Below are 352837 nucleotides of genomic sequence, written 5' to 3'. Positions count from 1 at the left end.
CCCGGCCGCGCGTTCCCGTTCCCAGGACCGGACCCAGGTCAGGAGGCCACATGTCGGCGACGCGGTTGCTGCTCGACGCCGCGCGCGCGGGCGGTCGCTGGACGGCCGCGCTGGTCGGCGCGGCCGGCTGCGACGCCGCGTCCCGGCTGCTGCTGCCCGCGGCGCTCGGCGCGGCGCTGGACGCCGTGCTGGCCTCGGCCGGGGCGGTGCCGTGGGCCGTGCTGCCCGCGGTCGCCGCGCTCGTGGCGGTGACGGCGGTCGAGGCGGCGCGGGAGGTCGCGGAGGCCAGGACCGCCGCCCTCGCCGCACGGCGGCTGCGCGACCGGGCCGTGCGGCACGTGCTGCGGCTGGGGCCCGCCACCGCGCCCGCCGACGCGCTGGGCCGGGTCGTGGAGTCCGCGGCCGTCGCCTCGGGGGTGGTGCCCGCGGTGACGGCGGGGTTCACCTCGTTCGCCACCTCCGTGGGCGGCCTGGTCGCGCTGGTGCTCGTCGACGTGCGCGTCGCCGCGGTCGTCGCGCTGGCCACCCCGCCGGTGTGGTGGCTGACCCGGCGCTTCGTCGGCCGGGTCGTGGCGACCACCGGCGGCTACCAGCGCGCCCAGTCCGAGATCACCGCCCTGCTGGCGGCGGCGGTGCGCGGGGCCCGCACCATCCGCGCGGCGGGCACGACGGCGGGGGAGGTCGAGCGCGTGTTGCGCCCGACGGCCGCGCTGCGGCGCCACGGCGCGCGATTCTGGGCGGCGCAGCGCGGCGTGGGCTGGCAGCTGGGCCTGCTGACACCGCTGGTGCAGCTGGCCGCCCTGGCCACCGCGGGCTTCGGCCTCGCGGCGGGCAGGCTGACCCCCGGCGACGTGCTGGGGGTCGTGGGGTACCTGGCGCTCGCCCTGGGGTTGCTCCGGCAGAGCGCGCTGGTCGGGCGGCTGGCCCAGGTGCATGCCTCGGCCGCGGGCCTGGCCGGGTTGCTCGCGCTGCCGCCACCCCCGGCGGGGACAGCGCGGATCCCACCCGGCCCCGGTGAACTCCGGCTGCGCGGTGTCGGTGTCGGGTCGGTCCTGCGGGATGTGGACCTGGTGGTGGCCGCTGGCTCGACCGTGGCGGTCGTCGGCGCCTCCGGCTCCGGCAAGTCGACCCTCGCCGCGGTGGCGGGCGGCCTGGTCGCCCCTGACCGCGGTTCCGTCTCCCTGGACGGGGTCCTGTTGTCTGATGTGGACCGGTCGGACCTCACCCGGGTGATCGCGCACGCGTTCCCGAAGGCGGTGCTGCTGGGAACCACGGTCGCCGATGCCGTGGGGTACGCCGATGACCCACCGCCACCCGCCGCGGTCCGCTCGGCGTTGCGGGTGGCGGTCGTCGACCACGTCGTCGACCGGTTGCCGCTGGGGGCGGCGACACCGGTCGCGGACCTCCCGCTCTCCGGAGGGGAACACCAGCGGCTCGGACTGGCGCGGGCGTTGAGCCGGGACGCCCGGGTGCTGGTGCTGGACGAGGCGACGTCGGCCGTGGACCCGGCCACCGCCTCGGCCGTGGACGAGGCGCTCGCCGAGCGGGTGCGGGGGGTGACGACGGTGGTGGTCACGCGCAGCCTGTCCACAGCGGAACGGGCCGATGCCGTCGCCTGGCTGGAGAACGGGAGCCTGCGCGCGGTGGCGGCGCACGCGGAGCTGGTCCGCGACCCGGCGTACCGGGCGGTGCTGGCGTGAGTGGGGTGCGGCGGTTCGTCACCCCGCTGCTGCGGGAGCACCGGCGGGAGTTGGTGCTGCTCGCCGGGTGCGCGGCGGTGGAGGCACTGCCGGTGCTGCTGTCCGGCCAACTGGTCGCGGCGGCCCTGGACCGGGGGTTCCTGGCCGGGTCGCCCGCCTCGGGGGTGGCCTTCCTCGCGGTGCAGGCGTGCGTGGCGGTGGTGGGCGCGCTGGCCGGGCGGCAGGCGGTGCGGCCGACCGCGGTGCTGGTGGAGGGCCTGCGGGACCGGGTGGTGGAGTCCGCCGTTCACGGGGCCCTGGTGGCGGCGGTGTCGTCCGACCGACCGGGTGGCGCGGGTGGGGCGGCGCGGGTCACCCGGCAGGTCGAGACGGTGCGGGTGCTCGCCGGGAGCCTGCTGGTGGTGGCGCGGACGGTGCTGTTCAGCCTGGCCGCGGCGGTGGCGGGCCTGGCGATGCTGGTGCCCGTGGCGCTGGTGGTGACCGTGCCGTGCCTGGTGTTGGGGGCGGTGGCGCTGGTACCGGTGACCCGGGTGTGGAAGGCGCGGTACGAGGAGGCGCTGACCGTGGAGGAGCGGCTGGCCGAGGGCGTGGGCCGGACCCTGGAGGGGCTGCGCGACGTGGTGGCGTGCGGGGCCACCGGGCGCGCGGCGGCGGAGGTCGACGACCTGCTGCGCGCGCAGGTCGTGGCGCGGGGCAGGGTCGCCACCGCGGCGGCGGGGCGGATCGGCGCGTTCGCCGTACCCGCCCGGCTGCCGCTGCTGGCCCTGCTGCTCGGCTCGCCGCTGCTGCTGTCGTCGGGCGCGGTGACGCCGGGAACCCTGGTGGGAGCGGCGACGTACCTGGTGGTCACGGTGGAGCCGGTGACGCGGACGATCGTGGAAGCCGTGGGGAACCTGGGACTGGAGTTCGCCGCGGTGCTCGGCCGGATCGCGGCGCACGACCGGCCGGTGCCGCCGGGCCGGGAGCGCGGGCCGGGCGGTGACCTGGTGCTGACGGACGTCGGGTTCCGGCACGGGCCGCACGCGCAGCCGGTGGTCGACGGGCTGTCGGTGCGGGTCGCGGCGGGGGAGCACGTGGCGGTGGTCGGACCCACGGGCACGGGCAAGTCGTCGCTGGCCGAGTTGGTGGCGGGGCTGCTGCCGCCGTCGCGGGGGCGGATCACCCTGGCGGGCGGATCGGTGTCACCGGTGCTCCTGGTGCCGCAGGACCCGTACGTCGTGGCGGGCACGGTGCGGGAGAACCTCACCTACCTCCGCCCCACCGCGAACGAGGCGGACATCGTGTCGGCGGCGCACGCCATCGGCTCGTCCGACCTGCTGACCCGACTGGGCGGCCTGGACGCCGCGGTCCCCGACACCCTGTCCGCGGGCGAGCGGCAACTGCTCGTCGCCACCCGCGCCTACCTCGCCGACGCGCCGTGCACGGTGCTCGACGAGGCCACCTGCCACTTGGACCCGGACGCGGAGGCCCGGGTGGAGCGCGCCTTCTCGGCCCGCGCCACGACCCTGGTCGTCATCGCCCACCGACCCGCGTCCCCCCTGCGCGCCGACCGTGTCCTCTACCTCGACGGACCCGCTACGGCCATCGGCACCCACGACGACCTACGCGCGGATTCCCCCGCCTACCGGCGGTTCACCGACCACTGGCGCACAGCGAGCGATCCGCTGGTGGAGCACGCGGACAGAGCACGGTGACCCGCGGCCCCGAGGTGCCACCCTCCGACGAACGGGCCAAGTCCACAGCGTCCCTGCGGAACGGCTCGGGGTACTTCGACCTGCCTGACACGGGGAGCATCCCTCGCTCAGAGCGTTGTCTGGGATCAGGGTGATCGATCCAAGGGGATAACCTCAGTTGCCTGAGATCGTGTTGAGAACGGCGGCGAAGATTGCCTGGTCGCCCTCTTCGTGTCGCTTGGGTCCGAGGAGCATCAACGGTCCTATCCCTACCGTGACGCCCCACGGGGATACGTATCCCCAAGTGGCCGAGGGGGTATCGACCGTTATGCCCACGCGCTCCGGCGGCGGGGTCAACTTCCTCTGTCCTGATCCGGCGACAACGGTGACCGGTACGGCCGCAGCTCGGCGCTACGGACGACAGGGATCGTCAGGCTGTCCGGCAGCAACGACGCAGACTCACTCCTGCAAGTTGATCTTCTCGAACACGCTTTCAGTGGCGCCGTTCCTGGCGCACTCGGCGGCCTCGCTGGTCTGCGTGGCGGCAGCCGCTGTCCACGGCCGCTACCGAGGATGGTCCGATGTGCGGTTCACCGGCGAACCGACCGCTCCTCGGTGAGTCGGCACGACCGGCCCCCAGGAAATCCGGTCATGCGCGTACCGGTCCCGTATCGCTCTGCCCATCGGTCGAATACGGTGCTCGTGAACCCGAAGCAAGCCAACAACTCGTCAGTCGCAACAACAAGAGGGGCCGACACGTGAGCGCGTTGACCACGATCGTCACCGGAATGTCGTTCACCGAATGCCCCCGGTGGCACGACGGTCGCATCTGGTTCTCCGACTTCTACACCAACCGGGTGCTGTCCTCGGCCGAGGACGGTTCCGGTCTGACGACCGAGCTCGAGGTGCCGAACCAGCCGGGCGGGCTGGGCTGGCTCCCCGACGGCCGCCTGATTGTGGTCTCCGCGCGGGACCACACCCTGCTGCGCCGCGAGCACGACGGACAGGTGGTCGTCCACGCCGACCTGAGCAAGCACGCCGGCGGCAACCTCAACGACATGGTGGTGGACTCGACCGGTCGTGCCTACGTGGGTGACTTCGGCTTCGACCTGCATGTCGGTGCGGACCCCGCCACCACGACCATCACCCGGGTCGAGCCGAACGGGACCGTCAGCGAGGCCGCGAGCGGCCTGCATTTCCCGAACGGCTGCGTCATCACCGACGACAACGTGCTGATCGTCGCTGAGACGTTCGCGAACCGGGTAACCGCCTTCGACATCGACGACAGCGGTGCTCTCGTCAATCGGCGGGTCTGGGCGACGTTCGGTGACGTGCCGACCGGCCCGGACCTCGCCTCCGTCCTGGGCCAGGTGGAGGTCGCGCCCGACGGATGCTGCCTCGACGCCGAGGGTGCCCTGTGGGTCGCGGACGCGCTGAGCGGCAAAGTGATCCGGGTGAAGGAGGGTGGGGACATCGTCGACGAGATCCAGGTCGACAGTGGTGTCTTCGCCTGCATGCTAGGAGGCGACGACGGTCGGACCCTGTTCCTCTGCGCATCGCCCGACTTCGATGCCGCCGCCCGAGCGGCGACCCGCGAGTCCCGGCTGCTGACCACCCGGGTGGATGTCCCGCACGGCGGTCGCCCGTAGCGGTCCACCGCAGGGACGGTCGGACCGTCCCGCCCGCTCGCGCCGCGTTCTCGCGAACGCCGCCGGAGAGGCGGGCAGCGTCCCGGCCCGGTCCCGTGGTGACCACCTCGCCCCGAGCGAAGGGACACCCGCCTTCGAGTCCGTGCTCGACGAACTCGGATGGTCGTCGAACCAGGCGCTCGGTCAACCGCAGGCGAGAAGCGTCCGACGATGGCGTCGACGTACAGGGGGTCGGCGGCGAGCGTCGTGCGGTCCTGCGGAGCGAGAACGATCTCGACCCCGCCGTTGCCGGGTGCGCCGCTCGACCGGGACCGTTCCGGTGTTGCTCACCCGATGGCTTCCCCGGCGGCTTCGTCGGATTCGGTCGAGCGGGCTCGCGCGACGGCACGGCCGCGCGGCGAGCAGGGGAAGCGCTCGAGCATGGCACGGACCTCGTCAGCTTCGACGTTCGCACCGAACAGCTCGGCGCCGGGTTCGAAGCGGACGCCTTCGGCGAGCGGGCCTGCGACGACGGGGTCGAAGCCGAGCGCGTCGACGAGCTCGGCGACCGCGGCGACGTCCGCTGCATCGTCGCCTGCGATCGCGAGCGCCTTGCGACCGGGCGTCGCGGCGGGACGGGCCCCGTCCTCGATGTCGTGGTAGCCCATGTGGTTGAACGCCTTGACCACCCGAGCGTCGGGCAGGAAGGCCTGCACGACCTCGCTGGAGGAGGTGCGCGGGTCGGTGAGGTCGTCGCGGATGCCGTCGGTCTCCCACCAGTAGTTCATCGCGTCGACGACGAGCTTGCCGCGCAGCGCGTCGGCGGGGACGGTGCGGTGCTTGCCGAGGGGGAGGGCGAGGACGACGACGTCGGCCTGCTCGGCCGCCTCGGCGGCGGTCGTGGCGGTCGCGCCGGGCGTGACGACCTCGACGATGAGCGCGATCTTCGCCGGGTCGCCCGATCCACCGACGAGCACGCGGTAGCCCGCCGCGACGGCGAGCCGCGCGAGCACGGTGCCGACCTTGCCTGCTCCCAGGATCGCGACGGTGGATTTCCGGACGCCGGTGTTCACGCCGTCTCGGCGAGGATGTCGCGGACCATCGGGATGACCTTGGAGCCGTAAAGCTCGACGCTCCGCAGGCGGGCGCTCATCGGCTGCGAGCCGCCGGTGTAGATCATGTCGAACCGGCCGACGCCGAGTGTGCGGACGGACCGGGCGATCTTTCGGGCGACGGCCTCCGGAGAGCCGACGTACATCGAGCCGTGCTCGACCTCGGCGGCGTAGTCCTCCCGGCGCAGCGGTGGCCAACCGCGCAGGGCGCCGATGCGGTCGTGCAGGACCTTGTAGCGGGGGTAGTGGAGCTGCTTGGCCTCGTCGTCGGTGTCGGCGATGAAGCCGGGTGAGTGCATGCCAACGGGCCACGCCGTGGTGCCGAGGCGGTCGGTGGCGCGCTGGTAGAGCTCGATGAGCGGGGTGAACCGGGCGGGCGCGCCGCCGATGACGGCGAGCATGAGCGGCAGGCCGTGGCGGGCGGTGCGGATGACCGACTGCGGCGAGCCGCCGACGCCGACCCAGGTGGTCAGGCGCCCGGAGTCGGTCTTGGGGTACACGTCGGCGTGCTCGAGCGGGGCGCGCACGGTGCCGGCCCACGTGACGGGCTTCTCGTCGAGGAGCTGGACGAACAGCTCGAGCTTCTCCTCGAAGAGCACCTCGTAGTCGGCGAGGTCGTAGCCGAACAAGGGGAACGACTCGGTGAACGAGCCGCGCCCGAGGATCACCTCCGCGCGGCCCGAGGAGATGGCGTCGAGGGTGGCGAAGCGCTGGAAGACGCGCACGGGGTCGTCGGAGCTGAGCACGGTGACGCCGGAGCCCAGCCGGATGCGGGAGGTGCGGCAGGCGATGCCGGCGAGCACGGTCTCGGGCGTGGAGATCGCGTAGTCGGGTCGGTGGTGCTCGCCGAGGGTGATGGCGTCGACGCCGAGCTCGTCGGCGAGCGTCGCCTCGGTGACGACCTGGCGGATCGCCTCGGCGTGGGAGACGAGGGCGCCGGAGTCGTCTTCGGGCACATCGCCGAAGGTGTCGAGGCCGAACGCGAGGTCGCTCATCGGGTGGCTCCTGGGTGTCTTCGTCGGTGCACGTGCAAGCACCGTCGGAAATGATGATACGTCAACAGAAGCAGCGGGGCGGCCGCCGGTCATGTCACCGGCCGCCTGCCCCGGTCGACCTCCAGCACCACGGGGTCCAGTGTCGGGCGCTGCGGCCCTCGCCGGATCGGCCGGTCGATCGGTCGTCACCGTCGCCGTGTGTGCCGGCCACGCATCGTCGGCGGCCCGTCCTCGTCGGAGACGAGCCGCCGGGCGGCCCCGTGGCGCGTCCGCTTCCGCGACTGCTTCTCGACGGCGCGCAGCGTGGCCTCGGCGAACTCCGAGGTGAGGCCGCGAAGCGGCACGTCGGACGGGAGGTCCAGCTCGCCCATCCGCGAGTAGCCGACCATCGCCGTGCGGTAGCCCTCGACCGCGGCGACCACGGCGTCCTCACCGCACCCGCGGGTGAGCCGTTCCGCGTCCGCGAGCACGTGGAGGCTGGTCGTGAGGCGCTTGAGGTCCCACTCGAAGGGCCTCGGCAGGGTTTCGTCGAAGTCGCGGACGTCGAAGAGCAGCTGGCGCTCGGGCGAGGCCCACAGCCCGAAGTTCAGGACGTGGGCGTCGCCGCACATCTGCACCGTCAGTCCCGAGTCCGGCGCCGCGCAGGTAGGTCCACGGCGAGTGCGCCATCCGGGAGTAGCGCAGCGGCAGGAGGGCGGAATCGTGAACGGCCTCCTGGGCGCGCAAGCGGTCGAGGGCGCTCCGCTGCCGGACGCTCGGGTCCCAGGCGGCCGCCGCCCGCCGAGGGGCGCGCCTGCGTGCGCGGCGTCGGTTCCAGTCGAGCGGGCCCGCGGAGTGTGGTCGTTCCTCATGCGATCGTCACAGCGGCGCCGGTCCGGTCGGTCGCATCCCGACTCACGAGTCGATCACCACGCACAGGGCCGTGATCCACCCCTCCCGCACCGGCCCGGCCGCCCCGTTCCCGGCGGCCAGGTGGGCGTCGACGATGCCCTCGGTCATCCGCGGGGGCGGAGCTCCCCGAGCCGCCGCAGAGTCCTCCCGGGTGTTGATGAACGTCCGGTTGATCGGCTTCTGGTCGGGGACGACGTCCTGCAGCCCTGGGATCAGGTGGCCGCCGCGCTCTTCGAGGACTGTGGTCAGGATCGTGGGGATGTCGAACGCTTGGCGGTCTTCGCGAGCCCGGCGACGTTGTTGACGACCAGCGTCGGCTCGTGGCTGTTGAGGTTGGCGAACTGGAACGGCTGGTGGTCGACCAGCAGGAGGACGCTCTCCTGCGGGGTCGGCAACGCATCGAGTCCGGTTTTCGTGGTGCTCATGGCCTGTCTCCTCGCAGCGGGTCGATCGGGTGGGCGGGTGTGCGGAATGAGTGACGCGTCAACATCACTGGTAGGCTCGGCGCGTGGGTGACACGCGCTGGCTCGACGAGCGGGAGGCGCGTGCGTGGCGCGGGATGATCGGCTTGCAGCAGCGGCTGACCGCGGTGCTGGAGCGTCAGTTGATGCAGGAAGCGGGGCTGTCGGGAGCGGAGTACACCCTGTTGGTGCCGCTGTCGGAGGCCCCGGGCGGGGTGTTGCGGGCGCGTGACCTCGGCCGGGTGGTCGGCTGGGAGCGCAGTCGGGTCTCCCATCAGGTCACCCGCATGGAGAAGCGCGGCATGGTCGCCCGTGAGGAGTGCGGTGAGGACGCGCGCGGTTCGATGGTCCGGCTCACCGACGCGGGCCGGATGGCCATCGCCGCCGCCGCTCCCGCGCACGTCGTCGCCGTCCGGCGGCACTTCCTCGGCGCGCTCACCGGCACCGAGCTCGACGTCATCGGAGCCGCGCTCGACCGGGTCCTCGAACGGCTCCCCGACAACGATGGATGACACCGCCTCCTCGATGGGGTCGAGTCCGGCGGGGGAGCCGACCTGCCGGGAGCCTCGGCAGCACGCAGGCGGCCCGGCGCGACGATCTGGAGTGGACATGGAGTTGTTCGGGCGGCGCGTCGAGACGGCAGCCCTCGACGGGCTGCTGGATCGGGCGGCGGGGGGCGCGGGTTCCGCGCTCGTGCTGTGGGGTGATCCGGGAATCGGCAAGACCGCGCTGATCGAGTACGTCGTCGAGGCGGCGTCCGAGGCCACGGTGCTGCGGTGCCGGGGCACCCGGATGGAGGCAGGCCTCGCGTTCGCGACGCTGCACGAGCTGCTGTGGCCGGTGGTGGACCGGCTGGAGACGCTCCCCGCTCCGCAGGCCGCGGCGCTGCGCGGTGCGCTGGGGATGAGCCTGGACCCGGCCAACCGGTTCCTCATCGGAGCGGCTGTGCTGTCGCTGGTCTCCGGTCTGGCCCGGGAACGTCCGGTGCTCGTCGTGGTGGACGACGCCCAGTGGATCGACGAGGCCACCGCACACTGCCTGGGCTTCGTCGCGCGACGAGTGCGGACCGACCCGGTCGTGGTGCTCCTGACCGGGCACGAGCGTCCCGCCACGGGGCCGTGGGAGGGACTGCCTGCGCTGCAGGTCGCAGGCCTGGCCGATGTCGACGCGCGCAGGCTGGTCGCCGCCGTCGTCCCGGACGCCGACGAGGCGCTGGTCGACCAGGCGGTCCGGGCGGCGGGGGGCAACCCGTTGGCGCTGCAAGAGCTGCCCACCCTCGATCGCGAGACCTCTGGCGATTCGCCCCTCCTGCCGTCCGGGGGACCGGTGCCGGTCGGGCCGCGGTTGCTGCGGGCGTTCTGCGTGCGGGTCGAGGCCCTGAAGCCGCCGACCCGGGCGTTGCTGCTGCTGGCCGCCGCCGAGGACCGGGGCGACCGGCACGTCGTGCACCGCGCCGGGGCAGGCTGGGGGGTGGACACGGCCGCCTGGGACGAGGCCCTGCACTCCGGTCTGATCCGCGCCTCGGGCGCCCGGCTGGAGTTCCGGCACCCGCTGATCCGTGCGGCCGTCTACGACGGTGCACCCTTCCTGGAGAGGCAGGCGGCGCACCGGGCGCTGGCCGCCGCCCTGCCGGCGGATGCCACCGCGGAACGGGCCTGGCACCTGGCGGCGGCCGCCGAGGGGCCGGACGAGGACGTCGCCACCCTGCTGGAGCAGGCCGCCGAGCAGTGCCTGCAACGGAGTGCGGGTCCGATGGCGGCGCGCACGCTGCGGCGGGCGGCGGAGCTCTCACCGGAGCTGCCTGCGGCCGGACGCAGGCTGGCCGCTGCCGCCCGCGCCGCTTGGGGCGCCGGTGACGCCGAGGCAGCGCGGCAGCTGCTCGAGGACGCCGAGCGCCTGTGCGGTGAGCCTGCCGTCGCGCGGATGAGCGGCGGGTTGCGCGGGATTCTCGAGTTCGCCTACGGCATGCCCGAACGGGCCCACCGCTACCTGGTCTGCGACATGGCCGTGGTCCCCGGGACCCGCCGCGCGGTGGAGCTGGGCACGGTCGCGGTCCGCGCCGCGTGGTCGGCCGGTCGGTCCGACCTCCAGCAGGAGGCGCTGCAGCAGGTGCGGGCCGTGGACACCGACGGCGACCCCGTGCTGTCGGAGCTGATGCCCGTGCTGCGCAGCTGGTGGTCCTGCTACGACGAGACCGGTTCGGTCACCCCGGCCCCCCTGCACCTGGACAGCGGCACGGTCGCTCGGCTCGGTGCGTCCGCGTGGGAGCTGCTCCCGCCCGTGCCGCTGGTCCAGGCATGGGGCTTCGAGGAAGGGCTGCTCGACGTACTGCGGGTGCAGGCCGCGCAGCTGCGGCGGCGCCACGAGCTCGCCGCGCTGGCCGTGGTGCTCGCGCAGACCGCGATCCTCGACCTCAACGCGGGGAGGTGGGACGCCGCCGAGGCTGCGGCGGCCGAGGGGCTGTTGCTGGCCGTCGAGGTCGGGGCGGACCACGTGGCGACGCAGTGCCACGCGTCCCTCGCGGCGTTGGCCGCCGCCCGGGGCGACGCCCGCGCCGTCAGCGAGCACACCAGCCGCGTCCTGCAAGTCTCGGTTCCGCGCGGAGTGCGGGCGCTCAGCGCGGGGGCGTACTGGTGCCGTGGACGGGCGGCGCTGTTCGACGGTCGTCCCCAGGAGGCGCTGAACGACCTGCTGCGTCTCGCCGAGCCCGGCCACGAGGCCGCTCACCCCGTCTTCGCGCTGGTCGGCGCCGTGGACACCGCCGAGGCGGCGGTGCAGATCGGGAACGCTGACGTCGCCGAGGCTCAGGTCGTCCTGGTGGAGGAGTGGGCGCAGCGCACGGACGCGGCCTGGGCCCGCACGGCCCGGCACCGCCTCCGCGCCCTCGTCCACGGTGGATCACCAGCGGCCGAGACTTCCTTCCGGGCCGCGCTCGATGTCGTGGGGGCGGGCGGACATCCGGTCGAGCACGCCCGCACCCGCCTGCTGTACGGGGAGTGGCTGCGGCGCGCGCGCCGGCGGGCCGACGCCCGGCTCCAGCTCGCCGAGGCAGCCCAGGTCTTCGACCGCCTCGGTGCGCAACCGCTGCGGATGCGGGCGCTGCGCGAGCAGGCCCTGACCGAGCGGCCTGCCGTCTCCCGCGAGCCCGATCCTGCGAACGCAGCCGGGCTGACCGCGCAGGAGCTGCGGGTCGCGCGGCTGGCGGCGGAGCGCCTGACGAACCGGGAGATCGCGGCGCAGCTGTTGATCAGCCCCCGCACGGTCGGCCACCACCTGGCCAACGTCTACCCCAAGTTGGGTATCACCTCCCGCGCCGAGCTGGCCCGGATCGACTTCGCGGGGGGCCTACGGCTCAGCGCGGCCGGTGACTGACCGGCCGTGTGCCGATGACCGATTGCGCACCCGACCTGCACGGACCGGGGTCCTCCTAGCGTTCCCGCGAGCCCTCCGACATGTTCGCCGACTGTCGGCACGCGGCTCGGACGACACGCTCGCCGCTGCGAGCGAGAAAGGAACACGTGTGAAGATCACCGTTCTTGGCCGAGGCAACGTCGGAGGCGGCCTCGCCGCGCTGTGGACCGCGGCCGGGCACACCGTCACCGCTCTGGGCCGCGCCGGCGGCGACGGCACCGACGCGGATGTCCTCGTGATCGCCGTTCCCGGCGACGGAGTCGCCGACGCGCTCGCCCGGGTCACCGGCATCGCAGGCAAACCTGCAGTCGACGCCACCAACGTCTACGGCCCGCGCAGTCCCGGCCACGAGTCGAACGCGCACCTCGTCCGGTCCCTCACGGGCGGCCCGGTGGCGAAGTCGTTCAGCGCCAACTTCGCCTCCGAGTACCCCAAGGTGGCGGCGCAGGCGACGCCCCCGGGCAACCTGGTGGCGGCGGAGCCGGAGATCCGCGAGCTTGTCGACCGGCTCAACCGGGATGCCGGGTTCGAACCGATCCACGTCGGCGGGCTGGAGATGGCCCGCCAGATCGAGGACATCGGCCCGCTGCTGATCGGGATCGCCCAGAACGGTGGCGGCCCGTACTTCTACCGGGTGTCACCGACCACCGCGTAGGGAGAAGCCCAGTCATGGCAGTTCAGCTCGTCGGCAAGACGTTCGCGGCGAACCTCGGTCAGCTGCAGGCGCGGTTGACCTCCGAATCCGACACGCGGATGACGTTCGTCGTGACCAGCGGCGCCGGGATGACGGCCGACGGCCGCAGAGAGACGGTCGACGTCGAGATCGTGGAGATCCGCCCGCAGCTGTACCTCGTCTCCTGGCGTGAGGCAGGCGGCGCGACTGTTGTCCACGTCGAGGATCTGGTCAACTCCACACTGCACTCGACCGTGACGCTCGACGGCAGGCTGTACCGGCTGGCCGGGACCTTCCAGGAGGCCTGACATGTCGAACAAGGACATCCTGCTCACGGCTATGCGCGAGCTCTTCCACGCCAAGGACGTGACGGCTCTGGACCGGTCGACGCGTGTGAGGTCCAGCGTCACCGTGGAGGTGCCGGCCCGGCATTGCTCCCAGCAGGCCGCCTGCCACGCCGCTCTTGGCGGGGATGCCGACCCGGACCAGCCAGTTGCCCGCCGTCGTACATGCCGCAGCCTGCCATCACCGCCGGCGTCCGGCGCGCCACGTCGGCGGGAACGACCCGGTTGCCGGTGACGGGCTGGACGCCAGCGTCGCGCCCATGACGGCGAGGTCCCGGACGGTGACCCGCACCGCGCACTGCCGGTGACGGTCACGACGCGGGTGGCGGGGTGGTGCAGGGCGGCGATGTCGGCGTCGGGTAGCGAGACCACGGTGTTCGCGCCGGTGACGTGCGAGGCGCCGTAGGTGTTGCCGTCGACGAACTTCGTGGGGTCGGTGTAGTCCGGAGCCACGACGATCCCGCCGAAGTGGTGGATCGTGTTGTACGGCGCGAGCAGCGTCGACTCCTGGCCGCCGTGCAACGTCTGGCTGGCGGTGAACCCGGCGTGGACCTTGTCGGCGAGCAGGCCCTGGCCCACTGCGGGCCGAGGCAGTCGATGAAGGTCTTGAGCTGGCCGGCGATGTTGCCGTAGCGGGTGGGGGAGCCGAACAGGACGGCGTCCGCCCACACGATGTCGTCGGGTTCGGCGGCCGGGGTCTGCGGCGCGGCCTCGGCGTGCGCGGCCTGGGCATCGGTGGCTTCGTGCTCTGCGGTGGTGGCCGGGCGGGCGACCCGGCGCAGCCGGACCTCGGCGCCGGCCTTCTCCGCACCTTCGGCCGCGTGGGGCGCCATCGCGTCGACGGTGCCGGTCGCGGAGTAGTACACGATCGCGAACTTGACGGTGCTCAGGCCCCTCCTGGGAGCGTTCTCGTGCGTGGGCGGGGAGGTGGTACGTCGCTGCGGTGGTCACGCCCACCGGAGGGGGTCGTCCTCCAGCGCGGCGCGGTCCCAGCGCCCGAGGTCCGCGGCGGCCTCGTAGGTGGTGCGGAGGAACTCGGCGACCGCGCCGTCGGGGTCGGGGGCGGCGCGCGCGACCCCGTAGGGCAGCAGGAACTGCTGGAGCTCCGTGCTGAAATACGCGCCGTCGGGTCCGACCGGCGCGTCGGCGAACCCGTCGGGTGCGGGGTAGGCGTAGGAGTAGAAGGCGCCTTCCTCGCCACCGCCGGGCCAGAACCCGCAGCTGGACAGCTCCCGGGAGTAGCCCTCGACCATGACCCAGTCCCCGCAGTTGGGCACCCCGCCCGGGTGCGGCGGGGCCGACCGCCCGGAGAAGCGGGTGCAGGCCAGGTCGAACGAGCCCCAGAAGAAGTGCACCGGGCTGACCTTGCCGACGAAGTGCGACCGGAACTCGCCGATCACCCGGTTGGCCTGCAGCAGCTGCCGCCAGAACAGGGCAGCCGCCTCGCCGTCGTAGGAGGCGTGGGTGTGGTCCTCGGCGAACGGGATCGCCGGGTCGACCTCGTTCGGGTGCGGTCGGATCGGTGCTTCGATCCCGAGATCGTCGAGCACGGCCATGACCCGGGCGTAGAACTCGGCGACCGGCATCGGCCGGAGCGGGACGCTCCGCGTGCCGCCGTCGCTGCTGCGGACCTCGAGCTGGTGGCCGAGGAAGTCGAACTCGAGCTCGAAGGCGCCCGCGCGGAACGGGATGGCCGACGTCGTCAACCCGCGCGGGCTGACGTAGAGGGGCACCTGCCACCAGTGGTTGAGCAGCGGCGCGTGCGCCATGCGGATCTTGCCCACGATCTGGGTCCACATGTGCAGGGTGTCGCGGGTGGGGGTCCAGTCCGAGACCCGCAGGCTCGGCCAGGTCGTCGTCGACGGTGTTGTCATCGGTTTCATGTCCTTTGCGGAGGTGGGAAGCGCCGTCAGTCCGTGACCTTGCTGGCGGCCCGGTACTCAAGGTGCGCGAGTTCCGGGTGGCGTGCCAGCCAGCCGGCGATGAACGGGCACACCGCGAGCACCCGTAGCCCTTCCGCCTGCGCCGATGCGATGCCCTCGCGGGCCAGCGACGAGCCGACCCCACGCCCTTCGAAGGTGGGATCGACCTCGGTGTGCACGAAGGCGAGGAGCTCCGGCGTGCGCGCGTACTGGGCGAAACCGGCCAGGGTCTCACCGTCGCGAGCCTCGAATCGGTTCGCGGAGCGGTTGTCGGTCACGACGATCATGTCAAGTTCTCCTCGTGGTCGGCTGTCGTGCCCGGTCAGCGGTACTCCGGGTTGGCGTGGTCGGGGTGGGTGCCTGCGTCCCACGCCGTGCGCTGGTTGCCGTAGGCCGGGATTCCGCCGGCGGCTCGGAGCATCGACGCGCCGTGGAGCAGGTTGTAGGTCATGAACGCGATGTTGCGGTTGGTGAATTCGTTCTGCGGGCCGCCCGAGCCCTCGTCGAGGTAGGACGGGCCTGGGCCGACCTCGCCAAGCCAGCCCGCGTCGGACTGGGGCGGGATCGTGAACCCGATGTGCTGCAGGCTGAACAGGATGCTCATCGCGCAGTGCTTGAGGCCGTCCTCGTTGCCGGTGAGCAGGCAGCCACCGACGCGCCCGTAGTACGCGTACTGGCCGCGGGAGTTGAGCACACCGGAGTAGCCGTAGAGCCGCTCGATGACCCGCCGGGTCACCGAGCTGTTGTCGCCGAGCCAGATCGATCCGGCGATGACCAGGATGTCCGCGGCCAGGACCCGGGGCAGCAGCGCGGGCCACTCGTCGGAGTCCCACCCGTGCTCGGTCATGTCCGGGCGGACGCCGGTGGCGATGTCGTGGTCGACGGCGCGGATCTGGTCCACCTCGACCCCGTTCGCCTCCATGATCGCCACGCTGCGGTCGATGACGCCCTGGGTGTGGCTGCGCTCGGGGGAGCGGTTGAGGGTGCAGTTGATGTACATCGCGCTCAGCCCGGTGAACTCGGGTCTCTGGGTCACGTCGGGGCCTGCGGAATCGCTCACGCGCCGAGTATGGGGAGGCGCGGGTCCCACCGGATCGGTCGGTCGATCCGTCAGCCACCACGCGACCGATCGAGCAGCCGATCCGCCCGACCCCGGATCTCGCGCCGCACCTCGGGCGGCGCAACATCTGGGTCCGCGGCATCGACCAGACCCACGCCGACGCCGTTCCGGTCACCTCCGACACCCGCCGCGGGAACACCACCTACTGGACCGACCACCCACGCTTCATGCTCTACCTGCAGGACACCGACGGCAACGAGGACTGGCACCTGCACCGCGTCGACCTCGACGCACCTGAAGAGCCCGCCGTCGAACTGCTGCCGTCGGTGTCCGGCAGCGTGCTGGCCTCGATGAACCGGCGGACCACCCACATCGACGTCTTCCGGATCGACATCGCCACCGGTGAGACCGTGCTGCACCAGGAGCAGGCCGACGACCTGGCCACCGTCCTGCTCGACCGCGCCAGCGAACCGGCGTTCCACGTGCTGGTGGAGCAGGACGGCTCGATCGTCGTCTCCGGCATCGACCGCGCGACCGGGGACCTGCGGCCGCTGACGCGCATGGGCGGTCCCGAGTACCCGCTGGGGATGCAGCCGCAGGTGGTGACCCCGGACGGCGACGGGCTGCTGGTCGGGTCGTTCCAGAACGGCGACCACCTGCGCTTGGTCCGCATCGACCGGGAGACCGTCGTCGCCGCCGTCTAGGACCACAGCATGGACGTCATGGCCCCCGGGGTGCTGCCACCCGCCCTCTACACCGCAACCTCGCCCCTGGCTCCCCGTTCCTGCTCGACCACCCTCGCACGGTCAACCTGCGCGAGGACCACGTCACCACGGCCCTGAACGGCTGGCTGGGGCGCTTGTTCCACTCGGACAACATCGACACCACCGTCGCCGAACTCCTGGGAGCACAGAAAGGCGTAGCCATCGCCCCGAACGTCGCCAACGCCAAAGCCCGCAAGGCCGACGCCGAACGCAGGCTCCGCAAGCTGCAAGACGCCATCGCCGCAGGCGTGGACCCCACAGCCCTGGTCGAGCCCATCAACCAAGCCCAAGCCGAACGCGTAGCCGCTCAGGCGGAGATCGACAACCACCGCGACGGCGACGAACTCGACCCCGCCGAGGTCTACGCGATGATCGATTCGCTCGGGGATGTGGCCCGCACGCTGGACGAACGCAAGCCACCGGCCCTGAACCGGCTGTACCGGGCGCTCGACTTGAAGATGGTCTACCAAACGAAAGAGCAGGCCATCGACGTGACGGCCTGCCCGCGTGTAGCTAGTGCGTGTGTCCGAGGAGCGTCAACGGTCCTATCCCTACCGTGACGCCCCCCAGGGATACGTACCCCCAAGTGTCCGAGGCCGTACCCAAGCACTGTCCCTACGCCTGGAGTTGGAATGACGCCCACGCGGGGGTTGTCGATCTTGCTTCGCCGTGAGGTGAGTGAGTGTCCGACACAGTATCTACGGCTGGAACTGCCGTAGAAACTGGCTCCGGGATGTCGGCCATGAGCCCGCCCGGTATCATCCGCAGCGACGGGCGAACAGCGTCCGTATTCTTTGTCCGGCACCGTCCCGAAGGACGGCCGAGGTGAACACCCTTTATAACTTACCCCAAACAGCGAAAAAAGCACGAGACACCCCGAATCAGGGGGCTTCCCAGTGGCCTAAAAGTCGACTTGAACTGTGTCATAGGGGTGATCTACCCATCGTCCTGTCCTCAGCCTTCAGCAGAGCCGAACAGGCAATGGAAGGTAGCCGACCTTCGCTGAAAGGCCCGTGAGTAACGGAGTCTCCGAGCCACTCTCAGGCGCTGTCCCTACGCCTGCAACTTGCACGATGCCCACGCCGGGGTAGCGATCTTGACCCTACCCGTGAGGTAAGCGAGTGTGCGAACCCCGCCACGCACCTGTCGTCATGCCAGATGCGTGGCGGGTCGCATCCATGGAGGCACTGTCTCCGAGGGCGACCGTGTTGGACGCACACGTGGCCACCCAATCAGCGGCCTGTGCTCGGCTATTCCTCCAGTGGAGTCACCTCGCGCAGTTCTGATATCTTCCCCGTACCAGCAAGGATCTCACGTAGTTTTTGAAGACAAATCACCTGAATTTTATGCTCATTATTCTCAGATGATTCAAGCAAATGCGTCACACCGAAATACTTACGCTCATCGTAATTATCTTCGTTGATCTCAATTAACTCGAACTTGTCGGTTGCCGTGTCAATTGACTCGCATATCAGTAAATCGATGAGACTAAAGTATTTCTTCCCGGATTCGCCTGCGTTTTTCTTGATGTCATCTATAAGCGCGTCTGACCTCACCTTGAATTCCATCCACTGACCAGATGACTTCAGATCGCGACCTTCGGAGAAGGCGACACCGAAAGGAATTTCGTCGACATCATACATATGATTCTTGCCGAAACTCAAGCCATAATCGAAGTACCCGTCTAGAATTCCTCGCGCAAGAAAGCCGTAAATTTCGAATCCGGGCAATATGTTATTTGATACAAGACGGACAAATTCTGCCACCACTTCCGTCTCCGTGGCGGGCGCCCGTGACAACTCGCGGTCTCCTGACTTTATCAGCAAACCGCGAGATTGCATCCTCTTAGCATCCTCTTTCAGCGCCTCTCCAGCATCATGAGTATTCTTAGCGTTGTGAGCGGATTGCTGAGTTCCTCGAAATAGCGCATCGCGCTTATCTGAAGTGAACGCTATAAGCGCTTTACATAGATCGAGGACGAGAGCATGCGCTTCTGCACTCAGGTTCTTGCGACCGTAGTCAGGTTTGTAGTCGCCGCCGAAATTGAGCAGGACGAACGTCCTGCTTTTATGTTCAGCGCCCGATCGATGCAAAAAGCTCTTGCGACGTCCAGTGGGAAAATCTCGAACGGCAACCAGAAAGCCGCCATTTACTTGAATTAGACTTTCAGCCAGAACGCTTGTGTCCGTGTCATCGGCGGGCAATTCTAGATGTTTTGCCGAGACGTCTTCATACCAACTGTTGTGAAACGCGTATGACACGTATCCACGCACTTCGAACCGATGAATCACATCCATATGGCGCGGATTCTTCGAGATTCGCTCAAGATATTTCTTGATCCACGATTCATCAAAATAGTCGAACAGCAGTTCGCTATTTTTTTTGCTCGCCGTAAGCAAACTGGATTTACGAGCACCTGCTTGCTTTGCCATGACATGCGGAAACAGAAAGCCGGGTTTAACGCTCCAGTTGCTAGTGTCTGTTCCCATGGTCAAGGAAACCGACACCTGTAGATCTTTCTGCCAAGGAGCAAGAGTTTCATTGTCACTGTTGTGGATATAGAAACCGATACCGGTCCGAGTCAGTAGGATATACTCAAGCCGCTTTCTTGCTATTTTCGGATCATCCCCAAGAAGTTCGCTCAAACGATTGTCAGGGAAACGCACTGAAGCGGTCGTGCCACTTGTCGAATCATCATCGCGATCAACCCGCTCCAGCGCAAATTCTGCTTGAGGATGATCCCCGATGTTTGTAGGATCAGAAGGGGCCTCGTCGAGAATCTTGTAGGTACGTTCGAACCAGTTCCTTCCATCCACAATGGTATATTTCCAGGAATCTTGATCGGTCTGCGTTTTCAGGCTAAATTCGGAGTGGCCGAACTGTAGAAATGTTAGCGCCGCTCCTTTTTCTCCGCGTGAACTGCGCTGACCAAGTCGGCGCTTTAGGGAGTAGTTCGGCTTCACTGCCCACTTTCGCTGCTCCCAGCCTATGCCGGTTCCATTGTCGCAAACAGTGAGAGTATTCCTAGAGACATCTACGTTTACAGAAATTTCGGGGATGAACCCGTCTTGATTCAACTCGCGTGCTGCAGCAGTAGCGTCCAGCGCGTTCTGCACTAGTTCGGCAAATGCATCGTAAGGGTCGTCATAACTACTGACGATGTTCGATATTGTATTGCACAACTCATACAAGGCTTCTTCGATTTTAGCTGGCTGTTGATCTGTTAGGAGTTCTACCAACTTGTCGGTCGACATCTCGGTCCTATCTGACGGAAGCGTGTCTGTAATACTAGCGCGTCCGAACGCTGGCCCGCCAATCGAGTTAGATTCTAGGTAAGTGATTACATTGTTTGGGAAGATGAATAAATGTGCCACAGACACGAGTGACGTATTGTCGCAACGACTAGTGCTGCATAATCTATGAGAATCGGCGTATCGCCCCGCTGATCGATAGGCGGAAACAAGGTTGTTCAGCGCGCCAAGGGTGTCGGGGTGGTCATCACCAAGCACACGACGCCGGTCCGCGAAGGTCTGTTCGAGTAATGGGATGGCTTCACTGCGCCGTCCTGCCGACTCGTCAGCTAGCGCAAGATTACCCACCGAGACCAAAATTTTCGGATGATCATCACCAAGCACCTGACGGCAGTTGACGAGTAACTGTTCCAGTAGTGGGACAGCTTCACCGAGTCGGCCCCTTAATCGGTAGGCGGAGGCAAGGTTGTTCACCGAGCCAAGGATATCGGGGGGTTGTCGCCGAGCACACGACGCCGGTTCGCAATGGTCTGCTCCAGCAGTAGAATGGCTTCGTCGAGCCGCCCGCCGATGCGTAAGCAAAGGCAAGATTATTTGCTGAAGTCAGAGATCGCGGCCAACCCCTCCTCCCGACGACCCAGCTCACCCAACCAGATCGAGAGGTTGTTGAGGCTGCCCGCGAGGTCGGGCAGGTAGGCGTCCGGGTTGGCGCGGTGGTGGTGGATGAGGCGTTGGGTGAAGTCGGTGGCGAGATGGGCGAAGCGTCGGGTGCTTTGGGGCAGCAGATCAGTGAGGGTGGTGATGAGTGGGATGGGTATGTCGGGATTGGCGGCGATGGTGTGCCGGGCGGTGAGGAGTGGCCGGGATGTTTCGGTTTGGGTGGTGATGACGAGGGCAGGTGGGGCGAAGGTGTGAGGGTGGGTGGTGATGAGAGTGGTGAGGTGGTCCGCGAGTTGGGTGGGGTGGGGTGTGCGGGTGAGGGCGCGGGTGAGGGCGGTGAGCATGGTGGCGGCTTGGTCAGCGGTGGCGGTCTCGGCGAGACGCCTGGTGAGGTTCGAGGTGTTCAGGGTTTGGTATGCGGCGTGGTGTTCGGCGAGACGGTCGGTTGGGGAGCGTCGAAGTGCCGTTCCAGGGCGGTAGGTGGGTAGAGGCTGCGCAACCACCCGGTGAGGTGGTGAGGGTGGGGTTGGGGTCAGCGGGGAGGCCGGGAGGGTTCGCAGGACGGGGTTGGCATCGTCGGGGGTGGTGAGTCCGGCGAGGATGGTGAGGGCGATGACGGTGTGCAGGGTGGTGGTGTCGAGTGCGGCAAGGGTCGGGTTGGTGGCAGCGGTGGTGTGCCAGTACCGGCGTTCGTGAAGCAGGACACGGCCTTCGGGAGTGGTGTTCGGGGTTCGTTGTTCTGGGGGAGAGTGGTGTCGAGGAGATCGGCGAGGGCGGTGAGGTGCAGGGTGAGTGGGTGGTCGAGGTGGTCGCGGTCGGGTAGGCGGGCGGCGATGTCGGTCCCAGAGGTGGTGGTCGAGGCCGGGGACCTGGGGCAGCGCGGTGGCGTAGGCGGCGATGACGCAGCGGTAGGTGGCCTCGGTGGCGGGAAGGGGTTCGAGTGCGTGGGTTTGGGCGGTGGCCAGGTTGTCGGCGATGCGTTCGTCGACGACAGGCAGTTCCTCCCACCATCCCGCCGCGGTGCGTGCGAGCAGCAGGATCTTGACCTGTGTGGTGGCAGGCAGCTCGGTCAGGATGGTGTGGAGCTGAGTGGGGCGGGTTTCGGCGTAGTCGAGGACGATGAGGGTGGGGCGGGCGAGTTGTCCCACGATCGCCAGCGTGTCGGCGGGTGTGTCGGGTGAGGGCCAGAACACCGCCCATCGGGCGGGGAGTTCATGGCCGAGTTGCAGGGCCAGGCGCGTCTTGCCCTACCCTCCCGGCCCATGCAGCAACCACACCCCCGGCCCCGGTTGTCCCGCCCAAGCCAACAGGTCACCCATCAGAGTCTTACGTGGCTGCCACGGCACGATCTCGTACCGGGCCAACAGCAGCGCCGACGGGGTGGGGATCGTTCTAGTGGTGGTGGCTGACAGCGGTGTGAGTTCGGCGCTGCCGAGGCGGGTGTCCGGGTGTCCGAGTACGGCCCGGAAGGTGGGGTCGTCCTACAGGACGTAGGCAGGGACGGCCAGCAGCTTGCTGTGTTGGGCGTTGGTCGGATCATGGGAGATCACCCCGATCACGGTGTCCCCGAGACACAGTGCGGCCCCGGACATCCCCGCCCACGGTGATCCACCGGAGCGTCGCGGCCTCGATCAACTCATCGCAACGCGGCCACGGCATCGACCAACTCGATCCCCATACTGCGTACCATCGCAGACCGAGCCAGCACGTAACAGCGCCACGCGACAGCCGTCGGATCGGCCAAGGTAGGCAACCGGGTGATGGACGCGGGCTGCGCTGCCAGTCATGTGCCACATCGGGCGAATACGAGCAGAACCCACCGGGGGTAACCGGGTAAATGACGGTGACCGGTCAGATTGCAGTCGGTACCCAAAAACTATTAATGAAAATGATTTCCAGTGTCCGAGGGGCTTCAACGGTCCCATCCCTACCGTGACGCCCACGGGGATACGTACCCCCAAGTGTCCGAGGAGCATCAACGGTCCTATCCCTTGGAGTGCCTCGAAGTTTCCGGACAGCGCCTAAACAGTGTTCGGGACTGTTGTTCTACGAGCGTGGTGCGCGTCGAACATTTCGCGTGGGGTTCGGTATCCGAGTGCGGAGTGTCGACGCCTCGAATTGTAGCGTAGTTCGATGTATCGGGCGATGTCGCGTCGGGCGTGTTCTCGTGTCGGGTAGTGGGTCCGGTGGGTGAGTTCGTTTTTTAGGGTGGCGAAGAAGGATTCGGCGAGTGCGTTGTCGTAACAGATTCCGGTGCGTCCGACGGAGTGGCGTATTCCGAGGGTGGTGAGTGTCGCGGCGAAGGTGGCGGAGGTGTAGTTGCTGCCTCTGTCGGAGTGGAAGATGGCGTTCTGGGCAAGGTGGCCTGAGCGGGCGGCTTTATGGATGGCTGTTTCGATCAGCGGGGTTTTGTAGTTGTCGTCCATGGCCCATCCGATGACCGCCCTGGTGTGGCAGTCGATGACGGTCGAGAGGTAGAGCCATCCTTCGTCGGTGGGGATGTAGGTGATGTCGCCGACGGTTTTCCGCCCTGGTTCCTCGGCGGTGAAGTCCCGTGCGACCAGGTCGGGGATGTCGTGGGCCTGGCCGTCCCCGCCGGTGAGGCCGAACCGCCACGGTCGGGGCTGACACGGGCGCAATCCCAGCTCACGCATGATCTGACGCACCAGTTCGGGCCCGCAGTGCACGTCTTGAGCGGTGAGATCGGCGTGGACACGGCGGTAGCCATAGGTGCCGTCGGACGCGGCGAAGAACGCGGTGATCAACCTGGAGAGTTCGTCGCGCCGTGCCGCGGTGGCCGATTCCGGACGCGTTCGCCATTCGTAGAAACCGGATCGCGACACAGCGAGCAACCGGCACATGCGGACGATCGGCAGGGCGGCGTGGGTGTTCGTGTTCTCGGGTGCGTGCTGTGCGTCGATGAACTCGAACTTGTCGCTCACCGATGATCCTTGGCAAAGTACGCTGCTGCTTTTTTCAGGAACTCGTTCTCCAACCGCAGCTCCCGCGCCTCGCGTTCCAACTCCCGCAACCGGGCCCGCTCCGACACGCCCAACGGCGCCTCCTCGCCCCCGTTCGCGGCCCGGTAGTCCTTCACCCATTTCCCGAGGCTCACCTCGTTGACACCGAGCTCTTTCGCGATCTGGGCGACCGGACGCTTGGTCTCGATCACCAACTTCGCTGCCTCCTCCCGGAATTCCGGGGTGAAACTCCTCCTCGATCGTGCCAACACCTTCTCCTTCCAGAGGGCCTATTTTAGACGGTCCACTGTCCGGAAACTTCGAGGCACCTCACCCTACCGTGACGCCCCACGGGGATACGTACCCCCAAGTGTCCGAGGACGATGGCCTTCGCTATCCCTACGCCTCGACCTGACACAGGCTTGAGCGGTCCATCCGACCGCGACGTGCCGTGGGGTAGGAGAGTGTCCGATCAGGCATTGTCCTTACGCTTGGAGTTGGCATGACGCATACGCCAGCTTGTCGATCATAATCTCATCTGTGGAGTAGGAAAGAGTATTCGAATGCTATCTCTACCGTAACTCACAAAGTTGATTATCTTTCAGTCGAGGAAATTGTATATTATCTGCATGCGTGCATTCACGCGGTACTGTTGATCCGGCCGCGCGGCCTGCTCGACCCGGTCGACGACTTCCTTCCGCGCGCTGCCGCGCGCGGAAGGAAGCATTGATGCAACCGAGGATTGTTTGCGGTCGACGCAGAGTTGTTGACTATCACGAAGCGGTGGCGCTTGGTCAGGGCCAGGTTCTCGGCTGTCGGTTCCCTCTGTCATTCTGTTGGATATGAGTGGACAGGCGGCGGCGCTTGGGTTCGAGTACCAGTTCCTCCAGACGATCGACCGTGCCCTGGCGGCGTTGGGCGATGATCGCGGTGACTTCACCGGAGTCGTCGTTGACGCGCCACCGGAAGGCGACCCGATGGCCGATCGGGAGATCGTCGATTTCGCGCTGATGGCGGGCGACCGATGCCGCCTCGCCGCGCAGGTCAAGGGCGGTGCCTCGGGCAGCGTGATGAGTGCGGCGGACGCGGTCAGGGTCCTGCTCCGCTTGCTTACCCATGACGCGGAGCAGTACGTCCTCATCACCAGCAGGCGCGCGGGTCCGGGCCTGCTGGCGCTCATCGACGTGCTCCGGCGCGACGACGCGCGTGATCGTGTGGCTGACCTCGTCTCCCGGTCACCACAGGTGCGCGACGCCGTGCTCGATCAAGGGAAGACCTGGTTCGAACGTCTCTGCTCCACGCGAGTCGTACTGGACGACCGGACGATCGACGAGCTCCGCGACGATGTCCGGGAACGGGTCCGGACGACGCGAAGGCAACTGGACCCGGACAGCGTCGCTTGGGATGCCGCGGGCCTGCTCACGGGCTACTTGGTTGCTGAGGTTCTGGCCAAGGCTGCTCGTGCGGATATGCCGGCGCTCGACCGCGCCGCATTCGTGGCAGCACTCCAACTCGACCACGACACGCTTCGATCGGTCCTTCGTGAGCGCGGTTGGGCCGTTCCGTTGACCCCGGTGCCGCGCGCCACCGACATTGCGCGGCCGGACATGCTCGCGCGCGTCGCACAGGCGTTGCCGACACCAGTCCGCACCGATGTGGTGCCCGTGTGCGTGCTGACTGGTCTATCGGGCATTGGCAAGACCGCGACAGCCGCGGCCTGGGTGGATGACCGCGCGGACGCGTATGCCTCCGTCATCTGGATCGAGGCGGCAACGGACTCACAGATCGAGGCGTCGTTTGTCGCGGTGGCTTCACAACTCACCGGCGACGAGGTGCGTTCGGGCGGCGCGGTCCGCGATGCCGTGCACACCGCGCTGGCCAAGTCGGCTCGGCCGTGGTTGATGGTGTTCGACAACGCGCTCAGCCTGCGTTCCCTAAGGGAATGGCTGCCGACGCGCGGGCCGGGGCACGTCCTGGTGACGACTGTCGACCCAACCGGGGTGTCCGGTCCGCGAGTCAAGGCAGAGCCCGTGCGTGGCATGACCGAAGAGCAAGCCGTCCAGTTGCTGACAGCCCGGCTGCTGCCCGAGGGCGGGTGGGGCCCGTCGGAGATCGTCTCAATGCGGGAACTGGCCGCCACGCTGGAGTATTGGCCGTTGGCGTTGGAGCTGGCCGCTGCCTACCTGAACGACTGCCTCGGCGGCCTCAGCGGTGCACGTGCCTACGAGCGCCTCCTGATGCGCTCGCTCGCCGACGAGGACTCGGTGCCCGTGGGCTACCCGAATACCTTGGTCCGTGCCATTCAGCTCGGATGGGAACGCATGCTTGGCGCTCCGGGCCTGGTTGCGCCGTTGGCTGTCGGCGCTCTGCGCTTTGCATCGTTCTTCGCTACCCGGCGCATCCCTGTCCACCTGCTGCTGGCCGCCATTCTGTTCGAACCCCGCGACCTCGTCGACGATGCCCCTGAACGGGGCCCCAGGTTCATCGACGAGAACGACCTGCCCGTCGGTGAAGTGGTCCGGGCGATGCGTCACCAGTCGCTGGCGGAGCGCGACGTACCGCTCTGGGATGGTGAGTACGGCGGGCAGGTCTCGGCGGCGTGGACCATGACCATGAACGAAATCGTGCAGACCGTGCTCCGCCAAGAGTTGCGTGACGGCAAACTCTTCGACGGCGCCCTCGGCTTGGCAGCATTCCACGCGCAGCATTGGCTGACATGCTTCTTCGACCAGGAGGACTACCCGGTTGCCCTCCTGCTGCGGGCGCACATCGTCTCCTTGGCCGAGCACGCGCTGTCGTCAGGCTCGACGGATTACGCCGTCGCACTCCTCTACGGCAATGCATCCAAGGTACTGGACCTCACCGACTCACATGAACTGGCGGTGCGCTACCTGCGAGCCGAGCTGGTGGTCCTAGACAAGCACGCCGATGACCAGCCGGTGCTGCGTGTCCAGGCCGCCGCCAGCCTGGCCCGGGCCACCTACCTCGCGGCTACCCGACCTGCGGACGCTGCCGACGACATTGCCGACGCCCTGGAGTTGGTGCTCACCAACATCACTGCCGCTTACGCCACGAAACCGGACACCGCCGCGCACACTGTGCGCTTCGCGCTGTCGGTGTCCGACGCCCTTGCTCACGACGGGGGAGTTCAGACCATGCGGGCGGAGAACATCCGGCTCGCGCTCCGCCAGTTCAGCGGCATGATGCCGCTTACCGGACGACCGGACCTGGGTGTGGAGGTCGCCGCGATCAACACACAAATCAAGGACGCTAAGTACGATGCGGCGGTTGACCAGATCGAACGGCTTCTACGGGTCCCGAGCTTGTTCTCCCTGGAGAAGATCCAGCTGATGAGCCTCCGGTTGGAGTGTCGCGTGTGGCAGCGCAAGTGGGATGTGGCGCTCCGGGAGTTGGCGCCGTTCAGTGCCGCCGTAGACAGTGGCTCGCTCCGCGTCGCTGACGCGTCGTCCCTGGTGCGGAACGTGGGGCTGACAGCCCTGCATATGGCATCCGCCCACGATCCGGAAGCCTTCATGCTCCTTGAGCGTCTGGTGGCACTAGCTGACCGTGTCGAGACATCGGTGCGTCCGTTTCAGGTTGATGACAGAGTCGTGGCCGATCTGTTCCGAGGCTTGTGCGCGGCATTCGCCGGAGATGTCGCGCGAGTGCGGTATTTCCTCGACCAGATCGGTGCCGTGGTGCGGGATCCGAGCGCATTCCTGACCTTGGCGAAGCATCTGCTGCGCCGGTGGGTGGAGATGGCTCCCCGGTGGCCACTCGTCCGACGTGCTGCTTTCCTGTCGGCCCAGCCAACGGCGGATAGGACATTTGTCTTCAAGGCCGCAGTCGGCGTACCGGTGGATGCTCGGCCCACTCTCGCTGTCGCCGTAGGTCAGGCCTATTTCGGTGTTGCCGATGAGTCCGACGGTTCGCTTACCGCCGCGGTCGACCTCGCCTGCGCATTCGACCTGCTCGGCGTGGAGGTACAAGTCATCCGTACAACGCGGACTCTGCTCCGCTCCACGGACGACCTGACGCAAGTGAGAATCGACCATGGTCATCACGTCGTCTACGCTCCTCGAGCCCAACGAATGATCGATCCGGGACTGTCGCATGCCGTCGCGTCGACCGCCGGGCTCCCATCACCCCAAGGACTACTACCCGGCGTCGTGAAAGTCGCCGATCTGGACGCCCTGAGACATACCACGGCCGCCCTTATGGTCCCCAATGTGGTGGTGGCGACCTACGACGGCGCAACCCCCGTTTCCCTGGCTGGCGGCGGGGGAGTACCAGGCGAAATCACCGTCGACCGCGCGGGCCCACTTTTGACCGCCCTCCGTGCCCTTCACGCCTTGTGCGCGGCGGGCGACTTCTCTGAAATCCGCCTGCGCCACCCCGATCTGGCCGACTTGCTGATCAAAGTGGACCTTTTGAGTACCGAGGACACGACAACGGGGTTGAGGTGACCCCAGAGTGCCGCCCTCGGTCAGGGTTCAGTCTCGACGACGAGATGGGCAACTCGCATGGTGGAAGCGGGGGTGCCCACGCAAGGTGTAAGGCGGCCTACGAAAGCATGGCCCCCAGGATCTAACTGCGTGAGGACCCCCTACGCGACATCGTCAACGAATGGCTAGGGAACTGCCGCATCTCAGCCGGATGGACGGAACAACGTAGGCCTTGGTTAACGTTCAAGGCCCGGGCCCGTCGACCGAGGGGCCGCGCGAACCCGGTTAGAGGACGCAGACGCGCCTCCGCCGCTACCAGGACGCCATCGGCGTAGGAGTTGATCCGATAAGCCTTGGTCGAGGACATTAACCAAGCCACAGGCAGAACGACAGGCAGCGGCGGCGGAGCCGGGCAAGGGGCTTGATCCCAGCATGATCAACGCAGAGAAGATCTGTGCCTCGGCGACGTCCAAGTCATGGTCGACAGCGGCGATGCGGACACGCTGGCGAAACTCTACATTGAGATGAGACTGGAGATCTGCTATCACGCTGGGGGGACCGCTGTGTCTCCATGGTGGGTAGCGAAGTGTCCTAAAAGCATCAACGGTCTTATGCCTATCTTGAGGCCCCAGGGATACGTACCCCCAAGTGTCGAGCACGATGGCCCCACTCCTCGACCTGGCACAGGTTTGAGCGGTCCAACCGACCACGACGTGCCGCGGGGTGTGGGGCATCAAAGGCTTCGAGTTTCGACACAACAAGGTGGAAAGTTTCATTCATAGATTCCGATCAGCGATTTTCGAACGTTGCCTAGCGGCGGGTCGACCAAAGACCCGCTTCGGCCGTATGGTGTACATTGGTCTCCATGACTGCAAGTAGCGATGGAACGCCCATGATTGACACTGACAGCGGCGACGTATCAATTTTTGTTTCATACGTTCGAGCCGACGACGAAGCGGCATATAGCAGAATAAGCAAGATATCTCGCGATCTTTCTGCAACCTATACTAGTATGACTGGTCTAGTTGTTAAATCGTTCCTTGATGTCGAGTCAATCCGGCTGGGAGAAAGTTGGCAAGACCGCATTAGGTCCGGGTTGGATTCTGCAACAATCTTGTTGGCTTTTATTACCCCAGCCTATTTGAGAAGCGCCGCGTGTCGATCCGAGTTTACGGACTTTCTTGCTTTTTTGCCATCTGAGAGTGGTCGGAAATTGATCATTCCAATAATTCTTTTTGATCGCGACCGCCTTGATCGACTTTTCTCAGATGACGAAATTTGGATTCAAGTCAAAGAACTTCAGAATATGGATGGCTCAAACCTTCGGACCATTGAACCAGGTTCTCAAGAATGGATGACAAAAATTCTCGACCTTACGACGCGTATTGAAGAAATTCTTGAGCAGGTCTCAACAGAGGTAGAAGCCAGTGGGTCAACCGTTATTGATCCCGTTGTCTTGACAGCAGAAGGCAAGGAGGAGGGAGAAGGGTACCTCGATTTGATGAGCGTTGCAGAAGAAAAGATCCATGCTATATCTGAACTTACAGAGGAATACGGGCGCCTCCTCAATTTGTATACAGAAAAGCTGAACGTTGTCGAACCTGAGATGCGACGGGCATCTTCTTTCAGTCAGAAATTGGCTGTTGCAAATCGACTAGCTGCACTAATCGACCCTATTGTAAGCCAGTGCGATGAAGTATCTATTGAACTTCAACGAGCAATCAGCGATAGCAGCCCGGGTATTGTGACAATGATTCGCATGGCGTCGACTCAAAGCTTGAGCAACGGGCCGGAGGCTGCACAATTAGTAGAATTCTTGGAAAACATTAGAAAGCTGGGCAACAGTGGCATCGAATCCACGGGTCAAGTTAATGGTCTAATCGCATCAATTGAGGGTTCAAAGGGTGCCTCGGCGCGCTTGGACCGACCTTTGCAAAATTTGCAGACCGCACTTCTTCGTTTCGCAGAATCTCGAAGTCATTTCAAGACTTGGGTCGATGAGGTCGAGCAGCAGAACGCTGTTGATTAGAATTGTTGCCCCAACCTTTCAGATTCATTTACCATATCGTATGTGTTAGAGATCACTAATGAGCCATGCGGATCGTATTCGAACTGCGGTGGTGGCCAAGCTGTTGACGCGTCGGAAAGTTCAAGTCTTGGCGGGGCGGGAATACTACAAACTCGATCAATTTCGCCCACCAATATACAAAAAGTTTGCCGACGAGATGGGCTGTTGATCAAGAACTTCTGAGTCGTTTCGTGCTTTCTTAACTTCGAGGAAATGTCCACGAACACTGCTGTTGTGTTGAAGCAAGTCGGCGTTGTACCAGTCAGTGTATGGCCATAGCCGGTCCACGGTATAATTTCGGGCTATGCCTAACATAACTCTTGTAGTATCGCCGTCGGAACTTGAACCTAAGCTTGAAGCCTGCGCCAAGAAAGGTGAAGCAATTCTTGAACTTCCGAGAGAGTCGGAAGCGGAGCTGTCTGCAATAAAGAAAGCCTTTTTTGACTGGGACGATTACAATAAGGCTTTGTTGGATAGCGCTTTCGACGCTAGCGGGTGGATGACGGTCACTCCCTCAAATGACTACAACTCCATGGCAATCAAAATAATGGATCTTGCCATGGATAAGGGCTCCGCCGGGATTCCGGCAGAGAGACTCGGTGACCTAGTTGAGGTCCTGAGGGCGAAAATAGAAACCTTGCGATCGATTGCCCGTCGTCTAGACGTATACCAGACCAATCAAACGTCTGGAGCTGAACCTAAAAGCGCCGCAACCGAAGGCGACTCGATTTTTATCGTTCACGGTCACGCGCTTCATAAGCGCGAAGAACTCCGCCGATTCCTTGGGCAGGTAACCGACCGTAGAGTGGTTGTACTGGAGGACCAATCTAGTCAGGGACATGATGTTTTAGGTAAGTTGCTAGAAGCGGCACGTCGCGCTGCTTACGCGGTGGTGTTGCTAACTGGAGACGATGACGGGCGAGTGTCAGGGAGTGGTGACTGGAAACCAAGAGCCCGTCAAAATGTTGTCCTCGAGCTGGGCTTGTTCCTCGGGTTGTTGGGTAGGGATAAAGTTGCAGCTATACATGAACCAGGAGTAGAGATTCCAAGTGATTTTGCTGGAGTCGTTTACATCAAGCTCGACGAAGGTAGCTGGAAAATGAAACTGGCTACCGAGCTTCGAGATGCGGGTATTGCCATCGACTTGAACCAAGCGATTTAGCACGAGCCGATCTAACTCAAGCTCCAACAATTGGAAACTTATTGACGGGCCAATAGGAATTGCTGGCCACTTCAGACCGCGATTCTTGATTGACACCGCACGAGGGGATTTTGGTGACACAACAAACGAAACCAGAAAACTATGCACTCGAAATCGCGGATAATTCTTACAATTGGTATCTAATAAGATCAATTAGAACCCGTCGCTCACACCGACTGGCCGAGATTGTCCTGTTGTTCCTATCGGCGAGCATCCCAGCGTCGGTAGTTATCATTCCTGAGTGGCCATGGATTCCCGCGGTTACGGGCGTGGGGATTGTGATGCTTTCCGGCCTTAAATCGATTTTTAACTGGCATGAGAACTATTTGAGATTCAGTCGAGCACGCGAATCTATCGAAGCGGAAAGGCGCTTGTTCAAGATGAGTCTGCCCCCATACGACAATCCTATCTCCAAAGAAGGCGAACTAGTTCAAGCGATCACTCGAATTGAACAAGAAGAGATGAGTTCCTGGGTCGCAGTTAGAACTCAAGGAAACCTTCATAGTACTCCGATATCGAGTAGCTCGGCTCCAGTGGAATAACCAAACCAATGATGTTTGCCGGGACGCGGATGGCGCTAAGTAGGTCTACCGTGGAACTAGCAGTGCCGGGATTTGGATAATCATCTCGGTTCTTATGGTCGACGAGAGGTCGGAGCAGTTGGCCGAAATTAATAAGAACTTAATCAGTCGCCCAAATTTCGTGGTGCGGAGATGAAACATTCGCTTCCACTGATCCAGCGGAACAATCTGAAAACCGATCTTGCCCAATGGAAGATGACCGGCCGGTGATCCATATTTCGACAAGAATGGTAGCCGCAAGTAGAGATCTCGTGCTGACCAATCCATCAATATAGTAATAAGTGACCGCAATTAGAGCAGTGTTCAGCATCCAATCGCAGGCGCAGAGGATGCTCGTCACGAGCATGTATTCGACGGCAAACCTTCTAACGAGAGGGCAATGCCAGCGTTGACGCGTCGAAGTTCTATTGAACAATCTCCATTTTTTGGTCATTCGAGAATAACGTTTCAATTTGTCGGGATTACGTGCCGCTTTCTCGTGTGTCTGCCTTTAGAATCGTTTACATTCCTCGCGAGCCAGTCGTCGATAATTGGGACCTCATAGTAGTCAAGACTGCGCACGAGTTTGCTGGCGATCATCCAAGGGGTTATAAGGGCATTGAAGGCGTGGGTGTCGGCGTCGACAGGAGTGGGATGGCTTGGGCGGCGGTTGTAAACGACTCCCCTGAATGCCCGCAATGGGAGCGTCATGGACTTGAAGGAGGGTCTTGGTGTGGCGGAGGCGGGGGCAGAGAGTCATGGAGCGGCGGGCGCAGGGGGTGCAGATGGGGGGTTCGCTGATGAGCGGGTTCGGGGTGGTGCAGTGGGTGGGGAGTGGGTCGCTGATGAGCCAGAGGTGGGCGTCGTCGGTGGTGGTGGCGGGGCCTGCGCAGACTTGGCAGAGGAGGTGGTGCATGGCGGTGCGTTGGCGGAGGGGGTGAATGCGGGCGAACTGGGGGGTGCCGTTGTTGGGGGTTGTGGTGACGCGTTCCCAGAGGACGGTGTGGGGGCCGTGGTGGTAGCGGTCGGCGGGGGATTCGTCGATGTAGGCGAGGCGGTTGTTGCGGGTGGTGAGGGTGGACTTCTTGGTCTTCTCGCTGGACCACATGGCGATGTAGGGGACGGCGGGGGTGGTGCCGGGGCCCCAGGTGACCTTCAGTTGGGGGCGGGGGCTCACGCGGGGGTGTCCTGTGGGGAGGTGTCCAGCGTGGGACGGGCCGACGGGGTGGGGTGGACGGGACTGGACGGGGTTGACCTGGGGGTTTGGGCTGGGACAGGGGCTTGTGGGGCGGTCAGGGGGTCCCGGTTGCGGGGGTGGTGGAGCAGGGAAGGGGTGTCTGGGTGGTGGACGGCTGCTTTCTCGTGGTCGGTAAGGATGTGGTGGATCAGATCGGCGGAGGCGTCGTGGGGGAGGGATTTGGTGAGCAGGGTGGGGATGTGTGTCTGCGGGGATCGGGGGTCGGTTTCGTCGATGAGGACGGGGGTGGGGTCGTTGATGAGGGTGAGGGGTGGTTGCTTGGGGAAGCGGTAGGCGGTGAAGGGGCCGGGGGTGAGGTAGGGGCCGTGTTTGAAGGGAATGACTCGGATGTCGACGTGAGGGGCGAGGGTGAGGAGGTGGTTGAGCTGGGTAGCTGTGGTAACGGGGGTGCTGATGCCGCGGCGGAGGGCTGCTTCGTCGAGGATGACGGTGGTGGGGGTGCGGGGTGGTTTGGCGAGTAGGGCGGTGGGGATGGTGGTGACGCTGTAGTGGAGGGTGCTGGTGGCGTCTCGTTCGATGGCGGCGAGGAGTCCGGGGTGGGTGAGGGTGAGCCAGGGGATGTCGGGGTTGGTGGTGAGGTCGATCAGGAGTTTTCGGGTGGGGCCGGTGATGTTGTAGGTGGCCAGGTATAGGCCGAGTTCGGTGAGGTTGATGGATCTGAGGGCGTTCTCGGTGCGGTTGATGGAGGCGTTGGAGAGGGCGCAGTGGCGGGCGGCTTGGCGGGTGCTGATGCCTGCTGCGGTTCGGGCGGCTTTGAGTTCGGCGGCGACGATGCGGGCGCGCAGGTTAAGCGTTGCCATTGGCGTCCGATTTCTCCTCGTTGGTGGTGGTCGGGTATCGGAGTTCGGGGAGCGTGAGTTCGTTCAGCAGGTCCTTGCCTTGGGGGGTGTCCTTGTTGTCCAGAAGCCATCGGACGGAGTGGGTCGCATCGTTGAGGACTAGGAGGAAGGCGCTGACCTGCTTGAGGGTGAGGTTCTTTGCGAGGTATGCGGTGAGCATCTCTTCTGCGTAGAGGGGTAGGTCGCCGAGGTTGGCGTTCAGGGATGGGGCTTGGGTTGGACGCGGGGAATCGGGTGCGGACGGAGCGGGGTGCTGGTCTGCGAGCAGTCGGTGGGCGGTGGCGGCGATTTGTGCTTCCAGGAGTTCGAGTTCGCGGACCTCGGGTGGGTTGAGGAATCCGGCTTCGAGGGAGTAGCCGATCTGGGTGGAGGTGGTGGTCAGTGCTTGGAGGGTGGCGATGAGTCGGGTGAGGGTGGGGTTCATGGGTGCCCGTCGCTTGTCTCGGGGGTTGGATCGGTGAGTTCGACTTAACCGGCGCCATCGACTCGCGACCACGGGGACGCGTGTGGGGGCTTTGTGGGGTGCGTCGATAGGCCGATTTCGGCTGCTACGGTGACTTGACCAGCGGCAGCGAGGAGGCGTGGTGAGCAGGTTTCGGCGGCGCGCGGAGCTGGCAGCGGCACGGAAGGCCGCTGGGCACACGCAGGAGGCGCTAGCGGCACTACTGGGAGTCGATCGGACCACGGTGGCTACGTGGGAGTCCGGGGAGCACGCCCCGATGCCGCATGTGCGGCCGGTGCTGGCTCAGGCGTTGGGCTGCTCCGTGGAGCAGGTGGGCGGCCTGGTGGATGGCGCGGTGGTCGCCGCGCCTGGGCTGGAGGACTTGGCCGGTTGGGTGGACGCGCGGGCGGGGTGGACGGCGGGGACGTGCGCGCGGCGGGTCGCGGAGGTTCCGGCGGGGGTGGTTCCGGCTGTGGGGCGGGCGGCGTTGGTGGAGGCGCTGAGCAGCTTCTACGGGGCTGGGGCGATGGTGCGGGGGTCTCTGGGTGGGGTGGAGGTGGTGACGTCGGTTGTTGCTCGGACTGGGTGGCTGGGGTTGGGCGCTGGAATGAGCCGGTTTGAGTTGGCTGCGGGTGAGCGGTTCGAGGTGGGGCGGGTGAGTGCGGTGGGGGCTGGGTGGGCGGTGCGGCGGTTGGCGGAGGCGCGGGTCTCGGGGGCTCGGATCACGGATTCGCCGTTGTATCGGCTTGTGGGCGTGGGGGTTGGGGATGGGGTTGTGCGGGGGCGCGTGGGGTTGGCGTCGTTTGTGGACTATGCGTTGACGGGGGATTTGTTGGAGCGGGAGTTGGTGGAGGTTGCGGCGTCGGGTGGGGTGATGTTGTTGCGAGAGGAGTTGTTGCCGGACTTGGGTTCTGTGTTCGATGTGGGTGGGCGATTGTGTGTGGGTGGGGTGCCTGCGGTGTTTGCGGTGGCGCGGCCTGGGGGTGACTTCGTGGTGTTGGTGCAGGAGCGGTCGCGGCAGGTGGTGAATGCGGCGGGGCGGTTGGCGGTGATTCCGAAGGGGTTTCACGGGCCGTTGAACGACGTTCGCGGGGATGTGGGGCTCGGGGCGACGGTGATGCGGGAGTTGGAGGAGGAGTTGTTTGGGCGTGGGGAGGTCGACAGCACGGCCGGGGGCGTGCGGATGGCAGCGCCGATGCATGAGTCACGGCTGAGTGAGCCGATGCGGTGGCTGACTGGTGGGCCTGGGCGGTTGCGGGTTGAGTGCACCGGGGTGGGCTTGAACCTGGTCAGCGGTAATTACGAGTTCGCTGGGTTGGTTGTGGTGGATGAGCCGGAGTTTTGGGAGCGGTTTGGTGGGTCGATCGAGGCGAATTGGGAGTCTGCGGGGTTGATGCTCTATTCGACTCGGGATGCGGACAGCATGAAGGCCCTCATTGCCGATGATCGGTGGAGCAATGAGGGCCTTTTCGCGCTGTTGCTGGGGTTGGCGCGGTTGCGGGAGATTGGTGGGGATCGGGTGGAGCTGCCTGCGGTCGAGGTGGGGCTAGGTGGCTGAGGGCCAGCGGACAGTCAGGACGATGGACTGCTCGGCGGCTTCCCAGGAGTGATCGACTCCTGCCCCCCACATGATGTAGTCGCCCTGCTTAGACAGGGTGGCGGAACCGCCGGTGACGTCGACCCGGAAGTTGCCGCTGATGAGGATGACCAGGGTGGTGCGCTGGTCGTCGGCGGTCCACTCGGTGCGCTTGTCGCCTGGGGGGTGGTGGGCCCACTTGACCTCAACGCCGTCTTGGTGGCGGACGCCCTCGGTGGGGTCGATGAAGTGGCCGACCAGCCAGCCGCGGGTGGGTGCTCCGTCGTCGTTGGCGTTACCGGCTGACCAGGTGCTCACTTACTGATCTCCCATTCGATTCGTGGAAGGTCCACGCGGTGGCCGCCGGTTTCGGTGAGTCGGCGGATGGCTTGCAGGGTAGCGAAGAGACCTTCGTTGCTCCATGCGTCGTCGGCGAGGAGTTCGGTGATGAGTTGGGGGTCTCTGGTGGAGTATCGGCGCAGGGTGGTGGATTCCCAGTTGGCTTCGATCGTGCCGCCGTGTTCTGCCCAGAATTGGGGGTCGTTGATGGTGATGAGGCAGGGAAATTCATAGTTTCCGCTGACCAGGTTGAGACCGAAGCCGGTGGATTCAAGGGTGAGACGACCGGGTTCGGCCAGCAGCCAGCGCAGGGGCTCGGAGAGACGCGAGGGGTGCATGGGGTCGGCGCTGCGGATGTCGCCGAGGGTGCCGTCGATGTCCTCGCGGCCGAAAAGTTCTTCTTCCATCTCGCGGAACAGGGTGGCTCCGATCTGGGCGTCGGCCCGGAGGTCGGAGAGGGGTTGATGGAAGCCCTTGGGGATGGGGGCCAGGCGGCGGGCGGCGTTGATGACGTGGCCGGAGCGCTCTTGGACTAGGAGGAGGTAGTCGTCTTCGCGGGCGATGGCGGTCAGCGCCAGGACGCCACCGGCGCAGAGGCGGTTGGGGAGGTCGAGGACTGCGGCGGTGGTGGGGAGGTAGGTGTCGCGGAGGGGCAGGGTTGAGCGGTTGTCGGCTAGCGCGTCGACGAGTTCGGCTTCGAGGAGGTCGAGGGTGAGGGCGTAGTCGATGAAGTTGGCTTGCGTGTAGGTGGCGGCGAGGGTGGGCGGGGTGATGGCGGTGAGGCGGTAGAGCGGGTTGTTGGTGATGCGGGTGCCTAGGGCGAGGGTTTCGGCGATACGGGTCACGGCGGCGTCGGCGGCGGGCTCGGTGAGGGTGAGCGGGGTGGCCGGGGCGGGGGTGATGGTGACCGGGTTGCCGGTGAGGGGTGCGCGCAGGTCGAGCCAGTCCGGGGCGGTGAGGATGCTGGTTCCTGCGTAGATGCCGGTGGGGCCGTAGTAGGTGGTGAGGGCGGCGGCGATGTCGCGTTGGGTGATGCGGGAGCGGCGGAGGCCGCGGTCGCGGATCTCGGCGACGCTCAGGTGGGTGACGCGGTCGGCGACTCGGGCGCGGGCGGTGCCGGGTGTCCACTGGGCGTGGCGGTCGAGCCAGTCGAGGGCGGCGGTGATGTGCCGGTCTGTGGTCAGGCGCTGGGAGATCTCCGGGGCGGGCGGAGCGGCGGGGGCCGTGGTGAGGGCGTGGTAGCGGGCGCGGGCGTCGGGGGCGGCTTGGGATAGGGCGGTGTCGAGGAGCTGTTGCATTTCCGACTTGGGTCGGGTGTCCGGCTTCTGGTGCCAAGTCGCGACGGTGCGTGGGGCGATGCCGAGGTGTTCGGCGAAGCGTTCCTGGGACATGCGCAGAGCGGCTTGGAGAGCGGCGGCGGTTTTGCCGGTCCACCCGGACGGTTGGCCCATTGCGGTCCTCCCCCGAGGAAAGTGCAGTGGTGTTGCGGTGGATGTGCGGTGCTTGTGCGTGGGACTCGCGGGCTGTTCGGCCTTGAATTCAAGGCATGGAAATCAGCAGCTCAGCCCTTGCGGCGAAGGTGTTCGGCGACAACCGAGAGGTCCGCTCGCATCGCTCTCACGCTGGTGGTGAGTTCGGACAGTCGGCGTTCCACGGCGTCCAAGCGGGACAGGAGCGGGTCACCGGTGTCGACCGGGTCTGTCGCGGCGGGCGGTGGGGTGCCGTTGAGGACCGCGGTGAGGTGCTGCGGGTGCAGGCCGAGGGCGATGGAGAGGGCTTCGAGGGTGCGGGCGCTGCGGCGACGCTCCACGGTGTGGTGCTGGATCTCCCGGACGATGGCTTGGGAGACCTGGGAGCGCTCGGCGAGTTCGCGCTGACGCCAACCGAGCACTTCGACGCGCTCGTTGATGGCGCGGGAGACCGCCGCCCAGTCCTCGAACACCTTTTCCTCCGCGCTCCGCCCTCAGCGCCGAGATCGGCGCACTAACTCCTTTCTTCTATCGCGGTGACCGCGCCTTGTCGCGGCGCGGCGGACAAACACGCCCATATCAAGCCGATTTCAACAGGATCAATTGTTGAAATCATGTAGTGAAGGACTTCTTATGAGTAGGTCGAAGGATCGGACGGGGCTCACCGTTCGGGAGGCCGCGTGGGTGCTCGGGGTGCCTGCGGGGGTGGTGCACCGGGCGGTGCGGGTCGGTGTGCTGCGGGTGCGTCGGCGGCGGGTGCCGGTGGTCGAGGTTGTGCGGCTGCTCGGGGGTGCCGCATGAGCGAGACGCGACGGTTGGTGGGGATTGCGTATCGGCTTGACCGGTTGCGGTGGGTGCCCTCGGAGTTGCTGCGGGACGTGGTCGTGGACCAGGGCGCGTGCATGGCACCGGGGGGCGATGAGCCGGTGGCGGGATCGGATCGGGAGTTGGCGGCGCGGGTGTGCGCTGGGTGTCCGGTGGTGGACGAGTGCTTGGAGCTTGAGCTTCGGACGGGCGGGCCGGAGACGGTCGGGGTCTGGGGCGGGCTGTCCGAGGACGAGCGGCGGGCGTTGCGGCCGCACTGGCTGCGTCGTGGCGAGCGCGTGGAGCGGGGTGATCTCTGATGGTCGAGTTGACGGCTGTGCAGGTCGCGGGCGGGGTCGCCGTGCTGCTCGTGCTGGCGATGGTGTGGCGGGGTGGTGCTCGGCGGGCGCGGTCTGCGGCGGAGAAGGCGCGGGGTGGGGCTCGGCTGGTGTCGCTGGCGGGGCGGGTGCTGTTCAACGCGGGGTTGATCGTGTCGGTGCAGTGGGTGGTGATCGCGCACCCGGGATCGCCGTGGGTGCTGTTGGCGGTGCTGGGGGTTCCGGCGTTGTTCTCGGCGTTCACGTTGACGCGGGCGTTGACGGTGGAGACGCATTCGCCGAAGCGGGGTGGGCGTCGATGAGCCGGGCGCGGGAGTTGGCGCGGTCGGCGGCGGAGGCTGCGGAGGTGCGGGCGCATCTGGGGCATCCGGATGTGGTGGCGTTGGGGATTGAGCGGGTGCGGCGCCAGGTGGACTGGATGTGCTGGTCGGGGATCGTGCTCGGGCTGGCGTTCACGATGACCAACGTGCAGCAGTTCGCGGCCGGGTCGGCGGCGGTGTGGTCGTTGCGGTGGGTGGCTGCGTGGGCGTTGGACCCGACGGTGTCGCTGGTGTTGTTGGCGATTCTGCGGGCGGAGCAGGTGACCGCGCGGTATCGGGTGGCGACCGGGGGGTGGGTGCGGCGGGCGAAGTGGTTCACGCTCGCGGCCACCTACGTCATGAACACCTGGGAGTCGTTCGTGGCCCGGGACGTGGCGGCGGTGGTGTTGCACTCGGTGCCGCCGTTGGTGGTGTTCGTGGCGGCTGAGGCGATCACGGATCTTCGGGACAAGCTGACGGAGGCTGTTTTCGCTGCTAGTGGGCGTGAGCAGGTCGTGAACGCGCCTGTCGTTCAGGAGGAGGTGCCGCGTTCACGGAAGTTGTTCGCGGACTACTTGGCCGACGCGCGGGCGGTGTGGTCGCCGGGGGTTGAGGTGACGCCTGCGTGGGTGCGGGAGGTGTCGGGGTGCTCGCGGGGGTTGTCGTCGCGGTTGGCTCGGGTGCTTGCCGAGGAGGTGAGCGGCGATGAGCGGTGACAACGTGCCTGTGCGGGCGGTGTTGGACGCGGAGTTCGTGGACGAGTCGCCGCGGCGCTCTCGGTTGCCGCTGTGGGTCACGTCCAAGCCGCATCGGGTGGCGGTGCTGCGGGAGGTTGCGGCGCGGGTGCTGCGCGCGCCGTGGCGGTTCCTCGGGGCGGTGGTGCGGGGGCTGGTGGCGGCGTTCCGGTGGTGGCGGCGCTGGGTGAGTGTGCGCGACTACCGAGAGGCTGCCGAGGGCGCGGAGAAGCTGGCGGACAAGTTCGAGGCGATCCGGGCGCTGACGCTGTTCCGGTGGAAGGTGACGGGCGCGCTCGTGGGCCTGGTGGCCGCCGTCGTGCTGGTGCTGCGGGTGGTCTACGGGGATGGGCCGCTGTGGGTGCTCGGCGTGGTCGCTGCGGTGGGGCTGGCGGTGTGGGGTCGGCGGAAGGAAGGGAGTCCTGGGCGGAAGGCGGCTCTGGGTGGGCCGCGGGCGTTGACGTGGACGATGGACCCGCAGGTGCTCGTGGAGGCGTTCCGGGATGCGAAGCTCATCGGCAAGGACGAGGAACTGCGCATGGTCGAGCGGGCTACGCGGGCCGGGCAGGGGTGGGCGGTCACGGTCGATCTGCCTGCGACGCGGAAGGCCGCGGACGTGATCCGGGGGCGGGACGCGTTGGCGTCGGCGCTGGCTGTTGATGAGGTGCAGCTCAGCGTGGAGCGGGTGCGTGGGAACGGCGGTCACGCTGGGCGGGTGGCGCTGTGGGTTGCTGACTCTGACCCGTACGCCTCGCCGGCTGTCCGGACGCCGCTGGTCGACGCGGAGTCTTGGGACGCGTGGCGAGCGGTGCCGTTCGGAAGGGACGCACGGGATCGGCGGGTGGACTTGCCGTTGGTGTGGACGTCGCTGTTGGTGGGGGCCATTCCTAGGCAGGGCAAGACGTTCGCGGCTCGGCTGGCGGCGGCTGGGTTGGTGCTGGACCCGCATACCCGGTTGTACGTGGCGGACTTCAAGGCCGGGAAGGACTGGGACGCGGTCGGGCTGGTGGCGCACCGGTTCATGTCCGGCGATGAGGCCGAGCACGTGATCACCCTCGTGGGGTGGTTGGTCGAGCTGGTGACCGAGGTTCAGGGACGGTATCGGCGGATGCGGAAGTTGGACGACTCGGTGTGTCCTGAGTCGAAGGTGACTCCGGCGATGTCGCGGGATGGCGGGTTGGGGATGCCGATCACGGCCGTGTTCGTCGATGAGGTGCAGGTGCCGTTGGAGGATCGGACGCCGATCACGGTGCAGGACAAGAAGCTGACCGCTGGGGAGTACGTCGGGGAGTTGCTGACGTGGTTGGCGAAGAAGGGGCCCGCGGCGGGGATCGTGCTGGTGCTGGCCACGCAGCGGCCGGACTCGAAGACGATTCCGTCGGGGTTGCGGGCGGTGTTGGGGTCGCGGTTCGCGCTGCGGGTCATGGACTGGCGTGACTCGAACATCGTGCTCGGGGAACAGATGAACACCCGCGGGTATGACAGCTCGCGGCTGCTCGCATCGCACAAGGGCGTGGGAATTCTGCGACCGGACGGGGAGACGCAGGCCGGGGCGGAGGTGCTGGCACTGACGGTGCGGACGTACTACATGCCGAACGAGGATTGGCGGATCATCTGCCAGCGCGGGCGCGCATTGCGGGAGCAGGCCGGGACGCTCACCGGGCACGCGGTCGGCGACGCGCCCGCTCCGTTGCTGGATCACGCGGAGGCGGTCAAGGCCATCGGCACCCGTCAGAGTGATTGGAGTGCGGCGGGACTGCCGGAGCCCTTGTCTGCTGTCGTCGGTTACCTGGGCGGGGACATGGAGACCCGGGAGTTCGTGCCCACGGCGGAGCTGGTCGAGGCGCTCGAAGTCGACCCGGTGACCTTCGCGCGGGAGATGAGTGCGATGGACTGCCGCCCGACCCGAGGGCACGCGCCAATGCCCGATGGTGAGGTGCGGCGGGTGCGCGGCTACCTCACGGCCGACCTGCGGGCCGCTGTCGACCGTGCGCGCGATTTCGGCTCTGTGATCAACGTGGGCTCCGATCGGGCATGAGCGCAGGCCAGGAGCCGGATCACGCCATCACGGTCCATGTTCCGGACCATCCTCCCAGGTTGAACCCGAGAGCGAGCCGACTACTCCTTGCCATACTGGTCAAGCTGACGAACGTCGAGGCGCTTGAGCCGCCTCCGGAAGGGGGAAGCGATGACTACTGAAATCAGCCCAAGCCCGTGGGCGACATTGGACGAGATGTGGGGCATGAGCGTCGCCGAGGATGAGCTGGGGGACGCGATCGGTGGGTTGGCGTTCTATGGGCGTTGCTCGACCGAGGACAACCAGGACCCGCGCACGTCGCGGGAGTGGCAGTTGGGCAACGCGCAGAAGTTCGTGGGTCCGCTCGGCGGTCGGGTGGTGGAGGAGTTCTTCGACATCGGTCAGTCCCGCTCGGTGTCCTGGGACCGGCGGCGGCAGGCGTCGGAGCTGCTGGCGGCGTTGAAGAACCCGAACCGAGGGTGGTCGGCACTGGTGGTCGGCGAGGGCACCCGGTGTTGGTTCGGCAACCAGTTCTCGCTGGTCGCGCCCCGGTTCGAGGCGTACGGCGTGGATATCTGGGTGCCGGAACTGGGCGGCAAGTACGACTCGCGCAACGCCTCCCACAAGATGCTCATGAGCGTGCTCGGCGGCATGTCCGAGTCCGAGCGCCAGCACGTCCAAGCCCGCGTTCGCGCTGCAATGGACGCGCAGGTGGTCAACGAGGGTCGTCACCAGGGCGGACGCGCCCCCTACGGGTACATGACCGTCAACGGCGGGCCGCACCCGAACCCGCGCAAGGCCGCCGAGGGCTTCCACCTGCGAGTCCTGAGCGTCGATGAGCCTGCGGCGGCGGTCGTGCGGCGGATCTTCGCCGAGTACGTCTCGGGCAACGGGGATCGAGCCATCGCCAACATCCTCAACCGGGAGGGCATCGCCTGCCCTTCGGCGCATCGACCGGAGCAGAACCGTCACCGGTTGGCCGATGGATGGCAGGGCAGCGCGGTCAAGGCGATCTTGGAGAACCCCCGGTATACCGGGTACGCGGTGTTCGGCCGGTGGACCAAACACGAAGTCCTCATCGATCCCGATGACGTGGCTGCCGGGCATAAAGTGCTGTTCAAGCGGTCCGCCCCGGAACGGGTCGTGCGGTCCCGGGAGCCTGCACACCCGCCGATCGTGACCGTGGAGGAGTTCACTGAGGTGGCGCTCATGCGCGCCACCCGCGCGGCGGGTGGCCTGACCGCCCGAAGCAGGCTCGAACGCGGCACCAAGCGCACCAAACACGTCTACGCGCTGCGCGGCCGGGTCCGGTGCGCCTACTGCAAGCGTCGAATGGAGGGGACCCCGCGTCAGCACCGCATCTACTACCGGTGCGCGGCCCGGACCATCGTCCCCGGCTCACCCTTGCTGGCTACCCACCCCGCCAATGTCTACCTCCCTGAAATCACCATCCTCGACGGCCTCAACGACTGGATCGGCCGGTTGTTCAGCCGTCCGGAGCGCGACAACACCCTCCGCCACCTATTGGGCGTCTCCGCAGATCCGGGCGAGAGTGCGCGGGGGGAGGCGATCAAAGCGCGTAAGGCGGCAGCGCAGGAGCGGGTGAAGAACTTGCTCAACCTCGCTGAGCGCGGCGTGGAGATGGACGCGCTGGTGGACCGGATCAACAGCGCACAGCAGGAGATCAACGCCGCATCGGAGGAACTGGCGCACACCCCGGCAGGGCGTCGGATCGAGCGGGAGGAGATCGAGGCCCGAATGGACATGCTTACTGAGCAGGCTCAGGGGCTCCGCAACGCCGACCCGGCCGACCTGCGGAACCTCTACGAAGCTCTTGACCTGGAAGCGCTCTACACAGCAGAAGAGCGGACGGTCGAGGTGACCGTCCGCCCTTTTGGTAGGGATAACGCTGGTGTCCGAGGGGGGACTTGAACCCCCACGCCCGTTAAGGGCACTAGCACCTCAAGCTAGCGCGTCTGCCATTCCGCCACCCGGACTTGCGAGGTCAAGGCCTCGCTGTTGTGGTGGCAAGAGTACTCGACACGCGGGAGGGGGCTCAAACTGGGGGCGGTGGGGTGGTAGACAGGCGGGGTGAGTGAGCAGAGTGCGGCTACCGCGGTCTCCGAGGAGGAGGCTGTGCGGTTCACCAGCGAGTTGATCCGGATCGACACGACTAACACGGGTGATCCCTCGACGGTGGTGGGGGAGCGGATGGCTGCTGAGTGGGTGGCTGAGCAGCTCTCGGATGTCGGGTTTGAGACGACTTATGTGGAGTCTGGGGCCAAGGGGCGGGGGAACGTGGTGGCCCGGTTGGCTGGGGAGGATTCGGGGCGGGGGGCGTTGTTGGTGCACGGGCACCTGGACGTGGTGCCTGCGGATGCTTCTGAGTGGTCTGTGCACCCGTTTTCTGGGGCTGTGCAGGACGGCTACGTGTGGGGGCGTGGGGCCGTGGACATGAAGGACATGGTGGGGATGACGTTGGCTACCGCTCGGCGGTTGAAGCGGGATGGGGTTGTGCCCAAGCGGGACCTGATCTTTGCTTTTGTCGCTGATGAGGAGGCTGGGGGGGAGTACGGGGCGCAGTGGTTGGTGGAGAACCGGCCGGAGTTGTTCGAGGGGGCCACTGAGGCGATCAGTGAGGTCGGGGGGTTCTCGATCACCGTCAAGGACGGGGTGCGGGCCTATGTGGTGGAGACGGCGGAGAAGGGGATTGCCTGGTTGAAGTTGCGGGCGCGGGGGCGGGCGGGGCACGGGTCGATGGTGCACGAGGACAATGCGGTCACCAAGCTCACCCAGGCTGTCGCGCGGTTGGGTACGCACCGGTTCCCGTTGGTGCTGACGGACTCGGTGCGGGAGTTCCTGGCTGCCATGACGGAGTTGACCGGGATGCGGTTTGACGAGGAGGACCTCGACGGGACCGTGGCGAAGTTGGGTGGGGTGGCCCGGATGGTGGGTGCGACGCTGCGGGACACGGCCAATCCGACGATGTTGAGCGGTGGGTACAAGGCGAACGTCATTCCCTCGGTGGCCGAGGCGGTCGTGGACTGCCGGGTGTTGCCGGGGCGGGAGGAGGCTTTCCTGCGCGAGCTGGACGACATCCTGGGGCCGGACATCGAGCGCGAGTACATCACCCACCTCCCCGCGGTGGAGACGACCTTCGACGGGGCGCTGGTGGACCACATGGCGGACTCGATCACCGCTGAGGACCCCGGCGCCCGCACGATCCCGTACATGCTCTCCGGTGGCACCGACGCGAAGTCGTTCCAGCAGCTCGGTATCCGGTGCTTCGGGTTCGCCCCGCTGCGGCTGCCCGCCGACCTGGACTTCAGCGCGCTGTTCCACGGGGTCGACGAGCGGGTGCCGGTGGACGCGCTGAAGTTCGGCACCCGGGTGCTCGACCGCTTCCTGCGCACCTGCTGACGTGCTCGAGACCGGTCGCTTCGCGCTGGCGGACGGGGCTGAGTTAGCCATCACCAGCGCAGGTGACCCGCACGCCGGGGTCACCGTCGTCCTGGCCCACAGCTACGCCCAGGACCAGCGGATCTGGCACAAGGTGGTCGACGACCTGCCGCAGGCGGCGGAGCGGCCGCTGGCGGTGCTGGCCTACGACCACCGCGGCCACGGGCGCTCGACGCGGGCCACGCCGACCACCGCGGTGGTCGAGCGGCTGGCCGACGACCTGGCGGAGCTGGTCGACGGGCTGGTGCCCGAGGGGGAGGTGGTCCTCGTCGGGCACGGCATGGGCGGGCTGGTCCTGACCGCCGCGACCGCCCGGCACGCCGACACCCTGGGTGACCGGGTGGGTGGCCTCGGGTTCCTGTCGACGGGGGCCAGTTGGATCGCGGAGACCTCCACCGCGTGGACCAGTTCGCTGGGCGCGCTCGTCCGCGATCTGTCGGCGATCCTCGGCTCCCGCATCGCCGGGCCGATCGACAAGGCCACGCAGGCTGGGCTGCGCTGGACGCTGCTCGGCGACAACCCCGACCCCGAGGACGTCCGGCTGGTGGCCGACATGATCACCGCGCACTGGCCGGAGACCGCCCTGCTCTTCCGCCCCGGCCTGGACCGGTTCCGCCGCGACGCGGTGCGCAGCGCGGCCGCCGAGGTGCCGGTGCTGGCCATGGTGGGGGACCGGGACCGGCTCGTGCCCGCCGCGCACGCCGAGGCGCTGGCCGGTCCGGAGGGGACGGCGGTGGTGCTCGACGGGGTCGGGCACATGCTGCCGCTCGAGGCGCCCGCCCACGTGCTGCCCAGGCTGGTGGGGCTCGCGTCGGCCGCGTTGCGGGGCGACAGATTTAGGTGAAACCTGAACCATCTGCCGCCGGGAGGCGTAACCGGGGGTGATGGTCCGTTCCACCTGGAGGTGCCCGATGTTCGAGTTCGTCGACGGTCTGCCGGTCCACGCGCTGGTGGTGCACGCGGTCGTGGTGCTGATCCCGCTGGCCGCGCTGGGCGCCGTCGTGATCGCGGTGTGGCCCGCGGCGCGCAGGCGGTACGGGTGGCTGGTGGTCGGTTTCGCCGGGGTCGCCATGCTGCTGACGCCGGTGGCCTCGGTCAGCGGGTTCGCCCTGCAGGAGCGGCTGCCGGAGAACGAGCTGATCCAGGCGCACGAGGCGTTGGGCAAGCAGTTGATCTTCTTCGTGGTGCCGCTGTTCCTCGCGGTGCTCGTCCTGATGATCGCGCACCAGGCGGGCGTCCGGACCGAGCGGCCGAAGTCCTGGGCCAAGCCGGTGCTGGTCGTCTTCGCCGTGCTCAGCGTCATCGCGGGCGGGGCGGCGGGGGTGCAGGTCTACCGGGTCGGCGACGCGGGCAGCCGCGCGGTGTGGGACGGGGTCGCCGAGCAGCCCGTCAGGTGAGGGTGGATATCGCCCACGGCTGATTCCCCTCCGACCCTCCGGTCTGCGGGCCATAGTGGAATCGTGACCACCGCAGAGACCCTCCGCGCCGCCGAGCGCCGCCTCCAGGCCGCGCAGCTCGGCTCCGACACCGCCGTCCTCGACGAGCTCATCGACGACGCCATGCTGTTCACCGGCCCCGACGGCGGCGTCCTGACCAAGCAGGACGACCTGGACGCGCACAACAGCGGGCAGCAGAAGCTCACCCGACTCGAGGAAGAAGACCTGCGGGTCCACGTCAGCGGCGCCACCGGGGTCACCTGGTTCCTCGGCAGCCTGGAAGCCACCACCGGCGACCAGCCGTTCACTGCCCGGGTCCGCTACACGCGCACCTGGACGCACGACGGGACCGCCTGGCGCGTCATCGCCGCGCACGCCGGCGTCGTGGCCTAGGTGATGACCGGCAGGGCCACCTTGCGCCTCTTGCGGCGCAGCAGGACCTTGCGCGTCCCGTCGCTGTAGAGGCGGACGTTGGACAGCTCCCAGCCGCCGAACTCCGCTTGGATCGAGAGCTGGGTGGTGGCGGTCAGGCGGGAGACGCCAGGGGGGAGGCGGAGGGGGAGGTACTCCCACTCGTCGTCGGTCATGGGGTGATCACCTGCACTCCGGCTCCGGTGGCGGAGGCGACGACGACCCGGCCGGTGGTCGGGTCGACGGCGATGTGGTCGGGCTGGGTGACGGTGGGGAAGCGGTGGCGCTCGACGGGTTCCCCGCCCGCGACGGCGAAGGCGACGACCTCGTTGCGCTCGGTGAGGGTGATCCAGGCGAGGTCGCGCTGGGGGTCGTAGGCGATCCCGTACGGGGCGCCGGGGACCGGGAAGCGCTGCCGCATCAGCAGGGGGTCGGCGGAGAAGGCCAGCAGGGCGCCGCCGCGGGTGTCGGTGACCAGGACTCGGTCGTAGCGGTCGACCACACCGTTGGTGGAGCCCTGGCCCGCGCGCAGGCCCTCGCCGATGGTGCCGCCGTCGACGTCGAGTTGGAACACGGCGTTGCGGAGGCGGTCCAGCACGATGGCGCGCTCGCCCGCGCCGTAGACCTGGTCGGCGCTGAGCAGGCCGCCGGTGATCACCTTGCGGACCGTGTTGTCACCGCCCAGGACCGCCACGCCCCTCTGGTCGCGGACCGCGACGAGGGTGTCGGCGCCGAACCCGGCCGAGTCGACCGGTGCGCCGTCGACGGGGGAGGGGGTGGCCCGCGCCGAGGCCAGGTCGACGCGCACGACGCTGCCGCGCTCGCCCAGCGAGGCGATGAGCGTGCCGCCGTCGGCGACCGACAGCGCGGAGGCCGGGCCGTCGAGCGGCACGGTGCGCGGTTCGGCGTCGGGTTGGTCGAGGTCGAGGAGCCGGATCGACGGGGGAGTGGCGACCGCGAGGGCCAGCGTGCGGCTGCCCGCGTCGACGGCGGCCGCTGTGACCGGCGCGTCCAGCGGCAGCACCGTCCCAGGCGGCGTCGCCGTCTGCTCGGGGGAGCGGGCGGCCGTCGCGGCGACCGGGTTCGACGAGACCATGAGCTCATCGGTCGGTCCGGTGTCCGACGAACACCCCGCGACGAGGGCGGACCCTGTGCAGACGACCAGGGCGGCAGCGACCAGCGAGCGCAACTCTCGGACCTCCAGGGCGGGGGATGGGCTCCCCCAGCATCCCGCACACCGACACGCACGGCCACGATGCCCCACCGTCACGTCCCGCACAGTGAGCGCGTTAACCCGATCGAGCGAAAGCGAGGCGGTCTCGTAACACGGTCGTGTTGCGCACCGAATGACCGGGCATCCAGCGCGGGAGGCGTCATGGCGATCGATCCGGCGAACGTGCCGATCCTCGGCAACCCCAACCCCGAGGTCCCACCCGCGGCCGCTCGCGCGTCCTGCTCCCTGCTCCTGCTGGCGACCGTCGGGAGCGCGGCCCAGCTCGCCTTCTACGGGGCCACCGCCGACCACGACCTCTCGGCCTTCCTCATCCCGCTCGGCCTGGCGATCTGGTTCGCCCTCAGCACCCGCGCGGGCAGGTCCTGGGCCCGCCCCGCGGGCCTGGCCACCGGCATCGTCAACGCCCTGCCCGGCGCGACCCTGTGCACCGGCGCCACCGGCCTGGCCGTCGTGCTGCTGGTCCTGCTCGCCCTGGTCTGCGCCGGGCGGTTGATGTTCCGCACCGAGGTGCGCGCGCACTTCGAGACCCACGAGCCTGGAACACGGCCTAGCGGCTCGCCTCGGGGTAGCCGAACTCCAATCCGCTGACGTCGTCGAGGGCGGCGCGGATCGCGGGCGGGAGCACGATCTCCTCCGCCGCCAGCGACCCCTTGAGCTGGGCGACGTCGCGGGCGCCGACGATCGGGGCGACGACCCCGGGGCGGTCGCGCACCCAGGCCAGGGCCACCACCAGCGGCGAGGTGCCCAGGCCCTCGGCTGCCGTGGCCACCGCTTGGACGATCCGGGCGGCGCGATCGGTGCGGTGCTGGTCGACGTACGGGGCGTACTGCGCGGAGGCGCCGCGGGAGTCCGGTGGGGTGCTCGTGCGGTACTTGCCGGTCAGCACGCCGCGGCCGAGCGGGGCCCAGGGGAGCAGGCCGATGCCGTGGTGCTCGGCGGCCGGGACCACCTCGCGCTCGACCGACCGCTCCAGCAGCGAGTACTCGACCTGCGTGCTGACCAGCGGGGCGGCGCCGGGGACGGTGGCCTGCCTGGTGGCGGCGGTGGCGGTCTGCCAGCCGCAGTAGTTGGAGATCCCGGCGTAGCGGACCTTGCCGCTGCGCACGGCCGCGTCGACCGCGGACAGGGTCTCCTCCAGCGGGACCTGGTCGTCCCAGGCGTGCAGTTGCCAGAGGTCGACGTGGTCGGTGTCGAGCCGGGTGAGGGAGCCCTCCAGGGCGCGCAGCAGCGCCCCCCGGGACGCGCCGCCGCCGAACGGCCCGTCGTGGCGGCGGGCGACGGCCTTGGTGGCGAGGACGACCTCGTCGCGCGGCACCAGGTCGTCGAGCAGTTCGCCGAGGACCTGTTCGCTCTCCCCGCAGGCGTAGACGTCCGCCGTGTCGACCAGCGTGCCGCCGGCCTCGGTGAACGCGGCGAGCTGGGCGGCGGCGGTCTCCGCGTCGGTGTCCCCGCCCCAGGTCATCGTGCCCAGGCCCATCCGGGAGACCCGGAGGCCGCTACGCCCGAGGTGTCGTTGCTCCACGAACCAGAAGCCTAAAGGGACGGCGGCCGCGCGCCACTGGGCGATGGGGCGATCCGCGTTCACTCTTCCCCACCAGGGTTATCTCCATCGAACTAACTATCGATTATTCACTATCTAGATGAACAGATAAATGCACGCGCGTAACTCAACCACAAACACAGCTGAATGAGGGGAGGGGGCTCGGGAAGCGCTCATGACAAGCGAGGGGGAGTGGCTCGATGGGGGTTCATCGCAGACGGGAAGCGTCGGCGGCTGTTCGCACGCGGTTGTGATCCCGCGGGCTGTGGTTCCGGCTCGACTGGTCGGCGCGGTGCTCTCAGGGCTTGAGATTATGTATCAGCTATTCACTATCAAGATAATAAACTCTTAGCCAAGATTGGACGCGGTGACCTGCACACGAAGACCCAGATTCAGTACGCCAGGAAGAGGAGGGGTGTCTGTGCTGGTCGGGGAGTGCTACCGGCGGGTACGGTCGCGGCGTGCGACTTGGACTGAACATGGGTTACTGGGGTGCCGGGAACGACGCGGCGAACCTCGAGCTGGCGAAGGAAGCCGATCGACTGGGCTACTCGGTGGCGTGGGTGGCGGAGGCCTACGGCTCCGACGCGCCGACCGTGCTGGCGTGGGTGGCGGCGCAGACCTCGCGGATCGACGTGGGGTCGGCGATCCTGCAGATCCCGGCTCGGCGGCCGACGATGGCGGCGATGACGGCGGCGACGCTGGACACGCTGTCGGGCGGGCGGTTCCGGCTGGGCCTGGGCGTCTCCGGGCCGCAGGTGTCGGAGGGCTGGTACGGGGTCAAGTTCGACAAGCCGCTGGGTCGGACCCGCGAGTACGTGGACATCGTGCGCTCGGCGCTGCGCCGGGAGCGGGTGGACTACCAGGGCAAGCACTTCGTGCAGCCGATCCCGGACGGGCCCGGCAAGCCGCTGAAGCTGACCGTGCACCCGGTGCGCGAGCAGATCCCGATCTACCTGGCCTCGATCGGGCCGAAGAACCTCGAGCTGACCGGTGAGATCGCCGACGGGTGGCTGGCGATCTTCTACTCGCCCGAGCACGGCAAGGAGTCGTTGGAGCTGATCGCCCGGGGGCGGGCGAAGGCGGGCAAGACGCTCGAGGGGTTCGACGTGGTGCCGACGACGCCGTTGGTGGTGCAGGACGACTGGGAGGCGGCCGCTGACCTGGTGCGCCCGTACGCGGCGCTCTACGTGGGCGGGATGGGGAGCCGGGAGCAGAACTTCTACAACAACCTGGCGTGCCGAATGGGCTTCGAGGCCGAGGCGGCCGAGGTGCAGGACCTGTACTTGGCGAGGGACTACCAGGGGGCGGCGGCGAAGGTGCCGCTCGGGTTCGTCGACCAGACCGCGCTGCTCGGGCCCAAGGAGCGGATCGCGGAGAAGATGCAGGCCCTGGCGCAATCGGGGGTCACCACGTTGACCGTTTCACCGATCCTGCAAGATCTTGAGCGCAGCAAGGCGGCCCTGCGGGTCGCCGCGGAAGCTCTGGATCTCGCGGGAGTCGGTAGTTGACCTGGTTTCAAGCAATCGTCCTTGGCATCGTCCAGGGTTTGACCGAGTTCCTGCCGGTCTCTTCTTCGGCGCACATCCGCATCGTCTCCGAGCTGTGGTTCGGGGCCGATGCGGGTGCGTCGTTCACCGCGGTGATCCAGTTGGGCACCGAGTTGGCGGTGGTCATCTACTTCGCCAAGGACATCGGCCGGTTGGTCGCGGCGTGGTTCCGGGGGTTGTTCAACTCGGCGGCGCGGTCGAGTCCGGACTACAAGTTGGCCTGGTACGTGATCATCGGGTCGTTGCCGATCGCGGTGTTGGGGGTGTTGTTCAAGGACGAGATCCGGTCGACGCTGCGCAACCTGTGGGTCACGGCGATCGTGTTGATGGTGTTCGCGGTGTTCTTGGCGGTGGCGGATGAGACGGCGAAGCTGGCTCGGGACAAGCTGACGTTGAAGGACACGTTGGCGATGGGGTTCGCGCAGTCGTTGGCGTTGATCCCGGGGGTGTCTCGGTCGGGTGGGACGTTGACGGCGGGGTTGGTGATGGGGTTGGACCGGGGGGCGGCGACGCGGTACTCGTTCCTGCTGGCGATCCCGTCGGTGATGGGGGCGGGGATCTTCTCGATCCCGGACATCGTGAACGTGGACCCGTCAGCGCCGTTCGAGGCGTCGGTGCCGCAGACGGTGGTGGCCACGGTGGTGGCTTTCGGTGTGGGGTACGCGTGTGTGGCGTGGTTGCTGCGGTACGTGTCGAACCACAGCTTCATGGTGTTCGTCTGGTATCGGATCGTGGTGGGGGCGGTGTTGTGCGGGTTGTTGGCGACGGGGGTGGTGAGCCCGACCTGATCGTCGGCCGAATAGGCTCGGGGTGTGGCTACTGTCGTGTTCCTCCGCCATGCCCGGTCGACGGCGAACAACTCCGGTGTGCTCGCCGGTCGTTCCCCTGGTGTGCACCTGGATGAGTCTGGGCGGCGTCAGGCGGAGGGGTTGGTGGAGCGGTTGGTCGAGGTGCCGTTGCGGTCGGTGGTGGTGTCGCCGATGACGCGGTGTGCTGAGACTGTGGCGCCGTTGGTGGCGGCTCGGGGGTTGTCGCCGGTGGTGGAGGACGACCTGGCTGAGGTGGAGTACGGGTCGTGGACGGGTAAGGCGATCAAGGAGTTGTTGCAGGAGCCGTTGTGGAAGGTGGTGCAGCAGCACCCTTCGGCGGCGGTGTTCCCGGGGGGTGAGGGGTTGGCGGCGGTGCAGGCGCGTGCGGTGGCGGCGGTGCGGGCGCATGACGCGCGGGTGTCGGCTGAGTTCGGTGATCGGGCGGTGTGGTTGTTGTGCTCGCACGGTGATGTGATCAAGTCGTTGTTGGCGGACGCGTTGGGGCAGCACTTGGATTCGTTTCAGCGGATCGTGGTGGATCCGGCGTCGGTGTCGGTGGTGCGGTATACGGACACGCGGCCGTTCGTGTTGCGGGTGAATGACTCGGGTGGGGGGTTGGCGGGGGTGGTGCCGCCGGAGCCGGGTTCGGGGGATGCGCCTGCTGGGGATGCTGTGGTGGGTGGTGCGACGGGGCGGTGAGGGGGTTGGTCAGAGGAGGATGATCAGGAGGAGGATGAGGGCGGTGGCTGCGGCGATGATGGCGATGGTGGTGGGGATGAGGGTGGGCGAGCGGCGGTAGTGGCTCTGGACGGTGGTGGTGCGGAACCAGCTGCCGGGGAGTCGGCGGCGGTGTTGGTGGACGCGGGGCATGGGTGCTCCTTGTGGTGTTGGGGTGTGGTGTTTGGTGATTTACCCTGTTCGGGCTGTGGGTACGCGGGTTGGCGGGTTCGCGACGTGGGTGTGTTTGTGGGTTTTGGGGTGGTCTGGGTTGTGTGGTGGTCGGCAACCTCTCGTTTGTGGGGGTTCGCGTCTGCAATAGGCTCGGTGCATGTCGAGTTCGTTGGTTCCTGGTGTTGGCGAGCTGTTCGAGGCTGAGGTTGACGAGGCGGCGTGGCGGAGGCCGTTGCGGCCGTGGTTGGTCGGTGGTGGGGTTGGTGTGGTGGTGGGTGTGGTTTTGCTGGTGGTGGGGTGGCCGGTGCCGTTGGTGGGGTTGGTTGTGTTGGTGGGGTCGGTGGTGGCGGTGGTGTTGAAGTTGGCGGCGTATTTCGCTCGGCGGAAGCGGCGGTCGACGTCGTTGACGGTGGATCGGGCGGGGGTGCGGGTGCCGACGGGGCAGGGGCCTGCGTTTTTGCCGTGGGAGACGTTGCGGGCGGTGGTGGTGCAGGGGCCGACGTTGCATTTTCGGGTGCGGCCGAGTATCACGCCGGGGTCGCCTGGGGTGGTGGGGTTGCATCGGCGGGATGCGTGGCCGGTGGCGTCGGGGCCGGGGTTGCCGGTGGACACGCGGTTGTTCCGGAAGGAGTTGGCGGAGATCGTGGCGGCTGTTCGGTTGTTCTCTGGTGACTCGGTGCGTATTGAGGAGCGGTGAGTTTCACTCGGTGGGGCGGTGGGTGTCACTCGGTTGGGGGTGGTTACTGAGCGCCCAATGATCATTACACTCTGCGATGTCCGGTGGGGTTGTGTGCCCCGTTCGCTGCGTCCGAGGAGTGTGGTGGTCCATGGTCGTCGCTCAGCGGGTGAGCAGGTCGCCGTGGGTGGATCTCGTTCGGTTGACGCGGTTGATCCGGCGGTGTGGTGGGTCGCAGCCGGTGTCGGTGGGGTTGGCCGCGTCGTTCGCGGACGCCCCGGTGTTGGCGGGGGTGTCGGGGTCGGCGGGGTTGGGGATCGTCCCGGAGTCCCCGGTGCGGGTGTGGGGTGTGGGGCGCGGGGTGGGTGATGTGGCGTCGGCGGTGCGGTCGATGGTGGCCGCGGAGGTCGGTGTGGTGTTGGTGAGCGCGGTGGCGCGGTCGGCTCCCCGGTCGCATCGGGTGGCGGTGGGGGCGGCGTTGGACGAGGCCGCCGCGGCGGGGGTGCCGGTGGTGGCGGCCGCGGGGGTGTCGTTGTGCGAGGTGACGGAGCACCCGTGGGTGGTGCCGGTGTTCTCGTGCTCGGTGGTGGGGCGGCCGAGTTGGTTCGCGGAGTGGGAGGACGAGGACGAGGTGCCGCGGGGGGTGTTGGCGCCGGGGGAGGAGGTGCCGGGGCCGTTGGGGGCGGCGTCGGGCAACGGTGTGGCCGCGGCGGTGGTGGCGGGGGCGGTGGCGTTGTTGCGGACGTTGGAGCCTGGGGCGCCGGGTGGGTTGGTGCGGTCGGGTGTGGTGGTGGGGGCCGTGGAGAGTCCTTATCGGGCCGCGCCGCCGTTGTTGGACGCGGAGCGGGCGTGGGAGTTCGTGCGGCGGGGGGTGTGTTAGCTGGTCAGAGGCCGAACCAGGGCAGGCAGGCGGTGGCCCCGGTGGTCGTGGTGGGGGTGGGGTTGGTCCAGGTGTCGCGGGTGAGCAGGAGGCGGTGTTGGCGGACGGGTTTGTCGAGGACGACGAGTTCCTCGGTGCCGTCGTGGGTGTAGCCGAGGGCGTGGCTGACGGCGAGTGAGGCGGGGTTGGTGTCGAAGGCGGCGGAGCGGGCGCGGTGGGCTCCGAGGGTGGTGAAGGCGAGGTGGAGCACGGCGTTGCGCATTTCTTTGCCGTAGCCGTTGCCGTGGTGGGGTTGGCCGAGCCAGCTTCCGGTGGAGACGGTGTGGGTGGTGGCGAGGTGGCGGGCTTTGAGTTCTTGGATGCCGATGGGGTGGCCGTGGTGGAAGGCGGCTAGGGGGAGGGCCCAGTGGTGGGGGTCCCAGTTGCCGAGGGCGCGCCAGTGGTGGAGGACGACTCGGGAGGCGACTTGTTGGGGGGTGCCGGTGGTCCAGGGGGTGCTGAAGGGGGTGGTGTCGGGGTGGTGGATGCCTTGGGCGGCGGTGGTGGCCAGGTGGGCCAGTTCGTCGGGGGTGGGGAGGCGGAGTTCGAGGCGGGGGGTGTGGAGGGTGAGGGCCGCGGGTGGGAAGACGTGGGAGATCACGGGGTGATGGTGGGGGGAGGTGGGGGTGGGGCGCTATTGGGTTTGTGGTGAGAGGTCGGGGGTGAGATTTTTGGTGGTGTGGGCCTTGCTGTGGCTGGGTGGGGCCTGTCCCGTGGGGCCGTGGAGCTACAAGCGGCCAGGACTGGGTCGAGGCCCAGGGATGACAGAGCCGGTTTTGTGGGTGTGGTGGCGGGGAGCTGGGTGGAGTGGCGGTGTCGGGTGTGGGGGAGGTTGGTGGTGATGGGTTAGGTATGGCGGGTTAGCCAGGTGGTGCGGTGGGTGTGGTTGAGGTGGTCTGCCTCGGCTTGGGCTGTGGGGTCCACGGGGTGGGTGAGCCAGTGGTGGGCGGCGGTGGTGAGGCCCGCTACGAAGCGGTGGCCGGTCTCGGTGAGGGGGGCGGTGCGCAGGGTTGTGGTGGTGTCGGCGACCGCTGTGCGCCAGCGGGCGAATTCGACGTCGGCGCGGTGGTGGGGGTGGGTGGTGCGGCGGGTGGCCCAGAAGGCGGTGACGCCGAGGTGGGCGTAGGTGCCGTGGAGGAGGCCGGTGAGGGGGCGGGGGTCGGGGCGCCAGGGGGCGTAGTAGCGGGTGGTGCTGGGGTGGGTGAGGGGGTGGATGTCCATGAGGGCGGAGAGTTTGGTGTGGTGGGTTTCGTGGGTGAGGGTGGCGGCGGTGGTCTCGGGGTCGGTGCCGGGGGAGAGGAAGACGCAGCCGAGGGCGTCGGTGAGGGTGGCTGAGGTTTCTGCGCCGTGGGGGGCGTGCAGGGGGGTGGCGGTGGTGAGGAGGGTGGTGGTCTCGGTGGCGGCGGTGGGGTGGTCGCGGGTGAGCAGGGTCCAGGCGGTGGTGAGGGTGGTGTTCCAGTGGTGGGTGGCGGGGGTGGTGTCGAGGTCGTCGGGGAGCAGGCCGGGGGGCCAGGTGGTGATGGTGAAGGGGCCGAGGGTGGGGAAGGGGGTCCAGTCGAGGGCGTTGGTGGGGCCGTTTGCGCTGGTGGGGGTGAGGGTGCCGAGGGAGGGTAGGACTGCGGTCGAGGTTGATCTGAACCTCAAGTTGAGGTTGACCCCGGCGCGGATCGCGGCGGCGGCGGTGACGAGGGCGAGGTCGGCGGGGTGGCCGCGGCCGCGGGCGGCGAGGGCGGTGGCCCAGGCGGAGGTGACGGGGTCGTCGAGGACGCGGTCGGTGGCCTCGGGGTGGGTGGCGCGGAGTTCGCCGAGGGCGTGGAAGGCGGCGGTGGCGGTGGGGTCGTCGGTGACGAGGAGGCGGATGAGGCCGAGGGTGCGGCTGCGGCGGGCGGTGCGCAGGGTGGTGAGGGCGTCCGCGCCGCCGCCGGTGGCCAGGGCGTCGAGGGCGGTGTCGGGGAGGGTGTGGGTCCTCATCGGATGCGGTCCAGGTCGGTGGTGAGGCGGGTGTGGGCGTGGGTGATGAGGCGGGTGAGGTCGGGGCAGTAGACCGAGGGGTTGGCGAAGCCGGTGGTGTGGTGGTGGCGGTGGGCGGGGTGGCCGCCGCCGCAGACGCGCAGCAGGGGGCAGGTGTGGCAGGTGGGGGCGGGTTCGGGGGGTGGGGCGAGGGCGGCGTCGAGGGGGTGGTGGTGGACGGTGAGGCCGGTGGCGGAGGCGGCGGGGACGGTGGCGGCGAGGATGTCGGAGCGTTCGATGGTGCCGTCGGTCTCGATGACGACCTGGGGTGGGTGGTCGGTGCCGAGGCCTTCGACGGTGGAGTGGCCGCCGAGGCAGAGGCCGACGAGGGCGTCGAAGAGGCGGATGGTGGTGGGGCCGGGTGGGGCGTCGTACCAGTGGTCGAAGGCGGTGACGAGCCAGTCGCCGTAGGGGGTGTGGGTGGGGTCGGGGTGGCGGTGCGGGGGTGGGGTGGTCCAGGTGCCGTGGGGGAGCAGGAAGTCGATGACCGGTGGGGTGTGCTCGGTGAGGGCGGTGTAGGTGGTGAGGGGGTCGTGGGTGGGGTCGATGACGCAGAGCAGTCCGGCGAAGAGGTGGCGGTGGTTGGTGGTGAGCAGGTGGAGGCGGTCGGTGACGGTGGCGTGGGTGCCGTGGCCGGTGTGGGTGCGGCGGTGGGTGTCGTGGGCGGCGGGGGTGCCGTCGAGGCTGACGCCGACGCGGACGTGGTGGGTGTCGAGGAGGTCGAGCCAGGCGGTGTCGAGGAGCAGGGCGTTGGTCTGCAGGGAGGTCTCGACGTGGGCGGGGATGCGGGCGCGGGCGGTGGTGAGGGTGTGGTCGATGGTGGCGCGTCCGGCGAGGAGGGGTTCGCCGCCGTGCAGGACGAGGTGGACGGTGTCGAGGTCGTGGGTGCGGGCGTGTTCGGCGATCCGGTCGATGGCGGCGGTGGCGGTGTGGGGGGTCATGGCGCGGGCGCGGTGGCGCCAGCGCTGGTCGGCGAGGCGGTAGACGTAGCAGTAGTCGCAGGCGAGGTTGCAGCGGCCGTGGACCTTGAGCACGAATTGGCGGAACGGTTCGGGTGTGTCGATGGGGTGGTCCTCCCCTCGGCAGGCGGGCGGCCTCGTCCGGGTGGCCGCTGTTCGGCATCATCCCCGGTGGGCGGGGCCCTTCGGCGGGGTCAGCGGGGTGTGCACCCGTTCGGCGCATCGCCCGCCGCGGCCTCCTTTTCCAGTACGATGGGTGGTGGTGCCGATACTGACCGTGACGTCAGTGTGGGTGTCGGGAGCGGGTGCCGGGAGAGGGGTGCGGTTGATGGACGAGGGTGCGCGGCGGGGTGCGGATGACCCGGTTGACCTGGGGGAGGGGGTGCCGGACCTGGCGGGGTTGGGGTTCGCGGAGTTGGCGGCGCTGCCGCAGTCGGTGTTGCGGGTGGCGCTGGCGCGGGTGTTGGCCGAGGCGGGGGAGCCCTCGGGGCGGTTCACGGCGTTCCAGAACTCGATCTAGGGTGTTGCGACGTTCGGGTGATCTTGGTCGGGTGCGGGCACCCGGCGCGGGGGTTCGGGGGTCCGAGGGTGGATGGGTTCGTCGTGGGGATGTGAGAGTGGGATGAGCGGTCGACGGGAGGCTGTGCGGGAGGCGGGCGGCCAGGCGGCGGTGACGGTGTTCGCCGCGGCGGCGGTGCGGCCGGGGCGGGCGGACGCGGTGGCGAACACCGCGGTGCTGCTGTGCGCCTCGGGGCGGCGGGTGCTGGTGTTGGACTGGTCGACGGAGTCGCCGCCGGTGCGGGAGTTCCTGGACCCGTTCCTGGTCGAGACGGGCGAGGTCGACGACGCGCTGTGGGCGGGGTTGTTGGCGTTGGTCCCGGCGCACTCGCGGCCGGAGGGGCCGGGGCCGGTGGACCGGTTCGCGGTGCCGGGGGTGGCGGGGGCGGTGGACCTGATCGCGACGGGGGCGCCGGGCGGGTTGCCGGATTTCGTGACGTCCACGGCGGGGGCGGCGGTGTCGGGTGACCTGCGCGGGTTGTTGACCGAGTCGGGGTACGACGACGTGCTGGTGTTGCTCCCGGCGGGGCGGGACCCGGCGCGGTTGGCCGCGGCGGCGGCGTTGGCGGACCTGGCGGTGGTGGTGTTCGCCGGGGGGCCGCGGGCGGTGGCCGCGGCGGTGGAGGTGGCGGCGGGGTTGCGGCGGGCGGCGCCGGTGCGGGTGGACGTGGTGGCGTTGGCGGCGCCGTTCACCGTGGCGGCGGACCCGGACGTGGTGGCGCAGGCGCGCACGGACATCCACCGGGCGTTCGCGCCGATCTCGGTGGAGCAGTCCGACGACCCGCCGGTCGACGGGCACCTGGAGGTTCCCGCGTGGCGGCACGACGACCCGGCGGCGTTGTTGGCGGTGCTGGTGGAGTCCTCGGCGACGGCCCCGGCGCTGGCCGCGGGCTACCACGGGTTGGCGGCGGTGGTGTCCGGGCACGGGTTGCCCAGCGGGGACCCGGTGCCGCCGTCGGTGCGGGCGGGGTACCGGCGGGCGTTCGGGTTGCCGACCGACGAGCCGCCGCAGCGGGTGCTGGTGGCCGCGTCCGCGGCGCGGCGGCCGTGGTCGGACTGGGTGCGTGAGCAGGTGGAGCGGGCCGGGGCGCTGACGGGGGACCTGGCCGACCCCGGGGACTGGTGGGCCAGCGGCCCGGCGCCGTCGGTGGTGGTGGTCGACGAGGTCGACCCGGGGGTGCTGGCCGGGGTGGCGGGGCGGGCGGCGCGGGTGCACCACGTGCGGCCGACCCGGTTGCCCGGTGGGCCGGTGGGGGAGTCGACGCGGCGGGAGGCCGCCGAGGACGCCGAGCGGACCCGGTCGGCGATGTTGCGGGCGTTGGGGTTGGTGGAGCGGCGGGGCCCGGTGGGGGCGCCCGCGCCGAGGCTGCCCGGGTTGCCGCCGCCCCGGTTCGGGGTGCCCGCGCTCAACGAGCGGTTGATGCCGCGTGACGCCGACATCAACGCGGTGCGCGACCGGTTCGCCAGGTCGGGGGACCGGCGGACGCTGGTGACGTTGACCGGTGCGGCGGGGTCGGGCAAGAGCCAGTTGGCGTTGGCGTACGCGCACCGGTTCGCCTACGACTACGACGTGGTGTGGTGGGTGCCCGCGGGGGACCGGCAGCGGGCGTTCCTGGCGTTGGCGAGTCTGGCGGCGGGGATGGGGCGCACCCCCGGCTACCAGGCGCGGGCGGCGTTGAGCGGGTTGGCGACCGACGCCGCCTACCGGCGGTTCCTGCTGGTGTTCGACGACGTGCCCCCCGACGACGGGCTCGACGACCTGTTGCCCGGGGGGTCGACCGGGCACATCCTGATCACGACCCGGTCGTCGGTGGCCTCGACGGTGGAGTTGACCGGGATGGGCCGCGAGGACGCGGTGGCGCTGCTGTGCGCGATGGTGCCCGGTCTGGCCCCGGAGGCCGCGGCGCGGGTGGCCGGGGCGGTGGAGTTCTCCCCGTTCGCGTTGGAGCTGGCCGGGTGTTGGCTGCGGGAGACGGTGGAGGGGTTCTGCGCGGCCGGGTCGGCGGTGGTGGCCTCGGCCGAGCACGCCGCGGGGGAGTTGGTGGCGGAGTTGACCCGCGCCCCCGGCGCCGGCGGCGCGGGCGGGGGCGCCCCGGGGTTGCGGATGACGGGGTTGGCGTTGCGGACCCTGGCCTCGGAGTCGTTGGGGCGGGTGACGGTGCTGCTGGTGCAGTTGGGGTCGTTCCTGTCCGCGCAGGGGGTGGCGTTGGGGTTGGTGCGGTCGCGGCCGTTGGTGGCGGCGGTGGCCGACCTGGCCGACGACGACGCGTTGCGCCTGGACGCCGCGCGGGTGGACCGGGCGTTGTGGCTGGGTGAGCGGTACGGGTTGCTCGAGGTCGACTGGGGCACGCGCGGGCGGGTGCACATCGGCAACACCCTGCAGGAGGTGGTGGGGGAGTTGATGGGCCCGCAGGAGCGGGAGGCGCGGCGGGCGACGCTGCTGCGCTGCCTGGCCCGCTACGCCCCCGCCGAGACCTCGGAGGACGCCTCGTCGGCGGCCCGGTTCGCCGAGTTGCAGCGGCACGTGCTGCCCACGGGGGCGTTGGGCAGCGCTGACCCGCAGGTGCGGCGGTGGCTGGTCAACCAGGTGCGGTACCTGTACCAGCACCGGGCCGAGTACGGCATCCTCGACGCCGCCCTGGTCCTGGGGTTGTCGGTGCTGGCCGACTGGGCGGCGCGGTTCGGGGTGGACGACCCGCTGCGGTTGCGGCTGGCCGGGCAGTTGGCGAACCTGGCCCGCGACCTGGGCGACCAGCAGCGGGCGCTGGAGTTGGACCGGGACGCGCTGGCCCGGCAGCGGGCCCGGCCCGGTGGGGCGCGGGAGTTGCCGACGCTGGCCACCGCGCGCGGGCTCGGCGGGGACCTGCGCGGCATGGGCCGCTACGCCGACGCCCTGGTCGAGGACCAGTTGACGTGGGAGTCCTACCTGCGGGAGCTGGGTGAGGACCACCCGCAGACGCGGCGGGCGGCGAACAACCTGGCGTTGTCGCGGTTCCTGTCCGGGGACGCGGAGGGGGCGTTGCGGGTGGAGGAGGACAACCACCGGCGCAGGCTGCGCCTGTTCGGTGAGGACGACCCGGCCACGTGGTGGTCGGCGACCACCGTCGGGGTCTACCGTCGGGAGTTGCGGTTGCCCGAGGCCGCGCCCCGGTTGCAGATCGCGTGGCAGAAGCTGCGGGACCTGCTCGGCGCGGAGGCCATGGCCACCGTGCGCGCGGAGTGGCAGTTCAGCGCGGCGCTGCGCCCCACCGACGCGGGCCGGGCGCGCAGCCACGCCCGCAACGCGCGCACGGTGATGCGGGCGTTGCAGGGGGAGATGCACCCGGACACGCTGGCCTCGACGATGAGCTACGCCCACGCCCAGCGCCGGTTCGGCCAGGACCACGCGATGGCGTTGGAGTTGGCCACCGACGCCTACACCGGCATCCACTCCGGGTTGGGGTTGGCCACCGGGCACCCGTTCCTGGCGTTGGCGGAGCTGGGGCTGGGCATGGCCGAGGCCGCGGCGGGGTCGGTGCAGCGGGCCGAGCGCCGCCACCGGTTCGCGGTGGAGGCGCTGACCGACCGGCTGGAGCGGGTGCACCCGTGGACGCTGTCGGCGGCGGTGGACCTGGGGGCGTTGCTGGCCGCGACCGGGCGGGTCGAGCAGGGCAGGGACATCACCGCCGAGGCCCTGGCCGACGCCGTGGACTACCTGGGCCCGGACCACCCGTGCGCGGTCGACGCCCGGCACAACCTGTCCCTCGCCGACCGCGGCGACCCGACCGGCTGGAGGCTGATCGATGTCGACATCCCCCAGACCTGACCCGCGCGAGCACACCCCCGAACACGTGCCCGCCGCCGCGGTGGGGGTGCGGGCGGAGTTCCGGGCGACCATGGCCGCCGCGGCGGACCTGGACTTCCTCGCCCACTTCAGCGGTGGCGCCCTGGTGTTCGCCCTGGACCGGTTCGACGACCCGCCCGGGGCCCTGGCCGGGGGCAGCCGCCGCGACGCGGTGGAGCGGCTGGGCAGGCAGGTCACCACCGCCGCGCGCGGCCTGGACCGGCGGTTGCAGCGGGTGCGGACCGGGCGGCTGATCCGCACCGTGGTCTCCACCGAGGCCAACGCCCTGTTCTGCGACACCGTGCGCCCCGGCGACGACGTGGTCGGGGTGATGTCGGTGACCGCCGGGCGGGCCGCGGTCGACGCCGGGGACCGGGCGGTGGCCGAGCTGGCCACCCGGTTGCGCGGGTTCGAGGGGTTGCCCGCCCCCAACTACGGGTCCTTCGACACCGTGCCCGACCCCGAGCACAACCCCACCCGCCCGCTGGCCCACCCCGGCGACGCCGACATCCCCGCCCTGCTGCGCGCCGAGGTCGACCCCGCCGGGCTGCACCTGGTGTCCTACTGGTCGGGCGGGCAGGAGACCACCGTCGACTGCCTCGGCGCCGACGCCGTCGCCGCGTTGTCCCCGCACGCCCCCGCCGCCCAGCGGCGCGCGTTCTACACCGAGCTCGGCGCCGAGCTGGGGCCGCTGGCCAACGAGCTCAACCGGGCCACCAGCGGCGCCCTGCGCGGGCGGCTGACCCGCCTGGTCCTCGACGTGGAGAACGGGGCGGTCTACTACCGGCGGCTGCCCGCCCGCCGCTACCTGGTCGGGGTCACCCTCGCCCAGCGCCTCGTGGCCACCGCCGACGACCGGCTCGCCGCCCTCGCCACCGACCTCACCGGCCTGGGCGGCTGACCCCCGGTGGCGCGTCGCGGGGCCCGGGGTGGTCGGCCAGGGCCGTGCGGCAGGCGAGCCGAGCACTCGCGCGGGTTCCGGCGCGAGGACGACCGGTGCCGGGGACGCGGGAGGCGCCCCGGCCCGGGCTGAGGATCAGGGCGTGCCCGAGCAGGCGGGTGTCGGCGTCGCGGCCGCCAGGCCCGCGGTCATGGCGGCCATCCCGGACGAACCCGTCGCGGGACCGGGCAGGCCCCTGCCGGTGGACCCGCCGTCGTGAGGTGGAGCCGCTGCCGGCGAGCGGGCCGCTCGCCGCGCTGGAGCTGACCATGGCCGCCCTGCGGGAGTCCCGTCCGGGGCGTTCGGCCTTGCATTCGTCCAGGCCCACACCGGTACGCGCTGGCCGAGGGCGAAGGGCGTCAACCGGCTCGGGCACGGCTGCGCGGCGAGCCCGAACCCCTGTCCGGTGTCGCTCAGGGCGGCGGCCCGACCGGGCGCGACGTCGCCGCCTGCGAGACCTAGCGCACTGGATCAACGCACGCCGACCGAGCGCAGCACCTGGCGGCGCACCCGGAACGACAGGTTGCCCAGGGCGTCCTCCACCCGGGCCAGCGCGTCGTCCGGGCGCCCCGGCACCCGCGCCAACGGCACCAGCCGGAACGTCGGCAGGTACTCGGCGAGGCCGTCGTAGACGTTGCAGATGCCCTCCAGTGCCAGGCGGGCGGCGGTGTCCGCGGCGCCGGGGTGGCGGTCGAACCAGGTGGCCACGGCGGTCTCGAAGCGGTGCACCACGTCGATGAGCAGGCGCCCGGTGCCCGCCGCGGCGACCACGTCGGGGTGCTCGACGATGGCCAGGGCGGGTTCGGCCGCCTCGTAGTCGCCCGCGTCGAACGCCCTGACCACCTCCGGGTCCAGGGTGGTCAGGGCGGACAGGGCCGCCACCGCGGCGGTGAACAGGCCCGCCACCTCCTGCGGCAGCCCGCCCCCGGGGGCGTCGTCCTCCACCGCGGGCGGCGCGGGCGGCGGCACCCGGGTCACCGCGGTCTCGACCCGTTCGATGTTGTGCTGCATCTGCTCGACCAGGTCGCGGTGCATGGTCGACATGCGGCGGATGATCTGGTCGGTCTGGGTGAGCACCTGCGCCACCGGGTCCCCGGTGTCGAGTTCGGGCAGCCGCGCCATCGCCGTCTCCACCGCGGTCACCAGGTCGTCGACGAACGTGGCCTGCCGGTACAGCACCGGCTCGTAGCCCAGTTGCTCGCGGACCCGGGCCACCGCGATGTCCGGCGGGGTCCCGGTGATCACCGGCAGCACCACCGCGTGCGGTTCCACCCCGCGGATGGCGATGATCCGGCCCACCGCGGCGTCGACGTCGGCCTCCACCAGCAGCGCCGGGGTCAGCACCAGGGCGCACCCGGACTGCCTGCGCGGGAACCGCACCCAGAAGTCGACGTTGGAGTCCGAGCGGGCCCCCAGCATCCGGTCCCGCGAGTGGTCCCAGCCCCCGCCGGTGAGCACCCGGGCGATCTGGTCGCGGATGTCGTCGCCGGAGGGCTGCCCCACCAGGTCGGTGTTGGCCTGGTGCAGCAGGGCGTCGTCCACCGGCACCGGCGCCCCGGTCTCCCGGCGGCGGTCGTCGGCCAGCCGGAACGCCCGGTGGCACAGGCGGATCACCTCACGCGGGTTGCCGCGGGTGACCATGCGGATCGTGCGCACCACCGGCGGGGTGAACGGGTCGAGGGTGCGCACACCCAGCGTGGCCTCCTGGGTGCGCAGGATGAAGTCAGTGATCTCCTGCTCGGTCAACCCCGACAACCGCACCGGGTGCGGGATGCGGGCCCGCACCGGCCCCGACAGGGCCGCCCACACCTCCGGCAGCCCGCCCAGCACCAGGCACGCCCCCGCTTTCGTCGCCACCTGCAGCAACTCCTGGAACTCGGCCATCTCCGCGTGCCCCGGGGCGTGCTGGGCGGAGAAGATCTTGTCCAGCTCGTCGATGACCAGCACGAACCGGTGGTCGCGGCCGCCGAGCAGCAGCGCGAACACCCGCAGCGCCTCCAACGCCACCAGGTCGTCGTCGATGGTCTTGGTGACCCCGCGGTCGACCAGGATCGGGTCCGGGCGCCCACCCATCAGCCAGTTCCACACCGCGTCGCCGAACCCCGGGCGCAGCAGCAGCGTCAACGCCGCGGCGAAGTCCTCGTTCGCGGTCACCCCGGCCAGGGTCTGGCGGACCTGGCGCAGCAGCACCGACTCCAGCAGCCCCAACTCCTTGGCGATGTCGCGCCAGCGCACGTCGTCGGCCGAGCCCTGGGCGTGGGCGCCGGTCAGCGCCCGCACGTCGTCCTTGGTCAGCCCCGATGGCTCCAGCGCCGCGGCGACCTTGTCGGCGTAGTAGTCGTTGACCTGGGCCACCACCCCCGCCGGGCCCAGGGCGGTCATGAACCGCTTGTACAGCGACAGGAAGTCCGCGGCCGCGGCGTCGAGGTACATCGCCGAGCGCGGGTTGCCCAGGCGGGCGCGGGCGCGGGCGACCATGCGCACCGACATGTGCGTCTTGCCCAGGCCGTAGTCGCCGAGCAGGGCGATGACGGTGCCGCCGGGGTCGCGGTCGGTGTCCTCGGCGTCCTCGCGGGCGTCGAGGTAGTCGTCGAGGAAGGAGAACGCGGTGCGCATCGCGTCGGTGGTCACGGTGATCTCCGCGGAGTCCGGGTCGCCGTCGATCACCGACACGTTCGCCACGGCCATGTCCGCGAACGGGTTGCGCCGCCGCGGCGCGCGCCCGGTCACGACCTGCCCCCGCCCCGGCGCAACTGCTCGGCCTGGTAACGGCGGAAGTCCTCGTCGTCCACCGCGCGCCCTCCCACCGGGTCGCCGTCCCCCTCCAGCACCATCTTGTACGTGCCGTGCGCTGTGCGCTGCAGGGTCTTCACCGACGGGCACATTATGGACAACCTCCGCAACCCCTCGCGGGTGATGCCGGGGAACACCCCCGGGTGCCTGCCCAGCCGGTCGGTGACGAAACGGTCGACGTCCTCGGCGGTGAGCGTGCGCATCTCCACCACCACCGCGGGGCGGAAGTCCTCCAGCTCCTGCTCGATGTCGACCACCCGGTCGCCCAGCATCGACGACTCGGCCAGGAACACCACCCGCCTGCTCGAGAGCGTCTTGGCGTAGCGGACCACCTCGAGTTTGAGGTCGCCGGGGCTGGGCAGCAGCACCACCGCCGCGGTGCCCGGCTCCAACGCGGTGTCGAGCTCCGGGAAGATCAGCCGCGGGTCGTCGTAGCGGTCCCACAGCGCCTCCGCGCCCTGGCGCAGCAGGTCGGCCTTGCGCAGCAGCGGCAGCAGGCGGTGGCACACCCGCAGCATGCGCTGGTCCACCGACCGCTCCTGGTCCTCGAGCACCGCGGTCATGTCCACCACCCCCGCCCGCAGGTTGTGCCGGGCCAGACCCGCGCGCACCCGCTCGGCCAACCGGTTGACCATGGCGGTCTTGCCGCACCCGGACTCCCCGGCCACCAGCACGTACCCGCCCTCGACCAGCTCGCCGAAGTCGCCGAAGGCCGACATGGCCGAGGCGAACGCGGCGGTGGACCCGCACACGTCGACGTAGAACCCGTCCTGCTCGGGGTGGTCGAACGGGCGCAGCGGGCGCATCGGCACGTGCTCGAAGCGCGGCACCAGGAACGGTGTCGCCGGTGGCCTGCGCGCCGCGTCGCCCGCGCCGCTCACCCGGTGGCCTCCGCGGTGCCGTCGCGGCGCAGCGCCCGGTGCGGGCGGCCCGGGGTGGCCAGGGCGCCCGCGACCCGGTGGGTGGCCACCAGCAGCCGCTGGGCGTGCGTGGCCACCGCGGCCTGGTCGGTGGCCCTGGCCAGGGCGTCGGCCGAGAGCGGGCCGGTGGTGACCGCCTCCAGCGCCGCCTGCGCCGAGGGCCACGACGGGTGATCGCCCACCACGCGCAGCAGCCGGGCGGTCAACGCGGTGCGGGCGGCCTCCACGCGCTTGCCGTCGCTGTCGAACACCGTCACGTGCTCGACCACGGCGTCGTGGAACTCCGTGGCCTCCCGGCCCAGCGCGTCGCGCTCGGCCCGGCCCGCGGTGACCCTGGTCTGCCACGCGGTGGCCGCGTAGGTCGTCACCGCGCCGAACAGGCCGGTCAGGAACGGCAGCAACTGGTCGAGGGTGTCCGGCGAGGGGACCTTGTTGGCCTCGTACAGGGCGGTGCAGGCCTGGTCGAAGGCCTCGGCGTCGGACTTGCGCCACGCCGCCAGGTCGGCCACCTTGCCCCGGTCGGCGCCCAGGGCCACCGCCGCCTCGCGCAGCGGCCGCTGCTGGTGGGGCGCCAGGCAGAACACCAGCTCGTGGTCCTCCGGGTCGGCCACCGCCCAGCCCGGGGCGCACAGCAGCAGCCCGCCCGCCACACCCAGGGCGGCCACGCCGCGCCGCCACCATCCCCCGCGGTCCACCCGCACCCCCTGGTCCGCGCCCGACCCGCGGGCCTGCGCCCGCCGAACGAAGGTCAACTCTAGCGAAGGCAGGCCCGCTCGCCCTGGTCATCCACTAGATCCCTTGTTCACTCTCCGGCGTTAACACCGATCGGGTGACACCACCGGGGTGGGGGAGGGCGTCGCGGTGACCCACAGGTCAGTCCGATCACGCAACGGAGCAGTGCGAGGTGCGGCGATTGCGCCGATCAGGACACCGAACCCCGTCCGAAACCGGGTGCGCCGTGGTGGCCTACACCGACGACAGGAACGAGTCGAGGACCTCCACCCCGAACCGCAGGCCCTCCACCGGCACCCGCTCGTCGACCCCGTGCGCCATCGCCTTGTAGTCGAACCCCGGGGGCAGCAGCAGCGGCGCGAACCCGAAGCACTCGATGCCCAGCCGGGAGAACGCCTTGGCGTCGGTGCCCCCGCCCATGCAGTACGGCACCACCACCGCCGCCGGGTCGTGGGCGCGCAGCGCCGCGGCCATCGCGTCGAACCACGGCGAGTCGACCCGCGACTCCACCGGCGGCTGGCGGGAGACGAACTGGCGGGAGATCCCCGGGCCCAGCAGCCGGTCCACCTCGGCGAGCAGGTGGTCCTCGGTGCCCGGCAGCACCCGGGTGTCGACCTGGGCCTGGGCCACCCCCGGGATCACGTTGACCTTGTACCCGGCCGAGAGCACCGTGGGCCGGGTGGAGTTGCGCACGGTGTTCTCCACGACCTTCGCCGCCTCCCGGCCCAGCCCGGCGACCAGGGCGTCGACGTCGACCTCGGCGCCCGCGTCGAAGTCGACCGGCACCCCCAGCGCCGCGCCCGCCCGCTCCAGGTAGGCGCGCACCGACGGGATCAGGTGCACCGGCCACTGGTGGTCGGCCAGCCGCGACAGCGCGTGCGTCAGCCGCGCCACCGCGTTCTCGTCGTTGCGCCGCGACCCGTGCCCGGCCCGGCCGGTCGCGGTCAGCAGCAGGTGCGCGGTGCCGCGCTCGGCGGTACCCACCGGGTACAGGCGCACCGGGGCACCGGTGGTCGAGGTGGCGTGCACGGTGTACGCTCCGGACTCCGAGATCGCCGCCGCGCACCCCTCGAACAGGTGCGGGTGCTGCTCGACCAGCCAGTGCGCGCCGAACTCCCCGGCGTCCTCCTCGTCGGCCACGAACGCCAGCACCACGTCGCGGCGCGGGCCCCGGCCCTCCGCGGCCCACCGCGCCGCGACCGTGCACACCGTGGCGGCCATGTCCTTCATGTCCACCGACCCGCGGCCCCACACGAACCCGTCGCGGATCTCCCCGGAGAACGGGTGCACCGACCACTCGGCCGGGTCCGCCGGGACCACGTCCAGGTGCGCCTGCACCAGCAGCGCGGGCAGCGACGGGTCCGCCCCGCGCCACCGGGCCACCACGTTGGACCGGCCCGGTGCCCGCTCCAGCAGCACCGGGTCCATGCCCGCGTCGGTCAGCAGGCCCGCGACCAGCTCCGCCGCCGGGCGCTCTGGCTTGCCCGCGCCCCCACCCAGGTTGGTGGTGTCCAGCCGGACCAGCCGCGCGCACAACTCCTCGACTGCCTCGCCCACGTCGTCGCCCTCCCTCAGCCGTAGATGCCGTCGATGGCGCCCGCGGCGATGGCCGTGACCACCTTGAACGCCGCCATCGCCGCGGTCATCGACTCCGCTGTGTAGCGCACCGTGCGCGGCGCCGCGAGTTCCACGGTCGGCACCAGCGCCGCCGCGGCCGCCAGGTGCGTGGCGTCGAAGTCGACCTCCACGGTGTGCGCGGCGGCGTCGCCGTGGCCGCGCCCGGCGTGGGTCATCGCGGCGCGGGCCGCGGCGGCGATCTCCGGGCCGGTCACCGCGGGCGGCTTGCAGACCGCGGCGTAGCGCGACACGCACTCCTTCACCGCGACCCGCCCGGCGCGCGGGGCGTACCCGCCCGCGTCGGCGCAGGTCAGGTCGTCGCCGGTGACCAGCAGCACCGGCACCCCGTGCTCGGCGGCCAGCGCGGCGTTCAACCGGCCCTCCGAGGCCGCGACCCCGTCCAGGCGCACCTCGGTGATCGAGTTCTCCAGGTAGGTGTGGGCCAGCACCCCCTCGGCCCCGGCCCCGGTGTGGTAGCCCAGGAACACCACCCCGTCGACCCCGGAGTCCACGCCCTGCATCATCGACAGCGGCTTGTGCCTGCCGGTGAGCATCCTGGCGCGCGGGTCGAGGTCCTCCAGCAGGGCGTTGCGCTGGGCCGAGTGGGCCTCGTTGACCAGCACGTCGGTGGCCCCGCCGTCGAACAGCCCGGCCACGCAGGCGTTGACGTCGGCGGTCAGCATCCGGCGGAACCGCTGCCACTGCTCGGTTTGCGGGACCACGTCGGCGGTGCAGGTGACGCCGGTCGCGCCCTCCATGTCCGCTGAGATGAGTATGCGCACCGCACCCACGTTACTTCTCGGCGACGCTCGTTGACTTCGGCGGTCGGCGAGTGGTTTCTTTCTTGCCAACTTCTCACACGAGTGGGCGGGAACCGAGGGGACCGAGGTGGGGCGCGTGCGCGGGAGACAGTGGGCGTTAGGAGCGGTGGCGCTGGTGGCGGCCGCGTCGGCGGGCATCGGCGCGGCGGGCCCGGCGGGCGCGCAGGAGCGGGGGGCGACCCTGCGGATCGCGGTGACCCAGGAGGTCGACTCGCTCAACCCGTTCCTGAGCTACACCCGGACCGGCACCGACATCCTGCGCACCGTGTTCGAGCAGCTCAACACCGCCTCGGCCGCGGACATGTCCCCCGAACCCGGCCTCGCCGAGCGGTGGGAGCCCGCCGAGGACAAGCTGACCTGGACCTACACCATCCGCCAGGGCGCGAACTGGAGCGACGGGCAGCCCATCACCGCCGAGGACGTGGCGTTCACGTTCGACCTCATGCTCACCGACGAGGTGGCCCGCACCGCCAACGGCAGCTACACCGCCAACTGGGAGTCGGTCACCGCCCCCGACGAGCGCACCGTGGTCGTCAAGACCAAGACCCCGCAGACCACCATGACCGCACTGGACATCCCCATCGTCCCCGAGCACGTGTGGGCCGGGGTCGACGTCGGCGCCGAACCGGCCTTCCCCATGGTCGGGTCCGGGCCGTTCGTCGTCACCGAGTTCAAGGAGTCGCAGTACACCCGGCTCAGGGCCAACAAGTCCTACTGGCGCGGCGCCCCGAAGGTCGAGGGCATCGACTTCGTCTACTACAAGAACTCCGACGCCGCGGTGCAGGCGCTGCGCAACGGCGAGGTCGACCTGGTCAACGGGCTGACCCCCACCCAGTTCGACGCGCTCGCCGGTGACGCCGACATCGAGCGCAACAACGCCAAGGGCAAGCGGTTCAACGAGCTGATCATGAACCCCGGGGCCGCCACCGCCGACGGGCAGCCCATCGGCGACGGCCACCCCGCCCTGGCCGACGCGCGGCTGCGGCGGGCCATCGCCCAGGCCATCGACACCAAGACCCTCGTCGACAAGGTCTCCGGCGGGTACGCCACCGAGGGCGGCGGCTACATCCCGCCCCTGTTCTCCACCTACGCCTGGACCCCGCCCGCCGACAAGGCCCGCCGCTTCGACCTCGCCGCGGCCAACACCGCCCTCGACGCCGCCGGGTACGCCAGGGGCGGCGACGGCGTGCGCGTCGACCCCGCCAGCGGCCGCCCGCTGGACCTGCGGATCATGCTGCACGCCTCGAAGACCTTCGACACCCAGTCCGCCCAGTACATCCAGGGCTGGCTGCGCGACATCGGCATCGCCACCAGCCTGCAGGCGGTGTCGGACAACGCCCTGAACGAGGCCACCACCGGCGGCGCGTTCGACCTGGTCTACTCCGGGTGGAACGGCAACCCCGACCCCGACTACATCCTGTCCCTGCAGACCTGCGCGGCGCGGCCCAACGCCGACGGCAAGGGCGCCACCCCCGACAGCTTCTTCTGCGACCCCGACTACGACCGGCTCTACGCCCAGCAGGCCGCCGAGTTCGACCCGGCCAAGCGCGCCGAGATCGTCAAGCGCATGCAGGAGGTCCTCTACGACCAGGCCCCCATGACGATCCTGACCTACGACAACGCCCTCGAGGCCTACCGCAAGGACCGGTTCGCCGAGTTCACCGTCTCCCCGCAGCCGGACGGGTTCATCATGAACCAGCAGTCCTACTGGGGCTACTACTCCGCCACCCCCCTGGCCGGGGGAGCCCCGTCGAACACCGGCACCGTCGTGGCCGTCGTCGCCGGGGCCGCGGTCCTGCTCGGCGGGGCGGTCGCGTTCGTCCTCACCCGCCGCCGCAAGGCCACCGCGGACGACCGCGAATGACCGACGCCCTCGCCCCCGCCGAGGCGGCCACCGAGCCCGCCGCCCCGGCCGGGGGCGGCGGGCTCGGCCGGTACCTGGCCGCCAAGGTCGGCGCCGCCCTGCTCAGCCTGGCGCTCATCGTCGTGCTCGGCTTCCTGCTGTTCCGGGCCCTGCTGCCCGGCGACGCGGTGCGCACCATGACCCGCGGCCGCCCCGTCTCCGCCGAGGGCCTGGCCGAGCTCGAACGCCAGTACGGGCTCGACCTGCCCCTGTGGCGGCAGTTCCTGCGCTACCTGGGCAACCTCGCCCAGGGCGACCTCGAGCAGTCCTACACCTTCCGCGTCCCGGTCATCCAGAAGATCGGCGAGCGCCTGGGCCCCACCCTGCTGCTCGTCGGCGTCGGCACCCTCATCGCCGTGGCCCTGGGCCTGTGGCTGGGCCAGCGCACCGCCTGGCGGCGCGACTCCCCGTTCGACCGCACCGCCACCGGCGTGGCCCTGGTGCTGTGGTCGGCCCCCACCTTCTGGGTCGGGCTGCTGCTGCTCTCGGCCACCTCCGGGCTGTTCCCCTCCGGCGGCATCACCTACCCCGACACCCCGCCCGGGTTCTGGCCCCAGGCCCTCGACACCGCCCACCACATGGTGCTGCCCACCCTGACCCTGGTCGCGGTCGTCTACGCCCAGTACCAACTGGTCATGCGCACCTCCCTGATCGAGGAGATGCACGCCGACCACCTGCTCACCGCCCGAGCCAAGGGCCTCACCGACGACCAGGTCCGCCGCCGCCACGCCGTGCCCAACGCCCTGCTGCCCACCGTCACCCTGGTGTTCCTGCACCTGGGCCTGGTCGTGTCCGGGGCCATCACCGTCGAGACCGTGTTCTCCTGGCCCGGCCTGGGCCTGCTCATCTCCGAGGCCCTGCGCGCCCCGGACTACCCGCTGCTGCAAGGGACGTTCCTGGTGCTCGCCGCCGCCGTGGTCGTGATGAACCTGATCGCCGACCTGCTCTACCGGGTCCTCGACCCCCGGGTGCGCGCCGCGTGAGCGCCACCTGGGCCCGCCGCCGCGCCGCCGCGGGCGCCGCCTGGTCGCAGTTCACCGCCCACCGCGCCGGGGTCTTCGGCCTGGGCGTGCTGGTGCTCATCGTCATGTTGGCGCTGGCCGCCCCGCTGCTCACCGGCGCCGACGCCGTCGACGTCACCAAGGCCACCGGCGAGCGCCTGCGCCCCCCGTCCGGGCAGTACTGGCTGGGCACCGACGAGAACGGGCGCTCGGTGGCCGCCCTGACCCTGTGGGGGGCGCGGATCTCCCTGCTCGTCGGCCTGTCCGCCGCCCTGCTGTCGCTGGCCATCGGCACCGTCGTCGGCGTGCTCACCGGCCACTTCGGCGGCTGGGGGTCGGCGGTGCTGATGCGGCTGACCGACTTCTTCCTCGTCCTGCCCTCGCTGGTGCTGGCCATCGCCCTGTCGACCGTGCTCGGCGCCGGGGCGGGCACCATCGTGCTCGCCATCGCCGTGACCTCCTGGCCCTCCGCGGCCCGGCTCGTGCGCGCCCAGACCCTGACCCTGGAGGCCCGCCCCTACATCGAGCGCGCCAAGGCCCTCGGCGGCGGGCACGGGCACATCATCGCCCGCCACGTGCTGCCCGGGGTGCTGCCGCTGGTGTTCGTCAACGCCACCCTCGCCGTGGGCACCGCCATCGTCGCCGAGTCCACCCTGGCCTTCCTCGGCCTCGGCGACCCCGTCGCGGTGTCCTGGGGCGGCATGCTGCGCACCGCGTCGACCTCCGGGGCGGTCACCGCCGGGGCCTGGTGGTACCTCGTCCCGCCCGGCCTGGCCATCGCCGTGGTCGTGCTCGCCTTCACCCTCTGCGGCCGCGCCGCGGAGTCCGTGCTCAACCCCCGGCTGCGGGAGCGCTGATGACCCTGCTCGAACTGCGCGACCTGCACGTGCGCTACCCCGACGGCGGCGACCGGGGCCACGCCGTGCGCGGGGTCGACCTCACCCTCGCCGCCGGGGAGACCCTGGGCCTGGCGGGGGAGTCCGGGTGCGGCAAGTCCACCCTGGCCCTGTCGGCGCTGCGGCTGCTGCCCCGCCAGGCCCAGGTGACCGGGCAGGTCCTGCTCGAGGGCGAGGACGTCGTCGACATGAGCTGGGGGCGGCTGCGCGCGGTGCGGTGGGCGCAGGCGTCGGTGGTGTTCCAGGGCGCCATGCACGCCCTCAACCCCGTGCACCGCGTGGGCGAGCAGATCGCCGAGCCCATCCGCGTGCACACCCCGACGACCCCCGCCGCGCACGTCGACGCCCGCGTCCGCGACCTGCTCGCCGCCGTGGAGCTGCCCGCCGACTCCGCCCGCGCCTACCCCCACCAGCTCTCCGGCGGGCAGAAGCAACGGGTCATGATCGCCATGGCGCTGGCCTGCGAACCCCGGCTGATCATCGCCGACGAGCCCACCACCGCCCTCGACGTCGTCGTCCAGGCCCAGGTCCTCGGCGTGCTCACCCGCCTGGTCCAGGACAACGGCATCGGCCTGGTCCTGATCAGCCACGACCTCGCCGTGCTCGCCGCCACCTGCTCCCGGATCGCGGTCATGCGCGAGGGCGTCGTGGTCGAGCAGGGCCCCGCCGACCAGGTCACCACCGCCCCCCGGCACCCCTACACGGCCAAGCTCGCCGCCGCGTTCCCCACCCTCGGCGACCCCGCCTCCCGCTACGCCCCCGCCACCGACACCGACCCGCCCCCCGCCGGGAACGACACCGTGGGGCCCACGCTGCTGTCCATCCGCGACCTGCGCGTCTCCCACGGGGCCACCCGCGCCGTCGACGGCGTCGACCTCGAGGTCCGCGCCGGGGAGATCGTCGCCCTCGTCGGCCAGTCCGGCTCCGGCAAGACCACCCTCGCCCGCGCCGTGCTCGGCCTGCACCGCCCCGACTCCGGTGAGATCGACTTCGACGGCGCCCCCGTCCCCGTCACCGCCAAGGCCCTCAAGGCCTACCGCCGCCAGGTCCAACTCGTCCTGCAGGACCCCACCAGCGCCCTCAACCCCCGCCACAGCGTCCGCGAGGCCGTCGCCGAGGGCCTGCGCATCCACCGCGTCCCCGCCGACGCGCGCGCCGAGGCCGACCTGGTCCGCGCCGCCCTGCACGACGCCGAGCTGCGCCCGGCCGAGCGCTACCTCGACGCCCTGCCCCACCAGCTCTCCGGCGGGCAGCGCCAGCGCGTGGTCATCGCCGGGGCGCTCGCCCTGGCCCCCCGGCTGCTCGTCGCCGACGAGCCCGTGGCCTCCCTCGACGCCTCCGCGCGCGGGGAGATCCTGGCCCTGCTGCTGCGCCTGCGCGCCCGCCTCGGCCTCGCCGCCCTGGTCATCACCCACGACCTCGGCCTCGCCTGGAACATCGCCGACCGGGTCGCGGTCATGCGCCGCGGGACCATCGTCGAGCAGGGCCCGGTCGAGCGCGTCCTGACCGACCCCGAGCACGACTACACCCGCGCCCTGCTCGCCGCCATCCCCGACCCGCACGCCACCCGGCCATGACCGACCGCCGTGACTCCCGCCGTGACTCCCGCCGTGACTCAGCGCACCCGACCACCCGGACGCCAGGGCGGGCAGTGACCCGGCACAACGCGCTGACCACGCCCTATCACCAACTGTGACCGGAAGCACGCGATCCGTACCCACCCGAACGGCCGTTGCACGCGAACGTGAACTGGGCCCTGTGTAACCTCTTCCCCTGACAGTCGCGCCGCCTCCCGGCACGACGCGCCCCCCGAACGCCCGTGCCCACAGTGGAAGAGTCCTTGGTCGCAGACAACGCACAGACGCCGCTCACCGCCCCCGACGCGCAGACGAACCAGTCGCCGCAGGAGCGGACGGGCCCGATGCCTGTGCGCACCATCGCGCTGGGAACGCTGGGCAGCGTGCTGCTGCTGCTCAGCGCCTTCGGCGCGGGCGGGGTGCTCGTCACCGACCCCGTCCTCGGCGACGGCCCGCTGTCCTGGCTGCGCTACGGCCACGGGAAGATGCTCGCCACCGGCGTCCTCTACATCGGGTTCGCCCTCGTGGTGTGGGCGTGGGTGCGCCTGGGCAGGCACGTGCTGGCCGGGCGCGTGGGCACCAAGCCGGTGCTCATCGCCGCCGCCGCCTGGATGGCCCCGCTGCTCATCTCGCCGCCGCTGTTCACCCGCGACGTGTTCTCCTACATCGCCCAGGGCACGCTGCCGCTGTTCGGCCAGGACCCCTACGTCGTCGGGCCCATCGTGCTCGACCAGCCCCACCTGCAGGACGTCGTGCAGAACGTGCACCCGTTCTGGCAGACCACCCCCGCCCCCTACGGGCCCATGTTCATCCTGCTGGCCAAGAGCATCGCCTGGATCACTGGCAGCAACATGATCGGCGGCGTCGTGCTCATGCGCGCCATGCTGCTGATCGGCCTGGGCCTGCTGCTGTGGGCGCTGCCCGGCCTCGTCCGCCACCTCGGCGGCAACCTGCCCACCGCCACCTGGCTGGCCATCGCGGGCCCGATGACCGTCGTGCACCTCGTCGGCGGCCCGCACAACGACCTGCTCATGGTCGGCTTCCTCGCCGCGGGCACCCTGTGCGTGCTCGACCGCAGACACGTCCTCGGCGTCCTGCTGGTCACCCTCGGCGTCGGGGTCAAGGCCACCGCCGCGATCGCCCTGCCGTTCCTGGTGTGGGTGTGGGCCGGGCACCTCAAGTCGACACCGACGAAGAACTTCGTCCGCGCCGGGGCCTGCGCCGTGGGCGTGTTCGTCGCCACCTTCGCCCTGGTCACCTTCGCCGCCGGGGTCAACCTCGGCTGGCTGCAGGCGCTACAGGCCCCCACGATGATCGTCAACTGGCTGTCCGTGCCGACCGCCGTCGGCGAGGCCGTGCACACCGTGGTCGACCTGTTCATCGACGCGAACAAGTCCTGGTTCGTCAACACCACCCGCGTGCTCGGCGCCCTGGCCTTCGTCGCCATCTTCGCCCGCCAGTGGTGGCAGTCCCGCGACGGCGGCTCCGACGCCGTCCGGCGCATGGCCTTCGTCCTGTTCGCCGTCGCCGTGCTCTCCCCGGCCACCCTGCCCTGGTACCTGACCTGGGGCTTCGTCATCGCCGCCGCCCTGCCCTGGCAGCGCAACCAACTGGCCATCCTGGTCTCCGCCGCGGTCTTCCTCGTCCTGACCTACTCGCCCGGCGGCGAGGACATGCTCTACAACTGGCCGTTCATCGCCTGCGCGATCGCCGTGTCCATCCTCGCGGGCTACTCGCTGCTGCGCGTCGACCCACTGGGCCTGTTCGCCGACCGCCGCGACTCCGAGGACCTCGTGGGCGTCGACGCGCCCACCGCCAAGGTCTAGGCGCACACCCCCGCTGATGGGACGGTCCCCACGGGGACCGTCCCATCATGTCTTCGCAGACCGCTCGCGCTGCCGGTCAGGACAGGGCGGGCCCGGTCAGGGTCAGGGTCGCGTCGTCGGCGTCGAGGACCGCCTCGGCGCCCAGGGGCACGGTCAGCGAGCCCGCGCAGTGGCCGAAGCCCAACTCCCACAGCACCGGCACCCCCAGCGCGCCGAGCAGGTCGGACATGACCGCCTTGACCTCCTCGAGCGGGCCGCAGTGCTCCCAGGAGCCCAGGGCGATGCCGGAGACACCGGTGAACCAGCCCGCCCGCTGCAGGTGGGTGAGCATCCCGTCGAGCCGGTACGGGGCCTCGGTCACGTCCTCGAGGACCAGGATCGACCCGTCCGGCGGGGGCGCCGCGTCGAGGGTGCCGACCTCGGCGGCCAGCAGGCTCAGGGTGCCGCCGACCAGGGTGCCGGTGGCGCGGCCGTGCCCGGAGCTGGTGGTGGCCGGGCCGATCAGGGTGGTGACCGACTCCGGGTCGAACAGGGTCGAGTGCAGGTGCTTGCGCGCCTCGTCGTCGAACAGCGCGGTCGAGACCATGGGGGCGAACAGGGTCACCACGTCCAGCGCCTGCCCGAACGCGGTGTGCAGGGCGGTGGCGTCGCTGCCGCCGACGAGGGCCTTGGGCCCGGCGTCGGCCATCGCGGGCCAGTCCAGCAGGTCGACCATGCGGTGGGCGCCGTAGCCGCCGCGGGCGCAGAACACCGCGCGCACCTCCGGGTGGCACCACGCCTCGACCAGGTCCGCGGCCCGGTCGGCGTCGCGCCCGGCCAAGTAGGGCAATGTGGGGTGGCGGTCCAGGACGTGGTCGCCGACCCGCACGGTCAACCCCCACGACTCCAGCACCCCCACCCCCTGGGCCACCTGCTCCTCGGTGACCGGGCCCGCCGGGGCGACCAAGGCGACCGTGTCGCCCTCGCGCAGCCGCCTGGGCCGGGCACGGCCGTCGGGGACCTGCGCCGGTCCCCGTGCCACGCCGATCACCGGGACAGCTCCAGGACCGGCACCCCGGGCGGGGTGAAGCCGAACACCTGGCCGTAGAACGACAACTCGGCCTCGTAGGCGGCCACGATCGTGGCGAACCGGCGGAAACCGTGCTGCTCGCCGTCGAAGCGCAGGTAGGCGTGCGCGATACCGGACCCGGCCAGGGCCGCGGCGAACCGGTCGGCCTGCTCGGGCGGGCAGATCCGGTCCTCGGCGCCCTGCATCAGCAGCACCGGCCCGGACAACCGGTCGACCTTGCCCATCGGCGACCGCTGCCGGTACCGGTCGGCGTGCTCGACGGGGTCGCCCACGAGGCCCTCGGTGTAGCGGGACTCGAAGTCGTGCACCTCACCACCGGCCGCGGTCCACCCGTGCAGGTCCAGGATCGGGAACTGCACCGTGCCGCAGGCGTAGGTGTCCACACCGACCAGCGACGCCGCCGCGGTCCACCCGCCGGCCGAGCCGCCGCGGATGGCCAGCCGGGCGGGGTCGGCGACCCCCTCGGCGGCCAGCGCGGCGGCCACGGTGGCGCAGTCGTCGACGTCGACGACACCCCACTGGCCGTTGAGGACCTCCCGGTAGGCGCGCCCGTACCCGGTGGACCCGCCGTAGTCGACGGCCACCACGCCGATGCCGCGGCTGGTGAAGTAGGCGAACCCCAGGTCCAGCGCCGACGAGCAGGCCCCGGTCGGGCCGCCGTGCACTTGGACCACGTACGGGGGCAGCTCCCCGTCGGGGGCGGCGAAGTCCGGGTTGGACGGGGCGTAGACGGTCGCGGGGATCGACCGGCCGCCCGGGCCGGGGAAGGCGCGCCGCACCGGCTCGGGCAGGTACGCCGGGTCGGGCAGGTGCTCGTCGTCCTCGCCTGCCAGCGTGGCCAGCTCACCCGTGGACAGGTCCAGGCGCACCACGGACTGGCCCTGCCGGGGCCCGGAGCCCACGGCGAGCACGACCCCGTCGGTGCCGGTGTCCGGGTCCGACCACAGCGGCACGTCGGTCTCGACGTCGGTGACGGTGCCCGAGCGCTCGTCGAGCACGGCCAGCCCGCCCGCGCGCACCACGGCGAACCGGCCGCGGCCCAGCACACCGAACCAGCGGCGGCCGAGCTGCCACATCGGACCGCCGATCTCGTGCTCCCCGGGGGCCAGCGCGGTGACCGTGCCGTCGAGGGACACCCGGTGCAGGTTCCACCAGCCGTCCGGGTCGGTCAGGGCCAGCAGCGCGTCCGGGCCCTCCCACTCGACCTGGCACACCGCCTCGCCGGGGCCCCCGGCGACGACCTTGTGCGGGCCGAGCGCGCCGTCGGGCAGCACGTGCGCCACGCACAGCTCGGTGCCGTCCCAGGGCATCGCGGGGTGGTCCCAGCCCAGCCAGGCGGCGAACCTGCCGTCGGGGCTGGGCTTGGGGGTGGTCATGAAGTGGTGCGAGGCGCCCAGCACCCGCACGCCGGAGCCGTCCAGCGCGATCGCCACCAGGTCGCGCGCGACCCGAACCGGGTCCTCGCCCACGGCGCTCTCGCGCACCGCCCACACCTCGCCGTCGTCGCGGCCGGGCCCGAGGTCGCCGTAGCGGACCCCCTGCGGGCGCTCCGGTCGCGGGGTCAGCGGGACGGGCTCGCCGTCGAGCAGGTACACCCGCTGGTCGTCCCAGTTGGTGAACACCGCCCGCCCGCCGACCACGGTGTAGGGCTGCCCCCCGTACTCGTGGACCCGGTTGCGGACGTTCCACCCCGGACCGAGCAGCTCCTCCGGCCCGCCCGCGCCGTGGCGCACGAGGGTCGAGCGGCCGCCCTCCTCGGGTTTGGCCAGGGTCCACCACACCTGCTCGCCGAAGCGGCGCACCCAGTTCGGGCTGGTCCCGGGCCTGGCCACGGCAGCAGCGGCGACCGGGGACACCCAGGACCCGTATGACACGATCTTCACCACACGGGGACCCTACCGAGTGCCGCGGGCGCGACCGATACGGTTACCCAAACGGGGAGGGCACGATCTGCTCGGACCAGCGGCGTGCACTAAGTTCGGAGGTGTCATGGCCCGGGTCATCCACGTGTTCCGCCAACCCGACCGCTTCATCGCGGGCACCGTCGGGGAGCCAGGCGACCGCGTCTTCTTCCTGCAGGCCGTGGAGAGCGCGCGCACGGTGAGCGTGGCCATCGAGAAGCAGCAGGTCGCGGTGCTCGCCGAGCGCATCGGCTCGCTGCTGGAGGAGGTCGGCCGCCGTTTCGGCGCCGAGGTCGGCGACGCGCAGGAGGCGGTCGAGCTGCTCGACGCCGAGCCGCTGCAGGTGCCGGTCGAGGAGGAGTTCCGGGTCGGCACGATGGGCCTGGGCTGGGACGCGGAGTCCGCGGCGGTGGTCATCGAGCTGCTGGCGGTCACTGAGGAGGAGATCGACGAGTCGGTCGTGCTCGACGACACCGACGAGGGCCCGGACGCGGTGCGGGTGTTCCTGACCCCGCAGGAGGCGCGGGCCTTCGCCGAGCGCGCCGACCGGGTGGTCAACGCCGGGCGCAAGCCGTGCCCGCTGTGCGCCGAGCCGCTGGACCCCGCCGGGCACGTGTGCCCGAGGCAGAACGGGTACCGCCGCAGCGAAGAGGACTGAGGGTTTGCTGCCCACCGACCCCGACGCGGGGCAGTTCCTGCTGCGCGGAACCCTGGAGATCGAGGGCAGGCTGGTCGACGCGTCCAACGCGACCCTGCTCTGCGGCATCGAGGCCGACGGGGTCAGCGCCCGGTGCGTGTACAAGCCGGTGCGCGGCGAACGCCCGCTGTGGGACTTCCCCGACGGCACCCTCGCGGGCCGCGAGGTGGGCGCCTACCTGGTGGCCGAGGCCGCGGGCCTGCCGCTGATCCCGCCCACGGTGCTGCGCGACGGCCCGTTCGGGCCCGGGATGGCGCAACTGTGGGTCGACACCGACACCGACGACCCGGGCGTGGTCGACGTGGTCGCCCCCCGGGACCTGCCCGAGGGGTGGAAGCCCATCCTGCGCGCCCAGGACAGCGAGGGCGCCCCCGCCGTGCTGGCGCACTCGCCGCTGCCCGCGATCGCCCACCTGTGCGCGCTCGACGTGGTCATCAACAACGCCGACCGCAAGGGCGGCCACATCCTGCGCGGCGTCGACGGCAACGTCTACGGCGTCGACCACGGCATCTGCCTGCACCGCGAGCACAAGCTGCGCACCGTGCTGTGGGGGTGGGCGGGCGAACCGCTGCCCGACGAGGTCCTCGACGCCCTGGCCCGCCTGCGCGCCGAGCTGTCCGGGCCGTTGGCCCAGACCCTGGCCGAGCACATCACCGGCGCGGAGGTCAAGGCGCTGCGCTCCCGGGTCTCGCGCCTGCTCAACACCCCGGTCTACCCGTCCCCGGACGAGTCGCACTACCCGATCCCGTGGCCTGCGTTCTAGGTCGACTGAGGGGGCCTCTGGCGTCGCACGGGGCTCAGGGGGTTGTCAGGCGCTGTGCGGGCGGGTGCCGCCGGGGGAGTGGGACCAGCCCGCGAACCCGCGTCGCTCCCGGAGTGTGACAGCGGCGCCGACCGGGTCCAGGACCGTGCTCATCGCGCCGAGGCCGGGCAGCTCGAAGGGGTCGACGACGGGCCAGGCACCAGGCGATGTGCTCGGGCGTGCGCGGCGGGTAGACGGGGTTGGCCAGGTCGCTGAGGCTGCCGACCGGGTGTCCGGCGCTGGTCAGGACCGCCGTGGCGCGCAGGGGCCCCGGCTCGGCGAGGTGGTGGGTTTTGAGGTCGAGCCAGCAGAACGCTCCGGGGTCGCGTGGGTGCGTGGGGCGCGTGGGCCGGCTTCGGGGCAGTTGACGGGCAGACCGGGGCCGCGGTGCGGGGGTGGGCGCCCGGGTTGGTTGACTGTGCGTGGTCGACCGGTGACAGGCCGGTTCTGGGGATGGGGGCGACATGCGTCGTGTTCTGGTGATCGTGGCCGCCGTGCTGGCGGCGGGGGTGTCCGCGGTGGTCCCGGCGTCGGCGGCGCCCGCGGCGTCGGTGTGCTCGGTGGACGGGGGCGACCCGGACGGCTTCACCGGCAAGCGCACCCGGGCGTCGGCGGTGGCGGTGGACGCGGGGCGGACGGTGGCGGTGGACCTGCGGTCGGCGCTGGACTCGGCGGGGCAGCAGTTCGCGTGGGCGAGGATCAGCGCGCCGGGCGGGTTGCTCGCGGGCGACGCGGTGTGGGTGGAGATCACCACCGACAGCGGGGCCACGTGGGCGGTGTGCGGGGCGACCTCGGCCGCGGCGGGGGTGGCGCAGGTGTGGACGCCCGGCTTCGCGACGTCGCAGGCGGCGTCGGTGCGGATGGTCGGGGTGGTCGAGACCGCGGCGGGGGTGGTGGCGCGCACACCGACCTGGTGACCCGCCGTCGCGTGCCCCCGGCGGCGGGCGCCGGGGACACGCGACGGGGGTGCCTACTCCGAGGCGAGCAGCTCGCGCAGCTCGTCGATGACCTCGCCGAGCTTGTCGGCGAAGGTGTTCATCTCCGAGGCCACCGAGCGCGGGGTGGACAGGTAGAGGTTGAGGCGGTCGGGGAGCAGGACGTAGGCGATGCCGATGCAGGTCGGGCTGGTGGAGCCGAACCCGAAGTACTGGATGTTGACCGAGGGGGCCGAGCTGGTCGACAGGTAGTCGTCGCGCATGACCGTCCAGCCGGGGGAGTCGAACAGCTCCAGCGGGGCGGTGGCGCCGAGCTGCTCGCCGCGGCGGCGCTGGACCCACTGCAGCTCCCACAGGTGCTGCTCGGGGGCCTGCCCGGCCTGGCACTCCTTGGCGCGGGCGACGTGGGCGGCCGCGGCGGCGCGGAACGCGGCGCGCTTGTCCTCGACCGGCACCGCGGGGTCCTCGACGGCGGCGACGAACGCGAGGACCTCGGGGGTGACCACGCGCATGGCCTCGGTGCGGCCGTTCTGGTACTGGCGGGTGGCGATCGACTCGTAGGTGGCGCCGGTGAACCCCTTGGACCGCTTGTGCGCGAGCTGGAAGGCCATCTGCGCGAACGCGTCGGGCGACATCTTCAGCGACTTGGCCGCGGTGGTGCCGAAGTCGGTGAACGACACGGTGCGGGTGGCGGTGTCGGCGGCGAACTCGGCGAAGGAGCGGCGGGCGGCGGCGATCTCGGCGCGCAGGTCGTCGTCGAGGGTGAACTCGATCTCCTCGACAGGGGGCATGCCCTGCGGGCGGGCCCCGGAGCGGGCCTGGTGCTCGGCGGGGGTGGCGCCGAGGAGGGCGTCGACGAAGGACAGGATGGTGGTGCCGTCGAGCCCGCAGTGCTCAATGTTGATCCCGGCGCGGCCGTCGGCGAAGACCACGAACGACACCGACTTGTCGAAGTAGCGGTTGCCGGAGTCGCCGTGCAGCAGGTGGTCGCAGGCGGCCTGGGTGTCCTTGGGCGCGAACGACTCCAGGTTGACGCAGAACAGCGCGGTCTCGATGGTCTCCACGGCCTCGGCGTTGCCGGGGGCCAGGCCGATGAGCCGGGCGCGGGTGGCGGCCCACTCGGCGCGGGCCTTGGTGGTCAGCGACCCCACGGTGGCGTCGGGGGCGACGGGGTTGCCCCCGGCCTTGACCGCGGCCTGCAGCCCGGCCTCGAGGTCCTGCAGCGAGTAGGGGGCGCCGTCGGGGCCCACGACGTCCATCCGGAACAGGTTGCCCCGGTTGAACACCACGACGTGGCGGGCGGTCGAGGGGCCGGGCCAGTCGTCGGTGTAGGGGACGCGGACGGTGTCCTGCGGGTCGCCGGGGATGCGGGTCTCGGAGAACAGGAACTTGTTCTGCTCCATCGACAGCGCCTGCCCGCGCTGGATGACCGGGGGCACCTCCTCGCGGTCGAGGGCGAGTTTGAAGTCCACGGCCCCGGCGATGAGCCCGGCGGCCCGCTGGAACTGGTCGGCGCCCGCGTCGTCCTGGAAGAGGAAGAAGAAGTTGGCGTTGAGCGCGATCCGGTCCCGGCGGCCCAGGTAGCGCGAGGGCCAGAACTCGTCGAGCCAACTGCGGGTGCCCTCGGCGTCGTTGAACCGGACCAGGTCCGCGTGCAGCACGTGCGCGGGGGAGTCCGGGGCCAGGAACCGCTGCACCGCGGCCTCGGTGGCGGAGGCCTGCTCGGGGGTCAGCAACGGGGCTGACCAGCGCAGGAACCGCGCGCAGGAGTCCTCCACGGTGGGCAGCGGCACCTTGGGCAGGCGCTCCTCGTTGCCGAACGTGCGGGTCGACCAGGCCTGGCTGTCGTTCACTCGAGTTCCCTCTTCTTGCGCGGGAGCCGCGGCGTCGCCGGTGCGCCGCCGCGGCTGGTCGGTCGCGATCATCGTCATCGGTCGCGATCATCATCATCGGGGCTGCGGGCGGCCGCCCGCAACGACCTGTGGGTCACCCCAGGTGGACCGGGACCGCCCCCCGGGGCCGGGACAGGTACAGCTCGGCGTAGAGCCAGCCCTCGCTCTCCAGACCGGTGGGGTCGACGCGGGCGGTGGCGATGGTGTCGAGGACCTGCTCCTGCTCCTCGGCGGAGGAGAAGCGGCGCTGCTTGAACACCCCGGCGACCTTGCTGGTCTCGTAGCCGAGCCCGGCCAGGGCCTCGGCGACCGGCTCGTAGGGGAACATCCTCAGCACGAAGTGCGCCATCCACGGCAACCGGTCCCGCTGGGCGGCGGCCACCCTGGCCAGGGTGGCGTCGGTGACGTAGCCGACGCACCCGGTGGAGAACACCAGGTCGGTGCCCGCGAGCCGGGCGGCCTGCTCCGGGGTCGGGTCGGCGGCCTCGAGGTCGGCGTGCACGGTGTCGTCGAGGAACCCGGCGTCGTGGGCGTAGGCCAGCGCGGGCGCCGAGGCGTCGAACCCGACGTAGCGCACACCGTCGCCGCGGTCGTGGGCGCGCACGAACCGCCGGTCGTCGGCGACCAGCCCGTCGCGGTCGAGCCCGGCGGCGGACTCGCGGGTGTAGCGGGCGAACAGGTCGTCCATCCCGGCGTCGCAGCGCAGCAGGGCGGCGTTGATGCCGTAGGAGCAGCCGATGTCGAGCACCTGCGGGGCTGGCACCCCCTCGGCCTGCCGGTACTCGGCGATGAGCTTGGCGAAGTACGGCTTGGCCAGGTCGGGGATCTGGTAGTCCAGGCCGCGCAGCACGGTGAAGTACCCGCGCGGGTCGGGCGCGGTGTAGATGTCGTCGAAGGTGGTCTTGCCGGTCTCGTCGAAGTCCACGGGCAGGTCTCCTTGGGCCGGGGGTGGGGCGCTCGGTGCGGTGAACTCGGGGGGCCGGGGGCGGCCGGCGGTCAGTCCAGCAAGGTGTCACCGCGCACGGCCCGCCCGGCGGCGTGGTGCTCGGGCAGCACCCGCCCGAACAGCTGCCGGGTGCGCTCGACGCTGCCGATGACCCCGGGGCGCTCGCTGTAGGCGAAGATCGCCGAGTGCCGGGCCACCTGGCCGGTGACGGTGTCCACCCGGTGCAGGGCGAAGCGGCCCTTGAACAGCTGCAGGTCGCCCGGGCGCAACGTCAGCCGCTTGACCAGCCGGGTGTCGCCGTCGAGGACACCGCGCACGTCGTCGAGGTTCTCCTCGGTCTGCGACCGGATGCCGGGGCAGTACTGGAACTCCCCGCCCGCGTCGGCCTCCTGGGTGAGCATGCTGACGGTGAACTCGTTGGTGTCGAAGTGCCACGGGTGCGACATGCCGGGCCGCACCACGTTGAGCACCAGCCCCGACAGCGGGTCGGCGAGCTCGTGCAGGCGGGGCAGCTCGAAGCAGTCGGCGACGAACCGCTGGAACACCTCGGAGGTGTAGAGCCTGCTCAGGACGCCGTGGGCGGGCAGCCGGTCGCGGGCGACGAACGCGTTGCCCTTGACCAGGGTGCGGCGCCCGGGGTGGTCGGCGGGCAGGTCGGCGTCGACGGCGATGTTGTAGGCGTTGACGACCTCGGTGGCGAAGTGCGCCTGGTCCTCGACCGACCGGCCCTCCTCGCGCAACGCCGCCCGCAACCCCGGGCGGATGAAGTCGGCCAGCACCACGCACCCGTCACCGGCCAGACCCGCCCGCGCCCGCGCCACCACCTCGCCCAGCTCGCTCGACCCGGTGGCCCCCAGCGGGTACCGGTCGGTGTCGACCACCTCGTCGACCACCTGGGCGAGGGAGTTGCTCATCGTCGGGTCCCGTCCTCTCCTCGGCGAGTGGGGGCGCCCGGGGATGGCGGCCACGACAAGGCCGACCGGATTAGGCGCACCCCGGGGTTCAAAAGGGGTTTAGCACAACGCGCACAGCCCTATCCATAAATGCGATCGCCTTTGTGACACGACACACGGATAACCCTGTCCGGTGCCTGCGACCTGGCATTCTGCCCGCTTTTCGTTGTTCGAGTACCGCCGAACGGTGGCCGTCGACGATTGTTTTGGCACGGGCATGTCAAATCAAGGAACGGATTTCATCCGCCGCGTCCGCGCGCCACACCCGCCGTCGTGGCGGTGCCGGGCCAGACCGCCCCGGGGCGCTAGCGTGTCCGCCGTGCGCTCCCAGGACTACGGCCGCGACATCCTCTCCGCGCGGCAGCCGAAGAAGATCCCCGAGGTCGCCGCGGAGCCCGGCACCGTGGCCGAGGACCCCGCGTCGGGGTTCTGCGGCGCCGTGGTCGGCTTCGAACCCGGCGCGGTCGTCCTCGAGGACCGCCACGGCCGCCGCCGGGTGTTCCCGCTGGTCCCGGCCGGGTTCCTCGTCGACGGCGCCCCGGTCACCCTGCTCCGCCCCGCCGCCCCCGCCCCGGCAGCGCCGACCCGCTCGGCGTCGGGGTCGGTGCGCGTGCGCGGGCTGCGCGCCCGCACCGCCCGCGAGTCGCGGATCTGGGTGGAGGGCGTGCACGACGCCGAGCTGGTCGAGGCGGTGTGGGGCCACGACCTGCGGGTCGAGGGCGTGGTCGTGGAGCCGCTGTCGGGCATCGACCACCTCGCCGCCCGGGTCGCCGAGTTCGGCACCGGCCCCGGCCGCCGCCTCGGCGTGCTCGTCGACCACCTCGTCACCGGCAGCAAGGAGTCGCGCCTGGTCGCCGACCTCGACGACGAGCAGGTCATGGTCACCGGACACCCCTACGTCGACATCTGGCAGGCGGTGCGCCCCTCGGCCCTGGGCATCCCCGCCTGGCCGGACGTGCCGCGCGGGCTCGACTGGAAGACCGGGGTGTGCGCCGCGCTGGGCTGGGGCGACCCGGCCGACGGGTGGCGGCGGGTGCGGGCCGCGGCCCGCGGGTTCCGCGACCTGGAGCCGCCGCTGGTCGGCGCCGTGGAGCGCCTGATCGATTTCGTGACCGATCCGCAAGGCTAGCCGGGCCCTGTTCGGCCACGCCGTGCGGCAACCTTGTGCATGATGGGGGTATGGCAGCGCTGATCTGGGTCATCCTCGGCATCGTGCTGATCGCCGCCGAGGTGCTCTCCGGCGAACTGGTGCTGATCGCACTCGGCGTGGCGGCGCTGGCGGGCGCGGCGACCGAGGCCGCCTTCGGCCTCACCCTGGTCTCGGCCGGGGTCTTCGCCGCCGTCGCGATCGGGCTGGTCACCGTGGCCAGACCCACGCTCAAACGGCGCCTGCAGACCGCGCGCACCACCGACAACGCCGCCGCGCTGGTGGGGGAGCGGGCCACGGTGCTGACCCCCGTCGACGCCGCGGGCGGCCTGGTGCTGCTGCGCGGCACCGAGTGGACGGCCCGGTCGTTCGACGAGACGCAGGTGATCGAGCCCGGCACCTCCGTCGCGGTCATGCAGATCGCGGGGGCCACCGCCGTGGTCCTCGCCGACGGGCTCTGAGCACAACTCGCAAGTCAAGGCTAGGGAGGACTCCAAGGTGTCGCCGACTCTGATCGTCGCCATTGTCGTGATTGTTTTCGTGCTGGTGGTGGTCGCCAAGGCGCTGCTGGTGATCCCACAGGCGCAATCGGCGGTGATCGAGAGGCTGGGCCGCTTCCGCAACGTGGCCGAACCGGGCCTGAACTTCCTGGTCCCCTTCTTCGACCGGGTCCGGGCCCGCATCGACCTGCGCGAGCAGGTGGTGTCGTTCCCGCCGCAGCCGGTGATCACCAAGGACAACCTGACCGTGTCCATCGACACCGTCGTCTACTTCCAGGTCACCGACTCCCGGGCCGCGGTCTACGAGATCTCCAACTACATCGTCGCCGTCGAGCAGCTCACCACCACCACGCTGCGCAACGTCGTCGGCGGGATGAGCCTGGAGGAGACGCTGACCTCCCGCGACACGATCAACACCCAACTGCGCGGGGTCCTCGACTCCGAGACCGGCCGCTGGGGCCTGCGGGTGGCCCGCGTCGAGCTCAAGGCGATCGACCCGCCGCCCTCCATCCAGGACTCGATGGAGAAGCAGATGCGCGCCGACCGCGAGAAGCGCGCCATCATCCTCAACGCCGAGGGCCAGCGCGAGGCCGCGATCAAGTCCGCCGAGGGCCAGAAGCAGGCGCAGATCCTCTCCGCCGAGGGCCAGAAGCAGGCCACGATCATGGCCGCGGAGGCCGACCGGCAGTCGGCCATCCTCCGCGCCCAGGGTGAGCGGGCCGCCCGCTACCTGCAGGCCCAGGGCCAGGCCAAGGCGATCGAGAAGGTCGTCGCCGCCACCAAGGCCGCCAAGCCCACCCCGGAGGTGCTGGCCTACCAGTACCTGCAGACCCTGCCGACCATGGCCCAGGGCGACGCGAACAAGGTGTGGATGATCCCCACCGACTTCTCCAAGGCCCTCGAGGGCTTCGCCCGCCAACTCGGCGCCAAGGGCGACGACGGCGTGTTCCGCTACGAGCCCTCCACCGCCGAGCCCCCCGCCGCCGACCTGTCCGGCGACGAGGAGGAGGTCGCCTCCTGGTTCGACACCTCCACCGACCCGCGCATCGCCGAGGCGGTCCGCGAGGCCGAGGCGGTGGCCCGCAAGGAGGTCGAGAGCCCGCTCGCGGCCCCGGGCGCGGTGTCGGCGGCGATCCCCCCCAGGCAGGTCAGCACCGGCGAGGCCGCCCAGCCGCCCGCGGTGCGCGACCCGCAGGAGTAAAGACCCCGCACGACCCCCCGAGGCCCCGGTCCAGGCGACCGGGGCCTCGGCGCGTCCGGCCGCCGCGACCCGACTCACCCGTAGGCGACCTCGACCGTGCTCGCGCCACGCGCACCGGCCACCAGCCGCGCCTCGGCCTCCACCTCCCGCCGCACCCGCGCCGACAAGGCAGCGAACGGCTCGACGGTCAGCGCCAACCGCGCACCCGAGAGCCTGGCCCGCCACGTCCCGGCCACATCGGCCCCGACCAACAGCGCCCCGGGACCGCCGATCACCCGCCACAGCCGGGCCCTGGCCGCCTCGTCGGGCACGAGCACCTCCCGGTCACGGCCCTGCAGGAACGGGTCCGACGGCGGCAGCAGCCGCACCACCCCCGGGTCGACCTCCGCCGACCGCACCGCGTCCACCTCGCCCTCGGGCACCCACGCCGCCACCCCCTCCACGTCGACCTCGACCAACCCACCCGGCCACCCCAGCCGCGCCGAGGTCTGCGTCGTGCCCAGGTAGGCCGCCACCGCGGCCACCGTCGACGGGCCGTGCACCCGCAGGTACGCCGCCTGCACCGACCCGACCGCCGCCGAGGGCACCTCGTGGCGGCCCGGCAGCGGCCGCAGCAGCGTCGGCCGCCCCCGCCCGTCCACCTCCACCCCCGCGAACGCCCCCACCAACTGGAACAGGCTGCCGTGCACGTGGGTCGACCCGCAGGGCAGGCAGGCGTAGGAGAACACCGGCGGCAGCGCCGCGGTCACCTCCGCGCTGACCTGCCCACGCGGCTTCTCCTCCGACACCACCGCCCGCAACGCCGAGGCCCCCATCCGCACCGCCTCCACCCCACCCACCCCGGCCTTGCGCAGCGCCGACCCGAACGCCCCCAACCGGGCATAGGCGTCCGCGTCCGACCGCGGCCACAACGCCGCCGCCACCCCCGCCACATCCCCCCGCCTCAGCACGTGCGGCGCCCCGCGCACCGCCCACACCGTCACCGGGTCGGGCACCGACAACCCCCGGGCGGCCAGCGCGACAGCGGGGGAGTGCGCCCCGGCGTCCTGCACCCCCAGGTCCACCACCGCCCCCACCCCGTCGCGCAGCAGCCCGTGCCGCGCCACCCGGTACGCCCGCACCCGCTGTCTGCTCACCCGCATGCGGACATGATGGAGGAGCAGACGCGCTCAAACCTCACCGCCCGCCGGGCCAGCTCGCCCGACACCGGCCCACCCCAGACGGCCACCGGTTCCGGCGCCAGGTCGTCCCTGCCCACCAGCCAGATCGCCGCTCGGCACTCGGGCTCAGGACAGTGCCGTCCCGGGCCGGGAACATCGCCGGCCCGTAGCATCTCCCACCTCGAGCGGCAACACCGACACCACGTCACCGTCGGCGTCCAAGACCACCGCCACCTCACCCCAGGACCATCAGTCGATCCGCTCCACCTCGTACACCGTCGTCGGGACCGCCACGGCGCCACAACTGGCCGGGCGCGCGGGCACAGCACGGGAAACCACCCACACCTTCCACCCGCGCCCGTCCTCATGCCACACCACGACCCGCCACCCACCGTCCTCATCCGCCTCCGGCTCACGCACCCGCAGCACCCCGGGGTCCACCGTGTTGGTCAACCGGCGCACCGCCAACTCAGCCACCTGCCCCACCGCACCCCACGTCGACCGCCCCCGGCACCGCCCGTCCACCACGACCGAGCCACCGACCAGCAGCTCACGCCCCAACCCCACGTCCAACCCCCCGTAGGCGTACCCGGAAGGCAACACCACCCCCGTCGGCGCGAACCGGTGCCCGCCCAGATGACTGGCCTCCCACACCCGCTCCCCGAACTCCGCACCCAACCCCGCCGCCACCGGCCGCCCCCGCACCGCACAGCACACGTCCCGCCGACCGTTCGTGCACACCAGGAGCACCGGCCGCGACAACCCCACCCCGAAACCCCCGTGCACCCCCGCCGCCACCCGCCCGAAATCCAGGTCCAACACCTCCTTCGCCTCCGCCACCACCGCCGAGCGCAACCACGTCGCCCCCGGCACCGTGCACGCCACCAACACCCGGCGCCCCGACCCCACCTCCGACGCCCGCCCGGGACGCCGGACCAACACCACCCGCACCCCCGTCTCCGCCGACCGCGCCACCAACTCCGCGGCCACCCCCTCGTCCAACCCCGACCCCGACACCGCGTCAGCACCCCACGGGCCCGGCTGCTCCACCCCCACCCACGCCACCGCCACCGGCGACGACCCCGCCAACGGCTCGCCGACCACCCGCGCCGCCACCGAACACGCAGTGGGGGACACGGAGCCGGAAATACCCAGGTTCGCCATAGCGGCACAAGACTCTCACGCCCGGTACCGCCGATCGAGTGGTCGCCGGTTACTCAAAGGTCACAATCCTCCGAACAACCCCTCACCCCATGTCCCCCGAACGAGCAGCCCGCCCCAACCGCCCCGCCACCGCCGCCACCGCCTCCCGCAACTCCACAGGCTCCTCCACCTCGAACTCACACCCCAACCACACCATCCACCCCGCGAACCCCTCCCACGACGACGCCCCGGCCACCAACCGACACGACTCCGCGTCCACCTCCTCGATCCGCCCCGCCGTCACCGACACCAACTCCCGCGCCCGCTCCGCGGGCAACCACAACCGCACCACCGCCCGCATCGGATACGCCCGCACCGTCAACCCCTCCGCCGCGTACGCGGCCAAATCCGCAGCAGGCGGCTCCCGAGGCACAAACCGCGGACCCGTCGGCACCCTCGGCTCCAACCGGTCCACCCGGAACGTCCGCCAATCCTCCCGACCCACGTCGAACGCGATCAAATACCACCGCCGCCCCGTGTGCACCAACCGCAACGGCTCCACATCCCGCACCGACGACCCACCCGCGTGATCCCGGTAATCGAACCGCAACCGCTCCTGGTCCCGCACCGCCCCCGCGATCGCCGTCAACACACCCGGATCCACCACCGGACCCGCGAACACCAACGGCGTCGTCACTGACCGCAACGACCGCACCCGACCGCGCAACCGCGACGGCAACACCTGCTCCAACTTCGCCAACGCCCGCACACTCGTCTCCGCCAACCCCGCCACCGACCCCACCGACGCCGACCCCAACCCGATGGCCACCGCCACCGCCTCGTCGTCATCGAGCAACAACGGCGGCAACGCCGCACCCGCCCCCAACCGGTAACCACCCGCCGTCCCCGTCACCGCGTTCACCGGATACCCCAGCGACCGCAACTTCTCCACATCCCGCCGCACCGTCCGATCCGTCACCCCCAACCGATCAGCCAGATCAGCACCCGACCAGTCCCGCCGGGCCTGCAACAACGACAACAACCGCAACAACCGCGCCGACGTCTCCCGCACACCCCCAGCATGACACCCCTCCCGGACAACCCCCGTCCGCAACCATCACCCCGTCACCAACACGTACGCGAACCCATCCCACCCCTTCGACCCCACCGTCTGCACCGCCGACGCCTCCACCCTCGGCTCCGCCGCGATCAACCGGTTCATCTCCCGAATCCCCACCAAGTCCGCCCCCTCACCATCCACCACACCACCCCCACGCACCACGTTGTCCACCACGATCACCGCCCCCGGCGCCGACAACCGCACCGCCTCCACGAAATACACCGGGTTCGACGCCTTGTCCGCATCCACGAACACGAAGTCGAACGGCCCCGACAACCCCGCCAACGACTCCACCGCCGGACCCACCACCACCTCACACACACCCGACAACCCCGCCGCCGCCAAATTCTCCCGAGCCACCACCGCATGCGCCTCCGACAACTCCAACGACACCAACGACCCACCCGGCGGCAACGCCCGCCCCAACCAGATCGTGCTGTACCCACCCAACGTCCCCACCTCCAAAATCCGCCGCGCCCCCCGCGTCCGCGCCAACAAGTTCAACAACCGCCCCTCCGTCGGCGACACGTCAATAGGCGGCAACCCCGCCGCCCGCGCCCGCTCCAACGCCCCCACCAACACCTCGTCCTCCGGCACCAACGCCGACACCAAGTACTCGTCAACCCGCTCCCACTCACGCTCAGCACTCATACCCCCACGCTAAGCCATACCACCGACACCCGCGCCCAACCACGCCTCAACCCCCGCCACCACCTGCGCCTTCACCCCCTCCGGCGCGAACGACGACACCGCCCCACCCACCGCCAACCCCGCCAACTCCGAATCCGACAACCCCAACCCCGACCGCACCGCCGCGAACTCCCCAGACAACGACAACCCCGTCACCAACGGCACATCCGTCCCCAACGACACCACCACCCCCGCCTCCACCAACCGCGACAACGGGTGCTCCGCCCACGACCCCACCACCCCCAACGCCACATTCGACCCCGGACACGCCTCCACCGCCACCCCCCGATCCCGCAACTCAGCCACCACCCCCACATCCTCCAACGCACCCACCCCATGCCCGATCCGCTCCGCCAACCCCACCCGCACCGCCTCCACCACCGACGCCGCCCCACACTGCTCACCCGCGTGATGCACCACCCGCAACCCCGCCTCCCGCGCCCGCGCCAACTCACCCGCGAACCGCACCAGCGAATACCGCTCCTCACCAGCCACACCCACCCCCACCACCCACTCACACCCCAACGCCAAATCCACCGTCCGCGCCATCCGCGCCACCGACCGCCGCCGCGAATGGTCCAACACCACCCGCACCCCCAAACCCGTCACCGCCACCCCACGCTCCAACCCCGCCACCACCCCCGCCAACGGCATCCCCACAGCCCCCAACCGCTCCTCGTGCGACGCCGCCGTGAACGTCACCTCCACCCACCGCACCCCATCCGCGGCCTGGTCCACGCAGAACTCCTCCGCCACCCGCGCGAAATCCTCGAACTCCCGCAACAACCCCTTCACCAGGTCAGCCCGCCCCGCGAACTCCCGAAACCCCCGACACGGCCCCACCACCGACGGCGCCACCACCCCGTACTTCGCCGCCAAAGCCACCACCGTCGACGGCCGCACAGCACTCTCCAAATGCACATGCAAATGCACCTTCGGCAACGCCACAACGTCTCGCACACCTCAATCACACCACCCACGGCAACCTTTAAACCCCCACCACGCTCCCGGACAACAGAACCACCCAAACCCGGAGGCACCCCGTGGCCCTGCACTTCCCCCGCATCCCCCTCGACACCGAACGCACCCTCACCACCACCACCGAACGCCACACCGGCACCACCACCATCACCGCCGACGGCCGCATCGACCTCGCCACCGAAACCCCCTGGCACGACGCCGTCATGACCGCCGCCACCACCGACACCGGCCCCCTGGTCATCGACCTCACCACCGTCACCCACCTGAGCTGGGCCAGCACCGCCGTCCTCGCCCGAGCCCACCGAGCCTGCACCCGCCGCGGCCGCACCCTCACCGTCCAAGCCAGGGGAGCGGTCCTCACCACCCTCCAGACCGCCTCCCTCACCCAACACCTCACCATCGTCCCCACCACCAACCCCACCACCGTCCCGCACCAACGCAGCGCCACCGGCTGGCTCATCGCCTGACAACACCGCAGGTCAACAACTCACCCCCTGACCCCAAGCCGCCACAACGACGTCACCTCCGCAGCGCGCGCAACGTGCAAAGGATCAGCAACATCCCCAACCCGCGAATGCCGCGGCCTCGTGTCAATCCTGTCCACCACCCACAACCCCGCCGCCTCGAAACCCGCCAACAACTCCTCACGCGTCCTCAACCCAAGATGCTCAGCCAGATCCGACAACACCAGCCACCCCTCACCACCCGGCTCGAGATGCGCGACAAGCCCCTCCAGAAAACCCTGCAACATCCCACTGCCCGCGTCGTAGACGCCCTGCTCCACAACCGAGGTAGGCCGAGCCGGAATCCACGGCGGATTGCACACGACAAGACCCGCGCGCCCCTCCGGGAACAACCCAGGACCCACAACATCAACACGCTCGGCGAGACCCAACCCACGCACGTTCTCACGCGCGCAAACCAGGGCACGCGGGCTGATATCCGTACCGACGACGTGCTCGACACCCCGACGGGCCAAGACGGCCGCGAGCACACCCGTCCCCGTACCAAGATCGAACGCAGACCGAACCCGGGGGAGTGGCGCCTGAGCGACGAGGTCGACGTACTCACCCCGAACGGGGGAGAAGACACCGTAATGCGCATGGACACGGGCACCCAGAGCCGGGACCTCCACACCCTTCACACGCCATTCATGCGCCCCGATCACGCCCAACAGCTCCGTCAGCGACACGACCACCGACCCCGGCAGCGGGCCATACGCCTCGACGCACGCCTGACGCACATCAGGAGCCCGACGCAGGTCCAACCGGAAGTCCTCGTCGAGCAGGACCAGGAGCTTGCCCAGCACACGCGCGCGGTGACCGCGCGCCCTGCGGTGCAGGTGGAAGGTCTCCGCGGGGCTGTCACCTGGCTTGGGCGGCTTCCGGTCGACGCGGCGGCTCATCGCCTGCAGCAGTTGACGGGCGTTGTGGAAGTCGCCCCGCCACAGCAACGCGGTGCCTTCGCAGGCCAGCCGATGCGCGGTGTCGGCCTTCATGGCGTCGTCCGCGACGACGACGCGGCTCGGGGCGGGTGCGGAGCTCTCGGAGTGCCAGTGCGCGGAACAGGCGGTGTTCGTCTCGGTCCAGTGGACGGTGGACACCAGAGACTCCTCGTGAGCGAACGCGAACCCGTGACGCATGAGGCTCGCACAGGCGCAGGGGGAGCCGTTCACCTGGGCCCACGAACTCTAACTTTACATAATGTCGATTATCGAACTTAAGACGTCAGTTCTCTGACCTGCGGAGAGAGGTCTATCGGGCCGCCGTGGATCATCCTGCGGGCACCCTGAGAAGGTTCGCATCGAGTGCCTGCGTCCCCCGCGGGCGTGCCCGTGGGGTCGCGATGGCGCGGCGCGGGCCGACCAAGAGGGTGCGAAATCGTGAGAGAACGACTCTGACAGCACTCTGCGGGAGCCTCTTGGGTTGGCCACTCCACCGGCCACCCGGTCCGCGGTCGAACGTATGTTTGATGGATAATCGCCCTTATCCATCATTCACACGACCCGAGGTCCGGTGATCACGATGTCGGTGGGGACCGGTATGACAGTGCTGTGAAGGTGAGTGAGGCACGGGACGCGTTCTTCGTGGCGCGGCGGTCCAGGAAGGACTCGCCGCACACCACGGCGGCCTACCGGCGGGACCTGGCCGGGGTGGGCGCCGAGGTGGCGGCGGTGCTCGGGGTCGACGACGTCGGCGAGGTGGAGATGGGTGAGCTCTCGGCGCGGGTGCTGCGGGAGGCGTTCGGGGAGTTCGCGGACTCGCACGCGAAGTCGTCGGTGGCGCGGGCGTGGTCGACCTGGAACCAGTTCTTCCAGTTCTGCGTGGCCGACGGGCTGGTGGCGGGCAACCCGATGGGGGCGATCGGGCGGCCGAAACCGGGGGCCCTCTCCCCCAAGCCGCTGCGCGGTGAGGACACGCCGGAGCGGCTGCTGAGCGCGGTGGCGGGCGGGGCGCGGCGGGCGCGGGCGCCGTGGGCGGAGCGTGATGTGCTGGTGTTGGCGTTGGGCCTGGTGGCGGGGTTGCGGGCGTCGGAGATGCGGGCGTTGCGGCGGTCGTCGGTGGTGGGGCGGCCGGGCGAGCGGCGGTTGTACGTGCGGGGCAAGGCGAGCCGGGAGCGGTCGATCCCGATCGAGGCGCCGTTGGAGCGGGTGGTCGAGGTGTACCTGGCCTCGTGCGAGCGGCGGTTCCCGGCGGTGCGGTTCGACGAGGACAGCCCGCTGGTGTTGGGGAACTCGGGTGCGGGCATTGGGCGTGGCGGGTTGGATTACCTGGTCAAGCAGTGTTTTCGACAGGCGGGTTTGCACGACCGGGTGCCCGCTGGGGCGAATCTGCACGCGTTGCGGCACACGTTCGCGACGCGGTTGGCCGAGGACGGGGCGAACGCGGTGGAGATCATGGTGTTGTTGGGGCACGCGAGCCTGAACACCTCGCAGGGCTACATCGATGCGACGGGCCAGGAGCGGCGGGCGGCGGCGGCGGCGAATCGCACGTACCGGGCGTTGGAGGGGTTGGGTGGGGGGTCCGAGTAGGTTGGGTGGGTGGGTCGTCGGAGGTTGGCGTCTCCCCTGCCGCAGCGGCACGGGTTGGACGCGGCGCGGTTGCGGTTGCCGGATGAGGGTCCGTGGGTGACGGTGCTGGAGCACCTGGTGGAGCGGTTGCCTCGGGTGGAGCCGGGGCGGGTGGAGCGGATGCTGGTCGAGGGGCGGATCGTGGGGGTGGATGGTCCGGTGGCGGTGGACGCGCCGTTCGTGCCGGGGATGTTCGTGTGGTTCCACCGGGATCTGCCGGTGGAGTTCGAGGTGCCGTTCCCGTTGCGGGTGGTGCACCGGGATGAGGACATCGTGGTGGTGGACAAGCCGCATTTCCTGGCGTCGATTCCGCGGGGCAAGCACATCTTGCAGACGGCGTTGGTGCGGGCGCGGCGGGAGTTGGGGTTGGCGCAGTTGAGTCCGGCGCACCGGTTGGACCGGGTGACGGCGGGGTTGTTGATGTTCGTGGTGCGGCCGGAGTTGCGGGGCCGGTATCAGGTGTTGTTCCGGGATCGGTTGGTGCGCAAGGAGTATGTGGCTGTGGCTCCGGTTGATCCGGGGTTGGTGTTGCCTCGGGTGGTGCGGTCGCGGATCGAGAAGGAGCGTGGGGTGATCCAGGCGGCGGAGGTCGCTGGGGAGGTGAACGCGGAGACGTTGGTGGAGTTGGTGGGTGTGCGGGGTGGGTTGGGGTTGTACCGCCTCTCCCCCGCTACTGGGCGGACGCATCAGCTTCGGTTGCACATGGCGTCGTTGGGGGTGCCGATTGTGAATGATGATTTCTACCCGGTGTTGACCGAGCGGCCGTTGGATGATTTCTCGCGGCCGTTGCAGTTGTTGGCGCGGGTGTTGGAGTTCCGTGATCCGGTGTCGGGGGTGGAGCGGCGGTTTGAGAGTGGGTTGTCGTTGTCGGAGTGGGATGCGGCTGGGTGAGTGGGGGCTGGGCATCCTGGGTCTTCGTGGCCCTGGTGGGTGCTGCTCCCCCGGTGTCAGGTGTGGTGTCGCAGCCAGGGGCGTGCGGTGGCGAGGTGGTCGGTGGTGATGCCGGTGCGGGGGTCGATGGGCAGCAGGTGGGTGGGGTGTCGCGGCGGCGGGGTATTTCCAGTCGGGGGTGTCGGGGAGGGAGAGGACGGGCAGGGGGTGGGAGGCCGAGGGCGGGACTGATGTGGGTGTTGGCGAGGTGTTCCCAGGTGGTGGCCCAGGCGAGTTCGGCTCCGGTGTCGGTGGCGAGGGCGTCCGTGGTCGGGGTTGAGCCAGGTGCGGTGGGTGCGGCGGCGGGGCCAGCGGGTGAGGGGGATGTTGTGTTGGGTGTAGCCGGGTGGGCGGGTGTTGGCGGCGAAGGGGTTGAGGGGGCCGTCGACGTCGAGTAGGACTAGGGGGCGCGTGCGGGTTAGGTTAGGTGTGTTGACGGAGGGGGTTGTGGTGGTGGGGATTCGGGCGGTGGTGTTCGACTGGCGCGGGACGTTGGTGACGACGTTGAGTGAGCGGGCGTGGGTGGAGGAGGCGTTGCGGTTGGTGGGGCGTGCGAGGGCGGTGGAGGAGGTGTTGGCGGCGATCGGTCGGGCGGATGGGGTGCCGGGTCGGTTGGGGGCGGTGGGGGTGGATTGTGGTGCGCGGGTGCACCGGGAGGTGTATTTCTCGGTGTTCGCGGACGCGGGGCTTGATGGTGAGGTGGCGGAGGCGTTGTACGCGGTGGAGTCCGATCCTGGGTACAACGTGTTCGCGGTGGATGTGGCGGAGACGTTGGCGGCGGTGGTGGCGCGGGGGTGTCGGGTGGCGGTGTTGAGTGACATCCACTTCGACTTGCGGCCGGTGTTCGCGGCGGCGGGGTTGGGTGGGTTCGTGGATGTGTTCGTGTTGTCGTTCGAGCGTGGTGTGCAGAAGCCGGATCCGGCGATCTTCTTGGCGGCTGTGGCGGAGTTGGGGGTGGAGCCGGGTGCGGCGTTGATGGTGGGTGATCGGGCCTCGCATGACGGGGCGGCGGTGGAGGTGGGGATGCCGACGTTGTTGGTGCCGCCGTTGGTTGATCCGCGGGTGCGGCGGTTGGGGTTGGTGTCGGGGGTGGTGGGGTGAGTGGTGGCCGCTCCCCCGGTGTCAGAGGCGGCCGGTGGGGAGGTGGCCCGCGGTGAGGGCGGCGACCTGGTCGGGGGTGAAGGGTGGGGTGAGGAGGGGGTGGTGGGTGGCGTAGCAGCGGAACATGTCGGCGATGTAGTGCATGCGGTCGGGGAGGTCGGACCAGTCGCGGGCGGCGGTGTCGGCGAGGTTGTCGGGGGTGGGGTCGACCTGGTGGAGCAGGGCGAGGAGTTCGGGGTTGGTGAGGTGGGCCAGTGGGGGTGGGAAGGGGGTGGTGAGGTCGTCGCTGAGGTCGAGGTGGGTGGTGTCGGGCAGGGTGAGGGTCATGAGGAGGGTGGTGATGGCGCGACGGGTGTGGGTGCGGGCGAGGTTGGTGAGGGTGTCGGCGGCGGTGTGCAGGGGTGTGGGGAAGGGGATGTGGCGCAGGAGGGGCCAGTGGGTGGGGATGGGGGCGGCGAGGGCGGCGGCGATCTCGGGTTGCAGGCGGGTTTGTTCGTGCGGGCCGATCTCGATGTTGGCGAGGAGGATGAGTTCGGCGCGGGTGCGGGGGTCGTCGGTGTGGCGGGCGTGGTGGTAGCGGGTGAAGGCGTTGGCGAGGTGGTCTTGGCCTTCGGGGGGTGGGCCGGGGCGCAGGGTGGCGCGGAAGGCGGCGAGGCGGGTGTGGTCGGGGGTGGTCTCGTCGGCGAATTCGGTGAGGAAGCGGGCGAACTCGTGGGCGATCTCGGTGAAGACCTTGAGGTTGCCCGCGGCGGCTGCGGTGCTGGCGGTGTCGAGGCGGGTGAGGGTGGCGATGGCGCGGTGGGCGAGGTGTCGCACTCCCCTGGGCAGGGCGTGCGGTAGGGCTCGGGTGGCCAGTCGGGTGAGTGGGGTGGTGGCGAGGAGGCGTTCGGTGAGGCGGTGGGGGTCTTCTTGGCGGATGGTCTGGCCGACCTGCTTGGAGGCCCAGACGGCGAAGGTGCACCAGGTGGCGGTGCCGCGGGTGTGGTGGGCCATGGCCAGGGAGAGTTCGTGGTAGCAGTGGGTGATCATGAGGTTGCGCAGCACCGGGTCGGGGTGTGCGGCGATGCGCGCGACGTCGTCGGTGGTGGGTGTGGGGGGCATCGCCGGGGTTCCTTCCGCTGGTCCACGTCGGGAGTCGCGGTTGGGGCGTGTGGCGTTGGGGGTTTCGGTCTCGGGGCTGGAGGTATGTAACCGGTCAGGTCCCGAGTGGAGGAGGGTGACGGTGGTGGTAGGGGTGTTTCCGTTCGGTGTGCGGCGCAGGTATGTGGTGCCGTTGTTGGCGGTGGGTGTGTGGCCGGGGCGTGCGCGTGTGGAGGTTGACGGGGGTGGTTTGCGGGTGGACTTCGGGGTGTGGCGGGTGCGGACGCCGTTGGAGAACGTGGAGTCGGTGCGGGTCAGCGGTCCGTTTTCGTGGTGGCGGGCGGTGGGGGTGCGGGTGTCGTTGGCTGACCGGGGGTTGACGTTCGGCAGTTCCACGGGGCGGGGTGTGTGTTTTTCGTTTCGTGAGCCGGTGCGGTTGTCGCCGTTGGGGGTTTCGTCCCATCCGGGGTTGACGGTGACGGTGGCTGACCCCGAGGGTTTGGTGTCGCACGTCGCGCGGTTGCGGGTCGGGTGAGGGTGGGGGTCCGCCCGGCGTTACAGGTGCTTGGCCGGGTGGGGATGGTGCTGTACGGGGTTGTGCACGTGGTGATCGCATGGTTGGTGGCGCAGGTGGCGTTGGGTGATCACAGTCGAAAGGCTGATTCCAAGGGGGCGTTGGCGGAGGTGGCGGGGACGGCTGTGGGGCCGTTGGCGTTGTGGGGTTTGGCGGTGGGGTTGTCGTTGTTCGTGGTGTGGCAGGTGGTGGAGGGGGTGTGGGGGTTCACCTTTGTGCGTGGGTCGCGCAGGCGGGCGGCCAAGCGGGTCGGTGCGGGGGCGCGGGCGGTGACGGCGGCGACGATCGCGTATTCGGCGTTCCAGTTCGCCTCGGGTCGGGGTGGTGGGGACAGCACGGGCACGCAGCGGGAGTTGACCGCGCGGGTGTTGGTGTTGCCGTTCGGGCAGGTGTTGGTGGGTGCGGTGGCTGTTGGTGTGGCGGTGGTGGCGGTGGTGGTGCTGCGCAAGGGGGTGAAGAGGTCGTTCGAGCGTGATCTGGACCTGTCGGAGCTGCCGGTGGGGAGCCGGTGGGTGGTGGAGCGGGTCGGGCGTGTGGGGTGGGTCGGCAAGGGTGTGGCGTACGCGGTGATCGCTGTTGTGTTGGGGGCGACGGCGGTGACGGCGGACGCGGGGCGTTCGGGTGGGTTGGACAACGCGTTGCGCGCGTTGGCCGCGCAGCCGTACGGGGTGGTGGTGTTGGGGGTGGTGGCGGTGGGTTTCGCCGCGTTCGGTGTGTATTGCGTGGCCGCGGCGAAGGCGCACCGGGGGTGAGGGTCAGTCGGGTAGGCGCAGGTCGGGGGTGGGGGTGTCGGCGACCGATTGCACGGGGCTGACGGTGGTGTGGCGTTCGGCGAGGAGGGCGGCGTCGGTGCCGGGTTCGAGCGGGTCGTCGACGACGGTGTTGCCGACGAGGACCGAGGCGTCGTCTTGGCGGGTGACGTCGCTGCGCACGCGGCCTTGGGCGGCGAGGCGGGCCCAGCGGGGTGGGCGGACCTGGTGCAGGGGCAGGTCGGGGATGTTGATGTTGAGGACTTGGGCGGGGGCGAGGTCGGTGGCCAGTGGCAGCAGGGTGGCCAGGACCGCTTCGGCGGTGTCCCAGTGCGGGGCTTCGACGGGGTTGAGGGGGACGTCGAGGGAGACGGCGATGGCGGGGGTGCCGTTGATGGAGGCGGTGAGGGTGGCGCCGACGGTGCCTGAGTGCAGGATGGCGCGGCCGACGTTGGCTCCGTGGTTGACCCCGGACAGCAGCAGGTCGGGTGGGGTGCCGAAGGCGCCGTGGCAGCCGATGAGGGCGATGAGGGCCGGGTGGGCGGCGACGGCGTGCGCGGTCACGTCGGGCAGGCCGGGCAGGGTGGTCGGGCTGGTGGTGACGTGGCGGTCGGTGGTGGCGGCGGTGAGTCCGGCGCTGGTGCCGGAGGCCTCGACGTTGGGGGCGGCGACGGTCACCGACCAGCCCAGCTTGGCGGCGCTGCGGGCGAGCACCGCCAGGCCGGGTGAGTCGATGCCGTCGTCGTTGGTGACCAGCACGTGTGGGGGCATGCCTTTGTCCTACCCCGCGGGGGCGATCTCCACACGGTCGACGAGGGCGCGCACGGCGTCGCCGCTGCCGCTGCCGAGGCCGTGGCGGGTGACGTTGAGGGCGCCCGCGGCGGCGCCGAGGCGCAGGGCGGCCTCGGTGTCGGCGCCTTGGGCGAGTGCGGCGGCCAGGCCCGCGGTCATGGAGTCGCCGCCGCCCTTGGAGTCGACGGGGGCCAGGGAGGGGCCGGTGACGAGCAGTTCGGCGTCGTCGCTGACGGCGAGGGTGGGGTCGGCGGCGCGGGAGACCACGACGAGGCCGACGCCGAGGTCGAGGAGTTCGCGGGCGGCCTTGGTCAGGTCGGGCACGGAGTCGGAGGCGGCGCGGCCGTCCTCGACGAGTTCCTCGTGGCTGATCTTGACCACGGCGGGTTTGCCCTCCAGTGCGGCGTTGAGCCGCTCCCCCGCCAGGTCGACGATCACCTGGCAGCCGTTGGCGCCCAGGTCGGCGGTGAGGCGTTGGTAGACCGAGACGGGCACGACCTCGGAGTCGGCGTCGCCGACCGAGCCGCTGAGCACCGTCACCCCGGAGGCCAGGCCCGCGACGACGGCGCGCTCGTAGAGGTCGTCGACCTCGTGCCGGGTCAGGCGGTCGGGGAGTTGTTCGAGCAGGACGCTGCGGTCGCCGTCGCGGCGGTCGTGGATGTAGGCGCCGTTGCGTGCGGTGACGTCCCTGGCCTCGACGGTGAGGTCGGGGCCTGCCATGAGGTGGCGCAGCACGTGCCCGGTCTCGCCGCCGAGGGCGCAGCACAGCACGACCGGGGAGCCCAGGGCGGTGATCATCCTGGCCTGCCAGATGCCCTGTCCGCCCGCGTGCAGGTGGGTGTCGGGGCTGCCGTCGAGGTCCTCGACGGTGATCGTGAGCGTGGGCGACGGCGCGAACACGCATACCTGCTTGGTCATGTCGGGTTAAGTACCCGTCAGCGCCCGGTTCACACCTTTCGGCGGTTTAGTCCGGCGGACCGGGTCCTGACCGGTCGTCGTCGGCGCCCGGCCTAGCGCGAGGCGAACGGGCCGCCGTCGCCGAAGGCCAGGTCGGTGAAGCGCTGGCCGATGCGGGTGTGGGTGGGCGCGTCGGGGTGCAGGTCGTCGGGGAGGGGGAGTTCGGCGGTGTCGGCGGGGCCGTAGAGGTGGAGGCCGTCGAGGAGGTGGAGGGCGGGGTCGGTGCGTTGGCGGGCGGTGACGAGGTCGGTGAGGGTCTGGCGGACGACGGTCAGGGTGAGTTTGCCCGCGGCGCGGTCGGCGGGGTCGCCGGTCGCGCGGAAGCGGAGTGTTCCCGCGCGCAGGGCCTCGAGGTCGATCGCGCCCGGGCCGGGGGTGTCCTCGTGGATGGGGCACAGCAGCGGGGTCACCACCAGCAGCGGGGTGTGCGGGTGGCCGTCGCGGATGGTGTCCAGGAAGCCGTGCACGGCGGGGCCGAGGGCGCGCAGGCGCATCAGGTCGGCGTTGACCAGGTTGATGCCGATCTTGACGCTGATCAGGTCGGCGTGGGTGTCGCGGATCGTGCGGGCCACGAACGGGTCCAGCAGGGCGTTGCCGCTGAACCCGAGGTTGAGCAGGTCCACCCCGGCGGCGCGCGCCGCGGTCGAGACCCACGTCCCGGTCGGCCACGCGGCGTTGGACCCCTGGCTGATGGAGCTGCCGTAGTGCACCCACCTGCGGCGCCCGCGGTCGCCCACGGCGGCCACCGGGGCGTCCGTGCGCAGTTCCGAGACGCGGGTGGTCTCGTTGTGCGGCAGCCAGATCTCCACCTCCTTGTCCGCCGCGGGCAGGCCGGCGAAGCGCAGCACCCCGGACTCGCCCGCCCGCCGCTGGGCCGCCCCGGTGCCCATGTCGACGGTCACGACATCGCCTGCGTCCACCGACGCCGACCCCGCCACCTCGCCGTCGACGACGAGCACGTACACCCCGGCCGGGCGTGGCGGCGCCCCCGCGTACACCGTCCGCGTCGGGTGCACGACCGCTTCGACCACCGTCGCCGCCGTGCGCAGCGCCAGCCGCACCCCCGAGGGCTGCGACTGCGCCATGGCCAGCCGTTCGTCGCCGGACTGCTCCACCGCCCACCGGGGCAGGCGGTGCGGTAGCAGACCGTGCTCGGTCGCCTCCAGCTCCACGGCCCCGAGGAAGAACTCCTCGGTGACCGCCGTGGTGACCCTGTTCTCAGACGCGCTCATGCCCCACCTCCTACCAGACGCGGGAGTCCACCACGCGACACGGGCAGGTGCGGTGCGGCCCCCGGGCTGGTGCCGCTCAGCCCCGCGCTCGTCCGAGCAGGGCCAGTTGGAGTTCGAGCAGCAGCCGGTCCCCGGGGTCGGCGAGGGTCAGGCCGGTGATCTGCTCGGCGCGGCGCAAGCGGTAGCGCAGGGTGTTGGGGTGGACGGTGAGGTCGGTGGCCGCGGCGCGGGTGTCGCCGTGGTGGGTCAGGTGGGTGTGGGTGCTGTGGACGAGGTCGGTGGCGTGGTCGCGGTCGTAGGCGGCCAGGGTGGTCAGGCGGGGGTCGTGCAGGTCGGGGCGGGTGGCCAGCAGGTCGAGGATCTCGCCGAGCAGGACGGCGGTGCGGGACTCGGCGAGGGTGGTGACGCGGGTGTGCGCGGGGGTGGCGTCGAGGACGCGGTCGACCTCGGTGCGGGCAGTGGCGACGTGGGCCAGGTCGGGGACGGGCAGGGCGATGGCGGCGCGCAGGCGGGTGGCGCGGGTGGACTCGAACTCGTCGACGAGGTGGCGGGTCCAGGCGGTGACGGCCTCGGCGGTGGTGTAGCCGGGCAGCAGCAGGTAGGCGCGGTCGCCGATGACGGTGACCAGGGAGTCGCGGCGGAACGCGCTGGCCAGCAGGCGCAGCGTGTTGCGCACCGGGGCCACGCCGGGGGTCTCGGCGGCGAAGCCGACCACCGCGGCGCGGCCGGTGTGCGGCAGGTTCAGCGCGCCTGCCAGCGAGGGGGCGTCGACCCCGCCGCCCCGGGCGCCGAAGAGCCGCTGGATCAGCACCGCTTCGGTCGAGGGGGCCTCCAGGTCGCGCAGGATCGTGCGGGCGGCGATCGCGGCCGCGCCGCGCAGCACCTCCTCGGCCTCGGCGGTGAACGGCTTGTCGCCCTGCTGCACCCAGATCGAGCCCAGGTAGGTCGGCGGCTGCCGGATGCTGACGACCAGCCTGCGCCGGGTGCCGAGCCGGTCGTGGGCCGGGACGTCCACGACCTCGTCGCCTGAGCGAAGCCGGTCGAACACACCCCAGTCGCGCAGCGCACGCAGGTAGTCCGGCGGGCCCTGCCTGCCCAGGATGGACAGCGTCCGCAGCTCGTCGGCGCTGTCGTCGGAGGCCGAGTAGGCCAGCACCCGGGACTGGGCGTCCTCGATCGAGACCATCCCGCCCGCGTCCCGCGCCACCGCCTGGGCCAGGTCGAACAAGTCGGTGCCCGCCAACTCGGGGTCGCAGGCGCGGCGGCGCGAGCGGTCGAGCACGCCCTGGACCATCGGCAGCAGGTGGTCCCAGCGCGCTTGCGGGTGCACGGCCACCAGCGCGACACCGGCGTCCCGGGCGGCGGCCCGCACGGGCTCGGCCGCGACCTTGGTCATCACCGCCCGCGGCCGGTGCCCGGCGCCTGCCAGCCACCGCGCGGTCTGCTCCGCGCTGACCCCCACATGCAGGTGCAGGTCCGCCCCCGACCCGTCCCCCACCAGGTCGGCGGCCTCCACCAACGCGACCGAGGCCACCGTGACCTCCACCCCGCCCAGCGCCTCGAGCACGGTCGAGTCCAGCGCCCGGACCAACTCCCCCACCGTCACACCGGCCACGCCCACCTCCAGGTCTTTGGCCAACCATACAAACAACAGCGCGGACCTTTGTCCACCTGTCCGAATCACCCCAGGCCCGGGGCGGGTTCACTGGAGGGCACACCGAGCGGCGACCTGGAGGTTCCATGGAGGCCATCACCACCACCCCCCAGCCGGTCAACGAGCCCGTCGGCTCGTTCGCCCCGGGCAGCCCCGAACGCGCGCGGCTGCGGACCGCGCTCGCCGACCTGGCCGCCACCCCGACCGAGGTCCGCCACGTGATCGGCGGCGAGCACCGGCGCGGCACGGGCCCGGTGACCGACGTCGTCCAACCCCACCGGCACGCGGCCGTGCTGGGCACCCGCACCGACGCGACCGCCCAGGACGCGCGCGACGCCATCGCCGCCGCGTCCGCGGCCGCCCCCGGCTGGCGGGCGCTGCCCTTCGACGAGCGCGCCGCGGTGTTCCTGCGCGCCGCGGACCTGCTGGCCGGGCCGTGGCGGGAGACGCTCACCGCCGCGACCATGCTCGGGCAGTCCAAGACCGCCTACCAGGCCGAGATCGACGCGGCCTGCGAGCTGATCGACTTCTGGCGGTTCAACGTCCACTTCGCCCGCCGGATCCTCGCCGAGCAGCCCATCTCCTCCCCCGGGGTGTGGAACCGGGTCGACCACCGGCCGCTGGAGGGGTTCGTCTACGCCATCACCCCGTTCAACTTCACCGCCATCGCGGGCAACCTGCCCACCGCCCCGGCGCTGATGGGCAACACCGTGCTGTGGAAGCCCTCCCCCACCCAGGCCGTCGCCGCGTACTGGACGATGAAGCTGCTCGAGGCCGCCGGGCTGCCGCCCGGGGTGATCAACCTGGTGCACGGGCCCGGCCCGGTCGTGTCCGACGTCGCGCTGGCCGACCGGCGCCTGGCGGGCATCCACTTCACCGGCTCGACCGCCACCTTCCAGCACCTCTGGCAGCGGGTCGGGGCCCACATCGACCGCTATGACACCTACCCCAGGCTCGTCGGGGAGACCGGCGGCAAGGACTTCGTGCTCGCCCACAGCTCCGCCGACCCCGCCGTGCTCACCACCGCCCTGCTGCGCGGCGCGTTCGACTACCAGGGGCAGAAGTGCTCCGCGGCCTCCCGGGCGTTCATCCCCGCCTCGGTGTGGAAGACCATGGGCGAGGACCTCACCGCCGAGGCCGCCGCGCTGAGCTACGGCGACGTCACCGACCTGTCGCACTTCGGCGGCGCCGTCATCGACCAGCGCGCCTTCGACCGCAACGCCGCCGCGATCGCCCGCGCCAAGTCGACCCCGGGCCTGACCATCGCCGCGGGCGGGCACGCCGACGACAGCGAGGGCTGGTTCGTCGACCCGACCATCGTGCTCGGCGACGACCCAGCCGACGAGGTCTTCCACACCGAGTACTTCGGCCCGATCCTCGCCGTGCACGTCTACGACGACTCCGCCCCCGGGTCGTTCGACGCGGTGCTCGAGCAGGTCGACCGCGGCTCGGCCTACGCGCTGACCGGCTCGGTCATCGCCGACGACCGCCACGCCGTCGCCCACGCGGGCGAGCGCCTGCGGTTCGCCGCGGGCAACTTCTACGTCAACGACAAGCCCACCGGCGCCGTCGTCGGCCAGCAGCCCTTCGGCGGCGCCCGCGCCTCCGGCACCAACGACAAGGCGGGCTCGGCGCAGAACCTGCTGCGCTGGACGTCGCCGCGCACGGTCAAGGAGACGTTCGTGCCGCCCACCGACCACCGCTACCCGCACCAGCGGGCGGAGGGCAACTGATGGCCAACCCGCTGCGCCCCGCCCTGCTCGCCGCCGCCCGCTCGCCCCGGGTGCGCCGCGCCGTCACCCGGACCCCGGCGACGAGGTCGCTGGTCGAGCGGTTCGTCGCCGGGACCACCACCGCCGAGGCGGTGGCCACCGCGGCCGAGGTCCTGTCCTCCGGCCGCGCGGTCACCATCGACCACCTGGGCGAGGACACCACCGACCTCGCCCAGGCCGAGGCCAACACCGCCGAGTACCTCACCCTCCTCGCCGCGCTGCCACGCTCGGTCGGCCCCCTCGACGGGCTGGAGGTGTCGTTGAAGCTGTCCGCCCTGGGCCAGTCTCTGCCCCGCGACGGCCACAAGACCGCCCAGGAGAACGCGCACGCGATCTGCGCCGCGGCCCAGGCCGCGGGCGCCCTGGTCACCATCGACGCCGAGGACCACACCACCACCGACTCCACCCTGTCGGTCGTGCGCGAACTGCGCGCGGACTTCCCCACCCTCGGCGCCGCCCTGCAGGCCCACCTCAAGCGGACCGAGGCCGACTGCCGCGACCTGTCCGGCCCGGGATCGCGCATCCGCCTGTGCAAGGGCGCCTACCGCGAACCCGCGTCGGTCGCCCACCAGGACAAGGCGGCGGTGGACGAGGCCTACCTCCGCTGCCTGCGCGTCCTGATGGACGGCGACGGCCACCCCATGGTCGCCACGCACGACCCCGCCATGATCGCCGCCGCCACCCGCCTCGCCCTCCCCGCGGGCCGCTCGACGCGCGACCTGGAGTTCCAGATGCTCTACGGCATCCGCGACGCCGAACAGCGGCGCCTGGTCGAGGACCGGCACACGCTGCGGGTGTACCTGCCCTACGGCGGGCAGTGGTACGGCTACTTCATGCGCCGCCTCGCCGAGCGCCCGGCCAACCTGACGTTCTTCCTGCGCTCCCTGATCTCGCGCGACTGACCGCCACCGCGTCGACCCGGTCACGACACCCGCCGTCCACAGCCGACCGTTTGACCCGTCCGGACCGGAGGTACCCCACTGCGCGACGGGAACGCCCGCGCAGATCCCCCCTCTGGCGCGGGACCCGAAACGGGCCCTGGTCCGGTCAGCGCGCCCCGACCGGACCAGGGCCCGTTCCTGGGCGAAAGGGCAGAGCCGTGGTGTGGTCGCAGGACGCGGTCGAGGCGTGGGAATCCACCTACGAGCAGGTGCTGCTCGGCATGGACGAGGGCGTCTGCCTCATCGAGCGCACCAGCGCCGACCCCGGCCGGGAGCCCGACTACCGCTACCTGTGGACGAACCCGGCGTTCACCACCCACTCGGGGGTCAGCGACGCGGTAGGGCGCACGCTGCGCGAGATCGTGCCCGCCGACGAGGCCGACGGCTGGTGCGCCACCTACGACGAGGTCTGGCTCGACGGCAACCGGGCCCGGTTCACCAAGTCGCTGACCTCGCAGGGGCGCATCCAGGAGCTCACCGCGTTCACCGTGCCCCCGCGCGGCGAGCACGGCCCGGTGCTGGCCGTCGTCTTCACCGACATCACCGGCGACGTGCTGCACCAGGCGATGCGCACCACCCGCGAACGCGAGCTCAACGAGATCGCCGCCACCCTGCAGCACGCGATCCTCGGGCCGACCACCTCGCTGCCCGCCGGGATCGCCGCCCGCTACCGGCCCGCCACCGACCTGTCCCCCGGCGCCGATCCGCTGCTGGTCTGCGGCGACTTCCACGACGTGGTCGTCCTGCCCGGGGGCCGCTGCGCCCTGGTCGTCGGCGACGTCACCGGCAAGGGACTGCGCGCGGCGTCGGTGATGGGCCAGTTGCGCAGCGCCACCCGCGCCCTGGCGCTCGAGGACCGGGGGCCCGCGCACACCCTGACCGCGCTGGACGGGTTCGCCCTGCTCATGCCCGAGGCGCACATGACCACGATCGTCTGCGCCGTCGTCGACACCGGCACCGGCGAGGTCGTCTACGCCTCGGCCGGGCACCCGCCGCCGGTGCTCACCGACGGCCACCGCGCCCGCCTGCTGCCCGGCACCGGTGAGCCGCCCCTGGCCACCCTGCGCGGCCTGCGGCGCACCGAGCGGCGCGAGCGCATCGACCCCGGGGGCGCCCTGCTGCTCTACACCGACGGCCTCGTCGAACGCCGCGACCAGATCATCGACCGGGGCATCGACCGCGCCGCGCTGGTCCTGACCACCCTGGCCACGCTCTCGGCGGACACCATCGCCGACCGGCTGCTCGACCTCATGCCCCCCTCCGACCCGCCCGACGACACCGCCCTGGTCGTCTACCGACACCACCGCTGACGGTGTTTGCGCAGGTCGACGGGCGGGTAACCACACCCATGGCCCGCACCCGCACCGTTCCCTCGGTCACCTGGACTCCCCCCTGCGTGGTCCTGACCCTCACCGGCGAGGTCGACATCGCCCTGAGCCACCCGCTGGCCCGCTCGGTCGACCAGGCCCTGCGCCTGCTCGACGAGCACCGCGACCCGCCGCCCAGCGTGGTCGTCGACCTCACCGCCGTGAGCTTCCTCGACTCCACCGGCCTGCACCACCTCATGCGCCTGCGCCGCGAGGCCGCCGAACGCCCGCGGCCGGTCCTCGTGCACCTGAGCATCGACCCCGACCAGGACGGCATCCGGCGACTGTTCTCGATCACCGCGCTGGACACCGTCTTCCCCATCCACGCCACCACGGCCGAGGCGATGGCGGCCCCGGCCACCTGACGCCCGGGCGGGCGCGAGGTCACCCCTTGTCGCGCACCGCCTGGACGGTCTCGAGCATGGCGGGGTCGACCGACCGGCCCGTGGCGCCGTCGAGGTGGAGGGTGTTGAGCAGCAGCGAGCCGACCTGGCCCGCGTCGAGGCCGGGTTCCCTGCCCGCGAGCCGGTAAGCCAGGCCCGCGAGGGTGAAAGCCAGCCGGAACACCGCGGGCGGCAACGACCGCACCGGCCTGGGGCGCCCGGCGGCGCTCGCCAGCCTGCCGATGAGCTGGGCCCAGGTCAGGTTCTCCTCGACGGCGGGGATGTCCGCGCCGGACCGCGCCAGCAGGGCCTCCACGGTCAACTCCGCGACGGCCGCGGCGGTGGTGGTAGCGGTGCCGCCGGGCGGGGCAAACAGGGGCGACCTGCCGCTGACCCACCTCACCAGGCCATCGGCCCAGTTCGGGAACCGCTCGCCCGCGCGGCCGAAGACGAAGGGGACCTCGATCACCGACACCGGCAGGTCCGGGCCCGCCGCCGCGCGCCCCTGGGCGGCCTGCTCGACGCGGGAGCGGATGTAGGGGTGGGTCTCGACCAGGTCCCACTCGGGGTGCGCGCGGTGGAAGTGCGTGAAGTACGAGCCGAGCACGACCGCCGTGCTCGCCCCCGCCTCCCGCGCCGCCGTCAACAGGGTGACCACCGAGTTCACGTTGCCCGCGTGCAGCGACGGGTAGACCGGCCGCTTCGGGACGTCGCGGTCGTCGGCGCCCGCGGCGAACACGACCCCGTCGCAACCCTCGACGACCGGCCGCCACGTCCCCACGGTGGCCGTGCCCGCGTCGACGACGTGGTCGACTCCCGCACGCCTCGTGCGCGCCGCGGCGACGACGGTGTGCCCCCGCTCCCGCAACCGGCTGACGATGTGCTGACCGATGAGACCGCTGGCGCCCACGACAAGAACCTTCACCGGACCATGATCGCACCGGCAGGCCGCGCGGGTCTCAGGTCCGGCGCAGCAGGTAGCTGTCCATGATCCAGCCCTTCGCCGCCCTGGCCTTGTCCCTGGTCTCGCGGATGTGCTCGGCGACCGCGCCCAGCGGCCCGGAGACGAGGATCTCGTCCGCGGTGCCCACGTAGGCGCCCCAGTGGATGGTGAGCCCCGGCTCGTCGACGTAGCGCAGGTAGGCGTTGCCCGCGTCCAGCATCACGACCACGTCGTCGACCCCGTCGGGCCACCCGGCGGCGAGCCTGCGGCCGGTGGTGATCTGCACGGCCCCCGCGACCTGGTTGAACGTCACCCCGTGCCGGGCGGCCAGCGCCGAGATGCTGCTGATCCCGGGCAGCACGCGCGTGTCGAACCCCACCGTGCCCCGCCCCGCGACGTCCTCCACGACGGCGATGATGCTGTCGTAGAGCGCCGGATCGCCCCACACCAGGAACGCGCCGACCTCGCCCGGCCCCAGGTTCTCGGCGATCATCCGCTCGCACACGTCCGCGCGCCGGGTGCGCCAGTCCACGACCGCGTCGGCGTACCCGGCCGCCGCCCGGTCCCGCGGCGGGTCCTCGGCGCGCACCACCCGGTAGCCCCCGTCGGGCACGTGCGCGGCCAGCACGGCCTCCCGCAGGTCCGACAGCTCCCGCGCCTCGCCGGGCTTGTCCAGGAAGAAGAACACGTCGGCGCCGCGCAGGGCGGCCACCGCGTTCACGGTCACGTCCCCCGGGTCGCCCGCCCCGATCCCGACCACGTCAATCCGAGCCCGTTCGCCCACCGCGACCACCACCTTCCCCGCGACACGCTACCGGCGGGCCACGGCGGGCAGGCGGGGTGCCCGCCCGGGTCACGACGTGGGCCCTGCCGGGCACGACCAGACCGGACACGACCATCACCGCGCCCAGGACGAAGTGCAGCCAGTTGCCAGCGGTGTTCGCGGGCAACAGGTTGGCCACGCTGCCGTAGTCGACCAACGAGCCGTACGCGCCCAGGACGATCGCCACGGCACCGCCGCCCAGCAGGTACCCGCGCGCTCCCGCCACGGTCCGCGCGATGCTCAGGCCGACCACGCCGAAGCCCAGGTGCACCGCGTTGTGCAGCAGGGACACGGCGAACAGGCGAGGCCCGCCAGGTCGCCCAGAAGATCCTCCTCAAGCACCCGGCCACGGCCCCGTGGTGGGCCGACCACCCGAGGGAGTGGGCCCCGGAGGACGCCACCGAAGACCACTGGCCCGACCTCGACATCGACTGCACGGCGCGACGCTGGTCACCTTCACCTTGAACTGGTGCTCTCAGCAGGGTGTCCGCGGAGGACGGGCGCCGCTCAGCCGGTGAAGTAGTCCCAGAAGGCGATGGCCACCGACAGCACGACCACCACGTACCAGAGCGCGAGGACCTCGCGGTGCACCTTGCGCACCGGCGCCAGCCTCGGCCAGGTGTCCAGGGAGGAATAGAGGAACAGCGGGATCATCACCGCCCACACCACCATGCAGTACGGGCACAGCGCCCGGATGTCGTAGAGGCTGGCCACCATCAGCCAGTGCACGAACACGACCCCGAACAGCGTGCCCACCCACAGGCCCACCTGGTACCAGCGGGGCGGGGCGAACCCGGCGAGCATGGCCACGCCGGTGGTGACGACCACGGCGAACGCGGCGATGCCCAGCAGCGGGTTGGGGAACCCGAACGCCGCGGCCTGGGCGCTGTCCATCACCGAGCCGCAGGACACGACCGCGTCCACCGAGCAGATGGGGATGTAGTCCGGGTCGCGCAGCTTGGCGATCTTCTCCAGCGTCAGCGCGATGGCGGCGAGCAGGCCCAGTCCGCCGCCGATGGTGTAGAGCCAGGCCAGGCGGGGGCGGGGCGCCGGTGCGGTGCTGCTCATGGCCCGATCGTCCCACTCGCGGGATGGAGCCCGGGTGAGCCCGCGCGACCGGGCGCCGACTGTGGTCGTGGGTAGCCTGGGACGAGGTGTTCGCGGGGAGGTTCCGGATGACCGAGCGCAAGCCGTCGGGTGTCGACTTCGAGTCCTGGGTGGAGTCGCGGATCCGCGAGGCCCGTGACCGGGGCGATCTCGACGACCTGCCGGGGGCGGGCAAGCCCCTGCCGCGCGGCGGGGACTGGCTGACCGGGTACCTGCGCCGCGAGGGGGTGTCGACGCAGGAGATGCTGCCGCCGCAGTTGCGGTTGCGCCGCGAGGTGGAACTGCTGCCCGAGCGGATCGGCGGGCTGCGGACCGAGGCCGCCGTGCGCGAGGTGGTGTCCGACCTGAACGCCCGCATCGACCAGTGGATGCGCACCGGGTCGGGCCCGGTGCTGGTGCGGTTCGTCGACGAGGACGCCGTGGTCGACGGGTGGCGCGCGGCGCGCCCCGGGCCGGAGCCCGCGCCGGGGCCGGTGACCGCCGTGGAGCGGTCGCGGCGGCGCTGGTGGGGTCAGCGGCGGTAGAAGCGGTTGCTGGCAGGCAGGTAGAGCAGCACCTGCGCGGCGGCCGAGAGCGCGATGCCGATGACAACGAGCCCGCGCACGGTGGCGTCGGCGATGTCGGGCAGCAGCGCGACGGCGAACCCCCACATCAGCAGGGTGATCGCGGTGGCGGCGATCCGGGGCCCGCGCCACGGCCGGGTGGTCAGCGCGTGCGCGGCCAGGTAGAGGATGAGGAAGACGCTGGCCAGGGCGAACCAGGCCAGGGCGGCGGCCAGCGCCAGCACGGCCGCGGTGATGACCGGGCGCGGTGGCCGCGGGGCGGTGTCGGCCTCGGCTCGCCGCCGTTCCCGGCGACGCGCCCACTTGTCCTGCTCCTGCACGGTGGGCAGGGTAGTGCGGCGGGTTTGGGTGGCGGAACCGGGCCGAGCGGGCGGAAGATGACCTCATGGGTGTCGGGTTCTCGGTGCCGCAGTTCGGTCGGGTCGTCGAGGCCGGTCGGGGGCGCCTCGGCGAGGTCGTGTCCGGTTTCAGCGCGCGGGTCGAGGCGGCGGGCGCGGACAGCCTGTGGGTCGGCGACCGGCTGCTGGTGCCGGTGGAGCCCTCGGTGGGCTACGCCGGGCGGGACACGATCCCGGCGATGTTCCGCACGACGGTCGACCCGCTGGTGGTGCTGACCGTCGCCGCCACGGCCACCACCCGGGTCCGGTTGGGCACGAACGTGCTCAACCTGCCCTGGTACAACCCCGCGCTGCTGGGCCGCGCGCTCGCGTCGCTGGACGTGGTCTCGGGCGGTCGGGTGGTGCCGGGCTTCGGGACGGGCTGGTCGCCGGAGGAGTACGCCGCGGCCGGGGTGCCGTGGGACGGGCGCGGGGCCCGGGTGGACTCGGCGCTGGACGCGCTGGAGCGCTGGTGGTCCGACGACGTGGTCGAACACGACGGTCCGGCCTGGTCGATCGCCCCCTCCCACGTCGGCCTCAAACCCACGCGCACCGAGCGGGTGCACCTGGGCGGGCGGGCCGACGCCGCGCTGCGCCGCATCGGCCGCCGTGGCGCGGGCTGGCTGCCCGCCGTCGTCGCCGCCGACGAGCCCGCCGACCCCGCGCCGTTGCGACGCGCCCGCGACACCATCGCCGCGGCCGCCCAGGAGGCGGGCAACAGCACCGACATCGCCGCGGTCGTGCGGGTCAACGCGCTGCCCTCGGCCACGGTCGGCGCCCTCGCCGGGACCATCAGGTCACTGGGGGCGGCCGGGTTCCCGGACACCTTCGTCGACCCGCACGCCGTCGCCGCCGACGTCGACGAGTTCGCGGACTGGGCACTGCGCGTGCTGGCCGAGCTCTGATCAGAACCGGGCGGTCGCGGTGACCAGCGCGCAGTCGTGGGGGCGAGTGCCCGAGGGCACCAGGATCGAGTCGGGCGGGCGGGGGCCCGCCGTGGCGGCCGGACCGTCGGGCAGGCCGATCCACTGGTCGGCCAGGTGCAGGTCGAGGGTGGCGCCGGTCGGCGCCGAGCAGGTCAGGGTGGCGCCGTCGCGCTTGCCGTAGAGCTCCAGCGGGACGGTGGCGTCCACCTTCGTCCCGTCGACGGCGCACTCGGTCACCGCAGAGGTGACGGTGAGCTGCGTGCGCCAGGACTGCGGGGCGGGGCTGACCCGAACGGACACCTCACGGCGGTCGGTCGTGGCGTCGGTGAGCACCTGGGCGGCGGGGGCGGGCAGGTCGTGGGCGGGGGCCGGGGCGCGCAGCACGGGGTCGCCGAGCAGCGGGTAGGTGTCGGACAGGTCGACCCGCTCCGGGTTGTCGCCCAGCGCCTTGACCGTCCACGGGTCGGTGGCCGGATCGGGGGACAGCCAGGTCGCGCCCGCGGGTTCGCGCAGGTAGATCAGCGAGTCGGGACGGGGCTGGGTGGGGGTGAAGCCGGTCAGCGCGGTCCCGGTGGCGATGAGCAGCACGGCGACGGCGGCCAGGGCGCCCGCGGCGCGGCCGGGGGCGGGGAACTGGCCCAGCAGCGGGATGAGGTGCAGCGCGCCGAGCAGGGTCGCGGCCATCGCCGCGGCGGCCAGCGCGGTGCCCAGCGCCGTGTAGAGGCTCAGCGAGACGGTCGGGAACAGCGCGGCGGCGACCAGGACCGGCGGGATCGCCAACGCGACGCCGACGGTGTCCGACTCGCGCTCGCGGCCCACCCACCACAGGGCGGGCAGGGCGGCCAGCAGCGGCCACTGGAACAGGAACGACCCGCCGGGCAGCGTGAACACCACCGCCAGCAGCAGCACGGCCGTCAGCGTCGTCGTCGCCGAGAGCAGGTCGGTCAGCGAGCGGCGGCGCAGCACCCGCACGCCGAGGACCAGCACCGCCAGCGCCAGCGCGGTGAACCCGCCGAGGAACCAGCCCCGGTTGTAGGGCTCGCTCAGCGGCAGGAACTCCAGCCCGGGCCGCACGAGCGCCACCGCGAACCACACGGCCGCCCCCAGCGCCGCCGCGCCCGCGACGGTCCCCAGGGCCGCCAGGGTGGTCGTCACCAGCCGGGCCGGGCGGGCGCGGACCAGCAACCACACCAGCAGCCCGACCGTGACCAGCGCCAGCGGGACGACCAGCGCGTCCGGGTAGTGCACCAGGACCCGGGCGAACAGGTCGAAGTAGACCGCCCGCCCGCCGGGGCCGCCGCCGAGGTCGTCGTCGCCGAGGTCGTCGTCGCCGAGGTCGTCGTCGCCGAGGTCGTCGACCAGGCCGACCATCGTCTCACCGTGGTGCTGCAGGCTGCCCCGGTCGAGGGTCTCGGGGGTGTCGTTGGGCGAGTGGTAGTCGTGGACCTCGTTGATGAACGCGGAGTTGAGCCCCCGCGCGCCCGCCTCGGTGAACACGGTGAAGTCGGTGCTGTTGGGCAGCAGGGTGTAGACGGCGGCGGCCAGGGAGTTGGCGATCGGACGGCTGGACGCGCCCGCGAACGCCTCGATGTGGTCGGCGTTGTCCGCCCCGGTCTGGAACATCCACACCGGGCCGCCGCTCCCCCGCGCCTCGAAGTTCAGCACCGGGCCCGCCACGCTGTGGCGCTCGGTGTAGGCGCGCGCGCCGAGCAGGCCGAGTTCCTCGCCGTCGGTGAACAGGAACACCACGTCGTTGCGGGGCGGGTTCGCCGCGGTGGTGCGCAGCGTCTCCAGCATCGCGGCGACGGCGGCCCCGTCGTCGGCGGCCCCGGGCCCGGTCGGCACCGAGTCGTGGTGGGACACCAGCGTGATCGCCCGCGGTGGCCGCGGGTCGGTGCCCGCGACCTTGGCGACGACGTTGTGCACGGTGGCCAGCCGCTGCACCCCGGAACGGGCCAGCAGCACGTCGTCGGTCTCGGTGTCGACCACCGCGCCGAACCGGGTGGCGGTGTCGGCGATGTACTGCCGCACCCGGGCGTTGTCGTCGGTCCCGATCGGGTGCGGCCGCTGCGCGACCCGCTCGACGTGGACGAACGCCCGCTCGGCCGAGAACCCCTCCGCCTCGGCCCCCCGCGGTTGTGGCGGGGCGAACCCCAGCAACGCCACCACGGCGACCACCGCGGCGGCGAGGAGCCCGAGCAGGGCGGTGCGGAACGGTGTGCCGTCGGTCACCACCCGACTCTAGGACTCCGCACCCGGTGAGCGCCGGGGATCCGGTCACCGTCTCGGCGGTGTCGGCGATGTCCCTGGCCGAGCGCGGGCAGTATGGAGGTCACGGTGGACCCCGACAACGATCTGCGGGCGGGCGACCCACCACCCGGAGATGGAGGCGGCCTGATGTCCCACGCGCAGTTCTACGACACCATCGGAGCCGCCTACACCGTCACGCGGCGCACCGAGCCGCGCATCGCGACCCAGCTCTGGGCCGCGCTCGCCGGCGCGCGGACCGTGCTCAACGTCGGTGCGGGCAGTGGCTCCTACGAGCCCCCCGACCGTGCGGTCACCGCGGTCGAACCGTCGGCGGTCATGCGGGCGCAGCGCCCCGCGGGCGCGGCGCCGTGCGTGGCCGCCTTCGCGGAGAACCTGCCGTTCGAGGACCAGTCCTTCGACGCCGCGATGGCTCTCGCCACCATCGACCACTGGCAGGACCCGATCGCGGGTCTGCGCGAGATGCGGCGTGTCGCTCGCCGCGTGGTGGTGCTCACGAAGGACTTCAGCGCCCTCGATCTGTTCTGGCTGGATCGTGACTACCTGCCCGAGCGCGCTGGTCTTGTCGTCGACCGGCCGTCGCTGGACGAGCTGGCCCGCTCGATCGGGGCCCGGGTGGACCCGGTGCCCATCCCGTGGGACTGCGCGGACGGCTTCTACGAGGCCTACTGGCGCAGGCCCGAGGCGTACCTGGACGAGGACACCCGCCGCGGGATGTCGATCTGGGCCAGGGTCGGGCCCGCCGCCGAGCAGCGGGCGGTGCGCGGCCTCCGCGAGGATCTCGCATGCGGCCGGTGGGCCGAGAGCAACCGCGGCTTGGTCGACCTCGACGCGGCCGAGCTCGGCGTGCGCCTGCTTGTCGCCTGACCCGGTTTTGTGAGCGGTGTGCGTGGTGGCGCGCGGGTAGTTGTCCTGCGGGGGCAGCCCGGGGCGGTCTCGGCCCAGGGGCGTTGTGCGCGCCGGCCACGGCCGTGAATCATCGGCGTGGGCGTGGCCCCAGCAGGTGAGGAGGTTCGGGGTGGTCGAGTCGGCGGTGCGGTCCGGCAGGACACTGCGGACGAGGTTGCGGACGATCGCGGGACTGATGGGGCCCGCGTTCGTCGTCGCGGTCGCCTACGTCGACCCGGGGAACTTCGCGACCAACATGTCCGGCGGCGCCGGGTACGGGTACCTGCTGCTGTGGGTGATCGTCTCGGCGTCGGTCGCGGCCATGTTCATCCAGTACCTGTCGGCGAAGCTGGGCGTGGCCACCGGGCGCAACCTGCCGGAGCTGTGCCGCGAGCGCTACCCGCGCCCGGTGGTTGGCGGGTTGTGGGTGCAGGCCGAGCTGGTGACGATGGCGACCGACCTGGCCGAGTTCGTCGGCGCGGCGGTGGCGCTGAACCTGCTGTTCGGCATCCCGCTGTTCCCGGCGGCGCTGATCACCGCCGTGGTGTCGTTCGCGATCCTGGCGCTGGCGCCCAGCGGCAGGCGCACGTTCGAGACCGTCATCGTGACGCTGCTGGCCATCGTGCTGGCCGGGTTCCTGTACCAAACGCTGAAACTGGGGCCGCTGACCGAGGCGGGCGCGGGCCTGGTCCCCGGGTTCGCCGGAGTGGACAGCGTCCTGCTGGCCACCGGCATGCTCGGGGCCACGGTCATGCCGCACGCGATCTACCTGCACTCCGCGCTGACCCAGCACCAACACCGCGGCGACGCCGCCGAGCTGCGCCGCACGCTGCGCGCCAACACCGTCGACCTGGGCATCGCGCTCAGCCTCGCCGGGCTGGTGAACGTGTCGATGCTGCTGGTCGCCGCCGGGGCGCTGCACGGCACCGACCTGCCCGCGGAATCGCTCGAGGACATGCACGCCGGGCTGGGCGTGACCCTGGGCGGCGGGGCGGCGGTGGCGTTCGCGGTGGCGCTGCTGGCCTCGGGCCTGGCCGCGTCGAGTGTCGGCACCTACGCGGGCCAGGTGGTCATGGAGGGGTTCCTGCGCCGCCGCATCCCGTTGTCGCTGCGCCGGTTGGCCACCATGGTCCCCGCGCTGGGGGTGCTGGCGCTCGGGGTGGACCCGACGCGGGCGTTGGTGCTGTCGCAGGTGGTGTTGTCGTTCGGCATCCCGTTCGCGCTGCTGCCGCTGGTGTTTTTGGGCCGTCGCCGCGACGTGATGGGGGAACTGGTGAACAAGCCGCTGACCACCGCCGTGGGCATGGTGCTGGCGGTCATGATCTCGGGGCTGAACCTGTTCCTGCTGTACCGGACGCTGTTCACCTGAGTGAATATCCGGAATTCCGGACACATGCTGTCAAGGTGCGTTTTCGATCGCGTGTCGGGCCCTCACGTGCCGCAGTGATCGTTGAACCTGTGCGCGGTTCATCATGGAACTGACGCTGGTCTCCAGGCCGTCGCCGCCCCACAACGGGATGTTCGTGCCCTGGTAGAAGACATTGCCCCAGCTCGGGGTGCTGCGACCGCCGTCGTCCATCGCAGGATTGCTTGCGCGAGCGGGGCGGGCCCCAAGACTTCCTGTCGCCCGCGCCTCGCCCCGCGGGGTGGTGAATCCGACCCGCCGCACCACCGGCCGGTCGGGTGCGGGGTCCGGTGGATGATCATGTCCTGCCGGTGGGTGGCGGTGGCGCCAGTCGGGCGGATTCCGATGATCACCGGCGCCGGGTGTGGTGTGCTTGAGGCAGCGTCAGTCTGCCGGAAGGGGTGTCTCGTGGAGGTCGTTGTCGGGATCGTCATTGCCTGGGTGGTCGCCAAGGCCCGCCGGGCGGCGACACGCGCGGACGGGGTGGCCGACGCCGCCATCGACGCGGCGGTGGACCGGGTCGGCGAGCTGGTGATGGGCAAGCTGGGTGGCGATTCGGCCGTGCAGCGGTTGGAGCTGGAGGCCGCGCGGGGCGAGGTCGGTCAACTGACCCAGAACCGGGTGGCGCTGTCGCTGGAGGCGGCGGCGGCCGATGACGAGGAGTTCGCCGTCCGGTTGCGGGAGGCGGTCGCCGCGACCAAGGCGGACGCGTCGAGCGTGCGCTTCGTCAACCAGACCATCTCCGGCACGGTGCACGGCACCGCTATCCAGATCGCGGGCGACGTCAGCGGCGACATCCGCCTGTAGACGCGCGAGCGGCCCGCTCGAGGTCGGGGGTTCCCGAGCGGGCCGCTACACCTTGAACATCGTCACCCCTCGCGGGGCTGTTACACACCGCCTCGACCGGCGAGACCGCTGAGCACCCGACGCACTGTCTCGTCGGCCGCGGCCGCCTCGGGCACCCCTGCCGCGATCTGCGCCACCGCCTCCCACCGCGCTTCGAGCGCGGCATGGTCGGCCTCGCGTCGCGTCAGCGCGGCGCGCGCGACCGCCAGCTCACCCTCGGCGCGCACCCGTTCGCCGCGCTCGGCGGTGAGGCTGTCGCGTTCGCTGACGAGCCCGCCAACCTGGGTCGTCAGGACGGTGACGTGCTCGCGCGCCTGGACGAGATCGGCGCCGAGACGGGTGACGGTCTCCTCGGCGGTCAGCGCCCGCAGGGCGACCCGGTCGCGTTCGGCCCGTTCCTGCTCGACGCGCAGCGCGTCGCGTTCGGCCCGCTCACGGGCCTGGTCGCGGTCCTGCTTCGCGCGGTCGCGCTCGCCGCGGACCTGGTCCAGCTCCGCACGCGCCTGGCTCAGCGCCTCCTGGTCCGCCTCCTGCCGCTCCCGCAACCGCCCCACCTGCTCGGCGACGGCGTCGCGGGTGCGGGCGGCGTCCTCGGCGGCGCGGACGGCGTCCTGCCGGGCGCGCTCGGCGGTGTCGGCCTGCTTGGCGGCGTGCTCCGCCCGTTCGTGCTGCTGCCGGGCCTGCTCACGGGCGTCGTCCCGGAGCTTCTCGGCCGCGCGCGCCTGCTGCCCGGCCTGCTCGGCCGCCGCCTCCGCGCGCACCCGCGCCTCATCCGCCGCGTCGGCCCGCTGCCGCTCCTGCTCGGCCCGCGCCTCGGCCTCCCCCACCCGGCGCCCTTCCTCCCGCACGACCGCACGCTGCTGCTCGACGGCCGCGGTGGTCTGCCGCAGCGCGTCGGCCACCGGGGCGAGAACGTCCTCGACCCGCCCCAGCTCCCGCTCCAGCACGGCCAACGGGTCTTCTCCCTGCTCGCCACCGCGTGCGACCCGATACAGCACGACCGCCGCCCCGTGTCGCTTGCAGGAGAACTCCCCGTCGTCCCAGCGGCCGGTGCCCTCGGGGCAGTACCGCAGCCGGGGTCCGCCCCGGGCCCCGGTGCGCTCCGGGAGTTCCTGCCCACAGCACAGACAGCCTGCCGCTTCGTCGATCACCACGCTGATCTGCTCTGACTCGCCCACACTCGCCACTCTCATAGTTAACTGTAACTTGCCATAGACTATAGTCTTATCTAACTAACCGATCAAATCGGTCCTGCCGACAGTCCTTGCCAACAGAAGTGTGCTTCTGTTGGCAAGGACTGTTCGGGGCCCAATGGCAGCCGGTCAGGCCGCGCCTCACCGCTAGGGTGCGGTGCGTGGAGCAGGGGGAACTGGTCGTACCGGGTTCGGATGTGGACACGGCCGGGGTGTGGCCCGGGGTGGCCGACCCCGCCGGGTTGTTGACGGCGGTCGCGGACTGGTTGGCCGGGTACGGCAACACCGCGACCCGGCACACCTACGCGGGTCAGGCGTTGGGGCTGCCGGTGTCGGTGGCCGACATCGAGCGGTGGGCGGGCGCCTCGGGTGAACAGGTGTGGGCGCGGGCGGTGCGCCGGTACACGGGGGTGATGCGCAAGCCGGGGGTGGTGGCGCGGTCCGGGGCGACCCCGCCGCCGGGGGCGCCGGGGCGGTTGCGCCACCTGCACTGGTTCCGGTGGTGCGCGTCGCGGGGCCTTGATCCGGTGGCGGCGCGGGCGTCGCATGTGAAGGTGTGGGTGGGGGATCTGGTCGAGGCGGGAGCGGCGGGCTCGACGTGCGACAAGATGTTGGGGGCGGTGCGGGCGTTCTACGACCACTTGGTGGTCGAGGACGTGGTGGAGGTGAACCCGGCGGCGTTGAACCGCAAGCGGTTGGGGCTGACGTCGGTGGGGGTGTCGCGGACGGTGGTGCTCGCCGACGCGGAGGTGGCGGCGTTGTTCCACTTCGCGGGCCGGTTGCCCCGGCAGCGGGAGTCTGACCGGTTGCGGGCGCGGGCGGTGGTGGCGCTGTTCACCGCGGGGGTGCGGGTCAGCGAGTTGTGCGGCCTGGACCGGGCCGACCTGCACCGCAACCGGGGGCACCGGGCGTTGCGGGTGGCGGGCAAGGGCGGCAAGGACCGCATCGTGTACCTGGCCGAGCCGGTGGCCGTGGTGCTGGACGAGTACTTGGCCGCGGCGGACCGCGCCGGCGGTGTGGTGCCCGCGGTGCGGGGCCGGGTGGCGGCGGGGACGACGCCGCTGCTGGTCAACCGCAACGGGCGGCGGTGCACGCGGCAGGCGGTGTGGGAGCTGTTGCGCCGCATCGCCGCCGCGGTCGACCCGGACGGCACGGGCCTGGCGGCGACCCTGCACCCGCACGCCCTGCGCCACTACTACGTGACCACGGCGGTGGCCGAGGGCGCGGACTTCACCGACATCGCCGTCGACGTCGGTCACGCCAGCACGGACACGACCCGGCACGTCTACAACGCCGCCGCCCCGGACCCGGCCCGCTCGTCGGCGGCGAAGGTGGCCGCCCGGGTGTTCGGCGGGGCGTGATCAGCGGGCGCCGTGGTGCTTGTCGATCCAGCGGCGGCGGGCGGCCAGGTGCGGCTCGAGGTCGTCGACGAGGTGCAGGTGGTGGCCGTGCGGGGGCAGGGCGCGGCCGTCGAGGGCGAGGGCGTGCCCGTCGTCGAGGTCGGTGGCGGCGAGCCAGCGGTTCTCGGACCGCCAGAGGCCGAAGGTGTGGGCGCGTCCGTCGAGGCGGACCTCGACGGTGCCGGTCTGGGTGCTGCCCGGTGTGGTGGGCGCGGTGGGGTTGTTGAAGTGCCGGAGGTGGCTGACCAGCGCCTCGGCCGGTCCACGGGTCACGGCGATCAGCAGGGTCGGGGCGCTGGGGTCGGCGGGGTCGCCGTGCTGGAGGGTGGCCAGGTCGGCGGCGCCGTCCTCGGTGACGTTCCACAGCGCGACCATGGGCGGGTCGGCCCACCCGGCGGCGAAGCGGAGGGGCAGGTCGCCCGCCGAGGCGCGCATGGCGGCCTCGATCCCGGCGTAGTGGTCCCAGAACCCGGGGGCCGGACGTCTGCGGAAGACCCTCACCTGGTCATTGTGCCGTGCCGTGGGCGATGGTCGAGTCGCGTTCGGGATCGTGGTGGACCTGGGTGGTCAGGCCCGCCTCGGTGAGGGCGGCGGCGGTGAGCGGGGCCTGGCGGCGGCTGGTCTCGATGAGCAGGTGGCCGCCGGGGGCGAGCCAGTGCGGGGCCTCGGCGGTGATGCGGCGGTGGAAGCCGACTCCGTCGTGGCCGCCGTCGAGGGCGGTGCGGGGTTCGTGGTCGCGGGCCTCGGCGGGCATCATCGCGATCTCGTCGGTCGGCACGTAGGGGGCGTTGACGGCGATCACCGCGACGCGGCCGCGCAGGTCGGGTGGGAGGGCGGCGAACAGGTCGCCGGTGTGCACGCGCGGCAGCGACCGGGCCGCGCAGGCGGTGGCGACCGGGTCGAGGTCGGCGGCGTGGACCTCGGCGCCGGGCACCCGGGCGGCCAGCGCGATCCCGACGGCGCCGCAGCCGCAGCACAGGTCGACGGCCACGTCCCCGGGGCCGAGCAGCGGCGCGGCCAGGTCCACCAGGTACTCGGTTCGCCGCCGAGGCACGAACACACCGGTGTCGACGGGGACCCGCGCCCCGTCGAAGGCGGCCCACCCCAGCAGGTGTTCCAGCGGCTCCCCCGCCACCCGCCGCCGCACGCGCTCGGCGAGCCCTTCGGCACCGGTCTCCAGCAGCAACCCGGCCTCGTCCTCGGCGAACACGCACCCGGCGGCGCGCAGGTCGGCGACGACCTCCTCGGGCGTCACGCCCAGTGGCCGGGGTGGGTCAGGGGTGCGGGCAGGCGGGTGGTGGTGTCGCCGCGGGCGGACTCGAGTTGGGCGGCGGTGAGGAACAGGGCGCCGCGCAGGTCCGCGCCGCGCAGGTCGGCCGCGCGCAGGTCGGCGCCGATGACGTCGGCTTCGCGCAGGTCCGCCGAGCGCAGGTCGGCGCCGACGAGGAGGGCCCCGCGCAGGTTGGCCGCGCGCAGGTCGGCGCCGCGCAGGCGGGCCTCGAGGAGCATGGCGCCGCGCAGGTTGGCGTGGCGGAGGTCGGCCCCGGGCCGGGGGCGGCCTGCCGCCCGTTCGGGGCCGCGCACCTTCTCCCCCGCCGCCAGGAGCAGGGCGGAGACCTCGGCGCGCAGGGCGTCGAGGTCGACCTCGGGGGCGCGGGCGCGAGCGGCGCGGACCTCGGCCTCGGCGTCGGCCAGGGCGGGGCGCAGGGCGGCCGCGGCGTCCCAGGTCTGGGCCTCGGCGAGGTGGGCGAGCAGTTCGTGCAGGTCGCGGACGGCGGGGAACAGGGTGGCCAGGCGCGGGTCGGTGCGGGAGCCGTCGGGGCCGAGGACCTCGCGGGTGATCCACTGGCCCGCGCCGAAGCAGTCGTAGACCACGCACCCGGCGTACCCGCTGCGGCGGAGTTCGGTGTGGATGCCGCAGCGGGAGTCCGCACCCAGGTTCGGGCAGGGGGTCCCGGCCGGTTTGTCGGCGGCGAAGTCCGCGGAGCGGGCGAACGCGGGCACGACGCAGCACAGGCCGACGCACGACGCGCAGTCCGCGCGCAGATCAGCGCGGGCGACTCCCACCGGGCACCACCTCCGAGGCGGCGACCCTACTGCGCGGGGGTGGCCGGGGGCTGCGGGGGGATGTCCTGCATGAGCACCGGCTTGCGCATCCACACCCCGTGCGGGCGTGAGAGCAGGTCCTCGAGCGGTTCGGGCTTGCCGAGGTGGAAGCCCTGGGCGACGCGCACGCCGAGCCGGGACAGGGCCTCGACCTGGCTGGCGCGCTCGACCCACTCGGCCACCACCGACAGACCCAGGCCGCGGGCGATGTCGACCAGGCCCTGCACGAGCACGGTGTCGCGGGAGCCGTAGTCGATGCCGCGGATGAACTCGCCGTCGATCTTGAGCCCGGTGATGGGGAGCTGCTTGAGGTGCACGAACGAGCCGAACCCGGACCCGAAGTCGTCGAGGGTGATCCGGCAGCCCGACGCGCGCAGCTGCTGGGCCAGGGAGCGGGCGGCGTCGAGGTTGGTGACCGCGGCGGTCTCGGTGATCTCGAAGCCCAACCGGCCGGGGGCGACCCCGGCGGCGGTGAGCCGGTCGAGGACGAAGTCGCCGAAGTCCTCGTCCTCGAGGGTGCGGCCGGAGACGTTGACGTTGAACCGCAGCCCCGGCCACGGGTGCTCGACGAGGGCCTGGATCGCCTTGTCGGCGACCCACCGGTCGATCTCGAAGACCAGGTCGGAGCGCTCGGCGGCGAGCAGGAACTCGCCGGGGCCCAGCCGGGGCTCGCGGCCGTCCTCGAGGCGCAGCAGCAGCTCGTGGCCGATGACCCGGCCGGAGGCGAGCTTGACCATGGGCATGGCGTGCAGGGTGAACCCGCCGTCGCGCAGCGCGGCCCGGACCCGCTCGACGACGGTGACCCGCAGCGCGGTGTCCTGGTAGTGGCCCTGCTCGTAGACGGTGGCCCGGTTGCGGCCCGCGGCCTTGGAGGCGTAGAGGGCCATGTCGGCGAAGGCGAGGACCTCGTCCCAGCCGACGCCGGAGCCGAACATGGCGATGCCGATGCTGACGGTGACCCGCGACGCCCCGGCGACCCCGGACATGGGGATGGCGGCGATGGCGTTGCGCAGCCGGTCGGCGGTGGCCACCGCGGCGCGCTCGTCGACGTCGGGGAGCACGGCGGCGAACTCGTCGCCGGACAGGCGCCCGAGGATCTGGCCCGGGCCGGTGCGGTCGCGCAGCAGCGAGGCCAGCGCGCACATGACCCGGTCGCCGGTGGGGTGGCCGTGCAGGTCGTTGATGTCCTTGAAGTGGTCGAGGTCGAGCAGCAGGAAGGCCCCGCGCGCGCCCAGGGCGAGCTGGCGCTCGAGCTCGCGGGTCAGGGCGCGGCGGTTGGGCAGGCCGGTGAGCGGGTCCTCGTCGACCAGGCGCAGCAGCTCGTCCTGGTGCCCGGCGAGCCCGGCGCTGTCGAGTTCGCGGGCCCGCCACCGGGTGACGTCGGTGACCCGGTAGAGGAGTAGCTCGTCGTGGGACTTGGTGCAGTGGACCTCGAGCCAGCGGTGCCCGGCGCCGTCGGGGCGGGGCAGGGAGACCACGACGTCCTCGGCGCCGTCGCCCTGGGGGCTGTTCGGGGCGCCGGGCAGCAGGGCGGTCAGCGAGCGGCCGAGGACCTGGTCGGTGGTCATGCCCAGCAGGTCGGCCATCGCGGGGTTGGCCCACCGCACCTGCGCGTCCAGGTCGGTCAGCGCGAAGGCGGCGTCGGTCGTGGCCAGCACCGCGGACGGGTCCCCCGGAGGGTGTGTCACCCCGGCCTCCTCACCCCGTTGTCCCTGCGGCTCGGTCCGCGAGACTCGCGCACGTAGGGTAGTGGACCGGTGCCGTTCAGCGTAGACGTTCGAGGCCCTGCGCGGCCGAGCCGACACGCTCGGCAAGGTTCCGCAGCTCATCGGGGGACACGCCGTCACCCATAGCGGTGACGATGTCCTCGGCGGCGCACCGGAGCTGGAACAACCGGTCCTGCAGGTCGGCCAACTCCCCGGCGGAGAGCACCACGGCGTCCTCGGGCAGTCCGCCGCGCTGCACGGCCGACCGCCGCTCGTAGGCGCGCTGGCGGCAGGACTGGGCGCAGTAGCGGCGGGGCCGCCCGCCGCGGGCGTCGCCGCCGATCTCCAGCCCGCACCAGCCGCAGTGCCGGGGCGCGCCCCGGCGGGCGGGCGCGGTCAGGGGTTCGGTCATGTTCCCGGACGCTAGCGGACACCGCCGCGCCACTCCCGGGCCACGCCGCTGGGGCACACTCGTTGGCGTGCTGACAGAACCCCGCACCCACGGTTTCCTGGCCGGGCCGCACCCCAGGGCGTTCGTGCACCGCGGCTGGCACCGCGACGACCTGGCGGGCATGGAGAACTCCCTGTCGGCGTTCCGCCGCGCCGTCGCCGAGGGCTACACCTACCTCGAGACCGACGTCCACGCCACCAGCGACGGGGTGGCCGTGGTCCACCACGACCCGCTGCTGGACCGCACCACCGACGCCACCGGCCCGATCGCCGCCCAGCCGTGGGACCTCGTGCGGCGCGCCAACATCGCGGGCCGCGAGCCGCTGCCGACCCTGGCCGAGCTGCTCGCCGCCGTCCCCGGGGCGCGGTTGAACATCGACATCAAGGCCGACCGCGCCATCGAGCCGGTGCTGGACGTGCTGGCCGAGGCCGACGCCTGGGGGCGGGTGTGCCTGGCGTCGTTCTCCGAGGCCCGCATGGCCCGCGTGCGCGCCATGGCGGGTCCGCGGGCCCTGACGTCGATGGGCGTGCGCGCCATGCTGGGCCTGTGGGCCTCCGGCCGCCTCCCCGTCCTGCCGTCGCGGCTGTCCCCGCGGCCGCTGGTGGCCCAGGTGCCGGTCCGGCAGGGGTTCCTGACGGTGGTCGACGCCCGCCTGATCACCGCGGCGAAGCGGCGGGGGGCGGAGGTGCACGTGTGGACGATCGACGACGCGCCGACGATGCACCGACTGCTGGACCTGGGGGTGGACGGGCTGATGACGGACAACCCCCCGGTGCTGCGGGACGTGCTGGTCGAACGCCGTCAGTGGGGCTGAGCGCCGCGGTGGCGGCACGCTATCATTGATGTACGTTGGTGTACATAGAAACGTCGGCGCCTCGCCGAGGTCATGGCATGTCCCGGCCGCGCGCTCCCGGATCACGGTCGAGTGCGGGGAAAGTGCTCGTGTCTTGCTGACACGGCTCGACCGGAACAAGCTGGAGTGCACATGAAGTGGAAGACCCCGCTCGTCGCGGTCACGGCGGTCGCGGCCGCCGCGACCGTGGCCGTGGTTCCCCAGGCGAGCGCCACGCCGGGGGCGGTCGCGTGCGCGGACATCGCGGTGTTCGAGACTGACGGGTACGGCAACGGTGAGACGCTGGCCAACTGGCGGGCGTCGGCGTTCAACCAGAACCCGCCGCCGGGATACCAGATCATCGAGGTCCCCTACTACACGGGCGTGTTCCCGGTGGTGGACGACAAGGCGCTGGACGAGTCGGTGGCGGAGGGCGCGGCCAAGCTCGACGCCGCGGTGCGGGCGCACCACGCGGCGTGCCCGCAGACGCACCTGCGGCTGGCCGGGTACTCCGAGGGCGCGGTGGTGGCGGGCGAGGTGCTCGAGCAGTACGCGAACAGCACCGTCATCCCGCACCACCTGCTGTCGGGCACGCTCTACGGCAACCCGCGCCGGTCCTTCGGCGACGGCGGCCGCGGCGGCGTGGCCGGGGGCATCGAGACGAACCTGCCCACGTTCCTGCCCGGGGTGACGATGCTCGGCGGGCGCGACTTCGGCGACATCCCGGTGCGCGACGTGTGCAACGAGAACGACGGCATCTGCAACTCCACCAACATGATCACCAACCTGGCCGCGTTCGCCAACGGCCTGATCGGCTACGCCAGCGGCGACCACGCCTACGTGCTCGACCCGGCGGTCGACACCGGTGACGGGCTGACCTTCCACACCCAGCCGCCGCGGATCAGCTACGGCCCGCCGCTGCCCATCCCGGTGGGCACGCCGTGGCAGATCCAGCAACTGCTCGGCGGGGCCAGCCCGCGCGCCGCGGTGGTCACCGCGCGCGAGTCGCTGGAGCCGATGCTGCCCGCCTCGGTGCTGGCGGCGCTGCAGTCCGACCCGTGGTACCGGATCATCGCCGCGGCGTGATCGAACGCCCCCTCGGGGGGTGGCCTCGCGCCACCCCCGAGGGGGTCACCGCCGGGGCGGGGAGCCCTCCCAGGCGGCGCGCCAGGTCGTGGGGCCGAGCTTGCCGGAGTCGTTGATGCCGTTGGCGCGCTGCAGGGCGAGCACGGCGGTCCGGGTCTCGGCGTAGTAGCAGCCGGTGCCCTCGAAGTCGTAGCCGTTGGTGTTCATGCGCAGTTGCCAGACGCGCAGGGCGTCGGCGCAGTCGCCGTAGGTGTAGACGACGCCCGGCCACGGGGGCGTTCCGGCAGGTGGGGGCGGCGCCGGGGTGGGGTCGCCGCCGATGTGGGCGGACTCGGCGCGGGTGGGGACGCGTTTGCTGCCCGCGTCGGCGTCGGGGCGCAGGCCGAGCTTGCGCGCGCACTCCCAGGGCTGCCAGCCCCGCATGCGGTAGAGGTAGAGGGCGCGGTAGTCCTGTTCGGCGGGTGCGGCCTGGTGCGGCATGCCCGCGCCGCCGACGCTGCGCCAGGTGGGCAGGTCGAACTGGTAGGCGCCGTAGTAGCCGTTGCCGGTGGCGATGCCGTAGCGGCCGCCGGACTCGCACTGGCGCAGGCGGTGCCAGTCGCCGTGCCCGGGGTCGGCCGAGGCCGCGGCCGCGCCCGCCCAGACCGCGGCGAGGGCGGCGAGCGGTGTCAGCAACCGGGCGAACCCTCGTTGACCAGCCATGCCCCTCGACGGTAAGCGGCCGCCCCACTGTCCACAATCACCTCATCGGGCACACCGGCATCACTGGTCGCCACCCGCAACCGCGTGCGCCCACGAACGGGCGTACCCCTTTTCGGGGGTACACGGTGTGGGCTGTTCGGCGGCGGCGGGTGAACGTTGGGCATCGGCTGTGTGCCGGCCCGACCGCGCCGCGCGGGCACGCCGTACCCTCCGCGTCACCCACCAGGTCAGGAGGCACCGCACGTGAGCACGGTCGACGAGGGCGCACCCCCGGCGGACGAGGCGCAGGCCCGCCGCCGCGAACAACGGGGGTGGTGCTGGTACGACTGGGCGAACTCGGTGTTCCCCACCTCGGTGACCACCGTGTTCGGCTCGCTCTACCTCACCAGCGTGGCCGCGACGGCCGCCGAGGCGGACACGGCCACCAACGGCCCCACGCCGTGCGTGGACGCGGCCGGGGACGGCAACAGGCTCGTCAACTGCGACATCTCCCTGTTCGGCCTGCACCTGCCCGCCGGGTCGCTGTGGGGCTACCTGCTCAGCGTGGCCACGGTCATCCAGGTGCTCGTCGTGCCGCTGATGGGCGCGATCGCCGACCGGTCGACGAACAAGAAGCCGCTGCTGGCCGGGTTCGCCATCGGCGGGTCGGTGGCCACCGCGGCGATGGCCCTGGTCTCCGGCGGCAACTGGGGCCTGGGGGTGGTGCTGTTCACCCTGGGCAACATCGGCTACGGCACCTCGGTGGTCATCTACTACTCCTACCTGCCCGAGATCGCCGCGGCCGACGAGCGCGACCGCCTCTCGACCAACGGGTGGGCGTTCGGCTACCTCGGCGGCGGGGTGGCGCTGGCGCTGCAACTGGCGGTCTACCTGTTCCGCGACAGCATCGGCATCACCGAGGGGCAGGCCGCGCAGATCGCGTTCGTGACCTCGGGCGTCTGGTGGTCGCTGTTCACCCTGATCCCGCTGCGGCGGCTGCGCGGGCACCACGACCGCTCCCACCTGGCCCCGGTCGAGGGCAGCGCGCTGACCGCGGGGTTCCGGGAGCTGCGCGACACGCTGCGCCACGCGAAGGCGTTCCCGCTGACCCTGGCGTTCCTGGGCACCTACCTGATCTACACCGACGGCATCGCCACGGTCGCCAACGTCTCGGCCCAGTACGGGTCCGAGGAGCTCGGGTTCGAGACCGACGTGCTGATCACCACGATCCTGATCGTGCAGTTCGTGGCGTTCATCGGCGGGCTGCTGCACGGGCAGGTGGCCAAGCGGGTCGGCGCCAAGAAGACGATCATGGGCAGCTTGGCGGTGTGGGTGGTGGTGGTCGGCTTCGCCTACTTCGTGCAGGCCGGGCAGGCCCTCCAGTTCTACGCGCTGGCCGGGGGCATCGGCTTGGTCCTGGGCGGGACGAACGCGCTGTCGCGGTCGCTGTTCTCGCAGATGGTGCCGCCGGGCAAGGAGGCGCAGTACTTCTCGGTCTACGAGATCGGCGAGCGGGCGACGTCGTGGCTGGGGCCGCTGCTGTTCGCGGTGATGGCCTCGATGACGGGCTCCTACCGGTACGCGATCATCTCGCTGGTGGTGTTCTTCGTCATCGGCCTGGTGCTGATGGCGTTCGTGCCGGTGAGGCGCGCCATCGCCGCGGTCGGCAACCGCCCGCCGGACTTGCTCTAGGGTCTGACGCCGTGAGCGCCGAGCCCAGCACCCCCGCCCCCGTCCACCCCGGGTCCCCGCACGACCCGACCGACGCGCTGTCGGCGGTCCCGGCCTCGGGGTCGCGGCGGTCCATGCCGGTGGTGGGCCACCTGCGGTTCTACTACGGGCCGATGGACTGCGGGAAGTCGACGCTGGCGCTGCAGGTGGACCACAACCACGCCAGGCAGGGCCGCCGCGGGCTGCTGCTGGTGCACCTGGACCGGTCGGGGCGCCCGCAGATCACCAGCCGCATCGGGATCACCCGGGAGGCGGTCGAGGTGCACGCGGAGGTCGACCTGCGGTCGCTGGTGCGCGAGCAGTGGGCGGCGGGCCGGGGCGTGGACTACCTGATCGTCGACGAGGCGCAGTTCCTCACCCCGGCGCAGGTCGACCAGCTCGCGGCGCTGGCCGACGACCACCAGGTCGACGTGTACTGCTTCGGGATCGCCACGGACTTCCGCAGCAGGCTGTTCCCGGGGGCGGCGCGGCTGTTCGAGCTGGCCGACGAGCTGCAGCCGGTGCAGGTCGACGTGCTGTGCTGGTGCGGGCTGCCCGCGCGGTTCAACGCCAGGGTGGTGGCCGGCAAGATCATCCGCGAAGGGGACACGGTGGTCGTCGCCGACACGGAGACAGCTCGGTTTATCACGCACAGCGATGACACCCCCGAACAAGTCGACCACGCCTCAACTACGGTGCGTTATCAGGTCCTGTGCAGGCGCCACTTCCGGCTCGGCGACCTCGGGGCGCGGGTGGACGTGCAGGGGCAGCTCAGTTTCGCCTGAACGCCCGGTGGGCGGCTATGATCACTCGAGCGGGTGAGATGCGGCGCAATTCGCGCCGCGAGGCTTCACGGACGACGAAAACGGGCATCTTCCAAGAAGACGTAGTCGTTGACGGGTGAAGGTTGTCACCCTGAGCGATCGCATCGAGGGATCGGGGAATCCTTTCCCCTGGTCGCTCGTTGCACTGGGTGAGCAACACCCGGGCTCCGCTGGACGAGCCGAGAGGAAGGACACCGCCAATGGCCGACCGAGTTCTGCGTGGAAGCCGGTTGGGTGCGGTCAGCTACGAGACCGACCGCAACCACGACCTCGCCCCCCGACGCACGGTCCGGTACGCGTGCCCGAAGGACCACGACTTCGAGGTCCCCTTCTCCGACGACGCCGAGGTCCCCTCGGTGTGGGAGTGCAGGCTGCACGGCCTGGAGTCGAAGATGCTCGACGGGTCGGCTCCGGAGCCGAAGAAGGTCAAGCCGCCGCGCACGCACTGGGACATGCTGCTGGAGCGGCGGTCGATCCCGGAGCTGGAGGACCTGCTCACCGAGCGGCTCCAGGACCTGCGCGCACGACGACGCCCCGCGTAACCGCCACACCCGCACGACCACGGCCGCCCGGGACTCCCCCCGCCTGGGCGGCCGTTCCACGTCCGGGGGCGCTCCGGGTCGCCGTGTCGGCGGCCACATCCGCGAGGTGTGGCGGGTGGCTGGAGCTGCTGGGTAACCGGCGGGTTCCCCAGTCACTGGAAAGTGCGTCCTTCCGCCCGACCTGCTCGCTCTCCTACGGTTATCCAGTAACCGGAAGAGAGTAGAGGGCAGGATCATGGCTGTGACGCTGGTGAACCCGCGAGGGCTTCCCGAGAGCGACCTGTACCACCAGGTGTCGGTGTCGACGGGGTCGCGCACGGTGCACGTGGCCGGTCAGGTGTCGTGGGACGCCGACGGGGCGCACCTGCACGTGGGTGACCTGGCCGCGCAGGTGGAGCAGGTCTACCGCAACGCGGCGACGGCGTTGGCGTCGGTGGGGGCGACGTTCGACGACGCGGTCCGGTTGACCTTCCACGTGGTGCGGTACGAGCCCGCGATGATGTCGGTGGTGGCGGAGGGGATCGCCCGGGGCAGGGCGGCGGTGGGCGCCACGACGACGCCGCCCGCGTCGTTGTTCGGCACACCCGCCCTGGATGTGCCCGAGCACCTGGTGGAGTTGGAGGTCGTCGCGGTGCTGGACTAGGTCGTGTTTCGGAAGTCTCGTTCGATGAGAGTCGTGATCGGGGTGGTTCCTGGCCGCATCCGGCGCGGCTGTCGCGAACACGGGCTTTCGAAACACGACCTAGCCGCGCCCGGTGTCGAAGTGGCGGCGGGAGGCCTCGATGTGGGCGATGTTGTCGTGGGTCCACCCGCACATGAGGTCGATGGTGGCGCGCAGGCCGTGCCCGGGTTCGGTGAGGGCGTACTCGACGCGGGGCGGGACGGTGGGGTGCACGGTGCGCCGGACCAGCCCGTTGCGCTCGAGCATGCGCAGGTTCTGGGTGAGCATCTTGTGGCTGATGCCCTGGACCTCGTCGCGCAGTCCGCTGAACCGCAGGGTGCGCCCGCCGAGGGTCTCGATGATCAGCAGCGCCCACTTGTTGGCCACGTCGGAGAAGATCTCCCTGGCCAGCGAGTCGGCGCGGCGGATGTCGGCGTCCTCCGGCGAGCCGGTGTACTGCCTGGCGCCCACCGCCGCGACCCTACTTGATCCGCAGCAGGGCCTTGACCTGGTTGCCGCGGCGGCGCAGGCCCCACTTGGTGACCCGCCACAGCGCCTCGCGGACGATGTTGCCGCTCATCTTCGACACGCCGATCTCGCGCTCGGTGAAGGTGATGGGCACCTCGACGACGGTGAACCCGGCCTCGATGGTGCGCCAGGCGAGGTCGACCTGGAAGCAGTACCCCTGGGAGGCGACGTTGCCGAGCTTGAGCTTCTCGAGCACGGCGCGGCGGAAGGCCCGGTAGCCGCCGGTGATGTCGTTGACCTTGGCGCCGAGGGCGAGCTTGGAGTACACGTTGCCGCCGCGGGAGAGCAGTTGGCGGCGCAGCGGCCAGTTGACGGTCTTGCCGCCGGGCACGTACCGCGACCCCAGGACCAGGTCGGCGTCGGTGAGGGCGTCGAGCATCCGGGGCAGGTCCTCGGGGGCGTGGGACCCGTCGGCGTCCATCTCGACGATGACGGCGTACTCGCGTTCCAGGGCCCAGGTGAACCCGGCGAGGTAGGCGGCGCCGAGCCCGGCCTTCTCGGTGCGGTGCAGCACGTGCACGCGCTCGTCGGCGGCGGCCATCTCGTCGGCGAGGTCGCCGGTGCCGTCGGGGCTGCCGTCGTCGACGACGAGGGCGTGCGCCTGGGGCAGGGCGGCGTGCAGCCGGGTGACGATGACCCCGAGGTTCTCCCGCTCGTTGTAGGTCGGGATCACCACCAGGACGGGGTCGAGGTGTGCGGGGTCGTGCGGCTGCTCCGCCATGCGGGGTTCTCCTCCTCGTCCGCGCGGCGCGCGGGGCCTTGGGCCGGTGTCGGTGCTGCGTGTCAGGGCGCGGGGTCGCCTGCCTGTCCCCCCGCGCCCGCCTTCCGTCCGCGCCTGCCCGCCACCAGTGCCGTCACCAGTGCCGCGAGCGCGGCGGCCACCATAGCCGCTTGCGGCCACGCGCCGAGTCGATCCGCCATCGTAGTGGTCGAGCGCAGCGGCAGGGTGGCGACCAGCGCGGCGGGGGTGAAAAGACCGGTCCGCTGCGCGACGGTCCCGTCCGGGCTGATCATGGCGCTGACACCGCTGGTCGCGGCGACGACGACGGCGCGGCCGTGCTCGACGGCGCGGACGCGGTCCATGGCCAGTTGCTGGTAGGTCATCTCGGTGCGGCCGAAGGTGGCGTTGTTGGTGGGCACGGCGAGCAGGGTGGACCCGTTGAGCACGGACTCGCGGACCACGCCGTCGAAGGCGACCTCGTAGCAGGTGGCGAGGGCGACCCTGGCCGGGCCCATGGCGAACACGGTGGGGTCGGCGCCGGGCTGGAAGTCGCCCGCCCGGTCCACCGCGGGGCTGAACAGCCGGAACAGCGACCGGTAGGGCATGGTCTCGCCGAAGGGCTGCAACTGCCGCTTGGTGTAGGTGTCCACGGGCCCGGCCTGCGGGTCCCAGTGGATGACGGTGTTGCGCGGCAGCCGGTCGTCGCCGATGAGGACCGACCCGACGGCGATCGGGGCCCCGATGTCGCGGGCGGCGCGGTCGATGAGGGCGCGGGCGTCGGCGTTGCGCAGGGGGTCGATGTCGGAGGCGTTCTCCGGCCAGATGACCAGCTGCGGCCGGGGCACGGTCCCGGCGCGGACGTCGGCGGCGAGCTGCTCGGTGCGGGCGACGTGGTTGTCGAGCACGGCCCGGCGCTGGGCGTTGAAGTCGAGCCCGGCGCGGGGGACGTTGCCCTGGACGGCGGCGACGGTGGCCTGACCGGCGTTGGCGTCGACGCCCACGGCGCCGGTGGCGGCGACCCCGGCCAGCAGCGGGACCACGGCGGCGGCGACCGGTGCGGCCAGGGCGCGCACGGAACCGGCGCGGGCGGCGATCCGGCGCGCGGCCTCGCCGAGGCCGAACCCGCTGAGCGCGACGGCCAGGGCGATCAGCGGCGCCCCGCCGAGGGCGGCCAGCGGCAGGTAGGGGCCCTCGGGCTGGCTGAACGCCAGGCGCACCCAGGGGAACCCGCCGAACGGGAACACCGACCGCAGGGTCTCCCCCGCCACCCACAGCAGCGCCATCCACACCACCGCGCCGCGCAGCCGGGCCACGACGGTCATCGCCGCGGCGGCCACACCGACGAACAGCGCCTGCAGCAGGCTCAGCGGCAGCCAGGCGACCGGGCCGACGAACTCGCCGGTCCAGGCCAGGGCGGGGGTCATCAGGCCGAGCCCGAACAGGGTGCCGTAGCCGAACCCGGCGCGGGCCCGGCGCCCGTGCAGCACGACGGCGAGCACGGCCAACCCGACCGGGGCCAGCCACCAGGCGGTGCGCGGCGGCCACGCCAGGAACACGAGCACCCCGCCCGCCACCGCCACGACGCAGCGCAGCGCCACCAGGTGCCGGTGTCGACGGGCGGGCGAGTCCGGACCGGTGTCCGGGGAGCGGGTGGGAGCGGCCACCCGAACAGCCTACGACCAGCGGCGTTGCCGCCCCTGCCGGGCCACGGTCTCAACCTCTACTCGAGGGTCAGGGTGGGTGTGCTGGGGATGAGGTCGACCTCGAGGGTTGTACCGTCGGGCCCTGTGGACGTGACCTTGCGCGAAATCGCCACCGCCGCCGAGGCCCCCTACGGGGTGTCGATCGTCGACGGGGAGGTGTGGACGACCCTGGTGCGGGCCTCGGCGCTGGTCAGCCTGACCGGGGCCAGGATCGAGCTCCCGCCGGGCGGCAGCGCGCCGATGGTGATGTCGGGCCCGTGGTTCGGCGCCAGCCTCGACACCGGGCACGGCCCGCGCGGGGCGCTGGGCCGGGTGGGCGCCGAGGCCCTGGTGGACGTGGGCGGGTCGGTGTACGGGGTGGCCGCGGCGGGCGGGTCGGTGTGGTTCTCGGACATGGCCACCGACCGGCTCGGGGTGCTGCGCGAGGACGACCCGTCGCGGGCGCGGTACGTGGACCTGCCCCCGGGCGGGTTCCCGGCGGCGGTGTCGGTGGGTCCGGACGGCGTCGTCTGGTGCGCGCTCAACCGGGCGGGCGCGGTGGCCAAGGTCGTGGGGTCGTCGGTGACGGTCGTGCCGCTGCCCATGGCCCAGGCGGGCCCGGTGGGCGTGTGCGCGGTGCAGGGCGGGGCGTGGGTGGTGGTGATCGACACCGGTCACCTGGTGTTCGTGACCGCCACCGGCCTGGTCCGCCCCATCCCGCTGCCCGACCAGGCCGCCAAGCCGCACGCGGTGGTCGTCGACGGCCTCGACCGGGTGTGGTTCACCGAGTGGGGCGCCTCCCGCGTCGGCGTCTACGCCGACGGGGCGTTCACCCACGTCGACCTGCCGCCGGGCGCCGAGCCGCACGGGCTGGCGGTGGCCGAGGACGGGGTGTGGGTGGCGTGCGAGTCCGGGTTCCTCGCCCACGTCACCGGGTGAGTCGTGCCCTGGGTGGCGTCCGGGACGCCGCCCAGGGCCGGTCGGAACCCGCCGGTCAGACTCCGCCGGGCAGGGCGCGCACGACCTCGGCGGCGTGCTTCTCCAACAGCCCGCAGGCCTGGTCGACGCCGCCGGTGAGGGCCACGACCAGGATCATGACCCGTTCCTGGGGGCCGGTGTCGGTGACGAACTGGCAGCCGTCGACCTCGGTGTACTTGAGGCGGGTGCCGTCACGGCCCGCGGACTTGTACTGGTCGACGACGAAGGTGTCACCCTCGGGGATCCGCGGGTAGGCGGGGTCGGCGATGATGCCGACGGTGAGCTGGTAGTCGGTCTTGCCGTCGGTGTTGTGGCGCCAACCGCAGTCGCGGAAGTTCGACGGGTGGGTGTTGGGGACCGCGTCCGGTGTCGACCGCTCGAGCCCGGCGGTCGACACCGCCGAGGCGGGCAGCAGCCCGCACGGGTCGGCGGTGGCCAGCGGGCCGTCGCCGATCGGGGTCGGCTGCGGGGGCCCCGACGGGTCCTCCGTCGAGCACCCCGCGGCCAGGGCCAGGGCGAGGGCGGGCGCGGCCAGGGCCGCCAGTGCGGTGCGTGCTGTGCGTGTCGTCATTCCTGCTCCACCAACAGGCGCTTGACGACCTTGCCGGTCGCGTTGCGCGGGACTTTGCGCACGAAGATTACGTCGCGGGGGACCGAGGGCCGTTCCAGGTGGTCGTGGATGAACTCCTGGACGGCGGTGGCGCCGATGCGCGAGCCGGGCTTGAGCGCGACGTAGGCGGCGAACCGCTGCCCGAAGTCGTGGTCGGCGACACCGACCACGGCCACGTCGGCGACGTCGTCGATGGTCATCAGCAGCTCCTCGACCGGGCGCGGGAACACGTTCTCCCCACCGGAGACGATCATGTCGTCGTCGCGGCCGGAGACGAACAGCCGCCGGTCGGCGTCGAGGTAGCCGCGGTCGCCGGTGACCATGAGGTCGTCGTGCATCTCGGTGCGGGCCCCGCAGGTGTAGCCGTCGAAGAGCATGTCGTTGCCGACCGCGATGCGACCCACGGTGCCCGGCGGCAGCGGCCTGCCGTCGCCGTCGAGGATGCCCACCTTGGTGCCGGTGGGGCAGCGCCCGGCGGTGGTGGGCGCGGCGCGCAGGTCGGCGGGGTCGGCGATGGCCGCCCAGGACACCTCGGTGGACCCGTAGAGGTTGTAGAGGATGTCGCCGTAGGCGTCCATGAACCCGGTGACCAGCGACGGCGGCAGCGCCGACCCGCTGGAGGCGACCACCCGCAGCGAGGAGGTGTCGTAGCGGGCGCGGACCTGCGGGGGCAGGGCCATGACGCGCTGCAGCATGATCGGCACCGCGAACCACGCGGTGACGCGCTGCTCGGCGATGGCGCGCAGCGCCGCCTCCGGGTCGAACCGCCGCTGCAGGGTGATGCGGGCGTGCAGCGGCATGCCCAACTGCACCGCGGCCAGCCCCCAGGTGTGGAACAGGGGCGCGGAGACCAGCATGCGCTCCCCGGCGCGCAGCGGGATGCGGGAGAGCACCGCGGCGGCGGCGCCGAGACCGGACGGGGTGCGGCGGCGGGCCCCCTTGGGGGTGCCGGTGGTGCCGGAGGTGAGCACGATCACCCGGCCGGGTTTGTCCGGGGGCGGCGCCGGGTGCGGGGAGCCGTCGGCGACCACCCCCGCGGCGGTGCGGTCGCCGGGGGCCGCACCCCAGGTCGACACCCAGGTCAGGGCCCGGGGCAGGTTGTGGAACAGCGGCGCGAACTCGGCGTCGGCGAGCAGCGCGATGGGCCGGTGCTCGGCGATGAGGTCGGCGAGCTGGTCGGCGGACAGGCCGGTGTTGAACATGACCACGTCCGCGCCGAGCTTGCCGCAGGCGATGGTGGCCTCGACCAGCCCGGAGTGGTTGCGGCACAGGACCGCCACCCGGCGGCCCTGGCGCACCCCGAGCCCGGCCAGGCCGTTGGCCAGGCGGGTGGTGCGGGTGTCGACCTCGGCGAAGGTCAGCTCACCGCGCTCGTCACGCAGGGCGACGTGGTCGGGGTGGCGGACGGCGGCGGCGCGGTAGCCGCCGGCGAAGGTCGCACCCCACCGGTTGAGCTCGGCGAGCTGGCGGGCGATCTTGTCGGGGCGCCCGGGGGCCAGCACCCCGGCCCTGGCCAGGGTGCGCGCCACCGACAGCGCCGTCTGCCCCTTGGCGGCCTGGTCGATGCGGGTGGGCGAGACGGTCAGCGCCCGCCCGGCCAGGTGGTGGTCCATCAGCGTCAGGGCCTTGCGCACGCGCCTGCGCACCCAGGACCCCGCGGTCAGCGCCGTGCCCGCGGTCAACGCCTCCGGCAGCGACAGGGTGACCTGCACGCGGGTGCGGCGGCGCCCGTCGCGCTCCAGGCGCACGCTCAGGTGCCCCTCCTGCCAGCGCGGGCTGACCAGCACCAGGTGCTCCCCGGGCCGCGACACCAGCACCTCGACCTCGTCGAGGACGGGCGGGCCGCCGCCGAGGCTGAACCGCGCCCGGAAGCGCGGGTTGCGCGAGCCGCCCGCGACCCGCTCCACGGCGGCGACCTCGCGGACGTACCTCGGGTACAGGGTGGGCTCTCCGATGAGTTCCCAGACCTTGCCCGGTGTGTGGCCGAGGATCTGCTCCACCTCGACGAGCTCGGTCGACATGGCCCTCCGCAACTGGCTGCCCCGCGCCGCTTCCTGTGGTTCCCCGGCGGTTTACCAGCCCCGCGCTAACCGGTGCAAGCACTTCCTTGCTCCATCCGGCCCACACACCAGAAGATCACTCACTCGGACGAGTCACAACCACGGTTACCCACCAGTGGTCACCCTCCGGAGTCCCGGGCGGCGGGGACCACAACAGTGCCCCTCGCCCGGGTGACGACGATCGGCGGGTCACACACCCGGGCCGCCGACGGCCCCACCTCCGGGGTCGCCCGGCACACCACCCGCGCCTCGAACACCACCCCCCGCGACCGGGTCCCCACCCGGGTGATCGTGGCGGTGGCCTCCACGACGTCGCCCGCGCGCAGCGGCGCCGAGAACTCCACCGCCTCGTAGCCGGCGAACAGGCCCTCGTCGCCGTCGGCGCGGACCGACAGCTCGGTGGCCACGTCACCGAACAGCCCCAACGAGTACGCCCCCTCCACCAGACCGCCCCCGTAGTGGGCGTGGGAGTGGGGCACGTAGCGGCGGTGGGTGACGCTCAACCCGACGACGGCGGTCACGCGGCGGTCCTCCCGGTCAGGGCGTGCACGAGGTACGAGGCGACCTCCCCGGGGGTGGTGCCCCGGCCGAAGACCCGGTCCACCCCCAGCTCACCGGCCATCAACGGGTCGAACCGGGGGCCACCCACCACCAGCAGCGGCCCGGCCGCGCCCATGGCCTCCCGGAACGCCGCCGACATCTCCCGGGTGTTGAGCAGGTGCGCCTCACGCTGGGTCACCACCTGCGAGACCAGGACCGCGTCGGCGCGCTCGGCCCGCGCACGGCGCACCAGCTCCGGCACACCCACCTGCGCGCCCAGGTTCACCACCCGCAGCTCCCGGTAGTACTCCAAGCCCTTCTCCCCGGCGAACCCCTTCACGTTGAGGATCGCGTCGATGCCCACGGTGTGGGCGTCGGAGCCGATGCACGCCCCCACCACGACCAGCTTGCGCCGCAGCGACCGCCGCACCGCGGCGTCGACCTCCGCGGGCGGCAACAGCGGGTAGTCGCGCTCGACCACCCGCACCGCGCCCAGGTCGACCAGGTGGGTCACCGAGCCGTAGACGACGAAGAACGTGAACTCCTCACCGATGGGGTGCGAGTGCACCACCATCGCCGGGTCCATGCCCATCTTGTTCGCCAACTGCCGGGCGGCGCCGTCGGCGCGCGGCCCGTGCGGCACCGGCAGGGTGAACGACAACTGCGCCATCCCGTCGCCGCGGGTGTCGCCGTAGGGGCGCACGTGCCCGCTCACCGGGTCTGCCCACCCTCGAGCATGTCGCTGGCCGGGTTGAGGTACCCGTCGGCCTTCTCCACCACCCCGTCGGCGCCCCTGCCCCCCTCCGGCGGCCGTTTCATCAACCCGAACGTGCCCCGGGCGATGGCGGTCAACAACCCCTCCTCGACCACCCGCTCCAACAACTCCACCGCCTCACCCAACACCCGGTGCGCGCGCGAGACGATGAACCCGCCCGGCGCGGGCCGGAAATCCTCCGCCAACGCCCCCGCCGCCCCCAACACGTACCGCACATTGGCCAGCGCCAGGTCCCGATCCGACAGGAACGGCGTCGCCACCGCCTCGGTCATCATCCCCACCAGCAGGATCGACTGCCCCGTCAACACCCCCGCCAGGTTGAAGAACCCGTCGAGCAGATGCCCGGCGAACACGTTGCCCGTCATGTGCTTGGTCGGCGGCATCCACTTCAACGGCGCGTCCGGGAACAGCTCCCGCGCCAACAACGCGTGCGCCAACTCCAACCGGAACGACTCCGGCACCGCCGGATCGATCTCGAACGCGTGCCCCAACCCCACCAACGCGTCGGGCAACCCCGCCTCGTGCGCGAACCGCTCGTTGAGCAACTGCGACACCGTCACCGTGTGCGCGGCGCCCACCGCATCGTCGGTGGTCAGGTAGTTGTCCTCACCGGTGTTGATGATGATTCCCGCACGCGCGTGCACCTGCCGGGAGAACCGCTGGTCGACGAACGTGCGGACCGGGTTGATGTCGCGGAACAGGATGCCGTACATCGAGTCGTTGAGCATCATGTCCAACCGCTGCAACCCGGCCAACACCGCGATCTCGGGCATGCACAACCCCGACGCGTAATTGGTCACCCGCACATACCGGCCCACCTCCCCGGACACCACGTCCATGGCCGCGCGCATGATCCGGAAGTTCTCCTGCGTGGCGTAGGTGCCCGCGAACCCGTGATGGGTCGCCCCCTCCGGCACATAATCCAACAGCGACTGCCCCGTCGAGCGGATCACCGCGATCACATCCGCCCCCGCCCGCGCCGCACTCGCCGCCTGCACCACGTCCTCATCGATGTCACCGGTCGCCACGATCAAGTACACCCACGGCCGCCGCGGCGGGTCCCCCAACCTGGCCACCAACCGGTCCCGCGCCACCTTCGCCCGGTCCACCGCGCGCAACCCCCGCCCCACCGCCACCCGCGCCGCCCGACCCGCCCGCGCCGCCGCCGCCCCGGCGGGCACCGTGAACCGCACCTGCCCGGCGGCGGTGGCCTCCGCCAACTCCGTCAACGACCCCAAACCGAGCTCACCCACCGCGTGGAACACCGGCAACACCACCCCGTGCTCCAACCCGCACTGCTCCCGGACGGTGTCCACCACCCGGTTCACCCACGGCACATCCCCCGCCCGGTGCGCGGTGTCGGCCCCGGTGATCCCCGCCAAACGCAACGTCGCGCGCTCCACGGCGACAGTGGTGTGCGCGCGCGCCAACCCCACCACCGGCTCCGCCGCCCGCGCGGCCAGGGCACGCGCCCTGGCCACCACCGCGGCATCAAGGTCGAGCAGGGGCATGGGACTCCTCCCGGTCGTAGATGACCCGCCCGGCGCGCACCGTGCGCAGGCAGGTGGGCAACACCGCGCCGTCGTGCAACGCGGGCAACCCGGGGACACGGGCACGCGGATCGGTCGACCACCGCTGCACCCGCGAGTCCGGCGCGGCGGTGACCAACTCACCCGCGTCCCACACCGCGTAATGCGCAGGCGCCCCCGGCACCAACGACCCGGTGACCCCGTCATCGACCCCACCGGCCCGCCACCCACCACGGGTGTGCGCGGTGAACGCCGCCCGCGGCGACAACCCGAACCCCGGCGTGCGGTGGCACACCGCCGCCCGCACCGCCGCCCACGGGTCCACCGGGGTCACCGGCGCGTCCGACCCCAACGCCAACACCACCCCCGCCGCGGCCAACCGCGCGAACGGGTTCAACGCCGACCCCCGCTCCACCCCCAACCGCCGCGCGTACATGCCCTCCGGCCCACCCCACAACGCGTCGAACAACGGCTGCACCGAGGCCACCACACCCCACTGACCCAACCGGTCGGCCTGCTCCCCCGACACCATCTCCACGTGCTCCAACCGGTGCCGCGACCCCGCCAACGCCGCACGCCCCACCCTGGCCTCCGCCCGCGCGAACCCCTCCACCACCTCCGCCACCGCCCCGTCACCGATCACGTGGAACCCCGCCTGCACCCCCGCCTCCGTGCACACCACCACATGCTCGGCGACCGCCGCCGCGTCCAGGTACAACGACCCCCGCGACCCCGGCGCGTCCGCGTAATCAGCCACCAGACCCGCCGTGCGCGACCCGATCGCCCCATCGACGAACAAATCACCCCCCAAACCACGCACCCCCAACTCCGCCACCAACGACGGCGACCCGCACTCCCCCCAATAACCCACCACCTCCGGCAGATCCGCCGCACACCCCGCCAACAACGCCGCCAGGTCCGCACGCCCGGAGATGTCCGGCCCCGCGCACTCGTGCACCGCCACCACCCCACGCGCCGCCGCGTGCCGCAAGAACCCCTCCTGCGCCACCCCCCGCTGCCCAGGAGTGATCAACCCCAACGCCACCCGCCGCACCCGGTGGTGCGCCTCCCGCGACAACGGCCCCACCGCGTCGAACCCCGCGACCCCCGCCACCCCCTCCGCCCGGTCCACCAACGCCGACGACACCACCGCCGAGTGCACATCCACCCGCGACAAATACACCGGCACACCACCGGCCACCGCGTCCACCTCCGCCCGCGACGGCGCCCGCCCCTCCGGCCACCCCGTCTCATCCCACCCATGCCCCCACACCGGGCCACCCGCACGCGCGTACCCCGCCACCAAGTCCAGGCACTCCCGCAACGACCCACACCCGGTCAGGTCCAAACCGGTCAACAACAACCCCGCCGCCGTGGCGTGCACATGCGCGTCCACGAACGCGGGCGCCACGAACGCCCCACCCAGGTCAACCACCTCAGCACCCGGGTGCAACGCCCGCCCCACCCGGTCCTGCCCCAACCACACCACCACCCCATCCCGCACAGCCATCGCCGTGGCATGCGGATCAGCCGGGGAATGCACCCGGCCACCCACCAACACTGTCGTCTCCGCGCTCGTCATGACACAGGAGTCTGCCGCTCGCGCGCACCGAACAACCCCCGCACCCCGGCCTCACCCCGATACAGCGACAACGCGAACTCCGCGTGCCCCGGCACATACCCGTTCCCGACCAGCATCCGCACATCCGCCGCCAACCCCTCCGCCCCCAACGCCGCCGCCGAGAACGACGTCGCCATCGAGAAGAACACCACCGTCCCCCCATCCGCCGTCGCCAACACCGCCCCGTGCTCACACCCCGCCACATCCACGCACACCACCGTCACATCCACCGGCTCCCCCACCGCACCCGCCACCGCCACCGGGTCCCGCGCGTCAGCCACCACCACCTCACCGGCCAACCCCGACGCCCGCACCGCCACCGCCTCCCCCTCCGTCGGCACCAACGCCACCACCCGACCCGCCCCAGCCGCCCGCGCCGCCGCCAACGACAACGACCCCGACTTGCCCCCACCACCCAACACGCACACCGACGCCCCCACCCCCGCCGCACGCACCACCCGATCGGTCAACGCGGGCGCCCCGCACACGTCCAACACCGACAACGCCACCCCCTCCGGCAGATCCCCCGGCAACCGCGCCACGACCGACCGCCCGAACAACACCGCCGTCCCCGCACACGGCACCTGCTCCGAATCCCCACCCCACCGGACCAACCCATCGGTGATCCGCAACGGCGTCAACGACAACGACACCAACGACGCCACCCGGTCCCCCACCACCAACCCCAACCGCGACTCAGGCCCCACCGCCACCACCGTCCCCGACAACATCCCACCCGACCCCGTCACCGGGTTCTGCATCTTCCCCCGCTCGGCCACGATCCCCAGCACCGCCGCCCGCACCGCCGCACCCGACCCGTGCTCCTCCCGCAACTGCCGAAACGACGCCGCGTCCAGGTTGAGCACCTCCACCGCCACCACCACCTCGTCCACCCCCGGCTCCGGATCGGCGTCCAACCGCCACGCCCGCTGCGGCAACACCCCCGCAGGCTCCAACACCCGGTGCAAACCCAACGGCGAACTCACGACCACGTCACCCTCCTGCCGAAAGATTTGCGTCCAACCGCACATCTGACAGCATATCTTCACGCGAAGCTCTCGGCGAGGAGGAAAACATGCCAACTCTCGACGACCGGACCGCGACCACCACACCCCCGACACCCCACGGCGACCACCCGGCCCAGCCCTACGAGTACACCCGGCGCACCCTCACCGAACCCGACTGGCGCCGCTTCCCCGCCTGGCACGACACCACCGACACCCAATGGCGCGACGCCCAATGGCAACGCGCCCACTGCGTCAAGAACCCCACCCAACTCCGCGCCGTCGTCGGCAACCTGCTCACCGACGACTTCTACGACGACCTCGCCGCCGACCAGCACAACCACGCCACCATGTCCATGCTCATCCCCCCGCAGATGCTCAACACCATGGCCCCCCACGCCGACACCACCCCCACCGCCTTCACCGACGCCTTCCGCGCCGACCCCATCCGCAACTACATGCTCCCCATCGCCACCGACCGCGACCCCCACTGGCCCAGCCACCCCCACTCCACCCGCGACTCACTCCACGAAGCCGAGATGTGGGTCGTCGAAGGCCTCACCCACCGCTACCCCACCAAAGTCCTCGCCGAACTCCTCTCCACCTGCCCCCAGTACTGCGGCCACTGCACCCGCATGGACCTCGTCGGCAACAACACCCCCCAGGTCGACAAGCACAAACTCGCCCTCAAACCCACCGACCGCCAAGACGCCATGATCACCTACCTCAAAGCCACCCCCGGCGTCCGCGACGTCGTCGTCTCCGGCGGCGACGTCGCCAACGTCCCCTGGCGCCAACTCGAGACCTTCCTCATGCGCCTGCTCGACATCGACACCGTCCGCGACATCCGCCTCGCCACCAAAGCCCTCGCCGCACTACCCCAGCACTGGCTGCAACCCACCATCGTCGAAGGCCTCGAACGCGTCGCCCGCACCGCCCACCGCCGCGGCGTCAACCTCGCCATCCACACCCACGTCAACCACACCCAATCCGTCACCCCCCTCGTCGCCGAGGCCACCCGCACCGCCCTCGACGTCGGCGTCCGCGACATCCGCAACCAGGGCGTCCTCATGCGCGGCGTCAACAACACCCCAGAAGCCCTCCTCGACCTCTGCTTCGCACTCCAAGGAGAAGCCGGGATCCTGCCCTACTACTTCTACATGTGCGACATGATCCCCAACGCCGAACACTGGCGCGTCGCCGTCTGGGAAGCCCAGAACCTCCAACACGCCATCATGGGCTACCTCCCCGGCTACGCCACCCCCCGCATCATCTGCGACGTCCCCTACGTCGGCAAGCGCTGGGTCCACCAACTCGCCGACTACGACCGCGACCTCGGCATCTCCTACTGGACCAAGAACTACCTCGCGGGCTCCGAACGCGACACCGACGACACCGACGTCCTCCACCGCCGCTACCCCTACTACGACCCGATCACCACCCTGCCCGCCGCGGGCCGCGACCACTGGACCCACCACACCGACTGACCCACCCCGGCAGGAACAGACCAGCAACCCCAGCCCGCAGACAACGTGACTCACTACACTCCCTGCAAACTTGCAGCCACTGCACAAACAGCCGGTACTGTGACCACCATGGGCACCGAAGGCCTCCGCGACCGCAAAAAACGCCAAACCCGCACCACCCTCGTCCGCGCCGCCGTCGAACTCGCCACCGAACACGGCTACGACAACATCACCACCGACGACATCGCCACCCGCGCAGGCGTCTCCACCCGCACCTTCTTCAACTACTTCGCCACCAAAGAAGACGCCGTCCTCAACCCAGACCCCGGAGCCGACGACCGCATCCGCGCCCACATCACCACCAGCCCACCCGACCAACACCCCCTCGAAACCGCCCGCACCTTCCTCCACAACGAACTCACCACCATCGACCACGACCACAAACTCTGGCTCGCCCGCCTCTCCGTCATCCGCGAACACCCCGACATGCTCAACCGCGCCTTCCTCAGCGGAGCCGCCACCGAACACACCCTCGCCGAAGCCTTCGCCGACCGCCTCGGCCTCCCCGCCGACCACACCTACCCACGCACCACAGCCGCCACCATCACCAGCGCCTTCCGCGTCGCCCTCACCCAATGGCTCCGCACCCCCGGCGACCCCACCACCCCAGCCCTCGGCGACCACATCAACGAGGTCTTCACCCTGCTCACCCACGGCCTCACGCCACCGGCCCGGCCCTGACCACCCGAGGAACGATGTCCGACACCACAACCGGGCCGACCACACCGGCACCGCGCCAACTCACCAACCGCCGCGAAGTCCTGCAAGCCATCTCCGGCCTCATGCTCGGCATGTTCGTCGCCGTCCTCGCGGGCACCATCGTCGCCAACGCCCTGCCCCGCATCATCAACGACCTCAACGGCTCCCAATCCGTCTACACCTGGGTCATCACCACCGAACTGCTCGCCATGACCGCCACCGTCCCCCTCTGGGGCAAGATGGCCGACCTCTACAGCCGCAAACTGCTCATCCAAGCCTCACTGGGCATGTTCGCCCTCGGCTCCCTGCTCGCCGGGATCTCACCCAACATCGAATTCCTCATCGTCAGCCGCATCGCCCAGGGCATCGGCGCGGGCGGCATCACCGCACTCGCCACCATCGTGATGGCCGCCATCATCCCGCCCCGCGAACTCGGCCGCTACGCGGGCATCTTCGGCGCCGTCTTCGGCGTCGGCACCGTCGCCGGACCCCTCATCGGCGGCGTCATCGTCGACACCTCCTGGCTCGGCTGGCGCTGGTGCTTCCTCATCGGCGTCCCCTTCACCCTCGCCTCCATCATCCTGCTGCAGAAGACCCTCAACCTCCCCACCATCCGCAAGCAGGTCACCATCGACTGGCTCGGCGCCGCCCTCATCGTCACCGGCGTCTCCACCCTGCTCATCTGGTCCTCCCTCGCGGGCAACACCTTCGACTGGGCCTCCGGCTGGACCGCCGCCCTGGTCACCGCGGGCATCGCGCTCCTCGCACTCGCCATCCTCGTGGAGTCCCGCGCCGCCGACCCCGTCGTGCCACTGTCCATCTTCGGCAACCGCACCGTGGCCATGGCGGTCATCGCCTCCGCCTTCGTCGGCACCGCCATGTTCGGCGGCACCGTGTTCCTGTCCCAGTTCTTCCAGATCGGCCACGGCATGTCCCCCACCGAGGCCGGACTGCTCAGCCTCCCGCTGGTCTTCGGCCTGCTGATCTCCTCCACCGTCGCCGGGCAGCTCATCAGCAAGCACGGCAAGTGGAAGACCTACCTGGTCTCCGGCGGCGTCATCACCGTCGCGGGCATGGCGCTGCTGGCCACCATCTCCACCGACACCAGCCTCGTCCTCATCGGGGTGTACATGGCCCTGTTCGGCATCGGCATCGGCCTGCTCATGCAGAACCTGGTCCTGGTCGCCCAGAACGACGTCCCCGCCAAGGACCTCGGCGCCACCACCTCCACCATCACTTTCTTCCGCAGCCTCGGCGGCGCGATCGGCGTCAGCGCCCTCGGCGCCGTCCTGGCCAACCGCATCAGCAGCGACCTCGCCGAGCGCATCCCCGGCACCCCCACCACCGGCGGCAGCACCGAGGTCCCCGACCTGTCAGTCCTGCCCGACCCCATCCGCCTCATCGTCCAGGACGTCTACTCCACCGCCACGGCACACCTGTTCCTCATCGCCACCCCCATCGCCGCCGTCGCACTGATCGCCGTCCTGCTCATCAAGGAAAAGCCCCTCAAGACCCAATCCGGCGACGAACGCCTCGCCGCCGAGCTGGCCGCCTCGGGCCACTAGCCCCCCGACCGCTACGAGGGAGCTCAGGATCGGCCCCCTCGTAGCGGCTGGTTTTGGTGGTTTGTTGGTTGTTTTTAACTGCTGTGTATCTTGATAGTGAATAGTTAATAATTAACACAGAGCATCCGGTGCCCACGATCTGGGCGACGGGCGTCATCCTCAGTGTCGACCGCACCAACAAGACCTGGACGCGTATAGCCCGCCGGGTCGACACGGTCTTGTCGCCCCTGTAGCCCTGCCCGATCTGTTCGATCTGTTCGATCGACAGTCAATTAATCTAGATAGTCGATAGTTTATACTTTAGAACCAAACGATCTCGGATCGCCTCGACCCGCACCGCGCCCACAACCCCCACCAGGTAGTCCTGGATGTCGTGCGACGCGACAGCGTCCAGAACCGCCTGGCGAGCCGTGGTCCCCTCCGAGGCGATCAACTGCTCGATCTTCCGGGTCTGGTCCCCCGCCCCCAGCGCTACCCACGCGGGCTCCAACCTGGCTGTGCTCACCACGTAGTCGTCCGCGATCACCTCGGCGGGAACACCCACAGCCGCCAACAGCAGCAGCACGACCAAACCAGTCCGATCCCGCCCACCGCCGCAATGCACGAACACCCCGCCCGCGGGAGCGTCGGCGACAGCGGCGACCACACGGGCGACCCGCCCGAGAAACCGGTCCAGGAAGGCCCCGTAGTACAGCGGCGTGCAGTCCAGGCCACGCCCCCACACATCCCAGAACTCACCGTCGTCCAAGTCGTCCAGCGGCACGTGGACGACCTCAAGCCCCTCCCCCGGCTCGTACTCGTCGCCGGTCAGGTTCACCAGCGTCCGCACCCCGTGCGCCCGAAGCGCCGCCCACCCGCCCACCGTGAGGTTGCCCGGGTGGTCACCCCGCACGACGGCGCCCCAGCGCGTGGTTCTCCCGTCGCGGGTGGGAAGACCCCCGAGGTCCCGCACGTTGTAGGTGTCCGGCCAGTCCAGGTCTCTCGTGGTGTGCACGCTCGCAATGACGCCCACCGCCGCGCTGCCGTTGCCTATCCTCCGGTCGTGGAGATCGAGCTGGACGACCTCAGTGGACCCGAGATCGCGGAGTTCCTCGCCGAGCACGTCGCGCAGATGCGGGAGACGAGTCCGCTGGAGAGCAAGCACGCGCTGGACCTGGCGGGGTTGCGCGAGCCCGGGGTGACGTTCTGGTCCGCGCGGGTCGGTGGGCGGGTTGTCGGGTGTGCGGCGGTGCAGCGGCTCGATGACGAGCACGGCGAGGTCAAGTCGATGCGGACGCGGCCGGGGGTGCGGCGCAGTGGGGTCGGCAGGGCGGTGCTGGGGCACCTGGTGGCCGAGGCGCGTGGGATGGGGTTCCGGCGGCTGAGCCTGGAGACGGGGTCGGCCGAGTTCTTCGCCCCCGCGCGGGCGCTCTACGAGAAGTTCGGGTTCGCCTACTGCGCGCCGTTCGCGGACTACGTCCTGGACCCGCACAGCGTCTTCATGACCCTCGACCTCAGCGCGGGCTGACCGTCAGCGCCCGCCCGATCCCACGGCGCACCGCCAGGACCACGGCCAGGCCCGCGGCGAGTTGCACCGCCAGGACGACGCCGAACGCGGCGGAGTGCGGGCTCACCGCGAGGACCCCGCCGAAGACGCTGCCCAGGGCGGTGACGCCGATGGTCATCGCGCCCTGCTGGGTGGTGACCAGCACGCCCCCGCCGACCGCCGCGTGCCGGGTGGGGATGGCGGCCAGGATGGAGATCTGGGTGCTGCCGACGACGACGGCCTGGCCGAAGCCGACCAGGGCCAGGCCGGGCAGCGCCGACCACGCCGAGGTGGCCAGGACCCCGGTGGCGACGCACGACAGCAGCCACACCACTCCCCCGGCCTGGGCGAGCGCGCCGCAGGTGGTCGCCCGGTCACCGAGGTGGGCGCGCAGGGCGGGGACGGTGAGCGAGCCCGCCAGGAAGGCGGCCGCGAGGGGCACGACCACGAGTCCGGCCCACAGCGGGTCCAGCCCGAAGCCCTGCTGCAGGGTCAGCGGCAGCGCGTAGAGGCACCCGGCCCAGGCGGCGAGGAACGGGACGACGGTCAGCAGGCCGCGGCGCACCGCCGGGGTGGCCAGGAGGCTGGGCGGCAGCAGCGGCGCCCGTCCGGCGGCGCTGACCTGGGTCTCCACCCGCCACAGCGCGTACCCGGCGGCGGGGACGAGCACGAGCATCGCCACTGTCCACCACGGCCAGCCCAGCACCGGGCCGCGGTTGAGCGGGATGAGCAGCAGCAGACCCGCGACGGCCAGCAGGCCGGTGCCGCGCGGGTCGATGCCCGCGGGGGTGGCCGAGCGGGTCTCCGGCACGACCAGCGCGGTCAGCAGCACGGCGGCGATGCCGACCGGCAGGTTGACCAGGAAGATCAGCCGCCAAGAGGTGCCCCACAGGTCGACCGAGGTCAGCAGGCCGCCGACGAACAGGGCGCCCATGGCGGCCAGTCCGCTGACGGCGGTGTGGCGGCTCATCGACCGCGGGCAGCGCGCCGGCGGGGTGGTGGCCGAGATCGTGCCGAGGACCTGGGGCGGGATGAGCGCGGCGGCCGCGCCCTGGGCGATGCGGGCGCCGACCAGCCAACCCGTGGTGGGGGCGAACGCGCACACCATCGAGGCGGCGGTGAACGCGAGCAGGCCGAGCAGCAGCACGGTGCGGCGGCCGTAGGCGTCGCCGAGCCTGCCGCCGAGGGTGAGGAAGACGGTGAACGCGATGCCGTAGCCGGCGACGACGAGGCACAAGTCGGCGTTGTCCGCGGCGAGCGAGGTGGCGATCGTGGGCAACGAGACGTTCACGATGAAGGCGTCCGCCATCGGCAGCAGCCCGGCGAACAGCAGGACCGCGAGACCGGGTCCGGTCAGCGGGCGGGTCATCGGTGGGCTACCCCGCCGCGCGCGCCAGGAAGGCCGCTGCCACCCGCGGGGCAGGCTCGTGCGGCGACGACGTCCGTCACGCCGGTGAGCCTACACAGTTGGGATTAACCTCCCATTTCAGTCAATGGTGCGCGCGAACAGGCAGGCTTGCCTGTTTGTGGATGTCGGTCTACCGTCCACCCGTGATCCGTCATCGCCGACAGCTCTCCCCCGAACGGGCAGGCGTGCGCGTGCCGCAGGCCGAGCGCGCCGGGGCGATGCGCGCGCGGCTGCTCGACGCCACGATCGGCTGCGTGGCCGAGCTGGGCTACGGCGGCGCCTCGACCAACGACATCGTGCGCCGGGCGCGGGTGTCGCGCGGCGCGCTGGCCCACCACTTCCCCACCAAGGCCGACCTGGTCAGCGCCGCGGCGCAGCGGCTGCTGGAGTCCAAGGTGGATGAGTTCCGCGCCCGCTTCGGCGCCATCGCCCCGGACCGGCGGACCCCGGCCGAGGGCTTGGGCGTGCTGTGGTCGTTCTACGCCGACACCGGCGGCCTGGTGCTGCTGGAGCTGATGGTCGCCGCCCGGCACAACCCGGAGCTGGCCGAGGTCTTGGCGCCGATGCCCGACCGCATCGCCGAGGTGACCGCCGAGGTGTTCACCGAGTTCTTCCCGGACCTGGCCGACCGCCCGTTCCTGAGCGAGGCGCTGCGCGGCGTGCACGCCCTGTTCAGCGGCCTGGCGCTCAACGCCCTGCCCGACGGCGACCCGGCGGGCCGCGGCGCGGAGGTCCGCGCTTTCGTCAAGCTGCTGGTCTCCGCCGCCCCGCACCTGCACGACGCCGCGTTCCTCATCCCCGACCCCGCGTAACCCCGGAGGCACAAGCCATGTCCATCCCGATCAAACCGCGTCGCATCCGGTTCGACTACGGCCCCGCGACCGGTCTGGAGACCGGCGAGCGGCGCCACTACGTCCAGGACGACCTGGTGATGAGCCACATCGTCGCGACGCTGTCGGCGATGTTCCCCGAGGGCGAGGACTTCTTCGTCCGCTCGGTGCGCCACTACTCCGACCGGATCACCGACCCGCAGCTCAAGAAGGACGTCGCCGGGTTCATCGGCCAGGAGGTCACCCACGGCCGCGAGCACCGCGACCTCAACGACCGCCTCCAGGAGATGGGCTATCCGACGCACCGGGTCGACCAGATGGTCAAGCGGGCGCTGAGCATGTACTGGAAGCGGCTGCCGAAGATCTCCTCGCTGGCGGTGACCTCCGCGCTGGAGCACTACACCGCGGCGCTGGCGGAGACGCTGCTGATCGACCCGCGCGCGCAGGAGCTGCTGGGCACCAGCGAGGTGCGGTCGGTGCTGCTGTGGCACGCGATCGAGGAGTCCGAGCACAAGGCGGTCGCGTTCGACGTCTACCGGGCCGTGGGCGGCACGGAGAAGCGGCGCATCTGGACCATGCGCTGGATGACGTGCAGCTTCCTGTTCGGCGTCACCATGCACACCCTGGCCTCCCTGGCGGGCGACAAGGCGGCCCGCAACCCCAAGCGGCTGCTCAAGAGCTTCGCGGCGCTGCGGCACTCGCCGTTCCTGACCAAGGAGGTCCGCCAGCGGATTCGCGACTACAACCGCGTGGGCTTCCACCCGAACGACAACGACAACACCGAGCTTCTGCGAAAGTGGACCCAGCAGCTTTTCGGCGAGCAGGGCGAACTCGCCCACAACTTGAAGTAGGTGGCCGTGGACCTGGTCGTGCGCACGTCGTCCGGATCGGTGCGGGGCAGCGCGGGCGCGGGGGTGACCAGGTTCCTGGGCATCCCCTACGCCGCGGCCCCCGAGGGGCCGTTGCGGTTCCAGGGCCCCGCTCCGGTGGTGCCCTGGTCCGGCGAGCGCGACGCGACCAGGTTCGGCGTCGCGCCGCCGCAGGGTCCGCTCGTCCCCGGCATGCCCTCGCCGTGGTCGCCCGGGGACGGCGTGGACTCCCTGTCGGTGAACGTCTACGTGCCCGAGGGCGGCGGGACGGGGCTGCCGGTCATGGTGTGGATCTACGGCGGCGCGTACCAGAACGGGTCGTCGTCGCTGCCCGGCTACGACGCGACCCGGCTGGCCGAGAGCGGCGTCGTAGTCGTGACGCTCAACTACCGGCTGGGCTTCGACGGCTTCGGCGTGGTGCCCGGCGCCCCCGCGAACCGGGGCCTGTTGGACCAGGTGGCGGCGCTGCGGTGGGTGCGGTCGGAGATCGCGGCGTTCGGCGGCGACCCGGCGAACGTGACCGTCTTCGGCGAGTCGGCGGGCGCCGGGTCGATCGCGGTGCTGCTGGCCGCCGACCTGGGCCTGTTCCGCCGGGCGATCGCGCAGAGCGTGCCGTCGGGGTACCGGAGCCTGGAGCAGGCGCGGGAGGTCACCCGGGTCGTGGCCGATGAGCTGGGGATCGATCCGTCCGACTTCGCGAGCGTGCCACTGGAGGCGGTGCTGGCCGCCCAGAGCGCGCCGCTGCGCCGGGCTCGAATCGGGATCACCGCCTTCGGCCCGGTGGTCGACGGCGACCTGCTGACCGACCAGCCGTGGAACCTGATCGCCCGGGGCGCGGGCCGGGACGTGGAGCTGGTCTGCGGGTTCACCCACGACGAGTTCCGGCTGTTCTCGACGATGATCGATCTGAGCGCGGCCACCCCGGAGGACATCGTGGCGGCGGGTCCGCTGCCCGACTCGGCGCTGGCCGACTACCGGGCGGCGTACCCGGGCCTGGCCGACCGGGAGCTGATCGACACGATCATGTCCGACAGCCTGTTCCGGATGCCGACGACGTGGACAGCCCAGGCCCACGCGGCGGCGGGCGGGCGGACCTGGCTCTACGACTTCGCCTGGGAGGGGCCGCTGGGCGCCTGCCACGGCATCGATGTGCCGTTCACCTTCGGCATCGCGGACTCGCCCATCGCCGCCATGGTCCTGGGCTCCCCGGTGCCGGACAGCTTCGAAGCGCTGTCGGCGGCGTTGCGCGCCTCGTGGACCGGGTTCGCCAGGACCGGGGACCCCGGCTGGGCCCCGTTCACCGAGAACGACCAGGTCACCCGGCGGTGGGACACCGACATCACCGAGGCGCTTTACCCGATCCCAGAGTCGCGGGACATCTGGTCAGCGGCTCGATCGAGGACGTGAGACGTGGGTGGGGCCGCGGGCGCGGTCCCACCCACGCTTTGCCTCAGTGGTCGTCGTAGTGGTCGCCGTGGGCGGCGTGGCGGTGGCCGTCGTGGGCGTAGTCGACGTGGTCGCCGTGCTGGACGGCCGTGTGGCCGCAGCCCTCGCCGTGGACGTGGTCGGTGTGCTCGTGCGGCACGTGGTCGGCGGGCTCGCACTCGTCCCAGTGGCCGTCGTGGTCCCGGTGCAGGTGGCCGTCGTGCGCGTAGTCCACGTGGTCACCGTGCTGGATGGCGGTGTGGCCGCAGCCCTCCCCGTGGGCGTGGGTGTGGGCGGGGTGCTCGGCGTGGGTCGTGGTCATCGCTGATCGCTCCTGTGTGGACGACGGGTGCCAATCCATCAGAACATAGGCATGCGTGCATCACCAATCGGGGATACCCGAGAGTGAAACAACCGGCCGCGGGTAACCCCGGGCCATGGTGAGCATCGGGTATTTCCTGTCCAGCGAGGAGTTCGGCCCCAAGGAGCTGGTCCGCCAGGCGAGACTGGCCGAGGAGGCGGGCTTCGAGCGGCTGTGGATCTCCGACCACTTCCACCCCTGGTTGGACGAGCAGGGCAACAGCCCGTTCGTGTGGTCGGTCATCGGGGCGTTGTCCGAGGCGGTGTCGCTGCCGATCACGACCGCGGTGACCTGCCCGACCGTGCGCGTGCACCCGGCGATCATCGCCCAGGCGGCGGCGACGGCGGCGGTGCAGACCGACGGGCGCTTCATCCTCGGCCTGGGCAGCGGCGAGGCGCTCAACGAGCACATCCTGGGCGACCCGTGGCCCTCCCCCGGCGTCCGCCTGGACATGCTCGAGGAGTCGGTCGAGCTGATCAGGAAGCTGTTGACCGGCAAGGAGATCAGCTTCCACGGTGAGTACTACGAGGTGCAGGAGGCGCGGATCTACACGCTGCCCGAGCGGCCGGTGCCGATCTACGTCTCCGGTTTCGGCCCGCAGGCGACCGACCTGGCCGCGCGCATCGGCGACGGGTACTGCACGGTGCTGCCCGACGCCGACCTCATCGGGCGGTTCCGCAAGGGCAGCGGCGGCAAGCCGGTGCAGGCCGGGCTCAAGGTGTGCTGGGCGGAGACCGAGGAGCAGGGCAAGGCGACCGCGCACCGGCTCTGGCGCAACGAGGGCCTGGCGGGTCAGTTGGCGCAGACCATGCCCCGGCCCAGGGACTTCGAGGCCGCCGCCAGCCTGGTGACCCCCGAGGCCATCGGCGAGCAGGTGGTGTGCGGGCCCGACCTGGACCGGCACGCGGGCGCGGTGCGCGAGTTCGTCGACGCGGGCGCCGACGAGGTCTACGTGCAGCAGATCGGCTCCGACCACGAGGAGTTCTTCCGCCTGTGGGGCAAGGAGGTCATTCCCGCGTTCCGCGGTTAGGCCCGCTCCGGCCGGGTACTCCCGCGACAACAGCCGAACGTTCACGAAAGGACTGGTTCACTTGGGTGCCGTTGCGCACTACATCGAGGTAAACGCCCCGGCGCAGGCTTGCTACGACTGGTGGCGTTCGTTCGACAAGCTGCCGCAGGTGCTGTCCGACGTGCGCGAGGTGAAGGCCAAGGACGGTGGCGGCCACCGGACCGTGTGGACTGTGGACGGCCCGATGGGCAAGACGCTGACCTGGGAGGCCAACGTCGTCGAGGACGAGGCCCCGCACAAGATCGCCTGGGCGACCGTCGAGGGCACCGACCCGGATGTGCGCAACGCGGGCGTCGTCCGGTTCGACGACAAGGGCAACGGCCGCACGGGGTTCGAGATCAGCCTGTCCTACGACCCGCCCGCGGGCAAGCTCGGCGAGGCCGTCGCCTCGCTGTTCGCCGACCCGCAGAAGAAGGTCGAGCGGGCTGCCGCCGAGTTCAAGACGGTCATCGAGGCCCGATAGCGGCCACGTCGCCACACCCCCGGGTGGGCGAGAAGCCACGCCGACGTCGCGCGCACCCCAGAGCCGCCCAACTGGCACACCCAGGTGGGCACCGAGGTGGGCGCGACGTCGGCGTGGTCATGTCCAACTGTGATCGCTGGTGATCGACTCCGCCATTCGCCCTCTTGTCGCTCGCCCGCCAACAGACCACGCTTGTGGAAATCCTTTCACAACGAGGAGCTGGCGATGAGGGTTTCCAAGATGGGACTCGCCGTGGTGGTGCTGGCCGCCACGATCACCGGCGTCACCGCCGCCGAGGCGGCCCCCGCGGCTGGGCCCGTCGGGCAGATCACCGATCGGGTGGCGCGGGCCATCGCGGTCGAGGTCGGGCACGGTCCGGTCCCGGCTGTCGGGACCGATGGCGTGGACGCGCGGTCGGTCGGCGCGGGCGCGGTGCGCCGGGCCGTCGACCGGGCCAACGCCGACCTGCTCGCGGCCAAGGGCCTGCCCGCCGGGTCGGCCGACCTGCTGCGGGTGCGCCTGGGCGACAGCGGCATGGCGGCCGCGCTGGCAGGCGGGGAGAAGCCGCTGGTCGCGGCGGTGCCCGATGACGACGAGGGGACGACGTTCCGCGCCTACGCCCCCGGTGGCGGCGCCAGGACGCTGACCCTGGGCGTCATCCCCGACCAGCCGGTGCTGCTGGTGGAGGTCGACGTGGAGACCGCGACCACCATCGGCATGGACGTGGTCCGCGAGGCGGTGGCGGCCAAGGGGCTGGCGGCCGAGCGGGCCGCCGCGCGGGGCGGGTACTGGGCGACGAAGGTCAACCGGATCAGGGTCGGGGACAAGCAGGAGCCCTGGCCCAAGGGCAAAGCGGAGATGTTCACCCTGGTCGGCGGCTTCGGCCCGCAGGGCCGGGTCGCCATCGATCCGGTCGACATGCCCTACCTCGACGACGAGGACCGCGACTACTACCCGGGCCAACTCGTCGTGCACTGGAACCACTTCAAGTACAACGCCGCCGACATCGTCCTGATGGAGGACGACGGCGACACCAACTACCAGTCCCTCGCGCAGACCCTGATCTCCGCGCTGCTCACGATCGTCGACGGCGGCGCCCACATCCCCCTGGTCAACGCCATCATCAACGCCATGCCCGGCAAGTGGTGGACCGACGACCCGGACTACGTGGACTCCTGGTACACCCTCACCACCCAGTCCGCGGGCACCTTCACCGGCGCCGCGGGCAACGCCACGATCGACATCGCCCCCTACTGGGTCGGCGAGGTCTGACCGCCCGGCCGGCCCGGCGCCTCCCGCGCGCCGAACACCTCGAATCGCCATGCACTGCCCGACCGAGGACACCCCCGAAGACGACCCGGGCTCGTGGGACGGCGACGCGAAGATCTCCGACCTCGCACACGACGTGGCCGCCAGCTCCGATGTGCACCGCTTCCGGATCGAGGTCACCGAAGTCGTGCTCGCCACCGTCACCAACAACGGCGGAGTGGTGGTCGAGACCTGGCACCCCGGCCGGGGCTTCGAGCGCCGCGTTCGCATCTGACCCCGACAGCTCAGACCTGGAGGGGCCTGCTGCTCACGGAGCCCGCGCCTACTGGGTCGGCGAGGTCTGACCGCCCGGCCGGGCCGCGAGGAACACGAACTCGCGGCCCGGCCGGTCCGGCGCCTCCCGCACGTCGAGCACGCGGTAGCCGGTCGCCACCAGGCTCGCCTCCAGCTCGTCCTGGTCGCTGAACCGCAGTGTCGAGTCCGAGGTGATGACCGCGCCGTCGGCGTGGAAGCGGTAGGTGTGGCGGAACGTCACGAGCGGCAGGCTCACGTCGAGGAGTTCGAAGCGGCGCTCCACCAGGCCGACCCCGGGCACGTCGAGGGTGATCGGCTGGTTCTCGGTCGGCCAGTCCTGCCACACCCGGCGCCGCGGGCGCCTGGTCTCGAAGACGAGGTGTCCGCCGGGGCGCAGCGCGCGACCGACGCCGAGGAGGGTTCGCCGCCAGTCGGCCTCGGTGCCGAAGACCGATGCGACGTTGCCGGTCATCACGGCCAGGTCGGCCGCCACCGCGGGCAGCGCCTCGGCGTCGCCGTGCAGCCAGGTGACCGCGCCTGCCCCGGGCTTCGCCCGCGCCACGGCGAGCGAGGCCTCGGCGGGGTCGACACCCACGACCTCCCGGCCGGTCCCCGCGAGGAGCAGGGCCAGGCACCCGGTGCCGCACCCGACGTCGACGACGCGGTGGGCGCCGAGCTCGTCCGCGATCGCGAGGTAGGCCGCCAAGTCGTCGCGGTCGCCGTCGAAGGCGTCGTAGAGGGGTGCGAGGCGGGGGTGGGCGAAGATCGCGTCCGGCACCCGACGACCTTAACCACGCCTTCGCGGGCCTGCGAACGGGTTTGCAGCCGGCTGGGGCGCGCTCCCCCGGGGATTGGCTTGTCGGTCCCCCGCGCCATGATGGCGGGGTGGATGTTCGGGATCTTGAGTACCTGGTGGCGGTCGGGGAGACCCAGCACTTCGGCCGCGCCGCCGAGCGCCTCGGCGTGCGGGCCGAGGACCTGACCCGCTGGTCGCACGAGATCGAGAAGGCCACCGGCCTGCCGCTGTTCGAGCGCACGGTCCGCCGGGTGCGGCTCACGGCCTCGGGCGCGCGCGTCGAGTCCGAGGCGCTGCGCGCGCTGACGGCCGTGCGCGCGGTCGACTCCGTGGCCAAGGCGCTGCGGGAGGGCTGGTCGGGCCAGGTGGGGCTGGGCTACGTCCCGGGCGCGGCGCACCTGGCGGCGGCGCTGCGCGCCAAGGTCGAGCAGGACCGGGCGGGCCTGGAGGTCGTGGCCACGCCCATGTGGGGCCTGCGCGCGCTGGCGGCCCTGGACCGCAGCGACGTCGACCTCGCCCTGGTCCGCGACCCCCTCCCCGAGGAGGGTGTCGAGTCCCTGTTGCTCGGCTGCCACCGCGACAGCCAGGTCGCCGTCCCCTCCCCCGGTCCGCTGTCGGGCAAGACCCGGCTGCCGCTGCGCGAGTTCGAGGCCCAGGGCTTCCTGCTGCCGGAGCGCGACGTGTCCCCGTCCGTGCACGACGCGACGGTCCGGTTCCTGGCGGAGAACGGCGTCGCCCCGGTCTGGAAGCACCACCGGCTGATGGAGCAGGACCAGCAACTGGCGATGGTGGCCGCGGGGGTGGGCGTCGCGCTGGTGCACCCGGACGTGTCGCACCCGGGGGTGGCGGTGGTGCCCCTGGTCGAGAAGGGCCCGGAGCACCGCTTCCACCTGCTCTGGCGCGCCAACGACACCTCCCCGCTGGTGACCGCCGCCATCACCGCGGCCACCGCGCTGGTGGGCGTCCGCTAGAGCGGTCACCCGGTCTGCCCGCCGCCTTCGGGCCGATGGGTGGTCCGCGGTCCTCGACTGGCGCCAGGCCCCGCCCTCAGCGCTGATCCGGTTCCGGCACGCCGAAGCTCGTCCGCACCTCGCGCAGGAAGTCCAGCACGGCGTCCTGGTGCTCGGGGGGAAGCGCGGCGAAGTGGGCCTGCAGCCGGGTGCCGATGCCGACCATGATCGTGCGCACGTCGGCGACCGCGGCCGGGGAGGGCCGCAGGACCACGCCGCGCCGGTCGGCCGGGTTCGGCTCGCGGGTGATGAGCCCGGCCGCCTCCAGCCGGTCGAGGACGAAGGTCACCGCGCCCCGGGAGACGTTGAGGTCCGCGACGAGCCGCGACGGGGTCGTGCCCGGCACCCGGGCGATGATCTCCAGCGCGGCCGTGTCGGTGGCGTTGAGCTCGAAGTGGTCGCCGATGCGCCGTTCGAGGCCGCGGAACCCGGTCATCAACTGCCGCAGCTCCTCGACGACGTCAGTCCCCCGGCGACTGCTCGGCGTGTCGGTCATACCGGCATGGTACAACTCCTGGATAATACAAAATCTGTACTAAAGGAGGCTTGGGTGAGGTTTCTCGGACGCGTGCAAACCGGGCGGATCAGCGCGGTGGTGTTGCTCGTCGCGGCGTTCGCCGTGGTGGGCGCGCTGTTCGCGCTGCTGCCCACGTCCTCCGGGGACACCGTCCCCGCCCAGGGCGGCCCGGCCTCGGCCGAGTCGTCGCGGGCCGCCGAGGTGCTGGACCGGTTCCCGGGCGCGGACCAGACCTCCGCGCTCGTGCTCTTCGCCGCGCCCGGGGGGACGGCGTTGACCCCGGCGCACCAGGAGGCGATCGCCGGGCGGGCGGCGGCGCTCGCGGCGGGCTCGTCGGCGCCGCGGGCGGTGCGGCCGCAGGTCAGCGCGGACGGGACGGCGGCGCTCGTGGTCGTCCCGCTGGCGGCCGAGTCCGGCGCGGACGGGATCGCCGCGCAGGCCGACGCGCTGCGCCGGACGGCGGCCGAGGGCCTGCCGGACGGGCTCGAGACGTGGCTGACCGGCCCGGTCGGCTTCCAGGCCGACACCGCGAACTCGTTCGCCGGGGCGGACGTGCGGCTGCTGCTGATCACCGCGGGCGTGGTCGCGCTGCTGCTGATCATCACCTACCGCAGCCCGGTGCTGTGGCTGGTGCCGCTGACGGTGGTGGCCGTGGCCGACGGGCTCGCCCGGTTCGTCGTCGCGGCGGTCGCCGACGCCTTCGACATCCCGGTGGACGCCTCCATCCTGGGCATCCTGTCCGTCCTCGTGTTCGGGGCGGGCACCAACTACGCGCTGCTGCTCATCGCCCGCTACCGGGAGGAGCTGCTGGTCGAGCCGGACCCGCGGGCGGCGATGCGCACGGCGGTCAGCGGGGCCGGGCCCGCCATCCTCGCCTCCGGCGGGACCGTGGTGCTGAGCCTGCTGATGCTGGTGTTCGCCTCGCTCGAGGGCAACCGGGCGCTGGGCATCGCGTGCGCGATCGGCATCGCCATCGCGCTCGTCATGGCCCTGGGGGTGCTGCCCGCCGCGATCGTGGTGTGCGGGCGCGGGTTGTTCTGGCCGTTCGTCCCCCGTGTCCACAGCGGACCGGTCGACCTGGCCGAGTCGCACCGGGTCTGGGTCCGGATCGGGTCCGCGGTGCGGCGGTGGCCGGTCCGGTTCGTCGCGGCCTCGGTCCTGCTGATCGCGTTCCTGAGCCTCGGCCTGGCCGGGGCCTCGGTCGGCCTGACCCAGACCGACCAGTTGCTGGGCGAACCGGAGGCGGTGCGGGGCGCGGAACGGCTCGCCGCGGCGTTCCCCGGGCAGTTCGGCGGGCAGACGAGCGTGGTGGCCCCCGCGGCCGTCGCCGAGGAGGCGGTGTCCGTCGCCGATGGCGTCGGTGGCGTGGCCTCGGCGCGCGCGGGGGTGAGCGCGAACGGCTGGACCAGGATCGACGTGGTGCTGTCCGGCACCCCGCAGAGCGACGAGGCCTTCGACGCCGTGCGGGGTCTCCGCGCCGCGTACGCCGAACAGCCGGGTCCGCTGCGGGAGGCCTTGGTGGGCGGCGCCGACGCGTCCGCCCTCGACCAGGACGACGCCGAGGCCCGCGACCGCGCGGTGATCATCCCGCTGATCCTGGTGGTGGTCTTCGGCGTGCTCCTGGTGCTGCTGCGCTCCCTGGTCGCCCCGCTCATCCTCATCGTCAGCGTCGTCGCCACCTACGTGGCGAGCCTCGGCGCGGGCAACTGGCTGTTCCAGCACGTCTTCGGCTTCGCCGCCTTCGACACCCGCGTCCTGCTCTACGCCTTCCTGTTCCTCGTCGCCCTGGGCGTCGACTACAACATCTTCCTGGCCACCCGGGCCCGCGAGGAACGAGAACGCCTCGGCGCCGTCGAGGGCATGCACGAGGCCCTCACCCGCACCGGCAGCGTCATCACCAGCGCGGGCATCCTCCTGGCCGCCGTCTTCGTGGTCCTGGGCGTCCTCCCCGTCGTGGCCCTGGCCCAGATCGGCGCCATCGTCTGCATCGGCGTCCTCCTGGACACCCTCGTCGTGCGCACCCTGCTCGTCCCCGCCCTGGCCTTCCTGCTCGGCGACCGCTTCTGGTGGCCCGCCAAGCCGCCGACCCTGGACCAGCCCGCACACACCCAGACGGTGGCCGAGAGCCGGTAGGGCGCAGGGCAGGCCGTGGCACCCGGCTCCCCTCTCCGTTCTGTGGATCACCACCCGACCGTGTCTCAACCTGCGTAACGACCCCCCAACGCGCCGTTGGAGTCGCGAACCGACGTGGTCTGGGTCATGCTCGGACGATCGGTACTACCCGAACGGGCGAACGTGAGGGGGCGCGATGGTCGAGCGCGGAGCGGTTCCGGCGCTGTCCCGGGTGCACCGGGTGGTGCGCAGGCTGGGCCGGGTGCTGACGTCCCCGCTGCTGCCCGACGACTACTTCGCCCTGCTGCGGCCCGACTGGTCGGCGCGCGAGTCGACCGGCACGGTGACCGAGGTGCGCAGGCAGCGCGGTGGCGCGGTCACGATCGTCGTCGACCCGCACTTCCGCTGGCCAGGGCACCGGCCGGGGCAGTACCTGCGGATCGGCCTGGAGATCAACGGCATCCGGCACTGGCGGGCGTACACGATCACCTCCGACCCCGACCACCCCGGCGGGCTGGTGTCGATCACCGTCAAGCGCACCGAGGGCGGCAAGGTCTCGCCGTTCCTCAACGAGAGCCTGCAGCCCGGCAGGCGGGTGTTCCTCGGCGAGGTCGAGGGCGAGTTCACCCTCCCCGTCCCGCTGCCCGCCAAGGCCCTGTTCCTGTCCGCGGGCAGCGGTGTCACGCCGGTCATGGCGATGCTGCGCGAACTGGAGCGCGAACGGGCGCTGCACGACGTCTTGCACATCCACAGCGCGCGCGACAAGAACGACGTGATCTTCGGGACGATGCTGCGGCGCATGGCCGAGCGCAATCCCGGGTACCGCCTGTGCGAGGTACACACCGCGACCGAGGAGCGGTTCAGTCCGGCCAGCCTCGACGAGCGCTGCCCGGACTGGCGGGAGCGGCAGGTGTTCCTGTCCGGGCCGCGCAAGATGATCGACGCCGTCACCGGGCACTTCGACGGCGCGGGTGTCGGCGACAACCTGCACGTGGAGCGCTTCCAGCCGGTGATCGGCACCGGTGGCGGCGAGGGCGCCGGTGGCAGCGTCCGGTTCCGGGTCTCCGACGGGCGGGCCGAGTGCGAGTCCGGGGTGTCGATCCTGGTCGGCGGCGAGCGGGCGGGCGTCACGCTGCCCTACGGCTGCCGGATGGGCATCTGCCACTCGTGCGTGGGCAGGCTGCGCGACGGTGCCGTGCGCGATCTGCGGACCGGGGCGGTCACCGTCGCCGACGGGCAGATGGTGCGCACCTGTGTCAGCGCGCCGGACGGCGAGATTGAGATCGACCTCTGACGATGGGAGACGGGCCAGCGATGGGCCAGAAAACGGCGAAACCGACCCCCTACGACCCGGACAACCCGCTGTACAAGCTCTCCGACGAGCAGTTGGCGGGGATCGCGCGCGAGTTCGACGCGCTGCACGACCAGGTGTTCGGCGAGCTGGGCGAGGTCGACGCCCGCTACATCCGCAGCATGATCACCTTCCACCGGCGGCTGGCGCTGGCCTCGCGGGCGGTCCTGCTGTTCTCCAGGTACAAACCCGCGTGGCTGCTGGGCACGGCCGGGCTCGGGATCGCCAAGATCCTGGAGAACATGGAGATCGGCCACAACGTCATGCACGGCCAGTGGGACTGGATGAACGACCCGAACATCCACTCGTCCACCTGGGACTGGGACACCGCGTCCCCCGCGGCGGCGTGGAAGCACTCGCACAACTACGTCCACCACACCTACACCAATGTGATCGGCAAGGACAAGGACGTCGGCTACGAGATCATGCGGGTCGACGCCAGGCAGAAGTGGCACCCGGTGTACCTGGCGCAGCCGCTCTACAACATCGTGCTGATGGCGTTCTTCGAGTGGGGCGTGGCGCTGCACGACCTGGACTTCGAGGCGATCAGGAAGGGCCGCAAGTCCAAGAAGCAGCTCGTCGACGAGTTCAAGGCCATCGGGCAGAAGGCGCGTCGTCAGGTCCTCAAGGACTACCTGGTCCACCCGGCGCTCGCGGGCAGGAAGGGCTTCAAGTCGACGCTGCTGGCGAACTTCACCGCCAACATCATCCGCAACGTGTGGTCGCACGCGATCATCTTCTGCGGTCACTTCCCGGACCAGACCTTCATGTTCACCGAGGAGGAGGTCGCCGACGAGAGCCGTGGCGCGTGGTACGTGCGCCAGCTCATCGGCGCGGCCAACATCGAGGGCGGCCCGCTGTTCCACGTCATGGCGGGCAACCTGTCGTTCCAGGTGGAGCACCACCTGTTCCCGGACATGCCCAGCTCCCGGTACCAGGAGATCGCGCCGAAGGTGCGCGAGATCTGCGAGCGCTACGGGCTGCCGTACAACACCGGGCCGCTGGGCAAGCAGTGGGGCGCGGTGCAGCGCACCATCCTGCGGCTGGCCTTCCCCGGTGGCGGGCCCCGGCCGAAGCCGGGGCCGCACACCGAGCCGCCGGAGGTCAAGGCGCGGCGGGAGGCGAGCCGGGACAAGGTGCCCGCCTTCCCCTGAGCCCGTCACCCCAGGCGTTCGACCAGCACGCCGTCGGCCAGCGCGAGTTCGCGGGTGGCGCCGATGTCGGCGAGGAACACCGGGTCGTGGCTGACCACGATCAGCGCGCCCCGGTAGGCGTTGAGCGCCTCGGTGAGCTGCTCGACGCTGGTCAGGTCGAGGTTGTTCGTCGGCTCGTCGAGCAGCAGGAGCTGCGGGGCGGGCTCGGCGGTCAGCACGCAGGCCAGGGTGGCGCGCAGCAGCTCCCCACCGGACAGGGTCGACACCGGCTGCTGGGCCTTGGGGCCGCGCAGCAGGAAGCGGGCCAGCAGGTTCATCCGGTCGGCGTCGGGCATGCCCGGCGCGGCGGTCCGCAGGTTCTGCGCGGCGGAGCGGTCCGGGTCGAGCAGGTCCAGGCGCTGCGACAGGTAGGCGACGCGACCGTCGGCCCTGGTCAGCACGCCCGCGTCCGGGTCGCGGTCGCCCGCGACGACCCGCAGCAGGGTGGACTTGCCCGCGCCGTTGGGCCCGGTCAGCGCGATCCGCTCCGGGCCGCGCACGATCAGGTCCAGGCCGGGGCCGAACAGCGCCCCGACGCGGACGCGCTCGGCGTGGAAGACCGTGCGCCCGGCGGGGACCGCGGTGTCGGGCAGGTCGAGCACGAGCTTGTCGTCGTCCCGGACGGCGCGGCCCGCGGTGTCGAGCTTCTCGCGGGCGGCGTCGACGCGGGCTGAGTGCGTGCCCTCGGCCCGGCCCGCCGACTCCTGGGCGCGCCGCTTGAGCCCGCCCTGGATGATCTTCGGGATGTCGGTGTTGGTGCGCGCGGCGTTGTTCTGCCTGCGCTGGGCGCGCTCGCGGGCCTGCTGCATCTCCCGCTTCTCCTTCTTGAGCTGCTGCTCGGCGTTGCGCACCTGCCGCTGGGCGAGCTGCTGCTCGGCGGCGCGGGCTTGCTGGAACGCGCTGAACGCGCCGCCGAAGACCCGCACCTCGGCCCGGTCGACCTCGGCGATGCGGTCGACCATCTCCAGCAGCTCGCGGTCGTGGCTGACCACCAGCAGCGTGCCGCGCCAGCCCTGGAGCACCGCGTGCAGCCGGGAGCGGGCCGCCCGGTCGAGGTTGTTGGTCGGCTCGTCGAGCAGCAGCACGTCGGGTTGGCGCAGGAGTTGGGCGGCGAGCCCGAGGGAGACGACCTGGCCGCCGCTGAGCGTGCCGATGCGGCGGTCCAGCCCGACGCCGTCGAGGCCGAGGCGGTCGAGTTCGAGGCGGGCGCGGTCCTCGGCGTCCCAGTCGGCGCCGATGGTGGTGAAGTGCCGCTCGTCGGTGTCGCCGGACTCGATGGCGGCCAGCGCGGCGAGGACCGGCGCGATGCCCAGCACCTCGGCGACGGTGGGCTCGCCGTCGAGCGGGAGCGTCTGCGGCAGGTGGCCGAGGACGCCGTCGACGGTGACGCTGCCCGCGACCGGGGTGAGCTCGCCCGCGATGAGCCGGAGCAGGGTGCTCTTGCCGCTGCCGTTGTCGCCGACCAGGCCAATGCGGCCGGTGCCCGCCGACCAGGTCAGCTCGTCGAAGACGGGGGTGCCGTCTGGCCAGGAGAAGGACAGGGACGTGCAGGTGATGGACATGCCGGAAGACCCCAAGCGTGTGTCGGGTGAGAGGGGGACGAGCGCACGGCTGACCAGCGGTCCCACCCTGGATCGGGAGAACCGCCCGCCGTCCCGGGGTCACCCGGAGATGTCGTCCTCGGCCACCAGCACCGGTGTCACTCCTCGCGTTGATCTTCCGGCACAGATCGTACTGGGTGCGGTGGCGCTCGGCAGCGGCAGAAGCGCTCAGCCCCGGATCGACCGGGCTTTGTGGAACCGGTCAACCGGGTCGCCGAAGTACGCCCACGGCAGCTCGTCCGGGCCCGCCCCCGCCAGCGCCATGTGCCGGGCCAGGCGGGAGCGGGCCGGGGCGGAGCAGGCGAAGCCCTCCGCCAGCTCCAGGTAGAACGCGGCGAAGACCTGGTGCGCCGAGCCCGACCGGGGGTGGCGCCCGCCCCCGAACGGCGGGGTGGCGAGGAGGCGGTCGGAGGCGGCGTCGACCTCGGCGCGGACGGACTCGTCCCGGAGGTAGCCGGTGCCGCGGCGCAGGCGCTTGAAGAAGCCGCCCTCGGTGAGGGTCTCGAGGTAGGACTCGAGGTGGGCCAGGGCGACCAGGGCGTGCAGCGGGTGGCCGTCGGGCAGGTCGGCGGCGGTGGCGTGGGCGAAGCCCAGCATCTGCTCACGGGTGCCGAACCACTTGGGGGCCAGCGATTGCAGGCGGTTCAGGCGGGCGCTGTAGAGCAGCGGCGCGCGGCGGACGACCTCGATGAAGGCCGAGGCGGGCTGCTCGTCGTCGGCGGCGAACGGCAGGACGCAGGCCAGCAGGAGCGACCAGGGCACCGGGTCGTCGGGGTCGAACTCGGCCGCCTCCATGATGAACTCGTCCGCGGCGGCCATGAAGTCCGCCGCGGCCTCCACGCCCAGGCGGGTGACGGTGGCGCCGCGCCCCGGGCCGCGTGACCCCCACCCGGCGGTGGCGCACGCGGCGGGGCGCAGCAGGGCGGTCTCCGGGACGTCCGGGATCTTCTCGTAGACCGGCAGGACGTGGTCGCCGATGAACCCGATCACCAGGTCACGGCGGTCCCAGTCGCCCCGGGTCGCGGTCACGAGGTCGATGGCGGGCCCCGGGTCGCCCTCTCCCGCGGCGAGGGCGGCGGCGCGCAGCTCGGGGTCTTCCCACCCCTGGGCGAGGTCCGGCACGCGCGGTATCAGACCACAGTGCGCCGTCCGGGGGAAGGCGGTCACCCCCCTCCGGGTGAACGGTCAGGGCCGGACGTCGTGCGCGAGCTGGAACAGCTTCTGGTGGTCGCCGAAGTACCTCCACGGCCAGGTGACCGGGCCGGGGCCCGCGTTGGCGATGTGCCTGGCCAGCCGGGTGCGGCCGACGGGGGACCCGCCGCCGTGCAGCTCGACGGCGAGGTAGAACGCCGCGAACACCTGGTGGGCGGTCATCGACCTGGGGTGGGGCAGTGTCCCCGGCCCGGCCAGCAGCCGGTCGGAGGCGGCGTCGACCTGCGCGATGACCTCCCAGTCGCGCAGGTAGGCGCCCTTCCTGGCCGCGCGCCGCCAGCGCCCGCCCGTCGCGTCCTGCTCGACGCGGTTCTCCACGTGGCCCTCGATGTGCGCGGCGGGCACCAGCGCCAGCAGCGGGTCACCGTCGGGCAGGTCCTCGACGTGCGCGGTGGCGAAGCCGAACATCTCCTCCAGCGAGCCGTACCAGCGCGGCGCCAGGGAGATGAGCCGGTTCTTCGTCGCCGAGTACAGGCCGGGGAACCGGCTGACCACCGCCAGGTACGCCCGTCCGGGCTCCTCCCGGTCAGTGGGCAGGCCCAGCGCGCAGGTCAGCAGCACCGACCACGGCACCGGGTCCTCCGGATCGGCCGCGGCGGCCTCGGCGACGCACTCGCGCGCGTCGGCGTGGTAGTCGGCCATGCCTTGGAACTGGACCCGCTCGGTCTCCGCGGCCAGTTGACCACCCCTGGTCTCCCAGCCCGCCGCGCACAGCGCGGACGCGCGCAGCAGCGCCGCGCCGGGGCGGTCCGGGATCTCGTCGAACACGGCCAGCGAGACCGGGCCGAGCACGTCCACCACGAGCTCGCGCCTGGCCCAGTCGCCGCGGGTCGAGGCCACCAGGTCCACCGCGGGAACGGGGTCGCCCGAGTACACCGCGCTCACGGCCGCGTGCAGCTCCGGGTCGAACCACCCCAGGTCGAAGTCCACCACGGCGCAATGAGACCACAGGCGACATTCCGGGCGAAAACGGGTCAGGCCTGGCCTTTGAGCCGCTTGCGCAGGGTGTTCAGGGCCCGGTGCTGGGCGACGCGGACCGCGCCCGGGGTGGAGCCCACGGCGTGCGCGGTCTCGACCGAGCCCAGGCCGATGACGAAGCGCAGGTGCAGGATCTCGCGCTGGGCGGCGGGCAGGGTGTCCACCAGCGAGCGGGCGTGCGCGCCCAACTCGGCGTTGAGCGCCGCCTGCTCCGGGCCGACGCCGGGGTCCGGGCGCTGGCACGGGTCGGCCAACGGCTCGGTGCGGTCGCGGCCGCGGGCGCGGAAGGCGTCGGCGATCTTGTGCGCGGCGATGCCGGAGACGAACGCCATGAACGGCTTGCCGTCCCAGCGGAACGTCGGGATCGCCTTGACCAGCGCCAGGCAGATCTCCTGCACGACGTCTTCGTGCGCGGTGCCCAGCGAGGCCATGCGGTAGCGCACCTTGCGGGCCACGATCGGCCGCACCAGGGCCAGGATGTCGGCCAGTGCCCGTTCGTCGCCCGCGTGCAGGCGCTCCAGGTGCGCGCGGATCTGGGCGTCCATCCACTCGTCCGCCGCATCCGCGTCCCGCGGTTCCCGTTCGCCCATCTCGCCACTCCCGGTTCACGACCGACCCTCGCGTTCGGACGCGGGTTCGATCCTGCGGGAAGCACGGCGCGAAGTCACCGGGAATGGCGGTTTCGTCCAGTCTTTGTCCTATTGAGAACCGACCGGAAACCACGGGCGGCGGTGAATTCCTGACGTGGGGTGTTGCCTGTTCCCGCTCAGGCGAAGCTGTAGTCGCTGAGCGGGAAGCCGCTCGCCTCGCGCTTGCCGTTGGCGGTGGAGGTGGGGCGCAGCAGGGCCGCATCCCCGTGCTGGTTGAAGTAGTAGCTCCGGGCGGGGGCGCAGTTGCCGAGGGCGAACACCGAGTCGCCGAGCAGGTCGGTCATCCGGTCCAGGAACGCGGCGTTGGCGCGCTCGGTGACCTCGAAGGTGTCCGCGCCGCGGCGCTGGAGTTCGCCGATCAGCCGCTTCATGTGCCGCATCTGGGACTCGATGGTCGAGAAGTAGGAGAGCCCGTTGTAGGAGTAGGGCGAGTTGAGGCTGATCAGGTTCGGGAAGCCGGGCACCGTGACGCCCGCGTAGGCCTGGAACCGGGTGTCGCGCCACCACGTGCCCAGGTCGAGGCCGTCGCGGCCGGTGATCGGGATGGCCGGGAAGTTGGTGTCCCACAGGTCGAACCCGGTGGCCAAGACCAAGGTGTCGACCTGGGTCTTGCGACCGTCGGCGGTGACGATCCCGTCGGCGGCGATGTGGTCGATGCGGGCGGTCTCGAGGTGGACGTTGTCCCGGTTGAACGCCGGGTAGTAGTCGTTGGAGAACGTGGGGCGCTTGCAGCCGAAGGAGTAGTCCGGGGTCAGCGCCTCGCGGGTGCGGCGGTCGCGGACCTGGCGGCGCAGGTGCAGCCGGGCGAGCACCTCGGCACCCTTGTTGGCGAGCTTGGCGCGCCGGTAGTTGAGCACGCCGACGACCATGATGACCTCGAGGACGGCCGAGTTGGCCGCGCGCGCGACCCGCTGCGTGAACGGGACCTTCGCGAACAGCCGCTGCACGACCTTGGGGATGCGCCCGTCGAGCTTGGGCGTGACCCAGATGGCTGTGCGCTGGTAGACGGTGAGGTCGGCGGCCGTGCGCGCGAGCTCGGGGATGAGCTGCACGGCGGTGGCCCCGGTGCCGATGACGGCGACGCGCCTGCCCGCGGCGTCGTACGAGTCGTCCCAGGCGGCGGTGTGCACGACGGTGCCCGCGAAGTCGTCGACTCCGGGGATGTCGGGCTTCTTGGGCTGGGACAGGAACCCGGTGGCGGTGAGCAGGAAGCGGGCGGCGACGGTCTCGCCGTCGTCGAGGCGCACGACCCACCGGCCCGCGGCCGCGTCCCACTCCGCGCCGAGCACGGTGGTGCCCAGGCGCAGGTGGCGGCGCAGGTCGTAGGTGTCGGCGACGTGCTCGGCGTACTTCTTCAGCTCCGGGCCGCGGGCGAACACGTGCGACCAGTGCGGGTTCGGCGCGAAGGAGTAGGAGTAGGTCACCGACGCGATGTCGACGGCCAGGCCCGGGTAGTGGTTGACGTGCCAGGTGCCGCCGACCCCGTCCTCCCGGTCGACGATCAGCAGGTCGGTGTAGCCCAGCTCGCGAAGCGCGATCGCCGCCCCGAGACCGCCGAAGCCGGCGCCGACCACAACGGCGTCACAGGTGCGCATCCGTGCCTCCACGATGAGGTTGACCAGAAGCTACTCATCGGTAGGCTATCGCCGGGGCCGGGTGCTGACAACGGTCGATGGCGAGGTGGACCAGGGCGGAGGGGCAGTCGTGCGCACCGAGGTGACATTCCCGTCCGGGGGGACGACCTGCGCGGCCTGGCTGTACCCGGCCGCCGAGCCCGGAGCCATGGTCATCCTGGGCCACGGCCTCGGCGCCACCAGGGAGATGGGCCTCGACGCCTTCGCCACCCGCTTCGTCGAGGCCGGGATCTCCGCGCTGGTCTTCGACTACCGGCACTTCGGCGCCAGCGGCGGCAAGCCCCGCCAACTGCTCGACATCAACCGCCAGCTCGCCGACTGGGCCGCCGCGATCGCCTACGCCCGCACCCTGCCCGACGTCGACCCGACCCGGGTCGCGCTGTGGGGCTCGTCCTTCGGCGGCGGACACGTCCTGACCGCCGCGGCCCGGGACAAGAAGGTCGCCGCGGTCGTGTCCCAGTGCCCGTTCACCAACGGCCCCGCCTCGGTGCGCGCCCTGGGCCTCAAGAGCCTGCTCAAGCTCATGCCCGCCGTCCTGCGCGACCAGTTCGGCGCCCTCCTCGGCCGTTCCCCCACCCTGGTCCCGCTGGTCGGCCCGCCCGGCTCGGCCGCGCTGATGACCGCGCCCGACGCCGAGCCCGGCTACCGCGCCCTGTTCCCCGCCGCGGGCTTCCCGGACCGGGTCGCGGGCCGCATCGGGCTGCACATCGGCCGCTACCTGCCCGGCCGCAGCGCCGCCAGGATCACCTGCCCGGTCCTGTTCGCGGTGTGCTCCCGGGACTCGGTCGCCCCGGCAGGCCCGACCCTGCGCTACGCCGCCAAGGCCCCGCGCGGCTCGGTCGTGGAGTACCCGGTCGGCCACTTCGACATCTACCGCGGCGAGCCGTTCGAGCGGGCCGTCGCCGACCAGGTCGAGTTCCTGGTCCGCGAACTCGCTCCGCCCGCGCGCCACTGACCCCTCCGGCTATGGTCGGTGGGGAGCACCGACCCGGATGGAGCACCCCCATGACGAACCCCGACCCCCAGGCCGACCCCGAGGCCCGGGACTCGCAGACCCCTCAGACCCAGGACGCCCCGGTCGACGCGGAGATCGTCGAGGAGCCCTCCGCCGTCGTCCCCGCCTCCCCCGCCACCCAGCTCCCCGATCCGGACTACACCGAGGGCGGTGTGCCCAGCTTCGACTACGTCCGCTCCCGCATCGAGGGCCGCTCGGCCACCGCCGAGGGCTCCCAGGAGCTGGCGGGCCTGGGCGGCAGCGGCCCGGACGTGAAGTCCCTCGACGAGGAACTGGACAAGCGCAAGAAGGCGGGCGCCGACAAGCTCGCCGAGATCCGCAAGTCGATGGGCCTCTGACCACCCGTTCTCAGGCGGGGTCGCGGCCGGTGGTGGCGAGCACGCGGTCCAGCAGGCAGGCGTCCGGCGCGACCGGGACCGGCGGCCCCCACAGCTCCGGCACCGGGGCCGAGGGGATGAACTCGGTGACGTGGTCCAGGCACAGCCGCAGGGTCTCGTCGGGGAAGGCGACCGGCTGACCCGTGGCGCGAGCCAGGTCCCAGCCGTGGACGACGAGTTCCGTGAGGACGATCCGCCCCCAGGTGGCGTTCGACAGGTCGAACAACCCGGTGCCCGTCCAGGCGCCGGGGGCCGACCACTCCGCCGCCAGGGCACGCACTCTGCCCGCCGTCGCGGCGGGATGAGTGGGCAGGCGCTCCTGGACACCGGCGACCTCGTCGAGGTGGGCCAGGAGGTCCGCGACCGAGAACCCGGCGCAGGGCGTGGCGGCGGCGTAGTGGTCGGGGGTGACGCGGGCGATCACGGTCGCGGTGGCGTCGGCGGCGGGGTGCAGGTCGAACATGGCGCTCCTTCGTCGGGGTCACCAGGTACGACCGGCCGCGGGCCCCGAACTCATCGGCGCCCGCCGATCGGGTCGTGCGCGCCGTCCCCGCCCCACCGGCGTCACGCTCGCTTGCGCTGCGGCACGAGCAAAGCAGCCCCCATCACGACGAACAAGCTGAGCACGACGACGTTCAACACCTGGTCGCGCAGCGAGTACATGTGCAGGTGCCGCAGGTGGTAGACCAAGTGCAGGACGCTGAACACCACCCAGCCCCACCCGGCCAGCACCGTGTCGGCGGGGCGACGCGCGGCGACCAGGCTCAGCACGCCGAACCCCAGGTAGAACGCGCCGACGTCGGCGACGAGGTGCTCGTTGAACGGGCCGAGCACCGGCAGCCACGTCAGCCCGAAGCCGGGGAAGGTGGCGTACCAGTGGGCGGGCGCGAAGTAGCACCACACACCGATGCCGATGGCGGAGACCGCGAAGACGACCAGGAGCCCGCGGCGGACGGCGGGGCTCACCGGGCCAGCCACTCGTCGAAGGTCTGCTTGCCGCGCGCTCCCGGGCCGGTCGGCAGCAGGCCGCCCGCGCGGATCTGCTTGCCGACGGCCCCGGGCAGCGCGACCGGCACGAGCAGTCCGCGAATCCGCGAGGCCTGCTTCACCTTGCGGATCAGGTCGGCCATGTCGTGCTCGTCCGGTCCGGCCAGGTCCTCGGCCCGGCCTACCGGCGGCCCCTCGGCCAGGTCGACGAGCGCCTCGCCCACCTCGCGCGCCGCGACCGGCTGGCTGCGCATCCTCGGCGCGAGGATGAACGGGCCCTTCCTGGTCCGCTCGAGCATCTGCCCGGCGAACTCGTGGAACTGCGTCGCCCGCAGGACGGTGCCGCGCGGGTCGGCCAGCACCAGTTCCTCCTGGCGGCGCTTGCCCTCGTAGTAGCCCATGTCGACGACGTCGCAGCCGACGATCGACAGCGCGACCAGGTGCGGCGCCGGGGTCGCGAGCAGGGTGCGGGTCACCGCCTCGAAGAACCGGGTCGAGGTGTCGGCGCTCGCGGTCCGCACGCTCGAGGCGTCCACCACGGCGTCGACCCCGGCCAGGTCGAGCCCCTCCCCCGTCACCAGGTCGACGCCCGCCGAGCGGGCGAGGACGAGCACCTCGTGCCCCCGTTCGCGCGCCACCTCCACCACGTGCCGCCCCACCGCGCCGGTCCCACCGGCTACCGCGATCCGCATGACCTGTCTCCCTCGTCTCGGTCTCACCACTTGGACGAGACAGCCGGTCGAGGTGTGACAGCGGCGTCAGCCCTGGTGCGGGGCGCTGGGGTCCTCGACGGCGCCGCGGTGCCCGGCCGGGGCGAACAGGCCGTCGACGACCGCGACGACCAGGCGCTGGGTGGAGGCGACGCGGTCGCGGGTGTACGGGCCGGTGGCCATGGCGCCCTCGATCATCTCGAAGACGAGTTCCAGGTCGGCGATGACCAGGTCCGGCCGCAGCTCGCCGCGGGCCTGGGACTGGTGGAAGGCGGGTTCGAGCTCGCGGGTGAGGACGCCGACGTGGCGGAGCTGCTCGCCGGGCGGCATCTCCTGGAACAGCCGCACCAGGGGACGGCGGGTGACCTGGGCGGACAGGATCGCGCGCAGCAGGTCACGCAGGGGCAGCTCGCCGTCGAGGCAGCACCTGACCGCGGCGCGGATGGCGGCCACGTGCCGGTCTGCGATCGCGACGCCGAGGGCGTGCCGGTCGGGGAAGTGCCGGTAGACCGTCGCCCGGCCCAGTCCGGCGCGGCGGGCGACCTCGTCGAGCGAGGCGAACTCGGCGCTCTCGGCGAAGACCTCGTCGGCGACGCGCAGGATGGTCTCGCGGTTGCGCCTGGCGTCGACTCGACGGGGTGACGGCGGGCACGACGACGGGAACGCGGCCATGCGCCCCGACCCTACTGGCCGGTAGTGAGATCGGCAATCAGTTCTTTCTCTCGGATGGCCTTCCTAGACTCCGGCCAGTCGTCAACCGCGAGGAGACCCAGCATGTCCAGCCTCAACCGCCGTTCCGTCCTGCGTGGCGCCGCTGCCGCCGCGGGCCTGTCCCTGGTGGGCGGTGGCGTGGCGATCGCGGGCGGCCGGGTCAGGACGACCAGGGAGCGGCACCGCGTCGTCGTCATCGGCTCCGGGTTCGGCGGCGGGGTGGCCGCGCTGCGGCTGGCCGAGGCGGGTGTGCCGGTGCACGTGCTCGAACGCGGCGTGCGCTGGCCGAGCGGGCCGAACGCGGAGACGTTCCCGCACGTGGCGTCGCCGGACAAGCGGATCTTCTGGCTGGGCAGCTCGCCATCGCTGCCCGGTCTGCCCGACATCCCGTTCGAGCGCTACACCGGTCTGCTCGAGAGCGTGCCGGGCAACGGGATGACCATCATGTGCGCGGCGGGCGTCGGCGGCGGGTCGCTGGTGTACCAGGGCATGACGCTCCAGCCGACCGAGGAGCTGTTCAACGCGAGCCTGCCCGAGCGGCTCGACTGGAAGCGCATGGACGAGGTGCACTACCCGCGGGTGGCGCGGATGCTGCGGCTGCGGACGGCGCCGGACGAGCTGATCAACAGCAAGACCTACGCGGCGGCGCGCGTCTTCGCCCGCAACGCCCAGCGCAACGGCTTCGACGTGGAGAAGATCCCAATGCCGATCGACTGGGACTTCGCGCTGCGCGAACTCAAGGGCGAGATGAAGCCCTCCTACACCAACGGCGACTGCGCGCTGGGCGTCAACAACGGCGGCAAGCACTCGGTGGACGTCACCTACATCGCCGCGGCCGAGGCCACCGGGCGCTGCACGGTGGCCACCCAGCACAACGTCACCGACATCGCGCGGACCCCGGACGGCACCTGGGAGATCCACGCCAACCGCATCCACACCGACGGCACGGTGCTGGAGAAGAAGATCCTCACCGCGGGCGCCCTGGTCATGGCGGCGGGCCAGGCCGGGACGACCCGGCTGCTGATGCGCGCGGGGGCCAAGGGCGCCATCCCCGACCTGCCCGACGGCCTCGGCGCGGGCTGGGGCTCCAACGGCGACCGGATCTACACCTGGACCAGCCTGGCCGAGGACTTCGGCCCGCTGCAGGGCGGCCCGGTCGTCTACGGCAGCAAGGAGTGGACCGGCACGGCCACCCCCAACACCGTCATCCAGGCGTCCCTGCCCGCCCCGCTGACCAGCCTGCGCACCACCATGCTCGTCGGCTACGGCGTCAGCCAGGGCCGCGGCACCTTCACCTACGACGCCGCGAAGGACGACGCAATCCTGCAGTGGCCCAAGAACGCCGACGCCGACCTGGCCAAGCGCATCGACCAACGCGTCAAGGCCATCGCGGGCCCGCTGTCGACCGTCATCGACACCACCGGCATCGCCCCCAACACCTGGCACCCCCTCGGCGGCGCCAACATGGGCACGGTCTGCGACCTCGAGGGCCGCGTCCAGGGCCAGCGCGGCCTCTACGTCCTCGACGGCGCGCTGATCCCGGGCTCCACCGCCGCCTGCAACCCCTCGATGACCATCGCCGCCGTCGCCGAGCGAGCCCTCGACGCCATCGTCGCCAAGGACGTCGGCCCCGTCTTCTAGCTGGGTGGGTCCACGGGGCGGGTGTTCGCGCAGGCAGGGCGAGGGCGTCCGCGGACTAGATGAGTAAGTCCTAGGTTGGGATGGTGTCTGGGCATGGCAGAAGGGTGATCAAGATCAGTTTGTGACGACCGACCTGAACACCCTTCTGGCCGCACTCCACGTCAAGATCGACGACCACCTGGGCGGGGCCGCCCGCAGGGGGCGTCCGCCGAGGTTGACCGATGCCGAGTTGCTCACGGTGGCGGTGGCCCAAGCGATGTTGGGGTTCACCTCCGAGGCCCGGTGGTTGAGGTTCCTGCCACGCCAAATGCCCGGGGCGTTCCCGCACCTGGCCCCAGCAGTCCGGGTACAACAAGCCCCTCCGTGGCGCGGTCCCGTTGCTCAAACGGGTCATCCGGGCCCTGGCCGTCGACACCGACCTGTTCGCCGATGACACCTGGATCGTGGACTCCACCCCGATCGAGTGCGGCCGGTCCCGCGAGACCGCGAAACGCTCGGAGCTGGCCGTGTGGGCAGGCTATGGGTACTGCGCCAGCCACTCCCGGTTCTTCTGGGGCCTGCGCCTGCACCTGATCACCACCCCCGCCGGACTCCCGATCACCTGGGCGTTGACCGACCCGAAACTTGACGAACGCCAAGTCCTGATGGCGATGCTCGACCACTACCCCAGCCTGCTCGCCAACCGCCCCGGCCTGCTGATCCTCGGCGACAAGGGCCACCGCTCAGCCGAACTCGACCACTTCCTGCACGAGCGCGGGGTGGGCCTGCTGCGACCGAACTACCGCAACCACACACCCCGACCAGGCCAACACCTACTCACACCCTTCCGGCAGCTCATCGAATCCGTGTTCGACACCCTCAAAGGCCAACTCGACCTCGAACACCACGGCGGACGCACCATCGACGGCGTCACCCCCGCATCGCTCAACGCCTCCTCGCCCTCACCGCCACCATCTGGCACAACCGGGCCACCGGCCAACCCATCACCCGATATCCCTAACCGTCTACAACCACTAACCCAAATAGGACTTACTCATCTAGCGAACCGATCATGCTGCTGTGACGGGGTGCCGACGAACATCCAGGTGGCCGGGAGGCCCCCGGCCACCCTCACCTGGTTCCCACACCGTGCCATGATCTACTTCGTTTCAACCCCTGAAACACGGCTGATGCGAAGGAGCGATGGTGGCCCGGTACGCCTACGTCTATGTCGGAAGCCAGGCTCAGACCAACTTCGACATCGGCTTGGCGAAGCGCACGTGGGGTTGGAAGACCGACTCCCACGGCGAGGAAGTCGCCCGGACCATGGCGTGGCTGCGGCGGCCGCACGGCCTGACCTGGCTGGTGTTCGCTCGGGAGTTCCAGACATTGACGCCGCCCAGCGGGTGGCCGAGGACACCGTCGGACAACGTGGCCTGGGTCAGCGCCTTCCTGAAGTCGATCACGCTGGCGCAGGTGACCGGCCCGCTGCGCGAGGACCACACCCCACTGTGGCCCGATGACACATACCCGTTCCGGGTGCCGCTCGGGTCGCTGGTCGAACTGCCCGCGATCCCGCCCGGCGGTCTGCGGACCGAAGTGCTGGCGACAGCCCGCGACGCCATGCTGCGGCGCGGACTCCCCCTGCTGGGCCCAACACCCATCGCCGAGACGGACCCCGTCCTCGACGAGATCGACGACGAACCTGGCGAGGACGTCTCCGACCGGCTGCTCGACGGCTTGGACGGTTTGGACGGGGTGGCCAGGACAATCGTTCGCAAGGAGCAGCGGCGACTGCGTCGAAAGCGTTTCGGGGACGCGGAGTCGATTCCCTGCAGCCTTTGTCACCGCGAGCTCCCGGTCGGGTTGCTGCGGCTCGCTCACATCAAGCGCCGGGCGGACGCCACGACAGAGGAACGACTCAACCTGGCTAACACGATGGCCGCCTGCACCCTGGGGTGCGATGAGTTGTTCGAACGCGGTTACCTGCTCGTCGATGTCCAAGGCCACCTGCGGCGCAATCCCGGCATGCCGAAGGTCACCGTCGACCTGGATGGAGCATTGGCCCGGCTTGACGGGCGGACGGTGTTGGAACACTCCCCCGCCTCCGCGCCGTTCTTCGCCGCGCACGCTGCCAGGCACAGCAACGCCATGCGCTGACCAGCCCTCAGTGCGACTGGCTCCGCTGACAGCCGCCTCGATTCCGATCGTGCTCATAGCGCCGCGAGAACGGCAGCCGATCCTCCGTGTGCAGGTGCGGATGCCCCGAGAACGGGTCCCGGGACATCCGCATGACTTACAGGACTCACTTGACCGCGTCCCTGCCACGAGGCCGCGACCGCGCGTCTCCAGGTTGGTGGAACCGCTGAATCGGTCCTGACCTATGGATCACCGATGCCCCGCTCGCGTCGTGCAGGACTGTCAGGGTGCGGGCGTGAGACCTGCCGACTCGTAGCGGCAGCTCGCGTTCCACAGCAGGAACGAGCTGGCCCCGCTGTCCTTGGACGCCTGGATCTGTGCTTGGACCTCGGCGGGGCCGTAGGTCTTGCGCAGCGAGAACGCCTGGAGCCAGGGGATGACCTGTGTGCCGCTGTCCTTGGCCTTGGCCACGAACTCCGCCACCGAGCGGGCGGTGATGTCGTAGGGCTGCGACTCCGGCTGCGCCACGCCGTACTCGCCCGGTCCCCAGTGCGAGGGGTAGACCATCGGGGCGATGTAGTCCACGTGCTCGGCCATCATCGGGATGTCCTGGGCCACCGGGCCGGGGCGGGAGGCGGCGATGCCGAAGACCGACGCGCCGAGGAAGGCGCCCTTGGCCCGCACGGTGTCGCGGCTCTTGGCGAGGAACGCGGTGATGGCCTGCTCCGGGGTGCCCTGCAGGCCGGGAATCTTCATCTGGGTCAGCGCGCCCTCGGGGCGGCGGATGTAGTCGTAGAGGATGTCGTCGAAGCCGATTTCCGCCGCCTCGGTGGCGAGGTCGGCGTTGTAGGCCACGACCTCGGGGTTGGCGAAGTTGGTGAAGGCGAAGTCGCCGTAGCCGCCTGACCAGGGCTTGCCGTCCTGGGTCTGGACGACGCGATCGGTCTTGCCCGCTGTCCACGACGCCTTGGCCAGGATCGGGTCGCGGAAGGCGACGAGCCTGCCGACCACCCGGATGCCCTCGCTGTGGAGCTGGTCGACGACGGCCTTGGCGTCGTAGTGGTCGCGGGTGGCGCCGATCTCGCGGGCCAGCGGGACCTGGGACTGGTAGCCGACCTCGCCGCTCTCGTCCTTGATGTCGAGCTGGATGGTGTTGATCCGGCCCTCGCGCGCCATCCGCAGGACCGGCTCGCGCAGCGCGTCCGACGTCCACGCCATCGCGGTCATGTGCACCGCCTTCATGCCGGGGTGGCGCACCGGCACGGCGTACTCCTGCTTGGCGCTGTTGCCCGCCTCGTCGCGGGCGGACAGCAGCACCCTGGCGGGGGCCTTGGCGAACTGGACGGCGAACGCGCCGTCGTCCGCGAGCGGGACCGGCTGGTCGTCGGCGGTCAGGACCGCGGCCCCGTTCGCCTTGCCCTTGAGGGTGAAGGGCTTGCGGGGGTCGCTGACCGCGATGGGCTCGACCACCAGCTCAGGCGCGGTGCCGTCGACGGTGAAGCGCACGGTGGCCTCGCGGTCGGGCATCATCCGGGCGGGCACCCGGGCGGAGAGGCTGTGCTCCCCGTCGGGCAGCACCGGGTCGTCGAGCAGCAACCGGTCGCCGTCGCGGCGGGTCTGCACGGGCTCGCCGTCGAGGAGCACCTCGACGTCGGCGAGGTCGTGCCCCTCCGGCGCGCTGACGCCGAGCGCGCGCACGGCGTCGGTGGTCACGGTGGCGCCCTCGTCCACCCCGGAGACCACCGGGTCGGCCGCGGACAGCGCCCGGATGCCCAGCGGCGCCACGATCGCCAGCGTGACCAGCAGCCCGATGAGCAACGGCACCGCGCGCCGCCTGCGGCTAGCCTGAGTTACCACGTGAGAATCCCTCCACTGGCGGTTTCACCTCATCATTCCCCGTTCGGCGGCGACGTAATCAGAGGTCATACTTTCGTGTGCCCGCGTTGCGCCGGGCAGGCGCCCGGTCGACGGTGGAGAGGTGATCATGACTGAGCTGAGGACCGCCGGGCGGGTGTCGGCCGCCGTCGCCGTGCTCGCCCTCGCCACCGCCTGCGCGGGTTCCGACGCCGCGGGCCCGGGTGCCCCGGCCACCTCGGTCACCCCGGAAGCGCAGGTCACCTCCACCAGCCCGCCGCCCCCCGCGCCGCAGGAGGTCTCGGCGAACGAGCTGGGCCAGGTGCCGGTCCTGATGTACCACCGCGTCGTCGCCGACCCGCGCAGCGTCTACGACCGCACCCCCGCCGACTTCCGCGCCGAACTCGAACGCCTGGCCGGTGAGGGCTACGTGACCGTCACGGCGGCGCAGTACGCCAAGGGGGAGATCGACATCCCCGCGGGCGCCCACCCGGTCGTGCTCACCTTCGACGACGCCGACCCCTCCCAGTTCGCGCTCGCCGCGGACGGCAGCCCGGTGGCGGGCACCGCGGTCGCGATCATGCGCGAGGTGGCCGCCGCCCACCCCGACTTCCGCGGGGTCGGCAGCTTCTTCGTCAACGCCGACCCGTTCGGCGACCCCGGCGGCCTCCGGACGATCCCGTGGCTGCGGGCGCACGGCATGGAGGTCGGCAACCACACCCTGACCCACGTCAACCTGCGCACCGCGGGCCCCGCGGCCGCCCAGCAGGACATCGCCCGGGGCGATCAGGCCATCCGCCGGGCGGGCGGCGAGCCCGAGGTCCTCGCCCTGCCCTTCGGCATCCTCCCCAGTGAACCCGGCTTGGCCGTCGACGGCGCCGCCGACGGCGTCGAGTACCACTACCGGGGCGCGCTGCTGGTGGGCGCCAACCCCGCCCCCTCGCCCTACTCCGGCGACTTCGACCCGGTGCGCATCCCGCGCATCCGGTCCCAGGCGGCCACGGGCAAGGAGGCCGAACTCGCCTCGACGGTGTGGCTGGACAAGCTCGCCGCCGACCCCGCCTCGCGCTTCACCTCCGACGGCGTGGCCGAACGGGTGTCCTTCCCGCAGGACGCGGGCGTGGTGGCGGACGCTTTCCAAGCCCGCGCCCAGGCCTACTGACACGGGCTCACGGCTTGGCCGCGAACACCCACCGGTCGGACGCCGTGTCGCTGTCCGGTCGGGGGCCCCGGTCGAACGAGCGGAGGAAGTCGGCGGGGGCGCGGGTGGTGGTCGACCAGCCCCGGGCGCCGAGGTCGGCGGCGGAATCGGGGCGTGGCTCGCCGTCGAACAGCGCGAGCATGTCCACGCCGATCTGCTGCTTCGCGTGGCGTAGAGCGGGTTGCCGCGCACCCGCGCCGAGCCCAGGTCGAACTTGACCTCGTAGGCCAGCTCGCTGCCCGGGACGGTCAGGCCGTCGATGGCGTCGACAAGGCGCCTCTCGGCGTCCGCCGGGAGGTAGAGCAGCAGCCCCTCGGCCAGCCAGGCGCTGCGGGCGGTGGGGTCGAAACCGGCGTCGAGCAGCGCGCCCACCCAGTCATCGCGCAGGTCGGCGGGAACGGTCCTGCGGGTGGTCGACGGCGTGGCGCCCTCCCCCGGAGCACCTCGTCCTTGAACGCGAGCACCCCGTCCCGGTTAACCTCGTGGACGACGCGGCCCGGGGGCCAGTCGAGGCGGAAGGCGCGGGAGTCGAGCCCGGCCCCCGAGCAGCACGACCTGCCGGGCGCCCGCGCGGGTGGCGCGGAGCAGGTAGTCGTCGAAGACCCTGGTGCGCAGGCCGAAGTAGCGCGCCAGTCCACCCCACAGCGGGCTCGCGTCGCCGTCGGGCGCGTCTCCTCGATCCGCACCGGCCAGTCGGCGGAGGCCTGCGCCGCGCGCACGAAGTGCTCCGCGTACGAGTCCTGGGCCACCGAGTCGTGCCGGTGGGTCTCGATGGCCCGGGCGGCGGCGACCATCAGCGCGGTCCGGCCGACGCCGTGGTCCACCCCGGCCGCACCTGCCCCGACTCCTTCCACGTGTTCTCCTCTCCGGCAAGGGTTATCACGCGCGCGATCACACCAAGGTCTGCTGCGTTCCGGTTAATCGGGCGGGACTGGTCGGCACCGAGCGATTTCAGCGAGAATAGGAGCGGCGGGGCCGGGGAACGGGTGAGGGCGGATGTGGTCGTGGATTGTTTACCGCACGGCCCCGGAGGACCGCGGGCGTGCGATCAGGCCGGGGCGGGGATCAGGTGGTCGCCCACGATGCCCGCCTTGTCCGGGCTGTAGTAGTCCTTGATCCCGGCGACCCAGGTGAGCACCCGGATCTGGTCCGCCTCGGTGGGCTCGAAGGCGTCGAAGACGGTGTTGATGTTGTCGAAACCGAACCCGACCGCCGTCATCAGCGCCACGAAGTCCGGGCGGTCGATGAGCCCGTCGCCGTCCGGGTCCCCGAGCGTGGCGAGCGCCTCGGCGAAGTCGGTGAGCGTGTCGTCGAAGCGCTCCGGGGACAGGACGCAGGCGGAGTACTCCTCCAGGCTGACCCGGCCGTCGCGGTCGGCGTCCAATTCCGCCGCCAGCAGCGCCCAGTGCTTCCGGTAAGCGGTGGTCATCGCCTTCTTCGCCGCCTCGCTCGCCCGGGGGACCGCGGCGACAACGCGTTCCGCCGTCAACTCGAAGTCGTCGGATTCGATGTGCCCGTTGTTGTTCGAGTCCAGGAGCGTGAAGATGAGCCTGGCCCGCTTCAGCGCCTCGCTGCGCATAAGGTCCTCCAGTTCCGCCACGGTTGTTCGCCGATACCGGTTGGGAACTATGCCAGACGGCAACGCTGTTTTCGGGCGCTAATCAAGAACCATCAGAAAGGGTGAATCGAGCACCCCATTTCGAGGTGAGTGGCGACGAGGCTTCCGTGGGAAAATAACCCACCTCACCAGGGGTTGCTTGGCACTCCTCGGAATCGCTTGTCAGCCGGTCGGCGGTGTTCTCGGGGCAGGACCGCTGCGAATATCGCATTTCCGGTTCGGTGACGGTCGACGCGCGGCGGAGGTGGTTCGGCTGCGCCAAGGTCCGGAGCCGCCCTCGAGGGCGTGCGGGTCCACGTTCGCGTGCGTGGCCGGACTGCTCCGTGCGCGGGGGACGCCGCCCGAGACCCCTGTGGGCGTGTGCGTGGCGCTGCGTCTCGACGCACCATGGCTGCCGCTGCTGTGCATGCTGGCGGGCCACGAACCGCACGTCGTCGACCGCGACGCGCTGCCGGGCCCGCGGGCGTGGGTGGACGTGCTCGACGAGACCGCCGTCCGCCTGCGCGAGCTGGTGCGCGCCGGGCTGCTGACGAGTGGGCGGGTGCCGCGGGACTCGGCCACCGGCGGCGAGGCGGTGGACGCGGCGCTGTGCGCTGAACTGGCACGTGCGGGCGTCACGGCCCACAGCACGGTGGCGAACCTGGTCCGCCGGGTCGCCCCTGCTCCTGGCCACCCGATCACCAGCACCCGGGCGCACGTGCTGGACGCCTCCCTGCGCCCGGTCACGGTGGGCGCCGTGAGCGAGCTGCACCTGTCCCGCCCCGGGCTGACCGCGTCGGCGTCCCCGCCCGACCCCTCCGCCGAACCCGGCGCCCGCGTGCACCGCGCCGACGGCCTGCCGCACCACCTCGGTCCGAGTGGTGACCAGGGCGAATTCGGCGGTGCGCGAGCCGAGGCCCACCGCGCCGGTGTGCTGCCCGCCCACGGCGAGGTCGACCGGAGCGCGTTGCCCGACCCGGGGGCGGACGAGCCGCGGACCCCGGCCGAGGAGCGGGTGGCCGCGGTCTGGCGGGACGTGCTCGGCGTGGAGCGGGTGGGCAGGACCGATGACTTCGTGGAGTCGGGCGGGAACCCCGTCCTGGCCATGCGGGTGGCCGCCGCGCTCAACCGGGGCCGGGTGCGCCGCCTGCCCGCGCGGTTCGCCCTCGACCACCGCACGGTCGAGGCGATGGCGGCGCACCTGGCCGACCCCGCGGCGGAACCGGTGGCCGCGCCGCGGCCCGCGACCGACGGCCCCGCGCCCCTGTCCCCCGCCCAGCAGCGGCTGTGGTTCCTGCACGAGTTCCGGCCCGGCTCCGAGTACAACACCGCGGTCGGGTACCGGTTGCGCGGCCCGCTCGACCCGGCCGCGCTGGGCGCGGCGCTGGACCGCCTGGTCGAGCGGCACGAGTCGCTGCGCACCACCTTCCACACCGTCGACGGCCGCGGCGCGCAGGTGGTCGGTCCGCCGTTCGCGCTGCGGCCCGCGCCGAGGCGCTGCGCCGAGGCCGACGTCGAGGCGGTCCTGCTGGAGTTCACCGGCGAGCCGTTCGACCTGCGCCGCGGGCCGCCGGTGCGGGCCGCGCTGCTGGCGCTCGGTCCGGCGGAGCACCTGCTCGTCCTGTGCCTGCACCACATCGTCACCGACGGGTGGTCGATGGGCGTGCTCGCCGAGGAGCTGGGCACGCTCTACTCCGCCGCCGTGCGCGGGGAGGCCGTGGACCTGCCCGCGCTGCCGCTGCGCTACGTCGACTTCGCCCGCGACCAGCGCGAGCGGCTCACCGGCGCGGTGCTCGACCGGCACCTGGCGTACTGGGAGCGGCAGCTCGGCGGGCTCAGCGACCTGGAGCTGCCCACCGACCGGCCCCGGACCACCGCGCGCACCGCCGGGGGCGCCCGCCTGGTCCGCGTCGTTCCCGCAGGCGTGGTCTCGCGGCTGGCCGAGCTGGGCCGCGAGCGGGGCGCCTCGCTGTTCATGACGCTGGTCGCGGCGACCCAGGTGTTCCTGGGCAGGCGCGGCGGCCAGCGCGACGTCGCGGTGGGCACCGCCACCTCCGGGCGCGACCGGGCGGCGGTGGCGGGCCTGGTCGGGTTCTTCGTCGGCACCGTGGTCATCCGCTCCGACGTGGACGGTGCGCTGTCGTTCGCCGAGCTGCTCGACCGGGTCCGCGAGACCGTCCTCGACGCCCTCGACCACGACGCGGTCCCGTTCGACCGCCTGGTGGAGCTGCTGCACCCCGAGCGCGACCTGAGCCGCTCACCGCTGGCGCAGGTGATGGTGCTGCTGCGCGACGCGCCGGGGGGGACGCCCCGGCTGGCCGGGCTGGAGGTCGCCGAGGCCGAGCTGCCGAGCCGGACGGCCGCGTTCGACCTGACCGTGGAGTACGCCCGCACCGGCGACGGCCTGCGGGTGGAGCTGGAGTACAGCACCGACCTGTTCGAGGCGTCCACGGTGGCGCGGATGGCCGACCAGTTGTCGGTGCTGCTCGCCGGGGTGGCCGCGGACCCGCACGGGCGGCTGGCCCGGCTGCCGCTGGTCCCGCCCGCCGAGCGGCGGCTGCTGGCCGAGTGGTCCGTGGGCGAGGCCACCGCCGACCGCTGCGTGCACGAACAGTTCGCCGCGCGCGCCGCCGCGCACCCCGACGCGGTCGCCCTCACCTGCGACGGCGTGGCGTTGACCTACCGGGAGCTGGACACCGCGGCCAACCGGCTGGCGCACGGGCTGCTGGAACGGGGTGTGCGCCCCGAGGACCGCGTGGGGCTGTGCCTGCCGCGCGGCGTCGACGTCATCGTGGCGATGCTCGCCGTGCTCAAGGCGGGCGGGGCGTACGTGCCGCTGGACCCCGACTACCCGCCCGCCCGGCTGGCGCTGATGGCCGCCGACTCCGGGACCGGGCTGGTGCTGACCCACGCGGACCTGCGCGACCGGCTCCCCGCCGGGTCCCCCGCGGTGGTGATGGACGACGGCGCCTGGTCGAGGGGCCCCGGGCACGCGCCGCCGGTGCGGGTCCACCCGCGCGGCGGGGCCTACGTCATGTTCACCTCGGGCTCCACCGGCAGGCCGAAGGGCGTGCTGGTGGAGCACCGCTCGATCGCCCGCCTCGCCGTCGGGGAACCGCTGCGGCTCGGGCCGCACGACGTGGTGGCCCAGTGCTCCACGACCGCGTTCGACGCCTCCACCTTCGAGATCTGGGCGCCCCTGCTCAGCGGCGCCCGGGTGGCGCTGTGCGTGCGCGGCCTGCTCTCGGCCGACGAGCTGGGCCGGTTCCTCGCCGCCGAGGCGGTGACCGCGCTGTGGTTGACCGCGGGCCTGTTCCACGAGGTGGCGGCGGCCGACCCGGGGGTGTTCGCGGGCCTGCGCCTGCTGGCGGCGGGCGGTGACGTGCTCGACCCCGAGCGCTGCGCGGAGGTCCTGCGCCGAGCGCCGGGCCTGCGGCTGGTCGACGGGTACGGCCCCACCGAGGGCACGACCTTCGCCACCGCCCACGTCGTGCGGCCGGGCGAGGCGCCGGTGCCGATCGGGCGGCCGATCGCGGGCACCCGCTGCCACGTGCTCGACCGCGCCCTGTCCCCCGTCCCCGTCGGCGTTCCCGGTGAGCTGTACCTGGGCGGGACCGGTCTGGCGCGCGGGTACGGCGGGCGCCCGGGGCGCACCGCGCAGCGGTTCGTGGCCGACCCGTCCGGCCGTGGCGAACGGCTCTACCGCACCGGCGACGTGGTCCGCTGGACGCCCGCCGGGGTGCTGGAGTTCCTCGGGCGGGCCGACGACCAGGTCAAGGTCCGCGGCTTCCGGGTGGAGGTGGGCGAGGTCGAGGCCGCGCTGCGCGCGCACCCGGCGGTCAGCGAGGCGGTCGTGTCCGCCCGCGAGCACGTGCCCGGGCACAAGCGGCTCGTCGCCCACGTGGTCGCCGCCGCGGTCGACGGGGCGCACCTGCGGGCGTTCCTGGCCGCCACCCTGCCCGGCCACCTGGTGCCCGCCGTGATCGTGCCGGTCGACGCCCTGCCGCTGCTGCCCAGCGGCAAGGTCGACCGCGGCGCGCTGCCCGCGCCGCCCGCGCGACAGGCCCCGGCCCACGTCCCGCCGCGCGGGCGCGGCGAAGAGGTGCTGGCGCGGGTCTGGGCGGAGGTGCTCGGTGTGGCGCGCGTCGGCGCCGACGACAACTTCTTCGCCCTGGGCGGCGATTCCATCCTCAGCCTCCAGGTGGTGTCGCGGGCGCGGGAGCTGGGGCTGGGCATCACCGCCAAGGACGTCTTCCTGCACCAGACCCTGGCCGGGGTCGCCGCGGCGGCGCAGGCGCACACGGTCCGGTGGGTGGCGGTGGAGCTGCCCCCGGGCGTGGACCGGGCGGCGCTGCGCACGGCGGTCGCGGCGCTGTCCGTCCGGCACGACGCGTCGCGCACCCGGTCCCGACGGGAACGGGGGCGCTGGGCCCAGGACGTCGCCCCGCCGGACGCGGGGGGACCACGGCTGAGCGGCATCGCCGTCGTGGGGGACACCAACCACCCACTGCACCTGGTCGTCCGAGGCGGTTCCCGCCCGGGTGGGCCGCTGGTGCTGCGGCTGGGCCACGACCCGGGGCTGCTCGACCCCGCGACCGCCGAGGCGCTGTGCGCCGAGCTGGCCGGGCTGCTGACGGGCCTGGCGCGGGGTTCCACCGCCCCGCGCGGGACAGCCGAGCAGGTCGTGGCCGACATCTGGGCCGAGGTCCTGGCGGTGCGGCGGGTCGGGGCCGGGGACGACTTCTTCGCCATCGGCGGGGACTCCCTGCTGGCCGCGCGGGTCGCCGCCCGGGTGGGGGCGGCCTTCGGCGTGCCGCTCGCACCGGACGCGCTGTTCGACAACCCCACGGTCAGCGCGCTGGCCGCCTTCGTCGGGCAGCGGGCGGCGTCCGATTCGCGTGATTACGAGCTGTGAGACAGGAGAACGGCGTGGCGGACCGGGACGTGTCGGGCGGGGAGATCGCCGTCATCGGGGTGGGCGCGCTGCTGCCCGGCGCCCGCGACCTCGACGAGCTGCACCGGCTGCTGGCCGCGGGCGAGGACCGGGTGGCGCCGCCGACGCCGACGCGGGTGCGCCACACCGGGGGCGCGCCGGGCACCGACTACCTGCCCATGGCCCACCTGGACCGGATCGACCTGTTCGACCACCGGTTCTTCGGCATCCCGCTGCGCGAGGCGGAGGCGATGGACCCGCACCACCGGCTGCTCATGCAGTTGGCGCACGCGGCCATCGAGGACGCGTGCCTGCGCCCGGAGGGGCTCAAAGGCTCGCGGACGGCGGTGGTCCTCGGCCACGCCCGCTCCGACTACGACACCCTCTACACCGACGACGACCCCCTGCAGACGCTGGGATCGCTGCCCGCGTCGCTGGCGGCGCGGATCGCCTACCACTTCGACCTCACCGGGTCGGCGTACACCGTCGACACCGCGTGCAGCAGCGCCCTGACCGCGCTCGCCCAGGCGGTGGCCGAACTGCGCCGCGGCGACGCCGACCTGGCGCTGGCGGGCGGCATCAGCGTGCGGCCGGTGCTCATCGCGGCCGAGGGCCACGTCCCGGCGCGCGGGGTGGAGACCACCGACGGGCGGTGCAGGCCCTTCGACGAGCGGGCCACCGGCGCGGCGGCGGGCGAGGGCGGCGCGGTCGTGCTGCTGCGCAGGCTGGCCGACGCGGTGGCGGCGGGCGACCCCGTGCACGCGGTCATCAAGGGGATCGCGGTCAACCACAACGGGCACCGCATGGCCAGCATGGGCGCGCCGAGCAGGCGGGCGCAGACCGAGGTGGTCACCGCGGCCTGGCGCGACGCCGGGGTCGATGCGGGCTCGATCGGCTACGTGGAGTGCCACGGCTCGGCGACGCCGCTGGGTGACGTGATCGAGGTCGACGCGCTGCGGCAGGCCTTCGCCGACGCGGGGGCGCCCGCCCCCGGCTGCCCCATCGGCTCGGTCAAGGGCAACATCGGGCACCTCGACAGCGCCGCCGGGATGGCCGGGCTGCTCAAGGCGCTGCTGGCGGTGCAGCGGGGTGAGCTGTACCCGACCGCGCACTTCACCACCCCCAACCCGATGCTCGACCTCTCCGGCCCGGTGCACGTCAACCCCGCCCGCACGCCGTGGTCCCAGCCGCCGGACGCGCCGCGGCGCGCGGGGGTCAGTGCCTTCGGCATGACCGGCACCAACGTGCACGCCGTGGTGGAGCAGGCCCCGCCCCCGGCCGCCACCGCCGTGCCGGACCTGGGCGCCGAGCTGGTCACCGTCTCGGCCAAGTCGGCCTCGGCGTTCGGCCGCTACTGCGAGCGGCTGGCCGACTTCGCCGCGGGCACCGAGCACGACCTGCGGACCGTCGCGCACGCGATGAACCGGTGTCGCGACGACCACCCCTACCGCGGCGCGTTCACCGCGCGGACAACCCGGGAGCTCGCCGACGCCTTGCGCGCCGCGGCACCGCCGCAGGAGCCCGCCCCCGGCGAGCGGCCGGTGGTCGTGCTGCTCTCGGGTGACGCGGTCGTGGAGGAGCAGACCTGGCGGGAGCTGTGCGCGACGTTCCCCGCCCTGGCGGACACCCCGCTGCCGGAGGCCCCCGCCGCCCGGCTGGTCGCCACCGGTGTGGCCCTACTCGCCCTGGCCCGCTCGCTGGGTGTGCGCCACGACCACCTGGTCGGCTCGGGGGCCGGGAACCTGGTGGTGCGCGTGGCGCGCGAGGAGATGACCCTCGACGACGCCGTGCGGACCGCGGCGGGGATGGCCGTGACCGGCGAGCTGGACCACGCGCGGCTGGCGGGCGTCGCCGAGCGGTTCGCCCGCGACGGCGCGGTGCTCGTCGACCTGGCCACCGGCGTGCTCGCCGGGCAACTGCGCCGGTTGCGGCCCGAGCTGCCCCGGGTGGAGCTGTTCGCCGCGCCCGGTCGCGGGGGCGTGCTGCGCCAGCTCGGCGCGCTGCACCGGCTCGGCGTCCGCCTCGACTGGGACGCCCACTACGCGGGCGCGGCCATCCCCCGCATCCCGGCGCCGACCTACCCGTTCGACCCGCTGCGCTGCTGGTGCCGCCCGATCGAGTCGCCCGCCGCGCCGCCCACCCGGCCCGCGCCGGTGCCGGTGCCGGTGCCGGTGACCGGCGCGCCGGAGGACCGCGTCATGGCGGTGTGGCAGCGGGTGCTGGGCGTGGAGGACCTGGGGCCCGACTCGGACTACTTCGCCCTCGGCGGCACCTCCATCGCCGGGATCAGCGTGCTGCGCTCGCTGGAGGGCGAGTTCGGCATCCAGCTCACCTTCGCCGACCTCTACGCCCACCGGACCGTGCGCGACCTCGCCGCCAGGGTGGCCCAGCTCCACGCGGAGGGCGGGGCGGGGGGCGGCGCCCACCAGGACATCCCGGTGATCCCCCGGGGCGGGCCGCTGCCGGTGTCCTTCGGCCAGGAACAGCTCTGGTACCTCGACCAGCTCAACCCGGGCACCCCGCTCTACAACATCACCCACGACCTGCGTCTGAGCGGACCGCTGGACCAGGCCGCGCTCGCCTCGGCCGTGCGCGACCTGATCGCCAGGCACGAGGTGCTGCGCACCCGGATCACCGCCGACGACGACGGCGTGCCGCACGCCCTGGTCCGCACCGAGGAACCCCGGCTGGCGGTGCGCGACCTGTCCGCGCTGCCCGGGGGCGAACGGCACCGCGCGGCCCGGCGGCTGATCGACGAGGACGCGCTGCTGCCCTTCGACCTGGCCGAGGGCCCACTGGTGCGCAGCACGCTGCTGCGGCTGGGCGACGACGACCACGTGCTGGTGTGGACCTACCACCACGTCGTCTTCGACGGCTGGTCGCCCACGGCGTTCTTCCGCGACCTGACCGAGTTCTACCAGGCGCGGCTGAGCGGGCGGGCGCCCGAGCTGCCGCAGTTGCGGGCCCAGTACGCCGACTTCGCCGCCTGGCAGCGCCGCAGGCTGGCCGACGGCGTGCTGGCCGAGGGCCTGCGGTTCTGGCGCGGCGCGCTGGCGGGTCTGCGCGTGGGCGAGCTGCCGCTGGACCGCCCCCGCCCAGCGGTCCGCGACTTCACGGGCGCGGTAGTGGAGTTCGCGGTGGGCGCGGAGCAGGCCGAGCGGGTGCGCCGGTTCAGCGGGCAGCAGGGGGTGACCACCTTCGTCACCATGCTCGCGGTGGTCGACACCCTGCTGCACCGCTGGGCCGGGCACACCGACGTGGTGATCGGGGTGGCCACCTCCGGGCGGGTGAACCCCGCCACCCACGACCTCATCGGCTACTTCAACAACGTCCTGCCGTTCCGCACCAGCACCGACGGCGACCCGTCGTTCACCGAGCTGGTGGGCCGCTGCGCCCGCACGGTCGCCGACGTGCTCGACCACGAGGAGGTGCCGCTGGAGAAGATCGTCGCCGAGGTGCTCGGCCGCCGCGATCCCGGCAGGCACCCGCTGTTCGACGTGGTCTACACCTACCAGAACGTGCCGCAGGACACCGCCGAGCTGGGCGGGCTGGGCGGGCTGGGCTGCTCCCGCTACCTCGACGGCGCCGTCGTCGGGATCGCCCCCGGAACCGCGAAGTTCGACCTGACCGTGGGGGTGGTCGACCAGGGCGAGGGCCCGATGAGCGGCTACGTCGAGTACGCCACCGCCCTGTTCGACCGCGCCACGGCCGAGCGGCTGGCGCGGGAGCTACCGGAGATCATCTCCGAAGTCACAGCCGACCCCGGCCGCCCGGCCGCACCGCCCCAGCCGGCTCCACAGTGGAGGGACATCCCACCCATGCGCGCACCCGCCAGCCCCACCGACGGGACCGGCGCGCACCGCGCCGAGCAGGTCCTCACCGCCGTGGTCGCCGACCTGCTGGCCCTCGACGAGGTCAAACCGGCCGACAACTTCTTCGACCTCGGCGGCGACTCGGTCCTGGGCGTCCGGGTGGCCGCCCGGGCGGCCAAGGCAGGCGTGCACGTCACCCCGCAGCAGCTGTTGCAGTGCCGCACCATCGACGAACTGGCCCAGGTCGCGGTGGTGGACGGGCAGGACCGGGAGGCGGCGGCCCCGGTCGCGGCGCCCGTCCGGCCGATCCCACTGACCCCGATCATGCACCACTTCCTGGAGCACATGCCCGAGGGCAGCACGGACTTCGTCGAGGTGCACGCGCTGGAGATGACCTCCGCCGCCGTCACCGCCGAGCACGCCCGCGCCGCGGTCGAGCACCTGATGGCCCGGCACGAGCCGCTGCGCTACCGCTTCCGCGGCAACAGCCTCAGCGTGCACGCCGAGTGCGCCCCGCCCGGCGACACCCCGTTCGACGTCGCGGTCCTGCCGCCGATGGACGAACAGCGCGAACGCGAGCGGGTCGCGGCCGACTGCCGGGCCCTGCGCGCCGACCTCGACCTCAAGCGCGGACCGGTGGTGCGCGCCCGCTACTACCAGCGCGGCCACGGCCGGGGCGGCCTGCTCCTGCTGCTGGTCCACCACTTCGTCTTCGACAACATGTCCACCGTCGTGCTCGTCGACGACCTGGACACCGCGCTGACCGACCTGGTCGCGGGCCGCTCCCCCGCGCCCCAGCCGCACCCGCCGGGGTGGCGGCGGTGGTCGGAGCACCTGCGCGACATGTCCACCTCCGACACCCTGGCCGCCGAGCTGGACTACTGGACGACCATCGCGGGCGCGGGAGCCGACCTCGGCCCGCTGTCCGGAGCAGGCGGGGGCGGCACGGCGCGGCACTTCCTCGACACCGCCCCGGCCTCGGACACCGCGACCGAGCGGGAGATCGCGCTGTGCGCGGTGGCGCACGGGCTGGCCCGGTGGGCCGGGACGGCGGGCGCGTACCTCACCGTGGAGGGCGAGGCCACGCCCAACGCCTACCGGCACGCGGGCCGGGGACCGGCGGTGGGCTGGTTCACCACCCTGCACCCGGTCGTGGTGCCGGTCGAACCGGGCGCGGGCGCGCGGGACTGCCTGCCCGAGGTCGTCGACCGGGTCCGGTCGGTGCCCAACGACGGCGTCGGCCACGGCCTGCTGCGGTACCTGTCGCCCACCAACGCGGCGGTCGCCCGGTTCCGGGCGCTGCCCGAGCCGCGGGCCATCCTGCTGCACGCCCCCAGCGACATCGCCGCCTTCGACGCGGGCGTGCGGCTGGTCCGCACGCGGTGGGACCTGTCGGTGAACCTGAAGCAGGCGGTCTCCTCCTGGTTCCCGCTGATCGTCGCCGTCGCCGAGCGCGAGTCCCGGCTGTGCGTGGAGCTGACCAGCGCGAGCCACTTCGGGCAGGCCGAACTCGACGGCATGGCCGAGCGGATCGGCGCCGCCTTCACCGACCTGGCGGACGCGTGATCGCCCTGGCGGCCGCGGGCTGGCACCTGCCCGACCCGGTGCCCGCCGCGGACCTGCCCGAACTGGCCGACCTGTCCCCCGCCGAACGCGCCACCTGCGCCGCCCTGGGCATCGACAGCGTCGCCGTCGACGACTCCCTGAGCACCACTGACCTGGCCGCCCACGCGGCCCGCCGCGCCCTGGCCGCGGCGGACCGCGAACCCGACGACGTGGACGTCCTGCTGGTCATCGAATCCCGCGCCCCGGACACCCTCATCAGCTCCGAGGCCACCCGCCTGCAGAGCGTCCTCGGCGCCCACCGGGCCATCACCTTCGCCGTCGGCGGCCTCGGCTGCGCGTCCCTGACCCCGGCCCTGCTCACCGCCGACGGCCTGCTGCGCGCCGACCCGGACCTGCGCACCGTCCTGGTGGCCCACGGCAGCAAACCGGCGACCCCTGGCCGCTACCGCCACCCGGTGACCCTCAACGGCGACAGCGGCGGGGCCCTGGTCGTCACCAGAGAGGGCCCGCTGCGCGTGCGCGACATGGTCTTGGAGACCAACGGCGACTACGCCGACCTGTTCCGGGTCGACTACCGCGACCGCCCCTTCCCCCAGTGGCGTGAGGAGTGCGCCGACCTTCCGACGTACTCGTTCCACCTGACCCTCGAGACGCGCAAGCGGCTGCGCGCCGTCACCGAGCGGCTCCTGCACCGCAACGGCCTGCTTGCCGCCGATGTGGCCTGTTACATCAGCCAGAACCTGTCGGCCACCTCACTGCGCGTCTACGAGGAGATCCTCGGCGCCCCCCTCGCCAAGTCCTGCCACGACAACCTGACCCGCTACGGCCACCTGGGCCCCAACGACGTCTTCCTCAACCTCTACACCGCCCTCGACCGGGGTGAACTCGGCCCTGGTGACCGCGTCGTGCTGCTGAACGTGAGCCCGGTCGCCGCCTGGAGCGCCCTGCTGGTGGAGATCGGCCCACAGGACGACGCGCACCACCTGTTGTGAGTGTCAGTCACCCAGCAGGAGACGGCGGTGGTGCCAGGCCATGCGGAGCAGCGACGCCGATCCGGAGCTCATGCGGGGCTGGAGGCGGTCGACGGCGTCGGCGGTGAAGGGCATGTCGATCCGGCCGCCCTCGCCGACGAGGTGGCCTTCGTCGTTGGCGTGGACGAGATCGCGGAAGAGGGCGTCGTAGGTGGGGGCGTCGATGACGGCGACGGTGCGCTGGGTGGGACCGAGGGTGAGGGCGTCCATGACCAGGCCGCAGTGCCAGACGCGGAAGGCGCCTGCCGCGCGGGCCTCGCCGAAGGCGGCGAACGGCTCGTCGCGGGCGTAGTCGATGGCGCGCGTCCCCGCGCCGTCGTGCTCCGGGTCGCCCAGGAACTCCTCGGAGTACTCGCGCATGATGTTGTGCCAGAGGGAGAAGTCGTTGCGCACGTCGACGGTCGCGGTGGTGGAGGGTTGGAACTCCCCGGACGGCATGACCGCGCACATGCCCCCGCCGTCCGCGACGGCCGAGGAGTCGCGCTGGTGCAGGACGAACCGGTGCCCCGCCCGGGGGTCGTGGCGGATCGTCAACGTGCTGATACCGGGCGACATCAGCCACCGGCCGGGATCGAACGGGTCGACCACCCCCGCCCTGATCGGCAAGTCCCGCAATCGCGGCACGGAGCCCTTCGAGCGCAGGAAGGCCGCCTTGAACTCGTGCGCGACGCACTCCTTGGCGTCGAAGACCTCGAAGAGGGTCGTGGTCCCGAACCGCAGCGCCAGACCGCCGTCGGCGTGGACGCCGAGCAGTCGGTAGCTGACGCGGTTCTCCAACAGCCGGGGCCGGACGAGGTCGCGGACGGCCCTGCTGTACGAGTGGTACCTCTCGCCCCGGTCGGTCAGCGGCAGGACGTCGTCGAGTGGCGCGGTCAGGGGCGGGACCGCGAGGGGCGTGTCGTCGAACTCCAGCCGGACGTCGTGCAGCGGGATGAGGGTGTCCGGCAACCACCCCGGCCCCGCCAGCACATGGCCGCCCCGGGCTCGCGCCGACTCCGGGTACAGCCACGCCGCGAGTTCGGACAACTCACGACCCCGCCGCGCCGTCGCCGCCCGAACCGCCAGCCACCCGTCCTGACTGCGGCGCACCCGCTCCTCCGAAGCCGACCCCCGGCCAGAGGCCGCGCCAGATGAGGAGGGCACTGTCAGTGGTGGGCGGGTTCGTCTTGGGCGGTCGACAGGGTCTTCTGGTCGGGGAAGGCGCGCAGGGCTGGGCTGAGCAGGGCGAGGATGGTCAGGACGGCGATTCCGGCCGTGCACAGCAGGATGACCTCGGTGCCCCCGGCCAGGCCCGCCAGCAGGCCGCCGACCGCGGGGCCCGCCGCCGCGGAGGCGCCGCCGAGGACGGCCATCACGCTGCTGAAGCGGCCGCGCATCTCGTCCGGGGTGAGCAGGAGTTGGTAGGTGCTGATGGTGACGTTGGCCGTGGGGGCGAGGAAGGCGATGCCCGCGAGCAGCAGGCCCATCAGGTAGCCGTTGTGGATGAACACGGCCACCGGGGTGAGCAGGGTCAGGGCCACGAAGACGCCGACGATGGACAGGTAGGGGGTGAGCAGGCGGGTCAGCGCGGGGGCGGCGAGGGCGCCGAGGAGGCCGCCGATGCCGAACATGGCCGCCATGATGCCGATCTCGGCGGGTGAGAGGCCGCGTTGGTGGGCCAGCACGATGATGACGATGTAGAACGCGCTGAAGAAGAAGTTCACCCCGATCAGGCACGCGGCCGTGGCCCGGATGAAGCGCTGGCCCCACACCCAGCGCAGCCCGTGCCCGATCTCGGGCAGCAGCCTGCGCAGGGAGGCCCGGGACCGTTCCTGCGTGGGCGCGCGCAGGAACAGCAGGGCGATGAACGAGCACAGGTGCAGGACCATGTCCACCACGAACGGGACGACCCTGGCCAGGGTGAACAGGGCGCCGCCGAGTGCGGTGCCGGACAGTTGGCCAAGGTAGCCGCGGGCGGCGTTGCCCGCGATCGCGCTGTGCACCTGTTCGGCGGGCACGAGCCGGGGCAGGGTGGCGTGCTCGGCGGGTTCGAAGAAGGCCCGGCACAGGCCCATCAGCGCCGCCGCGGCGATGATGTGCGCCAGGCCGAGCACGTCGAACCACAGGGCCGCGGCGATGCTGGCCGCGGCGAGGACCTGGCCCGCCTCGCACAGCAGCATGACCCGTTTGCGGTCCCAGCGGTCGACCAGCGCGCCCGCGGGCAGGCCCGCGACCAGTTGCGCCGCCGCGCTGGCGCCGACCGCCAGGCCCGAGGCCGCCGCCGAGCCGGTGACCACGAGCACCAGCAGCGGCAGCGCGATGGTCACCGCGTTGAACCCCACCTCGGAGGCGGCCTGCGCGCCCCAGAGGATGCTGTAGTTGCGGTTCTTGCGCAGCGGGACGACTGTGCTCACGGTGCGGCCCGCCTGCCACCGGCGGTCGCGGCGATGCGGCGCAGGGCGTCGGCGAAGTCCGCCATCAGCGCGGTGATCGTGTCCTCGCGGTACCGCTCGCCGCGGTAGTGGCAGGAGAAGCCCAGTTTGCCGTCGCGGACACCGCCGACCACCTCCAGTTCGTGCGCGCCGTGGTCGTTCGGGTCGTGGTCGTGGCCGAAGGTCGGCAGCAGGGCGCGGCACAGGCCTGCACCGCCCGCGGCGGGACCGTCCCACTGGCCGAGGTAGTTGAACACCAGGTGGGTGTTCGGTCCGACGGCCTGGGCGCCGGGGTCGCCCAGGTGGCGCAGGGCGCCGTGGCCGATGCCGTTGCCGGGGACCGCGCGCAGCGCGCGCCGGACCGACTTGACCAGGGCGACCGAGTCCGGCGCCAGGTCGGCGGGCACCTCGAGGGCCACCGGGTACAGGGTCGTGAACCAGCCGACCGTGCGGGAGAGGTCGACGTCGTCGAAGAGCTCCTCGCGGCCGTGGCCCTCCAGGTCGAGCAGGACCCGCTGCCGCCCCGTCCACCGGGACACCGCCCAGGACAGCGCGGTGAGCAGCACCTCGTTGATCCTGGTCCGGTAGACCGCGGGAACCCGGTGCAGCAGGTCGTCGGTGTCCTCGGTGCCCAGGGTGAAATCGACGACGGCCGCGCCGGGGGTGGCGTCCTCGGGGGCGTCCGGGGCGGGCAGGGCGGCGGTGTCAGTGTCAGTGTCAGTGTCAGTGTCGCTGTCGGTGCCGGTGTCAGTGCCAATGCCCCGCCAGTGCGGCAACTCGTCGTCGAAGCCGCCACCGCGGGTGTGCTCGGCGAGGCGTTCGGCCCAGGCCTGGAACGAGGTGGTCTTGCGGCCGAGGTCGACCGGCTCGCCCGCGGCGGCCTGCCGGTGGGCGGTGTCCAGGTCGGCGAGCAGGGTCTGCCACGACACCGCGTCGACCACCAGGTGGTGCACCGCCACGAACAGCAGCGGGGCGCGGTCCGGGCCGAGGTCGAACAGGGCCGCCCGCAGCAGTGGTCCGGCGGCCAGGTCGACGCCGGACTGCATCCGCAGGGCGACCCCCGCCATCGCCGCGCGCAGCTCCTCGCCGTCCAGTCCGGACAGGTCGTGCGTGGCGAGGAGGTCGGCGGGCTCGGTGGCGGCGTTGTGCTGGCGCCAGGCTCCGTCCACCCGCTCGAAGCGCATCCGCAGCGCGTCGTGCTGGGTGGTCAGCGCGGTCAGCGCCGACCGCAGCGCGGCCCGGTCGACCTCCGGGGCCAGTTCCACCAGCACGGACTGGTCGAAGTGCCGCGGGACCGAGCGGTGGTCGAGGAACCACCGCTGGATCGGCGTCAGCTCGACCGCGCCCTCGACCGCGGACCGGTCGTCGGTCTGCTGCCCGAGCGCCCCGGTGACCTCGGCGAGCGCGGCCACGGTGGGGTTGAGGAAGATGTCCTTGGACGTGACCGCGAGGCCCGCGGCCCGAGCCCGGGCGGCGACCTGGATGCTCAGGATCGAGTCGCCGCCCAGCTCGAAGAAGTTGTCCGTGACCCCGACCCGGTCGTTGTCCAGGACGGTCGCCCAGACCTCGACGAGCGCGGCCTCGACCGGGGTGCGCGGCGGCACGTGCTCCGGCGCGGCCTGCTCGACCGCGTCGAGGTCGGGCAGCTTGCGCCGGTCCACCTTGCCGTTGGCGCTGAGCGGGAGCCGGTCGAGCACGGCGAACGCCGCGGGGACCATGTAGTCCGGCAGGGTGCCGCGCAGGAACGCGGGCAGGGTGTCGGTCCGCACCTCGCGGTCCGGGGCCGCGAGCAGGTGCGCGGCGAGCCGGACCCGGCCGTCGCGGCGGCGGGCGGTGACCACCGCCTCGGCGATGTCGGGGTGCGTGAGCAGGGCCGTCTCGATCTCGCCCAGCTCGACCCGGAAGCCGCGGATCTTGACCTGCTCGTCGGAGCGCCCGACGAACTCCAGCAGCCCGTCGGCGCGCCAGCGCACCAGGTCGCCGGTGCGGTACATGCGGGCGCCGGGGACGAACGGGCAGGCGACGAACCGCTGCGCGGTGACTCCCGGCTGCCCCACGTAGCCCCGGGCCAGGCCGGTGCCGACCACATACAGCTCCCCCGCCACGCCGACCGGCGCCGGGCGCAGGCGGGCGTCGAGGACGAACACCCCGGCCGCGTCCAGCGGGCGCCCGATCGGGGCGACGTCGGAGACCTCCTCGACCGAGCGCATCGGGTGCGAACTGGCCATCACGGTGACCTCGGTGGGCCCGTAGGCGTTGACCACGGTGATGTCCGGGCAGGCGCGCAGCACCCGGCGCACGGCGCCGCCGGGCACGACGTCACCGCCCGCGAGCACCTCGGACACGCCCGCCAGGATCTCCGGGGCCTCCGTGGCCACCACGCGGAACAGCCCGGAGGTCAGCAGCAGGCCGGTGACCCGCTGCTCGGCGATGACCGCCCGCAGGGAGTCCACGTCCAGCTCGCCGCTCGGGGCGACCACGACGGACCCGCCGCGCAGCAGCGGCACCCACAGCTCGTAGGTGGAGGCGTCGAACGCCAGCGTGGCGTGCATGAGCACCCGGCGCGCGCCGTCGGGGCTGAAGCAGCCGTCGGCGGCGAAGCCGACGATCCCCCGGTGGCTCACCGCCACGCCCTTGGGCCTGCCGGTGGACCCGGAGGTGTGCATGACGTAGGCGATGTCGTCGGGGTGCGGGGTGAGGTCCGGCGCGGTGTCCGGCCACTGGCCGTCGACCCCGCCACCGAGCACGATGTGGTTGCCGACGTGCGCGGCGGACGCGGTCGGCGCCCACTCCTGGTCGGTGACCAGCACGCGGACGTCCACCCCCGTCAGCAGCTCGCGCAGCCGCTCGACGGGTGCCCGCAGGTCCAGCGGCACGTACGCCGCGCCCGCCTTGAGCACGCCGAGGACGGTGGCCACAACCGCCGGGGAGCGGCCGAGCAGGACGCCCACCCGGTCCTCGCGGCGCACGCCCTCGGCCAGCAGCCGGTGCGCGAGCTTGTTGGCCCAGGCGTCGAGTTCCCGGTAGGTCAGCGAGGTGTCACCGGAGGTGACGGCGACCGCGTCCGGCGCGCGTTCGCACATCCGGGCGAACGCCCGCACCACCGTGTCCGCACCGGACGCGGTCGAGGCGGGAGCCGTGCCCGAACCGCTCCACCGGTCGGTCAGCAGGGCCAGTTCGGCGTCGGTGACCATCGGCAGGTCGGCGACCGGCCGCCCCGGGTCGGCGGCGACGCCGTCGAGCAGGGTGCGCAGGTGCCCGGCGAGCCGCCGCACGGTGGCCTCGTCGAACAGGTCGGTGTTGTAGTTCAGCGCCACGTGCAGCCGGTCGCCGACCTCCTCGAACTGGAACAGCACGTCGAAGCTGGCGGTGCGCACCGGCAGCGGCACCTGCTCGACGGTGAGGTCGGGCAGCTCGATCCGCGAGCGGGGCGTGTTCTGCAGCACCACGGCGGCCTGGAACAGCGGCGTGCGGCTGGGGTCGCGCTCGGGCGCCAACTGGTCCACCAGTTGCTCGAACGGCACGTCCTGGTGGGTGAGGGCGGCCAGCACCGTCTTGTTCGTGGCGGCCACGAACTCGGTGAACGGTGCCCGGTCGGGCACCCGGCCGCGCAGCACGAGGGTGTTGACGAAGCAGCCGACCAGGTCGGTCAGGTCCGCCCGGTCGCGACCGGACACGACCGTGCCCACCGTGACGTCGTCCTGGCCCGCCCAGCGGCCCAGCAGGACCTGGCAGGCGGCCACGAGGGTGGTGAACAGGGTGCCGCCGCCGGCCCGGCCGAGTCCGCGCAGCCGGTCGGTCAGCTCGGCGGGCAGCTCGAAGTCGACCAGCGCGCCCTCGGTGGTGTGCACCGCGGGCCGGGGCCGGTCGGTGGGCAGGTCCAGCGGGAGCGAGTCGGCGAGCTGTTCGCGCCAGTAGTCCAGGTCGGCGTGCAGGACCTCCCCGGCCAGGCGTTCGCGCTGCCAGGCGGCGAAGTCCGGGTAGCGCACGGGCAGCGGGGGCAGCGCGGCGGGCAGGCCGGCCAGTGCCGCGCGGTAGCCCTCGGCCAGCTCGTCGACGATCACGCCCGCGGACCAGCCGTCGGTCACGATGTGGTGCAGCACGATGCTGAGCACGTGCTCGCGCTCCGAGACCCGCAGCAGCCGCGCCCGCAGCAGTGGCCCCTCGGCCAGGTCGAACCGGGTGCGCGCGTCCTCGGCGAGCAGACGGTCCACTTCGGACTCGCGGTTGGGCGACGCGGAGACGTCGACCACCGGCAGGTCCACCGGGGCGGGCGGGTGCACCACCTGGACGGGCTTGCCGTCCACGGCGGGGAAGGTGGTGCGCAGTGCCGACTGCCGGGCGACCAGTCCGCTCAGCGCGTCCCGCAACGCGTCCTCGGCCAGCCCGCCGCGCAGCCGCAGGGTCACCGGGGCGACGTGCTCGACGCTGTCGGGGGCGAACTGCTGCAGGAACCACAGCCGTTGCTGGGCGAACGACAGCGGCGCGCTGTCGCCCGCGGCGGTCGGGATGGGCGCGTGCGCGGCCTCGACGACGCCGCGCTGCGCCTGCACGGCCTGGGCGAGGTCGGCGACGGCGGGGGTGGTGAACAGGGCGTGCGGGGACAGGGCGACGTCGAGTTCGGCGCGCAGCCGGGAGATGACCCGGATGCTGAGGATGGAGTCGCCGCCCAGGTCGAAGAACCCGTCCCGGGCGCCGACCCGCTCGACGCCGAGGACCTCGCCGAAGATCCGCGCGATCACCTTCTCGGTCTCGGTGCGCGGTGCCCGGTGGCCCGGCCGCTCGGCCACCACGGGGTCGGGGGCGGGCAGGCCCCGCCGGTCGAGCTTGCCGTTGCGGCTGCGCGGCAGCGCGGGCACCGGCACGAACACCGAGGGCACCATGTAGTCCGGCAGCGCGGCCCGCAGTGCGGCGGCCAGTTCCCCGGCGCCGGGGGCGGCCCCCGGCGCCGCGGGGACGAGGTAGGCGACGAGCCTGCGGTGCCCGTCGCCCGCGTCGTGGGCCACCACGGCGGCCTCGGCGACCCCGGGGTGGGTCAGCAGCGCGGCCTCCACCTCGCCCGGCTCGACCCGGTGGCCGCGGATCTTGACCTGCTCGTCGGCCCGGCCCCGGTACTCCAGGACCAGGTCGGCGTTCCACCTGGCGAGGTCGCCGGTGCGGTACAGCCTGCTGCCGGGCGGGCCGAACGGGTCGGCGACGAACCGGCCCGCGGTCAGGCCCGGCCTGCCGAGGTAGCCGCGGGCGAGCTGGTCGCCCGCCAGGTACAGCTCCGCGGTGACACCGACCGGCACCGGCCGCAGCCGGGCGTCGAGCACGTGCGCCCGGACGTTGCGCAGCGGCAGGCCCAGCACCGGCTTGTCCCCGGCGACGGGCGCGGCGAGCGCGTCGACGGTGCACTCGGTGGGGCCGTAGAGGTTGTGCGCGGCCGTGTCGGGCAGCGCGGCCAGTTCGCGCCACAGCACCTCGTCGCACGCCTCGCCGCCGATGAGCAGGACCGAGGGGCGGTGCCCGGCGCCGTCGAGCAGCCCGGCGGGCATGAGCTGGCGCAGGTAGGACGGCGTCAGGTTCAGCAGGTCGATGCGGGCGTCGGCGAGGTGGCCGACCAGCGCCTCGGCGTCGAGGCGGATCGACTCGTCGATCACGTGCAGCTCGTGGCCGCCCGCGAGCAGGACCACCTCCTCCAGCGACGCGTCGAAGGAGAACGGGGAGGTCATGGCCATCCGCAGCCGCCCCTTCCCGGCCATGGCCGAGACGCGGTCGTGGCAGAGGTTGGCCAGGCCGCGGTGGTCGACCACGACGCCCTTCGGGCGGCCGGTCGACCCGGAGGTGTAGATGACGTAGGCGGCGTTGTCGGGGCGCGGGGCGGGCGGGGCGGTCTCGGGGCGCGTGGCGACCGCGGCGGCGGTGGCCGGGTCGTCCACGACCACCTCGGCCACACCGGGGAGCAGCCCGGCCTCGGCCGCGGTGGTGATCACGAGCGCCGGGGCGGCGTCCTCGGCGATCAGGGCGAGCCGCTCGGCGGGCAGGCGCGGGTCGACGGGCAGGTAGACCCCGCCCGCCTTGAGCACCGCGAGCAGGGCGGTCACCGTGTCCGCGCCACGCGGCAGCGCCACGGCGACGGCCTGCTCCGGGCGCAGGCCGAGCGCGACGAGGTGGTGCGCCAGCCGGTTGGCCCGGAAGTCGAGTTCGGCGAAGCCGAGCCGGGTCCCCCGGTGCACCAGCGCGGTCGCCAGGGGGCTGGCGGCGGCCCGGGCGGCGAAGGCGTCGGTGAACAGCGCGGTGGGCACGTCGGCGGCGGTGTCGTTGCGCTCGACGAGCAGGGTGTGCCGGTCCGCCGCGGACAGCCAGGGCAGGTCGCCGACCGGGCGCCCCGGGTCGTCGGCGATCCCGTCCAGCAGCAGCCGCAACTGCTCGACGAGCCGTTCCACGGTGTCGTGGTCGAACAGCGTCGGGTCGTAGGACAGCGCCAGGTGCAGTCGCTCGTGCAGGTGGGCGCTGAGGCTCAGCGGGAAGGTGGTGGTGTCGACCGCGCCCGCCTCCAGCACCCGCAGCGCGCCGACCTCGGCGGTGTCGCTGAGCGGGTAGTTCTCGAACACCACCATGCTGTCGAACAGGTTCTCCCCGGCGGGCAGGTCGGTGAACGACCGCAGCCGGGCCAGCGAGATCGTCTCGTGGGCGCGCGACTCGGTCTGCTCGGCCTGCACCGCGCGCAGCCAGGCCAGCACGGGCTCGGCGTCGTCGACCCTGGCCCGGGTCGGCACCGAGTTGACGAACATGCCGATCATCGATTCCACGCCTGCCAGCTCGGCGGGCCTGCCGGAGACGGTGGTGCCGAACACGACGTCGCGCTCGCCGCTGTGCCGGGCGAGCAGCAGCGCCCACGCGCCCTGGACCAGGGTGCTGACCGTCAGGCCGTTGCCCCGGGCCGCCGCGTGCAGCCGGGCCGACCGCTCGGGGTCCACCACGACCCGCACGGCGGCGGAGGACTCCCCGCGGTGCGCGGGTCCCGGCGCGCGGTCGTAGGGCAGCGGGGTCGGCCTGTCGAAGCCCGCCAGCACCGAACCCCAGTGCTCCTCCGCCTGCTCGGGCGGGAGGGCGCCCAGCCAGCGGACGTACTCGCGGAACGGCCTGCGGGTGGGCAGGTCCGGCGCGCGGTCGCGCAGCAGGGCGGTGTAGCACTCGGCGACCTCGGCGAAGACCTGCGCGACGCTCCAGCCGTCGAGCAGCACGTGGTGGAACGACCACGCCAGCACGGCCTCGTCATCGGTGAGCCGCACGATCGACACCCGGGTCAGCGGCGCGGTGGCGAGGTCGAAGCCCGCCGCGCGGTCGGCCAGCAGCAGCTCGGCCAGGTCGTGCTCGGTGTCGGGGCGCGCGCGCCAGTCGTGGTGGGTGACCGGCAGGGCCACGCGCCTGCGCACGACCTGGACCGGGTCGTCCACCCCGTGCCAGGCCAGGCAGGTGCGCAGGGCGGGAGTGCGGTCCACGACCCGCTGCCAGGCCTCGGCCAGCAGCGCCGGGTCGCTCACCCCGGCCAGCCGCAGCCGCGCCTGGTCGGAGTAGGCGCCCGCGGCGGGGACGTCCTGGGCGGCGTCGACCAGGCTGTGGAACAGCATCCCGGCCTGCATCGGGGTGGCCGGGTAGACGTCCTCGACGTCGCGGCCGTCGGCGGCGATCAGGTCGACCTGGGCCTGCGTCAGCCGGGCGAGCGGGAAGTCCGAGGGGGTGGCGCCGCCGGAGGCCGGCTCGGCGCAGTGCGCCACCAGCTCGCGCAGCGCGGCGACCAGCGCGTCGGCGAGGTCGCGCACGGTGTGCTCGTCGTGGACCTCGGCGGAGTAGAGCCAGCTCAGCTCCAGCTCGCCGTCCTCGACCATGCCGGTGACGTCGAGCAGGTGCGAGCGGGTGTCCCCGGGCGCGTGGTCGCTGCCGACCGGGGCGCACCGGGCGCCGTAGAGGCCCGAGTCGGGCGAGCCCGTGTCCCACTGGCCGTGGTAGTTGAACCACACCTGCGGCACCGGGTCCGCGGCGAGCGCCGCTGCCCCGGCGCCGAGGTAGCGCAGCGCCTCGTAGCCCAAGCCCTTGCCGGGCACCGCCCGGATCTGCTCCTTGACCGACTTGATGGTCTCCGCCCAGCGGTCGCGCCCGGTCGGCACGCGCAGCACGAGCGGGTACTTGGCGGTGAACCAGCCGACCGTGCCGGACAGGTCCACATCGGACCCGGTCGCGTCGTCGGCGGCGGTCAGGTCCTCGCGGCCGTGGCCCTCCATCCCGATCAGCACCGAGTCGCGGCCGGTCCAGTCGGCCAGCACCCGGCCCAGCGCGCTGAGCAGCAGGTCGTCGATCCGGGTCCGGTAGACCGGCGGGGCCTGGCGCAGCAGGGCGTCGGTGGTCGCCCGGTCGAGCCGCGCGGTCACCACACGGGTGGAACCCACCGTGTTGTCGCCTTCGCGGTCGATCGGGAGGTCGGTGGGCACACCGTCGAGCGTGGTCGCCCAGTAGTCGGCCTCCCCGGCGAACCCACCGGACGCGACGTGCTCGCTCAGCAGGCGGGCCCAGGCCCGGTAGGCGGTGGTCGTGGGTGGGAGCCGCACGGGGGTCCCGGCGGTGAGCTGCCCGTAGGCGGTCTCGAGGTCGGCGAGCAGGATGCGCCAGGAGACGCCGTCCACGACGAGGTGGTGCGCGGCCACCAGCAGCCGCGCGGGCCCGGTGTCGCCGGTGAACAGGACCGCCCGCAGCAGCGGCCCGGTCTTCGGGTCCATTCCGGACTGCGCGGCCAACGCGTGCCGCTCGACCGCCGCCGCGCGGTCCGCCCGCGGGACCACCGAGAGGTCCACAACGGACAGGGCGGTGCCGTGGGGGACGGCCACGACGTCCTGCGACCACTGCCCGTCCACCTCGGAGAAGCGCAGCCGGAGGGACTCGTGGTGGTCGAGGAGCGCGTCGAGCGCGCCCGAGAGCGCGGCGGTGTCGATCTCGCCGCGCAGGGTCTGCATGACCGACATCGCGTAGTGGTCGCGGCTGCCGATGTCGTCGAAGAACCAGCGCTGGATCGGGGTCAGCGGGGCCGGGCCGCTCACCTGCTCGGCCGCCGCGGGCGCGGTGGCGGCGGTGTCGACCACGGCGGCCAGCTCGGCGATGGTCTGGTGCAGGAACATCTGCCGGGTGGTGAACCGCAGGCCCGCGCGCCGGGCCCGGGACACCACCTGGATGCTCAGGATGGAGTCGCCGCCCAGCTCGAAGAAGTTGTCGGTCGCGCCGACCGCCTCGACGCCGAGCACGTCGCGCCACACCTCAGCGAGCCCGGTCTCGACCGGTCCGCGCGGCGGCACCCGGTCGGCGCCGGTGGGGGCGGCCTCGGCCGCGGGCAGCGCCGCGCGGTCGAGCTTGCCGTTCGGGGTCAGCGGCAGCCGGTCCAGCGCGACGAACACCGCGGGCACCATGTGCTCGGGCAGGCCGCGGCGCAGCCAGGCGCGCAGCTCCGCCGGTTCCGGCGCCCCCGCGCCGACCACGTAGCCGACCAGCCGCTGGTGCCCGCCCGCGCCCTCGGCCACGACGACCGCCGCGCCGGACACCCCGGGGTGGGCGACGAGCGCGGCCTCGACCTCGCCCAGCTCGATCCGGAAGCCGCGGACCTTGACCTGGTCGTCGGCCCGGCCCCGGTACTCCAGCCCGCCGCGGTGGTCCCGGCGGGCGAGGTCGCCGCTGCGGTACATCCGCGCCCCGGGCGGGCCGAACGGGTCGGCCACGAACCGCTGGGCACTCAGCCCGGGGCGGCCGAGGTAGCCGCGGGCGACACCGGGGCCCGCCACGTACAGCTCACCCACCATGCCCGGGGGGACCGGGTTCAGGTGCGGGTCGAGCAGGTGCAGGCGCAGGTCCGGGATGGGCTCGCCGATCGGGCTGCTGCCCGGGGCGGCCAGGTCGGCGTCGGCGAGCTCGTGGAAGGTGGTGTGCACCGTGGTCTCGGTGATGCCGTACATGTTGACCAGCCGGGTCCGCGCGAGCGGGTGCCGGGTGGACCAGTCCAGCAGCCGCGCCGGGTCCAGCGCCTCGCCGCCGAACACCACGACCCGCAGCGCGAGGTCCGCGCCGGGCTGGTCGCGGTCGGCCGCGGCGAGCTGGTAGAACGCCGAGGGCGTCTGGTTGAGGACGGTGACCCGCTGCTCGGCGAGCAGCCGCAGGAAGTCGGCCGGGGACCGGGTGACCGCGTGCGGCACCACGACCAGGGTGCCGCCGTTGAGCAGCGGGCCCCACAGCTCCCACACCGAGAAGTCGAAGGCGTAGGAGTGGAACAGCGTCCACACGTCGGTCTCGTCGAAGCCGAACCAGTGGTCGGTGGCCGACAGCAGGCGCACGACGTTGCGGTGCGGCACCACCACGCCCTTGGGCTTGCCGGTGGAGCCGGAGGTGTAGATGGCGTAGGCCGCCGCGTCCGGCCCGACCGGGCTCGGGGCGGTGGTCGTGGCGCGGTCCAGGGCGGCGGCGGTATCCGGGTCGTCGAGCCGCACCACCGGGACCGCGGAGTCCACACCGGACAGCGGGGCCCCGGTGCGGAGCATGAGCGCGGGCTCGGCGTCGTCGAGCAGGTAGGCGATCCGCTCGGCCGGGTACTCCGGGTCGATGGGCAGGTACGCGCCACCGGCCTTGAGCACCGCGAGCACGGCGACGACCAGCTCGACCGACCGCGGCAGCGCCAGCGCGACCAGCCGCTCCGCGCCGACGCCGCGCTCGACCAGCAGGTGCGCCAGCCGGTTGGCGCGCTCGTCGAGCTGGGCGTAGGTGGTGACCTGCCCGTCCAGCACGACCGCGGGCGCGTCGGGCCTGCGCGCCGCCTGGGCGGCGAACAGCTCCGGCAACGTGCTCTCCGACGACTCCGACGACTCAGCCCGCTTGGCCGCCGCGGGCAGGGCGGCCCGCTCGGTGTCGGTGAGCAGCGCGATGTCGCGCAGCGGCCGGTCGGGATCGGCGACCACGGCGGCCAGCAGCAGCTCCAGCCGGGCGGCCAGGTCGTCCACGGTCTCCGGGTCGAACAGGTCGGTGCTGTGGTTGAAGCGCGCCCGCAGCTCGTCGCCGTGCTCCTCGAACTCGATGCTCAGGTCGAAGTTCGCGTTCCGCTGCGCCAGGTCGACCGCCTCGGTCGCCAGGCCGGGCAGGGCGGGGACGCCCGAGCCCGCGTTCTGCAGCACGACCATCACGTCGAACAGCGGGGTCCGGCTGACGTCGCGGGGCACCCGCAGGTGCTCCATCAGGCGCTCGAAGGGGACCTCGTCGTGGGAGAAGGCGTCGAGGACCGTCGAGTGCACCGCGCCGAGCAGGTCCCGGAACGACCGTTGGGAGTCCACTGTGGAGCGCAGGACCACGGTGTTGACGAACAGCCCGGCGAGCCGGGCCAGCTCGGGCTGCCCGCGCCCGGAGGTGACGGTGCCCACGGCGATGTCGTCCTGGCGGGTGTAGCGGGCCAGCAGCGCCTGGCAGGCGGCGACCAGCGCGGTGAACAGCGTGACCCGCTGCCCGACGCACAGCGCGCGCACGCCCGCGGCGACCTCGGCGGGCAGCACGCGCTCGCGGGTGGCCCCCGCGCTGCCGCGCACGGCGGGCCGGGGCCGGTCGGTGGGCAGGTCGAGCGGGCGCAGGCCCGCCAGCGCCCGGCCCCAGAAGTCCAGGTGCCCGGCCACGGCGGTGTCGGTGAGCCGGGCGTGCTGCCAGACGGCGAAGTCGGCGTACTGCAACTCCGGGGCGGGCAGCGCCGCGCGGGCGGTGTCCGGCGCGGTGCGGGCGGCGGCGTAGAACACGCCGAGTTCGTCGGTGAGCACGCCCATGGTCCAGCCGTCGACCACGGTGTGGTGCGCGCAGAGCAGCAGCACGTGCTCCTCGGCGGCGACGCGGACCAGGACGACCCGGAACAGCGGACCGGTGCGCAGGTCGAACGGCCGGTCCAGCTCCGCGCGCAGCGCGTCGTCGAGCCCGCCGGGGTCGCCGGTGAGGTCCAGTTCCGACACCGCCGGCTCGGTGGGCGGGTGCACGACCTGCACACCGCGCCCGTCCTCGGCGGCGAAGGTGGTGCGCAGGACCTCGTGCCGCTCGACCAGGCAGGTCAGCGCGACCCGCAGCGCGGCCACGTCGAGCGCGCCCCGCAACCGCAGCGCGAGCGCGCTGGTGTACTCGGTCGACCCGGGGGTGAACTGGTCGAGGAACCACAGCCGCTGCTGCGCCGAGGACTGCGGCAGCGCGCGGTCGCGCGGCGCCGGGGTGATCTGCCCGGTGGTGCGGCGGGCCTTCCCGCTGAGCTTGCGGCGCAGGCGTTCCTGCAGGGCGGCGGGCAGGGCCGCGATGCGGTCCCCCGGGTCGGGCGTGGTCACGGTGTCGTCTTCCTGGGTCAGTCGCGCTCGTCGCCCGCGGCCGCGGACTCGAGTTCGGACAGGACGGATTCCTCGACCGCGCGGGCCAGCGCCGCGACGGTGTGGCAGCCGATCACCTCGCGCAGCGAGATGTCGATGTCGAAGGTCTCCCGGACCATGGTGGTGACGTGCAGGCTCAGGATCGAGTCGCCGCCGAGGGCGAAGAACTCGTCGTCGACGCCGACCTGGTTCACCCCGAGAACCTCGCCCCAGATCTCGGCGATCAGGGTCTCGGTGATGGTCCGCGGCTCTTGGTGCGCCACCGCCGGCCCCGGTTCGGCGGCGGGCGCCGCGAGGGCGCCGGAGACGGCCCCGGTGCGCCGCATCGGCTCGCCGAGCGAGCCGAGCAGGGTCCGCAGCGACTGGTACGGGTCGGTCACGACGGCGTCGAGCACCGCGCCCAGGCGCGCGCCCAGCTCCTCGACGGTGGCCGCGTCGAACACGGCGGGGTCGTAGGTGAAGGCGAAGGTCAGCCGGGGGCCCGGGTAGACGATCACGCTCATCGGGTAGTTGGTGGTCTCGACCGCGCGCATGTCGCCCAGCCGCAGCCCGTGCTCGGCCGCGGCCTGCTCGTCGATCGGGTAGTTCTCGAACACGACCAGGCTGTCGAACAGGTTGGCCCGCCCGGTGACCCCGCTGAGCGCGCGCAGCCCGCTCAGCGGCAGGTAGCCGAACCGCCGGGACTCGACCTGCGCCAGTTGCAGGCGTTGCAGCCACGGCACCAGCCGGGCGTTCGGGTCGGCGTCGACGAGCACCGGCATCGTGTTGATGCAGATGCCGATGATCTCGTCCACCCCGGGCAGCTCGTCGGGCCGCCCGGAGATCGTGCTGCCGAAGCACACCTCCCGCTGGCCGCCGCAATCGGCGAGCAGCAGCGCCCACGCGCCCTGCACGACGGCGTTGGCGGTCAACCGGTTGGCCCGGCCCAGCTCGGCGACCCGCTCGGTGGTGCGCTCGGAGAGCTGGACGGTCAGCCGCTCGGTCGAGCGCTGGCCGTGGGTGGTCGCGGCGGGCCGGTCGACCGGCAGCGGGGTGGGCTCGGTCAGCCCGGACAGCAGGCCGTGCCAGTGCTGCCGCGCGGCGTCGCGGTCCTGGCGGTCCAGCCAGGCCACGTAGTCGCGGAACGGCCGCCTGGGCACGGGGTCCCCGGCCCCCGGGTGGCCGGTGAGCCGGGCGTGCTCGGCGAAGACGTCGGTGAGCACCCGGAACACGCTCCACCCGTCGAGCAGCAGGTGGTGGAAGGTCCACACGACCCGCACCTCGTCGGCGGAGAGCCGGGCGAGCCGCAGCCGCACCAGTGGGGGCCTGGTGAAGTCCAGCTCGTCGCCGCGGTCCTGGGCCAGCAGCTCGGCCAACCGCTGCTCGCGCCACGGCTCCGGGCGCGCCGTCCAGTCCTCGTGCGCCACCGGCACCCGCACCGCGCGGTGCACCACCTGCACCGGTTCCGCCAGGCCCTCCCAGGCCACGGCGGTGCGCAGCACGGGGGTGCGGTCGACGACCCGCTGCCACGCCTCGGCGAGCAGCCCGGGGTCGCCCACCCCGGCCAGCGTGCAGGTGACCTGCTCCAGGTAGAGGCCCTCGCCCTCCTGGGCGAGGCTGTGGAACAGCATGCCGCTCTGCATCGGGGTCAGCGGGTAGACGTCCTCGACCTCCCGGCCGGTGCCGACGATCCGGTCGACGGCGGCCTGGTCCAAGCGGGCCAGCGGGAAGTCCGACGGCGTGCAGCCGCCCGCGCCCGGGTCGGCGCAGTGCGCGACCAGCTCGCGCAGCCGGGTGAGCATGCCCTCGGCCAGCGCGCGCACCGTCTCGGTGTCGTGCAGCGCCGCGGAGTGGAACCAGGTGAACTCCAGTCCCGACCGGTCGGCGCGGCCGACGACCTCCAGCTTGTGCGCCCTGGTCGCGGTGGGGTCCTCGTCGAGGCCCAAGGGGCCCGCGGGGGCGCTGTAGAGCCCGTCGACCGGGCCCGCGGCGGCGTACTGGCCCAGGTAGTTGAACGAGACCTGCGCCTGCGCGGCGCCGGTGGCCCGGTCGCCGAGGTAGCGCAGCGCGCCGTGGCCGACGCCGCGGCCGGGCACCGCGCGCACCTGCTCCTTGACCGACTTGAGCAGCGCGCCGGGCTCCCGGCTGCCGGACAGGTCCAGCGCCACCGGGAACAGGGTGGTGAACCAGCCGACCGTGCGGGAGAGGTCGACGTCGTCGAACAGGTCCTCCCGGCCGTGGCCCTCCAGGTCGACCAGGACCCGGGGCGCCCGGGTCCAGTCGGCGAGCACCTGGCCGAGCGCGGCCAGCAGGACCTCGTTGACGTGGGTGCGGTACACCGAGGGGACCCGGTTCAGCAGCGCCCTGGTCTCGTCCCGGTCCAGCCGGACGGTGACCGAGCGGGTGGAGGCGACCGTGTTGGCGCCCGCGCCGTCGGTGGGCAGGTCCGCCACCCCCGCCGGGGACACCGCGGTCCAGTGGTCGGTCTCGTGGTCGAAGCCGCCGTCGGCGACGTGCTCGGTGAGGCGGCGGGCCCACGCCTGGAACGACGTGCTCTTCTCCCCCAGGTCGACCGGCCGCCCCGCCGCCGCCTGCCGGTAGCCGGTGTCCAGGTCGGCGAGCAGGATCCGCCACGACACCGCGTCCACCACCAGGTGGTGCACGGCGAGGAACAGCAGCGGCGCCCGGTCCGCGCCCCGGTCGAACAGCGCCACCCGCAGCAGCGGACCGGCCACCGGGTCCAGCTCGGCCAGCAGCCGCTCCCGCGCCGCGGCGGTGTCGGCCTCGTCGGCCACCTCGAGCCGGGTGAAGACCTGTCCCGCCTCGGACCGGGCGTTGTGCTGCCGCCACCGGCCGTCCACCCGGTCGAACCGGGTGCGCAGCGCGTCGTGCTGGGCGAGGACCGCGGCCAGCGCCGCGCGCAGCGCCGCCTCGTCCACCCCGGCGGTCAGCTCCACGTCCAGGTGCTGGCTGAACCGCGCCGTGCCCGCCGGGTGCCGCTCGAAGAACCAGTGCTGGATCGGGGTGAGCGGGGCCGCGCCGACGACCAGGCCCTGCTCGGCCGAGGTGGTCGTGGACCCGATCACCGGCGCCAGGGCGGCGACGGTCTGGTGCAGGAAGATGTCCTTCGAGGTCAGGTCCATGCCGAGCCTGCGGGCCTCGGCCACCACCTGGATGCTCATGATCGAGTCGCCGCCGAGCTCGAAGAAGTTGTCGGTGACCCCGACCGCGTCGAGCCCGAGCACCTTGGCCCACAGGCCGGTCAGCGCCGCCTCGGCCGGGGTGCGCGGCGCGACGTGGGCGCGGTCGGCGGGGCCGCCGGCCCGGGGCGCGGGCAGCGCGCGGCGGTCCACCTTCCCGTTCTGGCTCAGCGGGAGCGCGTCGAGCACCTCGAACGACGACGGGATCAGGTAGTCGGGCAGCTCGTCGGACAGGAACGCCACCAGCTCCGCCGACGTCGGCGCGCCGACCTCCGGCTCGCCCACCAGGTGGCAGACCAGCCGCGCCGAGCCAGACGAGCCGCTGGGCGGGCGGTGCGCGGTCACCACGGCCTCGGCGACACCGGGGTGGCGGGTCACGACCTCCTCGACCTCGCCCACCTCGACCCGGAAGCCGCGGATCTTGACCTGGTCGTCGGTCCGGCCGATGAAGCAGAGCACGCCGTCGTGGCGCCAGCGCACGATGTCGCCGGTGCGGTACATGCGGGCGCCCGGCTCGAACGGGCACGCCACGAACCGCTCGGCGGTGGCGCCCGGGCGGCCGAGGTAGCCGCGGGCCACCCCGTCGCCCACGATGTGCAGCTCGCCGGTCACCCCGGCGGGCACCGGCCGCAGGCCCGCGTCGAGCACGAAGACCCGCATGCCCGCGAACGGGCGGCCGATCGGCGGCACGTCCTCGACCGCCTCGACCGACGGCATCGGGTGCAGGGTGGTGAACGTCGTCGCCTCGGTCGGCCCGTAGCCGTCGGACACGACCAGGCCGGGGCAGGCGGCCAGCACGCGGCGGACCGCCGCGCCGGGCACGACGTCGCCGCCGGTCCACACCTCGCGCATCCCGGCGAGGCTGTCCGGGTCCTCCCTGGCGATCATCCGGAACAGACCGGCCGTCAGCCACATGCCGGTCACCCCGTGCTCGGCCACCATCCGGCGCAGCACGTCGGCGGTGAGGTCGACCGGCGGGGCGACCACGACCCGGCCGCCGCGCAGCAGCGCCACCCACATCTCGTAGGTGGAGGCGTCGAACGCCAGCGGCGAGTGCAGCAGCACCCGCGCGTGGCCGCCGCCCGCGAAGTTGGCGTCGGCCACCCGCCGGACGATGTCCTGGTGGGTCACCGCCACGCCCTTGGGGGTGCCGGTCGACCCGGAGGTGTAGAGCACGCAGGCCAGCTGCCGGGGCAGCGGCCGGGGGGCCGGGGCGCCGACCGGCGCGTCCGCGCCGAGGTCGGCCGAATCCAGGGTTGCGCCGTCGTGCAGGTCGGCGGCGAGGTCGGCCAGCCCGGCGTCGCGGATCACCAGCCGCACGCCCGCCTCGTCGAGCAGCCTGCGCAGCCGCGAGCGCGGGGCGCGCAGGTCCAGCGGCAGGTAGGCGGCGCCCGCCTTGAGCACGGCGAGCACCACGACCAGGTAGTGCGCGGACCGCTCGGCCAGCAGGCCCACCCGGTCCTCCGGGCGCACGCCCGCCGCGACCAGCCGGTGCGCCAGCCGGTCGGACCGCTCGTCGAGTTCGCGGTAGGTCAGCGAGACCGGGCCCGCCACCACCGCGACCTCGTCCGGGGTCGCGGCCGCGACCCGCGCGAACACCGCGGGCACCGAGACGTCCACTCCGGACTCGTCCGGCCGCGCGGACGTCCCGCTCCACGGGCCGAGGACCAGGGCGCGCTCGTCATCGGGCATCACCCCGAGTTCGGCCATCCGCCGCCGCGGCGCCGCGGCGACCGCTTCCAGCAGCACGTGCAGCCGCGCGGCGATGTGGTCCACGGTGGCCGCGTCGAACAGGTCGGTGTTGTACTCGACGACCAGGTTCAGCGCGCCGTCCTTGGGCCAGAACTCCACGACCAGGTCGAAGCGCGCCGACGGGCGGGGCAGGTCGTGCTCCTCGACGCGCAGCCCCGCCGCGGTCCGGCTGCCCGCCCAGTCCTCCTGCAGCACCACCAGGGCCTGCACCAGCGGGCTGGCCGCCGCGTCGCGCCCGGGCTGCAGCAGCTCCACGACGCGGTCGAAGGGCAGCTCGTCGTGCGCGAACGCGGACAGCACGGTCTCCCGCACGTCGGCGAGGTGCTCGGCGAAGGGCCGCTCCTCGTCCACTGTGGAGCGCAGCACGACGGTGTTGACGAAGAACCCGACGACCTGCTCCCACTCGGCCCGGCCGCGACCGGAGGTGGCCGCGCCCAGGGCGATGTCGCGCTGCCCGGTGTGCCGGGTGAGCAGTAGCTGCACCGCGGCGACCAGGTTGGCGAACAGGGTCGCGTCGTGCTCCCTGGCGACCTCGGTCAACCGCTGGACCAGGTCGGCGGGCAGCGCCCGGCGGCGGACCGCGCCCGCGGCCGTGCGCACCGGGGGGCGCGGGTGGTCGGTGGGCAGGTCCAGCGGGACCAGCCCGGCGAGCTGCTCGCGCCAGTAGGCCAGGTCCTCGTCGAGGGCCCCGCCCGCCAGCCGCGCGCGCTGCCAGGCGGCGAACTCCGGGTAGCCGACCGAGAGGGCGACGAGCTCGGGCTCGCCGCCCGACCGGTACTCGCCGTAGTGCCGCAGCAGGTCGTCGACCAGGATCCGCACGGACCAGCCGTCGGTGATGATGTGGTGCTGGTGCAGCACGAGCACGTGCTCGGCGGTGTCGAGCCGGACCAGCAGCACCCGCGCCAACGGGCCCAGCCGCAGGTCGAACGGCTGCGCGCCGTGCTCGGCCAGCACCGCGTCCAGCGCGGCCGGGCGCTCGTCGGCTGCGACCGCGGACAGGTCGAGTTCGCGCAACGGCAGCTCGCCCGTCGGGTGCACCACCTGGGTGCCGTGCCCGTCCACGGCCTCGAACGTGGTGCGCAGGGACTCGTGCCGGACGACCAGCGCGGCCAGGGCCCGCCGCAGCGCGGCGGTGTCCAGCCCGCCGGTGAGCCGCAGGCCGATCCCGGTGTTGTTCTCGGTGCCGCCGGGGTCGAACTGGTCGACGAACCACAACCGGCGCTGCGACAGCGACAGCGGCAGGGGCTCGTCGCGCGCGACGGTGGGGACCGGGTCGCACGAGCGGCCCGGTTCCCGGTCCAGGACCAGCTCGGCGAGCCCGGCGACGGTCCTGGTGTCGAACACCGCGCGGGCCGAGAGCTCCACGCCCAGGGCGGTGCGCAGCCGCGAGAGCACCCGGAAGGCCAGGACGGAGTCGCCGCCCACGGCGAGGAAGTCCTCGTGCGCGCCGACCGCGTCGACGCCGAGCACCTCCGCCCAGACGCCCGCGATGGTCTGCTCCAGCTCGGTGCGCGCCTGCGCGCCGACGACCCGCCGGACGCCCGTGGCCGGGGACGGCAGCGCCGCTCTGTCCAGCTTGCCGTTGGGTGTTAACGGGAAGCGTTCGAGCACGACGAACGCGGCGGGGACCATGTAGTCCGGCAGCACCTCGGCGACGGCGGTCCGCAGGCGCGCCACGTCGACCGACGCCACGTCGGCCACCGGGGTCAGGTAGGCGACCAGGCGCTTGACGCCCGGCTGGTCCTCGCGGGCCAGGACGACGACGCCGCCGACCTCGGGCCGGTCGGCCAGCACGGCCTCGATCTCGCCCGGCTCGATCCGGAAACCGCGGATCTTGACCTGGTGGTCGGCCCGGCCGACGAACTCCAACTGGCCGTCCGCGGCCCAGCGGGCGATGTCGCCGGTGCGGTACATCCGCTCGCCCGGGGCGCCGTGCGGGTTGGCCACGAACCGCTGCGCGCTCAGCGCGGACCGGCCCAGGTAGCCGCGGGCCAGGCTGGGCCCGGCCACGTACAGCTCGCCGGGCTCCCCGACCGGCACCGGCGCCAGCTTGTCGTCGAGCAGGTGGACGGTGGTGCCGCGGATCGGGCGGCCGATGGGCGTCCCCTGACCGGGCTCCAGCGGCTCGCTCCAGGTGGCGACCACGGTGGACTCGGTCGGGCCGTAGGCGTTGATCAGGCGCCTGCCCGGCGCCCAGCGCGACACCAGGTCCGCGGTGCACGCCTCGCCGCCGACCACCAGCGTGCGCAGGTCGGGCAGCGGCACGACCGGCATCGTCGCCAGCGCCACCGGCGGGATGAGGGTGTGGCTGATCCGGCGGTCGGCCATGACCTCGGCCAGCGCGTCGCCGAGCAGCGGACCGGGCGGCGGCACCACCAGGGCCGCGCCCGCGGGCAGCGACATGCACAGCTCGAGCACCGACGCGTCGAAGCTGGGGGAGGCGAACTCCAGCACCCGGTCGCCCTCGACGACGCGGAAGTGCTCCACCTCGGCGGCGGAGAAGGCCGCCAGACCGCGGTGGGTAACCACCACGCCCTTGGGCTTGCCGGTCGAGCCGGAGGTGTAGATGACGTACGCGGGCTGGTCGGTGTGGCGGGTGGCGGGCAGCTCGGCGGCCTCGACCGGCGTCCCGGGCACCTGGTCGAGCTCGGCGGCGACGTCCGGGGCGTCCAGCAGCACCGCGGCCACGTCGGCGGGGACCGCGGCGGCCACGGCGTCGATGTCGGAGCGGGTCAGCACCAGCACCGGGTTCGCGTCGGCGAGCATGAACGCGATCCGGTCGACCGGGTACGTCGGGTCCACCGGCAGGAACGCGGCGCCGGACTTCGCCACCGCCAGCTCGGCCACGATGATGTCGACCGAGCGCGGCAGCGCCAGGGCGACGACCCGCTCCGGGCCCGCCCCGCGGCGCAGCAGCACCCTGGCCAGCCGGTTGGCCCGCTCGTCGAGCTCGGCGTAGCTCAGCAGCCCGCCGTCGTGGACCACCGCCGCGGCGTCGGGGGTGCGCTGGGTCTGCGCCTCGACCAGGTCGGCCAGGGTGCCGGGGGACGCGGTGCCGACCGCCAGCATGGTGGTCGAATACGTGCGCGCGTCGTCCATCGCCGCTCCTTTGTGCGAGAGGTGCCGTCTGCGGCCGTGCTCGGGGAGCCCGCCGCAGCGCGGTCGGGCCGGGGGTGTGGGCAAGGTCAGTGCGGGTGCGCCGACGTCGCGGCGGGAGTCCCGCGACGCGCCAGGCGGCCGGTGACCTGCAAGCGGTCCACGCGGCCGGTGACCGGGTCGCGCAGGAACCGCCCCTCGTGCGGCGGACCGGAGGACACGGTGTCGCGCATGGTGAACCCGAGGTCGGGCCGCACCCGCAGGACCGCCACCGCGACCCCGTCGACCGCCAGGCTGAACTGGTCCCCGTCCGCGCCGACCAGGTACTCGGTGGCGCCGTTGAGGTAGCGGCCCAGGCACTCCGCGGGCGGTGGGTGCGGCGGTCCCTCGTCCGGCGCCGGTTGGTCGGCGAGGGGGACGCCGACCGCGCGCAGTTCGTCGACCAGCGCGCGCCAGAGCGCGGCGCCGGTGCCCGCGTTGGTGACCAGGGCCACCGCCGCGTCCTGTTCGGGCTGGACCCGCAGGTGCGCCGAGGTCCCGTCGCCGGTGCCGTCGTGGCCCCACCACGACTGGCCGTCGCCGGTGAACGACGCCAGCCCCAGGCCCCAGCCCGCCGCCAGCCCGTGGGGCTCGGCCGCCGGGACGGGCTCGCGCATGAGCCGGGCGGAGGCGGCGGGCAGGAGCCCGTCGAGGTCGGGGTCCGCGGCCGCGGCGTCGGTGTGCAGCCGGGCGAAGGACACCAGGTCGTCGGCGCTGAGCGCGAGCGCGCCCGCGGCGGCCTCCGCGGCGCCCAGCGTCTGGCGCACCGGGCGGATCCGGCCGTCCACGCCGCTGACGACGTGGCCGGTGGCGAGGTCGTCCTCGGTGGCGCCCGGTCCGACGACGAACGCCGGGCGGATGCCCAGGGGGGCCAGCAGAACGCTCTCCACGGCCTCCCACCAGGACATGCCCGTCACGTCGCAGGCGATGTGGCCCGCGAGGACGTAACCCGCGTTGGAGTAGGAGAAGCCCGTTCCCGGCGGGAGGACCAGGTCCGTCGAGCGCGCGTGCTCCACCAGGTGGCGCAGGGCCGAGGTGGTGGACGCGGACTCCGCGGCGCCCGCGGCGGCCAGGCCGCCGGTGTGGCTGAGGAGCTGGCGCAACGTCGCGGCGGCGACCGGGTGTTCCCGCAACTGCGGGACGTGCGCGCCGATCGGCTCGTCGAGGTCGAGGTCGCCGTCCGCGACGAGGACCATGACCAGGGTCGCGGTGAAGGCCTTGGTGATGGAGGCGATCGGGAACCTGGTCGCGGCGGTCACCGCGCGACCGCCGTCCTGCCGGTCGCGCCCGGTCACCGCGCCCGTCGTCTCCCCCTGCCACCGCACGGTGAGGGCGGCGCCGGGGACGCGGTGCTCCTCGGCCAGGCGGGCGAGGGTCGCGGAGAGCTTGCGTGGGTCAATCGACATGTCAAATCTGTCTGAGCGTGATGTGCGGAGCTGATCGGTCGAGGGGTCGCCACTCCGTGGGTTCGAAATACATAAGCACGTCCCCTTCCACTCGACGCACCCGGGCGATCAGCCCATCATGCTGACCGACGCTAAAAATAGCTACCGCCGATCGGGGGAACGTTTCCCAGCGGCCGGCCCCATCTCTTGTTCTGAATAGCCAACAACCGCTGTCGACTTTTCACACGCTACCGCACAGAACACACCAAACGTCGAATACAATTCACTTTCGGCGACCTTGAACACACTCCCCGCGCCACAGAGGACGCCAGCCCCTCCGACCGCGGTCCACCTGCCCGCCATCCATTCACCAGGTCGAGCCCTTCTCGGGCAATCCTGCGCCGAACCTCGGCATGACGTGGTTCTTTTCACCCGCGCCGATCAACCCACCCATGACGGGCCCGCCCATCGCGAACACACTTCCGCGCGCACAACTACGAAATCTCATTCACATCCAAGACGTGAACACTTCGCGCGTTCGTCCGCGATTTGTCAGGTATCCGCCACCCGGCGCACGCCAGCAGATAAATTCCGCAATAGGCCGCGCGACGCCCGCCAGAGAGCCGAGTGCGAATATCTCGATCGCCGCACGCGGGAGCAGACCACGAATTAATAGCGCACGTCACACCCGACCGTGCGAAAAACCCGCAGCCCGCGACCACGCAGCCGCAGACCGTTCAGTGATGATTGGCGCGTCGCCCCCGATCGCGCGCACGACCCTAAAGCACCAGCAGGTGAACATCCCTCCGCCGAACCACACGAAGCCAGTCAGGCCGGTTCCCGAAGCCGACCACACCGGTGACGGCCCCGCCGCCACCGCGCCACCCCGAGGGGCGTTTGAACCTGGACTACCCAACTCGAGGCTAACTCTAACCGATCGGGTGGTGATGCAGGGCACAGTTCAGCGCAAGTGGCCCGGCAGACGGGTGTCTGCCGGGCCACTGGGAGTGGGACGGATCAGCTCGGTCGCACCCGCACGGACACCGACTTGGCGCCGAGCAGCGCGTGCACGTCGAAGAAGTCGATCCCGTCCTCGGGAGCCACCCGGATGTCGCTGTAGCGGTCCAACAGCATGTTCACCGCGATCTTGGCCTCCAGCCGGGCCAGCGGGGCGCCGAGGCAGAAGTGGATGCCGTGCCCGAAGCCCGCCTGCTTGCTCGACTCGCGCCGGGGGTCGAAGACCTCCGGGTGCGCGAAGACCGACTCGTCCCGGTTGGCCGAGGCCAGCCAGGCGAACACGATCTGCCCGGCGGGGATCGTGGTGCCGCTCAGCTCGACGTCGCGGGTGGTCAGCCGGGCCAGCTTGGTGAACGGCGGGCGCATCCGCAGCACCTCCTCCAGCATCCCCGGCACCAGTTCGCGGTCCGCCCGCAGCTCCTCGACCACCCGCGGGGCCGCGTCCAGGCACAGCAGGGTGTTGCCGAGCAGGGCGGTGGTGGTGATGTGGCCCGCCAGCAGCAGCAGCGCGGTGAACCACACGATCTCGTCGTCGTCGAGCCAGCGGCCGTCGACCTGCGTGTTCACCAGCGCGGTGACCAGGTCCTCGGTGGGGTGCTCGCGGCGCCGCTTGACGTGCTCGAGCATGTAGGCGCCCATCTCCCGGACGGTGGGCGCGATGGCGTTCACCTGGTCCCCGAGCGCGTCGAGCAGCGGTTCGTCGGCCGGGGGCTCGTTGTTGAGCAGGACGTCGGCCCAGCGCTGGAAGGTCTCCCGGTCGGAGCTGGGAATCCCGATCATCTCCGAGATCACGATGACCGGCAGCGGGTAGCTCAGCTCGCTGACGAGGTCGAAGCGGTCGCGCCCGGCTAAACCGTCGAGCAGCTCCGCGGTCACCTCGGTGATCCGCGGCGCCAACTCGGCGACGAACTTCGGGGTGAAGGCCTTGCTCACCAGCCCGCGCATCTGGCGGTGCACGGGTGGATCGATGCTGATCAGGTTGCCCTTGGCGATCTTGTCGATGTCCGGGTCGCTGGGCACCAGGGCGGACATGTCGCTGGAGAACGTCGCCGGGTCGGACAGGATGCGGGTCACGTCCCCGTGGCGGAACGCCTCCCACGCCTGGATGCTCTCGTTGAACACGACCGGCTCGTCGGCCCGGTGGCGGGCCAGCCGGGTCCACAGGTCGATCATCTCGGCGGGCTCCGTGGGGATGGGGCCGTTGCGCAGGGTGGTCATGTCTTCCTCTCGGCGGGCCGTGCCCGCGGTCGTGTCAGGTCGTGCCTCGGGGGTTCGGGGAGGTCGCCCGCCCCGGTCGGCGGTCGCCGAACCGGTGCTGGGCGTGGGAGTCCCGCAGTCGCTCCAGGGCGGCGACCACCCGGGGGGCGAGCAGCCGCGGCACCCGCCCGGCCGGTCGCCGGGTGGGCTCGAACGCCGCCCGCAGCGTGTCGGCCAGCACCCGGGCGCGCCGGGCGTCCGAGGCGGGCACGTCGGCGGCGGCGACCGGGCAGGCGCGGTTGAACCCGGTCATCACGCAGGTCACCGCGTACACCTGGTCGTCGAGCCCGGTGTCGGTGCGCAGCGGGCCGTGCTCGCGCAACTGGGCCGAGTAGTAGCACAGGAAAGCGCGCTGCCCGACCTGCTCCGTGGTGCCCGCCTGCCGGGCGAGGCCGCCCAGCAGCTCGCCGTCGCCGCTGTACACCGCGCGCAGCAACGGACGGTCCAGCACCACCTCGAAGAACACCTGCCGCATCCGGTGCAGGCGCACGAACTCGGCGTCCTGCCGCACCCGGCTCAGCAGCGTGTCGACCATGGCGATGGACTCGCGCAGCAACACCGCGACGAACAGCGACTCCCTGGTGCGCCAGTGCAGGTACAACGTGCCCTCGCCCACACCGGCGGCTTGGGCGACATCCAGCATTGTCACCCGCCGGTAGCCCCACCGCGGGATGAGCTGGGCGGCCGCGTCCAAGATCCGCTCGGCGCGCTCCTCGTAGTCGGCCCCGGTGTCGCCCAACCGCCAGCCCCCAGGACACGTGACCGATCCGGTCTTGTGGTCACGGAGGACCCTAAGCGCCGCCACGTCGCCGGACAACCCCCTTTCAGGGTCCACTGTCGACGGTAGCGGTTTTGTCCGCGACACCCGATCGGCACTAGCCCCCTGGGGGGTGCGCCCGCTATGGTCGCCCGACTCAGCACCGGGTCAGCAGCTCGGCGACGACGACACAGGTGGGAAGGGAGACCGGCATCGACGCCATCTCAGCCCTGGTCCGCTCGTACTACGACCGAGTCGACTCCGGCGACCCGACCCTGTTCGACCTCTTCCACGACGACATCAGCTACAAGCGCCCCGGCTACCCGACGATCACCGGTCTGACCGATCTGCGGGCCTTCTACCGGTCCGTCCGGGTGGTCGACCACGGCAGGCACCACACGCTCTCGGTGTTCCGGCTGGGCGCCCAGGCGGCGGTCGAGGGCCAGTTCAGCGGCGCGCTGCGTGATGGTTCCACTGTGGAGTTGAGGTTCAGCGACTTCTTCGACACCGCCGTCCACGCGCGCGGCGAGTACGGCGCGGTGATCATCGCCCGTCGGACCTACTTCGACGACACCCGCGTCTGACCAGCCTCACCCGCGCCCGCGCGACCCCGCCGAGGCACTGCCGACCATCGGGGCACCTGCACCGGGTCACACCCACCGCGCGTCGGCCCACCCCCCTCGCCACGACCCGTAAAGAGCAGCCGCACAGGGCCGTTCGAGCGTTGTCCCGCAACGCAAAGACACTCACTCGAACAGCGCAGTAACCCGGACCCCGCAGTTCCGATTCCCCCTCCGCGAGCACATACCAGCGAAGGGGCGTGGAAGTGTGATATCCAGACGCATGGCCGCGGTGGCGGCGGTGGCGGTCGTCGCCGTGGTCACCAGTGGCGCGCAGGCGATCGCCGTGGACGCGAACCTGCCCGGCGGCACGAGCATCTCGGTGGACGTCGCGAGTCCGGTGGCGGGCACGGTGGTGCCGCAGGGACCGGTGACCGTCACCGGCACCGCGGCGATCGGCACGGGGGTGGCGGTCAAGGACACCGCGCTCACCTACGTCGTGGACGTCTCCGGCAGCACCGCGAGCGGGTGCGCGGCCGGAACGGTCCTCACCTGCGAGAAGACCGCCGTGGCCAACCTGAACGCGGTCGCCGCGGCGGCCAACACGGTGGTGGGTGGCGTCGGGGCGGTGGTGTTCGGCTCCGGCGCCGCCACCGTGGACGTGCGCCCGGCAGGCGGTGACCAGTTGTTGACCACCCCCGAGGCCGACGAGAACGGCAACGGAACCCGCGACGTCGTGGAGGCGGTGGACTCCGCGGTGATCGGCGGGGTGCAGCAGTTCACCCCGAGGTCGTTCGGCAGCGGCACCAACTTCGTACCGGCCGTGCAGGCGGCGACAACGGTCACCGACGCCCAGTCGCAGGGCCGCAAGGTGGTGCTGTTCCTGTCCGACGGCTTCGCCTCCGGCGACGTGACAGGGGTCGCGGGCGCGGTGCCCGCCAACGTCGACTACCACACCTTCGCCGTGGGACCCGGTTCGGCGTGCAACGGCGGCTCGTACAACTCGAGCCTGCAGGCCATCGCCGACCTGACCGGCGGCACCTGCACCTCGGTGCCCGACCCGGCCACCCTGCCGGACGTGGTCCCCGGCATCATCGACTCGACGCTGACCGACCTGACCCTGAGCGTGGACGGCGGGGCGCCCACCGTGATCACCAACGTCACCCCGGCCCTGCCCGGGACCGGCCCGGCGACGGTCGACTACACCGTCGACACCGCCGCCCTGGCGCCCGGCACGCACCAGTTGTGCGTCACCGCGCGCGGCACGGACGGCGGTGGCGCGGGCACCGTCACCGACTGCACCACCGTGGTGGTCAACAGCCCGCCCGAGGTCGTCGTGGGTGGACCGTACGCTGGCCAGGAGGGCACCCCGGTGACCTTGGCGGGCACGGTCGTCGACCCCGACGGGCCGAGCCTGAGCACGCAGTGGAGCGCCGTGCCGCAGTCCGGTGTGGACGCGGGCGCGACGTGCGCCTTCTCCGCGCCGAACTCGGTGGACACCACCGTCACCTGTGATGACGACGGCGTGTGGACCCTGCGCCTGAGCGCGAACGACGGCCTGCACCCCGACGTGGCCGCCACGACCACGCTGACACTGTCCAATGTGGCCCCCCAGGTGAGCGTCTCCGCGCCCGCGGGCGGCACGCTGGTGCCGCGCGGTCAGTCCGTCGGCGTCACCGCGCCGTTCACCGACGTCGCCGGGAACGACACCCACACCTGCACCGTCGACTTCGCCGACGGCACGCCGGTGGTGGCCGGGACCGTGGCGCAGGGCCCGGGTGCGGGCACGTGCACCGCGTCGCACGCCTACACCGGCGTCGGCGCGCACAACGTGCTGGTGACGATCACCGATGACGACGGCGCGTCCGCCACCGCCGTGGTGAAGATCGTGTCCCACGTGCGGGCCGAGGCGTGGTCGATCAGCGCCTCGGGGCTGATCAACCTGGCCAAGACGCCGCACGCCACCTGCCCGCCCTCCTCGGACAAGACCACCGCGTCGCTGAACGTGTTCGGCCTCGCCTCGGTGCAGGCCCTGCACGCGGACTGCTTCCTGGACGCGCAGACCGGCCACACCGACGCCGGGGCGGAGGTGTCCAGCGCCAGCCTGCTCGGTGGCGCGATCACGCTGTCCGACATCGAGACCTCCTGCGTGGCCACCGAGTCCGGGCTGTCCAGCTCGTCGCGGGTGGGCACGCTGAACGGCACGCCGATCGGCACCGGACCCGTCACCATCGGCATCCCGGGGGTGGCGACGGTGCACCTGAACCAGACCGTCACCGGGCCAAACGGGCAACGCGCGCAGTACGCGGTGCGCGTGGTGACGCTGCTCAGCCAGGAGATCGTCGTGTCCGGTTGCCGCATGGGCTTCTGAGCCGCCCACGCGATCCGGACCAGCGGGGGGCCGCCGCCCGCGGCCCCCCGCGTTCCGACCCGGCCGAACCCACACGGCGGGGACCGCTGATGATCGAGCCGGGTTCTCCCGGCGGACCTCCGCCGACCGGCACGAGGCGCCCGCACGGGCCTGTCGGCGCGCGGTTCGGTCAGCCCCAGGTGATCGGCAGTTCGTGAACCCCGTACACCAGCGTGTTGTCCTTGTAGCGCAGCGAGTCGCGGGGAACCGCCAGGCGCAGGTCGGGGATGCGGCGGAACAGGCGCGTCAGCGCCTCCTGCAACTCCACCCGCGCCAACTGCTGGCCGACGCACTGGTGCGCGCCGAAGCCGAAGGCGATGTGCTTGCGCGGGGACTCGCGGTGGAAGTCGAGCGCGTCGGCGGCGGCGAACTGGGCCTCGTCGCGGTTGGCCGAGCCGAGGGCGGCGACGAGCCACTCCCCCGCCTTGACGGCCTGGTCGCCGACACGGACGTCCTCGGTGGCGTAGCGCAGGACGCCGAACTGGACCACGGACAGGTAGCGGAGCAGCTCCTCGACGGCGGTCTCCGGCTCGGCGAGGACGGTGTCGCGCTGGTCCGGATGGTCCAGCAGGGCCAGGGTGCTCAACGCGATCATGTTGGCCGTCGTCTCGTGGCCCGCGACGAGCAGGCTCAGACCGAGGACGACCAGCTCGGGCATGGTCAGCGGGTCGCCCGCGGCCTCGCCCCTGGCGATGAGCCTGCTGATCAGGTCGTCCTGGGGGTCGCGCAGCTTGCCCTCGAACAGGGTCCCGAGGTAGCCGGCCAGCCCGCCGAGGGCGTGCTGGCTCTCCTCGAACGTCTTGTCGGTGCTGACCAGGACCGTGCTCTGGGCCTGGAACTGGCGGCGGTCGTCGTACGGGATGCCCAGGAGCTCGCAGATCACCAGCGACGGGATCGGCAGCGCGAAGTCCTCCACCAGGTCGACCGGCCCGTCCGCGGCCAGCATGGCGTCGATGTGGTCGTCGACGAGCCGCTGGATGTAGGCGCGCATGGCCTCGACCCGCCGCACGGTGAACTCCGCGACCACCATCCGCCGCAGCCGGGCGTGCGCCTCGCCGTCGAGCTGGATGATCGACCCGGGGACGGGCTCACCGTCGAGCCTGCCGCCCGCGTTGACGTGCGCCGAGGCGCCGCCACGCGAGCTCATCGACCGGTCGGCGAGCACCGCCCGCACATCGCCGTGCCGGGTGACCAGCCAGGCGTCCATGCCCGCCGGGCAGCGGACCTTCGCCACCGGGTCCTCCTCCCGCAGCCGGGTGTAGGACTCGGGCGGGTCGAAGGGGCACCCGCTCGGCCGCGCCGTGGGCAGCGCCGGGATCTCGGTTTCCGCCGTCAAGCAGATCACACCTCTCGCCGATGGGGACACAGGGCCAACCTGCCTCGATGATTCACACCGGCGCGCCCCAGCACCACCGCCAGCCCGGCAGGATCGCCGAACCGGATGAATAAACGCAGGCCCGCCCTTGTTCCACCCGAGAAGAGCACCCGATCGAGAAGGACAGGTCATGAAGGCGATCGTCTACCGCGACAACGGCGGCCCCGAGGTCTTGGAACTGGTCGACCGCGACCTCCCCGCGCCCGGCCCGGGCGAGGTCCGGGTCCGGGTCGCGGTGTCGGGGGTCAACCCGACCGACTGGAAGACCCGCTCCGGCGCCACCAACCCCATGGCGTTCCCGGAGCTCACCCCGCACCTCGACGGCGCGGGGGTGGTCGACGCCGTCGGCGCGGGGGTCGACCAGGGCCGGGTCGGCCAGCGCGTGTGGCTGTTCATGACCACCGTCGGCCGTCCGTTCGGCACCGCCGCCGAGTTCACCGTGGTCCCCGCCGACCTGGCCGTGCCGCTGCCGGACGGCGCGGGCTTCGACCTCGGCGCCGCACTCGGTGTCCCGGCCATCACCGCGCACCGCGCCCTCACCGTCGCCGAGGACGGGCCGACCCGCCTGCGCCCCGGCGCGCTCGAGGGCAAGGTGGTGCTCGCCGCGGGCGGGGCCGGGGCGGTGGGCCACGCGGTCATCCAGCTCGCCCGGTGGGCGGGCGCCACGGTGGTCAGCACCGTCAGCGGCCCCGAGAAGGCCCGGCTGGCGACCGCGGCGGGCGCCCACCACGTCGTCAACTACCGCGGGGACGACCCCGCCGGGCAGATCCGCGCCCTCGCCCCGGACGGCGTCGACATCGTCGCCGAGGTCGCGCTCGGCGCGAACCTGGACCTCGACCTGGCCGTCCTGCGCACCGGGGGGACGATCTCGACCTACGCCAACGACGGCGACAAGCCGGTCGGCCTGGACGTCCGCCAGAACATGATGCTGAACACCCGCTACCAGTTCCTGGTCCTCTACACCGTCGGCGCGCGAGCGCTCGCCGCGGGCGCCGAGGACGTCGCCGCCGCGGTCCGCGACGGCGCCCTCCCGGTCGGCGGGGAACACGGCCTGCCCCTGGTCCGCTTCCCCCTCGCCCGCACCGACGACGCCCACCGGGCGGTGGAGGCCGGCGTCGTCGGCAAGGTCCTGGTGGACATCAGCTCCTGACCGCCGACGGCCTACGCCACCCGGGTGCCCTGCTGGAGGACACCGGTCCCGGTCGACGACCGCGTGGCCCAGGGCAGGTGGGTGTCAGGATGTGGGACGGCGCAGGTAGGTCCCCGTCGGGTCGCCGGTGATCTTGCCGTTGTCCAGGACGTGGTGGCCGCGCAGGAAGGTGTCGGTGACCTTGGCGGTCAGCTCGAAGCCCTCGAACGGGGTGTACTCCTGGGTGGACTCGGAGTCCTCGGCGCGGACCGTCCAGGAGTGGGTGGGGTCGACCAGGGCGATGTCGGCGTCCTTGCCGACCGCGATGTCGCCCTTGGCGCGCAGGCCGTAGCGGCAGGCCGGGTTGGCCGAGAGGAGTTCGGCGACCCGGTGCGGGGGCAGGCCGCGGCGGGTGGCCTCGGTGAGCAGGCCCGCGAGCAGGTACTCGGTGCCACCGAAGCCGGACTTGGCGACGAACACGTCGTCGCGGTCGGCGCCGAACTTGGTCTCGTCGCGGCAGCAGGCGTGGTCGCTGACCACCCAGTCGATGTCGCCCGCGGCGACGTGCTCCCACAGCGCCTCGACGTCGTCGCGGTCGCGGAGCGGGGGGTTGACCTTGCCGCCGATGCCGTGGGCGGTGCGGAAGTCGGCCAGCAGGTGGCCGATGGTGACCTCGCGGCGGAAGTTGATGTGCGGGAACGCCTCGGCCATGCGCAGTGCCGCGTCCACGGCCTTGCGCGAGGACAGGTGCAGCAGGTTGATGTTGACCAGGCCGGTCTCGTGCGCCAGGTAGGAGGCGACCGAGATCGCCAGGCCCTCCGAGTGCGCCGGGCGCGAGGCCGAGTACGCCTCCAGGCCGGTGAGCGTGCCCTCCTCCTCCACCAGGCGGGTGTAGGCGGTCATGATCTCGGCGGTCTCGCAGTGCAGCGACAGCGAGATCTCGTCGGCCAGCTCGGGGAACCGCTCCCGGGCGGCCTGGATGCCGCGCATGACGAACTCGAAGTGCGCGTAGTCGTAGCGCTCCCCCTCGGGGATCATCAGGAACGAGCTCTGGTCGGCGGAGCGGCCGTGCAGGCCGTGCGCGCCGTAGAACATGAACACCTTGAACGAGGGCACCCCGTGCTCGCTGACCAGGTCGGGGATCTCGGCGATGTGCCTGCTCATCATCGGCGCGAGGTGGAACCCGTAGTCGACGTAGGCGCGGCCGTTCGCGGCGGCGAGCACCTCGGGGAAGAAGGCGGCGTACTCCCCGCCCTTGTTCAGGTAGTACTGGCCGGTGCGCATGTAGTTGAGCGCGGTGGTGACCCCGCCCTGGGCGCACGCCCGGCTCTCGGACTCGGTGTCGGCGCCCAGCTCGTTGTAGATGCCCCAGTGCTGGTGGGCGTCGACGACGCCGGGGAACGCCAGCCGCCCGCCGCCGTCGACGACCTCGGCCGCCGGGCCGAGGTCCGGGCCGATCGCGGCGATCTTGCCTGCGCGCACGGCGATGTCGGTGCGCTCCACCGCCTCGACACCCGGCCGGACCAGGTCGACGTCGCGCAGAACCAGGTCGTACATGTCCACTCCCTCGCTATCCACGGCTGTTCCCCCGATCGGTCCGGACCAGCGCCATCAGCTCGCCCGGTGTCGCTGCCCCGCCGAGTCCCGCCACCGCCGCCTCGACGGCCTCGGCCGCCCGCGGGGCCAGCAGGCCCGTCACGTTCTCGCGGAACTTGGTCCGCAGTTCCTCCCGCGTCAGCGGGTTGTCCGGCCCGCCCCGGTTGACCAGCGCCTTGGTCGTCCACTCGCGACCGTCCACCGTGCGCGCCCGCAGCACGCACGGGAACTGGTGCGGGAAGATCTCGGTGCACTCGTCGTCGGCGACCACCGTCGTCTTGGCCATCAGGGCGGTGCGCCCCGGCTCGGTGAGCAGGTCCGGCGCGTAGTCGGACAGGGCGGCGCCGAGGCCGCCGCCGCCGAGCAGGCCGACCACGGCGGCGTACGGGCCGCTGAACTGCGCCTCGTACGACGTGGTGGGCAGCCGCTTGCGCTCGATCGGCTCGCCGACGGTGCGCACCACCGACGCCGGGACCCCGACCCGCAACGACGCCACCGCCTCGGGTGTGACGCCCTGGGCCCGCAGGTCGGCGGCGGCGTCGACAATGGTGTGGGTGAAGTGGTTGGCCGGGTAGGGCTTGAAGAAGATGCCCGGCACCTCCCACCGCTCCCCCAGGCCGTCGGTGATCGCCGCCGGGTCGAACCGGCCGTGCAGGTGGGCCTGGAAGAACCCGAACCGGCCCTCCAGCGCGGCGGGCGGCCCGGTGAACCCGTGGGCGGCCAGCTGCGCGGCCGAGACCCCGGCGTGCGCGGCCCAGCCGCAGTGCAGCCGCTTGACCGTCCCGCCGGTGCGGTTGGCCTCGATGACCCCGGAGGCCATCGACACCGAGATGCCCAGCGCGTGCCCGATGCCCGCCTCGTCGAGGCCGAGCAGCATCGCGGCGGCCACGGCGCTGCCCACGGCCCCGCAGATGGAGGTCGCGTGCTGGCCGTGCTCGAAGAACAGCGAGGTCTTGGCGTCGCTGTCGTAGCCCGCCATCCCGAGCCGGACGCACACCTCCAGCCCGGTGGCGATCGCGGCCAGCAGGGCGGTCCCGTCGGAGCCCGCGGCCTCGGCCGCGGCGAGCGCGGCGGGCACCACCGACGCGCTGGGGTGCAGCACCGAGGGCAGGTGCGTGTCGTCGTAGTCCAGCGAGTGGGCCAGGACGCCGTTGGCCAGCGCGGCCAGGGCCGCGGGCACCCGGTCGGGTTGTCCGACGACGTGCGCCTGCCCGGCCCCGGCCTGCTCGCGCACGTAGGCGAGGGCGGCGGCGCTGGTGTCCAGCGGCAGCGCCCCGACGCACAGGCCCAGGACGTCGAGCACCCGGTCGCGGACGCTGTCGGCGACCTCCGGTGGCAGCGGGCGCCGCGCGGTGCGCGCGGCGAACGCGGCCAACGCGTGCGACAGCGTCGTCTCCACGGCGGTCATCGCAGACCCCCCGCGACCACGGCCAGCGGCCGAACCGGGGAGCCGGTGGCGCCGACGAGCTTGAGGGGGGCGAGGACGAAGAGGAACTCGTGCTCCCCCGCCGCGGCCAGCGCCTCCAGGTCCATCGTCTCGATGATGTGCACGCCGCGCTCGACCAGCAGCACCCGGTGCGCGGGCAGCAGGCTGTGGCCCCGGCCGGGCGGCAGGCACTCGAACGCGATCGTGTCCGCGCCCACCGCGTGCGCGCCGCGGTCGGCGAGCCAGCGCGCCCCGGCCTCGCCCACGCCCGGGACCCCGGAGTCGTGGCCGATGAACTCGCGCGGGTCCGGCGAGTCGAACCGGGCGCCCCAGCCGCTGCGGATCAGCGCCACCTCCCCGGCGCCCAGCCGGACGCCGTGGTGCTGCTCGCAGCGCTCCAGGTCGGCCGGGGTGATCTCGTAGCCGGGGTCGCAGGAGTCGAGCCCCAGCGCCGCGGGCACGTCGAGCAGCACGCCCCGGCGGAACATCGGCTCGATGGTCTCCGCGCCCAGTTCGCGCATCGCCCCGCCGCGCTGGGCGTCCTGCGCGTCGACCCCGCCGAGCAGCTTGCCGTCGTGGGAGACGTGGGAGAACGCGTCGATGTGCGTGCCGACGTGGGTGCCCAGCGAGATGTGGTCGGCGGCGGCGGACCCGCCGTCGGCGCGGACGGCGTCGCCGTGCCTGCGCGGCAGGGTGTGCCAGTAGGGCGGGTGGTTCGGCGACTGCGGCATGCCGCGGTAGAGCGAGCGCCCGAGGTCGAAGACCGTCGGGTCGCCGCTGAGCACGGCCGACAGCCAGGCCGTCCCGCGGGTCTCGACGCGGGGGGTCACGCGACCGCTCCGCGGGCGCGCATGGCGTCGATGTCCTCGGGGCGGTAGCCGAGCTCACCGAGCACGGCGTCGGTGTCGGCGCCCAGGTCGCGGCCGACGTGCCGGATGCGCCCGGGGGTCCGGGACATCCCCCACATGATGTTGTGCATCAGGACGTCGCCCAGCTTGGCGTCCGGCGCGGTGGTCAGCATCTCTGTCTTCCTCACGTGTTCGTCGGCGACGATGTCGGCGGCGTCGTAGACCGGGGCCACGGCGGCGCCCGCCGCGTCGAAGGCGGCCAGCACCTCCGCCCGGGTGCGCTGGGCGATCCAGCCGCCGACGTGCGCGTCGAGCAGGTCGGCGTGTTCGGCGCGCTGGCCGCCGGTGGCGAACCACGGCTCGTCGATCACCTCGGGGTGCCCGACGAGGCGCATGACCCGCTCGGCGATGCTCTGGGCGCTGGTGGAGACCGCGACCCACTTGCCGTCCGCGGTGCGGTAGGTGTTGCGGGGGGCGTTGTTGACCGACCGGTTGCCGTGCCGGGTGCCCACCACGCCGAGCTGGTCGTAGACCGTGGGGCCGGGGCCGACGGCGGTCAGCAGCGGGGTCAGCAGGTTCATGTCGACGACCTGGCCCGCCCCGGAGCGGTCGCGCTCGTGCAGGGCCATCATGGTGGCGGCGGTGGCGGCGATGCCGCACACGGTGTCGGCCAGGCCGAAGGCGGGCAGCGACGGCGGGGCGTCGGCCGGGCCGGTGAGGTGGGCGAACCCGCTCATCGCCTCGGCCAGGGTGCCGAAGCCCGCGCGGGCGGCGTAGGGCCCGGTCTGGCCGAAGCCGGTCACCCGGACCACGACCAGCCGGGGGTTGCGCGCCAGCAGCACGTCGGGGCCCAGGCCCCAGCGCTCCAGGGTCCCCGGGCGGAAGTTCTCCACCAGCACGTCGGAGCGCTCGGCCAGGCGCAGCAGCAGCTCCGCGCCGTCCGGTGTGGACAGGGAGGCGGCCACGGTGCGCTTGTTGCGGGAGATCTCCTTCCACCACAGCGGTTCGCCGTCCTTGGCCGGGCCGTGCCCGCGCATCCCGTCGCCGCGCTGCGGGTGCTCGACCTTGATGACCTCGGCCCCGTAGTCGCCCAGGAGCTGGCAGCACAGCGGCCCGGCCAGGATGGTGGAGGCGTCGATCACCCGCAGTCCGGTCAGCGGGCCGTCGCCCGGTGTGGCGGTCATGCCGTTTCCCCCGTTCGGTCGATGGTGTCGGCGAGCGCGCCGCAGAAGGCGGCCGGGTCCTGCTCGGCGACGAAGTCGGTGGCCCCGGCCAGCACCGCCGCCCGGGTGTGGGCCACGGCGGCCACGGCGCGGGCGTGCATGTGCCCGATCCGGTCGGCGGCGCCCGCCAGCAGCAGGTCCACCGGCCCGGCCCGCTCGGCGGCAGCCGCCAGGTCGTGCCGCCAGACGGCCCGGTAGGAGGCGGCGAAGTCGGGTCCGGCGGCCAGGTAGTCGGCCACCAGGTCGGTGCTCAGCGCCGGGTCCGCCCACGGGTACTCCCCGCGCACCCGGGCCCAGATCCAGGCCAGGTGCGCGCCGTCGTCGTCGGGGGCGTACGGCGGGGCGAACCCGGCGAGGCGGTCGGCCTTCTCCGCCTCGGTGTAGACCGGCAGGCCGTGCAGCACCACGCCCGCCGCCCGGCCCGGCTGCCCGGCCGCGGCGGCGAGGGCGAACACCGCGCCGGTGGCCCGGCCGAACAGCCACGGCCGCTCGGCGCCGAACGCGTCGGCGACCAGCCAGGCCACCGCCCCGTAGTCGGCGGCCGACCACTGCCCGCCCGGCGGGCCGGAGTTGCCGTAGCCGGGGGTGTCGACGGCCACCGGGACGCAGAACCCGGCCAGCCCGGCCAGTGCCCGCCGGTAGCGGCGGCCCGAGAGCGGGCTCTGGTGCAGCAGCACCAGCAGCGGTCGGCCGTCGCGCAGTTGCTCGGTGACCGGCGCGCCGGGCGCGTGGTGGTAGTGGACCTGGCCCCACGGGGCGTCCAGGTACCCGGCGCTCACCCGGGCTCCCCGGTCGGCAGCAGCTCGTCGCTGCGCTCGGCGCGCAGGCAGGCGACCTCGTGCCGGTCGGCGACCAGCCGCGCCGCGATGGGCCCGGTCGAGCACTCCGCGACCTCGATCGGGCAGCGCCCGCTCAGGACGCACACCCGCGGTTCCCTGGTGGGGTTGGGGATCTCGCCGCGCAGTGGGATGTGCTCTTGGCGCTCGCCGACGACGGCGCTCAGCGTCGCCGAGAGCAGCGCCTTGGTGTAGGGGTGCCTGGGGTTGCCCAGCACCTCCGCGGTGGGGCCCTGCTCGACGATCTGACCCAGGTACATCACCGCGACCCGGTCGCTGATCGTGCCGACGGTCGCCAGGTCGTGCGAGATGAACAGGTAGGACATGCCCTCTTCGCGTTGCAGGTCGCGCAGCAGGTCCAGCACGCGGGCGCGGACCGACACGTCCAGCGACGACGTCGGCTCGTCCAGCACGACCAGCCGCGGCCCGGTGATGATCGCCCTGGCGATGCCGATGCGCTGCTGCTGCCCGCCGCTGAGGTGGCGGGGCAGCCGGTCGGCGTGCTCGGCGGACAGCCCGACCCGCTCCAGCATCGCCACGACCCGGTCCCGGCGCTGCGCCCGGCTCAGCCCGGGCTGGTGGATGATCAGGGGCTCGGCCACGATGTCGCCGACCTTGATCCGCGGGTTCAGCGACTCGTAGGGCTCCTGGAACACCACCTGCAGGCGGGCCCGGGCGGCCCGCATGTCCGCCTTGCTCAGCGCGGACAGGGCGGCGCCGTCGAAGCGGGCCTCGCCGCCGGTCGGGGTGATCAGGCCCAGGGCGATGCGGCCCAGGGTCGACTTGCCCGACCCGCTCTCGCCGATGACCGCGACCGTCTCGCCCTGCTCGACGGTCAGCGAGACGCCGTTGACCGCGAAGACCTCCTTGCCGCCGCGGCGGAACACGTGCCGGACGTCGGACAGCTCGAGGACGCTCATCGGGCCGCCTCCGCCGTCGTCTCCGCCTTGGCCGCGGCCGACCACGGCGCGGGGGGCACCGCCGCGAGCAACTGGCGGGTGTAGGCGTGCCGCGGGTCGGTGAACACCTCGGCCACCGGCCCCTGTTCGACGACCTGGCCGGAGCGCATCACCACGACGTGGGCGCAGTACTGCGCGACCACCCCGAGGTCGTGGGTGACCAGCAGCAGCGACCGGTCGCCGCCCGCCACCTGGGCGGCGATGAGGTCGAGGATCTGGCGCTGCACGGTCACGTCCAGCGCGGTGGTCGGCTCGTCGGCGATGACCAGCGGCGGGTCGTGCAGCATGGCCAGTGCGATGACCACGCGCTGCGCCATGCCGCCGGAGAGCTCGTGGGCGTAGCCGCGCAGCACCCGCTCGGGGCTGGGCACCTGCACCGACTCCAACCGCCGCAGCGCCAGTTCGCGCACGGCCGAGGTGCTCATCTTGCGGTGCGCGCGGACGACGTTGGCGAACTGCTTCTCGATGCGCAGCACCGGGTTCAGCGCGCCGAACGGGTTCTGCGCGACGAAGCCGATCCGGTTGCCGCGCACGTGGCGCAGCCGCTTGCGGCTCGCGGTCACCAGGTCCTGGCCCTCGAACTCGGCCCGGCCGCCGATCACCCGGCCGTAGGCGGGCAGCAGGCCCAGCACCGATCGGATGGTCACCGACTTGCCGGAGCCGGTCTCGCCGACCACGCCGACGGCCACGCCGGTGGGCACCTCGAAGCCGATGTCGTCGATCGCCCGGACCGGGCCCTTCCTGGTGCGGAACTCGGTGGTGAGTCCGGACACGGTCAGCACGTCAGCTCCCCTCCATCCGTCGCTGGATGCCGTTGGCGAGCACGTTCAGGCTGGCGATGGCGACGAAGATCGCCACCCCCGGCCAGATCGCGACCCACCACTGGCCGGTCGAGATGCCCTGGGCGCCGACCTGGACCATCGAGCCCCAGGTCGGGTCCGGCGGTGAGACGCCGATGCCGAGGAAGTTCAGCGCCGCGATGACGATCACGGCGTTGGCCGCGGTGAGCGAGCACTGCACCAGGCAGACGTCGACCACGTTGGGCATGATGTGGCGGAACACGATCCGCCGCGGCCGGGCCCCGGTGGCGACGGCGGCCTCGATGAACCGGCCGTCGCGGATGGCCAGCGCCTCGCCGCGGATGAGCCGGATGAACCGGGGTCCGTTGATGATGACGATGGCGTAGACGATGTTCTGGATGGCGTTGCCGGTCAGCGACACGATGGTCACCGACAGCACGATCAGCGGGAAGGACTGGAAGGCGTCCAGGGCCCGCATGAACCCCTCGCTGTAGCGGCTCTTGGTGCTCAGCGGCAGCCCGATCAGCAGGCCGACGACGAGTGAGACGAGCGTGCCCAGCAGCGCCAGCACCAGGTCGCTGCGACCGGCCGCGACGACCCGGGAGAACACGTCGAACCCGTTGGCGTCGGTGCCGAAGACGTGCGCGCCGGACGGCGCCTGCTGGACGCTGGTCGGGTCCGGGGTGATCGGGTCGTAGGGCAGCGGCGCGAAGAACGCCGCGAGCAGCATGGCCAGCAGCATCCCGCCGCCGATGGCGATGCCCGGGTTGCCGCGCACCGCGCGCCACACCGAGTGCGCGACCGACGGGCGGGCCGGGGCCTTGGTCGTCTCACTCATAGCTCACCCGCGGGTCGAGGGCCAGGACCACCAGGTCCAGCACGAGGAACAGGGTCAGGGTCATCAGGCCCGCGGTGACCACGAAGCCCTGGATGATCGGCACGTCGACCTTGAGCACCCCGTCCAGCGCCCACTGGCCCATGCCGCGCCAGTTGAAGACCCGCTCCACGATGGCCGCGCCGCCGAGCAGCGAGCCGAACAGGATCGCGATGTAGGTGATGACCGTGGTCCGCGACGCCAGGAACGCGTAGCGCACCACGGTGCGCTCGCGCAGGCCACAGGCCCGGGCGAACTCCACCTGCGGTGTGGTCAGCGCCGTGCCCATGCTGCCGCGGGCGGTCTTGGCGAAGTACGACGAGTACACCAGGCCCAGTGACATCACCGGCAGCGCCGCGTGCGACAGCGCCTGGCCCAGGGTGGTCCAGTCGCCGCTGAACAGGCTGCCGAAGATCAGGAACGGGGTCTGCTGCCCGCCCGCCTCGATGGGCAGCCTGCCGATGGGCGCCGGGGCCCAGCCGAGCAGGAAGAAGAAGACGTAGATGCCCACCAGGGCCAGGAAGAAGTCCGGCACGGACTGCAGCCCCGACGTCAGGCCGGTCATCACCCGGTCCGGCCAGCGGCGGGCGAAGTAGGCGCCGAGGACGCCGATGACCAGGCCCAGGCTCACCGCGACGAGCAGCGCCAGCACCACCAGCTCGATGGTGTTGGGCAGGAACAGGGCGATCTCGTGCAGCACCGGCTGGTTGGTGAAGAACGAGGTGCCCAGGTCCCCCTGCAACAGGTTGCCCCAGAAGGACACGTACCGGTCCCACAGCGGCTGGTCCAGGCCGAGCTGCTCGTTGACCAGGGCGACCTGCTCGGGGGTGGCGAAGTCGCCCAGGATGGTCACCGCGGGGTCGCCGGGGATGAACAGGACCAGCACGAAGCACACGCTGCCGAGCACGAACAGCGAGATCGGCACGATCACGACCCGGCGCAGCACGTAGCGCAGGATCGGCCTGCGGCGGCGCTCGCCGCGCTTGGGGGCCTCCGGGCCGGGCTGGGAGACCTCGGCCTTGACGCTCACGTCGCTCACAGCACGCTCACCCCGCCGTCGACGGGGAGGGTGTGGCCGGTGACCATGCCCGCCGCGGGCGAGGCCAGCCAGCGCACGGCGGCGGCGACCTCGGCGGCGTCGACGACCCGGCCGAGCGGGATGGAGGCCAGCTTGGCCGCCATGTACTCGGCGTCGTCGACCACGTCGGCGGTCATCGGGGAGGGCACGATGGTCGGGGCGACGGCGTTGACCCGCACGCCCTCGGCCGCCCACTCCAGGGCGAGGACCTTGGTCAGGTGGATCACGGCCGCCTTGGTGACGCCGTAGACGGCCGAGCCCGCGATGGCCACCAGGCCACCGGTCGAGGCCAGGTTGACGACCGTGCCGCCGCGCGCGGCCAGCGCGGCGTGCGCGGCCTGGCACATCCGCAGCGTGCCGTTGAGGTTGATGTCCACCACCGGCAGCCACACCTCCTCGGGGACGTCCTGGGCGCGGCCCCTGGCGTTGACGCCCGCGTTGTTGACGAGCAGGTCGAGCCCGCCGAACCGGGCCAGCACATCGGCGACGGCGGCCCGGCACGACTCCCCCGACCGCAGGTCGAGCTCGATCGAGTGCGCGGCGCCGGGCACCGGGTCCGCGACCAGGTCGGCGCTGACCACGGTGTGCCCGTGCTGGGCGAGGTCGGCGCACAGGGCGCGGCCGATGCCGCCCGCGCCGCCGGTCACCAGGGCGACCGGCCGGGTGTCGGTCGGGTCAGCCACCGCGCACCCCCGTCGCCACGGGCGCGGCCCACCCGGTGCGGGCGGACTCGGGCAGGTCCAGCGACATCAGCGCCGTGCCGGGGCTGAGCGGGCCGTCGACCCCGGCCAGGCGCAGCAGCGCCCACAGGGTGGCCAGGTTGCTGCTCACCGCGGGCCTGCCGGTGTCGGCCTCGACCGCGACGAGCGCGTCCAGCGTGCGCCAGTTGGTGCAGCCGATGACCACGGCGTCGGCGTCGGCGACGTCGAGGTCGCGGGCGGCGAGGTAGCTGGCGGTCGGCTCCAGCCTGCCCTTGGCCAGGTTGGACAGCACGTGCAGGTCGTTGCGGGAGACCACCTCGTACCCGGCCTGCGCCAGGTACCCGGCGGCCCCGTCGGCGACGGCGGCCACGTACGGGGTGGCCACCGCGACCCTGCCGGCCGACAGCGCGGTGAGCGCGGCGGTCAGCGCCGAGCTGGCGGTGACGACCGGGACGCCGTGCCGTTCGGAGAGGCGGGCGCACATCGCACTGTCCGCGTCGCGCCCGGCGAGGAAGCTTCCGGAGGTGCAGGCGTAGGCGATCGCGTCGACCCCGGCCGAGGCCAGGTGCGCCACCGCGCCGTCGACCTGCTCGCGCATGGCCAGCAGGCTGGCCACCTTGTCCTCGGGTCGATCCACCTCGGCGACCGGGACCCGGGTGGCCAGCACGGCGACCCCGGCCGGTGCGTGCGCGGCGAACTCCGGCTCCACGGTGGTGTTGGTGGCGGGCACCACGACGCCCACCCGCGCCCTGCGTCCGTACATCAGCGCTCCTTCGGTCGGAGGGGGACCCGGAAGCCGGTCTCGATCTCGGCGAGCAGGTCGACGACCCGGTAGGACAGCTCCAGCCGCGCACCGGTCTCCGGGTCGTGCAGCGCCGCGGTCCACTGGCCGCCGTGCCGGATGCGGTTATCGATGCTGGTGTAGGTGCCGCAGAAGACGAGGTACGACGGCGGCAGCTCGCTCACCCGCTCGCCGAGGACCTTCAGGATCTCCGGCGGCGACAGGAACACCGAGGCCGGGCCGCGCTGGTACAGCTCCCCGTCCACAGTGGACTCCAGCACCAGGCGGTCCCACCTGGGCTCGACGTCGGCCCAGCGCCAGACGCGCTTACCGAGCACGCTCGGGGAGTACTGCTTGGACCAGATGATCGACAGCCGCTCCAGCTCCCGGTCGGTGTGGTCGGAGCCGACCCCGATGTAGAGCTCCCCGTCCGAGACCAGCAGGACCACCTCGGCCTCGCCGGAGGTGCGCCCGCTGTGCACGCCGACGACGTCGTCGGTGGTCACCGAGTTGACCGCCATCGGGTAGATCCGCGGGGCGGGCACGTCGAAGGCGATGCGCACCCCGACGTCGGCGACCTCCCGCTGGTGCGCCTCGGCCGCGGCGGAGTCCACCGTGGCCGAACCGAGGTTGTAGAGCCGGGTGGGGGCGGCCGACAGCGGCCGGTCCCCGTCCGGCAGGGCGAGGTGGAGGGCGAAGGTGGTCATCCGGCCGCCCCGCTCAGGACTCGTCGTCGAAGATCCGGCCGAACACGTGCGTGGCCTCCTCGACGGTGGGCACGCCGCCGGGCAGCGCGGACAGCAGGATCGCCTCCAGCACCTCCCGGCGCGAGGCGCCCTCCTTCATGGCCCGCTTCGCGCTCCAGACGATCCCGTCCGGGTCGCCCTTGACCGCCGTGGTGATCCCGCACAGCACCAGGTAGCGGGTCTTGAGGTCGAGTGCGCGCGGCTGCTCGGCGAAGAGCAGGTCCGAGGCCAGGTCGTCGTACTTGCGCAGGATCTGCGGGTCCACCTCGGCCATGAGCTGGTGCACCGGCAGCAGCGTGCCGCCGCGCTTGGCCCTGGCCCGCTCGACGATCTGCTCGTCGGTCAGCTCGGCACTGCTGGTCGGCGTGCTGGTGGCCGTGTTGTTGGTCGGCATGGGTGTTCAGATCTCCCGTCCGGCGAGTTCGCCTTCCCAGATGGCGTTGAAGATGCGGCGCGGCGACACGCAGTCGCCGATCGCGCGCACCGGCAGTCGGCCCTTGAGGGCGTGGTAGAGCGCGTCGTCCGCGGCGTTGCCGGTGCTGAGCACCACCGCGTCGACGTCGGTGTGGGTGGTGGTCTCGCCGGTCCAGACGTCGCGGAGCACCACCGAGTCCTCCACCACCGCGTCGACCTCGTGGTCGGTGATGAACCGGATGCCCTTGTTGCGGAGGCGGCGGTAGGTGGCCTGCAGGTCGCGGCTGGCCTCGAGGTCGGGGGCGACCTGCGGGAGCCGGGTCACCAGGGTGACCTCGTGCCTGCGGTCGGCCAGGTACTCCGCGGCCACCACCGGCTGCCGGGCGCCGGTGTCGTCGAAGATGAACACCCGGGGCCCGATCCGCGCCTTGCCCGAGAGCGCCTCGGCGATCGAGTAGACGTTCCACTGGTCCGCGCCGGGCACGACCGTCCCGTCCCCCCACGAGGACGGGCGCAGCGAGCTCCACCCGTGCTTGAGCGGGGTCGACCCGGTGGCCACGACCACCTCGTCGAAGCCCTCGGCGAGCAGCTCGTCGGCCTCGGCCCGGTGCTTGAGCTGCACCTGGACGTCGGTCTGGTCGAGCTGGGAGATCAGCCAGTCGGTGATCCCCTGCCACTCGGCGTAGGTCTCCGAGCGGCCGATCAGCCGCACCTGCCCGCCCAGCTCGTCGTCCTGCTCGAACAGGGTCACCCGGTGCCCGCGCTGGGCGGCGGTCAGCGCCGCGCGCATCCCGCCCGGCCCCCCGCCGACCACGGCGACCCGCTTGGCCGCCGGGGCGTCGGTCAGCGTGCCCGCGCCGAGGGTCAGCTCGCGGCCGACCGCCGGGTTGTGCACGCAGGCCAGCGGCGAGTTGACGATCGAGGCCATGCACCAGTTCGCCCCGACGCACGGCCGGATCGAGGTCGCCTTGCCGTCGCGGGCCTTGTTGGACCACTCCGGGTCGGCGATGAGCTGCCGGGCCATGCCCACCATGTCGGCCTGTCCGGCGGCGAGCACCTGCTCGGCCAGCTCCGGGGTGTTCATCCGGCCCACGACCACCACCGGCAGCTCGGGCACCGCGGCCTTGATCCGGGCGGTGTCCTCGACCTGGAACCCGGCGGGCTGCGGGGTGGCGCCGTAGATGTCCATCCGCTCGATGTAGGTGCCGCGGGTGACCGAGATGTAGTCGACCAGGCCGGTGTCGGCGATGGCCCGGGCGATCCGCGCCCAGTCCGCGTTGGTGAGCCCGCCGGGCACGCCGCCGTCGCTGCCGTTGATCCGGACGCCGACGATCTTGGTGCGGCCGGTCTCGGCCCTGGTCCTGGCGATGATGTCGAGGACGAGCCGGAGCCGGTTCTCGAACGACCCGCCGAACTGGTCGGTGCGGTGGTTGGTGGCGGGCGAGAGGAACTGGCCGAGCAGGTAGCCGTGGGCCAGGCCGTGCACCTCCACCCCGTCCAGGCCGCCCTCCACGGCGTGCCTGGCCGCCAGGGTGTAGCCGTTGACCAGCTCGTCGATCTCCTCGTCCACCAGCACGTGCGGCATCTCGCGGTAGACCACGTCCGGCACCGACGACGGCGCCCACACCGGCAGCCGGTTGACCGTGCCGCTGGTCTCCCGGCCGCGGTGCCAGGGCTGGGCCAGCAGCAGCGTGCCGTGCTCGTGCACGGCCGCGGCCAGCTTCTCGTAGTTGGGCACCACGGCGGGGTCGAAGGCGAAGATCTTCCCCTTGTACGGCTGGGTCGTGGGGTGCACGGCCATCGCCTCCATGGTGATGACCCCGACGCCGCCGCGGGCGCGCTCGGCGTAGTAGTGCACGTGCTCGTCGGTGAAGTTGTGGTCCTTCACCAGTTGTGTGCTGTGCGCTGTCATCCACACGCGGTTCTTCGCCGTCAGCGGGCCGATCCGGAGCGGGCTGAACAAGGTGGGGTAGTCGTTCATGTCAGCCCTTCTTCAGGGTGTGCACGAACATCTCGCCGTTGGGCGCGTGCTGGTAGTTGGTGAAGCCCTTGCGAACGGCGTGCACGAAGTCCCGGTCGATCAGGTAGATGAAGCCGGGGTTGCTCACCAGTTGCTCAGCGGCCTGCTTGTGCAGCTCGTCGCGCTCGGGGCCGGGCTCGGTCGTGCCCAGCTCGGTGGCGATCGCGTCCAGCTCGGGGTTCTTGTAGCCGAAGGTGTTGAGCTTGCTGGCCGAGGAGTTGTAGAGGAACACCGAGTAGTAGGGGTCGGCGACCGCGGGCGGCTCCAGGTAGAGCATCGCCTGGTAGCTGGCGTCCTTGAAGATCGTGTTGATCTCGGTGGCGCTGGCCACGGTCTGGATGTTGACCTCGACGCCGATCGCGGCGAGCTGGGACTTGACCAGGATGGCGATCTGCTCGGCCTCCGAGCCCGGCCGGGCCGGGCTGATGTGCAGGGTGATGGCCAGCGGGCCGACCCCGGCCCGCGCCAGCAGCGCCTTGGCCTCGTCCACGTTGAACTCGTAGGCGCCTTCGGGACCCGGGTCGACGCCGTAGGCCTGGCTGACACCGTAGAGCGAGGGCTTGTTGAAGCCGCGGTAGACGGCGTCGACGATGGTCTTGCGGTCCAGGGCCATCGAGATGGCCCGGCGCACCTCCGGCTTGGCCAGGTTCGGGTCCTTGGCGTTGAGCACCAGCGGGATGCGGTCGGCCGAGGCGCAGGTCTGGACCTCGACGCCGGTGTTCGTCTTGAGCTGGGCGTACTGCTCGTACTGCAGGGCGGTGGCGTAGTTGGCGTTGCCGGTGGAGACGAGCTGGGCCCGGCTGGCGGCGTCCGGCACGGCCAGGAAGATCAGCTTTCGGACGTCGCCGCGCTCCCCGGTGTAGTTGGGGTTGGGCGAGAGGGTGAGCCGGTCGCCCGCCACGAACTCGGCCGGGGTCTGGGTCCACGGACCGAAGGTGGCGGCGTTGGCGGCCAGGTACTTCTTGGCCCACGGGTCGTCGGCGGTGACGTTCTTCTTCGCCTCGGTGCTGTCCAGGACGCGGAACTGCGACCAGGTCAGGATGGCCAGGTCCATGGCGGAGGGCTCGTCGAGGACGATCTGGAACGTGCGGTCGTCGACGACCTTGATCGGGTCGGCGGCGTAGTCGGCGATGTCCTGCATCAGGGTGCCCGGCGTGCTGACCTTCAGCGCGATGAGCCGGTCGAAGGTCCACTTGACGTCGTTGGCCGTCAGCGGGTTGCCCGCCGCGCTCTTCATCTCGCGCAGCTTCACCGTGACGCTCTTGCCGTCGGCACCGCGCTCGTAGGACTCGGCCAGCTCGCCGGTGAGCTGGCCGACGTTGGCCAGCGTGCCGCAGCCCTGCTCGGGCAGGCCCTCGGTGTCCCAGCGGAACAGCGCGCTGCTCAGCTCGAAGCCGATGTTGCGCGACGGGTCGCCCTGGTAGTCGGCCGGGTCGAGGCTGGTGGGCAGGCCGGTCAGGGCGTAGGTGAAGGTCTCGTTCGACCCGCCCTGGCCCGAGGACTGACCGCCGCCGCCGCAGGCGCTCGCCACCAGCGCGACAGCGGTCACCAGCGCCCCAGCACGCGCCGTTCGGCGCAAAATCCGTGTCGCGTTTGCTCTCTTCGCCATGCTGATCGCCATCCGAGACCTCGATCTGTTCCGCTCAGCGGGATTTGGTTGCTTTGTTGTTCCACATACCAATAGGCTGGACGGGCATTGTCAAGAGTTCATGTGAGACGAAACGCATTCGTGCCATGTGGACACGCGCGGTTGACGGGACGTGACGAGGAGGTCACCGGTGCTGCTCGAGCCAGTCCAGGTGGGACGGTTGTCGCTGCGCAACCGCGTCGTGATGCCCGCGCACACCACGAACTTCGCCGTCGACGGCCTGTTCTCCGCCCGGCACGCCGCCTACCACCGGGCCAGGGCCGCGGGCGGGGTCGGCCTGATCGTGACCGAGGGGATGCGGGTGCACCCCACGAGCCTCGGCCGCACCACCACCGTGGCCGCCTTCGACGACCGGGTCGTGCCCGCGCTGGCCGCCCTCGTCGACGCGGTGCACGACGAGGGCGCCAAGCTCGCCGCGCAACTGCTGCACGTGGGCAGGCAGGCGGGCGGGCACCACGTGCTCACCGCCCCCTGGGGCGCCTCCGACCGGCCGTGGTCGGGCACCGCGGCCACCCCGCACCGGATGACCACCGCCGAGATCGCCGAGGTGGTCGCCGGTTTCGGCGCCGCGGCCGCCCGGGTCCAGACCTCCGGGGCGGACGCCGTGGAGATCCACTTGGGACACGGGCACCTGCTCCAGCAGTTCCTCTCCCCCGCGAGCAACGACCGCGACGACGCCTACGGCGGCGACCCCGAGCGCAGGCTCCGGCTGGCCCGCGAGGTGCTCACCTCGGTCACGGCGGCCACCGACCTGCCGCTGCTGCTGCGGATCAGCGCCGACGAGTTCCTGCCCGGCGGCCTCGGCCTGCCGGAGATGGTCGAGGTCGTCGGCGCGCTGCTCGCCGAGTTCCCGGTCGACGTGCTGCACGTCAGCCACTCGGCCTACGTCGGTTCGGTGAGCGTGGCCACGCAGATGGCCGACATGACCTACCCGCCGATGGCGTTCCGGCACCTGCCGCGGGCGTTCAAGGACGCCTTCCCCGGCACCGCCGTCCTCGCGGTCGGCCGGGTGGACACCCTGGACAACGCCGAGCGGGTGGTCGCCGACGGCGACGCCGACCTGGTCGCGCTGGCCCGCCCGCACATCGCGGTCCCGGACCTCGTCGCCCGCCACCGCGACCGGCGGGCGGGCCGCGACTGCATCGCCTGCAACCAGGGCTGCGCGGGCAGGCTGGAGCTGGGCCTGCCGATCGGCTGCGTGGTCAACCCCGAGGCCGGGCTGGAGCGGGAGTGGGCCGCGCTGCGCGCCGCCGCCGCCCGCGGGCCGCGCCGCCGGATGCTCGTCGTCGGCGGCGGACCCGCCGGGATGGAGGCCGCGCTGGCCGCCGCCGAGGTGGGCCACCGGGTCACCCTGCTCGACGCGGCCCCGCGGCTGGGCGGCGCGCTCACCCTCGCCGCCGTCCTGCGGCCCGGCTACCGGGTCTACGTCGACCAGCTCGCCGCCGCCGTGCGGGCCGCGGGCGCCGAGGTGCGCCTGGGCACGACCGCCGACCCCGGCCTGCTCGCCGAGGGCTGGGACCACGTCGTCCTCGCCACCGGGGCCGTCGAGCGGCCCGGCCCCGAGGACGCGGACTTCCCCGCGCTCACGCTGCGGGCGGCGGTCGAGGACCCGGGCCGCGCGGGCGGGCACGCGGTGCTCGTCGACTCGGAGGGCTCGGCGACCGGTCTGGCCCTCGCCGAGCTGCTGCTCGAGCACGGCAGCCGGGTCACCCTGGTCACCGACCGGCCCGCGCTGGCCTGGCGGGTCTCGCTCTACACCAGGCCCGCGCTGCTGGAGCGGCTGCGCGGCCGCGACTTCTCCGCACTGCTCATGCGCACACCCGTACGGGTGACGGGAGGATCTATGATCTTGGCCGATCCGCTGTCGGGGCGGACCCAGGTGCTCGACGGCGTCTCGTCGGTGGTCTTCCTCCGCCCGCCCACCGCCGTGGCGCACCTGGCGGACGCGCTGCGCGACCTGGGCGTGGACCACGCGGTCGTCGGGGACGCGCACGCGCCCCGCTCAGCACTGGAAGCCGCGTTCGACGGCAGGCTCGCGGGCCTGTCGGCGACCGGTGGTGACCAGACACCAGCCGCCGCGGCCGCGCTCCGCGGCAGGCTGTGACCGAGAGGACAACAGATGCAGTCGGTGGAACGGGTGGCCGGGGTGCTGCTGTGCTTCACCAGCGGTGAGCCGGAGCTGGGGGTGACCGACATCGCCCAGCGCCTGGACCTGCCCAAGAGCGCGGTCCACCGGGTGCTGGAGGCGCTGACCAAGACCGGTCTCACCACCAAGGAGCACGACCGCGGCCGCTACCGGCTCGGCCCGCGGGCGACCGAGCTGAGCCTGGCCACGCTCGGCACCGTGGACGTCCGGGCGCTGGCGCAGCCGGTCATGGACGAGCTGCGCGACAGCAGCGGCGAGACGGTGACCCTGAGCTTCCTGATCGGCGCGATGCGCGTGTACGTCGCCCAGGCCGAGAGCAGGCAGGACGTCCGGATGACCGTCGAGGTCGGCAGGCGGGCCCCGCTGTACGCGGGCGCGTCCGGCCGGGCGATGCTGATGACCTTCAGCGAGTCCGAGCTGGAGCAGTACCTCGGCGAGATCGACTTGGCCCCGCTCACCGAGCACACCGTCCGCGACCGGGACACCCTCCGCGAGGTCCTGGCCGCCGACCGGGCCCGCGGCTACACCGAGAGCAGCGGCGAGCGCGACCCGTACGCCGCCGCCGTCGCCGCGCCCATCCTCGGCCGCGGCTCCCGGGCGTTCGCCTGCTTCAGCATCTGCGGCCCGCACGCCCGGCTGGCCGAGTCCACCCGGGAGACCTTCGGCCCGTCCGTGGTGGCCGCCGCCGCCACCGTCTCCGAGATGCTCCGGGGGACCTGATGCCCGCCCGCTCCTACCTGTACGTGCCCGGCCACCGCCCCGACCGGGTGCCGAAGGCCACGGCCTCCGCCGCCGACGCGGTCATCATCGACCTCGAGGACGCCGTGCCGGTCCCGGCCAAGGCCGCCGCCCGGACCGCCGCGGCCGCGGCACTGCGGGCAGGGCCGGGGGGCACCCCGCTGTGGGTGCGGGTCAACCCGGGCGCCGACGCCTTGGCGGCCGACCTGGCCGCGGTGGTCGGTCCGGGTCTGGCCGGGGTGTGGCTGCCCAAGGCCGAGCCCGCAGCCCTGGCCCGGCTCGACGACCTGCTCTCCGGGTTGGAGCGCGAGCGCGGCCTGCCCGGTGGCGCCGTCCCGGTCATCGCGCTCATCGAGACCGCGGCGGGGGTCCTGCACGCCGAACAGGTGTGCCGGGCCCCCCGGGTGGTCCGGTTGGGCATCGGCGAGGCGGACCTGGCGGGCGAGCTGCGGGTGCGCCCCGACGCCGACCGCACCGAACTGCACGGCGTCCGGCTGCAGGTCGTGCTCGCCTGCGCGGCCACCGGCCTGCCCGCCCCGGTCGGCCCGGTCGAGACCACCGTCGCCGACGCCGACCGCCTGACCCGCACCACCGCCACCCTGCTGCGCCAGGGCTTCCGCGCCCGGACCGCCCTGCACCCCGGGCAGGTCCCGGTGATCAACGCCGGGTTCACCGCCACCGCCGAGGAGGTGGCCGCCGCCACCGCCCTGCTGGCCCGTGTCCAGGCGGGCGAGTCGACCGCGGTCGACCCCGACGGCCACTTCCTCGACCCCGCCGTCCTGCGCACCGCCCGCGAGACCCTCGACCGCGGCTAGGACACGCCCTGGGGTGCGCCCCGCTCAGCACGTGGGTGGGGTTTCTCGGCCGCCGACTCGGCACTCCCGGGCCGCCGAGGGCGGTGCGGTCGCACCCGGCGTCCCCCATGCCACCGTCCACGAGCGCTGGACCGGCGTCAGAGCCGGGGCCGCTGGGCGCGTTCGTCGGCCGGGAAGGCGGTGCGGGTCAGGTTCTCGGAGATCTGCCAGATGCGCCTGGCGTCGTCCGCACCGCGGAGGCGGGAGTAGACGGGTTGCTCGGCGGGTGCGCCGGACAGGCCGCCGAGGCCGCTGGGGCCGTACAGGCGGGCGCCGCGGGCGTGCGGTGAGGTGGCGGCCAACAGGGCGGGGAGCAGGGCCGTCTCGACCGTCCCGGCGAGGAGGCCGCGGCGGGACAGGGCGCGGATGAGGCGGACGCCCGTCGTGTCCCGGGGGCGGCCGATCTCGGGGCGCGCGGCCAGGAGGCTGGTGGGGGCGATGCCGGGGTGGGCGAGGTTGCTGGTGACGCCCCAGCCCCCGGCCTGGCTGCGCCGGTCCAGCTCGAGGCCGAAGAGGCCGAGCGCGATCTTGGACTGGCTGTAGGCGCGGCGGCCGTGGTAGGACCGCTCCCAGTTCGGGTCGTCCCAGTTGATGGCGTGCTCGTTGGCGCTGACGCTCAGTTGCGAGGTCACGCGCGCACGTCCCGCGCGCAGCAGGGGCAGCAGGTGGGCGACGAGGGCGAAGTGGCCCAGGTGGTTGCTCCCGAACTGCAACTCGAAGCCGTCGGCCGTGCTCTGGCGGTCCGGCGGGGTCATCACGCCCGCGTTGTTGACGAGGATGTGGATCGGACGGCCCTCGCCGAGCAGCGTGGCCCCCAGCGCGGCGACCGAGTCCAGCGACGACAGGTCCAGGTCCCGCAGCGACAGCGCCGCCGCCGGGTTCCGCTCTGCGATCTTCGCGATCGCGGCCGCGCCCTTGCCGGGGTTGCGGACGGGCATGACGACCTCGGCGCCCGCGGCGGCCAGGCGGGCGGCGAGGCCCAGCCCGATCCCGTCGCTGGCGCCGGTGACGACGGCGAGCCTGCCGGAGAGGTCGGGGACGGCGATGTCCGGTCGGGTGCGTGCCATGTGCTGCTCCTGGTGTCCTGGGGGTGGTGCGACCCCAGGTTGCGCCCGATCGGCGGGCGCAACCACGGCCTCTTGATCCCAGGCAGACCGGCCCCGGCCTCGACCCCGCAAGGGGGGATCAGCAGTCCGAGGCAGCGACCCGGCGCCGGTGGCACGATGGGGCGGCACAGGGAGGGACAACCGTGATCGACCGAGCCGGACTCGCCGCGTTCCTGCGCCACCGCCGGGAGTCGCTGCAACCCGAGGACGTGGGCCTCGCCCGCGGGCAGCGGCGCAGGACCGCCGGTCTGCGCCGCGAGGAGGTCGCCGCGCTCTGCCACATCTCCGCCGACTACTACAGCAGGCTCGAGCGGGAACGCGGCCCGCACCCGTCCGAGCAGATGATCGCCTCCCTCGCCCAGGGCCTGCACCTGTCCATCGACGAACGCGACCACCTGTTCCGCCTCGCCGGGCACAACCCGCCCGCGCGGGGCCCGGCGGGCGACCACATCAGCCCCGGCCTCCTGCGCGTCCTCGACCGGCTCGCCGACACCCCCGCCGAGATCGTCACCGAGCTCGGCGAGACCCTCCGGCAGACCCCGCTCGGCATCGCGGTCACCGGCGACACCACCCGCTACACCGGCCCGGCCCGCAGCATCGGCTACCGGTGGTTCACCGACCCGGCGACCCGGGCCCGCTACCACCCCGACGACCACGCCCTGCACTCCCGCGTCTTCGCCGCGGGCCTGCGCAAGATGGTCACGCTCCGCGGACCCGGCTCACGGGCCGCCCACCTCCAAGACCTCTTGCTCGCCCGCAGCGAGGAGTTCCGCGCCATCTGGGACGACCACGAGATCGGCGTCCACTACAACGGCGTGAAGCGCTACACCCACCCCGAGGTCGGCTTCCTGGAGCTGACCTGCCAGATACTCCTGGACCCCGACCAGTCGCAGATGCTCCTCGTCTACACCGCCGTCCCCGGCAGCGAGAGCCACGAGAAGCTGCGGCTCCTGTCCGTCCTGGGCCCCGAGCGGGTCGCCCTGCCGGGGCCACCGCAGGCGTGAGCCCGCCGGGTCAGGGGGTGGGCTCGGCGGGGACGAGTTCGGCGAGCAGGGCTTGGACGCGGCGGTCGATCTCGTCGCGGATCGGGCGCACGGCGTCGGCGCCCTGGCCCGCGGGGTCGTCGAGCTTCCAGTCCAGGTAGCGCTTGCCGGGGAAGTAGGGGCAGGCGTCGCCGCAGCCCATCGTGATCACGACGTCGGCGGCCTGGACCGCCTCGGTGGTCAGGGGTTTGGGGAACTCGCGGGTCAGGTCGAGGCCGAGTTCGGCCATGACCGCCACGACGGCGGGGTTGACGGAGTCGGCGGGGGCGGAGCCGGCGGAGCGGACGGTGACGGCCCCGGCGGCGTGGTGGTGCAGGAGGGCGGCGGCCATCTGGGAGCGTCCGGCGTTGTGGACGCAGACGAACAGGACCTCGGGTGCGGTGGTCACGGGGGCTCCTAAGAGGAAGTGGCGCGGCGGCGCAGGGCAAGGGAGACGTAGACGAGGCCGACGAGGACGGGGACCTCGATGAGGGGGCCGACGACCCCGGCGAGGGCTTGGCCGCTGGTGGCGCCGAAGGTCGCGATGGCCACGGCGATGGCCAGCTCGAAGTTGTTGCCCGCGGCGGTGAACGCCAGCGTGGTGGCGCGCTCGTAGGGCAGGCCCACCGCGCGGCCGAGCGCGTAGGACCCGGCCCACATGAGGGCGAAGTAGATCAGCAGCGGCAAGGCGATGCGCGCCACGTCGAGCGGTCGGCTGGTGACCTGCTCACCTTGCAGCGCGAACAGGACCACGATGGTGAACAGCAGCCCGTACAGGGCGGCTGGACCGATGCGGGGGAGGAACCGGGTCTCGTACCAGTCGCGCCCCTTGGCCCGTTCGCCGAGGTGGCGGGTGAGGAACCCGGCGACCAGGGGGATGCCGAGGAAGACCAGCACGCTGCCCGCGAGCTGCCAGCCGGACACGGCGAGCTCGGTCTGCGGGAGCCCGAGCCACCCGGGCAGGACCGAGAGGTAGAACCAGCCCAGCGCGCCGAAGGCGACCACCTGGAACACCGAGTTCAGCGCCACCAGGACGGCGGCGGCCTCCCGGTCGCCGCAGGCGAGGTCGTTCCAGATGATGACCATCGCGATGCAGCGGGCCAGGCCGACGATGATCAGGCCGGTGCGGTACTCGGGCAGGTCCGGCAGCAGCAGCCAGGCCAGGGCGAACATCAGCGCCGGGCCGATGACCCAGTTGGCCACCAGCGAGGTCCACAGCAGGCGGCGGTCGCCGGTGACGGTGTCGAGCCGGTCGTAGCGGACCTTGGCCAGCACCGGGTACATCATGATCAGCAGGCCCAGGGCGATCGGCAGGGACACCCCGGACACCGACACCGCGTCCAGCGCCTCCCCCAGCCCGGGGACCCACCGGCCTGCCGCGAGGCCCACGAGCATGGCCGCGCCGATCCACACCGGCAGGAACCGGTCCAGCGTCGAGAGCCTGCCCATCCGCGCCTGCGGTGGTGCGGCGCTCACGCGGTCACCACGGGGGGCTCGCCCGCGACCAGGACCGCGGACAACCGGGCCAGGACCTCGGGGTGGACCCGGTAGTACACCCAGGTCCCCCGCCGCTCCCCGGTGATCAGACCGGACTCGCGCAGCACCTTGAGGTGGTGGGAGATCGTGGGCTGCGACAGGTCGAAGGCGTCCGCCAGGTCGCACACGCACGCCTCGCCCCCGTCGTGGGAGGCGATCAGCGACAGCAGCCGCAGCCGCACCGGGTCCGACATGGCCTTGAACAGCCTGGCCAGGTCCACCGCCTGCCCGGCGGTCAACGGCTCGCGGGCCAGCGGGGAGCAGCAGGCGTCCACCGCGGCCAGCGGCAACTGTTTTGACATACGTCTATGTTGACAGACGTCTATGCGTTCGAAAAAGGTGGGGGCACCACTGTTTCGACATTCACCTATTCAAGGAGTGCACATGTCCCGAGTCCAGCTCGCGCTGCGCGTGGGCGACCTGCGAGCCTCGATCGACTTCTACACCAAGCTCTTCGGCGTCGAGCCCGCCAAGCTGCGCGACGGCTACGCCAACTTCGCCATCACCGAGCCCCCGCTCAAGCTCGTCCTCCTGGCGGGCGAGCCCGGCCAGGCCACGGTCATGGACCACCTGGGGGTCGAGGTCGAGACCACCGACCAGGTCGACGCCGCCGCCCAGCGCCTCACCGGGCAGGGCGTGGACACGCTGGTGGAGAACGGCACGACCTGTTGCTACGCGCTCCAGGACAAGGTGTGGGTCCACGGCCCCGGACAGGAACCGTGGGAGGTCTACACCGTCAAGGGGGACTCAGCCAGCTACGGCAGCGACAGCGCCGCACTGGCCTCCCCCGCCGCCTGCTGCCAGCCCGACGCCAGCGGCGAGACCGCGCAACCGGAGGGGTGCCGCACGCGATAGCGAGCGGGACGGTGGCGGCTCTGTCCACTCAAGACGGTCACTGGTACCCGCGGATCTCGCAGAACGCCGAGGCCAGGCTGTCCTTGCGGGCGTCGACGTACTGCCCCCCGGTGCGTTGGGCGACGGTGCGCATCTCGGCCTCGTTGGCCTCGCCGAACAGGATCGGGAAGACCTGCACCGGTTTCGTGGACGCCAGGAAGTCCAGGTAGCCGCGCAGGCCCGAGCCGTCGGTGTTCTCCCCGTCGGTCATCAGCACGATGCTGACGAACCGGTCCCGGTCCGCCGCCAGGTCGCGCTGGGCCTTGATCAGCGAGTCGTAGATCGCGGTGCCGCCGCCCGCCGCGAGGCCGTCGACCGCCGCGCGGATCGACTCCAGGCCGGGCCCGGGGTCGCCCGAGTCGACGGTGAAGGCGCGGGTGGGCAGCGGGGCGGAGCTGAACGGGACCATGAGCACCTCCTCGCGCTCGCGGAACCCGCACACCTTCCCGTCCAGCTCCGAACCCGCTCCGGTCAACTGGCCCAGGGCCTGCTTCAACGCGGGCAGCCTGCCGTCGTCGGCCATCGACCCCGAGACGTCGAGCACGTAGACGGTCCGCGACGGGCGGCGCAGGTCGTTGTTGTAGGCGTCGAGGAGCGCCTCGATCGTGGCCCAGCTATCGGGGAACGGGATCTCGTTCAGCGCCCCCGGCAGGCCCGCGGGCCGCGCCACGCCCGGGACGGCTGGGCGGCGGTGGGTGGTGACGCCGATGTCCTCCTGCGCCTCGGGGCCGCGCAGGTGCTCGACGAGCCTGCGGTGCAGGTCCTGGGCCTCGGTGGTGGCGCCCGCGAGCACGGTGAGCGGGTAGTCGCCCACCACCACGCCGTCGGCGGGGTAGATCAGCGTCATCGGCTCGGGCAGGCGGCCGGAGTTGTTCAGCTCGACCAGCGAGGACTCGTAGTTGACCAGGCCGTCGACCGGCTCGCCCGGGTTCCCGCCGGTGGCGCGGTCGACGTAGGCGTCGGTGAGCCAGCCGGAGGAGGGCGCGGTGAGCCGGTGCCCGCCGAACAACGCCGACACCTGCGGTGCGACTCGTGCGATCGCGTCGACGTCCAGGGCCCGCTGGCCGCCGTCCAGCGCCGCGGTCATCGCCAGCAGCGCGGCGAAACCGGAGTTGGACGCGTTCGGGTCGGTCATGGCGAAGGTGAACGCGTCGCGCTCGGCGGCGGCGACGACGTCGGTCCAGGCGACCTCGCCGCCCGCCCAGCCGAGCCGGTCGGCGGTGGACTTCTTCAGGCCGAGGACGACCGGGGAAGCCATCGTCTGCACGGAGGTGCCCAGGTGCGCCGCGGCGCCGGGGAAGGTCCGCAGGTAGTTCGTGGAGGAGAACCACACCGCGTCGTACTCGCGGTCGGCTGTGCCGTCGGCGACCTGCTTGGCCCCGTCGAGGCTGCCGACGAAGGTCAGCTCGACCCGCACGCCGGTGGCCGCCGCCGCGCGCTCGAGGACCGGTCGCATGTCGGCGAGTTCGCTGCCCGCCAGCACGCGCAGCGTGCCGGGGGTGCCCGCGTCGCGCTCCGGGGCGCCCCCGGTCGTGCACGCCGCCAGGGCGAGCGCCACCAGCAGCATCGCGGTCGCCTTGAGCCTGGTCCTCACTGGTCGCACCTCTTCCCGGAGTTCCGCTTGGCGACGAGCAGGTCGGTGAGCGCGCTCATCTCGTCGAAGGAGGGCGACTCGGCGGCGGTGACGGCCGGGTCGGCGGCGCCGGGCCGGGCGGCGCGGCCCTGCGGCCGGAAGCCGTGCTCGGCGACGAGCCGGGCCAGCTCGTCGTCCTCGCGCAGCACCTGGCCGACGCGCTGCCCACCGGCGGTCAGCGCGATCACCGTGTGCACCGAGGCGATCCCCGGGTTCGGGTACATCACCGCGTGGCCCTCGGGCAGCACCCGCGCCGAGAGCACCTGCGACTCGTAGACGTAGGCCATGCGGGTCTTGGGGTTCTGCCCGGCGTACTGGTCGAACAGGTCTTGGGACTTGACCGGCTTGCTTCCGCCCTGCGCCGCGAAGACCTGGCAGACCTGGTCGGCCACCCCGGGCAGCGCCGCCGAGCCGATCTGGGCTCGGTTGCCGTTGGCCGACCACGCGGCGGCGGCCAGCAGCAGGAAGCCGGAGTTGGAGGCGTCCGGGTCGGTGGAGTTGAGCAGCACCTGGGTCTGGTCGGCGGCGGTGGGGTTGTCCTTGATGGAGTTCCAGGTCGTTCCCGTGCGCGCCATCTCCACGATCGCGGCGAGGTCGACGACGGTCTGCCCGTCCACCGTCCGCGCGGAGCCGTGGTCGCGCAGCACGCCGACGGTCTCGGTCAGCGTGGCGACGACCATGGGCGAGGAGAACACCTCGTACTGGTCCAGGGCGGGCAGCCCGTGCTGGACCGCCTCGTCCTCCATGATCTTGCGCGCGGTGACCCGGCTGCCCGGGAAGGCGAAGTCGTAGCCGTTGCCCGGACGCCGCAGCGGGTCGACCATGTCCAGCGAACCGCGCGAGTCGATCACGGTCCGCAGGCCCAGGCACCGCAGCCGCTCGACGACCCTGGGGTCGCGGAAGTACTGCTCCTTCTCCGAGCCGATGATCCCCCGCACCTCGGCCACCGACCCGGCGCACCCGCCGCTCGCGCTCTCCCCGTCGCCCTTGGCCAGGTAGACCGCGACGACGGCGATGATCGCCACGCCGGTCACCAGGGCCACCAACCGCAGCAGCCCACCCGCGCCACCGCCCTTGTCCGGCACCGTCACCGAACCACTCCGCTCTGCTCGTTGCGTCTCGGCGAGTCCACGCCCTCGTCCAGCAGCCGCAGATCCGGTGGCGCGAGGGTCGCGGTGTCGACCAGCACCCGCAGCAGGTTGCGCTTGATCGCGTCGGCGGGCGCGGAGTCGGCGGTGACGCCGCCGACCCCGGCCGCGGCCAGCCGCTTGCGCACGCCGTCGACGGCGTGCTCGGCCTTGCGGTCGTTCCAGCCGCGCTGGCCGGGCACCTCGTTGAGGCAGCGCGCGGTCTCGTTCCAGGACAACGGGTGCGCGTCGTCGGCGCGCAGCAGGTGGAGCTGGAACAGCGCCACCAGGACGAGGCGCTCGCGGTCCGACAGCGGCCACGCCAGGTCGCGGGTGCCGGTGCCGGGCCGGACCTCGCCCGCGCCCCTCGGTCCCGCGCTCACCAACAGCTCCACCACGTGCAGGCGGCTGCCCTGGATGTAGAGCGGGGTGTAGCCGCACGGCACCGGGGCCTCGTGCTGGTGCAGCAGCGCGGGGGTCTCGGGGATGCGGATGGGCAGCTTGCCGCCGTTGCGCAGGGTCCAGCGGCCGTCGCGCGCGCAGCGGAGGGTGGCGTGCTCGCGGCTGACGTACCAGTCCTCGGAGCCCACGGTCACGTGCACGTCCGGGCTGTTGCGGCCCAGGACCAGGGTGCGGGCCGGGTGCGGTGTGGCCGCGTAGCCGCCGTCCTGGCCGAGCACGAACAGCGTGCCGACCGGCGCCGGGCCACCCGCGACCAGCGGCTCGTGCCGCAGCAGGCTCGGGGTGAGCGGTTCGAGGAAGTACATGCCCGACACCGGGGGCTCCTTCGTGTGCTGGTGGTCTCCCTGCTGACGCTAGGCGCGCGGCGGCGGGAACCCTCCCGGGTCGCGGGTCTGGTCGCCCGGCCCGGGCGGGGCGGGCGGCGCGCTGGGCCCGCGCAGGCCGAAGGCGATGAGCGCGCCCGCCACGACCAGCAACGGGATGAGCAGCGGCGCCCGCCCCACGGGCATGACGTCGACGAGGATCAGCGCGACCGCGGTGATGGCGCCGATCACCGCGCCCGCGGCGGTCTCGGGGAGCCTGCCCGGCCCCTTGGGTCCGGGCGGCCGTGGCTGGGCGCGGTGGGGTTGGCGCGACGACCGCTGGGGCGCGGCGGCGGGCACGGGGATCCGCGTGGTGTCGCCCGCGGGCCGCAGCTCGCCCTCGATGGACTGGCGCAGCCGCTCCTGGGCCTCGGCCCGCAGCGCGGCGCGCGCGGCCTCGGCCATCTCACCCGCGGTCTGGTAGCGCTCCTCGGGGCGCTTGGCCAGGCCCTTGGCGACCACGGCCCGCAGCCCCGCCCCGATCCTGGGGGGCAGCGCGGGCGGCGGGGTGTTCATGTGGGCGAGCAGCACGGCGGCGTCTTCACCGGTGAACGGCCTGCGCCCGCACAGGCACTCGTAGAGCAGCACGGCCAGCGCGTAGATGTCGGCCCGGTGGTCCGAGCCGCCCGCCAGCCGCTCCGGGGCCAGGTAGTACGGGGTGCCGACGACCTGGTTGTGCCTGGTCAGCGCGGGCGCCTCGATCCGCTGGGCGATGCCCCAGTCGAACAGCCAGGCGTGGAAGCTGTCGGTGGTCAACTGCTCGACCATCACGTTCGACGGCTTCACGTCCCGGTGCCGCAGGTCCTGGCGGTGCGCGGCGTCCAACGCCGAGGCGATCTGCCCCACCACGTGCACCGCCAGCTCCGGCGCGATCCCGTCGGGGTGCTCACGCACGAGGGTCGCCAGGTCCTTGCCGTCGACGTAGGGCATGACGATGTAGGGCTTGTCGCCGGTCGAGTAGTCGTACACCGGCAGCACGTTGGGGTGCTGGACCTGCGCGGCGAACTCGCACTCCCGCCGGAACCGCCGCCGCAGCTCCGGGTCCTCCAGCGTGCTGGCGCTGAGCAGCTTCACCGCGACCGACCTGCTGCCCATCTTGGTGTCCTGGGCCAGGTGCACCTCGCCCATCCCGCCACGCCCGAGCAGCCTGATGAGCCGATACCGACCCAGCTCGTCCCGCACCCCTCACCTCGCAGGTCCCGGTGACCCCGGCGCGACACCCGACCGTGGAGCGGTCCCGGGAACCGGAGTCTAGGCACCCGCGCAGGGGCGGGTTCCCGAGTTCAGCTCCCCTCCGCGCAGCGTCCACTGACCGTTGGGGGCGACGCCGTTCCCTGTTCACCGCGTTGCCCCACAAGGACCAGGGGGCTGTCCCGTCACCGCCTTCCTTTTGTTCCATCTGCCAATCCAGCCAGGTGGCCCCTGCCCATGTCCGCGCGTAGATCCGCCGTTCCCCGACGGCCTCGAACGCCCCGTCGACGCCGACATCCGCTCGCGGAAGGTCACATCGCGAATGGTGTCCTGAGCTCGTCGCGGGAGACGCCGGGGAGCCGGAAGAACCCCCCGATCAGCGCTGTTCGGCCTAGCTGAGCACGGGTGGCGCGGGGTACCCCCACCCGGTGAAGCTCTACGCCGAAGAACCCGGCCGCCGCACCCGCCAGGCGGTGGCGGACCTGGTGGTCGTCCTGCTCATCGCCTTGGCCGCGCTGCTCGCCCGCGAGGTGCGCGACCGCGTCCTGGAACTGCGCGGCCCAGGCAACGGCCTGATCACCGCGGGCAACGACCTGCACAACACCTTCGCCGACGCCGCGGGCAAGGCCAACGGCATCCCCCTGGTCGGCGACGACGTCGCGGGCGCGCTGAACACCGGCTCCTCGGCGGCCGACCAGCTCACCGCCGCCGGCCAGTGGCAGGTCGAGGCGGTGGAGGGCCTGGCGCTGTGGGTCACCATCGCCCTCGTCGCCCTGCCCACCACCCTCGTGCTCATCGTGTGGCTGCCCCGCCGCTTCCGCTACGTCCGCGAGGCGAGCGCGGCCGCCCGCCTGCGCTCCTGCGGCAGCGAGGGCCACGACCTGCTGGCGCTCCGCGCGCTGGTGACTTCTTCCCTGCCCCGCCTGGCCCGGACCGAGGGCCTGGCCACCGGCTGGCGCGCCGCCGACCCGGACGCGGTCGCCGCACTGGCCGCGACCGAACTGCGGAGGCTGGGCCTGGACCCGTGACCACCCGCCGCCTGGGCCGCGGCACTCAGTCCAGGCAGAACTCGTTGCCCTCCACGTCCAGCATCACCAGGCACGACTCGTCCTCGTCGTTGGCGGGCAGCAGTCGCTCGCGCACCGCGCCGAGCGCGACCAGCCGCGCGCACTCGGCCTCGAGGGCGGCGAGGCGCTCCTCCCCACGAGCCCGACACCCACCCGCACGTCGAGGTGCACCCGGTTCTTGACGACCTTGCCCTCGGGAACGCGCTGGAAGTACAGCCGCGGACCCGTGCCGGAGGGGTCGACGCAGGCGAACGCCGAACGCTGGCCCGCCGCGTGCTCCTCCAACGACGGTGGCACGACGTACCCCAGCACCTCGCACCAGAAGCGGGCGACGCGCTGGGGGTCCGCGCAGTCGAAGGTGACCTGGAACCGCTTGACCGACGTCATCAGCCCACCCTAGGGGCAGCCTCGTAGCTGCTTTCGCGGACTGCGGTGGGCAGTGCGCTGGTCGGCTGGTGAGGACGATGCCGTGGGGGTTGGCGATGCCGGAGTCGATCGCGGCTCGCAGGGTTGTGGAGAAGCTGGGCGCTCAGGCCACGTCGGGGTGCTCCCCCGGGCCCTCGGCGCCGGACGCCAGCCGGGTGGGGCTCAGGTCGGAGTCCTCCTCGCCCGGTTCGAGCAGGGTGGCGGCGGGGCCGACGATGCGGGGGTCGGGGTCGCCGATGACCTCCTCGTCGCGGCCGGGGTAGGGGAAGCGGGCCAGGACGTGGCGGATGGCCTCGATCCTGGCGCGCTTCTTGTCGTTGCTCTTGACCACGGTCCACGGGGCCTGGTCAGTGTCGGTGGCCCGGAACATCGCCACCTTGGCCTCGGTGTAGTCGTCCCAGCGGTCCAGGGACGCGATGTCGTTGACGCTGAGCTTCCACCGCCGGACCGGGTCGACCTGGCGGATGACGAAGCGGGTCCGCTGCTCGGCGCGCGACACGGAGAACCACAGCTTGACCAGCAGCACGCCGTCGTCGACGAGCATGTCCTCGAAGGCGGGGGCCTGGCGCAGGAACCGCTGGTACTGCTCGTCGTCGCAGTAGCCCATGACCCTCTCGACCCCGGCGCGGTTGTACCAGGAGCGGTCGAACAGGACCATCTCCCCCGCGGCGGGCAGGTGCTTGGCGTAGCGCTGGAAGTACCACTGGCCCTGTTCGCGCTCGGACGGCTTGCCCAGGGCCACCACGCGCGCCGCGCGCGGGTCGAGGTGCTCGGTGAACCGCTTGATGGTGCCGCCCTTGCCCGCGGCGTCGCGGCCCTCGAACAGGATCAGCATTCGCTGGCCGGTGTCCTGCAGCCAGTACTGCAGCTTGAGCAGTTCGATCTGCAGGCGGCGCTTGAGCGCGTCGTACTCGGCGCGGTCCATCCGGTCGGCGATCGGATAGTTCTCCCGCCAGGTCTGCACGGGAGAGCCGTCCGCGCGCAGCAGGACCGGCTCCTCCTCGTCTGAGGCGTCCACGCGCACGTCGTCGCGTAATTCGGGGAAGAGGGCCTTGGCCTCGGCGTCGTCATGGACCACGGACCGGAGATACCCGGCGACCGCCCCGGTTACTCCCGCTGGTGCGGCCAGACCGGGACCGGGGCGAGCCCGTTCACCGCCATCCACCGAACGGGTGATGGTGAGACTGCCGCGGAACGGGCACCTCCCCCGAGGAAGAGATCTCCGACCAGAGGAGGAACCGTGAACCTCGACGACCTGAAGAACAAGGCGAAGGAAGCGCTGGGCAAGAACCCGGACAAGGCCGAGCAGGGCGTGGACAAGGCGGGCGAGGCCGCCAAGGGCCGGTTCGGCCAGCACTCGGACAAGATCGACAGCGCGACCGAGAAGGCCAAGGAGCACCTGCGCCGCACCGGCGGCAACGACCAGCAGCCCCCCACCTGACCGCCGCCACGGTGCCCGCCCCCTGGTCCGGGGGGCGGGCACCGGCGCGTCAGGACTTGAGCAGCGTGCCGCCGTAGAGGGTGCCCAGGGCGCCCCAGTGGCGGGCCTCGGCCGCGGCGTCGTGGGTGGCGTTGTCGCGCACGGCGAAGCCGTGCCGGGCGGAGTAGAACTCGACGGTGTGCTCCACGCCCGCGTCGGTCAGCGCGCGGTCGAGCAAGTCGGCCTGCTCGGGGGTGAACGAGTCGTCCTCCTCGGCCCCGGCGACGTAGACGGTGGCCGAGATCCGGCCCGCGGCCAGGTGCGGGCTGACCGGGTCGTCCTCGACGGCGAGCTTGCCGCCGTGGAAGGACGCGGCCGCGGCGATCTTGGCGCCCAGCTCGCCCGCGGCGGTCAGCGAGATCCACCCGCCCATGCAGTACCCGGTCGTGCCGACCGCGGCGCCGTCGACCTCGGGCAGGGCGAGCAGGAAGTCCACGTAGGCGTGGACGTCGGCGATGACCCGGCCCGGGTCGTCGATCAGCGACCCCATCAGCGCCCCGAGGCGGGCCCGCTCGTCCGGGTCGCCGAACGCGGTGGCCGGGTCGAACGGGGCCCAGCCGGGGCTGCGGTAGTACAGGTCGGGCACCAGGGTCACGAACCCGCTGGCCGCCAGCGTGTCACCCATCTCCCGGAAGGTCTCGCGGAACCCGAACGCGTCCGGGAACATCACCACACCTGGCCAGGGACCCTCCCCGTCGGGGAGGTGGACGGTCGCCGCGGCGGTGCCGTCGGGGGTGGTGATCTGGACTTCGCGTCGCATTCTGCTGACTCCACGGGGTTCTGCGCTGTCGGTCCTGTCCCATCATGCCCGGGATCACCAGGCGAGGCCGCACGAGATCCGCCGCCTGCCGAGGGGACGCCATCGCCGCGGGTGGGCGGGCCGGTGTCCACGGCAGCCGTCGAGCGGGTCCCAGCGCGACACCTGATCCGCGCACGCCGCGGACGCGGTCCACTGGGGAGCTCAGCACAACACCGTCCTAAGCCTCCGCGAGGAAGTCCTTGAGGACGCGGGCGAGTTCGTCCGGCTGGTCCTCCGGGATGAGGGTGGAGCTGCCCGGGATCTCGACCAACCGCCCCTGCGGCAACAGCTCTGCCAGGCGTCGGCCGTGGTCGGGGGGCATCATGAGGTCGTCCGGGGCCCAGACGACCAGGGCCGGGCGGTCGAAGTCGGCCAGGCGGGCGGACCACGCCAAGAGGGTGGACGGCTCGGGGGTGCCCGCGGCGAACTTGGCCAGGTCCCGGCGGATGTCCTTGCTGGCGGTGGCGGGGGCGAACCAGGCGTCGAGGACCGCATCGGGAACGCCCGTGCGGCTGACGGCGCCGAAGGCCTTCTTGTTGTGGCGGAAGAACTTGGTGCGGGTCAGGGCCATCATCAGGCGGACGCCGCCGGGGAGGGCGCACAGGAGGGTCAGGGGGCGGGCGGGGGGCGGGGGGAAGTTGTCGAACGCCTCGCAGGCGACCAGGACCAGGCGGGCGACGCGGTCGGCCCGGCCCTCGCTGACCAGGAACTGGGGGCCGCCCCAGTCGTTCATGACGAGGGTGACCTCGCGCAGGTCGAGGGCGTCGAGGAAGTCGGCGAGCAGGTGCGCCAGGCCGCGCTGGGACAGGTCGGCGTCGGGGTTCATCGGGGTGCGGTGGGCGCCGAGCGGCAGGGTCGGCAGGACGCAGCGGTAGCCGTCGAGGTGTGGGAGGACCTTGCGCCACTGGGTGTGGTCCATCGGGAAGCCGTGGGTGAGGACCAGCACCGGGCCATCGCCGCCGGTGTCCTGGTAATCGATCCCACCTGCGGACAGCATCGTGCGAGGCATCGTCAAACCCCCAGAGTCCGGTGTGCCTTCCGGTCCAGCCTACGCCGGGCGGGGCAGGTCCGGCGCGTACTGGGCCAGCGACTCGTCGACCGCCGAGGCCAGCGCGTCCGGGGCGATCAGGCCGGTGAGCGTGTCGGCCCAGCGGTGCACGGCCTGCGCGGAGTACCGCTGGCCCGCCAGGCTGTTCTCCGCGGCCACCGGGTCGTCGGGCAGCGTCCCGTCCAGGTGCTTGAGCAGCCACAGCATGCTGATGTCCCAGCCGGGCCCGACGTAGAGCGCGCCCGCGCCGTCGGCCACGTCCAAGGAGACGGTGTGCTCCAGTTCCAGCGTGGTCGAACCGCTCAGGCGCAGTTCGACCACGCTGTCCGGGGCGCCGTAGGTGACGCGCAGCAGCGAGTCCGGCTCGCACACCAGGACCTCGCCCTCGGCGTTGCCCTCGACGGTGAACGCGCCGCCGACCCGCAGGTCGCCGCTGACCGGCAGGAACCACCGGCTGATCCGGTCCGGCTCGGTCAGCGCCGACCACACCTCGCCCGCCGGGGCGGGCAGGTCGCGGACGAGCAGGACGTGCGAGTAGTCCCCGGCGACCCGGGTCGCGCGGCGCGCGGTGTCGACGTGCTGGTCGAGCTCGCTCATGGGTCCCCATCGGCGTCGAGGTGGCGGCGGGCGCAGGCGACGACCTCGTCGCGGCGAGATCGCGCACCGACCCAGCGAACCTAGCAGCGGGAACGCCCGGGAGCGCGACTTTGTCAGGTGGACGCGCGAGGGGTCCGCGCACCGCAGCAGGCCGGGCCGGGTTTCGCGGTCGGCCCGCCCCGACACGACAGCACCCAGACCAGCCCGCTGAGCAGCGTGGCCGCGGCGACCAGCGGCACGGCCACCGACCGCGATCCCGACGCGGGGCGCGCCGGTGTCATCGCGCGGCCTGCTTCCGGAACAGGACGGCCGCGAGCGGCACGAGCAGGGCCACCAGCCCGCACCACCACAGCAGCGCCACCCACCAGTGCCGCCCGATCGGGGCATCGAGCACCAGACCCCGCACGGTCTCGATGACCGCCGTGATCGGGTGCTGCTCGGCCACCACGCGCAGCGCGGCGGGCAGCGTGTGCGCGGGGACCATCGCGGTGCTCGTGTACGGCAGGAACACGAGGACCAGGCTCAGCCCGGTCGCCGTCTCCACCGATCGCGACACCAGGCCGAACACCACCGAGGCCCACGAGATCGCGACGATGAACAGGGTCAGCACGCCCAGCGCCGCCAACCACTCCCCCGCGTCCGCCGTGGGCCGGAAGCCGACCACCAGGCCGAGCAGGACGATGACGGCGACGGACAGCAGGTTGCGCACCAGCGCCGCCACCACGTGCCCGACCAGCACGGCGGGCGCGGCCATCGGCATCGACCGGAACCGCTCCACGATGCCCTCGCTCAGGTCGGTCACGACCGCGACGGTCGTCGTGGTGGCGTTGAAGGTGACCGCGAGGGTGAACAGGCCGGGGACGATGTAGTCGGCGTACGCGCCGGTGCCGCCGTCGATGGCGCCGCCGAACAGGTAGCGGAAGGTCAGCAGCAGGACCACGGGCAGCGCGACCGTGGTGACCAGTTGCTCGGGGTTGCGCAGGAGGTGGCGCAGGCAGCGCCCCACCAGGACGCGGGAGTCGGTGATCACCGGCGGCCTCCGGTCAGTTCGAGGAAGACGTCGTCGAGGGTGGGTTTGGCGATGGCGACCGTCACCGGGTCGACCGCGGCGAGCACGTCGCGCAGGTGCGGGACCGACGACAGCGCCAACGACACCGACGCCCCGGTCGCGGCGCCGCCGAGCAGGTCGGCGGCCGAGGACGCGGCGGCGGCGTCGGCGAAGCCCAGTTCGAGCCGGTCGGCGCCGACCGAGGCCTTGAGCCGGGCCGGGGAGCCCTCCGCGACGACCCGGCCGCCGTCGAGCACGGTGACGTGGTCGGCGAGGCGGTCGGCCTCCTCCAGGTACTGGGTGGTGAGCACGACGGTCGTGCCCTCGGTCAGCAGTTCGCGGATGGCCGACCACAGGGTGGCCCGGCTGCGCGGGTCCAGGCCGGTGGTCGGCTCGTCCAGGACGAGCAGCGGCGGGCGGGCGACCAGGCTGGCGGCCAGGTCCAGGCGCCTGCGCATCCCGCCGGAGTAGGCCCGGACCTGCCGCCCCCCGGCCTCGACCAGGTCGAACCGCTCCAGCAGGGCGTCGGCGCGGGCGTGGGCGGCCCGGCGGCCGAGACGGGCCAGCCTGGCCATCATCCGCAGGTTCTCCGCACCGGTCAGCAGCCCGTCGACGGCGGCGTACTGCCCGGTCAGGCCGATCGTGCCGCGCACCCGGTGCGGCGCGGCGACCACGTCGTGGCCGTTGACCACGACCGTGCCCGCGTCCGGGCGCAGCAGCGTGCTGAGCACGCGGACGACCGTGGTCTTGCCCGCCCCGTTCGGCCCGAGCAGCGCCAGCACGCCGCCCGCCGGGACCTCCAGGTCCACCCCGTCGAGCACCCGCCGCCCGCCGAGGGATTTCACCAGGCCGCGCACCGCGACCACGGGTCCGTTCATTGCCCACCCCAAACTGTTTATGCCATACACAGATTAGCGCGTATGCTATACACGGATTCCCACGGCGGTCAACGAGGGAGGTCGGGGTGGCGGCACCAGGGCGGCGCGGGCCCCGTCCGTCGCTCAGCGTCGAGCAGATCGCGGCCGCGACCGTGCGGGTCGCCGACGCCGAGGGCCTGGACGCGGTGTCCATGCAGCGGGTGGCCAAGGAGTTCGGCTACTCGACGATGTCGCTCTACCGCTACGTCGCCACCAAGGACGAGCTGATGGCCGCCGCCGTCGACCACGCCGCGGCGGGCGCCCCCGCCCCCGAGCCCGGCGAGCCGTGGCGGGCGGGCATGACCCGCTGGGCGGACGCGCTGTGGGCGGTCTACCTGCGCCACCCCTGGGTCCCCAGGGTGCAGACCACCGCTCCGCCGTCGAGCCGCGCGCAGCTCGCCTGGCTGGAGTTCTCCCTCGCCGCGCTGACCGGGGCGGGCCTGACCGGCCAGGAGGCGCTGTCCACCACCACCTTCCTGATGGGCGCCATCCGCGACCTGGCCCGGATCACCCTCGACCTGCGCGCCGCGGGCCCCGGCACGCCCTACCTCGAGCGGATCGCCGCCGCCGTGGCGGGCGGCGAGTTCCCCGCCCTGGCCGCGGTGATGACCGGTCCGGACGACCAGGGCGGCGACGAGACCTCCACGGCCCCGGACCTGGCCTTCGGTCTCCAGCGGCTGCTCGACGGGGTCGAGGGGCACATCCGGGCACGCGGATAAACCGCTGATCGGGGGTTGGTAGGCTGGAAACCCGCGCGCAGCCCCCGCACCGGTGGGGCCGCGCGCGGTGGTGTTCGCGATGAGGGTTCCGACGATTTCGCGGTTGATTTCGCGTTGATGAGGTGGCAAAGGACGTGCACGAGACCACGCCGAACGTGCCCGAGCGGCCGTCCCTGGACGGGCTTGAGGCGACGTGGGCGCAGCGGTGGGAGCAGCAGGGGACCTACTCGTTCCCCGGGACCGCTGAGCGCGCGGCGGTATTCTCGATCGACACGCCGCCCCCGACCGCCAGCGGCTCGCTGCACGTGGGGCACGTGTTCTCCTACACCCACACCGACATCGTCGCCCGCTTCCAGCGGATGCGCGGCAAGCAGGTGTTCTACCCGATGGGCTGGGACGACAACGGCCTGCCCACCGAGCGCCGGGTGCAGAACTACTACGGCGTGCGCTGCGAGCCCTCGCTGCCCTACGACGCGGACTTCGCCGAGCCGGAGCCGGTGACCAAGAAGGGCGTCAAGCCCGTCGACGTCTCCCGCCGCAACTTCGTCGAGCTGTGCGAGAAGCTCACGGCCGAGGACGAGAAGGCGTTCGAGGCGGTCTGGCGGCGCCTGGGCCTCTCGGTCGACTGGAAGCACCAGTACACGACGATCGGCAAGCGGTCGCAGCGCGCGTCGCAGCGGGCGTTCCTGCGCCTGCTGGCCAAGGACGAGGCGTACCAGGCCGAGGCGCCGACCCTGTGGGACGTCGGCTTCCGCACCGCCGTGGCGCAGGCCGAGCTGGAGGACCGCGAGCACCCCGGCGCCTGGCACCGGATCTCCTTCCACGCCCCCGGTGACGCGAAGGTCTTCATCGAGACCACCCGCCCGGAGCTGCTGCCCGCGTGCGTCGCGCTGATCGCGCACCCCGACGACGAGCGGTACCAGCCGCTGTTCGGCACCACGGTCCGCACGCCGGTCTTCGGCGTCGAGGTCCCGGTGCTCGCCCACCCGGCCGCCGAGATGGACCGCGGCGCGGGCATCGCCATGTGCTGCACCTTCGGCGACCTGACCGACGTGCAGTGGTGGCGCGAGCTGTCGCTGCCCGCGCGCACGATCATCGGCCGCGACGGCCGCGTGCTCGCCGACGCCCCGTCCGGACTGGACTCCCCCGAGGGCCTCAAGGCCTACGCGGAGCTGGTCGGCGCGACCGTCCACACCGCACGCGAGCGCGTGGTCGGGCTGCTGCGCGACTCCGGCGACCTCGACGGCGAGCCGCGCAAGATCGTGCGCCCGGTCAAGTTCTTCGAGAAGGGCGACAAGCCGCTGGAGATCGTGTCCAGCAGGCAGTGGTTCATCCGCTCCAAGTCCCACCAGGACGAGCTGCTGGCCCGCGGCGCCGAGCTGAACTGGCACCCGGCCTACATGAAGGCCCGCTACGACGACTGGGTGCGCGGCCTCAACGGCGACTGGCTGGTCAGCCGCCAGCGCTTCTTCGGCGTGCCGTTCCCGATCTGGTACCCGGTCGACGACCAGGGCGAGCCGCGCCACGACCAGCCGATCCTGCCCACCGAGGCCGACCTGCCGATCGACCCCAGTTCCGACGTGCCGCCGGGCTACACCGCCGAGCAGCGGGACCAGCCGGGCGGGTTCACCGGCGACCCGGACGTCATGGACACCTGGGCCACCTCGTCGCTGACCCCGCAGATCGCCTGCGGCTGGGAGGAGGACGCCGACCTGTTCGCGCGGACCTTCCCGATGGACCTGCGCCCGCAGGGCCACGACATCATCCGCACCTGGCTGTTCTCCACCGTGCTGCGCGCGCAGTTGGAGCAGGACACCCTGCCGTGGCGGCACACCACGCTGTCGGGCTGGATCCTGGACCCCGACCGCAAGAAGATGTCGAAGTCCAAGGGCAACGTCGTCACCCCGATGGGCCTGCTGGAGGAGTTCAGCTCCGACGCGGTCCGGTACTGGGCGGCGAGCGGGCGGCCGGGCACCGACACCGCCTTCGACCAGGGCCAGATGAAGATCGGCCGCAGGCTGGCGACCAAGCTGCTCAACGCGGCCAAGTTCGTCCTCGGCTTCGACGAGCCGACCGCGGCCGCCGAGGTGACCGAGCCGCTGGACCGGGCGATGCTGGCCGCGCTGGACGACGTCGTGCGCCAGTCGACCGAGGCGCTGGAGGCGTTCGAGTACACCACCGCGCTGGAGCGCACCGAACGCTTCTTCTGGCAGTTCTGCGACGACTACCTGGAGCTGGTCAAGGACCGCGCCTACGCCAAGGACGGCGGTGCGGCCACCGAGTCGGTGCGGCTGGCGCTGCGCACGGCGCTGTCGACGATGCTGCGGTTGTTCGCGCCGTTCCTGCCCTACAGCGCGGAGGAGACCTGGTCGTGGTGGCACGAGGGCTCGGTGCACCTGGCCGAGTGGCCGACGCCGTCCGCGGGCGCGGGCCAGGGCGATGAGCTGATGGCGTTGGCCAGCACGGTGATCAGCGCGGTGCGCAAGGCCAAGTCGGACAGCAAGCGGTCGATGCGGGTCCCGGTCGAGACCGTCGTGATCCGCGGCAGGCAGGCCACTGTGGACGCGATCGCCCGCATCCAGGCCGACCTGGCCACCGCGGGCAACGTCGCGTCGCTGACCCTCGAGGCCGCCGACGTCGACGCGCTCGACATCGCGGTCACCCTGGCCGAGCAGCCGGAGCAGTCCGCGCAGCGGTGAAGCACGCGAACGCCGGTCCCCGAGCACCCCGGGGACCGGCGTTCGCGCGTTCTCACCAGGTGACGGGCAGCTCGTAGAGGCCGTAGACGAACCCGTCGTGCTTGAACGGCACCGTGTCGAAGTCGGTGGCGGGCGCCAGCGTCGGGACGCGGCGGAACAACGTCCGGTAGACGACCTCCAGCTCCAGCCGGGCCAGCGGCTGCCCGAGGCACTGGTGCACGCCGAACCCGAACGCCAGGTGCGACCGGGACGAGCGGAGCAGGTCGATGCGGTCGGGCTCGGCGAACACCTCCGGGTCGCGGTTGGCGCTCTCGTTGGGCAGCACGATGCCCTCGCCCGCGCGGATCACCCGTCCGCCGATCTCGATGTCCTCGGTGGCGAACCGGCGCCTGCCGCCGTGGGTGATCGTCAGGTAGCGCAGCAGCTCGTCGACGGCCGTCTTGGCCACGTCTTGGTCGCCGTCGCGCAGCAGGGCGAGCTGGTCCGGGTCGCGCAGCAGGGCCAGGGTGCTCAGCGAGATCATGTTCGCCGTGGTCTCGTGGCCCGCGATGAGCATCAGCACGGCCATCTCGGTGGCCTCGGTGGCGGACAGCTCGCCCGCGTCCACCCGCCCGGCCAGCCCGGAGAGCATGTCGTCGCGCGGGTCGGCGCGCTTGGCGGCCAGCAGGTCGGCGAGGTAGTGGTGCAGCCGCCCGGAGGCGGCCATCCGCTCGTCCGGCGTGGACCCGCGGTTGATCAGGACCTTGCTGTTGTCCTGGAAGAAGTCGTGGTCGGCGTAGGGCACGCCGAGCAGGTCGCAGATCACCAGCGAGGGCACGGGCAGCGCGAACGCCTCGACCAGGTCGGTCGGGTTGGGACCTGCCAGCATCCGGTCGACGCAGTCGTCGACGACGCGCTGCACGGCCGGGCGCATGTCCTCCACCCGCTTGATCGCGAAGTCCGCGCTGAGCATCCGCCGCAGGCGGGGGTGCTCCGGGGCGTCCATGCCGATGAAGCTCAGCGTCCGCTTCGGGCCGGGCGCCTGGCGCGGGTAGTCGTCGTGGGTCATGTCGGCGCTGACCCGGGGGTCGCGCAGCAGCGCCTTCTGGTCGGCGTGCCGGGTGACCAGCCACGGCGTCGTGCCGTCCCACAGCCGCACGCGGGTGATCGGGTCGTGCTCGCGCAGCTCGGCGAGCCGCGGCGGCGGGTCGAACGGGCAGCCGGGCGCCCGGCTCATCGGGTACTCCGGGATCGCGTCGGTGGTGTCGGCCGTCATGGGCGTGCTCCTCGGGGGTCGGGGCCGGTGACCGGGGCGAGCCACCGGCCGGTGGTGGCGGGGACGAGCGCGGCCTCGCGCTCGGCGCGGGTGTGGTCGACCAGGGTGCGGGTCATGGCGCCGCGGTCGAGGTGCGCCGGCCGCGGCGAGGCCGTCCAGCACGGCACTCATCGCTCTCCTGTGGCGGGATCGCGTCGCGGGGGAAGGCGGGGGTCAGTCCTGTGGGGTGACCGGGGCGCGCAGCAGGCCGACGAGGGCGTCGACCATCCCGGTGGCGGCGGCGTCCCAGTCGGCGCCGGTGGTCAGGCCGCCGTCGGCCAAGGCCTGCTCGCGCTCGGCGCAGCCGTGCGTCATCAGCAGCCGCACCATGTCCCAGCGGGTGCGCCGCACGTCCTCGGGCAGGTCGGCCAGGCAGGCGTCGAGGCCGTCGAGCACGGTGCGCAGCGACGGGGTGGCCAGCGCGACCTCGGCGCTCATCGAGCGGAAGGCCGGGTCGGCGGTGACCTGGGCGCCGAAGCGGGCGAACCAGGTGGGCCCGCCGAGGCTGTCCAGGTGCGCGGTGACCGGGCGGACCAGGCAGTTGACCCAGTCCCGCAGGTCCCGCGAGCCGCGAACCCGCTCGACCATCGACTCGCGGATGGCCTCGATGGTGGCGGTGCGCCGCTCGATGATGGCGCGCACCAGGTCGGCCTTGGCGCCGAAGTGGTAGCCGACGGCGGCGTTGTTGCCCTGGCCCGCGGCCGCGCTGATCTGCCGGTTCGACACGGCGGCCAAGCCCAGTTCGGCGAACAGCCGCTCGGCGGTGTCCAGCAGCCGCTGGCGGGTGGCGTCCACCTGCCCCGCGCGCTGGGTCCTGCCGACGTCGGTCACCACGGTCACCACCGTACCGGGGCGTCGCCGGCGTCCCGGGTAGCCGTGCCGCCAGTCCTGGCTGGTGGGGCCGTTGTCCGCTCGGCTGCGACGGTCATGGTGGGCGTCCTCCCGGAGTTCGGGCGTGATGGGTTCCGCACTCCCAGTGAAGCGACGGGGTGAAACTAAGTCAAGCGACTGATTTAAACTCGCGGGTATGCCTCGTCCCCGCACGACCGCCCCCGCGGCGGCCCCCAAGGTGCGCAACCCCAGCGCCGTGATCGCCGTGCTGGCCTTCGGCGGCATCACCGTCTCGCTGATGCAGACCGTGGTGATCCCGCTGGTGCCCCGGCTGCCCGACCTGCTCGGGGCCGCGCCCGCCGACACCGCGTGGGCGATCACCGCGACGCTGCTGGCCGCCGCCGTGGCCACCCCGACGGTCGGCCGCCTCGGCGACATGTTCGGCAAGCGGCGGATGCTGCTGGTCAGCCTCGGCCTGCTCATCGCGGGCTCGGTGCTGGCCGCGCTGAGCGACACGCTGCCGCCGATGATCGTCGCCAGGGCGTTGCAGGGCATGGCCTCCGGGGTGATCCCGCTGGGCATCAGCATCATGCGCGACGAGTTGCCCGCCGAGCGGCTCGGCTCGGCGATCGCGCTGATGAGCGCGTCGCTGGGGGTGGGCGGCGCGCTCGGCCTGCCCGCCGCGGCGCTGCTCGCCGACAACGTCGACTGGCACGCGCTGTTCTGGCTCGCGGCGGCGCTGGGTGTGCTGGGCACGGGGCTGGTGCTGGCGGTGGTGCCGGAGTCGCCGGTGCGCTCGGGCGGGCAGTTCGACTTCCCCGGCGCGGTGGGGCTGTCGGTGGCCCTGATGAGCCTGCTGCTGGCGATCTCCAAGGGCTCGGACTGGGGCTGGACGAGCGCGATGACCCTGGGCCTGTTCGCGGTCGCGGTCGTGGTGCTGCTGGTGTGGGGCTGGTGGGAGCTGCGCGCGGGCGCGCCGCTGGTCGACCTGCGGACCAGCGCGCGGCCGCAGGTGCTGCTGACCAACCTGGCCTCGGCGGTGTTCGGGTTCTCGATGTTCGCGATGTCGCTGGTGCTGCCGCAGATCTTGCAGCTCCCCCGGGCGACCGGGTACGGGCTCGGCCAGCCGATGGTGGCCGTGGGCCTGGTGCTCGCGCCGTCCGGGCTGGTGATGATGGCGATGGCGCCGGTGTCGGCGCGGCTGTCGCGGCTGCGCGGGCCGAAGACGACGCTGATCACCGGTGCGCTCGTCGTCGCGGCCGGGTACGCGCTCAACGTGGCGTTGATGTCGCAGCTCTGGCACCTGGTGCTGGTCTCGACGGTGATCGGCGCGGGCATCGGCCTGGCCTACGGCGCGATGCCCGCGCTCGTGATGGGCGCCGTGCCGATCTCGGAGACGGCGGCGGCCAACAGCCTCAACACCCTGATGCGCTCGATCGGCACGTCGGTGTGCAGCGCGGTGGCCGGAGCGGTGCTGGCGACCATGACCCTGCGGTTCGGTCCGGTGGACCTGCCCTCCCCCACCGGTTTCCGCGTCATCCTCGCCATCGGGTCGGCCGCGGGGCTGGTCGCGGCGCTGATCGCGGCCTTCCTGCCCGGTCGCGCGGCGCCGGTGCCGCAGGCCGCGCCCGCCGCCGAACCGGTGGCCGGGAAGGCCTGAGCGGGGTCCACAAGCGATAGCCCGGAGCGGAAGAGCAGGTCGGCCTCACCCGGTGGGCGGGTGGGACCGACCTGCGCGTATCCGGAATCGGGAGTGTGCGCGCCGCGCGCGGCCACCCAGACAGCCGTATGCGTTGCACCGTTCGGCCCAGCGCCGCGCGACGGGTTTCGTCACGCGTTCCGTCGGGGCCCGCGCTCCCCGAGCAGAGCCGACAGCCGGGTGGCGATCCGGACCGTGTCGTCGAGCAGCCGGTCGACGGCGAGCTCGGCCGCCCCCGGCGGCGGTGTCCACCCCCAGGCCAGCAGGGCGAGCTGGTCGGCGTTCGCGCGCAGGCGCAACGCCAGGTCGACCAGGTCGACGCGCAGTCCGTCGGGTGGGCGCTCCGCGGCGCGGCCGCGGTAGGCGCGCTGCCTGCACGCGGCCGAGCAGTACAGCCGCGGCCTGCCCGTCGCGGGCCTCGGGTTGGGCCGTCCGCACTCCGCGCAGCTCACGCCGCGACCGCTTGCGTCACTGGCCCGGAAGCGTTCTGTGTCCCGCGCCCCAGCCGCGCGGATCGCGTTCTGTAATCATTTCGCCGACCCCATCGAGCGATGTTCCTTCTCCTTGACCGTCGCATTGCCGCGCGTGTCTACTGATGTGGCGCTCGGAATTGCGAAACCCGAAAGGGAGATTCCGAACTCCGGCCGCCCTGGCTGACTGTCCAGACAGTACCGGAGGCAGGACTTGTTGCGCCGCGCGAAGGACGCGCGCAACGAGCCGTGTCGCGCTGAATACGCCATTTCCCCGAGGCGTCGGGAAGAGCTGCCCGCTGTTCGGTTAATTCGGGCCGCCCCGCTTCGACGTCGGACTACACCTGTGCTAATGACCCCCGAGGAGCGCACAATGTCGACGAACTATTCCCTCACCGTCGTGAACAATTCCACCCAGTACCAGGACCTGTGCGTCTACCAGAAGGCCGTCGACCTCGGCGTGCCCGACGCGATGTCGCTGGCCTGGTTGACCGCGCCTGCCTGGCCGGGCACCACCGTGCGGTTCAACTGGACGCTGGACTACAGCTTCGTGTGGTCGCAGACCGGCTCCCTGCAGCCGGGCGTGACCTTCCAGGCCCAGCAGACCCTGCCAGCCGACCCGGACAACCTCAACAACAACCAGGTCCAGTTCGACTTCCGCGACGGCGCGTTCCGCTTCGTGCCCGGCAGCGCCGCGGGCACCCCGGAGCTGGGCAACCTCTACGTCCGCGAGCTGTCGACCATCCCCAACGCCTCGGCCACGGTCGGCATCGGCATGTCCAACGCCGGGGTGTTCGCGGTGCAGGCCCAGCCGAACATGAACCTGGTGTTCCGCCCGCACCCGGAGTACTGGGTCACCGCGGGCACGTTCGAGCCGGGCGAGGTGCTCGACGTGGAGCAGATCACCAACGAGGCGCCGGTGCCCTACGACGGCACCTTCGACATGGTCGCCACGCTCGACTCGACCAACCTCTGGAAGATCACCACCGGCAGCGCCTGAGCGGCGCACCAGGCCCGGCGGCGCACCTGCCCGCGCCGCCGGGCCGCCCTGGTCCCCACCGCCCGCGAACCCCCGACGAGGAGCCCCCATGACGAACTACACCAAGATCCAGTTCATCGGCTACGGCGTGCAGACCTCCACCCTGACCCAGGTCATCCCCACCGGCACGGCGGACCCGTACACCGCCGACGCCACGACCAGGGCCAAGGCGCTGTGCGCGGCCGCGGACTTCGTCCGCAACGACCAGAGCAGCCGCATCGGCGGCGACAACACGCTCAAGGTGTTCGTGGCGCCGGAGTTCTTCTTCCGCTACGGCGGCCCCGCGCAGGGGGCGACGCCGGTGCTCGACAGCTACCCCAACGGCGACGCGGTGCTGCCCGAGATCACCGAGAAGGTGCTCAAGCCGTTCTTCCAGACCAAGGAGTTCAACAACTGGCTGGTCGTGCCGGGGACGATGTTCTGGCACCGACCAGCCGCGGACTCCGGCACCGGGTACCCGCTGTACTTCAACACGGTCCTGGCCCTGCGCGGCGGCGTCCCGACCGAGCTGAGCGAGGCCGAGCAGGAGGGCAACCGGGACCCGGCGAGCCTGCCCACGGTGGTCTCGGCGACGACGAACCAGAAGCAGCTCATGTCGCACATCGACTACGACGGGTCGGCCCCCGGCACCAATACCAACCGCGACGCCGCGCTGAACGCCGCCTACCAGCAGGTGATGGGCGACTGGGAGTTCTGGCGGTGGCACGCGTTCGCCGTGCACGGGGTCAACGACAGCAACGGCGACCCGATCACCTTCGGGCTGGAGGTGTGCCTGGAGCACATGCGCAGGCTCGGGCACCGGATGTCGGGGCCGGGCGTGCTGCGGCACATGGAGACGCTGTGGCCCGCGCAGACCCGGGAACCGATGCCGAAGGTGGACGTGCACCTGGTGACCTCGTGCGGGATGGAGCTCGACGCCCAGGACGGGATCACCGCGCGGGTCGGCGGGTACGCCGCGATCTGCGACGGGATGCGGCCGGGCGCGGGCGCCGTGTGGCCGACGACCGACGTGCAGCGGGTGACCGCCGTGGAGGCCTCCGGGGTGCGGCGCACCAACGACGTGCGGCCGGGTCCGCGGAACATGGAGCTGCCCGTGGGGCTGCAACTGTGCCTGCCGGGGCAGGCGGCCACGCCGAAGGACTCCGTGGCGATCTGGGAACCGGTCGATTACCGCCCCTGTGACGCGTGAACCAGCGCGGCCGGGCCCCGTCCGCACCTCGGGGCCCGGCCGCTGGGTCCAGCATGTCAGCCGCGCGGCCCCACGGCAGCGCATGGGATCAGCAGGTCAGGGCGGGGGCCCCGGCCGTCGACCCGCTGGAGGACAGGGTGGCCAACCCCTTGCCGCCGAGCCCGACCCCGCCCAGCGGCGGCCACGACAGCAGCGGCCAGGACAGGGTGGTCAGCGACGGGTTGAGGTTGGCCGGGTCGATCGAGGAGGTCGCGAACAGGACCACGGCGACGAGCACGCCGCCTGCCGCGACGACGACCTCGGGGGCGCGCCAGCGGTCGGGCCGGTAACGGCTGCGCCGGACCCTGGCCCCGGCGGCGCGGAAGCCGATGAGCGCGACGACCAGCCCGACGACGAGCACGGGCGCGGCCAGGAAGCGGGGCGTGGTGCCGTCGAGGGTGGCGTAGACGCCGACGCACACCCCGAGCAAGCCGGTGATCATCAGCGCCCCGGCGAGCGGGCGGCCGCGCACGGCCCCGGAGCGGCCGTACCCGCGCGAATCCATCGACGCGGCCAGCCGCAGCGACCGGTCGAGGGCGTCCTCGAGGACGGGGATGACGATGGTGTGCAGCGCCTTGAACCCCTTGCGGGACCCGCCGCGCAGCCTGCGCGCCCGCCGCACGCGCAGCACGCTCTCGGCTAGCTGCGGGAACACCGACAGGGCGACGACCACCGCCGTGCCGACCTCGTGGAGCGCGGGCGGCAGCGCCTTGAGCAGCCGCTTGGGGTTGGCCAGGGCGTTGGCCGCGCCGAGGCAGACCACCATGGTGGCCAGCCGCAGCCCGTCGTAGAAGCCGCCGAGCAGCCGGATGCCCGCGGCCCAGGCGGGCAGCGGGATCTCCGGCAGGCTCAGCACGATCGTGGAGCCCTCGGCCCCGCCGAAGACCAGCCGGAACACCACCCGCATGACGACGATGACCGCGCCCAGCCACAGGTACATCCGGAACGCCAGTGCCCACGGGGCGTCGGTGCGCCGGGCGGCGACGACGTAGCAGGCGACGGCGACGATCGTGGCCAGCAGCCACGGGTTGGTGGTGCGGCTCGCCGCGACCGCGAGGCCGAGTGCCGGATTTCGACCGGCTTCCTCGTCACAGGCGGTGTGTTCAGTTGTGCAGAGCAGCGGGACCATAACACCCTCCACACGGGCGAAACATCAGCCGACCGGCCTACCGGGGGCTATGACGGCCGTCACGCACTTGTCGGCGAGATGGCGCAGGAACGCGTCCGGGCGTCCCGCGCGCCGGGCCGGAAAGCGTGGTGTGCGGGGGAAGTCCGCCCACGCCGCCGCGCGGGTGATCCACACCGCGACGGGCTGGAAGGCGGACGGACGGGGTGCCGGTGGAGATGCCGTTGACCCCGCTCCCAGGCCCGCGGGGCGGTGTGCGACATCCCGCCCGTGCTGTCGGCGACCAGCACCACACCCGCGCCCCCGCGGTGGACCGCTCGGCCCACGCGGCGATCGTGGGACCGGTCGCGCGCCCCGGCAGGCCCGGGTCGCCGAGATCACCGCGTGCCACCCGGTCGGAGCAGGTGGGCTCGGGTCCGCGGCAGCCCGCCCTGACATACTCGACCGCATGCGGGACCTGGCGGTGCGGTTCGTCGGGCACTCCACCGTGCGGGTGGAGCTGGCCGGGCACGTGGTGCTCACCGACCCCGTGCTCACCGACCGGGTCTCGGCGCTGCGCCGCGTGGTCGCCCCGACGACCCGCGCCGACCGCGACGGCGTCGACCTGGTCCTGCTCTCCCACCTGCACGGCGACCACCTGCACCTGCCGTCGCTGCGGCTGCTCGACGCCCGGGTGGTCGTGCCGCGCGGCGCGGGCGACTGGCTGCGCGCCAAGGGCGTGCGCCGGGTCGACGAGCTCGCGCCCGGCGAGCGGCTCGAGCACGGCGGCCTCGTGGTGACCGGGGTGCCCGCCGCCCACTCCGGCCACCGCTGGGGCCCGAGGTCGACCCGCGGCCCGCAGGCCGAGGCGATGGGCCACCTCGTCGACGGCGGGGGCAGGCGGGTCTACGCCGCGGGCGACACCGACCTGTTCCCCGGCATGGCCGAGTTGGCCGGGGTCGACGTGGCGCTGCTGCCGGTGTGGGGCTGGGGCCCGACGCTGGGGCCGGGGCACCTGGACCCGGTGCGCGCGGCCGAGGCCGTGCGGCTGATCGGCCCGGCGGTCGCGGTCCCGGTGCACTGGGGGACGCTGGCCGTGGCGGGGCTGGCGCGGGGGCGGATGCGCAGGCTGCTGGTGGAACCGCCGCGGCGGTTCGCCGACGCCGTGGCCCGGTCCGGGGTGGCCACCCGGGTGCTGGTGACCGAGCCGGGGCACGACGTGCCGCTGGGCAGGTGGGTGCGGTGAGCGGGTTCTTCGGGATCGACTGGACGCACCCGTCGTCGATCGGGTACCCGGTGGTCTTCGCCGGGGTGCTGCTCGGGTCGATCATCCCGGTGATCCCGACCGGGGCGGTGGTCGGCGCGGGGGCGGCGGTCGCGGTCAGCGGCGGCGACCTCGACCTGTGGCTGGTGGTCCTGTTCTCGGCCCTGGGCGCGCTGGTCGGCGACCTGGTCACCTTCGGCGCGGGCCGGGGTGGGCGCGGGGCGCTGACCAGGTTCTTCGAGCGCCGCCAGTCCCCCGACAAGCTCGCCGCGGCGCGCGACCGGTTCACCCGGCGCGGCTGGCTGGTCGTGCTGGTGGGGCGGATGGTGCCCGCCGGGCGCATCCCGGCGCTGCTGGCGGCCGGCGCCCTGGACTACCCGTGGCGGCGGCTGGTCCCGGCCGCGGCGTGCGCGTGCCTGCTGTGGGCGGTCGCGTACGCGGCGTTGGGCGTGCTCAGCGGGGGCCTGTTCGACAACCCGCTGGTGGCCACGCTGGTGGCGACGATGCTGATCCTGCTGGTGACGCTGGTGATCGGCGGCGTCCAGGCGCTCGTGCGCCGGAAGCGGGAGGGCGCCCGTGACCGGTGAGTCGAGCGGGCGGCTGGTGCGGGGCGGGCGGGTCGTCGCCCGGGTGCTGCTGGTGTGGTTGCTGGTGGCGGTGGCGCTGCACCTGCTCGAACGGGGGCTGGTCGACTTCGCGATGCCGCTGTGGTGGCAGCCCACGGTGTTCGCGGCGATGGTCGGCCTGCTCTCCGGCGTGGTGTGGCCGCTGATCATGCGCTACGCCCCGCGCGGGGCGGTGCTGTTCCTCGGGCTGTTCTCGTTCCTGCTGCTGGGCGCGGGCGTGCTGGCGATCTCGTTCGCCGTGCCGTACGTGGAGATCGCGAACCTGCGCACGGCGGTGCTGGTGGCGGTGGTGGTCTCGGCGGTCGCGGGCACGATCTCCAGTGTCCTGGCCCTGGACGAGGACGAGGTCTTCTTCCGGCGCGCGGCCCGCAGGCTCCGCGACGGCGAGGACTCCCCCGCCGACGCGCCGCCCGGGGTGCTGCTGCTGCAGATCGACGGCCTGGGCCACGACACCGTGCGGCGCGGGGTCCGCGACGGCGACCTGCCGACGCTGGCGCGCTGGCTGTCCGAGGGCAGCCACACCCTCACCGACTGGCACTGCGACTGGAGTTCGCAGACCGGGGCGAGCGTGTGCGGGCTGCTGCACGGGTCCAATGAGGACATCCTGGGCTTCCGCTGGTACGAGAAGGACCGCGACCACGTCATGGCGTGCGCGCACCCGGTCGACGCGGCCGAGATCGAGCGCAGGCACTCCGACGGCCGCGGCCTGCTGGCCAACGGCGGCGCGGCGCGCGGCGGGCTGTTCACCGGCGACGCCGACTACACCAGCATGACGATGAGCGCCGTCCCGTTGCTGAGCGGCCCCACCAAGCGCGGTGACGCGATCGGCGCGGGCTGGTACGCCTACTTCGCCAACCCGGCCAACCTGCTGCGCACCTTCGGCTCCTTCGTCGTCGACGTGCTGCGCGAGGTGTCCGCGTCGGTGCGCCAGCGCCGCGCGGGGGTCACCCCGCGGGTCAACCGGGGCGGGTTCTACCCGTTCGCCCGCGCGGGCACGACGGTGATCGCCCGCGACCTGGTGGTCTCCGCGCTCATCGGCGACATGCTCGAGGGCCGTCCGGTGGTCTACGCCGACTTCCTCGGCTACGACGAGGTGGCTCACCACACCGGCATCGAGCGCTTCGACGCCCTGGCCGTCGTCCGCTCCATCGACCAGCAGATCGGCCGCCTGCACCGCGCCGCCCGGCTGGCCCCCCGCCGCTACCACCTGGTCGTTCTCTCCGACCACGGCGTCACCCAGGGCGAGGCCTTCACCCACCGCTTCGGCGAGTCGGTCGAGCAGCTCGTCGGCAGGCTCTGCGGCGCGGAGGTCCCCCGGGACCGCCGCGGGCGCTCGACCGCCGAGGGCTGGCAACTCGGCGCCACCCTGGCCGAGGCCTCCACCGGCGCGGGCCCCATCGCCAAGGCCCTGCGCGCCCGGGTGACCCGCACCGCCACCACCGACCGCCACCGCACCGTCGAGGGCAGACCCGCGGGGACCGTCCGCGCCGCCCCCGGCGTCGTGGTCGTGGTCTCCGGCCACACCGCGATGGTGTCGCTCACCGACCTCCCGGGCCGCGTCGACCTGGCGACCATCGAGCGCGAGTTCCCCGACCTGCTCCCGGCCCTCGTCGACCACCCGGGTGTGGGCTTCATGCTGGTCCGCGGCGAGCGCGGCCCGCTCGTCCTGGGCCGCGACGGCGTCCGGGAGCTGGACGATGACACGGTGCGGGGCGAGGACCCGCTGGCCGGGTACGGCCCGCACGCTGCGGACCTCATCCGCCGGACGGACGGGTTCGAGCACTGCCCGGACATCGTGATCAACAGCCGGTACCGGCCCGCGACCGACGACGCCTCGCCGTTCGAGGTGCACGTGGGGTCGCATGGCGGGTTGGGGGGTGGGCAGTCGCGGGGGTTCCTGCTGTACCCGTCGGAGTTGGCGGAGCCCGGGGAGATCGTGGGGGCGGAGCAGTTGCACCGGGTCGTGCGCGGGTGGCTGACGGAGTTGGGGCACCCGGAGCCCGCCTAGCGCTCGTGCGCCGGATGCGGGAGGGCGGGTGCTGGCCTGCACGACAAGTGCTTTGCCGTGTAACCGTTGACAGACTCCGACTACGCTTTCAGCTTGTCGGCTGATCGGGTGCCGCTCCCCTCGTCCGCTTGCTGGACGGCCGATCCGTCCGTCGGGGGCCGTTCACGAGCGTGCTCGCCAGGGGCGAGCGTGAGCGCGATTCCTGCCGCACCGACGCACAGCACCGCCGCCGAGTAGCCCATCGCGTCGTAGGACCCCAGACTGTCCCGCAGCATCCCGGCGACCAGCGCCATCGCGCCCGCGCCGAGCTGGTGCGCGGCATTGACCCAGCCGAACACGACCGGGCTGTCGTCGCCATAGAGCTTGCGGCAGATGTGGATGGTCGGGGGCACGGTCGCCACGTCGATGAGCCCGTAGACCACGACCCACACCACCATCGAGGGGGCGACGGTCGGTGCGAGGATCGATGGCAGCAGGAACAGCGTCACCGCGCGCAGCGCGTAGTACCCGACGAGCAACAGCCGCGCGTCGACCCGGTCGGTGAGCCATCCGGAGATGACCGTGCCGGTCGCCGAGCACACGCCGATGGCCGTCAGCAGCCCGGCGGCGATGGTCATCGGCATGCCGTGGTCGTGCGCGGCCGGGGCGAAGTGCGACCACATGATCCCGTTGGTCGAGGCCCCGCAGATCGCGAACGTCGCCGCGATGAGCCAGAACCGCCCGCCGCGCGCGGACCGGCCCAGCACAGTGATCGCCCGGCCCGCCGAGTCCTGCGCGGGCGGCGGCTTCGGCGTGAACTCCTCAGCCCCATAGGGCTTGCGGCCCAGGTCGGCCGGGTGATCACGCAGCAGCAGCCACACCAACACCACCACGACGGCTGCGGCCAGGCACAACACGATGGGCGCCAGCCGCCAACCCTTGTTCTGCACCACCCAGGCCAGCACCGGGAGGAACGCCAACTGCCCCAGGTGGCTCGCGCCGGTCAGCGCGCCGGTGACCAGCCCACGCCGCTTGACGAACCACGCGTTCGTGACCGTCACGGCGAAGGTCATGGTCAGTGACCCGCACCCGAGCCCGACCAGCAATCCCCAGTAGAGGGTCAACTGCCACGCCGCGGTCATCATCGTCGTCAGCCCCGCGCCGAGTGCGATCAGCGCCAGTGCGGCGGTCACGACGCGCCGGATGCCGAACCGGTCCATCAGCGCGGCGGCGAACGGGGCGGTGACCCCGTACAGCACCATGTTCACGGCCACCGCGACCGAGATCGACGACCGGGACCACCCGAAGTCCCGGTTGAGCGGGTCGACGAGCAGTCCGGGCACCGTGGTGAACGCCCCCGCCGCGACGATCGTCAGCCCCGCGACGGCGGCCACCCACCAAGCGCGCGCGGCGGCGGGTGCGGCTTGGACGCGTTGTGCGGTCATCCCTTCCTCCTTCGGCTCTGGTTCTCCCACCCTGCTCGGCAGCGCGCGTGGAGCCGAGTAGCCTGAAGGCCATCATGCGCGCAGATCGGGCCATTCCCGCCTTCGAGGACAGCACACCGCACCGGGTCGCCGTGCTGGTCCGGCCCGGGTTGCTGCCGATGGAGCTGGGCATAGTCCTGCGGCTGTTCGGGCAGGCCCGCTCAGCCCACGGCGCACCCCTCTACCAGGTGGCGACGTGCGCGCTGGAGCCCGGTGAGCTGCGCACCGACGCGGACATCACGGTGAACGTCAAGCACGGGCCGGAGATCTTGGCGCTGGCCGACACCGTCGTGTTGCCCGCCTCCGACGAGGACTACCGGCCCACCGAGGACCTGGCCCCGCAGATGGCCGCGGCGCTGTGCCGGATCCGCCCGGACGCGCGGATCGCCTCGATCTGCACCGGCTCGTTCGTGCTCGCCGCGGCGGGTCTGCTCGACGGGCTGCGCGCCACCACGCACTGGCGTTCCAGCGCACAGTTCCGCGCCCTGCACCCGGGCGTGCGCCTGGACCCGGACGTGCTCTACACCGACGAGGGCCGGGTGCTCACTGCCGCGGGCGTAGCCTCCGGGATCGATCTGTGCCTACACATGATCCGCACCGACCACGGCTCCGCGGTGGCCAACGACGTCGCCCGCGGCACGGTCGTCCCGCCGCACCGCCCCGGCGGACAAGCCCAGTACATCCAGCACCCGATCCCCCAAGAGCCCGAGTCCTCCACCGGCACCGTGCGCGCCTGGGCCGCTCAACGCATCGACCAGCCGCTGCAACTACGCGACCTGGCCGCCCAAGCGGCGATGAGCGTACGCACCTTCACCCGCCGCTTCCGCGACGAGGTCGGGCTCTCTCCCGCCGAGTGGCTGTTCCAGCAGCGCGTAGAGCGCGCCCGCGCGCTGCTGGAGGAGACCAGTCACACCATCGATCGAATCGCCGCCGAGTGCGGCTTCGGCACCGCCAGCTCCCTCCGGCGGCACTTCCACACCGCCCTCGGAGTGTCCCCGGCCGCCTACCGCACCACGTTCCGCGGTCCTGGCACGAAATAGGACACCGTCACGACGGCACGTGGAAACGGAGCGTTGTTGACCCGGACCCGCGCACCAGCGCGCGGTCGAGCACGAACACGGCGCCCGCCGGGCCGAGTAGCTGCTCGACGCAAGGCCGCGCGGCCACGGGCCCGGCAGCTCCGACCCCGGGCAGGTGTGCGGGTGCGCTTCGGTCAGGGCGAGCACCACCGTCACCGCGCACGGCGTGGCGGGTTCCCCGTCCTCCTCCCGCCAGTCGGCCAGGTCTGAGGACCAGGGCCGCCGGCTGCGGGGCTTGCTCGACCGCCGCGGACCGCACACGTGGCTCCGCACCGAGGATCTGGCCAACGGCGTCGACCACGGCGGCCAGGGCCGAGCGCGGCGGGCAACCCCAGGTGGCCACGGCGGCGATAGCGATAGAGGCCGAACAGCCCCAGCGGACCCGGGCGGGCGCCCCACACCACCGGGTGGCCCCGGCGGCTCGGGCCCGCGACGCGGGGTTCCTGTACAGCGGTCACGGCCGGGGGGACAACGGGCCGAGCCGGTACAGCGCCTCGGCGCGGTGGCCCCGGAGGTGAATCCCGACAACGCCTGGGCCACCGCCAGGGTGACCAGCTCGGAATAGGACAGCTTCGGTGGCCTGCCCATACGCCGACCACCGGCCAGGCGGTCATTGATCTTGGGCACCCTTCGCCTGTCCTCGGTCACCGCCCTGGCTTACGCATTAGCCCGCCAAGGCGGGGGGTGGCGGGTCCGGGAGGTGGCCGGGGGCGTCCGGGCCCAGGACCTCGGCCACCAGGCCCTCCGGGCCCAGCAGGGGGCGGCCCCACGCCCGGGCCACCTCGTCGGCGCGCAGGAGCCAGGCCCGGCGGGTGGGTGGCGGGTCGCCGAAGGCCACGGCTATCTCGTCGGCCCGCAGGGAGCGGCGGTGGTGGTGCAGGCCGAGGAACTCGGGGTCGGGGGCGTGGTCGAGCAACTGGCGCAGGAGCCTGGGGTGCAGGGGCGGGAAGTCGCCGTGGAGGCCCTTCGCGCCGAGGAAGACGCTGTCGACCAGGGACCAGATGGCGAAGTCGTCACCTCGGGCGGGGAGGCGGAACCGGTTGTACGGGCCTTCGAGCAGGGACTCGAAACCGGGTCTGCGGTAGCGCACGCGACCATCGTCGCACACCGGCCACTTGGTCCTGAGAGGACGATCCAGCGCGACGACGCGGGCCGCCGCCCCGGGTGGGGGCGGCGGCCCGTGGAGTGGACCCGGCGCCGGGGTCAGGCGCGCAGCGCGTCGTCGATCTCCTGGAGGAGCTTGGTCTTGGCGCGGGCGCCGACGATCGTGTGGATGACCTCGCCGTCGCGGAACAGCAGCAGCGTCGGCAGCGAGGTGACCTGGTACTCGGCCATGGTCTTCGGGTTGTGGTCGGCGTCGAGCTTGGCGATGGCCAGCGAGTCGGCGCGGTCCTTGGCGATCTCGGCCAGCACCGGCGCGATCATCCGGCAGGGCGGGCACCAGGTGGCCCAGAAGTCGACCAGGATCGGCTTGTCGTGGCCGAGCACCTCGGCCTGGAAGCTCGCGTCTGTGACCTCGGCCACCGCGCCCGTGCTCGTCCCTGTGCTTGCCATCGACTCTCCTCGTTCATCCTCGTCGTCCGGTCGGGCCCACCGCCGAGCGGACCTGGCAGTTCGTAGAACCACGGGCCCGCCGGACTTGTTCCCGCCGGGCCACCCTAGTCCGTGCCCGCCCGCCGGGCACCGGCCGACCGCACGGCGTCGTGGCTGTCACCCAGGGCGACGACCCGCACGCCCAGACGTCACCCGATCAGTCCTAAGAGGATCTGAGACGCAGGGTGTCGCTCGCCGGGTCGAAGTCGACGAGACCGCGGTCGCGCAGGTCGTCGAGCCAGGTGGGCATGGGCCACCAGCCCCAGCGGGCGTGGAAGACCCGGGCGTTGTCCACGATCTGGGCCTCGACGCCCGGCTGGTGGCGGGTCGGGGGGTGGTGCTGGTGCAGGGCGTGCGCGCCGCCCAGCCACAGCAGGCGGGCTCCCGCCCGGTCCGCGGACAGGGCGAAGTCGGTGTCCTCGGCGCCGTAGCCCCGGTACCGCTCGCAGAAGCCGCCGACGCGGGTCCAGGTCCGCGCGGTGAGGGCGAACGACAGCGACCAGAACAGGTGCCACCGGTCGTCCTCGACCGCCTGCCCGTCGGGCGGGGCGGGGCGGCCGGGGTGGGGGTCGATCCACGCGGGCAGGTCGTCCAGGGGGTAGCCGGTCCCGGGCGGCGGGGGCAGGTAGGTGACCGGGCCGCACAGGATGGCGGGGGTGCGGGCGGCGGCGCGGTAGCGGGTGACCAGGCCGGGCGCGGGGAGGCAGTCGACGTCGAGGAAGACCAGGGTGCCCGCGCCCGCGTCGAGGGCTGTGGTGGCGCCGAGGTTGCGGGCCGCGGCCAGCGGCAGCAGGTCGGCGCGGGCGGGGAGGCGGGCGACGACGGTGCGGCAGGGCGATGGCCCCTCCGGCGCCGGGCCGTCGCCCATGACGACCACGACGTGCAGGTCCGGCGGGTCGGCGGCCAGGCAGGCGCGCTGGTTGCGCAGGTGCCGCTCCCGGCCGTGGACGATGGTGATCACCGCGGTGCGCGTCGTCATCGGCTGGCCAGCGCCTCCAGTTCGGCCGCCGCCCGGTCGGCCCCGTGGCCGTCCGACCACGACGACCACGCCTCCCCGCCCAGGCGGGCGGCCCGGTCGAGCGCGGCGGGCCAGGCCGCGGGGTCGGGCCACGACGGGCTGACGACGGCGAGGCCCGCCCGGTCCAGCGCCCCGGCGGTGGCGTGCTGCTCGCCGAACGGCCGCTCCTGCGGGACGACGACGGCGGGCCGCCGGGCGGCGGCGACCTCGGCGACGGCGTTCTGCCCCGCGTGGGTGACCACCACCCCGGCCGACCGCAGCGCCTCCCACGGGTCGGCGACCCACCCGAGCCACCGCAGGTTCGACGGGTCCGCCCCGGCCGAGGGGGCGCGGGGCCCGGCCACCTCCCACGACCACCCCGGCGTGGCCGAGGCCGCCGCCCGGAGCTGGTCGGCCGACACGTCGAGGCCGCCGGAGCCCCAGAGCACGAGGACGCGCCGCTCGCGGACGGCGCCGCCGGGCGCGGGGTCGAAGCGGGACACCGCGCCCAGGTGGGTCGTCTTGGCCAGCCACTCCGGCGGCCAGTCCGGCTGCGGCCGCGCGGGCCACGGCGCGAGCAGCCGCCGGGCCAGGCCGTAGGCGAGCAGGTGCGCCGGGTCCGTGCGCGCCCCCGGCTGGGCCATGACCACGACCGGGACGCCGTGCAGGCGGGCCAGGACGGCGACCTCGGCCGAGACGTCGGCGACCAGCAGCCGGACGCCGCGGGTGGCCAGGACGGCGCTGATGGCGTGCGCGCGGGCGAGGTGGCCCGGGTGCCCGATCGGCGCCCAGTGCAGCAGCCCGGCGGCGGTGGCGTCGTCGCGCACGGGGTCCACGCCCGCCGCGTCGTCGGGCAGCCGCACCCACTCCCCCGGCCAGTCGGCGGGGCGCGCGGCGCTGGACAGGCCGATGACCGGCGAGGACAGCCGCCTGGCGATCGCGGTGGCGCGGTGGCGGTGCCCGCTGCCGTGGTGGTGGGCGTAGTAGGCGATCACCCCACGACCGCCCGGTAGAGGTGCTCGTAGCCCTCGACCATCCGCTCGACCGAGCACAGCTCCTCGGCGCGGCGGCGCACGGCGGCGCGGTCGAGGGTGGCGACGGTCTTGATCGCGTCCGCCAGGGCGTCGATGTCGCCGGGCTCGACGAGCAGGCCGGAGTCGGCGTCGACCAGTTCGGGCAGGGCGCCGCGGGCGAAGGCCGCCACCGGGGTGCCGCAGGCCAGCGCCTCGGCGACGACCAGCCCGTAGGGCTCGTCCCAGCACGGGGTGATCACCGCGACCGACGACTCGCCGACGAGGCGGGCCAGGGCCAGGTGGTCCAGGTGCCCGACGTAGTCGACCCCGGCCCCGAGCAGCGGCTCGACCTCGGCGCGGAAGAAGTCCCGGTCGGGGCACGGTCCGGCCAGCAGCAGGCCCGTGCCCGCCGCCCGGGCGGCCAGGATCGCGGGCACCGGGCCCTTCTCCGGGGCCACCCGGCCGAACCACAGCGGCGGGCCGCCGCCGGGCCCCGGCCGCCACAGCTCCAGGTCGACGCCGTTGGGGACGACGTGCGCGTCGGGCACGCAGTGCGCCCACATCCGGGCGGTGTGGCGGCTGACGGCGGCGAAGGTGAGGCCCCGGTCGCGGCTGATGTCGAGCGCGGACTCCAGCCAGGGCGTGGGCGGGGTGTGCAGCGTGGTGAGCACCGGCGCGGGGACCGCGTCGGCCATCGCGATGGGCAGGTAGTGCAGGGAGTTGTTGTGCACCACGTCGTAGCCGGTGTCGAGCGCGAGGCCGAGCATGAGCCCGAGGTAGGCGTGGTGCTCGGCGAGGAAGTACTCCGCGGGCATGCTGACGTCCTGGCGGGCGGCCGCGGACAGCGCGGGCAGCGGTCTGAGCCCGCGCACGTCGAGGATCGGGTCGGAGCCCGCGCCCGCGTAGACGTGCACCTCGTGGCCCCGGGCGGCCAAGCCGGTGGCGAGCTGCCAGGTGTGGGCCTCCAGGCCGCCCGCGAAGGGTTCCCGGATCGGGAAGCGGGCGGAGGCGACCAGCGCGACCCGCAGCGCGGGGCCGCTGGGCGACACCTCGGGACTTGTCAAGGACACCGTCCTCCAGGGAAGGCGGGAGTGAGCGGCCCAGCGCCAGGTGCAGGCACGCCTGCGACGACGGGGTGGGCACGGCCGCTGCTTGACGTGACCGGGTCGAGCATCACCCCCGGGGGCCGGTCGCACAATTCGATCTTCAGTCGGGGGTGGCGAGCAGGGCCAGCCGGCGGGCGAGCCGGTCGAGCCCGGCGGCGACCCAGGCGGGGTGCTCGGCGTACCAGGCCAGTTGGGCGGCGCGGACCTGCTCGTCGTCGACTTCGCGGTTGGCCACAACCCAATGCGGCCGGGGGGCGGCGTCGAGGTCGAGGGCGCGCACGACCTCCGGGATGAGCGGGGCGTGCACGCTGTCGAGCAGCGTGCGCCCCGGGTCGCGGGCGTCCGGGGTGTGACCGAACGCGCTCTGGACGCGGCGGGCCAGCCCGAGCAGGACGTCGTTGCCGGGGTGGTTGAGCGTGTGGGCCGCCCGCGCGCCCGCGGGCAGCAGCAGGTCGGACGCGCGCACGTCGACGCCCGCGGCCCCCTCGCGCCGCGCCAGGTCCGCCACGGCGTCGGCGGCGACCGCGCGCAGCCGCTGGGGGCTCAGGTCGGGCCGCCAGTCCAGGCCCGCGGCCGCGGTCAGGGTGCGCAGGTCGTGGTAGGGCACGACCGGCGGGTCGAGCGAGCGGTCGAGGGGGTGGCGGACGATGGCGTTGAACGGGTGCAGGCCGTGGTAGCGGACGACCGGCCACCGCACGACCTGGGCGGACGGGGGCAGCAGCCCGGTGAGCTGGCGCGTGCCCAGCGGCAGGCCGCGGTAGTCGTCCCGGACGGGCTGGGTGGCGAGCATGACCGCGTTCGACAGCAGCGACCGCAGGAACGGCAGGTCGTCCCCGGTCAGCTCGTGCACCGGGGGGACGCGCACCGCGCGGACCGGGAAGGTCTCCGACGTGGACAGCAGCACGCGCAGCGACTCGGCCTGGCAGTTGCCGATCACCACCGCCACCGGCTCGTCGGACCGGTCGGCGGTGTAGAAGTCGCCGTAGTGCGCCCGCCGTCCTCCGTCCACGAGCACATCGTCCACCTTGGGCGCTGCCGCCGCTGGCGGAGGTTTCGGCGGGGCCGGTCCTGGGGATTCGCCGGTAGTGCTGACCAGTGCCCCGCCGCTGCGCGTCGCCTCTGTGCCCGCGGACCACCCCTACGTCCGCCACCTCGCGCCTGCGGGTGGTGGTGGCGCGGTCCAGCGGCTGGACGACCCGGCGGTTCCCGGCGCGCCCGCCGGGCAGTGGTGGCCCCCGGTGATGCTGCGGCCGGACTGGGTGCGGGCGCACGCCGCCGACTTCGACCTCCTGCACCTGCACTTCGGCTTCGACGACCGCACACCGGCCGAGCTCCTGGCCGTGGCGGACGCGCTGCGGTCCGCCCGCAAGCCGCTGGTGCTGACCGTGCACGACCTGCGCAACCCGCACCACGAGACGCCGGAGCGGCACACGGCGGCGCTCGACGCGCTGATCCCGGCGGCGGACGCGCTGATCACGCTGACCCGCGGCGCCGCTGCGCGGGTGCGCTCCCGCTGGGGCAGGACGGCGTCGGTCATCCCCCACCCGCACGTCGTCGACGAGCGGTGGCTGGGCGGTGGACGACCCGTGCGACCGGGGTTCGTGGTGGGCGTGCACGCCAAGAGCCAGCGGGCCAACAGCGACCCGGTCACCGTGGCGCAACGGCTCGCCGAGGCCGCGAGCGCGCTGCCGGGGGTGACCGTCCGCGTCGACGCCCACGACGACGAGCGCGGTCGGGCCGTCGCGCGGCGGGTGGAGCGGCTGGGTGTCGACCTGCGCGTCCACCCCCGGTTCGGCGACGAGGAGCTGTGGGCGTACCTGGCCTCGCTCGACCTGTCGGTGCTCCCGTACCGCTTCGGCACGCACTCGGGCTGGTTGGAGGCGTGCCACGACCTGGGGACGGCGGCGCTGGTGCCGTCGTGCGGCTGCTACGCCGAGCAGGCCCCGTGCCTGGTGTACCGCTGGGAGGCCGCCGCGGCGGAGCCGGACTCGCTCACCGCCCAGCTCCGGTCGGCGTGGGAGCTGCGCCCCGGGTGGCAGGCCTCGGCCGACGACCGCTCCCGGCAGCGCGCGGGGATCGCCGCCGCGCACGAGCGGGTCTACCGGGACGTCCTGGCCCGGTGGCGGGGATGAGGGTGCGGATGCACTGCCCGGGGCCCGAGGGCCACGGCGTCGCACGGCACGCGCGGTGCCTGTCGACACTGCTCCTGGAACGGGGGGTGCGGGTGGTCGAGTCCGGCGCGGACCTCGTGCACGTCCAGTTCTCGGACAGCCTCTACGACGGTGCCGCCGCGACGGCGGCGTCGGCGTTCGAGGGGTGGGCCGCGGGTGTCGCCGGGCCAGTGGTCGTCACCGTGCACGACCTGCCCGGGGACGACCCCGACCCCGGGCGGGACGCCCGCCGTGGCGCGGCCTACCGGCGGGTGCTGGACTCCGGCGCGCGCGTGGTGGTGTCGGCGGGGCACGAGGCGGAGAAGGTGCTGGCGCTGACGGGCGAGAAGCCCGATGTCATCCCGCTGCCGCTGCCTCACCGCGCGGCGCACGCCGGGCAACGGCGGCGGACCGCGCTGGGGGTGGCGGGGTTCGTCTACCCGGGAAAGGGGCACGAGGAGGTCATCCGGGCGGCGGCCCGGCACCCGTGGCGCCCGGAGGTCGTGGCGTTGGGGGCGGCCAGCGCGGGGCACGCGGGGCTCGCCGCGGGGTTGGCCGCGGTGGCCGAGGAGCTCGGTGTCCGGTTCACAGTGACCGGGACGCTGGACGACCCGGGCATGGCGGCGGGGCTGTCCGCGGTGGCGGTGCCGGTGGCGCCTGCTCGACGGGTCAGCGCGAGCGGTTCGGTGATGAGCTGGTTGTCGGTCGGCCGTCGTCCGCTGGTGGCCGCGGGCGCCTACTCGCGGGAGCTGGCCGCGATGGCCCCTTCCGCGGTCCACCTGTACGAGACGGACCAGGACCTGGACGACCTGGTGGACCGGGCATTGCGCGACGAGGCCGTGACCCGGGCGGCGGGGCCCGCGCGGTGGTTCGACGTGGGCGGGATGCACCGCGACCTCTACGCCTCGGTGCTGGAGGCTTCGTGCTGACCGACGTCTTCGTCCCGCACAACCGCTGGGACCTGGTGGACCGCTACCCGCTGCCCACCCCGTCGGTCTCCGTCGTGATCGTCCACTTCGAACAACACGCGCAGCTCGACCGCACGTGCCGGGCGCTGGCCGCGCAGACCTCGCTCCCCGCGGAGATCATCGTCGCCGACGACGGGTCACCCCGCCCACCCACCCCCTCCGCCGGTGGCGTCCCCGTGCGCGTTGTGGCACAGCCGGACCGGGGCTTCCGCGCGGCGGCGGCCCGCAACCTCGGCGCGGCGCACGCCATCGGCGAGGTCCTGGTCTTCCTCGACGCCGACACCGCCCCCGAGCCCGGCTTCCTCGCGGCGATCACGCGCACGGTCGCCCGCTGCCCCGACGCCCTGGCCGTCGGCAGGCGCGAGCACGGCGACTTCACCGGCGTCCCCCTCGACGCCGATCCCCGGACCGCCCGCAGGCTGCCGCCGCCGGAGTGGCTGGAGCGGGAGTACGCGCGATCCGAGGACCTCCTGAACGCCGACGGGCGCAGCTTCCGCTTCGTCATCAGCGCCGTGCTCGCCTGCCGCACCAGCCTGTTCCACGAGCTGGGCGGCTTCGACGAGCGCTTCGTCGGCTACGGCGGCGAGGACTGGGACCTGGCCTACCGGGCCTGGAACCGCGGCGCGGTGCTGGTCCGCGAGCGCGCCGCCGTCGCCTGGCACGACGGGCCCGACTGGGCCGGGCGGGCGGCGGCCTCGGACTCCCTGGACGCCCAGGCGATCCGGCTCGCCGCGCTGGTCCCCGAGCCGCACACCCGCGGCGCCCCGCTGCCCGCCGACCTCCCGGACGTCCTGGTCGACCTCGCCGAGGGCGCGGACCCCATCCGCACCACGCACTCCCTGCTCAACCAGACCTTCCGGGACCTGCGGGTGCGCCTGCCCGCGGGCACGGCCCCGCACGTCGCCGACCTCTACGGCGCCAACGTCCACCGCGGCGCCTGGACCCCCGACCAGCTCCGGCGCTGCCGGGCCCGGCTCACCGCGTCCGCGCCCCTGCACCCGTCGGCGGTGGCGGCCGCCATGGCGGCGCTCGTCGACGGCGACCTCGGGACGGTCGAGCTGGTGGACGGGCGCTCGACGACCGCCACCCTGACCGGCAACCGCTGCCTGGGCCGCGCGCACCGCTGGCGGCGCCGGTTCGACGCCTGCGAGGTGGCCGACCTGTTCGGGACAGCCGTGGTGGAGGCCGGGTCGCGAATCAGGCAGGACACGGCGGTCGACCAGTACTTCTCAGCGAGCAGCGAACACCGCCCGCCCGCCCCGGTCCCGGGGCCAGGGCCCGGTGTCAGGATGGGATGAGGTGACCGACCGCGTGGAGGAGAACCAGGTGGCAGACGGGGGCGTCGAGGGCGGCAGGCACCGGGTCGTCATCATCGGCAGCGGGTTCGGCGGGCTGTTCGCCGCCCGCACGCTCAAACGCGCGCCGGTGGACGTCACCGTGGTGGCCAGCACCGGGCACCACCTGTTCCAACCGCTGCTCTACCAGGTCGCGACCGGCGTGCTGTCCGAGGGCGAGATCGCGCCCGCCACACGCGAGGTCCTGCGGCGGCAGGACAACGCCACGGTGCTGCTGGGCCACGTGACGGGGATCGACGTGCGGCGCAAGGAGGTCGTGTCGCGCAGCCCCATCGGCGAGACCACGACGCCCTACGACAGCCTGATCGTCGCGGCCGGGGCGGGGCAGTCCTACTTCGGCAACGACCACTTCGCCGAGTTCGCGCCCGGCATGAAGAGCATCGACGACGCGCTGGAGCTGCGCGGGCGGATCTTCGGCGCGTTCGAGATCGCCGAGCTGATCGAGGACCCGGTCGAGCGCGAGCAGTGGCTCACCTTCGTCGTCGTGGGCGCCGGGCCCACGGGGGTGGAGATGGCGGGCCAGATCGCCGAGTTGGCCAGCAACACCCTCGACCGCGACTTCCGGCGCGTGGACCCCACCACGGCCAAGGTCATCCTGCTCGACGCCGCCCCCGCGGTCCTGGGCCAGTTCGGCGACCGCCTCTCGACCAAGGCCAAGCAGCAGCTCGAGCGCCTCGGCGTCGACGTGCGGCTCAACGTCAAGGTGGTCAACGTCGACTCCACCGGCGTCGAGGTCACCGACGCCGACGGCGCCCCCCAGCGCATCACCACCCGCACCAAGGTGTGGGCCGCGGGCGTGGCCGCGTCGCCGCTGGCGCGGCTGCTGGCCGAGCAGACCGGCGCCGGGCTCGACCGCGCGGGCCGGGTCAAGGTCCGACCCGACACCACGCTGCCCGGGCACCCGGAGGTCTTCGCCATCGGCGACATGATGGCGCTGGACAACCTGCCCGGTGTCGCCCAGGTCGCCATGCAGCAGGGCAAGTACGCCGCCCGCACCATCGTCGACCGCCTGGCGGGCAAGCCCGACCTGCCGCCCTTCCACTACCGCGACAAGGGCAGCATGGCCACGGTCTCGCGCTTCCACGCCGTGGCCAGCGTCGGCACCCGCGTGCGGCTGGCGGGTTTCGTCGCCTGGCTGATGTGGCTGGCCGTGCACATCGTCTACCTGATCGGCTTCAAGAACCGGGTCACCACCCTGCTGCACTGGGCGGTCACGTTCCTCGGCCAGGCCCGCTCCGAGCGCGTCGCCACCGAGCAGCAGATCTTCGCCCGCATGGCCCTGCAGCGCGACCGCGGCGACGCCGAGCGGACCTGACGGCCAGCACGCTGAGATACGTTTCACTTTCGGAAAATTTGCAATTCCGGAAAGTTCCAGCCATGGTGGGTGGGGTGTCCGACGAACCCGGCCTGCGCGACCGCAAGAAGGCGGCAACGCGCGCCGCGCTGAGCCACGCGGCGTGGTCGATCATGGTCGAGGACGGACTGGCGGCGGTGTCGCCGGAGTCGGTGGCCGAACGGGTCGGGGTGTCCTCGCGCACGTTCCGCAACTACTTCGCCAGCCGCGAGGAGGCCATCATCGACGGCTGGTCGCGCCGCCACCACGCGCTCGCCGACCGGGTCCGGGAGCGGCCCCCGGCCGAGCCGCTGTGGGACTCGCTGGTGCGCGTGCTGCCCGAGGCGGCCCTGGAGATCATCGGCAGCCGCGACGACATCGCCCTGATGATCCGGGTGATCACCGAGAGCCCGACCCTGCTCGCGCACAACCTGCTGGCCCTGCAGCGCACCAGCGGCCTGCTGGCCGAGGTCGTCGCCGAGCGCACCGGCGAGCGGCGGCTCGTGCCGCACGTCGTCGCGGGCGCCGTGCTCGCCGCGCTCGCCTCCGCGGTCACCTACTGGGCCACCCACGACACCGACGAGCCCCTGCCCGACCTGCTGCGCCAGTGCCTCGAGCACCTGCGCGCCGGGCTGCCGGTGGGACCGCCCACCCCCTGAACCGTCCCCACCGTCCCCCCGGGGCGGGTCGAGCACGCCCCGAACAGGAGAACCCCCGTTGGCCACCTTCCTCTACCGGCTCGGCCGGGCCTCGTTCCGCAAGCGGTGGGCGACCGCTGTGGTGTGGCTGGTCCTGCTCGGCGCGACCGTCATCGGCGCGCTGACCCTGGCCAAGCCCGCCTCGGGCACCTTCGAGATCCCGGGCACCCCGGCCCAGCAGGCCATCGACCTGCTCGGCGAGCGGTTCCCGGAGGCGGGCGCGGGCGGGGCGACCGCGCGCGTGGTGTTCGCCGCGCCGGAGGGCCGCTCAGTGGCCGAGGACGAGTACCGCGAGGCCATCGGCGCCGCGGTGCGGGAACTGGCCGGGCAGGAGCAGATCGCGCTGGCGACGGACCCGTTCCAGACCCAGGCGCTCAACCCGGACGCGACCATGGCCTACTCGCAGGTGGGCTTCACGGTCTCCGGGGCGCTGGTGACCGACGAGTCCCGCGCGGAGCTGAACCGGGCCATGGACACCGCCCGCGACGCCGGGCTGACCGTGGAGGCCAGCGGCGACGCGCTGCTGGCCCAGGTGACGACCGGACCGGCCGAGGTGGTCGGCATCATCGTCGCCGCGCTGGTGCTGGTGATCACCTTCGGCTCGCTGGTGGCCGCCGGGCTGCCGCTGCTGACCGCGCTCGTGGGCATCGGCCTGGGCGTCAGCGGCGTGTTCATCGTCGGCGGGTTCGCCGACCTGTCCTCCTACACCCCGGTCCTGGCGCTGATGCTGGGCCTGGCGGTCGCGATCGACTACGCGCTGTTCATCGTCTCCCGGTACCGGCACGAACTGGTGGCGGGCCGCGACCCCGAGGACGCCGCCGGGCACGCCGTCGGCACCGCCGGGTCCGCGGTGGTCTTCGCCGGGCTCACCGTCGTGATCGCGCTGGCGGGCCTGTCGGTCATCGGCATCCCCTTCCTGACCCAGATGGGCCTGGCCGCCGCGGGCACCGTCGCGGTGTCGGTGCTGCTGGCGCTGACCCTGCTGCCCGCCCTGCTCGGGTTCGCGGGCGAGAAGGTCAAGGGCAAGCGCGGCCGCGACCCGGAGGGCGCCGACGCGACCAAGCCCGCGATGGGCGCCCGCTGGGTCGGCTTCATCGCCCGCAGGCCGGTCCCGGTGCTGCTGGCGGCGCTGATCGCGCTCGGCGTCATCGCCGTGCCCGCCTTCGACCTGCGGCTGAGCATGCCCAGCGACGGCGCGGCGAGCCCGGAGTCCACCCAGCGCAAGGCCTACGACCTCATCGCCGAGGGCTTCGGCCCCGGCGTCAACGGCCAGCTCACCGTCGTCGTCGACACCGCCGCGGGCGCCGCCCAGCAGGCCGCCGGCCAGGTCGCGCAGCGCGTCCAGGGCCTGCCCGGGGTGCTGGCCGCGATCCCGTCGGCGACCAACCCGGCGGGCGACACCGCCCTGCTGACCGTCATCCCGGCCAGCGCGCCGAACGACACCGCCACCGAGGACCTGGTCCGCGCCATCCGCGACCTCGACGGCGCGGTGCCCGGCGCGGGGGTCTCCGTCACCGGCCTGACCGCGGTGAACATCGACATCTCCCAGCAGTTGGACGACGCGCTGGTGCCCTACCTGGCCGTGGTCGTCGGCCTGGCGTTCCTGCTGCTGATCCTGGTGTTCCGCTCGCTGCTGGTGCCGCTCAAGGCCGCCGCGGGCTTCCTGCTGAGCATCGCGGCCACGCTCGGCGCGGTCGTGGCGGTGTTCCAGTGGGGCTGGCTGGCCGACCTGTTCGGGGTGGACCAACCGGGGCCGGTCATCAGCTTCCTGCCCATCTTCCTGGTCGGCATCGTGTTCGGCCTGGCGATGGACTACCAGGTGTTCCTGGTGACCCGCATGCGCGAGGAGCACGTGCACGGCGCCGAGCCCACCGAGGCGATCACCACCGGCTTCACCCACGGCGCCCGGGTGGTCACCGCCGCGGCACTGATCATGATCAGCGTGTTCGCGGGCTTCGTGTTCTCCCCGGAGGTTTTCGTCAAGGCCATCGGCTTCGGCCTGGCCATCGCGGTGTTCTTCGACGCGATCGTGGTTCGCATGATCATCGTCCCGGCCGTGATGACCCTGCTCGGCAGGGCCGCCTGGTGGCTGCCGCGCTGGCTGGACAAGGCCATCCCGAACGTGGACATCGAGGGCGAGGCCCTGGCCAAGAAGCAGGCGGTCGATGTCTGAGCGCTTCACCGGCCACACGGTCGTGGTGACCGGCGCCGCCTCCGGCATCGGCGCGGCCACCGCGACCGCCCTCGCCGCGGAGGGCGCCCGCGTGGTCGGGGTGGACATCGCCGCGGTCGACCTGCCCGGCGTGGAGCCGCTGCGGGCCGACATCACCGACCCCGACGACATCGCGCGCGTCGCCGAGGCCGCCGGGTCCCGGGTGGACGGCCTGGCCAACGTCGCCGGGATCATCGACGACTTCTCCCCGCTGCACGAGGTCACCGACGAGGTGTGGCGGCGGGTCTTCGCGGTCAACGTCGATGGCATGATGCGCCTGACCCGCGCCCTGCTGCCGCCGATGATCGCCGCGGGCCGCGGCTCGGTGGTCAACATCGCCTCCGAGGCCGCCCTGCGCGGCTCGGCGGCGGGTGTGGCCTACACCGCCGCCAAGCACGCCGTCGTCGGCCTGACCCGCAGCACGGCGTTCATGTACGCCCCCCACGGCATCCGCGTCAACGCCGTGGCCCCCGGCGGCGTCGCCACCGGCATGACCGCGGGCGGCGGCTCCCCGTCCGAGGCGGGCCTGGCCCGCATCAGCCCCTTCCTGGCCACCCTCCCCCCGATCGCGACCCCGGAGCAGGTCGCCGCCACGATCACCCACCTGCTCAGCGACGAGTCCTCCAACACCACCGGGGTCCTGCTCCCCTGCGACGGCGGCTGGTCGGTCCACTAGGGAGTATCCCGGGGCATCCGTCCGCGCAAGAGGGCAACCCCGGGACCCGCGAGGTCCGGGAGCGCGTGCGGCCGTCCGGCGAAGGCCATCAGGAGTGCCTCGCCGGGGCCGCGGACCTCTGGGCCCTCGCCGCGGGTCCAGTCCAGGTCCTCGGCGACGATCCGGAGGCCCTTGGCTCGGGGGCCCGCGCCGATCGGGGGCGCTTTCAGGCCGGCCTTGAGCGCGGTCCGGAGGCGGTCGCGCGGGATCTCGCGGGGCATGTCCAGGGCGCGGCGGATGTCCTGGTGGTGGATGAGGCCGTCGACCAGGGCGACGGTGCCGCCCAACGCCTTCATGACGCCCGCGGGGCGGGCGCGCACCCGGTCGACGAGGGCCGGGGGCTCGGCCGCGATCTCGTCCATCCGGGCCTGGTTGGTGCGGGAGAGGCTGAACCCGTTGCGCGCCAGGCGGCCCACCAGCTCCAGCGGGCGCATGCCGTCGAAACTGGTGACGTGGGCGACCACGTCTCGCACCGACCACCCGGCGCACAGGGACGGGGCGTCCCAGTGCGCCGGGTCGAGGCCCGCGAGGAAGTCGGCGAACTCCACGCGTTCCTCGGCTGCGAACTCGATCATCTTTGCCATGGGACCTGGCTAATCCACCCAGCGCCCGCTGTCAACGCGGCGCGGTCTGGGTCACCGAGACAGGATCGCCCCCGCCCGTGTTCCGATCTCCACAGGTCACTCAAATATCGAGATAGTAAATAGAAAATTGGTCATCAAAATAAATACTTTGAGCCTCACCGACCCTTCCGCGCCGGGTTGCCCACCGCGACCAGGTCGGGCGCGGCGAGGTCGAGATCGACAGGGTTCTGCGCGAGCAACCCGACGGCCTGCCCGGACGTCCTCCCAGCGAACCCCAGGGACGCTCGAACTCAGTGCTGGCGCTCACACCAAAGTGGTGTTACCTTCGGTAATAGTAAATCCAAGTAACATGCAGCGAGCCTCCGAGAGGTTGAGATGACTGAGGTCGACACCCCCCGCAAGGCGACGACGCAGCGGTTGCTCGAGTCGGCCGCGATGCTGTCCTACGACCCCGCGCTGGAAGTCGACTGGGAGACCCCGCTCGACACCTCCTACCACGGCATGAGCCCGGAGTGGAGCACGCTCTACGGGACCGACTACTGGGCCGAGATGACCGAGGACCAGCGCAAGGAGCTGACCCGGCAGGAGGCCGCGTCGGTCGCCAGCACCGGTATCTGGTTCGAGATGATCCTGCAGCAGATGGTCCTGCGGGACTTCTACGCCAAGGACCCGACCGACCCGGCGTTCCAGTGGGCGCTGACCGAGATCGCCGACGAGTGCAGGCACTCGATCATGTTCGCCCGCGGCGCCGAGAAGCTGCGCGCCCCCGCGTACCGCCCGCAGCGCCACGTCGTGGAGCTGGGCCGGGCGTTCAAGGCCATCGCGACCGGTGAGGCCGCCTACGCGGCGATCCTGGTCGCCGAGGAGGTCCTCGACGTCATGCAGCGCGACAGCATGCGCGACGAGCGCGTGGTGCCGTTCGTGCGGACGATCAACAACATCCACGTGGTCGAGGAGTCCCGGCACATGAAGTTCGCCCGGGAGGAGACCAAGCAGCGCCTCATGGGCGCGGGCCGGGCCCGCCGCGAGGCCAACGCCATCGCCGTCGCGATCACCTCGTACTTCATCGTCACCAGCATGATCAACCGCGAGGTGTACCAGTACGCGGGCCTGGACAGCGAGCGGGCGATCCGCGAGGCCAAGGCCAACGAGCACCACAGGTCGATGCTGCGCTCGAGCTGCGCCGGGCTGATGGACTTCCTGGACTCCTGCGGTCTGCTGACCAAGGCCGCCCTGCGGTTCTACCGCCGCGCCAGCCTGATCTGAGCCCAGCCATGGCCTTCGCGATCACCCAGACCTGTTGCAGCGACGCGTCCTGCGTGTCGGTCTGCCCCGTCAACTGCATCCACCCGACGCCGGACGAGCCGGACTTCGGGACCACGGAGATGCTCTACGTGGACCCGGACACCTGCATCGACTGCGGCGCCTGCGCCGACGCCTGCCCGGTCGACGCGATCCACCCGCTCGACGAGCTGACCGGCGCGCTGGCGGCCTACGGCGAGATCAACGCCGCCTACTTCGCCGACCGGGAGCCCGCCGCGGCGGCCCCGTCGGCGGCGCCGAACTTCCACCGCTGGAGCCAGCCGGTGTTCGCCCACGACATCCCCAGCGACATGGCGCCGCTGGACGTGGCGGTCATCGGCACCGGTCCGGCGGGGATGTACGCGGTCGAGGAACTGGTGCTGCACACCAACGCCACGGTGACGCTGATCGACCGGCACCCGGTGCCCGGTGGGCTGATCCGGTTCGGCGTGGCGCCGGACCACCCGTCCACCAAGCGGATCGGCGAGACCTTCGCCCGCTTCCACGACCACCCGCGCGTCCGGCTGCGGCTGGGGGTCGAGGTGGGCGGGGACGTCACGGTGGAGGAGCTGTCCGCCCGCCACGACGCCGTGGTGTGCGCGGTCGGCGCGTCGTCAGCGCGCAAGCTGGGCGTGCCGGGCGAGGACCTGCCCGGCGTCATCGCCGCGACCACGGTCGTCGGCTGGTACAACGGCCACCCGGACGTGCCCGCGGACGTGGTGGACCTGTCGGCCGAGCGCGTGGTGCTGGTGGGCAACGGGAACGTCGCGCTCGACGTGGCGCGCATCCTGACCGCCGACCCGGACGACCTGGAGGGCACGACCATCGCGCCGCACGCGCTGCGGCGGCTGCGGTCGAGCAAGGTCAGGGAGGTCGTGCTGCTGGCCAGGCGCGGTCCGGAGCACGCCGCGTTCACCGCGCCGGAGCTGCTGGCGCTGACCCAGCGCGCCGACGTCCCGGTCGTCGTCGACTGCGCGGAGCCGGTGCCGGGCGGGGCGCGCGGGACCAAGGCGGGGCTGCTGGGCTCGCTGCCGGTCGAACGGGTCGACTGGTCGACGCCGCCCGCGGCGGGCAGGCGGATCGTGCTCGCCTTCCACAAGACGCCGACGGCGATCGTGGGTGACACGCGGGTGCGCGGTGTGCGCACGGTCGAGACCGAGATCGTCGCCGACCAGGTCATCACCGCGATCGGCTACCGGGGCGTGGCCGTGCCGGGGCTGCCGTTCGACGAGGCCACCGGGACCGTCCCGAACACCGGCGGCCGGGTGGACGACCGGGTCGGGGTGTACGTGGTCGGCTGGATCAAGCGTGGCCCGAGCGGTGGGATCGGCGCCAACCGCACGTGCGCCCAGGAGACGGTGTCCGCGCTGATCTCCGACGCGGTGTCCGGCGCCCTGCCGACGCGCAGGAGGCGCTCGCCCATCGCCGCGCTGGCGGGTCGGCTGCTCAGGCGGTAGGCACGCGGGTCAGCCCGCCCCGGCCAGCAGGCGGTCGCGCAGACCGCTGGGGTCGGGGCGGGCGGGCCTCGTGGCGTTGAGGAAGCCCGCCACCGTGGCGGCGAAGCGCTCGGGGTCGTCCAGGTGCGGAAAGTGCCCCGCGCCCTGGAACACCGCGAGGTGGCTGTTGGGGGTCTTCTCGTGCGCGTCGGTGGTGTGCTGTGCCGGGATGACCGCGTCCGTGTCGCCGGTGATGAACAGCAGCGGCGTGTGCGCGGTGAGGTAGAGCTTCGCGGTCGCGTCGATGCGCTGCCCGGTGAGGTCCAGCGCGCCGCGCGCGGTGTGCATGAACGCGGCGCGGGCGTCGTGGTGCGACAGCGACGCCAGGGCGCGGGCCAACTCGTCGAGGTCGTTGGCCGCCATGGACGGCACCGCCCGCAGTGCCTTGTGCAGCAGGTTGCCGACCCAGCGCGGGGTCAACGTGGTCATCAGGCGCAGCGCGACCAGGCTGCCGGGGATGGTCGCCGCCCGCAGCGCGGGGGTGACCTCGGGGCCGAGGCCGCCGCTGGAGACGAGCACCAGGCGGTTGGCCAGCTCCGGGAACTGGTAGGCGAACTGCATCGCCACTCCCCCGCCGAACGAGTGGCCGACCACCGTCGCCCCGCTGACGCCCAGGGCGATGAGCAGGTCGCGCAGCCCGGAGGCGTACGAGCCGACCGAGTAGTCACCACCGCGCGGCTTGGCCGACCGGCCGTGCCCCAACAGGTCGGGGGCGATGACGGTCGCCCGCTCGGCCAGCAGCGGCAGCACCGGCCGCCAGGTCTCGGAGTCGCCCGCCAGCCCGTGCAGCAGCACCACCACGGGGCCCCGCCTGCCCGCGCGCAGGTACGTGTACCGCTGCCCGTGCAGGGTGATCTCGCATTCCCGCACCGCTGTGTCCCACCGACGCGCCATGATCGGCCTCCCGTGCTCCAAGTCGCCCCCGAGACGTACCCCCTAATGGGGGTAATCAATCCCGCCGACCCAGCCCACACCCGCTGATCAGGGCGAACAGCCTCGGGCTGGTTTCCGCGCACAGCGCCCGGGTATCCGCCCCGCATGGCGAAGACCTTGCGGGCGCTGGCCCTCGTGTGCACCCTCAGCCCCTCGCCCGCGGCGTCGAGCAGCGACCTGCTGGCGGGGCAGGTCCTCAGCGCCCTGGCCGGGCACGACGTGGCGGGCGAGGTCGTCCGCGTGGTCGACCACGACGTCAAGCCCGGCGTCGAGAAGGACATGGGGCCGGGCGACGAGTGGCCCGCGATCCGGGAGCGGCTGCTCGCCGCCGACATCCTGCTGATCGCGACGCCGACCTGGGTCGGCCACCCCAGCAGCGTGGCCGCCCGGGTGCTGGAGCGGCTGGACGCCGAACTGTCCGAGACCGACGACGCCGGGAGGTCGTCGATGTTCGGCAAGGTGGCGGTGGTGGCCGTGGTGGGCAACGAGGACGGCGCGCACAAGATCACCGCCGATGTGTTCCAGGCGCTCAACGACATCGGGTTCACCATCCCGGCGCAGGGCGCGACCTACTGGAACGGCGAGGCGATGCAGAGCGTGGACTACAAGGACCTCGACGAGACCCCCGCGCCGGTGGCCAGCACGACGGCGACCCTCGCGGCCAACGCCGCGCACTTGGCCCGCGCGCTCAAGATTTCCGCCTACCCTCCTCGATAGGCGCGCCTGTCGTTCCCCGGTGCTAGCAGCACCAGCGGCCCAGGAACCCTGAGCCAGTACATCGACGTGCGCGGCGCGGGGCGCCTGCACGTCCTCCCCAGCCGACGGGGACACTTCGCCAACGGCGGAGCCGGAGATCTCGCGCGGCTGGCTCTCGACGATCCTGCGGGTCAAGGCGTCGGAGGCGGAATGCGTACCACGGCGATCCGGTGCGCGGTTCCGACGACTCGGCCGGGCGGGCGAGGTGGCCGCGCTGCGCCGGCCGGGCCCGGGCGCTGGCCGCCCCATGCGACGCCCCGCTGTACGTCGATTCGGTGGACCGGGTGGTCCTGCTCGGCGTACTTGGCGTGGTGCGCCTCTCGGACAGCCGCGACGGGTCTCGCGGCTGACCGGCACATCGGTGGCTGACTCACCCGCGGACGGGCGCCAGCAGCATGCCCGTCACGGCGTCGGTCAGCGCCGAGCCGATCATCGCCCAGTCGGCGGGCTTGCCGGTGTCGGCCGCGGCGTGCTCCTGCTCGGCGCAGGTGTGCACGATCGCCAGGCGCACGGTCTGGCCGCGCAGCGCCGCGGCCGCGGGCGGCAGGGCGGGTACGGTCGCCCACAGCGCGGCCATGCCCTCCTCGTGCACCGGGGTGATCAGCCCGCCGCGGACCAGGCCGGTGAAGGTGGGGTCGGTGCTGACCTGGGCGATGAACCGGGCGCACCAGCTCGGGTTGCCCAGCTCGGCCAGGTGCTCGGTGTAGGGCAGGACCAGGCTGGCCACGTGGTCGCGCGGGTCCGCCGAGCCCCTGACCTGCTCGACGAGCTCGCGGGTGCGCGCCGCGATGGGCCCGGTGTGCGTGGCGGCGATGGCCTGCACGAGGTCGTCGCGGGTGCCCACGTGGTAGGTCAGGGCCGAGTTGTTGGCCTGCCCAGCGGCCTCCACGATCTGCCGGTTGGAGACCTGGGAGAGGCCGCGTTCGGCGTAGAGGCGCTCCGCGGTGCGCAGCAGCAGCTCCCTGGTCGCCTCGGCCCGCTCGCGGCGGGTCGCTGGTCCGGCCTGCGTGTCCATGCCCCCCATCTCACCCCATCGGCGGCGACGGACTCGTCAGACAAGCATCTGACTTACGAGTAGGGTACGCAGTGTGGCCGTCTGACGGCTGTCAGTGCCCGAGAACGATGAGAGGAGTTCGGCGATGACCGCCGCGGAGCCCAGGTCCTTCCCGTTCAGCGAGACCCAGCAGCTCGACACGGAGCCGCTGTTCGCACGCCTGCGCGTCGAGGAGCCGCTGAGCCGGGTGGTGCTCCCCTACGGCGAGCCCGCGTGGCTGGCCACCCGGTACGACGACGTCAAGGTGGTGCTCGGCGACCCCCGGTTCAGCCGGGCGGCGGCCATCGGGCGCGACGAGCCGAGGATGCGCCCGGTGCTGCCCCCGCCGGGCAACATCATGAGCATGGACCCGCCCGACCACAGCAGGCTGCGGCGGCTGGCGACCAAGGCGTTCACCGTGCGGCGGGTGGAGGCGCTGCGCCCCCGCACCCAGGAGATCGCCGACCGCCTGGTCGACGCGATGCTGGACAAGGGCGCGCCCGCGGACCTGGTCGCCGACTTCGCGCTGCCGCTGCCGATCACCGTCATCTGCGAGATGCTCGGCGTGCCCTTCGAGGACCGCGGCGACTTCCGCTACTGGTCGGAGGCGTTCCTGTCGACCACGAAGTACTCCATCGAGGAGATCACCGACTGCGTCGGCAAGCTGCGCGGCTACATGGCGGGCCTGATCGCCCAGCGCCGCGAGCAGGCCACCGACGACCTGCTCAGCGACCTGGTCGCCGCCCGCGACGAGGGCGACAAGCTGACCGAGGACGAGATGCTCTCGCTCGCCGAGGGCCTGCTCATCGCCGGGCACGAGACCACCGCGTCCCAGATCCCGAACTTCGTCCACACCCTCCTGACCCACCCCGACCAGCTCGCGCTCCTGCGCTCGGACCTGACCTTGGTGCCCAAGGCCGTCGAGGAGCTGATGCGCTTCGTGCCGCTGGGCAACGGCACCGGCATCGCCCGCTACGCCACCGAGGACGTCGAACTGGGCGGCGTCCTGGTCCGCGCGGGCGAGCCGGTCCTGCCGGTCACCACCTCCGCCAACCGCGACGCGGCGGTGTTCGAGGACCCGGACTCCCTCGACCTCACCCGCAAGGGCGCCACGCACGTGGGCTTCGGCCACGGCCCGCACCACTGCCTGGGCGCCCCGCTGGCCAGGGTCGAGCTGCAGGTCGCCCTGGACACCCTCATCCGCAGGCTGCCCGGCTTCCGCTTCGCCGACCCGCAGGGCATCACCTGGAAGTCCGGCGTCGCCACGCGTGGACCGGCCTGTCTGCCGCTCACCTGGGACTGATCCCCCTGGGGCAGGCGAATGCGCGTCGTGCCGGGGTGTCGGATGAGCGGTGGTCGTCGGGGCGCCCAAGCTCGTAGCGGAAGATCCAGGTGACGCCGAAGCGATCAGCCGGCACCCGGGGGCGGGCGCCTCCTCACCCGTCCTCGTGCTGGCTAGGTCATGAACGGCGCCCGCATGACGCGTCACCGCTCGGAGGTGTGGTTTCGGTTTGTCCTTTGTGTAGTGGGCAATGCCCACCGGCATACCGGAGATGAGGAGTCACGATGTCCAGTTCGATCCTGTCCGCGGTGATGACCCTCGCCGCGGTGGCCGCACCGGTCAGCCCGTCGGCGGAGGCGCCTGCCCCCGAGTTCAAGCAAGAGGCGCTCGCCGCGCACAACGAGGCCCGCGCGCAGTACGGGGCGGAGGCGTTGACGTGGAACGACAGCCTGTACGACGACACGCTCGCCTGGGCGCGGTCGTGCAAGTTCGAGCACTCCGACAACGGCGGCCGCTACGGGGAGAACCTGGCCGCCCAGACCCCGGCGCTGAGCGCGAGGGACGCCGTGAACATGTGGATGAGCGAGGTCAAGGACTACGACTACGCCAACCCCGGGTTCTCCACGGCGACCGGGCACTTCACCCAGGTGGTGTGGAAGTCGACCACACAGGTGGCGGTGGCGGCGGCCGACTGCCCCGCGGGCACGGTCCTCCCCGAGGCCTCGGTGTTCGTGGTCGCCCGCTACACCCCGCCCGGCAACTTCACGGACCAGTTCGCCCAGAACGTGGGCCCCCGGGTCTAGGCCATGTTTCGAAAGCCGGGGCCCAGGTCGTGGGCGCGCTCGCGCAAGTCCACGACCTGGGCTCCGGCGGTGGTGCGCCGCCTTACGACGCGGCGACTTCCTGGTCCACGGGCTGGGCGTTGGCGGCGGCGAGCAGCGACGCGTGGGTGGGCGCGTCCGGCACGTGCGCGGGCTTGAGCGCGGCGAACTCGCGGCGCAGCACCGGCACGATCTCGCCGAGCAGGTCGAGCTGCTCGAGCACGGTCTTGAGCGGCAGGCCTGCGTGGTCGATGAGGAACAGTTGGCGCTGGTAGTCGCCGACGTAGTCGCGGAAGCCCAGGGTGCGCTCGATGACCTGCTGCGGGCTGCCCACGGTCAGCGGCGTCTCCCGGCTGAAGTCCTCCAGCGACGGTCCGTGCCCGTAGACGGGCGCGTTGTCGAAGTACGGCCGGAACTCGCGCACCGCGTCCTGGCTGTTCGCGCGCATGAACACCTGTCCGCCGAGGCCGACGATGGCCTGGTCGGCGGAGCCGTGGCCGTGGTGCTCGAACCGGCCGCGGTAGAACTCGACCATCCGCTGGGTGTGCTCCTTGGGCCAGAAGATGTGGTTGTGGAAGAACCCGTCGCCGTAGAAGGCCGCCTGCTCGGCGATCTCCGGGCTGCGGATCGAACCGTGCCAGACGAAGGGCGCGACGCCGTCGAGCGGGCGCGGGGTCGAGGTGAAGCCCTGTAGCGGCGTGCGGAACTTGCCCGACCAGTCGACCACGTCCTCGCGCCACAGCCTGCGCAGCAGCGCGTAGTTCTCGATCGCCAGCTCGATGCCGGTGCGGATGTCCTGCCCGAACCACGGGTAGACCGGTCCGGTGTTTCCCCGGCCCATCATCAGGTCGACCCGCCCCCCGGACAGGTGCTGCAGCATCGCGTAGTCCTCGGCGATCTTCACCGGGTCGTTGGTGGTGATCAGCGTCGTGGCCGTCGACAGGCGCAGCCGCGTGGTCTGGCCAGCGATGTAGCCGAGAGTGGTGGTCGGCGAGGACGAGACGAACGGCGGGTTGTGGTGCTCCCCGAGCGCGAAGACGTCCAGCCCCACCTCCTCGGCCTTCTTGGCGATGGCGACGATGGCCTTGACCCGCTCCGCCTCGGAGGGCGCGCGGCCGTTCGTCGGGTCGGTCGTGATGTCGCTGACCGAGAAGATGCCGAACTGCATGGGACGCTCCAGGTCGTTCCGGGCCGGGGTGTCCGACCAATATAGTTGAAGGTGCAATTACAACTCGTTCAACCCCTGTGTTCCCCAGAAATTCCCGTGGTGACCCACGCCGGGTCCGCTGGGGTGTCGTGTGCGGGGCGGGCTCAGCCCTGTGCCCTCGTGGCGGCGAGGGTGCCGAGCAGGGCCAGGCCCTGGGCCGAGGGCGATCCCGGCTCCGCGTGGTAGACGACGAGTTGCTGGCCGGGGGCGGCGCGGACGTCGAAGGTGTGGACGCGCAGGTCCAGTGGGCCGACCTCGGGGTGGTGGAACGCCTTGCGTTCGAGTGTCTTGCCGCGGGCGGCGTGCTGGGACCAGAGGCGGGTGAACTCGGGGCTGCGCCGCTGGGCCAGGGCCAGGACCTCGCGCAGGCGGGGGTCGTCGGGCATGGCGCCGTGCAGCATCCGGAAGCCCGCGACGGTGTTGGCGGCGATGGTGGTCCAGTCGGCGTACAGCGCCCGGGTCGCGGGGTCCAGGAAGACGTCGAGCAGCAGGTTCCTCGGGCCGGTGAAGGTGAACAGGGCCGTGCCGAGGTGGTTGGCGGCCAGGACGTCGTAGGCGCGGCCGAGGACGAGCGCGGGCTGGTGCGCCCAGGCGGCCATCAGCTCGCGCAGCTCCGGGGCGACGCGTTCCGACGCGGCCGGGCGCGGGCGGGGGCGGGCGCCCGCGAGGTCGAGCAGGTGCAGGCGGGCGTCGTCATCGAGGCGCAGGACGTCGGCCAGGGCGTCGAGGACCTGGGTGGAGGGGGAGCGCTCGCGGCCCTGTTCGAGGCGGATGTAGTAGTCGGCGCTCATCCCGGCCAGCAGCGCGACCTCCTCCCGGCGCAACCCGGGAACCCGTCGCGTCCCGGACACGGGGAGGCCGACGTCGCCGGGCAGGACGCGGGCGCGGCAGGCGGTGAGGTACTCCCCCAGCGGTGTGCTGGCCATGCCGTCGAGTCTAGGGCGGTCACCGGCCGTGTGGGTGGGTGCGCCACTCCCACGAAGACGGCGTCCTGCCGCGCCCCCACCTCGACCTCCTACAACGGATGGGGACACCCGACGGAGGAGAGAACATGGGCAAGACAGCACTGGTCACCGGCGCGAGCAGCGGCATCGGCCGGGCGGTGGCCCGCAAGCTGGCCGCCGACGGCTACCGCGTGATCGGCGCCGCCCGGCGTGTCGGCCTGCTGCGCGAGCTCGACGGCGTCGAGCCGTGCGAGCTCGACGTCACCGACCGGGACGCCGTGCGCGCGGCCGTGGACGGGATCGTCGAGCGGCACGGCTCGATCGACGTGGTGGTGGCCAACGCCGGGGTGATGCCGCTGTCGCGGCTGGACGCCGGGCTCGTCCACGAGTGGGACCGGATGATCGACGTCAACGTGCGCGGGCTGCTGCACACGGTCGCCGCGGCCCTGCCGCACTTCACCCGCCAGGACCGCGGCCACCTCGTCACGGTGGCCTCGGTCGGCGCGCACGAGGTGGTCCCGACCTCGGCGGTGTACTCCGGGACGAAGTTCGCGGCGTGGGCGATCACCGAGGGCCTGCGGCTGGAGTCGCCGCCGACCCTGCGGGTCACCACCGTGTCCCCGGGCGTGGTGGAGAGCGAACTGGCGGACTCGATCACCGACCCGGGCGCGCGCGCGGCGATGGCGGCCTACCGCGAGCACGCCATCGCCCCGACCGCCATCGCCGACGCGGTGGCCTACGCGTTGACCCAGCCCGACTCGGTCGACGTCAACGAGATCGTCGTGCGCCCGGTCCAGCAGCGCTGAGCGGTCTCGCGCCGCCGGAGCAGGAACCCGTGCTCGTGCAGCGAGGCCAGCCCGAACTTCGCCACCATCCGGTGCTCGGGCAGCGCGTCGACGAACACGTGCTCCACCTCGAAGTCCTCCCCGAACCGGCTGACCACCTCGGCGGGCCCGAGGGAGAACGGCGGGGTGGGCAACAGCGGCGAGTACTCGAGCGTGTTGAGGAAGTACGCCGTCCCCGGCCGGGTCAGCCGGAGCAGGGCGTCGGTGTAGGTCCTCCGCATGTCCTCGGGGAACGCGATGAGCGAGGCCCGGTCGAACACCACGTCGACCGGGCCGACCTCCTGCGCGGTCAACGTGAACAGGTCCTGGTTCCGCAGCACGATGTTCCCCGCCCGGAACACCCCCGGGGCCTCCTCGACCGCGGTGAGCCCGTTCTCGGCGAAGAACTGCGCCACGGCCTCGGAGACCAACTCGACGCCGACCACCTCCTCGGCGTGCTCGGCGAAGAACACCAGGTCCTTCGTCTTGCCGCACAACGGGACCAGCACCCGCGCCCCGGCCAGCAGCCCGCTGTCGGCGAGGTGGCGCGCGTGCCGGTGCACGGTGGGCAGGTGGAAGCTGGTCTTGGCACCACCTGCACGCCAAGAGTCAAACCAGAAGTCGGGTTCCACCGGGATCAGCCTCTCCAGGTACGCGATCGCCTCAGTACGGTGGTCATCGCACTGACTCCCCGGACCGTGACGGGGCCGGGCAAGCGCGACCCGAACACCGTGCCCCCCGCCTCGTTCGGCTCAAAGCGCGGATGGGCACCGGGGATCGCGTCGGCCGAACCGCTACCGTGCGGGAATGGGAACGCGGCGGGGCGTGCTGGTGACCGGGGCCTCCCGGGGGATCGGTCGGGCGGTGGCGGAGGCGTTCGCGGCCCTGGGCGACCGGGTCGCGGTGCACTACGGGGCCAACCGGGCGGACGCGGCGGCGGCGCTGGCCGCGCTCGACGGGACGGGCCACGTCCTCGTCGGCGGCGACCTCGGGGACCCGGCGGCGGCGCAGCGGGTCGTCGCGGCGGCGGTGGCCGGGCTCGGCGCGGTCGACGTGCTGGTCAACAACGCCGCGGTCGCGCCGTCCCCGGACAACCGGCACGGGGTGGCCGAGGTGTCCTACGCGGACTGGACCGCGGCGTGGCGGCGGATGGTGGACGTGAACCTGCTCGGGCCCGCGAACACCACCTGGGCGGTGGCCCGGCACCTGATCGGGCGCGGCGCGCCGGGCGCGGTGGTCAACGTCGGGTCGCGCGGGGCCTACCGGGGCGAGCCGGAGTTCCCCGCCTACGGGGCGAGCAAGGCCGCGCTGCACGCCTTCGGCCAGTCGATGGCCGTGGCGTTGGCCCCGCACGGGATCGCGGTGGCCTCGGTGGCCCCGGGGTTCGTGGCCACCGAGCGCCAGGAGGGCAAGCTCGCGGGCGCCGGGGGCGACGTGCTGCGCGGGCAGAGCCCGTTCGGCCGGGTCGGGACGCCGCAGGAGGTCGCCGCGGCGGTGGTGCACCTGGCCGACCCGGGGTCGGTGTGGGCGTCAGGGGCCGTCCTCGACCTCAACGGCGCCTCGCACCTGCGGTAGCGGGCCCGCGCCCGGCTCCGAGACCAGGGTGGCCTCGCCGCCGTGGCGCCGCACGACGCCGCTCGACGATGGTCAGACCCGCGCCGTGCGGCTCGCGGGGGTGCGGGCCGAACACCACGGCCTGGCCCACGGCGGCGAGGTGGGCGGTGACCGCTACGGCGTTGACGGGCACCCGTCGGCGACGACGCCGCGGCCACGAACAGGCAGGGCCCGGCGGCCGTCCATCAGACCAGCTCAGCCAGGTCGGGCAGCGGTTCGGCGCGGGCGAGCGCCAGCAGGCCCAACGCGTCCCGCACCCCGATGCCGGGGCGCAGCGCCGACGCGCGGCTGTCGGTGGTGACCCCCACCGTGGCGCCCGCCGCCAGGGACGGGAGCTGCCTGAGCAGCGGGTGCGCGGCGACGGCGACGCCGAGCGCGAACGGCTCCGGCGCGGCCGCGGCCAGTTCCAGGCGCAGCAGCGGCCCGTCCGGGGACAGCACCGACCAGCGGGCCGGGCGGTCGAGCAGGCGCACGTTCTCCCCCGTGCCCAGCCTGGTCAGCAGCGCCGGACCGCCCGGGGCGGCGGCCAGCGCGGCGTCCGGCAGCACGAACGCGTAGACCGGCCACGTCCCGACGTGCGCGTCGGGGTCGTCGGCGCGGGGCACCAGGATGTGCGCGGCGGCGGCGAACACGACGGCGGGGACGGTGTCCAGCATGGTCCCAGCGTGCTGCGGCCACGTTGACCGGTCCCGGTCGAGCACTTTGCGGTTATGTGACGATCAGCGCGCGCGGACCGGGCTCGACGGCGCGTACGGGGCGGCGCCGATCCAGGCGATCACGTCGCGCACGGCGTGCGGGCTGCCGCTGAGCCGGATCGCGCCGTCGCGGATGGCCGCCAGCCAGTCCCGCCTGCCCTGCCAGACGGCGGCGAGCGCGGCGGTGGAGCAGTCCAGCCTGGTCTCGACGGGCAGCCGGGGCTCGGTGGTGGTCGCGGTGGCGGCCTCCGGGCCGAACACCAGCCACCAGCGGCGCGGACCGGTCGTCTCGGTGAGGCCGACGGCCACCGCGACCGGGTGCTCGGGCAGCGCGTCGCGGTCGACGCCGCGGCAGATGTCGCGCAGCAGCAGCGCGGGGTCCAGGTCGTCGGAGCGGGGACCGGGCAGGTGGTCGGCGCCCCAGCGGCCCAGCGCGTCGATGACCGGCCGCAGCGCCCGCCCCGACCGGGTCAGCGCCCAGCTCCCGCCCGCGGCGGTGACCACGCCGTGCTCGGCGAGCGCGCGCAGCCGCTTGCGGACCAGGCCCGCCGACGCGCCGGGCAGCCACCCCGCCAGCTCCTCCGGGGGGCCGTCGGCGTGCAGCAGCTCGCGGACGACGAGCAGCGTCCACGGGTCGCCGAGCACCTCCAGCGCCGCCGCCTCCGGGCCGTGGTGGTGGTATCGGGTCATGTCCCCACCCAACCGGCCGACCGGGCGGCCGGGTACCGCTGTGGACATGACGGGATCATGACGGTCTCGTTGAGCGGTCGTCGAGAAGCACGGCGGGACCTCCCCGGAACACGACCTAGTCGACATCTAGGCGGTAGCCCAGCCCCCGCACGGTCACCACGATCTCCGGTGCGGAGGGGTCGCGCTCGATCTTGGTGCGCAGCCTGCGGATGTGCACGTCCACGATGCGCTCGTCGCCGAAGAACCCGCGGTCCCAGACCCGCTCCAGCAGCGCCGGCCTGCTCAGCACCCGGCCGGGGTGCTCGGCGAGCTCGCACAGCAGCCGGAACTCGGTCAGCGTGAGGTGCACCTGCTCGTCGCCCCGGTGGACGGACCCCGCCGCCGCGGACAGCACCAGCCGGGGGTCGCCGGAGCGCAGCACCTTCTCCTCGGGGGCGTCCGGCGGGCTCGCGCTCGCGCGCCTGCGCAGGGCGCGCAGCCGGGCGGTGATCTCCTTGATCTGGAACGGCTTGGTCACGTAGTCGTCGGCCCCGGCCTCGAGCGCGGCCACCACGTCGTGGGTGTCCACCCTGGCACTGACCACGATGATGGGGACGTTGCTGCCCGCGCGCACCCGGCGGATGCAGGTGAACCCGTCCATCTCGCCCAGCATCAGGTCCACGACCATCAGGTCGGGGTCGCCGCGGGCGGCCAGGAGGTCCAGCGCGGCCTCCCCGCTCGGCGCCTCGTCCACCGTGTAGCCCTCGTCCTCCAGCGCCAGGCGCAGCGCCGTGCGGACCCGGTCATCATCCTCGACGATCAGCAATCGTGAGCCCACCCGGTCATGCTGTCAAACCGGGCCGCCGGGCCCGGGTGACGGCCGTACACCGTCACCCGATCGCAAAGTGCCGGAACGCGCGGTGTCAACAGGCGGGGTGCACGCTGGGGGCGTGCCGACCACCACGCGCGGACGCTCCGCGGCGGGCGCGGCCAGGACCCTCGCCGGGTGCTGGCTGCTGGCCTACGCCTGGGTCGGCGACTACGGCGGGCCCGGTCCGGTGGACGCCGCGGTCGGGGACGCGGTGTGCGGCAGCGCGCTGTTGGCCCTGGTCGGGCTGCGGGTGCTCGGGCTGATCAGCCCCGCGACGACTGAACTGTGCTCCGGGCTGGTCGGGGTCGCGCTGGTGCTCGCCCCCCTGCTGCTGGACTACGGCTTCGGCGCGGACTCGACCCTGGCGACGTGCGTCGACGCGGTGATCGGCGCGGTGCTGGTCGGGGCGGCGCTGCGCGGGTCGGGCCGTCCGGCTGAGACAAGCGGGTAGGTCCGCGCCCCGGCAGCCGGGGCAGCCGCGGGCCGAGTTCGTCCACTGCGGACAGGGCACGAACAACGACGACGACCACCACCCCCGTGGCGGACCCCGTCCGAGCCCGGCGCCCACAACGGGACTCTTGTGCACAACTTCTGTGCACAGTTATTGTGCACGCATGCCTGACCATCTCCACCTCGACGGCGCGGCGCTGCGGGTCCTCGCCCACCCGCTGCGCTCCCGACTGCTCACCGAACTGCGCGTGCACGGCGCCGCCACCGCCACCGACCTGGCCAAGCGGCTCGACACCAACACCGGGGCCACCAGCTACCACCTGCGCAAACTGGCGGAGGTCGACCTGGTCGCCGAGACCGGGGAGGGTACTGGCAAGCAGCGCTTCTGGGCGGCCGCGCAGACCTCGCACGGGTGGAACGACTCCGAGTTCGCCGACGACCCCGACGCGGCAGCCGCGGCGGGGTGGTTGCGGCAGCACTACTGGGGCATGTTCAACGAGAAGATGGCGCGCTGGGAGCAGGAGCGCCCGCGGTGGCCCGCGGAGTGGGGCGACGCGGCGCACTTCTCGGATTCGCTGGTGACCATGGACGCCAACCAGCTCAACGACCTGATGGACGAACTGGAGGAGGTCGTCGCCCGGCACCGGCAGCGGGCGATCGACTCCCCCGCGCCGGGCGCGCGGCAGGTGACCGTGCTGCTCAACGCCATGCCGACGAATCCCGACCAACGGCCGTGACCGTCGCCCAAGCACGCAGGCGCTACCTGGTCCTGCTGGCCCTGCGCTGGTTCCCCGTCGGCTTGTCGCTCCCGCTCACCGTCCTGCTGCCGCTCGACCGGGGTCTGACGTTGGCCGAGGTCGGGCTCGCCGCATCGTTGCAGGGGTTGCTCGTCCTGCTGCTGGAACTGCCCACGGGCGGGCTGTCGGACTCGTGGGGACGGCGGCCGGTGTTGATCGCCGCCGCGGGGGTCGCCGTGGTGGCGACGGCGGTGCTGGTGGTCGCCGACTCGTTCTGGATGTTCGCGGTCGTCTATGTACTGCAGGGCGTCTACCGCGCGCTCGACAGTGGACCGCTGGACTCGTGGTACGTGGACGCGGTGCTGACCGGAGACCCCGGCGCGCGGTTGGAGAAGGGGCTGAGCGAGGGTGGGGCGGCGCTCGGCGTGGCGATCGCCGCCGGGGCACTGCTCAGCGGTGGGATCGTCGCCTGGGTCGATGTGCCGGGGGTGCCTGCCCTGGTCGTGCCCATCGCGCTGGCCCTGGTCGTGCAGCTCGCCGGGCTGGTGGCGATCGCGCTGCTGGTCCACGAGCCGCCGCACCCGGACGGCAAGCGCGCCCTGCGGGCGTCGTTGCGGCAGGTCCCGGCGGTGATCGCGGGCGGGGTGCGGCTGGTCCGCCGGTCCCGGGTGCTGCTCGCGCTGCTGGCGGTCGAGCTGAGCTGGGGCTTCGGCTTGGTGGCGTTCGAGTCGCTGCTGCCGGTCCGGCTCACCGAGCAGGTCGGCGACCGGGAGACGGCGGCGGCGATCACCGGACCGGCCAGTTCGGCGGCGTGGTTGGCCTCCGCGCTGGGTGCGGCGCTGATCCCGTTGGCGACCAGCCGGTTCGGTGTCGCACGGACAGCGGTCTCGTTGCGGCTCCTGCAAGGACTCAGCGTTGTCGGGATGGGTCTGCTCGCCGGACCAGCCGGGGCCATCGCGGGCTACCTCGCCGCGTACGTCGTGCACGGCGCGGCCAACCCGGTGCACATGGCGCTGCTGCACCGGGAGGTCGACAGTGGACAGAGGACGACCATCCTGTCCATGAACTCGATGGTCGCCCAACCAGCCGGTTCGCTGGGCCTGATCGCGCTCACCGCGATCGCGGGCGGGTGGTCGGCCAGCGCCGCGCTGGTGGTCGGCGCGGTGGTCCTGGCCGCCGCGGCTCCGCTGTACCTGCCCGCCCTTCGGGCCGAGTCCGCCCAGGAGGTCAGCCGCCCGTCACCGACGTGACGCTGACGACCTTGTTGATGTCGTACGGGAACGAGATGCGGAACGGCACCACCCCGTCCGAGTTCAGCATCCCGAACGTCGCTGTGGCCGCCTGCGCGCCCGGCTCGTCCGGGTCGGCGACATCGATGTGGACGTTCGCCGGGTTGGCGGCGTCCACGAGGACCTGGTCGTTCTCCGAGCCGACCCGCGCCGGGACGCTGTCGCCGCCCACCGGGAAGCCACCCGGCTGGTAGAAGATCAGGTCCTGCGGGAACCCGGTCAGGACGCAGTCCTGGCCCTCGGCCGCCGTGAACGTGATGGCGAACCGCTCGAGCGCCGGGTCCGGCGAGTCGACCCGGCTCGACGCCGCGGTCACCTCACCCGCCTGGCAGGTGTTGGTGTCGGTGGGGTTCGCCTGCGCGGCCCCCGCCGCCACCAGCGCCCCGCCCATGGCGACAGCCCCAGCGGCCACGACCCCGACCACTCGCTTCGTGTTCATGCGTCCTCCCCTTCGCGATCGGTTGTTCCGGACTCACAGGAGGAGGTACCCAGCGACGGCCGGATCTCGCGCGGAAGTGAGATTGCCCCTCCGCGGGCAACCCCGAACACGCCCAGACGTCCCACGCCTCAGTGGACGAGCTTCAACCCCACTACCCCGGTCACGATGAGGACGAGGCACAGAAGCCTTGCCGCGGAGGCGGAGTCGTCCAGGACGACCATGCCGTAGACGGCGGCCCCGACCGCCCCGATCCCCACCCACACGGCATATCCCGTGCCCACGGGGATGGTGCGCAGGGCATAGGCCAAGCCGGTCATGCTCACCACGAGCGCCCCGCCGAACACGAGACTCGGCACCAGCCGGGTGAACCCCCGGGACGCGCCCAACGCGACGGCCCACACGGTCTCGAAGAAGCCGGACAGGACGAGCACGATCCACGCCATGACAACACCTTTCGCAGCAATGAACTTCCATCACTGCGCCGTCTTGTCCTGACCGGGTACGGCGCGCTCGTCCGGGACCGCGAAACGCGGTCACCCCGACGCTACCCCCGGCCAACCGTCAGCGCACCCGCCCGACCGGGCGGAGTCGGACCGCTCGACAAACCCGTAACCCATCAGTTACGCTTCCTGTGTGGACGACGTGGCGGGCGCGATCGCGGACGAGGTGCGGCGGGAGATCCTCACGCTCCTGCGCGCGGGTCCGCTGCCCGCGGGTGAGATCGCCGGGCGCTTCACCATCAGCAGGCCCGCCGTGTCCCGGCACCTGCGGGTGCTGCGCGACAGCGGTCTCGTGCGCGACGAACTGGTGGGCAGGCAGCGGATCTACACGCTCGTGCCGGAGCGGTTCACCGAGCTCGCGGGCTGGATCGCCCGGTTCACCCGGCCCTCGGGCTGGGAGCAGCGTCTCGACGCGCTGGCCACCGAAGTGCACCGCACCCGGCGAGACCGCTCGCGCGGGACCGACCGACAGGAGAACACCGCATGAACCCGACGGGCAAGATCCTGCGCACCCCGGCTGGGCTCGACCTGGAGCTGGTCCGCTCCTACCGGGCGCCGATCGACGACGTGTGGGCCAGCGTCACCGAGCCCGAGCGCACCGCGCGCTGGTTCGGCCCGTGGGAGGGCGAGGCGGCGCCGGGGGCGGTCATCAAGGTCCAGATGGCGTTCGAGGACGACACGCCCTGGGGCGAGATGACCGTCGTCGCCTGCGAGCCGCCGCGCAGGCTGGCCGTGTCGATGGTCGACGAGCACGGGAGCTGGCACCTGGAGCTGCTGCTCAGCGAGCGGGCGGGGACCACCGAGCTGCGGTTCGTCCACCACCTCGAGGACGAGAAGAACGTGCCGGGCACCGGCGCGGGCTGGGAGTACTACCTCGACCGGCTCACCGCCGCGCGCGAGGGCACGCCCATGCCCGACTTCGCCGACTACTACCCGGCGATGCGGCCCTACTTCGAGGATCAGCTCCGTGGCTGACGTGCGGGTCGAGGTCGACGGGGTCGTCACGACCATCTGGCTGGACCGTCCCGATCGCCGCAACGCCGTGGACCGGGGCATGGCCGCGGAGCTGCTGGCGGCCTTCGAGGACTTCGAGCGCGACGCGGGGCAGCGGGTCGCGGTGCTGGCGGGCACGGGTGGGACGTTCTGCGCCGGCGCGGACCTCACCGCCGTCGACGACCCGGAGCGGCGCAACGAGATCGATGGCGAGGGCGGGCCGATGGGGCCCACGCGCATGGCGCTGGGCAAGCCGGTGATCGCGGCGGTGAGCGGGTACGCGGTGGCGGGCGGGCTGGAACTGGCGCTGCTGGCCGACCTGCGCGTGGTCGAGCGGGACGCGGTCCTCGGCGTGTTCTGCCGCCGCTGGGGCGTCCCGCTGATCGACGGCGGGACCGCCCGGCTGCCCCGCGTCGTCGGCCTGGGCCGCGCGCTGGACCTGATCCTGACCGGCCGCCCGGTGGACGCCGCGGAGGCCCTGGCGATGGGTTTGGCCAACCGGGTCGTCGAACCGGGTGCGGCGGTCCGCGCGGCCCGCGAGTTGGCGAGCCAGATCGCCGCGTTCCCCCAGCGGTGCGTTCTGGTCGACCGGGCGTCGACCTACGCCGGGCTGGACCTGCCGCTGGCCGAGGCCCTGGCGGCGGAGGGCGCGGCGGGCATCCCCGTCGTGGCCGGGGAGGGCGCGGCCGGGGCGGCCCGGTTCAGCGCGGGCGCCGGTCGGCACGGGAGCTTCGGGGCGGACCAGGCCTGAGCCGGTCAGCAGATGTGGCGCTCGGCCGCCGCGACCATCGCCTCGGAGCGCGCGGGGGTGTACTCCTCGCCGAGGTTGCCCACGTTGGACACCATGGTCGCCCGGGGCGCGCCCTGCGCCAGCGACTTGCAGATCCCCTGGGCGATGAGCACCTCGGCGTCGCCGGTGGGGCCGATGGGAACGCCCGCCGCGCCGATCTCCTGGAGGTAGGCCTCGCGCTTGGGGTCCTGGGCCAGGGGGCGGGTGTAGCCGGGGATGGTCGTGGAGGTGGGGACGGCCCGGGGGGCCTCCGGGGGCGCCTCGGCGACACCGGGGGTGGTGGCCTTGCCCGCCCCGGGGGCCCCGGGAGCGCCGGGGGTGCTGGTGGCGGCGACGTCCGGGGCGGTGGTCGCCGTGGTCGACGGGGGCGGCGGAGCCGTGGTCGCGGTGGACGACGCGGACGGCGGTGTGGTCCGCGGCGCGTCCTCCGCGGCGCCCCCGTCATCGGAGCCGCACGCCGCGAGCGCGAGCAACGCCGCGCCGACCACGGCGCGCACCAGGGGACGAGCCCGCATCACGTGACCTCCTCGTCATGATCGAGGGCCCGACCGTACCCCTACCGGATGACCTGATCCACCCCGCTCAGCCAGAACCGCGCCAGGCTCGCCACCCGCTGACAACTCCCCGTGACCCGGTGCTCACCAGATACGAGAAATGATTGTCGCCCACCCGAGCCGGGCACTCGGTCGCCATGACCGACAACAACAACACCGACGAGACGACCGCCGTCGCGAAGCTGCTCTCGGACCAGCGGATCGGCATGCTCGCGACCCGCGACGAGGACGGCGACCTGGTCAGCAGGCCGATGGCCCACCAGGACGTCGACTTCGACGGCTCCCTGTGGTTCTTCGCCGAGCGGGGCTCGCGCAAGGTCGCGCACATCCGGCGCGACCCGCGGGTGCTGGTCGCCTACTCCTCGACCGGCACCTGGGTCTCGCTGCGCGGCCGGGCCACGGTCGTCGACGACCAGAGCGAGATCCACGCCCTGTGGAACTCCGCGGCGGAGGCCTGGCTGCCCGAGGGACCGGACTCCCCCGAGGCGGTCCTGATCCGCGTGGACGCCGAGTCCGCCGAGTACTGGGACACCCCCGGCAGCAAGGTCGCGACCGCGGTGGCGTTCCTCAAGTCCAAGGTCCGCGGCGAGCGCCCCGACATCGGCGAGCACGGCAAGGTCGAGCTCAAGGGCTGATCAGCCCCAGAACGCCGCCGCTGGTCCGGCGGCCCGCACGTCGGGCAAAGGACAGCCGGACGCCGTGGCCGGGAGGACGTCGGTGTGGCTGATGCCGCGCGGTCGCGCGGTGAACCCGTCTGCACAACGTCGAGTCTGCGGCACTTCTTGGGGCTCTCTATGCTGAGCCCGTGCCACGACGGGTGAACGCTGCGAAGACCAAGACCGCGCTGCGCTCGTCGGCCCGGGTCAGCCTCGACGTCCTGCTCATCGTGCTGCTGGCGGGCGCGACCCTGTGGCTGGTGGGCCGCATGTGGTCGATCGTGTGGCCGCTGGTGATCGCCCTGCTGATCACCACCCTCACCTGGCCGGTCGCCCGCTTCCTGCGCGCGCACGGGTGGAAGCCCGCGCTGGCGGCCTCGGCGGTGACCGTGCTGTTCCTGCTGCTCGCGGCGGGCACGATCACCCTGATCGTGGTTCCGGTGGCCAGCCAGTCCGCCGAGTTGGCCGAGGGCGTCGTCGACGGGGTGCAGCAGATCCGCCAGTGGGCCTCCGGTCCACCGCTCAACATCCGCGACGACCAGGTCACCGCGGGGCTGGACATGGCCGTCGACCGCATCCAGGACAGCGTCGGCAGCATCATCACCGCCACCGTGACCGGCGTCGGCACCGTGGCCAACGGCCTGGTCACCACCGTCCTGGCGCTGTTCCTGATGTTCTTCTTCCTCAAGGACGGCCCGCGCTTCCTGCCCTGGCTGACCCAGCAGCTGCCCGGCCGCCTGGCCTCGGACGTCCCGATCGTCGCCGAGCGCTGCTGGGTGACCCTCGGCTCGTTCGTCCGGTCCCAGGCGATCGTCGGCCTGCTGGACGCGGTGTTCATCGGCATCGGCCTGTGGTTGGTCGGCGTGCCCCTGGTGCTCCCGCTGGCCGTGCTGACCTTCGTCGCCGCCTTCGTCCCCATCGTCGGCGCCCTGTTCGCGGGCTTCGTGGCGGTGTTGATCGCCCTGGTCTTCAACGGCCCGATCCAGGCCTTGATCGTGCTGGCGATCATCATCGTCGTGCAGCAACTGGAAGGGAACGTCTTCCAGCCCATGCTGCAGAGCCGCGGTCTCGGCCTGCACGCGGCCGTGGTGCTGCTCGCGGTGACCCTCGGCGGCACCCTGGCGGGCATCGTCGGCAGCCTCTTGGCCGTCCCGGCGACCGCCTTGATCGGCGTGGTGTGGGCCTACCTCCGCGACCAGGTGAGCGAGGAGGTGCTGGACGCTGTGGAACCCGTTGAGGACGCCACCCCCGAACCCGCGCCCGACCCGGAGCAGCCGAACCGCTAGGCCGCGCTGAACAGGTGGGCGCCGGGGGCGTCCTCGTCGTCCCCGGCCCAGAACTCCGCCCAGTGGCCGATGAACTCCGGCTTGGAGATCCAGCCGTCGCCGTCGGTGTCCAGGCGGGCGAAGACCGCTTCGGGGGCTGATTCCCGGCCGGTCCACGCACCGATCATGCGGCCGTACTCGGCCGCCGACACCCGCCCGTCGCCGTCTTCGTCCACCGCCTCGAACATCGACTCGGCCGTGGCCCGCACCAGGTGCAGCATCGAGCCCAGGTTGTCGACCACGGCCAGCACCTCCTCCACCGTCACCCGCTGGTCGCGGTTGGTGTCGGAGGCCTCCAGCAGGACCTGCCACCAGCCCATCATGATCTCGCGCAGCCGCTGCGCCCCGACCGTGCCCCGGATGCTGGTCCACCGGTCGGTCAGCGCCTCGAAGTCCGCGCGCTCGAGGAATCCGTCGCCGTTGTCGTCCATCGCGGTGAACACGATGGACATCTTCTTCCGCTGCAGTTCGCTGGCCATGCCGGTAAAGATGGCTGAGCGCGTCAGGCGCGGCAATCCGCCGGCCGGGCACCGCATCGCACGGGCGAGTGAACGCCACCGTAACGGACGGTGTCGCCGGGCCGCGTCTCGTGAGCCGCTGTCCGCGATGGCCGCACCGGATGTTGTGGACACCGGCGCCCGACCCGGCGTGCGGGCACACCGGGTCGGGGGGCGGGTCAGTTGCCGAAGAACCGTCCGACGACGCCCTGCACGGCCGCGCCCGGGTCGGACACGGCGTCCTGCGCCTGGCCCACGTAGCCCTGTCCGGCCTCTGCCGCGCCCGCGGCCTGCTCGGTGGCGCCGCCCGCGAACTCGGTCGCCTGGTCGGTGGCCGTCCCGGCGAGGTCGGTGGCCGCCCCGGTGGCCTCCTGGGCCTGGTCAGCGACCCCCGAGACGGCGCCGGAAGCCTGGTCGGTCACGCCCCCGAGCAGTTCGGTGGCCTTGTCCTTGAACATGTCGAAGATGCTCATCGGGTCCCTTCGTCTGATCAACGTCCCCGAGAGAACGCACGACCTGTCCGATTTGTGCCCGAACCAGCCAGATCAACCCGATCGGGCCAATTCCTCGGAGAGTCTGCCGTGCATGGCGGCGCTGTGGCCGTCGAGGATGAATTGCCGCGCGCGGCGAACCTGGCGGTGATGGCGTCGAGCGCGGCGACCGAGGACGCGGACCTACCCGGCCGCGTCCCGGGGGCCATCCGACGGCGTGACGGGCCGGCGTTTCTTGCGCAGGGTGGTGGAGATGTAGAGGAACGCGCCCAGCAGGACGCCGACGTCGTCGAGGTAGATCGGGTCGGGGAGGGCGTCGATGGGGAAGACGGTGTAGACCAGGGAGCCCCAGAAGGCGAACTTGGCCGGGAACGGGGTGTCCGGGCTGCGCAGGAAGCGGTACTTGCGCACCAGCAGCACGATGAGGACGACGGCGCCGATCCCGACGGCGACCAGGAGGATGCCCCCGACGAGCCAGGGGACGTTCACGTCGCTCATGGGTGGCTCCAGATCGCGGTGGGGACCGACGCCGTCAACGCTACTACCCCACCTCGTCGTCGGCGCGGGGCTCGATCTCGGAGGCGGGGACCAGGTTCCACTTCTCCAGGGCGGCGCGGACCTGCTCGGCGGCGTCGATGTTGAGCGGGGAGCTGGTCCACAGGGCGTAGGGCAGGTTCAGGAAGCGCCGTTCCTCGACCGCGGGCAGCTCGGAGATGCCGGGGCGGCTGGTGAGCAGCTCGACCTTCTGCCGGAAGGTTTGCGGCGGGTAGTCGACGAACAGGAAAGCGGCCGGGTTGGCCGCGGCCACGCGCTCCCAGGACACGGCCGTCCAGGTGTCGTCGAGGTCGGCCAACGCGTTGCGGGCGCCCGCGGCGTCGAGGATGGCGTGCGGGGCGCCGAAGCGGCCGCTGGAGTAGACGGTGTCGCTGGCGCTGTCGAACAGGAACACCGTCGGCGGGGTGGCCGCCCGCGGGGCCGCGCGCAGGGCGGCGAGGCGGGTGTCGAGGTCGGCGAGCACCTCGTCGGCCTTGGGCTTGGTGGCGGTGATCGTGCCCAGGTTGGCCAGGTCGGTGCGCAGGGCCTCCCACGGGTCGACGACGCCACGGGCCTTCTCGCCGTCGGTCTGCCTGCAGCTCTCGGTGAGGATGTAGGGGGCGATGCCCTGGGCGCGCAGGGTGTCGGGGGTGAGCCCCTTCTCCTCGCTGTAGCCGTAGTTCCACCCGGCGACCATGACGTCCGGGTTCTGCGCGACGACGGTCTCCTTGGCCGGGTACTCGGGCGCGACCTGCTTGAGCGCGTCCACGGCGGCGCCGTAGTGCGCGCGCAGGGTCGGGGCGTCGCGCTGCAGGCTGGACACGGCGGCGACCCGGTCCTGGGCGCCGAGGGCCAGCACCATCGCGATCATGTTGCCGTCGTTGACGAACAGGCGCTGGGCGGGCGCGGGGAACTCGCCCTCCTCGCCGCAGTTGGTGACCGTGGTCTTGGCGGCCGCGGGCTCCGCGGTCGGCGCCGTCCCGCAGGCGGTGAGCGCCAGGGCGCAGGCGAGCAGGGCTGGGATGCGGTTCACAGGTCCTCCAGGGACATGAGCAGGTGCGTCCGGCCGGTGGCCGGGTCGGTCACGGGGGTGGCGGTGACGCCGAACGCCGAGCGCACGACGTCGGGGGCGAGCGCCTCGGCCGGGGGCAGCGCGGTGGTGGTCCGCCCGCCGTGGACGACGACGAGGCGGTCGCAGGTCGCCACCGCCAGGGACAGGTCGTGCAGCGCGACGACGACGGTCCGGCCGAGGCCGCGCAGCAGGTGGGCGAAGTGCAGTTGGTGGCGCACGTCGAGGTGGTTGGTCGGCTCGTCGAGCACCAGGACGGGGCTGGCCTGGGCCAGTCCCCTGGCCAGCGACACCCGGCGCCGCTCGCCGCCGGAGAGGTCCTCCACCGGCCGCCGGGCCAGGTCGGACAGCCCGACGGCGGCGAGCGCGCCGTGGACGACGGGCAGGTCGGCGGCGTCGGTGTCCCAGGGCGCGGTGTGGGGGACGCGGCCGAGGGCGACGGCCTCCTCGACGAGCAGCCCGGACGGCAGGTCTTCCTCCTGGCCGACGAACGCCACCCGCCGCGCCCGTGCGCGGGCGGGCAGCCGGTGCAGGTCCTCCCCCGCCACCAGCACCCGGCCGACCGGGGGCTTGGCGATGCCCGCCAGCGCGCGCAACAGCGTCGACTTGCCGCTGCCGTTGGGGCCGACGACGCCGACGACCTGCCCGGCCGCGACGTCGAAGGTGACGTCCGTGAGCACGGTCCGGCGGCCGACGGCGCAGGTCAGCGCCGCCACCTCGAGGCCGCTCACGAGCCGAACCGGTAGCGGCGCCTGCCCAGCAGGGCGAGGAAGGCCGGGGCGCCGATGAGCCCGGAGACCACGCTCAGCGGGATCTCCGTCGGCCGCACGGCGATGCGGGTGACCACGTCGACCCACACCAGGAACAGCGCCCCGAGCACGGCCGCGACCGGCAGCAGCGAGCGGTGCCGCGGCCCGACGAGCAGCCGGGCGGCGTGCGGGACGACCAGCCCGACGAACCCGATGCCGCCGGAGACCGCGACCAGCACGCCGACCAGCACCCCCAGCGCCACGAACAGGGTGATCCGCACCTGCCGCACCGGGACGCCGACCGCCGAGGCGGTCTCCGGCCCGATCAGCAGCGCGTCGAGCCACCGGCTGCCCAGCAACATCAGCACCCCGACCACCGCCACGGCGGTGGCCGGGAGGACGAGCTGCTGCCACCCCGCGCCCGCGAGGCTGCCCAGCAGCCAGAACAGCACCGACTGCGCCGCGGCCGGGTCGGGGCTGCGGAAGACCAGGTAGCTGGCCAGCGCGGAGAACGCCGAGCCGAGCACGGTCCCGGTCAGCACCAGCCGCAGCGGTGTCAGCCCGCCCTGGACGGTGGCCACGCCGAACACGACCAGCGCCGCCGCCAGCGCCCCGACGAGCGCGCCCGCGGTCAGGGCGTAGATCCCGGCGGAGGCGAACAGCCCCATGGTGAGCACCGCCGAGGCGCCGACCCCGGCGCCGGAGGACACGCCGAGCAGGTACGGGTCGGCGAGCGGGTTGCGCACCAGGGTCTGCATGCCCACGCCCGCCAGCGCCAGCCCGGCGCCCACCAGGACGGCGAGCAGCACCCGGGGGGCGCGGAACTGCCAGACGATCGTGTCCGAGGCCAGGTCCGTGGTGACGCAGCCGCAGGCGCGGGCCCACAGCACCCTGGCGACCGAGCCGAGGGGGAGCTGCTCCGCGCCGAAGGCGGTGGACACCACGATGCTCAGGCCGAGCAGCACCGCCAGGACGAGGACGGTGGCGCCGACGCGCAACCTCACCGGGGAGGCGCCGGGCAGCGGGAACCGCGGTCGTCGACCATCAGCATCTCCTCGTGGCTGGCGCGGCCTGGGTGCACAGCGACAGCAAGAGGTCTGGCTCCCGATCGTCGTCAACGACCGGTCACAGTGGCGCGACCGCTCCGGTTTCCCACCGGATTCCCTCGACTGTCGGCGACAGCATAAGCACGCGCCCGCGTCCGCCCCATACCCCGTCGCCCCGGTTCACGGTCCGTGATGGCACGAGCACCGCCGGGGACCCGGTTCGGTCAGGGGACCTGGGACGACAGCGCGAGGAGCACGAAGAGGACCAGGCCCACGACCATGAGGCTGAACACGAGGCCCACCAGTCCCGCGATACCGGCGCCGCGGGCGGCCGACCGGGTGGGCTCGGGCAGGAACCGGCCCCAGCCGAAGCCGACGAGCGCGGCCGTCAGCGAGACGGCGGTGTGGGCGGCGAAGTACCCGCCCGCGTCCCAGCCCGCGGCGGCGAGCGCGCCCCCCGAGTTGGCGATCAGCAGCGCCACTTGCGGTGCGGCCCCCACCAGGAACCCGGTGGCGGTCGACCGGGTGGACGGCGTCGGGGCGAGGTGGTGAACGGCGGTGGTTTCCACTGCCTCAGCGTCGCAGTGCGGGGGCGGTGGTCACATCCGCAGGACTACTCAACCGCGGTGTGGCAGGTTCGCGATCCCGACGGCCATCATGACCGCCAGCACGACCGCGAGGACGAGTCCGCCCAGCGCGACGCCCAGCGAGAAGCGGCGGACCCCGTGCGCCGGGGCCAGCGCGCCCAGCAGGCCGGCGACGACCGCGCCGACCGGGATGCCCGCCAGGACCGGGAACGCGTTCCCGGTCCCCGCCCTGGACTCGGCGAACCGCAGAACCAGGACCGCGAGCCAGACCACCACGACGACGGCGAACCCCGCGCCCGTCGTGGCCGTGTCTCGGTGCTTGCCGCGGACGTCCATGTGACCAGTCTGACAGGGGTTGGCCGAGTCGGCGGGGTCAGCGGCAGATGCCCCCGGACTGGGGTGGGCGACTCGGCCACCATGGTTGAATACACCCGGTTTGTTACTTTTGCCCATTTCAAGGAGGGCACGGCGTGTCGGGGAGCTCCACGGCGCGGACGCCCAGGCGGGTGGCGTTCGCGAGCGCGATCGGGACGACGATCGAGTGGTACGACTTCTACCTCTACGCCACGGCCTCGGCGCTGGTGTTCAACAAGCTGTTCTTCTCCTCGGTCGACCCGGCGACGGGGACGCTGGCGGCGTTCGCGACGTTCGCCGCCGGGTTCGGCGCGCGGCCGATCGGCGCGGTGGTCGCCGGGCACCTCGGCGACCGGATCGGGCGCAAGGCCGTCCTGGTCGGGGCGCTGCTGCTGATGGGCGGCGCCAGCACGCTGATCGGCCTGCTGCCCACCTACGCGACGATCGGCGTGCTCGCCCCGACGCTGCTGGTCGTCCTGCGCACGTTGCAGGGGCTCGCGGTCGGCGCGGAGTGGGGCGGCGCGGCGATCCTGTCCGTCGAGCACGCGCCGCCGGGCAGGCGCGGCTGGTTCGGCGGCTTCACCCAGATCGGCTCCCCGGCGGGCATGCTGCTGGCGACGGGCGTGTTCTGGGCCACGCGGACGGCGGCCGGGCCCGAGGCGTTCCTGGCGTGGGCGTGGCGGCTGCCCTTCCTGCTCAGCATCGTCCTGGTCGGCGTCGGCCTGGCGGTGCGGTTGCGGTTGCAGGACGCCCCGGAGTTCCAGCGGCTGCGCGACAGCGACGGGGTCGCCCGCCTGCCGGTCCTGGAGGTGCTGCGCGCGGCGCCGGTCCCGGTCCTGCTGACGACGGGTCTGCGGCTGTCGCAGATCGGCCTCTACGTCATGCTCACCACCTACGGCCTCACCTACATCTCCACCAACCTCGGCGAGGACAGCGACGCCGGGCTGATCGCGGTGGTGGTGTCCTCGGCGCTCTCGATCGGCACGACGCTGGTGTGGGGCAGGCTCACGGACAAGTTCGGGCGCAAACGGCCCTACCTGTTCGGGGCCGTGGGCGCTGTCGCCGCGTTGGCCCTGTTCTTCCTCGCCGTCGACACCGGGTCCACTGTGCTCATCGTGCTGGCGATGGTGTTGGCCACGAGCGTGTTCTTCGACGCCATGGCGGCCGGGCAGCCCGCGTGGTTCTCCGAGCTGTTCCCGCTGCACCTGCGCTACAGCGGGGTGTCGCTGGGCTACCAGATCGGGTCGGTGCTCGCGGGCGGGTTCACGCCGCTGATCGCCGCGGCGCTGGTGCTGGCGGGCGACGGGCGGCCGTGGTGGGTGCTGCTGTACTACGCGGGCCTGGCGGCGGTGACGATCACGTGTGCGGCGCTGGCACGGGAGACGGCGTTCGAGGAGCGGCTCGACCGGGTCTGACCAGCAGGACCAGTCCCGCGCCGACGGCGGCGACCACCGCCAGCACGGTGAACAGCGACTCGACACCCGCCCCGGCCGCGACGAGCAGCCCGACGACCAGCGGCCCAGCGATCCCGCCGAGCCGCCCGAAGCCGGTGCACCAGGCCACGCCCGCCCCGCGCACGGCGGTGGGGAAGGTCGCGGTGGCCAGCCCGATCACCAGGATCTGCGTGCCGGTCGTGCCCAACCCCACGACCGCGACCAGCACCGGCACCACGGCGGCGGAGGGCTGCGAGCCCACCAGGACCATGCCCGCCGCGCCGAGCCCGAAGCAGCCCGCCACCACCCGCCGGGGGCCGAACCGCTCCGCCAGCGGCGAGGCCAGCAGCGCCCCGACGACCGCGCCGCCGTTGAGCACCAGCAGCAGCACCAGCGATCCGCGCGAGCCGAACCCGGCCCGCCCCATCAGCTCCGGCAGCCAGGTGCTCAGCGCGAACACCAGCAGCAACCCGATCCCGCTCACCACGCCGAGCACCACCGCGGGCAGCAGCGTCGGACCGGTGAACAACCCGGCGAACCCGGACCGCCCCCGCTCCCGTCCGCGCCACGCGGGCGACTCCGGCAACCGCCACCACGCCAGCGGCAGCAACGTCACCAGCGGCAGCGCCCCGATCCAGAACAGCCCCCGCCAGCCGATCGAGTCCAAGAAGGACAGCGCGGCGACCGTGCCCAGGACACTGCCGAGCGGGATGCCGCAGTACGCGACCGTCGTGCAGAGCTGCCTGCGCCCCGGCGGCGCCAGCTCGGACACCAGCACCCCGGTCGTGGCCACGACGACCCCGATCCCGACTCCGGTCACCAGCCGCCACGCCCCGAACGCCTGCGCCGACGAGGTCAGCGCGGTCGCGCCCATGCCCACGGAGAACCACGCGTACCCGCCCAGCAGCACCGGCCGCCGCCCCCACCGGTCCGACACCGCGCCCGCGGCCAGCGCGCCGATCAGCACCCCGATGAGGGCGTAGCTGCCCAGCGCCCCGGCCGTGGCGGGGGTCAGCGCCCCGATCTCGCCGGGCGAGCGCAGGAACAGCGGCACCAGCGCGCCGTAGACGACCAGGTCGTACCCGTCGAAGACCAGCCCGGCCGCGCACAGCGCGACCGGCCAGACCAGTCCATTCCGGCCGTTCCTCACCCGCCCCACCGCACCGGCAGGGCGGCGAGGTTGAGGTGGCGGCCGTTGGCGTAGTGCCGGTGCACGGGCCCGTCGAGGGTCATCGGCGGCGCGGCGGCCAGCTCGTCGAGCACGGCGACGATCTGCCTGCGGCCGAGCTGGGCACCCAGGCAGAAGTGGATGCCCTGGCCCAGTGACAGGTGCCGGGCCGCGCCCCGGTCGAGCCGGAACGCCTCCGGGTCGTCGAACTGCTCGGGGTCGCGGTTGGCCGCGCCGACGGCCAGGACCACCCGCGACCCGGCCGGGATCGTCGTGCGGCCCACCTCGACGTCGCGCGTGGTGAACCGGCTGCCGTGGTCGACGGGCGCGTCCAGCCGCAGCGACTCGTCGACGGCCGCCGGGCGGGCGCCCGGGTCCCGCGCGAGCCGGGCGGCCAGGTCCGGGTCCTGGGCCAGGCGCCAGAGCAGGTGCCCGGTGGTGTTCATCGTGGTCTCGTGCCCGGCGATGGCGAACGCGACGAGCATGACCCGCAACTGCTCGTCGGTGACCGGCGCGCCGTCGACCTCGGTGCGGACCAGCTCGGCCAGGTACGTGCCGTCGTGGTCGCGGCGGGCGCGGGCGATCTCGGCGTCGAGCAGGGCGGCGAACTGCGGCCAGAACTGCCCGCCGGTGGCCATCTTCGACCACGTGGTGCGGGTGAGCTCCAGGATCTCGCCGCGGGCGGTGTCGGAGAACCCGATGGTGGTGGCCAGCACCGCCAGCGGCAGCGTCGTCGTCAGCTCCGCCACCAGGTCCGCCGACCCGCGCGCCACCAGCGGCCGCACGATGTCGGCCGCCAACCGGTCGATGCGCGGCTCGACCGCGCGCACCGCCGCCGCGGCCAGCGCCGGGCGCATCAGCGAGCGGAACGCGGTGTGCTCGGGCGGGTCGTACTCCAGCGGCGCGAACCTGGGCTGGTCGGCGCCGCGCGGGAAGAACACGCCCTGCGCCGACGAGAACGACCCGTGGTCCTTGAGCGCGTCGAACACGTGCCGGTAGCGGGCCAGGACCCACACGCCGCCGTGCGCCGCGGAGTGCACGGGCTCGCCTGCCTCGCGCAGCCGCCGGTGGACGGCCGCGGCCACCTCGGGGGTGAACTCGGGGTCGTGGTGGTCGAAGCGCGCGACGAGGCGGTCCACGGTGTCGGTCATGCGGGTCGCTCCACGACCACGGCCGTCCAGGTGTACCCGCCGCCACCGTTGAAGACCGCGGCCCTCTCCCCCGGGCCGAGCAGGGTGGTCAGGTCGGCGAGGTTGGCGAGCAGGTCGCCCGCGCCCAGGTGCCCGGTGTGCTCGCCGCGGTCGAGGACCTCGGCGGTGGTGATCTCGCCGAACACCGGGCGGTACAGCTCGTAGGTCAACCGCCCGATCCGGGGCAGCAGCAGGTGGCGCAGGTCGTCGAGGGCGACGCCCGCGCGCTCGGCGGCCTCGGTGACGACCTGCTTGGCCTTGCCGGTGGCGGTCCCGGTGAACGCCTCGCGGGTGTGGGCGGCGAAGAACGCCTTCTTGGTGCGGGCCAGGTCGATCGGGGCGCCCTGGTCGTAGCGGCCGGTGCTGAACGGGTCGTCGCCGCGGTGCATGCCCTCCAGCTCCGGGGCCGAGGCGCTGGCGATCCCGAGCAGGCGCAGCGCGTCCGCAGGTCCGGGCGTGGCGGCCAGGACCATCGCGGTGCCCGCGTCGGCGTGCACCAGGCCGCGGTCGGAGCGCCAGCGGTCGAAGCCGGGCAGGCAGAACCGGTCGCCGGTGGTCACCACCGCCAGGCCGTCGGGGTGGGCGTGCAGCCAGCTCGCGGCGAGCTCGGTCGCGGCGGCCCCGCCGTTGGAGAGCTGCCGGACGCCGATGGGGAGCGCCTCGCCCGCGCCGACCTGGTCGGCGATGTAGTGCGGGGGCGACCACAGGTCGTGGCCCTGGTACTCGGTCCAGGCGTGCAGCAGCAGCCCGACCCGCGCGGGGTCCACACCGGACTCGGCCAGCGCGGCGCGGGCCGCGTTGACGGCGAGGACGGGACCGGGCAGGTCGGGTCCGGCGACCGGGACGGACGAGTAGCCGGAGCGCTCGACGTCCTGGTCGGTCATCCGGCCGTCGGCCAGGGCCTCGGCGAGGGTCTCGCGGGTGTCGGGCAGCCAGGTCGAGACGGCGCGGACGCAGATCACGGGCTTTCCTCACGGTGTGGCGGGAACACGATGTCGAGCGGGTCGGACCCGGCGGGCAGGTGCTCGTCGGTGACCCACCGGACCAGGCGGCGGGCGGGCTCGAACCCGTCCTGCGGCAGCGCCGGGTGCACGCTGACCGCGCAGCCCAGCTCGACCGTGCGCTGCACCCCGACCAGCGGGAGCACCTCGCGCAGCCGGTGGCGCAGGGCGGCCGGGTACACCCCGACGGTCTGGGTCGCGGCGTCGAGGTGCCGGGCGGCGTCCTCGGCGGTCTCGACGGGGACGATGTTGGCCACCCGCCCGGCCAGCGAGCCAGCGAAGTCGACCGGCTCGTCGAGGTGCGAGACGATCACCGCGCCCTCGTCGGCCCTGCCCCCGACGACGGTGTGGAAGCCGCTGGTGCGCAGCGCGCGCAGCCTGGCCCGCAGCTCGGTGTCGACCCGCCCGGCCGGGGTGGACACGGTGGGCGGCAGCGCTTGCAGCTCGGCGTGGACGCGGCGGGCGAGGTCCTGGGCGGCCCCGGTGTCGCACACGGCGTAGACGACCCGGGCGTTCACGCAGCCGACCTGGTTGAACGCGCCCACGTCCAGCGCGAGCCTGCGCGCGACGTCGTCGAGCGCGTCCGGCTCGAACGCCTCCGGACCGAGGACGGTCGCGCTCTGCTTGGGGTCGAAGGTGACCAGCTCCAGGCCCGGCCCCAGGTAGCGCGTGACGTGCTTGACCGAGGCCATCCCGCCCCAGGCCACGATCTTGTCGAACGCGGCCGGGTGGTAGAGCCGCCGTTCCAGCGCCTCGTCGCCGCCCTTCCAGTAGGCCACCGACACCGCGCGGGTCAGCGGGTGGCCGGGGGCCATGTCGATCATCGTGCGGGCCAGCGCGACCATCGTCAGCGGGTCGTTGGACGGGGTCTTGACGACCGCTTCGCCGCGCGTGACCGCCGTGCGGACCAGCGTCATGGCCGCGATCAACGGGCTGTTGCCCGCGATGATGTGCGCGGACCGCACACCGAACGCGCGCACCGCCCCGGTGCGACCGTCGGCCATCCGCCGCTCGGGCCAGCCGGTCAGCACGTCGCGGCCGATCGCGGCGACGACCTCCTCGGTGGCCTCGCGGGTGAACAGGCCGGGCAGCAGCCGGTAGTTCGAGCGGACCAGCCCCGGCGGGGTGTCGGCGAGCCCGGCCGACTGCTCGACCGCCTCGTCCAGGTGGCCGTTGTCGACGAGCCTGGCGCCCAGCTCGGCCAGGTAGTCGAGGATGTCATCGAGGTCGAGCGCGGCGAGTTCCCGGCTCAGCGCCAGGTTCCGCGTCCCGAGGCGCGGCACGACCGCGGCCGGGTCGGCGACGGCGAAACCGGTCTCGCCGCGGCCGCCGAACTCGACCAGCGGGCCCTCGACCAGCTCGCCGCGGACGACGGCGGGGACCGCTAGGGCCATCAGGGCCATCAGGACCCCCCGCTCAGGTGGTCCAGGGCGGCGCGGTGGGCGGAGTCGGTCGCCGCGCAGTTGATCTTGTCGACGTCGCCGACGTCCTTGAGCCGCCGGATGCCGTCGTGCACCTGCGGGGTGGACCGGCCGCACGCGCAGGGCTCGTAGGCGACCGTGACCAGGTCCTCGGACCGGAAACCGCCCCAGTGGGTGCGGGCGAGCAGGTCGAAGAACGCGCCCCGCCCGGTCTGGGTGCCGGTGCGCGGCAGCGGCTCGTCGGTGGCCGGGTCGAGGACGAACGCGACCGTCCACGGTTCCAGGTGGTAGCGGCCTTCGCCGCACATCGGGTGCAGCGCGGTGGTCTCGGTCATCGCGTAGATGTGCTGCAACCGCTCGGCCCCGGTGAACCGCAGCACCCGGTCCTGCCAGTCGCCGGGCATGTGCGCGCCCTTGGTGCCGCCGCCCGGCTCGATGAGCGAGTCGGCGGCGAACAGGCCGTGGAGATCGCGGTCGAGCCCGGTCGAGGCCAACTGGTGCAGCGTGTTCCAGGTGTTCATGAGGTACACCCGCTGCCCGCGCAGGGTGTCGGCGAGGCGCTCGACGAAACCGGGCATGGCCGCCTCGGACTCGCGGCGCAGCGTCTCGAACTCCTCGCGGCGGGCCAGCAGGCCGGGGTCGGCGGCGACGTCCTCGCCGCGGGCGCGGGCGGCGGCGATCTGCCCGGCGAGCAGCATGACGTCGGCGCTCATCCGGCCCGGGTGCATGGCGTGCACTCCCGCCTCGCCGCCCGCGACGTGCTCGGCGAGGGCGTCGGCGCAGCGCATGATGCCACTGCGGCCCTCGCGGATCATCGGCCACACCACCGGCACCGGGTCGCCGCCGCCGCGCACCCTGGCGCCGACGACGGAGAACATCGCGTCGACCTCGGTGTGGGTGTGCGGGACGAACGACATGGTGCCGGAGGTGACCGACGAGTGCTGGACCCGCAGGTCGGTGCTGGCGTCCAGGTCGGCGAGCCAGTCGTCGATGGAGGTCGCGGCCGCGGCCCCGGCGCCGGAGAGGTCCACTGTGGTCAGACGGCCGAGCCAGCCGGTGAGCACGTCGAACCGCTTGCGGCGCAGCAGCGAGGCCGGGTAGGACTTGTAGACCTCCGGGGAGAACAGCAGCGGGACCACGTCGCCGAGGGTCTCGACCGCCTCGACACCGGTGTCGGCCACCATGGCGTCGAGCACCACCAGCTCGCCGCGCAGGTCGGCGAACCGCCGCCGCAGTGCCGCCAGTTGCAGGTCGGCCAACTCGGTCTGCCCGAGCCGGTGCAGCGCGCGGTAGTCCCCGCCCGCCCAGGCCAGCGGGTCGTCGGCGAAGAGCTCCTCGGTGGTCGCGGTCTGACTGCTCACGTGTCGTGTCCTTCCGGTGGTGCGACCCTGCTCGCCAGGTGGGCGCCGATGGCGGCGGTGGTCGGGTGGTTCCACAGCAGGGTGGGCGCGAGCGCGACACCGGTCAGCCGCTCCAGCCGGACCCGCAGCACCGCGCCGAGCAGTGAGTCGACCCCCTGCTCACCGAGCGCGGCGCCCGCGTCGAGGGAGTCCGGGTCGGCGCCGAGGACGGCCGCGGCGCACTCGGTCGCGCGCGCGGTCAGCTCGGCGGCCAGCTCCGCGCCCGCGAGCCCGGCCCAGCTCGGCGCGTCGGCGTCCCCGGCCGGGGTGTCGACCTCCAGCGCGGCCAGCAGCGGCGGGCGCGGGCCGGGGTGGTCGGTGCGGACGGGCAGCACCGCGACCGGTCCGCCGCCGAGGCCGTGCCGGGCGGCCAGGACCCGGTCGAGCGCGGCCAGCGACCGCTCCGGGGTGAGGTCGGCGCTGCCGCGCGCGTCCAACTCCACCTCGGTGGCCGCCGCCGAGGTCGCCATGCCCAGCCCCCGCCAGGAGGTCCAGGCGATGGACACGCACCCGGTGTCGCCCCGCGCGCGGCGCTGGGCGGCCAGCGCGTCCAGGAAGCCGTTCGCGGCGGCGTAGGCGGCTTGGCCGGGCAGGCCCAGCAGAGGCCCGACCGAGGAGCACAGGACCAGGAAGTCCAGCTCCGGGAACAGCTCGTCGACGACCTTCGCGCCCTCGACCTTGGCGTGCAGGACCACCCGCAGGTCGTCCTCGGACAGCTCGACCGCCGGGGCGCTGCGCACCTGGCCCGCCGCGTGCACGACACCCCGGACCGGCGGCACCGGCAGTTCGGCCAGCGCCGACCGCACGGCCGCGCGGTCGGTGATGTCGGCGGCGACCGCGAACACCGTGGCCCCGGCCGCCTCGATGGCCCGCACGGCGCGCACCACCGGGTCGTCCTCGGCGGCGCCGCGCGCGGGCAGCGGGGTGCGGCCGAGCAGGACGAGCCTGCGCGCGCCGCGCTCGGCGAGGTGCGCGGCGACCGCGAGGCCGACCGCGCCGAGCCCGCCGGTCACCAGGTAGGCGCCGTCCGGGCGGCACGCGGGCGCGGTCCCGGACGAGCGGCCCAGCGGGACGGCCCTGGGCGCGGTGGCGCCGTCGGTGTCGAGGGTGAGCACCGGCTCGGCGCCGGGGCGGGTCAGGTGGCGCAGCAGCCGGGGCGCGGCGTCGGGGGTGCGCAGGTCGAGCACGCCGCCGAAGGTGTCGGGGTGCTCGGTGGCCAGGACCCGGCCGACGGCGGTGATGTGGCCGCCGCCGACGGCCCAGACCCGCCTGCCCGGCCCGGCGTCGCGGACGGCTCGGATGAGCGCCCGCGTCGACTCTGCCGGGTCGTCGCCGGTCGTGACCAGGACGTTCTCGGCGTCCTCGGCGATCTCGGCTCCCGCCGCCCGCAGCGCGGCGGCCAGCCCGGGATCGGCGACGGCCACCCTGCCGACCGCGTCGGCGGGGTCGTCGACCGGGGTCGGGCGGACGTCGAAGACGGTCTCGCCCAGTTCCGGCCGGGCGCCTGCCACCCCCTCGGGCTCGGCGTAGCGCAGACCGGTCAGCCGCGCCAGCGGCGTGCCGTCCTCGCCGAGCACCTCGACGTCGACGGTGAACGCCCGGTCCCGGTCGAGCGCGGCGACGACCACGGCCCGGTCCGGCGCGGTCCCGGCCACGGCGAAGGTGTCCAGGGACGCGGGCATGCGCAGCGCGGGCGGGCCGTCGAACACGACCGACGCGGTGGACAGCGCGGCGTCGAGCAGCGAGGCCCAGCCCCGGTGGCGCAGCACGCCGTCGGGGGCGGCGTCGACCTCGGCCACCAGCAGGCCCTCGCCCCTGGCCAGCTTGTCGACCCGCCACGGGAAACCCATCGCGGCCACGCCCAGCTCGGCCAGCCGGTCGACGACGCCCGCGGCGTCCACCGGCTCATCGGCGGCCCGGTCGAGCACCCGGTGCGGCTCGGCGTCCCGCGCGCGGGCTGAGGAGTGCACCGCCCAGTCGCCACCGGGCAGCCGGGAGGCGATGCGCAGCGCAGCGCCCTCGCGGACGACCTGCAACTCACGCGCGGGGTCGTCCTCGCCGGGGACGACGACCGGTCGGTACAGCTCCACACCGGACAGACCGGTGGCGCCCCCGGCCGCCAGGTAGGTGAGCAGTGTGACGGCGGCGGGGACGATCTCGGTGCCCAGCACCGGGTGGCTGCCGGGGTAGGGGCGGGTCCGGGTGTGCAGCGTCGTGGTCCACACCGTGGCCGCGACGCCGTGCACGTCGGTGCCCGCGCCGAGCAGGGTGTTCGGCGGCCCCGGCCGGGTCGGCGACGGGCGCTCGACCCAGAACCGGCTGTGCTGCCAGGCGACCCCGGGCAGCCGCACCCGCCTGCCCGCGGGGATGTCGAGGTCCACGCGAACGCCCCGGCAGTGCAGCGCGGCGGCGGCCGCCGACAGCATCGCGGCCTCGGGCCGGTCGCGGCGCAGGCTGGGGACCACGGCGCCGTCGGTGACGCCCTCGGCCGCCAGGGTCTCGGTGATCGAGTGCGCGACGACGGGGTGCGCGGAGATCTCGAGGAACGTGCGGTGCCCGTCCGCGACCGCCGCTTGGACGGCCTGGGCGAACCGGACGGGGTTGCGCAGGTTGGCCGCCCAGTAGGCGGCGTCCTGCGGGTGCCCGCCGCGCGGGTCGTCCAGCGCGGTCGTGTACAGCGTGACCCCCGGCCGGGCCGGGGTCAGGTCCGCGACGGCGACAGCCAGTTCCCCGGCGAGGTCCCGCATGTGGTCGGTGTGGAACGCGACGTCCGAGTCCACCCGGCGCACGGTGCGCCCGGCGGCGGTCAGCGCCGCCGCGGCCCGGGCGACGGCGTCCGCGTCACCGGCGGCGACGGTGGAGTGCGGGGACGCGCAGATCGCGGCGGTGACGCCCGCGAAGTCCGCGACGGCCTCGGCGCACTCGTCGAAACCCAGGTCCACCAGGAACATCGCGCCCCGGCCCTGCGCGCGCGGCAGCAGCGCCGACCGCCTGCACACGAGCCGGGCGCCCGCGGCCTCGGTCAGCGACCCGGCCGTCACCGCCGCCGCGATCTCGCCGACGGAGTGCCCGACGACCGCCGCCGGGCGCGACCCCCGGGCCCGCCAGGAGGCGGCGAGCCCCAGTTGCACCGCGCACAGGGCCGCCTGGACGCGGTCGACCCCGCCCAGGTCGTCGGCGGTGATGATTCCGCGCGGCGACGCGCCCAACTCGGCCTGGTAGACCGGCCCGAGGCGGTCGATGACCTCGGTGAAGGCGGCGTCGACGTCCAGCAGCCCCCGGCCCATCCCGGCCCACTGCGCACCGTGCCCGGAGAACACCCACACGGCGTCGCCATCGCGGGCGGAGCCGGTGACGACCGCGTCGGCGCTCGTGCCCCCGGCGACGGCGGACAGCCCTGCGACGAGACCGGCGGTGTCCGAGGCGGTGACCACGGCCCGGTGGCGCAGGTGCGCGCGGGCGGTGGCGAGGGTGAAGGCGATGTGCGGCAACGGTTTGCCGTCGACCGCGTCAGCCAGCCGACCGGCCTGCTCACGCAGCGCGGCCGGGGAGGCGGCGGACACCGCGAAGTGCGCGGGCGCGTCCAGCTCGGCCGCGGTGGGCGCCGCGAGGGGATCGCCCTCCTCCAGGACGAGGTGGGCGATCGTGCCGCCGTAGCCGTAGCTGGCCACGCCGGCGCGGCGCGGGTGGCCCGGGTCCGGCCACTCGACGCCCCGCACGACCGGCTCCAGGCGGGACTCCCGCCACGGCACGTCGGAGCGCTGCCGGGTGTGCTGCGGGGTGGCGGGGATCCAGCGGTGGCGCAGCGCCAGCACCGCCTTGATCATCCCGGCGACGCCCGCCGCGGCCTCGGTGTGGCCGATGTTGGCCTTGACCGACCCGACCCTGCACACCGGGCGCTCGGCGGGCCGGGCCAGCACGCGGCAGAGCGCGCCCGCCTCCATCGGGTCGCCCGCGGGCGTCCCGGTGCCGTGCGCCTCGACGTAGCCGACCGTGGCCGGGTCGACGCCCGCGGCGGCGTAGGCGGCGCGCATGAGGTCGGTCTGGGCGTCGCCGCTGGGGGCCATGATGCCCTCGGTGCGCCCGTCCTGGCGGACCGCGCTGCCGCGGATCACCGCGAGCACGTCATCACCGTCGGCACGCGCGTCCACCAGGCGCTTGAGCACCACGACGCCGCAGCCCTCGCCGCGGCCGTAGCCGTCCGCGGCCTCGTCGAACGGCTTGCTGCGCCCGTCCGGCCCGACGGCCCCGGCCTCGGTGAGCACGGCGGTGAGACCGGGCCCGGTCATCAGCATGACCCCGCCCGCCAGCGCGATCCGCGTCTCACCGGCGCGCAGCGCCGCACACGCGGAATGCACCGCCACCAGCGACGAGGAGCAAGCCGTGTCCACGGCCACGCTCGGCCCGCGCAGGTCGAGCGCGTGCGACACCCGGTTCGGCACCCCGCACAACGACGCGCCGACGCCGGTCCACGGGGTGACCCCGGGCAGGTCCTCGAGCAGCCTGCGCCCGTAGTCGTCGGTGCCGACGCCGAGGAAGACCGCCGTGTCCGACCCGGCGAGCGAGGTCGGCGCGACGCCGGCGTCCTCCAGCGCCTCCCAGGCGACCTCGAGCGCGGTGCGCTGCTGCGGGTCGAGCTGCTCGGCCTCGCGGGCGGAGATGCCGAAGAACGCCGCGTCGAACCCGGCCACGTCGTCGCGGAACGACCCGCGGGCCACGACCCGGTCCAGCGCGGCGGCTTGCTCGCGGGACTGCTCGGCGTGAGCGCGCCACCGGTCCGGCGGCACCTGCCCGGCGGTGGTCTCCCCCGCCAGCAGCAACCGCCACAGGTCGTCCGCGGACTCCACGCCGCCCGCGAACCGGCAGCCGATGCCCACGACGGCGATCGGGTCGGGCATCACGGCGCGACACCGACGCACGTCGCGCACGGGCAGTGCGGGCAGCCCTCGGCGTGCAGCTTGGCCGGGGCCAGGGCGGTGACCGCGCAGATCAGGCAGGTCAGGTCGCCGTCGGGGGCGATGACCTCCTCGTAGGGCACCGGGGCCATCCGGTTCTCGTGGTCGACGGGCATGTGCGGGGAGCCCACGGCCAGGATGACGTGGTCGGTGATGGCGCCGACGGCGTGCGGGACGTCGCCCTCGATGAGGTAGGTCTGCCCGGCGTTGGTCTCGTAGACCTTGCCGCCGTAGGTGATCGTGCCGACGCCGCCGACGACGGTCAGCACGTGGTGGCCGGGGTGGGTGTGCGGCTGGAAGCCGCTGCCCGCCGGGAGCCGGATCAGGTCCGCCCCGATCGCGCCGATCGTGGCCAGCTCGCGGCCGGTCGCGCCGACCGCGCCGTGCATGGCCGAGGGAAGCGGGCCGTGGCCGACGCGCAGGGTGGTGCGCTCGTCGTCGAGTTCGGCGTCCGCCCAGGTGACGATGTTCAGCGCGGGGGCACCGGTGTGGGGTGGGCGGGTCTCGTGCGGCACAGTGGCTCTCCGTTCTTCGGCGGGGTCGAGCGGGGAGGTGTTGGCGGGGGCTGGGCCGTCACCGGGCCCAGACGACCCCGCCCAGGTCGTGGCGCCCGGCGCGCAGGGCGCTGGTCCCGACGGCGTCCGCGTCCGCGCGCAGCGCCTCGACCAGGTCCCAGCGGCCGGGGCCCGGGCCGTGCGGGACGACGACCAGCTCGCCGGGGGCGCGGCTCGGGTCCGTCGGGTCGGCCACGCGGACCGGACCGGTGTGGCCGAGGCGCCGCACGACCTCGTCGGCCAGGCGCGCGCGGGCCGTCCGCGCGGCGGCGCGCAGGGCGGCGGTCTCGCCGAGGTCGAGCGCGCGGTTCCACCGGCTCGGGTTCTCCCGGCCCGCCACCAGCGCGCGGCCCATGGCCGTGCGCTGCGGCTTGCCGGTGGCGGTCGCGGTGAACGCGCCGAAGGCCAGCGCGGCGGGGCGCAGCGGGCCGTCCTCGGCGATGGCGCGGGCGGCGGCGATCGTGCCCGCGTCGGTGTCGGCGGTGACGAGGCCGATCTCGTGGCCGAAGGTGTCGTCCGGCACCGGGACGGCGGCGAACCGGCCGGGCAGCCCCGCCTCGCGCCAGGTGCGCTCCACCTCCAGCGGGTAGTGCTTCTCGCCGCCGCGCTCGATGCGCTCGCTGCGGCGACCGGTGAGCACGAGCAGGTCGCCGCGCCGCTCACCGAGGTCGCCGGTGCGCAGCCAGCCGTCCGGGGTGAGCGCGGCGGCGGTGGCCGCCTGGTCCTCCCAGTAGCCGCGCATCCGGTCCGCGGAGCGGACCCAGACCTCGCCGGACTCCAGCCGCAGCTCCGTGCCGGGCAGCGGGGCGCCGACCGGCGGGTAGTGGTCGAGGTACTCCGCCGCCCAGTGCTCAGGGCCGGGGTGCGGTGTGGTGAAGGAGAAGTTGACCAGCTCGGTCAGCCCGTAGCCCTGGCGCAGCCTCGGCCCGTAGAGCGCGTGGAAGCGGCGGGCGAGGTCGGCGGTGAGCGGGGCGGCGGCGGTGATGAGGTAGTCCAGGCTCTCGGGCCACGGCGGCGCGCAGTCGAGCAGGTCGGGCAGCATCGCCGGGACGATCGAGGCCGTGCGCACCTCCTTGGCCCGCAGGTCGGCGAAGTAGGCGGCGGGGTCGAACCCGGGGTGCAGGACCAGCGGCGTGCCGGTGGTGTGCGTGCCCACCAGGGACATGACCAGCGCGTTGCAGTGGTAGAGCGGCAGGCAGGTCGCGTGTGGGCGGTCGGGCGCGAAGCCGTGCAGGGCGGCTGTCTTGGCGGCGTTGCCCAGCACCGCGGCCCTGGGCAGCATCACGCCCTTGGGGACACCCGTCGAACCGGAGGTGAACATGATCAGCGCGAGGCCGTCGGCGTCGGGGTGCTCGTGCGGCAGGCCGGTGGGCTCGACGCCGTCCGGGGTGAGCACGGCGGAGGCGCTGACGCGGCGCACGACCTCGGCAACGCGCGACGGCGGGGTGCGCGGGTCGAGCGGGACGGCGACCAGCGCGCGGTCGAGGCAGTCGAGCAGCAGCTCGGCCAGTCGGTCGCCGCTGGGCAGCGCGAGGACGACGCGCGCGCCAGCGGGCAGGTCGGCCGGTGGGGACACGGTCGACTCCTCCGGATTCCGCGCGGGCGTCGGGAAACGCGGCCGGCGCATTCGGGTGCACGGGACACAATGGGCGAGAAACAGCCAGGAATGGAACGTGACGGCACTGGTGTCGTACCATCCGAGCGGTCGAGGAAAAGCCCAGCGCACCACCGCCCGAACCGCCCCACCTCCCGCGTGGACCTGCCGACACCGACGACGCCGATAGTACATATCCGGCAAATCAGACGCTACCCACCACCCGGGTAGGTTAGACACTGACCACCGAACCCGCAGCTCACGTTGGGCGCAGCCAATCTTGCCCGACCCGGCGCACGCGCTCGACCACGGATCGGGCAAGATCATCAGCACCGGCGCGGTGCGCACGGATAAACAACGGCGGCGGTCCGGCGAATCGTCGCCGGACTATCACCGGAACATCACACCCGTGCGCTAGGTTGATGACATCGCGGCCCGCGTCACGAGCAGTGAGGACGATGTCAGAACCCACCGCACCGAATTCCGCGTGCCCTTCAGGCGCCGCCGTGCCGACCGTTCCGGGAATCGGCGCGTGCGCCGCTGGCGCCGTTTCCTCCGGGGCCCCTGGCCGCGTCTGCCCGGCCCACCACTCGCCCTTGTCCCGCTGGGCGGTCGCGCCCGGGAAGGAGTCCCCGCATGAGCGTCCCGGTCCCGCTGGTGCTCAGCGCGCCCACGTCCGCCGAACTGGTGGCCCAGGCGGAATCACTGTCCGGGGACCTGCCCGCACTGGGGCGCGCCCTCGCCGCGCGCGCCCGCCCCGAGCACCGGTTCCGCGCGGTCCTGCTGGCACACGGGCCCGATGACCTGGCCGCCGCGCCCGCCACCGCCGCGGCGTGCGCGCCCCTGCCCGAACCCGGCCCGGTGGCGTTCCTGTTCTCCGGGCAGAGCAGCCAGCGCGTCGACATGGGCGCCCGGCTCGGTCTGGAGTTCCCGCGGGTCGACGCGGCCGTGGCGCGGGTGTGCGCGCGGGCCGACCCGATGCTCCCCACCCCGCTGCGCGCGGTCGTCGCGGGCGCCGCCGAGGGCCTCGACGACTGCGCCTTCGCCCAGCCGTCGTTGCTGGGCCTGGGGATCGGCCTGTTCGAACTGCTCGTGGCGGCCGGGCTGCGACCGGACGTGGTGACCGGCCACTCCTTCGGCGAGTACATCGCCGCCACCGCCGCCGGGGTGTGGTCGCTGGAGGACGCCGCGGCCATCGTCACCGACCGGGGGCTGCTGCTCGACGCGCTGCCGCCGGGCGGCGGGATGATCGCCATCGAGGCCCCGGAGGACGTCGTCGCCCCCGCCCTGGTGGGCACGGCGGCGTCGGTGTCGGCCGTGCACGACACGTCGTCGGTCGCGATCGCCGGACCGCTGGCGGTGATCACCGCCATCGCCGAGCACTTCGCCGCGCGCGACGTGCGCACCAGCCGCGTCGGCGTCGGCAACGCCTACCACTCCCCCGCCGTCGACCCGGCCATGCCCGCCCTGGCCGCCGCCATCGCCGCCGCCCCCAGCCACCCCGCCACGATCCCCCTGATCGGCAACTCCACCGGAGACCTCGTCCCACCCGGCGACGCCGCGACCCCCGACCACTGGACCCGGCACTGCCGTCTGCCGGTGCGCTGGTCGTCCATCATGGACACCCTTCGGGCCCGGGGCGCCCACACGTACGTCGAGGTCGGCCCCAGCGGCGTGCTCAGCAGGCTGGCGGCCCGCTGCCTGCCCGACGACGAGCAGGACCGGGTGGTCCCCGCCCTGCACACCGAGCCGGACGAGGTCACCGCTTTCCTGGCCGCGCTGGCGCGGTTGGACGCCCGCGGCCACCGGATAGACTGGCAGGCGGTCTTCGCCGCGTCGACGAGCCTGCGGGCCTAGACTCGGTCTCGGAACTCGCGGCGTGACGGGGGGCTCTGGTGGGCGTGTTCGATGTGCCGCTGGACGACGAGCGCGCACAGCTCACCGCGTTCATCGAGGACTACCGCGGCGCCATCGAGGCGACCCTCGAGTCCCTCACCGAGGAACAGGCCCGCCGCGACCTCGTCCCGTCGGCGACGACGTTGCTCGGCCTGCTCAAACACGTCACGTGGATGCAGCGGGTGTGGTTCGAGGAGTGCGTCGGTGGCACACCCCGCCATGACCTCGGCCTGGCGCGGGGCCCGGATGACTCCTTCCAGCTCCACGCCGACGACACCATCGCCTCGGTCACGGCGGCCCACCAGGAGGCCTGTGCCACAGCCCGGGCCGCGATCGCGGACCTGCCCCTGGACACCGTCGTGACCGGCCACCGGTCCGGCCCGCGCACCCTTCGCTGGGTGTGCCTGCAAGTCCTGCGGGAACTGGCCCACCACTGCGGGCACGCCGACATCCTGCGCGAACAGGTACTCGCCGACCAGGTGCCGCGTGGGTGAGCTCGACCTGGCCGCGGTGCGGGCGTTCGCCGTGGTGGCCGCGACCCGGCACTTCGGGGACGCCGCCGTGGACCTGGGGATCACCCAGCAGGCGGTGTCGAAGCGGGTGGCCAGGCTCGAGGCCGACCTGGGGGTGGCGCTGTTCGCCCGACAGCGGTCCGGGGCGGACCTGACCCCGGACGGGGCCGCGTTCCTCCCCCATGCCACGCGGCTGCTCGCGACGGCGGACGCGGCGGTGGCCGCGGCGCGCGGCGGCCGGGCCGCGCTGCGCGTCGACGTCCTCGACACCCGCCTGGCGGGCACCGACCTGCTGCGCGGCTTCCACCGCCACGCCGGGGACGTCGACCTGGAGCTGGTCACCTCGACCGGGCTGCGCGAGTCGCGCGGGGCGGTGCTGGCCTGCCGGGTCGACGCGGCGTTCGCCAGGGTGACCGGGCCCCTGGACGGGCTGCGCAGCGCGCCGGCGTGCTTGGACCCGCTGGAGCTGCTCGTCGCGGCGGACCACCCGCTGGCGGGCCGCGCGAGCGTGGCGCTGGCCGAGCTGGCGGGGATGACCGCGTGGATGCCCGGCAACGAGCCGGGCAGCGAGTGGGCGGCCTACTACGCGGCGCTGGGCCCCGAGTTCGGCATCGAGATCGACGTGAGCGGGCCGAACTTCGGCTACGAGGACTTCGTGCGCAGGCTCGGCGAGTCGTCGTCGGTGATCGGGTTCGGCGGCGAACTGGTCGCGCTGCCCCGCCGGGAGGACGTGGTCGCCATACCCGTCTCGGCACCGCGCCCCTGCTACCTGTGGTCGCTGGTGTGGCGGGAGGACACCGCCAACCCAGCGGTGCGCAGGCTCGTCGACTACGTGTCCGCGCAGTACACGCGACCCCGCAGCGACGAGGTGTGGCTCCCGGCCGAGGACTGGTCCATGGTCTAGCGAACCACTCGGATTCCTGACACCGACCGGAGTTCTCCCAGCAGGGCCGAGGTCACGGTGACGGGGAAGTCGTCAACGGCAAGAGTGGTTCGTCGCGGCCCATTGCACAGAACGATGCGCACGGGGGTGAGCCCTCGGTGCGCTTGCAGCGTTGACCGCAGTTCCATGACCCCCTCCTCGCCGACTGCCACGTCCATCTCCAGGACAAGCGCAGGTTCTTCAGTGGTGCTGATGTCGAGCGGCGCGAGGTCCGAGCCGAAGATCGACATCTTGTCCTCGCGCCAGTTCACCCGCCCCTTCACCACCACCGCCGCGTCCTCCACCAGGTCCGAGGCCAGAGCGGCGTAGGACTTCGGGAAGAACAAGACCTCGATTGACGCGTCCAGGTCCTCGATCGTGGCGATGGCCCAGGTCTCCCCCTTCTTGTTCACCCGCCGCTCCAACGACGAGATCATCCCCGACAGCACCAACTCCCCTTCTCTCGGCGGGGACGCCAGCACGGCGCCGATGGACCTGGGAGCCGCGCGCCGCAGCACGTGATCCGCGCCGTCCAGCGGGTGCGCCGACACATAGAGCCCCAACATCTCCCGTTCCAACGCCAAGAGGTGCTTACGTGGCCACTCCTCGGCGTCGAACCGCAGATGGGCCAGCGGTGACGAGGTCGGCTCCGGCTCGCTGTCGCCCGTGCCGAACAGGTCGAACTGGCCAAGGGCCTGCTGCCGCTTGAGCCCCACCACGGCGTCGACAGCTTCCTCGTGCACGTCGATCAGCGCGCGCCGAGGGTGCTCGAAGGTGTCGAACGCCCCTGCCTTGATCAGCGACTCCACGACCCGCTTGGCGCAGACGACCAGCTCGGACTTCTCCACGAAGTCGGCGAACGAGGAGTACTTCCCCCTCGCCGCCCGGGTCGCCATGATCGACTCGACGACGTTGGCGCCCACGTTGCGCACCGCGCCGAGGCCGAACCGGATGTCGCGGCCGACCGCGGCGAACCGCAGCGACGACTCGTTGACCTCCGGCGGCAGGACCCTGATCCCCAGCCGCCTGCACTCGGCCAGGTAGACCGCGGACTTGTCCTTGTTGTCGCCGACCGAGGTCAGCAGCGCGGCCATGTACTCCGGCTGGTAGTTCGCCTTGAGGTACGCGGTCCAGTAGCCGACCAGCGCGTACCCGGCGGCGTGGGACTTGTTGAACGCGTACCCGGCGAAGGGCAGGATCGTGTCCCAGAGCGCCCGCACCGCCTCATCGGAGAAGCCGTTGTCGCGCATCCCGTCGCGAAAGCCCTCGAACTCCTCCTCCAGGACGTCCTTCTTCTTCTTGCCCATCGCCCGGCGCAGCACGTCCGCGCGGCCCATCGAGAAGCCCGCGACGCGCTGGGCGATCTGCATGATCTGCTCCTGGTAGACCACCAGGCCGTGCGTCTCGGCGAGGATCTCCCGCAGCGGCTCGGCCAGCTCGCGGTGGATGGGCTCCACGGCCTGCCGGTTGTTCTTGCGGTCGGCGTAGTTGTTGTGGGTGTTCATCGCCATCGGTCCCGGCCGGTAGAGCGCGTTCACCGCGGTGATGTCCCCGAATCCCGTTGGGCGCATGCGGCGCAAGAGGTCGCGCATAGCTCCACCGTCGAGCTGGAAGACACCCAAGGAGTCCCCGCGCGCCAGCAGCTCGTACGTGGCCTGGTCGTCGGTGGCGAGGGTGTCGAGGTCGATGTCCACGCCGCGGTTGGCTCGGACGTTGTCGATGGCGTCGCCGATGACGGTGAGGTTGCGCAGGCCGAGGAAGTCCATCTTGAGCAGGCCGATCGCCTCGCACGACGGGTAGTCCCACCCGGTGATCACCGCCCCGTCGTCGCGCCGCCACAGCGGGATGACGTCCAGCAGCGGCTCGGCCGACATGATGACCGCGCAGGCGTGCACCCCCGCGTTGCGGATCAGCCCCTCCAGGCCCCGCGCGGTCTGGAAGATGGTGGACACGTCACGGTCCGACTCGACCAGCGCCCGCACCTCGGCGGCCTCCGGGTACCGCTCGTGCCCGGGGTCGGTGATGCCGCTGAGCGGGATGTCCTTGGCCGCGACCGGCGGGGGCAGCGCCTTGGAGATCCGGTCGGCGATCGCGTACCCCGGCTGGCCGAAGTGCACCCTGGCCGCGTCCTTGACCGCCGCCTTGGTCTTGATCCGGCCGAACGTGATGACCTGCGCGACCCGGTCCGCGCCGTACCGGTCCGTGGCGTAGCGGATCATCTCCCCGCGCCGCCGGTCGTCGAAGTCCATGTCGATGTCCGGCATCGACACGCGCTCGGGGTTGAGGAACCGCTCGAACAGCAGCCCGTGCGCCAGCGGGTCCAGGTTGGTGATGCCCATCGCGTAGGCGACCAGCGACCCGGCCGCCGACCCGCGTCCCGGCCCGACCCTGATCCCCACCTCGCGGGCGTGGTCCATCAGGTCGGCGGTGATCAGGAAGTAGGCGGGGAACCCCTTCCGCACGATGACGTCGATCTCGAACTCAGCGCGCGCGGTGTACTCCGCGGGCACTCCGCCAGGCAGCCGCCACGCCAGCCCGCGCAGCACCTCCGCGCGGAACCAGGAGACGACGTCGTGCCCCTCGGGGGCTTGGTAGAGCGGCATCCGGTCCCGGTGCTCCCACACCTCGGCGTAGGACTCCACGCGCTCGGCGATGAGCAGCGTGCTGTCGGCCGCCCCTGGCACCTCCGGGTCCCAGTACGCCCGCATGTCCTCGGCGGATTTGAGGTAGTAGCCGTCACCGTCGAACTTGAACCGGTTCGGGTCGTCGAGGGTCTTGCCGGACTGCACGCACAGCAGCGCGGAGTGCGCCTCTGCCTGTTCCTTGCTGACGTAGTGGGAGTCGTTGGTGGCAAGAGGACGTAGACCAAGCCTCTTACCGATATCGAGTAGCCCCTCTCGCACCGATCTCTCGATCGGCAGACCGTGGTCCATCAGTTCCAGGAAGAAGTTGTCCTGCCCGAAGATGTCCCGATAGTCGGCAGCGGCTCTCAACGCCTGCGCGGGCTGCCCCAACCGCAACCGCGTCTGCACCTCACCCGAAGGGCAGCCCGTGGTCGCGATGATCCCCGCGGCGTGCTCGGAGAGCAGTTCGCGGTCCATCCGCGGCTTGCGGTAGTACCCCTCCATGCTCGCCAGCGACGACAGCCGGAACAAGTTCCGCAGCCCGCCGGCGTTCTCCGCCAGCATGGTCATGTGCGTGTAGGCGCCCCCACCCGAGACGTCGCCGCCGACCCCCTCGGGGGTGGTCCCGCGCTGCCCGGGCTGGCCCCAGAACACCGGCTTCTTGTGGTGGCGGCTGCTCGGCGCGAGGTAGGCCTCGATCCCGATGACCGGCTTCACCCCGGCGCGGACGGCGACCTGGTGGAACTCGTCCGCCCCGTACATGTTCCCGTGGTCGGTCATCCCCACGGCGGGCATCCCCGACCGGGCCGCCTCGTCGACCAGCGGACCGATCTTCGCCGCGCCGTCGAGCATCGAGTACTCGGTGTGGACATGGAGGTGCGCAAAGGATGAGGACACCGGCGCAGTCCAGCGAGACCGGTGCGCCCCAGGCAAACAAACGACACGCGTCAGCCGACAACCCCCGGTTGTCCCGGCTGGCCAGCGGCCCGCTGTCACCCCCACCTTTGAACAAATCAACACCGCGCGGCGGTAACGCCCGGTCATCGGTGGATGACTAGTTGATCGACAGTGCTGTCGAGAGCGAGGAGCGAGCGTGGAGATCGACGTCTTCAACGAGGTGCAGGACCCCAGGCCGTGGGCGGCCGGGCACGAGCAGGCCCGGTTCCAGCAGGCGTTGGCCCAGGCGAGGCTGGCCGACGAGGCCGGGTACGGGTGCTGGTGGCAGGTAGAGCACCACGGCGCGGAGGAGTTCAGCCTGTCCTCGGCCCCCGAACTGCTGCTGGCCGCGATATCGCAGATCACCGGCCGCATCCGGCTGGGGCACTCCGCGGTGCTGGCGCCGCACCGGTTCAACCACCCGATCCGGGTCGCCGAGCGGGCCGCGACGCTGGACCACCTCAGCGGCGGGCGGGTGGAGCTGGGCCTGACCCGCTCGACCGTGCCGGAGTGGCGGCTGTTCGGGATCGACCAGGCCGAGGTGCGGGCGCAGACGGCGGCGGCGTTCGCCATGATCCCCCGGATGTGGACCGAGGAGCGGTTCAGCCACGTCGCGGACGGCTCGGGTATTCCCGACATCCGCGACGTGCGGATCCAGCCCAAGCCGCTGCAGAACCCGCACCCGCCGCTGTGGCAGGCGGCGTCGAGCCCGGCGTCGTTCGAGGAGGCCGGGCGGCGCGGTGTCGGCGTGCTGGGCACGACGATGTGGGAGTCGCTGGAGCGGGCCGAGCGGCTCATCGCCGTGTACCGCGAGGCCGTCGCCGCGTGCGCCGACCCGGTGGGGGCGTTCGTCAACAACCAGGTCGGCTTCTTCACGTTCGTCCACTGCGCCGAGACCGACGAGCAGGCGCGGCGCAACGGGGCCGCGGCGGCAGCCGCCTGGTACAGCACCCGGGCCCTGTCGTTCTTCGAGGCCGCGACCGATTTCCGGCTGGCGATGGAGCGCCACCAGGCCCTCATCGACGCGCCCGACGGCGGCGGGCTGGCCGGGTCGTTCCTGCGCGCCGAGCAGGGTGACGCCCCGACCGAGGGGGCGCTGCTGATCGGCAGGCTGCTCGGTGGCGAGCAGGTCGCGGACGAGGAGGTGTTCGAGGTGCTCAGCGCGCAGAACTCGCTGATCGTCGGCAGCCAGGAGACCTGCCGGGAGAAGTTGCGGGCCTACGCAGACCTCGGTGTCGACCGGCTGTTGTGCCTGCACCAGATGGGTGGGCTCGACGACGAGGCGGTGCTGACCAGCATCAGGCTGGTGGGTGAGCTGATCCCGGAGTTCGTCTAGTCATGTGACGCAGGTCACGCGGTGTTGGAGAACCTGGAAGGGGTGCGGGCACGACCCTAAGACATGCGACAAGGAACGGTCGGTGACGACGAGCGGGCGCTGCTGCGGCGCACCGCCCGTGGCGACCGCGCCGCCTTCGCGGAGTTCTACCGGCGCACGTCGCCGTGGCTGGCTGTCCGGCTGCGGCGGCGTTGCGCCGACCACGAACTCGTCGACGAGGTGGTGCAGGAGACCTACGTGGTGGTGTGGCGGGCGGCCGGATCGATCGCCGAGACCTCCGCTGTGGACAGTGCGCTCGGGTGGCTGTGGACGATCGCCAACCGGCGGCTGGTGGACGCCTTCCGCAGGGAGGGGCGCCAGCGCGCCGTGGCCGAGCGGGCCGTCGCCGTGCCGGGCGCCGAGCAAGCGGTGGTGGACTCGTCCCTGTCGGGGGACGTCGGGTCGGCGCTCAACGCGCTCGCCCCGGAGTTGCGGGCGGTGCTGCGCGCGCTCGTCCTGGACGGCCTGTCCGTGCGCGAGACCTCGGCCCTGCTGGGCATCCCGGAGGGAACGGTGAAGACACGGGCCAGGCGCGCCCGGCTGATGATGCGGGAGGCGATGTCATGACCGACGCGCACGTGACCCCCGAGGCCTTGTCGGCCTACGTCGCGGGCTCCCCCGACCTCGCGGCCGATGTGGAGTGGGCGGTGGAGGCCCACCTGGAGGCCTGCGCCGACTGCCGGGCCAGGTTGGGCGAGGCGGTGCACACCTCGGCGCCCGAGGTCAGCGCGGCGCTCGACGTGGTCTGGCTGCGGATCGCCGAGGCCGCCCCGGCCGCGCCCGCCCCGGCCCGCGCGGCCTGGCGGTCGCGGCGCGCCTGGGCACCACCCGCGCTGGGTCCGTGGATCGGCGCCGGTCTGGTGGTCGCCGCCTTGGCGTTCCTCGTCGACCTGGGCACCACGACCCCGGGCGTGCCGTCGTTGATCCTGCTCGTGGCCCCGGTCGCGCCGCTGTTCGGCGTCGCCGCGGCGTGGGCTCGGCGTTTCGACCCCATGCACGAGCTCACCGCCGCCACCCCCGGCGCCGGGCTGCCGCTGGTCCTGCGCCGCACGGCGGCGGTCCTGGCGGTCGTGATCCCGGCCTTGGCGCTGGCGGGCTGGGCCACCGGCCTGTCCCCCGCCCTCTGGCTGCTGCCCTGCCTGGCGTTCACCACCGGGACCTTGGCCCTGGGCACCCTGATCGGGGTGGGCCGCGCGGCGACCGCCCTCGGCCTGGCCTGGACCGGGTTCGTGATCACCCCGGCGCTCGCCACCAGGGCCCTCACCCCGCTGCTGGGACCGGACTGGCTGCCCGCCTGGGCCGCCGCGGCGGTGGTGGCCGTGGCCGTGGTCGCGCTCCGCGCACGCGCCTTCGCCAACCTGGCCAGCCGCTCATGAATCACAACAGGAAGGACTTGACGATGGCTCGGGCCGTGGACCCCGCGGAATTGGCTCCGACACAGCACGCGTGGGAGGTGGACGCGGGAGCGGTGCGGGTGCGCGCCGGGCGGCGGATGGCCGTCGACGGCCTCGACCTGCGGCTGGGCACCGGCGTGCACGGCCTGCTCGGCCCCAACGGGGCGGGCAAGACAACGCTCATCCGGGCGCTGGCCACCGTGCTGCGCCCGGCGGGCGGGACGCTGGAGCTGCTCGGCGTCGATGTCGGGGGGCGGCCGGACCTGCGGGCGCTGCGCAGGCGGATCGGTTACCTGCCGCAGGACTTCGGGTTCTACAAGCGGTTCACCGTCCGCGAGTTCGTCGAGCACATGGCCTGGCTCAAGGAGGTGGACCGGCGGCGCGTCCCCGGCGCGGTGCAGGAGGCCCTCGAGCGGGTCGGCCTCGCCGACCGGGCGGGCGACACCATGCGCACGCTCTCCGGCGGCATGCTGCGCCGGGCGGGCATCGCCCAGGCGCTCGTCAACGACCCGGACCTGCTGCTGCTCGACGAGCCCACCGTCGGGCTCGACCCGGCCCAGCGCCTGGACTTCCGCAAGCTGCTGCGCGACATCGGCGACCAGTCCTGCGTGGTCGTCTCGACCCACCTCATCGAGGACGTCGCCGCGGCGTGCAACCGCGTGGTCCTCATGCACACGGGCAAGGCGGTGTTCCAGGGCGCCCCGCAGGACCTGGTCGACGCGGGCGCGGACTCCGATCTGGGCGACACCCCGATCGAGCGCGGCTACTCCGCCCTGCTCGCCCAGCACCGCGAGGGGGCGCGGCGATGAGCGCGCGCATGCTCCTGGTCGAGCTGCGCCGCTCGACGGCGATCCCGATCGCGATCATCATCATCTCCTTCGGGGTGACCAACTTCTACATCCTCGAACTGACCGACCAGACCGGGCTCTGGCAGCCGCAGTGGGCGATGCTCGCCGGGCTCCAGCGGGTCACGCTGATCGTGCTGTGGCCCGCGGCGCTGGCCGCCGGGGCGTGGCAGGCACGGCGCGACCGGCGGTCGGGCATGACCGAGCTGGTCGGGACGACCTCGCGGCCGACCTGGTCGCGCTCGCTGCCCGCCGCGTTCGCGGTGGGGATCTGCGCGGGCCTGGCGTACCTGGTGGTGACCGCGGCGGGCGCGGTGGCGGTGTCCACTCCGTACCAGCACCTCGGCTGGACGCCGATCGCGCTGGTCGGCGCGCTGTCGCTGGTGGCGGCGGCGTGGTTGGGGCTGGGGGTGGGGCGGCTGCTGCCGTCGGTCTACACGCCGCCGGTGCTGGCCGTGGCGTCGTTCATCCTGCTGCTGGCTCCGATGGAACTGAGCAAATACCGGCCGCTGACCGGGGTGTGGCTGCTGACGCCCAACATGTCCTCCCCGCTCGACGAGCTGACCACGCTCGCTCCGGCGGTCACCGGCGGGCAGGCGGCGCTGTTCGCCGGGCTCGCGCTGGCCGGGCTCGCCGCGGCCGCCGTGGCCAAGCGCCGCTTCGCCCTGGCGGCCCTGGCGCCCGCCGGACTGGGTCTGGTCGCCGGGATGGTCGTCGTGTCCGCCGCCCCGGCGACCGGTCTCCAGCTCGACCCGGCCGCGGCCGCGGAGGTCTGCACCACCGACGACGGGCCGAAGGTCTGCGTCCTGCGGATCCACGCCGACGCCCTGGACTCGCTCACCGGCCCGGCCCGGCAGGCGCTGGAGCGGATGGCCGTGCTGCCCACCGCGCCGACAGTCGTGCGCGAGGTGGTCGACGACCGCCCCGGACCGCAGCCCGCGGACGAGGTCTGGTTCGCGTCGGCCAACCACACCCCGGGCGAGGGCTGGGAGGCCGAGGGGAACGCGCTGAGCGTCCGCGTCCTGGCGGGTGGGGGCACCCGTCCCTGCGGGGAGGTCGACTACCGCGAGCGCGGCCTGACCGCCGCGTGGCTCTGGGGCGCCTACCCCGCGCCAGGGCCGCCCCTGCACGGGACCGAGGGCGCCGAGCGCCTGGCGGAGTGGGAGCGGATCAAGACCCTCCCCGCCGCGGACCAACTGCGGTGGTTCGAGGGCGTCCGGGCCAAGTACCTGGCCTGCCCGGGCGGGGGCACACCGTGAGGCCGCTGGTCCTGTACTTGCGCTCGCGCCAGGTCCCGCTGGCGCTGCCCGGGTCGCTGCTCGCGGTCGTGGCCGTGGTGATGACCTCGGCGGGGGCGCTCAACCCCCAGCGCCAGGTGATCACCGCCTGTCTGGCCGTGGCCGCGGGCCTGGCGGTGCTCGGCCAGGGGTTCGGCGGGGTCGACCCCGAACTGGACCGAACCGCCGCGGTGCGGTGGCCGCCGCTGCGGATGGTCCACGCCGGGGTGGCGGCGGTGCTGGTGGGCGGTGTGACGGTCATGGTCAGCACCGCCCCGGCGGGTGTGGTCCTGCGCGCGGCCCTCGGGTTCGTGGGGCTCGCCGCACTCGCCGCGGCGCTGTTCGGGCGGCAACTGGCCTGGACGCTGCCGGTGGCCTGGGCACTGCCCGGGGTGGTCATGCCGCCCATGTCGGAACCGCTGGTCGTAGCGGTGCTGACCTGGCCCGTCCAGCCCCAGGACAGCACGCCGGCCCTGCTCGCGGCGGTCGTGCTCGGGGTCGGCGGGCTGGCGGTGCACGCGGTCAGGGGCACCCCGTGACGCTCACCCGTGCGCAGGTCCGGGTGGTGTCCGGAGACGGGAGAAGAAGGTTCAAGATCAAGCTCGACGACCGCTGCGCCGCGTTCGCGTTGGTTCCGGGGGCGCGCCTGGTCCGCAAAGGCCTGGCCAAGCTGGCCGAAGCCGAGCGCGACGCCAAGCAGCTCACGACCGACGAGTCCTTCCGCGCGGGTCAGGCCGCCGGGCTGGAGCTGGCCCAGCGCATCGTCCGCGAGCAGGCGGGGCTCCCGGTGGAGGCCGACTCCGGCCGCGTCTGAGCTGACGGGGGCCGGGCGCCACGCCCGGCCCCGCTGCTCAGCTCGAGACGTCCCGACGGCGGAACGCGACCAGGGACGCCACCACCAGGGCCACCGCCACGACACCCAGCCACACCAGGGGCTCGACGGGCACCGACGGCCCGGGGACCTTCGGCACGTGGGTGAACGGCGAGACGTTCAGCACCACCTGCCCCAGGTTCAGCGCCGGGCCGAACAGCCCCAGCCCCAGCGCCACCCCCGCCACAGCCCACGACGCGGCCGTCGAGGCCCTCGGGACGAGCCCGAACAGCAGGGCCGCGATCCCGGCGACCACCCACACCGCGGGGACCTGCGCCACCGCGCCGCCCGCTGCGTGCGCGAGCTGGGTTCCCAG

The 352837-nt window shown here is 72.5% G+C and carries 303 protein-coding genes, 1 tRNA gene, 7 pseudogenes and 2 riboswitches; of the genes and pseudogenes, 142 read left to right on the top strand and 169 right to left on the bottom strand.

Annotation, left to right across the window (positions count from 1 at the left end; genetic code table 11):
• Positions 1–50: 50 nt before the first annotated feature.
• From GCL84_RS30705 to GCL84_RS21480, 3 genes are all read left to right on the top strand, one after another.
• The gene (locus GCL84_RS30705; protein WP_156757305.1) at positions 51–1700 is read left to right on the top strand and encodes an ATP-binding cassette domain-containing protein; all 1650 of its coding nucleotides are present in this window, start codon (positions 51–53) and stop codon (positions 1698–1700) included.
• Positions 1697–3394 carry an ATP-binding cassette domain-containing protein gene (locus GCL84_RS21485; RefSeq protein ID WP_156757304.1) on the top strand — a complete coding sequence of 566 codons (1698 nt, stop codon included), beginning with the start codon at positions 1697–1699 and terminating at the stop codon, positions 3392–3394. Before GCL84_RS30705 ends, GCL84_RS21485 begins: the two co-directional genes overlap by 4 nt.
• Positions 3395–4131: 737 nt before the next feature.
• Positions 4132–5022, top strand: coding sequence for an SMP-30/gluconolactonase/LRE family protein (locus GCL84_RS21480; RefSeq protein WP_235926540.1), 891 nt, complete (start codon positions 4132–4134; stop codon positions 5020–5022).
• Positions 5023–5348: 326 nt separating this feature from the next.
• On the opposite strand, the gene GCL84_RS21475 is transcribed toward GCL84_RS21480, so the two are convergent.
• The 4 genes from GCL84_RS21475 to GCL84_RS29450 form a co-directional block, all read right to left on the bottom strand.
• The gene (locus GCL84_RS21475) at positions 5349–6074 is read right to left on the bottom strand and encodes an NADPH-dependent F420 reductase (protein WP_156757303.1); all 726 of its coding nucleotides are present in this window, start codon (positions 6072–6074) and stop codon (positions 5349–5351) included.
• On the bottom strand, positions 6071–7108 hold the full coding sequence (locus tag GCL84_RS21470) for an LLM class flavin-dependent oxidoreductase (RefSeq protein WP_156757302.1): 1038 nt from the start codon (positions 7106–7108) through the stop codon (positions 6071–6073). Before GCL84_RS21470 ends, GCL84_RS21475 begins: the two co-directional genes overlap by 4 nt.
• A gap of 185 nt (positions 7109–7293) precedes the next feature.
• Complete coding sequence (locus GCL84_RS31060) at positions 7294–7959, bottom strand: DUF2252 family protein (protein ID WP_407924417.1); 666 nt, start codon at positions 7957–7959, stop codon at positions 7294–7296.
• Between the two features lie 285 nt (positions 7960–8244).
• The gene (locus GCL84_RS29450) at positions 8245–8424 is read right to left on the bottom strand and encodes a cysteine hydrolase family protein (protein WP_197523416.1); all 180 of its coding nucleotides are present in this window, start codon (positions 8422–8424) and stop codon (positions 8245–8247) included.
• Positions 8425–8507: 83 nt separating this feature from the next.
• Here GCL84_RS29450 and GCL84_RS21455 point away from each other — a divergent pair, with 83 nt between their 5' ends.
• The 4 genes from GCL84_RS21455 to GCL84_RS30240 all read left to right on the top strand — a co-directional run bounded on the left by GCL84_RS21455 (position 8508) and on the right by GCL84_RS30240 (position 12852).
• On the top strand, positions 8508–8972 hold the full coding sequence (locus GCL84_RS21455; RefSeq protein ID WP_156757301.1) for a MarR family winged helix-turn-helix transcriptional regulator: 465 nt from the start codon (positions 8508–8510) through the stop codon (positions 8970–8972).
• Between the two features lie 97 nt (positions 8973–9069).
• On the top strand, positions 9070–11832 hold the full coding sequence (locus GCL84_RS21450; protein WP_156757300.1) for an ATP-binding protein: 2763 nt from the start codon (positions 9070–9072) through the stop codon (positions 11830–11832).
• Positions 11833–11980: 148 nt separating this feature from the next.
• The gene (locus GCL84_RS21445; protein ID WP_156757299.1) at positions 11981–12526 is read left to right on the top strand and encodes an NADPH-dependent F420 reductase; all 546 of its coding nucleotides are present in this window, start codon (positions 11981–11983) and stop codon (positions 12524–12526) included.
• 14 nt (positions 12527–12540) lie between these two features.
• Positions 12541–12852 (top strand): MoaF-related domain-containing protein, encoded by a 312-nt coding sequence (locus GCL84_RS30240; RefSeq protein WP_235926539.1) that lies wholly within the window; start codon positions 12541–12543, stop codon positions 12850–12852.
• Here GCL84_RS30240 and GCL84_RS31055 read toward each other — a convergent pair.
• From GCL84_RS31055 to GCL84_RS21425, 5 genes and pseudogenes are all read right to left on the bottom strand, one after another.
• Positions 12776–13036: pseudogene (locus GCL84_RS31055) on the bottom strand (hypothetical protein); the annotation flags it as partial. The gene GCL84_RS30240 and the pseudogene GCL84_RS31055 sit on opposite strands and share 77 nt — an antisense overlap.
• A gap of 163 nt (positions 13037–13199) precedes the next feature.
• Entirely contained in the window at positions 13200–13721 is a 522-nt protein-coding gene (locus GCL84_RS30235) for a flavodoxin family protein (RefSeq protein WP_235926550.1), read from the bottom strand.
• A 114-nt stretch (positions 13722–13835) separates the two neighbouring features.
• Positions 13836–14762, bottom strand: coding sequence for a DUF5996 family protein (locus tag GCL84_RS21435; protein ID WP_156757298.1), 927 nt, complete (start codon positions 14760–14762; stop codon positions 13836–13838).
• Positions 14763–14797: 35 nt separating this feature from the next.
• On the bottom strand, positions 14798–15097 hold the full coding sequence (locus GCL84_RS21430; RefSeq protein ID WP_156757297.1) for a GNAT family N-acetyltransferase: 300 nt from the start codon (positions 15095–15097) through the stop codon (positions 14798–14800).
• A 35-nt stretch (positions 15098–15132) separates the two neighbouring features.
• Positions 15133–15810 (bottom strand): flavodoxin family protein, encoded by a 678-nt coding sequence (locus tag GCL84_RS21425; protein ID WP_156757342.1) that lies wholly within the window; start codon positions 15808–15810, stop codon positions 15133–15135.
• A gap of 287 nt (positions 15811–16097) precedes the next feature.
• Between GCL84_RS21425 and GCL84_RS21420 the strand changes: the two genes are divergently transcribed.
• Positions 16098–16574: a lactonase family protein gene (locus GCL84_RS21420; protein ID WP_156757296.1), complete on the top strand. Its 477-nt coding sequence runs from the start codon at positions 16098–16100 to the stop codon at positions 16572–16574.
• A gap of 155 nt (positions 16575–16729) precedes the next feature.
• Positions 16730–17194, top strand: coding sequence for a hypothetical protein (locus GCL84_RS21415; protein WP_156757295.1), 465 nt, complete (start codon positions 16730–16732; stop codon positions 17192–17194).
• Positions 17195–17884: 690 nt separating this feature from the next.
• On the opposite strand, the gene GCL84_RS21410 is transcribed toward GCL84_RS21415, so the two are convergent.
• The 3 genes from GCL84_RS21410 to GCL84_RS21400 form a co-directional block, all read right to left on the bottom strand.
• Entirely contained in the window at positions 17885–20359 is a 2475-nt protein-coding gene (locus GCL84_RS21410; RefSeq protein WP_156757294.1) for a tetratricopeptide repeat protein, read from the bottom strand.
• Between the two features lie 116 nt (positions 20360–20475).
• Entirely contained in the window at positions 20476–21693 is a 1218-nt protein-coding gene (locus GCL84_RS21405; RefSeq protein WP_156757293.1) for a hypothetical protein, read from the bottom strand.
• A gap of 873 nt (positions 21694–22566) precedes the next feature.
• Positions 22567–23774 (bottom strand): IS3 family transposase gene (locus GCL84_RS21400; RefSeq protein WP_156757292.1). Its coding sequence is split into 2 segments (ribosomal slippage): positions 22567–23522 and positions 23522–23774, totalling 1209 coding nucleotides; the frame shifts between segments, so codons are not numbered across the junction.
• Between the two features lie 573 nt (positions 23775–24347).
• Here GCL84_RS21400 and GCL84_RS21390 point away from each other — a divergent pair.
• The 4 genes from GCL84_RS21390 to GCL84_RS31050 all read left to right on the top strand — a co-directional run bounded on the left by GCL84_RS21390 (position 24348) and on the right by GCL84_RS31050 (position 31761).
• Positions 24348–27971 carry a hypothetical protein gene (locus GCL84_RS21390; protein ID WP_156757290.1) on the top strand — a complete coding sequence of 1208 codons (3624 nt, stop codon included), beginning with the start codon at positions 24348–24350 and terminating at the stop codon, positions 27969–27971.
• A gap of 871 nt (positions 27972–28842) precedes the next feature.
• On the top strand, positions 28843–29979 hold the full coding sequence (locus GCL84_RS21385; RefSeq protein WP_197523415.1) for a toll/interleukin-1 receptor domain-containing protein: 1137 nt from the start codon (positions 28843–28845) through the stop codon (positions 29977–29979).
• Between the two features lie 343 nt (positions 29980–30322).
• Positions 30323–31180 carry a TIR domain-containing protein gene (locus GCL84_RS21380; RefSeq protein ID WP_156757288.1) on the top strand — a complete coding sequence of 286 codons (858 nt, stop codon included), beginning with the start codon at positions 30323–30325 and terminating at the stop codon, positions 31178–31180.
• Between the two features lie 113 nt (positions 31181–31293).
• The gene (locus GCL84_RS31050) at positions 31294–31761 is read left to right on the top strand and encodes a DUF4231 domain-containing protein (RefSeq protein WP_197523414.1); all 468 of its coding nucleotides are present in this window, start codon (positions 31294–31296) and stop codon (positions 31759–31761) included.
• Positions 31762–32952: 1191 nt separating this feature from the next.
• On the opposite strand, the gene GCL84_RS21370 is transcribed toward GCL84_RS31050, so the two are convergent.
• The gene (locus tag GCL84_RS21370; protein WP_156757286.1) at positions 32953–33837 is read right to left on the bottom strand and encodes a Scr1 family TA system antitoxin-like transcriptional regulator; all 885 of its coding nucleotides are present in this window, start codon (positions 33835–33837) and stop codon (positions 32953–32955) included.
• Complete coding sequence (locus tag GCL84_RS21365) at positions 33824–34300, bottom strand: hypothetical protein (RefSeq protein ID WP_156757285.1); 477 nt, start codon at positions 34298–34300, stop codon at positions 33824–33826. Before GCL84_RS21365 ends, GCL84_RS21370 begins: the two co-directional genes overlap by 14 nt.
• Positions 34301–34460: 160 nt before the next feature.
• On the opposite strand from GCL84_RS21365, the gene GCL84_RS21360 reads away from it, so the two are divergent.
• Positions 34461–35876, top strand: a complete 1416-nt coding sequence (locus tag GCL84_RS21360) for a helix-turn-helix transcriptional regulator (RefSeq protein ID WP_235926537.1) — start codon at positions 34461–34463, stop codon at positions 35874–35876.
• On the opposite strand, the gene GCL84_RS21355 is transcribed toward GCL84_RS21360, so the two are convergent.
• From GCL84_RS21355 to GCL84_RS21345, 3 genes are all read right to left on the bottom strand, one after another.
• Positions 35865–36212 (bottom strand): signal peptidase I, encoded by a 348-nt coding sequence (locus tag GCL84_RS21355; protein WP_156757284.1) that lies wholly within the window; start codon positions 36210–36212, stop codon positions 35865–35867. The two genes, GCL84_RS21360 and GCL84_RS21355, sit on opposite strands and share 12 nt — an antisense overlap.
• A complete protein-coding gene (locus GCL84_RS21350; protein WP_235926536.1) occupies positions 36209–37624 on the bottom strand; it encodes a transcriptional regulator in 1416 nt (471 codons plus the stop codon). The genes GCL84_RS21355 and GCL84_RS21350 overlap by 4 nt, the downstream gene beginning before the upstream one ends.
• Before the next feature lie 170 nt (positions 37625–37794).
• Positions 37795–38175 (bottom strand): helix-turn-helix domain-containing protein, encoded by a 381-nt coding sequence (locus GCL84_RS21345; RefSeq protein ID WP_156757282.1) that lies wholly within the window; start codon positions 38173–38175, stop codon positions 37795–37797.
• A 160-nt stretch (positions 38176–38335) separates the two neighbouring features.
• On the opposite strand from GCL84_RS21345, the gene GCL84_RS21340 reads away from it, so the two are divergent.
• The 6 genes from GCL84_RS21340 (at position 38336) to GCL84_RS21315 (ending at position 43826) form a co-directional block, all read left to right on the top strand.
• The gene (locus GCL84_RS21340) at positions 38336–38503 is read left to right on the top strand and encodes a helix-turn-helix domain-containing protein (protein WP_156757281.1); all 168 of its coding nucleotides are present in this window, start codon (positions 38336–38338) and stop codon (positions 38501–38503) included.
• A complete protein-coding gene (locus tag GCL84_RS21335; protein WP_156757280.1) occupies positions 38500–38826 on the top strand; it encodes a WhiB family transcriptional regulator in 327 nt (108 codons plus the stop codon). The genes GCL84_RS21340 and GCL84_RS21335 overlap by 4 nt, the downstream gene beginning before the upstream one ends.
• Positions 38826–39146, top strand: coding sequence for a hypothetical protein (locus tag GCL84_RS21330; protein WP_156757279.1), 321 nt, complete (start codon positions 38826–38828; stop codon positions 39144–39146). Before GCL84_RS21335 ends, GCL84_RS21330 begins: the two co-directional genes overlap by 1 nt.
• The gene (locus GCL84_RS21325; protein ID WP_156757278.1) at positions 39143–39859 is read left to right on the top strand and encodes a hypothetical protein; all 717 of its coding nucleotides are present in this window, start codon (positions 39143–39145) and stop codon (positions 39857–39859) included. Before GCL84_RS21330 ends, GCL84_RS21325 begins: the two co-directional genes overlap by 4 nt.
• Entirely contained in the window at positions 39849–41915 is a 2067-nt protein-coding gene (locus GCL84_RS21320; protein WP_156757277.1) for a cell division protein FtsK, read from the top strand. The genes GCL84_RS21325 and GCL84_RS21320 overlap by 11 nt, the downstream gene beginning before the upstream one ends.
• Before the next feature lie 204 nt (positions 41916–42119).
• Positions 42120–43826, top strand: coding sequence for a recombinase family protein (locus GCL84_RS21315; RefSeq protein ID WP_235926534.1), 1707 nt, complete (start codon positions 42120–42122; stop codon positions 43824–43826).
• Here GCL84_RS21315 and GCL84_RS21310 read toward each other — a convergent pair.
• Positions 43805–43891, bottom strand: a tRNA-Leu gene (locus tag GCL84_RS21310). The two genes, GCL84_RS21315 and GCL84_RS21310, sit on opposite strands and share 22 nt — an antisense overlap.
• Positions 43892–43985: 94 nt before the next feature.
• Here GCL84_RS21310 and GCL84_RS21305 point away from each other — a divergent pair.
• The 4 genes from GCL84_RS21305 to GCL84_RS21290 all read left to right on the top strand — a co-directional run bounded on the left by GCL84_RS21305 (position 43986) and on the right by GCL84_RS21290 (position 47182).
• A complete protein-coding gene (locus GCL84_RS21305; protein WP_156757275.1) occupies positions 43986–45314 on the top strand; it encodes a M20/M25/M40 family metallo-hydrolase in 1329 nt (442 codons plus the stop codon).
• Between the two features lies 1 nt (position 45315).
• Positions 45316–46197 (top strand): alpha/beta fold hydrolase, encoded by an 882-nt coding sequence (locus GCL84_RS21300; RefSeq protein WP_156757274.1) that lies wholly within the window; start codon positions 45316–45318, stop codon positions 46195–46197.
• Between the two features lie 67 nt (positions 46198–46264).
• The gene (locus GCL84_RS21295) at positions 46265–46750 is read left to right on the top strand and encodes a DUF2231 domain-containing protein (RefSeq protein ID WP_156757273.1); all 486 of its coding nucleotides are present in this window, start codon (positions 46265–46267) and stop codon (positions 46748–46750) included.
• Between the two features lie 63 nt (positions 46751–46813).
• Positions 46814–47182, top strand: coding sequence for a nuclear transport factor 2 family protein (locus GCL84_RS21290; protein WP_197523413.1), 369 nt, complete (start codon positions 46814–46816; stop codon positions 47180–47182).
• Here the strand turns inward: GCL84_RS21290 and GCL84_RS21285 are convergent.
• Both GCL84_RS21285 and GCL84_RS21280 read right to left on the bottom strand, forming a co-directional pair.
• A complete protein-coding gene (locus GCL84_RS21285) occupies positions 47179–47376 on the bottom strand; it encodes a DUF5703 family protein (RefSeq protein WP_156757271.1) in 198 nt (65 codons plus the stop codon). The two genes, GCL84_RS21290 and GCL84_RS21285, sit on opposite strands and share 4 nt — an antisense overlap.
• Entirely contained in the window at positions 47373–48389 is a 1017-nt protein-coding gene (locus GCL84_RS21280) for an NHL repeat-containing protein (RefSeq protein WP_235926533.1), read from the bottom strand. Before GCL84_RS21280 ends, GCL84_RS21285 begins: the two co-directional genes overlap by 4 nt.
• 186 nt (positions 48390–48575) lie before the next feature.
• Between GCL84_RS21280 and GCL84_RS21275 the strand changes: the two genes are divergently transcribed.
• A complete protein-coding gene (locus tag GCL84_RS21275) occupies positions 48576–49022 on the top strand; it encodes a hypothetical protein (RefSeq protein WP_156757270.1) in 447 nt (148 codons plus the stop codon).
• On the opposite strand, the gene GCL84_RS21270 is transcribed toward GCL84_RS21275, so the two are convergent.
• The gene (locus tag GCL84_RS21270) at positions 48982–49956 is read right to left on the bottom strand and encodes an aldo/keto reductase (protein WP_197523412.1); all 975 of its coding nucleotides are present in this window, start codon (positions 49954–49956) and stop codon (positions 48982–48984) included. The two genes, GCL84_RS21275 and GCL84_RS21270, sit on opposite strands and share 41 nt — an antisense overlap.
• 479 nt (positions 49957–50435) lie before the next feature.
• On the opposite strand from GCL84_RS21270, the gene GCL84_RS21265 reads away from it, so the two are divergent.
• The 3 genes from GCL84_RS21265 to GCL84_RS21255 are packed head-to-tail and all read left to right on the top strand — an operon-like array spanning position 50436 to position 53032.
• Positions 50436–51485, top strand: a complete 1050-nt coding sequence (locus GCL84_RS21265) for an LLM class F420-dependent oxidoreductase (protein WP_156757269.1) — start codon at positions 50436–50438, stop codon at positions 51483–51485.
• Positions 51482–52312 (top strand): undecaprenyl-diphosphate phosphatase, encoded by an 831-nt coding sequence (locus GCL84_RS21260; protein ID WP_156757268.1) that lies wholly within the window; start codon positions 51482–51484, stop codon positions 52310–52312. The genes GCL84_RS21265 and GCL84_RS21260 overlap by 4 nt, the downstream gene beginning before the upstream one ends.
• A 24-nt stretch (positions 52313–52336) precedes the next feature.
• Positions 52337–53032, top strand: coding sequence for a histidine phosphatase family protein (locus tag GCL84_RS21255; RefSeq protein ID WP_156757267.1), 696 nt, complete (start codon positions 52337–52339; stop codon positions 53030–53032).
• 9 nt (positions 53033–53041) lie between these two features.
• Here GCL84_RS21255 and GCL84_RS29445 read toward each other — a convergent pair whose 3' ends face one another.
• A complete protein-coding gene (locus tag GCL84_RS29445; protein WP_197523411.1) occupies positions 53042–53203 on the bottom strand; it encodes a hypothetical protein in 162 nt (53 codons plus the stop codon).
• Between the two features lie 178 nt (positions 53204–53381).
• Between GCL84_RS29445 and GCL84_RS21250 the strand changes: the two genes are divergently transcribed.
• Positions 53382–53921, top strand: a complete 540-nt coding sequence (locus tag GCL84_RS21250; RefSeq protein ID WP_156757266.1) for a hypothetical protein — start codon at positions 53382–53384, stop codon at positions 53919–53921.
• 141 nt (positions 53922–54062) lie between these two features.
• Here GCL84_RS21250 and GCL84_RS21245 read toward each other — a convergent pair whose 3' ends face one another.
• From GCL84_RS21245 to GCL84_RS21230, 4 genes are all read right to left on the bottom strand, one after another.
• Positions 54063–54596: a hypothetical protein gene (locus GCL84_RS21245; protein ID WP_156757265.1), complete on the bottom strand. Its 534-nt coding sequence runs from the start codon at positions 54594–54596 to the stop codon at positions 54063–54065.
• 188 nt (positions 54597–54784) lie between these two features.
• On the bottom strand, positions 54785–55420 hold the full coding sequence (locus GCL84_RS21240) for a GNAT family N-acetyltransferase (protein WP_156757264.1): 636 nt from the start codon (positions 55418–55420) through the stop codon (positions 54785–54787).
• 245 nt (positions 55421–55665) lie between these two features.
• Positions 55666–56790: an aKG-HExxH-type peptide beta-hydroxylase gene (locus tag GCL84_RS30700; RefSeq protein WP_156757263.1), complete on the bottom strand. Its 1125-nt coding sequence runs from the start codon at positions 56788–56790 to the stop codon at positions 55666–55668.
• Positions 56787–57863, bottom strand: coding sequence for an FxsB family cyclophane-forming radical SAM/SPASM peptide maturase (locus GCL84_RS21230; protein WP_235926532.1), 1077 nt, complete (start codon positions 57861–57863; stop codon positions 56787–56789). Before GCL84_RS21230 ends, GCL84_RS30700 begins: the two co-directional genes overlap by 4 nt.
• Before the next feature lie 253 nt (positions 57864–58116).
• Here GCL84_RS21230 and fxsA point away from each other — a divergent pair, with 253 nt between their 5' ends.
• From fxsA to GCL84_RS21215, 3 genes are all read left to right on the top strand, one after another.
• Positions 58117–58308 carry an FxSxx-COOH cyclophane-containing RiPP peptide gene (gene fxsA, locus GCL84_RS29440; RefSeq protein ID WP_197523410.1) on the top strand — a complete coding sequence of 64 codons (192 nt, stop codon included), beginning with the start codon at positions 58117–58119 and terminating at the stop codon, positions 58306–58308.
• 102 nt (positions 58309–58410) lie between these two features.
• Complete coding sequence (gene fxsT, locus GCL84_RS21220; protein WP_156757260.1) at positions 58411–62151, top strand: FxSxx-COOH system tetratricopeptide repeat protein; 3741 nt, start codon at positions 58411–58413, stop codon at positions 62149–62151.
• Complete coding sequence (locus tag GCL84_RS21215; RefSeq protein WP_156757259.1) at positions 62129–63070, top strand: hypothetical protein; 942 nt, start codon at positions 62129–62131, stop codon at positions 63068–63070. The genes fxsT and GCL84_RS21215 overlap by 23 nt, the downstream gene beginning before the upstream one ends.
• A gap of 510 nt (positions 63071–63580) precedes the next feature.
• Here the strand turns inward: GCL84_RS21215 and GCL84_RS21210 are convergent.
• From GCL84_RS21210 to GCL84_RS21190, 5 genes are all read right to left on the bottom strand, one after another.
• The gene (locus tag GCL84_RS21210; RefSeq protein WP_156757258.1) at positions 63581–65839 is read right to left on the bottom strand and encodes a hypothetical protein; all 2259 of its coding nucleotides are present in this window, start codon (positions 65837–65839) and stop codon (positions 63581–63583) included.
• On the bottom strand, positions 65836–66783 hold the full coding sequence (locus GCL84_RS21205) for a hypothetical protein (RefSeq protein WP_156757257.1): 948 nt from the start codon (positions 66781–66783) through the stop codon (positions 65836–65838). Before GCL84_RS21205 ends, GCL84_RS21210 begins: the two co-directional genes overlap by 4 nt.
• Positions 66780–67487 carry a hypothetical protein gene (locus GCL84_RS21200; protein ID WP_156757256.1) on the bottom strand — a complete coding sequence of 236 codons (708 nt, stop codon included), beginning with the start codon at positions 67485–67487 and terminating at the stop codon, positions 66780–66782. Before GCL84_RS21200 ends, GCL84_RS21205 begins: the two co-directional genes overlap by 4 nt.
• A 301-nt stretch (positions 67488–67788) precedes the next feature.
• Positions 67789–69111: a M20/M25/M40 family metallo-hydrolase gene (locus GCL84_RS21195; RefSeq protein ID WP_156757255.1), complete on the bottom strand. Its 1323-nt coding sequence runs from the start codon at positions 69109–69111 to the stop codon at positions 67789–67791.
• Between the two features lie 14 nt (positions 69112–69125).
• On the bottom strand, positions 69126–69953 hold the full coding sequence (locus tag GCL84_RS21190; RefSeq protein ID WP_156757254.1) for a M55 family metallopeptidase: 828 nt from the start codon (positions 69951–69953) through the stop codon (positions 69126–69128).
• Between the two features lie 106 nt (positions 69954–70059).
• Here GCL84_RS21190 and GCL84_RS21185 point away from each other — a divergent pair, with 106 nt between their 5' ends.
• From GCL84_RS21185 to mptB, 5 genes are all read left to right on the top strand, one after another.
• The gene (locus GCL84_RS21185; RefSeq protein ID WP_407924416.1) at positions 70060–71856 is read left to right on the top strand and encodes an ABC transporter substrate-binding protein; all 1797 of its coding nucleotides are present in this window, start codon (positions 70060–70062) and stop codon (positions 71854–71856) included.
• Positions 71853–72878, top strand: coding sequence for an ABC transporter permease (locus GCL84_RS21180; protein ID WP_156757253.1), 1026 nt, complete (start codon positions 71853–71855; stop codon positions 72876–72878). The genes GCL84_RS21185 and GCL84_RS21180 overlap by 4 nt, the downstream gene beginning before the upstream one ends.
• A complete protein-coding gene (locus GCL84_RS21175) occupies positions 72875–73753 on the top strand; it encodes an ABC transporter permease (protein WP_156757252.1) in 879 nt (292 codons plus the stop codon). Before GCL84_RS21180 ends, GCL84_RS21175 begins: the two co-directional genes overlap by 4 nt.
• Complete coding sequence (locus GCL84_RS21170) at positions 73753–75369, top strand: dipeptide ABC transporter ATP-binding protein (protein ID WP_156757251.1); 1617 nt, start codon at positions 73753–73755, stop codon at positions 75367–75369. Before GCL84_RS21175 ends, GCL84_RS21170 begins: the two co-directional genes overlap by 1 nt.
• Before the next feature lie 242 nt (positions 75370–75611).
• Positions 75612–77195: a polyprenol phosphomannose-dependent alpha 1,6 mannosyltransferase MptB gene (mptB, locus tag GCL84_RS21165; protein ID WP_328618785.1), complete on the top strand. Its 1584-nt coding sequence runs from the start codon at positions 75612–75614 to the stop codon at positions 77193–77195.
• Positions 77196–77271: 76 nt separating this feature from the next.
• Here the strand turns inward: mptB and GCL84_RS21160 are convergent, their stop codons facing one another.
• Both GCL84_RS21160 and GCL84_RS21155 read right to left on the bottom strand, forming a co-directional pair.
• A complete protein-coding gene (locus tag GCL84_RS21160) occupies positions 77272–78216 on the bottom strand; it encodes a S66 peptidase family protein (RefSeq protein ID WP_156757250.1) in 945 nt (314 codons plus the stop codon).
• Positions 78217–78221: 5 nt separating this feature from the next.
• A complete protein-coding gene (locus GCL84_RS21155; RefSeq protein WP_156757249.1) occupies positions 78222–80150 on the bottom strand; it encodes an alpha/beta hydrolase family protein in 1929 nt (642 codons plus the stop codon).
• 103 nt (positions 80151–80253) lie between these two features.
• Between GCL84_RS21155 and GCL84_RS21150 the strand changes: the two genes are divergently transcribed.
• The 3 genes from GCL84_RS21150 (at position 80254) to GCL84_RS21140 (ending at position 82581) form a co-directional block, all read left to right on the top strand.
• The gene (locus GCL84_RS21150) at positions 80254–80823 is read left to right on the top strand and encodes a DUF3090 domain-containing protein (protein ID WP_156757248.1); all 570 of its coding nucleotides are present in this window, start codon (positions 80254–80256) and stop codon (positions 80821–80823) included.
• A gap of 4 nt (positions 80824–80827) precedes the next feature.
• Positions 80828–81625 (top strand): SCO1664 family protein, encoded by a 798-nt coding sequence (locus tag GCL84_RS21145; protein ID WP_156757247.1) that lies wholly within the window; start codon positions 80828–80830, stop codon positions 81623–81625.
• A 503-nt stretch (positions 81626–82128) separates the two neighbouring features.
• Positions 82129–82581, top strand: coding sequence for a hypothetical protein (locus GCL84_RS21140; RefSeq protein ID WP_156757246.1), 453 nt, complete (start codon positions 82129–82131; stop codon positions 82579–82581).
• A 53-nt stretch (positions 82582–82634) separates the two neighbouring features.
• On the opposite strand, the gene GCL84_RS21135 is transcribed toward GCL84_RS21140, so the two are convergent.
• The 3 genes from GCL84_RS21135 to GCL84_RS21125 all read right to left on the bottom strand — a co-directional run bounded on the left by GCL84_RS21135 (position 82635) and on the right by GCL84_RS21125 (position 86351).
• Entirely contained in the window at positions 82635–84530 is a 1896-nt protein-coding gene (locus tag GCL84_RS21135) for a choline/carnitine O-acyltransferase (RefSeq protein ID WP_235926531.1), read from the bottom strand.
• A 55-nt stretch (positions 84531–84585) separates the two neighbouring features.
• Complete coding sequence (locus GCL84_RS21130) at positions 84586–85416, bottom strand: class I SAM-dependent methyltransferase (protein WP_156757245.1); 831 nt, start codon at positions 85414–85416, stop codon at positions 84586–84588.
• Positions 85417–85487: 71 nt separating this feature from the next.
• Positions 85488–86351 carry a HalD/BesD family halogenase gene (locus tag GCL84_RS21125; protein ID WP_156757244.1) on the bottom strand — a complete coding sequence of 288 codons (864 nt, stop codon included), beginning with the start codon at positions 86349–86351 and terminating at the stop codon, positions 85488–85490.
• Between the two features lie 358 nt (positions 86352–86709).
• Here GCL84_RS21125 and GCL84_RS21120 point away from each other — a divergent pair, with 358 nt between their 5' ends.
• From GCL84_RS21120 to GCL84_RS21110, 3 genes are read left to right on the top strand one after another with little or no spacing between them, the layout of a single operon-like run.
• Positions 86710–87519 carry a DUF3097 domain-containing protein gene (locus GCL84_RS21120; RefSeq protein WP_235926530.1) on the top strand — a complete coding sequence of 270 codons (810 nt, stop codon included), beginning with the start codon at positions 86710–86712 and terminating at the stop codon, positions 87517–87519.
• Positions 87520–87569: 50 nt separating this feature from the next.
• Positions 87570–87998 carry an NfeD family protein gene (locus GCL84_RS21115; RefSeq protein WP_156757243.1) on the top strand — a complete coding sequence of 143 codons (429 nt, stop codon included), beginning with the start codon at positions 87570–87572 and terminating at the stop codon, positions 87996–87998.
• Positions 87999–88035: 37 nt separating this feature from the next.
• Positions 88036–89238, top strand: a complete 1203-nt coding sequence (locus tag GCL84_RS21110; protein WP_156757242.1) for an SPFH domain-containing protein — start codon at positions 88036–88038, stop codon at positions 89236–89238.
• A gap of 74 nt (positions 89239–89312) precedes the next feature.
• Here GCL84_RS21110 and GCL84_RS21105 read toward each other — a convergent pair whose 3' ends face one another.
• From GCL84_RS21105 to add, 5 genes are all read right to left on the bottom strand, one after another.
• On the bottom strand, positions 89313–90380 hold the full coding sequence (locus GCL84_RS21105) for a DNA glycosylase AlkZ-like family protein (protein ID WP_156757241.1): 1068 nt from the start codon (positions 90378–90380) through the stop codon (positions 89313–89315).
• Positions 90381–90647: 267 nt separating this feature from the next.
• Complete coding sequence (locus GCL84_RS21100; protein ID WP_268891376.1) at positions 90648–91535, bottom strand: sucrase ferredoxin; 888 nt, start codon at positions 91533–91535, stop codon at positions 90648–90650.
• A gap of 109 nt (positions 91536–91644) precedes the next feature.
• Positions 91645–92613 carry a helix-turn-helix transcriptional regulator gene (locus tag GCL84_RS21095; RefSeq protein ID WP_197523407.1) on the bottom strand — a complete coding sequence of 323 codons (969 nt, stop codon included), beginning with the start codon at positions 92611–92613 and terminating at the stop codon, positions 91645–91647.
• A gap of 45 nt (positions 92614–92658) precedes the next feature.
• Positions 92659–93312: an O-methyltransferase gene (locus tag GCL84_RS21090; RefSeq protein ID WP_156757238.1), complete on the bottom strand. Its 654-nt coding sequence runs from the start codon at positions 93310–93312 to the stop codon at positions 92659–92661.
• Between the two features lie 9 nt (positions 93313–93321).
• On the bottom strand, positions 93322–94284 hold the full coding sequence (add, locus tag GCL84_RS21085; protein WP_328618784.1) for an adenosine deaminase: 963 nt from the start codon (positions 94282–94284) through the stop codon (positions 93322–93324).
• Between the two features lie 110 nt (positions 94285–94394).
• Between add and GCL84_RS21080 the strand changes: the two genes are divergently transcribed.
• Complete coding sequence (locus tag GCL84_RS21080; RefSeq protein WP_156757236.1) at positions 94395–94799, top strand: STAS domain-containing protein; 405 nt, start codon at positions 94395–94397, stop codon at positions 94797–94799.
• Between the two features lie 20 nt (positions 94800–94819).
• Here GCL84_RS21080 and GCL84_RS21075 read toward each other — a convergent pair whose 3' ends face one another.
• Complete coding sequence (locus GCL84_RS21075; RefSeq protein ID WP_156757235.1) at positions 94820–95935, bottom strand: methyltransferase; 1116 nt, start codon at positions 95933–95935, stop codon at positions 94820–94822.
• A gap of 450 nt (positions 95936–96385) precedes the next feature.
• On the opposite strand from GCL84_RS21075, the gene GCL84_RS21070 reads away from it, so the two are divergent.
• The 3 genes from GCL84_RS21070 to GCL84_RS21060 all read left to right on the top strand — a co-directional run bounded on the left by GCL84_RS21070 (position 96386) and on the right by GCL84_RS21060 (position 99433).
• Positions 96386–97363 (top strand): tyrosine-type recombinase/integrase, encoded by a 978-nt coding sequence (locus GCL84_RS21070; RefSeq protein ID WP_156757234.1) that lies wholly within the window; start codon positions 96386–96388, stop codon positions 97361–97363.
• Between the two features lie 9 nt (positions 97364–97372).
• The gene (locus tag GCL84_RS21065; RefSeq protein WP_197523406.1) at positions 97373–98293 is read left to right on the top strand and encodes a pseudouridine synthase; all 921 of its coding nucleotides are present in this window, start codon (positions 97373–97375) and stop codon (positions 98291–98293) included.
• A 393-nt stretch (positions 98294–98686) separates the two neighbouring features.
• A complete protein-coding gene (locus GCL84_RS21060) occupies positions 98687–99433 on the top strand; it encodes an HAD family hydrolase (RefSeq protein WP_235926529.1) in 747 nt (248 codons plus the stop codon).
• 21 nt (positions 99434–99454) lie between these two features.
• Here the strand turns inward: GCL84_RS21060 and GCL84_RS21055 are convergent, their stop codons facing one another.
• Complete coding sequence (locus GCL84_RS21055) at positions 99455–100534, bottom strand: hypothetical protein (RefSeq protein WP_156757233.1); 1080 nt, start codon at positions 100532–100534, stop codon at positions 99455–99457.
• A gap of 558 nt (positions 100535–101092) precedes the next feature.
• Between GCL84_RS21055 and GCL84_RS21050 the strand changes: the two genes are divergently transcribed.
• On the top strand, positions 101093–101839 hold the full coding sequence (locus tag GCL84_RS21050) for a DUF1206 domain-containing protein (RefSeq protein ID WP_156757333.1): 747 nt from the start codon (positions 101093–101095) through the stop codon (positions 101837–101839).
• 3 nt (positions 101840–101842) lie between these two features.
• Here GCL84_RS21050 and surE read toward each other — a convergent pair whose 3' ends face one another.
• From surE to GCL84_RS21030, 4 genes are all read right to left on the bottom strand, one after another.
• Complete coding sequence (surE, locus tag GCL84_RS21045) at positions 101843–102607, bottom strand: 5'/3'-nucleotidase SurE (RefSeq protein WP_156757232.1); 765 nt, start codon at positions 102605–102607, stop codon at positions 101843–101845.
• A gap of 9 nt (positions 102608–102616) precedes the next feature.
• Positions 102617–103546, bottom strand: a complete 930-nt coding sequence (locus GCL84_RS21040) for a PfkB family carbohydrate kinase (RefSeq protein ID WP_156757231.1) — start codon at positions 103544–103546, stop codon at positions 102617–102619.
• A gap of 92 nt (positions 103547–103638) precedes the next feature.
• Positions 103639–104817 carry an SGNH/GDSL hydrolase family protein gene (locus GCL84_RS21035; RefSeq protein ID WP_156757230.1) on the bottom strand — a complete coding sequence of 393 codons (1179 nt, stop codon included), beginning with the start codon at positions 104815–104817 and terminating at the stop codon, positions 103639–103641.
• Positions 104818–104893: 76 nt separating this feature from the next.
• Positions 104894–106456, bottom strand: coding sequence for a PucR family transcriptional regulator (locus GCL84_RS21030; RefSeq protein ID WP_156757229.1), 1563 nt, complete (start codon positions 106454–106456; stop codon positions 104894–104896).
• A 101-nt stretch (positions 106457–106557) separates the two neighbouring features.
• On the opposite strand from GCL84_RS21030, the gene pruA reads away from it, so the two are divergent.
• The 4 genes from pruA to GCL84_RS21010 all read left to right on the top strand — a co-directional run bounded on the left by pruA (position 106558) and on the right by GCL84_RS21010 (position 110916).
• A complete protein-coding gene (pruA, locus tag GCL84_RS21025) occupies positions 106558–108204 on the top strand; it encodes an L-glutamate gamma-semialdehyde dehydrogenase (RefSeq protein WP_156757228.1) in 1647 nt (548 codons plus the stop codon).
• Positions 108204–109145 carry a proline dehydrogenase family protein gene (locus GCL84_RS21020; protein ID WP_156757227.1) on the top strand — a complete coding sequence of 314 codons (942 nt, stop codon included), beginning with the start codon at positions 108204–108206 and terminating at the stop codon, positions 109143–109145. Before pruA ends, GCL84_RS21020 begins: the two co-directional genes overlap by 1 nt.
• Before the next feature lie 197 nt (positions 109146–109342).
• Positions 109343–110494: a PP2C family protein-serine/threonine phosphatase gene (locus GCL84_RS21015; protein ID WP_156757226.1), complete on the top strand. Its 1152-nt coding sequence runs from the start codon at positions 109343–109345 to the stop codon at positions 110492–110494.
• A 38-nt stretch (positions 110495–110532) separates the two neighbouring features.
• Positions 110533–110916 carry an STAS domain-containing protein gene (locus GCL84_RS21010; protein ID WP_156757225.1) on the top strand — a complete coding sequence of 128 codons (384 nt, stop codon included), beginning with the start codon at positions 110533–110535 and terminating at the stop codon, positions 110914–110916.
• Positions 110917–110935: 19 nt separating this feature from the next.
• Here GCL84_RS21010 and GCL84_RS21005 read toward each other — a convergent pair whose 3' ends face one another.
• From GCL84_RS21005 to GCL84_RS20990, 4 genes are all read right to left on the bottom strand, one after another.
• Entirely contained in the window at positions 110936–111859 is a 924-nt protein-coding gene (locus GCL84_RS21005; protein WP_156757224.1) for an NAD-dependent epimerase/dehydratase family protein, read from the bottom strand.
• Positions 111860–111893: 34 nt separating this feature from the next.
• On the bottom strand, positions 111894–112661 hold the full coding sequence (gene cobF / locus GCL84_RS21000) for a precorrin-6A synthase (deacetylating) (RefSeq protein WP_235926528.1): 768 nt from the start codon (positions 112659–112661) through the stop codon (positions 111894–111896).
• Positions 112639–112992 carry a DUF4383 domain-containing protein gene (locus tag GCL84_RS20995; RefSeq protein WP_235926527.1) on the bottom strand — a complete coding sequence of 118 codons (354 nt, stop codon included), beginning with the start codon at positions 112990–112992 and terminating at the stop codon, positions 112639–112641. Before GCL84_RS20995 ends, cobF begins: the two co-directional genes overlap by 23 nt.
• A gap of 215 nt (positions 112993–113207) precedes the next feature.
• Entirely contained in the window at positions 113208–113768 is a 561-nt protein-coding gene (locus GCL84_RS20990) for a vitamin K epoxide reductase family protein (protein ID WP_156757222.1), read from the bottom strand.
• A gap of 107 nt (positions 113769–113875) precedes the next feature.
• Between GCL84_RS20990 and GCL84_RS20985 the strand changes: the two genes are divergently transcribed.
• Positions 113876–114331, top strand: a complete 456-nt coding sequence (locus tag GCL84_RS20985; protein WP_156757221.1) for a DnaJ family domain-containing protein — start codon at positions 113876–113878, stop codon at positions 114329–114331.
• Here the strand turns inward: GCL84_RS20985 and GCL84_RS20980 are convergent.
• Positions 114319–114690: a hypothetical protein gene (locus GCL84_RS20980; protein WP_156757220.1), complete on the bottom strand. Its 372-nt coding sequence runs from the start codon at positions 114688–114690 to the stop codon at positions 114319–114321. The genes GCL84_RS20985 and GCL84_RS20980 overlap by 13 nt on opposite strands.
• Positions 114691–114755: 65 nt before the next feature.
• On the opposite strand from GCL84_RS20980, the gene GCL84_RS20975 reads away from it, so the two are divergent.
• Positions 114756–115652, top strand: a complete 897-nt coding sequence (locus tag GCL84_RS20975; protein WP_156757219.1) for a TIGR03619 family F420-dependent LLM class oxidoreductase — start codon at positions 114756–114758, stop codon at positions 115650–115652.
• Here GCL84_RS20975 and GCL84_RS30695 read toward each other — a convergent pair whose 3' ends face one another.
• Positions 115653–117905, bottom strand: a complete 2253-nt coding sequence (locus GCL84_RS30695) for a M20/M25/M40 family metallo-hydrolase (protein WP_197523405.1) — start codon at positions 117903–117905, stop codon at positions 115653–115655. It abuts the gene before it with no gap.
• A gap of 165 nt (positions 117906–118070) precedes the next feature.
• On the opposite strand from GCL84_RS30695, the gene GCL84_RS20965 reads away from it, so the two are divergent.
• From GCL84_RS20965 to GCL84_RS20955, 3 genes are all read left to right on the top strand, one after another.
• On the top strand, positions 118071–118808 hold the full coding sequence (locus GCL84_RS20965; RefSeq protein ID WP_197523404.1) for a class I SAM-dependent methyltransferase: 738 nt from the start codon (positions 118071–118073) through the stop codon (positions 118806–118808).
• Positions 118809–118959: 151 nt separating this feature from the next.
• Positions 118960–120198 carry an Nramp family divalent metal transporter gene (locus tag GCL84_RS20960; RefSeq protein WP_156757216.1) on the top strand — a complete coding sequence of 413 codons (1239 nt, stop codon included), beginning with the start codon at positions 118960–118962 and terminating at the stop codon, positions 120196–120198.
• A 444-nt stretch (positions 120199–120642) separates the two neighbouring features.
• Positions 120643–121041 (top strand): chromosome partitioning protein, encoded by a 399-nt coding sequence (locus GCL84_RS20955; protein ID WP_156757215.1) that lies wholly within the window; start codon positions 120643–120645, stop codon positions 121039–121041.
• An 80-nt stretch (positions 121042–121121) separates the two neighbouring features.
• Here GCL84_RS20955 and GCL84_RS20950 read toward each other — a convergent pair whose 3' ends face one another.
• Positions 121122–122258: a coiled-coil domain-containing protein gene (locus tag GCL84_RS20950; RefSeq protein ID WP_156757214.1), complete on the bottom strand. Its 1137-nt coding sequence runs from the start codon at positions 122256–122258 to the stop codon at positions 121122–121124.
• Positions 122259–122434: 176 nt separating this feature from the next.
• Between GCL84_RS20950 and GCL84_RS20945 the strand changes: the two genes are divergently transcribed.
• On the top strand, positions 122435–123634 hold the full coding sequence (locus tag GCL84_RS20945; protein WP_156757213.1) for a tyrosine-type recombinase/integrase: 1200 nt from the start codon (positions 122435–122437) through the stop codon (positions 123632–123634).
• Here the strand turns inward: GCL84_RS20945 and GCL84_RS20940 are convergent, their stop codons facing one another.
• The 5 genes from GCL84_RS20940 to GCL84_RS20920 form a co-directional block, all read right to left on the bottom strand.
• Positions 123635–124174: a hypothetical protein gene (locus GCL84_RS20940; protein WP_156757212.1), complete on the bottom strand. Its 540-nt coding sequence runs from the start codon at positions 124172–124174 to the stop codon at positions 123635–123637.
• Between the two features lie 4 nt (positions 124175–124178).
• Positions 124179–124934 (bottom strand): putative protein N(5)-glutamine methyltransferase, encoded by a 756-nt coding sequence (locus GCL84_RS20935; protein WP_156757331.1) that lies wholly within the window; start codon positions 124932–124934, stop codon positions 124179–124181.
• Positions 124925–125740 (bottom strand): pentapeptide repeat-containing protein, encoded by an 816-nt coding sequence (locus tag GCL84_RS20930; RefSeq protein ID WP_197523403.1) that lies wholly within the window; start codon positions 125738–125740, stop codon positions 124925–124927. The genes GCL84_RS20935 and GCL84_RS20930 overlap by 10 nt, the downstream gene beginning before the upstream one ends.
• 26 nt (positions 125741–125766) lie before the next feature.
• Complete coding sequence (locus GCL84_RS20925) at positions 125767–127467, bottom strand: putative bifunctional diguanylate cyclase/phosphodiesterase (RefSeq protein ID WP_235926526.1); 1701 nt, start codon at positions 127465–127467, stop codon at positions 125767–125769.
• Between the two features lie 76 nt (positions 127468–127543).
• A complete protein-coding gene (locus GCL84_RS20920; RefSeq protein WP_156757209.1) occupies positions 127544–127897 on the bottom strand; it encodes a hypothetical protein in 354 nt (117 codons plus the stop codon).
• Positions 127898–127967: 70 nt separating this feature from the next.
• Here GCL84_RS20920 and GCL84_RS20915 point away from each other — a divergent pair, with 70 nt between their 5' ends.
• Together GCL84_RS20915 and GCL84_RS20910 are read left to right on the top strand one after the other, a co-directional pair.
• Positions 127968–128750 (top strand): glycerophosphodiester phosphodiesterase, encoded by a 783-nt coding sequence (locus GCL84_RS20915; RefSeq protein ID WP_235926546.1) that lies wholly within the window; start codon positions 127968–127970, stop codon positions 128748–128750.
• A gap of 171 nt (positions 128751–128921) precedes the next feature.
• Entirely contained in the window at positions 128922–129854 is a 933-nt protein-coding gene (locus GCL84_RS20910) for a cutinase family protein (protein WP_156757207.1), read from the top strand.
• 45 nt (positions 129855–129899) lie between these two features.
• On the opposite strand, the gene GCL84_RS20905 is transcribed toward GCL84_RS20910, so the two are convergent.
• Positions 129900–130556 carry a transglycosylase family protein gene (locus GCL84_RS20905; protein WP_156757206.1) on the bottom strand — a complete coding sequence of 219 codons (657 nt, stop codon included), beginning with the start codon at positions 130554–130556 and terminating at the stop codon, positions 129900–129902.
• A gap of 243 nt (positions 130557–130799) precedes the next feature.
• On the opposite strand from GCL84_RS20905, the gene GCL84_RS20900 reads away from it, so the two are divergent.
• The 4 genes from GCL84_RS20900 to GCL84_RS20885 all read left to right on the top strand — a co-directional run bounded on the left by GCL84_RS20900 (position 130800) and on the right by GCL84_RS20885 (position 134254).
• The gene (locus GCL84_RS20900) at positions 130800–132227 is read left to right on the top strand and encodes an MFS transporter (protein ID WP_156757205.1); all 1428 of its coding nucleotides are present in this window, start codon (positions 130800–130802) and stop codon (positions 132225–132227) included.
• An 11-nt stretch (positions 132228–132238) separates the two neighbouring features.
• The gene (locus GCL84_RS20895; RefSeq protein ID WP_235926524.1) at positions 132239–133030 is read left to right on the top strand and encodes a thymidine kinase; all 792 of its coding nucleotides are present in this window, start codon (positions 132239–132241) and stop codon (positions 133028–133030) included.
• 239 nt (positions 133031–133269) lie between these two features.
• Entirely contained in the window at positions 133270–133611 is a 342-nt protein-coding gene (locus GCL84_RS20890) for an RNA polymerase-binding protein RbpA (protein ID WP_156757204.1), read from the top strand.
• A 235-nt stretch (positions 133612–133846) separates the two neighbouring features.
• Positions 133847–134254: a RidA family protein gene (locus tag GCL84_RS20885; RefSeq protein ID WP_156757203.1), complete on the top strand. Its 408-nt coding sequence runs from the start codon at positions 133847–133849 to the stop codon at positions 134252–134254.
• 99 nt (positions 134255–134353) lie between these two features.
• Here the strand turns inward: GCL84_RS20885 and GCL84_RS20880 are convergent, their stop codons facing one another.
• The 3 genes from GCL84_RS20880 to lnt all read right to left on the bottom strand — a co-directional run bounded on the left by GCL84_RS20880 (position 134354) and on the right by lnt (position 137185).
• Complete coding sequence (locus tag GCL84_RS20880) at positions 134354–134743, bottom strand: winged helix-turn-helix transcriptional regulator (RefSeq protein ID WP_156757202.1); 390 nt, start codon at positions 134741–134743, stop codon at positions 134354–134356.
• Positions 134744–134753: 10 nt separating this feature from the next.
• Entirely contained in the window at positions 134754–135521 is a 768-nt protein-coding gene (locus GCL84_RS20875) for a polyprenol monophosphomannose synthase (RefSeq protein ID WP_156757201.1), read from the bottom strand.
• 62 nt (positions 135522–135583) lie between these two features.
• Positions 135584–137185: an apolipoprotein N-acyltransferase gene (lnt, locus tag GCL84_RS20870; protein WP_156757200.1), complete on the bottom strand. Its 1602-nt coding sequence runs from the start codon at positions 137183–137185 to the stop codon at positions 135584–135586.
• Between the two features lie 129 nt (positions 137186–137314).
• Between lnt and GCL84_RS20865 the strand changes: the two genes are divergently transcribed.
• Positions 137315–138142, top strand: coding sequence for a Vgb family protein (locus GCL84_RS20865; RefSeq protein WP_156757199.1), 828 nt, complete (start codon positions 137315–137317; stop codon positions 138140–138142).
• Positions 138143–138197: 55 nt separating this feature from the next.
• On the opposite strand, the gene GCL84_RS20860 is transcribed toward GCL84_RS20865, so the two are convergent.
• From GCL84_RS20860 to kdd, 7 genes are all read right to left on the bottom strand, one after another.
• Entirely contained in the window at positions 138198–138752 is a 555-nt protein-coding gene (locus GCL84_RS20860; protein ID WP_156757198.1) for a DUF3558 family protein, read from the bottom strand.
• Positions 138749–140812 (bottom strand): AMP-binding protein, encoded by a 2064-nt coding sequence (locus GCL84_RS20855; RefSeq protein ID WP_156757197.1) that lies wholly within the window; start codon positions 140810–140812, stop codon positions 138749–138751. Before GCL84_RS20855 ends, GCL84_RS20860 begins: the two co-directional genes overlap by 4 nt.
• Positions 140813–140970: 158 nt before the next feature.
• Positions 140971–141372, bottom strand: coding sequence for a 3-aminobutyryl-CoA ammonia lyase (kal, locus tag GCL84_RS20850; RefSeq protein WP_197523402.1), 402 nt, complete (start codon positions 141370–141372; stop codon positions 140971–140973).
• Positions 141369–142106, bottom strand: coding sequence for a lysine 5,6-aminomutase subunit beta (gene kamE / locus GCL84_RS20845; RefSeq protein ID WP_235926523.1), 738 nt, complete (start codon positions 142104–142106; stop codon positions 141369–141371). Before kamE ends, kal begins: the two co-directional genes overlap by 4 nt.
• A complete protein-coding gene (kamD, locus tag GCL84_RS20840; RefSeq protein WP_156757196.1) occupies positions 142103–143677 on the bottom strand; it encodes a lysine 5,6-aminomutase subunit alpha in 1575 nt (524 codons plus the stop codon). The genes kamE and kamD overlap by 4 nt, the downstream gene beginning before the upstream one ends.
• Complete coding sequence (locus tag GCL84_RS20835; protein ID WP_156757195.1) at positions 143658–145277, bottom strand: amidohydrolase; 1620 nt, start codon at positions 145275–145277, stop codon at positions 143658–143660. Before GCL84_RS20835 ends, kamD begins: the two co-directional genes overlap by 20 nt.
• Positions 145274–146302, bottom strand: coding sequence for an L-erythro-3,5-diaminohexanoate dehydrogenase (kdd, locus tag GCL84_RS30690; protein WP_156757194.1), 1029 nt, complete (start codon positions 146300–146302; stop codon positions 145274–145276). The genes GCL84_RS20835 and kdd overlap by 4 nt, the downstream gene beginning before the upstream one ends.
• An 89-nt stretch (positions 146303–146391) precedes the next feature.
• On the opposite strand from kdd, the gene GCL84_RS20825 reads away from it, so the two are divergent.
• The 3 genes from GCL84_RS20825 (at position 146392) to GCL84_RS20815 (ending at position 150110) form a co-directional block, all read left to right on the top strand.
• The gene (locus GCL84_RS20825; RefSeq protein WP_235926521.1) at positions 146392–147807 is read left to right on the top strand and encodes a KamA family radical SAM protein; all 1416 of its coding nucleotides are present in this window, start codon (positions 146392–146394) and stop codon (positions 147805–147807) included.
• 108 nt (positions 147808–147915) lie between these two features.
• The gene (locus GCL84_RS20820; RefSeq protein ID WP_156757193.1) at positions 147916–148527 is read left to right on the top strand and encodes a TetR/AcrR family transcriptional regulator; all 612 of its coding nucleotides are present in this window, start codon (positions 147916–147918) and stop codon (positions 148525–148527) included.
• Positions 148528–148541: 14 nt separating this feature from the next.
• Entirely contained in the window at positions 148542–150110 is a 1569-nt protein-coding gene (locus GCL84_RS20815) for an MDR family MFS transporter (RefSeq protein WP_156757192.1), read from the top strand.
• Between the two features lie 277 nt (positions 150111–150387).
• On the opposite strand, the gene GCL84_RS20810 is transcribed toward GCL84_RS20815, so the two are convergent.
• Entirely contained in the window at positions 150388–151104 is a 717-nt protein-coding gene (locus tag GCL84_RS20810) for a tyrosine-protein phosphatase (RefSeq protein WP_235926519.1), read from the bottom strand.
• Between the two features lie 48 nt (positions 151105–151152).
• Between GCL84_RS20810 and GCL84_RS20805 the strand changes: the two genes are divergently transcribed.
• Entirely contained in the window at positions 151153–151617 is a 465-nt protein-coding gene (locus GCL84_RS20805) for a GNAT family N-acetyltransferase (RefSeq protein ID WP_156757191.1), read from the top strand.
• On the opposite strand, the gene GCL84_RS20800 is transcribed toward GCL84_RS20805, so the two are convergent.
• Positions 151604–153004, bottom strand: a complete 1401-nt coding sequence (locus GCL84_RS20800) for an MFS transporter (protein WP_156757190.1) — start codon at positions 153002–153004, stop codon at positions 151604–151606. The two genes, GCL84_RS20805 and GCL84_RS20800, sit on opposite strands and share 14 nt — an antisense overlap.
• Positions 153005–153186: 182 nt before the next feature.
• Here GCL84_RS20800 and GCL84_RS20795 point away from each other — a divergent pair, with 182 nt between their 5' ends.
• From GCL84_RS20795 to GCL84_RS20785, 3 genes are read left to right on the top strand one after another with little or no spacing between them, the layout of a single operon-like run.
• Positions 153187–153855, top strand: a complete 669-nt coding sequence (locus tag GCL84_RS20795; RefSeq protein ID WP_197523401.1) for a TetR/AcrR family transcriptional regulator — start codon at positions 153187–153189, stop codon at positions 153853–153855.
• A 17-nt stretch (positions 153856–153872) separates the two neighbouring features.
• Positions 153873–154724 carry a metal-dependent hydrolase gene (locus tag GCL84_RS20790; RefSeq protein ID WP_156757188.1) on the top strand — a complete coding sequence of 284 codons (852 nt, stop codon included), beginning with the start codon at positions 153873–153875 and terminating at the stop codon, positions 154722–154724.
• A complete protein-coding gene (locus tag GCL84_RS20785) occupies positions 154725–156149 on the top strand; it encodes a carboxylesterase/lipase family protein (protein WP_235926517.1) in 1425 nt (474 codons plus the stop codon).
• 43 nt (positions 156150–156192) lie between these two features.
• Here GCL84_RS20785 and GCL84_RS20780 read toward each other — a convergent pair whose 3' ends face one another.
• A complete protein-coding gene (locus tag GCL84_RS20780; protein WP_156757187.1) occupies positions 156193–156489 on the bottom strand; it encodes a hypothetical protein in 297 nt (98 codons plus the stop codon).
• A gap of 115 nt (positions 156490–156604) precedes the next feature.
• Between GCL84_RS20780 and GCL84_RS20775 the strand changes: the two genes are divergently transcribed.
• From GCL84_RS20775 to GCL84_RS20760, 4 genes are all read left to right on the top strand, one after another.
• A complete protein-coding gene (locus GCL84_RS20775) occupies positions 156605–157558 on the top strand; it encodes a TIGR03557 family F420-dependent LLM class oxidoreductase (RefSeq protein ID WP_156757186.1) in 954 nt (317 codons plus the stop codon).
• A gap of 61 nt (positions 157559–157619) precedes the next feature.
• Positions 157620–158060: an SRPBCC family protein gene (locus tag GCL84_RS20770; protein WP_156757185.1), complete on the top strand. Its 441-nt coding sequence runs from the start codon at positions 157620–157622 to the stop codon at positions 158058–158060.
• A gap of 225 nt (positions 158061–158285) precedes the next feature.
• Complete coding sequence (locus GCL84_RS20765; RefSeq protein ID WP_156757184.1) at positions 158286–159332, top strand: DUF3103 family protein; 1047 nt, start codon at positions 158286–158288, stop codon at positions 159330–159332.
• Positions 159333–159381: 49 nt separating this feature from the next.
• Positions 159382–159603: a hypothetical protein gene (locus tag GCL84_RS20760; protein WP_156757183.1), complete on the top strand. Its 222-nt coding sequence runs from the start codon at positions 159382–159384 to the stop codon at positions 159601–159603.
• Positions 159604–159651: 48 nt separating this feature from the next.
• Here GCL84_RS20760 and GCL84_RS20755 read toward each other — a convergent pair whose 3' ends face one another.
• On the bottom strand, positions 159652–160401 hold the full coding sequence (locus GCL84_RS20755) for a class I SAM-dependent methyltransferase (RefSeq protein WP_156757182.1): 750 nt from the start codon (positions 160399–160401) through the stop codon (positions 159652–159654).
• A 107-nt stretch (positions 160402–160508) separates the two neighbouring features.
• On the opposite strand from GCL84_RS20755, the gene GCL84_RS20750 reads away from it, so the two are divergent.
• Complete coding sequence (locus GCL84_RS20750) at positions 160509–161390, top strand: LysR substrate-binding domain-containing protein (RefSeq protein WP_197523400.1); 882 nt, start codon at positions 160509–160511, stop codon at positions 161388–161390.
• A gap of 76 nt (positions 161391–161466) precedes the next feature.
• Here GCL84_RS20750 and GCL84_RS20745 read toward each other — a convergent pair whose 3' ends face one another.
• A complete protein-coding gene (locus GCL84_RS20745) occupies positions 161467–161925 on the bottom strand; it encodes a MarR family winged helix-turn-helix transcriptional regulator (protein ID WP_156757180.1) in 459 nt (152 codons plus the stop codon).
• A gap of 54 nt (positions 161926–161979) precedes the next feature.
• Between GCL84_RS20745 and GCL84_RS20740 the strand changes: the two genes are divergently transcribed.
• The 3 genes from GCL84_RS20740 (at position 161980) to GCL84_RS20730 (ending at position 166563) form a co-directional block, all read left to right on the top strand.
• Positions 161980–164079 (top strand): MMPL family transporter, encoded by a 2100-nt coding sequence (locus GCL84_RS20740; protein WP_156757179.1) that lies wholly within the window; start codon positions 161980–161982, stop codon positions 164077–164079.
• A gap of 175 nt (positions 164080–164254) precedes the next feature.
• The gene (locus GCL84_RS20735; protein WP_156757178.1) at positions 164255–165352 is read left to right on the top strand and encodes a ferredoxin reductase; all 1098 of its coding nucleotides are present in this window, start codon (positions 164255–164257) and stop codon (positions 165350–165352) included.
• Between the two features lie 20 nt (positions 165353–165372).
• Positions 165373–166563: a fatty acid desaturase family protein gene (locus tag GCL84_RS20730; protein WP_156757177.1), complete on the top strand. Its 1191-nt coding sequence runs from the start codon at positions 165373–165375 to the stop codon at positions 166561–166563.
• A 5-nt stretch (positions 166564–166568) separates the two neighbouring features.
• Here GCL84_RS20730 and GCL84_RS20725 read toward each other — a convergent pair whose 3' ends face one another.
• From GCL84_RS20725 to GCL84_RS20705, 5 genes are all read right to left on the bottom strand, one after another.
• On the bottom strand, positions 166569–168164 hold the full coding sequence (locus GCL84_RS20725) for an ABC-F family ATP-binding cassette domain-containing protein (RefSeq protein ID WP_156757176.1): 1596 nt from the start codon (positions 168162–168164) through the stop codon (positions 166569–166571).
• Between the two features lie 207 nt (positions 168165–168371).
• Positions 168372–169325 (bottom strand): hypothetical protein, encoded by a 954-nt coding sequence (locus tag GCL84_RS20720; protein ID WP_156757175.1) that lies wholly within the window; start codon positions 169323–169325, stop codon positions 168372–168374.
• A gap of 63 nt (positions 169326–169388) precedes the next feature.
• Positions 169389–170348, bottom strand: a complete 960-nt coding sequence (locus GCL84_RS20715; RefSeq protein WP_156757174.1) for a hypothetical protein — start codon at positions 170346–170348, stop codon at positions 169389–169391.
• Between the two features lie 41 nt (positions 170349–170389).
• The gene (locus GCL84_RS20710) at positions 170390–170983 is read right to left on the bottom strand and encodes a sigma-70 family RNA polymerase sigma factor (protein WP_156757173.1); all 594 of its coding nucleotides are present in this window, start codon (positions 170981–170983) and stop codon (positions 170390–170392) included.
• Positions 170984–171159: 176 nt separating this feature from the next.
• Entirely contained in the window at positions 171160–172638 is a 1479-nt protein-coding gene (locus GCL84_RS20705; RefSeq protein ID WP_156757172.1) for a flavin-containing monooxygenase, read from the bottom strand.
• A gap of 109 nt (positions 172639–172747) precedes the next feature.
• On the opposite strand from GCL84_RS20705, the gene GCL84_RS20700 reads away from it, so the two are divergent.
• Together GCL84_RS20700 and GCL84_RS20695 are read left to right on the top strand one after the other, a co-directional pair.
• On the top strand, positions 172748–173632 hold the full coding sequence (locus tag GCL84_RS20700) for an alpha/beta hydrolase (protein ID WP_235926516.1): 885 nt from the start codon (positions 172748–172750) through the stop codon (positions 173630–173632).
• Positions 173633–173682: 50 nt separating this feature from the next.
• On the top strand, positions 173683–174030 hold the full coding sequence (locus GCL84_RS20695) for a PspA/IM30 family protein (protein ID WP_235926515.1): 348 nt from the start codon (positions 173683–173685) through the stop codon (positions 174028–174030).
• A 10-nt stretch (positions 174031–174040) separates the two neighbouring features.
• On the opposite strand, the gene GCL84_RS20690 is transcribed toward GCL84_RS20695, so the two are convergent.
• From GCL84_RS20690 to GCL84_RS20675, 4 genes are all read right to left on the bottom strand, one after another.
• Positions 174041–174532 (bottom strand): maleylpyruvate isomerase family mycothiol-dependent enzyme, encoded by a 492-nt coding sequence (locus tag GCL84_RS20690; RefSeq protein WP_156757170.1) that lies wholly within the window; start codon positions 174530–174532, stop codon positions 174041–174043.
• 101 nt (positions 174533–174633) lie between these two features.
• The gene (locus GCL84_RS20685) at positions 174634–175035 is read right to left on the bottom strand and encodes a hypothetical protein (protein ID WP_156757169.1); all 402 of its coding nucleotides are present in this window, start codon (positions 175033–175035) and stop codon (positions 174634–174636) included.
• Positions 175032–175748, bottom strand: a complete 717-nt coding sequence (locus GCL84_RS20680) for an SDR family oxidoreductase (RefSeq protein ID WP_156757168.1) — start codon at positions 175746–175748, stop codon at positions 175032–175034. Before GCL84_RS20680 ends, GCL84_RS20685 begins: the two co-directional genes overlap by 4 nt.
• Before the next feature lie 66 nt (positions 175749–175814).
• On the bottom strand, positions 175815–176438 hold the full coding sequence (locus GCL84_RS20675; protein ID WP_156757167.1) for a TetR/AcrR family transcriptional regulator: 624 nt from the start codon (positions 176436–176438) through the stop codon (positions 175815–175817).
• A gap of 102 nt (positions 176439–176540) precedes the next feature.
• Between GCL84_RS20675 and GCL84_RS20670 the strand changes: the two genes are divergently transcribed.
• The 3 genes and pseudogenes from GCL84_RS20670 (at position 176541) to GCL84_RS20660 (ending at position 180257) form a co-directional block, all read left to right on the top strand.
• Entirely contained in the window at positions 176541–178118 is a 1578-nt protein-coding gene (locus GCL84_RS20670) for a GMC oxidoreductase (protein ID WP_156757166.1), read from the top strand.
• 121 nt (positions 178119–178239) lie between these two features.
• Positions 178240–179135 (top strand): annotated as a pseudogene (locus GCL84_RS20665) (IS982 family transposase).
• A gap of 168 nt (positions 179136–179303) precedes the next feature.
• Positions 179304–180257 carry a hypothetical protein gene (locus tag GCL84_RS20660; protein WP_156757165.1) on the top strand — a complete coding sequence of 318 codons (954 nt, stop codon included), beginning with the start codon at positions 179304–179306 and terminating at the stop codon, positions 180255–180257.
• A gap of 261 nt (positions 180258–180518) precedes the next feature.
• On the opposite strand, the gene GCL84_RS20655 is transcribed toward GCL84_RS20660, so the two are convergent.
• The gene (locus GCL84_RS20655) at positions 180519–182093 is read right to left on the bottom strand and encodes a putative glycoside hydrolase (RefSeq protein WP_156757164.1); all 1575 of its coding nucleotides are present in this window, start codon (positions 182091–182093) and stop codon (positions 180519–180521) included.
• A 127-nt stretch (positions 182094–182220) separates the two neighbouring features.
• Between GCL84_RS20655 and GCL84_RS20650 the strand changes: the two genes are divergently transcribed.
• Positions 182221–183252 (top strand): polysaccharide deacetylase family protein, encoded by a 1032-nt coding sequence (locus GCL84_RS20650; RefSeq protein ID WP_156757163.1) that lies wholly within the window; start codon positions 182221–182223, stop codon positions 183250–183252.
• Between the two features lie 7 nt (positions 183253–183259).
• On the opposite strand, the gene GCL84_RS30210 is transcribed toward GCL84_RS20650, so the two are convergent.
• From GCL84_RS30210 to GCL84_RS20640, 4 genes and pseudogenes are all read right to left on the bottom strand, one after another.
• Positions 183260–183439, bottom strand: coding sequence for a hypothetical protein (locus tag GCL84_RS30210; RefSeq protein WP_235926513.1), 180 nt, complete (start codon positions 183437–183439; stop codon positions 183260–183262).
• Positions 183440–183609: 170 nt separating this feature from the next.
• A pseudogene (locus tag GCL84_RS30850) lies at positions 183610–183663 on the bottom strand (hypothetical protein); the annotation flags it as partial.
• Between the two features lie 371 nt (positions 183664–184034).
• Positions 184035–184085: pseudogene (locus GCL84_RS30835) on the bottom strand (hypothetical protein); the annotation flags it as partial.
• Between the two features lie 254 nt (positions 184086–184339).
• Positions 184340–184870, bottom strand: a complete 531-nt coding sequence (locus GCL84_RS20640; protein ID WP_156757162.1) for an EF-hand domain-containing protein — start codon at positions 184868–184870, stop codon at positions 184340–184342.
• Between the two features lie 346 nt (positions 184871–185216).
• Between GCL84_RS20640 and GCL84_RS20635 the strand changes: the two genes are divergently transcribed.
• The 3 genes from GCL84_RS20635 to GCL84_RS20625 are packed head-to-tail and all read left to right on the top strand — an operon-like array spanning position 185217 to position 196191.
• Entirely contained in the window at positions 185217–189803 is a 4587-nt protein-coding gene (locus GCL84_RS20635) for a non-ribosomal peptide synthetase (protein ID WP_156757161.1), read from the top strand.
• A 14-nt stretch (positions 189804–189817) separates the two neighbouring features.
• A complete protein-coding gene (locus GCL84_RS20630) occupies positions 189818–195199 on the top strand; it encodes a condensation domain-containing protein (protein WP_235926511.1) in 5382 nt (1793 codons plus the stop codon).
• Complete coding sequence (locus GCL84_RS20625; RefSeq protein WP_156757160.1) at positions 195196–196191, top strand: 3-oxoacyl-[acyl-carrier-protein] synthase III C-terminal domain-containing protein; 996 nt, start codon at positions 195196–195198, stop codon at positions 196189–196191. Before GCL84_RS20630 ends, GCL84_RS20625 begins: the two co-directional genes overlap by 4 nt.
• A gap of 3 nt (positions 196192–196194) precedes the next feature.
• Here the strand turns inward: GCL84_RS20625 and GCL84_RS20620 are convergent, their stop codons facing one another.
• From GCL84_RS20620 to GCL84_RS20590, 7 genes and pseudogenes are all read right to left on the bottom strand, one after another.
• Positions 196195–197319 carry an XRE family transcriptional regulator gene (locus tag GCL84_RS20620; RefSeq protein ID WP_156757159.1) on the bottom strand — a complete coding sequence of 375 codons (1125 nt, stop codon included), beginning with the start codon at positions 197317–197319 and terminating at the stop codon, positions 196195–196197.
• A gap of 56 nt (positions 197320–197375) precedes the next feature.
• Complete coding sequence (locus GCL84_RS20615; protein ID WP_156757158.1) at positions 197376–198623, bottom strand: MFS transporter; 1248 nt, start codon at positions 198621–198623, stop codon at positions 197376–197378.
• On the bottom strand, positions 198620–211000 hold the full coding sequence (locus GCL84_RS20610) for a non-ribosomal peptide synthetase (protein ID WP_197523398.1): 12381 nt from the start codon (positions 210998–211000) through the stop codon (positions 198620–198622). The genes GCL84_RS20615 and GCL84_RS20610 overlap by 4 nt, the downstream gene beginning before the upstream one ends.
• A gap of 17 nt (positions 211001–211017) precedes the next feature.
• Positions 211018–219027: pseudogene (locus GCL84_RS20605) on the bottom strand (amino acid adenylation domain-containing protein); the annotation flags it as partial.
• Positions 219028–219155: 128 nt separating this feature from the next.
• Positions 219156–220511 (bottom strand): serine hydrolase domain-containing protein, encoded by a 1356-nt coding sequence (locus GCL84_RS20600; protein WP_156757155.1) that lies wholly within the window; start codon positions 220509–220511, stop codon positions 219156–219158.
• Between the two features lie 996 nt (positions 220512–221507).
• Positions 221508–222725 carry a cytochrome P450 gene (locus tag GCL84_RS20595; protein WP_156757154.1) on the bottom strand — a complete coding sequence of 406 codons (1218 nt, stop codon included), beginning with the start codon at positions 222723–222725 and terminating at the stop codon, positions 221508–221510.
• 34 nt (positions 222726–222759) lie between these two features.
• Positions 222760–223503 (bottom strand): TetR/AcrR family transcriptional regulator, encoded by a 744-nt coding sequence (locus tag GCL84_RS20590; RefSeq protein ID WP_197523397.1) that lies wholly within the window; start codon positions 223501–223503, stop codon positions 222760–222762.
• A gap of 212 nt (positions 223504–223715) precedes the next feature.
• Between GCL84_RS20590 and GCL84_RS20585 the strand changes: the two genes are divergently transcribed.
• A complete protein-coding gene (locus GCL84_RS20585; protein WP_156757152.1) occupies positions 223716–224105 on the top strand; it encodes a nuclear transport factor 2 family protein in 390 nt (129 codons plus the stop codon).
• A 259-nt stretch (positions 224106–224364) separates the two neighbouring features.
• Positions 224365–226452: a vWA domain-containing protein gene (locus GCL84_RS20580; RefSeq protein ID WP_156757151.1), complete on the top strand. Its 2088-nt coding sequence runs from the start codon at positions 224365–224367 to the stop codon at positions 226450–226452.
• 169 nt (positions 226453–226621) lie between these two features.
• Here the strand turns inward: GCL84_RS20580 and GCL84_RS20575 are convergent, their stop codons facing one another.
• On the bottom strand, positions 226622–227827 hold the full coding sequence (locus GCL84_RS20575; RefSeq protein WP_235926509.1) for a cytochrome P450: 1206 nt from the start codon (positions 227825–227827) through the stop codon (positions 226622–226624).
• 169 nt (positions 227828–227996) lie between these two features.
• Between GCL84_RS20575 and GCL84_RS20570 the strand changes: the two genes are divergently transcribed.
• Positions 227997–229016: an NADPH:quinone reductase gene (locus GCL84_RS20570; RefSeq protein WP_156757149.1), complete on the top strand. Its 1020-nt coding sequence runs from the start codon at positions 227997–227999 to the stop codon at positions 229014–229016.
• Between the two features lie 84 nt (positions 229017–229100).
• On the opposite strand, the gene GCL84_RS20565 is transcribed toward GCL84_RS20570, so the two are convergent.
• From GCL84_RS20565 to GCL84_RS20495, 15 genes are read right to left on the bottom strand one after another with little or no spacing between them, the layout of a single operon-like run.
• Complete coding sequence (locus GCL84_RS20565) at positions 229101–230552, bottom strand: dihydroorotase (protein WP_156757148.1); 1452 nt, start codon at positions 230550–230552, stop codon at positions 229101–229103.
• A gap of 13 nt (positions 230553–230565) precedes the next feature.
• Complete coding sequence (locus tag GCL84_RS20560) at positions 230566–231999, bottom strand: MmgE/PrpD family protein (RefSeq protein WP_156757147.1); 1434 nt, start codon at positions 231997–231999, stop codon at positions 230566–230568.
• Positions 231996–232847 carry a cyclase family protein gene (locus tag GCL84_RS20555; protein WP_235926507.1) on the bottom strand — a complete coding sequence of 284 codons (852 nt, stop codon included), beginning with the start codon at positions 232845–232847 and terminating at the stop codon, positions 231996–231998. Before GCL84_RS20555 ends, GCL84_RS20560 begins: the two co-directional genes overlap by 4 nt.
• Positions 232844–234049, bottom strand: a complete 1206-nt coding sequence (locus tag GCL84_RS20550) for a CaiB/BaiF CoA transferase family protein (RefSeq protein WP_156757146.1) — start codon at positions 234047–234049, stop codon at positions 232844–232846. Before GCL84_RS20550 ends, GCL84_RS20555 begins: the two co-directional genes overlap by 4 nt.
• Positions 234046–234867 carry an alpha/beta fold hydrolase gene (locus GCL84_RS20545; RefSeq protein ID WP_156757145.1) on the bottom strand — a complete coding sequence of 274 codons (822 nt, stop codon included), beginning with the start codon at positions 234865–234867 and terminating at the stop codon, positions 234046–234048. Before GCL84_RS20545 ends, GCL84_RS20550 begins: the two co-directional genes overlap by 4 nt.
• Positions 234864–235844 (bottom strand): oligopeptide/dipeptide ABC transporter ATP-binding protein, encoded by a 981-nt coding sequence (locus tag GCL84_RS20540; RefSeq protein ID WP_156757144.1) that lies wholly within the window; start codon positions 235842–235844, stop codon positions 234864–234866. The genes GCL84_RS20545 and GCL84_RS20540 overlap by 4 nt, the downstream gene beginning before the upstream one ends.
• Positions 235841–236665 carry an ABC transporter ATP-binding protein gene (locus tag GCL84_RS20535; protein ID WP_156757143.1) on the bottom strand — a complete coding sequence of 275 codons (825 nt, stop codon included), beginning with the start codon at positions 236663–236665 and terminating at the stop codon, positions 235841–235843. The genes GCL84_RS20540 and GCL84_RS20535 overlap by 4 nt, the downstream gene beginning before the upstream one ends.
• A gap of 1 nt (position 236666) precedes the next feature.
• A complete protein-coding gene (locus GCL84_RS20530; protein WP_156757142.1) occupies positions 236667–237521 on the bottom strand; it encodes an ABC transporter permease in 855 nt (284 codons plus the stop codon).
• Positions 237514–238596 (bottom strand): ABC transporter permease, encoded by a 1083-nt coding sequence (locus GCL84_RS20525; protein ID WP_197523396.1) that lies wholly within the window; start codon positions 238594–238596, stop codon positions 237514–237516. Before GCL84_RS20525 ends, GCL84_RS20530 begins: the two co-directional genes overlap by 8 nt.
• Positions 238593–239318: an SDR family NAD(P)-dependent oxidoreductase gene (locus GCL84_RS20520; protein ID WP_156757140.1), complete on the bottom strand. Its 726-nt coding sequence runs from the start codon at positions 239316–239318 to the stop codon at positions 238593–238595. The genes GCL84_RS20525 and GCL84_RS20520 overlap by 4 nt, the downstream gene beginning before the upstream one ends.
• The gene (locus GCL84_RS20515; RefSeq protein WP_156757139.1) at positions 239311–240099 is read right to left on the bottom strand and encodes a maleate cis-trans isomerase family protein; all 789 of its coding nucleotides are present in this window, start codon (positions 240097–240099) and stop codon (positions 239311–239313) included. Before GCL84_RS20515 ends, GCL84_RS20520 begins: the two co-directional genes overlap by 8 nt.
• Positions 240099–240824: a DUF2848 family protein gene (locus GCL84_RS20510; RefSeq protein WP_156757138.1), complete on the bottom strand. Its 726-nt coding sequence runs from the start codon at positions 240822–240824 to the stop codon at positions 240099–240101. The genes GCL84_RS20515 and GCL84_RS20510 overlap by 1 nt, the downstream gene beginning before the upstream one ends.
• 13 nt (positions 240825–240837) lie before the next feature.
• On the bottom strand, positions 240838–241257 hold the full coding sequence (locus GCL84_RS20505) for a carboxymuconolactone decarboxylase family protein (protein ID WP_156757137.1): 420 nt from the start codon (positions 241255–241257) through the stop codon (positions 240838–240840).
• Positions 241258–241263: 6 nt separating this feature from the next.
• Positions 241264–243258, bottom strand: a complete 1995-nt coding sequence (locus tag GCL84_RS20500; RefSeq protein ID WP_156757136.1) for an oxidoreductase — start codon at positions 243256–243258, stop codon at positions 241264–241266.
• Between the two features lies 1 nt (position 243259).
• Entirely contained in the window at positions 243260–244846 is a 1587-nt protein-coding gene (locus GCL84_RS20495; RefSeq protein ID WP_197523395.1) for an ABC transporter substrate-binding protein, read from the bottom strand.
• Positions 244847–245075: 229 nt separating this feature from the next.
• Between GCL84_RS20495 and GCL84_RS20490 the strand changes: the two genes are divergently transcribed.
• From GCL84_RS20490 to GCL84_RS20480, 3 genes are read left to right on the top strand one after another with little or no spacing between them, the layout of a single operon-like run.
• Positions 245076–247049: an oxidoreductase gene (locus GCL84_RS20490; protein ID WP_197523394.1), complete on the top strand. Its 1974-nt coding sequence runs from the start codon at positions 245076–245078 to the stop codon at positions 247047–247049.
• Between the two features lie 15 nt (positions 247050–247064).
• The gene (locus tag GCL84_RS20485; RefSeq protein ID WP_156757134.1) at positions 247065–247811 is read left to right on the top strand and encodes an IclR family transcriptional regulator; all 747 of its coding nucleotides are present in this window, start codon (positions 247065–247067) and stop codon (positions 247809–247811) included.
• Entirely contained in the window at positions 247811–248644 is an 834-nt protein-coding gene (locus GCL84_RS20480) for an HpcH/HpaI aldolase/citrate lyase family protein (protein WP_156757133.1), read from the top strand. The genes GCL84_RS20485 and GCL84_RS20480 overlap by 1 nt, the downstream gene beginning before the upstream one ends.
• A gap of 137 nt (positions 248645–248781) precedes the next feature.
• On the opposite strand, the gene GCL84_RS20475 is transcribed toward GCL84_RS20480, so the two are convergent.
• Positions 248782–249750 (bottom strand): SDR family oxidoreductase, encoded by a 969-nt coding sequence (locus GCL84_RS20475; protein ID WP_156757132.1) that lies wholly within the window; start codon positions 249748–249750, stop codon positions 248782–248784.
• A 182-nt stretch (positions 249751–249932) separates the two neighbouring features.
• Here GCL84_RS20475 and GCL84_RS20470 point away from each other — a divergent pair, with 182 nt between their 5' ends.
• The gene (locus tag GCL84_RS20470) at positions 249933–250793 is read left to right on the top strand and encodes a helix-turn-helix transcriptional regulator (RefSeq protein ID WP_156757131.1); all 861 of its coding nucleotides are present in this window, start codon (positions 249933–249935) and stop codon (positions 250791–250793) included.
• Between the two features lie 10 nt (positions 250794–250803).
• Here GCL84_RS20470 and GCL84_RS20465 read toward each other — a convergent pair whose 3' ends face one another.
• From GCL84_RS20465 to GCL84_RS20455, 3 genes are all read right to left on the bottom strand, one after another.
• A complete protein-coding gene (locus GCL84_RS20465) occupies positions 250804–251163 on the bottom strand; it encodes an arsenate reductase/protein-tyrosine-phosphatase family protein (protein ID WP_235926545.1) in 360 nt (119 codons plus the stop codon).
• 65 nt (positions 251164–251228) lie between these two features.
• Positions 251229–252260, bottom strand: coding sequence for an ACR3 family arsenite efflux transporter (gene arsB, locus GCL84_RS20460; protein WP_156757322.1), 1032 nt, complete (start codon positions 252258–252260; stop codon positions 251229–251231).
• Between the two features lie 23 nt (positions 252261–252283).
• Entirely contained in the window at positions 252284–252649 is a 366-nt protein-coding gene (locus GCL84_RS20455) for an ArsR/SmtB family transcription factor (protein WP_156757129.1), read from the bottom strand.
• Between the two features lie 82 nt (positions 252650–252731).
• Between GCL84_RS20455 and GCL84_RS20450 the strand changes: the two genes are divergently transcribed.
• Positions 252732–253202, top strand: coding sequence for an ArsI/CadI family heavy metal resistance metalloenzyme (locus GCL84_RS20450; RefSeq protein WP_156757128.1), 471 nt, complete (start codon positions 252732–252734; stop codon positions 253200–253202).
• A 37-nt stretch (positions 253203–253239) separates the two neighbouring features.
• Here the strand turns inward: GCL84_RS20450 and GCL84_RS20445 are convergent, their stop codons facing one another.
• From GCL84_RS20445 to GCL84_RS20430, 4 genes are read right to left on the bottom strand one after another with little or no spacing between them, the layout of a single operon-like run.
• On the bottom strand, positions 253240–254835 hold the full coding sequence (locus GCL84_RS20445) for a vWA domain-containing protein (RefSeq protein WP_235926505.1): 1596 nt from the start codon (positions 254833–254835) through the stop codon (positions 253240–253242).
• Positions 254832–255965 (bottom strand): hypothetical protein, encoded by a 1134-nt coding sequence (locus tag GCL84_RS20440; RefSeq protein WP_156757127.1) that lies wholly within the window; start codon positions 255963–255965, stop codon positions 254832–254834. Before GCL84_RS20440 ends, GCL84_RS20445 begins: the two co-directional genes overlap by 4 nt.
• Entirely contained in the window at positions 255962–256768 is an 807-nt protein-coding gene (locus GCL84_RS20435; protein WP_328618786.1) for an FHA domain-containing protein, read from the bottom strand. Before GCL84_RS20435 ends, GCL84_RS20440 begins: the two co-directional genes overlap by 4 nt.
• A gap of 48 nt (positions 256769–256816) precedes the next feature.
• Positions 256817–258007, bottom strand: a complete 1191-nt coding sequence (locus GCL84_RS20430) for a serine/threonine-protein kinase (protein WP_156757125.1) — start codon at positions 258005–258007, stop codon at positions 256817–256819.
• 437 nt (positions 258008–258444) lie between these two features.
• Between GCL84_RS20430 and GCL84_RS20425 the strand changes: the two genes are divergently transcribed.
• Positions 258445–259044 (top strand): hypothetical protein, encoded by a 600-nt coding sequence (locus tag GCL84_RS20425; protein ID WP_156757124.1) that lies wholly within the window; start codon positions 258445–258447, stop codon positions 259042–259044.
• A 25-nt stretch (positions 259045–259069) separates the two neighbouring features.
• On the opposite strand, the pseudogene GCL84_RS20420 reads toward GCL84_RS20425, so the two are convergent.
• Both GCL84_RS20420 and ppk2 read right to left on the bottom strand, forming a co-directional pair.
• Positions 259070–259470: pseudogene (locus GCL84_RS20420) on the bottom strand (VOC family protein).
• A gap of 142 nt (positions 259471–259612) precedes the next feature.
• The gene (ppk2, locus tag GCL84_RS20415) at positions 259613–260587 is read right to left on the bottom strand and encodes a polyphosphate kinase 2 (RefSeq protein ID WP_156757123.1); all 975 of its coding nucleotides are present in this window, start codon (positions 260585–260587) and stop codon (positions 259613–259615) included.
• A gap of 162 nt (positions 260588–260749) precedes the next feature.
• On the opposite strand from ppk2, the gene GCL84_RS20410 reads away from it, so the two are divergent.
• Positions 260750–260950 carry an antitoxin gene (locus GCL84_RS20410; protein ID WP_156757122.1) on the top strand — a complete coding sequence of 67 codons (201 nt, stop codon included), beginning with the start codon at positions 260750–260752 and terminating at the stop codon, positions 260948–260950.
• A gap of 49 nt (positions 260951–260999) precedes the next feature.
• Here the strand turns inward: GCL84_RS20410 and GCL84_RS20405 are convergent, their stop codons facing one another.
• From GCL84_RS20405 to GCL84_RS29430, 6 genes are all read right to left on the bottom strand, one after another.
• Positions 261000–261749 (bottom strand): dienelactone hydrolase family protein, encoded by a 750-nt coding sequence (locus tag GCL84_RS20405; protein ID WP_156757121.1) that lies wholly within the window; start codon positions 261747–261749, stop codon positions 261000–261002.
• 217 nt (positions 261750–261966) lie between these two features.
• Positions 261967–262797, bottom strand: coding sequence for an alpha/beta fold hydrolase (locus GCL84_RS20400; RefSeq protein WP_156757120.1), 831 nt, complete (start codon positions 262795–262797; stop codon positions 261967–261969).
• A 39-nt stretch (positions 262798–262836) separates the two neighbouring features.
• A complete protein-coding gene (locus tag GCL84_RS20395; protein ID WP_156757119.1) occupies positions 262837–263433 on the bottom strand; it encodes an SRPBCC domain-containing protein in 597 nt (198 codons plus the stop codon).
• Between the two features lie 113 nt (positions 263434–263546).
• Positions 263547–263714 (bottom strand): hypothetical protein, encoded by a 168-nt coding sequence (locus tag GCL84_RS20390; RefSeq protein ID WP_156757118.1) that lies wholly within the window; start codon positions 263712–263714, stop codon positions 263547–263549.
• Complete coding sequence (locus GCL84_RS29435; RefSeq protein WP_197523393.1) at positions 263711–264463, bottom strand: ABC transporter permease; 753 nt, start codon at positions 264461–264463, stop codon at positions 263711–263713. Before GCL84_RS29435 ends, GCL84_RS20390 begins: the two co-directional genes overlap by 4 nt.
• Complete coding sequence (locus tag GCL84_RS29430; protein ID WP_197523392.1) at positions 264460–265359, bottom strand: ATP-binding cassette domain-containing protein; 900 nt, start codon at positions 265357–265359, stop codon at positions 264460–264462. Before GCL84_RS29430 ends, GCL84_RS29435 begins: the two co-directional genes overlap by 4 nt.
• A gap of 86 nt (positions 265360–265445) precedes the next feature.
• Here GCL84_RS29430 and GCL84_RS20380 point away from each other — a divergent pair, with 86 nt between their 5' ends.
• Positions 265446–266117 carry a TetR/AcrR family transcriptional regulator gene (locus tag GCL84_RS20380; RefSeq protein WP_235926503.1) on the top strand — a complete coding sequence of 224 codons (672 nt, stop codon included), beginning with the start codon at positions 265446–265448 and terminating at the stop codon, positions 266115–266117.
• A 134-nt stretch (positions 266118–266251) separates the two neighbouring features.
• Positions 266252–268816 carry a valine--tRNA ligase gene (gene valS / locus GCL84_RS20375; RefSeq protein WP_197523391.1) on the top strand — a complete coding sequence of 855 codons (2565 nt, stop codon included), beginning with the start codon at positions 266252–266254 and terminating at the stop codon, positions 268814–268816.
• Positions 268817–268868: 52 nt separating this feature from the next.
• Here valS and GCL84_RS20370 read toward each other — a convergent pair whose 3' ends face one another.
• Both GCL84_RS20370 and GCL84_RS20365 read right to left on the bottom strand, forming a co-directional pair.
• The gene (locus GCL84_RS20370; protein WP_156757117.1) at positions 268869–270071 is read right to left on the bottom strand and encodes a cytochrome P450; all 1203 of its coding nucleotides are present in this window, start codon (positions 270069–270071) and stop codon (positions 268869–268871) included.
• A gap of 213 nt (positions 270072–270284) precedes the next feature.
• Positions 270285–270944, bottom strand: a complete 660-nt coding sequence (locus GCL84_RS20365) for a TetR/AcrR family transcriptional regulator (RefSeq protein WP_235926502.1) — start codon at positions 270942–270944, stop codon at positions 270285–270287.
• Between the two features lie 193 nt (positions 270945–271137).
• Between GCL84_RS20365 and GCL84_RS20360 the strand changes: the two genes are divergently transcribed.
• Positions 271138–272601 (top strand): MFS transporter, encoded by a 1464-nt coding sequence (locus GCL84_RS20360; RefSeq protein WP_156757115.1) that lies wholly within the window; start codon positions 271138–271140, stop codon positions 272599–272601.
• A gap of 170 nt (positions 272602–272771) precedes the next feature.
• Here GCL84_RS20360 and GCL84_RS29425 read toward each other — a convergent pair whose 3' ends face one another.
• Positions 272772–273092 (bottom strand): hypothetical protein, encoded by a 321-nt coding sequence (locus GCL84_RS29425; RefSeq protein WP_197523390.1) that lies wholly within the window; start codon positions 273090–273092, stop codon positions 272772–272774.
• 391 nt (positions 273093–273483) lie between these two features.
• Between GCL84_RS29425 and GCL84_RS20350 the strand changes: the two genes are divergently transcribed.
• Positions 273484–274110 (top strand): protein rhiA, encoded by a 627-nt coding sequence (locus GCL84_RS20350; RefSeq protein ID WP_156757114.1) that lies wholly within the window; start codon positions 273484–273486, stop codon positions 274108–274110.
• An 88-nt stretch (positions 274111–274198) separates the two neighbouring features.
• Positions 274199–275338 carry a hypothetical protein gene (locus tag GCL84_RS20345; protein ID WP_156757113.1) on the top strand — a complete coding sequence of 380 codons (1140 nt, stop codon included), beginning with the start codon at positions 274199–274201 and terminating at the stop codon, positions 275336–275338.
• A gap of 88 nt (positions 275339–275426) precedes the next feature.
• Here the strand turns inward: GCL84_RS20345 and GCL84_RS20340 are convergent, their stop codons facing one another.
• Entirely contained in the window at positions 275427–276506 is a 1080-nt protein-coding gene (locus GCL84_RS20340; protein WP_156757112.1) for a CbiQ family ECF transporter T component, read from the bottom strand.
• A 445-nt stretch (positions 276507–276951) separates the two neighbouring features.
• On the opposite strand from GCL84_RS20340, the gene GCL84_RS20335 reads away from it, so the two are divergent.
• Genes GCL84_RS20335 through GCL84_RS20325 form a run of 3 tightly spaced genes read left to right on the top strand, consistent with a single transcriptional unit; the run spans position 276952 to position 280380 of the window.
• Positions 276952–277728 carry an MBL fold metallo-hydrolase gene (locus GCL84_RS20335; protein ID WP_156757111.1) on the top strand — a complete coding sequence of 259 codons (777 nt, stop codon included), beginning with the start codon at positions 276952–276954 and terminating at the stop codon, positions 277726–277728.
• A complete protein-coding gene (locus GCL84_RS20330; RefSeq protein ID WP_328618783.1) occupies positions 277725–278333 on the top strand; it encodes a DedA family protein in 609 nt (202 codons plus the stop codon). Before GCL84_RS20335 ends, GCL84_RS20330 begins: the two co-directional genes overlap by 4 nt.
• The gene (locus GCL84_RS20325; RefSeq protein ID WP_156757110.1) at positions 278323–280380 is read left to right on the top strand and encodes an alkaline phosphatase family protein; all 2058 of its coding nucleotides are present in this window, start codon (positions 278323–278325) and stop codon (positions 280378–280380) included. Before GCL84_RS20330 ends, GCL84_RS20325 begins: the two co-directional genes overlap by 11 nt.
• An 80-nt stretch (positions 280381–280460) precedes the next feature.
• Here GCL84_RS20325 and GCL84_RS20320 read toward each other — a convergent pair whose 3' ends face one another.
• Positions 280461–281804, bottom strand: a complete 1344-nt coding sequence (locus GCL84_RS20320; RefSeq protein WP_156757109.1) for an MFS transporter — start codon at positions 281802–281804, stop codon at positions 280461–280463.
• Positions 281805–281878: 74 nt separating this feature from the next.
• Between GCL84_RS20320 and GCL84_RS20315 the strand changes: the two genes are divergently transcribed.
• Positions 281879–282883 carry a GlxA family transcriptional regulator gene (locus tag GCL84_RS20315; RefSeq protein ID WP_156757108.1) on the top strand — a complete coding sequence of 335 codons (1005 nt, stop codon included), beginning with the start codon at positions 281879–281881 and terminating at the stop codon, positions 282881–282883.
• A gap of 703 nt (positions 282884–283586) precedes the next feature.
• On the opposite strand, the gene GCL84_RS20310 is transcribed toward GCL84_RS20315, so the two are convergent.
• From GCL84_RS20310 to GCL84_RS20285, 6 genes are all read right to left on the bottom strand, one after another.
• On the bottom strand, positions 283587–284012 hold the full coding sequence (locus tag GCL84_RS20310) for a hypothetical protein (protein WP_156757107.1): 426 nt from the start codon (positions 284010–284012) through the stop codon (positions 283587–283589).
• A gap of 113 nt (positions 284013–284125) precedes the next feature.
• Positions 284126–284476, bottom strand: a complete 351-nt coding sequence (gene trxA / locus GCL84_RS20305; RefSeq protein ID WP_156757106.1) for a thioredoxin — start codon at positions 284474–284476, stop codon at positions 284126–284128.
• A gap of 202 nt (positions 284477–284678) precedes the next feature.
• Positions 284679–285494, bottom strand: a complete 816-nt coding sequence (locus tag GCL84_RS20300) for a glycosyltransferase family 2 protein (protein WP_156757105.1) — start codon at positions 285492–285494, stop codon at positions 284679–284681.
• Entirely contained in the window at positions 285491–286507 is a 1017-nt protein-coding gene (locus tag GCL84_RS20295; RefSeq protein ID WP_156757104.1) for a glycosyltransferase, read from the bottom strand. The genes GCL84_RS20300 and GCL84_RS20295 overlap by 4 nt, the downstream gene beginning before the upstream one ends.
• The gene (locus GCL84_RS20290; RefSeq protein ID WP_235926500.1) at positions 286504–287589 is read right to left on the bottom strand and encodes a glycosyltransferase family 4 protein; all 1086 of its coding nucleotides are present in this window, start codon (positions 287587–287589) and stop codon (positions 286504–286506) included. The genes GCL84_RS20295 and GCL84_RS20290 overlap by 4 nt, the downstream gene beginning before the upstream one ends.
• 142 nt (positions 287590–287731) lie before the next feature.
• The gene (locus GCL84_RS20285; protein WP_197523389.1) at positions 287732–288646 is read right to left on the bottom strand and encodes a WcbI family polysaccharide biosynthesis putative acetyltransferase; all 915 of its coding nucleotides are present in this window, start codon (positions 288644–288646) and stop codon (positions 287732–287734) included.
• A gap of 70 nt (positions 288647–288716) precedes the next feature.
• Between GCL84_RS20285 and GCL84_RS20280 the strand changes: the two genes are divergently transcribed.
• From GCL84_RS20280 to GCL84_RS20255, 7 genes are all read left to right on the top strand, one after another.
• Positions 288717–289763 carry a glycosyltransferase family protein gene (locus GCL84_RS20280; protein ID WP_235926498.1) on the top strand — a complete coding sequence of 349 codons (1047 nt, stop codon included), beginning with the start codon at positions 288717–288719 and terminating at the stop codon, positions 289761–289763.
• Positions 289760–290710: a glycosyltransferase family protein gene (locus tag GCL84_RS29420; RefSeq protein WP_197523388.1), complete on the top strand. Its 951-nt coding sequence runs from the start codon at positions 289760–289762 to the stop codon at positions 290708–290710. The genes GCL84_RS20280 and GCL84_RS29420 overlap by 4 nt, the downstream gene beginning before the upstream one ends.
• The gene (locus GCL84_RS20275) at positions 290704–292047 is read left to right on the top strand and encodes a glycosyltransferase family 2 protein (RefSeq protein WP_197523387.1); all 1344 of its coding nucleotides are present in this window, start codon (positions 290704–290706) and stop codon (positions 292045–292047) included. The genes GCL84_RS29420 and GCL84_RS20275 overlap by 7 nt, the downstream gene beginning before the upstream one ends.
• A 1-nt stretch (position 292048) precedes the next feature.
• Positions 292049–293419: an NAD(P)/FAD-dependent oxidoreductase gene (locus GCL84_RS20270; RefSeq protein WP_156757101.1), complete on the top strand. Its 1371-nt coding sequence runs from the start codon at positions 292049–292051 to the stop codon at positions 293417–293419.
• 74 nt (positions 293420–293493) lie between these two features.
• Positions 293494–294096, top strand: coding sequence for a TetR/AcrR family transcriptional regulator (locus GCL84_RS20265; RefSeq protein ID WP_197523386.1), 603 nt, complete (start codon positions 293494–293496; stop codon positions 294094–294096).
• A 58-nt stretch (positions 294097–294154) separates the two neighbouring features.
• Positions 294155–296308, top strand: coding sequence for an MMPL family transporter (locus GCL84_RS20260; RefSeq protein WP_156757099.1), 2154 nt, complete (start codon positions 294155–294157; stop codon positions 296306–296308).
• Positions 296301–297023: an SDR family NAD(P)-dependent oxidoreductase gene (locus tag GCL84_RS20255; protein ID WP_156757098.1), complete on the top strand. Its 723-nt coding sequence runs from the start codon at positions 296301–296303 to the stop codon at positions 297021–297023. Before GCL84_RS20260 ends, GCL84_RS20255 begins: the two co-directional genes overlap by 8 nt.
• Here GCL84_RS20255 and GCL84_RS20250 read toward each other — a convergent pair.
• Positions 297020–297637 (bottom strand): maleylpyruvate isomerase family mycothiol-dependent enzyme, encoded by a 618-nt coding sequence (locus tag GCL84_RS20250; RefSeq protein WP_235926496.1) that lies wholly within the window; start codon positions 297635–297637, stop codon positions 297020–297022. The genes GCL84_RS20255 and GCL84_RS20250 overlap by 4 nt on opposite strands.
• Positions 297638–298021: 384 nt before the next feature.
• On the opposite strand from GCL84_RS20250, the gene GCL84_RS20245 reads away from it, so the two are divergent.
• Positions 298022–298912: an AurF N-oxygenase family protein gene (locus tag GCL84_RS20245; RefSeq protein ID WP_156757096.1), complete on the top strand. Its 891-nt coding sequence runs from the start codon at positions 298022–298024 to the stop codon at positions 298910–298912.
• Positions 298913–298920: 8 nt separating this feature from the next.
• Positions 298921–300405: an FAD-dependent oxidoreductase gene (locus GCL84_RS20240; RefSeq protein WP_156757095.1), complete on the top strand. Its 1485-nt coding sequence runs from the start codon at positions 298921–298923 to the stop codon at positions 300403–300405.
• A 9-nt stretch (positions 300406–300414) separates the two neighbouring features.
• On the opposite strand, the gene GCL84_RS20235 is transcribed toward GCL84_RS20240, so the two are convergent.
• The gene (locus tag GCL84_RS20235) at positions 300415–301338 is read right to left on the bottom strand and encodes an alpha/beta fold hydrolase (RefSeq protein WP_156757094.1); all 924 of its coding nucleotides are present in this window, start codon (positions 301336–301338) and stop codon (positions 300415–300417) included.
• Between the two features lie 144 nt (positions 301339–301482).
• Between GCL84_RS20235 and GCL84_RS20230 the strand changes: the two genes are divergently transcribed.
• Positions 301483–302094 carry a flavodoxin family protein gene (locus GCL84_RS20230; RefSeq protein WP_156757093.1) on the top strand — a complete coding sequence of 204 codons (612 nt, stop codon included), beginning with the start codon at positions 301483–301485 and terminating at the stop codon, positions 302092–302094.
• Between the two features lie 409 nt (positions 302095–302503).
• Here GCL84_RS20230 and GCL84_RS20225 read toward each other — a convergent pair whose 3' ends face one another.
• On the bottom strand, positions 302504–303148 hold the full coding sequence (locus tag GCL84_RS20225) for a TetR/AcrR family transcriptional regulator (protein ID WP_156757092.1): 645 nt from the start codon (positions 303146–303148) through the stop codon (positions 302504–302506).
• 124 nt (positions 303149–303272) lie between these two features.
• On the opposite strand from GCL84_RS20225, the gene GCL84_RS20220 reads away from it, so the two are divergent.
• Both GCL84_RS20220 and GCL84_RS20215 read left to right on the top strand, forming a co-directional pair.
• Positions 303273–304469: a cytochrome P450 gene (locus GCL84_RS20220; RefSeq protein WP_156757091.1), complete on the top strand. Its 1197-nt coding sequence runs from the start codon at positions 303273–303275 to the stop codon at positions 304467–304469.
• 263 nt (positions 304470–304732) lie between these two features.
• Positions 304733–305251, top strand: coding sequence for a CAP family protein (locus GCL84_RS20215; protein WP_156757090.1), 519 nt, complete (start codon positions 304733–304735; stop codon positions 305249–305251).
• An 82-nt stretch (positions 305252–305333) separates the two neighbouring features.
• Here GCL84_RS20215 and GCL84_RS20210 read toward each other — a convergent pair whose 3' ends face one another.
• Together GCL84_RS20210 and GCL84_RS20205 are read right to left on the bottom strand one after the other, a co-directional pair.
• Positions 305334–306437, bottom strand: a complete 1104-nt coding sequence (locus GCL84_RS20210) for an LLM class flavin-dependent oxidoreductase (RefSeq protein ID WP_156757089.1) — start codon at positions 306435–306437, stop codon at positions 305334–305336.
• A gap of 143 nt (positions 306438–306580) precedes the next feature.
• Positions 306581–307402, bottom strand: coding sequence for a helix-turn-helix domain-containing protein (locus GCL84_RS20205; protein WP_156757088.1), 822 nt, complete (start codon positions 307400–307402; stop codon positions 306581–306583).
• 125 nt (positions 307403–307527) lie between these two features.
• On the opposite strand from GCL84_RS20205, the gene GCL84_RS20200 reads away from it, so the two are divergent.
• Positions 307528–308226: an SDR family oxidoreductase gene (locus tag GCL84_RS20200; RefSeq protein WP_156757087.1), complete on the top strand. Its 699-nt coding sequence runs from the start codon at positions 307528–307530 to the stop codon at positions 308224–308226.
• Here the strand turns inward: GCL84_RS20200 and GCL84_RS20195 are convergent.
• Positions 308157–308876, bottom strand: coding sequence for a class I SAM-dependent methyltransferase (locus GCL84_RS20195; RefSeq protein ID WP_156757086.1), 720 nt, complete (start codon positions 308874–308876; stop codon positions 308157–308159). The two genes, GCL84_RS20200 and GCL84_RS20195, sit on opposite strands and share 70 nt — an antisense overlap.
• A gap of 175 nt (positions 308877–309051) precedes the next feature.
• Here GCL84_RS20195 and GCL84_RS20190 point away from each other — a divergent pair, with 175 nt between their 5' ends.
• Complete coding sequence (locus GCL84_RS20190; RefSeq protein ID WP_156757085.1) at positions 309052–309819, top strand: SDR family NAD(P)-dependent oxidoreductase; 768 nt, start codon at positions 309052–309054, stop codon at positions 309817–309819.
• 224 nt (positions 309820–310043) lie between these two features.
• Here GCL84_RS20190 and GCL84_RS20185 read toward each other — a convergent pair whose 3' ends face one another.
• From GCL84_RS20185 to GCL84_RS20175, 3 genes are all read right to left on the bottom strand, one after another.
• On the bottom strand, positions 310044–310514 hold the full coding sequence (locus GCL84_RS20185; RefSeq protein ID WP_156757084.1) for a hypothetical protein: 471 nt from the start codon (positions 310512–310514) through the stop codon (positions 310044–310046).
• Between the two features lie 63 nt (positions 310515–310577).
• Positions 310578–311291 (bottom strand): winged helix-turn-helix transcriptional regulator, encoded by a 714-nt coding sequence (locus GCL84_RS20180; protein WP_197523385.1) that lies wholly within the window; start codon positions 311289–311291, stop codon positions 310578–310580.
• Positions 311292–311358: 67 nt separating this feature from the next.
• A complete protein-coding gene (locus tag GCL84_RS20175) occupies positions 311359–312060 on the bottom strand; it encodes a response regulator transcription factor (protein ID WP_156757082.1) in 702 nt (233 codons plus the stop codon).
• A 112-nt stretch (positions 312061–312172) separates the two neighbouring features.
• On the opposite strand from GCL84_RS20175, the gene GCL84_RS20170 reads away from it, so the two are divergent.
• From GCL84_RS20170 to GCL84_RS20160, 3 genes are all read left to right on the top strand, one after another.
• Complete coding sequence (locus tag GCL84_RS20170) at positions 312173–312544, top strand: hypothetical protein (protein ID WP_156757081.1); 372 nt, start codon at positions 312173–312175, stop codon at positions 312542–312544.
• Positions 312545–312707: 163 nt separating this feature from the next.
• A complete protein-coding gene (locus tag GCL84_RS20165; protein WP_156757080.1) occupies positions 312708–313280 on the top strand; it encodes a winged helix-turn-helix domain-containing protein in 573 nt (190 codons plus the stop codon).
• Positions 313277–314530 carry an MFS transporter gene (locus GCL84_RS20160; protein WP_156757079.1) on the top strand — a complete coding sequence of 418 codons (1254 nt, stop codon included), beginning with the start codon at positions 313277–313279 and terminating at the stop codon, positions 314528–314530. The genes GCL84_RS20165 and GCL84_RS20160 overlap by 4 nt, the downstream gene beginning before the upstream one ends.
• On the opposite strand, the gene GCL84_RS20155 is transcribed toward GCL84_RS20160, so the two are convergent.
• Together GCL84_RS20155 and GCL84_RS20150 are read right to left on the bottom strand one after the other, a co-directional pair.
• Positions 314508–315008 carry a hypothetical protein gene (locus GCL84_RS20155; RefSeq protein ID WP_156757078.1) on the bottom strand — a complete coding sequence of 167 codons (501 nt, stop codon included), beginning with the start codon at positions 315006–315008 and terminating at the stop codon, positions 314508–314510. The genes GCL84_RS20160 and GCL84_RS20155 overlap by 23 nt on opposite strands.
• 128 nt (positions 315009–315136) lie before the next feature.
• On the bottom strand, positions 315137–315451 hold the full coding sequence (locus GCL84_RS20150; RefSeq protein WP_156757077.1) for a DMT family transporter: 315 nt from the start codon (positions 315449–315451) through the stop codon (positions 315137–315139).
• Between the two features lie 32 nt (positions 315452–315483).
• Positions 315484–315546: riboswitch (guanidine-III (ykkC-III) riboswitch) on the bottom strand.
• A 95-nt stretch (positions 315547–315641) separates the two neighbouring features.
• On the opposite strand from GCL84_RS20150, the gene GCL84_RS20145 reads away from it, so the two are divergent.
• The 3 genes from GCL84_RS20145 to GCL84_RS20135 are packed head-to-tail and all read left to right on the top strand — an operon-like array spanning position 315642 to position 317252.
• The gene (locus tag GCL84_RS20145) at positions 315642–315995 is read left to right on the top strand and encodes a metalloregulator ArsR/SmtB family transcription factor (protein ID WP_156757076.1); all 354 of its coding nucleotides are present in this window, start codon (positions 315642–315644) and stop codon (positions 315993–315995) included.
• On the top strand, positions 315992–316483 hold the full coding sequence (locus GCL84_RS20140; protein ID WP_156757075.1) for an SRPBCC family protein: 492 nt from the start codon (positions 315992–315994) through the stop codon (positions 316481–316483). The genes GCL84_RS20145 and GCL84_RS20140 overlap by 4 nt, the downstream gene beginning before the upstream one ends.
• Positions 316476–317252, top strand: a complete 777-nt coding sequence (locus GCL84_RS20135) for a crotonase/enoyl-CoA hydratase family protein (RefSeq protein ID WP_197523384.1) — start codon at positions 316476–316478, stop codon at positions 317250–317252. Before GCL84_RS20140 ends, GCL84_RS20135 begins: the two co-directional genes overlap by 8 nt.
• Positions 317253–317257: 5 nt before the next feature.
• Here the strand turns inward: GCL84_RS20135 and GCL84_RS30680 are convergent, their stop codons facing one another.
• Positions 317258–317806: a DUF732 domain-containing protein gene (locus GCL84_RS30680; protein WP_156757073.1), complete on the bottom strand. Its 549-nt coding sequence runs from the start codon at positions 317804–317806 to the stop codon at positions 317258–317260.
• A gap of 176 nt (positions 317807–317982) precedes the next feature.
• Between GCL84_RS30680 and GCL84_RS20125 the strand changes: the two genes are divergently transcribed.
• Complete coding sequence (locus GCL84_RS20125; protein ID WP_156757072.1) at positions 317983–318480, top strand: pyridoxamine 5'-phosphate oxidase family protein; 498 nt, start codon at positions 317983–317985, stop codon at positions 318478–318480.
• 170 nt (positions 318481–318650) lie between these two features.
• A complete protein-coding gene (locus tag GCL84_RS20120; protein WP_156757071.1) occupies positions 318651–319787 on the top strand; it encodes an AI-2E family transporter in 1137 nt (378 codons plus the stop codon).
• Here GCL84_RS20120 and GCL84_RS20115 read toward each other — a convergent pair.
• The 8 genes from GCL84_RS20115 to GCL84_RS20080 form a co-directional block, all read right to left on the bottom strand.
• A complete protein-coding gene (locus GCL84_RS20115) occupies positions 319784–320305 on the bottom strand; it encodes an EF-hand domain-containing protein (RefSeq protein WP_156757070.1) in 522 nt (173 codons plus the stop codon). The two genes, GCL84_RS20120 and GCL84_RS20115, sit on opposite strands and share 4 nt — an antisense overlap.
• A 197-nt stretch (positions 320306–320502) precedes the next feature.
• A complete protein-coding gene (locus GCL84_RS20110) occupies positions 320503–320796 on the bottom strand; it encodes a hypothetical protein (protein ID WP_156757069.1) in 294 nt (97 codons plus the stop codon).
• Between the two features lie 201 nt (positions 320797–320997).
• Entirely contained in the window at positions 320998–321312 is a 315-nt protein-coding gene (locus tag GCL84_RS20105; protein ID WP_156757068.1) for a YkvA family protein, read from the bottom strand.
• Between the two features lie 43 nt (positions 321313–321355).
• A complete protein-coding gene (locus GCL84_RS20100; RefSeq protein ID WP_156757067.1) occupies positions 321356–322381 on the bottom strand; it encodes an ABC transporter substrate-binding protein in 1026 nt (341 codons plus the stop codon).
• A complete protein-coding gene (locus GCL84_RS20095) occupies positions 322378–323148 on the bottom strand; it encodes an ABC transporter ATP-binding protein (protein WP_235926494.1) in 771 nt (256 codons plus the stop codon). The genes GCL84_RS20100 and GCL84_RS20095 overlap by 4 nt, the downstream gene beginning before the upstream one ends.
• Positions 323145–324170, bottom strand: coding sequence for a FecCD family ABC transporter permease (locus tag GCL84_RS20090; RefSeq protein ID WP_156757066.1), 1026 nt, complete (start codon positions 324168–324170; stop codon positions 323145–323147). Before GCL84_RS20090 ends, GCL84_RS20095 begins: the two co-directional genes overlap by 4 nt.
• A gap of 66 nt (positions 324171–324236) precedes the next feature.
• Positions 324237–324355: riboswitch (cobalamin riboswitch) on the bottom strand.
• An 81-nt stretch (positions 324356–324436) separates the two neighbouring features.
• Positions 324437–324781: a hypothetical protein gene (locus GCL84_RS20085; RefSeq protein ID WP_156757065.1), complete on the bottom strand. Its 345-nt coding sequence runs from the start codon at positions 324779–324781 to the stop codon at positions 324437–324439.
• Positions 324782–324829: 48 nt separating this feature from the next.
• Complete coding sequence (locus GCL84_RS20080; RefSeq protein WP_156757064.1) at positions 324830–325135, bottom strand: hypothetical protein; 306 nt, start codon at positions 325133–325135, stop codon at positions 324830–324832.
• Between the two features lie 134 nt (positions 325136–325269).
• Here GCL84_RS20080 and GCL84_RS20075 point away from each other — a divergent pair, with 134 nt between their 5' ends.
• A complete protein-coding gene (locus GCL84_RS20075) occupies positions 325270–326568 on the top strand; it encodes an MFS transporter (protein ID WP_156757063.1) in 1299 nt (432 codons plus the stop codon).
• Here GCL84_RS20075 and GCL84_RS20070 read toward each other — a convergent pair.
• From GCL84_RS20070 to GCL84_RS20035, 8 genes are read right to left on the bottom strand one after another with little or no spacing between them, the layout of a single operon-like run.
• Positions 326510–327736 carry an MFS transporter gene (locus GCL84_RS20070; protein WP_235926491.1) on the bottom strand — a complete coding sequence of 409 codons (1227 nt, stop codon included), beginning with the start codon at positions 327734–327736 and terminating at the stop codon, positions 326510–326512. The genes GCL84_RS20075 and GCL84_RS20070 overlap by 59 nt on opposite strands.
• Entirely contained in the window at positions 327733–328905 is a 1173-nt protein-coding gene (locus tag GCL84_RS20065; protein WP_156757061.1) for a cytochrome P450, read from the bottom strand. The genes GCL84_RS20070 and GCL84_RS20065 overlap by 4 nt, the downstream gene beginning before the upstream one ends.
• Positions 328902–329906, bottom strand: a complete 1005-nt coding sequence (locus GCL84_RS20060) for a ketoacyl-ACP synthase III family protein (protein ID WP_156757060.1) — start codon at positions 329904–329906, stop codon at positions 328902–328904. The genes GCL84_RS20065 and GCL84_RS20060 overlap by 4 nt, the downstream gene beginning before the upstream one ends.
• The gene (locus tag GCL84_RS20055; RefSeq protein ID WP_156757059.1) at positions 329903–331339 is read right to left on the bottom strand and encodes an acyl-CoA reductase; all 1437 of its coding nucleotides are present in this window, start codon (positions 331337–331339) and stop codon (positions 329903–329905) included. The genes GCL84_RS20060 and GCL84_RS20055 overlap by 4 nt, the downstream gene beginning before the upstream one ends.
• 8 nt (positions 331340–331347) lie before the next feature.
• On the bottom strand, positions 331348–332727 hold the full coding sequence (locus GCL84_RS20050) for a phenylacetate--CoA ligase family protein (RefSeq protein ID WP_156757058.1): 1380 nt from the start codon (positions 332725–332727) through the stop codon (positions 331348–331350).
• Positions 332724–337664, bottom strand: coding sequence for a type I polyketide synthase (locus tag GCL84_RS20045; RefSeq protein ID WP_156757057.1), 4941 nt, complete (start codon positions 337662–337664; stop codon positions 332724–332726). Before GCL84_RS20045 ends, GCL84_RS20050 begins: the two co-directional genes overlap by 4 nt.
• On the bottom strand, positions 337664–338236 hold the full coding sequence (locus GCL84_RS20040) for a cupin domain-containing protein (protein WP_235926489.1): 573 nt from the start codon (positions 338234–338236) through the stop codon (positions 337664–337666). The genes GCL84_RS20045 and GCL84_RS20040 overlap by 1 nt, the downstream gene beginning before the upstream one ends.
• 58 nt (positions 338237–338294) lie before the next feature.
• A complete protein-coding gene (locus tag GCL84_RS20035; protein WP_235926488.1) occupies positions 338295–339851 on the bottom strand; it encodes a class I adenylate-forming enzyme family protein in 1557 nt (518 codons plus the stop codon).
• A gap of 298 nt (positions 339852–340149) precedes the next feature.
• Here GCL84_RS20035 and GCL84_RS20030 point away from each other — a divergent pair, with 298 nt between their 5' ends.
• The 4 genes from GCL84_RS20030 (at position 340150) to GCL84_RS20015 (ending at position 343181) form a co-directional block, all read left to right on the top strand.
• On the top strand, positions 340150–340287 hold the full coding sequence (locus GCL84_RS20030; RefSeq protein ID WP_156757055.1) for a hypothetical protein: 138 nt from the start codon (positions 340150–340152) through the stop codon (positions 340285–340287).
• 218 nt (positions 340288–340505) lie between these two features.
• Positions 340506–341726, top strand: a complete 1221-nt coding sequence (locus GCL84_RS20025) for an acyltransferase domain-containing protein (protein WP_156757054.1) — start codon at positions 340506–340508, stop codon at positions 341724–341726.
• 38 nt (positions 341727–341764) lie between these two features.
• Entirely contained in the window at positions 341765–342259 is a 495-nt protein-coding gene (locus tag GCL84_RS20020) for a DinB family protein (protein ID WP_156757053.1), read from the top strand.
• Positions 342252–343181, top strand: a complete 930-nt coding sequence (locus GCL84_RS20015; RefSeq protein ID WP_156757052.1) for a LysR family transcriptional regulator — start codon at positions 342252–342254, stop codon at positions 343179–343181. Before GCL84_RS20020 ends, GCL84_RS20015 begins: the two co-directional genes overlap by 8 nt.
• Here GCL84_RS20015 and dnaE read toward each other — a convergent pair.
• Positions 343178–346675 carry a DNA polymerase III subunit alpha gene (gene dnaE / locus GCL84_RS20010; RefSeq protein WP_235926543.1) on the bottom strand — a complete coding sequence of 1166 codons (3498 nt, stop codon included), beginning with the start codon at positions 346673–346675 and terminating at the stop codon, positions 343178–343180. The two genes, GCL84_RS20015 and dnaE, sit on opposite strands and share 4 nt — an antisense overlap.
• Positions 346676–346916: 241 nt before the next feature.
• On the opposite strand from dnaE, the gene GCL84_RS20005 reads away from it, so the two are divergent.
• The 7 genes from GCL84_RS20005 (at position 346917) to GCL84_RS19975 (ending at position 352464) form a co-directional block, all read left to right on the top strand.
• Positions 346917–348095, top strand: a complete 1179-nt coding sequence (locus GCL84_RS20005) for an LLM class flavin-dependent oxidoreductase (RefSeq protein WP_156757050.1) — start codon at positions 346917–346919, stop codon at positions 348093–348095.
• A gap of 63 nt (positions 348096–348158) precedes the next feature.
• Positions 348159–348701 (top strand): RNA polymerase sigma factor, encoded by a 543-nt coding sequence (locus GCL84_RS20000; RefSeq protein WP_156757049.1) that lies wholly within the window; start codon positions 348159–348161, stop codon positions 348699–348701.
• On the top strand, positions 348698–349510 hold the full coding sequence (locus tag GCL84_RS19995; RefSeq protein WP_156757048.1) for a cupin domain-containing protein: 813 nt from the start codon (positions 348698–348700) through the stop codon (positions 349508–349510). The genes GCL84_RS20000 and GCL84_RS19995 overlap by 4 nt, the downstream gene beginning before the upstream one ends.
• A 23-nt stretch (positions 349511–349533) precedes the next feature.
• Positions 349534–350337 carry an ABC transporter ATP-binding protein gene (locus tag GCL84_RS19990; protein WP_156757047.1) on the top strand — a complete coding sequence of 268 codons (804 nt, stop codon included), beginning with the start codon at positions 349534–349536 and terminating at the stop codon, positions 350335–350337.
• Positions 350334–351632 carry a hypothetical protein gene (locus GCL84_RS19985; protein ID WP_156757046.1) on the top strand — a complete coding sequence of 433 codons (1299 nt, stop codon included), beginning with the start codon at positions 350334–350336 and terminating at the stop codon, positions 351630–351632. Before GCL84_RS19990 ends, GCL84_RS19985 begins: the two co-directional genes overlap by 4 nt.
• Positions 351629–352189 (top strand): hypothetical protein, encoded by a 561-nt coding sequence (locus GCL84_RS19980; protein ID WP_156757045.1) that lies wholly within the window; start codon positions 351629–351631, stop codon positions 352187–352189. The genes GCL84_RS19985 and GCL84_RS19980 overlap by 4 nt, the downstream gene beginning before the upstream one ends.
• Entirely contained in the window at positions 352186–352464 is a 279-nt protein-coding gene (locus GCL84_RS19975; RefSeq protein ID WP_156757044.1) for a hypothetical protein, read from the top strand. The genes GCL84_RS19980 and GCL84_RS19975 overlap by 4 nt, the downstream gene beginning before the upstream one ends.
• A 37-nt stretch (positions 352465–352501) precedes the next feature.
• Here GCL84_RS19975 and GCL84_RS29415 read toward each other — a convergent pair.
• Positions 352502–352837 (bottom strand): annotated as a pseudogene (locus tag GCL84_RS29415) (ABC transporter permease); the annotation flags it as partial.

The organism is Actinokineospora pegani (assembly GCF_009745975.1).
In the GTDB taxonomy this organism is placed as follows: domain Bacteria; phylum Actinomycetota; class Actinomycetes; order Mycobacteriales; family Pseudonocardiaceae; genus Actinokineospora; species Actinokineospora pegani.
Note: the sequence above shows the minus strand (reverse complement) of the source record. Positions and strands in the feature narration are given on the sequence as shown.

What these genes read in the sequence shown, in the direction of transcription:
- GCL84_RS30705 (WP_156757305.1), top strand. Translation starts at nt 51, where the DNA reads ATGTCGGCGACGCGGTTGCTGCTCGACGCCGCGCGCGCGGGCGGTCGC.
- GCL84_RS21470 (WP_156757302.1), bottom strand. Translation starts at nt 7,108, where the DNA reads ATGAGCGACCTCGCGTTCGGCCTCGACACCTTCGGCGATGTGCCCGAA.
- GCL84_RS31060 (WP_407924417.1), bottom strand. Translation starts at nt 7,959, where the DNA reads ATGAGGAACGACCACACTCCGCGGGCCCGCTCGACTGGAACCGACGCC.
- GCL84_RS29450 (WP_197523416.1), bottom strand. Translation starts at nt 8,424, where the DNA reads ATGAGCACCACGAAAACCGGACTCGATGCGTTGCCGACCCCGCAGGAG.
- GCL84_RS21450 (WP_156757300.1), top strand. Translation starts at nt 9,070, where the DNA reads ATGGAGTTGTTCGGGCGGCGCGTCGAGACGGCAGCCCTCGACGGGCTG.
- GCL84_RS30240 (WP_235926539.1), top strand. Translation starts at nt 12,541, where the DNA reads ATGGCAGTTCAGCTCGTCGGCAAGACGTTCGCGGCGAACCTCGGTCAG.
- GCL84_RS30235 (WP_235926550.1), bottom strand. Translation starts at nt 13,721, where the DNA reads ATGGCGCCCCACGCGGCCGAAGGTGCGGAGAAGGCCGGCGCCGAGGTC.
- GCL84_RS21435 (WP_156757298.1), bottom strand. Translation starts at nt 14,762, where the DNA reads ATGACAACACCGTCGACGACGACCTGGCCGAGCCTGCGGGTCTCGGAC.
- GCL84_RS21430 (WP_156757297.1), bottom strand. Translation starts at nt 15,097, where the DNA reads ATGATCGTCGTGACCGACAACCGCTCCGCGAACCGATTCGAGGCTCGC.
- GCL84_RS21425 (WP_156757342.1), bottom strand. Translation starts at nt 15,810, where the DNA reads ATGTACATCAACTGCACCCTCAACCGCTCCCCCGAGCGCAGCCACACC.
- GCL84_RS21420 (WP_156757296.1), top strand. Translation starts at nt 16,098, where the DNA reads ATGCTCTACCTGCAGGACACCGACGGCAACGAGGACTGGCACCTGCAC.
- GCL84_RS21390 (WP_156757290.1), top strand. Translation starts at nt 24,348, where the DNA reads ATGAGTGGACAGGCGGCGGCGCTTGGGTTCGAGTACCAGTTCCTCCAG.
- GCL84_RS21385 (WP_197523415.1), top strand. Translation starts at nt 28,843, where the DNA reads ATGATTGACACTGACAGCGGCGACGTATCAATTTTTGTTTCATACGTT.
- GCL84_RS21380 (WP_156757288.1), top strand. Translation starts at nt 30,323, where the DNA reads ATGCCTAACATAACTCTTGTAGTATCGCCGTCGGAACTTGAACCTAAG.
- GCL84_RS21370 (WP_156757286.1), bottom strand. Translation starts at nt 33,837, where the DNA reads ATGGCAACGCTTAACCTGCGCGCCCGCATCGTCGCCGCCGAACTCAAA.
- GCL84_RS21365 (WP_156757285.1), bottom strand. Translation starts at nt 34,300, where the DNA reads ATGAACCCCACCCTCACCCGACTCATCGCCACCCTCCAAGCACTGACC.
- GCL84_RS21350 (WP_235926536.1), bottom strand. Translation starts at nt 37,624, where the DNA reads ATGTCCCAGGAACGCTTCGCCGAACACCTCGGCATCGCCCCACGCACC.
- GCL84_RS21340 (WP_156757281.1), top strand. Translation starts at nt 38,336, where the DNA reads ATGAGTAGGTCGAAGGATCGGACGGGGCTCACCGTTCGGGAGGCCGCG.
- GCL84_RS21335 (WP_156757280.1), top strand. Translation starts at nt 38,500, where the DNA reads ATGAGCGAGACGCGACGGTTGGTGGGGATTGCGTATCGGCTTGACCGG.
- GCL84_RS21330 (WP_156757279.1), top strand. Translation starts at nt 38,826, where the DNA reads ATGGTCGAGTTGACGGCTGTGCAGGTCGCGGGCGGGGTCGCCGTGCTG.
- GCL84_RS21325 (WP_156757278.1), top strand. Translation starts at nt 39,143, where the DNA reads ATGAGCCGGGCGCGGGAGTTGGCGCGGTCGGCGGCGGAGGCTGCGGAG.
- GCL84_RS21320 (WP_156757277.1), top strand. Translation starts at nt 39,849, where the DNA reads ATGAGCGGTGACAACGTGCCTGTGCGGGCGGTGTTGGACGCGGAGTTC.
- GCL84_RS21315 (WP_235926534.1), top strand. Translation starts at nt 42,120, where the DNA reads ATGAGCGTCGCCGAGGATGAGCTGGGGGACGCGATCGGTGGGTTGGCG.
- GCL84_RS21295 (WP_156757273.1), top strand. Translation starts at nt 46,265, where the DNA reads ATGTTCGAGTTCGTCGACGGTCTGCCGGTCCACGCGCTGGTGGTGCAC.
- GCL84_RS21285 (WP_156757271.1), bottom strand. Translation starts at nt 47,376, where the DNA reads ATGACCGACGACGAGTGGGAGTACCTCCCCCTCCGCCTCCCCCCTGGC.
- GCL84_RS21275 (WP_156757270.1), top strand. Translation starts at nt 48,576, where the DNA reads ATGGCGATCGATCCGGCGAACGTGCCGATCCTCGGCAACCCCAACCCC.
- GCL84_RS29445 (WP_197523411.1), bottom strand. Translation starts at nt 53,203, where the DNA reads ATGCCCCGCGTCCACCAACACCGCCGCCGACTCCCCGGCAGCTGGTTC.
- GCL84_RS21250 (WP_156757266.1), top strand. Translation starts at nt 53,382, where the DNA reads ATGTCGAGTTCGTTGGTTCCTGGTGTTGGCGAGCTGTTCGAGGCTGAG.
- GCL84_RS30700 (WP_156757263.1), bottom strand. Translation starts at nt 56,790, where the DNA reads ATGAGGACCCACACCCTCCCCGACACCGCCCTCGACGCCCTGGCCACC.
- fxsA (WP_197523410.1), top strand. Translation starts at nt 58,117, where the DNA reads ATGGACGAGGGTGCGCGGCGGGGTGCGGATGACCCGGTTGACCTGGGG.
- fxsT (WP_156757260.1), top strand. Translation starts at nt 58,411, where the DNA reads ATGAGCGGTCGACGGGAGGCTGTGCGGGAGGCGGGCGGCCAGGCGGCG.
- GCL84_RS21215 (WP_156757259.1), top strand. Translation starts at nt 62,129, where the DNA reads ATGTCGACATCCCCCAGACCTGACCCGCGCGAGCACACCCCCGAACAC.
- GCL84_RS21180 (WP_156757253.1), top strand. Translation starts at nt 71,853, where the DNA reads ATGACCGACGCCCTCGCCCCCGCCGAGGCGGCCACCGAGCCCGCCGCC.
- GCL84_RS21170 (WP_156757251.1), top strand. Translation starts at nt 73,753, where the DNA reads ATGACCCTGCTCGAACTGCGCGACCTGCACGTGCGCTACCCCGACGGC.
- GCL84_RS21150 (WP_156757248.1), top strand. Translation starts at nt 80,254, where the DNA reads ATGGCCCGGGTCATCCACGTGTTCCGCCAACCCGACCGCTTCATCGCG.
- GCL84_RS21140 (WP_156757246.1), top strand. Translation starts at nt 82,129, where the DNA reads ATGCGTCGTGTTCTGGTGATCGTGGCCGCCGTGCTGGCGGCGGGGGTG.
- GCL84_RS21135 (WP_235926531.1), bottom strand. Translation starts at nt 84,530, where the DNA reads ATGACGATGATCGCGACCGACCAGCCGCGGCGGCGCACCGGCGACGCC.
- GCL84_RS21125 (WP_156757244.1), bottom strand. Translation starts at nt 86,351, where the DNA reads ATGAGCAACTCCCTCGCCCAGGTGGTCGACGAGGTGGTCGACACCGAC.
- GCL84_RS21115 (WP_156757243.1), top strand. Translation starts at nt 87,570, where the DNA reads ATGGCAGCGCTGATCTGGGTCATCCTCGGCATCGTGCTGATCGCCGCC.
- GCL84_RS21105 (WP_156757241.1), bottom strand. Translation starts at nt 90,380, where the DNA reads ATGCGGGTGAGCAGACAGCGGGTGCGGGCGTACCGGGTGGCGCGGCAC.
- GCL84_RS21090 (WP_156757238.1), bottom strand. Translation starts at nt 93,312, where the DNA reads ATGAGTGCTGAGCGTGAGTGGGAGCGGGTTGACGAGTACTTGGTGTCG.
- GCL84_RS21055 (WP_156757233.1), bottom strand. Translation starts at nt 100,534, where the DNA reads ATGCCCCCCACACCCACCACCGACGACGTCGCGCGCATCGCCGCACAC.
- GCL84_RS21050 (WP_156757333.1), top strand. Translation starts at nt 101,093, where the DNA reads ATGGTGCTGTACGGGGTTGTGCACGTGGTGATCGCATGGTTGGTGGCG.
- surE (WP_156757232.1), bottom strand. Translation starts at nt 102,607, where the DNA reads ATGCCCCCACACGTGCTGGTCACCAACGACGACGGCATCGACTCACCC.
- GCL84_RS21040 (WP_156757231.1), bottom strand. Translation starts at nt 103,546, where the DNA reads ATGACCAAGCAGGTATGCGTGTTCGCGCCGTCGCCCACGCTCACGATC.
- GCL84_RS21035 (WP_156757230.1), bottom strand. Translation starts at nt 104,817, where the DNA reads ATGAGCGCGTCTGAGAACAGGGTCACCACGGCGGTCACCGAGGAGTTC.
- pruA (WP_156757228.1), top strand. Translation starts at nt 106,558, where the DNA reads ATGGAGGCCATCACCACCACCCCCCAGCCGGTCAACGAGCCCGTCGGC.
- GCL84_RS21020 (WP_156757227.1), top strand. Translation starts at nt 108,204, where the DNA reads ATGGCCAACCCGCTGCGCCCCGCCCTGCTCGCCGCCGCCCGCTCGCCC.
- GCL84_RS21010 (WP_156757225.1), top strand. Translation starts at nt 110,533, where the DNA reads ATGGCCCGCACCCGCACCGTTCCCTCGGTCACCTGGACTCCCCCCTGC.
- GCL84_RS20990 (WP_156757222.1), bottom strand. Translation starts at nt 113,768, where the DNA reads ATGAGCAGCACCGCACCGGCGCCCCGCCCCCGCCTGGCCTGGCTCTAC.
- GCL84_RS20985 (WP_156757221.1), top strand. Translation starts at nt 113,876, where the DNA reads ATGACCGAGCGCAAGCCGTCGGGTGTCGACTTCGAGTCCTGGGTGGAG.
- GCL84_RS20975 (WP_156757219.1), top strand. Translation starts at nt 114,756, where the DNA reads ATGGGTGTCGGGTTCTCGGTGCCGCAGTTCGGTCGGGTCGTCGAGGCC.
- GCL84_RS20965 (WP_197523404.1), top strand. Translation starts at nt 118,071, where the DNA reads ATGTCCCACGCGCAGTTCTACGACACCATCGGAGCCGCCTACACCGTC.
- GCL84_RS20920 (WP_156757209.1), bottom strand. Translation starts at nt 127,897, where the DNA reads ATGACCGAACCCCTGACCGCGCCCGCCCGCCGGGGCGCGCCCCGGCAC.
- GCL84_RS20910 (WP_156757207.1), top strand. Translation starts at nt 128,922, where the DNA reads ATGAAGTGGAAGACCCCGCTCGTCGCGGTCACGGCGGTCGCGGCCGCC.
- GCL84_RS20905 (WP_156757206.1), bottom strand. Translation starts at nt 130,556, where the DNA reads ATGGCTGGTCAACGAGGGTTCGCCCGGTTGCTGACACCGCTCGCCGCC.
- GCL84_RS20890 (WP_156757204.1), top strand. Translation starts at nt 133,270, where the DNA reads ATGGCCGACCGAGTTCTGCGTGGAAGCCGGTTGGGTGCGGTCAGCTAC.
- GCL84_RS20885 (WP_156757203.1), top strand. Translation starts at nt 133,847, where the DNA reads ATGGCTGTGACGCTGGTGAACCCGCGAGGGCTTCCCGAGAGCGACCTG.
- GCL84_RS20875 (WP_156757201.1), bottom strand. Translation starts at nt 135,521, where the DNA reads ATGGCGGAGCAGCCGCACGACCCCGCACACCTCGACCCCGTCCTGGTG.
- GCL84_RS20860 (WP_156757198.1), bottom strand. Translation starts at nt 138,752, where the DNA reads ATGACGACACGCACAGCACGCACCGCACTGGCGGCCCTGGCCGCGCCC.
- GCL84_RS20855 (WP_156757197.1), bottom strand. Translation starts at nt 140,812, where the DNA reads ATGTCGACCGAGCTCGTCGAGGTGGAGCAGATCCTCGGCCACACACCG.
- kamD (WP_156757196.1), bottom strand. Translation starts at nt 143,677, where the DNA reads ATGCCCCTGCTCGACCTTGATGCCGCGGTGGTGGCCAGGGCGCGTGCC.
- GCL84_RS20835 (WP_156757195.1), bottom strand. Translation starts at nt 145,277, where the DNA reads ATGACGAGCGCGGAGACGACAGTGTTGGTGGGTGGCCGGGTGCATTCC.
- GCL84_RS20825 (WP_235926521.1), top strand. Translation starts at nt 146,392, where the DNA reads ATGCCAACTCTCGACGACCGGACCGCGACCACCACACCCCCGACACCC.
- GCL84_RS20820 (WP_156757193.1), top strand. Translation starts at nt 147,916, where the DNA reads ATGGGCACCGAAGGCCTCCGCGACCGCAAAAAACGCCAAACCCGCACC.
- GCL84_RS20815 (WP_156757192.1), top strand. Translation starts at nt 148,542, where the DNA reads ATGTCCGACACCACAACCGGGCCGACCACACCGGCACCGCGCCAACTC.
- GCL84_RS20800 (WP_156757190.1), bottom strand. Translation starts at nt 153,004, where the DNA reads ATGACCCGCCCGCTGACCGGACCCGGTCTCGCGGTCCTGCTGTTCGCC.
- GCL84_RS20790 (WP_156757188.1), top strand. Translation starts at nt 153,873, where the DNA reads ATGTCCATCCCGATCAAACCGCGTCGCATCCGGTTCGACTACGGCCCC.
- GCL84_RS20780 (WP_156757187.1), bottom strand. Translation starts at nt 156,489, where the DNA reads ATGACCACGACCCACGCCGAGCACCCCGCCCACACCCACGCCCACGGG.
- GCL84_RS20775 (WP_156757186.1), top strand. Translation starts at nt 156,605, where the DNA reads ATGGTGAGCATCGGGTATTTCCTGTCCAGCGAGGAGTTCGGCCCCAAG.
- GCL84_RS20765 (WP_156757184.1), top strand. Translation starts at nt 158,286, where the DNA reads ATGAGGGTTTCCAAGATGGGACTCGCCGTGGTGGTGCTGGCCGCCACG.
- GCL84_RS20760 (WP_156757183.1), top strand. Translation starts at nt 159,382, where the DNA reads ATGCACTGCCCGACCGAGGACACCCCCGAAGACGACCCGGGCTCGTGG.
- GCL84_RS20745 (WP_156757180.1), bottom strand. Translation starts at nt 161,925, where the DNA reads ATGACCGACACGCCGAGCAGTCGCCGGGGGACTGACGTCGTCGAGGAG.
- GCL84_RS20735 (WP_156757178.1), top strand. Translation starts at nt 164,255, where the DNA reads ATGGTCGAGCGCGGAGCGGTTCCGGCGCTGTCCCGGGTGCACCGGGTG.
- GCL84_RS20730 (WP_156757177.1), top strand. Translation starts at nt 165,373, where the DNA reads ATGGGCCAGAAAACGGCGAAACCGACCCCCTACGACCCGGACAACCCG.
- GCL84_RS20725 (WP_156757176.1), bottom strand. Translation starts at nt 168,164, where the DNA reads ATGTCCATCACCTGCACGTCCCTGTCCTTCTCCTGGCCAGACGGCACC.
- GCL84_RS20710 (WP_156757173.1), bottom strand. Translation starts at nt 170,983, where the DNA reads ATGGGCGAACGGGAACCGCGGGACGCGGATGCGGCGGACGAGTGGATG.
- GCL84_RS20705 (WP_156757172.1), bottom strand. Translation starts at nt 172,638, where the DNA reads ATGCGCACCTGTGACGCCGTTGTGGTCGGCGCCGGCTTCGGCGGTCTC.
- GCL84_RS20695 (WP_235926515.1), top strand. Translation starts at nt 173,683, where the DNA reads ATGACGAACCCCGACCCCCAGGCCGACCCCGAGGCCCGGGACTCGCAG.
- GCL84_RS20690 (WP_156757170.1), bottom strand. Translation starts at nt 174,532, where the DNA reads ATGTTCGACCTGCACCCCGCCGCCGACGCCACCGCGACCGTGATCGCC.
- GCL84_RS20680 (WP_156757168.1), bottom strand. Translation starts at nt 175,748, where the DNA reads ATGCGGATCGCGGTAGCCGGTGGGACCGGCGCGGTGGGGCGGCACGTG.
- GCL84_RS20675 (WP_156757167.1), bottom strand. Translation starts at nt 176,438, where the DNA reads ATGGCCGCGTTCCCGTCGTCGTGCCCGCCGTCACCCCGTCGAGTCGAC.
- GCL84_RS20670 (WP_156757166.1), top strand. Translation starts at nt 176,541, where the DNA reads ATGTCCAGCCTCAACCGCCGTTCCGTCCTGCGTGGCGCCGCTGCCGCC.
- GCL84_RS20650 (WP_156757163.1), top strand. Translation starts at nt 182,221, where the DNA reads ATGACTGAGCTGAGGACCGCCGGGCGGGTGTCGGCCGCCGTCGCCGTG.
- GCL84_RS20640 (WP_156757162.1), bottom strand. Translation starts at nt 184,870, where the DNA reads ATGCGCAGCGAGGCGCTGAAGCGGGCCAGGCTCATCTTCACGCTCCTG.
- GCL84_RS20600 (WP_156757155.1), bottom strand. Translation starts at nt 220,511, where the DNA reads ATGTCGATTGACCCACGCAAGCTCTCCGCGACCCTCGCCCGCCTGGCC.
- GCL84_RS20595 (WP_156757154.1), bottom strand. Translation starts at nt 222,725, where the DNA reads ATGACCACCCTGCGCAACGGCCCCATCCCCACGGAGCCCGCCGAGATG.
- GCL84_RS20580 (WP_156757151.1), top strand. Translation starts at nt 224,365, where the DNA reads ATGGCCGCGGTGGCGGCGGTGGCGGTCGTCGCCGTGGTCACCAGTGGC.
- GCL84_RS20570 (WP_156757149.1), top strand. Translation starts at nt 227,997, where the DNA reads ATGAAGGCGATCGTCTACCGCGACAACGGCGGCCCCGAGGTCTTGGAA.
- GCL84_RS20565 (WP_156757148.1), bottom strand. Translation starts at nt 230,552, where the DNA reads ATGTACGACCTGGTTCTGCGCGACGTCGACCTGGTCCGGCCGGGTGTC.
- GCL84_RS20560 (WP_156757147.1), bottom strand. Translation starts at nt 231,999, where the DNA reads ATGACCGCCGTGGAGACGACGCTGTCGCACGCGTTGGCCGCGTTCGCC.
- GCL84_RS20550 (WP_156757146.1), bottom strand. Translation starts at nt 234,049, where the DNA reads ATGACCGCCACACCGGGCGACGGCCCGCTGACCGGACTGCGGGTGATC.
- GCL84_RS20540 (WP_156757144.1), bottom strand. Translation starts at nt 235,844, where the DNA reads ATGAGCGTCCTCGAGCTGTCCGACGTCCGGCACGTGTTCCGCCGCGGC.
- GCL84_RS20530 (WP_156757142.1), bottom strand. Translation starts at nt 237,521, where the DNA reads ATGAGTGAGACGACCAAGGCCCCGGCCCGCCCGTCGGTCGCGCACTCG.
- GCL84_RS20515 (WP_156757139.1), bottom strand. Translation starts at nt 240,099, where the DNA reads ATGTACGGACGCAGGGCGCGGGTGGGCGTCGTGGTGCCCGCCACCAAC.
- GCL84_RS20510 (WP_156757138.1), bottom strand. Translation starts at nt 240,824, where the DNA reads ATGACCACCTTCGCCCTCCACCTCGCCCTGCCGGACGGGGACCGGCCG.
- GCL84_RS20505 (WP_156757137.1), bottom strand. Translation starts at nt 241,257, where the DNA reads ATGCCGACCAACAACACGGCCACCAGCACGCCGACCAGCAGTGCCGAG.
- GCL84_RS20500 (WP_156757136.1), bottom strand. Translation starts at nt 243,258, where the DNA reads ATGAACGACTACCCCACCTTGTTCAGCCCGCTCCGGATCGGCCCGCTG.
- GCL84_RS20485 (WP_156757134.1), top strand. Translation starts at nt 247,065, where the DNA reads ATGCAGTCGGTGGAACGGGTGGCCGGGGTGCTGCTGTGCTTCACCAGC.
- GCL84_RS20480 (WP_156757133.1), top strand. Translation starts at nt 247,811, where the DNA reads ATGCCCGCCCGCTCCTACCTGTACGTGCCCGGCCACCGCCCCGACCGG.
- GCL84_RS20475 (WP_156757132.1), bottom strand. Translation starts at nt 249,750, where the DNA reads ATGGCACGCACCCGACCGGACATCGCCGTCCCCGACCTCTCCGGCAGG.
- GCL84_RS20465 (WP_235926545.1), bottom strand. Translation starts at nt 251,163, where the DNA reads ATGGCCGCCGCCCTCCTGCACCACCACGCCGCCGGGGCCGTCACCGTC.
- arsB (WP_156757322.1), bottom strand. Translation starts at nt 252,260, where the DNA reads ATGGGCAGGCTCTCGACGCTGGACCGGTTCCTGCCGGTGTGGATCGGC.
- GCL84_RS20455 (WP_156757129.1), bottom strand. Translation starts at nt 252,649, where the DNA reads ATGTCAAAACAGTTGCCGCTGGCCGCGGTGGACGCCTGCTGCTCCCCG.
- GCL84_RS20450 (WP_156757128.1), top strand. Translation starts at nt 252,732, where the DNA reads ATGTCCCGAGTCCAGCTCGCGCTGCGCGTGGGCGACCTGCGAGCCTCG.
- GCL84_RS20435 (WP_328618786.1), bottom strand. Translation starts at nt 256,768, where the DNA reads ATGTACTTCCTCGAACCGCTCACCCCGAGCCTGCTGCGGCACGAGCCG.
- GCL84_RS20405 (WP_156757121.1), bottom strand. Translation starts at nt 261,749, where the DNA reads ATGCGACGCGAAGTCCAGATCACCACCCCCGACGGCACCGCCGCGGCG.
- GCL84_RS20400 (WP_156757120.1), bottom strand. Translation starts at nt 262,797, where the DNA reads ATGCCTCGCACGATGCTGTCCGCAGGTGGGATCGATTACCAGGACACC.
- GCL84_RS20395 (WP_156757119.1), bottom strand. Translation starts at nt 263,433, where the DNA reads ATGAGCGAGCTCGACCAGCACGTCGACACCGCGCGCCGCGCGACCCGG.
- GCL84_RS20390 (WP_156757118.1), bottom strand. Translation starts at nt 263,714, where the DNA reads ATGACACCGGCGCGCCCCGCGTCGGGATCGCGGTCGGTGGCCGTGCCG.
- GCL84_RS29430 (WP_197523392.1), bottom strand. Translation starts at nt 265,359, where the DNA reads ATGAACGGACCCGTGGTCGCGGTGCGCGGCCTGGTGAAATCCCTCGGC.
- GCL84_RS20370 (WP_156757117.1), bottom strand. Translation starts at nt 270,071, where the DNA reads ATGACGGCCGACACCACCGACGCGATCCCGGAGTACCCGATGAGCCGG.
- GCL84_RS20360 (WP_156757115.1), top strand. Translation starts at nt 271,138, where the DNA reads ATGCCTCGTCCCCGCACGACCGCCCCCGCGGCGGCCCCCAAGGTGCGC.
- GCL84_RS20350 (WP_156757114.1), top strand. Translation starts at nt 273,484, where the DNA reads ATGTCGACGAACTATTCCCTCACCGTCGTGAACAATTCCACCCAGTAC.
- GCL84_RS20345 (WP_156757113.1), top strand. Translation starts at nt 274,199, where the DNA reads ATGACGAACTACACCAAGATCCAGTTCATCGGCTACGGCGTGCAGACC.
- GCL84_RS20340 (WP_156757112.1), bottom strand. Translation starts at nt 276,506, where the DNA reads ATGGTCCCGCTGCTCTGCACAACTGAACACACCGCCTGTGACGAGGAA.
- GCL84_RS20335 (WP_156757111.1), top strand. Translation starts at nt 276,952, where the DNA reads ATGCGGGACCTGGCGGTGCGGTTCGTCGGGCACTCCACCGTGCGGGTG.
- GCL84_RS20320 (WP_156757109.1), bottom strand. Translation starts at nt 281,804, where the DNA reads ATGACCGCACAACGCGTCCAAGCCGCACCCGCCGCCGCGCGCGCTTGG.
- GCL84_RS20315 (WP_156757108.1), top strand. Translation starts at nt 281,879, where the DNA reads ATGCGCGCAGATCGGGCCATTCCCGCCTTCGAGGACAGCACACCGCAC.
- trxA (WP_156757106.1), bottom strand. Translation starts at nt 284,476, where the DNA reads ATGGCAAGCACAGGGACGAGCACGGGCGCGGTGGCCGAGGTCACAGAC.
- GCL84_RS20300 (WP_156757105.1), bottom strand. Translation starts at nt 285,494, where the DNA reads ATGACGACGCGCACCGCGGTGATCACCATCGTCCACGGCCGGGAGCGG.
- GCL84_RS29420 (WP_197523388.1), top strand. Translation starts at nt 289,760, where the DNA reads ATGAGGGTGCGGATGCACTGCCCGGGGCCCGAGGGCCACGGCGTCGCA.
- GCL84_RS20255 (WP_156757098.1), top strand. Translation starts at nt 296,301, where the DNA reads ATGTCTGAGCGCTTCACCGGCCACACGGTCGTGGTGACCGGCGCCGCC.
- GCL84_RS20250 (WP_235926496.1), bottom strand. Translation starts at nt 297,637, where the DNA reads ATGATCGAGTTCGCAGCCGAGGAACGCGTGGAGTTCGCCGACTTCCTC.
- GCL84_RS20245 (WP_156757096.1), top strand. Translation starts at nt 298,022, where the DNA reads ATGACTGAGGTCGACACCCCCCGCAAGGCGACGACGCAGCGGTTGCTC.
- GCL84_RS20240 (WP_156757095.1), top strand. Translation starts at nt 298,921, where the DNA reads ATGGCCTTCGCGATCACCCAGACCTGTTGCAGCGACGCGTCCTGCGTG.
- GCL84_RS20235 (WP_156757094.1), bottom strand. Translation starts at nt 301,338, where the DNA reads ATGGCGCGTCGGTGGGACACAGCGGTGCGGGAATGCGAGATCACCCTG.
- GCL84_RS20230 (WP_156757093.1), top strand. Translation starts at nt 301,483, where the DNA reads ATGGCGAAGACCTTGCGGGCGCTGGCCCTCGTGTGCACCCTCAGCCCC.
- GCL84_RS20225 (WP_156757092.1), bottom strand. Translation starts at nt 303,148, where the DNA reads ATGGACACGCAGGCCGGACCAGCGACCCGCCGCGAGCGGGCCGAGGCG.
- GCL84_RS20220 (WP_156757091.1), top strand. Translation starts at nt 303,273, where the DNA reads ATGACCGCCGCGGAGCCCAGGTCCTTCCCGTTCAGCGAGACCCAGCAG.
- GCL84_RS20215 (WP_156757090.1), top strand. Translation starts at nt 304,733, where the DNA reads ATGTCCAGTTCGATCCTGTCCGCGGTGATGACCCTCGCCGCGGTGGCC.
- GCL84_RS20210 (WP_156757089.1), bottom strand. Translation starts at nt 306,437, where the DNA reads ATGCAGTTCGGCATCTTCTCGGTCAGCGACATCACGACCGACCCGACG.
- GCL84_RS20205 (WP_156757088.1), bottom strand. Translation starts at nt 307,402, where the DNA reads ATGGCCAGCACACCGCTGGGGGAGTACCTCACCGCCTGCCGCGCCCGC.
- GCL84_RS20200 (WP_156757087.1), top strand. Translation starts at nt 307,528, where the DNA reads ATGGGCAAGACAGCACTGGTCACCGGCGCGAGCAGCGGCATCGGCCGG.
- GCL84_RS20190 (WP_156757085.1), top strand. Translation starts at nt 309,052, where the DNA reads ATGGGAACGCGGCGGGGCGTGCTGGTGACCGGGGCCTCCCGGGGGATC.
- GCL84_RS20185 (WP_156757084.1), bottom strand. Translation starts at nt 310,514, where the DNA reads ATGCTGGACACCGTCCCCGCCGTCGTGTTCGCCGCCGCCGCGCACATC.
- GCL84_RS20180 (WP_197523385.1), bottom strand. Translation starts at nt 311,291, where the DNA reads ATGTCCACAGCGGTACCCGGCCGCCCGGTCGGCCGGTTGGGTGGGGAC.
- GCL84_RS20165 (WP_156757080.1), top strand. Translation starts at nt 312,708, where the DNA reads ATGCCTGACCATCTCCACCTCGACGGCGCGGCGCTGCGGGTCCTCGCC.
- GCL84_RS20155 (WP_156757078.1), bottom strand. Translation starts at nt 315,008, where the DNA reads ATGAACACGAAGCGAGTGGTCGGGGTCGTGGCCGCTGGGGCTGTCGCC.
- GCL84_RS20150 (WP_156757077.1), bottom strand. Translation starts at nt 315,451, where the DNA reads ATGGCGTGGATCGTGCTCGTCCTGTCCGGCTTCTTCGAGACCGTGTGG.
- GCL84_RS20140 (WP_156757075.1), top strand. Translation starts at nt 315,992, where the DNA reads ATGAACCCGACGGGCAAGATCCTGCGCACCCCGGCTGGGCTCGACCTG.
- GCL84_RS30680 (WP_156757073.1), bottom strand. Translation starts at nt 317,806, where the DNA reads ATGCGGGCTCGTCCCCTGGTGCGCGCCGTGGTCGGCGCGGCGTTGCTC.
- GCL84_RS20125 (WP_156757072.1), top strand. Translation starts at nt 317,983, where the DNA reads ATGACCGACAACAACAACACCGACGAGACGACCGCCGTCGCGAAGCTG.
- GCL84_RS20115 (WP_156757070.1), bottom strand. Translation starts at nt 320,305, where the DNA reads ATGGCCAGCGAACTGCAGCGGAAGAAGATGTCCATCGTGTTCACCGCG.
- GCL84_RS20110 (WP_156757069.1), bottom strand. Translation starts at nt 320,796, where the DNA reads ATGAGCATCTTCGACATGTTCAAGGACAAGGCCACCGAACTGCTCGGG.
- GCL84_RS20105 (WP_156757068.1), bottom strand. Translation starts at nt 321,312, where the DNA reads ATGAGCGACGTGAACGTCCCCTGGCTCGTCGGGGGCATCCTCCTGGTC.
- GCL84_RS20080 (WP_156757064.1), bottom strand. Translation starts at nt 325,135, where the DNA reads ATGGACGTCCGCGGCAAGCACCGAGACACGGCCACGACGGGCGCGGGG.
- GCL84_RS20065 (WP_156757061.1), bottom strand. Translation starts at nt 328,905, where the DNA reads ATGACCGACACCGTGGACCGCCTCGTCGCGCGCTTCGACCACCACGAC.
- GCL84_RS20055 (WP_156757059.1), bottom strand. Translation starts at nt 331,339, where the DNA reads ATGGCCCTAGCGGTCCCCGCCGTCGTCCGCGGCGAGCTGGTCGAGGGC.
- GCL84_RS20045 (WP_156757057.1), bottom strand. Translation starts at nt 337,664, where the DNA reads ATGCCCGACCCGATCGCCGTCGTGGGCATCGGCTGCCGGTTCGCGGGC.
- GCL84_RS20025 (WP_156757054.1), top strand. Translation starts at nt 340,506, where the DNA reads ATGAGCGTCCCGGTCCCGCTGGTGCTCAGCGCGCCCACGTCCGCCGAA.
- dnaE (WP_235926543.1), bottom strand. Translation starts at nt 346,675, where the DNA reads ATGCTCGACGGCGCGGCGAAGATCGGTCCGCTGGTCGACGAGGCGGCC.
- GCL84_RS20000 (WP_156757049.1), top strand. Translation starts at nt 348,159, where the DNA reads ATGCGACAAGGAACGGTCGGTGACGACGAGCGGGCGCTGCTGCGGCGC.
- GCL84_RS19995 (WP_156757048.1), top strand. Translation starts at nt 348,698, where the DNA reads ATGACCGACGCGCACGTGACCCCCGAGGCCTTGTCGGCCTACGTCGCG.
- GCL84_RS19990 (WP_156757047.1), top strand. Translation starts at nt 349,534, where the DNA reads ATGGCTCGGGCCGTGGACCCCGCGGAATTGGCTCCGACACAGCACGCG.
- GCL84_RS19985 (WP_156757046.1), top strand. Translation starts at nt 350,334, where the DNA reads ATGAGCGCGCGCATGCTCCTGGTCGAGCTGCGCCGCTCGACGGCGATC.